Origin of the sequence: Cellvibrio sp. QJXJ (assembly GCF_024452345.1) — a bacterium.
Taxonomy (GTDB): Bacteria; Pseudomonadota; Gammaproteobacteria; order Pseudomonadales; family Cellvibrionaceae; genus Cellvibrio.
This window is the reverse complement of record NZ_CP101662.1, coordinates 4,200,001-4,661,373: the sequence shown is the minus strand read 5'-3', so window position 1 is coordinate 4,661,373 and position 461,373 is coordinate 4,200,001. Positions and strand designations below refer to the sequence as shown.

400 protein-coding genes, 2 tRNA genes, 2 rRNA genes, 2 other RNA genes and 1 riboswitch (2 of these 407 cut by a window edge) are annotated in these 461,373 nt (G+C 49.2%); of the genes, 186 read left to right on the top strand and 220 right to left on the bottom strand.

The features are described from left to right. From NNX04_RS20190 to NNX04_RS20160, 7 genes are all read left to right on the top strand, one after another. Positions 1–1,049 carry the 3' portion of a DUF3426 domain-containing protein gene (locus NNX04_RS20190; RefSeq protein ID WP_261946981.1) on the top strand. The gene continues 550 nt to the left of window position 1, outside the view, so only the last 1,049 of its 1,599 coding nucleotides appear in the window; its start codon lies off the left edge, out of view; the stop codon is at positions 1,047–1,049. A 57-nt stretch (positions 1,050–1,106) separates the two neighbouring features. Beyond that, the gene (locus tag NNX04_RS20185; RefSeq protein WP_261946980.1) at positions 1,107–2,069 is read left to right on the top strand and encodes a transporter substrate-binding domain-containing protein; all 963 of its coding nucleotides are present in this window, start codon (positions 1,107–1,109) and stop codon (positions 2,067–2,069) included. 230 nt (positions 2,070–2,299) lie between these two features. After that, complete coding sequence (gene dusB, locus NNX04_RS20180; RefSeq protein ID WP_007644093.1) at positions 2,300–3,289, top strand: tRNA dihydrouridine synthase DusB; 990 nt, start codon at positions 2,300–2,302, stop codon at positions 3,287–3,289. Continuing rightward, positions 3,286–3,579, top strand: coding sequence for a DNA-binding transcriptional regulator Fis (fis, locus tag NNX04_RS20175; RefSeq protein ID WP_007644099.1), 294 nt, complete (start codon positions 3,286–3,288; stop codon positions 3,577–3,579). The genes dusB and fis overlap by 4 nt, the downstream gene beginning before the upstream one ends. Positions 3,580–3,722: 143 nt before the next feature. Continuing rightward, positions 3,723–5,303, top strand: a complete 1,581-nt coding sequence (gene purH / locus NNX04_RS20170; RefSeq protein ID WP_261946979.1) for a bifunctional phosphoribosylaminoimidazolecarboxamide formyltransferase/IMP cyclohydrolase — start codon at positions 3,723–3,725, stop codon at positions 5,301–5,303. Between the two features lie 117 nt (positions 5,304–5,420). Beyond that, on the top strand, positions 5,421–6,710 hold the full coding sequence (gene purD, locus NNX04_RS20165; RefSeq protein ID WP_261946978.1) for a phosphoribosylamine--glycine ligase: 1,290 nt from the start codon (positions 5,421–5,423) through the stop codon (positions 6,708–6,710). Between the two features lie 165 nt (positions 6,711–6,875). Continuing rightward, on the top strand, positions 6,876–7,826 hold the full coding sequence (locus NNX04_RS20160) for a histone deacetylase family protein (protein WP_261946977.1): 951 nt from the start codon (positions 6,876–6,878) through the stop codon (positions 7,824–7,826). Positions 7,827–7,860: 34 nt separating this feature from the next. Here NNX04_RS20160 and NNX04_RS20155 read toward each other — a convergent pair whose 3' ends face one another. The 3 genes from NNX04_RS20155 to NNX04_RS20145 all read right to left on the bottom strand — a co-directional run bounded on the left by NNX04_RS20155 (position 7,861) and on the right by NNX04_RS20145 (position 12,006). Continuing rightward, positions 7,861–10,335, bottom strand: coding sequence for a bifunctional acetate--CoA ligase family protein/GNAT family N-acetyltransferase (locus NNX04_RS20155; RefSeq protein ID WP_261946976.1), 2,475 nt, complete (start codon positions 10,333–10,335; stop codon positions 7,861–7,863). A 45-nt stretch (positions 10,336–10,380) separates the two neighbouring features. Further along, positions 10,381–11,559, bottom strand: coding sequence for a PilT/PilU family type 4a pilus ATPase (locus NNX04_RS20150; protein ID WP_007644111.1), 1,179 nt, complete (start codon positions 11,557–11,559; stop codon positions 10,381–10,383). 96 nt (positions 11,560–11,655) lie between these two features. After that, on the bottom strand, positions 11,656–12,006 hold the full coding sequence (locus tag NNX04_RS20145; RefSeq protein ID WP_007644113.1) for a RidA family protein: 351 nt from the start codon (positions 12,004–12,006) through the stop codon (positions 11,656–11,658). Positions 12,007–12,108: 102 nt separating this feature from the next. Between NNX04_RS20145 and NNX04_RS20140 the strand changes: the two genes are divergently transcribed. The 3 genes from NNX04_RS20140 to NNX04_RS20130 all read left to right on the top strand — a co-directional run bounded on the left by NNX04_RS20140 (position 12,109) and on the right by NNX04_RS20130 (position 15,285). Next, entirely contained in the window at positions 12,109–13,128 is a 1,020-nt protein-coding gene (locus NNX04_RS20140) for a nucleoid-associated protein (RefSeq protein WP_007644116.1), read from the top strand. Between the two features lie 165 nt (positions 13,129–13,293). Beyond that, positions 13,294–13,878, top strand: coding sequence for a TetR/AcrR family transcriptional regulator (locus NNX04_RS20135; RefSeq protein WP_007644118.1), 585 nt, complete (start codon positions 13,294–13,296; stop codon positions 13,876–13,878). A 225-nt stretch (positions 13,879–14,103) separates the two neighbouring features. Next, a complete protein-coding gene (locus tag NNX04_RS20130) occupies positions 14,104–15,285 on the top strand; it encodes a lipid A deacylase LpxR family protein (protein ID WP_261946975.1) in 1,182 nt (393 codons plus the stop codon). A gap of 20 nt (positions 15,286–15,305) precedes the next feature. Here the strand turns inward: NNX04_RS20130 and NNX04_RS20125 are convergent, their stop codons facing one another. The 17 genes from NNX04_RS20125 to NNX04_RS20045 all read right to left on the bottom strand — a co-directional run bounded on the left by NNX04_RS20125 (position 15,306) and on the right by NNX04_RS20045 (position 29,566). Then, positions 15,306–16,577, bottom strand: coding sequence for a hypothetical protein (locus NNX04_RS20125; protein WP_261946974.1), 1,272 nt, complete (start codon positions 16,575–16,577; stop codon positions 15,306–15,308). A 614-nt stretch (positions 16,578–17,191) separates the two neighbouring features. Next, the gene (locus tag NNX04_RS20120; protein WP_261946973.1) at positions 17,192–17,914 is read right to left on the bottom strand and encodes a YbgF trimerization domain-containing protein; all 723 of its coding nucleotides are present in this window, start codon (positions 17,912–17,914) and stop codon (positions 17,192–17,194) included. Between the two features lie 14 nt (positions 17,915–17,928). Then, positions 17,929–18,393, bottom strand: a complete 465-nt coding sequence (pal, locus tag NNX04_RS20115) for a peptidoglycan-associated lipoprotein Pal (RefSeq protein ID WP_007644123.1) — start codon at positions 18,391–18,393, stop codon at positions 17,929–17,931. A gap of 45 nt (positions 18,394–18,438) precedes the next feature. Continuing rightward, complete coding sequence (gene tolB, locus NNX04_RS20110; RefSeq protein ID WP_151056721.1) at positions 18,439–19,719, bottom strand: Tol-Pal system beta propeller repeat protein TolB; 1,281 nt, start codon at positions 19,717–19,719, stop codon at positions 18,439–18,441. Continuing rightward, entirely contained in the window at positions 19,716–20,558 is an 843-nt protein-coding gene (tolA, locus tag NNX04_RS20105; protein ID WP_007644126.1) for a cell envelope integrity protein TolA, read from the bottom strand. Before tolA ends, tolB begins: the two co-directional genes overlap by 4 nt. Before the next feature lie 7 nt (positions 20,559–20,565). Then, positions 20,566–20,994 (bottom strand): protein TolR, encoded by a 429-nt coding sequence (gene tolR / locus NNX04_RS20100; protein WP_151056719.1) that lies wholly within the window; start codon positions 20,992–20,994, stop codon positions 20,566–20,568. A 36-nt stretch (positions 20,995–21,030) separates the two neighbouring features. Further along, entirely contained in the window at positions 21,031–21,717 is a 687-nt protein-coding gene (gene tolQ / locus NNX04_RS20095; RefSeq protein WP_040392784.1) for a protein TolQ, read from the bottom strand. Positions 21,718–21,810: 93 nt separating this feature from the next. After that, on the bottom strand, positions 21,811–22,836 hold the full coding sequence (gene ruvB, locus NNX04_RS20090) for a Holliday junction branch migration DNA helicase RuvB (RefSeq protein ID WP_261946972.1): 1,026 nt from the start codon (positions 22,834–22,836) through the stop codon (positions 21,811–21,813). Positions 22,837–22,857: 21 nt separating this feature from the next. Further along, positions 22,858–23,472: a Holliday junction branch migration protein RuvA gene (ruvA, locus tag NNX04_RS20085; protein ID WP_151056715.1), complete on the bottom strand. Its 615-nt coding sequence runs from the start codon at positions 23,470–23,472 to the stop codon at positions 22,858–22,860. Between the two features lie 51 nt (positions 23,473–23,523). Then, complete coding sequence (gene ruvC, locus NNX04_RS20080) at positions 23,524–24,045, bottom strand: crossover junction endodeoxyribonuclease RuvC (protein ID WP_007644136.1); 522 nt, start codon at positions 24,043–24,045, stop codon at positions 23,524–23,526. 68 nt (positions 24,046–24,113) lie between these two features. Further along, positions 24,114–24,722 (bottom strand): helix-turn-helix domain-containing protein, encoded by a 609-nt coding sequence (locus NNX04_RS20075; protein WP_261946971.1) that lies wholly within the window; start codon positions 24,720–24,722, stop codon positions 24,114–24,116. Between the two features lie 112 nt (positions 24,723–24,834). Next, entirely contained in the window at positions 24,835–25,578 is a 744-nt protein-coding gene (locus tag NNX04_RS20070; RefSeq protein ID WP_261946970.1) for a YebC/PmpR family DNA-binding transcriptional regulator, read from the bottom strand. Between the two features lie 83 nt (positions 25,579–25,661). After that, a complete protein-coding gene (gene aspS, locus NNX04_RS20065) occupies positions 25,662–27,467 on the bottom strand; it encodes an aspartate--tRNA ligase (RefSeq protein ID WP_261946969.1) in 1,806 nt (601 codons plus the stop codon). 98 nt (positions 27,468–27,565) lie between these two features. Then, the gene (locus NNX04_RS20060) at positions 27,566–27,811 is read right to left on the bottom strand and encodes an FmdB family zinc ribbon protein (RefSeq protein WP_261946968.1); all 246 of its coding nucleotides are present in this window, start codon (positions 27,809–27,811) and stop codon (positions 27,566–27,568) included. A 181-nt stretch (positions 27,812–27,992) separates the two neighbouring features. After that, entirely contained in the window at positions 27,993–28,685 is a 693-nt protein-coding gene (gene mtgA, locus NNX04_RS20055) for a monofunctional biosynthetic peptidoglycan transglycosylase (protein ID WP_261946967.1), read from the bottom strand. A gap of 6 nt (positions 28,686–28,691) precedes the next feature. Next, entirely contained in the window at positions 28,692–29,189 is a 498-nt protein-coding gene (locus NNX04_RS20050; RefSeq protein WP_261946966.1) for a DUF4124 domain-containing protein, read from the bottom strand. Positions 29,190–29,251: 62 nt separating this feature from the next. Then, positions 29,252–29,566: a Rieske (2Fe-2S) protein gene (locus NNX04_RS20045; RefSeq protein ID WP_261946965.1), complete on the bottom strand. Its 315-nt coding sequence runs from the start codon at positions 29,564–29,566 to the stop codon at positions 29,252–29,254. A gap of 191 nt (positions 29,567–29,757) precedes the next feature. Here NNX04_RS20045 and NNX04_RS20040 point away from each other — a divergent pair, with 191 nt between their 5' ends. Further along, on the top strand, positions 29,758–31,092 hold the full coding sequence (locus tag NNX04_RS20040; protein WP_261946964.1) for a flavohemoglobin expression-modulating QEGLA motif protein: 1,335 nt from the start codon (positions 29,758–29,760) through the stop codon (positions 31,090–31,092). 16 nt (positions 31,093–31,108) lie between these two features. Beyond that, positions 31,109–31,495 (top strand): hypothetical protein, encoded by a 387-nt coding sequence (locus NNX04_RS20035; RefSeq protein WP_007644150.1) that lies wholly within the window; start codon positions 31,109–31,111, stop codon positions 31,493–31,495. Positions 31,496–31,517: 22 nt separating this feature from the next. Here NNX04_RS20035 and NNX04_RS20030 read toward each other — a convergent pair whose 3' ends face one another. Then, positions 31,518–31,895: a hypothetical protein gene (locus NNX04_RS20030; protein ID WP_261946963.1), complete on the bottom strand. Its 378-nt coding sequence runs from the start codon at positions 31,893–31,895 to the stop codon at positions 31,518–31,520. Between the two features lie 439 nt (positions 31,896–32,334). Between NNX04_RS20030 and NNX04_RS20025 the strand changes: the two genes are divergently transcribed. Both NNX04_RS20025 and NNX04_RS20020 read left to right on the top strand, forming a co-directional pair. Further along, on the top strand, positions 32,335–34,266 hold the full coding sequence (locus NNX04_RS20025) for a di-heme-cytochrome C peroxidase (RefSeq protein ID WP_261946962.1): 1,932 nt from the start codon (positions 32,335–32,337) through the stop codon (positions 34,264–34,266). A 253-nt stretch (positions 34,267–34,519) separates the two neighbouring features. After that, the gene (locus NNX04_RS20020) at positions 34,520–36,835 is read left to right on the top strand and encodes an FG-GAP repeat protein (protein WP_261946961.1); all 2,316 of its coding nucleotides are present in this window, start codon (positions 34,520–34,522) and stop codon (positions 36,833–36,835) included. Positions 36,836–36,924: 89 nt separating this feature from the next. Here NNX04_RS20020 and tilS read toward each other — a convergent pair whose 3' ends face one another. Further along, a complete protein-coding gene (gene tilS / locus NNX04_RS20015; protein WP_261946960.1) occupies positions 36,925–38,226 on the bottom strand; it encodes a tRNA lysidine(34) synthetase TilS in 1,302 nt (433 codons plus the stop codon). A gap of 171 nt (positions 38,227–38,397) precedes the next feature. Between tilS and NNX04_RS20010 the strand changes: the two genes are divergently transcribed. The 18 genes from NNX04_RS20010 (at position 38,398) to aqpZ (ending at position 62,161) form a co-directional block, all read left to right on the top strand. Then, positions 38,398–40,311, top strand: coding sequence for a S9 family peptidase (locus NNX04_RS20010; protein WP_261946959.1), 1,914 nt, complete (start codon positions 38,398–38,400; stop codon positions 40,309–40,311). Between the two features lie 16 nt (positions 40,312–40,327). Then, a complete protein-coding gene (gene greB / locus NNX04_RS20005) occupies positions 40,328–40,840 on the top strand; it encodes a transcription elongation factor GreB (RefSeq protein WP_007644157.1) in 513 nt (170 codons plus the stop codon). A gap of 96 nt (positions 40,841–40,936) precedes the next feature. Then, positions 40,937–42,973, top strand: a complete 2,037-nt coding sequence (gene metG, locus NNX04_RS20000) for a methionine--tRNA ligase (RefSeq protein ID WP_261946958.1) — start codon at positions 40,937–40,939, stop codon at positions 42,971–42,973. 192 nt (positions 42,974–43,165) lie between these two features. Beyond that, complete coding sequence (rsxA, locus tag NNX04_RS19995) at positions 43,166–43,756, top strand: electron transport complex subunit RsxA (RefSeq protein ID WP_007644160.1); 591 nt, start codon at positions 43,166–43,168, stop codon at positions 43,754–43,756. Positions 43,757–43,774: 18 nt separating this feature from the next. Further along, entirely contained in the window at positions 43,775–44,467 is a 693-nt protein-coding gene (gene rsxB / locus NNX04_RS19990) for an electron transport complex subunit RsxB (protein WP_007644161.1), read from the top strand. A gap of 31 nt (positions 44,468–44,498) precedes the next feature. Continuing rightward, positions 44,499–46,868: an electron transport complex subunit RsxC gene (gene rsxC, locus NNX04_RS19985; protein WP_261946957.1), complete on the top strand. Its 2,370-nt coding sequence runs from the start codon at positions 44,499–44,501 to the stop codon at positions 46,866–46,868. 39 nt (positions 46,869–46,907) lie between these two features. Further along, a complete protein-coding gene (gene rsxD / locus NNX04_RS19980; protein WP_007644163.1) occupies positions 46,908–47,984 on the top strand; it encodes an electron transport complex subunit RsxD in 1,077 nt (358 codons plus the stop codon). Further along, positions 47,984–48,637, top strand: coding sequence for an electron transport complex subunit RsxG (gene rsxG, locus NNX04_RS19975; protein WP_261946956.1), 654 nt, complete (start codon positions 47,984–47,986; stop codon positions 48,635–48,637). Before rsxD ends, rsxG begins: the two co-directional genes overlap by 1 nt. After that, positions 48,630–49,349 (top strand): electron transport complex subunit E, encoded by a 720-nt coding sequence (locus NNX04_RS19970; RefSeq protein WP_040392796.1) that lies wholly within the window; start codon positions 48,630–48,632, stop codon positions 49,347–49,349. Before rsxG ends, NNX04_RS19970 begins: the two co-directional genes overlap by 8 nt. A 42-nt stretch (positions 49,350–49,391) precedes the next feature. Continuing rightward, positions 49,392–50,222: a mechanosensitive ion channel family protein gene (locus NNX04_RS19965; protein WP_261946955.1), complete on the top strand. Its 831-nt coding sequence runs from the start codon at positions 49,392–49,394 to the stop codon at positions 50,220–50,222. 175 nt (positions 50,223–50,397) lie between these two features. Further along, positions 50,398–51,117 (top strand): peptidase, encoded by a 720-nt coding sequence (locus NNX04_RS19960; protein WP_040392799.1) that lies wholly within the window; start codon positions 50,398–50,400, stop codon positions 51,115–51,117. 281 nt (positions 51,118–51,398) lie between these two features. Next, positions 51,399–54,824, top strand: coding sequence for a transglutaminase family protein (locus NNX04_RS19955; RefSeq protein ID WP_261946954.1), 3,426 nt, complete (start codon positions 51,399–51,401; stop codon positions 54,822–54,824). A gap of 55 nt (positions 54,825–54,879) precedes the next feature. Next, the gene (locus tag NNX04_RS19950; RefSeq protein ID WP_261946953.1) at positions 54,880–57,438 is read left to right on the top strand and encodes a circularly permuted type 2 ATP-grasp protein; all 2,559 of its coding nucleotides are present in this window, start codon (positions 54,880–54,882) and stop codon (positions 57,436–57,438) included. 12 nt (positions 57,439–57,450) lie between these two features. Beyond that, positions 57,451–58,374, top strand: a complete 924-nt coding sequence (locus NNX04_RS19945; RefSeq protein WP_261946952.1) for a transglutaminase family protein — start codon at positions 57,451–57,453, stop codon at positions 58,372–58,374. A gap of 266 nt (positions 58,375–58,640) precedes the next feature. Continuing rightward, positions 58,641–59,540 (top strand): DapH/DapD/GlmU-related protein, encoded by a 900-nt coding sequence (locus NNX04_RS19940; protein ID WP_261946951.1) that lies wholly within the window; start codon positions 58,641–58,643, stop codon positions 59,538–59,540. 131 nt (positions 59,541–59,671) lie between these two features. Next, the gene (locus NNX04_RS19935) at positions 59,672–60,508 is read left to right on the top strand and encodes a GH12 family glycosyl hydrolase domain-containing protein (RefSeq protein WP_261946950.1); all 837 of its coding nucleotides are present in this window, start codon (positions 59,672–59,674) and stop codon (positions 60,506–60,508) included. Positions 60,509–60,698: 190 nt separating this feature from the next. Beyond that, positions 60,699–61,256, top strand: coding sequence for a hypothetical protein (locus NNX04_RS19930; RefSeq protein WP_261946949.1), 558 nt, complete (start codon positions 60,699–60,701; stop codon positions 61,254–61,256). Between the two features lie 212 nt (positions 61,257–61,468). Next, the gene (gene aqpZ / locus NNX04_RS19925) at positions 61,469–62,161 is read left to right on the top strand and encodes an aquaporin Z (protein WP_261946948.1); all 693 of its coding nucleotides are present in this window, start codon (positions 61,469–61,471) and stop codon (positions 62,159–62,161) included. 118 nt (positions 62,162–62,279) lie between these two features. Here aqpZ and NNX04_RS19920 read toward each other — a convergent pair whose 3' ends face one another. The 4 genes from NNX04_RS19920 to NNX04_RS19905 all read right to left on the bottom strand — a co-directional run bounded on the left by NNX04_RS19920 (position 62,280) and on the right by NNX04_RS19905 (position 69,449). Continuing rightward, the gene (locus NNX04_RS19920) at positions 62,280–65,672 is read right to left on the bottom strand and encodes a cellulose-binding domain-containing protein (protein WP_261946947.1); all 3,393 of its coding nucleotides are present in this window, start codon (positions 65,670–65,672) and stop codon (positions 62,280–62,282) included. A 521-nt stretch (positions 65,673–66,193) separates the two neighbouring features. Continuing rightward, positions 66,194–67,177: an alpha-E domain-containing protein gene (locus tag NNX04_RS19915; RefSeq protein ID WP_261946946.1), complete on the bottom strand. Its 984-nt coding sequence runs from the start codon at positions 67,175–67,177 to the stop codon at positions 66,194–66,196. A 3-nt stretch (positions 67,178–67,180) separates the two neighbouring features. After that, positions 67,181–68,626, bottom strand: a complete 1,446-nt coding sequence (locus tag NNX04_RS19910) for a circularly permuted type 2 ATP-grasp protein (protein ID WP_040393025.1) — start codon at positions 68,624–68,626, stop codon at positions 67,181–67,183. A gap of 190 nt (positions 68,627–68,816) precedes the next feature. Then, on the bottom strand, positions 68,817–69,449 hold the full coding sequence (locus NNX04_RS19905; RefSeq protein WP_261946945.1) for a 2OG-Fe(II) oxygenase: 633 nt from the start codon (positions 69,447–69,449) through the stop codon (positions 68,817–68,819). Positions 69,450–69,598: 149 nt separating this feature from the next. On the opposite strand from NNX04_RS19905, the gene hemN reads away from it, so the two are divergent. Beyond that, on the top strand, positions 69,599–71,002 hold the full coding sequence (gene hemN / locus NNX04_RS19900) for an oxygen-independent coproporphyrinogen III oxidase (protein WP_261946944.1): 1,404 nt from the start codon (positions 69,599–69,601) through the stop codon (positions 71,000–71,002). Positions 71,003–71,114: 112 nt separating this feature from the next. Here hemN and NNX04_RS19895 read toward each other — a convergent pair whose 3' ends face one another. The 3 genes from NNX04_RS19895 to NNX04_RS19885 form a co-directional block, all read right to left on the bottom strand. Then, the gene (locus NNX04_RS19895; RefSeq protein ID WP_261946943.1) at positions 71,115–72,059 is read right to left on the bottom strand and encodes an ROK family protein; all 945 of its coding nucleotides are present in this window, start codon (positions 72,057–72,059) and stop codon (positions 71,115–71,117) included. A 231-nt stretch (positions 72,060–72,290) separates the two neighbouring features. Beyond that, on the bottom strand, positions 72,291–73,259 hold the full coding sequence (locus tag NNX04_RS19890; RefSeq protein WP_261946942.1) for a family 43 glycosylhydrolase: 969 nt from the start codon (positions 73,257–73,259) through the stop codon (positions 72,291–72,293). Positions 73,260–73,320: 61 nt separating this feature from the next. Further along, positions 73,321–74,538, bottom strand: coding sequence for an ROK family transcriptional regulator (locus NNX04_RS19885; protein WP_261946941.1), 1,218 nt, complete (start codon positions 74,536–74,538; stop codon positions 73,321–73,323). Positions 74,539–74,832: 294 nt separating this feature from the next. On the opposite strand from NNX04_RS19885, the gene NNX04_RS19880 reads away from it, so the two are divergent. Then, positions 74,833–76,065 (top strand): MFS transporter, encoded by a 1,233-nt coding sequence (locus NNX04_RS19880; RefSeq protein ID WP_261946940.1) that lies wholly within the window; start codon positions 74,833–74,835, stop codon positions 76,063–76,065. On the opposite strand, the gene NNX04_RS19875 is transcribed toward NNX04_RS19880, so the two are convergent. From NNX04_RS19875 to NNX04_RS19855, 5 genes are all read right to left on the bottom strand, one after another. Then, positions 76,062–76,889 carry a class I SAM-dependent methyltransferase gene (locus NNX04_RS19875; RefSeq protein ID WP_261946939.1) on the bottom strand — a complete coding sequence of 276 codons (828 nt, stop codon included), beginning with the start codon at positions 76,887–76,889 and terminating at the stop codon, positions 76,062–76,064. The genes NNX04_RS19880 and NNX04_RS19875 overlap by 4 nt on opposite strands. Positions 76,890–76,966: 77 nt before the next feature. Beyond that, positions 76,967–77,614: an energy transducer TonB gene (locus tag NNX04_RS19870; RefSeq protein WP_261946938.1), complete on the bottom strand. Its 648-nt coding sequence runs from the start codon at positions 77,612–77,614 to the stop codon at positions 76,967–76,969. Positions 77,615–77,711: 97 nt separating this feature from the next. Beyond that, positions 77,712–79,292, bottom strand: a complete 1,581-nt coding sequence (locus tag NNX04_RS19865) for a M56 family metallopeptidase (protein ID WP_261946937.1) — start codon at positions 79,290–79,292, stop codon at positions 77,712–77,714. Between the two features lie 57 nt (positions 79,293–79,349). After that, entirely contained in the window at positions 79,350–79,811 is a 462-nt protein-coding gene (locus tag NNX04_RS19860; RefSeq protein WP_261946936.1) for a BlaI/MecI/CopY family transcriptional regulator, read from the bottom strand. A gap of 205 nt (positions 79,812–80,016) precedes the next feature. Then, positions 80,017–80,673, bottom strand: coding sequence for an OmpA family protein (locus tag NNX04_RS19855; RefSeq protein WP_007644208.1), 657 nt, complete (start codon positions 80,671–80,673; stop codon positions 80,017–80,019). Between the two features lie 253 nt (positions 80,674–80,926). Between NNX04_RS19855 and NNX04_RS19850 the strand changes: the two genes are divergently transcribed. After that, positions 80,927–81,469: a leucine-rich repeat domain-containing protein gene (locus tag NNX04_RS19850; protein WP_261946935.1), complete on the top strand. Its 543-nt coding sequence runs from the start codon at positions 80,927–80,929 to the stop codon at positions 81,467–81,469. A 73-nt stretch (positions 81,470–81,542) separates the two neighbouring features. Here NNX04_RS19850 and NNX04_RS19845 read toward each other — a convergent pair whose 3' ends face one another. From NNX04_RS19845 to NNX04_RS19810, 8 genes are all read right to left on the bottom strand, one after another. Continuing rightward, a complete protein-coding gene (locus NNX04_RS19845) occupies positions 81,543–81,818 on the bottom strand; it encodes a PilZ domain-containing protein (protein ID WP_040392816.1) in 276 nt (91 codons plus the stop codon). 143 nt (positions 81,819–81,961) lie between these two features. Further along, positions 81,962–82,672, bottom strand: a complete 711-nt coding sequence (purC, locus tag NNX04_RS19840) for a phosphoribosylaminoimidazolesuccinocarboxamide synthase (protein WP_007644214.1) — start codon at positions 82,670–82,672, stop codon at positions 81,962–81,964. Positions 82,673–82,715: 43 nt separating this feature from the next. Then, a complete protein-coding gene (locus tag NNX04_RS19835) occupies positions 82,716–83,486 on the bottom strand; it encodes an MBL fold metallo-hydrolase (protein WP_261946934.1) in 771 nt (256 codons plus the stop codon). Next, on the bottom strand, positions 83,487–84,698 hold the full coding sequence (gene bamC, locus NNX04_RS19830; protein WP_157152589.1) for an outer membrane protein assembly factor BamC: 1,212 nt from the start codon (positions 84,696–84,698) through the stop codon (positions 83,487–83,489). Between the two features lie 39 nt (positions 84,699–84,737). Further along, positions 84,738–85,610: a 4-hydroxy-tetrahydrodipicolinate synthase gene (dapA, locus tag NNX04_RS19825; RefSeq protein WP_261946933.1), complete on the bottom strand. Its 873-nt coding sequence runs from the start codon at positions 85,608–85,610 to the stop codon at positions 84,738–84,740. 143 nt (positions 85,611–85,753) lie between these two features. Beyond that, the gene (gene nadA, locus NNX04_RS19820) at positions 85,754–86,809 is read right to left on the bottom strand and encodes a quinolinate synthase NadA (RefSeq protein WP_261946932.1); all 1,056 of its coding nucleotides are present in this window, start codon (positions 86,807–86,809) and stop codon (positions 85,754–85,756) included. A 185-nt stretch (positions 86,810–86,994) separates the two neighbouring features. Continuing rightward, positions 86,995–87,070 (bottom strand) — tRNA-Lys (locus tag NNX04_RS19815). A 43-nt stretch (positions 87,071–87,113) separates the two neighbouring features. After that, positions 87,114–87,189, bottom strand: a tRNA-Lys gene (locus NNX04_RS19810). A gap of 262 nt (positions 87,190–87,451) precedes the next feature. On the opposite strand from NNX04_RS19810, the gene NNX04_RS19805 reads away from it, so the two are divergent. Further along, positions 87,452–90,547, top strand: a complete 3,096-nt coding sequence (locus NNX04_RS19805) for a bifunctional diguanylate cyclase/phosphodiesterase (protein ID WP_261946931.1) — start codon at positions 87,452–87,454, stop codon at positions 90,545–90,547. Positions 90,548–90,583: 36 nt separating this feature from the next. Here NNX04_RS19805 and queC read toward each other — a convergent pair whose 3' ends face one another. Beyond that, entirely contained in the window at positions 90,584–91,258 is a 675-nt protein-coding gene (gene queC, locus NNX04_RS19800) for a 7-cyano-7-deazaguanine synthase QueC (RefSeq protein ID WP_151056650.1), read from the bottom strand. Between the two features lie 57 nt (positions 91,259–91,315). After that, a complete protein-coding gene (gene queE, locus NNX04_RS19795) occupies positions 91,316–91,984 on the bottom strand; it encodes a 7-carboxy-7-deazaguanine synthase QueE (RefSeq protein WP_151059379.1) in 669 nt (222 codons plus the stop codon). A 230-nt stretch (positions 91,985–92,214) separates the two neighbouring features. On the opposite strand from queE, the gene NNX04_RS19790 reads away from it, so the two are divergent. Next, the gene (locus tag NNX04_RS19790) at positions 92,215–92,532 is read left to right on the top strand and encodes a hypothetical protein (RefSeq protein ID WP_007644229.1); all 318 of its coding nucleotides are present in this window, start codon (positions 92,215–92,217) and stop codon (positions 92,530–92,532) included. A gap of 90 nt (positions 92,533–92,622) precedes the next feature. On the opposite strand, the gene corA is transcribed toward NNX04_RS19790, so the two are convergent. Further along, a complete protein-coding gene (gene corA / locus NNX04_RS19785) occupies positions 92,623–93,579 on the bottom strand; it encodes a magnesium/cobalt transporter CorA (RefSeq protein WP_040392824.1) in 957 nt (318 codons plus the stop codon). Between the two features lie 250 nt (positions 93,580–93,829). Here corA and NNX04_RS19780 point away from each other — a divergent pair, with 250 nt between their 5' ends. Then, positions 93,830–94,129 (top strand): hypothetical protein, encoded by a 300-nt coding sequence (locus NNX04_RS19780; protein ID WP_261946930.1) that lies wholly within the window; start codon positions 93,830–93,832, stop codon positions 94,127–94,129. A 73-nt stretch (positions 94,130–94,202) separates the two neighbouring features. On the opposite strand, the gene grxD is transcribed toward NNX04_RS19780, so the two are convergent. Then, on the bottom strand, positions 94,203–94,520 hold the full coding sequence (gene grxD / locus NNX04_RS19775; RefSeq protein ID WP_040392827.1) for a Grx4 family monothiol glutaredoxin: 318 nt from the start codon (positions 94,518–94,520) through the stop codon (positions 94,203–94,205). 213 nt (positions 94,521–94,733) lie between these two features. Between grxD and NNX04_RS19770 the strand changes: the two genes are divergently transcribed. The 3 genes from NNX04_RS19770 (at position 94,734) to NNX04_RS19760 (ending at position 98,072) form a co-directional block, all read left to right on the top strand. Then, the gene (locus NNX04_RS19770; RefSeq protein ID WP_261946929.1) at positions 94,734–96,278 is read left to right on the top strand and encodes an ATP-binding protein; all 1,545 of its coding nucleotides are present in this window, start codon (positions 94,734–94,736) and stop codon (positions 96,276–96,278) included. Continuing rightward, positions 96,275–96,937, top strand: coding sequence for a response regulator (locus tag NNX04_RS19765; protein WP_007644237.1), 663 nt, complete (start codon positions 96,275–96,277; stop codon positions 96,935–96,937). The genes NNX04_RS19770 and NNX04_RS19765 overlap by 4 nt, the downstream gene beginning before the upstream one ends. A 286-nt stretch (positions 96,938–97,223) precedes the next feature. Then, positions 97,224–98,072: a protocatechuate dioxygenase gene (locus tag NNX04_RS19760; protein ID WP_261946928.1), complete on the top strand. Its 849-nt coding sequence runs from the start codon at positions 97,224–97,226 to the stop codon at positions 98,070–98,072. Between the two features lie 24 nt (positions 98,073–98,096). Here the strand turns inward: NNX04_RS19760 and hrpB are convergent, their stop codons facing one another. Genes hrpB through NNX04_RS19740 form a run of 4 tightly spaced genes read right to left on the bottom strand, consistent with a single transcriptional unit; the run spans position 98,097 to position 104,078 of the window. Continuing rightward, complete coding sequence (gene hrpB, locus NNX04_RS19755) at positions 98,097–100,544, bottom strand: ATP-dependent helicase HrpB (protein WP_261946927.1); 2,448 nt, start codon at positions 100,542–100,544, stop codon at positions 98,097–98,099. Between the two features lie 3 nt (positions 100,545–100,547). Then, entirely contained in the window at positions 100,548–101,285 is a 738-nt protein-coding gene (locus NNX04_RS19750; protein ID WP_261946926.1) for a DUF6445 family protein, read from the bottom strand. Positions 101,286–101,320: 35 nt separating this feature from the next. Beyond that, entirely contained in the window at positions 101,321–102,040 is a 720-nt protein-coding gene (locus NNX04_RS19745) for a DUF6445 family protein (RefSeq protein ID WP_261946925.1), read from the bottom strand. A gap of 34 nt (positions 102,041–102,074) precedes the next feature. Next, complete coding sequence (locus NNX04_RS19740) at positions 102,075–104,078, bottom strand: TonB-dependent receptor family protein (RefSeq protein WP_261946924.1); 2,004 nt, start codon at positions 104,076–104,078, stop codon at positions 102,075–102,077. Between the two features lie 233 nt (positions 104,079–104,311). Here NNX04_RS19740 and NNX04_RS19735 point away from each other — a divergent pair, with 233 nt between their 5' ends. The 5 genes from NNX04_RS19735 (at position 104,312) to NNX04_RS19715 (ending at position 112,022) form a co-directional block, all read left to right on the top strand. Beyond that, positions 104,312–106,780, top strand: coding sequence for an EAL domain-containing response regulator (locus NNX04_RS19735; RefSeq protein WP_261946923.1), 2,469 nt, complete (start codon positions 104,312–104,314; stop codon positions 106,778–106,780). 261 nt (positions 106,781–107,041) lie between these two features. Next, on the top strand, positions 107,042–108,214 hold the full coding sequence (locus tag NNX04_RS19730) for an aspartate aminotransferase family protein (RefSeq protein ID WP_261946922.1): 1,173 nt from the start codon (positions 107,042–107,044) through the stop codon (positions 108,212–108,214). 61 nt (positions 108,215–108,275) lie between these two features. Then, complete coding sequence (argF, locus tag NNX04_RS19725) at positions 108,276–109,193, top strand: ornithine carbamoyltransferase (protein WP_040393041.1); 918 nt, start codon at positions 108,276–108,278, stop codon at positions 109,191–109,193. A gap of 250 nt (positions 109,194–109,443) precedes the next feature. Further along, positions 109,444–110,181 carry a LuxR family transcriptional regulator gene (locus NNX04_RS19720; protein WP_007644253.1) on the top strand — a complete coding sequence of 246 codons (738 nt, stop codon included), beginning with the start codon at positions 109,444–109,446 and terminating at the stop codon, positions 110,179–110,181. Between the two features lie 122 nt (positions 110,182–110,303). Continuing rightward, positions 110,304–112,022, top strand: a complete 1,719-nt coding sequence (locus tag NNX04_RS19715; protein ID WP_261946921.1) for a hypothetical protein — start codon at positions 110,304–110,306, stop codon at positions 112,020–112,022. 86 nt (positions 112,023–112,108) lie between these two features. On the opposite strand, the gene NNX04_RS19710 is transcribed toward NNX04_RS19715, so the two are convergent. The 6 genes from NNX04_RS19710 to NNX04_RS19685 all read right to left on the bottom strand — a co-directional run bounded on the left by NNX04_RS19710 (position 112,109) and on the right by NNX04_RS19685 (position 119,181). Beyond that, positions 112,109–113,176 carry a hypothetical protein gene (locus tag NNX04_RS19710; RefSeq protein ID WP_261946920.1) on the bottom strand — a complete coding sequence of 356 codons (1,068 nt, stop codon included), beginning with the start codon at positions 113,174–113,176 and terminating at the stop codon, positions 112,109–112,111. A gap of 142 nt (positions 113,177–113,318) precedes the next feature. Continuing rightward, entirely contained in the window at positions 113,319–114,155 is an 837-nt protein-coding gene (locus tag NNX04_RS19705) for a lytic transglycosylase domain-containing protein (protein ID WP_232283097.1), read from the bottom strand. Between the two features lie 169 nt (positions 114,156–114,324). Continuing rightward, complete coding sequence (locus tag NNX04_RS19700) at positions 114,325–114,747, bottom strand: SMI1/KNR4 family protein (protein ID WP_261946919.1); 423 nt, start codon at positions 114,745–114,747, stop codon at positions 114,325–114,327. A gap of 43 nt (positions 114,748–114,790) precedes the next feature. Continuing rightward, positions 114,791–117,190 (bottom strand): DNA polymerase II, encoded by a 2,400-nt coding sequence (locus NNX04_RS19695; RefSeq protein ID WP_261946918.1) that lies wholly within the window; start codon positions 117,188–117,190, stop codon positions 114,791–114,793. A gap of 499 nt (positions 117,191–117,689) precedes the next feature. Then, positions 117,690–118,904: a HEPN-associated N-terminal domain-containing protein gene (locus tag NNX04_RS19690; protein ID WP_261946917.1), complete on the bottom strand. Its 1,215-nt coding sequence runs from the start codon at positions 118,902–118,904 to the stop codon at positions 117,690–117,692. A gap of 79 nt (positions 118,905–118,983) precedes the next feature. Next, positions 118,984–119,181: a type II toxin-antitoxin system Phd/YefM family antitoxin gene (locus NNX04_RS19685; RefSeq protein WP_261946916.1), complete on the bottom strand. Its 198-nt coding sequence runs from the start codon at positions 119,179–119,181 to the stop codon at positions 118,984–118,986. Between the two features lie 263 nt (positions 119,182–119,444). On the opposite strand from NNX04_RS19685, the gene NNX04_RS19680 reads away from it, so the two are divergent. Together NNX04_RS19680 and NNX04_RS19675 are read left to right on the top strand one after the other, a co-directional pair. Next, positions 119,445–120,428: a DUF1852 domain-containing protein gene (locus NNX04_RS19680; protein ID WP_261946915.1), complete on the top strand. Its 984-nt coding sequence runs from the start codon at positions 119,445–119,447 to the stop codon at positions 120,426–120,428. Positions 120,429–120,533: 105 nt separating this feature from the next. Next, a complete protein-coding gene (locus NNX04_RS19675) occupies positions 120,534–121,562 on the top strand; it encodes a methionine synthase (protein ID WP_261946914.1) in 1,029 nt (342 codons plus the stop codon). Positions 121,563–121,708: 146 nt separating this feature from the next. Here NNX04_RS19675 and NNX04_RS19670 read toward each other — a convergent pair whose 3' ends face one another. Genes NNX04_RS19670 through NNX04_RS19660 form a run of 3 tightly spaced genes read right to left on the bottom strand, consistent with a single transcriptional unit; the run spans position 121,709 to position 124,184 of the window. After that, a complete protein-coding gene (locus NNX04_RS19670) occupies positions 121,709–122,416 on the bottom strand; it encodes a DUF1826 domain-containing protein (RefSeq protein ID WP_261946913.1) in 708 nt (235 codons plus the stop codon). Positions 122,417–122,445: 29 nt separating this feature from the next. Continuing rightward, positions 122,446–123,681 (bottom strand): zinc metallochaperone GTPase ZigA, encoded by a 1,236-nt coding sequence (gene zigA, locus NNX04_RS19665; RefSeq protein ID WP_261946912.1) that lies wholly within the window; start codon positions 123,679–123,681, stop codon positions 122,446–122,448. Between the two features lie 56 nt (positions 123,682–123,737). Further along, positions 123,738–124,184: a TraR/DksA family transcriptional regulator gene (locus tag NNX04_RS19660; RefSeq protein WP_261946911.1), complete on the bottom strand. Its 447-nt coding sequence runs from the start codon at positions 124,182–124,184 to the stop codon at positions 123,738–123,740. 100 nt (positions 124,185–124,284) lie between these two features. On the opposite strand from NNX04_RS19660, the gene NNX04_RS19655 reads away from it, so the two are divergent. Continuing rightward, the gene (locus NNX04_RS19655) at positions 124,285–124,770 is read left to right on the top strand and encodes a Fur family transcriptional regulator (RefSeq protein WP_261946910.1); all 486 of its coding nucleotides are present in this window, start codon (positions 124,285–124,287) and stop codon (positions 124,768–124,770) included. A gap of 4 nt (positions 124,771–124,774) precedes the next feature. Here NNX04_RS19655 and NNX04_RS19650 read toward each other — a convergent pair whose 3' ends face one another. After that, a complete protein-coding gene (locus tag NNX04_RS19650) occupies positions 124,775–127,003 on the bottom strand; it encodes an alpha-glucuronidase family glycosyl hydrolase (RefSeq protein WP_261946909.1) in 2,229 nt (742 codons plus the stop codon). A 176-nt stretch (positions 127,004–127,179) separates the two neighbouring features. Here NNX04_RS19650 and NNX04_RS19645 point away from each other — a divergent pair, with 176 nt between their 5' ends. Next, a complete protein-coding gene (locus tag NNX04_RS19645) occupies positions 127,180–128,319 on the top strand; it encodes an endo-1,4-beta-xylanase (protein WP_261946908.1) in 1,140 nt (379 codons plus the stop codon). Between the two features lie 62 nt (positions 128,320–128,381). Here NNX04_RS19645 and NNX04_RS19640 read toward each other — a convergent pair whose 3' ends face one another. Then, the gene (locus tag NNX04_RS19640) at positions 128,382–129,464 is read right to left on the bottom strand and encodes an SGNH/GDSL hydrolase family protein (protein ID WP_261946907.1); all 1,083 of its coding nucleotides are present in this window, start codon (positions 129,462–129,464) and stop codon (positions 128,382–128,384) included. 263 nt (positions 129,465–129,727) lie between these two features. On the opposite strand from NNX04_RS19640, the gene NNX04_RS19635 reads away from it, so the two are divergent. Continuing rightward, positions 129,728–130,324 carry a pentapeptide repeat-containing protein gene (locus tag NNX04_RS19635; RefSeq protein ID WP_261946906.1) on the top strand — a complete coding sequence of 199 codons (597 nt, stop codon included), beginning with the start codon at positions 129,728–129,730 and terminating at the stop codon, positions 130,322–130,324. A 227-nt stretch (positions 130,325–130,551) separates the two neighbouring features. Continuing rightward, positions 130,552–130,947: a nucleoside diphosphate kinase regulator gene (gene rnk, locus NNX04_RS19630; protein WP_007644295.1), complete on the top strand. Its 396-nt coding sequence runs from the start codon at positions 130,552–130,554 to the stop codon at positions 130,945–130,947. 169 nt (positions 130,948–131,116) lie between these two features. Here the strand turns inward: rnk and katG are convergent, their stop codons facing one another. Both katG and NNX04_RS19620 read right to left on the bottom strand, forming a co-directional pair. Beyond that, the gene (katG, locus tag NNX04_RS19625) at positions 131,117–133,306 is read right to left on the bottom strand and encodes a catalase/peroxidase HPI (RefSeq protein WP_151056615.1); all 2,190 of its coding nucleotides are present in this window, start codon (positions 133,304–133,306) and stop codon (positions 131,117–131,119) included. A gap of 192 nt (positions 133,307–133,498) precedes the next feature. Next, positions 133,499–134,218, bottom strand: a complete 720-nt coding sequence (locus tag NNX04_RS19620; RefSeq protein ID WP_151056613.1) for a glycerophosphodiester phosphodiesterase — start codon at positions 134,216–134,218, stop codon at positions 133,499–133,501. A 114-nt stretch (positions 134,219–134,332) separates the two neighbouring features. On the opposite strand from NNX04_RS19620, the gene NNX04_RS19615 reads away from it, so the two are divergent. The 3 genes from NNX04_RS19615 (at position 134,333) to NNX04_RS19605 (ending at position 135,801) form a co-directional block, all read left to right on the top strand. Beyond that, positions 134,333–134,947, top strand: a complete 615-nt coding sequence (locus tag NNX04_RS19615; protein ID WP_050977082.1) for a mechanosensitive ion channel domain-containing protein — start codon at positions 134,333–134,335, stop codon at positions 134,945–134,947. Positions 134,948–135,122: 175 nt separating this feature from the next. After that, positions 135,123–135,503 carry a type II toxin-antitoxin system RelE/ParE family toxin gene (locus NNX04_RS19610; RefSeq protein WP_261946905.1) on the top strand — a complete coding sequence of 127 codons (381 nt, stop codon included), beginning with the start codon at positions 135,123–135,125 and terminating at the stop codon, positions 135,501–135,503. Beyond that, the gene (locus NNX04_RS19605) at positions 135,487–135,801 is read left to right on the top strand and encodes a helix-turn-helix domain-containing protein (protein ID WP_261946904.1); all 315 of its coding nucleotides are present in this window, start codon (positions 135,487–135,489) and stop codon (positions 135,799–135,801) included. Before NNX04_RS19610 ends, NNX04_RS19605 begins: the two co-directional genes overlap by 17 nt. A 41-nt stretch (positions 135,802–135,842) precedes the next feature. Here the strand turns inward: NNX04_RS19605 and NNX04_RS19600 are convergent, their stop codons facing one another. Continuing rightward, entirely contained in the window at positions 135,843–137,033 is a 1,191-nt protein-coding gene (locus NNX04_RS19600) for an amino acid aminotransferase (RefSeq protein WP_261946903.1), read from the bottom strand. Positions 137,034–137,163: 130 nt separating this feature from the next. On the opposite strand from NNX04_RS19600, the gene cobT reads away from it, so the two are divergent. The 5 genes from cobT to NNX04_RS19575 all read left to right on the top strand — a co-directional run bounded on the left by cobT (position 137,164) and on the right by NNX04_RS19575 (position 141,760). Further along, positions 137,164–138,216, top strand: coding sequence for a nicotinate-nucleotide--dimethylbenzimidazole phosphoribosyltransferase (gene cobT / locus NNX04_RS19595; protein WP_232283099.1), 1,053 nt, complete (start codon positions 137,164–137,166; stop codon positions 138,214–138,216). A 153-nt stretch (positions 138,217–138,369) separates the two neighbouring features. After that, on the top strand, positions 138,370–139,152 hold the full coding sequence (locus NNX04_RS19590; protein ID WP_261946902.1) for an adenosylcobinamide-GDP ribazoletransferase: 783 nt from the start codon (positions 138,370–138,372) through the stop codon (positions 139,150–139,152). Beyond that, positions 139,149–139,670, top strand: a complete 522-nt coding sequence (cobU, locus tag NNX04_RS19585) for a bifunctional adenosylcobinamide kinase/adenosylcobinamide-phosphate guanylyltransferase (RefSeq protein ID WP_261946901.1) — start codon at positions 139,149–139,151, stop codon at positions 139,668–139,670. Before NNX04_RS19590 ends, cobU begins: the two co-directional genes overlap by 4 nt. Continuing rightward, a complete protein-coding gene (cobC, locus tag NNX04_RS19580) occupies positions 139,667–140,281 on the top strand; it encodes an alpha-ribazole phosphatase family protein (RefSeq protein ID WP_261946900.1) in 615 nt (204 codons plus the stop codon). Before cobU ends, cobC begins: the two co-directional genes overlap by 4 nt. Before the next feature lie 54 nt (positions 140,282–140,335). Next, complete coding sequence (locus NNX04_RS19575) at positions 140,336–141,760, top strand: MATE family efflux transporter (protein ID WP_261946899.1); 1,425 nt, start codon at positions 140,336–140,338, stop codon at positions 141,758–141,760. A gap of 24 nt (positions 141,761–141,784) precedes the next feature. Here the strand turns inward: NNX04_RS19575 and NNX04_RS19570 are convergent, their stop codons facing one another. Both NNX04_RS19570 and NNX04_RS19565 read right to left on the bottom strand, forming a co-directional pair. Continuing rightward, on the bottom strand, positions 141,785–142,567 hold the full coding sequence (locus NNX04_RS19570) for a TIGR01458 family HAD-type hydrolase (protein ID WP_261946898.1): 783 nt from the start codon (positions 142,565–142,567) through the stop codon (positions 141,785–141,787). 83 nt (positions 142,568–142,650) lie between these two features. Next, positions 142,651–143,217, bottom strand: coding sequence for a TetR/AcrR family transcriptional regulator (locus tag NNX04_RS19565; RefSeq protein ID WP_261946897.1), 567 nt, complete (start codon positions 143,215–143,217; stop codon positions 142,651–142,653). Between the two features lie 116 nt (positions 143,218–143,333). On the opposite strand from NNX04_RS19565, the gene fabF reads away from it, so the two are divergent. Together fabF and hisC are read left to right on the top strand one after the other, a co-directional pair. Continuing rightward, the gene (gene fabF / locus NNX04_RS19560; RefSeq protein ID WP_261946896.1) at positions 143,334–144,620 is read left to right on the top strand and encodes a beta-ketoacyl-ACP synthase II; all 1,287 of its coding nucleotides are present in this window, start codon (positions 143,334–143,336) and stop codon (positions 144,618–144,620) included. Between the two features lie 61 nt (positions 144,621–144,681). Beyond that, entirely contained in the window at positions 144,682–145,737 is a 1,056-nt protein-coding gene (gene hisC, locus NNX04_RS19555; RefSeq protein ID WP_261946895.1) for a histidinol-phosphate transaminase, read from the top strand. A gap of 153 nt (positions 145,738–145,890) precedes the next feature. On the opposite strand, the gene NNX04_RS19550 is transcribed toward hisC, so the two are convergent. After that, the gene (locus NNX04_RS19550; protein WP_261946894.1) at positions 145,891–146,559 is read right to left on the bottom strand and encodes an STAS domain-containing protein; all 669 of its coding nucleotides are present in this window, start codon (positions 146,557–146,559) and stop codon (positions 145,891–145,893) included. A 518-nt stretch (positions 146,560–147,077) separates the two neighbouring features. Here NNX04_RS19550 and NNX04_RS19545 point away from each other — a divergent pair. After that, positions 147,078–149,411, top strand: coding sequence for a putative bifunctional diguanylate cyclase/phosphodiesterase (locus NNX04_RS19545; RefSeq protein ID WP_040392860.1), 2,334 nt, complete (start codon positions 147,078–147,080; stop codon positions 149,409–149,411). Positions 149,412–149,424: 13 nt separating this feature from the next. On the opposite strand, the gene rimK is transcribed toward NNX04_RS19545, so the two are convergent. Further along, entirely contained in the window at positions 149,425–150,330 is a 906-nt protein-coding gene (gene rimK, locus NNX04_RS19540) for a 30S ribosomal protein S6--L-glutamate ligase (RefSeq protein ID WP_261946893.1), read from the bottom strand. Between the two features lie 54 nt (positions 150,331–150,384). Next, complete coding sequence (locus tag NNX04_RS19535) at positions 150,385–150,849, bottom strand: ATP-dependent zinc protease family protein (RefSeq protein WP_007644315.1); 465 nt, start codon at positions 150,847–150,849, stop codon at positions 150,385–150,387. Between the two features lie 216 nt (positions 150,850–151,065). Here NNX04_RS19535 and NNX04_RS19530 point away from each other — a divergent pair, with 216 nt between their 5' ends. After that, positions 151,066–151,272: a PA3496 family putative envelope integrity protein gene (locus NNX04_RS19530; RefSeq protein ID WP_007644316.1), complete on the top strand. Its 207-nt coding sequence runs from the start codon at positions 151,066–151,068 to the stop codon at positions 151,270–151,272. Positions 151,273–151,331: 59 nt separating this feature from the next. Here the strand turns inward: NNX04_RS19530 and NNX04_RS19525 are convergent, their stop codons facing one another. Genes NNX04_RS19525 through NNX04_RS19515 form a run of 3 tightly spaced genes read right to left on the bottom strand, consistent with a single transcriptional unit; the run spans position 151,332 to position 155,065 of the window. Further along, the gene (locus NNX04_RS19525; RefSeq protein WP_261946892.1) at positions 151,332–152,303 is read right to left on the bottom strand and encodes a VanZ family protein; all 972 of its coding nucleotides are present in this window, start codon (positions 152,301–152,303) and stop codon (positions 151,332–151,334) included. 21 nt (positions 152,304–152,324) lie between these two features. Beyond that, complete coding sequence (locus NNX04_RS19520) at positions 152,325–153,692, bottom strand: deoxyguanosinetriphosphate triphosphohydrolase (protein ID WP_261946891.1); 1,368 nt, start codon at positions 153,690–153,692, stop codon at positions 152,325–152,327. A gap of 20 nt (positions 153,693–153,712) precedes the next feature. After that, a complete protein-coding gene (locus NNX04_RS19515; RefSeq protein ID WP_261946890.1) occupies positions 153,713–155,065 on the bottom strand; it encodes a Fic family protein in 1,353 nt (450 codons plus the stop codon). A 353-nt stretch (positions 155,066–155,418) separates the two neighbouring features. Between NNX04_RS19515 and atzF the strand changes: the two genes are divergently transcribed. From atzF to urtE (NNX04_RS19475), 8 genes are all read left to right on the top strand, one after another. Then, positions 155,419–157,224 carry an allophanate hydrolase gene (gene atzF, locus NNX04_RS19510; protein WP_261946889.1) on the top strand — a complete coding sequence of 602 codons (1,806 nt, stop codon included), beginning with the start codon at positions 155,419–155,421 and terminating at the stop codon, positions 157,222–157,224. 28 nt (positions 157,225–157,252) lie between these two features. Beyond that, the gene (gene uca / locus NNX04_RS19505; RefSeq protein WP_261946888.1) at positions 157,253–160,873 is read left to right on the top strand and encodes an urea carboxylase; all 3,621 of its coding nucleotides are present in this window, start codon (positions 157,253–157,255) and stop codon (positions 160,871–160,873) included. Positions 160,874–160,991: 118 nt separating this feature from the next. Continuing rightward, positions 160,992–161,714, top strand: coding sequence for a GntR family transcriptional regulator (locus NNX04_RS19500; RefSeq protein ID WP_040392864.1), 723 nt, complete (start codon positions 160,992–160,994; stop codon positions 161,712–161,714). Positions 161,715–161,930: 216 nt separating this feature from the next. After that, entirely contained in the window at positions 161,931–163,229 is a 1,299-nt protein-coding gene (gene urtA / locus NNX04_RS19495; protein ID WP_261946887.1) for an urea ABC transporter substrate-binding protein, read from the top strand. Positions 163,230–163,372: 143 nt separating this feature from the next. Next, positions 163,373–165,052: an urea ABC transporter permease subunit UrtB gene (gene urtB / locus NNX04_RS19490; RefSeq protein ID WP_261946886.1), complete on the top strand. Its 1,680-nt coding sequence runs from the start codon at positions 163,373–163,375 to the stop codon at positions 165,050–165,052. A 90-nt stretch (positions 165,053–165,142) separates the two neighbouring features. Continuing rightward, positions 165,143–166,309, top strand: coding sequence for an urea ABC transporter permease subunit UrtC (gene urtC / locus NNX04_RS19485; protein WP_261946885.1), 1,167 nt, complete (start codon positions 165,143–165,145; stop codon positions 166,307–166,309). Beyond that, entirely contained in the window at positions 166,309–167,121 is an 813-nt protein-coding gene (gene urtD, locus NNX04_RS19480) for an urea ABC transporter ATP-binding protein UrtD (protein WP_007644328.1), read from the top strand. Before urtC (NNX04_RS19485) ends, urtD (NNX04_RS19480) begins: the two co-directional genes overlap by 1 nt. After that, a complete protein-coding gene (gene urtE / locus NNX04_RS19475) occupies positions 167,111–167,863 on the top strand; it encodes an urea ABC transporter ATP-binding subunit UrtE (protein ID WP_261946884.1) in 753 nt (250 codons plus the stop codon). The genes urtD (NNX04_RS19480) and urtE (NNX04_RS19475) overlap by 11 nt, the downstream gene beginning before the upstream one ends. A gap of 70 nt (positions 167,864–167,933) precedes the next feature. On the opposite strand, the gene NNX04_RS19470 is transcribed toward urtE (NNX04_RS19475), so the two are convergent. Beyond that, complete coding sequence (locus NNX04_RS19470) at positions 167,934–170,903, bottom strand: hypothetical protein (protein ID WP_261946883.1); 2,970 nt, start codon at positions 170,901–170,903, stop codon at positions 167,934–167,936. A 355-nt stretch (positions 170,904–171,258) separates the two neighbouring features. Here NNX04_RS19470 and NNX04_RS19465 point away from each other — a divergent pair, with 355 nt between their 5' ends. The 3 genes from NNX04_RS19465 (at position 171,259) to ssrA (ending at position 174,251) form a co-directional block, all read left to right on the top strand. Then, on the top strand, positions 171,259–172,761 hold the full coding sequence (locus NNX04_RS19465; protein ID WP_007644332.1) for an MFS transporter: 1,503 nt from the start codon (positions 171,259–171,261) through the stop codon (positions 172,759–172,761). Positions 172,762–172,799: 38 nt separating this feature from the next. Then, positions 172,800–173,816, top strand: a complete 1,017-nt coding sequence (locus NNX04_RS19460) for a glycoside hydrolase family 43 protein (protein ID WP_261946882.1) — start codon at positions 172,800–172,802, stop codon at positions 173,814–173,816. An 80-nt stretch (positions 173,817–173,896) separates the two neighbouring features. After that, positions 173,897–174,251: a transfer-messenger RNA gene (gene ssrA, locus NNX04_RS19455) on the top strand. A 269-nt stretch (positions 174,252–174,520) separates the two neighbouring features. Here the strand turns inward: ssrA and NNX04_RS19450 are convergent. Beyond that, a complete protein-coding gene (locus NNX04_RS19450; RefSeq protein WP_410004094.1) occupies positions 174,521–174,814 on the bottom strand; it encodes an OmpA family protein in 294 nt (97 codons plus the stop codon). 80 nt (positions 174,815–174,894) lie between these two features. Further along, on the bottom strand, positions 174,895–175,452 hold the full coding sequence (locus tag NNX04_RS19445; protein ID WP_261946881.1) for a hypothetical protein: 558 nt from the start codon (positions 175,450–175,452) through the stop codon (positions 174,895–174,897). A 373-nt stretch (positions 175,453–175,825) separates the two neighbouring features. Between NNX04_RS19445 and NNX04_RS19440 the strand changes: the two genes are divergently transcribed. Next, entirely contained in the window at positions 175,826–176,419 is a 594-nt protein-coding gene (locus tag NNX04_RS19440; RefSeq protein ID WP_261946880.1) for a hypothetical protein, read from the top strand. A gap of 1 nt (position 176,420) precedes the next feature. On the opposite strand, the gene NNX04_RS19435 is transcribed toward NNX04_RS19440, so the two are convergent. From NNX04_RS19435 to NNX04_RS19425, 3 genes are all read right to left on the bottom strand, one after another. Next, positions 176,421–177,002, bottom strand: a complete 582-nt coding sequence (locus NNX04_RS19435; RefSeq protein WP_261946879.1) for an HNH endonuclease — start codon at positions 177,000–177,002, stop codon at positions 176,421–176,423. After that, complete coding sequence (locus tag NNX04_RS19430) at positions 177,003–178,241, bottom strand: AAA family ATPase (protein ID WP_261946878.1); 1,239 nt, start codon at positions 178,239–178,241, stop codon at positions 177,003–177,005. Between the two features lie 328 nt (positions 178,242–178,569). Beyond that, the gene (locus NNX04_RS19425; protein WP_261946877.1) at positions 178,570–179,199 is read right to left on the bottom strand and encodes a hypothetical protein; all 630 of its coding nucleotides are present in this window, start codon (positions 179,197–179,199) and stop codon (positions 178,570–178,572) included. A 209-nt stretch (positions 179,200–179,408) separates the two neighbouring features. On the opposite strand from NNX04_RS19425, the gene NNX04_RS22925 reads away from it, so the two are divergent. The 4 genes from NNX04_RS22925 to NNX04_RS19410 all read left to right on the top strand — a co-directional run bounded on the left by NNX04_RS22925 (position 179,409) and on the right by NNX04_RS19410 (position 182,453). Beyond that, complete coding sequence (locus NNX04_RS22925) at positions 179,409–179,630, top strand: FitA-like ribbon-helix-helix domain-containing protein (protein ID WP_410004068.1); 222 nt, start codon at positions 179,409–179,411, stop codon at positions 179,628–179,630. Positions 179,631–179,993: 363 nt separating this feature from the next. After that, positions 179,994–180,497, top strand: coding sequence for a porin family protein (locus tag NNX04_RS19420; protein ID WP_261946876.1), 504 nt, complete (start codon positions 179,994–179,996; stop codon positions 180,495–180,497). 13 nt (positions 180,498–180,510) lie between these two features. Next, on the top strand, positions 180,511–181,122 hold the full coding sequence (locus tag NNX04_RS19415) for a YigZ family protein (protein WP_261946875.1): 612 nt from the start codon (positions 180,511–180,513) through the stop codon (positions 181,120–181,122). Between the two features lie 47 nt (positions 181,123–181,169). After that, the gene (locus NNX04_RS19410; RefSeq protein WP_261946874.1) at positions 181,170–182,453 is read left to right on the top strand and encodes a DUF445 domain-containing protein; all 1,284 of its coding nucleotides are present in this window, start codon (positions 181,170–181,172) and stop codon (positions 182,451–182,453) included. A gap of 18 nt (positions 182,454–182,471) precedes the next feature. On the opposite strand, the gene NNX04_RS19405 is transcribed toward NNX04_RS19410, so the two are convergent. After that, positions 182,472–183,308, bottom strand: a complete 837-nt coding sequence (locus NNX04_RS19405) for a sulfurtransferase (protein ID WP_261946873.1) — start codon at positions 183,306–183,308, stop codon at positions 182,472–182,474. 180 nt (positions 183,309–183,488) lie between these two features. On the opposite strand from NNX04_RS19405, the gene NNX04_RS19400 reads away from it, so the two are divergent. Beyond that, on the top strand, positions 183,489–184,349 hold the full coding sequence (locus tag NNX04_RS19400; protein ID WP_261946872.1) for a YciI family protein: 861 nt from the start codon (positions 183,489–183,491) through the stop codon (positions 184,347–184,349). Between the two features lie 120 nt (positions 184,350–184,469). Here NNX04_RS19400 and NNX04_RS19395 read toward each other — a convergent pair whose 3' ends face one another. The 4 genes from NNX04_RS19395 to NNX04_RS19380 all read right to left on the bottom strand — a co-directional run bounded on the left by NNX04_RS19395 (position 184,470) and on the right by NNX04_RS19380 (position 191,010). Beyond that, positions 184,470–185,636, bottom strand: coding sequence for a low temperature requirement protein A (locus NNX04_RS19395; protein WP_040392868.1), 1,167 nt, complete (start codon positions 185,634–185,636; stop codon positions 184,470–184,472). A 68-nt stretch (positions 185,637–185,704) separates the two neighbouring features. Then, complete coding sequence (locus NNX04_RS19390) at positions 185,705–188,827, bottom strand: ATP-binding protein (RefSeq protein WP_261946871.1); 3,123 nt, start codon at positions 188,825–188,827, stop codon at positions 185,705–185,707. Beyond that, positions 188,775–190,058 carry an EAL domain-containing response regulator gene (locus NNX04_RS19385; protein WP_007644349.1) on the bottom strand — a complete coding sequence of 428 codons (1,284 nt, stop codon included), beginning with the start codon at positions 190,056–190,058 and terminating at the stop codon, positions 188,775–188,777. Before NNX04_RS19385 ends, NNX04_RS19390 begins: the two co-directional genes overlap by 53 nt. A gap of 28 nt (positions 190,059–190,086) precedes the next feature. Beyond that, on the bottom strand, positions 190,087–191,010 hold the full coding sequence (locus NNX04_RS19380; RefSeq protein ID WP_261946870.1) for a CheR family methyltransferase: 924 nt from the start codon (positions 191,008–191,010) through the stop codon (positions 190,087–190,089). 328 nt (positions 191,011–191,338) lie between these two features. On the opposite strand from NNX04_RS19380, the gene NNX04_RS19375 reads away from it, so the two are divergent. From NNX04_RS19375 to NNX04_RS19360, 4 genes are all read left to right on the top strand, one after another. Then, complete coding sequence (locus NNX04_RS19375) at positions 191,339–191,959, top strand: type IV toxin-antitoxin system AbiEi family antitoxin domain-containing protein (RefSeq protein WP_261946869.1); 621 nt, start codon at positions 191,339–191,341, stop codon at positions 191,957–191,959. Next, positions 191,959–193,014, top strand: a complete 1,056-nt coding sequence (locus tag NNX04_RS19370; RefSeq protein ID WP_261946868.1) for a nucleotidyl transferase AbiEii/AbiGii toxin family protein — start codon at positions 191,959–191,961, stop codon at positions 193,012–193,014. Before NNX04_RS19375 ends, NNX04_RS19370 begins: the two co-directional genes overlap by 1 nt. A 101-nt stretch (positions 193,015–193,115) precedes the next feature. Then, on the top strand, positions 193,116–193,517 hold the full coding sequence (locus tag NNX04_RS19365; RefSeq protein WP_261946867.1) for a cytidine deaminase: 402 nt from the start codon (positions 193,116–193,118) through the stop codon (positions 193,515–193,517). 44 nt (positions 193,518–193,561) lie between these two features. Continuing rightward, the gene (locus NNX04_RS19360) at positions 193,562–194,122 is read left to right on the top strand and encodes a GNAT family N-acetyltransferase (RefSeq protein ID WP_261946866.1); all 561 of its coding nucleotides are present in this window, start codon (positions 193,562–193,564) and stop codon (positions 194,120–194,122) included. Here NNX04_RS19360 and NNX04_RS19355 read toward each other — a convergent pair. Next, the gene (locus tag NNX04_RS19355) at positions 194,109–194,729 is read right to left on the bottom strand and encodes a response regulator transcription factor (protein WP_261946865.1); all 621 of its coding nucleotides are present in this window, start codon (positions 194,727–194,729) and stop codon (positions 194,109–194,111) included. The genes NNX04_RS19360 and NNX04_RS19355 overlap by 14 nt on opposite strands. A gap of 184 nt (positions 194,730–194,913) precedes the next feature. Here NNX04_RS19355 and NNX04_RS19350 point away from each other — a divergent pair, with 184 nt between their 5' ends. From NNX04_RS19350 to NNX04_RS19325, 6 genes are all read left to right on the top strand, one after another. After that, positions 194,914–195,711: a tRNA threonylcarbamoyladenosine dehydratase gene (locus NNX04_RS19350; protein WP_261946864.1), complete on the top strand. Its 798-nt coding sequence runs from the start codon at positions 194,914–194,916 to the stop codon at positions 195,709–195,711. Between the two features lie 174 nt (positions 195,712–195,885). Further along, positions 195,886–196,098, top strand: coding sequence for a periplasmic nitrate reductase, NapE protein (locus tag NNX04_RS19345; RefSeq protein WP_261946863.1), 213 nt, complete (start codon positions 195,886–195,888; stop codon positions 196,096–196,098). A 36-nt stretch (positions 196,099–196,134) separates the two neighbouring features. Beyond that, the gene (locus tag NNX04_RS19340; RefSeq protein ID WP_261946862.1) at positions 196,135–196,446 is read left to right on the top strand and encodes a chaperone NapD; all 312 of its coding nucleotides are present in this window, start codon (positions 196,135–196,137) and stop codon (positions 196,444–196,446) included. Continuing rightward, on the top strand, positions 196,446–198,950 hold the full coding sequence (gene napA, locus NNX04_RS19335; RefSeq protein WP_261946861.1) for a nitrate reductase catalytic subunit NapA: 2,505 nt from the start codon (positions 196,446–196,448) through the stop codon (positions 198,948–198,950). Before NNX04_RS19340 ends, napA begins: the two co-directional genes overlap by 1 nt. A 7-nt stretch (positions 198,951–198,957) precedes the next feature. Then, the gene (locus NNX04_RS19330) at positions 198,958–199,494 is read left to right on the top strand and encodes a nitrate reductase cytochrome c-type subunit (RefSeq protein ID WP_007644359.1); all 537 of its coding nucleotides are present in this window, start codon (positions 198,958–198,960) and stop codon (positions 199,492–199,494) included. A 3-nt stretch (positions 199,495–199,497) separates the two neighbouring features. Beyond that, positions 199,498–200,187 (top strand): cytochrome c3 family protein, encoded by a 690-nt coding sequence (locus NNX04_RS19325; RefSeq protein ID WP_261946860.1) that lies wholly within the window; start codon positions 199,498–199,500, stop codon positions 200,185–200,187. Here NNX04_RS19325 and NNX04_RS19320 read toward each other — a convergent pair. After that, complete coding sequence (locus NNX04_RS19320; RefSeq protein WP_261946859.1) at positions 200,184–200,612, bottom strand: SufE family protein; 429 nt, start codon at positions 200,610–200,612, stop codon at positions 200,184–200,186. The two genes, NNX04_RS19325 and NNX04_RS19320, sit on opposite strands and share 4 nt — an antisense overlap. A gap of 253 nt (positions 200,613–200,865) precedes the next feature. Here NNX04_RS19320 and NNX04_RS19315 point away from each other — a divergent pair, with 253 nt between their 5' ends. After that, the gene (locus NNX04_RS19315; RefSeq protein WP_261946858.1) at positions 200,866–202,035 is read left to right on the top strand and encodes a glycoside hydrolase family 18 protein; all 1,170 of its coding nucleotides are present in this window, start codon (positions 200,866–200,868) and stop codon (positions 202,033–202,035) included. A gap of 1 nt (position 202,036) precedes the next feature. Here NNX04_RS19315 and NNX04_RS19310 read toward each other — a convergent pair whose 3' ends face one another. Beyond that, positions 202,037–202,888 (bottom strand): TatD family hydrolase, encoded by an 852-nt coding sequence (locus tag NNX04_RS19310; RefSeq protein ID WP_261946857.1) that lies wholly within the window; start codon positions 202,886–202,888, stop codon positions 202,037–202,039. Between the two features lie 78 nt (positions 202,889–202,966). Between NNX04_RS19310 and NNX04_RS19305 the strand changes: the two genes are divergently transcribed. The 6 genes from NNX04_RS19305 to NNX04_RS19280 all read left to right on the top strand — a co-directional run bounded on the left by NNX04_RS19305 (position 202,967) and on the right by NNX04_RS19280 (position 210,326). Continuing rightward, positions 202,967–203,716 carry an esterase/lipase family protein gene (locus tag NNX04_RS19305; protein ID WP_261946856.1) on the top strand — a complete coding sequence of 250 codons (750 nt, stop codon included), beginning with the start codon at positions 202,967–202,969 and terminating at the stop codon, positions 203,714–203,716. A gap of 23 nt (positions 203,717–203,739) precedes the next feature. Further along, positions 203,740–205,206 (top strand): alpha/beta hydrolase, encoded by a 1,467-nt coding sequence (locus NNX04_RS19300; protein WP_261946855.1) that lies wholly within the window; start codon positions 203,740–203,742, stop codon positions 205,204–205,206. Between the two features lie 93 nt (positions 205,207–205,299). Then, positions 205,300–206,277 carry a GGDEF domain-containing protein gene (locus tag NNX04_RS19295; protein ID WP_261946854.1) on the top strand — a complete coding sequence of 326 codons (978 nt, stop codon included), beginning with the start codon at positions 205,300–205,302 and terminating at the stop codon, positions 206,275–206,277. Between the two features lie 140 nt (positions 206,278–206,417). Continuing rightward, the gene (locus tag NNX04_RS19290; protein WP_261946853.1) at positions 206,418–207,332 is read left to right on the top strand and encodes an AAA family ATPase; all 915 of its coding nucleotides are present in this window, start codon (positions 206,418–206,420) and stop codon (positions 207,330–207,332) included. Between the two features lie 14 nt (positions 207,333–207,346). After that, entirely contained in the window at positions 207,347–208,333 is a 987-nt protein-coding gene (locus NNX04_RS19285) for a DUF58 domain-containing protein (protein WP_261946852.1), read from the top strand. Then, a complete protein-coding gene (locus tag NNX04_RS19280; protein WP_261946851.1) occupies positions 208,323–210,326 on the top strand; it encodes a transglutaminase TgpA family protein in 2,004 nt (667 codons plus the stop codon). The genes NNX04_RS19285 and NNX04_RS19280 overlap by 11 nt, the downstream gene beginning before the upstream one ends. A gap of 78 nt (positions 210,327–210,404) precedes the next feature. Here the strand turns inward: NNX04_RS19280 and NNX04_RS19275 are convergent, their stop codons facing one another. Then, positions 210,405–210,938: a PEP-CTERM sorting domain-containing protein gene (locus tag NNX04_RS19275; protein WP_261946850.1), complete on the bottom strand. Its 534-nt coding sequence runs from the start codon at positions 210,936–210,938 to the stop codon at positions 210,405–210,407. A gap of 109 nt (positions 210,939–211,047) precedes the next feature. Next, entirely contained in the window at positions 211,048–211,665 is a 618-nt protein-coding gene (locus NNX04_RS19270; protein WP_261946849.1) for a DUF642 domain-containing protein, read from the bottom strand. A 277-nt stretch (positions 211,666–211,942) separates the two neighbouring features. Here NNX04_RS19270 and NNX04_RS19265 point away from each other — a divergent pair, with 277 nt between their 5' ends. The 3 genes from NNX04_RS19265 to NNX04_RS19255 all read left to right on the top strand — a co-directional run bounded on the left by NNX04_RS19265 (position 211,943) and on the right by NNX04_RS19255 (position 216,114). Then, on the top strand, positions 211,943–213,379 hold the full coding sequence (locus tag NNX04_RS19265; RefSeq protein WP_261946848.1) for an NAD(P)/FAD-dependent oxidoreductase: 1,437 nt from the start codon (positions 211,943–211,945) through the stop codon (positions 213,377–213,379). A 99-nt stretch (positions 213,380–213,478) separates the two neighbouring features. Next, positions 213,479–214,036: an RNA polymerase sigma factor gene (locus tag NNX04_RS19260; protein ID WP_040392874.1), complete on the top strand. Its 558-nt coding sequence runs from the start codon at positions 213,479–213,481 to the stop codon at positions 214,034–214,036. After that, positions 214,033–216,114: a vWA domain-containing protein gene (locus tag NNX04_RS19255; protein ID WP_261946847.1), complete on the top strand. Its 2,082-nt coding sequence runs from the start codon at positions 214,033–214,035 to the stop codon at positions 216,112–216,114. The genes NNX04_RS19260 and NNX04_RS19255 overlap by 4 nt, the downstream gene beginning before the upstream one ends. Before the next feature lie 149 nt (positions 216,115–216,263). Here the strand turns inward: NNX04_RS19255 and NNX04_RS19250 are convergent, their stop codons facing one another. Then, entirely contained in the window at positions 216,264–217,274 is a 1,011-nt protein-coding gene (locus NNX04_RS19250) for a hypothetical protein (RefSeq protein WP_261946846.1), read from the bottom strand. A 98-nt stretch (positions 217,275–217,372) separates the two neighbouring features. Then, positions 217,373–217,885: a DUF1993 domain-containing protein gene (locus NNX04_RS19245; protein WP_007644377.1), complete on the bottom strand. Its 513-nt coding sequence runs from the start codon at positions 217,883–217,885 to the stop codon at positions 217,373–217,375. Between the two features lie 202 nt (positions 217,886–218,087). Here NNX04_RS19245 and ybaL point away from each other — a divergent pair, with 202 nt between their 5' ends. Beyond that, positions 218,088–219,815, top strand: coding sequence for a YbaL family putative K(+) efflux transporter (gene ybaL, locus NNX04_RS19240; RefSeq protein WP_007644378.1), 1,728 nt, complete (start codon positions 218,088–218,090; stop codon positions 219,813–219,815). Positions 219,816–219,866: 51 nt separating this feature from the next. Here the strand turns inward: ybaL and NNX04_RS19235 are convergent, their stop codons facing one another. From NNX04_RS19235 to NNX04_RS19200, 8 genes are all read right to left on the bottom strand, one after another. Continuing rightward, a complete protein-coding gene (locus NNX04_RS19235) occupies positions 219,867–220,814 on the bottom strand; it encodes a hypothetical protein (RefSeq protein WP_007644379.1) in 948 nt (315 codons plus the stop codon). Then, positions 220,801–221,145 (bottom strand): PadR family transcriptional regulator, encoded by a 345-nt coding sequence (locus NNX04_RS19230; RefSeq protein ID WP_007644380.1) that lies wholly within the window; start codon positions 221,143–221,145, stop codon positions 220,801–220,803. Before NNX04_RS19230 ends, NNX04_RS19235 begins: the two co-directional genes overlap by 14 nt. A 191-nt stretch (positions 221,146–221,336) precedes the next feature. After that, positions 221,337–225,506 carry a YhdP family phospholipid transporter gene (locus NNX04_RS19225; protein ID WP_261946845.1) on the bottom strand — a complete coding sequence of 1,390 codons (4,170 nt, stop codon included), beginning with the start codon at positions 225,504–225,506 and terminating at the stop codon, positions 221,337–221,339. A gap of 64 nt (positions 225,507–225,570) precedes the next feature. Beyond that, entirely contained in the window at positions 225,571–227,040 is a 1,470-nt protein-coding gene (gene rng, locus NNX04_RS19220) for a ribonuclease G (RefSeq protein ID WP_151056505.1), read from the bottom strand. Further along, entirely contained in the window at positions 227,037–227,660 is a 624-nt protein-coding gene (locus tag NNX04_RS19215; RefSeq protein WP_261946844.1) for a Maf family protein, read from the bottom strand. The genes rng and NNX04_RS19215 overlap by 4 nt, the downstream gene beginning before the upstream one ends. Before the next feature lie 66 nt (positions 227,661–227,726). Further along, complete coding sequence (mreD, locus tag NNX04_RS19210) at positions 227,727–228,212, bottom strand: rod shape-determining protein MreD (protein WP_007644384.1); 486 nt, start codon at positions 228,210–228,212, stop codon at positions 227,727–227,729. Beyond that, entirely contained in the window at positions 228,212–229,024 is an 813-nt protein-coding gene (gene mreC, locus NNX04_RS19205; RefSeq protein ID WP_040392878.1) for a rod shape-determining protein MreC, read from the bottom strand. The genes mreD and mreC overlap by 1 nt, the downstream gene beginning before the upstream one ends. Before the next feature lie 126 nt (positions 229,025–229,150). Further along, a complete protein-coding gene (locus NNX04_RS19200; protein WP_007644386.1) occupies positions 229,151–230,185 on the bottom strand; it encodes a rod shape-determining protein in 1,035 nt (344 codons plus the stop codon). Between the two features lie 471 nt (positions 230,186–230,656). On the opposite strand from NNX04_RS19200, the gene gatC reads away from it, so the two are divergent. The 6 genes from gatC to cysZ all read left to right on the top strand — a co-directional run bounded on the left by gatC (position 230,657) and on the right by cysZ (position 235,738). Beyond that, entirely contained in the window at positions 230,657–230,944 is a 288-nt protein-coding gene (gene gatC / locus NNX04_RS19195) for an Asp-tRNA(Asn)/Glu-tRNA(Gln) amidotransferase subunit GatC (protein ID WP_007644389.1), read from the top strand. A 56-nt stretch (positions 230,945–231,000) separates the two neighbouring features. Further along, positions 231,001–232,455, top strand: a complete 1,455-nt coding sequence (gene gatA, locus NNX04_RS19190; protein WP_261946843.1) for an Asp-tRNA(Asn)/Glu-tRNA(Gln) amidotransferase subunit GatA — start codon at positions 231,001–231,003, stop codon at positions 232,453–232,455. Positions 232,456–232,472: 17 nt separating this feature from the next. Further along, entirely contained in the window at positions 232,473–233,918 is a 1,446-nt protein-coding gene (gene gatB / locus NNX04_RS19185) for an Asp-tRNA(Asn)/Glu-tRNA(Gln) amidotransferase subunit GatB (RefSeq protein ID WP_261946842.1), read from the top strand. A 48-nt stretch (positions 233,919–233,966) separates the two neighbouring features. Beyond that, a complete protein-coding gene (locus NNX04_RS19180; protein ID WP_007644394.1) occupies positions 233,967–234,263 on the top strand; it encodes a PA4642 family protein in 297 nt (98 codons plus the stop codon). A 203-nt stretch (positions 234,264–234,466) separates the two neighbouring features. Continuing rightward, entirely contained in the window at positions 234,467–235,003 is a 537-nt protein-coding gene (rrtA, locus tag NNX04_RS19175) for a rhombosortase (RefSeq protein ID WP_261946841.1), read from the top strand. Beyond that, a complete protein-coding gene (gene cysZ / locus NNX04_RS19170) occupies positions 235,004–235,738 on the top strand; it encodes a sulfate transporter CysZ (RefSeq protein WP_151056495.1) in 735 nt (244 codons plus the stop codon). It begins immediately after the preceding gene. Positions 235,739–235,817: 79 nt separating this feature from the next. Here cysZ and NNX04_RS19165 read toward each other — a convergent pair whose 3' ends face one another. The 4 genes from NNX04_RS19165 to rhlB form a co-directional block, all read right to left on the bottom strand. Continuing rightward, entirely contained in the window at positions 235,818–237,074 is a 1,257-nt protein-coding gene (locus tag NNX04_RS19165) for a response regulator (protein WP_261946840.1), read from the bottom strand. Between the two features lie 86 nt (positions 237,075–237,160). Then, positions 237,161–237,970: a DODA-type extradiol aromatic ring-opening family dioxygenase gene (locus NNX04_RS19160; protein WP_261946839.1), complete on the bottom strand. Its 810-nt coding sequence runs from the start codon at positions 237,968–237,970 to the stop codon at positions 237,161–237,163. Between the two features lie 28 nt (positions 237,971–237,998). Further along, complete coding sequence (locus NNX04_RS19155; protein ID WP_007644399.1) at positions 237,999–238,883, bottom strand: DMT family transporter; 885 nt, start codon at positions 238,881–238,883, stop codon at positions 237,999–238,001. An 82-nt stretch (positions 238,884–238,965) separates the two neighbouring features. Then, on the bottom strand, positions 238,966–240,585 hold the full coding sequence (rhlB, locus tag NNX04_RS19150; protein ID WP_007644400.1) for an ATP-dependent RNA helicase RhlB: 1,620 nt from the start codon (positions 240,583–240,585) through the stop codon (positions 238,966–238,968). Positions 240,586–240,883: 298 nt separating this feature from the next. On the opposite strand from rhlB, the gene NNX04_RS19145 reads away from it, so the two are divergent. Continuing rightward, on the top strand, positions 240,884–241,591 hold the full coding sequence (locus tag NNX04_RS19145; protein ID WP_151056491.1) for a type 1 glutamine amidotransferase: 708 nt from the start codon (positions 240,884–240,886) through the stop codon (positions 241,589–241,591). Here NNX04_RS19145 and NNX04_RS19140 read toward each other — a convergent pair. From NNX04_RS19140 to NNX04_RS19130, 3 genes are all read right to left on the bottom strand, one after another. Further along, positions 241,571–242,260, bottom strand: a complete 690-nt coding sequence (locus tag NNX04_RS19140) for a VIT1/CCC1 transporter family protein (protein ID WP_151056490.1) — start codon at positions 242,258–242,260, stop codon at positions 241,571–241,573. The genes NNX04_RS19145 and NNX04_RS19140 overlap by 21 nt on opposite strands. Before the next feature lie 31 nt (positions 242,261–242,291). After that, on the bottom strand, positions 242,292–242,843 hold the full coding sequence (locus tag NNX04_RS19135) for a cytochrome b (RefSeq protein ID WP_261946838.1): 552 nt from the start codon (positions 242,841–242,843) through the stop codon (positions 242,292–242,294). Positions 242,844–242,933: 90 nt separating this feature from the next. Then, positions 242,934–243,407 (bottom strand): DUF3465 domain-containing protein, encoded by a 474-nt coding sequence (locus NNX04_RS19130; protein WP_007644405.1) that lies wholly within the window; start codon positions 243,405–243,407, stop codon positions 242,934–242,936. Between the two features lie 181 nt (positions 243,408–243,588). Here NNX04_RS19130 and NNX04_RS19125 point away from each other — a divergent pair, with 181 nt between their 5' ends. Both NNX04_RS19125 and NNX04_RS19120 read left to right on the top strand, forming a co-directional pair. Further along, positions 243,589–243,786, top strand: coding sequence for a hypothetical protein (locus tag NNX04_RS19125; protein ID WP_261946837.1), 198 nt, complete (start codon positions 243,589–243,591; stop codon positions 243,784–243,786). 76 nt (positions 243,787–243,862) lie between these two features. Then, positions 243,863–244,480 (top strand): TetR/AcrR family transcriptional regulator, encoded by a 618-nt coding sequence (locus tag NNX04_RS19120; protein WP_007644407.1) that lies wholly within the window; start codon positions 243,863–243,865, stop codon positions 244,478–244,480. On the opposite strand, the gene NNX04_RS19115 is transcribed toward NNX04_RS19120, so the two are convergent. The 3 genes from NNX04_RS19115 to NNX04_RS19105 all read right to left on the bottom strand — a co-directional run bounded on the left by NNX04_RS19115 (position 244,477) and on the right by NNX04_RS19105 (position 247,476). Continuing rightward, positions 244,477–244,845 (bottom strand): FmdB family zinc ribbon protein, encoded by a 369-nt coding sequence (locus tag NNX04_RS19115; protein ID WP_261946836.1) that lies wholly within the window; start codon positions 244,843–244,845, stop codon positions 244,477–244,479. The genes NNX04_RS19120 and NNX04_RS19115 overlap by 4 nt on opposite strands. A gap of 70 nt (positions 244,846–244,915) precedes the next feature. Next, complete coding sequence (gene fmdA, locus NNX04_RS19110) at positions 244,916–246,145, bottom strand: formamidase (RefSeq protein WP_261946835.1); 1,230 nt, start codon at positions 246,143–246,145, stop codon at positions 244,916–244,918. Between the two features lie 140 nt (positions 246,146–246,285). Further along, positions 246,286–247,476: a helix-turn-helix domain-containing protein gene (locus NNX04_RS19105; protein ID WP_261946834.1), complete on the bottom strand. Its 1,191-nt coding sequence runs from the start codon at positions 247,474–247,476 to the stop codon at positions 246,286–246,288. Between the two features lie 200 nt (positions 247,477–247,676). Here NNX04_RS19105 and NNX04_RS19100 point away from each other — a divergent pair, with 200 nt between their 5' ends. Then, positions 247,677–247,991 carry a hypothetical protein gene (locus tag NNX04_RS19100; RefSeq protein ID WP_007644411.1) on the top strand — a complete coding sequence of 105 codons (315 nt, stop codon included), beginning with the start codon at positions 247,677–247,679 and terminating at the stop codon, positions 247,989–247,991. Positions 247,992–248,077: 86 nt separating this feature from the next. On the opposite strand, the gene urtE (NNX04_RS19095) is transcribed toward NNX04_RS19100, so the two are convergent. The 5 genes from urtE (NNX04_RS19095) to urtA (NNX04_RS19075) form a co-directional block, all read right to left on the bottom strand. Then, complete coding sequence (gene urtE / locus NNX04_RS19095; protein WP_261946833.1) at positions 248,078–248,767, bottom strand: urea ABC transporter ATP-binding subunit UrtE; 690 nt, start codon at positions 248,765–248,767, stop codon at positions 248,078–248,080. A 30-nt stretch (positions 248,768–248,797) separates the two neighbouring features. After that, positions 248,798–249,547, bottom strand: coding sequence for an urea ABC transporter ATP-binding protein UrtD (gene urtD / locus NNX04_RS19090; protein ID WP_261946832.1), 750 nt, complete (start codon positions 249,545–249,547; stop codon positions 248,798–248,800). Then, positions 249,534–250,778 (bottom strand): urea ABC transporter permease subunit UrtC, encoded by a 1,245-nt coding sequence (gene urtC, locus NNX04_RS19085; protein WP_261946831.1) that lies wholly within the window; start codon positions 250,776–250,778, stop codon positions 249,534–249,536. The genes urtD (NNX04_RS19090) and urtC (NNX04_RS19085) overlap by 14 nt, the downstream gene beginning before the upstream one ends. A gap of 15 nt (positions 250,779–250,793) precedes the next feature. Continuing rightward, on the bottom strand, positions 250,794–251,720 hold the full coding sequence (gene urtB, locus NNX04_RS19080; RefSeq protein ID WP_261946830.1) for an urea ABC transporter permease subunit UrtB: 927 nt from the start codon (positions 251,718–251,720) through the stop codon (positions 250,794–250,796). A 208-nt stretch (positions 251,721–251,928) separates the two neighbouring features. After that, entirely contained in the window at positions 251,929–253,176 is a 1,248-nt protein-coding gene (gene urtA / locus NNX04_RS19075; protein WP_261946829.1) for an urea ABC transporter substrate-binding protein, read from the bottom strand. Between the two features lie 441 nt (positions 253,177–253,617). Between urtA (NNX04_RS19075) and NNX04_RS19070 the strand changes: the two genes are divergently transcribed. Further along, a complete protein-coding gene (locus NNX04_RS19070) occupies positions 253,618–257,154 on the top strand; it encodes a hybrid sensor histidine kinase/response regulator (protein WP_261946828.1) in 3,537 nt (1,178 codons plus the stop codon). A 12-nt stretch (positions 257,155–257,166) separates the two neighbouring features. Next, positions 257,167–258,078, top strand: a complete 912-nt coding sequence (locus NNX04_RS19065; RefSeq protein WP_261946827.1) for a response regulator — start codon at positions 257,167–257,169, stop codon at positions 258,076–258,078. Between the two features lie 53 nt (positions 258,079–258,131). On the opposite strand, the gene NNX04_RS19060 is transcribed toward NNX04_RS19065, so the two are convergent. From NNX04_RS19060 to NNX04_RS19040, 5 genes are read right to left on the bottom strand one after another with little or no spacing between them, the layout of a single operon-like run. Continuing rightward, positions 258,132–258,875 (bottom strand): ABC transporter ATP-binding protein, encoded by a 744-nt coding sequence (locus NNX04_RS19060; RefSeq protein WP_007644420.1) that lies wholly within the window; start codon positions 258,873–258,875, stop codon positions 258,132–258,134. Beyond that, complete coding sequence (locus NNX04_RS19055) at positions 258,865–259,623, bottom strand: ABC transporter permease (protein ID WP_151056468.1); 759 nt, start codon at positions 259,621–259,623, stop codon at positions 258,865–258,867. The genes NNX04_RS19060 and NNX04_RS19055 overlap by 11 nt, the downstream gene beginning before the upstream one ends. A 36-nt stretch (positions 259,624–259,659) precedes the next feature. Next, positions 259,660–260,085 carry a cupredoxin domain-containing protein gene (locus NNX04_RS19050; RefSeq protein ID WP_007644422.1) on the bottom strand — a complete coding sequence of 142 codons (426 nt, stop codon included), beginning with the start codon at positions 260,083–260,085 and terminating at the stop codon, positions 259,660–259,662. Then, positions 260,082–260,714, bottom strand: a complete 633-nt coding sequence (locus NNX04_RS19045; RefSeq protein ID WP_261946826.1) for an SCO family protein — start codon at positions 260,712–260,714, stop codon at positions 260,082–260,084. Before NNX04_RS19045 ends, NNX04_RS19050 begins: the two co-directional genes overlap by 4 nt. A 15-nt stretch (positions 260,715–260,729) precedes the next feature. Further along, positions 260,730–261,761, bottom strand: a complete 1,032-nt coding sequence (locus NNX04_RS19040) for an ABC transporter substrate-binding protein (protein ID WP_261946825.1) — start codon at positions 261,759–261,761, stop codon at positions 260,730–260,732. A gap of 278 nt (positions 261,762–262,039) precedes the next feature. On the opposite strand from NNX04_RS19040, the gene NNX04_RS19035 reads away from it, so the two are divergent. Continuing rightward, the gene (locus NNX04_RS19035) at positions 262,040–264,094 is read left to right on the top strand and encodes a TonB-dependent copper receptor (RefSeq protein ID WP_261946824.1); all 2,055 of its coding nucleotides are present in this window, start codon (positions 262,040–262,042) and stop codon (positions 264,092–264,094) included. Between the two features lie 330 nt (positions 264,095–264,424). On the opposite strand, the gene NNX04_RS19030 is transcribed toward NNX04_RS19035, so the two are convergent. From NNX04_RS19030 to NNX04_RS19010, 5 genes are all read right to left on the bottom strand, one after another. Further along, on the bottom strand, positions 264,425–265,351 hold the full coding sequence (locus NNX04_RS19030; RefSeq protein ID WP_261946823.1) for a glycerophosphodiester phosphodiesterase family protein: 927 nt from the start codon (positions 265,349–265,351) through the stop codon (positions 264,425–264,427). Between the two features lie 169 nt (positions 265,352–265,520). Continuing rightward, positions 265,521–266,414, bottom strand: coding sequence for a sugar phosphate isomerase/epimerase family protein (locus tag NNX04_RS19025; protein ID WP_261946822.1), 894 nt, complete (start codon positions 266,412–266,414; stop codon positions 265,521–265,523). A 175-nt stretch (positions 266,415–266,589) separates the two neighbouring features. Then, the gene (locus NNX04_RS19020; protein ID WP_261946821.1) at positions 266,590–267,276 is read right to left on the bottom strand and encodes a DUF1349 domain-containing protein; all 687 of its coding nucleotides are present in this window, start codon (positions 267,274–267,276) and stop codon (positions 266,590–266,592) included. A 47-nt stretch (positions 267,277–267,323) separates the two neighbouring features. Continuing rightward, the gene (locus tag NNX04_RS19015) at positions 267,324–267,818 is read right to left on the bottom strand and encodes a GNAT family N-acetyltransferase (RefSeq protein ID WP_261946820.1); all 495 of its coding nucleotides are present in this window, start codon (positions 267,816–267,818) and stop codon (positions 267,324–267,326) included. 41 nt (positions 267,819–267,859) lie between these two features. Next, positions 267,860–268,321, bottom strand: a complete 462-nt coding sequence (locus NNX04_RS19010; RefSeq protein ID WP_151056455.1) for a GNAT family N-acetyltransferase — start codon at positions 268,319–268,321, stop codon at positions 267,860–267,862. A 274-nt stretch (positions 268,322–268,595) separates the two neighbouring features. On the opposite strand from NNX04_RS19010, the gene NNX04_RS19005 reads away from it, so the two are divergent. From NNX04_RS19005 to NNX04_RS18995, 3 genes are all read left to right on the top strand, one after another. Continuing rightward, positions 268,596–272,003 carry a glycosyl hydrolase gene (locus NNX04_RS19005; protein ID WP_261946819.1) on the top strand — a complete coding sequence of 1,136 codons (3,408 nt, stop codon included), beginning with the start codon at positions 268,596–268,598 and terminating at the stop codon, positions 272,001–272,003. A gap of 90 nt (positions 272,004–272,093) precedes the next feature. Next, on the top strand, positions 272,094–272,642 hold the full coding sequence (locus tag NNX04_RS19000) for a PEP-CTERM sorting domain-containing protein (RefSeq protein ID WP_261946818.1): 549 nt from the start codon (positions 272,094–272,096) through the stop codon (positions 272,640–272,642). A 195-nt stretch (positions 272,643–272,837) separates the two neighbouring features. Further along, positions 272,838–273,347 (top strand): tRNA-uridine aminocarboxypropyltransferase, encoded by a 510-nt coding sequence (locus tag NNX04_RS18995; RefSeq protein ID WP_410004067.1) that lies wholly within the window; start codon positions 272,838–272,840, stop codon positions 273,345–273,347. A 16-nt stretch (positions 273,348–273,363) separates the two neighbouring features. Here NNX04_RS18995 and NNX04_RS18990 read toward each other — a convergent pair whose 3' ends face one another. Genes NNX04_RS18990 through NNX04_RS18980 form a run of 3 tightly spaced genes read right to left on the bottom strand, consistent with a single transcriptional unit; the run spans position 273,364 to position 274,916 of the window. After that, on the bottom strand, positions 273,364–273,822 hold the full coding sequence (locus NNX04_RS18990; protein WP_007645905.1) for a GNAT family N-acetyltransferase: 459 nt from the start codon (positions 273,820–273,822) through the stop codon (positions 273,364–273,366). 37 nt (positions 273,823–273,859) lie between these two features. Then, the gene (locus NNX04_RS18985; RefSeq protein ID WP_040393630.1) at positions 273,860–274,267 is read right to left on the bottom strand and encodes a GNAT family N-acetyltransferase; all 408 of its coding nucleotides are present in this window, start codon (positions 274,265–274,267) and stop codon (positions 273,860–273,862) included. Positions 274,268–274,316: 49 nt separating this feature from the next. Beyond that, positions 274,317–274,916, bottom strand: a complete 600-nt coding sequence (locus NNX04_RS18980; protein WP_261946817.1) for a CPBP family intramembrane glutamic endopeptidase — start codon at positions 274,914–274,916, stop codon at positions 274,317–274,319. A 187-nt stretch (positions 274,917–275,103) separates the two neighbouring features. Here NNX04_RS18980 and NNX04_RS18975 point away from each other — a divergent pair, with 187 nt between their 5' ends. Next, entirely contained in the window at positions 275,104–276,003 is a 900-nt protein-coding gene (locus tag NNX04_RS18975) for an aspartyl/asparaginyl beta-hydroxylase domain-containing protein (protein WP_007645899.1), read from the top strand. Positions 276,004–276,076: 73 nt separating this feature from the next. Here the strand turns inward: NNX04_RS18975 and NNX04_RS18970 are convergent, their stop codons facing one another. From NNX04_RS18970 to NNX04_RS18955, 4 genes are all read right to left on the bottom strand, one after another. Next, positions 276,077–276,625, bottom strand: coding sequence for a pyridoxamine 5'-phosphate oxidase family protein (locus NNX04_RS18970; RefSeq protein WP_261946816.1), 549 nt, complete (start codon positions 276,623–276,625; stop codon positions 276,077–276,079). Positions 276,626–276,640: 15 nt separating this feature from the next. Beyond that, on the bottom strand, positions 276,641–277,765 hold the full coding sequence (locus tag NNX04_RS18965; RefSeq protein WP_261946815.1) for an aspartyl protease family protein: 1,125 nt from the start codon (positions 277,763–277,765) through the stop codon (positions 276,641–276,643). Between the two features lie 26 nt (positions 277,766–277,791). After that, positions 277,792–278,274: a glutathione peroxidase gene (locus NNX04_RS18960; RefSeq protein WP_261946814.1), complete on the bottom strand. Its 483-nt coding sequence runs from the start codon at positions 278,272–278,274 to the stop codon at positions 277,792–277,794. A 63-nt stretch (positions 278,275–278,337) separates the two neighbouring features. Further along, entirely contained in the window at positions 278,338–279,156 is an 819-nt protein-coding gene (locus NNX04_RS18955; protein ID WP_007645891.1) for a 3-keto-disaccharide hydrolase, read from the bottom strand. A gap of 267 nt (positions 279,157–279,423) precedes the next feature. Between NNX04_RS18955 and NNX04_RS18950 the strand changes: the two genes are divergently transcribed. Continuing rightward, positions 279,424–279,912 carry a DUF3833 domain-containing protein gene (locus tag NNX04_RS18950; RefSeq protein WP_151056439.1) on the top strand — a complete coding sequence of 163 codons (489 nt, stop codon included), beginning with the start codon at positions 279,424–279,426 and terminating at the stop codon, positions 279,910–279,912. On the opposite strand, the gene NNX04_RS18945 is transcribed toward NNX04_RS18950, so the two are convergent. Further along, positions 279,899–281,056, bottom strand: coding sequence for a transglutaminase domain-containing protein (locus NNX04_RS18945; protein WP_261946813.1), 1,158 nt, complete (start codon positions 281,054–281,056; stop codon positions 279,899–279,901). The genes NNX04_RS18950 and NNX04_RS18945 overlap by 14 nt on opposite strands. Positions 281,057–281,537: 481 nt before the next feature. On the opposite strand from NNX04_RS18945, the gene NNX04_RS18940 reads away from it, so the two are divergent. From NNX04_RS18940 to NNX04_RS18925, 4 genes are all read left to right on the top strand, one after another. Then, complete coding sequence (locus NNX04_RS18940; protein ID WP_040393626.1) at positions 281,538–282,914, top strand: CmpA/NrtA family ABC transporter substrate-binding protein; 1,377 nt, start codon at positions 281,538–281,540, stop codon at positions 282,912–282,914. Positions 282,915–283,056: 142 nt separating this feature from the next. Next, positions 283,057–284,034 (top strand): ABC transporter permease, encoded by a 978-nt coding sequence (locus tag NNX04_RS18935; RefSeq protein ID WP_007645876.1) that lies wholly within the window; start codon positions 283,057–283,059, stop codon positions 284,032–284,034. A 93-nt stretch (positions 284,035–284,127) separates the two neighbouring features. After that, a complete protein-coding gene (locus tag NNX04_RS18930; RefSeq protein WP_007645874.1) occupies positions 284,128–284,988 on the top strand; it encodes an ABC transporter ATP-binding protein in 861 nt (286 codons plus the stop codon). A gap of 131 nt (positions 284,989–285,119) precedes the next feature. After that, positions 285,120–287,684 (top strand): two-component system response regulator, encoded by a 2,565-nt coding sequence (locus tag NNX04_RS18925; RefSeq protein WP_261946812.1) that lies wholly within the window; start codon positions 285,120–285,122, stop codon positions 287,682–287,684. Here the strand turns inward: NNX04_RS18925 and NNX04_RS18920 are convergent. The 18 genes from NNX04_RS18920 to NNX04_RS18835 form a co-directional block, all read right to left on the bottom strand. Continuing rightward, positions 287,620–289,500, bottom strand: a complete 1,881-nt coding sequence (locus NNX04_RS18920; protein WP_261946811.1) for a YfiR/HmsC family protein — start codon at positions 289,498–289,500, stop codon at positions 287,620–287,622. The two genes, NNX04_RS18925 and NNX04_RS18920, sit on opposite strands and share 65 nt — an antisense overlap. Before the next feature lie 101 nt (positions 289,501–289,601). Further along, entirely contained in the window at positions 289,602–290,126 is a 525-nt protein-coding gene (locus NNX04_RS18915; protein ID WP_261946810.1) for a nucleotidyltransferase domain-containing protein, read from the bottom strand. A gap of 202 nt (positions 290,127–290,328) precedes the next feature. Next, entirely contained in the window at positions 290,329–291,894 is a 1,566-nt protein-coding gene (gene bdpA, locus NNX04_RS18910; RefSeq protein ID WP_261946809.1) for a BAR domain-like protein A BdpA, read from the bottom strand. 30 nt (positions 291,895–291,924) lie between these two features. After that, complete coding sequence (locus NNX04_RS18905; protein ID WP_261946808.1) at positions 291,925–292,851, bottom strand: hypothetical protein; 927 nt, start codon at positions 292,849–292,851, stop codon at positions 291,925–291,927. A gap of 62 nt (positions 292,852–292,913) precedes the next feature. Next, a complete protein-coding gene (locus NNX04_RS18900) occupies positions 292,914–293,561 on the bottom strand; it encodes a DUF3617 domain-containing protein (RefSeq protein WP_151056428.1) in 648 nt (215 codons plus the stop codon). A gap of 130 nt (positions 293,562–293,691) precedes the next feature. Continuing rightward, a complete protein-coding gene (locus NNX04_RS18895) occupies positions 293,692–296,544 on the bottom strand; it encodes a glycoside hydrolase family 2 protein (RefSeq protein WP_261946807.1) in 2,853 nt (950 codons plus the stop codon). A gap of 83 nt (positions 296,545–296,627) precedes the next feature. After that, entirely contained in the window at positions 296,628–299,141 is a 2,514-nt protein-coding gene (locus NNX04_RS18890) for a glycoside hydrolase family 95 protein (protein WP_261946806.1), read from the bottom strand. A 149-nt stretch (positions 299,142–299,290) separates the two neighbouring features. Continuing rightward, the gene (locus tag NNX04_RS18885; protein WP_315973065.1) at positions 299,291–300,589 is read right to left on the bottom strand and encodes a GDSL-type esterase/lipase family protein; all 1,299 of its coding nucleotides are present in this window, start codon (positions 300,587–300,589) and stop codon (positions 299,291–299,293) included. Between the two features lie 106 nt (positions 300,590–300,695). Further along, positions 300,696–301,544 (bottom strand): fumarylacetoacetate hydrolase family protein, encoded by an 849-nt coding sequence (locus NNX04_RS18880; protein WP_261946805.1) that lies wholly within the window; start codon positions 301,542–301,544, stop codon positions 300,696–300,698. Positions 301,545–301,563: 19 nt separating this feature from the next. Next, positions 301,564–302,292: an SDR family oxidoreductase gene (locus NNX04_RS18875; protein WP_007645856.1), complete on the bottom strand. Its 729-nt coding sequence runs from the start codon at positions 302,290–302,292 to the stop codon at positions 301,564–301,566. A 10-nt stretch (positions 302,293–302,302) separates the two neighbouring features. Then, positions 302,303–303,532 (bottom strand): UxaA family hydrolase, encoded by a 1,230-nt coding sequence (locus NNX04_RS18870; RefSeq protein ID WP_007645855.1) that lies wholly within the window; start codon positions 303,530–303,532, stop codon positions 302,303–302,305. Continuing rightward, positions 303,529–303,876, bottom strand: a complete 348-nt coding sequence (locus NNX04_RS18865) for a UxaA family hydrolase (protein ID WP_261946804.1) — start codon at positions 303,874–303,876, stop codon at positions 303,529–303,531. Before NNX04_RS18865 ends, NNX04_RS18870 begins: the two co-directional genes overlap by 4 nt. Before the next feature lie 72 nt (positions 303,877–303,948). Next, positions 303,949–305,016: an aldo/keto reductase gene (locus tag NNX04_RS18860; RefSeq protein ID WP_261946803.1), complete on the bottom strand. Its 1,068-nt coding sequence runs from the start codon at positions 305,014–305,016 to the stop codon at positions 303,949–303,951. Between the two features lie 247 nt (positions 305,017–305,263). Then, entirely contained in the window at positions 305,264–306,070 is an 807-nt protein-coding gene (locus NNX04_RS18855) for an IclR family transcriptional regulator (RefSeq protein ID WP_007645852.1), read from the bottom strand. A 55-nt stretch (positions 306,071–306,125) separates the two neighbouring features. Next, on the bottom strand, positions 306,126–306,989 hold the full coding sequence (locus tag NNX04_RS18850) for an amidohydrolase family protein (RefSeq protein WP_261946802.1): 864 nt from the start codon (positions 306,987–306,989) through the stop codon (positions 306,126–306,128). After that, positions 306,986–308,281, bottom strand: a complete 1,296-nt coding sequence (gene fucP, locus NNX04_RS18845) for an L-fucose:H+ symporter permease (RefSeq protein WP_261946801.1) — start codon at positions 308,279–308,281, stop codon at positions 306,986–306,988. The genes NNX04_RS18850 and fucP overlap by 4 nt, the downstream gene beginning before the upstream one ends. Before the next feature lie 321 nt (positions 308,282–308,602). Beyond that, a complete protein-coding gene (locus tag NNX04_RS18840) occupies positions 308,603–309,529 on the bottom strand; it encodes a substrate-binding periplasmic protein (protein ID WP_261946800.1) in 927 nt (308 codons plus the stop codon). Positions 309,530–309,679: 150 nt separating this feature from the next. Further along, a complete protein-coding gene (locus tag NNX04_RS18835) occupies positions 309,680–310,630 on the bottom strand; it encodes a DUF4114 domain-containing protein (protein WP_261946799.1) in 951 nt (316 codons plus the stop codon). A 236-nt stretch (positions 310,631–310,866) separates the two neighbouring features. Between NNX04_RS18835 and NNX04_RS18830 the strand changes: the two genes are divergently transcribed. Next, positions 310,867–311,244 (top strand): DUF1304 domain-containing protein, encoded by a 378-nt coding sequence (locus NNX04_RS18830; protein ID WP_007645839.1) that lies wholly within the window; start codon positions 310,867–310,869, stop codon positions 311,242–311,244. Here the strand turns inward: NNX04_RS18830 and NNX04_RS18825 are convergent. Then, positions 311,241–312,272, bottom strand: coding sequence for a formylglycine-generating enzyme family protein (locus tag NNX04_RS18825; RefSeq protein ID WP_261946798.1), 1,032 nt, complete (start codon positions 312,270–312,272; stop codon positions 311,241–311,243). The two genes, NNX04_RS18830 and NNX04_RS18825, sit on opposite strands and share 4 nt — an antisense overlap. Before the next feature lie 260 nt (positions 312,273–312,532). Between NNX04_RS18825 and NNX04_RS18820 the strand changes: the two genes are divergently transcribed. From NNX04_RS18820 to NNX04_RS18785, 8 genes are all read left to right on the top strand, one after another. Continuing rightward, the gene (locus NNX04_RS18820) at positions 312,533–314,467 is read left to right on the top strand and encodes a winged helix-turn-helix domain-containing protein (protein ID WP_261946797.1); all 1,935 of its coding nucleotides are present in this window, start codon (positions 312,533–312,535) and stop codon (positions 314,465–314,467) included. A 15-nt stretch (positions 314,468–314,482) separates the two neighbouring features. Further along, positions 314,483–315,130 carry a hypothetical protein gene (locus NNX04_RS18815; RefSeq protein WP_261946796.1) on the top strand — a complete coding sequence of 216 codons (648 nt, stop codon included), beginning with the start codon at positions 314,483–314,485 and terminating at the stop codon, positions 315,128–315,130. A gap of 98 nt (positions 315,131–315,228) precedes the next feature. Continuing rightward, entirely contained in the window at positions 315,229–315,687 is a 459-nt protein-coding gene (locus tag NNX04_RS18810) for an MOSC domain-containing protein (RefSeq protein ID WP_261946795.1), read from the top strand. Positions 315,688–315,775: 88 nt separating this feature from the next. Continuing rightward, on the top strand, positions 315,776–315,994 hold the full coding sequence (locus NNX04_RS18805; protein WP_040393622.1) for a DUF6500 family protein: 219 nt from the start codon (positions 315,776–315,778) through the stop codon (positions 315,992–315,994). Positions 315,995–316,038: 44 nt separating this feature from the next. Beyond that, complete coding sequence (locus NNX04_RS18800) at positions 316,039–316,554, top strand: ribonuclease HI (protein WP_261946794.1); 516 nt, start codon at positions 316,039–316,041, stop codon at positions 316,552–316,554. Continuing rightward, positions 316,541–316,825, top strand: coding sequence for a hypothetical protein (locus NNX04_RS18795; protein ID WP_151056389.1), 285 nt, complete (start codon positions 316,541–316,543; stop codon positions 316,823–316,825). Before NNX04_RS18800 ends, NNX04_RS18795 begins: the two co-directional genes overlap by 14 nt. A 27-nt stretch (positions 316,826–316,852) precedes the next feature. Continuing rightward, the gene (locus NNX04_RS18790) at positions 316,853–318,055 is read left to right on the top strand and encodes a sialidase family protein (RefSeq protein ID WP_261946793.1); all 1,203 of its coding nucleotides are present in this window, start codon (positions 316,853–316,855) and stop codon (positions 318,053–318,055) included. A gap of 65 nt (positions 318,056–318,120) precedes the next feature. Next, positions 318,121–318,612, top strand: a complete 492-nt coding sequence (locus NNX04_RS18785) for an arsinothricin resistance N-acetyltransferase ArsN1 family B (RefSeq protein WP_261946792.1) — start codon at positions 318,121–318,123, stop codon at positions 318,610–318,612. A 13-nt stretch (positions 318,613–318,625) separates the two neighbouring features. Here the strand turns inward: NNX04_RS18785 and NNX04_RS18780 are convergent, their stop codons facing one another. From NNX04_RS18780 to NNX04_RS18740, 9 genes are all read right to left on the bottom strand, one after another. Continuing rightward, positions 318,626–320,812 (bottom strand): putative bifunctional diguanylate cyclase/phosphodiesterase, encoded by a 2,187-nt coding sequence (locus NNX04_RS18780; RefSeq protein WP_261946791.1) that lies wholly within the window; start codon positions 320,810–320,812, stop codon positions 318,626–318,628. Between the two features lie 120 nt (positions 320,813–320,932). After that, the gene (locus NNX04_RS18775; protein ID WP_261946790.1) at positions 320,933–321,373 is read right to left on the bottom strand and encodes a cyclophilin-like fold protein; all 441 of its coding nucleotides are present in this window, start codon (positions 321,371–321,373) and stop codon (positions 320,933–320,935) included. A gap of 16 nt (positions 321,374–321,389) precedes the next feature. After that, on the bottom strand, positions 321,390–322,289 hold the full coding sequence (locus NNX04_RS18770; protein ID WP_261946789.1) for an AraC family transcriptional regulator: 900 nt from the start codon (positions 322,287–322,289) through the stop codon (positions 321,390–321,392). A 50-nt stretch (positions 322,290–322,339) separates the two neighbouring features. Beyond that, the gene (locus tag NNX04_RS18765) at positions 322,340–323,542 is read right to left on the bottom strand and encodes an MFS transporter (RefSeq protein WP_261946788.1); all 1,203 of its coding nucleotides are present in this window, start codon (positions 323,540–323,542) and stop codon (positions 322,340–322,342) included. A gap of 7 nt (positions 323,543–323,549) precedes the next feature. Further along, on the bottom strand, positions 323,550–324,578 hold the full coding sequence (locus NNX04_RS18760; protein ID WP_261946787.1) for an alpha/beta hydrolase: 1,029 nt from the start codon (positions 324,576–324,578) through the stop codon (positions 323,550–323,552). A gap of 201 nt (positions 324,579–324,779) precedes the next feature. Then, complete coding sequence (locus NNX04_RS18755; RefSeq protein ID WP_261946786.1) at positions 324,780–326,450, bottom strand: family 43 glycosylhydrolase; 1,671 nt, start codon at positions 326,448–326,450, stop codon at positions 324,780–324,782. A 125-nt stretch (positions 326,451–326,575) separates the two neighbouring features. After that, positions 326,576–327,028, bottom strand: a complete 453-nt coding sequence (locus NNX04_RS18750; RefSeq protein WP_007645818.1) for a hypothetical protein — start codon at positions 327,026–327,028, stop codon at positions 326,576–326,578. A gap of 145 nt (positions 327,029–327,173) precedes the next feature. Next, positions 327,174–328,328, bottom strand: a complete 1,155-nt coding sequence (locus NNX04_RS18745; protein ID WP_261946785.1) for a helix-turn-helix domain-containing protein — start codon at positions 328,326–328,328, stop codon at positions 327,174–327,176. Positions 328,329–328,422: 94 nt separating this feature from the next. Next, positions 328,423–329,052 (bottom strand): class I SAM-dependent methyltransferase, encoded by a 630-nt coding sequence (locus NNX04_RS18740; protein WP_261946784.1) that lies wholly within the window; start codon positions 329,050–329,052, stop codon positions 328,423–328,425. Between the two features lie 265 nt (positions 329,053–329,317). On the opposite strand from NNX04_RS18740, the gene NNX04_RS18735 reads away from it, so the two are divergent. Beyond that, positions 329,318–330,214, top strand: a complete 897-nt coding sequence (locus tag NNX04_RS18735; protein WP_007645812.1) for a LysR family transcriptional regulator — start codon at positions 329,318–329,320, stop codon at positions 330,212–330,214. A gap of 136 nt (positions 330,215–330,350) precedes the next feature. Then, positions 330,351–331,448 (top strand): NADH:flavin oxidoreductase/NADH oxidase, encoded by a 1,098-nt coding sequence (locus NNX04_RS18730; protein ID WP_261946783.1) that lies wholly within the window; start codon positions 330,351–330,353, stop codon positions 331,446–331,448. A 201-nt stretch (positions 331,449–331,649) separates the two neighbouring features. Here the strand turns inward: NNX04_RS18730 and NNX04_RS18725 are convergent, their stop codons facing one another. Then, positions 331,650–332,474, bottom strand: coding sequence for a TlpA family protein disulfide reductase (locus tag NNX04_RS18725; RefSeq protein WP_261946782.1), 825 nt, complete (start codon positions 332,472–332,474; stop codon positions 331,650–331,652). Between the two features lie 107 nt (positions 332,475–332,581). Between NNX04_RS18725 and NNX04_RS18720 the strand changes: the two genes are divergently transcribed. Next, the gene (locus NNX04_RS18720) at positions 332,582–334,261 is read left to right on the top strand and encodes a sensor domain-containing diguanylate cyclase (protein ID WP_261946781.1); all 1,680 of its coding nucleotides are present in this window, start codon (positions 332,582–332,584) and stop codon (positions 334,259–334,261) included. A 66-nt stretch (positions 334,262–334,327) separates the two neighbouring features. Here the strand turns inward: NNX04_RS18720 and NNX04_RS18715 are convergent, their stop codons facing one another. Beyond that, positions 334,328–335,320, bottom strand: coding sequence for an LLM class flavin-dependent oxidoreductase (locus tag NNX04_RS18715; protein WP_261946780.1), 993 nt, complete (start codon positions 335,318–335,320; stop codon positions 334,328–334,330). A gap of 284 nt (positions 335,321–335,604) precedes the next feature. On the opposite strand from NNX04_RS18715, the gene NNX04_RS18710 reads away from it, so the two are divergent. The 6 genes from NNX04_RS18710 (at position 335,605) to NNX04_RS18685 (ending at position 340,011) form a co-directional block, all read left to right on the top strand. After that, positions 335,605–336,426, top strand: coding sequence for a hypothetical protein (locus NNX04_RS18710; protein ID WP_261946779.1), 822 nt, complete (start codon positions 335,605–335,607; stop codon positions 336,424–336,426). 468 nt (positions 336,427–336,894) lie between these two features. Continuing rightward, positions 336,895–337,458, top strand: coding sequence for a hypothetical protein (locus NNX04_RS18705; protein ID WP_007645806.1), 564 nt, complete (start codon positions 336,895–336,897; stop codon positions 337,456–337,458). 9 nt (positions 337,459–337,467) lie between these two features. Continuing rightward, positions 337,468–337,779 carry a hypothetical protein gene (locus NNX04_RS18700; RefSeq protein ID WP_261946778.1) on the top strand — a complete coding sequence of 104 codons (312 nt, stop codon included), beginning with the start codon at positions 337,468–337,470 and terminating at the stop codon, positions 337,777–337,779. Positions 337,780–337,863: 84 nt separating this feature from the next. Continuing rightward, positions 337,864–338,295, top strand: coding sequence for a hypothetical protein (locus NNX04_RS18695; protein ID WP_007645804.1), 432 nt, complete (start codon positions 337,864–337,866; stop codon positions 338,293–338,295). A gap of 280 nt (positions 338,296–338,575) precedes the next feature. Then, a complete protein-coding gene (locus NNX04_RS18690; RefSeq protein WP_261946777.1) occupies positions 338,576–339,382 on the top strand; it encodes a type 1 glutamine amidotransferase domain-containing protein in 807 nt (268 codons plus the stop codon). 137 nt (positions 339,383–339,519) lie between these two features. Further along, a complete protein-coding gene (locus tag NNX04_RS18685) occupies positions 339,520–340,011 on the top strand; it encodes a hypothetical protein (RefSeq protein ID WP_261946776.1) in 492 nt (163 codons plus the stop codon). 110 nt (positions 340,012–340,121) lie between these two features. Here NNX04_RS18685 and NNX04_RS18680 read toward each other — a convergent pair whose 3' ends face one another. Together NNX04_RS18680 and NNX04_RS18675 are read right to left on the bottom strand one after the other, a co-directional pair. Continuing rightward, positions 340,122–340,823 carry a hypothetical protein gene (locus NNX04_RS18680; protein WP_261946775.1) on the bottom strand — a complete coding sequence of 234 codons (702 nt, stop codon included), beginning with the start codon at positions 340,821–340,823 and terminating at the stop codon, positions 340,122–340,124. Next, positions 340,823–342,409, bottom strand: a complete 1,587-nt coding sequence (locus NNX04_RS18675) for an alkaline phosphatase (protein ID WP_261946774.1) — start codon at positions 342,407–342,409, stop codon at positions 340,823–340,825. Before NNX04_RS18675 ends, NNX04_RS18680 begins: the two co-directional genes overlap by 1 nt. Before the next feature lie 172 nt (positions 342,410–342,581). Here NNX04_RS18675 and NNX04_RS18670 point away from each other — a divergent pair, with 172 nt between their 5' ends. Both NNX04_RS18670 and NNX04_RS18665 read left to right on the top strand, forming a co-directional pair. Beyond that, positions 342,582–343,898 carry a lytic murein transglycosylase gene (locus NNX04_RS18670; RefSeq protein ID WP_261946773.1) on the top strand — a complete coding sequence of 439 codons (1,317 nt, stop codon included), beginning with the start codon at positions 342,582–342,584 and terminating at the stop codon, positions 343,896–343,898. 30 nt (positions 343,899–343,928) lie between these two features. Beyond that, positions 343,929–344,171: a Rho-binding antiterminator gene (locus tag NNX04_RS18665; RefSeq protein WP_261946772.1), complete on the top strand. Its 243-nt coding sequence runs from the start codon at positions 343,929–343,931 to the stop codon at positions 344,169–344,171. Positions 344,172–344,269: 98 nt separating this feature from the next. On the opposite strand, the gene NNX04_RS18660 is transcribed toward NNX04_RS18665, so the two are convergent. The 4 genes from NNX04_RS18660 to NNX04_RS18645 all read right to left on the bottom strand — a co-directional run bounded on the left by NNX04_RS18660 (position 344,270) and on the right by NNX04_RS18645 (position 353,194). Then, a complete protein-coding gene (locus NNX04_RS18660; protein WP_261946771.1) occupies positions 344,270–345,991 on the bottom strand; it encodes a DUF5597 domain-containing protein in 1,722 nt (573 codons plus the stop codon). 152 nt (positions 345,992–346,143) lie between these two features. Beyond that, positions 346,144–349,098, bottom strand: coding sequence for a TonB-dependent receptor (locus tag NNX04_RS18655; RefSeq protein WP_007645793.1), 2,955 nt, complete (start codon positions 349,096–349,098; stop codon positions 346,144–346,146). A gap of 39 nt (positions 349,099–349,137) precedes the next feature. Then, complete coding sequence (locus NNX04_RS18650; protein ID WP_261946770.1) at positions 349,138–351,492, bottom strand: glycoside hydrolase family 95 protein; 2,355 nt, start codon at positions 351,490–351,492, stop codon at positions 349,138–349,140. A gap of 214 nt (positions 351,493–351,706) precedes the next feature. Beyond that, positions 351,707–353,194 (bottom strand): tryptophan halogenase family protein, encoded by a 1,488-nt coding sequence (locus NNX04_RS18645; RefSeq protein ID WP_261946769.1) that lies wholly within the window; start codon positions 353,192–353,194, stop codon positions 351,707–351,709. A 275-nt stretch (positions 353,195–353,469) separates the two neighbouring features. On the opposite strand from NNX04_RS18645, the gene NNX04_RS18640 reads away from it, so the two are divergent. Both NNX04_RS18640 and NNX04_RS18635 read left to right on the top strand, forming a co-directional pair. Continuing rightward, complete coding sequence (locus NNX04_RS18640) at positions 353,470–354,429, top strand: hypothetical protein (protein WP_261946768.1); 960 nt, start codon at positions 353,470–353,472, stop codon at positions 354,427–354,429. Positions 354,430–354,565: 136 nt separating this feature from the next. Next, positions 354,566–355,672: a phospholipase A gene (locus tag NNX04_RS18635; RefSeq protein ID WP_261946767.1), complete on the top strand. Its 1,107-nt coding sequence runs from the start codon at positions 354,566–354,568 to the stop codon at positions 355,670–355,672. 89 nt (positions 355,673–355,761) lie between these two features. On the opposite strand, the gene NNX04_RS18630 is transcribed toward NNX04_RS18635, so the two are convergent. Both NNX04_RS18630 and NNX04_RS18625 read right to left on the bottom strand, forming a co-directional pair. Continuing rightward, entirely contained in the window at positions 355,762–356,124 is a 363-nt protein-coding gene (locus NNX04_RS18630) for a PilZ domain-containing protein (protein WP_261946766.1), read from the bottom strand. Further along, entirely contained in the window at positions 356,121–358,583 is a 2,463-nt protein-coding gene (locus NNX04_RS18625) for a DUF1631 domain-containing protein (RefSeq protein ID WP_261946765.1), read from the bottom strand. The genes NNX04_RS18630 and NNX04_RS18625 overlap by 4 nt, the downstream gene beginning before the upstream one ends. 441 nt (positions 358,584–359,024) lie before the next feature. Continuing rightward, positions 359,025–359,154, top strand: a riboswitch (guanidine-I (ykkC/yxkD leader). 71 nt (positions 359,155–359,225) lie between these two features. Between NNX04_RS18625 and NNX04_RS18620 the strand changes: the two genes are divergently transcribed. The 6 genes from NNX04_RS18620 (at position 359,226) to uca (NNX04_RS18595) (ending at position 367,264) form a co-directional block, all read left to right on the top strand. Then, positions 359,226–360,287, top strand: a complete 1,062-nt coding sequence (locus NNX04_RS18620; RefSeq protein ID WP_007645777.1) for a putative urea ABC transporter substrate-binding protein — start codon at positions 359,226–359,228, stop codon at positions 360,285–360,287. Positions 360,288–360,399: 112 nt separating this feature from the next. Further along, complete coding sequence (locus NNX04_RS18615; protein WP_007645775.1) at positions 360,400–361,221, top strand: ABC transporter permease; 822 nt, start codon at positions 360,400–360,402, stop codon at positions 361,219–361,221. Positions 361,222–361,333: 112 nt separating this feature from the next. After that, the gene (locus NNX04_RS18610; RefSeq protein WP_315973094.1) at positions 361,334–362,104 is read left to right on the top strand and encodes an ABC transporter ATP-binding protein; all 771 of its coding nucleotides are present in this window, start codon (positions 361,334–361,336) and stop codon (positions 362,102–362,104) included. A gap of 9 nt (positions 362,105–362,113) precedes the next feature. Continuing rightward, positions 362,114–362,851, top strand: a complete 738-nt coding sequence (locus NNX04_RS18605; protein WP_261946763.1) for an urea amidolyase associated protein UAAP1 — start codon at positions 362,114–362,116, stop codon at positions 362,849–362,851. A 10-nt stretch (positions 362,852–362,861) separates the two neighbouring features. Then, entirely contained in the window at positions 362,862–363,539 is a 678-nt protein-coding gene (locus NNX04_RS18600) for an urea amidolyase associated protein UAAP2 (RefSeq protein WP_261946762.1), read from the top strand. 116 nt (positions 363,540–363,655) lie between these two features. Then, complete coding sequence (gene uca, locus NNX04_RS18595) at positions 363,656–367,264, top strand: urea carboxylase (RefSeq protein WP_261946761.1); 3,609 nt, start codon at positions 363,656–363,658, stop codon at positions 367,262–367,264. Between the two features lie 129 nt (positions 367,265–367,393). Here uca (NNX04_RS18595) and NNX04_RS18590 read toward each other — a convergent pair whose 3' ends face one another. After that, complete coding sequence (locus tag NNX04_RS18590; RefSeq protein WP_261946760.1) at positions 367,394–369,811, bottom strand: DUF1631 domain-containing protein; 2,418 nt, start codon at positions 369,809–369,811, stop codon at positions 367,394–367,396. A gap of 230 nt (positions 369,812–370,041) precedes the next feature. Here NNX04_RS18590 and nadC point away from each other — a divergent pair, with 230 nt between their 5' ends. From nadC to NNX04_RS18570, 4 genes are read left to right on the top strand one after another with little or no spacing between them, the layout of a single operon-like run. After that, the gene (nadC, locus tag NNX04_RS18585; RefSeq protein WP_261946759.1) at positions 370,042–370,896 is read left to right on the top strand and encodes a carboxylating nicotinate-nucleotide diphosphorylase; all 855 of its coding nucleotides are present in this window, start codon (positions 370,042–370,044) and stop codon (positions 370,894–370,896) included. Continuing rightward, positions 370,896–371,276, top strand: coding sequence for a type VII toxin-antitoxin system MntA family adenylyltransferase antitoxin (gene mntA, locus NNX04_RS18580; protein ID WP_261946758.1), 381 nt, complete (start codon positions 370,896–370,898; stop codon positions 371,274–371,276). Before nadC ends, mntA begins: the two co-directional genes overlap by 1 nt. Next, the gene (hepT, locus tag NNX04_RS18575) at positions 371,264–371,680 is read left to right on the top strand and encodes a type VII toxin-antitoxin system HepT family RNase toxin (protein ID WP_261946757.1); all 417 of its coding nucleotides are present in this window, start codon (positions 371,264–371,266) and stop codon (positions 371,678–371,680) included. The genes mntA and hepT overlap by 13 nt, the downstream gene beginning before the upstream one ends. A 41-nt stretch (positions 371,681–371,721) precedes the next feature. Next, complete coding sequence (locus NNX04_RS18570) at positions 371,722–371,898, top strand: hypothetical protein (protein ID WP_315973064.1); 177 nt, start codon at positions 371,722–371,724, stop codon at positions 371,896–371,898. Positions 371,899–371,988: 90 nt separating this feature from the next. Here the strand turns inward: NNX04_RS18570 and NNX04_RS18565 are convergent, their stop codons facing one another. From NNX04_RS18565 to NNX04_RS18550, 3 genes are all read right to left on the bottom strand, one after another. Then, positions 371,989–372,522 (bottom strand): pilin, encoded by a 534-nt coding sequence (locus NNX04_RS18565; RefSeq protein ID WP_315973063.1) that lies wholly within the window; start codon positions 372,520–372,522, stop codon positions 371,989–371,991. A gap of 161 nt (positions 372,523–372,683) precedes the next feature. Next, entirely contained in the window at positions 372,684–373,430 is a 747-nt protein-coding gene (tfpZ, locus tag NNX04_RS18555) for a TfpX/TfpZ family type IV pilin accessory protein (RefSeq protein WP_261946756.1), read from the bottom strand. 75 nt (positions 373,431–373,505) lie between these two features. Further along, the gene (locus NNX04_RS18550; RefSeq protein ID WP_315973062.1) at positions 373,506–374,048 is read right to left on the bottom strand and encodes a pilin; all 543 of its coding nucleotides are present in this window, start codon (positions 374,046–374,048) and stop codon (positions 373,506–373,508) included. 316 nt (positions 374,049–374,364) lie between these two features. Here NNX04_RS18550 and pilB point away from each other — a divergent pair, with 316 nt between their 5' ends. Genes pilB through yacG form a run of 5 tightly spaced genes read left to right on the top strand, consistent with a single transcriptional unit; the run spans position 374,365 to position 379,128 of the window. After that, positions 374,365–376,089 carry a type IV-A pilus assembly ATPase PilB gene (gene pilB, locus NNX04_RS18540; RefSeq protein ID WP_261946755.1) on the top strand — a complete coding sequence of 575 codons (1,725 nt, stop codon included), beginning with the start codon at positions 374,365–374,367 and terminating at the stop codon, positions 376,087–376,089. Positions 376,090–376,092: 3 nt separating this feature from the next. Next, a complete protein-coding gene (locus NNX04_RS18535; protein ID WP_261946754.1) occupies positions 376,093–377,370 on the top strand; it encodes a type II secretion system F family protein in 1,278 nt (425 codons plus the stop codon). 2 nt (positions 377,371–377,372) lie between these two features. Then, the gene (locus tag NNX04_RS18530; protein ID WP_410004066.1) at positions 377,373–378,269 is read left to right on the top strand and encodes a prepilin peptidase; all 897 of its coding nucleotides are present in this window, start codon (positions 377,373–377,375) and stop codon (positions 378,267–378,269) included. Between the two features lie 26 nt (positions 378,270–378,295). Next, positions 378,296–378,907 carry a dephospho-CoA kinase gene (gene coaE / locus NNX04_RS18525; protein ID WP_261946753.1) on the top strand — a complete coding sequence of 204 codons (612 nt, stop codon included), beginning with the start codon at positions 378,296–378,298 and terminating at the stop codon, positions 378,905–378,907. Positions 378,908–378,915: 8 nt separating this feature from the next. Further along, positions 378,916–379,128, top strand: coding sequence for a DNA gyrase inhibitor YacG (gene yacG, locus NNX04_RS18520; protein ID WP_151056315.1), 213 nt, complete (start codon positions 378,916–378,918; stop codon positions 379,126–379,128). Positions 379,129–379,144: 16 nt separating this feature from the next. Here yacG and NNX04_RS18515 read toward each other — a convergent pair whose 3' ends face one another. The 21 genes from NNX04_RS18515 to rnpB all read right to left on the bottom strand — a co-directional run bounded on the left by NNX04_RS18515 (position 379,145) and on the right by rnpB (position 404,859). Next, positions 379,145–380,101: a Nudix family hydrolase gene (locus tag NNX04_RS18515; protein ID WP_261946752.1), complete on the bottom strand. Its 957-nt coding sequence runs from the start codon at positions 380,099–380,101 to the stop codon at positions 379,145–379,147. Positions 380,102–380,141: 40 nt separating this feature from the next. Continuing rightward, entirely contained in the window at positions 380,142–381,362 is a 1,221-nt protein-coding gene (gene argJ, locus NNX04_RS18510) for a bifunctional glutamate N-acetyltransferase/amino-acid acetyltransferase ArgJ (protein ID WP_261946751.1), read from the bottom strand. 71 nt (positions 381,363–381,433) lie between these two features. Continuing rightward, positions 381,434–384,172 (bottom strand): preprotein translocase subunit SecA, encoded by a 2,739-nt coding sequence (gene secA / locus NNX04_RS18505; RefSeq protein ID WP_261948419.1) that lies wholly within the window; start codon positions 384,170–384,172, stop codon positions 381,434–381,436. 152 nt (positions 384,173–384,324) lie between these two features. Then, complete coding sequence (locus NNX04_RS18500) at positions 384,325–385,254, bottom strand: M23 family metallopeptidase (protein ID WP_007645739.1); 930 nt, start codon at positions 385,252–385,254, stop codon at positions 384,325–384,327. A gap of 319 nt (positions 385,255–385,573) precedes the next feature. Beyond that, positions 385,574–386,485, bottom strand: coding sequence for a UDP-3-O-acyl-N-acetylglucosamine deacetylase (gene lpxC, locus NNX04_RS18495; protein ID WP_261946750.1), 912 nt, complete (start codon positions 386,483–386,485; stop codon positions 385,574–385,576). Positions 386,486–386,635: 150 nt separating this feature from the next. Then, on the bottom strand, positions 386,636–387,811 hold the full coding sequence (ftsZ, locus tag NNX04_RS18490) for a cell division protein FtsZ (RefSeq protein WP_040393602.1): 1,176 nt from the start codon (positions 387,809–387,811) through the stop codon (positions 386,636–386,638). Positions 387,812–387,875: 64 nt separating this feature from the next. Beyond that, complete coding sequence (ftsA, locus tag NNX04_RS18485; protein WP_007645732.1) at positions 387,876–389,114, bottom strand: cell division protein FtsA; 1,239 nt, start codon at positions 389,112–389,114, stop codon at positions 387,876–387,878. 59 nt (positions 389,115–389,173) lie between these two features. Beyond that, positions 389,174–390,280, bottom strand: a complete 1,107-nt coding sequence (locus NNX04_RS18480) for a cell division protein FtsQ/DivIB (protein ID WP_151056305.1) — start codon at positions 390,278–390,280, stop codon at positions 389,174–389,176. Between the two features lie 4 nt (positions 390,281–390,284). Further along, positions 390,285–391,256, bottom strand: a complete 972-nt coding sequence (locus NNX04_RS18475) for a D-alanine--D-alanine ligase (protein ID WP_261946749.1) — start codon at positions 391,254–391,256, stop codon at positions 390,285–390,287. A gap of 13 nt (positions 391,257–391,269) precedes the next feature. Then, positions 391,270–392,658, bottom strand: a complete 1,389-nt coding sequence (gene murC / locus NNX04_RS18470) for a UDP-N-acetylmuramate--L-alanine ligase (protein WP_261948418.1) — start codon at positions 392,656–392,658, stop codon at positions 391,270–391,272. Between the two features lie 40 nt (positions 392,659–392,698). Continuing rightward, on the bottom strand, positions 392,699–393,802 hold the full coding sequence (murG, locus tag NNX04_RS18465) for an undecaprenyldiphospho-muramoylpentapeptide beta-N-acetylglucosaminyltransferase (protein WP_261946748.1): 1,104 nt from the start codon (positions 393,800–393,802) through the stop codon (positions 392,699–392,701). Beyond that, on the bottom strand, positions 393,799–394,995 hold the full coding sequence (gene ftsW / locus NNX04_RS18460) for a putative lipid II flippase FtsW (protein ID WP_151059334.1): 1,197 nt from the start codon (positions 394,993–394,995) through the stop codon (positions 393,799–393,801). Before ftsW ends, murG begins: the two co-directional genes overlap by 4 nt. Further along, positions 394,995–396,335, bottom strand: coding sequence for a UDP-N-acetylmuramoyl-L-alanine--D-glutamate ligase (murD, locus tag NNX04_RS18455; RefSeq protein ID WP_261948417.1), 1,341 nt, complete (start codon positions 396,333–396,335; stop codon positions 394,995–394,997). The genes ftsW and murD overlap by 1 nt, the downstream gene beginning before the upstream one ends. Before the next feature lie 42 nt (positions 396,336–396,377). Next, positions 396,378–397,460 (bottom strand): phospho-N-acetylmuramoyl-pentapeptide-transferase, encoded by a 1,083-nt coding sequence (gene mraY, locus NNX04_RS18450; protein WP_007645712.1) that lies wholly within the window; start codon positions 397,458–397,460, stop codon positions 396,378–396,380. Further along, on the bottom strand, positions 397,460–398,851 hold the full coding sequence (locus tag NNX04_RS18445; RefSeq protein ID WP_261946747.1) for a UDP-N-acetylmuramoyl-tripeptide--D-alanyl-D-alanine ligase: 1,392 nt from the start codon (positions 398,849–398,851) through the stop codon (positions 397,460–397,462). Before NNX04_RS18445 ends, mraY begins: the two co-directional genes overlap by 1 nt. After that, entirely contained in the window at positions 398,848–400,428 is a 1,581-nt protein-coding gene (locus NNX04_RS18440; RefSeq protein ID WP_261946746.1) for a UDP-N-acetylmuramoyl-L-alanyl-D-glutamate--2,6-diaminopimelate ligase, read from the bottom strand. Before NNX04_RS18440 ends, NNX04_RS18445 begins: the two co-directional genes overlap by 4 nt. Next, entirely contained in the window at positions 400,425–402,281 is a 1,857-nt protein-coding gene (locus NNX04_RS18435; RefSeq protein WP_151056295.1) for a peptidoglycan D,D-transpeptidase FtsI family protein, read from the bottom strand. The genes NNX04_RS18440 and NNX04_RS18435 overlap by 4 nt, the downstream gene beginning before the upstream one ends. Then, positions 402,278–402,634, bottom strand: a complete 357-nt coding sequence (gene ftsL, locus NNX04_RS18430) for a cell division protein FtsL (RefSeq protein WP_007645708.1) — start codon at positions 402,632–402,634, stop codon at positions 402,278–402,280. The genes NNX04_RS18435 and ftsL overlap by 4 nt, the downstream gene beginning before the upstream one ends. 88 nt (positions 402,635–402,722) lie before the next feature. Next, entirely contained in the window at positions 402,723–403,652 is a 930-nt protein-coding gene (gene rsmH / locus NNX04_RS18425) for a 16S rRNA (cytosine(1402)-N(4))-methyltransferase RsmH (RefSeq protein ID WP_261946745.1), read from the bottom strand. An 8-nt stretch (positions 403,653–403,660) separates the two neighbouring features. Next, positions 403,661–404,101: a division/cell wall cluster transcriptional repressor MraZ gene (gene mraZ, locus NNX04_RS18420; RefSeq protein ID WP_007645701.1), complete on the bottom strand. Its 441-nt coding sequence runs from the start codon at positions 404,099–404,101 to the stop codon at positions 403,661–403,663. Between the two features lie 375 nt (positions 404,102–404,476). Next, positions 404,477–404,859: RNase P RNA component class A (gene rnpB / locus NNX04_RS18415), an RNA gene on the bottom strand. A gap of 261 nt (positions 404,860–405,120) precedes the next feature. Between rnpB and NNX04_RS18410 the strand changes: the two genes are divergently transcribed. From NNX04_RS18410 to NNX04_RS18375, 8 genes are all read left to right on the top strand, one after another. Further along, positions 405,121–407,499, top strand: a complete 2,379-nt coding sequence (locus tag NNX04_RS18410) for a TonB-dependent receptor (RefSeq protein ID WP_007645697.1) — start codon at positions 405,121–405,123, stop codon at positions 407,497–407,499. Between the two features lie 212 nt (positions 407,500–407,711). Further along, positions 407,712–408,371, top strand: coding sequence for a hemerythrin domain-containing protein (locus NNX04_RS18405; RefSeq protein ID WP_261946744.1), 660 nt, complete (start codon positions 407,712–407,714; stop codon positions 408,369–408,371). 19 nt (positions 408,372–408,390) lie between these two features. Continuing rightward, positions 408,391–409,560, top strand: coding sequence for an NnrS family protein (locus NNX04_RS18400; RefSeq protein ID WP_261946743.1), 1,170 nt, complete (start codon positions 408,391–408,393; stop codon positions 409,558–409,560). Positions 409,561–409,654: 94 nt separating this feature from the next. After that, positions 409,655–410,641 (top strand): DMT family transporter, encoded by a 987-nt coding sequence (locus tag NNX04_RS18395; RefSeq protein WP_261946742.1) that lies wholly within the window; start codon positions 409,655–409,657, stop codon positions 410,639–410,641. Between the two features lie 120 nt (positions 410,642–410,761). After that, positions 410,762–411,466: a heavy metal response regulator transcription factor gene (locus NNX04_RS18390; RefSeq protein ID WP_151056287.1), complete on the top strand. Its 705-nt coding sequence runs from the start codon at positions 410,762–410,764 to the stop codon at positions 411,464–411,466. Further along, positions 411,459–412,835, top strand: coding sequence for a heavy metal sensor histidine kinase (locus NNX04_RS18385; RefSeq protein WP_261946741.1), 1,377 nt, complete (start codon positions 411,459–411,461; stop codon positions 412,833–412,835). The genes NNX04_RS18390 and NNX04_RS18385 overlap by 8 nt, the downstream gene beginning before the upstream one ends. Positions 412,836–413,040: 205 nt before the next feature. Beyond that, positions 413,041–416,259, top strand: coding sequence for an efflux RND transporter permease subunit (locus NNX04_RS18380; protein WP_261946740.1), 3,219 nt, complete (start codon positions 413,041–413,043; stop codon positions 416,257–416,259). Then, complete coding sequence (locus tag NNX04_RS18375; RefSeq protein ID WP_261946739.1) at positions 416,252–417,442, top strand: efflux RND transporter periplasmic adaptor subunit; 1,191 nt, start codon at positions 416,252–416,254, stop codon at positions 417,440–417,442. The genes NNX04_RS18380 and NNX04_RS18375 overlap by 8 nt, the downstream gene beginning before the upstream one ends. On the opposite strand, the gene NNX04_RS18370 is transcribed toward NNX04_RS18375, so the two are convergent. Beyond that, on the bottom strand, positions 417,443–419,443 hold the full coding sequence (locus tag NNX04_RS18370; protein ID WP_261946738.1) for an LTA synthase family protein: 2,001 nt from the start codon (positions 419,441–419,443) through the stop codon (positions 417,443–417,445). Between the two features lie 372 nt (positions 419,444–419,815). Between NNX04_RS18370 and NNX04_RS18365 the strand changes: the two genes are divergently transcribed. After that, on the top strand, positions 419,816–420,115 hold the full coding sequence (locus NNX04_RS18365; RefSeq protein WP_261946737.1) for a hypothetical protein: 300 nt from the start codon (positions 419,816–419,818) through the stop codon (positions 420,113–420,115). 121 nt (positions 420,116–420,236) lie between these two features. Here the strand turns inward: NNX04_RS18365 and NNX04_RS18360 are convergent, their stop codons facing one another. Further along, the gene (locus tag NNX04_RS18360; protein ID WP_261946736.1) at positions 420,237–421,388 is read right to left on the bottom strand and encodes a helix-turn-helix domain-containing protein; all 1,152 of its coding nucleotides are present in this window, start codon (positions 421,386–421,388) and stop codon (positions 420,237–420,239) included. A gap of 13 nt (positions 421,389–421,401) precedes the next feature. On the opposite strand from NNX04_RS18360, the gene NNX04_RS18355 reads away from it, so the two are divergent. From NNX04_RS18355 to NNX04_RS18345, 3 genes are all read left to right on the top strand, one after another. Then, a complete protein-coding gene (locus NNX04_RS18355; protein ID WP_261946735.1) occupies positions 421,402–422,085 on the top strand; it encodes a heme-degrading domain-containing protein in 684 nt (227 codons plus the stop codon). 315 nt (positions 422,086–422,400) lie between these two features. After that, positions 422,401–424,692: an Ig-like domain-containing protein gene (locus tag NNX04_RS18350; protein WP_261946734.1), complete on the top strand. Its 2,292-nt coding sequence runs from the start codon at positions 422,401–422,403 to the stop codon at positions 424,690–424,692. Between the two features lie 76 nt (positions 424,693–424,768). After that, positions 424,769–425,875 (top strand): outer membrane beta-barrel protein, encoded by a 1,107-nt coding sequence (locus tag NNX04_RS18345; RefSeq protein WP_151056275.1) that lies wholly within the window; start codon positions 424,769–424,771, stop codon positions 425,873–425,875. Positions 425,876–425,939: 64 nt separating this feature from the next. On the opposite strand, the gene NNX04_RS18340 is transcribed toward NNX04_RS18345, so the two are convergent. The 9 genes from NNX04_RS18340 to NNX04_RS18300 all read right to left on the bottom strand — a co-directional run bounded on the left by NNX04_RS18340 (position 425,940) and on the right by NNX04_RS18300 (position 432,857). Beyond that, on the bottom strand, positions 425,940–426,668 hold the full coding sequence (locus tag NNX04_RS18340; protein WP_261946733.1) for a carbonic anhydrase: 729 nt from the start codon (positions 426,666–426,668) through the stop codon (positions 425,940–425,942). Positions 426,669–426,754: 86 nt separating this feature from the next. After that, the gene (locus NNX04_RS18335; protein WP_261946732.1) at positions 426,755–428,005 is read right to left on the bottom strand and encodes a sensor histidine kinase; all 1,251 of its coding nucleotides are present in this window, start codon (positions 428,003–428,005) and stop codon (positions 426,755–426,757) included. After that, positions 427,995–428,678: a response regulator transcription factor gene (locus NNX04_RS18330; protein ID WP_261946731.1), complete on the bottom strand. Its 684-nt coding sequence runs from the start codon at positions 428,676–428,678 to the stop codon at positions 427,995–427,997. The genes NNX04_RS18335 and NNX04_RS18330 overlap by 11 nt, the downstream gene beginning before the upstream one ends. Positions 428,679–428,773: 95 nt before the next feature. Continuing rightward, the gene (locus NNX04_RS18325; protein WP_261946730.1) at positions 428,774–429,220 is read right to left on the bottom strand and encodes a hypothetical protein; all 447 of its coding nucleotides are present in this window, start codon (positions 429,218–429,220) and stop codon (positions 428,774–428,776) included. A 24-nt stretch (positions 429,221–429,244) separates the two neighbouring features. Continuing rightward, complete coding sequence (locus NNX04_RS18320; protein WP_040393586.1) at positions 429,245–429,649, bottom strand: hypothetical protein; 405 nt, start codon at positions 429,647–429,649, stop codon at positions 429,245–429,247. Positions 429,650–429,789: 140 nt separating this feature from the next. After that, the gene (locus tag NNX04_RS18315) at positions 429,790–430,239 is read right to left on the bottom strand and encodes a DUF2214 family protein (RefSeq protein WP_261946729.1); all 450 of its coding nucleotides are present in this window, start codon (positions 430,237–430,239) and stop codon (positions 429,790–429,792) included. Between the two features lie 346 nt (positions 430,240–430,585). Next, positions 430,586–431,140: a hypothetical protein gene (locus NNX04_RS18310; protein WP_261946728.1), complete on the bottom strand. Its 555-nt coding sequence runs from the start codon at positions 431,138–431,140 to the stop codon at positions 430,586–430,588. A gap of 229 nt (positions 431,141–431,369) precedes the next feature. Beyond that, a complete protein-coding gene (locus NNX04_RS18305; RefSeq protein ID WP_261946727.1) occupies positions 431,370–431,852 on the bottom strand; it encodes a hypothetical protein in 483 nt (160 codons plus the stop codon). Between the two features lie 507 nt (positions 431,853–432,359). Further along, a complete protein-coding gene (locus tag NNX04_RS18300) occupies positions 432,360–432,857 on the bottom strand; it encodes an FxLYD domain-containing protein (protein WP_261946726.1) in 498 nt (165 codons plus the stop codon). A gap of 293 nt (positions 432,858–433,150) precedes the next feature. On the opposite strand from NNX04_RS18300, the gene NNX04_RS18295 reads away from it, so the two are divergent. Further along, positions 433,151–434,110: an IS110 family transposase gene (locus NNX04_RS18295; protein WP_261946725.1), complete on the top strand. Its 960-nt coding sequence runs from the start codon at positions 433,151–433,153 to the stop codon at positions 434,108–434,110. A gap of 56 nt (positions 434,111–434,166) precedes the next feature. Here the strand turns inward: NNX04_RS18295 and NNX04_RS18290 are convergent, their stop codons facing one another. From NNX04_RS18290 to rsmI, 3 genes are all read right to left on the bottom strand, one after another. Beyond that, a complete protein-coding gene (locus NNX04_RS18290) occupies positions 434,167–434,619 on the bottom strand; it encodes a DUF695 domain-containing protein (protein WP_261946724.1) in 453 nt (150 codons plus the stop codon). Between the two features lie 135 nt (positions 434,620–434,754). Further along, positions 434,755–435,156 carry an Imm27 family immunity protein gene (locus NNX04_RS18285; protein WP_261946723.1) on the bottom strand — a complete coding sequence of 134 codons (402 nt, stop codon included), beginning with the start codon at positions 435,154–435,156 and terminating at the stop codon, positions 434,755–434,757. Between the two features lie 243 nt (positions 435,157–435,399). Beyond that, a complete protein-coding gene (rsmI, locus tag NNX04_RS18280; RefSeq protein ID WP_261946722.1) occupies positions 435,400–436,254 on the bottom strand; it encodes a 16S rRNA (cytidine(1402)-2'-O)-methyltransferase in 855 nt (284 codons plus the stop codon). A gap of 109 nt (positions 436,255–436,363) precedes the next feature. On the opposite strand from rsmI, the gene NNX04_RS18275 reads away from it, so the two are divergent. The 8 genes from NNX04_RS18275 to NNX04_RS18240 all read left to right on the top strand — a co-directional run bounded on the left by NNX04_RS18275 (position 436,364) and on the right by NNX04_RS18240 (position 445,010). Continuing rightward, positions 436,364–438,259: a penicillin-binding protein activator gene (locus NNX04_RS18275; RefSeq protein WP_261946721.1), complete on the top strand. Its 1,896-nt coding sequence runs from the start codon at positions 436,364–436,366 to the stop codon at positions 438,257–438,259. 38 nt (positions 438,260–438,297) lie between these two features. After that, the gene (locus tag NNX04_RS18270) at positions 438,298–438,732 is read left to right on the top strand and encodes a YraN family protein (protein ID WP_261946720.1); all 435 of its coding nucleotides are present in this window, start codon (positions 438,298–438,300) and stop codon (positions 438,730–438,732) included. A gap of 65 nt (positions 438,733–438,797) precedes the next feature. Next, positions 438,798–439,382 (top strand): SIS domain-containing protein, encoded by a 585-nt coding sequence (locus NNX04_RS18265; protein ID WP_007646309.1) that lies wholly within the window; start codon positions 438,798–438,800, stop codon positions 439,380–439,382. Next, positions 439,382–439,975 carry a BON domain-containing protein gene (locus tag NNX04_RS18260; protein ID WP_261946719.1) on the top strand — a complete coding sequence of 198 codons (594 nt, stop codon included), beginning with the start codon at positions 439,382–439,384 and terminating at the stop codon, positions 439,973–439,975. Before NNX04_RS18265 ends, NNX04_RS18260 begins: the two co-directional genes overlap by 1 nt. A 159-nt stretch (positions 439,976–440,134) precedes the next feature. Further along, positions 440,135–440,725, top strand: coding sequence for a LemA family protein (locus NNX04_RS18255; protein ID WP_040393914.1), 591 nt, complete (start codon positions 440,135–440,137; stop codon positions 440,723–440,725). 32 nt (positions 440,726–440,757) lie between these two features. After that, on the top strand, positions 440,758–442,770 hold the full coding sequence (locus tag NNX04_RS18250) for a M48 family metallopeptidase (RefSeq protein ID WP_261946718.1): 2,013 nt from the start codon (positions 440,758–440,760) through the stop codon (positions 442,768–442,770). A 124-nt stretch (positions 442,771–442,894) separates the two neighbouring features. Beyond that, a complete protein-coding gene (locus NNX04_RS18245; RefSeq protein WP_151056232.1) occupies positions 442,895–444,178 on the top strand; it encodes an aminotransferase class I/II-fold pyridoxal phosphate-dependent enzyme in 1,284 nt (427 codons plus the stop codon). A 307-nt stretch (positions 444,179–444,485) separates the two neighbouring features. After that, complete coding sequence (locus tag NNX04_RS18240) at positions 444,486–445,010, top strand: aminoacyl-tRNA deacylase (RefSeq protein WP_151056230.1); 525 nt, start codon at positions 444,486–444,488, stop codon at positions 445,008–445,010. A gap of 104 nt (positions 445,011–445,114) precedes the next feature. Here the strand turns inward: NNX04_RS18240 and NNX04_RS18235 are convergent, their stop codons facing one another. After that, on the bottom strand, positions 445,115–445,537 hold the full coding sequence (locus NNX04_RS18235; protein ID WP_007646299.1) for an ExbD/TolR family protein: 423 nt from the start codon (positions 445,535–445,537) through the stop codon (positions 445,115–445,117). 1,308 nt (positions 445,538–446,845) lie between these two features. Between NNX04_RS18235 and NNX04_RS18230 the strand changes: the two genes are divergently transcribed. Then, positions 446,846–447,688, top strand: coding sequence for a hypothetical protein (locus tag NNX04_RS18230; protein ID WP_261946717.1), 843 nt, complete (start codon positions 446,846–446,848; stop codon positions 447,686–447,688). 80 nt (positions 447,689–447,768) lie between these two features. Here the strand turns inward: NNX04_RS18230 and NNX04_RS18225 are convergent, their stop codons facing one another. Further along, the gene (locus tag NNX04_RS18225; RefSeq protein WP_261946716.1) at positions 447,769–448,443 is read right to left on the bottom strand and encodes a flagellar brake protein; all 675 of its coding nucleotides are present in this window, start codon (positions 448,441–448,443) and stop codon (positions 447,769–447,771) included. A 97-nt stretch (positions 448,444–448,540) separates the two neighbouring features. Continuing rightward, the gene (locus NNX04_RS18220; RefSeq protein WP_261946715.1) at positions 448,541–449,215 is read right to left on the bottom strand and encodes a cyclic nucleotide-binding domain-containing protein; all 675 of its coding nucleotides are present in this window, start codon (positions 449,213–449,215) and stop codon (positions 448,541–448,543) included. 323 nt (positions 449,216–449,538) lie between these two features. Here NNX04_RS18220 and NNX04_RS18215 point away from each other — a divergent pair, with 323 nt between their 5' ends. After that, positions 449,539–450,618: a TonB family protein gene (locus NNX04_RS18215; RefSeq protein ID WP_261946714.1), complete on the top strand. Its 1,080-nt coding sequence runs from the start codon at positions 449,539–449,541 to the stop codon at positions 450,616–450,618. Positions 450,619–450,710: 92 nt separating this feature from the next. Here NNX04_RS18215 and NNX04_RS18210 read toward each other — a convergent pair whose 3' ends face one another. The 4 genes from NNX04_RS18210 to NNX04_RS18195 all read right to left on the bottom strand — a co-directional run bounded on the left by NNX04_RS18210 (position 450,711) and on the right by NNX04_RS18195 (position 454,690). After that, positions 450,711–451,271 carry a hypothetical protein gene (locus NNX04_RS18210; RefSeq protein WP_007646287.1) on the bottom strand — a complete coding sequence of 187 codons (561 nt, stop codon included), beginning with the start codon at positions 451,269–451,271 and terminating at the stop codon, positions 450,711–450,713. A 68-nt stretch (positions 451,272–451,339) separates the two neighbouring features. Then, entirely contained in the window at positions 451,340–451,678 is a 339-nt protein-coding gene (locus NNX04_RS18205; RefSeq protein WP_007646285.1) for a hypothetical protein, read from the bottom strand. A 5-nt stretch (positions 451,679–451,683) separates the two neighbouring features. After that, entirely contained in the window at positions 451,684–453,261 is a 1,578-nt protein-coding gene (locus tag NNX04_RS18200; RefSeq protein ID WP_007646283.1) for a peptide chain release factor 3, read from the bottom strand. Positions 453,262–453,331: 70 nt separating this feature from the next. Beyond that, entirely contained in the window at positions 453,332–454,690 is a 1,359-nt protein-coding gene (locus NNX04_RS18195) for an MATE family efflux transporter (protein WP_261946713.1), read from the bottom strand. Between the two features lie 182 nt (positions 454,691–454,872). Between NNX04_RS18195 and NNX04_RS18190 the strand changes: the two genes are divergently transcribed. Together NNX04_RS18190 and NNX04_RS18185 are read left to right on the top strand one after the other, a co-directional pair. Further along, positions 454,873–456,195 (top strand): ATP-binding protein, encoded by a 1,323-nt coding sequence (locus NNX04_RS18190; RefSeq protein ID WP_261946712.1) that lies wholly within the window; start codon positions 454,873–454,875, stop codon positions 456,193–456,195. Further along, entirely contained in the window at positions 456,188–456,721 is a 534-nt protein-coding gene (locus tag NNX04_RS18185; RefSeq protein ID WP_007646278.1) for a response regulator transcription factor, read from the top strand. Before NNX04_RS18190 ends, NNX04_RS18185 begins: the two co-directional genes overlap by 8 nt. On the opposite strand, the gene rimI is transcribed toward NNX04_RS18185, so the two are convergent. The 5 genes from rimI to NNX04_RS18160 form a co-directional block, all read right to left on the bottom strand. Next, a complete protein-coding gene (rimI, locus tag NNX04_RS18180) occupies positions 456,718–457,194 on the bottom strand; it encodes a ribosomal protein S18-alanine N-acetyltransferase (RefSeq protein WP_007646276.1) in 477 nt (158 codons plus the stop codon). The genes NNX04_RS18185 and rimI overlap by 4 nt on opposite strands. A 9-nt stretch (positions 457,195–457,203) precedes the next feature. After that, positions 457,204–457,989: a hypothetical protein gene (locus NNX04_RS18175; protein ID WP_261946711.1), complete on the bottom strand. Its 786-nt coding sequence runs from the start codon at positions 457,987–457,989 to the stop codon at positions 457,204–457,206. Positions 457,990–457,994: 5 nt separating this feature from the next. Next, positions 457,995–459,545: a 2-isopropylmalate synthase gene (locus NNX04_RS18170; RefSeq protein ID WP_007646261.1), complete on the bottom strand. Its 1,551-nt coding sequence runs from the start codon at positions 459,543–459,545 to the stop codon at positions 457,995–457,997. Positions 459,546–459,708: 163 nt separating this feature from the next. Further along, a 5S ribosomal RNA gene (rrf, locus tag NNX04_RS18165) occupies positions 459,709–459,824 on the bottom strand. A 188-nt stretch (positions 459,825–460,012) separates the two neighbouring features. Further along, positions 460,013–461,373 (bottom strand): 23S ribosomal RNA (locus tag NNX04_RS18160) (it continues 1,527 nt past the right edge of the window).

Here is a 461,373-nt window from a genome sequence, read left to right as displayed (position 1 = left end):
ATATCGACGTAAAACCGACAACCGATGTTTCACTGTTCGAGCGCAAGATCCGCCCCGAAAATGAAGATAAGGCGATCCAGGATGCCGATGAATCCTGGGCGGAAATGTTGATTGAAGACGAGGGAGAAGAGGAGCCGCAATTAGGCATAGCGCGCCCCAAATCCGACGAGGAATTGGCCGATGAAGCACTGCTTGCCAGCCACAGTACCGAGCACTATTTAGCGCAAGACAACCCGGAAACTGGCACCAGTAAACCGGCAGCACCCAAGCTGGTATTTAGCCTTATCGGGGAATCTGAACAACAAACACCGCCCTCCGATGAGCTGGTTTTTAGCGATGAGCTGGCACAAATTCCCAGCCATCAGGGGTTCAAACCCGCCATAGACGCTCGCGATGAAAGCGACGAAATGGCGGCGAATACAGCAGCAATCGAAGAAGAAGCTGCCGCAAGCGAAGACAACAATAAACGCCAAGTGAAAACCCAACCCAAAATTCGCGCCTATGATGGCTCCCGCGCCGCACTCTTGATGAATATTATTCCGGCGCCGATTGAATTCACAGCCAAAAGCATGCGCCGTTGGTACCAGCGCAAGCTTTGGACAACACTGAGCTTACTGGGGTTAATCGCATTGGCAGTGCAGATTGCCTGGTTCAAGTTCGACTCGCTTAGCCGTATTGAACCCTACCGTACCGCCTACCTGTTCGCCTGCCCTTACCTTGGCTGCGAATTACCTACACTGATTGATACCAAGCAAATTACCACCTCCAATCTGGTAGTGCGCGAACATCCCGATGCAGAGAATGCACTGGCTGTTGATGTAATGCTGGTTAACAGCGCCCCTTTCGACCAACCCTTCCCGGATCTGGTGCTAATCTTCAGTGATCTGGACAACAATCTCGTTGCCTCCCGCCGCTTCACCCCAAAAGATTATCTGGGAGGCGAACTGGCCGGCAAAGATTTAATGCCGCAGAACCAAAAGGTCTATATCACACTGGATATAGTCGACCCTGGCACAGAAGCTGTGAATTATCGTATTTACATTCCCTAGCAGCTGTCGATTGAACTCCAGTAGTTAAGCGTTAGTGGAAAAAAAGGGGGAAGTGCAATGCCGTATTCAAATCCCCCCTTTATCTGGAAACACCCCATTCTGCATGTATATCGATTACTACCGGTGCTACAGATCCTCATTGCCACCCTGGTCTACGTCTTCACCTGTACAAACCTTGCGCTTGCTGACAACAACCTCAAAGCCTCTAGCCCACTGCTAGTCACTCATAAGTTACCCGAGCTGGGCAGTAGCGAGCGCTCGCTGCACGAAGTGGAAGTACTTCGCTTAGCGCTGGACAAAACCGTCGCTGAATTTGGCCCATATGAATTGCGCGGTATCCCTCCTATGAATCGCGCCAGAACACTGGTGAGCCTCAGCCACAACCTTTACCCCAATCTCGTACTGCAAATGAGCTACGAGGACGAACTACCCGAGAAACAAAATTTAAGTTACATCCCCTTCCCCCTGGACTTGGGCGCTTTCAGCTACAGAGTCTGTTTTGCGCGCGACGAACTGCAAAACAGAAAAAAACCGATTCGCCAATTCAATGATCTGAAAAACTACACCTTCGGCTCCGGTATAGGTTGGTCAGACAGCAAGATTCTCCGCGCCAACGGCCTGAACGTCGTTGAATCCAATAGCGTGATTAGTTTGTTCCGTATGACCAAAGCAGGGCGAGTCGATTTTTTCTGCCGCGCACCGATGGAAATGGCTTTTGAGCAGCAGTTTCAAGGCAACCTGGGGCTCACTGCTGACCAGGAAATAGCCCTTTATTACCCCTTGCCCAAATTCTTTTTTACCCACAAAGGCAATAAAGCCTTGCTAGCTCGCATCCAAAAGGGCTTGGAAATCGCCTATGCAGACGGCTCTTTTCATCAACTCTGGCGCAGCCGCCATGGAAAAGGCATAGAGCAAGCCAAACTAAACCAGCGCAGAATATTCAAACTGAGCAATCCAATGGTCAAAAACTTACCTCACAACTACGAAATCTACCTCCATGACCCCCTCAGCCCAGAGTAAGCAGTCGCACTGCCCCAAATCGCGTTTATTTGCAACCCAAAATCACTAAAAAAGCCTGTTTTTATCGCTCAAAAAAACGCCGTTTTTTGTATTTTTTGCGTTCCCAACCCCACCCCAAACGGGTATCATGGCGCCCCTTTGAAGCAGGCCAATAGTTCATTTTTTGTGCGGCTTTACCTAGGCTAAATCCGGAGTTTCCGGCATGAGCACAATCGCGACAACCCAATCACGTGTTTAGTATCGGTCCCTACACTATCGACAGCCAAATCATCCTTGCACCTATGGCAGGTGTGACTGATCGGCCTTTTCGTCAATTGTGTCGCTCACTGGGCGCGGGTTTGGTGATATCGGAAATGCTCACCGCCGATGCAAGCTTGTGGGGTAGTCGCAAAAGCACCCTGCGTATGGATCACACTGGCGAGGTTGAGCCTATAGCCGTGCAAATTGCCGGTGGCGACCCGCAGATGATGGCCGAAGCAGCGCGTTTAAACGCTGCCAATGGCGCCCAGATTATCGATATCAACATGGGTTGCCCGGCCAAAAAGGTGTGTAAAAAAGCCGCCGGTTCTGCGCTGCTAAAAGACGAACAACTGGTCGGCGATATTTTGCAAGCGGTGGTAAGCGCAGTAGATATTCCAGTCACGCTGAAGTTTCGCACCGGCTGGAGTACCGAAGAACGCAATGCCATTCGTATCGCCCGCATCGCGGAAGATGCCGGCATACAAGCACTGGCCTTACATGGCCGCACCCGTGCCGATGCTTTTGCCGGCGCGGCCGAATACGACACCATCGCCAGCGTAGTCAATGCCGTGAAAATTCCGGTATTTGCCAATGGCGATATAGATTCACCGCACAAAGCCAAAACCGTACTGGATTACACCGGTGCCGCGGCGGTGATGATTGGACGAGCCGCTCAAGGGCGGCCGTGGATTTTCCGGGAGATTGCGCATTACCTGCAAACCGGTGAGCAATTACCCGAACCATCTTTGACTGAAGTCAGGGATATTTTATCTAGCCATCTGCGCGAGTTATACCGTTTTTATGGTGAGTTTATGGGCCCGCGTATCGCTCGCAAACATGCGAGTTGGTATTTGCATACGGTTCCTGGCAGCGATGAATTTCGCAAAACCTTTAACGCTATAGATAACGCAGAAGAACAACAAACCAGCATTCAAAATTTCTTTGAACAGCTGCTTACGAAAGAGGAAAAAGCCGCATGAATACCGCAACTTTCTTTGCTGATGCAACTCCAGCACAAGCTGCCCCCGCTCAACCAGTACAAGCTCAATCGCTGCGCGGCTGCGTAGAGCAAGCCGTTGAAAATTATTTCAAACACCTCGACGGTCAAGACGTCAGCAATGTTTACGAAATGGTATTGGCAGAAGTAGAAGCACCGATGCTGGAAATCGTCTTGAAATACACCCGTCACAACCAAACTCGCGCGGCACAAGTGTTAGGTTTGAACCGTGGCACACTGCGTAAAAAATTAAAGCAATACGGCCTTCTGTAATTTTTTACTACGCCTTGGGAGGTTAAAAACCCTAGCGCAAATCAAAAAGGGGTGGTGATTCGTTTCCACCCCTTTTGCTTTTTAGCCGATTCCATTTTTACGACTTCATCTTTTTTACGACTTCATCTTCACAGGAAATGCGTATGTCTACTACTTCTGATCTTGTTGCAGTAAAACGCGCGCTTATTAGCGTGTCTGATAAAACCGGCATTGTTGAATTTGCCCAAGCCCTTCACGCCCAAGGCGTGGAAATTTTATCAACCGGTGGCACTTTTAAATTACTGACCGACAACAAGATCCCTGCCATTGAAGTGTCTGACTACACCGGCTTCCCGGAGATGATGGACGGCCGTGTTAAAACCCTGCACCCCAAAGTACACGGCGGCATTTTGGGTCGTCGCGGCACCGATGAAGCCATCATGCGCGAACACGGCATCAACGCTATCGACATGGTAGTAGTGAATCTCTACCCCTTCGAAAAAACCGTTGCCAATAAAGATTGCTCGCTTGAAGACGCAGTAGAAAATATTGATATCGGCGGCCCAACCATGGTTCGCGCGGCAGCAAAAAATCACGCCCATGTAAATATCGTTGTTAACGCTGCTGACTACGCGACTATTCTGGCGGAAATGACTGCCAACAACGGCAGCACCTCTTTAAAAACCCGTTTCAATTTGGCGATTAAAGCCTACGAGCACACCGCTGCCTACGACGGCGCCATCGCCAATTATTTTGGCCGTTTGGTAGAAGGCGGCAGCGCCGATTTCCCACGCACCTTCAACAGCCAATTTATCAAAGCGCAAGAAATGCGTTACGGTGAAAACCCACATCAAAAAGCCGCGTTTTATGTGGAAAAAAATCCCCAGGAAGCAAGCATTGCCACTGCCAAACAATTGCAAGGTAAAGAGCTCTCCTACAACAACGTAGCGGATACCGATGCCGCACTGGAAACTGTTAAGTGTTTCACTGAGCCAGCATGTGTCATTGTTAAACACGCCAACCCCTGCGGTGTGGCAGTTGCCACCAACATTAAAGATGCCTACGACCTGGCTTACGCGACCGATACCGAATCGGCTTTCGGCGGGATTATCGCCTTTAACCGCGAATTGGATGCCGCGACCGCACAGGCGATTGTTGAGCGTCAATTTGTTGAAGTGATTATCGCCCCGAGCGTTTCTGCAGAGGCGGTTGAAGTAGTAAAAGCCAAACAAAACGTGCGTCTGCTTGCCTGTGGCGAATGGGGCACCGAGCGTATCGGCGGATTGGATTACAAACGCGTCAACGGCGGCTTGTTAGTGCAGGATCGCGACAACGGTATGATCACCGCCGCCGATTTAAAAATCGTTACCCAACGTGTTCCCACCGAAGACGAACTGCGCGATTTATTATTCGCTTGGAAAGTTGCCAAATTTGTTAAATCCAACGCAATTGTCTATGCCAAAAATTCACAGACCATTGGTGTAGGCGCAGGTCAAATGAGCCGCGTGAACTCTGCGCGTATCGCCGCGATTAAAGCGGAACACGCCGGTTTGCAAGTGGCGGGTTCAGTGATGGCTTCCGATGCCTTCTTCCCCTTCCGCGACGGTATTGATAACGCTGCAAAAGTAGGTATTGCCGCAGTCATTCAACCTGGCGGTTCAATGCGCGATGAAGAAGTGATCGCCGCTGCCAACGAACACGGCATGGCGATGGTATTTACCGGGATGCGTCACTTCCGTCATTAATTGAATTCGATAATTTCGTAGATTGGGCAGCAATGCTCAACATAGTGGTCACAAAATTAATTGGTGTTGGGCATTGCTGCCCAACCTACGTAAACGACTCAAAAAGATATTAATTCTATGAATGTATTAATTATTGGCAGCGGCGGCCGCGAACATGCTCTCGCATGGAAAGCCGCACAAAGCGCGCAAGTCGAAAAAGTATTTGTTGCACCGGGGAATGCGGGCACAGCGCTGGAACCCAAATTAGAAAATGTTGCTATAGACGTTTTGAATTTTGAAGCCCTCGCCAATTTTGCTGAAAATAATAATGTCGGCTTAACCATTGTTGGCCCCGAAGTGCCACTGGTTGCCGGTGTGGTGGATTATTTTCAAACACGCCAATTATTGTGTTTTGGCCCCAGCAAAGGCGCCGCGCAACTGGAAGGTTCTAAAGCCTTTACTAAAGATTTTCTTGCGCGTCACAAAATTCCGACTGCCGATTACCAAAACTTTATCGAAGTGGAACCTGCGCTCGCCTACCTGCGTGAGAAAGGTGCACCGATTGTAATCAAGGCCGACGGCCTCGCGGCAGGCAAAGGTGTAATCGTTGCCGAAACCCTGCAACAAGCCGAAGACGCGGTGCGCGATATGCTCTCTGGCAATGCATTTGGTGATGCCGGCTGCCGTGTAGTGATTGAAGAATTTCTCGCCGGTGAAGAAGCCAGTTTTATTGTAATGGTGGATGGCAAGAACGTATTACCCATGGCCACCAGTCAGGATCACAAACGTGTTGGCGATGGCGACAGCGGCCCCAATACGGGCGGTATGGGCGCCTACTCTCCCGCTCCCGTAGTCACCCAAGCGGTACACGATCGTGTGATGCAAGAAATTATTTACCCAACGGTCAACGGCATGGCGGCGGAAGGTAATACTTACGTCGGCTTTTTGTACGCCGGTTTAATGATTGACGCGGCCGGTGTAGCAAAAGTCATTGAATACAACTGCCGTTTTGGCGACCCGGAAACCCAACCCATTATGTTGCGTTTACAATCGGATTTGGTTGAGTTGTGTTTAGCCGCGTTAAAAGGTGATTTGGATAAAACCACGGCCGAGTGGGATGCACGTGCATCAGTTGGCATTGTACTGGCGGCGGGCGGTTACCCTGAGGCTTACGACAAAGGCGATGTAATTTCTGGTTTGCCCACCACCGAAGTGGCTGGCGAAAAAGTCTTTCACGCTGGCACCAGCACCAAAGAGGGCAACACCGTCACCAATGGCGGCCGTGTGCTCTGTGCCACCGCATTGGGCAACACGGTATTAGAAGCGCAGCAGCGCGCTTACCAGTTAGCAAAACGTATCAGCTGGAAAGGTATGTTTTATCGCAATGATATCGCCTACCGCGCGATTGCGCGCGAGCAAACGAAATAAGTTTGCCACCCAATAGCAGCACAAAAAAATGGAGCCTTCGGGTTCCATTTTTTTATCCGCCAAATATTGATTGCAGCAACAATAAACCCTTCGCTAAAAATTCACCTTGGATTAGACTAAAAAAATAACCGTCACCCGAACACTGATATCAACAACGGCAGCAATATGATCGCAACTATTATCAGTCACCCACTCTGCCATGCGCATCAAATGCCTGAAACGCATCCGGAATGCCCTGCGCGATTGGATGCCATTAACAATCAGTTAATGGCAAATGGAATAGATGGCCTACTCTATTACCGTGATGCGCTACCTGCCAGCGACGAACAACTATTGCGTGTACATACCCCCGAACACTTACAAAAAATCACCACCGCTATACCCGAGCAAGGCATTCATTTTTTTGCCGATGATGTGTATTTATCGCCCGCCAGCTTAACGGCAGCACGCCATGCTGCCGGCGCGGCGGTAATGGGTGTGGATATGATTATGGCAGGTACAACCGACGCGGTATTTTGCAATGTGCGCCCGCCCGGTCATCACGCTGAACGCGCTCGCGCTATGGGTTTTTGCATTATTAACAATATTGCAGTGGCCGCTGCACACGCGCTGGAACACTATGGATTAAGCCGGGTGGCCATTATTGATTTTGATGTACACCACGGCAACGGTACGCAAGATATTTTTTTTAATGATGCGCGCGTTTTATTTTGCTCCAGCTTTCAATATCCGTTTTACCCACACACTAATATCGACGATGCACCTGCCCATATTATTAATACTCGACTGCCCGCAACCTGCCGCAGCCAAGGCTTTCGCGATGCCATCACTGCGCAGTGGTTACCGGCATTGAAGCAATTTAAACCGCAAATGATTTTTATCTCCGCCGGGTTTGATGCCTATATTGATGACGACATGTCGTCAATTAGTTTGGTGGAGCAAGATTACGGGTGGATCACCCAGGAATTACGCAAGCTGATGGATGAAAGCAAAAGTGTTGCACCGGCAGACCAATGTCACGGCATAGTGTCAGTATTGGAAGGTGGATATGATTTATTAGGACTTGGGCGTTGCGCCGTTGCCCATATTAAAGCACTGGCAAAAATTCAGGGCTAATCGATAAATTTAAAACAATCACATCATCGCGATCTTATAAAACCAATACCATATCAATCAAACCTTCATCGCGATTGTACTTCACACTAAATCCCAGCTTGCGCGCCAGGTTAGCCATGCCAGAGTTTTCCAGCATAGTGCAGCCAATTAATTGTTGCGTGCCCTGCCCGCGTGCGTAATCAATCATTTTTTGCAGCATGCGCGAACCCAAACCTATGCCTTTTAAATCGCTGCGAATCGCCATGGCAAATTCAGCAAAGGTATTATCCGGGTCGCGCTGTGCACGCACCACACCTAAAATTTCTTCATTGCCACTCGCGTTTTGCGTAACTGCCACAAACGCCATCTCTCGCTCGTAATCAATTTGGGTAAGCCGCGCCAGTTGTTCATGGGAGAATTGTGGCAGCTCGGCAAAATAACGTTTGTATCTATCCTCCTTGCTTTGCGAGTTATCAAACACCTGTAAATTTAATTCATCTTCCGGGCGAATCGGGCGCAGCAATACACTGCACTCATTGGGCAGCAAAAATATTTCTTCCAACTCTTTTGGATAAGGGCGAATAGCCAGGGGGTAGGGATTTTTTTCAGCGCTGATGTGAATGCTCGCTTCACTTACCACAATATTTTCGCCGGCAACCAATACCGGGTTAATCAACAAACTGCGCAGTGCGGGGTGATCAATGACAATTTGACTTATCTGTGTCAGCAACAAACAAAGTGATGGCATATCCAAGGGAACATACAATTCACGCTCACGAATTTTCCCCTCCGCCAAAGCCTGAATAACCATATAACGTGCAAGCGCCATATTCAACGGTGGCAAAGCGACAACGGCATTGCGGCGAATACTCCAGTGGCTGGCCGCTTCACCCAATAGAATCACCGGGCCAAATACTGGATCAAGCTGCACTTCAACACGCAATGGAAGGGCATTATGCGTTTGTTTAATTGCTGTTTCTGCTGCAGCAACATGATTAGTTGTATTAATGCCGTAATCACTTAAGAGTTGCTGCGTTTCGCTGCTATCGAGGTGAGTGCGTCCCTGCGCTAATACCTGTGCAATAATCTGTTGCGCCAGTTGTGGTTGATAGGGCACTTTGTCGCTAATAGAATCCGGTGTTTCGGATAATAATTTTTGGTTGCGGCGGTACTGCACCATGTGCATAAACGCGCCCACTGCCCCTTCAGGTGTGCGAAAAGACGCTATACCGGCATCGGCAAAACGCAACCGTGCATTTTGTGCGGCATCCTCGCCCATCCAATTGGAAAAAATATTGGGTTTACGTCCGGTGTAATTTTTGTAAGTAGAAATAATTGCATCGGCATACACCTCACCGGGTGTAAGCGCCGAAGGTGCCTGCATAATTAATAAATTATCAACACTGTTGCTCTGTAAAATAACTTGCAATACTTTTTGATAGGTTTCCGGCGAGGCGTCCCCCAGGAGATTAATCGGATTGTTTGCCCTGCCACCGGAGTGAATCAGCGCTTGAATTTGTCCAACCAATTTTTCATCCAACACCGCTAAACGGCCACCGCGCTGCAACAGCGCATCAGTTGCCATGGCACTGGGGCCATTGCCATTGGCAATAATTACCAACTGTTCGCTGTAAATCGGCTTGCCATTCGCCAGGGTTTCTACTGCCGCTAATAATTCGCGTAGATCGCCCACCCGCAACATACCCGCACGCCGAAACGCCGCGTCATATACCGCATCGTTGCCAATTTTTTCAGCGGGCAACCGCGAGGTTAATGCACTGGTTTCGGCATAGCTGCCCGCCTTGATAACCAGAATCGGTTTGTTAAAGGATGCGGCGCGCGCCGCGGACAAAAAGGCGCGACCGTCATAAATAGCATCGATATACAATAAAATTGCCGCCGTTTTTGCATCGCGCCCGAGATAATCCAGCAGCTCATCAAAATCTATATCGACACCTTCGCCCAGCGAAATAAATTGCGAAAAACCAATTCGGCGACGGCGTGCCCAATCCAATAGGGTCACACATACCGCAGAGGATTGTGACACCACCGCAATTTTTCCCGGCGCGGCATTAATGTGGGCATAACTCGCATTTAAACCCAACTCCGGCACCAGAATACCGAGCGAATCCGGGCCGAGAATACGCACGCCCCACTCCTTGGCAATTGCCAACATTTGTTGCTGCAAATTCGTGCCTTGCGCGGTAAATAAATTATCCAACCCCGCCGCAATCACAATCGCATTGCGCGTACCTTTTCGCCCCAACTGCAAAATGATCGCGGGCACCCGTGTCGCACGCGTACAAATAATTGCGAGATCCGGCACTAGGGGTAATTCATCTATTGAGCGATAAGCCAATACACCATTGACCGATTTGTAATGCGGCGAGACTGGCATAATCGGACCATCGAACTGGCCCTGTAACAAATTGCGCATCACTGCATTACCCGGACGATTGGGCTGATTGGAGGCACCAATCACCGCAATCGAATGAGGTTTCAGTAGTTGTTCGATGGTTTTCAGGCTCATTGTGTTTCCTTATTGTTGTTGTTTTTTCTTATTGTTTTTTCTTTTTTATTCCGCGCCATCTTCATCATCTATTTTTTGTAAACTCAATTCACCAAAACCGCTGGGCACCGCACTGGCTGCCTTGACTACCGGCGCCTCTGCAGCTGCGGGAGCAGCACCATCGGTTGCCAGCTTTATGCGCAAACGCAAATTGTTGGGTGAGTCGGCATTGGCTATAGCATCATCAAAACTGATTTTTCCGGCCATATACAATTTAAAAATCGCCCCATCAAATGTTTGCATACCGAGATTTTCAGATTTCTCCATAATCTCTTTAATTTCGGTAAACCGATTTTTAAAAATTAATTCCTGAATTGTTTTGGTGCCGAGCAATACTTCAACTGCCGCGCAGCGTTTACCATCCACAGTGGGCACTAAACGCTGGGAGACAAAAGCGCGCAAGTTTTGCGACAGGCCCATTAATAATTGCGGGCGGCGTTCCTCGGGAAATAAATTCACAATGCGCTCCAGTGCCTGGTTGGCGTTATTGGCGTGCAAGGTGGAAATAGCCAAATGTCCGGTTTCAGCAAATTCCAGCGCGTGTTCCATGGTTTCACGATCACGAATTTCACCAATCAAAATCACATCGGGTGCTTGACGCAGAGTATTTTTAAGTGCCGCTTTGTAGCTGCGAGTATCCACGCCGACTTCGCGCTGATTGATCACACTGCGTTTGTGTTTATGGACAAACTCAACCGGATCCTCAATGGTAATAATATGACCGCCGCTGGACGAATTGCGATGGTCAATCAGTGCTGCCAGCGATGTCGATTTACCCGAGCCGGTGCCACCGACAAACAGCACCAAACCGCGTTTGGTCATAATCACATCTTTTAATACCTCGGGCAGGCCGAGGTCATCAAATTGGGGAATATCAGTTTTAATATTGCGCGCTACAATCGCCACTTCATTGCGTTGTTTAAAAATATTAATGCGGAAGCGACCGACACCGTGAATCGAAATCGCCAGATTCATTTCCAGCTCTTGCGCAAAAATATTGCGCTGCTCCTCATCCATAATGGCATTGGCGATGCGCTCAATTTCACCGGGTTTAAACGGCTCGGAGGTGAGCGGTTTTAATACCCCCTGAAATTTTGCACAGGGTGGTGCACCGGTGCTGAGATATAAATCCGAGCCATCTTTTTTAGCGAGAATATTCAGGTATTGATCGATAGGCGTTGCCATACAAAAGTCCTGTCACAATGAAATTCCTGCCGTTCAGGCAATAGCAAAAGTATAGGCACTAATCGCTAATCAGCCCGATTGATTTTACTCAGCGCTCTATGGCAAAAGTGCAGCAACAAAAGCGATTTCCACCAACATCGCCGGATCGAGCAGTTCCACCTTAATGCAGGCACGCGAAGGTGCGCAGCCCTCAGGCAGCCAAGCCTCCCAAGCCGCATTGAGCGCGGCGATATTTTCTTTATCAGTCAGATAAATAGTGGCCGACAGCAGACGGGTTTTATCGCTGCCAATCGCCGCCAGTGTCAACTCTGCCTGCACCAAAATTTGCGCTATCTGTTCAACCATTGTGCAGCCGGTATTATTGGGCACCTCTACAAAGTGTGCGATGCCATTAAAAATAGTGGCATCTGACCAGCGCGAGGCAGGGTTTAAACGTTGGATCGTCATATCAGTTCCCAATTTCTTGTGTGTGTAAAAAGATTGTGGCGCCTATAATAGCCGCCTTTGCCAAACCCCTCCCATGAATCTATTGATGAAGCGATTACTCTTATGGCCCTAACCTCGATTGTTGCTCACCGTATTTATCGCCACAGCCCCGGTGGCGCATTTGAGTTACAGCTGCGCAGCGAGGTATTTGAACTCAATGGCAAACTCGAAGAGCTGGCCTATGAATTAAAAACCCAATTTATCCGCAAGGGCGGCAAGAGCTACGGCCGCTTCTCCGATGAGCTGGGTGAGTTTCCCCTGCCCGCTTGGTTGCGCGACTGCCGCGAAGAGCGTTTGGGTTTTCTCAGTTTCAGCCACAAAGCCATGCAACAATTCCAACAGGCGCTGGAAAAAGCCGAATCGCTGTTGGATGCCTATATCGTTTTTGTCGAAGAGAAGCTGGAAGTGGGTGATACCTTGAGTGTGTATCTGGTTGAACACCAAAGCGGTTTGTATCTGGATGGAGAACTGGCGCTTGATGAATCACTCTTTCTGGATACCAGCGGCTTTACCCTCGCCGCTAAAATCCAACTGAATGACTGGACTAGTGGTGACTCCACCACCTATTTGACACTGATGCGCGCGCGTAGCGATAAAGATATCGCCGAAGCCTTCACCCACTTTATCGCTTTCACCGATAAGCAGGATATCAAACAGGAAACCGCTGAATTTTTAAAAGTGGTCGATGACTTCAGCAATACACTGGATGAAAGCACCGCCCGCATCACCCGCACCAAGGTAGTTGATTACTGTTTGGAGCAAAATAAAGCCGGCAAGGCGGTGACTATTGCCGATCTATCCACCACCCTTGCAGAAGAAGTAAAAAGCTACGAACCGGAGCGGTTTGTACGCTATGTGGAGAGCACCAAACCCGACATCAAACCCGAATTTATTCCACACGCGGGTCAGATCCGCAGCTATGTCCGTATCAGTGGCCGCAATGATTCACTCAGCATGAGTTTTGCGTCAGATTGTTTGGGGCGCGAGATAGAATATGATCCAGAGCAGGATACCCTCACCATTCGCAATTTACCGCCAGCTCTTAAAGCTCGGTTAATTAAGCATTTGAAAGAAGCGCAGTAATCCGCTCTAATCTGTTGCGTGACTCGCATCACACAACAGACTTCAATCAATGAAAGAACTAATAATAATGATCGCCCAAGCCATAGCACCAAAAGCTCACATCCTATAACCAAATAAACTAACCCATCGCTTGAAAAAGCAGACGACTGGTCATATATTAACACCATGAGTAAACGCGAACTGAAAAAAGATCATCTCCTTGACGCTGGCCTGAAGGTTATGGCTACCCGTGGCTACAATGGCACCAGCATTCAGGACATAGTCAACGCCGCCGATGTACCCAAAGGCTCCTTCTATACCTACTTCAAAAGCAAAGAAGATTTTGCGATTGAAGCACTAGAGAAAGTGACCGAAGAGCGCATGATTCAAAATCGCCACCTACTCAACGACCGCAGTATTCCGCCGCAGGAACGACTTATCCGCTTTTTTGTAGCAAATATTGGCGGCTGTGAGGAAAACCTCAATGGTGGCTGCTTTATTGGCAACATGTGTCAGGAGATGTCGGAATCAAGCGAAGCCATTCGCTTGAAAGTACGGCAGATGCTGCGCAACAGCACACAAGCTATCGAAGATGTGCTGGAAGAAGCGCGGCTCAAAGATGGCCTTGAAAGCCAATTGCCCTCCGCTATTTTGGCAGAATTTTTATTTAATGCCTGGGAGGGTACGGTAATGCGCATGAAAGCATCAAAATGTCGCGAACCGTTAAACGCCTTTTTAACTGTACTACCCGAAATATTTACCAAAAAATAGCTCAAACAGGCGTAAAACTCGCCTGCACATCAAAGCTATAACAAACAGCGTTGTAAGAGCGCTTTTGTCTTCATAAGAATAAGATGACCAGTCGGCTTTTTAACTAATGAGGCAAAGCTTCAATTTAGGCGATTTTTTTCGCCTATTTTTTGGCACAAAAAGAAGACGACTGGTCATTTAATTGATACTAATTTAAATACAGGTAACAAAAAGAAGGAGTTACCAATGAATACTCGCCCCGGTACACAAGCACACCATAAATCATTGGTGTTGGTTCAAGCTGTTGTAATTCAGCTGATTGCACTCAGTCTTTTAATCAGTATTAGCAGTTTCGCCGATGCTAAAACTGATGACTACTTGCGCTCACAACAGCCCGAATGGTTGAAGCTCGCATCCGTAGTTGAGGATGAAAAGCGCCCGCTGCTTCAGCTAGACAACCCTGACATCAACAGGCATCGAAGCTGGGCTTTTGCATTTGACAATGATTTTTTAGTACCCGGTCACAGAGACCAGGACTATACCTATGGCCTGAACTTTACCCAAACGGGTCAATTAGTTGCAGAGAGTAAGTTGGGATTGAACAACTTATTAACCAATATCGATAACTGGCTGGGCAATAAACATGCGTCAATCAGCCAGCAAGAGATTACCAGTCGTGAGATAGGTGCTTTTGGTTTCACTCCAGAAGACATAGCTGTCTCCATCGCAAACCCCGAGGATCGCCCCTACGCAAGTTTGGTGTATCTATCAAATACACGGGAACAAATTGACTTGGTGGAGAATGTCGCGTGGAAAAGCACACTGACCCTTGGCGTTCTTGGACTCGACGTGGTCGGGGAATTGCAAAACCATGTACATAAAGCAGTAGCCGGCAAACAGGCACAGGGTTGGGACAATCAAATCAGTGACGGTGGTGAATTAACCGGTCGTTATGTGCTGGCGCGCCAACAATATTTTGACCAGCTGTCGGATAAGGTTGAGATCAAAAGCACTATTCAAGGATCTATAGGTTACCTGACAGAAGCAAGCTGGGGGCTCAGTTTGCGCGCGGGTCGCATTCACAGCCCTTGGTCATCATTTAACCCTGAATTGGCAAGTTATGGGGAGAAGTCGTCTTATTCAAGCAGTGCAAAAGCAGTTAATGAACGTTATTTCTGGACCGGATTCACCATCAAGGCCCGCGCTTATAACGCATTTTTACAAGGACAATTTCGCAACAGTGCGGTCACGTACGAACACAGTCAATTGCGCCCTTTACTAGTGGAGGCGTGGGCAGGTTACACTTTTGCATTTCAAAATGGTTATCGAATCAGCTATGTAATACGTGGACACAGCTCGGAAATTAAATACGGTGCAGGTGATCGCAGCTTGGTGTGGGGCGGAATTATTGTTGCGCGCAGTATTTAAGACTGCGCACAACAAATCAATCACTTCAATAATGGCGAGTTCAGTGCATCGATATCAGAACCGACCAGCTTTTCAGTTGCCGCGCGTAAATCATAAAAAGAAACTTTGCGTTTTTCCATTAATTGGCGAGTGACATCATCCAAATCATATTTTTTATTACTGCGTTTTTTTATCTCTTTATCGAGCTCATCGAACAGCACCACTGCTCGTGCAGTTACCGGCCCAGTCGATTTACTTTTACGCAAATGTTTTACTTCAGCACCCCATTTCTCCAGACCTTTTATAATTCTTGTGCGACGCGCTTTAGTCATACCATCGGCACGGTAAAGTAATTCAAATGAATAGAACTCTGCCAGACCTTCTGCAATCCAGTCATCATTAGCCGTATCAGTTTCCATTCCAGTAATTCGCGTGACCATATGTGTTAGCTCATGCAGTAAAGGACTTGTGCCATTTTCACTAACAAGCGGCCTATCCGAATGTAAGAACAACGAATTGGACGCAGACAGTCCGCCTCGCCACATTGGATCTGCGGCGCCTACAACCAAGAGTTTTTCTGGCGTTTCCCCGAAGGCTTTTGCAACCTCAGGCCATACAAAATTAAAAAATACTAACGCATCCATACGTCTAAAATTTTCACCTTTGGGGCCACTCACAGCGATCGCTGTTTTGGAAATACTAGCGCGACGGGAGCCTATATCACCCGCAATTATCCAACCAACAGGACGATCAAATCGTCGCTCCGGATTATCAATTTTAAAAATATTACCCTTTTTCCGCGGCCATCCAGTTTCAACACTTTTCCATGAATCGGGAAGAATGAACTCAAGTATCGCAGCAGCATGCGCACCTGGCGCCTCAAATGTATGAATAGCTGGAATCAAATCATCACCGCGAAACAATGCCCACTCTTTAGTTACTCGAGCATCGAATTTACCGGGACTACGCTCATGTGTCAGTTTCACAAAATAAGTTAATCGTGCATTGCCCGAAGGTAACTCCCAGGTAACACGTTTATCTTTTAATGTTAATTTCCCGGTACCGCGAATATCGGAATAGATCGCATGTTTATTTGAAAATTGTATTTTCTTGAGTAGCTCACCCTTATCGACGCTAATTAAAACTGAAGCCCCCTCTCTCTCAGGTTCCAAAGTCACTTGATAACGAAGTTTATATTCAAGCGCGGAATCGCCATCACTTGCAGCATTGGCAACAGAATTAGCCGTAGCAAGCAAACTCCAAAGGACAACCAATGAAAAATACCTTAACGGTATTAAAAATGGTGAAGTCATGTATTGAACCCCCATAAACCTAAAAAACAGTGCAAAAAAACATTCATGCACTTTACCCGAATCAGATTACTCAGCCTAACAAAAACAACCTTAACAGAGACCTAATTGATTACACGACTGTCAGTTTATGCCGACTTGCTCTGTAGTCATTTTCCTACAAACATTTGCGAGATTTGTGACTATTTCGAACCTCAACCTAAGGGCATAATGATTTCACAGGGAAGAGAGAAGGGAGTCGTAAGTCAAAAAGGAAATCGTTTGCAGGATGCAAACAAATACCAGTTGATGGAATCAGCTCACACGGATGATAAAGGATTAATGTCACTACAAGGAGTAACTTACTGAGCACGGGGTAGGCTATGGATAAAGCTGAAGTCCCACCAACTCATCCACTACAGGAAGGAGTCACAGAAGTAGCAATGGACAGTGGAATTGAGCTTTCAGCAGGAGGCTGAGGCAAACGAGAGGGAACGTTTGCTGCAGTTCAATACTGGATACACAATGGGGATTTCCGAAAGGAAATCCCCTTTCTTTTAGAGGGATAAATTAAACAATTGATTGACAGACAAAGCTATAAATAAGGAGAACGCTGATATTTTATAGCTATTAATATTTTAAAAGTTATCACTAATAAATTTTGAGGCCAATCTGGCAGCATCGGTGTTCCCAGCGGCAAGCTGACTTAATAACGACTTAGCTTTAACCTTATCACCCATCAGGAAATATACCTTTCCTAAATCCAATTGGGCATCAGGTACTTTTGCAGCGGAAGGAAAATTTGCGATCAAATCCGTGAACCAGGATTTTGCTTGAGGATAATCTTTTTTTAGCATTGCGATTTTACCAAGCCAATAATGACTATTACTTGCAAAATCACCGCTAGGAAAACGGGTTAAGTGATCCTTGAACGCACTTTCTGCACCAGTAAAATCTTTTTGATTCAATAAATCATAAGCTGCTTTATAAACATCAGCTTCACTGGCATTGCCATCAACAACAGAAGCAGAGGGCGAAACAAGAGGCTCATCCGAAGGGGCTGGTGCAGCTGATTGCGAACCACCGGATATCCGACGATCCAAATCAATATAATTATCTAGCTGTAATTGCTTGAGCTGCTTAAGCTCATAGGCTTGCTCTTCAACAAGGCCACGCAAGGTAGCTATTTCTTCTTGCAGAGAGCGAATTTGAGAGTAAACGTCAGATTCAGCGGAGGCAGGCATATTGGGTTGAGCCACCCCAGAGCCAAAGCCCTGAGGTGAAGACTCAACAACCCGTACTTGTGCCTGTAGGACTGGAGCCGAAGCTATTAAGGCAACAGCAATCAGATTTTTAAGCATACGGGTTTAGACTCTTAGTACTTAACTTCTACGCGACGGTTTTGAGCCCAAGAGGCTTCATCACTACCGGTAGCAGCTGGTTGTTCTTCGCCGAAGCTTACAACTTCCAGAGAAGAACCGTTAACGCCTTGAGTCACGAGGAAATCGCGAACAGCGTTAGCACGTTTTTCGCCCAGAGCCATGTTGTATTCACGCGAACCGCGCTCATCAGCGTGACCTTCCAAACGCACAGCAACTGAAGCACCTTTCAGTTTGTCAGCATGAGCCAACAAAACAGCACGGCTTTCAGCGGTCAAAGCGTATTGATCGAAGTCAAAGTAAACAACATTTGACAAAGTAGCTTCTGTAGCGCTGGTGTCAGTTACTGCAGTACCAGTAGTTGGAGCTTCGGTAGTTGCGTTGTCGCTGCTTGAACAGCCAACCAGGAAAGACATAACAACAGCCAAAGTAAGACCTTGCTTGATTGCCTTGGTGATCATGTGTGTGTAACTCCAATGAAGTTTTGATCTAGTTTGAACGGGGATTTAGTTAAAGAATGGCGACCATGCGGGTTCCCGCACATCACCCTGTTTTGGGGGCTGGAGGATTTTGACACGCGCATCCAAGGACACGGCCGCCAATACTCCTTTACCACCAGAACGAGTCGCATACATCAGCATAGCGCCATTGGGCGCTATAGTAGGTGATTCATCAAGGTTTGTCTCGGACAAAATACGTAAATTTCCAGATTTTATATCCTGTGCAGCAATATGATGTGTGGTACCTGGACGCTTGTTTAACATAACAAGGCTTTTGCCGTCAGGAGAAACCCGTGCACGTGCATTATAGTCACCATCAAAGGTAACTCGCTCCTGCTGCATACTAGCCAAATGAACCTGATAAATTTGTGGCTTACCACCTCTGTCCGAAGTGAAAAAGAGTGATGCGCCATCCGCCGACCAACTAGGTTCATGATCGATTGCAAAATGATTAGTTACCCGTGTCAATTGTCGGGTTAGCACATTCATTACGTAGATTTCGGGATTACCGTCTTTTGATAAAGCCATTGCCAATTTTTGGCCATCAGGCGACCACGCAGGAGCACCATTGAGACCTCGAAAATTGGTCATTTGTTGACGGCGGCCAGTTGCTATGTCTTGAATATAAATTGCGGGTTTATTGTCTGCCTCAAAGGATACATAGGCGACGCGCTGACCATTAGGTGACCATACAGGGGATAACAAGGGAAAGCGCGACTCAAGTAACAACCTGGAACGAAAACCATCAATATCGGAAATCATCAGTCGATACTTTTGCGGTTGCTTGAATGCCTCTACATAAATTAATTTAGTGGAAAAAATACCGCGGATTCCAGTGATAGTTTCATAAACCTTGTCGCTGATATGATGCGCCATATCACGCAATTGGGCAGAGGAACCATCTACCGTAAGCTTGGCAAATACGCGTTTTTGCTGCACCACATCAAACAACTCATAACTTGCGTAATAACGGCCTGCCTGTTGAGTGACAGAGCCAATTAACAAGTATTCTGCCCCTAATGCCTTCCAATCTCGATAGTGAACTTCTGTTTCAGCGCGAGGGAACGATAACATACGCTCGGGTGAGGTAGCCTCAAACTGTCCTGAAAACTCCAGATCATTACCAACAATTTTGGCGATATCTTCAGGTAATTTTCCACCCGCCCATGCAAAAGGGACCACAGCAATTTTTGTGGGATTATCCACTCCCTTAGTAACACGCAAATTTAATTGTGCTTGGGCTAAGCCAGTCACAAAAATAAGGCACAGCAATAAATAACGTTTCACGACCTTAAGTCCTCTGGGCTGAATGTAAATCTGAATACACGAAAATACTTTTCAAAAATGTCAGGGGGAATCTGCATAGCCTCTGTGAAACGATCAACCCTTTTCACAGCCTGTTCCGCCGAGCGGTCAAAAGCGGGATCACCACTACTCCTGACAACACGCAAACCAGTGACGATACCGTTAGGAAGCATATTTACTTCCAACACCACCTCAAGACCATTTCTTGCAGAGGGTGGGCGACTCCAATTTTGCTGTACACGCTCAATCAGCATTTCTTCATAGCTTTTAGTATTGGCATCGTCATTAGTATCACTAATGTGTTTTGCTTCCTTCTGCAAAGCTGCCTGAACTCGTCGCTGCTCCTCCTGAGCTTCTTGTTCGCGCTTGGTCTTTTTAGCTGCCTCTGCTTTTTGTTTAGCTAATTCATCTGCCTTGCGTTTTTTTTCTGCCGCCTCCTTTTCTGCTTTCGCTTTTGCGATTTTTGCCTGTTCCTCTTTAACTTTTTGCTGTTTTACCTTTTCTGCTTCTGCAGCTTTAGCCTCCTGCTCTTTTTTCTGCTGCACGAGAGCCTCAGCTTCTTTACGGCGCTGCTCATCCTGTTTTTTGTTGTTTTTTAAATCTTCATAAGCCTTTGAGTCCAATACTTGTTCTTTGGTTTGTTGTGGTGCCGCTTTTGCCTTTGGCTTCAGATCAACCAAAGTAGCTGTGACATAATGGGGCTTATAGGGTTCCGGTTCTTTTTTAAAAAAGTTCCAATCACCTAAAAATAAAACCAACAACAATGTGTGCAGCGAGACACTTAGAAATACGGGAAGTGAAAATGATTTTTCCAGTCTCATAAAAAACCTAACGCGGAGGCTCCGTAATCAAACCCACCGAAGGTGCTCCTGCCAACTTCAACTCACCCATCAAGGTAACAACGACACCGTACTCAACTTTTTTATCCCCTTGAACAAAAACCAGAGTGTTGGGTTTTTCCGCCAGAACTTTGCTTACAATAGATTTGATCTCGGCAAGTGGGCGAGCCTGTTCTGGATCACCACCCAAATCGATGTAATAGCTACCATCGGCTTTTACGGATACCGTAATTGGCTCGTCATCTTTTGACTCAACTGGTTCTGATGCGGCCTGTGGCAATTCAACTTTTATCCCCTGGGTCATCATGGGTGCGGCAATCATAAAGACAATCAGCAATACCAACATGACGTCAATAAGCGGAACCACATTGATTTCCGCCTTAAGTTTCTTTTTTACCGGTGGACCAAATCCAGACATGTTTTTAACCTGTTACCCAATCAACGTGACGCAGTATTATTTACTGTGAACCTGGCGATGCAGAATGGCTGAAAATTCTTCAGCAAAGGTTTGATAATTACTCATCAAATTTTCAGCGCGTGCCGAGAATTTGTTGTAAGCCAAGACCGCCGGAATTGCGGCAAACAACCCCATCGCGGTGGCGATCAATGCTTCGGCAATACCAGGGGCAACGGTTGCAAGACTAGGCTGACCAGCATTAGCGATATTTAGGAAGGACACCATAATGCCCCACACAGTACCAAACAAACCAATATAGGGGCTAACTGAAGCCACGCTGGCAAGGAATGGCAGATTCTCCTCCAGTTTTTCATGTTCGCGGGCAAGTGCAACGCGCATGGCACGCATTGAGCCCTCCATAATTGCATCCGAGTCGGCGCCAGCCTGCTGACGCAAACGAGTAAACTCTTTAAACCCGGCGCGAAAAATACTTTCAATACTCTCTACCGCTTCATTGCGGCTATTGCCTTGGCGATAGAGTTGATTCAAATCGATACCAGACCAAAATTGCTTTTCAAAATACACAAACGCGGCAGATGCTTTGCGTTGGTATACCTCGCGCTGAAAAATCATGACCCAGGAAATGACTGATGCCAAAAATAGAATCACCATCACCATTTGCACTAAAAAACTGGCCTCAAGCATGAGGTGCAGGATCGACAGACTTTGATTAGCTTCCGACATAAATATGTTTAACTCTTACTGGTTCAACTGGGAAAAAAACAGGGGCCATCATAGCCTAAAGTGCGCTGAAATACTCATGACTGGATAAGAGCTTTATTCGGCACTGTCTTGCAATCGTTTAGGTACCGGCACACCAAAATAAAGGTAAGCATTGTTGGTCAAAATACGACCGCGCGGTGTGCGCGCCATAAACCCCTGCTGAATAAGATAAGGCTCTATCACATCCTCGATAGTTCCGCGATCCTCGCTAATTGCGGCAGCAAGACTTTCTACACCAACAGGACCGCCATCAAAATTGTGCATCATTGCGGCCAATAAGCGACGATCCATATGGTCGAAACCACGCTCATCCACGTTGAGCATATTGAGTGCACTGTCAGCTATTTTTGCAGTGACAGTCCCATCGCCCTTCATTTCGGCAAAATCGCGCACGCGGCGCAACAATCGGTTCGCAATTCGTGGAGTTCCACGCGAGCGTTTAGCCACCTCGGCTGCACCTTCAATATCCATTTGTACACCCAAAAGTGCAGATGAACGCGCCACGATATGCGTCAAATCGGCGACATTATAAAACTCCAAACGCTGAACAATACCAAAACGATCGCGTAAGGGTGAGGTCAATAAACCTGCCCGTGTAGTGGCTCCCACCAGCGTAAATTGCGGCAAATCCAGTTTAATCGAACGTGCGGCAGGCCCCTCGCCAATCATGATATCCAGCTGGAAATCCTCCATCGCCGGGTAGAGTATCTCTTCCACCACCGGACTCAAACGGTGAATCTCATCGATAAACAGCACATCGCCTGGCTCAAGGTTGGTGAGCAATGCCGCCAAATCGCCCGCCTTTTCCAGCACTGGGCCGGAGGTGCTTTTGAGCGAGACATTCATCTCGTTGGCGATAATATTGGCAAGCGTGGTTTTACCCAGTCCAGGCGGACCAAATACCAGTGTGTGATCCAATGCCTCGCCGCGTTTTTTTGCGGCGCCGATAAAAATTTCCATCTGCTCGCGCACAGCGGGCTGCCCCACATAATCCGCCAAGGACTTGGGGCGCACCGTGCGATCCAAATGATCCTCGCGCTCTTTGGCAACAGGGGCTATCAGGCGATCGGTTTCAATCATCGTTATTTAACCTGCTAAAAATTATCCAGCGATAGCGCGCAGCGACATACGAATTAACTCTTCGCTGGTTGCATCAGGCTTCTGTTTGGCCGCCAGGGAAACCATTTTCGCGGCATCAGCGGGTTTGTAACCTAGAGCAATCAAGGCGCTTTCAGCTTCGGCAAAGATATCGTTATCCGTCGCAATACTTTGAATCTCACTATGCGCAAGCAAATCATTTTGCGGCATATCCCAATTTTTCAGGCGATCGCGCAACTCAATGACCAAACGCTCGGCCGTTTTTTTGCCAATACCAGGGACTTTCGTCAACGCGGTAATATTATCGTCACGCACACAGCGGGCAATATCATCCGCCTCCATACCCGACAAAATAGAAATGGCCAATTTAGGACCAACACCATTCACTTTTATGAGTGTGCGAAATAGCGAGCGATCACGTTGCTCAGCAAACCCAAATAACTGGTGCAGATTTTCAGTGATGGATAAGTGGGTATGCAACACTACATCCTGACCAATCGCAGGCAGGCGATAAAAAGTCGTCATAGGTGCTTGCAACTCATACCCCACTCCCTGCACATCCAAGAGCAAATAAGGAGGCTGTTTTTCCACTAATGTTCCACGCAAGCGTCCAATCATAATGCTTCTCTTCTAATGACTTGTTTGTATTCTCGATTCAATAGACAAATGTTAAACAATGCGTCCACGACGGAAACTGGACGAGCCCGCCATACGAATTAAGTGATCGCGAGTATTGGCATGGCAAAGGGCTACAGCCAATGCATCGGCCGCATCTTCTTGCGGTGCGGCGGGCAAGCGCAACAATGTTTTCACCATATGCTGCACCTGCAGTTTATCGGCCGCACCATTACCCACTACTGATTGTTTCACTTTGCGCGCCTCATACTCTGAAACCGGTACATTTAGCGCGGTAGCGGCAACAATCGCTGCGCCACGTGCCTGTCCCAGCTTCAATGCAGATGACGCATTTTTGGCCATAAACACCTGCTCGATCGCCATTTCCTGTGGGCAATATTGCTCAATGATGTGGGTCAGAGAATCGAAGATGACTTTGAGGCGTGCGGGCAATTCATCCGTATCCTTCATACGAATAACGCCGCTGGTGATGTATTCCTGCTTGCTACCGATGACATTAATAATGCCAAATCCGGTTTTGCGGGAGCCGGGGTCTATACCGAGGATAAGCGCCATAGGTTGTATCTATATACAGTAGTTATGGCACAGTGTTGCATGCAATATCTGTAGGTGCAAGGGTGAAATTAAAAATCAGATTTAAAGCTCAGCTGCAACCGACCGCTGGAATGGGTATCCACATGGATTGCGGCCAATTCGTTATCCGCAATCAGGATGGAGGGGGACGAAATCAATAGGTAATCGCCATCAATGAAATCATATATTTCTGTCGACAACAGCAAGCCCTGATTCTGGCGAACAGCTGTTACAAGCAAGCGAAATTGCTGATTAAACCTTACCTCGCTCTGCGCCCCCAGCTCATTCAGGAATTGCATTTCACCCTCGGTACTGGCACCAGATTCCGCCTTTACCGATAAATTAATCATCACCTGTTCAGCTGCTGCTGTTGACCACCACCCCAGAGAAACGATTAATGAGGTAAGAATTCCCACCAACCCCCACCAGCGGCGATGACTGATGTGCCGAGCAGAGCCTGAATTTGATTGTATTAATAAGTCGGCCAAGTCCATATCCAATGCACTCGCCAACGCCATGGCAGACTCTTTGGCTGCAATACCATTGCGCTCTATACGTTGTACTGTACGCATACTCAAGCTGGCAACTTCCGCGAGCTGATTTTGAGTCCAGGCACGCTGTTCGCGCTGCCGACGGAGTAACTTATGATTGATTTTCATATCCATGACACTTGCCTCGCTTTGATTAAAAGCCGCCAGATTTCGCTATATCTATCGTTTTGTATACGACAGCAATACGACATGGCGACTTTGTGCACCAAGGAGATACGAGTTAACCAATCTGCTCCATAATTTCTTCGGCAATATCCGCATTGGTATAGACGTTTTGCACATCATCCAAATCTTCGAGTGTGTCAATCAAGGCAAGAATTTTTTCGGCGGCGTCCTTATCCAAATTGACTGTGAGCGAGGGAATTTGGGTAATTTCAGCAGAAGCCGGGGTTAACCCGGCGCTGGCGAGCGCATCTTTTACGCGGAAAAAATCCTCGAAGGCGGTCATCACATCGGCCGAGCCGTCATCATTAATCACCACATCATCAGCACCCGCTTCGAGTGCAGCTTCCATCAAAGCGTCTTCGTTGATACCAGGCTCAAAACTGATTTGGCCTTTGCGCGCAAATAGGTAGGCAACAGAACCGCTAGTGCCGAGATTGCCGCCCTTTTTGTCAAACGCATGACGAACATCACCTGCGGTACGGTTGCGATTATCAGTCATGCACTCAACGATAAAGGCGACGCCGTTTACACCGTAGCCTTCATAAGTCAGCTCTTCGTAAGCATCGGATTCGTTGGTGCCAGCACCGCGGGCTATAGCGCGTTCGACCACGTCTTTCTTGAGATTGTTTAAGTAAGCTTTTTCAACCGCAGCGCGCAGGCGCGGGTTGTCGGCGGGATTCGCTCCACCTTTGGCAGCGACGGTTAATTCGCGGATAATTTTGGTGAAAATTTTTGTACGCTTGGCGTCCTGACGCGCCTTGCGGTGTTTCATGTTTGCCCATTTGGAATGTCCGGCCATTGCACAGCTCCAACTTGCAGATTATTAACGTAGGGGAATAAAAAAGGGCGGGCAATGCCCACCCCTTTTTAGATCAACAAAAGTTACATGCCGTATTCGGGCGCATCTTCAGCAACCACTGTTTTTTCTTTCTTACGCAAGCGGATGTGCAGGTCACGCAACTGCAGCTCATCTACAGTGCCCGGAGCATCAGTCATCACGCAGGCCGCACTTTGGGTTTTGGGGAAAGCGATAACGTCGCGGATGGAGCTTGCGCCCACCATCAACATAATCAGACGATCCAAACCGAACGCCAAACCGCCGTGTGGTGGTGCGCCGTAGGCAAGTGCGTCGAGCAGGAAGCCAAACTTCTCGCGTTGCTCTTCCGGTGAAATACCAAGGATTTTAAATACCGCTTGTTGCATGGTCGATGAGTGGATACGCACCGAACCACCACCCAACTCAGTACCGTTCAGTACCAAATCGTAAGCACGGGACAAGGCCGCGCCTGGGTTTGCAACCAACTCTTCTGGAGTACAGCTGGGTGAAGTGAACGGGTGGTGAATGGATGTCCAGCCGCCTTTGTCATCCTCTTCAAACATCGGGAAGTCAACAACCCACAAAGGTGCCCATTGGGTGGTGTACAACTCAAGGTCAGCGCCCAGTTTGCAGCGCAATGCGCCCAACGCTTCGGTTACTACTTTGTGTTTGTCGGCGCCGAAGAAAATCAGGTCGCCATTTTCAGCACCAACGCGTTCCAAAATGGCCGCGCGCACGGGCACGGGCAAGTTTTTCACGATCGGCGATTGCAAGCCTTCTTCCAGATCAGATTTGTCGTTGACCTTGATGTACGCCAAACCTTTCGCACCGTAGATGCCAACAAACTTGGTGTAGTCGTCGATTTGTTTACGGGTCAACTTCTCGTTACCGCCGGGTACTTTCAATGCGGTAACACGGGATTTTGGATCGTTAGCCGGGCCAGCGAAGACTTTGAAATCCACTTCGGTAACCAGATCTTTAATATCAACCAATTCCAACGGGATACGCATATCCGGCTTGTCTGAACCGTATTTGGCAATTGCTTCCGAGAACGGCATGTGGTTGATTTCAGCAAACTCAACCCCGAGCAAATCTTTAAACAATTCGCGGAACATACCTTCGGTAATTTCCATGATTTGTTCTTGCGACATGAAAGAGGTTTCTATGTCGATCTGAGTGAATTCCGGCTGACGGTCAGCGCGCAAGTCTTCGTCGCGAAAGCACTTGGCGATTTGGTAGTAGCGGTCATAACCAGCCACCATCAACAGCTGCTTGAACAACTGGGGCGATTGCGGCAGCGCAAAGAATTTACCGTCGTGAGTACGTGATGGCACCAGGTAATCGCGCGCACCTTCTGGCGTAGCGCGAGTCAGGATTGGGGTTTCAACATCGAGGAAACCGTTGCGATCCAGATAATTGCGGATCACGCTGGTCACTTTGCTGCGGAAGCGCAGGTTTTTCTGCATTTCGGTGCGGCGCAAATCGAGGAAGCGGTATTTCAAACGCGTCTCTTCGCCAACATTGGAGTAGGCATCCAAGGGGAACGGCATGGTTTCCGCTTCGTTCAGAATCGTCAGCGCGGTGCCGTAAACTTCGATCTCACCAGTCGCCATATTCGGGTTAACGGTGGACGGCGCACGGGCACGCACTTTACCGGTCAACTGCAATACGTATTCGCCGCGCACTTTATCGGCCAAGGCAAAATTCTCTTTGGCATCCGGATCGAACACCACTTGCACAATACCTTCGCGGTCGCGCAGGTCGATAAAGATCACACCACCGTGATCACGACGACGATCAACCCATCCGCAGAGGGTCACTTCTTGATCGATAAACGAGGCATTTAAAGCGCCACAGTATTGGCTGCGCATAGCGAGTTCCTGATGTTTATAAGTAAAGTATTTGTATGAAAGTGTTCTATGAACCTTGGGGGCGACATCTGTCGCCCCCAAGGTTCAGCTTGACCGGTTTAGCTGGCAGCAGTTGTCCCAGAGCCAGAACTGCCCGCATCGCCAGCGATATTCTTTTTCTTGCCCGATTTAAAATCGGTCTCGTACCAGCCGCCGCCCGATAAGCGGAAACCAGCGGCTGAAATTTGTTTTTTGAGGCTGGATTTGCCGCAGGCGGGACAATCCACCAAGGGGGCATCACTCAACTTTTGCAGGGCTTCAAGGTTATGGCTGCATAATTCACATTGGTATTCATAAATAGGCACGTCTATCACCTCGGTTACAACAAGATAGTTACAACAATTAGCTAAACAGGATACCAAGACCCCAAAAGGGTCGCGATTGTAACGCAAAACCCGTGCGGCGAGAACCGCGCCATACAAGAACGGCGCAAGAACCGCGCGCCGGCAAATATGGTTGCGGGTGTAGGAATTTAAAGGGGGCCGCTTAGGGAATCTGCGAATTACGCATCCGCGCCTGCACGCGAGAGGCATGCCGGATCACCCACGCGGGCATGGCTTTTTCATATTGACGGGGATTGGGCAACATAACCGCCATGCGCGCCGCTGCCGATGGGCCTATCTGCGATGCCGGGACACGGTAGTAATGGCGCGCGGCTGCTTCGGCACCAAACACTCCATTGCCCCACTCCACCACATTTAAATACACCTCCAAAATGCGGCGTTTATCCCACAGCAGCTCAATCATGAGTGCGATAACCGCCTCCTGCCCTTTGCGCAGGTAAGAGCGAGAGGGTGATAAAAACAAGTTTTTAGCCAACTGTTGGGTAATGGATGACCCCCCGGCGACGGATTTGCCTTTGCGTTGGTTCTTTTTCAGCGCCTGCTCTATCCCGCGCAAATCAAAACCTTGATGCTGCATAAAACGATCATCTTCAGCAGCAACCACAGCACGTTTCAGGTGGGATGAGATATGCGCGTAATCCACCCATTGATGCTTCAATTCCGCCTTGGGATTTTGCTCGCGCAGCTCATCCAGCCGAATCGACATAAAACTCGTCGCACCCGGATTCACCCATTTCCACACCAGAATATGGGCGAAAAACCATAACTGATAGGCCAACACCAATAACATTAGCCATTTGAGAACTCGCCAAGTGGTGCGCCAGAATATTTTCATCGCGGGCTATTGCGCCTGCTCCTGTTGTTGTACGCGCTGTTTCATTGCTTCGGCCGCGGCGCGAGCTTTTTCCAGCGGCGATGAGGTATCGGTAGCCACTTGTTCGGATGTGGGTTCGGGCTTAGACCAACCGGAAGACTCGGGCGCAGAAATGGCATTGCGCGTATCGACTTCAATTTGCTCGGCGTCACTGGCGAGGGGTTTATCACCAAAATGTACCTGACCGTTTGCATCAGTCCATTTATAGACTTTAGTGGGCGCAGGTGTTTCCGGCTTAGATACCTTGTCAGACACGCTTTCCATGGCTTCTTTGGCATCGGCTGCCAACTGATTCGGTGACAACTTATCGGACAACAACTCACGCAGATCAACTAGCCAATCATCGCCCATACGCGCATGCATATCGCGCAGCGGCATCTGCCCGGTTTTGAGATAAACCAAATAATTGCCAATGCCGATCATCAATACCAGCACCACCAGGGATTTCATAATTAAACGCGCCATAGCTTTCCTTGTAGTGAATAACTCATTGTTTTGTGGTTAATAATTTATTGTTGCTTAAAAACTCAGTAAGAACTTGCTTCAACCCCAAGCATGTTCCCTTCATAAATTAGCGGGATAAATTGCAATCGCTGACTGCACGTGGGATTAGCGGAGCGCCCGCTACTCAAATCAAACTCCATGCCATGCAGGGGGCAGCGGATCGCATTGCCAGTACACGTTGCATAGGTGAGCGCAGCACCAGCATGGGGGCAGCTATTTTTGATCAACAGGGTTTTGCCGTTCTCCTGCAGTAACAGTAGCGACTGGCCATCCAGTGTAAAGGCTTTGCGGTAACCATCGTAAAGCTGATGTAATTTTTCCAGCGCCACAAACGGCATAAACCCATTCCTCTGTTAGCTAACCAACGTTAAACCCTGTGCATTTTGGCGATTTATCCACCGCTATGCCAGAGGTGTCGTGGCGAGGTATAAATACTCGCCACAAATCACCTGCAAACGGCTAGAATGCGCGCCGTTCCAAAGCCGTCTGCGCCCGGCACCTGGCTGCCCCCTTTTGTGGCATTCCGACTATGACCGATTCACTTTATCTGGAGCGATTGAAACAACTTTCAACGCGCCTGGTCTCCCTGCAAAAACCCATTCGTATCCTCGATGCCATCAAGTGGCCAGCAGGAATCGAACAGCGTTTTCGTGCCGAACAAGGTAGAGAACTGCCTGGATTGGAGGCGGATTTTTATCAGCGCCAAGCACTGGCATTTGATCCACGCAATGTCAGTCAACTACTGAAAGAATTGAAAAGCGATGTGCGTCGCCAATTGGGGCACCATGATGCGCTGGGCAAAATCCTGCAGGCCACCATTGATCAATACCAAATTGTGATTGAGCTGTTGGGCGCGCGCGGCACCCAACAGTTCGGCCATTTCAGCAAACAACTCTACGGTTCGGCGAGTGACAATATTCGCGGCGATCGCAAAACCCTGCGCCAAATGGGTGAGCGTTTGTGCCATATTTTTTCGCTGCCAGCCGTCGAGCACCTAAACCGCCCTTACACCAATCACATCAATGCTGAAGATGCAGTCACTATGCTCAGCGGGCGCATGCGTGATTATTTCGGCGCCGGTGAAGTGCGAGTGCAGATAAGCGATGACATAGTGTCCGACGCGTCTGCCGGTGGCGACTGCATTAAAATTAATCGCCGCTCGCTGTTTTCCGAGCTGGATATCCAGGTGCTGGAAGTGCATGAAGGTTGGGTTCACATCGGCACCACCCTGAACGGCCGTGAACAGCCTTGGGCAACCTGGCTAAGTGTTGGATCGCCGCGAATTACTGCAATTCAGGAAGGCATGGCTGTACTGCTGGAAACGCTGACATTCAGCTCTTTTCCGCAGCGTGCACGACGCATTAGCGACCGGGTTGTCGCGGTGGATTTAGCCGAGCAAGGCGCCGATTTTTGCGAAGTCTATCGCTACTTTTTAGAGCGCGGCATTAGTGAGCACGACAGCTATCGCGTCACCCAACGCGTGTTTCGCGGCGGCACCTTAACCGGCGGCTCGGTGTTCACCAAAGATATTTCCTACGTAAAAGGATTTGTTGAAAACGTAAACTTTATTCGCAGCGCGATTCAATCCGGTGTACCGGAAATTATCCCAATGCTGTTTGTCGGCAAAGTCACACTGGATGATTTACCGCTGCTCTATGAACGCTATTTGGACGGGGTGATTGTCGCTCCAAAACATTTGCCACCGATGTTTAAAAACCTGAACGGGCTGTATGTTTGGTTTGGATTTTCGAGCAGCATGTCAGAGATGAATATTGCGCGCGTGCAACAGCACTTTAATAAATTGTTTCAACAACTACCCTCGGCAACACCTATTCACCAAAATACCGATGCAGAATTGGATTGAGTTAAATTAGTTGATCATGACCTACTACAAAGTTGTACTTTCCGGCGAAGATATTTTTTTTGAAAATGCTTCACGCATTGATAACGACAATGCTGAACCAGTGATTGGTTTTATCAGTTGCAAACCTATCAGTGCAGAGACTCCGGCGTTAGCGCTAGCCATCGCCAAACGCGATTTATTAGTGCACTGGAACCACAGTTTTAATTTTGATCGCAAGATGGGTATGCCCACATTAACTCTCGAATATATGGGCGAAATGCGTGGCTGGTTTAAACCTAAAAGTAGTCAGGACTATTACTGGTTTACTAACGAGGAGCACAAGCAGACATTGTTGGCGCAACTCACCCAGCTGCCGCGCCAACGCTTGTGGCGCAAAGAGACGCCGATAACCATTGATACTTAAGCGTAGCTTCCAAACAACCTGCTCAAGCGATCGCAGCGGGAGCAGGCTCAATAATGTCCAATAAAGCAGCACGCAGTACCGGTGAGACAATTTCTTCACTGCGCGCTGAAAGCGGTGAATTACCCACCCACTCAAAACGCCAGCGATACAAATGAAGGCCATCCGCTGTTTCACGCACTTCCACTAATTCAAAACGGCGCGCATCCAACTCAAAACGCTCGCGCAATTGAAACGCAAAGGGTTCAGCATTTTTTCCGACAAAACTGGAAGTATGTTGGGTAGGCGCGGCCACCATTACGTAATCGCGGCCTTGAAATTGCAGATGACAAACGCTCAGACTTACCGGTTGCCCAAGGCGGTTATTTAACACTGTATCGACAAAAAAAGAGTTCATCACCATAAAAGATCCCGCTGCGTTCTTATGGTTTTCCGCCACAACGACATTGGCCGAAAACTGGTTGATTATTCGCCACCCGGTTCTAATAAAAGCGTCCCTCTACGCGGCGAGGCGGCAGTCTACGCACAATTTGTTACAGTTCAAGCAAAAGCTTGCTGTCACACCACCCCGTTCACACCCGCAAAGATTTTGTTACTTTATTGCCAGATTCTTGGTAGCAGCAGTGACAAATTCACCTCACCGCTTTCGCCCGTCTGGGTACAATCTGATAAAGTTCTTAGCTAAGGCTGCTGGAATACTGAATAGTTCCTTAACCACAAGGCCTTTTTAGCGATTCTTTTGCGTGTGTTTTTTGCTCTTACCCATTCACTTTTTACTGCACGTTTTTCCACAACGACAGTACACAACTACAGTTCACAACTATCATCAGGATTTGAAAGGAATGATCACGACCTTCACCAGTGCTTCTGCACGACTGTTATGGGGGGCAACCCTCGCTTTATTCACACTGCTTCAAGGTTGTAGTTATTTATCGCAGGGGGTTTTGGTTGATGGCGACCGCTACGCCAAAGCGACTACAACAGATAGCTTTGGTGATAGCGCCGAGCAGGTGGTTTACCCCGAACAAAACTGGAGCGCAGCCCAAAGCCTGTGGTTTTACAATGTCACCCAAGGCTCCAACCTGATTCCCTACGATATTTTCCTGCATCTGGAAGTATCTGACAGCGAACAATTATTCCGCAGCGATGAGCATATGAATCGCCTGCGTTACCTGCCCCAATCGGCCTCACTCGCCAACCCGGATGGACTGCCGGTGGGCTGGGTAAAAGATGAACATCTCGGCAAAAATTATATTGGCCTGACTTGCGCAGCTTGCCATACCAGCCAGATCAATTATCAGGGTGCAGCCATACGCATTGACGGTGGGTCAACGCTGGCAGATATGGAAAAGATGCTAAAGAGTTTGTCTGCCGCGCTGAATACCAGCCTCGACGAGCCAGCCAAATTTGAGCGGCTTGCGAAAAACGTATTAAAAGCACGATATCCCGCCGATCAAGAAGCCTTTCGTGTGGAGCTGAGCGAGGTCGCCGCGCAAATCGCCCATTACAACCAGATCAATGAGCCGCGCCACGGCAATCAAAGCGTCGCTTATGGTTACGGGCGCCTCGATGCCTTTGGGCGCATTTACAACCGTATTCTCGCCCACCTCACCCCCAAAGAACCCAACTTCAATCCCGCCAGTGCACCAGTGAGCTACCCCTATTTATGGGATACCCCACAGCACGACTTTGTGCAGTGGAACGGTGTGGGCGATAACGAATTAGCAGGGCCATTGGGTCGCAATACGGGTGAAGCACTCGGTGTCTTTGCACAGTTTGATCTGGATAAAAAGCCAGGTGATCTGGGCTACCGCTCCTCAGTAGTAGTGCGCAACCTGACACGTATGGAGCGTCACCTTGAAAGTCTGTGGTCGCCCAGCTGGCAACAATTGGCCGAGCAAAATGTATTGCCTGCCATTAACCAGCATTTGGCCGAGCAAGGCAGGGAGATATTTATTGAATACCAGTGCCACACCTGTCATGAAGCCATTGACCGCACCGACCCCAAACGACGTGTGATATCTCAATTTGCCAGCCTGCAAACCATCGGTACTGATCCATACATGGCGATGAATGCACTCAACTACACCGGCAAAAGCGGTTATTTTGAGCGCGATAGAATCAAACCACTCGACCCTCGCTCGCCGCGTTTTAGCGCCAATACACCGGTCTTACCTGCCCTGAGTGCAGCAGTTGAGGGAGTTTTGCTGGAGCCGGATCACGATAAAACGTTTATCCGCCGCTGGGCGGAGAAACTCTATGACTTGGTGACTTCCATCGGCGATAACCCGATTAAAAAAACCGAGCGGCATCTGGACTTTGAAATCGTCAACAAAAACAACCCCGCCACACTCGCTGCTTACAAAGCGCGCCCGCTCAATGGCATTTGGGCTACAGCACCTTATTTACACAACGGCTCAGTGCCCAGCTTGTATGAACTGTTTATGCCCAGCTGCAGTGATGCTGAAATCATCAGTGGCAAAACCTGTCGCCCCAACAAATTTACGATAGGGGTGCGCGAACTGGACCCAGTAAAAGTAGGTATGGTAGGGCGTGACCCGGCGCAATACCCCGACTTGTTTGTGTTTGATACCAGCCTGCCTAGCAACTCCAATAAAGGTCATGAATATGCCGCTGGCGTGACGCCGGTATTTATTCTGGATGCACAGGGGCGCCCATTGAAGGATGCACAAGGCAAACCCAAAATGCGCCAGCTAAACCCTATCAACCATGCACAGCGTTTGGCACTGGTTGAATACCTGAAAACGCTTTAACCTGCCCTCCCGCTACATGGCGCCCGCACACTCACAGGGCGCCATTCACTCGCACAATTGCTAACAACTCACCCCACCCAAGTTCGTTAGATTTAACACCGCATAAAATCACTGAACCAATTGCCTGTTTTCACGGTCTCTATGCGGCTTCTATTTATTAAGCAGCCAAGCCTAAATGCGGGCGATTTGATTGACACCAAGCGCCGCGACACACAGAATCACCGACCAGTTTTAAACCTCAGGAACACGCTGAATGAATATTGATCGTTTATCCCCGCTATTACAGCGCACCACCTTGCTGCTCTCTCTCGCAGCCGGTTCATTTTTGCTCACTGCCTGTGGCGGCGGAAGCGACAACAAATCATCAGCCAGCAGCTCTTCTATTAGCAGCAGCTCATCACTGCGCAGCAGCTTTAGCAGTGCCTCCGTACCCGCCAATGGCTCAGGCATTTGGCCCAGCGTAAAAGTGGAAGCACAAAGCCCCAAAGTACTCACTTTTCAGTGGAGCGCGGTAGAAGGTGCAACCCACTACAAACTTTACAAACAAGACGCTGAAAACGGCGCAGTGCTGTTAGCTGACAACATCACCACCACCAGTGCCAGCGATGAAATTGGCGTACACATTCACGACTGGGTAAATACCCGTTATTGGGTGGATGCCTGTGTTGCGGACGACTGCAGCCAGCGCTCGGACATGACATTTACCGCCACCGAAATGATCAAAGCCATCGGCTATTTCAAAGCCTCCAATACCGGCTCATTTGACTGGTTCGGTTGGAGTATTACCCTCTCAAGCGATGGCATGACCATGGCGATTGGCGCGCCTGCAGAGGACAGTAAAGCGGTTGGTATTAATGGTGATCAAACCAACAACGAAATAGTAAATGCCGGTGCAGTTTATGTGTTTGTGAAAGAGGATGGGCTTTGGGTACAGCAGGCCTACCTCAAAGCGTCCAATACCGAGCAGCCTAATTTAAATGGCCTTCGCGTGCTGCCGAATGATCGTTTTGGTTACCGTGTGGCATTGTCTGACGACGGCAATACCTTGGCAGTATCGGCCTTATTGGAAGACAGCCCATCTTATGGCGTCAACTGTAATCAGGACAATTATGAACAGGTCATCAGCTCTGCCGCTTCCTCAGGCGGTACTGGTAATTTGCTGGCAGCAAGAACTCTTGATGTTGGCGCGGTCTACATCTTTACCCGCAGCGCAGGCACCTGGACACAAGATGCTTATGTAAAACCGATTTTCTCTACACTTCACGCCTTTGCCCAATCAGCGGTTGCGCTACGTTTTGGAGAATCGCTAGCACTTTCCGGTGATGGTAAAACCCTTGCGGTTGGCACGTCTGAGGACTTCATCAGTAGAAGCGGCGTTTTCAACTTTAACGCTTCAAGCAGTATGTCATCACTGGCGTGTTTGGAGTTTTACCCCTCCAGCAGCTCATCTACCAGCAGCACCAGCAGTTCAAGCAGCAGCACTACTTCAAGCAGCTCTTCCGCCGGTAGCAGCTATCGCGGTGGCTCAGCCTCAGGTGCGATCTATACCTTCCGTTTAGGCGAGAATGGCTGGAAGGAAGAGTCCCATGTTAAAGCATCCAATGCGGAACAAAACGACGCCTTTGGTGTGAGCATTGCCCTGTCTACCGATGGCAATACCATGGTGGTTGGCGCAATCAGTGAAGATAGTAATGCAACCGGTGTTAATGGCGATCAATCCAAGAACTCTTGCTATTACTTCAACGAAGGCGCCTATGTGATTGACGCCGAGTGCGAAGAAGCTGGTCGCTACCAAGTGCGCGGCGTAATTGATAACGGTGCAGCTTATGTCTTTAAGCGCACAGCAGACTTGTGGAATCAGGAAGCCTACTTAAAACCTGCCAGCACTTATATGTACACTGCCTTTGGCACCAGCGTGGATGTTTCTGGCGATGGCAATACCCTGGTGATCGGTGCACCTGGTGATGCGAGCAAAGCAACAACTATTAATGGCGATGTCGCACAAGATATTGAATTTGCCAATACCGGCGCAGCCTATGTGTTTGCCAAGTCGGGCGAAAGTTGGTCGCAAGAAGCAATCGTTAAACCTTCAACACTAACCAAACACACTGGTATCAGTTTGGTAGCCGTTACCAGTGTGACTTACAGCATCCAGATAAACGGCGGTGGTCAATTTGGTAATAGTGTAAGCCTGTCTGACGACGGCAATATCCTGGCTGTCGGTTCATTCCGTGAAAGCAGCTATGCCACCGGTATTAATGGCGATGAAGGTGATACCAGCAAAGCGGATGCCGGCGCCGTGTTTGTATTCACCCGCAACAATACCGTTTGGTCACAAAAGAGTTATGTAAAAGCATCCAACCCTGATGCAAGTGATCGCTTTGGGCTGAATGTTGAACTCTCGGGTGATGGTAAAAATATGTTGGTTGGTGCACACCGTGAATCGGGCCGTGGCTATACCTCTGTTGCGGCTTCCAGTGGTGCCAGCAACAGTTCGGCAGCCAGCAGCACAGGCCTTGACCAGAGCGATAACAGCCTGGAAGCGTCTGGCGCGGTGTACCTCTACTAAGCTGAACCTGGCAATCAACAAAAACGGGATGCCAAAAGCATCCCGTTTTTGTTTGTGTCGTCATTAACAGATACCGCACTTGTCGCCGTTTAACCGCCCCACCGCAAGTGCAACCCCTGCTCGCCCGCTTCGGCGGTATATCCGCTACAAACCCATAAATCCCCCACAGCAACCAGCGTATCGCCGCTATACACCAGTGGTAAGTCATCCCGAAGCCAAGGCTCCAGGGCATATTCCTGCAGTAATTTTTTCAAGGTTTGGGAGTGATGGCGCCCCGCAGGCTTACAGCGTTCACCGCCTTGGCGATAGCGAATATGTAAATCCGGCAATCCCACTTTCAAGCGCACCGCGCCGTCGCCGCTCCTCTCAACTGCACCCTGCTCCACTATATCCAACGTCAATACCGGCAAGGCTGCAGGCAACAGATACAAGCGCTGGCGAAATACCCGCAGCGATAGATCACCCCAGGTTACATTCGCTTCAGCATCCTCGCGCCCCAGCAACAATTGCTGCTGGATTTGCCGCCAATGGCTTTGCTCGGGCGTGCTGTAACCGGCGCTGCGCAGCCAATAGCGCAGCAGGTTTTGCTGGCGTACCAGCGACAGGGAACAGAGAAATGCCAGATCAATACTCTGCCCGATGCGCTCGCGTCGCGTCGCCGCTGTGTGTAAGTCCTCGCGGGCGATAGCCTCAAGCAGTTGCTCTTGCTCCGCACAGAGCTCGGCCGTTTGCTGCCATTTGCGCATAAACGCCGGCCAGCGTCGGGCAAGCAAAGGCATTACCTGATTGCGCAAAAAGTTGCGGTCATAGGCATCGTCCTGATTGCTTTCATCCTCCACCCACTGCAGCTGATGTTCACGGGCATAGCTTTCCAATTGCGCGCGCGAAAAATTCAGCAGTGGTCGTACCAGCGTCGCTTGGCCCAAGGGCCGCTGTACAGCCATTGCTGCCAGCCCACGCGGGCCGGTACCGCGCAATAAGCGCAGCAGTAATGTCTCGGATTGATCGTTGGCGTGATGGGCGGTGAGCAGAAAATCGCCCGCACTCACATAGCGCTCAAATACTGCGTAGCGCGCTGCGCGTGCGGCATCTTCTATACCTTTACCGCTGTTGATAACGCTGACTTTTTCTGCCGTAAACTCAATACCCAACTGCGCGCAAATTGCCGCACACCGAGCCTGCCACTGATCGGCATGGGGCGAAATTTGGTGGTTGATATGCAGCGCGCGAATAGTCACCGGCAGTGGCAATTGCACCAGCGCATGCAGCAGCACGGTAGAATCCAACCCGCCGCTAAAACCCACCCAATAGACCGCGTCTGCGCTATTACCGCCATCCGGTAAATAAGTGCGCAGTGCTGCGGGCGAAAAAATGGGGGCAGAGGAAGTCATAGCAATACCTGATTGATGCGCGCATTAAAGCCCAACGGTCACATAAATAAAACCCAACGCCCGGTAAATACCATCCACCTCAAGTAAATAAAAGGTCTGCCTTCCCCTGCCGGCATCCGGCGGGCAAAATGCCCCACTCCCACGCCCGTTATTAAATGGATTGCAGATGTTATGACCCAGCCCAGTTACGGCCATTGGCCATCACCTATCACCGCCGACTTGCTCACCAGTCAAGGTATACGCTTGAGCGACCCGCAAGCGGTGGGCGATACACTTTACTGGCTGGAAAGCCGCCCGCAGGAAAAAGGCCGCAGTGTGTTGGTGTGTGAAAAACAGGGCGAGCGCCGTGATTTACTGCCCGCCCCCCATAGCATTCGCACCCGCATTCAGGAATACGGCGGCGCGCCCTACTTGGCCACCGCCGATGTGATTTTTTATGTGCTGGATAGCGACCAACGCATTTACGCCTACGATTTACACACTCAAACCAGCCGTGCACTGACCCCGGAAGGCGCTTATCGCTACGCCGATTTTTGTATTGACCCAAGACGCAACCGCCTGCTGGCAATACGCGAGAATTGCAGCAGTGATAACCAGCATCCTACCAGTGAGATTATCGCTATCCCGCTGGATAATGTGCAGCTTGAGGTATTGGTTTCCGGCGCCGATTTTTATTCCAACCCGCGCTTGTCACCCAACGGCGAGCAACTCAGTTTTTTGCGCTGGTTTCACCCCCATATGCCCTGGGATAACACGGAGTGTGTTATCGCCCAATTAAATGCGCAGGGTGACATTATTAGGAGCGTGGCAATTGCCGGCGGAAATAATGAATCTATTTTTCAGCCGCAATGGTCACCGGCCAGCGAATTATTTTTTGTGTCGGATCGCAGCAACTGGTGGAATATTTATCGCTGGACGGGTGCAGAGGCCGAAGCCATTTGTGCACTCGATGCCGAATTCGCCACACCGCAATGGGTGTTTGGCATGAGCACTTACGGTTTTTTATCCGCGAGTGAAATTTTTTGCTGTTTTAGCCAGCAAGGCGTGTGGCAATTGGGCGTTATTAATATCGCGCAAAAAACCTTGCAGCAAATTGCACAACCCCTGCGCGATATTTCAGCTGTGTGTTGCCAAGCCATGAATAATGGAGACAGTGAAAACAAAGGCCAGGCTTATTTTCTCGGCGCAACGGCAACCCAGGGGGCGCAGCTGTGGTTTTATGAATCAGGACACTATCACTCAGGTGTTTGCGCGCCGCTAAATAACACTCAATTTGCACTGGACAGTCGCTACCTCTCCCAAGCCGAAGCAATTACTTTTCCCACGCGCGATGGCGAAACTGCGCACGGATTTTTTTACGCTCCGACCAATGCCGACTATAAAATTGCGCCAGCTAATTTACCGCCGCTGTTGGTGATGTGTCATGGCGGCCCTACCGGCGCCACCGAGACCTCGCTTAATTTAAAAATCCAATTTTGGACCAGCCGCGGGTTTGCCGTGCTGGATGTGAATTATCGCGGCAGCACCGGTTACGGCAGAGCATATCGCGACCGGTTAAAAAATAATTGGGGCATCACCGATGTCATCGACGTGTGCAGCGGGGTGGATTATTTGGTGGCGCAGCAGCGCATCGACAAAAATAAAGTTGCCATTCGCGGCTCCAGCGCTGGCGGTTATACCGTGCTCGCCGCCCTGACTTTTGGCGATGTGTTTAAAGCCGGTGCGAGTTTATACGGCATAGGCGATTTGGAAGCCCTCGCGCGCGACACCCATAAATTTGAAGCGCATTATTTGGATTCGCTGGTGGGTGAATACCCCGCGCAACAAAAGATTTATCGCGACCGCTCACCCATTTATCACATAGAACAACTCAATTGCCCGGTGATTTTTTTGCAGGGGCTGCAAGACAAAGTCGTACCACCTGCACAAGCAGAAGCCATGGTCGCTGCACTACAAGAAAAAGGCATAATGACCCGCTACGTAACCTTTGAAGAAGAGGGTCACGGCTTTCGCCAGGCGCAGAATATGCAACGCGCACTCAATGAAGAGTTAGCGTTTTATCACACTGTTTTTAGTAACCATTGATTGTTGGAGAGAAGTCATGGGACGTTGGCGCCCGCCCAGTGCAAAAGGTTCAACCTATATCACCGCCGCCGGTTTTAAACGCATGAAAGATGAGGTTACCCAGCTGTGGAAAATAGAACGCCCCCAAGTCACCCAGGTAGTGCACGAAGCCGCCAAAAACGGCGACCGCAGTGAAAATGGCGATTACATCTACGGTAAACGTCGCCTACGTGAAATTGATTCGCGCGTGCGTTTTTTATCCAAGCGTATGGAAGTACTCACGGTGGTAGATCGTTTACCCGAAGACCACAGCAAAGTTTTTTTTGGCGCTTGGGTGACTCTGGAAGATGAAGACGGCAATGAAAAAACTTACCAAATCGTCGGCCCCGACGAATTTGATGTCGCGCGGCAAAAACTCAGTATGGATTCACCGCTCGCCAAAGCCATGCTCGGCAAGCGCCTGGACGATGAAATTGTGCTGAAAAAACCGGAGGGGGAAGAGCTGTTTTACATCACCGCGATTGAATACAAACCCTACGATCAGGATTAGTCGCGCCACAGCTCCAGCACAAAATGCTATAGTGCGCCCCATTTTTTCGGCTGGCTGCTGCCAGCTCCAGATTTCAGCGTTGACAGGTTTTTATCCATGACTCACTCATCCAACAATCCTGCTCGTAAGATTTTAGTTACCAGCGCCCTGCCCTATGCCAATGGTGCTATTCACCTCGGCCATTTGGTGGAATATATCCAGACCGACATTTGGGTGCGCTTCCAAAAACTGCGCGGTGTGGACTGCACCTACGTATGCGCCGACGATGCCCACGGCACAGCGATCATGCTCAAAGCCGAGCAGTTGGGTCACTCGGCCGAGCAGCAAATCGCCAATGTAAAAGCCGAGCACGAGGCGGATTTCGCTGCGTTTAATATCGCCTTTGATAATTACCATTCAACGCACAGCACTGAAAACCACGAACTTTCGAACATGATTTATGGCCGGTTGAAGGCCAATGGCCATATCGCCAGCAAGAGCATTACCCAAGCTTACGATCCGGAAAAGCAGCTGTTCCTCGCCGACCGTTACATCAAAGGCACCTGCCCGAAATGTAAAACCGAAGATCAATATGGCGATAACTGCGAGAAGTGCGGTGCAACCTATTCGCCGATGGATTTGATTAACCCCAAATCAGCGATTTCCGGCGCAACGCCCGTGGCGAAAGATTCCGAACACTTCTTTTTTACCCTGCCCGAATTCAGCGATTTTCTGAAAGGCTGGACGCGCGCTGGTCATCTACAGGATGAAGTTGCCAACAAGATGGCTGAGTGGTTGGATGCCGGTTTGCAGGCGTGGGATATCTCCCGCGATGCGCCCTACTTCGGTTTTGAAATTCCCGGCGAGCCGGGCAAGTATTTTTACGTCTGGCTGGATGCGCCCATCGGTTATATCGCCAGCTTGAAAAACTTGCTCGATAAGAAAGGCGAAGATTGGTACGAGTACTGGAAGCCAGATTCTACCGCCGAGGTGTATCACTTTATCGGCAAGGACATCGTGAATTTCCACGCGCTGTTCTGGCCAGCGATGTTGCACTCCGCCAATTTGCGCACACCAACCAAAGTCTGTGTACACGGTTTTCTGACCGTTAACGGCACCAAAATGAGTAAATCGCGCGGCACCTTTATCAATGCCCGCACTTATCTCGATCATTTAAATCCGGAATACCTGCGCTACTACTTCGCAGCCAAGCTCACCAGCAATGTGGACGATATCGACCTGAATCTGGAAGATTTCATCCAGCGCGTAAACTCTGATCTGGTCGGCAAGGTAGTGAATATCGCCAGCCGTACCGCCAAATTTATCAACAATGCCGGTGGCGTATTGGCGACTGAAGTGGCTGACGCCGCTTTATGGCAACAGTTTGTGGATGGCGGCGAAACTATCGCCAACCATTACGAAAACCGTGACTACAGCAAAGCCATGCGCGAAATTATGGCGTTGGCCGATGCCGCCAACGAATATATCGCTACCCAAGAACCGTGGAAGCTGGCCAAACAAGCTGGTGCCGAAGCGCAAACCCAAGCGGTTTGTACCCTGGGTATCAATATGTTCCGTGCCTTACTGACTTATTTGAAGCCGGTATTACCCGCGCTGACCGCAGATGCCGAAGCCTTTTTGGGCGAAACCCTGAGCTGGAATGCGCCGATCAGTTTCCGTGCCGGTGAGAAGATCAACGAGTTCAAACCACTGCTCACCCGCATTGAAAAAGACAAGGTAGATGCCATGATCGACGCCAGTAAAGAAGCCTTGGCGACTGCTGCGCCAAAAGCGGAAGAGAAAACCTCAGACGTTGAACCTATCGCCGCTGAAATCGACTTTACTGATTTTGCCAAGGTGGATTTACGTATAGCCCTGATCGCCAACGCTGAACACGTAGAGGGTTCCGACAAACTGTTGCGTTTAACTCTGGATTTGGGCGGCGAAACCCGCAACGTGTTCTCCGGCATCAAAAGCGCTTACGACCCGAAAGACTTGGTTGGCAAGCTAACTGTAGTAGTTGCCAACCTCAAGCCGCGCAAAATGAAGTTCGGTATGAGCGAAGGCATGGTGCTGGCCGCTGGCCCAGGTGATAAGGAAATTTATTTGCTGGAACCGCATGCTGGCGCAAAGCCGGGCCAACGGGTTATGTAAATCACTCCCCTCGCCGGGCGCCAACCTCCCCCTTTTTTAAAGGGGGGAGGAGCTCCCGTCATAAGGATATAAACAAACAAGCTAAACCTTTAGCGCTTTATTTATTGAGAATGCCTCTCTACTTGCCGATAATACGCAGCCCTTTGACTCCGGGCATTCACTTCAGCGGCTTTCCTTCATTGGACAAACATCATGAGTTTCAGCGAATTAGCAATCATTTTGCTCAGTACCGTGCTGGTGAATAACTTTGTATTGGCGCAATTCCTCGGCCTCTGCCCGTTTATGGGCGTATCCAATAAATTGGAGAGCGCCATCGGCATGGCGGGTGCAACTACCTTTGTAATGACCCTCGCTTCTATTTGTACCTATCTGGTGGACACCTGGGTGCTGGCGCCGCTGGAGCTGCAATATTTACGCACTATCGCTTTTATTCTGGTAATCGCGGCAGTGGTGCAATTCGTCAAAATGTTTATGGAAAAGACCAGCCCGCTGCTCTATCGCGTACTTGGCGTGTTTCTGCCGCTAATTACTGTGAACTGCGCCGTGCTCGGTGTTGCCTTGCTGAACACGCAAAAAGCCCACAGCTTTTTTGAATCCACAATGTATGGTTTTGGCGGCGCCCTCGGTTTTGCGATGGTGTTGGTATTGTTTTCCGCGATGCGTGAGCGTTTAGCGGTGGCCGATGTGCCGGTGCCTTTTAAAGGCGCGGCGATTGGCATGATCACTGCCGGTTTGATGGCACTGGCCTTTATGGGCTTTGGCGGGCTGGTAAGCCTGCAATAACTGACGAGTCTGGCATTCATGATCGAATTTATTTTCCAGAACCCTATCCTCAGCGCCCTGATTGCACTCGGCGGCCTGTCGGCGCTATTTGGCGCGGTATTGGGTTTTGCTGCAGTCAAATTCAAAGTGGAAGGCGACCCCATCGTCGAGCAGATCGACGCGCTGTTGCCGCAAACTCAATGCGGTCAATGCGGCCACCCCGGCTGCCGCCCCTACGCCCAGGCAATCGCTAACGGTGAAGCCATCAACAAATGTCCGCCCGGCGGTCAGGCAACTATTAATGCCCTGGCCGATTTGCTGGATGTAGAGGCTCCCTCCCTGGACTCGGAACACGGCGAACATTTGGACGTGAAACGTGTCGCTTTTATCCGCGAAGACGAATGTATAGGTTGCACCAAATGTATTCAGGCCTGCCCAATGGATGCAATCCTCGGCGCCGCCAAACACATGCACACAGTGATTGCCGATGAATGCACCGGTTGCGACTTGTGCGTGGAGCCCTGCCCGGTGGATTGTATCGATATGATCCCGGTTGAAACTGACCTGAAAACCTGGAAGTGGGATCTACCGGCCACCAACCAAAAACCGGTGTTCCATGTGATCGCCCAGGAAGTGCCGGTAATTCCTTTGGAAACGAATGTAATTGCCACTGACCTTGGCCGTGGTAGTGCGCTAAATAGCGACAAGCCCGACGGTGAAAAAGCTGCCTAAGCGCCGCATTGACGACGAGAAATCTGCATAGATGACAAGCCTGATCAAAGTCTGGGAATTACCGGGCGGTATTCACCCTCCCCAACACAAAAGCCAATCCCTGCAATTGCCGCTGGGCGAAATTCCCCTGCCTCCGTTTCTGGTGATTCCGCTAAATCAACATATGGGCACCCCCGCACGCGCCATTGTGCAAGTAGGTGAGCGCGTGCTCGCCGGGCAATTGATTGGTATCGCCGATGGCACCTTTAGTGCCAATACCCACGCGTCTACCTCGGGGACTGTATTAGCCATTGAGTCCCGTGCGATTCCACATCCGTCCGGCATGAGCAGTGAATCCGTCATTATTGAACCGGATGGCAAACACGAGTGGGTTCAACTAATTCCCTGTGAAGACTACCTACAGCTGGATCGCTTGCAACTGCTGGATAAAATCCGCGCAGCCGGTGTGGCAGGTTTGGGGGGCGCAGGTTTCCCCACTGCCGTAAAACTTGCACCCAAATCGACGCAAGTGATCGATACATTGATCCTCAACGGTGCCGAATGTGAGCCTTACATCACCGCCGATGACATGCTGATGCAAACCCAGGCGCAGGAGTTAGTCGCCGGAACCTTGCTGCTGAGTCATATTTTGCATCACCCCAAAAACCTGCTGATTGGCATTGAGGACAACAAACCCACGGCCATTGCTGCGGTAAAAGCTGCGGTTGCTGGCGCCAAAGCCCTGCGCAGCGAAGCCGCCAATATTCAGGTAGTGGTGATTCCCACCAAGTACCCCTCCGGTGGTGCCAAACAGCTGACCCAAATTTTGACCGGGCGGGAGATTCCCAGCGGCCATCACTCGGCCGATGTGGGGGTTATCTGTGTGAATGTCGCCACCGCCGCTGCCGCCTGGCGCGCTGTGCGTTTTGGTGAGCCGCTCATTTCGCGCATTACTACGGTAGTCGGTGAGGCATTAACAACCCAGCGCAATATCAATGTGCTGTTGGGAACACCTATCGACTATGTGCTAGAGCAGCACGGTTTTAACTTGAAACAAGCATCGCGGGTAGTCATGGGTGGGCCGATGATGGGCTTTACCCTGCTGGATTTGGCCGCGCCGGTAATCAAAACCACCAACTGTATTCTGGCGCCCAGCACCCAAGAACTGCCTGAACCACAACCCGCACAAGCCTGTATTCGCTGCGGCATGTGCGCCGAGGTCTGCCCGGCAAGCCTGTTGCCACAACAGTTGTTCTGGTATGCACAGGCGGAGGATTTTGATCGGCTCGAATCGCACAACCTGTTCGACTGCATTGAATGCGGCGCCTGTTCTTACGTTTGCCCCAGCACTATTCCGCTGGTGCAGTACTATCGCGCCGCCAAGGGCACTATTCGCCTGCACGAGATCGAGAAGGAGAAATCGGATCGTTCGCGTCAGCGTTTTGAATTCCGCCAGCAGCGCATCGCCAAAGAAGAAGCCGAAAAAGAAGCCAAACGTCTAGCACGTCAAAAGGCAGCGGAAGAAGCCAAAAAGAAACTGGCCGAAAAAGCGGCTGAGGCGGCGAAGAATCCGGCAACGGCTACTGATGTCATTACCGCAGCCGTGATTAAAGTGGGTGCGACGCAGGCTTCCAGTGAAGAAGAAAAAGCCAAGCTGGAGCGCCTGCTTAACGCGGCCAAAAATGGCTTGGAGTTTGCGCAAAAAACCTTGGTGCCGAACAAAACCAACCCGGTAATTACCGAAGAACAGCTGGTTAAACAGCAGGCGCGCATCAAACAAGCCGAGCAAAAAGTTGCAGAGGCGGAGAAGAAACTGGCCGAGTTTGTTGCCAATAACTCTGTCACTAGCAGCATCGAACCCGGCACCACCGCTGCTCCAGCGGCGGGCGCACCGGCAGTAGACCCGAGCGATCCCGTCGCGGCGGCGATTGCCCGCGCGCAGGCAAAACTGACCATGTCACCGGAAGACAAAGCGCGCGCAAATCTGGAATCCCTGCGCTCACGGTTGGCCAAAGCCGAAGAGAAAGTTGCCGCCGCCAAAGCCGACGGCAGCCCCAATTTGGATGCCTTACAACAAGGCGCCGAAAAGCTGCAGCAAAAAATTACGGAAGCGCTGGCTGAACTCAAGGCATTGGGCATTAAAGACGAGCCGGTCGTTGCCGCTGCGCCAGTAACTGCTGAACCTGCGAGCGCAGAGCAAAACGCAGCGCAAGCCGCGATTGAAAAAGCAAAAGCCAAGGCAGCTGCCATGGCGAGTATGAGTGATGAGGAAAAACGCGCCGAGCAGATTCAATCCCTGCAAAACCGTTTAACTAAAGCGCGCGAGCGTTTAGCCAAGGCAGAAACTGAAAACGACGCCAATATCGACGCCTTCCGCGCCGGCGTCACCAAACTGGAAGAAAAGCTGCAAGAACTGGCCTAGGGCAGTGTTCATCACGGCGATTCTTAACGAGATAAACGAATGGCGTTATTAAATATCACCTCACCCCACACCCACGGGGCCAATCGTACCGGGCGCGTTATGCGCTTGGTGGTCTATGCCACGTTTCCCGGTATTGCCGCACTGACTCACTTTTTTGGTATAGGGGTGTTAATCAATGTGTTGCTGGCGAGCTTGAGCTGCATCGCCTTTGAAGCACTGGTGATGAAACTGCGTGAACGTCCGGTGATGTTCTACCTACGCGATTGCAGCGCGTTGGTGACCGGCGTGCTGATCGGTGTATCCCTTCCGCCCTATTGCCCTTGGTGGCTGGTGATCAGCGCCAGTTTTGTCGCGATTGTCTTGGCTAAACAGCTTTACGGCGGCATGGGCTTTAACCCCTTTAATCCGGCGATGGTGGCCTATGTGCTGCTGCTGATTTCCTTTCCGGTACAGATGACCCAATGGGCCACGCCATTACCCATGCTGGCCGATGGACATACTGCACCCAGCCTGGTCGCGGCGCTGGATAAGATCTTTTTTGGCACCCCCATCGACGGCTACAGCTCGGCGACAGTGCTGGACATTATGAAACAAAACTCCGGCCTGACGCTGGATGCCCTCTATCAACAACAGCCTGTATTTACCGAAGGCCGCTGGGCCGGTGCTGGTTGGGAATGGGTCAACATCGCCTTTTTGATTGGCGGCATCTATCTGCTCTACAAAAAAGTCTTTACCTGGCATGCCCCGGTTTCCATGCTGCTGGCGCTGGCGCTGATGGCCGCGCTGTTTTACGACTCAGGCAGCTCCAATTCCGGCGGCTCACCCATTTTTCACCTGCTGTCCGGTGCCACTATGCTCGGCGCATTTTTTATTGTGACCGATCCGGTCAGCTCGGCGGTGAGCACCCGTGGGCGCATTGTTTATGGCGCGTTGATTGGTGTGGTGATTTATGTGATTCGCGCCTGGGGCACCAGCTACCCCGACGGAGTTGGTTTTGCAGTTTTGCTGCTGAATTTCGCCGCCCCCTTTATTGATTACTACACTACTCCGCGCACCTACGGCCACAAAAAACCGCGCCGTGCGACCGACAGTAGCAAACAGGATGGAGGTCACTAATGCTCGGCCAATCCATAAGTAAAAACAGCTTTATCCTCGCCGTTTTTGCGATTTGCACGGCAGGCGCATTGGCGCTGACCAACCTCGGCACCCAGGATCGTATTGCAGCTTCAGAGCGCGCCGCACAACAGCGCGCACTATTTGAAATAATTCCCCTGCAAGATCACGATAACGATCTGCTCAATGACACCATACCCGTGCCGGATAGCGCATGGGAGCCGCTGGGCGCCAGCGAATCCAGCAAGATTTATCGCGCGCGCCAGCAAGGGCAAATCACCGCCTTGATCGTTCCCGCCACGGCACACGATGGTTACTCCGGCGATATCAGTATGATTGTCGGGGTAAAAACTGATGGCACCATTGCCGGCGTGCGTGTATTACTGCACAAAGAAACTCCCGGACTGGGCGACAAAATTGAGCTAAAAAAGCATCAGTGGATTTTAAGTTTTAATGGCAAAAGTCTGACTGTTCCTGTTATCGAGGAATGGAAAGTTAAAAAAGATGGCGGCACCTTTGATCAATTTGCCGGTGCCACCATCACTCCGCGCGCCGTAGTGGGACAAGTAAAACGCGTGCTGGAATTTGTGAATACCAACCATCAAACCTTGTTTGATGCGAATCAACAGCCAAGCGCAGGTGAACAACATGAGTAATGGCGTGAATTACACAGAAATTACCCAAAAGGGCCTGTGGGGTAACAACGCCGCGTTAGTGCAGCTTCTCGGCCTCTGCCCCCTGCTTGCGGTCAGCTCTACCGTTGTTAACGCGCTCGGCCTGGGGCTGGCTACATTACTGGTTCTGACCACCACCAACTCAGTGGTTTCACTGATCCGCCACTATGTAAGCGACGCAGTAAGGCTGCCCGCCTTTGTGATGATTATCGCCTCAGCGGTTACCTGTATTGAATTGCTGATGAAAGCTTACACCTACGAGTTGTACCAAATACTTGGATTATTTATCCCGTTAATCGTGACCAACTGCGCCGTATTAGGTCGCGCTGATGCCTTTGCCAGCAAAAATACTCTCCTACCTTCCGCCATCGATGGTTTTATGATGGGGATGGGGTTTCTGTTAGTACTTGTTTGTGTGGGCGCTGTACGCGAACTGCTCGGCACCGGACATCTGTTTGCCGATATGCAATTACTCTTTGGTGAATCCGCACGCAGCTGGCAACTGAATGTCTTTGGCAGCAGTTTTCCCAATGTGATTTTTGCCTTGCTGCCACCGGGAGCGTTTATTGTGGTGGGGTTTTTAATTGCGGCCAAAAACACCATAGATGCCCAACTTAAAAAACGTGCGGACGCCCGTAAAACACACGCGGTGAAAGGCAGTAAACGTGTGCGCACTACCGGCAGTGTTACTTGATAGTCACGCCATACCTGTTTAGCAATCCCAAGGAGATTTGCAATGTTCGACAAGCTTGACCACGCCCAACTGATGGCGTTTTACGATAAATTTGTAGCTCCGTGGAGTATTAAAATTCTGATTGCCTTGCTGATATTTGTTATCGGCCAGTTAGTCGCAAAATTTGTGGCAGGAATGCTAGGCAAGATCCTCGGGCGCACCAAGCTCGATAAAATTCTGGTGGAATTTATCCAATCGCTGGTAAATGCCCTGTTGTTGGTATTTGTGATTGTTGCCGCCCTGGACCAGCTGGGGGTAAATACCAATTCCGTGATTGCCGTACTCGGTGCTGCTGGTTTGGCGATTGGTTTGGCGCTGCAGGGATCACTGCAAAACTTTGCGGCGGGTTTTATGTTGCTGATATTTCGCCCCTTTAAATCCGGCGACTTTGTTGAGGCTGCCGGCGTATCGGGAATTATCGATAAGATTGGTATTTTCTCCACCATCATGCACACCGGTGACAACAAGCAGGTCATCATTCCCAACGGCACCATTTACAGCAGCAATATCATCAACTACTCCGCCCGTGGCACCCGTCGTATCGACATGGTTTTTGGTATTGGCTACCGCGACGATATACGTTTGGCGCGCGATGTCATTGCCAAAGTAATTAGCGCCGATGCACGGGTTTTACCCGAGCCGGAACCCTTGATTGCAGTGGGAGAACTGGGTGCACACAGCGTGAACTTCTATGTGCGCCCCTGGGTGAAAGCCGATGAGTTCTGGGATGTGAAATTTGCGTTGACCGAACAAATCAAACTGGCATTTGATGAGAATGGCATCAGCATTCCCTTCCCGCAGATGGATATCCACTGGAACAAACCCACCGAATAAGCACTACTAGGGCTTACCGGGCGGTGAGACAGAGGTTTCACTGCCCATCCTCCAAGAACGCGCTCCACCTTGGTGCATGATTCACCGTTCGATTTAATGCGCCAAATTAGCCTTGACGCTCACCGCCCCTGCTCTTAACCTACACGCCCTTTTTTTCTTGAGCCCGGTTGCTATTATGACCTACTGCGTTGCGATTAAAGTCGATGCGGGTCTGATTTTTTGTTCAGATTCACGGACCAATGCGGGTGTTGATCAGGTCAGCACCTACAGCAAGATGTACCATTTTGGTATCGATGGCGACCGCCAACTGGTGATCAACTCTGCTGGCAACCTCGCCACTACCCAATCGGTTATCGCCAAAATTCGCAAGGACATCAAAGAAGGTGCCGATGTAAGCCTCGCGACCGTCGATAGCATCCACGACGCCGCCGACTATGTAGGCGAGATAAGTGTGGCTATTCAAGAGAAACACGCACACAACAACAGTAACGTCAGTTTTGAAGCCAGCTTTTTGCTGGGCGGCCAAATTGGCACGGAAACTCCGGCGGTTATGCTGATTTATCCTCAGGGTAACCACATCACATCGTCCGACCAAACGCCCTACCTGCAAATTGGTGAGAGTAAATACGGCAAACCAATTCTCGACCGTATCCTCAAACCGGAAACCGGGCTGGATACAGCCGCACTCTGCGCCTTGGTGTCCATGGATTCCACAATGAAATCCAATCTCACTGTAGGCCCGCCAATCGAATTGATGAGCTATGTCACCAACAGCGGTCTGATGCAGCACAGTATTTTTGAGGCTGACAATCAATACTTACGCGAACTCACCAAGTCCTGGGATCGCTTGATAGTGGAAGCTTTTTTACAGCTGCCACCGCCACCACAAAACTAATTCCAAACTGCTCATGCCAAAAGCGCCACTATCCTCCGATACTGGCGCTTTTGTGTTTTTAGCGCAGCATTTCATCGCCCAGAGCACTTATGGTGCAGTTATTGCGTGTGATTGACTAACCAGGGCCGCCAGGAAAACCGCACACTAAACACTGGCTTAGCGTAACCGCAAGAGCGTCATATGCTCAGTGGATGATGATAACTTGCCCTTTTCCCCGCCTGGTGCACACTTGAGTGCACCAGCATGATCCATAAACCGCTCGCTGCAGGAAGGAAGACTTTATGGCTATTCGCGTTGCCATCCACCATAAAACTGAATATCAGTTTGATCGCTTGACCACCTTATTTCCCCACGTCCTGCGTTTGCGCCCGGCGCCCCACAGCCGTACCAAAATTCACAGCTACTCACTCAAGGTGACGCCAGAAGACCATTTCCTCAACTGGCAGCAAGATCCCTTTGGCAATTTTCAGGCGCGCCTGGTTTTTCCCGAGCAGACGAAAAGTTTGGCAATTGAAGTAGAAGTCATTGCCGACATGACTTCCATCAACCCCTTTGATTTTTTTGTAGAAGACTACGCGGAAACAATTCCTTTTAGCTACGCCGAACAGCTCCAACGCGAGTTAATTCCTTATTTGGAAGTCACCGAAGCTGGCCCACTGCTGAGTGCGCGAGTCGCGGCGATTAAAGCGGAAATAGCGCAGCGCGAAAAACAAGATAAACCCTGGCATGTGAACGATTTTCTGGTGCAGATAAACCAACAACTGCAACAGGATATTGGCTACGGTGTGCGCTTGGAGCCGGGCATTCAAAGCTGTGAGGAAACCCTAACCCTCGCCAAAGGCTCCTGCCGCGACAGCGCCTGGCTGCTGGTACAAATTTTTCGCCACTTGGGTTACGCCGCGCGTTTTGCCTCGGGTTATTTGGTGCAGCTGACCTCGGATATCAAAGCCCTCGACGGCCCCAGCGGCCCGGAAAAAGATTTCACCGATTTACACGCCTGGACCGAAGTATTTATTCCCGGCGCAGGCTGGGTTGGCCTTGACCCAACCTCGGGTTTGCTGGCTACCGAAGGCCATATTCCCCTCGCCTGCACACCTGACCCCATTTCTGCCGCCCCCATTACCGGCGCCACCAGCAAATGTGAAGTGGAGTTCGCCTACAGCAACGAAGTCTTCCGCATCCTTGAAGACCCGCGGGTCACCAAACCCTATACCGAAGACCAATGGCAAACCATCAATGCCCTCGGCACCGCCGTTGATAAAGAACTGCTTGAGCAGGACGTGCGTTTAACCACCGGCGGTGAACCCACCTTTGTATCGATCGACGATATGGAATCCGAGCAGTGGAACACCGGCGCACTGGGCGCCGACAAATTGCGCCTTGCAAAAGATTTATTGCTGCGGATGCGCAACACTTTTGCGCCAAACGGTTTACTGCATTACGGCCAAGGCAAATGGTATCCGGGTGAAGAAGTACCGCGTTGGGCGCTGGGTTGTTTTTGGCGCACCGATGGTGAAGCCCTGTGGAGCAATCCGGATTTACTCGCACGCGCCGATAAAAGTTACGGCCTTACGCATTTGGATGCGAAAAAATTCGCGCAGACACTGTGTGAAAAAATTCGTGTGAATAGCGAGCATTTAATTCCCGCCTACGAAGATGTGCTCTATTACCTCTGGGCCGAACAACAATTACCCAGCAATATAGATCCATTAACAGCCGATTTAAAAGATGACCTGGAGCGCCGCCGCATCGCCAAATTATTAACGCGCGGGTTAAATACTGAAAGTGGCTATGTGCTGCCCATCGAATGGAATTATTTGAATCAATGCTGGCTGAGCGGCCGCTGGAAATTGCGCAATGACAATTTATTTTTAATTCCTGGCGACTCACCACTCGGTTTACGTTTGCCATTAAATTCACTGGAATTTCCGCAACACGATTACGAACGCTATCAACCGGAAAGTGACCCGCTGCGCTCGCGCGCACCACTGGCAGCCAGCGGGCAACAATTTGCTAATCTCGCCGCACAAAAAATTACCGCGCAGCCCATTGGCAAAAATGACAGCGAAAACAGCACGGAAAAGAACACTGAAAAAAATACGGCGCAAAAAAACAAAGCCAATTATGTGGAAGCGGGCTATGTCATTCGCACCGCCATGTGTTTTGAAGCGCGCGATGGCCGTTTGCATTTATTTTTGCCACCGCTCACCTACCTCGAACATTACGTGGCGTTAATTGAAGCGATTGAAGATACCGCCGCAACACTCAATATGCCGGTGGTACTGGAAGGTTACGAACCGCCCAAAGATTATCGCCTGAAAAAGTTTTTAATTACGCCGGACCCGGGTGTGATTGAAGTAAATATTCATCCGGTAGAAACCTGGGCGGATTTGGTCAACAACACCGAAGCGCTGTATGAAGATGCACGCCAATGCCGTTTGGGCACCGAGAAATTTATGCTCGATGGCCGTCACTCCGGCACCGGCGGCGGCAACCATGTCACCTTCGGCGGTTCAACGCCAGCCAATAGCCCGTTTTTGCGCCGCCCGGATTTGCTGCGCAGTTTGGTGACGTTTTGGCAACATCACCCGGGGCTTTCCTATTTATTTTCCGGTTTATTTATCGGGCCGACCAGTCAATCGCCGCGGGTAGATGAAGGCCGTGCGGAAATGCTCTACGAGTTGGAAATCGCCTTCCAACAAATGCCCGATGGCATAGTGGAGCAGCCCTGGTTAGTGGACCGATTAATGCGCAATTTATTAATCGACATTACCGGCAATACCCATCGCGCCGAATTTTGTATCGACAAACTTTATTCACCGGGTTCTGCCAGCGGCCGCCAGGGTATTCTGGAATTCCGTGGTTTTGAAATGCCGCCGCACGCACGCATGTCGCTGGTGCAGGTATTGTTGCTGCGCAGTCTGATCAGCCGCTTCTGGAAAGAGCCCTACAAAAAACCACTGGTGCGCTGGGGCACCGCGCTGCACGATAAATTTATGTTGCCGCATTATGTGTGGGAAGACCTGCGCGATGTAGTGAACGATTTAAATGAACACGGCTACCCCTTTCAATTGGAATGGCTCGCACCGTTTGAAGAATTTCGTTTCCCGCATTATGGCCGCGTGCAGCTGGATGATATTCAAATTGAATTGCGCTGGGCGATTGAACCCTGGCATGTGCTGGGCGAAGAAGTCAGCAGCTTTGGCACCTCGCGCTATGTGGATTCATCACTGGAGCGTTTACAAGTCAAAGTCACTGGTTTAACGCCGGGCCGTTATGTGCTCGCGTGTAATGGTCGCCGTGTGTGTTTGAATCCCACCGGTAAACACGGTGAATTTGTGGGCGGCGTGCGCTATCGCGCTTGGCAACCGCCTTCCGCATTGCACCCAACCATTGGCATCCACGCGCCGCTGGTATTTGATTTAATCGACACCTGGAACGGCAAGAGCATCGGCGGCTGCACCTATCACGTCAGCCACCCCGGTGGGCGCAGTTACGAGCGCTTCCCGGTGAACGCCAATGAAGCTGAATCGCGCCGTGGTAATCGCTTTTTTGATATCAACTACACACCCGGTGCATTACCGATCACACCGGCGGGAAAAATCTTGCGCGAATTTTTTGAACACAAACATCCCCCCAGACCCATGGCGCCACCGCCAGAGGAACCGGCGGACGAATATCCACACACACTGGATTTGCGCAAGTAAAGCGAGGTGAATAGGGTTACAATCGGGGCCATATTCATAACAATTACTGATTATCATGAACCTCTCTTCCGCGCTTATGGACAATCAGGGCAATACAATGAGCAGTAAGGCATTCACTTATCCATCCCCACAAGCGGGGGTGGATGAAGCCTACGATACTGAAGGCGGTATTCGCCCGCATTGGCGCTACCTGTTACACAGCTTACAAACGCTGGGGCACGATGCCATTGAAGAGCGGCAGAAAAAAGCACGCCGCATTCTGCGCGACGATGGTGCCACCTACAAAATTTACGACGAGCCGGATGCGAGCCAAAGCTGGCAACTCAATCCTATTCCGCTGTTAATTCACAGCGATGAATGGAACAACATTGAAACCGCACTGGTTGAACGCGCCGAATTATTTAATTTACTGCTGCAAGATATTTACGGCGAACGCAGCCTGGTGCGCCGTGGTGTTATCCCGCCAGAATTATTATTTTCCCATCAGGGATTTTTGCGCCCCTGTCAAAATATAAAATTGCCCGGCGCACAACAATTAATTGTGCATGGTGCCGACCTGGTGCGCGCCCATGACGGTCAAATGCGCGTGATGGCCGACCGCACCCAAGCGCCTTCCGGCGCAGGTTATGCGTTGGAAAATCGCACAGTCATGAATCGCGTATTCCCCAGTTTGTTTCGCGATAGCCATGTGCATCGCCTGTCATTATTTTTTTCGCGCTTGCGTCAACGCCTGCAGGAATTAAATCCCAACGGTGGTATTGCACGCATTGTTGTACTCACCCCCGGCATTTATAACGAAGCCTATTTTGAGCACGCCTATCTCGCCAACTATTTGGGTTTCCAATTAGTACAAGGCGGCGATTTAAGTGTGCGCAATGGTTATGTGTGGATGAAAGCGCTCGACGGTTTAAAACGTGTCGATGTGATTTTGCGCCGCGTGGATGATGTCTATTGCGATCCGGTTGAATTAAAAGGCGATTCACGCCTAGGTGTGCCCGGCTTGCTGGAAGTAGCGCGCCTCGGCCATGTAGCCATCGCCAACCCACTCGGTTCCAGCGTATTGGAAAACCCGGCGCTGTTGCGTTATTTGCCCGCCGTTGCCCAAGCCTTGCTCGGGCGTGATTTGCAAATGCCCTCAGTGAAAACCTGGTGGTGCGGCAATAGCGACGACCTGGAATATGTGTGCAGCAATTTAAAAAATTTACTGATTAAACCTACCTATCGTCGCCCCGGTTTGTATGAAGTCTACGGCGCGGATCTGGACGATAAAAAATTACAAGCCTGGCAAAATCGCATTCGTAAAAATCCGCTGCAATTTGCGGCGCAGGAATATGTGGCCGGCGCACAAACGCCCACCTGGCATCAGGGGCAAATCCAACCGCGTGCCTCGGTATTGCGCACCTTCGCAGTTGCCAGTGAAAGTTCTTACGCGGTAATGCCCGGCGGCCTTACGCGCGTAAACCTGGACCCGGATAAAAAAATTATTTCCAACCAACGCGGCTCTGTTTCCAAAGACACCTGGGTGCTCGCCTCGGAACCGGAAAAACAAATTAGCCTGCGCACCTTGGACATGCAATCATCCACCGAAGGCAGCAGTGCACTGCCCAGCCGGGTGGTCGAAAATTTATTTTGGATGGGCCGCTACGCCGAGCGCGCGGAATCTGCCATGCGCTTATTGCGCACAGTCTTTATTCAATTAAATAAAACTGAAAAATTACCCGACGCGGTATGTCGCACACTGCTGAGTGCCGTTACCCACGTGACTGCCACCTACCCCGGCTTTACCAGCTTGCAACCGGAACTATTCAAGAACCCTGAACCGGAAATGATTGCAATTATTTTGGACAGTCGCCGCCTCGGCAGTGTCGCCAATAATTTAACGGCGATGATTGAAGCCGCCGAACAAGTCAAAGAGCAACTCTCCAGCGACACCCAGCGCGTAATTAATGATATCGGCGATGAACTGGAGCAACTAAAAGTAACCTTAGAACCCAGCTCACTTTCCGCACCGGAAGAAGCATTGGCGCCGCTTATTACCACGCTACTTGCCTTTGCCGGATTAATTCATGAAAGCATGACACGCGGCAATGGCTGGCACTTTATGGAAATGGGCCGCCGTTTGGAGCGTGCGCTGCAAATTATTAATACCCTGCGTTCACTGCTTGCCACCGAATTTGATGAGATAGAACAGGAAACGCTTATCGAATCCAGCTTGCTGTGCAGTGAAGCGCTTATTCCCTATCGTCGCCGCTATCAAAACGGTATTCGATTGGAACAAGCTCTGGAAATGTTAATGCTGAATAGCAAAAATCCGCGCTCATTGATTTATCAACTCAATGAGTTGGAGCATCATTTTTCTGACTTGCCCGATGACCGCGAAATTCTCAGCAGCGAACACAAATTATTATTGGAAGCGACTACCGCGTTGAAATTGAGTGACATTAGCGCGCTGGTAAAAACCCACAATAGTATTCGCACCGAACTGGATCAATTGCTGTCGCGCTTGCAGTATTTAATGACGCAAGTGGCCAAGGCCATTGGGCAGCGCTACTTCGATCACACCGAAGGGCCACAGCTGCTGGTAAAAAATACCGAGTGGCAAGAGCAGCTCTAGGAAGCCGGGATTATGAAATATCGCATTCGCCATACCACTCGCTATGCCTACGCATTACCGGTGAGCCATTGCTACAACCTGGCCTATGTTTTACCGCGCTCCACTGATCGCCAGCGCGTAGACACTATCGATATAAAACTCTCACCACCGGCCACCACCAGCAATAGCCGCAGCGATTATTTTGGCAATCAGTTTTTACAATTTTCGATTGAAAAAGCGCACAGCGAATTGGATGTAAGTATCACCAGCGAAATCACCATTAAGGACAGCAGCACCAGTATCAACCTGGATTTTGGCAACCCCTGCAGCTACGTAAAATATTTGCTGCAGCACAGTAAAGATTGGGAAACACTCTGCGCGCGCGAATTTATGCTCGACTCCCCCATGGTGCAACAGCATCAGGATCTTGCCGATTATGCCGCCGCTTCCTTCAGCGACGACCGCCCGTTTTTATCGGCGGTGATGGATTTAACCCAACGCATATTTACCGATTTCGTTTATGACCCGGAATTTTCCGACGTCGCCACACCACTCGCCGATGTGCTCAAACACAAACGCGGTGTCTGCCAGGATTTCGCCCACCTCGCCATCGGCTGCCTGCGCTCACTCGGCTACCCTGCGCGTTACGTCAGCGGCTATTTAGAAACCCTACCCGCACCCGGCCAGGAAAAATTAATCGGCGCCGACGCCACCCACGCCTGGTTCGCCGTTTATTCCCCCGGCGAAGGCTGGTACGAATTTGACCCCACCAACAACAAAGTCACTGGCGAACAACACATCACCACCGCCTGGGGCCGCGACTATTCCGATGTCACCCCACTCAAAGGCGTTATTTTTGGCGGCGGCGTTTCACCGCAATTATTTGTCTCGGTAGATGTAAGAAGAATCGAAGAAGATTTTTTCCAAACCCAAAGCCAAAGCCAAAGCCAAGGCTAAATACCCGCCCCACCGGTGATACCTACAGTTACCACATTTTGATTTTTTGGTAACTGTAGGTTCCAGTCAGATAAAGCTCTGCGCGCTTAGTTATCTTGTGTAATTGACCTTTTCCAGCAAGCCTATTACTGTTCTGCAAATCCTACCCCCCTTCAGCAATACATAACCAAATAGGTTACGACGAGTTACGCAGGCTAAGGAGCAAACCTGAACATAGTTATGCATGTTCATTCCCTAATTGGCAACAAACATATAAAGGTACTGAAATGGCAATTATACGAACTGGACATCGTTATATTGATATAGAAAGCGGCAAGGTCATTGATTCCTGGTTTCCCCAATCAAACTCAAATCAAAACAGAAGTTGTCTTGCCGAAAAAGTTGGGTTAATCAGAGGCGAATTTTTTGAGATAACAATAAAATCCGTTGAAGAAAAACCACTGTCTACTGAGGAGATTTATCTCCGCCTGCATTTAATTTCCGAGCGAACAGTAAAACCAAATGAAATTAATTTAGACGGTATATTCAACCTATTGCCCAATGTAGCCTGGACATCTGCAGGCCCTGTTTTTCCCCACAAAGTGGACGCGCTACGTAGTTTGGTCGCTCGTGAATATCATCACCTTACCGTACCATCAATTGATAAATTTCCTCGCATGACTGACTACGTAATTCCGAGTGGAGTACGTATTGCGGACGCTGACCGTGTTCGACTAGGAGCGCACCTTGCAGCAGGAACAACCGTGATGCATGAGGGTTTTATTAACTTTAATGCGGGAACTCTTGGAGAGTCTATGGTTGAAGGTAGAATTACCCCCGGCGTAATAGTAGGAAAAAACTCAGATATTGGCGCCGGAGCATCCATCATGGGAACACTTTCTGGCGGAGGCAAACAAAAAAATTCAATAGGGGAGCGGAGTTTACTTGGTGCGAATGCAGGAATAGGCATTTCTTTGGGTGATGAGTGTATTGTAGAGGCCGGCTTGTACGTTACAGCAGGAACAAAAGTAAAAACTCCAGAAGGTGACGTAGTCGCCGCAAGAGAGTTATCGGGGAAATCCGGCCTGTTATTTAGACGAAATAGTCAAACAGGCGCCGTTGAAGTTATTCCGACAGACTCGTCTCGTTGGGGCGGATTAAATACTGCTTTACATAATAACGACTAAGTTAGTGAGTTGGGCAGTCATGCCCAACCTACAACAAGCCAACTTCCGCTAATGGCCGAAAAAAAACCTGTATTAGCTAGGCATTAAAAATTGCGGCTTTGTTCGAAAAATCTATCGCCAAGGAAATAGCTATGCGCTTTTTGTTTACTTTTTTAATTAGTGCGGGAAGCCTATTTTTATTTTCTTGCGATAAAGAAAGCGCTGAAAAAGTAGCTTGGGAAAAATCGGTAACGCAAACCATTAGCTGTGATGATTATTATTCAGAAACCACACCGAATGGTACGCTTTACAACAATGTTTGGAACAAACATGCAGCCCAAAAGTTTTCATGGTCTCAATGTTTAGAGAAAAACCCATCAAACGGTTTGTATGGTTGGTCTTGGGTTTGGCCGACCAACAAAAACAATACAATCTATGCTTACCCTCAAATTAAGCTGGGCACATCGCCTTGGGCGCCCACACCAAATCTTTACCCTGATTTTCCCTTAGAACATTCGTTAATTAATAGTTTGGTCATTGAGCATGAGTTGGATATTCAAAGTAATGGTGAACATAATGTCGCAACGTCGTTATGGCTTACTAATACTAAAGAAATTGGTAACACTCCAAACCCATCAGCGATTCTTGCAGAACTAATGATTTGGAGTTATGCGACACCAAATCATATGAATCCTGCGGGAACTCATACGGATAGTTTTGAGATTGGAAGCCAAACATGGGAAGTATGGGTTGATAAAAACTGGAGTGATGCCTCTGGTGTAAATAATAATAAATGGGGCTACATAACATTTCGCGCAAAAAACCAAAGTCTCAAAGCAAAATTTGACCTCATTGATTTCATTGACTACACAGTAGAACATCAAATTATTCCTAATACCTTTTATATTGCAGACATTGAACTGGGTACTGAAATTATGAGCGGTTCTGGCTTGCTATGGCTAAAGCAATTTAATGTCACAATAGAGTAAAAGCTGTACTGCTATGGCACTTGATGGGCGGAATTTGAATGCCTGATCTTGGCCGCTATGCGATATTAAGGTCATGAAACAAGTAGCCCGCATGGAGTTTCACGAAATGCGGGATTATTTAGAGAGAACGAAGTGGTTCGATTAAATTAAATTGACCAAAGCAATAACACCATAATTTCCAAGGAATACTATGAAACGTTTTTTATCCATATTGTTATTAGGTCTAACTGCCAACCTAAGCCATGCGCAGGATGATTTACCGATGGTTGTGCAATTTAAATTTGCGCCTTGGGGTACGATCATTGCGGATGAAGATGAGTTTGAGTATTCGGATTATGAAAAATACGATATGGATTTTGAGCGGAGTTTGGGCGTAAAAATTATATTGCCGCGTATACCGGTCTATATTGCCGCGAACCAGAATGTGACGCAGCTGGAGCAAGAGATACCGGATGTAAAAGTGGAAACCTATTCCGTTGGTTTTGGTGGAATTAATTATGACCCCTACGCTTATGACTCCGGTTTGTATTTACTGGGCAGTGTGGGCGCGGGCATTGGTAAATTCAAATTCAAAAACCCTGATTTAAACGACTGGGAAGCGATGTTTGAAGCTAACGGCGAAGTGGGTTTGCGGATTCAGGAAAACTTGTTGCTCGGTGTGGGTGTGGACTACCAATTATTTGGTGAGCCCGGCGATACCAAAGCGCATTACTGGAATTTGTATGTAAGCACTGGCCTTACGTTTTGAATACAACAAAAACACAACTATAGTGGTATATGATCCGCAAAGGTGCTGTTCTATTGATGATGGCACTTGATTGACCGTTCGCGAAACTCTGTTTGAAATCAAAAGGATAGTTTGCGCCCTGCCGCCTCAGGGTTAAGAGGTATCAAACTGCGCTGGGATGACAAGCCGCAATAACTATCTATTTTTTAATAGACATCGTTAAGCAGGAGCACATGATGAAACAGTATGGCGCTGAGTTTTTTGGTACTTTTTGGTTGATCTTCGGTGGCTGTGGCAGTGCAGTGATTGCAGCAGCGTTCCCCGAGGTTGGTATAGGTTTACTGGGCGTGTCGCTCGCGTTTGGTTTAACCGTACTCACTATGGCATTTGCCATCGGCCACATTTCCGGTTGTCACTTGAACCCCGCCGTTTCAATTGGCCTTTGGGCAGGCGGCCGTTTTTCCGCAACACAATTACTCCCCTACATTATTGCGCAAGTGCTAGGTGGCATAGCTGCAGGAGGGGTTTTATACCTGATTGCCAGCGGTGCACCCGGTTTTGATGTTGCCGGTGGTTTTGCTTCCAATGGCTATGGCGATCACTCCCCCGGCGGTTACTCACTGCAATCTGCACTTATCGCCGAGGTAGTGCTCACTGCATTTTTCCTCATCATTATTTTAGGGGCGACGGATAAACGCGCACCGGCTGGTTTTGCTCCCATCGCAATTGGTTTGGCACTTACTTTGATTCATTTAATTAGCATTCCGGTCACCAACACTTCAGTAAACCCTGCACGCAGTACGGGTGTAGCAATTTATGTGGGGGATTGGGCAACTGCACAACTGTGGGTATTTTGGGTAGCACCGATTGTCGGCGCAATTCTAGGTGCGGTAATTTATCGTTTTATTGGCAGTGAAAAACAATGATGTAAAAGTGAAGTGCGCTTTATTATTTAGTAAGACGCATAACAAAAAAACCCGGCGTTTTAGTGCCGGGTTTTTTATTGCACCTTCGCTAACAGGTGCTCTATTTTACACTCGCGTTTTACTGCGGATTCAAACCCATAATTTGCAACACTTTAACAAAGTTTGCTTTTCTATCGGCCAATCCATCCACTGCACCGCTAATCGGGCAAGTAGATTCAGGACAGCCGCGGTTAACAATGCCGGAGATTGCATTGATAAACGTATCGCCTTTCAAGCCGCCATCCACATAGGCTTGCAATTGTGCATGGTAATTCCAGTTGTACGCAGGATCGTTATAGCCTTGCACTTCATTCATCCAGAAGAACAAACCGGCAATCCACTTGATCTCACCGTGTTCTGTCGATGAACAAATCAATTGTGGATTTGAACAGAGATCCATATCGGCATACAAAGGTTCAGTCGGTGCCGGGGTTACTTCAATGCCATCCACCACTTGACCGGCATACGCGGGATCAACATGACTGCGGCCGAGGAAGTGATTCAACTTACCAAAGTTCAAGCGACCGGTGGTTTGAATAACACCGCGCCCCCACCAGCCACAACCTTCTACACTTTTACCTGCACTACCGTTCCAGACAAATTTACCGGCTTTTTGACCATCGTAAACTTTACCGTCTTCACGCAGGTAAGCCTGTGCTGATTTATCAACCGTGGTTACTGCGGGGAACCAAGCGCCGTAATCCCAATAGCCAACACTGCCGTTAACCAACAAACCTTTTTTCTCTAACACTCTATCGGGTGCTGCAAACAAAGGTCCTGGTGCACCGTACCACTTGGCGTTGGTATTGGCGGTTACTTCCATTTTAGGATTGCGCGGGCAGGAGTATGGGTTGTCGCGACCGGTAATTGGATCCTGGCCGTAGGATGCATAATCCTGTTGCAACTGACCACAAGACGCCGAGATTGGATAATTAACAGGATCGCCAGTGTTGATCGACCAGTTATTTTCATCACAGGCATCATACTGAATCGTTTCTTTCATACTTTGCGAAAGGAACGCTGCAATCGCCACTTTGGCGTACTTGATGTTGGTTGCGTCGTCTTTGGTTGGATCAAGCAACCAGTACTTGGTTGGACCCACACCAACGTTGTGCATGGCATTGAGCGCCATCAAGAAATCCGCCCATTTATAGATGCTGGATGGCTCCTTACCGTTGGATGGTGTTGTGTAAAGGAATGCCTGATTGTTCATCGCATTTTCAACGCTAAGCAATTCACTATTCAATTGCGGAATTGAGGTGATTGCACTCGCCGTTGTTAATTGGCCTGAACCATACAGAGGCATACCACCAGCGGCTTTGTTGGCTGCAATTTTATTTTTCAACCAGCCGTTATCCGTTGCACTGGTTGCCGTCGGAACAACAGCAGTACCTTGTTTGCTTCCCCAAAGAATTGCAAACACATTGCTAAATGCAGCGCGACGCAAACCAGAAGTTCCCCAATCATAGCCAGGAGTTTGCTGTAACAGTGCATTAACATTGCTCGCACCGGCATACACAGAGGCATTGAGCGGAATATTTAATACTTCGCTGCGCACATTACTAATAGTGCGGCCAATACTTTTATCGCCCATAAAATAAGTACCAGCGGTACCCGAATCATTGGCTAAATTGTAGCTGCCAATTGATTCACTTACGCTCGCCAAGTGGCCACCGGGAATTTGCCATAACATTGCAGGAATCGATAATGAATCGGTTACTTGACGCACATAGTTCAAATAATTTTCCCACTCTTTTGCGCCATAGGCATAAGCCGCACGCGCAGAAGGCGATAAGCCATCATCAGCGGATTTATCAAAGGCTAAAAAGTCAGGGCGATAATTATTCGTCGTATAAGCACCAATTGCATTTGCAAAGGTAGATACTGAAAATGCAGCGGCATCCCACACATCTTGCAAGCCATCAAAATCCGTGTGCACCCAGGTGTTATTGCCTGGGCTGGATACGCTAGCAACCCAACCGAAAGATACATCCGGACTTAAACGTTTGATCAATAAGTTATGCGCTTGTACCCAACCGGTGATGTTGTTTTGCAATGCACTATCCACTTCGGTTTTCAAACTATTCAGATTGTAAATAGCCGACAGTGATTGGCTGCCAAGCGCATAATTTGCTTCGTTAGTTAACGCATCTTTAACCGCTTGTTTAATATCAATCGCAACCCAATTGCCTGCACTACCAAATGCAGTTTTAAAGCTGCCATTTTGATTAGTTTGCCATTGCGCCAACAAGCCAGCGTTCAGCACCAACGCACCAGGATTAGCGTGAGTTGAATCTTTATTGGCTTGCACAGTAGCGGCAATACGAATCAGATTTTGGAAATGTTTGACCAGATTGGCGCTATCCAAAATATCTTCTGCGCCAATACCGGTTGCGTCGGCAGTCGCCACACCAATCACCGGCAATACCGAACGCCCACTGACATTTTCAATGTTACGCGCTTGCAAAATGGTTTGTGTAGTAACGGCGGGCGTAATGACCTGACCGCGATCGCCGGTGCCATTGCCTTCGTTAGCGAAAATAGAATCCACACCTGACGCAGCTAAGGCATCGTTTGCTGCAGCGTTGTTATCAGTAAAAGAACCCATCGCCAAATCACTTGGCCAGCCTTTCACTTTCAGGCTTACCGGATTCACACGCGTCGGATAATAACCACTGATCACGACACTCACACTACTGCTGCTCACCGATACAGAAGAAGAGGAAGCAATAATGACTGAACTGGATGAAGAGCTGGAGGATGAACTTTTTGAAGAACTACTGAGTGAAATTACGCTCGCAGAGCTTGCACTGCTGCTGACAGAAACCACACTGGATGAACTTGTACTGCTCACACCGCCGCTGCAGTTGCTGACAAATGTCCAGGAGCCATCGCTACCAGGAATACTTTGTGTCCACCAATTGGCGCGGTAGGCCTTGCCTTGGTATTGCATTTGATCGCCACCTGCCGCGTGGGATGGATTACCCGCCCAATCTTTTTGCGTCCAATTGGGGTAGATATTAATACCGGGGCAAGTGCCGCCCTGAGAGCTGGAATTTACGGAGGAAGCCACGCTTGAAGGCGCGACACTTGATACAGCAATACTTGATAAAGCAACACTAGATAGCGCAACACTGGAGGCAATACTCGATGGCGCTGCACTGGACGGTGCAATGCTGGAAAGTGCGACACTGGATGCAATACTGCTGGAATTATTGTTTGCATCACACGCACCTAGATCCGCCCAGGCATTACTGGCCGCCCAACCCACACCCGGCTCATAGGGGCCACCAACACTGCACCAACCCGCTACGTCGCAGCGAAATGCTTTATTGATATTTTTAACCAGCGCACCCGCGTTATAAGTGCCCGGTGCATACTGAGGCAAGGGTGCGCAATTATAGGCATGGGCATTGGCCCCCACCCATAAGCCCGCCGATGACAAGAGCATCAGCATTGATTTTGTCTTCATTATTTTCCCCTCGATGGTTGATGATTTTTTTCAGGCAAAAGGGTGCCCGCTCCTGTGCAGGAGATTTTTAAACAAACACACAAACAAAAAAGACACACACACGAACCGCAGTGGCACTAATTCAAAAAAGCAGGCCCTGCATAACAGAAAGGGGGTTACAACAAATACTGCAGCGGGCGTAATGAACTGGTTATTTCAGGCAAAACAAAACACCTTCGAGTTGAGCAACTCAAATTCACAATTCATTCGCAGACTATTCAGCGATTAACCCGTAATTCGTCAGATTTTTATTATTCCGTTGTTATTGCCCAACAGGTGCAATAACTTTTTCCAACAAACCTAGACAACCAACTACAGAACAACACCCGAACGGGATGCCGGTAGCGTTTAACTTACGCCTCATGGACAACGTTGTCAACATCTGTCAAAAAAAAGACCCCGCAGGGTCTTGTCCTAGTCGGACTATACGCAATACTTAAAAACATAAAAAATACTGGATAACTCCCGCCATTAAAATTCCATCACGCGGATTTTTGCTCTTGTGATTGCGACTGCGCAACTACTACCGGCAAGAACCAGGTTTCGGCGATACTGAAATGCAAATTGCCAATGGCTAATTGCAGTTCGTCGATGTATTCGTGCAAACCGGATTGCAGTAGCTCGTCCAAATCAGCTTCATCCAATTTGTGTTGAATACTCACAATAGAGGCCAACACTTTTTCACTGTTAGGCAGCGCCCATAAACACTGCTCCAATCGTTTTAGGCAGTGAGCGACGCCGCGGGGGAAATCTTCATTTTGTAATAAAAATTTTACTACCGCGTTGGCATTTACACGGTCGCGCACTTGTTGGCGATACATTTGATAGGCACTGAGTGAACGCAATACACTCATCCATAAAATATTGTCGTAAGGCTCCAACACTTCGGTGCCGCCAATGGATAAGTGCGGCAGTAAATTCACCAAGCCGGCATCCACAATGCGCGTGGTCATATCGGCGCGCTCAAGGTTGCGCCCAATGCGAATTAAATCGTAGGCGTTGTTGTGACTCATGCAGCCAGAGAGCAAACCCGTAAATTGCTGCACACTGCTGATTACATGCAGCAGAATTGTGCTGCGATCACGACGCGAAGTGACTTTGTCAGCACGCTCGCGAATGTAGTGATACAAATCATTGATTAACTCCCAGGCTTCCATGGGCATTGTTTCGCGCGTAATGCGCGCGTTTTCACGGGCAAAGCTGAGGGAATTAATTAGCGAGGCGGGATTTTTTTTGTCCGCCAAAATAAAATTCACCACCGTTTTTTCATCCGCAAGCTGGGTATCGCCGCGTTCAAAATAACTGCCAGTACCGCTGATATCAATTAATGACCCCCAGCCCACGCGCACACCAGAGGGTAAATCCAATAATAAATTCGAGTTAACATTGACCAGCCGCGCAATATTTTCACTGCGCTCCATGTAACGACCCAACCAATAAATACGTTCCGCAACACGAGACAACATGGTTTAGTCCTCCACCACAATCCAGGTATCTTTACTACCGCCACCTTGCGATGAATTCACCACATAGGAACCTTTGCGCATCGCCACTCGGGTTAAACCGCCCGGCGTTACATGATGCTCGCGCCCCTGCAAGACAAAGGGGCGCAAATCAATATGGCGCGCCTCAGCATTGCCATTGGTAAGAATCGGTGCAGTTGATAATGAAATTAAGGGTTGCGCCATGTAGTTGCGCGGGTTGGCTTTAATACGTTCGGCAAATTCAGCGAGTTCTTTTTTGCTCGCTTGCGGGCCGATAATCATGCCGTAGCCGCCCGATTCGTTCGCGGGTTTCACGACTAATTTATCGAGGTTGGTAAGCACATAATCGCACTGCTTTTTATCCACACACAAATAGCTGGGCACGTTCGGCAGAATCGGCTCCTCGCCTAAATAATATTTGATCATGTCCGGTACAAAGGTGTAGATGACCTTGTCATCCGCAACCCCGGCACCCGGTGCATTGGCCAGTGCAACATTACCTTTTAACCAGGCGCGCATTAAACCGCGCACACCGAGCACTGAATCCGGGTTGAACATTTCCGGATCCAAAAATAAATCGTCGATGCGGCGATAAATAACATCCACGCGTTTTAAACCATCGATGCTGCGCATATAAACGCAGTCATCGCTATCTACCACTAAATCACTGCCTTCCACCAATTCCACACCCATTTGTTGGGCGAGATAAGAATGTTCAAAATAAGCGGAGTTATAAATACCGGGCGTAAGCACCACAATTTCCGGGCGCTCGGATTGACGCGGTGAAAGCGATGCAAGTGTGTCAAATAATTGATTGGGATATTCGGTAACCGGCACAATATTGTGATTTTCAAACAGCTCCGGAAATACTCGTTTGGTCACCTTGCGGTTTTCCAGCATGTAGGACACGCCGGAAGGGACACGCAAGTTATCTTCCAGCACAAAAAATTCACCTTTGTCGTCGCGAATTAAATCGCTGCCGCAAATATGCGACCACACACCATAGGCGGGTTTCATGCCGATACATTCTTTGCGGAAATTGACCGAATCTTCAAAGAGATAAGCGGGCACAACACGATCTTTAATAATTTTTTGATCGTTGTAGATGTCGTTAATAAATAAATTAAGTGCAGTTAAACGCTGGATTAATCCGCGTTCGGTTTTTTGCCATTCACGTTGCGGAATAATGCGCGGAATAATATCAAAGGGCCATTCGCGGTCGATGTTGCCTGCATCGCTGTAAACGGTAAATGAAATGCCCATGGTTTTAATAGCGAGTTCGGCCGACAACTTTCGCTCTTGTAATTCTGCACCACTGAGCGAGGCGAGATACTGGGCGAGGTGACGGGTTTCCGGACGGGCTTGGCCGGGCGCGCGAATCAGTTCATCATAGAAATGGCCAGAGTGATAATTCTGCCAATCTATTTTCATTTCACTCATAGTGACTTCCTTTAACATCGCGGCCTCGCTCTCTAGAGTATGCGCTTTTAGCATTGTTATAGCGCCCGCCGAAGTCTCCTCCCTGATGTCCGTTTCTCCCGTCCCCGGAGAATTTCAGCAGGCTACATCCAACCGTTGCAATAAAGCTGCCAACGCATACGCAATTTGGGTCAAGCGGGCTTCACAGGGGTTTAATCCGAAACCAACCCGCAATACTCTGGCGCCGGGCGGTGGCCGGCAGCACTTCATGCGGAAAATCTTCACTCAAGAACAACACCAGCCTGCCATATTCTGGTGCAAGGCGCAGCAATTCATTCTCACCCGCCTCACCATAGAGCACCAATTCACCGCCCTGGGTTTTATCCCACTCAGGATTCAAATACAGCACGCTGGACAACTTGCGTCCGGGTTTACCGCGAAATGCATCGCGGTGCTTTTGGTAAAACGCGCCTGGCTCATAAACCGCGTAGTGGCTTTCGTAATCAAACAAACCGAGAAACAAACGCTGGTTCAGAGCTTCACGCAGTTTATCCATCCAGCATAAAAATTCAGTGACAGCGGGAACACCTGGCTCCAACCATTGGATTGCGTCGCCACGAATGGTGTTATTGCGCTGGTAATCGCCCTGCCGCCCCACACCAGCGGGGTTTAACGCCGTGTCTTGCCGCTGCAAATTCAACAATAAGCCGTTGCATAAATCGTCCGGCAGCGGGTTTTGCAACACTATATAACCCGGCCCGGCCAAGGCATCGGCGATCTCGTCATAGAGCAAATCGAGGTCGGTAGCGTAAACAGTATCGAGAGAATTGGTCATGGGTAAATCGTCAATAAAAAGAAAAGGCGCGCACGCCAGTAAAAATCGGCGCAATTATTCAGATAGCCCGCATTATAGGCTTGATCCATATCAAGTCACTGCACAGCACAAGTTTTTACCATGGGCAAAACTCATCGGGAAAATTGCCAATGTCACTCTTTATTCAACCGCTGGATTGGGATAAACAATTGCTACAGCGTTACGATCTGGCCGGGCCGCGCTATACCTCCTACCCTACTGCACCGCAATTCCAAGAAGCCTTCAGCGAAACGTCGCTGCGCAATGCCATCGGCCGTAGCAATAAAGCTGGCCGCCCGCTCTCGCTGTATTTTCACATCCCCTTCTGCGATAGCCTCTGTTACTACTGCGGCTGCAACAAAATTGTGACTAACAATAAAAGCCGCGCCCTGCCCTATTTGCAGCGCATGATTCAAGAACTTGCGCTCTATGCGGATTTATTTAACACGGACAAAACCGTTAAACAATTACACTGGGGGGGCGGCACACCGACTTTTATCAGCGATGACGAAATGTCGCTATTGATGCACGCCACGCGCCGCTTATTTACCTTGGCCGATGACGATAGCGGAGAATTTTCGGTGGAAATTCACCCCGGCCGCGTGAGCACAAAAACCATGGGGCATTTGCGTGAGCTGGGTTTTAATCGCGTTAGCATGGGTGTGCAGGATTTTGATGAGCGCGTACAAAATGCCGTTAATCGCTACAACACCGTGGGACAAGTGAGTGAACTCACCCAGGCATTGCGCGCACAGCAATATAAATCCATCAGCATGGATTTAATTTACGGTTTGCCGCTACAAACCATTAACAGTTTGCGCGATACCTTAAATAAGGTGATCGACCTGAACCCGGATCGCTTATCGCTATTTAACTACGCGCACATGCCGCATCTGTTTAAAAGCCAGCAATTAATTAACGAGCAGGATTTACCCTCCGCCAGCGCCAAACTGGAAATGCTGCAGTTCGCGATTCAAACGCTGGAAGCAGCTGGCTATCGCTACATAGGCATGGATCATTTCGCCAAACCGGATGACGAATTGGCGCGCGCGCAAGACGCTGGAAAACTGCAACGCAATTTTCAAGGCTACTCCACCCACGGCGATTGCGATTTATTGGCGGTAGGCGTTTCCTCTATCAGCATGATCGACAATGTCTACGTGCAAAACGCGAAGGAATTAAATGCTTACCAACAAAAAATGGACATGGGTTTATTACCCATCAATAAAGGTTTCACCCTGAACGATGAAGACCTGCTGCGCCGCTTTGTGATTAATCGCCTCATTTGTCACTGCAAATTGGACTTTGCCGAATTACAGCAAGTGTTTGATATAGAGGCTACCCATTATTTTGCAAACGAACTGGCGCAATTAAAACCCATGCAAGAAGATGGGTTGCTCAATATCGATGCGAAAGGCATTAGCGTACACAATAAAGGACGTATATTAATTCGTCGGGTGTGTATGGTGTTTGATGAATATCTGCAAAAAGCCAAACAGGATTCAGCACAGATTCGCTATTCTAAAATTATTTAGAAATATCTCTCTAGCCAAAATAAAAAAGCCCGGTGCGATTACCGCATCGGGCACAAAAGGCAGACGAATCTGCCACGACAAGCTAGACGAGCAAAAAAACAAGAACTAAAAACTAAAGCGAGTGCGACACTTGTGCAGTGCCTAACTCCATTAACGCCAAATCAATCGCCCCCACAATCCCCGCTTTACCATCAAGGCCAGTAGGCAGTATGTATTGATCCATCCGCGTTAAAATCGATTCCGGCGCGTAGCCGTTAATTAATTCCAGAAACTTACTGCGCACCAGCGGAAAAAGTAATTTTTTATCCATCACCCCACCGCCTAAAATAATTTTTTGCGGTGCAAAACACTGGGTTAAATTCACGCACATAGTCGCCAAATAATGGGCTTCATAGTCCCAGGCAGCGTGGTCGTCGGGTAGGTCTTTGCCGTTAATACCCCAGCGCTTGTTAATAGCTGTGCCAGATGCCAAACCTTCCAAACAACCTTTATGAAACGGGCAGCAACCTTGGTAGTCGTCCTGCAGCGAAGCGCGCGGCATCAGCATGTGCCCCACTTCCGGATGGGTGACGCCCTGCAGCAATTTGCCGTTCACCACTATTCCGGCACCTATACCGGTGCCAACGGTGACATAAATAAAATTGCTGCAATCGCGTGCAGCACCAGCGACCAACTCGCCCCAAGCCGCACCATTAACATCGGTCTCAAAAGCAACGGGCACATTAAAGGCTGTGCGGAAATAACCGCAAATATCGGTATTTGACCAACCGGCTTTGGGCGTTTTGGTGATAAAACCATAATTAGGCGCACCGCGATCCAATTCCACCGGGCCAAAACTGGCAATACCCATCGCCGCCAGTGAAGTATCCCGCGCGCGCGCAGCATCACTAAAAAAATTGCGCGCTAGAGCAAGTGTTTCTGCCGGGGTTGTGGTGGGAAATGCCGCTTGCGCCAGCACCTTGCCCTGCATATCCGCCACGGCACAATTAAATTTGGTGCCACCCGCTTCAATGGCACCCAGTAAACGCTTATCGATTTGGGGAGACTCAAGCTGCATACATATCTCTTAAACGGCTAGTGCCACTTACTTTATTGTTGAATACCACTAAGGGCTACCAATGCGATTAATTAAATCACTGTGATTTAGTATTGACAAGAGGTGTGACGTTTATTTTTTTGTGCAGTCTGGATTAGACGAGGTATCTACCCCATCAAATAAAAATGCCCAGCCGCCGGTGCGGATTCCGGCGGCTGGGCATTTGATTGGACAGAAATTTAAAAGCCGGCATTAATCCAGCAGCGACAAACTACCATCATCTGCAACGACAACTTTGATAGGGTCGATAATATTGCCCGTAAATTGCCCCTGCGCATCGTTGCCCATAAAGGCCAGCAAATACCAGGCTTGATCCGGGCCTTTAATCAAACGACCAGAGTAGAGGCCGTCTTGTTTGGGGCCGGTCAAAAAGCCATTACCCATGCATTCGTAAGGCCCCATCATGGAGTCGGCGACAAAATATTTCACGCCAGTTTGCGGTTCACAACCAGGTTCGGCTTTGTGTTTTGCGGAGTGGAAACGTGTGGATACCGAACAGAATAAATAATAGCGGTCGCCAATTTTTTCGATCTGCGGCACTTCCATTTCACCAAACCAACCCGGTGCCAGAAAGGCATCGCCCACTGCCCAGTCGAGCAAGTTGGTGGAAGAAGCATAGCCAATCGCACCGCGACCATCCGGCTCACCGCGATTAACACGGCAAGTAACCAGCATATGGTACAAATCCGTTTGCGGATCTTTCATCACCCAGGGATCACGCCAGGAGGCATCGTGCCAATATTCCAGATTCAAACCGTCGTACCAACGCTCATCCAGCTCCACCACCGGATTGCTATCGTGTTTGGTCCAATGAATTAAATCGGGGGATTTAGCCAAACATACGCGCTGCACCAGCCCTTTTTCTGCGCGCTTGGTGCCGGTGTAATACATGTACCACTCAGCGCCAACTTTAATAACGCAGCCAGTCCAGGTGGTAAAAGAATCGGGCGCACTGTCATCACCTTGGGTGGGAGCAATAGCATCTGGCAGCAGTGTCCAGTCGCGCAAATTTTTAGAAACCGCATGGCCGACCGACACATTCCAGTGGCGCAAATCCGGATTTTGCAGCGCCTTATCGGCCTGCAAATAAAACATGTGGTAATCCTCGCCATCCACGGCGAACCAGAAATCCCATACCCATTTATCAGTCAGCTGCAACACGAATATAACCCTCAAACAAACTTGAAAAAAATCAGGTTGCACTACTGAACAGGGCTAAATATCAGCGCTGATCGTTACTGCCCTGATTGGTCAGCATCACCGTGGTATCCGGTGAAAAGTTGGCATAAAACGGCAATATCGCACCGCCAATCGCGCGCGCATCAACACCGATAATGCCGCAGAAAATATCCGGCAAAAACACACCGGGTGGCGTGAGTTCAGCCAGGGTGATGCGCAAACGCTCCACCAATTGCAACACAATCACGCGAGGTAAATTGCCATCCAGCACTATGGCTTCAAAATCCAGCACCCCCGTTGCAGAAAAAATGGCAAAGGTCAGTGCCTGGGCGCAATCTTCTATCCACTCATCAACCGCCACTTGCGCCTGCGGCAATATGCGCGGTAATTCCGAAATATTGTTGATCGCAAAACCGCGTGCTTTGAGATGACGGCGCAATACATAAATAGAGGCGCGATTAGCCAACACTTCAAACGGCCCTTTCACCGGCGGGCAGGAATCCAGCGTGGAGGGCGACACCGGCATAGAGGCCAAAGCCCCGGAATTACCGTGCACACCGCTTTCCAAATTACCCTGTAATACCACCCCGCCACCAACAAAGGTGCCGATAAAAATGTACAAAAAGTTTTTAACCTGATTGCCCAAACCAAACTGCAGCTCGGCTATAGCGGCGGCGGAGCAATCGTTTTCGATAAAAATCGGCAGGCTGATACGCTTGGCCAGCTCCTGATCAAACTTGAGTGAATTCCAGCGCGCGGCCAGTTCATCGCTCATATTTAATTCCTGCTGCCAACCACCCATAAACCAGGGCATGGCCAAGCCAACCCCCACCAAACGCGGGCGTTCGCTGGGGTCTAACAAGCCCTGTAAATGCGTTATCGCCTGCTCTACTTTTTCCAGCAGAAAGTCTGGGTTAGGCAGGCTAAATTCATGTGCGACTTTATTTATCACATTGCCGCCAAAATCCATCAGCAGTATTTGGATGTCATTGCGCCCCACATTCACCCCAATGGAAAAAGCCCCCTTGGGATCGATACTGTACATGGTGGAAGGTTGGCCGAGACCGCGCTGTAACTTGCCCCGTTGTGCCACCAGCCCCGCCGCTTCCAGGTCGTCGATAATACGTGTGACCGCTTGTGGGGTAAGGTTGGAGAGCCGCGCCAGTTCAAACTTGGAAGCCATGCCCAGGCTACGCAATGAACTGATCAACACCCGTTCGTTATAACGGCGCAAACCACTCGAATTACTACCCTTACTCATAGCGACCCCTATTACCTTTAGAGAATATAAAAACTATTTTTTATCATGTAATCGAGTTGACTTAATTAAACCACTGTGAATAAATAAGTCAACTACTTTTCCAATCATACGCTTTTGGGTGCCAGACTCAAATGCTGTACTAGCATTAATAAACCGAGATTAATAAAACGGGATAAATGCAACTGGAATTGATACACAGGGATCAATCAGACCGGAATCAAGACATACCTGATTTGCTCGCAACCAGAGCCTAATAATTCACAATAAATTATCTATTTTGCACAGGGCTGCCCCATGACATCTGCACACCAAGAACACAATCTGGTTCTTATCCGCTGGCTCACGTTTTTAATGTTCACCATGTTTGCCATGACCACCGATGCGGTGGGTGTGATCATTCCCGAAATTATCAAGGAATTTAACCTCAACCTCACCCAGGCCAGTGCGTTTCACTACGCACCGATGATTGCCATCGCCTTTAGCGGTATCGCCTTTGGATTTTTAGCGGATCGCATCGGGCGCAAGTACACGATTTTGATCGGCCTGGGGCTGTTTGCCATTTCCTGTTTTTTATTCGCACTCGGCAGTTACTTTGAATTTTTTGTCGGGCTGCTACTAATCTCCGGCTGTGCGATTGGCATTTTTAAAACCGGTGCACTGGCGTTGATTGGCGATATCTCCACCTCCAGCCGCGAACACACACGCACCATGAATACGGTGGAAGGCTTTTTTGGTGTCGGTGCCATTATCGGTCCAGCGATTGTCGCCTATTTACTAGCAGCAAAAGTCTCGTGGATTTATTTATATATTTTTGCCGGATTTGTGTGCTTACTGCTGATTGTCATCGCATCACGGGTAAATTATCCCAAGCATAAACCCGCCAGTGCACAGGATAAAATTGATGTTAAACGCACGATAAAAATGATTGGCAACCCCTATGCCGCCGGCTTTTCGGGAGCAATTGCCCTGTATGTTGCCACCGAAGTTGCAATTTATGTGTGGATGCCAACTTTCCTCAAAGACTATTCCGGCAACGCCCTGTGGTTTGCTACCTATGCGCTGACAATATTTTTTGTGCTGCGCGCGGGCGGACGCTTTCTGGGCGCCTGGATTCTGACTAAATTCAACTGGACATCGGTAATGGCACTGTTTAGCAGCTGCATTTTTTTATGCTTTCTAGGCAGCATGTTGGGCGGTGTGAACTATGCGGTTTTTCTATTGCCGCTTTCGGGTTTATTTATGTCGATGATTTACCCAACACTTAATTCAAAAGGCATCAGCTGTTTTAATAAAAGTGAACACGGCACAGTCGCCGGCGTTATTTTATTTTTCACCGCCGTGGCCGCTGCACTTGGCCCACTATTAATGGGTGCCGTGGGGGATTTATTTGGCCACGTGAAATACGGCTTTTATTTGGCAACCGGTTTTGCGGGTTTATTATGTATTGCCATGATTTACAACTGGATCAAAAACCCTGCGGAAAAACATTTATCACAATTGGAAATTAGCCAGTACGGCGGCCACTAAATATCACCCGTATTATTGAGTCGCTCCGGTAATTTTTTTAACGTATAAATATCGTAGCGACTCGATTTTCCTTCCAGCTGATAAGACGGCGCTTGATTATTTAATAAGGGCGCCTTGCGCGGCCGCTTCACCACCACTCGATAATTGGCGTGTGCCAGCGCCAGTGGCAACAGTGCATCGGCGTCTTTATCTTTACCCACCAGCGAATGAAACGCGGCCATGTCTTTTTTAACATCGGCCGTTTTGTGGCGTTCGGGAAACATAGGGTCCAAATAAATTACATCCGGAAAATTGCCTGCGGTTAGCGATTGCAAATAATCGCGGCTATCTTGCTGCGCCAAGTGCATCCGTTGTAACACCGCAAACAATTCCGGATCTTGCAGCGCATAATCGCGCGCACGCTGCAAACCATCGTTTAATAAACAGTGCACGATGGGCGAACGTTCAATCATGGTCACGACACTACCAAGCGTAGCCAATACAAAGCTGTCTTTCCCTAAACCCGCCGTTGCGTCCAACACTCGTGGGTAAACACCGGCTTTAATGCCTACCGCCTTGGCAATCATCTGCCCCTTGCCACCACCAAATTTACGCCGATGATCCACTGCCCCTTCCGTAAATTCCGCACGAATCGGGCCCGGTGCTTTACGCCCGGTTTGCTGCAATTCAATGGCGTGAGGCGCGACCACCAATACAAAATCAATATCGCTAATTGTTTCCACCTCAAGCTCACGCAATAAAGGCAAAGACCACTGCATCGCCAGGGTTTCAGCGTGCGGCATGGATTCCGGGTGATTACACAACAGGGCAATAGGATTGGACATAGCAGCAAAAACAACGTGAAAAAGATGCGGCATTATCGACTCACAGCGAAACCGCCGCAATCATTTGTTCGGTCGCGTTATTTTTCCATGTTGAAACGAACCCTATCTCTCACATCTGGCGTTTTTACCGCAACACCATCCACCACATTAGGTTTGTACTTCCAGCCTTTCACCGCTTTGATCACACTGCGGTTAAACACACTGGAGGGTACGGCGGCGATAATTCGAATATTTTCGGTAGTCCCCAATGCAGTCACATCAAACATAATATCCACATAACCTTCGACGCCTCGCGCAACTGCCGCCTGCGGATACTGGGGCGCAATGCGGATAATGGGTACCATTTGCCCAGCAAAACCAAACACACCATCAATGGGTGGTTTCGCTGCAAGCGGTGGCTCGCCGAAATTCATACCGGGGTCTACTTTAACCTCGATGGTCTCCTGCGTATTAATGACTGGCGGTGGCAATTGCTCAACCGGGCGCACAGGCGGCTCTTGTTTTATCGTCTCAATGGTTTCAGGAACTTCCATGGTAACTGTCGGTATAGGCGGTGTTGGTTTTGCCGGCTGCAATGGGTAATCGTTATGCACCAGCGAATACATCGCAAATAGCAGGCACAAAGTCATCAACAATGCGGCGGGAAAAATACTCAACAGACGAGCTATTAGGGAATGGGTAAATAGATGACCATCAACTAAAACGGGGGTAGGTATAGTGTTCATAATAATTTCCTCGGTTTTTGGGCAAAGAAAATCCCTGCCCGGTTATGGCATACAAAAAATGATTAACGATCTGTGTGGATGGAGGGGAAGTTAAAACTTATCGTCGTCGTGTGGCGACATCAGCGGGCCTTGCGCTCGCAGTTGAATCATCATACAAGAGCGTAAAGCGGAACAATTCTGTTACACCTTGCACAACAATAGGTTGACCATCAATTACTTGCGGACGGTAGTGGGATTTTTTTAATGCAGTTAAAACACTGCGGTCAAACACACGCGAGGGCGAACGGTTAATAATACGCGGATTGATAATATGGCCGGTGGTATCAATCGTAAATTCAACCTCCACCCAGCCCTCGATACCCTTACTCAGCGCGCGCGCGGGATAAACGGGTGTAACCAACGTTACCGGCAAAAAACCTTCGACTTGAATGCGAGGGATGGGCAAGGCTGAAGGGGAACCAAGTTCAATACCGGAGAGTTGGGTCAATTCGGTTTTATCTGGTTTAACCGCCTCAACATGTACCTGTTCTATTATTTCCAGAGGCGATGGGGCATCAGACAATACAGGTTTTAATGATTGTACTAACGCCCAGCTGAATATTTCGCTGCGCACTTCTGTGTTATGGAGCAATGCATCTTGATTATCTTCCCACTGGATTTTCAATACATTATCCACTGAGGCATTCATTTGCGCGCGCAAGGGAATCCACTGCACACTCGCAAAAATGCTTAGCAACAATGCACCAATAAGCACCCAGTACTGCGCTGATTCTGTAGCGATGGAATGATGTGGCCGCTGCTTATCCAACACAGCCAAAATACGCTGATGAATATCTGAATGGCCACGCATATACATTGCGCTATCATCGACCGGATGATTTCCCTCTAGTGTCGCAAACGCCAATAAATTTTTAGCATAGCTAAGATGCTTGTCGCGCAACTTATAGATGTAATCATCACACGCGATTTCAGCTTGTAAGAATAGTTGATGGGCCACCCACCAGATTGGCAACAAAAACCAAAAAATAGCGCAGGTAATTTTTACCAACAAACTAATTAGCCAATCCCAACGCGCGATATGCCCTAACTCATGCATCAACACGCTCACGCGTTTGTCTTCATCCCACAACAACACCGCGCGCGGCAATACAATAACCGGTCGAAAAAGCCCCCAAGTGTACGGTGATTTCACATCGGGCGACGTCAATAATTGAACCGGGCGCTGCACATCCACTAATTCGCACAACACGGCAGCTTGTGCGAGTAATTCGGGATCGATAATTTTTTGTGCCGATTTTTGTTGCTGCCAAAGACCAATTACTCCCAGCAATAAATAGAACAATAAACTGCTAGCAGGAAATAAATACAACGCGAGAAGAATTAACCATTGCACCTGTGTCAACCCTTGCTCCAACAATGAACCCACTGATGCAAAGTATTCATGTGATATCCATTGGATAATCAGCGGTGTTGATTCAAAGTTCAGCGGGATAACCGGTGCAATATTTGCGAGCAGCGGCAATAAGAGCATCCAAAGGAAACCAAGACTCAGCACAAAATGCTGCAAGGCAGCCGATTTATTGCGCACCAATAGCCACAACATCACAATTATCAATAATAACAATGCAGGCTTAATCAAGCCGGTCACCAGAACATCTATGGTTGTTGCGGTATCCATAACTCTGCCTCGTATTAATGGACACTTACACGCAAAAATAATGTTTGTGTGCGATTATTATTGGCTTTTTTTCGGTGACGATGGCTCTTTTACGGTTGAATGCACAGCGGATAAATTTACTTCCACATTAGCGGCCTCATCGATTGCTTGCTGCAGCTGGACAATTTCATCGGCGCTGAGTTTGTCCTTATTCATCCCTAATAACGCATTGACGGCCGCCGCAGTAGACCCCCCAAAAAAAGTTTTTAGCAGTTTTTGCAATGCGGACGTACGCGCCTCTTCCTGAGCGATTCGCGGAAAATAAATGTAACGCGGCCCCTCTTCACGAAAATCCACAATTTGCTTTTCCACCAACTTGGCCAACAATGCCCTGACAGCCGAATAACTTGGCGCATCGGGAATGGCCTCACGAACATCCTGGGCAGACAACTCGCCCGCCTCAAATAAGGCATCCATAATTTGCCGCTCGCGCCGACTGAGCTGTGAGGCAGCTGCTTTTTCTATATCATTTGAAGTCATATCTCTACTCGCGCTCTATTTGCTGAGTTACTTGAAGTGCTGCTTTTTTAGCACCATGCTATTAAATTAGCACCTTTAACTCGCCGGTCAAGTAAAAGATGCTAAAAAAGCAGCACCCGTTAAAAATAATCGTTGCCCATACAAAATATGGGCAATAAAAAAGCCGCTGCGGTTACCCGAGCGGCTTTTGGACGAGCAGTCGAACTTATTGTTCGTTAGGTACCAGTTCCAGTTCTACACGACGGTTCTGTTCGCGACCCATAGCGTTGTCATTGCTGGCAACAGGGTAGCGCGAGCCGTAACCATAAGACTGGATACGCGCACTCGCCACTTTTTGGCTGCGCAAGTACATGGCCACACTGTCAGCACGACGCTGGCTCAGCGGCTGGTTGATGCTATCGCTACCAGTAGAATCGGTATGGCCAGTTACGCGAATAGAGGTTTGATTGAACTCGGCCAATACTTTGGCTACAGAATTGAGTACAGAAAAGAAGTCTGAGCGAATGTCAGCACTGTTGGTTGCAAAGGTAATGTTGCCCGGCATAACCAAAAACAGGTTATTACCTTCTCGTCTTACTTGCACACCGGTGCCCTGTAATTCGGCACGCAGTTTGGCTTCCTGGCGATCCATGTAGTTACCTACACCACCACCCACTACACCGCCCAGGGCAGCACCTTTAAGCGCACGCTCACGGCGATCCTTGGCATTATCGCCAGTAGCTGCGCCCAATACCGCACCCGCTACGGCACCAATACCGGCACCTTTTACAGTTTTACTGGTTTTTTGTTCGCCAGTGTAAGGATCAGTAGTTGTACAACCGATCAAGCCAACGGATAACAAAAGCGCAATTAGGTATTTCATGATGAGTCTCCAATAAAACAAAAGTAACGAATAGATGCTGCGGGTGAATAAAAATCGATATCGCCCAAGCAGGTGCTAAGGTTCAATCCATGCTCATGGTTGATCGAGTATTGATTTTTAACGACAGGAACTGAACCAATACTGAATTCGCGATTCTACCATTGCTGTCACCGGTGTATCTGATTAAAGTGGCTAGTAACACTTATTTACTCAGCACCAAATCCACCAGCACCGCAATCTAGGTAAAGTTGATATGCAAAGCAAGCTTCCACTCATTCAAATTAAATCGCTATGGATATTTTGTGCTCTACTCATCAGTCTATTAATGAGTGGCTGTAAAAATTATTCTGTGAGCGTCAACGACAACATGGTGTATGTACCACCCTCTATTTTTAAAGATTTTAAAATAGCGGACCAACAATTATTCGATTGCGTACAACAAACTATTTACGACGCACACATCACGCGCGCAGAAGACCTAAGCACGCTAAATTGCAGCAATGCAGGCATTAAATCACTACAAGGGCTGGAAAAGTTTTTTGCGCTGAAGGAATTAAATTTAGCGGATAATCAACTTACAGACATTACCACTTTAGGGAGTTTGGGGCGCTTGGAAATAGTGAAGCTAAGTGGCAATAATATTAAAAATGCCGCACCGCTGTTGCACCTACTGCACTTAAAAACATTGGATATACGCGACAATAGCGCGCTGGACTGCAAAGATTTGCCACAACTTATCGCCAATTACAACAAAACCACTACTGAGTTTTTATTACCTACACAATGTATTAAATAATGAAAGAATACTCACTGCGTACAATAATTGCCCGCAGTGAAGGTACGCGCAAACTCTCCAACCCAGAACCCCGTCAACTACTGCTGCGCACAAACATTAAACCAATGGTATTGCGCAGCTGATGCACTACGCGCATGCGGACTGGCTCCGCATTAATTGCACCCACAGCCTTTTTGAATTTCACCATCACTTCAGTTCCAACCGGCGGGCAAACCTGATTTTCAATTTGCACTTGTGCGCCGCCATCTGAAATGTCTTTTGCAAAACCTACGATCATGCCAAAACTGGGGTTGGACATCTCGACCCTGACTGAGGTTGAGGTGCGCTCAAAAACGCGACGTTCGTTCACTGTTCTATCTCCATTTTGTTCTCCATTAGTGCGCAATAACCGATCAAATTACTTTTTACCGTTTGAGTATAGATACTAATTCCCAGAACACACGGCAATAAAAAAGGGGCCGAAAGCCCCTTTTTGGCGATCGAAGAACACAACTAGAAAGTCAGCCCTAAGCGCTGGCCCACCATTTCATAGGATTCCACCACATTACCGAGATTCTGGCGGAAACGATCTTTATCCAACTTCTCGCGGGTGTCTTTGTCCCACAGACGGCAACCGTCTGGGGAGAACTCATCACCGAGGATAACTTCTCCCTTATGCAGACCAAACTCCACTTTGAAATCAACCAACAACATATTGCCTTCAGCAAACAAGGCTTTAAGTATGTCATTGATCTTAAAGGTTAACTCCTTCATCCGCGCCAATTGCTCGGGCGTCGCCCAACCGAAGGATTGAACGTGGGATTCGTTGACCATAGGGTCACCCAAAGCATCATTTTTGAGGAACAATTCGAATGTAGGTGGAGTTAACTCCATGCCTTCCTGCACCCCCAGACGACGCACCAAAGAACCGGCGGCCAAGTTGCGTATCACACACTCGACCGGAATCATTTGCATAGTTTTCACCAGCACTTCGGTATCTGACAGGAGTTTTACAAAATGGGTAGGAATGCCAGCAGCTTGCAGCTTGCCCATAATGAACGCGTTGAACTTGTTGTTCACCATGCCTTTGCGATCCAACTGTTCGATACGCTTACCATCAAAAGCGGAGGTATCGTTGCGGAACAACATGATTACGTGATCCGGATCATCAGTTTTGTAGATGGATTTGGCTTTGCCAGCATAGAGTTGTTCGCGCTTTTCCATTGATAGGCCTGCTATTCAAAAGTAAAAATGTAAGAAACTGAATTTAAGAAACGGATAACCAGTCAAACCCCTGGTTTTGACACGCAAAAGTCACTTGTTTGACCTCTGCTGTGACGGGTGCCAGAGTGGCTTGCGCCAGCTCCAGCGAATTATTTTGTTGGCTTATATGAGCAATCACCAAATGCTGCAAGCGGGCACAATCCAAACGCTGCAAGAACCCAGCGGCCTGCTGATTACTCAAATGCCCCCACAAACCACCTACACGCTGCTTGAGCGATGGCGGGTAATCACCCGACGCGAGCATCACGGGATCATGATTTGCTTCCAATACCATCGCATCCAGATCCTGATAATGTGCTTCAACGTGAGCGGTAATACTGCCCAAATCCGTCAACACACCAAGGCGCAACCCGGCATACTCAAATACAAATTGTGAGGGTTCGCGCGCATCATGTGGCACCGCCACTGGCGTCACCAGCAGCTGATCGATCTCAAACGGCTGGTACGCTTCAATCAAACGTAAATCCGGTAAATCACCCAAATTGCGACTGTGATAAGTACCGGGTGTCATATACACCGGTAAATCATAGCGTCGCGCCATAGCGGCAACGCCCTTGATGTGATCTGTGTGCTCGTGTGTGACCAGTATAGCGGTCAGCTCTTCCGGACGTTTGCCCAACCGCTGCAGGCGCTCATTTGCTTGTTTGACGCTAAACCCGCAATCAATGAGCAAAGTGCCTGCCCCCCACTCCACCAACGTAGAATTGCCGCGACTGCCGCTACCAAGCGATGCAAAACGCAGGGGAGCTGTCACTTAAATCAGGTTTTTACGTAATAAAGTGACTAAATGGCGCGCTTCGCTGGTAGTCAAGCGCTTGCCATAAGGGTCGCGTACCCTCACAACATAATCGTTGTTTTCACCCGTGATTACTATGAGATAACCAGGTGCTTTGGGTAGTATTTTTTCCTTTTTACGCTCCGAGCGTGGAGCTGCTTCAAACTCACTACCCGTCAACATGTTTGTTTTAATTTGCGCCAAGCTGTAGGGGGTGGTTGGCGCTTTGGGTTTCAAACCAATTCTAAAAAGACGCTTGAAAAAGCCTGGCTTGGCCTCTTCTGGATCCAAATAATGAACATAGTAGATGGCCGCATCGGCATCAGCTTCAAAGGTAGTAAAACCATCTTGTTTAGCTGCATAAGCCAAAGTGGCAAAGGCGCGAGTGCGGTCCAACTTGATCAGCATTGCCGGCTCACCGCGCAACATGGTCAAACTGGCTTTTACTGAACCGCCAATAGACTGGGCCAAGAGTGAAGTGCCGCCTTCGGCTGTTTCACTTGCAAGTGTTGCAGCCAGCTCATCCAACAACCATTTTTCACGCTCAGGATTAACCGATTTACGCGGCCATCCCAAATCGGCAGCGGGTTTTTCCGCTTTAGGTACACTCATGTGCGTGATGTGCACTTCCGTCGTTTCCGGTTGTACCCCCTGATCAATCTGCAGGCGATAACGATCATAGGTCGAAAGATCAGTTTTGAATTGCAACCAGCTGGTTTCAATAATGCCGCGACTAATATCCGCACGACTAACCGCCAAATTGTTTACGTTGAGGAAGTTACGAATGCGTGGCCAGACCTCTCCGGGAGCAGCGTTAAGCAAAATCCAGCTCTCGCCACCCACACGTTGGATTTTTACGTTTTCCTGCTCAAGATTGGCAGACAAAGGCATAGGGCGGGGAATTTCGTTATCAACCGAATTAGGGTCGTAACCAAAGTCTGTCGCGGTAATTGGGGGAATGGGATACAACTCACCCATGGCTTCGGAGTGCTTACCGGCTGGCAGAACCAAGGGAGGAATATTATCTGCTTTCAGATAATCGCTTTCGCGATTACGAAAAACGCCCTCATCACCAAAAAACATGCCGCAGCCAGACAGGGAAAACCCCACACTCGCCAACAACAACATGTTGAGCGGACGGGTGAAGCGTGTACCAAATATTTTTATCGTCATTGCGTTACGTAAACTCATGAATCATCTCATCGACAACAACAAGACAAGTGGCGGGAATTAAAGACCCGCTGCCTGCATGGCTGTTTTAAGCTGTTGGTGATACTGCTCTGACAAACGTGTCAGTGGCAGGCGAATACCTGATTGAATCAAACCCAATTGCTCCACGGCCCACTTGACCGGAATGGGGTTGGATTCAACAAACATAGCAGTATGCAAAGGCAGCAAACGTTCATTAATGGCACGCGCTTCTTCGGCATTACCCGCCAAGGCCAACTCACACATACGTGCAATGGCAGCAGGTACGACATTCGCGGTGACAGAAATATCCCCTTTACCCCCTAAAAGAATTAAATCGACTGCAGTGGCATCGTCGCCAGAGATGATACTAAAGCTCTCAGGTGCTTGATCGATAAGGATTTTAGCCCGAGCCAAATCGCCTGTAGCTTCTTTGATGCCGATGATATTTGGCACTTTTGCCAGACGTAGTGCTGTTTCTGATTTCATATCAACGCCGGTACGACCTGGCACGTTGTAAAGAATTTGCGGAATAGCAACAGCATTAGCGATATGCGCATGATGTAAAAACAAACCTTCTTGGGTAGGTTTGTTGTAATAAGGTGTGACCAGCAGACAGGCGTCAGCGCCGGCATCTTTCGCCGCTTGGGTGAGTTCGACCGCTTCCGAGGTAGAGTTGGCACCCGTGCCCGCAATCACCGGTATGCGACCATTGACCTGATCGACCACTTTCTTAATAACCGCCAAATGTTCATCAACCGTCAAAGTGGCTGATTCGCCAGTGGTACCCACCGCAACAATGGCGTGAGTACCCTGCTCCAGATGCCAGTCCACCAATTTATGCAAACTCGCCCAATCGAGGGAATTATCTGCATTCATTGGGGTTACCAGGGCAACCATACTGCCTTGAATCATCGAGAGCTCCGTTAGCTAGCGAAAAAAGTAGCGATATAAAGGTGGAAACAACAGGTCAACAAACGAAAGGCGCCATGGTACTGAGTGGGGCCTGACGAAACAAGCAAAACACCATCAAGAGCAGCGGAATCGCCGCGAAAGAGTTATTTTTTAAAATCGAGCATACGCTGCAACGGAATCATAGCCTGGCGACCCAACTCGGGATCAACATGAATCTCGTTATCACCCTGCTCAAACACATTGGCCAGATTGTCCAACACATTCATCGCCATCCAAGGGCAATTTGCACAAGAACGACAGGTCGCGCCACTACCTGCGGTGGGAGCGATATGGAAAATTTTATCCGGATTAAGCTGCTGCATTTTGTAAAAAATGCCTTGATCTGTCGCCACAATAAATTCGCGATTAGGCAGTGTTTGCGCCGCCTTAATTAACTGCGAGGTGGAACCCGCCACATCGGCCAAATCAACTACCGCTTTGGGCGATTCAGGGTGCACCAATACAGCCGCATCAGGGTAAAGCAACTTTAGATCTTCAATGCCCTTGGCTTTAAATTCTTCGTGCACGATACAAGCGCCGTCCCAGAGCAATACATCGGCACCGGTTTTTTGCTGTACGTAAGCGCCCAGATGTTTATCCGGCGCCCAGAGGATTTTTTTACCCTGACGATCGAGATAATCAACGACATCCAGCGCAATACTGGAGGTCACTACCCAATCAGCACGGGCTTTTACCGCAGCAGAGGTATTGGCATAAACCACCACTGTGCGATCCGGGTGCTGGTCGCAAAACGCAGAAAATTCATCGATAGGACAACCGAGATCGAGCGAACAGGTCGCCTCCAACGTCGGCATCAAAACACGCTTTTCAGGTGTGAGGATTTTGGCGGTCTCGCCCATGAATTTCACACCGGCAACAATCAAGGTATCTGCCGAATGATTTTTACCGAAACGCGCCATTTCCAGCGAATCAGATACACAACCACCGGTTTCTTCGGCAAGCGCCTGAATCAATGGATCGGTGTAATAGTGCGCAACCAATACCGCATTATGCTGCTTCAACAACGCCTTGATGCGCGCCTTGTAGCCAGCCTCTTGTTCGGGGGTATATTGCGGAGCGCTCCAGGCGCGGGCGAGATGCTGTTTTACAACATCTTGCGCATTGGCATCGCGCTTGGCCACATTAAGAAGTTCAGACATAAAATCGCCTCACTGGACGCTCACTCGCGATGGCGAAGAGCAAATTTGCGCGAAATTTTATCACAGAGCCGAATCGTTGACGGGAGAATAAACAGCGCCAGACATGTTTTCGATCTAATAAAAAAAGGGCGCCTGTAAGCGCCCTTTTTTGACTCTGCCACACGAATTAACTGCAGCATTTAATGTGGTGGGTCGTGCTGGATTCGAACCAGCGACCAATTGGTTAAAAGCCAACTGCTCTACCGACTGAGCTAACGACCCACAGGTGTCGCACTTACAAAAACATCACCACAACAGAGTTGAGTGGTGGGTCGTGCTGGATTCGAACCAGCGACCAATTGGTTAAAAGCCAACTGCTCTACCGACTGAGCTAACGACCCTAAATGCGAGGCGCGTATAATAAGGTTTTGATAAAAAAAGACAAGCGTTTTTTTTAACATTTCATAACGAACCACAAATTTCTACGGCGGCCGGTTATATAAAAAACGATTTGTTTTTCTAATGCACAAACACCTGCTATTCACGCTGGAACACAGGTTTGAACGGCAAGCAAGATAAAACTTTCCACTCCTGCGTGTAAAAATTGACCTATTATTCACTGCATAGGCCTCTTCACTGAACGACTGCTATTGAGACACTCGCATGCCGCTTGCGCCCTCCGGAGAAAACACACTAAGGCCTGCAGGGGTCAAGCCAAGCCAGTTTTTAATACTGCTACTGGCTTATTTCTCTACCGGCTGGTTAGGCTTGCTGGTTCCGTTTGAAAATGAAAAGGTCACACTATTTTGGTTGCCAAGTGGTATAGCTGCAGCGGCGTTTTATCGCTGGACACCCAAACTCTGGCCCAGTGTTTTTATTGCTGCACTGCTGATAAACATGACCTCCGGCAACAATCTGCAAATGAACCTGCTACTCGCCGCCGGTAATACCCTCTCGCCTCTGGCAACCGTCTGGCTGTTACGCCGATTTAATTGCGACCTATCCAGCCTTGATCGTAAACACACCCTCGGCTTTTTGCTGCTCAGCGCTCTGGGCATGACACTCTCGGCGCTAGTGGGCGCAAGTTTAATTGGTATTTACCATCAGTTATCTCTGGAGACTGCTGCCTACATCGCTCTTGCATGGTGGATGGGCGACAGTCTGGGCGTGTTTCTGGCCATGCCGTTCTTGGTCAATATGAATCGCGACTATCTGAACCGGGTCAATACGCGCAGGATAGATTTTTTATTGGTGATCAGCACAAGTCTGATCGTTGGATTAATCTGCTTCCCGCTCAACAATTTTGTCAATGGTGCGCACCTGCCCATAGTGTTTATCACTTTTATTTGCATTGCATGGGCAGCCCTCTGGTTCGGCCTGTTTGGCAGCGCGATCACCACCATAGGCTTTTGTTTTTTAGCCATATGGGCAACCGTGAACCAATGGGGGCCATTTGTGTTGCCCAGTATGACGCTGAGTTTTTGGCTGATTTGGCTATATACCGCAAGTATGGTGATCATTGGTTTTATGATCACCGCTGCACACATCAAGATTACCCATAGCTACCAGCAACTCGCACAATCAGACCTTCATCAGGAACAGCAGCAAGCGCAACTGAAACGCGCGCAATTAATGGCACGCCTGGCTCACTGGCAGTGGAACCCACACACCGGGAACTACCAGTTCAGCGAATCCATGAGCAAGCTATTCGGGCTGCCAGCAGAGGCGTTGAGCGGCAAGATGGAGGATTTTATTGGTTCCTTTATCCACCCGGATGATCGCCTGCTGCTACAAATCGCACTCAACTCAGCACTTGACCAACAACAACCGCTGTCCCTGGATCTGCGGCTTGAACCGGGCGGCAATCAACGTTTTTGGTTGCAACTACAGGCCGATAAAACGCCCACCACAGAAGGCATAGTATTGCAGGGCACAATGCAGGATATCAGCGAGCGCAAGCGCCTCGATTTGGCACTGACCGCTGCGGCCGCTGATGCCGCTTCAGCACCGGATTTTTTTGTCACCATCTTGCGCGCCCTGGGCGATGCAATGTGCGTGGAGCATGTGCTCATTAGCCTTATAGACCAAGATGACCCAATGACAGCGCACACCCACACCTATCTCCGGTGCGGCGAGTTGCAGCCCAACTTCAGCTATTCACTTGAACACACACCCTGCGCCGATGTAATGGATGAAAATCTGTGTTTTGTCAGCAGTGCGGCCACCGCGCACTACCCCTTGGATGAAATGTTTCGCCAGCACAAGATTGAGAGTTATTTGGGTGTGGGCATCCGCGATGCGGAAGGGATTCCCATCGGCATCCTGATTGCCATGGCCGAGCACCCCACCCCTGTTTCTGCGCAATTAAGTTCGCTTCTGTTAATTTTTGCAGAGCGTATTGGCGGCGAGCTGCGCCGCGCACAGGATCAGGAAAAAATCTACAACCTTGCGTTTTTTGATCCACTGACCCGCTTACCCAATCGTCGCATGCTGCAAGACCGCCTCAAATTAGTTGTCTCGCAAAGCACCCGCAGCCAACAGTACGGCGCTTTACTTTTTATCGATCTGGATCACTTCAAACTGCTGAATGATACTCGCGGCCACCATATTGGCGATCAACTTTTGGTGCAGGTGGCCGAGCGCATTGAAAGCATTATCCGCAGCTCTGATCTGGCAGCCCGGTTGGGCGGCGATGAGTTTGTGGTGGTGTTTGATAATCTGGGGGATAACCCGCAAGACGCGGCCCAGGAAGCCAAAAAACGCGCCGAGCAGTTACACGAGTTAGTCAGTCTGCCCTATGCATTGCGCCAGTCGGTCTATCACTGCACCATCAGTATCGGGGTAAGCCTGTTTAACGGCCAAAACCGCTCCATCGATGACCTGCTACGCCATGCCGATGCCGCCATGTATCAAGCCAAAGACAGTGGCCGCAATGCCATCCGTTTTTTTGACCCCAACATGCAATCCCATTTGGAGAAACGCGCAGCCATAGAGGAGGATTTACGCAGTGCCCACGATTCGCGTAAACAGTTAATTCCCTACTATCAAGTGCAGGTTGATGAACAAGGCAAAGCCATAGGTGTGGAGTTATTACTGCGCTGGCAACACCCTCAAAAAGGGATGATTTCGCCCGCCGACTTTATTCCCGTTGCGGAACAAACCGGGTTAATTGTCTCCATGGGACGCGAGGTAATTCGCCAGGCATGCCAACAATTACAGCGCTGGCAGCAACGCGCTGAATTTGCACACCTGAGCATTGCAGTGAATGTCAGCCCCATTCAATTCAACCAACCCAACTTTGTGGAAGAGGTACTGACCATTGTCGACAGCTGCGGAGTTAATCCCCGACGGCTCAAGCTGGAGCTGACAGAGAGTTCACTGCTTAAAAATGTCGATCAAAGCATTGTCAAAATGCAACTGCTGCAGGATCGCGGTATAGGCTTTTCAATGGACGACTTTGGCATAGGCTATTCATCACTTTCCTACCTCAAACGTCTGCCGCTGGATCAATTAAAAATTGACCAAACCTTTGTGCGCGATATCGCCATAGACCCAAACGATGCAATTATTGCGCGCACTATTATCGCCATGGCGCAAAACATGAATTTGCAAGTGATAGCGGAGGGAGTTGAAACAGACCAGCAGCAAGTGTTTCTGGAGCAAAACGGTTGTCGTTTGTTTCAGGGGTACTTTTTTGGCCGCCCCATGCCGCTGGAACAACTCGAAAGCGAGTTGCTGGCACGAGGCTATTGCTCCTAAAACAGCTGATGCAGACGCGCTATTGCTAGCGCGGCATTATTGATAGCGAGTGGGATCAGCAATACCGGCCTGCACAAAGCCCTGCTTGCGCAGGCGACAACTATCGCACTTGCCGCAAGCCTCGCCTTCATCATTGGCTTGATAACAGGATACCGTCAGGCCGTAATCCACACCCAGCGCTACACCTTGCTTGATGATGTCCCCCTTACTCAGATGAATAAGTGGTGTGCGAATATGTAGTTTATTGCCCTCAGCGCCCGCGCGAGTGGCAAGGTTAGCCATCACTTCATAAGCGGCGATGTATTCAGGGCGGCAATCCGGGTAGCCGGAAAAATCCACCGCATTCACGCCGATAAAAATATCATCGCAACCCAGCACTTCCGCCCAGCCCAGCGCAATAGATAAAAACACTGTATTGCGCGCCGGTACATAAGTCACCGGAATACCGCCGGTCTCCTCTTCCGGTACGGCGATAGTGTCATCAGTCAGCGCAGAGCCGCCAATGGCACGTAAATCCAGCTTAATCACCTTGTGTTCAACTGCGCCCAGCGCCTTGGCGGTGCGCTCGGCAGCTAACAGCTCGGAGCGATGGCGCTGGCCATAATCAAAACTCATGGAATAACAGGCATAACCCTCACTTCGGGCAATGGCGAGCACGGTAGTGGAATCCAAGCCACCGGAGACAAGAACTACTGCTTTTTTTTGCGACATAACTCGATCAACCAAAACAAATAAAGGATTAGCCAGGCCTGAGAAACTTTGTAGGAATCAGTGACCTGGCACGTCGTTCCACAACAGCTTGTGCAATTGCAGTTGGAAACGCACAGGCAAATTATCGGCCAGAATCCACTCCGCAAGTGAAAGCGGTGTTACTTGACCAAAACTGGGGGAGAACAACACCTCAGCAACACGGCCAACCAGCTGGTGTTCATCAACCTTGAAACGAGCCCATTCGTAGTCTTCCCGGCTGCAAATCACGAATTTAACCTGATCCTGCCCACTCAGAAGTGGGATATTTTCCCAGCGGTTGCGCCCTACCTCACCGGAACCGGGGGTTTTTAAATCCATGACTTTCACCACCCGCGGGTCCACATCATCCACCGGCAAGGCGCCGCTGGTTTCGAGGGATACGCTGTATCCTGCATCACACAATGCACCTAAAAGGGTCAAACATTCACGCTGGGCGAGCGGTTCACCGCCGGTGACACAAATGTAACGGGGATTAAAACTGGCAACCTTGGCAAGAATTTCATCAAGGGATAATCGCTCGCCACCATAAAATGCGTATTCAGAATCGCAATAACCGCAGCGCAGCGGGCAGCCGGTCAGGCGCACAAACACCGTGGGCAAACCCACAGTGTTGGATTCGCCCTGCAGCGAATAGAAAATCTCGGTAATTTTTAAACTGGCTTGGGTCATGGTGCTGGTTTGGGTCATGTGACTGCACGCTGGCGTGCTGGCGGGATGAACTAGAGCGCCCGAACCGGTTGGATAGTGCAGCCAGGCGGCTCAGCGAGTAAATGTGGCGCGCAGTTTACCCCAAAGGTCGCCACTGATGCGAGGATCAGTCCATCGCAAGGTTTGCCCTGATGTCAGGCGCGCTGTTATGCTGGCAGATGCCGTTTTTTCCGCCCATCGCGTTTATTAACTGAAATATTCTGAATTCAATGATCAAACCAACCAAAACTCGTCGCCAATTGCATCAGGAACTGGAAGCGCAAATCCAGGAATTTCTGACCCATGGCGGTCAGGTCAATGAAGTGCCGCGCGGTTTAAGTGGCCGCGCCGATGCCAATGGACCATTGATCAGTATCTTTGATGGCAGCGGCCAAGAGGATCGCACACCACTGCCGGAAGTAGTTGCAGCCATCGAGGCGCGCAAAAAACCGCAACTGGCACAAAAAACAAAAAAAATGCGCCCACGCAAAAAAGTGATTCTCGACGATTTTGGTCAACCCCTGCGCTGGGAGTGGGTCGAGGAGTAAGCATCCGCAACAATTTAAGCGCTAATAGCGCAAAAAAAACGCCACAGCGATCACTCACTGTGGCGTTTTTATTGGTAACCATGGGGCATATCAGAGCCAATCTTTGCGCTTGAAATACCAATAGGGCAAGACCGCCGAAAGCAACATCAATACTACTGCGACTACAAAACCGTATTTCCAGTCAGTATGGGGAATGTACTCAAAGTTCATCCCATAAGCGCTGGCTACCACGGTAGGCGGCAGGAACACCATGGCGGCAATGGAGAAAATTTTAATAATCTGGTTTTGTTCAATATTGATAAAACCCTGGGTGGAGTCCATCAGGAAGTTAATCTTGTCGAACAAAAACGCGGTGTGCGACATCAGGGTATCCACATCGCGTTTAATCTCCCGCGCCGTTTCCTGCAACTCAAACGACTCGCGCAAATGGCGCTGCAAAAAAGAAATGGAGCGCTGGGTATCCATCAAACACAGACGAATCTTACCGTTGCTGTCTTCCAGTTTTGCCAGTTTATCGATGGCATCTTCCAGCTCGGCGTCCTCATCCTCCAGCACCATATGGCTCACATCTTCGAGTTTGCGATGGATATCCTCCAGGGCATCAGCGAGGTTTTCCACTTTCTGCTCAAACATGGTCACCAGCAAATCCTGGGGGGACGCCACTTGCACCTGACCGGCGCGGGCGCGCATACGCAACAGACGGAAATCCGCCAGGTCGCCATCGCGCACACTGATCAAACGTTTCTCTTGCAGAATAAATGCAACCGTAGCAGTGCTGTGACGGCCAGATTCACCGGGAGCAAGGAACAGGGAGTGCACGTGAATACCTACGCTGTCCTGAAAGTAGCGCGCCGAGAACTCAATCTCTTCAACATCATCTGACTCAGGTAGTTCGGCACGTAAGAAGCCGTTCAGTTCATCGCGCTCTTCGTCGGAGGGTTCGTGGGCATCAATCCAGAGCGCATTATTCAATGCCAAGCGCGGGCTTTCATCCGACTCCTTATCCTCTCGCAGGGTATTACCTTGAACTTTAAACATTCTTAACATCGTTGTTCATCTCCTGCAGCTCAAGGTCTAAGGTATCTCCCCTACGTCATAGTCGGGCGAGCGGTTTTAGGGCGGCTTTATAGCACAGCGCCAATACAGTTAAAGTATTTTATTAGGTTTTCGCCCTATGCGATTATTTTTTTGAAGGTTTTTCAGGGACCAGCCGATTTACCGGATGACAGCCTTGCGCTAACAGCAAAGCCGATGCAATTCTGCTAAGGTTGAGCAGCCACTATTTTGAGCTTTGATTATGCAAATTCGCCAGATATCCGCCGCCCTGGATGCCAAACTCGTGCAGCTGGATCACCAATTAAAACAACTGGAAAAACAACATCAACAGACACCAGATCAACAATTGGTGGATGAGATGGCGGCACTGAACCAGATACGCGACAAGCTGCTCAAGTCCAAAGACATTGCCTGGCGCGCCCATCAACTGCGCGACGATAATGATGATCAACGCCGTGCACGGCAACGCATGACAGGGTTGATTATGTGTGGGCTGAGTTTGATAGGCGCAGTAGCACTGGTCTATTTTGCCCTGCAATAACGCACCGCAAATGGGTGCAAAATACAAAGCCCGGCAGTGCGTCGCCGGGCCAAGGGTATCCCCACTTAACTAATTAAGCGGCAACCGCCGCATCGATCAAAGGCTTTAATTCACCCTTCTCGTGCATCTCGGTGATGATGTCGCAACCACCGATCAACTCACCCTTAACCCACAGTTGCGGGAAGGTTGGCCAGTTAGCAAATTTTGGCAATTCAGAGCGAATATCCGGATTGGTCAAAATGTCCACATAAGCGAACCGCTGGCCGCAGGCCATGAGTGCTTGTGACGCACGCATAGAAAAGCCGCACTGCGGCGCGCTGGGTGAACCCTTCATGTAAAGGATCACAGCATTGTCACTAATTTGCTGCTTGATTGTATCTAACACGTCCATCTTAACTACCTCGATGATCTTTAGGGATGTCTTCTGGGAATGAGGGGGCAACTGGGCAAGGTCGGTATATCCGAGTATTTTGCTCAAGTATTGCCATTTTACCCTAGCCGACCGCTGCAGGCCAATCGTGGGCGATTGCCAAATCGCGGTTTTTGCTTATTCTGTGATAAGTCTGTTCGCTGTCTCTCCCGTCTATTGAAGGTATTCTTTGCTGTGAAGTTTAATTTACGTGTCCAATTATTTGCCGCCTTTGCGCTGTTTGCGCTGCTGTTAACCGGCGGGCTTTACCTTTACTCACGCTTGAGTTTTGAACACAGCTTCAATAATTACATGGAGCAAAAAGAGGCGGCGCGCAACGCCAAGTTAATCAATGCACTGGAGCATCACTATGTGCTTTATGGCAACTGGGAGAGCTTCAAAAATAATCGTCACTTTTGGCAGATGTTTGTCTGGCAATATTCCACTAATTGGCGGCAGCGCAATGAGCGCCCTATTCCGCTGCCACTACCGCCGGAGATAAATCCCTCCTTCGCACCGGACGATAATACCGACGCACTGCAATCTTTTCTGTTGCGTCGCAACACCCAGGAAAATCGTCGTGATGATCGCGACCGCCCCGTGCGTCCCGATGATTTTTTGCGTCATCAACCCTTCAAGCGTTTTATTTTGTTGGATGCCGACAAAAATTTACTCAGTGGTAAAAAGTGGCGCAATGAAACTTATTTTTTTAACGACTTGATACTTACCATCGACGGCGAAAAAAAAGTTGTAGGCTATCTCGGTACGCCAATGAATCCGGCATTGCGCGACTTGCGCGATAATGAATTCGCCAAACGCCAGCAACAGCATTTTTTAATAACTGCGCTGGTTGCACTGGCCATTGCACTTTTCTGCGCTATTCCGCTGTCCTATTTGTTAACCCAGCGGGTAAAAAAACTAGCGACCCACGTGCAGCGTTTAAGCAGTGGCGATTACACCCAGCGTTTGCAAAGCAAAGGGCAGGATGAAATTTCTACCCTGGCCGAACACCTCAATCACTTAGCCCACACCTTGGCGCAAAGTGAACAGGCACGCAAACGCTGGGTTGCGGATATTTCTCACGAATTGCGTACTCCGCTCGCGGTGCTCAAAGCAGACTTGGAAGCACTGGAAGACGGCGTGCGCAAGTTTGATGCAAAAGCGATTAGCCGCCTGCAAAAACATGCCGAGCGCCTTGCCAATCTGGTAAATGATTTGTATCAACTCTCGCTCACCGATATAGGCGCCATGAGTTATCGCAAACGCGAGTGCGATTTGGTGGAAATTATCGCAGAAATCAGGGTTTCCCTGCAGGATAAAGCCACACAACAAGGGCTTTCGCTGGAATTAAAAACGACCAAAATTCCCCTACTTGCCTTTGCCGATCCCGAACGTTTACATCAGCTGTTTCTAAATCTGTTTAACAACAGTATCAATTACACGCAAAGCCCCGGCACTATTCGCGTACAACTCGATACTGCGGTAAAAAATAATAAAGCTTATGCAGTATTTATGATTGAAGATTCAGCACCGGGTGTAGACCCGGCGTTGCATGAAAAATTATTTGAGCGGCTCTATCGCGCCGAATCATCACGCAGCCGTGAAACCGGGGGCGCGGGTTTAGGCCTGAGTATTTGTCGCAACATTTGTGAAGCCCACGAAGGCCGCATTGAAATTGCCAACAGCGAGTTGGGCGGCCTGAAAGTAACTGTTTATTTACCACTGCAGGAATCCGCATGAATATATTAATTGTTGAAGATGAAATTGATCTGGGTGAAATACTGCAAGATTATTTAGTCAGCGAAAACTTTACCGCCACCTTGGTCAGTGATGGCGAGGTGGCGCTGCAAAAAATACTCAATGAAAAATGGGATTTGGTATTACTGGATTTAATGCTCCCCAACCGCGATGGTTTAAGTATTTGCCAAGAGGTGCGTAAAACTTCGCAAGTACCCATTATTATGACTACCGCAAAAGTGGAAGAAATAGACCGTTTGCTCGGTTTGGAATTGGGCGCCGATGATTACATTTGCAAACCCTTTAGCCCACGCGAAGTAATTGCGCGCGTAAAAGCCGTATTGCGCCGCAGCAATAAAACCGACGAGCAACAAGACACCGGCTTTCGTTTGGATAAAGAGCGCCAGTACGCCTGTGTGGGCGATCAATGCGTTGAACTAACCAGCATTGAATTTCGCATTCTGGAAACATTACTGCTTAACAAGCAGCGTGTTATTTCGCGTGATGTTTTGCTCAAAAATGCCTACACCGATCACCGCATTGTGAGCGATAGAACCATGGATTCCCACATCACCAAATTGCGTAAAAAACTACTGCCCATTTGCAGTGACGATTTAATTCATTCAGTTTACGGTGTTGGCTATCGCCTGCAACTGCCCTGATACAGTTGACGATACACCAGCGCCAAGGACGGCGCCCCCCCTCATTCGCAAGAACCCAGGTAAGAAACTGCGCAAAAAACTGACTTTTCTTGCTCTTTTTCCCGCGCTCCATCAAGTTCCATAGTTTTTGCACAGTCATAAAGTTTGCACAAATTATGCAAATTGCTTTCACAATCTGCCCATAACAAGCTTTTCGGAATCTGGTCATAGTTGTTGTCAATAATAGTTGCGCCATTAAGCGCTACTACTAACAACAGCCACTACTTATCAGCACAGGAAAATAATTATGCATCAGCAGCCGAACCAGCAGGACAGAAACGGAAATACAAATAGCAATGCAAATACAGCGAAAAGTACAGTCGATAGCGACCGTCGTAAAACGCTTGGTACACTTGGACTATTTAGCCTTATGGGCGCCACCGGTTTAATCAGTTGTGGTGGAGGCTCAAGTAATAGCAGCACCAGCAGTAGCTCTACTGCATCCACCGCCAGTATTAGCTCAACAAGCACCAACGCCGCAACCAGTAGCAGCTCGGGCAGTTGTACATTAATTCCCACCGAGACCATTGGTCCCTTTCCATTATCAACCCTACTAAATAATTCACTGGTACTGCGTGAAAATATCGCAGAGGATAAAACCGGTGTGCCCTTACAGGTGAAATTAAAACTGGTGAACGTCAATAACAATTGCAGCCCGGTTTCGGCGTATGTGTATATCTGGCACTGTGATAAAGACGGATTGTACTCAGGGTATTCCACCAACAACAATGCTGGGCAAGCGGGGCAAACCTATTGCCGCGGTATTCAGTACACCGACACAAGCGGCGTGACCCATTTCACTACCATTTACCCTGGTTGGTACGCCGGGCGAATCACCCATATTCACTTTCAGATTTTCCTAACTACCTACAGCAGCACTGCGCAGTCCACCGCCATTTCACAAATGGCATTTCCCGCTGCGGTAACAACTGCTGTTTATAATTCTTCGCTTTATACCAAGGGGCAAAATACTTCCGTAACCAGTTTTGCCGCAGACAATGTATTTAGCGATGGAGTGGAATATCAATTAGCAACGGTGACAGGAAGTGTAGAAGAGGGCTATGTTGCGGAGCTGGAAGTGGGTATCTCGGTGTAGCGAAACCCATCCAGCCCGGTAAATTTATTGCGGCACTTGCTGCTGCGCTAATTTTCGCTTGGTTAGTGCAGTCGCCTCGTGTTCCAGCGGATTTTCCGGCCAGGGGTGGCGTGGGTAGCGGCCGCGCATTTCTTTGCGTACCTCGGGGTAGGCCTGCTGCCAAAAGGTTTGCAAATTAGTGGTAATGGCGAGCGGGCTGCCATTGGGTGAAAGCAAATGGATTTTTAGCGGGATTTTGCCATTACTCAGTTGCAACTGTTCGCAGCCAAAAAACTCCTGCAACTTGGCCGAGATTTGCGCGCTGCCTTCACTGGTAAACTCAATAGTTACACTGCGCCCACTAGGTAAAGTAATTTTATCGGGCAACAGCTGCGCAATTTTTTGGCACTGTTCATATCCCAAATAAAATTCCAACGCTTCACGCAGCGGCAAGCGTTCCAGTTGTGTGCTTTCATTCAAAAAGGGTGATAGCCACTGCGGCATCTTCTCGATAAGTGACGCATCATCCAGTGCGAGACAATCCAACAACTGATGTGTATTTAATAATCGTGCACGTTCGAGTAAAGCGCGTGCGCTGTCACTCCATGATAGTTGCGCTAAACTTTTTTCGCGCGCAAGCTGTTGAACATGAGCCACCAATTTTGCGCTCAACTCTGTAGAGTCAATGGGTTGAAACTGCTCGTCGATAACCACACCGCCCATGGTCCAACAGCTGTGCTCTTGCCAGCGCTGCTGTTTGAAAACCATGCTTTGGTTCAACTGACTTAACTCGCGCTGTTGCGCCTGCGCAAGTGATAAGGCGAGACCAATACCCGAGTGACTTTTGGGCTTGGTATTGATGAGTAAAAACACCGCCCAATTGGATTCCAATTTTCCCTGTGGCTCCACACTCATGCCCGAATTTAAACGGTAGCGGCCAGACTCCTGTTTAAAACCGATACGATCACTGAACGCCCGCGCAATCAATAACGAATCGATTGCGGCATTTTCTTCCTGCAGCGCCAATACCGAAAGCCAGCGTTTTTGTTGTCGCTGCCAGTGGTGATTGCGTTTTAATTCTTGCGCTGCATCCGCAAGCCACTGCTCCAAATCCTGATCGCCCGCCAATTCAAAATGTAACGCCAAAGCGAGCAATAGAGATGAAGTGGCGATCACATTTTTATGCAGCAACAAAAACGCGGCAATGCGCGGGTGAGTACCCAGTGCGCTGACTTTTTCACCCGTAGGGGTAATTGCGCCCTGTTCATCCAGCAGCTGCATTTTTTGCAATTGTTGCTGCGCAAAAGCTAATGCCAGCGCATTCGGTGCTTCAAGCCAAGGTAAGGATTGGGCGGGGCTGCCCCAGTGGGCGATGCGCAACATCAGCGGAAGGTAATCCGTCGCGCGAATTTCCGGTAAATCCGCAGCGGCGAGCGGCTGGTCTTGCGACCAGAGACGAATACAGTGGCCGGCTTGCACGCGCCCCGCACGACCGCGCCGCTGTTCGGCGCTGGCCATGCTGATGCGTGTGGTGCGTAAGCGAGTAACGCCAGTGCGCTGTTCGTAATCGGCGCGGCGCGCCAAGCCAGAATCAATCACCAGTGTGACATCGGCAATCGTCAATGAAGTTTCAGCAATATTGGTCGCTAAAATAATACGCGGCCCCTGCGCTGGGTCGAGCGCCATTAATTGCTCGGAAGCGTTAACGCGGCTGTGTAAGCGACAGACTTTATGTGCGGGAAAATAGCTGGCGAGCAATTGCGCGCAATCTTCTATTTCACGCCAACCCGGTAAAAACACCAGACAACAGCTGGCTTGCCATGCAGGATAAGACTGCAAGGCACGCAGTAATTGTTCATCCACTTTTTCCGGATAACCACGCGCATTTTGTTTGGCTGGTTGATGCTGCACAGTGACGGGAAAGCAGCGACCCGGCGCAAAAATTCGTTGGGGAATTTGTTGTTGCAACGCGGGATCAGGTGTTGCACTCATTAGCACAAGCTGCAAATCCTCACGCAGAATTTGCACTTCTTGCAAAAACGCCCACGCCATATCCTGATTGACACTGCGCTCATGAATCTCGTCCAACATCACACAGGCAACATTATCGAGCGTGGGGTTTTGCAGCAAATGCTGCAGTAAAATACCGGGGGTCATTAATACTAAACGGGTATCCGCACTCATGCGCGAATCGTAGGGCACTTGATAACCCACTTGTTGCCCCGGGGTTTCACCCAATAGCTGGGCGAGCCGTTGGGCAAGCGCTTGTGCGGCTAATACGCGCGGCTGCACCAACCACACTTGTTGCCCTGCGGGTGCTTGTTGCAAAACCCACAGCGGTGCGAGGGTGGATTTCCCCGCGCCCGGCTCCGCTTCCAATAACAAAGGAGTGTGTGCAAGTGCAGCGACAAATTCACTGCGCAGTGCGCTTAAGGGTAATTCAGGCAGATGAATGGCAGCGTTTTTCGCCTGCGGATTTAACTCAATGCTCACGCATTACTCCTGACAATGCACAAAGGTATTTAGCGTAAGCCTGCCGGTGCGCGGATTGGGATCAAACTTAAATGTCGGTGCGATATTGCCGGAATGTAAGTGATTACTGCGATACATAACCAGGCGATTAAAACCGGCGTCATAACTGGCAAGCTGTTCGAATAGATCGGTTGAACCATTGATATAAGCTTTGGGTAATTCGCGCTGCTGCAATTGCGCCGTCAGTTCCACCAAATAAAGTTGCTTACGCGCGTCACTGATTGTTTGATAACCGGTTGTACGGTGACGATAAAGAGAAGTACCGCCCATGGTTTCATCACACAAATAATGCACGCAGGCGAGATTATTTAAACCAGTCGAATCCACATGGGGTACACATTGTGGCGGGCGCAATTGTGCCGGAGGTGTCACCACCATTGAATAATCGCTGCGCAAACCCTGAATCATGGTGGATTTTATAGCAAAGGTTGAATAAATAATTTCACCTAAATCGCGCAACATAGCGCGCAGATAAGTGCTGGGCGCAGGCATGCGCAGACCGGGGTAAGATAAATCTGCAGTATTAAACTTACTGTGCTGCGCGCAGTAATCAATAAGCTGTTCAGCATTGGCGAGAAAATTATCTACCACTAATACCGGCTGACGTTCATCGCCGATATAGTCAACGCGAAAACTAAACTGCTGGTGTTTATGCAGCTGGGGCAACCTTTCGGTCGCGGTATCGTTTAGTGGATTAATCACAAAGCCCCCATCTACCAAAACCAATTTGACTCAGTTTACGCGCGCGCATAGATAAAAGTATTTAATGTTAACCGGCCAGTGCGCGGACTGGGGTCAAAATTAAAATCCGGCGCGATATTGCCGGAGTGCAAATTATTGCAGCGATAGATAATAAGGCGATTGAAACGTGCTTCGTAACTGGCAATTTGTTCAAAAAAATTATCGCTACCATTCATGTACCTACGCGGCACCAAATGATCCGGCAGTTCTTGTTGCAAACTGCTGCGATAGATTGGCTTGCGCTCAGCATCGATAGTTTCATAATTTGTTGAGCGATGACGATAGAGCGAAGTGCCGCCCTGTTTACTGTCACACAAATAATGTACTGCCGCCAATTCACGGCCATTGGTTGAATCAAAGTGCGGTAAACACTGCGCCGGGCGCAACTCGGCAGGCGGTGTGACGACCATGGAAAAATCTGCTTTTACGCCAGTAACCCACTCGTCACGCATTCCAAAAGTGTCACTCACTAATCGATGCAGGTGCCGTTGAAAGGAATACAAATAAAGTTCCGGAGCAGGCAGACGAACACCGGGGTAATGAGCATCGGCATTATTAAATTGCCCTTGCTGCTGCGCAAATTCAACCAGGGTTTCAGCATGAACCAAAAAATTATCAATGACCAATACCGGTTGACGTTCAAGGCCAACGTAATCAACCCGATACTTAAAATCGCTATGCAATGGAACCAATGGCCGTGAACTCTGCTGTTGCATGCTGCTCTCTATTATTGAAACCTAATGGCTATTATTAAAACACTATGTTCATTCCGGCCGTCATGTTACGCCCCAGCGCTGGCTCAAATGCGCGACCATTGGCTTGATTCACTACCACTGAGCCAACGTAATTTTCATCGCTCACATTTGCGACTTTTAACCACCAACCAACACGCAGTTGATTAATTACCACATCGCCCTGGGCACTCACATCAAAGGTGCGATAACCCGGTGCAGACACAGCATTATCATCGGCGCTAAATACCCGCGTGCGCTGTTGCAGGCTGGCGCCTAATTGCAACGCTTCGCTACCGAAGGGCAGCCATTGTAAACCGAGTTGATATTGCTCGCGCGCTACACCGGGTAATTGGTTGCCATCCAATTCACCAGCGGAATAAATCGCATCAATAAATTGGGCGCTGGCTTGCAGGCGCCATTGATCGTTAACACTGTAGCGACCCAACACTTCCACACCTTCGCGCTCAGTCGCTGCCGCATTGCGATAGCTGGTGCGACCGCCAACCGACTGATCCACCACTAATTCGTTTTTGCTGTCGATCATAAACTGGGTGACGCTTAATTCGGCACCAGCCAGGGGGCGATAATGAATACCCCATTCCTGCTGATTATTCAGCGCGGCTTCCAAGGCGATATTTAACCCGCTGCCCACGCGGCGATAAGCCATCTCGGTGAGTGTAGGTGTTTCGTAACCGCGCCCACGGCTGGCAAATAACCCCCACTGGTCACTGAGCTGATAATTCGCGCCAAACGCATAGGCGTTTTCACGATAGTCACGCGTGCCGCTGTCATCGGGGTTACCGGTAACCACAAAATAATCGTCCACTTCCATATCCAACCGGCTTTGACGCACACCGGTGTAGAACGACAAATCCGCTGTCGGCGTTAATTGCAGCAGCGCATAAATATCGCGGCTATCCACCTTGCCCAATTCATTGCGACGCAAATCGCCCGCAATGCCGCTATTGTTTACAAATCCGCGCCGGCGATCTTCCGTTTGCGCCAGTTCGATACCAACACTCATATCGGCGGGCATATTCAGCAGGTTAAAACTTTGGGTGATATTCGCGCTGGCACCGGCGAAATCGCGCACTAAATCCACGACCCCACCGCTGCCAGAAATCCCCTCACCGCTAAAACCCAGGTATTGGGTGATGGCGCGCTCGCCGTGCCAGAACGAGGTTTGCCAGCGGGTTGCCCCCTCACTGTCGCGCAGGCTGAGCGAGGTCTGCTCATGGTCAACAGATTTGCGGGTATTAAAGTCTTCGGCGAGTTGATTGGTCTGACGCGGGTTAGCGCGCCACTCTTCCGGTCGCAGCGAAAGCGGGTCTTGCAGTAGCGGGTCATGGCTGCGCTCGTGTTTCAGGGTGATATCCAGCTGATTGCTGGTGGTGTAGTAAAACTGGGCCGCACCCTGCTGGCGCTCCGCGCTGGAATGCGGACGCTCGCCATCCACCTCGGTATTCGCCAACTGTACCCGCGCCGCCATCGCCCCTTGCCGCCAATCGCCTTGCACCGTTTGGCGCTGTAAGCCGGGGTCGCCGCCCATCACGCCTAAATTCACCTGATTTTCGACGGGCGCGGTGGTTTGCAAGGCAATCACCCCTCCAGCGCCATTGCCATAAAGCGCAGCGATAGGGCCACGTAGCACCTGCACGCTGTCGATGTTATCGAACATCACGCTGGATAGTTGCCCTTGCCCATCGGGGGTGGACATGGGGATGCCATCTACCTGCAGATCTATACCGCGCACCCCAAACGCCGAGCGGGCGCCAAAACCGCGCAAACTGATGCGTGTGTCCTGTGCGTAATTGCTGCGTGAATCCACCTGTACGCCAGGCAGGGTTTGCAGCAGTTCAGCGGGATCAAGGCGCGCACCGGGCGGGAAATCGCCGGCGGTTTTTAACATCACTTGGGATGACAAAACCGACGCCGGGCGCTCGCCGCTAACCACCAGCGTCTCCAGCACTTGTTGCGCCTGAACTGCAAGCGGTAGCGTCATCAGGATTGTGGATGACATAAAGCAGAGGCCGGTAAAACGGTTGAATCGATTAGACATTGCAGTGGAATCTCTTAACCCGGTAACCGGGTGCGACGGTAAGAAAGAAATGACAGGCGCCATTGTGCGCAAAGGCTGCTGAACTCTCATCTGCTAAAACGGTTTTTTACATCGGCGATGAGTAAGCATTCGTACTTAAATAACACTTTGCATAACAGCCTCTATACTGAAGTAAGCAACAGTGGACCGAGCCTATGACGCAAGAATTTCGTAAACAGCTTGAAGCCCTGCGCCAGCGTTTTATTACCAGCCTGCCAGAACGTGCGCGGCATTTGGAAAACATCTGGGGTTACCTGCGCCACTTAAACTGGAGCGCACAGGGTTTTGCCGCCCTGCAGCAGTTTGTGCAGAAGCAAAACGAGGCCGGTGCCAGCTACGGATTGCCAGAGCTGCGCGCCAGCGCGAGCCAATTGGAAAACTTCTTAAACGAACTGCAGGAGTTGGGACGCAGCTTTGGTGGGCAGGAATATACCCAGCTGGAAGAGCACGTCAAACGCCTGAGCCAAGTGATGATGGCAACGGCCCAAGGCATTACCACAAAAGACAACTTACCCGCTCCCATTGAGAAACAGGCCTACCCGGATGCGGAAGGCAAGGTGTTGTTTTTAATCGACCCGGATCGCACCCTCGCGGCGATGTGTAGTGCTTATTTGCGCCGTGTGGGGTTTAGCGTTGAATACTTTGAAACCGTGCAACAGTGTATGCAGCGGCTGTACGAGGAATCGCCCGATGCAATTTTGATGGATCCCGATTTTGAGCGCGCCGGACTGCAAGCACTGGGCAGCCTCCATCAGATCAAAGCATTGGTTCCACCTACCACCCCGATTGTGCTCTTGTCCGGGCGCACCGATGTCAACGCTAAACTGCGCGCCCTGCGCGCCGGTAGCAGCGACTATTTAATCAAACCATTGGATATGGGCCTGCTGATCGAGCGGCTGCTGCAAATCATTACCCAGCACAATCGCACCTATAAAGTGATGGTAGTGGACGACGACCCCGACATGGCAGCACTGGAAAGTGAGATTCTGCGCTATGCCGGTATGGAGGTCATTAGCGTCAAGCAGCCATTGCATAGCTTGCAACAAGCGGCACAGTTCAACCCGGACCTGGTGATCCTGGATATGCACATGCCCGACATCAACGGCATGGAGCTGGCCGTGCTCTTGCGTCAGGATCCACGTTTTTTGCTCTTGCCCATCGTATTTGTCACTGCCGATACCGATACCAAGCTGCACAACACTATCAAAGCGCTGGGAGTTAACGCTGTACTCACCAAACCCTTTGAAGCGACTGAGCTGATTGGTATTTGTGAACAGGCACTCAACCAAACCTCAGTCCTCAAAAGCCGGGTTGCACGGGTGACGCGCCACACCCAATTGCCACAAAAGGTTAATCGCAGTTACTTTTTTTCAGTGCTGGAAGACGAAATCAATAGCGGTGCACAAGGGCAACACACCAGCGCGCTCTACTATATTAGTGTCGATAATCTCAGTGAATTGAGCCAGCAATTAGGCATGGTGGAGCTGATCAAACTACACGACCAGTTCTGCCGCCATCTGGATGATGCCATTGGCAGCGACGAACAGTGGATCGATTTATCCAACATGGTGACTTGCGTATTAGCCGGTAAACGCAGTGCCGAATTTCACCGCCAACGTTGCGAACAATTGCGGCGCCATTTGGCCGCACGTACATACCTGGCCCATGAGCAGGCAATATCCCTGACGGTAAACACCGGTATCGCCCTATTAACCGCTAACCTGGGCACAGCCAATCAGGCACTCTTGTGTGCGGAACAAGCATTTGAGGCCAGCTTGGCTCCCAAACCCAACCATGCGCCAACAGCAGACACTGTCGATATTGTGACTATTCCGGTACTCACCAAAGTCGAGCCGGACTTTTCCCAAATCGTCTTCAGCCGCGATTTGTCCCTCGCCTTCCAGCCCATCATTAGCCTGGAAGATGCGCGCATAGAGCACTTCTCGGTATTGCTGCGCTTACAGGGTGAAGACGGCGAACCCATCGCCGCTAAACAATTTCTCAGCCGGATCAATAAACCGTCACAGCGTATTGAATTGGATCGCTGGGTATTGCAACAAGCGGTGAGCGCTATCGCCAATAACAGCGCCACCCGTGAGCAGGCCACGCTGTTTATCCATTTGGCCGAAGACACGCTGCAACAAAGCACCTTCTTTTCTTTTGCCGCCAATGTGCTGCGCTCCTCCCGCCTGCGCGGCAGCGAGCGCCTGGTATTTATGCTGGAGGAAAACTGGGTGCTCAATCACCTGCATCAAACCCGCGAAATTGCGCGGGCGCTGCATGATATCCAGTGCGGTATTTGCCTGACCCGGGCGGGAGAAAACCCCGGTATTGTGGAGATAATCGACCAACTGCCGCTGGACTATTTGCGTCTGTGCCCCAAGTTGTCGAATACCGGGACAAATCCGGCACTTCTGGAGAGTCTGGTCAGCACGGCAACCCAACGCGGGGTCAAGGTCATCGCGACACAAATTGAAAACTCACGCAACCTGTCCAGTTTGTGGCTACAAGGGGTGCGGTTATTTGAAGGATTTTTTATCCAGCCACCGGACGAAGGTTTCCACCTGCAAAACGATATTATTTTTGCCAAGGAGTTTGTGCAGGGAAATGGCTTTAGCCAATAAACCGGTGGCGACCTGCGTGTAACTGCCACAAAAATGGGCAAATTTGCCAATAATCGCAATAACTTATATATTTACCGCCTGTTTTTGCTGCGCGCCTTAGGCGCACCCACTGCGCCGTTCCGGCTCGCCGTGTTGAGTTAGCGAAAAATCCCCTTAATGAATCACCCGCCAGCCCGCACGCGATAGGCTGAGTTGGTTTCGTTTTTTCAGCTATCGGGAACTGACCTTTTTAAAGCCTCGGCTTTGTTTTTGGAGAACACCATGTCCAGTCTAATGAACACTTACGGCACCAGAACCCTGACCCTGACCAAGGGCGCGGGCAGCCGCGTGTGGGATGATCAGGGCAACTCCTATATCGATGCGATTGCCGGTATCGCCGTGTGCGGTTTGGGCCATTCGCACCCTGCCCTGACCAAAGCCATCTCTGAACAAGCAGCAACTTTGTTGCACGTATCCAACCTGTACAACATTCCCCAGCAACAACGTTTGGGCGATTTGCTGATTCAGGTCTCAGGCATGGACAAAGTGTTTTTCTCCAATTCCGGCGCCGAAGCCAACGAAGCCGCGATTAAAATCGCGCGGAAATATGGCAACGAAAAAGGCGTGAAAAATCCCGCTGTGATCGTTATGGCCAACAGTTTCCACGGCAGAACCCTGGCGACATTGAGCGCTACTGGCAACGTAAAAGTACAGATCGGCTTTGAACCGCTGGTGGAAGGTTTTATTCGTGTGCCTTACAACGATGTTGCTGCAGTGAAAGCCGCCATCGCTGAGCATAAAAATGTCGTCGCTATTCTGGTTGAACCCGTACAAGGCGAAGGCGGCGTGCGGGTACCGGCGGCCGACTATTTGAACCAGTTGCGCACCCTTTGTGATGAACACGCATTACTGCTGATGACCGATGAAATCCAAACCGGCAATGGCCGTACCGGCACTTTCTTCGCCTACCAGCACAACGGCATATTGCCGGACGTAGTAACCACCGCTAAAGGTCTGGGTAATGGCATGCCTATCGGCGCTTGCCTTGCACGCGGTAAAGCCGCAGAAGTATTACAAGCAGGCAACCATGGCACTACCTTTGGTGGCAACCCACTCGCCTGCAGTGCCGGTATCGCGGTGATTGAAACCCTGCTCGCCGACAAACTGATGGAACGGGTAACCGCACTGGGCAATAGAATGCTCACGGGTTTTAAAGAAGCCCTGGGCGATAACCCCAAGGTAGTTGATATTCGCGGCAAGGGCTTAATGATTGGTATCGAACTCAATGCGCCCTGTGCCGAGCTAGTACAAAAAGGTCGCGACCTGGGGATACTGATCAACGTAACTGCCATGAATACCATTCGTTTGTTGCCAACCTTCATCCTCAGCGATGCAGAAGCCGACGAGCTGGTCAGTAAAGTGGTAACGCTAGTGACAGAGTTCTCCCCCAATTAGTAATGCGTTTTAAGTGGGCGCGCGCAATAAAGCGCGCGCTATAAATGAAAGAGCATCGATTATGGTTCCCTCAAAGGCACCGAGACATTTCCTGACTCTCAACGACATTAACCGCGCCGAACTGCAACAAATAATTGCGCGCGCCATCGAACTCAAAGCCATGTTGCGCCAGGGCACTGCCCCTGAGCCTTTTAACAACAAAGTGCTGGCGATGATTTTTGAGAAAAATTCCACCCGCACCCGCGTCTCTTTTGAATCCGGTATGGCCAAACTGGGCGGTCACGCCATTTTCCTGTCCACCAAGGACTCGCAATTAGGCCGCGGCGAACCCATTGAAGACGCCGCCCGCTGCATCGCCAGCATGGTCGACATGGTGATGATCCGCACCTATGCCCACAGCACCGTGCAACGTTTTGCCGAATATTCGCGCGTGCCAGTCATCAACGGCCTGACCGATGAATATCACCCCTGCCAATTACTGGCAGACATTCAAACCTACGTTGAACAGCGCGGCTCCCTCGCGGGCAAAACCGTGGCGTGGGTGGGCGATGGCAACAATATGTGCAACAGCTACATTCAAGCCGCCGAGCTGTGCGACTTTGAATTGCGCATTGCCACCCCCAAAGGCTTTGAGCCGGAAGACGAATTTGTCACCCCCTACCAGCATCGCGTCAGCCTGAGCAATGACCCACGCACTGCCGTTGCCGGTGCCGATTTGGTGGTGACTGATACCTGGGCTTCTATGGGCCAGGAAGATGAAAAGAAACAGCGCGAAAAAATCTTCAGCGGTTATCAAGTCAACAAAGAGCTGATGAGCCTCGCCCAACGCGATGCATTGTTTATGCACTGCTTGCCCGCCTATCGCGGCAAAGAAGTGAGTGCCGATGTTCTCGACGCACCCGACTCAGTGGTATGGGAAGAGGCAGAGAACCGCATGCATGCGCAAAATGCTTTGATGGAATTTTTGTTTAACCAGTAATTTTTATCGGGATAAAAATATCCGGCGCAGACATCAACGCGCATGAAAAATCGCCCTGCACATCACTGCCCATAAAGCCACCTGTAAAAAATTACAGGTGGCTTTTTTGTTGCTGCCAACTTCTTGCCCCATTCCTCCCGCAATTACATTTCGCTACAGTTTTTTAATTGACGCTATCGCAGCAAAAGCAATAAATACTTAACGATTAGTTTTGGTTTATGGGTAATACACTCAGGGAAAATAGCAGCAGATGAAACTCAGCGACTTTAATGAATTGGTATTCCAGTTTGCGCAAGCCGAAACCACCGAAGACATCACCCGCCTTTGCGTCACTCACTGCGCCAAAATGGGTTTTGATAATTTTATTTACGCGCTGCGCGTACCCACCAGCTTTGCCGAAGCACGCATTATTACCATTAAAGGTTATCCGGATTCGTGGCTGACACATTATTTTGAAAATGCCTATTACCTGGACGATCCGGTAATCATGCACTGCAAAAAACATTTGATCCCCATCCAATGGCAAGACCTTGGGCCAGTGAGCACAGAGATGGGCGAGCGCATTATGAATGAAGCGACTGAATTCGGATTAAAAGGCGGTATTAGCATGCCGGTGCATGGCCCCACCGGGGAATTTGGTATTTTCAGCATGACTTTGAATGAACAAAAAAAGATGCATCTGGAGTTAATCCAGCAGGCATCACCCTATATCCATTTATTTGCCGCTTACCTGCATGAAACTGTACAGCGCGTTTTAAGCCTGGATGTTCCCGATAAAAAACTATTGCTCACCGCGCGCGAGAAAGAATGTTTACGCTGGACTGCCGACGGAAAAACCTCGTGGGAAATTTCACAACTGCTAAATACTTCCGAGCGCACTATTAATTTTCATTTAACCAATTCAATGTCAAAACTCGACGTCAACAATCGCCAACACGCCGTTGCCAAAGCGGTATTGCAGGGAATTATTAACCCCAATCCGTTTTAACAGCCTGTCAGTTTTTACAGCTAACCGCCCACGCCGCAATGATTTCTAATAAGTGAACAACACTCTCTGGTGTTTGCTGTTTAGCACTGTTGAATTCAGCCAATTTATTTGCGGACTTGATCATGAATAAATACGACTATTCTTTTTTATCACAGGATTTTTTTACCAAAAAATTTGTTTCGCTCAAACACCTTGTCTCCCCCGCGGTTACTGTCGCAACCTGCAGATTGCTAGTTGCCTGCGGTGGCGGGGGTGGTAGCGGTAATAATAATTCCAGCCCAGCATCCAGTAGCGCCACCTCCGTAGCTTCCAGTGTCAGCAGTAGCGCGAGCAGTGTCTCCTCCAACCTCTCCTCGTTGAGTGCCTCTTCATTGAGTGTTTCATCGCTGAGTCTGTCCTCCAGCAGCCTTTCTTCATTGAGTGTATCGTCCCTGAGCAGCACTCCGTCGAGCACCTCTTCAGCTAGCAACAGCTCAGTCGCCGTTTCATCTGCCAGCAGTTCATCGAGCAGCATTGGCGATGCAACCGCTATCAGCATCATCTCGCCACCGGGCGCGGCCAGTGCACGGGTGGCAATAGACGATCAAGGTAACGCTTGGGCGATCTGGAAAGGCATTATCGAAGGCGCAAGCGGCGGCGATAATTTAATTGCCAATCGCTATGTAAAAGGATCTGGCTGGGGCACAGCGCAGCTATTGGAAAACGACGGCGCTTCCGTCGATAAAGCTGAGATCTATATCGACCCAAGCTCGGGTCGCGCTGTGGCAACCTGGACACAGCTCACCTCCGCTGGCGCTTACGATTTATGGGTGCGTCGCTATGCGCCAGCAACGGGCTGGGCAGAACCCGAGCGCATCGAAAACTCCGAAGGGGCCATGGGCTTTTTCGCCAAAACCATTATCGACAGCAACGGCAATGCACTGGCGGTGTGGGCGCAATCCCCCGTGAATTTAGGGCGTTTCAGTATTTGGTCCAGCCATTACACAGCGGCAGCGGGCTGGTCAGAACCGGTTCTGTTAGAGGACAACAACGTGATTGGCGGTCAGGACGGTTCACCGAGCCTCGCTTGGTTGGGCGATGGCAAGGCGTTGGTGGTGTGGTTAAACAGTGGCAACAATCGCGTCAACATAGCCACCAATAGCTACACGGCAGCCGGCGGCTGGGCCGGCGATGAAATACTGGTTGCGGACACAGGCGGCAATATGTCGCTCAATCACCCGCTGCTGATCAATGATGGCGCAGGCAAAGCCTTGCTGGTCTGGGGACAATGGGATTCGCTGGGCGATGGTACCTTTACCAGCCGGATACTGGCCAAAACCTACAACAACGGCTGGGCTAACGATATTGCCGTGGTGGGTGAGGACAGCGGCAGCGATGTGGTCAGTGCACCCCGCGCGGCGAGCAATGGCAACGGTGTCGCCGCCGCAACCTGGGGGCGTAAAAATCAGGCGATTATGGCCAATACCCGCGCGGCCAACGGCACCTGGGGAACCCAAAGTATTATCAAACCGGGCAATGCAGACTTTGTGCAGAGTGTTCCTGAGGTTGCCATCGATGGTGCCGCCAATGGTTTGCTGGTTTGGTCGCAGGAGTCCAACGACAACACCACTAAAGACAGCTGGTTCGCCAACCTCAGCGGCAGTACAGGAAGCTGGGCAAGTGGGCAATTATTGGAAAACCTGGTGGGCACAGCTGTTGAACCGATGGTTGCCGCCAACAGCGCAGGGGATCGCGTAGTTGTCTGGTACAACTTCAACAGCTTCGGCTCACCCGGCTCGGAAATTTACGCTCGTTATTTCCCCGCTGGCACTACAGCCGCACCTGTGCCCGCCGAGGACTAATCGTTTTTTCACCCCTTGCGTCGCAGAGGTTTCTACAGCTCTGCGACGCTTTTTTACACACGCAAATATTTACACCGTCAGATTCTTTATACCGTTAAATTAATCTCTTGCACCACACCCACCTTGCCGTCTTCCGTGAGATAAACACCGGAATTGGCCACCTCTCCCAGTGACTGGTTATCGGGCCCCTTCAACTGAAACGGCGATGACACATGACCGAGAAAAATCGCGCCGATGTTTTTATCGCCCAGCGCCGCCAGTTGACTGGTGCCATCTTCATTAGTCATCCAGATGCGCAACTGGTGATAAATACTGTCACCTTCATCAATAAAATTATTGCCGTCCTCATCAAACGCCGCCAGCTCGGCAAAACCACGCCCGCTAGTAGGGCCAAACAATTCACTGCCGTTATTGATTGCCCCATCGCCATTGCGATCCAACGCCAGATAGCCATTGCCGGGGCGTAAACTCGCAATCTGCTCTGCTGTGCCGTCGCTATCCAGATCAAATGCAAAACGGGTTTGGGTGAGGCCCGCCCCCAAGCCATCAAAATTGATTACCAGCGGGTCAATTTTGGCGGCGCCAATACGCACTTCCAGATGGGATTCCTGCACAAACTCGCGGCTCATTGTAAGTGCAACGGCAAAGTCGATGTCGCGCCCGTCCGCCGTGCGCACCACACCCACCGCTTGAAAACTGGATGCCTCCTGTTCGCTATAACGCTCCTGACGCTGGTAAACCAAGCCCGGCCCGGTAGCGCGCGCCAATACTTGCGCCGGTGGGGTGGCATCCACCGCGAGTGTTTGCACAGCGCCGCCGTCTGTTTTGGGCTGTATATCCGCAGGGGTTGTTACCTGCAAGTCCTTACCGGTGATGGCCTTGTACATCGCCTCCAGAATCATCAAATTCAAACGCGAACGGGAATCCAGTTGGGGCGATAAATCCAGCAGCTGTCGCTCGCGATGCATGGCCAACACCGAACCGGCGGAGGATAAATCCACCCGCACCGCAGGCTGTTGCGGCGCTGTTTCTGGTTCAGTGACGGGGGTGGCAGCTCTATCGCCCAACCAAAACTCCAGGCGCTCAGCAACCTGATGCTCTTCACGATAGTCATGTTGGGCTGCCATGTGGATCTGTGCCTTGGCAATAATCATAGAGTCGCCTGCATAGGATTAAGGGATACAAACCCTATAGCGGCAAAAACGCGTACTTTTTGAGCAGAAAAATGCAAAAGAATTAGATTTTGTGGTTATAAGCGACAGAAAGCAGAAGCCGGAAAATCTACAGAACGAGTGCCTAGTTACTCGCCAGCGCCAATTGGGTTTTATAGCGCTGATGCAGAATGTTAACGCGGAAAACGTAGGTTTTGGTTTCATCAAACGGAGGCACGCCGCCGTACTTCTCCACATTGCTGGGGCCAGCATTGTAGGCGGCAGTCGCACGGGTGATGTCGCCATTAAAACGTTTGAGTAACCATGCCAAATATTTCACCCCACCATCGATATTTTGCGCGGCGTTGTAGGCATCACTAACTCCCATATCTTTGGCGGTGCCGGGCATTAATTGCATCAAGCCCATGGCGCCCTTGCGGGAACGGGCAAGAGGGTTGAAGTTGGACTCGGCATGAATCACCGCCCGCACCAGTGATGGATCTACCCCATGGCGCGCCGCTGCTTGCGTGATGGAATAGGTAAATTGGGATAAGTACAGGCGGGTAACACGCCAGTCCACTGTCGATAGCGGGTTACAAGCAAAGCAGGAGTTGTAAACAATAACTTGATAATCGGTTTTGCGAGGCTGGCGATCCGAATAAGTCACGGCGCCGTCTTTGCGATACTTAAAAAAAGTCAGTTGCTGGGGTTTATTTGCCTGGGCTGCCGCTTCTCGCTCCAAACGCTCCTGTTCTTGGCGCGCTTTTTCCTCAGCGGCAGTACGCTCGGCAATACGGCGCACATGGGCTTCAACGTCGGTAATGCTGGATTCCTGATGGGCCAGCAGCTTTGCCGCCGAAGGGGTTGGCGCAAGCGAAACCTCATTCAACGGCGAGAGCTCCACCATGCCTGTTTCAGCCAATAGGCAGCCACTGGAGAACCCCAGAAGCAGCACACCTATGACAAAAGCACCCTTACGCACGGCCAACACTCTCTCAGTAATGGAACAGCAACTACACCACACCGGCGTAAACGGCGCCGGGAGGTTAAGTGTAGCTCAGCCAGCGCACAGCACGTGGCACCAAAAACGATTTCCGTGACCAACTACCACTTGATAGGACTCGCCGTTTTCGGGACACAGGCTTCGGGGCTCAGGACTCAAGCCACACATCGCGTACCCAGTGCCATACCGAGGGCCAGGTTTCGTCGGTTAATTCGCCATCGCGCCAAAACACTACTTCGCCGTCCTGCTCGACGCAATGGTAAGCACCATTCACTTCACACAGCGGCATTAAATAACGCGGCACCCCCTGCTCCCAGGCAACTGCCGTCACCTCGGGCAAATAAGTATGCGAGTAAGGGTCGGCCGCCGTAACCGGCTCAATGGAACCGTAAACCACATCGCTGGCCTCCAACAAAAAGCTGCGCATTTCGCGAGGGATTGGCAGTAATAATTCTTCTTCGATTTCAACCAAGCGGTCTTCATCGGGCAATTCCAGCGGCACAGGGACTGGCTCATTGTGATCGCGCAACAGCTCAAGAACTTCATCGATATCGGAATCGGACTCAGACATATAACTACCTGAAAATGACAAAGGGAGGCGGACTATAGCCCGATCAACCAAACAACGACAACTGGCTTTCCACCAATTGGTTCAGCGACTCATCGCGGAAATGCAAAATGCTGTCAGCGACAGGAGAAAGCTGTTTGTCGATGTAATGCTGATAATCAATCGGGCTTTGTAATAGCGACAGGTTTACTTCATAACTGCCTAGCGGCTCGGGGCCGTTGGTGGTGATCACATAACTGATCCAATCACCGCGCCGCAGGGTTTCACCGGTGAGCTGTGCGTATTTGCGTGCGGCCTGTACATGGGGTGGGACATTTTTTTGATATTCATGTAAATGACGGCGCAGGCGTTTGCGATAAATTAATTCCAAATCACGTTTTCCCGCCAAAACCTCTGCCGTCGTACTGCGCACAAAATCAAAATAATCCTCACCATCAAACACTTTGCGGTAAAGCGTCATTTGAAATTCTTTGGCCAATTGTGTCCAATCGGTGCGCACGTTTTCCAACCCTTTAAATACCATCTCGCGCTCGCCATTTATTTCTATCAAACCGGCGTAACGTTTTTTAGTACCCAATTCAGAGCCGCGAATCGTAGGCATTAAAAAGCGCAAGTAATTAGTTTCGTACTGAATTTCCAATGCGCTGTTTATATTGAATTCCGTGCGCAATGTCTCTGCCCACCAGAGGTTCAGCTCTTTCGCCAGACGCTTGCCAATAAGGTCACATTGCGACGCTACCTTTGGTGGATAACCCGTGCAATTATTTTCCAGCCACACAAACAGCGAATCAGTATCGCCATAAATAACCGCATACCCCTGCTGCTCAATCCAATCGCGGCTGCGCTGGATAATTTCATGACCGCGCAAGGTAATTGAGCTGCATACACGAGGGTCGAAAAAACGGCAGCCGGTGGAGCCCAGCACACCATAAAACGAATTCATAATAATTTTGATGGCGTGGGAGAGCGGCGCATTTTTATGTTGTTTGGCTCGGTCGCGCGCCGCAGAAAGCTGTTCGATCACATTAGGCAGAATATGCCCCTCACGCGCAAAATAAGCCTCGTTAAAACCGGGCACAATTTGTTCATCGCTCAAGTGATTGTGCTGCGCCAACCAAAAGGCACAGGGGTCGATTAAAAACGTTCGTATAATGCTCGGATACAGACTTTTAAAATCCAGTACCAAAACGTTGTCATAAATACCGGGGCGCGAGTTCATCACATAACCGCCGGGACTAATGACATCAGACTCCAACTCACCCAGATTAGGCGCCACATAACCGCGCCGATGCAAACGCGGCAAATACAAATATTCAAATGCCGCCACCGAACCGCCGATGCGATCCAATAACAAACCCGTCAATTGGCTGCGTTCCAACGCAAACGCCAGCAATTCCTGGCGCTGGAATATTTTCCACACCAACTCGCAGTCGTGCAGATTATATTCGGCCAGCGCGATTTTATCGGTGTTAAACAATTGGGTAATATCACTGCCGCGATCATTACCGCTGATTAATTTACTTTCACCCAATAATTCTTCCGAGATATTTTGCAGCGAATAACTTTCATAGCGATAGTTAGCCGCTTTTAACAGCTCGATACCATCCAGCGCAACGCGACCGGGAATCACCACAAAACTGCGACCGCCGTCATTGGCATCTTCATGGCGCCAATGAATGGATTGGCCTGCGCGACCCAACTGCAACGGCATTTTTAATCGCTGGCACAGTTTTTCCAGCACCAACAAATCAAACTGCACCAGATTCCAACCAATTAAAATATCCGGGTCAAACTCCGCAATCGCCGCGAAAAATTGTTGTAAGCATTCTTTATCGTCGCGACAAAAAATAATCGTGTGATTACTTTCTGGGGTCGCGCTATTTTCACCCTCGCCGATCATAAACACGGTTTTTGCCGCATCACACCAAATAGCAATGGAATAAAGCTGCTGCGCATCCATCGAGGTTTCTATATCCAGCGACAACATGCGCAACCTTGGTCGCCACAGCGCGTCCTCAACCGGTACAAGGCGCGGGTTGCGCAACGGTTGTTGGGTAATATCCGGCATATCCAGCTGCGCCGCTGCGGTAATAAAACGCTCCATTAAATAGCGCTCGGGCGGGCGGATATCGCTTTCCCAAAAAGCAATATCCTGCTGCCGTAACAGATCCTGCGCATCGCGCGCAGTGCGGTGCTGTTTGAAATAGAGGGCAACAACCGGCTGATTATGAAAGGTTTTTAATTCCACCTCCGCCATACGCCAGGCGCGCAAGCGGGAAAAAAGCGCAGGCAATTCCGGTGCGTGTTTGCGCTCAACAAAAAACACCACCTCTTGCCCGGCAATTTGTGTCCAACAACTCCCCTGCTCAGTCGCCCACCACAAATCCAACACCACACCCTCACGGGTATCGCGCCATTGGCGGGTCAATAAAAAGGCATTAGTCATAAGCGCACGAATAAACTGGTTAAGTAACCAGTATTATCCCGCAGAAGGGGACAATGATGCAATCAAGATTAATTCCCCCGCTCCGATAGGTAGGCGCTGAGCGCAGCGATGCCTAATATGGATTTTTATGCGGAAAAATTAATTGAAGACAAAGGCAGAAATTAGAGTTGTAGCCGGTATGGAGCCTAGCGGAATACGGGTAATAGATTCATTAAATAAAACCATGTGTCGTTAGATTTCATGCGGTTTATTCATAAGTTTTTATGCGGATGGCGCGATTCGGCAAAAGCGGATGTTGGTGACGGGAAGCTCGGCTAGACCGACGTTTTGATTCATGAATTGGTTTGTTGGACATTGCTGTCCAACCTACGTGCTATTCACAAATTTTTATGCGTATGTCGCGATTCAGCTAAAAGCGGAAGCTAGGCGTTTATGGGTGGCAGCTTGGATTGATAACGCTCGCAGCACACGCACATTTGTAATGAAAGTCGAAAAAACGCTATGCGCCTTTAACTATAATTGAATCTGTGCCAACTAGTTTTAAAAGCGCATTTTCTGAAAAAGGCTCATCTACATCTACGCATTGTTCTGAGCTAGCAAATATAACTATCGCTCTATTTCCGTCATTTTTTGAACTAGGATAGACAACTCCATCAATTCGGTCACCATTACTACATTCAAAAATGTGTCTTATATACTCTGTAACAATTTGCGTCGGAACATAGTCAATATGTGCTCGATCCTTTCTGTCTATCGGTTTCGTAAAATCCGCAATAAAGTCTAAGAGAAAGCTCATATGATCTCGTTTACTACTATTGCGATGATCAAATATGCTAGGTATATATATGTTATCAGCTAGATCAATTACTTTCAGTGGTCTGACAGGATTAAATATACCAACAAAAGCCTTCTTGCTTTCCTCGCAGCTCTCATACGTTTCTTTAATTGCAGTTTCGATTTCGAATGCACCATAAAACATTGGTATACCAGACGGGCTCATTCTGTTTGATATGGTGGCTAAATCGTTCGGCGGAGACCCCAATTCTTTTGCAGAAGACAATATTTCATCAAGTTCTACAATTCTCACCCGATAAATTGATGTGTCCGATCCAATCTCCTTTACAAGACCAATATTATTAAAAATATTTCCTAAATGATCCAATATTTGCACTGGATCTATTTCGTCATGTTGATGATCATCGTAGTTTCTGTTCTTGACTTTGAAGAACAAAAATCTTGAATGATTCAGTACAAAATCAGAAAACTTCTGCCATGCATAAAGTAAGGTCTGATCAAGACTTAATGAATATGGATCTCGTTCACACCATTCTTGGTTGAGAATAGATCTGCAAATATCATCATATACATCACCATGCCTATTCTCGATCCCGATTTTATCTAATAATTCCCAAGTATCATATACTGTAGAAAATTGCCAACCACCTTCTCGTGACTCGTACGGCAGTCCTTCATCTGCCGGGTGCCCCCATTCACGGCGGAGGCTTACTAGAATGTGTCCAATCAACAAATCTAATTCGCAGGCTTTAACTTTTTTACTACCTTTACAGTATGAACACTGAGTTTGAGTTCGATGCTCAGCTATGAACTCTTTTAAGCCGTATTCCTCAAAACAATTTACGCAGACAGTTTTACCGTAGTTTGTACGGTATCCCCGACCTTCTTCCTCTTCCATCATTCTTTTAGCTATACCCATAACTTAGTTACACTATAAAAATTGTTTCTGCGTTTGAAGAATGCGGGCTTTTCGTTTCGCGAAATTACCCGCTCACTATTTATATCCACATGGCAATGACCGTTTCTGTTTTTAATCTATCGCCAGTGCGACTAGGCACAACATCGGCAATGGGTTTTCCGTTGCGTGTAATGATGAACGCTTCACCCGCCTCAACACGGGGAAGGATTTCATGGAATTTTGTGCTAGCTTCGTTTGAGTCAATTTTTCTTAGCATGGATGCAGTCTCGCTCAACATACACACCAGCATAGAGACCTATAGAGCAAGGTCAAGCTATCTGGTTGAGCATGGGACGTAAAGACATAGGGGCGCAGTAAGTAGCCTGCCTGCGCCTACAGCCCGCCCCCTGATCCACCAAGCTCCACAGCCAACATGAATAAAATTCACATTTTCATGAATTATTATCGTTTTTATTCACTTTGGCATTCCAGTATAAAGACAACCTGTACTTAACCAGAGCCAACTTTACCCTTGCCTCTTAATCAGGTTGCAACATCACCATGAACAACGATTTTACTTTTAGCATCAAGAGCATTTGTTTCGATGAGAACTATCATCCGGCAGACAATACGCGTGCCACTACCAACTTTGCCAATTTGGCGAGGGGTAATAGCCGGCAAGAAAACTTACGCAATGCGCTGAAGATGATCGACAATCGTTTTAATGCCTTGGCGCATTGGGATAACCCTAAGGGTGATCGTTATTCGCTTGAGCTGGAGATCATTTCGGTGGAAATGGATCTTGATCACGAGGGTAATGGTGACCCCTTCCCGGCGATTGAAGTTTTGAAAACCACTATTCTGGATCGCTACAACAACAGGCGTATTGAAGGCATTGTGGGGAATAATTTTTCCTCTTATGTGCGCGATTATGACTTTAGCGTGCTGCTGCTAGAGCACAACAAAAACCAACCGACATTCACTATTCCCGATAATTTTGGCGATTTGCACGGCAAGCTCTTTCAGAGTTTTGTGAACTCGACTACCTACAAAGCGCATTTTAATAAACCACCAGTGATCTGCCTGAGTGTTTCTGATAATAAAACTTATCGGCGCACTGAAAACCAGCACCCGGTGCTGGGCGTTGAATATCAGCCAAATGAATCATCGCTGACGGAGCAGTATTTCAAAAAGATGGGCTTGGCGGTTCGCTATTTTATGCCACCCAATAGCGTTGCGCCGCTTGCCTTTTATTTCTTTGGGGATCTGCTGGTTGATTACACCAACCTTGAATTGATCAGCACCATTAGCACTATGGAAACTTTCCAGAAGATTTATCGACCTGAAATTTATAACGCCAATGCGGTAGCGGGAGCCTATTACAAACCCAATTTAAAAAATCAGGATTATTCATTAACCAAAGTGGTTTATGACCGCGAGGAGCGCAGCAGATTGGCGATTGAACAGGGGAAATTTGCTGAAAAACAATTCATCAAACCCTACCAGAGCATTCTTGAGCAATGGTCTGCCAAGTACGCGTTTTAATTAGCCATGCTGTTGATTTTTTTGGATACCCGCGTTCGCGGGTATGACGGGAAGTGAATATTTCAGAACTTCCCAAAACCATTCATATAAACAAGATCATTCACTATGAAAACATTATTGCCCACATCCACCGCTGGCAGCTTACCCAAGCCTTCCTGGCTTGCACAACCTGAGACACTTTGGTCACCCTGGAAATTGCAAGGTGATGAACTATTGGAAGGCACACAGGATGCGTTGCGTTTGTCATTGCAAGAACAACAACAGGCAGGGATTGATATTGTTGGTGATGGCGAGCAATCGCGCCAACACTTTGTGACGACGTTTATTGAGCACCTGAGCGGTGTTGATTTTGCGCAGCGCGAAACCGTTAGAATTCGCAATCGCTATGATGCGAGCGTACCGACGATTGTTGGTGATGTGTCGCGCCAGAAACCGGTTTTTGTTGAAGACGCTAAATTTCTGCGCAAACAAACCACACAACCGATTAAATGGGCCCTGCCCGGCCCCATGACGATGATTGATACGCTTTACGATGGCCACTACAAAAGCCGCGAAAAGCTGGCTTGGGAATTTGCCAAAATTCTCAACCAGGAAGCGAAAGAATTAGAGGCGGCGGGCGTTGATATTATTCAGTTTGATGAACCTGCCTTTAATGTGTTTTTTGATGAGGTGAATGACTGGGGCATTGCTACATTAGAACGAGCGCTAGAAGGGCTCAAGTGCGAAACAGCCGTACATATTTGTTATGGCTACGGCATAAAAGCCAATACTGAATGGAAAAAAACGCTGGGTTCCGAGTGGCGGCAATACGAAGAGATTTTTCCCAAACTGCAAAAATCCACCATCGATATCATCTCGCTGGAATGCCATAACTCGCGCGTACCAATGGAGCTACTTGAACTGATTCGCGGAAAAAAAGTGATGGTCGGTGCGATTGACGTAGCAACCAATACTATTGAAACACCCGAGGAAGTCGCCAATACCCTACGCAAAGCCCTGCAATTTGTAGACGCCGACAAACTCTGCCCCTGCACCAACTGTGGCATGGCGCCTTTATCTCGCCAAGTCGCGCTCGGCAAACTGAATGCCTTAAGCGCAGGTGCGGAAATTGTGCGCAGGGAACTCGCGCGCTGAGAAAAAGAGGAGAGAGAAATAATTGGTAGGTTAGGCAGCAATGCCCAACATCTTGGAATCAAACTATATTGTTGGGCATGGCTGCCCAACCCACGTTATACGCACTATTAATCTGCCCAGCAGTTAAAATGTTTGGGCACCGCTTTTTACAGGTGCTCGATTAAATCACAGGTCACCACCAATCGTTTTGGCTGTTGAGTGGTCGGCGCTGGTGAGCGGTGAATAATTCCTCTTCCTTCATTTCCTTCCCACAACTCGCCTTTGAATAAAGCCACATCACCCGCTGCCATGCGTTGGATGTGGCGTTCACTCGCGGTGATCGCACCAGGTGTATTGATTTGGCTGGCAAACGCAGTGCCCAAGGCTGTGCGATTGGATAATTGATCGGGCAGCCATTCGGTGGCCAAACCGTAATAGGTGGTGATTAAACGAATGGCGACATTGTCGGTATGGAAACGCGGGCACATGGCGTGTTCGAGGGTGTTAATGCGCAGGCCGAGGATTTTTGCATCGAACAAACAGGCAAACATATCCAACACATGATGGATATCCGCATAAAACGCCGCCGCACTAATACAAGAACTTTGTTCGCCAATTAATGCAGATGGAAAGAATGCAGGCGGAAATACCCGTTGGATTTCTTCCATCAGTTGTTCGGGCGAACCCGATAATTTCAGTGCAATAGTTTTTGGTTTGCGCAGCAGCTCATTCAAATAACAGTCGACATCTTGCTGCAATTGGCGCTGCCAAATCGCAATGCTGATGGCATCCTCATAAATGCGCGCGAGCACGGCGGGATCTTGATCGATTGCCCAATCATCACCCGCTGTTTCTGATTGCAACATGACACTCATATCCGGCTCCTTAATTAATAGGAATAAGCTTAGTGCGCGTGACCTTGCGTCCAAGTCGGAAACGGATCGGGTAGTGTTTTCCAAAAATCCTGGCCTTTTAACACTTCTTCTTCCGTGAGTAAGCACTGATCGAGCTGCGTGGTGACAAATTCTTTATCCAGATTTTGGCCGATAAATACCAGCTCCTGACGCATATCGCCAAAGGGCTCCACCCACTTTTCCATAATGTAATTTACCTGCTCTTCGTCTTCCGGCCATTGCTCTTTGGGGATAGCTTTCCAGAACATTCCTGCAGCGCCATGCTGTGCAATACCACCCGCCTGACTCCACTGCCCTGCCCATTGGGGGCGGGATGCCAACCAAAAAAATCCTTTTGAACGAAGCAACTTTCCTTTTACGGCTGGGCTTAAGAAAAACGCATAAATTTTTTCCGGGTGAAACGGGCGGCGTGCATGGTAAGAAAAACTGCTAATGCCATATTCTTCTGTTTCCGGTGTGTGCTGGCCGCGCATTTCTTTTAACCAGCCCGGTGCTTGCTGGGCTTTTTCAAAATTGAATTTTCCGGTGTTGAGCACTTTGTTGAGCGGTACGTTGCCACGCTCTACGGGAATGATTTCGGCATCGGGATTCAGCTTGGTTAAAATCGCGTAGAGTTCAGCAAGTTTTTCTTTTGAAATTAAATCGGTTTTGCTGATTAACAACACATCGCAAAATTCGATTTGATCGACAAGTAAATCCGCCACATTGCGCTCGTCTTCTTCACCGAGGCTTTCGCCGGTTTCTTGCAGCGAGAGCGCATCGTAGTAATCATTTAAAAAATTCACCGCATCGACAACAGTAACCATGGTATCCAGCCGCGCGACTTGCGAGAGGCTCTGGCCGTGTTCATCTTCAAAGGTAAAGGTTTCGGCAATCGGCAAAGGCTCGGAAATACCGGTAGATTCAATTACCAGATAATCAAAACGCCCTTCTTTTGCCATGCGCGTCACTTCGACCAGCAAATCCTCACGCAGTGTGCAGCAGATGCAGCCATTGCTCATCTCTACCAGTTTTTCTTCGGCGCGATTTAATTCCACCTGATTTTGGATCAATGATGAATCGATATTCACTTCGCTCATGTCGTTCACTATCACGGCGACGCGGCGGTTTTCGCGATTATTCAGAATATGGTTGAGCAGCGTAGTTTTACCGGCCCCTAAAAAGCCGGATAAGACGGTAACAGGTAGCAAGGTAACGGGCAGAGCAGTAACGGGAAGTGGATTCATGATCGGTTGCCTATATTTGTATAAATCACGCGCTATTGATTGCGCCTGTTGAATAATTAATTGCGCTGTTTGGAAAAACTTCGCTCCAGTTCTTCTTGCCGGGCTTTTTCTTCGGTGCTGAATTCGGTTGTTGGGCGAGCCAGTAACCGCGCCAAACCAATTTCAACACCCGATGCTTCGCAATAGCCATAATCGCCCTGCTCAATGCGATCCAGCGCTTTATCGATTTTGCGCAGCAGAAAAAACTCTCGCTCTGCAATACGCATTCGCTGGCGGTTTTCTTCTTCCCATAAAGCGCGATCCAGCTCATCCGCTTCAGTTGATGGAGCGGCGATTTCTTGTTTAATCGTCTCTATGTGTTCTGCCGTTTGCTGTTTTAAATCCAGCAGCAACTGACGAAAAAACGTCAACTGGGCGGTATTCATATAGTCAGCAGCAGGCATTTGCAGCAGTTTTGCTGCCGTTAGGGGCGCTTGCGCTATAGATGCAGCTTTTTTAACCATTTGACACCTTCTAGTTGCGCACAATAGATATGTTATAATGTAACACATTTAGCATAAAGGACAATTCCTTAATTGATAAGAACAAGCAGGAGCCCAAAAAATGCATAACGATTACATCGAAAGTGACTGGCAAACTAAAGCCAAAAGGGTTTGCAATGACGCTAATATCGCCATGACACCTAAGCGCCTGGAGGTGTACACCACGTTACTCAAGGCGGGCCATCCACTGTCTGCTTATGAACTTATCGATGCTGTTAAAACCGATTTTGCGCGGCAACTCACCCCTATTTCGATTTACCGAATGCTCGAATTTTTGGAACAAAAACATTTGGTGCGCAAATTAAAATCGGCCAGTAAGTACGTGGCGACGAACTTGGCAGCAGAAGCGAATAGCCATCAGGTGTCGCAGTTTCTAATCTGTGGCGAGTGCGGAGAGGTGAAAGAGCTAGGCGTTGATGAGCGTCTATTAGGGGAGCTTAAGACTTTTATAAGCTCATCAGGCTTTCAACTAAAAAATCTGGAGTTGGAATTGGATTGTGTTTGCACTGATTGCTCAGTCAGCATCAGTGCAAACAATGGCGATTAAAAAATTATTTCAAAACACGACTCGAACTCGCCGGATGCCATGGTTCAGGAACATAACGGGTGCGCGCCAAGGTTTTGTAATATTCCAAATCATGTTTGGGTTTTTCATAACCGGCGGGGATCGCTTTGCCGGAGTAGGTTTGGAAATAGAGTACACAGGAGTCGCGCCAGATGATTGCATCGCGCTCTTGCACTTTTAATAGGGCTTTCACTTGCGCAAAGCGCGCGGGGTCAACGTAGGCTTCTTGTGCATCCCACGCGGTTTGCATCGCGCGCACTTGCTCTACGCCTTCGTAGTATTTGTGCACTAACTCTTCCCACAGTGTGCGACCGGATTTCATTTTGTGATCCCAACTTACATGGTGGAACCAGAGCAACAATTCCTCCGATACTGCGTTTACATCGCCATAAATTTTTGCCAAAGGTGCCGGGTATTGCGCGATAGCATTGGAGCCGGTATTGGTGCGGTTAAAACCCAAACCGTCTTTTGCGGCACGGTGATAATAAATGGCGGTCCAATCCGGGCGCTCAGAATTTTCCGTCCAGGGTGCAGGGCCGTAGTGATCGCCTTGTGAATAGAGATGAGTCAGCCCTAAAGGTGAGCGGTAATTCACACCGGCTTCGCGCGAGGTCATCATCAGCTCTTTCATTGGGTCGATAAATTTCTGCTCGTTGGAGAAAGTCATACGCAGCCATTCTTCGGCGGCTGTTTCTGCACTGATTTCGTGATCCCACGCCATGCGCCCAAAGGCATACCAGCTGGATTGTACAAAAGGGTGACCGGTCCAATTGCGATCGGTACCGGGGTTGATGACCGCTGCCATGCCAGTGCGTTTGGTTTTAAATACTTTCCCTTCTAGAATGTTACCAATGGTTGAGCCCTCACCCTTCGCATAAGTTTCGGTGCGCAGCGATTCCTCAAACAACGGGCCTTGATACGCAAGGTGGGTGGCGAAACCAAAATATTCTTGTGTGACTTGGAACTCCATCATCATGTTGGTTTTTTCCATCGCGGAAAATAATGCGGAATAAGGTTCGCGTGGCTGGAAATCGATGGGGCCATTTTTGACTTGCAGGATGACGTTGTCTGCAAATTTGCCATCAAGTGGTTTGAATTCATCGTAAGAGCCGCGAAAGCGGTCGCCAATGTCCGGGCTGTACACAAACGCGCGCCAGAACACTACGCCACCAAAAGGTTCTAGCGCAGCGGCGAGCATATTCGCACCATCGGCGTGATTGCGCTGGTAATCCTGTGGCCCTGGTTGACCTTCGGAATTCGCTTTTACCAAGTAGCCGCCAAAATCCGGAATATATTTATAGACTCTGGCAGTGCGCTCTTTCCACCATTGTTGTACGCGCGGATCGAGTGGATCGGCGGTATCCAAATCACCAAATGCGCGTGGTGAATCGTAATTAATCGATAGGTACATTTTTATGCCGTAGGGGCGAAATACTTCGGCAAGCGCAGCAATTTTTTCTAAAAATTGATCGCTCAGAATACGCGGATCGGCATTCACGTTGTTCAGCACTGTGCCGTTAATACCGAGCGAGGCATTAATGCGAGCGTAGTCTTCATAACGTTCAGATTTATGATCGGGCAAGGTGCCCCAATCCCACAGCGATAACCCGGCATAACCGCGCTCAACCACGCGATTTAAATTATCCCAGTGATTCACTACGCGGTGCTGTAATTTGGGTGCACTGAGAATGTTCAGGTTATCCAGTGATTGTTGTGTTTGCAGTAAACGTAAAAAATGAAAACTGCCGTAGAGCGCACCCACATCGGTATTGGCTGCAATCACTAATGCAGTACGTTTATTAATTTTTTGCTCGGTAATTAAATAACCTTCATCACCCAATGTAGCGAGTTCAGTATTTAGCCCGAGCGCTGCAATCAGCGCAGAGTTGTTGGGGGTTCCAATCACCAGCGCATTTTTTGCGGGGTTTTTAGTGGCGCTAGCAATAGGTTTAGCTAACAAACCACTCAAGCCGCGCTGCAATTCTGCAGCAGCTTTTTGCATAGTTGCCGAGTCGCCCTGCACCACCACTTGGGTGATTTGTTTGCGATAGGTTTTAAGCTGTTGCTCATTGCTAATTGGCTGATAGCGCAGCCACATTTCATAACCGTCCTCCGCATACGCATTACTAACGGCCAATAGGGGTAATAAGAAAAACAACCAACCGTACTTATTGATATAGAGATTGATATAGATATTGATACAGGTTTTAAACACTTCCACACCCCTCGTAAACGTTTCTTAATTTGCTGTCTCAGCATTTGCTGCGTATCTTATAGTCATCTAAAATATAACACTGATATACAAGAACACCAAACAGCTTTTTACCCATGAAAATGTAAAGTTTTATCCACAACAGGCTATCAACAACAATAAGCACAGAGGATCAACCTATGAATCTTTCACGTCGGCAACTTCTCGCACTAACCAGTGCGGGCATCGCGATGGGCCAAGCCAGCAAACTTGCGGCAGCAACCAAAGCGGCGGAGCAAACCGGGCTTAAAAGTGCCTACAAGGATAACTTTTTAATCGGCGCCGCACTCAATGCGACTATTGCGAGCGGTGCAGATGAGCGCCTTAATACCTTGATTGCCAAAGAGTTTAATTCAATTACGCCAGAAAACTGCATGAAATGGGGTGTATTGCGCGATGCCCAAGGCCAGTGGAATTGGAAAGACGCCGATGCATTTGTTGCATTTGGCACCAAACACAATCTGCACATGGTTGGCCACACCTTGGTATGGCACAGCCAGATCCACGATGAAGTATTTAAAAACGCCGATGGTAGTTACATCAGCAAAGCCGCGTTGCAGAAAAAAATGGAAGAGCACATCACCACCCTCGCGGGCCGCTATAAAGGCAAACTTGCCGCTTGGGATGTAGTGAATGAAGCGGTGGGCGATGATTTGAAAATGCGTGACAGCCATTGGTACAAGATTATGGGCGATGATTTTATCTACAACGCCTTTACCCTTGCCAATGAAGTCGACCCCAAAGCGCACTTGATGTACAACGATTACAACATTGAGCGCACCGGTAAACGCGAAGCCACAGTGGAAATGATCAAGCGCTTGCAAAAACGCGGCATGCCCATTCACGGTTTAGGAATTCAAGGGCATTTGGGAATAGATACACCGCCTATTGCCGAGATCGAAAAAAGTATTATCGCCTTCGCCAAATTGGGCCTGCGCGTACACTTTACCGAGCTGGATGTAGACGTACTGCCTTCGGTATGGGAACTGCCGGTAGCTGAAGTTTCTACCCGCTTTGAATACAAACCCGAGCGCGACCCCTATACCAAAGGTTTGCCGCAGGAAATGCAAGACAAATTGGCAAAACGCTACGAAGATTTATTCAAATTATTTATCAAACACAGCGATAAAATCGACCGCGCCACCTTCTGGGGTGTAAGCGATGACGCAAGCTGGCTCAACGGCTTCCCGATTCCCGGTCGCACCAACTACCCACTGTTGTTTGATCGCCAGTTACAACCGAAAGACGCTTACTTCCGTTTACTGGATTTAAAACGTTAAGCTCAAAATAAAAATCCCGCATCACTGGGTGATGCGGGATTTTTTTTACAACACAGATTGTTTTACCACTTCATTTTCTTTTCGATAAACGCTGTTAATAACTCTGCATTCGCCTTGTGTTGTGCGATACGTGGATGCTGACCGTAACCGTTAAAGGGAAAGAAAATAGTATCGATTTTCTTGTAATTATTTTCTTGCTGCATACGCGCTACCGCATCTTTTACATAACCCGGCCAGGTCGGATTAGCCGTTGCATCCATACTGCCCAATGCACAAATAATCTGCGCTTTAGGATATTTTGCGCGAATAGTGCGCACAAAATCCACGTAGGCTTGCACTCGCTGTGCATCACTGGGAATGGGTTGCAAACGTTTTTCACGGTCAACTAACCAACTATCGTTTTGAAACAAATTGATCACGACTAGATCCGGCGTCCAGCGCGAAAAATCCCATTGACTGCCATTATCCCCCACTGCATTTAGCTGATCGTAAAACTGCGGCATGATGAACGGAAACCAGCTGATCATAATGCCAATGCCGCTTTGCGAAATAGTGTGCAGCTCAGCGTTTACATTGCGCGCCGTGATTGCACCATAGGCCCAATAATTATTTTTTTCGCTGAGCAAATGATCCGCGCCATTATCTGCACCTTCATTGCCCATGCCGCTGGTGATGGAATCACCGTAAATTTCCATGCGGCGCTTGGGGCGCGCTGGCGGTTTAAGCAGGCTCGCATCCTTATCCAGCACTAGACCTTTGAAGTGAGTTGCGCCCTCCTCGCCTTCGGTGCGCTTGTAAATTTCCAGCCTGTGTTTGCCCGGTTTTAAGGCGGTGGAGATCACATAAGTATGCTCACCTTGTTTTGCCTCCAACACATAGGGGTGTTGGGTTTCACCATCGACTATCACATTAAAAAAGTTTTTGCCTAATTGATCGTCGAGCACAATCGCAAGCGAGGTGCCAGTGAAATTGGCTTTAATACTGGAACCCGGCCAGGAAAGTTGCGGGGATTTTTTATCACTAAAATCGATACGCCCGGTGTAAAGGTAATACTGATTGTCGGCACTGATGGTTTGCACCGGCTCGGCCAGCGCGAAGCTGGAAAAGCACAGCGCGCCAATTAAAAGGCTGTGGATAAATTTCATTGTAGTTCTCACGTCAGGTAGGGGTTGATGTTTTGCCGTCCAACATATGGATCTTTTTATAGCCAGTCATATTAATCGGCACCGACTACAAATACCATTGTCTGATCACTAAGAAGCGTAAACCCGCTCCGCCACGTTGCTCACAGAAAACGCGATATAACAAGACTGTTTTTGCAGCGCTTTACATGCGAACATTCAAATTATTCCCCGGCACGCAAGTACTGAGCCTAGGCCAGTGATGGTTAATAGCACAAGGCAGAAGCATGATGATAGAGAATAGCAACGAATACTTTTCCAAAACTTTCAATGCCCTGGATGCTGCAGGAGAATCTTTTACCGAAATTCTCTTTGAAAACTGTATTTTTGAAAACAGCAATTTCTCCGACACACGCTTTTACAAATGCAAGTTTGTCGATTGCATATTTACCAATACCAACCTGAGCAATATAAAAGTTGACTACAGCCGGTTTTTAGATACACGTTTTCACGAATGTAAATTAGTCGGTGTGGATTGGACCAAAGCAGACTGGCCCCGCTTTCACTTTTCATCACCGCTAAAATTTACCCAATGCATTTTGAATGACACTTCTTTTTTTGCGCTGAGTTTGAGCGAATTACAGTTGGAACACTGCAAACTTCACGATGTGGATTTTAGAAACGGTAACTTCTCCAAGGCAAATTTTACCTACAGCGATTTCACCAATAGCTTGTTTATGAAAACAAACCTGAAGGAGGCGGATTTTAGTGAGGCTGAAAATTATGACATCGATATTTTTAATAACCAGATTACCGCTGCGCGCTTTAGCCGACACGAAGCAATCAGGCTGCTAAACAGTCTGGATATCGAACTTGTCGATTAAAAAAGCAGCGCTTGCCAAAGCAAACAAGGCTTGCTATGGTTTGCCCATGAACTATTGCACTGCACTGCACATTTCACCTCTTTCTTCCGCGCCGGAATGCAATTCCGTTCGCGCCTTCGTCGTATTTGGCGATTAAGTTACCGCCCACTTAATCGCCGAAAAACCACCCCACTTTATTTTTTTCGCACAAGCAGCCTGACGGCCGCTTCTTATTTTTTGGAATTATTATGAGCAGCAAAAAAGCAAGCGCTTTGGTCATTGCCAAAACCGATTATTTACGTCTTATGCAATTAATTGAAAAAACTGACAGCGATGCGGCAGATGCTTTGGATTTGGAAATTAGCCGCGCAAAAATTGTGGAAGATGCCAAGTTACCTGCTGACGTAGTCGCAATGAACTCCACCCTCACGTTTAGCGACTTGGATTCTGCCGAAGAAAAAACCATTCAACTGGTTTACCCGCAAGATGCCGATGTAACCCAACTGAAAATCTCTGTGCTTTCACCGGTTGGCAGCGCGTTAATTGGCCTAAAAATTGGTGGTGCCATCGAGTGGCCAGTACCACAGGGAAAAGTTCGCCGTTTAAAAGTAATTGCAGTGGAACAACACAAGCAAGAAGCCTGATCCAACTCCGCGAATTCAAGCTGTTGAGTTCTATATACCTCTATTCGCGGGTATGCCCGAAAATAGTATTCCTAAGGTTTCCCCAAAAGCAAAAGGCCGATGACAATGCCATCGGCCTTTTGCTTTTTACTCACTGGGTAGTTTGTTAACCAATTCGTACGACAGGTAGTTATTTCAAATCGAACCGATCTGCATTCATCACTTTCACCCAGGCTTTTACGAAGTCTTTTACAAACTTTTCACGGTTGTCGTCTTGTGCATAGACTTCCGCGTAGGAGCGCAGGATGGAGTTGGAACCGAATACCAGATCCACACGTGTTGCAGTCCATTTCACATTGCCAGTTTTGCGTTCAACAATGTTGTAGCTGTTTTTACCGGTAGGTTTCCACTGGTAGCTCATGTCAGTCAGGTTTACGAAAAAGTCATTACTTAATACGCCAACTTTATCGGTAAACACGCCGTGCTTGGTGCCACCGTGGTTAGTGCCCAGTACACGCATGCCGCCAATTAATACTGTCATTTCCGGTGCAGTTAAGCCCATGAGCTGCGTGCGATCTAACAACAACTCTTCGGGTTGTACTACATAATCCCGTTGCACCCAGTTGCGGAAACCATCGTGAATAGGTTCCAGCGGCGCAAAAGATTCTGCATCGGTTTGCGCTTCGGTAGCATCACCGCGACCGGCAGCAAAAGGTACGCTGATATTGACACCGGCATCTCTCGCCGCTTTTTCAACGGCTGCAGTACCGCCCAACACAATTAGATCAGCCATGCTGACTTTTTTGCTCAAACCGGATTGGATGCCGGCCAGCACGCCAAGCACTTTTTGCAAACGTGCAGGCTCATTACCTTCCCAATCTTTTTGCGGCGCAAGACGAATACGCGCACCGTTGGCACCACCGCGGAAATCCGAACCGCGGAAAGTGCGGGCACTGTCCCAGGCAGTAGCAACTAATTCCGACACACTCAAACTACTACTGAGGATTTTTGCTTTCAGCTCGGCAATATCATCACTGCTGAGAATGTAATCCACCGAGGGAACCGGGTCTTGCCAGATTAAATCTTCCGTAGGTACGTCAGCACCCAAGTAGCGCGCTTTTGGTCCTAAATCGCGATGCGTTAATTTAAACCAGGCACGTGCAAATACTTCGGAAAAATACGCCTGATCTTTCGCAAAGCGTTCTGAAATTTTGCGATATTCCGGATCGACTTTCATCGCCATGTCCGCGTCAGTCATCAACGGCATGCAGCGGATGGAAGGGTCTTCCACATCGACTGGTTTATCTTCTTCTTTAATATCTATTGGTTTCCACTGCCATGCGCCCGCCGGGCTTTTAGTCAGCTCCCACTCGTGATTCAACAGCATTTCAAAATAGCCGTTGTCCCACTGGGTTGGGTTGGTTGTCCAAGCGCCTTCAATACCACTGGTCACAGTATCGCGGCCAATGCCACGGGTTTTGTGGTTGTTCCAGCCCAAGCCCTGCTCTTCTACATCGGCCGCCTCCGGCTCTGGGCCCAAATTCGCGGCGCTGCCATTGCCGTGTGCTTTACCCACGGTGTGACCACCGGCGGTGAGGGCGACAGTTTCTTCATCGTTCATCGCCATGCGTGCAAAAGTGATGCGAATATCGTTAGCGGTTTTTTGTGGATCGGGATTACCATCCACACCTTCGGGGTTTACATAAATCAGGCCCATCATCACTGCAGCTAATGGGTTTTCCAAATCGCGCTCACCAGAGTAGCGAGAACCTTCACCGCCACTTTTGGCCAGCCATTCTTTTTCCGAACCCCAGTAAATATCTTTCTCGGGGTGCCAAATATCTTCGCGGCCACCACCAAATCCAAAGGTTTTCAGCCCCATGGATTCATAAGCCATATTGCCCGCAAGGATCATCAAATCCGCCCACGAAAGCTTGTTGCCATATTTTCTTTTGATCGGCCACAACAGGCGGCGGGCCTTGTCCAAATTGCCGTTATCCGGCCAGCTATTGAGTGGGGCAAAACGTTGGTTGCCAGTGCCAGCGCCGCCACGGCCATCGGCAATGCGGTAGCTACCCGCGGAGTGCCAAGCCATACGAATAAACAGGCCGCCGTAGTGACCCCAATCGGCGGGCCACCAATCCTGGCTGTCAGTCATCAGGGCTTTGAGATCGTTTTTAACGGCTTGCAGATCAAGCTTTTTGAATTCTTCGGCGTAGTTGAAATCATCGCCGAGCGGGTTGGTCTTGCGGTCATGTTGATGGAGTATGTCGAGGTTCAAGGCATTCGGCCACCAGCTCATCACCGATTTGCTCGACTCGGTATTAGCACCGTGCATTACCGGACATTTTCCGGCTGTGTTGGTATCTTTATTGTCCATAACGCTCTCCTGTGTTGGCATTAATTGAGTAGGCTCATCACCTGGTACAGGCTTACCTTAGGCCAAAACAATCAATATAGTAAATTTATATTAAATAACTCATTAATAGCCAAAGCCTATTCTTAAAGAATTGCAGCAATTAATCCTGCGCGAAGAAAAGTCTAGAAGAACTTAAACGAAACGCCTTTGGCATCAATCAAAAAGTTGTGTAAATGCCAGCAGTGCATCCGGTTTATCCGTGAATACCGCATCTACCCCTAACTGCTGCATTGCTCGCCAATCGTCCTCGTGGTTGACGGTATAAACCCAATTTTTCAGGCCGCGTCGCTGTGCATCAACCATTAATTCGTGGGTGACAAAACTCAAATGGGTATTAAAGGAATAGGCCTTGAGTGGCTCGCAACAAGCGGCGTAATCCAGCGGAATTCCCTCTATTAATACACCGCGTTTTACCTGTGGCATTTGCTGTAAGGATTGAAACAATTGCTGATGGTCAAAGCTGGATACACAATATTGTTCGTAATTACCCCGGTGGGAATAAATGTGATCATCCAATACCTGCGCCAATATCGGCACTGTATTTTCACCTTTTATTTCAATATTCAGCAGCGCTTTTTCACCCACCAATTCCAACACCTGTTGCAAACGGGGCATGGGCTCACCGTTAGCCAGGTGTTGCGCATTTAAGTAATCGAGCGACTGAGCAGTGATTATTCCCTGACCGGATACTACGCGCCCCAAGCGACGGTCATGGGTAACAAACAGTTCACCGTGAATTTGAAAAACATCAATTTCAACCGCATATACGCCCAAGTCGAGCGCGCGCGTTATGGCAGCAAGGCTATTTTCCGGCAGTGGCGCAGGCCCGGCCAAAGGGCCGCCGCGATGGGCGATACACAACAAAGGTTTCATAAAGCACTCGTTCAGCTGTTAGGTGGGTATAATGTGCGAACGAGTATGGCAGTCGTTTATTGAATCAGCAACGCAGGTGCCGCAGTGGATCATTTACCAACATTTCAGGAAACTATGAATTTTTTACAAGAGATAACCAATCACGGTGTCTTCTCCAAATTAATTATTATATTCAGCTGCATTATTGTTTTTTCGCTTGCATCTAAATTACTTGATCGCATTATTCACGACGTCAGCGTGCGCCGTGCACTGGGCGATTTGCGCGTGCTCTACATTACCCGCCTGATGAAAATCGGCATGGTGTTTTTGTGTATTGTAGTGATGTGTTTAGTGCTGGGTTTGGGGTATAGCGAAATATCGGTATTCCTCTCCTCGATTTTTGCAGTAGTAGGTATTGCGCTGTTTGCGCAGTGGTCGATTTTAAGTAACGTCACCGCCAGCATGATTATCTTTTTCAGTTTTCCCTACAAGGTAAACGATCGGATTAAGATTTTGGATAAAGACGATGACATGAGCGGCGTGATTGTAGAAATCACCATGTTCCATGTGATCCTGGAACGGGAGGACGGCAATTTAATCACCTACCCCAACACGCTGATTTTACAAAAAGCAGTCCTAAAAATAGATCATGAATTAAAAGAAAATCACACTGAAGAAAAAATTCGCTTGGTACAGCGCGAGTTGGAGTTTAGCGCCAGCGAACCGGAAAAAATCAAGCAGCAGTATTAAATATCTTAATCCGCACCCAATAAAAAAGGCGATCCACAAAAATGAGGATCGCCTTTTTTATTCACAAATACCCATACCGCACCTTAATGAACCATCCAATTTGTCTAAATATTCCACTTGATAAACTATCGCACCCAATGATACAGTTTCACCAAGGATAGCATCGAGCTTTGACATGGATAGATTATTTAAAACCAAAACATTCAATCGATGGAGCAGCTCAGTGCTAACAGATAAAGCACTGCGCGATGCCATTAAAGAAATGCAGCAAGGCCTGATTGATGCAAACTTGGGCGGTGGGGTCTTCAAGAAACGGGTAGCTTGTGCAGGAAAAGGGAAGCGCGGTGGAGCCAGAACTTTGCTTGCAACACGTTTTAAAAATCGCTGGTTTTTTATGTTTGGATTCAACAAAAATGAACGTGAAAACATAAGCTCAAGCGAACTAAAACAATTGTATTTGCTCGCTGATGACTTGCTATCCCTGAGCGATGATGAACTAACACAAGCATTGAACTCTGGTGAATTGGTGGAGATACAAAATGACAACAAAGAATAGTCGTTTACTCGATGAAATTCGCGAAACCACTCAAGGTTTGTATGAGAGCGGAATTATTAGTGCTCGGCGAATGGGCGAATATGATCAATTGCGCAATTTAGAAGTGCATGAAATTCCTCCACAGCAAATTAAGGAATTGCGCCTGCGTGAACATCTCAGTCAAGCGGTGATGGCAGCAGTGCTAAACGTGAGTACATCTGCATTACAAAAATGGGAATCCGGTGATAACAAACCCAATGGCGCCTCATTAAGGCTACTTAATGTGATCGAAAAAAAGGGCGTAGAGGCAATTCTCTAAGCCCTTTGCAATTTTAGACCATCAGGAATTTAGTTGGAAAATTACAACACCGCCACAATCGCCCTACTCACGTAATCCATTTTCTCCACTGTTAAACCAGCCACACTAATACGACTGGTATCGGTCATGTAAATGCTGTAATCATTTTTGAGTTGATGTACCTGCGCTACCGTCAGCCCCAAAAATGAAAACATGCCGCGCTCCTTGGCGATAAAACTGAAATCCCGCGCTTGCTGCAATCCATGGAGTGCATCAACCAATTGCACACGCAAACCGGCGATGCGCTCGCGCATTTGCGTGAGTTCGCTTTGCCACAGCTGGGTGAGTTCGTCGCTGTGCAGAATGATGTCCACAATGGTTGAACCGTGTGCGGGTGGCATGGAGTAAATTGCACGCGCTACATTTAATACTTGGCTCAAGCCTGCGTCCGCTTGTTGCGGAGTCGCAAATACCAAACTCAACGCCGCTGCACGCTCTCGATACAAGCCAAAATTTTTGGAAAAAGAAGTCGCCACAATCATTTCTGGTACACGACTGGCCAACATGCGCAGGCCGTAGGCGTCTTCCTCGAGACCTTCGCCGAAACCTTGATAGGCCATATCCACAAACGGAATGATGCCGCGTTCTACCAACACATCCGCTACTTGATCCCATTGCGTGGGGGTTAAATCCGCACCGCTGGGGTTGTGGCAACAAGCGTGTAACAACACCAAATCGCCGCGCGGGATTTCCTTGAAGGTGTTAAGCATGGCGGCGAAATCGATGCTGTGGGTCGCGTAATCATAATAAGGATATTCACGTAAGGTGAGGCCGGCGCTGCCCAAGAGTGGAATATGGTTAGCCCAGGTTGGGGTGCTTACCCAAAGGTTAGCGCCGGGTTTGGCGCGCTGGATTAATTCTGCGGCTACGCGCAGTGCGCCGCAACCGCCGGGGGCTTGCACGGTGCGCACCCGCCCTGCTTCTACCGCCGGGTGCCCCACACCAAATACCAATTGGGTCGCGACTTCATTCGCGCCCGGAACACCCGCCGGTGGGGTGTAGGCTTTAGTGGAGTCGCGCGTTATACGCAGTTTTTCCGCTTCGGCCACGGCGCGCATAATCGGCGTTTGGCCCACATCGTTTTTGTAGACCCCCACGCCCAGATCCACTTTGTTGGGATTGGTATCCTTCGCGTAGGCAATGCTCAAGCCCAAAATAGGATCATTCGGCAGTAACGACAGGGTTTCAAACATGGCGGGCTCCAATCAAATAGGGGTAGCGGACTGTGTTGCGGGGCGCGATTATACGCGCAAGCTGTGAAAGAGGTTAAGTTGCTCCTGCGCCTGTGATAACTTGCCCGCCCCGCTAGTAGGAACACTTTCCATGACAATCCATACCGCTATGACGATGAACTGGCAAATCAGCCCGCTTAACCGCGCCAACGAAGCAGACATTCAAGCGCGCATCGACCAAAAAACCAAACCTTTGGGTGCCCTTGGCCAGCTTGAACAGCTAGCCATGCACATTGCGCTGGTGCAGCAGAAAGCGCGCATCAGTATTGAGCGCCCATTGATGTTGGTATTTGCAGGCGACCATGGCATTGCCGAAGAAGGGGTGAGCATTGCACCGAGCAGTGTCACCCAACAAATGGTGCTGAATTTTTTAGCAGGCGGCGCGGCGATAAATTGTTTTTGCCGCACCAACCATTTACCACTCAAGGTGATCGACGCGGGCATTAAATACGAAATCAAACCCGCACCTTCGGCGTTAATTGTGCAACGTATTGCCGCCGGAACGCGCAACCTCGCGTTTGAAGCGGCGATGACTCACGCGCAAGCCGAACAGGCATTATTTCTGGGTAAAACCATCGCGGAGCAAGAAATTGCGGCGGGTTCGAATTTATTGGCCTTTGGCGAAATGGGCATCGCCAATAGCAGTTCAGCGGCGGCAATTTTGGCCGCATTGAGCGGTGCCCCCGTCGCCCAATGTGTGGGTAAGGGCACGGGCATTAACGATGAACAGTTAGCGAAAAAAATCGCACTGGTGAGTCAGGGGGTTGCGCGTATTGCGGATAAATCCCCTTTGAATGTACTCGCGGAAGTAGGTGGTTTTGAAATCGCCCAAATTTGTGGTGCCATGCTCGCCACGGCGCAGGCGCAAAAATTAATTCTGGTGGATGGTTTTATTGTGAGCGCTGCGGCACTACTCGCGGTTCACTTTAATCCGAATGCACGCGACTATATGATTTTCGCCCACAAATCCGAAGAGGCCGGGCATCAATTATTGTTGCAATTATTAAACGCACAACCGTTACTGGATTTGGGTTTGCGCTTGGGTGAAGGCACAGGTGCCGCGCTCGCATTACCACTCATTCAAGCGGCGACCAGTTTTTATAATCAAATGGCAACCTTTGAAAGCGCTGGTGTAACGGTTTAAAAAATTACGATTCACTGCTTCGATCTCTCAAGAGGCGGAGCAGATAGCCCTGCAAGACTGTCGGAGACAGGGACGTCGACGACAAGCCTACATGGATGTATTCACGGCGTGTCTTGCAGGGCTATCTGCTCCTCCGACACGCGACCAGGTTTTATGAAAAAACAACTCAATTTATTTTTCCTCGCACTGGGATTTTTCAGCCGTATTCCCATGCCAGCGTGGGTTGAATATTCACCGGAATTACTCAATCTCTCCAGCCGTTACTACACCGTGGTCGGTTGGTTATTGGGCGCGTTGGTAGCAGGCGTTTACGTCGCGGCGAGTCAGGTTTTTTCCACACCTGTCAGTATTTGGTTGGCGATGGTTTTTAGCTTGCTGCTCACCGGTGTATTTCACGAAGACGGCCTTGCCGATACCGCCGATGGTTTTGGCGGCGCGTTTGTGCGTGAGAAAAAATTATTGATTATGAAAGACAGCCGCATTGGCAGTTATGGCGCCGCTGCATTGGTGATGGCGTTGTTGGGTAAATATCTATTGCTCGCAGAAAGTCACACTGTTGCACTGAGCTTGTTAATGGCTTACGCGCTCTCGCGCACACTCGCGGCCAGTCTAATTTTTACCATGCCCTATGTGGCCGATGAAGACAGCAGCAAAAGTAAACCCCTTGCCAATAATCAATCAAAAACCGATTTTTTAATTCTCGTAATTACCGCGCTACCCATTTTTTTACTGCTGCACTGGCAAGCAGCAAGTGCATTAATCATTGCATTGTTAATACTGCGACAATTAATAAAAATGTACTTTATGCGGCAGATTGGCGGTTACACCGGCGATTGTTTGGGTGCGGCGCAGCAAGTGAGTGAACTGCTGATTTATGCGGTGCTGTTGTTGTGTGGCGTGGCTAGCGCAAAATATCTACCAGGATTTTTATTATGATCACCTTGGTATTGGGTGGCGCGCGCTCGGGTAAATCGCGTTATGCGGAACAGCTCGCCAGTAACAGTCAGCTGCCGGTGCTGTATATTGCTACCGCCACCGCACTGGACGAGGAAATGAGCGCGCGTATCGCGCATCACCAAACACAGCGCCCCAGCGAGTGGGCGCTGTGTGAATGCCCATTGCAGCTGGCAGAAACACTTGCCTATGAAAGCCAAAAACCGCAATGCATTTTGGTGGACTGTTTAACGCTCTGGCTTAACAACCAACTCTTTCACTACCCGCAACAGGATTTCTCCCTGCTGTTTAAACAGCTAATCGATTCACTGCAGAACAGTCAGGCGCAGATTATTTTTGTCGCCAATGAAGTGGGCTTGGGCATTATTCCGCTCGGCGAAATCAGTCGCCAATTTGTGGATGAAGCAGGTCGGCTAAATCAAGCACTGGCACAACGCGCAGACACCGTCTTTTTTATCGCCGCTGGTTTGCCCCTGCAATTAAAAGGCGATGCTGTATGAGCAATCGCCTTATTACCCTAATCCGTCATGGCAAAGTCGATGGCCCCGCTGCACTCTATGGCCGTACCGATATCGCATTGAGTGATGCTGGCCGCACAGATTTACAGCGCGCCCTTAGGGCAATTCATCAACAAACCGCAATCGACCAAATTGTCAGCTCACCCTTACAGCGCTGCGCGAGCGTCGCACAAGAATTTAGTGCGCAATATGAATTACCGCTGTTGATCGAACCGGATTTGCAGGAAATGAATTTTGGCCGCTGGGATGGTATCGCTTTTGATGCCTTGGGCGATGAATGGGACAAGCTCGCACGCTTTTGGGATTCACCCGCCACCGCGCAAGCGCCCGAGGGTGAAGCGCTGCAAGATTTTGCAGCACGCGTAATTAGTGCCTGGCAGCAATTAATTTGTAGCTCTACCGCAGCGCACCAAGTGATTGTCTGCCACGGTGGGGTAATCCGCATTATTATTGCGCACATTTTAAAACTGGATGTGGGCACACCCAGTTTGTTTCAACAATTGCAGATAGATTACGCAAGCCAGACGCGCATAAGCATCGGCAACTATGATCAAGCGCAACCAGTAATCAACCATATCGGTCTTAAAACCTAATGCGCGCTCAAAAGTGAGAGCAGCCTTATCTATCCAGATGTAATGGAATTTTTTGTGAACACAACAGACGATCAAATTAATCAACCCCTCCCCGATCATAACCAAAGTTTGGTTACGCGCACCCTGCATGAGTGGAAACAACTCGCGCTAATGGGTGCACCAATTTTAATTGCGCAGTTGGCACAAATGGCCAATGGGGTAATTGATACCGTAATGGCCGGTCACGCCAGCGCTGAGGATTTAGCCGGTGTAGGTATTGGCACCAGCCTATGGGTGCCAGTGCTGTTATTTTTTGCGGGAGTATTGGGCGCAATGCAGCCTACTATTTCCGGCCATCGCGGGGCGCAGGAATTTGACAAGATCATGCCCGCCACCTGGCAGGGGATTTATATTGCATTAGTGGCAATGCTATTGATGATTGCGGTGTTAATTAATATGCAGCCGCTGCTCACCATTCTGCAATTGGATGCAAAAACCAACAGTATTGCGGTAGGTTATTTGGATGCATTTGCCTGGGGTGTGCCTGCATTATTACTCCTCACCGCACTGCGCGGCCTGACCGATGGACTGGGTCATACTGGCGTGATTATGGCGTTCTCATTATTAAGCACCTTACTTAATTTGCCGCTCAACTATATGTTTATTTACGGCGCGGATTTGGGTGTTATACAAATACCCGCGCTGGGTGGTATCGGCTGCGGCTGGGCAACCAGCATTGCCAACTGGAGTGCAACATTGGCACTGCTAGTATATTTAAATCGCAGTAAAACCTTTGCGGCATTTCATTTACTCAGTGGCTGGGCCGCGCCGCAGCTTGCGGTTATCAAACGTTTATTAAAGCTCGGTTTGCCCATTGGCTTTACCAGTTTTATTGAAGTAAGCATGTTCTGCATGATCGCACTTTTTCTGGCGCCACTGGGTGCCACAACGGTGGCAGCGCATCAGATTGTATTGAATTTAGTTTCATTGTTTTTTATGTTGCCGCTGAGCTTGGGTATTGCCATTACCCTGCGTGTGAGTTTTTTAGTGGGCGCCACTGATTACAGCGAAGCGCGCCTATTAGCGCGTAGCTCGCTACTCTTGGCACTGGGTGTAGGTTGTACCAATGCCAGTATTTTATTTTTGGGACGCGATTGGTTTGCCAGCCTTTATACGTCTGACTTGGCAGTGCAAAAAATTGCAGCAGATTTATTTTTATTGGGCGCGTTATTTCAAATTGCCGATGTAATTCAAGTGACCATGATTAATGTGCAGCGCGGTTACAAGGACACCAAAATACCCATGTTGATTATGCTGCTCGCGTTTTGGGGAATTTGTTTGCCGCTGGGTTTTGCACTGACATTTAAAGACTGGCTAACGGATGAACCCATGGGCGCCGCCGGGTTTTGGACAGCGTTAATTGCAGGTTTAATCTGTGCAGCCATACTTTTAACGCGGCGCGTATTTTATTTTAATCCGCAGCAATTCCGGCACACTTAAAAAATGCCCTAAAAACAGCTGCACTCAAATACAATCCTTGAGTGCAGCGATTGAATCCAACACCCAATCAGGTTGCACGTCGGACTGGGCAAAATAACTTTCGCGAAATTTACCGGTTTTTACCAAACACCCCCGCATCCCCATTTGCTGGGCGCCGCCCACGTCGCTGTCGATATCATCACCCACCATTAACGTCTCACTCGCTGCCACACCGGCGGAGTCGAGAATCAATTGGAAAAAATCACGATTGGGTTTGCCCATAATGAGCGCCTGTTTACTGCACACATACTCAAGACCAGCGACAAAAAAACCGATGTCAGCTTTTAAACCATCGCTGGTTTGCCAAAAGCGGCCTTTGTGTAGCGCGATTAATTCGGCGCCGCCGTGCATGGCATTAAACAAGCGATTGATTAATTCCAAATCCCAGCGCTCACCTATATCGCCGAGTACCACATAATCCGGTTGCTGTTCATCGTGAATAAAATCGCTGAAATCGGTTTGGATGGCACTGGCGACCAGCGGCCAAATGCGCAACGGCCTGCCCGCTTGTTGCTGCAATTTTTCCAGCGCGATGCGCGCAGCAACGGGCGCACTGATCAACTCGTCATCGCCCAACGCAAATCCCATCGCGCGCAATTGATCAATTAATTGTTGTTGGGATTTGGTGGTGGTATTGGTGAGAAAACGCAGCGCAATACCCTGCGCACGCAAGGTAGCAAGGCACTCGATCGCGCCGGAAATGGGGCTGTCGCCCACGTAGAGGGTGCCATCCAGATCGAGTAGAATTAATCGAGGTATAATATGCATAAGCCGCGCTCCCTGATGCTGAATAGTTTAACTATAGCGCCGTTTACTTCAGTAAATACACTAACGCCATTCAGCCTAATACTTCAATGCAATTTTTTATTCACCACCCGCAATATTTCTTCTGACAGTTTTGGGTCGTCCACGGCGCGCGCAATAACTTGTGCACCGACCAAGGTGGCCAGTGTTAATAGTGCCTGTTCGCGTTTGGCGGCTTCAGTTTTCGTGGCGGGCAATAAATTCATCATGGCGCTGAGCAGGCGATTAAAACTTTGGGTAAATGCCTGCTTAATTGCTGGCGATTGACGCGCTGCATCTGCCCCGAGCGCGGCCATCAAGCAACCGCTACCGGGATTATCGCGGTGCCCGATCGATAGATAGCGTGAAATATACGCTTTGTATTTCGACCCTTTTGTTGTTGCACGTGCCGCCTCGCCCTGTGCCAAAAGCTCATCTACTGCATAAGCACAGGTCTGCGTCATTAAATCTTCTTTTGAGGTGAAATGGCCGTAAAAACCACCATGGGTTAGGCCTACTTTTTTCATCAGATCGGCAATGCCGATGCCATCAAAACCTTTTTCACGAAATAATTGCGCAGCGGTATGCAAAATTTTTCCGCGATTTTCTGCTGCTTGTTCTCTGCTGACTCTCATAGCGTTCCTCTTAGGGTTAAACCAGCCATGGATAAAATCTGATTGACAGTATACATGACGGCCATCATATAATTTATAAATGACGATCGTCATGTAAATTAAACTGAGGAATAACCATGAGCCAGCCAACCCGCATTGTGATTACCGGAATGGGCATAGCCTCTCCACTGGGCTGCGGCATTGAACCTGTATGGCAGCGGTTGCTTGCGGGCAGATCCGGCTTGCGTCGCCTGCCAGATGACATGGTTAGCGACTTACCTGCCAAAGTGGGCGGTGTGGTTCCCACGATTGAAGAAGATGCGGACGCGGGTTTGAATCCGGACGCCATCGTCAGCCCCAAAGACCAACGCAAAATGGATCGCTTTATTTTGCTCGCGCTCGCCGCCACTGAAGAAGCCCTGCAGCAAGCGCAGTGGCAACCCACAACAACCGAACAGCAAGAGCGCACGGCGACTATTATCGCTTCTGGAGTTGGTGGTTTTCCGGCGATTGCTGAGGCAGTGCGTACCGCAGACGCGCGCGGCACTCGCAAATTATCGCCCTTCACCATTCCCTCGTTTCTGGTGAATTTGGCCGCAGGACATGTCTCGATTAAGTACGGATTTAAAGGGCCATTAGGTGCGCCGGTGACGGCCTGTGCGGCCGGTGTGCAAGCAATTGGCGATGCCGCGCGCATGATTCGCGCGGGCGAAGTGGATGTGGCGATTTGTGGCGGTGCGGAAGCCTGTATCCACACCGTAAGCCTCGGCGGTTTTGCGGCAGCGCGGGCGTTATCATCGGCTTTTAATGATGAACCGACTCGCGCATCGCGCCCCTTTGATCGCGACCGCGATGGTTTTGTCATGGGCGAAGGTGCAGGCATTTTAGTCATTGAATCACTTGAACATGCCCTGGCGCGCGGAGCAAAACCCATTGCTGAAATTGTCGGCTACGGCACCAGTGCCGATGCTTACCATTTAACGTCCGGGCCGGAAGATGGCGATGGCGCAAAACGCGCGATGGAAATAGCCATCAAACAAGCGGGCATAACACCCGAGCAAATCCAACACCTCAATGCGCACGCGACGTCCACTCCTGTGGGTGATAAAGGGGAGCTTGCTGCAATTAAACGCGTATTTAAACTCGACAGTGGTGGCGAGGGAAAAATCGCCGTGACTTCCACCAAATCCGCCACCGGTCATTTGCTCGGCGCCGCGGGTGGGATTGAAACTATTTTTACAGCGCTGGCCTTACGCGACCAAATGATCCCTCCCACCTTGAATCTCGAACATAAGGACAAGGCGGCAGAGGGCATTGATATAGTTCATGGCAGCGCGCGTGCGGCCGAGCTTGATTACGCCATCTCCAACGGCTTTGGTTTTGGTGGCGTAAACGCCAGTATTTTGTTAAAGCGCTGGGTGTGAGCCGCGCGCCTCAAGGCGTATACTGCGCACTCTTTTTTGCTGCAATTGTTGAGGAACTCGCATGTCGAAGTTTTGGAGTCAGGTGGTGCGCGAACTGGAGCCTTATGTGCCCGGGGAGCAACCGCAAATTGATGGTTTGATCAAGTTGAATACTAACGAGAGCCCCTACCCGCCCTCGCCCAAAGTCATCGACGTGATTAACCATGACACCATCGACCGTTTGCGCCTCTACCCGGACCCCAATTCCAAAAAGTTGAAGAACACCATTGCCACTTATTACGGTGTGACCGCCGAGCAAGTGTTTGTAGGCAATGGCTCGGATGAAGTGCTGGCACTCTTGTTTATGGCATTTTTCCAGCAAGATAAACCACTGCTGTTCCCCGACATCAGCTACAGCTTTTACCCGGTGTACTGCAAATTATTTGGCATTGATTATCAAACCATCGCCCTGCGTGATGATTACACCATTAATTTTGCCGATTACCCCCAAGCCAATGGCGGTATTATTTTCCCCAACCCCAATGCACCTACCGCGATTGGCAAACCGCTGGCGGAGATTGAAGCGCTGCTGCAGCAAAATACTGAATCAGTCGTTGTTGTTGATGAAGCCTATGTGGATTTTGGTGCGGAAACAGCAATCAAATTAGTCGATAAATATCCCAATTTATTGGTGGTGCAGACGCTGTCCAAATCCCGCTCACTGGCAGGTATGCGCGTAGGTTTGGCAGTGGGCCATAAGGATTTAATCGACGCACTGGATCGCGTAAAAAATTCATTTAACTCTTACCCACTCGATCGCATCGCTGAAGCAGCGGCAGTGGTAGCGTTTGAGGATGAAGACTATTTCGCTCGCTGTCGCGACCAGATTATCGCCACCCGCGATTGGACAACAACTGAATTGGAGAAACTTGGATTCAGGGTACTACCATCGCAAGCCAATTTTGTATTTGCCGAGCCGCAAGGCAAAAGCGCTGCTGACCTCGCCCAGTATTTGCGCGATCACAAAATTCTGGTGCGCTACTTTAACAAGCCGCGCATCAGTCAATTTTTGCGCATCACCATCGGCACCGACGAGCAAATGCAGGCGCTGATCGATGCGTTAAAAAAGGTTTGCTAGGTACACGCAAACCAGCAACAAAGGCTTTTTAATCTCCCCCAGCCCCTCTTTTCCAAAGAGGGGAGTCAAGCTCCTCCCTTTGAAAAAGGGAGGTCGGGAGGGATTTAAAACAACTTAAGTGAACAGCATTAGGCTTTTTTGTCAGAAAAATACTCAGGAAGGCTCGGTGATCTGCGTGGTTTTAATCACAAAGTAGCGATCCATTCCCGTCCACTCTAACAACTGCGCGACATCTTTATTGCAATTGCACAGGCTAATAGCTTCGCGCGCCGAACGTTTTCGCTCTTTAAATAATAACAACATACCCAAGCCTGTCAGGCTCAGTGCGGGGGTGTCGCTGAGGTTAAACTCAAATTCTTCGACGCCGGCATCTGCCGTACCTTCCAAAAGACGCGCCCATTCTTTGCGCAGATCGTTGTCGATACAACCGTGAATATTTACACGCAAGCCGCGACCATTATTGATGGGAATCCAATCCAGTGAAGCAGAATCGGAAAAGGTAATGGCGCTTGCACCGGCGCTGGTTTTTTTTACGGCAGGCTTGGCTGTAGCTGGTTTAGGTTTAGCCGTGCTCCCCGTACGCGCAGGTGTTTGCGGCGCTGCTGATGAGCGCGCAACAGAAGCAGATACAGCTGGCTTGCTCACCTTGGGCACGGAGCGATCAACCCAGCCTTCGGGAACCAGATCATCCCAACTACTCGGTGCAACACCCTCGCCTACCACATCATCAATTACCTTTCCGCTCAAACGCTTGGCGCGCGCCTGCTCGTCTTCGGCGCGAACCACTTTACGCTCACCCACGAAAGGAACCTGATGTCGCATGACGACCTTACTCCGGCACAAAGCCATAAAAAACAAGGAACAATAAACTGAGAATAATAAAACTAACGCTCAATTAAATTTTAGATCAGCACTTGATAAAAGCGAACTTAGGCGACGGTAAAACTAAGCCTGCGCACCGCCAGTCATACAGACAGATAAGTTGCGATACTGAGCCTTCTTTTTAGATTACTTATGAAAACATAGTATTGGCATATTTTTCATCTTATTAACAATAATGCGCGCCACCTTTGGGAAGATTGGAAACACTTTGGCGTCAAAATAAACCAATCGTAGGTTAATTTTTGAGTGTCCTTTACAGGGCAGGTTTAATTATCATAAAAAAGGATGTGTTTAGGCACTTTTGTTGTAAAGTGCTGATTCACGTTAGAAATTTGGGAAATGCAGGCCCCGGAAGAGTGGCCAACAGTTAGGTTTTTAGTGACACAGCGCCAGCCTGTAGAAGTGGCCAGAAGTTCAGACACACTAAATCGCGAGACGATCACCCAAATTGAGCAAATATGCCGAATAGCGAATCAACGCAGTCGAAACACACTGCCGTCGAGTTGATTAAGAAGTTCCAACGACTTTTTACCAACCTGAATCACAAACAAATTGCCGAGCGCTTGGTGAAGTTGGTTATTGCCAAACACACCATTCAGCGGGTTGCTTTGCTCGTCGCTCGCGACGGCCATGTGTATGTTGAGGCGATTGCCAATCGCACTGGCGCGCAGACATCTATTGATGCAATCGCCACCTCACTCAGCCGGATTAAAAACCTACCCTCTGCTTTTATTCATGAGACCTTTGAACAGGGCCAACCCCTGTCCTTGAGCCGCAGTGCCATGAGCGGCCTGATTGGCAAAACCATTCCCGTCGATACCCAGTCCTGCCTGTTGCATCCCATCTGCGAAAACCAGAACACCATCGCGGTGTTTTACATGGAGTCCCAAGGGGATTTGCATGGCCTGCAACAAACGGTGCAGCAATTGGATACGGTGTGGACCTTCAGTTCGCTCCTGGTTCGCCAGATGATCGACATGTGGCAACACGAAGAACAGGCAGAGCGCTTTCGTTTAGCGCAACAGGCACTCTGGGCAAGCGAAACCTACCTGAATGCGATTTTGAACCACTCGCCCGCGTTGATTTCGGTAAAAGATCTGGATGGCAATGTAGTGCTCGCCAGTGAGCACTACAAACAAATGGCCAACGTCGATGACAGCGGTTTTGTCGGCAAAAATGTGTTTGACGTCTACCCCAAAGATGTCGCCCAATCCATGTGGGAGATCGACCTCGCTACCAAAAAGACCCAGCAGACCTACGAGGTTGAGCTGGATCTGATGCACAAAGATGGCACCCAGCACACTTACCTGCTGGTGAAATTTCCGCTGCGTGATAAAGAACACAATGCCTTTGGCGTATGCACTATTGGCACCGATATTTCCGAGCGCAAACTGGCCGAAACCGCGCTGCGCGAACAGCAGTCGCGCCTTAACTACATGGCGTTCCACGACTCGCTCACCTCCCTGCCCAACCGCTCGCTATTTTACGACCGCATCTACCACGGTTTAGCCCGTGCCCGGCGCGCCAATTCGCGGGTAGCGCTGATGTTGCTGGACATCGACCGCTTTAAAAATATCAACGATAGTCTCGGCCACGACGCCGGCGACATATTGCTCAAAGCCATCGCCACCCGCCTCAATGAAGGGGTGCGCGATATGGATACAGTTGCGCGCTTGGGCGGCGATGAGTTTGTGGTGGTATTGGAAGGTATTCACGATATCGACGATGTGGTGTTTGTCGCCAACAAACTACTCAGTACCCTGTCGCGTCCAATTGAAATTAGCGGCCACAGTATTTCCACTACCGTTAGCATCGGCGTAAGCCTCTACCCTGATGACGGTGAAGACACCGATGAGCTGCTGAAAAATGCCGACATCGCGATGTACAAAGCGAAAGAAGCAGGCAAGAACAATTGCCAGTTTTACACCAAGGGCATGAACGCCACGGCGGTCAATTATTTGCTATTGGAAAACGATTTACGCCGCGCCGTTGAGCAGCAGCAATTAACCCTCTACTACCAACCACAGGTGGATTTAAAAACCGGCGAGATGACCGGCGTAGAGGCACTGGTGCGCTGGCAACACCCGGAGCGCGGCATAGTATCACCCGCCCACTTTATCCCACTGGCGGAAGAGACCGGCCTGATAGTACCGATTGGTGAGTGGGTATTGCGCGAAGCCTGTCGCCAGCAGCGAATCTGGCTCGACGCAGGCAAATATGTGGGCAAGATTGCGGTAAACCTTTCACCGCGCCAATTCCGCCAGAAAAATTTTCCCGGCAAAGTGGAGGCAATCCTCAGCGAAACGGGGTTGGATGCCCAGCATCTGGAACTGGAAATCACCGAAAGCTGCGCCATGGAGCACGCCGGAGAAACCATTAACCAGCTCAACCAGCTCAATCAAATGGGTATGTTTTTAGCCATCGACGACTTTGGCACCGGCTATTCATCGCTCGCCTATTTGCAGCGCTTCAAGGTACAGAAACTCAAGATTGATCGCAGTTTTATTAACGATATTCACGACGACGCCAACGATGCCGCTATCGCCAAGTCCATTATCGGCCTGGCGCACAACATGCAGATGCGGGTGGTTGCAGAAGGGGTAGAAAACGAGAACCAAGCCGAATGGTTGCGCAATATGGGCTGCGATCAGGCGCAAGGCTTTTTCTACGCCAAGCCCATGACCGCCAAACAACTGGAAAGCCACTTCCGCAACGGCCGTTTTTACTTCGACGGCACCGTGGTGCGCCTGGAAAAACACCTGCGTGAACAGCAGTTAAAGGTGGGCGCCTAAGCGCCCGCACTAATCAGCCCTTACCGCGCGTTTTATTGGCGTTGGGGCGCGCGTTTTCTTCCACAAAAGCCACAATCGCATCAGCGATGTCTTTATGAGTCGCGCCTTCAATACCTTCCAAACCGGGCGATGAATTTACCTCCATCACCAACGGCCCACGCGCAGAGCGCAGCAAATCCACACCCGCTACTTGCAAGCCCATGGTTTGCGCCGCTTTGATGGCTGTACGCCGCTCAGTAGGAGTTAGCTTAGCCAGTTTGGCCGAGCCGCCGCGATGCAGGTTGGAGCGGAACTCACCTTCGGCGGCAGTGCGTTCCATGGCGGCCACAACTTTTTCGCCAATCACAAAACAGCGCAGGTCGCTGCCGTTGGCTTCTTTGATAAATTCCTGCACCAAAAACTCGGCGCGCAATTCGCGAAAGGCTTCGATCACACTCTCCGCCGCCTTCTGCGTCTCCGCGAGCACTATGCCGCGCCCTTGGGTGCCTTCGCAGAGCTTTAACACCAGCGGTGTACCACCAACCAGCTTAATCAGCTCCTTCGCGTCATGCACGTTGTAGGCGAAGCTGGTTTTGGGTAGGCCCAAACCCTTGCGCGAGAGCAATTGCAACGCGCGCAACTTGTCGCGCGAGCGGCCCAGAGCGATGGACTCGGTCAGGCAATACACACCCATCATTTCAAATTGGCGAATCACTGCCAGCCCGTAATGGGTTACCGAAGCGCCAATACGCGGGATTACCGCGTCAAAATCCTCCAGCTGTTCGCCCATATACCAAATAGCGGGGCTGTCAGAAGCGATGTCGATATAGCATTTCAGAATGTCGATTACGCGCACTTCATGGCCACGTTTGGTACATGCCTCCACCAAACGACGCGTGGAGTAAAGGCGACGATTGCGCGACAAAATAGCGATTTTCATAGGGATCCTGAAGGATATTGATCAAGTAAGGGGAGGCACCCGGGGCAAATCGCCCTAGAGCGCGGACATCAGCGGCTGATCTTTGGAGCCGCCGAGTAAAAATGATTTGCTGCTATCCACCCAAAAGCCTTTTTTGAGTGCACTGCGCCCTAGCAGCATACGGAAGCGCATATTTTCACGGTCGGTGAGCGTAACTTCTATTGGCATTTCCAAGCCGTTAATGCGCAGGCAGGTTTCAATCACCACCCGCGCCTCAGTATGACCACCAGAGTCGGTTACCTGACGCACATCTTTCACCGGCGCCTCGCATTCAATACAGGTGAGGCTGTCCTGCTGTAAGGGATGCAACCCGAAGCGCACCCAGGGCTTGCCATCCTTTTCAAAGGGGGTGACATAGTAGGCATGCAAGGCACTGGTGCGCGCACCGGTATCCACTTTGGCTTTGATGGCTGGTATCCCCAAATCCGGCAAGCCTACCCACTCGCGCCAACCGATAACTTCCACTTGTTTTTTTGCCACTGTCGTTTGCCCTCACCCAAAAAAAGTTAGCGTTTTGTGCGCCGGTAACAGGCGCGCTTTGTAACCCAGATTAGCGCCAAGGTAAAAAGAAAAATCTCTTCACCCAAACAAGATTTTTCTTTTGTTTTTTAATGGGCTATGGTAAATAGCGCGGGTCAAATTTTCCCTGTGGGGAACGACGCCAAACCTTCTCTCTGTCAATGTTGGAGTAGTCTTATGTCAGTTGATGTAGAGTCACCGGATACTGATCTTATCAGTGATGTTAGCATCGAAACCGATGATGAAGAGGCAACGCCAAAACTGACTGGCAAAGAAGCCAGCCAGCACACTTTGGAAATGCGCCGCAAAATCGAAGATCGCCTGGAGCGTCGCCGCATTAAGGATCAGCTCGGGTACGATGATATTTCCGATCTGGATTTTTAACGCTCACCCCATCCAGTCACACAGCCGCCGATTTATCGGCGGTTTGTTTGTCCAGCCTGTTATTCCAAGCCAGTCGTGTTTTCCAACCGAATGTTGTCCAGATACACCCGGCGCACACGGGTTAACCCCGATGCAAAAATTCCCAGGTTACACACAGCATCCAGCTGCATAGTCCGCTGTTTTGGGCTTTGGGCTATGTCGGTGATCGCAAACCGCAAATGATTCCACCCCGGCTGCAACATTAGCGACTGATTAAAACGATCATGATAACTGTGGCTACCGCGATCATGAACCACATCGGAAAGCCGCAACACCAGCTTCAGGGTCTCCTCATCCGGGTTGAACAGATCGAAAGCCAGATAGTCGTAACCACTCCAATCGCCATAACACACCCGCAGGCGAATACCGGCATAACCACCGGTAGCCAAATCCATCTGCAAAGAATGCTCACCCTGACTGACAATCCCTGTAGTGAATTGCGCGTCCACCCGCTCGGGGTTAACACCTAATTGCCGCACTTCGGCGCGCGATTCAAAACTGTTTAACAGCGGAAAGGCACGACGCAAAGTCACCTCAGCCCAAGCTGCATCAACCACCAACCAGAGCGCGGGCGTGATCAACAAAAAGCTCAACCAGCGCCCGAACCTCACCCTTACAACGTTAGCGGCGGTGGGATGCTGCCCCCAAAATAACCCTAACCAAACCCCCACAAGATTATTAAATATGTCCGACCAACTGGCATGGCGCCCCACAAAATGCTGCACCACTTCGACCAAACCACCCAGCAACAGTGCGAGCAAAGTTACACCCAGCCAATGGCGCCAATGCGCAAGCGGAATAAACCACTGCAGCACAATTAACAACAGCGCATAAAAAACCACGTGGCCAAAATTCCACAGATTTTTTAATAATTGTGATGATACCCAATCCGGCCCGCCCACAAAAAATAACGGGGCCGCGAGCAGTAGCAACAAACCAAATACAACCACCAGAATACGCGCGGTTGCAGGTGAAAAAAATGCATGCAACATAACGCGATTAACCTAATATTTTCAAAACGGTGAATGCCCCATACCATTAAATTGCTTGGCGAGGTTGGTGGCGTAGTTGTCGGTCATGCCACTAATAAAATCGATGACCGCCATAAGGGCGAGATGTTTATAGTTTTGCGCTTTATTGCTGACATCCGGGTGAAAATTATTTTCGCCAATTAACGCCATCACCCGATTATCTTTATAGGTCATTTGCGCCGGATCGCCGAGTGAGGCATAAACCGCCGAGCACACGGTATTTAACAAAGTTCCAATCACTGCGTAAGCGCCAATTTCCAATTCAACCCGACGCGAGTGATTAAATATTTTACGCTTGGCTAAATCTTTTGCCGCCTGTACCGCCGTGCGCACTTTGGGGTCACACAGTGAAATCAAATCGCCCTGCACTTCACCGCGCAAAAATGCATCCTGATGTTTAATAAACGCGGCGGTACCCGCATTGATAAATGCATCAATTACTTTGCCGCGCACCAATGCAGGTTTGCGACCATCATTGACTTTTTTCAGCAAGCGCTCCAAATCACTCAACTGTGGTGAATCGGCAATGACCGGGTGCAATAATTCATAAATCTCATTCCAGTTGAGAATGCCCATTTCCAAACCGTCTTCCAGATCGATAATGCCGTAACAAAAATCGTCCGCCGCTTCCATTAAATACACCAATGGATGACGGCAATACCAATCGCTACCCAATTCGATCAATCCAGTTTTCTGCGCGATTTCATGAAAGTGCTCCAGCTCGGATTGAAATATTCCGTACTTGTTATCCTTTGGGCGCTGCCCCAATACCGTGGGCGATGATGTCCAAGGGTATTTAATCGACGAAGCAAGCGTGGCATAAGTCAACCGCATGCCGTCATGAAATTGGTGATACTCAGACGTCGTCAACACCCGCAGACCCTGTGCATTACCCTCAAACACGCGAATATCATCGCGCTCGGAGGGCGACAAATCCGCTAAAAATTCCGCGCCCTCTTTTTGGAACCAGTTGCGAATCGCATCTTCACCGGTATGCCCAAACGGCGGGTTACCGATATCGTGCGCAAGGCACGTTGCCTGCACGATATCGCCTATGTCCGTTGGCCAGATATTAGTGGGCAAATCGCCTTTATCTTTTAACGCCTGCCCCACACGAATACCCAGCGTACGCCCGACACAAGCCACTTCCAAACTGTGTGTCATGCGGTTATGCACATGATCGTTCGTCGCCATAGGGTGCACCTGCGTTTTGCGCGCAAGGCGACGAAACGCACCGGAAAAAATAATCTTGTCGTGATCCGAGTGAAACGGCGAACGCCCCTCCTCGTGTTTGGCAATACGCTGCCCCAAGCGATCAGCGCAGAGCAGTTGGTTCCAGTTCATGGTCATACATAAATCCCTAACAATATTTAAGAAATCCAGTTTTTCTGGATGTCTTGTTTATCACGCAATGAATAGATCCACTCTTTGCCGTCTTTGTGTTTATCAAAAAGATTTAGTTCGACCAAACCATTTAAAACAGTGGCGGCGGTGTTGTAAGAGCAGTGTAATTTTTCTTCTACATATCGTGCTGTAAAAATGGTATTCGGGCTGCTTTTTGCAACTTGAAAAACAATTCTCTGTTTCCCACTGAGTTTTCCATAAACACCGCTGTTAAATAACCATGTATCAAATGACTCAATACTTTCAACGGTTTTTTGGCAGTGATTTTTGAACGCAGCAACCGCACGCATAATCACCGAGCATTGATAATCAATAAAATAGGTCATATCCATCTCATCCGTTTCGGTATACAAATAGGATTTCCCGTATTGTGTAGCCGCTTCTTTTAATAGATTACTAATCGATATATAGCGGAAGGCACCATAATCTTTTTTAAACATAAACCAGTAAAACAATGCCCGCGCAACCCTGCCATTACCGTCATTAAATGGATGTTCGTATCCTATTGCAAAATGGATGCAAATCGCTTTTACCAAGGAATGAATATAGCTTTGACTTTCGATATCGTCATGATCTGTATTCACCCAATTACATAATGACTGCAAGCGCTCATCAAGCCCAGCAGCTGTTGGCGGCTGATGAACTATATTTCCATCACTATCCTCGACAACCACATTATCCGTCAGGCGAAAAATTCCCGGTGTGTATTTCCCGTCATCTATACCGCCAACGCCAATTGCATGAAGCTCTTTTATTAAATCAGCCGTGAGCGGAAGCAGTCGTTTATCCCATACAAAATGCATCATTTTAAAATTGCCAATAATCATGCGCTCATCCATGCTGCGCGGCTCACGCTTACGCTTGATCATCTCTTTCGCAACCAAGGTCGTTGTAGCCGCGCCTTCTAGCTGGCTACTACTTATCGCCTCGTCTTCAATCAGATCCTCTAGCATGTAAGCGATATTCAGCCCTTCGCCTACTTTTTTGTTAGCCCACTCTAATGCGGCGCTAGTAGTGGACTGATCGACGATTGTCGCAGTCTTCTGCATTAAATTAGTGGTTATATAGGTGCCCTTGCGCTTAGGGTCGACCTGACCGAATAACGACTGTTTTGCATGGGCGCGCGCTTCTTTGGTAAAAAACCAAGCTATATCAACAGATAGATCTTTTGGTACACGATGACGAAATTCATCGTAAGGTAAATACCGCCCCCGCGCATCAACAGGAGCAGCAAAAGGAATATACGGAGGCAACTGGTCAGAAGAGAGGCTTGCCCATGGGTTCGCTAGCTCGGCTTTGGCTGGAGGACGCTTAATCATCTCAATTCATCTCAAAAACAAACAATATTGAGATGAACTATAGTTTAGTCAGCTTCATATCTCAATATTTATAAAATTTGAGATATAGAAAGAAGGCTAAATCGCACCAATTTAGCCCCCCAACAAAAATCCCACGCACAACTTAAGCGCATAAAACCCTTCGTAAAAACCGCCTCAAAGCGCCCCATTCCATCCCCTTATAAAATTCATAACCAATTGAATAAAAAGACTTTTATTATTTTTAAATAGTAAATTTAGGACGCCGTTTTTAGGCTGGCACAGTTTCTGCAAAACCAACTGAAAAGCAATCTTGTATCCAAGATTGTATTTCAGATTTGAACGCAGGAACCATAATGACGCTGTTGCAAAATAACGAGACCACTGGCTGGACAATTACTGAATGGCTCAACGCCTATCGCAGCGAAGGTTTGCAGGCGCGCGATGCGCTGCTGAACCTTCGTGCACAACTCAAAGCCGATGACGCTGCCTGGATTTACATTGTTTCGGCCGCAGAGATTGAGGCACAGCTTAATGCGCTGGCGAGTCTTGATGATGCAACCAGCCTCCCGCTCTACGGTATCCCCTTCGCGGTTAAAGACAATATTGATGTTGCGGGCATGCCCACCACCGCAGCCTGCCCGGCGTTTACCTATATCGCCGAAGCCGATGCCACCTCTGTTGCACGCTTGAAACAAGCGGGGGCGATTGTGCTGGGCAAAACCAATCTGGATCAATTTGCGACGGGTTTGGTAGGCACGCGCTCACCTTATGGCGCCGTACCTAATTCATTTAATGCAGATTATGTGTCCGGCGGTTCCAGCTCCGGCTCAGCCACTACTGTTGCGCGCGGATTAGTACCTTTTAGTTTGGGCACCGATACCGCAGGCTCCGGCCGTGTGCCAGCGGGCTTTAACAATATCGTGGGCTTAAAACCAACCAAAGGGCGCTTCAGTACCAGCGGTGTTGTGCCCGCCTGTCGCAGTTTAGATTGCGTTTCGATTTTTTCACTCACCGTGGACGATGCAGAAACTGTTGCCAAGGTGATGGAAGGGTTTGACGCAACCGATGGTTATTCGCGCATTAACCACAGCACACCCATTTATTTTTCCGCCAAACCGCGTTTTGGTATTCCTGCATCACCCAATTGGTTTGGCGATACCCACGCCGAGGCGGCGTGGCTGGAAACACTGGAAAATATTTCAGCGCTGGGTGCGGAATTAATCACCATCGATTTCACGCCCATGTTCAACCTCGCGCAATTATTGTATGGCGGCCCCTGGGTTGCTGAGCGTCACGCCGCGATTAAGGATTTTATGCAAGACCACGCCGCCGATATGAATGATGTGGTGCGTGGCATTATTGAAAAAGCGGTGAATTTTTCTGCAACCGACGCTTACCGCGCTGAATATCAACGTGCTGATCTTGCGCGTGAAATCCAAACCTTAATGAGCGGTGTGGATGCGCTGCTAGTGCCAACATCGCCACGCCACCCAACACTCAATGAGGTAGCGGCTGACCCAGTGACGGTTAACAGCCAGCTCGGTACCTACACCAATTTTGTGAATCTCGCGGACTGTTCTGCTCTCGCATTACCTGCAACGCTGCGTGCCGATGGTTTGCCCTTTGGCATCACCTTAATTGCACCGGCATGGCAAGACGCCGCCCTCGCTGCCTTCGGTAAAAAATGGCACAGCAGTGTGAATTTAAAACTCGGCGCGACACAACAACCAACACCTGCACCACAAACAAATACCAATCCACCTGCTGGTTATGTGCGCCTCGCCGTTGTGGGCGCGCACCTCACCGGCATGCCACTTAATGTGCAATTGCAAGAGCGCAATGCCATTTTTGTGGAGAGCACTTATAGCGCCAGTAATTACCGTTTATTCGCGCTGCCCAATACCACGCCGCCTAAACCTGGATTAATTCGCACTGAATCAACCGGTGCAGAAATTATTGTGGAGTTATGGGATGTACCACTGCAGCACTTCGGCAGTTTTGTTGCACTGATTCCCGCACCTCTCGGTATAGGCACATTGAGTTTGCACGATGGCCGTGAAGTAAAAGGTTTCATTTGTGAAGGCGCCGCCGTAAATGGCGCAACGGATATTACGCATTTGGGTGGATGGCGGGCTTATATCAAGTCGCTGCAGAAATAAAAAACAGAATTAATGCCGGAGAAGAATCATGTTGAAGACCGTACTTATCGCTAACCGTGGAGAAATCGCGGTACGCATTGCCAAAACGCTGAAAAAAATGGGCATCGAATCGGTTGCTGTTTATTCCGATGCAGACCGCAACTCCGCGCACGTCACTGCCTGCGATAAAGCGATATGCCTTGGTGGTAATACGGCAGCAGAAAGTTATTTAAAATCCGATTTAATTCTCGCTGCCGCTAAAGCAACGGGTGCCCAGGCAATTATTCCCGGTTATGGTTTTCTCTCTGAGAACGCAAAATTTTGTGAGCAGTGCGAAGCAGAAGGAATCGCATTTTGCGGCCCCACTCCCGCACAAATTCGCGAATTTGGTTTGAAGCACACCTCGCGTGAAATTGCTGAAAAAGCCGGTGTACCTCTCACTCCCGGAACCGGTTTATTGGACTCGATTGACGAAGCAGTCGCATCTGCCGCGCAGCTCGGCTATCCGGTGATGTTAAAAAGCACCGCCGGTGGTGGTGGTATCGGTTTAACGCGCTGCAATAACGAAGCTGAATTAATCGCCGCTTATGAAAGCGTAAAACGCTTGGGGCAAAACTTTTTTAGCGACAGCGGTGTATTTCTTGAGCGCTTCGTCGATAACGCCCGCCATGTAGAAGTACAAATTTTTGGTGACGGTAAGGGCAATGTACTTGCACTGGGCGAGCGCGATTGCTCATTGCAACGCCGCAACCAAAAAGTGGTTGAAGAAACTCCTGCGCCCAATTTACCTGCTGCCACGCGCGATAAATTATTGGCCGCATCCAAAAGTTTGGGCGAAGCTGTTAACTATCGCTCTGCGGGCACCATTGAATATATTTACGATGCCGCGCGCGATGCGTTTTACTTTTTGGAAGTAAATACCCGCCTGCAAGTTGAACACCCTATCACTGAAGCCTGCACCGGTGTCGATCTCGTCGAGTGGATGATTCTCACTGCCGCTGGCACACCACCAAAACTGGATATTGAAATCAATCCACAAGGTGCTGCCATTGAAGTGCGCTTGTACGCAGAAGATCCGGTGCGCGATTTCCAACCCTCACCCGGTGTGTTAACGGATGTGGTGTTTTCTGAGTCGGCACGTATCGATACCTGGGTTTCAACCGGCACCGAAGTATCGCCCTATTACGATCCGATGATCGCCAAAATTATTGTGTACGGTAAAGATCGCGCCGATGCGATCAGCAAAATGAAAACCGCACTTAACGAAACTCGCGCCGCAGGTATTGCCACCAACCTGGATTATTTACGCCAAATTATCGCAACTGATTTTTTTGCCAATGGCGATGTGGCGACCAACAAATTAGCCAGCTTTGAATACCAAGCCCCCGTTGTCGAGGTTTTGCAACCTGGTACTTACACCAGCGTGCAAGACTATCCCGGCCGTGTTGGTTTGTGGAGCATTGGTGTTCCGCCGTCAGGTCCAATGGATGATTACGCATTTCGTTTGGCTAACCGTATTGTCGGCAACCACGAAAGCGCTGCTGCACTCGAATACACCATCATCGGACCGAAATTAAAATTTCATCGCGATGCAATTATTGCGCTCACTGGCGCAACATCGCCTGCAAAAATTGACGGTGAATTAATTCCTTTCTGGCAACCGGTTGCCATTAAAGCCGGACAAATTCTGGAAGTGGGCAAAGCCGAGCAAGGCTGCCGTGGTTACCTCGCCGTACGCAACGGTTTTGATGTGCCGGTGTATTTGGGCAGCCGCTCTACTTTTGCACTCGGCCAATTTGGTGGTCACGCAGGTCGCACTTTGCGCGCGACCGATATGTTGCCAATTAGCAATCCGGCAATTACTGCTTGCACTACGCCCGCACCAACCTATGAAGCTGCAGCAGCACCCGTTGAATTAATTCCAAGCTATCCAAATGAATGGGAAATTGGTGTGCTTTACGGCCCACACGGCGCGCCCGATTTTTTCACGGAAGATGCGATTGATATGTTTTTTTCAACCGCATGGGAAGTTCACTACAACTCCAACCGTTTAGGCATTCGTTTGAATGGCCCCAAACCAACCTGGACGCGCAGCGATGGCGGCGAAGCGGGTCTGCACCCTTCGAATATTCACGATACCGAATACGCCGTTGGCTCCATTAATTTCACTGGCGACATGCCGGTAATCCTCACCAAAGACGGCCCCAGCCTTGGTGGATTTGTTTGCCCGGTAACCATCGTCAAAGCAGAGTTGTGGAAAGTTGGCCAAGTAAAACCCGGCGATAAAATTCGTTTTAAACGTTTGAGCTTCGACGCTGCACTCGCGCTGGAATTATCTACCGACCGCGCCATTGAAAACCTGAGTGCACAACCAGAAGTTTTGCTCGCACCGATTGTGAAACCGGAAAACACTATTTCCGATTGTATAGTCGCCGCATTACCACCCGAAGGCAGCCGCCCACTGGTGAGCTATCGTCAAGCAGGCGACAAATATATTCTGCTTGAATACGGCGACAATGTTCTTGAATTAAGTTTGCGCCTGCGTGTGTATGCGTTGATGGAAGCATTAAAGGCATCACCCATTAATGGCGTGATCGAGTTGTCACCCGGTGTGCGCTCACTGCAAATTAATTACGACAGCCGCGTGATTCACCAACAGCAATTAATCGATAAGCTACTGGTGATTGAAGAAACGCTCGGTAACGCGCGCGATATTAAAGTGCCCAGTCGTATCGTGTATATGCCGATGGCCTTTGAAGATTCGGCAACGCTGGATGCAGTAGCGCGCTATCGCCAATCCGTGCGCGACACAGCCCCTTGGTTGCCAAGCAATACTGAATTTATGCGCCGCATTAATGGCCTGGATTCCATCGAACAAGTTAAACAAACCTTGTTTGATGCTAGCTACATGGTTTTGGGGTTGGGCGATGTTTATCTCGGTGCTCCCTGTGCAGTTCCGGTTGATCCGCGTCACCGCTTGCTCACCTCCAAATACAATCCGGCACGCACTTACACTGCAGAAGGCACTGTCGGCATCGGCGGCGTATACATGTGTATTTACGGCATGGATTCTCCCGGCGGCTACCAACTCGTCGGGCGTACGCTGCCCATCTGGAATAAATTTCTCAAAAATCCAATCTTTAAAGATGGCGAACCATGGCTGCTGAAATTCTTTGACCGTGTGCGCTATTACGAAGTGACTGAAGAAGAATTAACGGCACAACGCGAAGCATTCCGCGAAGGCCGTTTAAGCCTGCGAATTGAAGAAGATTATTTTAGCCTCGCAGAACACGAACAATTCCTGCAAGACAATGCTGCCAGCATTGCTGAATTTAAAACCAAACAACAAGCCGCCTTCACCCAAGAAGTTGCGCTCTGGCAAGCCGATGAAGAAAAACAAGTGGATGCGGCACTGCAAGCAAAAGTATCAACTGGCCCAATTGAAGTGGATGGGCATGCCGTCACCGCCGACATTAGCGGCAACATTTGGAAACTGTTAGTTGAACCCGGCCAAATGGTAGAAGTCGACCAACCGCTGTTAATTGTTGAAGCCATGAAAATGGAGTTTTCGGTGTATGCCGATCGCGCCGCAAAAATCACTGCAATTCATTGTGAGCCGGGAAAACAAGTAAATGCGGGTGATTTGTTGTTGGTGCTTGAGACGGATTAAGTTAAGCAGGGACGTAGGTTGGAAGAGCGCAGCGACTTCCGACAATTTTCATGAACAATATATATGTCGGAAGGCGCTACGCTTACCTGCGCGGCCCGTTCCAACCTACGGTGAAAAAATGAAATTAATCAAAACCGACAAAACCAAAAAGAAAACCGATGAACCGCGCACCAATTTAACGGAGCGGATTTATCAAATTATCAAAGACGATATCTTTTCTTTTCGCTTGGTTCCCGGCGATCGTTTCAGTGAAAACGAAATTGCTGAACGTGTTGCTGCCAGTCGCACCCCCGTGCGCGAAGCGCTCGCACGTTTGCAGCGCGAAGGTTATGTGGATGTTTCGTTTCGCAGTGGCTGGAAAGTAAACCCGTTTGATTTCAAAAAATTTGAACAGCTTTATGACGTGCGCATTATCTTGGAATTAGCCGCCATCAAAAAACTGTGCGAAATGGAAACCGCACCCGATCTGGAAGATGTAAAACGTATTTGGCTGGTAAAACCGGAAGACCGCTTAAAAGACGGCCCAACCGTATGCGGCCTGGATGAACGCTTTCACGAACAATTGATTGAAGCTACCGGCAATATGGAAATGGCACGAATTCACCATGAAATTACCGAGCGGCTGCGCATTATTCGCCGCATTGATTTCACCCAGCGCAATCGTATTGAAGCCACTTACGACGAACACGCCAAAATTCTGCGCACCATTATTGAACGCCGCGCAGAAGACGCTAAAAGCTATTTAAAAACACACATTGAAGCGAGCAAGGCCGAAGTTAGAAAAATTACCCTGCATATGTTGTACGAAGCGCAGCAACAACATCCGGCAGATTCAGAATAAATTTTCGTTAGCAACACCTATTTCACATTAGAGCAGCAACTGGTTGATGCCTGAAGCACATGAACCAGATCATGGAAGAAAATTTTGCCGCCCAATATAAGCGTTATGCATAAGGCGTTACCGGAAAAATTGCATTCACTGGGTAGTTTTCAAGAAACAATGAATGCGCATAGTTAAAAACCACTGAGTCATTAAAACCATCTAGGAGATAGACCCATGAAGCTGAAGAAGATAGCAAAACATGTCGGGGCACTCGGTATCGCCTGCGGCTTAACCATCGCCTCATTCAGTGCAGCAGCTGCCGAAACGATTAAGGTCGGCGTACTGCACTCACTCTCTGGCACCATGGCCATTTCAGAAACCACGCTGAAAGACACCATGCTGATGTTGATAGAAGAACAAAACAAAAAAGGTGGTTTGCTGGGTAAAAAATTGGAAGCTGTTGTAGTAGACCCAGCATCCAACTGGCCACTGTTTGCCGAAAAAACCCGTGAGTTATTAACTAAAGATAAAGTGGCCGCCATTTTCGGTTGCTGGACTTCAGTTTCACGCAAATCAGTATTACCAGTTATTGAAGAATTGAACGGTGTATTGTTTTACCCCGTGCAATATGAAGGTGAAGAATCTTCACGTAACGTTTTCTACACCGGTGCTGCACCAAACCAACAAGCCATTCCAGCGGTTGATTATTTAATGAATGACATGGAAGTAAAACGCTGGGTATTGGCGGGTACTGACTATGTTTATCCACGTACCACCAACAAAATTCTTGAAGCGTATTTGATGTCTAAAGGCGTTGCCAAAGAAGACATCATGATCAACTACACCCCGTTCGGTCATTCCGACTGGCAAAACATTGTGTCTGACATTAAACGTTTTGGTTCAGCGGGCAAAAAGACTGCCGTAGTTTCTACCATCAATGGTGATGCTAACGTGCCTTTCTATCGTGAACTCGGTAACCAAAAAGTAACCGCCGAAGATATCCCCGTAGTCGCCTTCTCTGTGGGTGAAGAAGAACTTTCCGGTATCGACACCAAACCACTGGTGGGTCACTTGGCCGCATGGAACTACTTCATGAGCGAAGACAATCCTGCTAACGCCGCGTTTATCAAACAATGGAAAGCCTTTATCAAAAATGACAAACGCGTAACCAACGATCCAATGGAAGCACACTACATTGGTTTCAACATGTGGGTTAAAGCGGTTGAGAAAGCAGGCACTACCGACACTGACAAAGTGGTTGACGCAATCATCGGTGTAGAAGCACCTAACTTGACTGGCGGCATCAGCAAAATGTTGCCCAACCACCACATCACCAAGCCTGTATTGATTGGCGAAATTCAAGAAGATGGCCAATTCCTTACCGTTTCACAAACCGACGGTTTGGTTCCTGGCGATGCATGGTCTGACTTCCTTGATGGTTCAAAAGATTTGGAATCCGACTGGATTAAATTGAAGTGTGGCAACTACAACACCAAAACCAAAAAATGTTTGGGTGCAGCTGCCGCGCAATAACTGTTTAGCTTGATCTTTTGATCTGCAGGGTATGGTGGAGCGCAAGTTCCATCACACCCTGAGTACCAAACCCTAAGCACCACACCAAAAATTTAAAAAGATTTACCTACTTATTTATATTTTGTTTTAACAGAGACAAGACTATGCGAAACCTACTCAAGCCATTGGGAAGATGGCCGCTGCAATTGTTGATAATTTTATCCTTCTGCATTCCAACAACAGTGTTTTCGCAAGACGCTGAACCCACAGCAATCGATACCACCATCGCTAACACAGCTATTGCTGAAAAATCTGAACAAGCTGCGTTCGACACCTTGGTTAAAGACTTAACCCAAGGCAGCCTGCCCAAACGCGCCCAAACCGCAAAAAAACTCGCCCAACTTGACGACAGCCGTGTTGCCAGCATCATTGCTGCACTGCAACAGGGTTTACTCTACGCCACCAAATCCAGCGACCCGCTAGTGGCAATTGCCGATAAATCTGGCAACTTTACCAATGCATTAAGCGGCGAAAAAATTACCGCCGATACCAGTACACTTAAACGTGTGCCAATTAACAACACCATGCGCAGCCAGCTACGCACTGTATTGGCTGCATTGAATTTAAACGATAAAAATCCCACTATTCGTCTGGATGCGGTGAATCGCATGATTGCTGATGGTGTTGATGCAGACATTATTGAACTACTAGAAACCCGTCAAAAAACCGAACCGGATGACGATGTGCGCACCGCCATTGCCGCCGCGGTTGCCCTAATGAATTTACAAAACAGCGAACAACAAGTTCGTTTGGATGCAATAAAAATTTTACGCGGCAGCTTGCAACAAGAAGTACGCACCGCGTTGTTAGAGATTGCCACCAACGACAGCGATGAGAAAGTAAAACAACAGGCACAATTTGCATTGAATTCTATTGAGGACCGTATTGCTGCTTATCGTTTTGCTGAAAACGTATTTTTCGGTTTGAGTTTAGGTTCGGTATTGCTGCTCTCCGCAATTGGCCTCGCCATTACCTTTGGTGTTATGGGTGTTATTAATATGGCGCACGGCGAGTTGATGATGATCGGTGCTTATGTGACTTGGGTTGTGCAACAACTATTTCCTAATCAAATCGCTTACAGCTTAATGATTGCCATTCCTGCCGCGTTTATTGTGGCTGGTTTGGTGGGCATTGCCATTGAACGCGGTGTCATTCGTTTTTTATATGGTCGCCCACTGGAAACTTTGCTCGCCACCTTTGGTATCAGTTTGATTTTGCAGCAAGCTGCACGCAGTATTTTTTCACCCTTGAATCGCGCCGTGGAATTACCGGAATGGATGAGTGGATCGTTGGTCATTAACCCGGTGCTCTCTATTACCTACAACCGGTTATATATTTTTATCTTCGGTTTGATTGTTTTTTTTGCGCTGCTCGCCATTCTCAAAAAAACATCACTCGGTTTAAAAGTTCGCGCTGTTTCGCAAAACCGCGCCATGGCACGTGCGGTTGGTGTGCGCGCAAGCTGGGTGGACGCCATGACTTTCGGACTAGGTTCCGGCATTGCAGGAATCGCCGGTGTGGCACTCTCGCAACTCACCAACGTCGGCCCTAACCTTGGCCAAGCCTACATTATCGATTCATTTATGGTGGTGGTATTTGGCGGCGTAGGAAATTTGTGGGGCACGCTGGTTGGCGCCATGGGCTTGGGCATTATCAATAAATTTTTAGAACCCTACGCTGGTGCAGTGCTCGCCAAGGTTTTGGTATTGGTGTTGTTGATTTTGTTTATCCAAAAACGACCGAAGGGAATTTTCCCGCAGAAAGGTCGCGCAGCGGCGGATTGATTTAACCCCCACCCGACCTCCCCTTTTTCAACGGGGAGGAGCAAATGCCAACAACCACCGAATTGACGGAATTTTAAAAGAGAGAATCAAATGTTAGCCAAACGTTTATTACTCAGTGATCGCGGCGGCATGATTGTGCTGGGCCTGGTATTACTGGCCATGGTGCTGGTGCCGATTTGCAATATTCTCGTGCCGGAAACTTCATCGCTGCATGTCTCCACCTTTATGGTGACGCTGCTCGGTAAATTTTTATGTTATGCCTTGCTCGCATTGGCGGTGGATTTAATCTGGGGCTACTGCGGCATTCTGTCGCTTGGCCACGGCGCATTTTTTGCGCTTGGCGGTTATGCCATGGGCATGTATTTAATGCGGCAGATTGGTCCGCGCGGCCAATACGGCGACCCCTTGCTACCTGATTTTATGGTGTTTTTAAACTGGCAAGAATTGCCGTGGTACTGGCAGGGTTTTGATATGTTTTGGTTTGCGATGTTAATGGTAATTGCAATCCCGGGCCTACTGGCATTTGTATTTGGTTGGCTGGCATTTCGTTCACGCGTGACCGGTGTGTATTTTTCCATTATCACCCAAGCACTGACCTATGCACTGATGCTGGCGTTCTTCCGCAATGAAATGGGTTTTGGTGGCAACAACGGTCTGACCGACTTTAAAGATATTCTCGGCTTTCCCATCACCGCCAATGGCACGCGTATTTCGCTGTTTTTAGCTTCAGGTTTTATGTTGATTTTTGCCTACATCGCCTGCCGCTATATTGTGACGTCGCGCATGGGGAAAATTATTGTCTCTATTCGCGATGCAGAAAGTCGCACGCGCTTTTGCGGTTATAAAGTGGAATCCTACAAGCTGTGGTTATTTGTATTTTCCGCGATGCTCGCGGGTATTGCTGGCGCACTTTATGTACCACAAGTGGGCATTATCAACCCCGGTGAATTTTCCCCGCTCAATTCGATTGAATTAGTGGTGTGGGTTGCAACCGGCGGGCGCGGCACCTTGTTTGGTGCAATCGTTGGCGCTTTTACCGTCAACTACGGCAAAACTATTTTTACTTCTTATTCACCAGAGACTTGGCTGTTTGCATTAGGCGCATTGTTTGTAATTGTGACGCTGATATTGCCCAAGGGTTTAGTAGGTTTATTTAGCCGTTTCAAAAAAGCACCAGTGAAAACCGACAATGAGAATGTAAAAGTAGATGTCGACAAAAAAGCCGAATCTACCACTGCGACCAAGGAGTCTGTGTAATGAATATTTTTTCACAAGCCCGTCGCACCCTCGGCCAAAGCGACCCCAACTTTGGCGCTCCACTGGACACCACTCACGGTACGATTTTGTATGTAGAAGGCATTACTGTGAGCTTCGATGGTTTTCGTGCACTGAACAATTTAAACCTTTACATCGATGAAGGTGAATTGCGCTGCATTATCGGCCCCAACGGTGCGGGCAAAACGACAATGATGGATGTGATCACCGGCAAAACCAAACCCGATGCTGGCAGTGTGTATTTTGGCCAGCAAATTAATTTGCTGGAGTTGTCCGAACACCAAATTGCACGCGGTGGTATAGGTCGTAAATTTCAAAAGCCGACCATTTTTGAAGCACTGAGTGTGTACGAAAATTTGGAGCTGGCCACCGCCGCCGACAAACGTGTGTGGTGGACACTGAGCCAACAATTAAACTCCGCACAAAAATACCGCATTGATGAAGTGTTGTTACAAATAGGTTTGGCCGAACACCGCTACAAAAACGCAGGTGCACTATCCCACGGGCAAAAACAGTGGCTGGAAATTGGCATGTTGTTAATGCAAAGCCCGCGGGTGTTGTTGGTCGATGAACCCGTCGCTGGTATGACGGGTGAAGAGACCGAAAAAACCGCTGAATTATTATTATCGCTCGCGGGTAAACACTCGGTGATTGTGGTGGAACACGACATGAAATTTGTGCGCTCCATTGCACGCAAAGTCACTGTATTACACCAAGGCTCAGTGCTCACCGAAGGCACTATGGATCAGGTACAAAATGATCCGAAAGTGATTGAAGTCTACCTTGGCGAATAACACAGCGCGAAAAGAAAACGGCGAATTGCATCAGGACAACCAAACCATGTTGGAAATAAAAAACATCAATCAATATTACGGCCAAAGCCATATTTTGTGGGATTTGTCGCTCAATATAAAACAAGGCACCTGCGGCTGCTTGATTGGCCGTAACGGCGTAGGCAAAACTACCCTGCTCAAATGCATCACCGGTTTACTGCCGGTACGCGATGGCATCATCAGCCTCAACGGTTATGACATCAATAAACTCTCCACTGAAAATCGCGCACGTGGCGGTATAGGTTTTGTGCCACAAGGGCGCGAAATTTTTCCACTATTAACCGTGGAAGAGAATTTAAAAATATCGCTCGGGGCACGCAAAGACAAAGCCCGTTTTATTCCCGGGTTGATTTATGAATTATTCCCGGTGCTTAAAGAAATGAAACATCGCCGTGGCGGGGATTTATCGGGTGGTCAGCAGCAACAGCTAGCTATAGGGAGGGCATTGGTGCTCGACCCCAAATTATTAATTCTGGACGAACCGACCGAAGGCATTCAGCCCAACGTTGTGCGTGATATTGGTGAAGTGATTCGCAAGCTCAATCGCGAACGTGGTTTAACTGTATTACTCGTCGAGCAAAAACTCCCCTTCGCCCGCCGTGTTGCCGATGACTTTTTTATTATGGAAAAAGGCAGCGTAGTCGCCACCGGCCCTATCGCCAACTTGAATGATGATTTGGTGCAGCGGTATTTGAGTGTGTAAAAATGCATGAGGATTGCTAAAAATAGTGTTTGAAAAAAAGGCCGCGGATTAACGCGGCCTTTTTTGTTTATCAGGGTATTGCCGGCACACTAAAGATTCGCAATAGCAGCTGGGTTGAATCGCTATAACTGAGCGCACTGACAAGCTGGTTATCCCCCGAGAGCACCAAGCCACGATCCAGCAAATAGCGATAGCCATTTTCAGTCGAAGAGCTGTAGCTGCCCAAATTCTGCCCGGTCACTGTGTTGTACACAAAAATATCCTGCGCATCATAGTAGGCACCTGCACCGCCTACCAAAACTCCATTCCAACCACAAACAACAGAATTGGGGTAGGCAGTAGCTGGCAAGACTTGCTCCAGGGTTTGACTCACAATGCCGACGCCCGAGAACTCATAAGGCGCACCACTTGCGGTGTACACACGTGAACCTGCCGCATCCACACAAGCCTGTCCGGCACGCCCTTGGGCGTAGGAAACCGAGGATTTAACAGTGGCTGTTAACGTGCCGTTGCCGCCTCCCAGAGCTGAATAAAAATATTCCATCAGGGAACCATCGTAACCCGCGACCCAATTGGGGTTTTGGTTGGTAGATATGCTGTAGAAATAGGAGTCGTACCCCCCTTCTACCGCCACTTGCTCGCCTGTGGTCAGATCAAAAATGCGCGTACCGGCCACAAACAAGAGCGGGCGACCATTGGGACGGAAATAACCGGGCATAAGCACTGTATGGAGCGAAGACCATTCGGACGGCACCACCGTAAAGCTGTTTACCGTGTCGCCAGTGTCCGCGTATAACTCCACCACTTTCAAGTTCACCGGATCGTGCACGTAAAGCTTTGTACCATCCTGGCTAATCGCCATGCTGCCAATCGAGCCTACTGCCGGCATATAACTGTGTACCAACGCGCCACTGAACTGGTTGTAAATATTGATTTGACTGCCCAAACCTACATATACCCAAGGCTCAACGGGGTTCGCGACCAACCCAAAACGGCCTATGCCGGCGATAGCATCGGAAACGCTAAAAGTAGATGCCAGATTAATATTGGCATCGGCGGGATCAGCGTCCAATACCGTTAAACCAACGCGAATCACCTCTTCATTTTCCACGTTACTATCACTCGAACTTACCCTCACTTCGGCAATATGAGTACCAACAGCAAGAGCCGTTTCATCTGCAGTGAGCACCAGATCTTCACTCGTCAGCCCCGAGCCAGTCACGGTCAACCAAGGCTGATTAGAAACCGCTACCCAGGGAACATCATCGCGCCCAATGGAGCTGTTGATTTTGAGTGTGCGAGTTAGTACTGAACGGGATGGTGCGGCGGTAAAGGCAACCCCGAGATTGCTCGCCACCAAACGGTTAGCCTCTTTATTGAAGGTGACCGCTACAGTGCGGGTTAACACCTGGTCGCCAACTTCAACCCGCAATGCAAGGTTGGCGGCATGGGTACCAGAAATCAGGGAGGCAAGTGGCGTCAGGTTAAGATTTACACCAGCGCCGGTCACTATGCCGCTATTGTTCACAGTGCCGGGGCCGGAACCTGAACTGATTGTCAGCCAATCCCCATTCGCCTCGGTTTGGGCACTCACCGAGTAATCATAGCCATTGACCCCGGTATTAATCGCAAAGCCCAGGTTAGCCTGGGCGATGCCCAAGCCGTCGCTGCCACCCAGCAACAGGTTCTCGCTGGTAACTGTCAAAGTTGGGGCTGCCACTACCAAGGTCAGATTGAGGGTGACCTGGTTTTGCGGATTCAAATAATCCTCCAAGCGCAGCTCGGCCGGATAGGTCCCGATTGGCAAACCACTGGCGTTTATCTGCAATTGCAAGCTGCCCGAACCGGTTCCCACCACATTGCTGGTCGTCAGCCAATGCGCATTGCTAATGGATGTCCACTGGGCGTGATCTCCAGCGGTGAAAGGTAACTCCAAACTGCGCTGCAAATTATCTGACCCATAAACGATGGGGTTAGCCTGCAGCTCTTGCGCACGCGTCATGGCCAGTTCAGAAAACTGGATAGGCGCCTCCACAATTATTTTCATAGTGTGGTGGTCAATGTTAGAAAAGTCGTTTTTATCGACCAGGGTAACGCGCCCGGTGTAAGTCCCCTCGGACAACCATAGAGGGTTAAGGCGATACTCAATATTGCCACTACCGCTGCCTTCCGCGTTGTAAATAGATACGCCCGGAATATCGGTAGAAGCCATCCAATTGGTTTGCGCATCACCGCTAAACGGGAGCTCTGCCCGGTAATCCGAACCCGAAAGGCCAGCCACAAAAATAAGCTCATCAGGTGCCGCCGAAAATACCAGCGGTGCTACCACGGTCAGGTTGTATTGCAAACTTGCGCTATTGGTTGCATTGCCGTTTTCAGCAAGTTGCACAGTACCGGTGTAGTTACCGGGCGTTAGGTCGCGAGTATCAACCCCTAGCATCAACTGGCCGCCTCCAGTACCCGTAGGATTGGAGATCACCAACCAGGGAGCCGATGAGGTCGCTGTCCACGCAGCTGTGCTTTTTCCAGCAAACCAAATATCGGCAAACTGATCACCCACTGGTTTGCCCGCAACGGCGTAGCGCGTTATGGTTGCTTGTGAAAACGCAAAGTTTTCGGTCACCGACAGCGTTACATTCACCACGCGTTTCTGCAGCGGTTTTTCATTTTTGTCGCCGGTTGCGATAGTAAAATTAGCCGAGTAATTACCGGCCGCCATACCCCATGAACTGGCGGAGATATCAAGCGTGTATTGACTGCCACTTCCCGACAATGACATCGACAACCAAGGCACTTCCGACTGGCCTTCATCGAAACCTGCAACCACATAGGTCACATCACTACCGGTCACATTTATTTGAATAGTTTGATTTAAAAACTCGCCCGACCGCTGGCTGTAGGAAAGACTGGACTTATCGAGCGTAAAGGCACCTTTTGCTGTACCGCCACCGGATCCTCCACCCCCGCCACCGCCTCCACCACCGCACGCGGTTAACACCAATACTGCCACTGACAGTATTACCATCTTGATTGTCGTCATCGTATCTACCTGAATTTATTGTTGCCGTTATTATTAGTTCCCTATCTCCTCTCAAGCGATTAACTACCCTTCGGTAGCAATTGGATCTAACCTGAGTAAAAGATCGCCCAGGCAAATGATTCATGCGCCAAGGCTCGCGCATCATATCGATTGATTGTGCAAAAAAGCTACGGAGACAAAGGCCACTCTGAAATATATTTTCGTCCACCCTGCCAACGCCGTTAACGGCTGGAAAATCTTTACAAATCCAGACTCAACACCTTATACGCTCATTGACTATAAGAGGTATTTAAGGGATGCTATGGCGACAAGTACACAAGTTTTACCAAACCACCAATAACAAGATGAGATCACCATGACTCAAGCAATTGCCCAGGCTGCTCCCACGGCCGCTGCACACAAACTTTCCGTTGTTGAAAAAGTCGGTTACAGCCTCGGCGACCTGGCTGCCAACCTGATTTTCCAAACCCTGGTGACCTTTCTCGCCTTCTTCTATACCGATGTTTATGGTATTTCTGCTGGCAAAGCCGCGATGATCATGGCCGCAGGCGGTTTATTTGGTGCCTTCTTCACCCCGGTGATGGGCATCATTGCTGACCGAACCAATACCCGCTGGGGTAAATTTCGCCCCTGGCTGCTCTGGACCTCCGTGCCCTTTGGCGCCCTTGCACTGCTGGCCTTTAGCACGCCGGACTTTGAAGAAAACGGTAAGGTCATCTACGCCTTTGCCACCTACATTTTGCTGCTGGTGATCTACGCCGCGAACAACCTGCCCTACTCGGCGCTGAGCGGCGTGCTCACCGGCAATATGGCCGAGCGCAACAGTTTGTCGGCTTACCGCTTTGTCGCAGTGATGGTGGCGCAATTTATTATTCAAGTATTGCTCTTGCCGCTGGTATTGATTCTGGGCGACGGCGATAAAGCCGTGGGCTTCCATAACACTATGCTGGTGTTCTCCATCACCGGTACGATTTTCTTTTTGATCGCTTTTATCACCACCAAAGAGCGCATCCTACCGGTAGTAGAAGCGCGCAATAGCATTGCACAGGACTTATCCGATCTGTTTAAAAATATCCCCTGGATCATCATGCTACTGGTGACAATCCTGGTGTTTGTCACGCTCGCCCTCAAAGGCGGCATGTACATTTTCTACTTTGAAAATTATTTAAGCGAAGCGCACCTCGCACAATTTTTGGATGACATTGGCTTCAATAATTTTATCGCCGGATTAAATGCTTTATTAACAGGCATGGGCCTGTCGGAATTCCAATGGCCGAAAGATGCGCCCACCTCCACCTTCAGTTTATTTAACGGCTGCGGCATCATCATGATGATTATCGGTATTGGTTTCTCCAAAAACCTCGCCGACAAATTTGGCAAACGCAATGTCTTTGCCGCTGCGCTGTTTGTATCTACCCTGTTTGTATTTGCATTTAATTTTTATGCTGCCGAGAGCATCGGCATTGTATTTATCTCGCAAATTCTGCACGGTTTTTTCTACGGCATCACCATCCCACTGCTGTGGGCGATGATTGCCGACGTAGCGGACTACTCCGAATGGAAAAATAACCGCCGCGCTACCGCTATTATTTTCTCCGCGATGATTCTCGGCTTAAAACTGGGCTTGACCATTGGCGGTTCACTGGGCGCCACACTGCTCGCCTACTATGGCTACGACGCCGCGCTGGATGTACAAAACGCTGAAACCATAGAAGGCATTAAAACGGCTGTAAGCGTATTTGCATCGCTGCCCTTCTTTATCGCCGTGGGTTGCATGTTCTTCTATGCAATTAATAAAACCCTGGAATCGCAAATTGAAGCCGACCTGAACGCACGACGTCAGGCCGCTGGAAGATAGTTATTTTCAACTTGATATGAAGAGAAAGAGAGAATTGTATGGCTGAAGAATGTTTAGCACCCGAAGTCGTCGCGGACTACAAAGCGCGCGCCATTTCACAACCACTGGTTGAACACATCTACACCGCCGATCCATCGGCTCATGTGTTTAATGGCAAACTCTATATTTATCCATCGCACGATATTGAAGCGGGCATTCCGTTTAACGACAACGGCGATCATTTTGGTATGGAGGATTACCACGTAATCTCTCTGGATTCACCCGAAGGCCCCGCCGTCGATAATGGCGTTGCACTGCATGTAAAAGATGTGCCTTGGGCAACTCGCCAAATGTGGGCGCCGGACGCCGCGCATAAAAATGGCAAATATTATTTGTATTTCCCGGCAAAACGCGCGGACGATATTTTCCAAATCGGCGTAGCAGTAAGCGATTCTCCCACCGGCCCATTCACTGCTGAACCCGAAGCAATGAACGGCAGTTACTCCATCGACCCGGCCGTATTTGAAGACGACGATGGTAGCTACTACATGTACTTCGGTGGCATTTGGGGCGGCCAGTTGCAGAATTATCGCAACAACCAATACGACGCACAGCGCGGTGAGCCCGCCGACCACGAACCAGCCCTCGGCCCCATCATCGCGCGCCTCAGCGACGACATGAAAGAATTCGCCGAAACCCCACGGGAAATTCAAATCCTCGATGAAAACGGCCAACCGCTGCTCGCGGGCGACCACGACCGCCGCTTCTTTGAAGCCTCCTGGGTACACAAGCACAACGGCCTGTATTACTTCTCCTACTCCACCGGCAACACCCACTTTTTGTGCTACGCCACGGGGGATAATCCCTACGGCCCCTTCACCTATCGCGGGCAGATCCTCACCCCGGTAGTGGGTTGGACGACTCATCACTCCGTCTGCAAATATCAGGATCAGTGGTACCTTTTTTATCACGACTCGGTCTTATCAAAAGGCATTACCCACTTGAGATCCATCAAGATGGCCCCACTTACTCATAAGGCGGATGGCAGTATTGAAACAATTGATCCCTACCGTTAAGCGGGGATTAGGAGTAGAATGCCGCCACTCGCTGCTTGACGTGGGACGTTCGCAAGAACAACCCTTCAGGTTAGGCGATTGGGGTCGATTTGGATTCGACGCTGGTAACAAAGCCCAAGGTGCATGTCGTGATGACAGCCAATCACGTTAATCCAAAGCTGTACTTGAATAGTCGCAAACGACGATTCTTACGCTTTAGCAGCTTAATCGCTGCTAACGGTCTGTAACAAGGTGCCAGTACCGCGTTAGAGCCCGTCATACAGAACTGGATCGCAGCAAAGTAAGCCTGGTGCGGCGCTGCTAAAACTCTACAGGATCGCGCTTTTCGTCCTGCCTGTTGGGCTGATAAGCGTTAAATTAATAAACGGACCTAAACATGTAGAGCCGAGGATGGAGTGCTGGCGGACGGGGGTTCAAATCCCCCCGGCTCCACCACATAACAAACCCTAACATATTGAATATGTTAGGGTTTTTTATTTATAGGGCATTAAGCGTCGATGAAGTGTCGAATTTAATGAATGCTCTTTTAGATATAGCAAGCCAACACCAAGCCAGCTATCTAAGTTGATAACCAGCTTTTCTTCTTTACTCAGAGCCCTAAAACTATTAATTCCTACTGATATCATAGGAACATTATCAAATCTTTCAGGTTAGTTTTGACCAAAATAAGCGAACTCTCATTCAAGTAGAACAAATCAGATTTGCTAATAATACCAATCGAGGATTTGATCACTGTCAACCAAGAATATATCCACGCGCCGCGAAGAAGAGGCATCATTGTTAACGCCACCAGCCGCGGAAAGTCCATCTGAAAGTCCAATCACTTGAATATGAACATTCTTATTAACATTCATTAACTCATCTGCAACTGAAGTAGCCCTTTCCAAAGATAACTTTCCATTACTATTTTTTGAGTTTTTAGCATAAGGCGCGCTATCAGCATGGCCGACAATATAAATAGATACAGGATCCAGCTTTCTCAGCAATGCGTCAGAAATATTACGAATTTGGCTTCTTCCAGCGTCCGATAGAGACGCGCTTCCCTTATTAAAAGTGATCGAACTAATAATTAAATAATTTAATTGAAACTTTTTTTTTGAGAAGGGCTAGCAGACTCATTATTAACGGCATCAAGAGACTCAGCTGCTTTTTCTAGTGCTGTATTAATAATTTGATCTTTTTCAGGGTCAGATTTTCCTGCGCTTTGAACAACCGCATCATTGATTTGATTTTGTACATTTGAAATTGTATTTAGAGTCTTACTAAGTTGTGTTAATTGGCTATTAAATAAATCTTTGGCATCGCAAGGAGAGATATTCATAGCTAAAGCAGCGGTTTGCAAACTTAATCTCAGCCGTATACTCTCTTGATCTAACTTATTTTCTAAATGTTGTACTTTTAATTTAATATCTCCTTTTCCAATACCCAGTTCTGCATCAACCTCATTAAGAGTGGTTTTAAGACCTTCGAATCCGCCCTCAAGCTCTCTAACATAAGGAGAGTATGATTTTGTTGGATCTCTATATACAGTAACCGGTTTGTTTCCAGGCTGACAATAGACAATCTCATAATCTCGCTGAAACAAAGAACAAGCGCTGACGAATACTGTTATGAGCATGATTGCTATAATTCTCATTCCCTTTCTCCTTTACTTGCGCCGCAGTATTGATGGAATCCCAATTTATCAATTGCGCACAAAACAATCAACCACATCAAATTATGTACCGAATCTTCAATAGCTTAGATACATACGGAAACTAATCTCCATAGATCCACAATATCCCCCGCTAAAATATAAAATGTTTTTGATGGTGGTCTATTGCCCCCCATAAATAAGTGCGGAGCAAATGTCAAAACTCTTTAACGGATTTAGCTTAACGGCATCCTGCAAGTGATCCGGCGACAGGTGCGCATAAGCCCAATGACTAAAGCAGCGCAGAGAGAATTAGGAACACAACGGAAGGCTTGATACTAGCAAGCAAGGTGGCCAAGCGATGGCGGAGGGGAATATGAAAATTAAAAAAATGGAATTGATTACTCTAGTAATCGCAATCGTGTTACTCAACTCCTTGTTTGTGAATAGTGCCAATGCAAATAACTGCGATGGACTGCAATATCAAGTTAACTACGCAGACTGGAAACTACGCCAAGGTGGCAATTCCAGCTACATGAAATACTGGCGCCAAAGCAGGGATGGTGCTGATAAAAGATTATCGCAATGCAAAAAAAGCCTTGGAATTGGTGGGCCACAAATACATGTGTATACAGGCGAAAACAAAGGCCAAGCGCAAAATAATAATTTCGTGAAGAGTGATATCAACGATCCCACGCTACAGCAATTAATAAAGACCTGCAATTACTGGATCAGCGAATACAACCGAAATTCATCCCCCGAAAATTTAGCGTTTAGAGATAATTCTTGCAGAGACGTAAAACTCGCCACAGATCGTATTACCAATCCCCCCAAAAATTTTTTAATGATTTACAAACGCTCAGCAAAAGAATGCATTAAACCGAATAATGTAATTGATAAAGAAGTTCGAGAATATATAGAGGGGCTTAGGGAGCCTTATTGGAGAGGCTCCCTAAAAACTGCTAAATAAATCATAGTCTGGAAGCGAAAATAAATGATTTTATGCACATAGAGAATTCTCTATCATTACTTGCATATCTGTCTATTTCTGCGGCAGCTTTTTCCCTAACAACCTCATTTTTAATTCTATGACTTGCGCTGATTAATGACTCAATGGCTGAAATACTTTCCATCCTCTTTTCAAGTAGCTCAGGTCTATTTAGGTCAATTTCATTTATTGTATATTCAGCTCTTTCACATCCATTCTTTTTAAATATAAATGATCCTGCGAAGAAAAAATGGAGCTCTGGATTTTCGAAGTAAGGGTCTATAAAAGGACAATCGGTAAGATATTTATCACTTTTGTTGTTGTTACAAATTGCGCAGCAAAAACCATGATTTTCCCAGACAAACTCGAGCTCTGGAAATTTATCCTTTGTCTTCGGCTTTATGTGTTCAATATCTCCAAAGTAAATGTGTGAAACTTTTGATTCGCAGTACATACATTTTCCATGGCTGGCTTTGATTAACGCACTTTTGTTATTTGGGTGCTTATAGTCTTTGTTTTCTAAAGCTTGAGGATAGGGGCAGTCGGGTCTCATTATTTTTATCATTCAAAAACGCTCCACAATTTCTTTAATTGCATGTGGGAGCATTTTTTCTAATCCAATATCCGAAAGATCCTTTCTCAGTGCAGAGAAATCAACTTGCTCAGCAGATAAATCACTATGGCGTGCAATAATCTTCTTAAGATCATCTTCCACCCATATAGGCATAGTAAAAGAGACGCCTAAAACTTCATCCAATATTTGAGTTGCTGTTTTTGCTTCATTAAGAAAGTCTAGTTTTCTTGAAAATATTTTATTGCTTTCGTTGTATGTTAGTGCATAAACATACGATTCTTTTACAGAGCTGACTATTAGGGGGCTATGGGTTGATACGATAAATTTTGCTTCAGGGAAAGCATTTAACAAATCTTGCAAGATTGCTCTCTGCATGGTGGGGTGAAGGTGATTTTCAATCTCATCTATTATGACTGTAAACTCTGAGTTTTCTTTTGATGCAAACATATATATTTGCCATGCTATGTCAATGAGAGCGCTTATTCCTCCTGATGCGGTTTCTAATAAAAACTCATCATTGCCACCATTACATACAAAAACAATTTCCATTTTTCTTATTTCTATGAATTCAAATCCTAGTGTTTTTGGTAATATCTTTCTAAGAGTCCCCTGAAATCCTTCAAAAAATTGAATTTGCTCGTCATCGCTAGCCATAATTGTTTTTTGGGAATTCTTGACGCCATATCCATTTATTACCCATCCTATTAGAGTGTTTTTCATTGCTAGACTGGTCGATCTTTCATTGCCGTTTCCCATATATCTCTGCAAATTTAAAGATGACACTTCATTAAAAGCAGCGGCCTTATCTTTTTTCTGAATGGGAATATTTACAACAGCCTGATATCTAAATATGGATCGATGAGAAGGAATGTAAAAACATTTTACAGCTTGCTGATTTGATAGCTGAAGTTGATAGCTGGCATTTTGTCCTTGAGGGACACGTATTTCAGATACATTATTGGAATAAGTTATTGTACCTATCTTTGCTTCGTTGCTTCGGTCTGCTCCACTATAGTATCTTTGAAAAAACTTAATGAAGCCGGTATTTTTTTCCTCTTTTGGGATAGATAGCGATTGCATGTTCCATCCGTTGTGACGGGCAAAAATATTAAGAATAGTGGTTTTGCCGCTACCATTTGAACCGGTAAGTATTGTTAATCGATCATGCAGGTCTATGTCTATTTTCTCGAATTGCTGCCACTGATTTATTTTCAGGTTTTTAAAGTGCAATTGCAGTCTCCTTGTTTCATTGATTTTACTGTTAGTTTCAGATTTGTTATCGAGCAATCTTTATATGAATTGCTATCTGTGGCAAAGGCCACTAAGTGCTTTTTTAACTTGCGGAAATTTTTATGTAAAGAGTTCTTATATGTGCTTCATTGGGATAAACAACCTTGAGCGTTCATTTTGTTCAACAAGCTCTTGAAAACCATATTTCAGATATCAGACGCAGTTTGTAAGTTGTGGTTTTGTGGATTACTTTTGCGCAGCAAAACCACAAAGCCGGGACTTAAATTCTGTCCATTGGAGCGAAGCGGAACAATGTTTGACCACTTTGTTAGGGCTTGCCTGTTCCAAGCTCAACTCTCATTTGTAAAATAATGCTTTCAAACATTTTTTTACTTGCAGCACCCATTAAACGAAGCGATGAGTATTCTGCAAATTCTACCTCACCAGCCTGATTAAATTTTATTTTTCCCATAAGAGAAATTGACTCATTAAATATTTTCTCTTGAATTCTTACGTATTCATTAACCATTTCAAACAAGCCTGGCGAAGATATAAGCCGCAGACCGTGTAACTCACTGGTAGATTTCTGGAATGAGCCTGTTAGTTTTAAAACAAATTCATTCATTTCTCTATTCATTTCAACCAATGCTAAATTTGACTCAGCCTCACTTTCACAGGTCAGAATTGTTGCCATGCATTTTTGCGCAGGCTCTTTCATAAGCTTCGAAAATTCTTCGCCAGAGAACCTTGATATTTCCTCCAGTGCGTTTAAATAATACTTAAACTCGGAAAATTTAGTTTCGAATTGACGCCTCGCTCTCTCATCTCTTGATTTTAGAAAATGAAATACAGCAGGCCCCACAATTGCTGAAACAATTGCACTAACAACACTGGATGTAAGTATTAACTCAGGGGTCAATTGTTTCTCCGTATGCCCTAACATTTGTATACCGCGCATGCGCGATATCTACCTTAAAGGTTATTTGAGTTTTAATTATTAACTAGTTGTTTTAATTGAGGAATGACAGCACATTACGCAGCTACTTTAAAAATAAAGTGTGCGTGCGCGTTATCTTCCCTTTTCTTATGCGCAATATCATTCTTTGAAATCCTTTAAGTTATTGAATATATATGCTTTTTGAATTTTTCAGAAGGAGTTTTTGAGAGGTGAAACCTGATAATACCTACCGCACTTTAAAGGAAAGAGCGGAGCTTCATGGCCGATGTGTGGAGTCTGAGGTTCCAGTTATATTGGAGGGGGCGATAAGGCCAGAGACCGGAATGGGCATGGGTGATGCTTTGGCATCGCTAGGGCGGAGAATAGGGTTAAAAAATGATGACCCCGCCGTGTTAAAGCAAGTGCCAGCGGAGCCGGTGAAGTTTGAGTGAATGCCCGCAGTGACCCCTCATCCAGCTATAAGCTGTCGAAAAAGTGTCGAAACATTGTGCCGTATAGCGGTTTTTAGTGGTGATGGTAAAAGGCGAAACCCAGTATTCATGCGGCTTTGCGGGGCGTAGTGGAGTAATGAGAGGCTTAATGCAGGGGTTCAAATCCCCCCGGCCCACCAACTTCCAAACAAAAACCCCGATCATTTCTGATCGGTTTTTTGTTTGGGTGTTTGATAAGTGAATTGTGCCTTCAGTGTTGCATAAAAGGCTTTATCGACTGTTGTATTTTGCCAATCACTTATTCGGCCAGTAAAATCCGCAGCCCCCAATGGTGGGGATATAAACAAATCAGGATTGATTGATATGAAGAAAACAGCAATTGCACTTTGTCTTTTGGCTATACCATCACTTTCAATGGCGCAGGACGATATAGGTGCTTATGTGGGCCTAAGCAAAGTGGTAACAGTTAATAACGACTGTAGCGAGTGCGATACTTCCGGTACAGGCTTTGAAGCCGGTTTTTATTTCAACAAAATTGTTGGCGTAGAAGCAAAATTCGCCGATACCGAGTTCGATGAAGATTCGAGCATCGATGCAGAATTTAAATATTTTGGTGCGAATATTGGCCACACATTTAACACTTCCTGGGTTCGCTTTTACGGCAAAGCAGGTGCCGTAAGCGTTAATCAGACTGACGGCTACTGGGATGAAAGCGAAACAGACGAATCTTTAGCGCTTGGCGTAGGTGTGACCTTCACCCCTTTCGCTCACCAAAGTGGCGTTTACTTCAAAATCGAATCACTAGCGGCAGAAGTATTTAGTAACACCATTGGTTACAGTCAACTCACCATTGGCTACCAGTTTTAATTTTTAAACTCTTATGTCCACCTACACCATCCTCGCTGAGGCTATTGAATCCACCACTGAAGAAAAGAACAGTGATTTTCTGACGTTTTTGCATCCCGTTACGTCGCGTGACGAAGCGATGTTGCAGGTGGAGCAATATCGCAAAAAATACCCGGATGCAAACCACGTGTGCTGGGCTTATGTGATTGGCAATACGCGGCAGCCGCAAACCCAGGCGTTTAGTGATGATGGTGAACCTTCCGGTACCGCAGGCAAACCGATGTTGCATGTGCTCACTGAACGCGAGGTGGGGAATTCGCTCGCGGTAGTGGTGCGTTATTTTGGCGGAGTGAAATTAGGTGCGGGTGGATTAGTGCGCGCCTATTCTGCTGCGGTTTCTACGGCGGTTGGGCGCGCGCAATTAATTGCGGTTACGCCGAGCATACAACTGCAGGTCACGGTGGATTTCGCGAAAGAAACTAAAATTCGGCATATAGTGAACCAGTATCAGGGGCACATTTTACAGGTGGATTACGCCACCCACGTAACGCTGGAAATAAGCCTCGCGGCCGCTGATGCCGAGTTATTTTCGCAACAAGTGATTAATGAAACGGCTGGAGATGCTACTGTGCAGTTACTCAGCTGATAAAACCCGTGGTCGCCCGCGCCGCCGTACCGAAGGGAAATTAATCCATGACTAAAGAAATTGAACTCAAAAAATCCAAACGCCTCGCTGTGTATTTTTTGGGATTTGCGGCGTTCACGTTTATCACCACATTATTTTTACCTGTTGATCGTTGGTGGGTTGGGTTAATGCGGGCGATATCGGAAGCGGCGATGGTGGGTGCACTGGCTGACTGGTTTGCAGTGGTCGCATTATTTAAACGAGTGCCTATCCCTATTATTTCCGCGCATACCGAAATTATCCCAAAGAACAAAAATAAAATTGCGGAGAACCTCGCACTGTTTGTGCGGGAGAAATTTCTGGACCCGGATTCCATAGTTGCACTTATCCAAAAACACGACCCGGCACAAAAAACCGCTGATTGGTTATGCGCTGCAGACAACACCAAAAAACTCGGCACTTATTTAATCAAGTTAACGGCGGGCATGATCGATTTTATTGAAGATGCCGCGGTGCAAAAATTTATCACCAAAGCGATACATGCGATGCTGGATAAAATGGATTTATCTACCTCGGCTGGCATGTTACTGGAAGTGATGACCAAAAATAATCGCCACCAGGCGCTGCTCAACGAAGGCATTAACCAATTTGCGCTGATTTTGCGCGAAGAAGATACCCAAGCATTTATCGCCGAGGGCATTATTGAATGGCTGAAAGAAGAGCATCCCATCGCGGAAAAAATAGTGCCCTCCGCCTGGGTTGGCAAAGCCGGGGCGGAAATCGCAATTAAAGCAGCGAGCCGGCTACTGAATGAGGTGAACGACAATCAAGAGCATCCACTCCGCTTAAATTTTGATAGATATACACAAGAATTTATTCAAAAACTCAAAACAGACCCGGAGTTTTTTGCGAAGGCGGAAGAAATAAAACACTATTTGAAAAACGATGAAACCTTCAATACGTATATGGGCGCACTGTGGCGCGACCTGAAAGATTGGCTCAAACGCGACTGCGCCGATGAAAACTCGGTTCTGCACGCTAAAATTTCCGAGACAGGACAATGGCTAGGCAAAACCCTGGCCGAGGATGCAAGCCTGCGCCAATCGCTCAATTTACACATGGAAGATGCCGCAAAAAAAATGGCCCCTGATTTTGCGCAATTTTTAACGGCACACATTCGCGATACAGTGAAAAGCTGGGACAGCAAGGAAATGTCGCACCAGATTGAACTGAATATCGGCAAAGATCTGCAGTACATCCGCATCAACGGCACCATTGTGGGTGGATGCATCGGTTGCCTGCTGTATTTAATTGTTCACGCGCAGGAGATTTTTCAGTTTTTGGTGAATTAAATCCTGCGCCTGAAACCCTTAAGTTCCGCTGGAGGAAACTTCAATCGGCAGCGATTCAATTGCGCCCCACTCGGCCCAGGAACCGTCGTACACGCGAATATGGTGGTAACCGCACAACAGCGCCGCGACGTAACCAATACAGGCTGTCACACCTGAGCCGCAGGAAAAAATTAATTCCTGATCCCCACTGCAGCCAGCATCCTGAAATAATTTTTCCAATTCCGCACGCGGTTTGAAGCGGCCGTCGCGAATAAAATTGGCGTAAGGAATATTGGCCGAACCGGGAATATGGCCACTGCGTACACCCGCGCGCGGCTCGGGCACCTGGCCATTAAACCGCGCGGCGCCTCTGACATCGATAATACGAATATTCACCTTGCCAATCGCCGCTAATACATCTTCTTTTGTTGCCACGCGGTTGCTTTGCTCGTGCGCACTAAAATCCCCTTCAGGGTTTGCAGTAAGGGTTTCATGAGCAATGGGATAACCACTCGCCTTCCATGCGGGAATACCGCCGTTTAGCAGCAACACATTATTGCAGCCCATCATCGTCAGGTTGAACCACACCCGCGGCGCCGAATAAATGCCGATGTTGTCGCACACCACTATGGTGGAATCATTATTGATGCCCAGTGCTCGCGCTTTGGATTCAAAATCGCGGGCGGATAACAAGGTGTGGGGAAATGGCGCGTCGGGTTTTGAAAAATCATCAATATCAAACAGCCGTGACGCGGGAATAAAATCTGACTCGTTCAGGGATTCAGCTGCCACACCCACCGGCCGCAATAGGCAGCAGAGCAATAGACTATTATCCTGTTTGAGGATTTCCTGCAGTTGCACGGCTTCAATTAACATGATGACTCCTTGGAATATTGTGGTTTGAGTAGGTTCGACCCTGCTGCAGGGATTGCGCAAAATAATAACCCATTCGCAAAAAATTTTTATCGGCCTGTCGAATTCCCGTACCCCTGTTCGACTATTTATCAGTAATACCCTAAAACTTCCCAAACAACTGTTCACTAAAGGAGAACAACAATGAAAGTCATGGTAATGGTAAAAGCCTCTGCAGGTTCTGAAGCGGGAAAAATGCCGAGCGAAGCGCTGATGACGGCGATGATGAATTTTAACGAAGAGCTGGTGAAGGCTGGCATTATGGAGTCCGGCGATGGGCTTAAACCCACCAGCCAAGGCGTGCGCGTGCGTTTTGATGGCAGCCAGCGTGTGGTCACCACCGGCCCCTTTACCGAAACCAACGAATTAATTGCGGGCTATTGGATTTGGAATGTGAGCTCCATGGAAGAGGCCATCGAATGGGTGAAAAAGTGCCCCAATCCCATGGAAGAGGAAGCATCAGATATTGAAATTCGCACCTTTTATGACATAGAAGATTTTGCCGACGCTGACCCCGAGGGCAAATCCCGCGCGCAAGACGCGGCACTGCGCCAGGCACTGGCGATGCAAAAAGTGGAAGTGAATAACTATTTATTTTTCTCGGGCCGCTGCGATGAAGCGTTGGCGTTTTATCAGCAACATTTAAATGCCGAGATTAAATTCCTGATTCGTTTTAACGAAAGCCCCGACCCTATGCCCGAAGGCATGTTGCAAGCAGGCTTTGAAAATAAAGTGATGCACGCGGAATTCAGCCTTGGCAATGCCGTAGTCATGGCGTCCGATGGTTGTAATGATGCGGAAAAGTTCAGCGGCTTTCGCCTCACCTTAACGGTACCGAGCGAAGACGAAGCGCGCCGTATTTTTGCAGCGCTGGCCAGCAATGGCGGCACAGTGGATATGCCGCTGATGCAAACCTTTTGGTCGCCGCTGTACGGCCAAGTGACCGATCAATTTGGCGTGGGTTGGATGGTGATGTTGCCGGGTGAAGAGCCAGCGCAGAGCTAATTCTGCGCAGAGTAAATGGGTGATAACACGGGCAGTCTCTTTAGCCGATAAAACCGGCTTAAGAAACTGCCCGTTTTTTTATCTATCGTTTTTTATCTATCGTTTCTTATTAACAGTTTTTTACGCATCGCGTTTAACCACCAGCGTTTCCCACACGGCGACCACAATCAGAATGCCGGTAGTCACCGCACTTAATGCCAATGCAGAGAAATGGTGATGGGTGGCAAGTGGAATGGCACTGCACAACAACAGCAAACCAACCATGTGTGACAACGGTGGCGTGCGACGGTCATTGGTCACCCACTTAAACAACATGCACCCCGCTAAATAAAGCGCAGGGCCACCAATAATGGCCGCAATACCCGCAGGGGTTGCATGATCGGGATGCGCAAGCACCAGTTCATCGGCAACAGCGCAGACAATAATCCCGGCAATAATCGGGGCATGCATGTAGGTGTAAGCAAGGCGCGCCTGGCTGCCGGGGTCTGCGGAATGCAGGATGCGATGATGGGCGCGCTGCAAACCGGAATCAAAATAAATCCACCACAGGGCGAGTGAACCAATCACCGCGATTAAAAAGGCGCTGATTACCTCTGCGCTCCATTGTTGCTCCGCAAAGGTAGCGCCCGTCACCAGGAGCGATTCACCCAGCGCAATAATCACAAACAGCGCGCAGCGCTCTGCCATGTGATTGCCTTCCACATCCCAATCGCTGGTGCTGGAACGCCCTAAACCCGGCACCCAAAAAAGCGCGGCGGGCGAAATAAATTCGATAAAAAAGGCGATGCACCACAAAAGCAAACGCTGCTGGCCTTCGTGTAGCCCACCGGCAATCCAAAAAATGGCAGAGAAACACAACCAGATAAAAATGCGCTGAAAACTGCGCACAAAATTCGGTTTGCTGTGGCGAATGGCGTAAAGAAAAAACGCAGTGCGCCCGACTTGCATAAATACGTAAGCACAGGCGAATAACAAACCGCGCTCGGTAAATGCAGCCGGAATAGACACTGACATCAGCAGGCCAGCCAACATCAGCGCAAATAAACACAAGCGCACCGGCAGGCGATCCGGATCGAGCCAATTAGTAACCCAGGAGGTGTAAATCCATACCCACCATACGGCGAGCAATAACAACAAATGTTTTAACACACCATCGAGCGTTAAATTGGCCAGCAGGGAATGGGAGAGCTGGGTGATCGCAAATACAAAAACCAAATCAAAAAACAATTCGACCATCGCGACCTTGCCACTTTGGTCGCTGCCTCTAACGCGCAGTAACGACAACATCAATCAACCCTCGCCCTCAATAATGTGAGGCGCCACCATAACAGCCCGCGTGCAGAAGTGGGAGCCACTCAGGTTGTTGCCGCCGGTAGCCCCAATTCCACCAACTCCACCATCGCCTGCAATTCCTGACTGACTGCCTGGGTAGCGGATTGAAGCCGGGACTGATTTTGAAGTGAAGTTTGATCCCTAGCGTTATCGCGCAGCAGTTGTTCAAGTTGTTGCGCCAATTGCTCCAATGTATTCATCCCCAAACTGCCCGCGAGGGATTTGAGCGAGTGCACCTGGTTGAGGGCGTCCGCTGGGTCCTGGGCGATTAACGCCATTAAACCGCTAGCTAAACTGGCGCGCTCGGCAGCAAACCGCTCCAGCAAGCGACGGTAGAGGGCGTGGTTGTGCATCAGGTTGTGCTGGGCGCGCTGGGTGTCTATACCGCCGCGCTGCAATATGTCGAAGGGATCGGCGGCGGCAACCAAGGGCACAACTTGATGCTGCGCCTGACCCCAGCGGCGCAATACCGCTTGCAAGCGCGCGGGCTCAATTGGCTTGGATAAATAGTCATCCATGCCCGCCGCCAGATAGGCTTCGCGGTCGCCCGGCAGTGCATTGGCAGTGACTGCCACAATCGGGATAAACGTACCCGCTGCCAGCGCCCGGATGCGTGCGGCGGCTTCTACGCCGTCCATGCCCGGCAGCTGGATATCCATCAAAATCAGCGCAAAATGCTGCTGCTCCACCGCGGCAATTGCCTCTGGCCCCGAGCCGACACAGGTTACTTGCACCCCCATGCCGGTGAGTAGCGACTCAATGATTTCCTGATTGAGCAGGTTGTCCTCCACTACCAGCACCGGGCAAAGCGCCGGTAGCGATTGCTCTGCCGATTGCTCTGTTGATCGCCCCGCGAGCGGTTCAGTTCCGGCGTTGTGAGCGGGTTTATCGAGCGTGACCCGCAAGCGGAAACAGCTGCCCTGCCCCGGAATACTTTTTACATCGATATGCGCGTCCATAAGTTCCGCGAGATTTTTGCAAATGGATAGCCCCAACCCCGTGCCTTCAAAACGGCGCGCACTGGAGCTGTCCACCTGCTCAAACGGTTGGAATAACCTGGGCAACTGGTCGACCGCGATACCTATGCCGGTGTCCTCCACATCAAATAATAATTCCACCTGCTCCGGCCAGTCACGCACCTTGGTGACACGCAGGATCACCCCGCCCTGATCGGTAAATTTCACCGCGTTGGCGCAAAAGTTAATCAGTATCTGCCCCAGGCGCAGCTCATCACCCAGCAGGGTTTTAGGGATGGTCGGGTCTATGTCCGCGCGCAGGGTAAGGCCTTTGCCGGCGGCTTTTTCAAAGACCAGATCCAGGGTTTTATCCACCAATTGCTCAACCGCAAAGGGGTTGTTGTCCAGGCTGAGTTTGCCCGCCTCCATGCGCGAGAAATTCAAAATATCGTTAATAATTTGCAGCAAGTGTTCACCCGAGCCGCGCATTTTTTCCAGATAAATCCGCAGCCGCAGTTCCGGCCCGCTGGCCAAGGCCACATGGGCGAGGCCGATAATGGCGTTGAGCGGCGTGCGGATTTCATGGCTCATATTGGCAAGGAACTCGGCCTTGGAGTGCGACGCGGCCAGCGCTTCGTCCTTGGCGATCATCAACTCGCGGGTGCGCTCGCTCACCAGTTGTTCCAGATTTTGGTTGACCAGCGCCAGCTGCTGGTTGGCCACCACCCGCTCGGTAGAATCCACCCAGATGGTCGCGATGGCCTGGGGCGATTGACCGCGATGGTAGACCACCGGAAAACGCACTATGCGGTAGTAGCGCGGCTTGCCCTCGGCATCCAGCACTTCGCTGATAAAATCCTTGTGGTAGGAATCGCTGTCCAATTCCCGCTCTGCATCCACCAGTGGCCGCAGCCAGGAGGGAATAGGCAGTTGGTCGATATTGCGCCCGAGCAGTTCGGTTTTGCCCAGCCCCACCAATTCGCAAAAGGAAGGGTTGACCACAATGATGTGGTGATTGAGCGAGGTCATGTGAATGGGCGGTGGCAGGTTGTCCAGCAGCGAGCGAAAGCGCCCCTCACGGATCGATAGCCGGCGTCGGTTAATTATCGCCGCGCCGGTGAGCAACACTATCAGCAGGTTGGCGCCAATGCTGAGCGCGACAATAATATTGCGCGAGGCCAAATAGGGCGACATAGCTTCGTGCATGTCCTGCTCGACAATAATGCCCAGCTCCATCTCCTCCAGCCAACGCCCCGCCCCCGCTACCGCCACACCGCGATAATCCTGATAACCCAGGCTGACATAGGCACCCTGGCGATTAATTAAAAAATCCACCATCCGTGTCATTGGGCTTTGGCTGCCCTGCAGCGAGAAGTGATCGGCCATGACCTGTTCGCCCGCTTTGGTGGCCGAAAAACGCGGCGGGGTGACAAATATGCCCTTGCGATCAATCGCGTAAATTTCGCCCGAAGCGCCACTGCGGCCATTGAAAAAGATGGGAAAGAAACTGGACTGGGTGTTAAAGCGCAAACAGAAATAACCGGGGGTGGTGAGGTTTTCATCCAGCGCGATACACATGTTTTGCATGAGTGTACCGGCAGGTTGCGGGCCGCGCGGGCCATCGATAGGGAGCATGGCAGCGACCGGGCGAGAAATGGCCGGGCGATTGGCCAGGGCTTTATCCAATACCTCGTGGGTTTCGGCCAGGCGCACCGGCTGCCGGCGATAACTGGCACTACTCGCTGCGACCAATACCCGCTCGCGGTTGATCACCGAATAGCCATCAAAACCCATCACCATCAGCACCGGGTAAAGCCAATCGCGCAGGGCGTCGTGGGTGGAGGGGTTGTTCCCCTGCTCCATCAGCACCTGTTTGATCAGTGTGCGCCCCTGTACCGAATTGGCGAGCATATGAATCGCCGCCAAATTCTGCTGCTGCCAAACGTTAATCAATTCCGAGAAGGAGTTCAGCGAACCCTGCAAGTGCTCGCGCACTATGCGCTCCTGAGTGGCGTGGACATGACGCAGGGCAAAGAGGGTAGAAAAAATCAGCAGGGCTATGGCTAGCACTGCTGATAAGAGGGTGGGATTGACCAGCGATAAAAAAGGAAAGCGTTGCGCTACACGAGCAGAGTATTCAGTTATCCAGCGATAGAGGTTTGGCATATGGTGTTTGACTTTGCGCAGCACGTTCAATCCAGCCCAGCAACTCGCGTCCAGGTAATGGTCGCGCCAGCAGGAACCCTTGCGCCTGATTACAACCCAGGCTTTGCAGCAAGTGTAGCTCGGCTTCGGTCTCTACACCTTCGGCCACGGTTTTAATCCCCAAACGGGTGCCGGTATCGATAGCGGATTTCAAAATATTGCGCAGGTACTGGCGCTCGGGTGCACCGTGTACAAAGGAGCGATCAATCTTTAACTCGGAAAACGGAAAGCGTGACAACTGCTGCATGGAGGAAAACCCCGTGCCGTAATCGTCGATAGAAATACCAAAACCTTTCAAGCGCAAGCGGCTGATAGTGGCGAGCGCGGAGGGTAAATCCACCACCAGCGCGCTCTCGGTAATTTCAAACGTAATAAAATGCGCGGGGATGCCCTGGCGAATTACCCGCTGGATAATTTCATTGGCGAGGTTGAATTCCGCGAGGGACTTGGCCGAGAGGTTAATGGCCACCGGAATATATTGCCCGTGCTCCCACCAGTTATTCATGTCCTGCAGTATCTGCTCTAGCAGCGACAGGGTTAAATCGCCAATCAGCCCATGCTCCTCCGCCAGCGGAATAAACAAACTGGGTGGAATCCAATCGCCTTGGGCATTTTTCCAGCGCGCAAGCGCCTCCACACCGGCGACCTGCATGGTGTTTAAATCCAGCTTGGGCTGGTAAAACACTTGAATATTGGCGCGCTCCAGCGCTTGTTTCAGCTGGGCCAGATCGGGCGCCAAGGCGTTTTTAGTATCCGTGCCGGGCGCCGCAGTGGCAGCGCTGTAGCTACTCAAGGCATCGGCTAAATCGGCGGGGTTAATCGGTTTGCGGAAGGCACCGAGCAGGGTAATGCCCAGCGCTTCGGCCATAGTGGCAACGGCGCTAATCAGCACTTCATCGGAACTGCTGGCGAGAATCACCGCCGGTTTATGGGCAAAGGTAGCAATTTGTTGCAGCACTTCTATGCCATCCATGACCGGCATTTCCAGATCCAGCATCATCACCGCGGGCGGTTGGGCGATGCTGGCTAAATGTTCCAGCGCCACCTTGCCGTTCGCCGCTTCAATCACTTGGCTAATGCCAAACGCACTCAAGCACAAATGCGCGCTGTAGCGGTGCATGCTGCTGTCGTCCACCACCATTACCCCACGCTGGTGTAAATCTGCGTGCAGATCGGCTACCGGGCTGAGGTTGATGGATGAGTGCAAAGAAATCATAAAAGGCTTCTCGTGATTAAACCGCCAGTTAGCTGGCGATGCGGCCAAACGCAGCGCTGTGCGGAGCAAGCTCTGCGCGCTGCAGGCTAAACGCGGCGCGCTGGGAATTAGTTTCCGCACGCTCGACGTGGTTTTTATTAACAGTAATAGGTTTGCGATAAATAGAGGGGCGCAGTGTATCCACTGGCACCTGTAAACCCTGCAAGCTTTCGCAGTGCCCCAGAATTAACCATCCACCGGGGCGCAGTGCTTGCAACACATTATTCAGTACTTGTTGTTTGGTCGGGTTATCAAAATAAATCAGCACATTGCGCAAAAAAATCACATCGAACTTTTCCTGCTCGGGACGCGGGTGCAGCAAATTGTGCAATTCAAAATTCAGCGGCGCGCGCAGCGAGGGAACAACAGCCAACATACCGTCATATTCGCCAATGCCACGGCGACAAAAACGCTTTAAATAATCTGCCGGCATATGGTTGATGCGCTCGGCACGATACACACCCTGACGCGCGTGTTCCAGCACCTTGCGCGAAATATCGGTAGCCAAAATAGTCCAGTTGCTGGTGCCCAAACAATCCGCCAGCACCATCGCAATACTGTATGGCTCTTCGCCGGTGGAGGCAGCGGCGCACCAAACGCGCATGGTGCCGCTACCTTGGCGGGGAATTATCTCGTTGCGCAAAAAATCAAAATGCGCAGGTTCGCGGAAGAAATAGGTTTCATTGGTGGTGAGCAAATCGAGCATGATGTCGCGCTCATCCGCACCTTCGGGGCGAGCAATAAAATTGACGTAGGCGTCGTAGTTGGTGAACCCATAAATCGCCAAACGACGCCACAAACGACCTGTCACCAACGCGGTTTTATCCGGGCCAATCACAATGCCTGCCGTGCGATAGACAAACTCGCGGATCTTACCCAAGGCAGAGGCGCTGATGTCGTTGTGGAAATTCATCTATTCAAACCATCCAAAGTAAAAGGGTGAGCCAATTGTTATGACTAGCAGTGGTTCACAGTGTGATGGTTAGGCAAAAAAGACGTGAGAGTAAAAATACTCAGGGGGGATGGGGGATAACACCTAGGAGGGGAGCACGGCTGTGGGGGGGCAGCAACGTCCATAAGTTTGGAATTGGCGGTCAGCGCGCTATTACCCAGTCGCAATAATCCAATAAAGTAAAAATTGCTAGTAATCCTTTAAAACCTGACACAAGAATCCTTGTAAGCCTTATAGATACTAAATTACAATAAAATCACTATATCAACTCATTGTCAGGATTATTGCCATGTCAGCAGCCCAAAAGGTACTAACTCGGCTAAACCGACTACAGCGCGGCGTCCCTTTTCCTATCGACAGCTTTTATGAGCTGGGCAGTGAAAAATCCGTACAAAAAGCATTCAGTCGCTTGGTTAAAGAGGGGGTGGTCGCACGAGTATCTAAAGGCTTCTACGCTCGCCCTAAACCCTTACCAAGCCTGCCAAGCATTAAAACTACCGCCAGTGCCAATGAGGTTGCCCGTGCCTGGGCCAAAAAACATGGTTACAAGCTGGTGAGTCAAGGGTTGGAATCAGCTTACCGCTTGGGCTTTCAAACCCAAGCTCCTATGAAAGCCGTTTATTGGAGCAATGGCCCCAGCCGCCGATTTAAAGTCGGTAATGAAATTGTTGAAATAAAGCACCGATCTCCCGTTCAGTTGCGATGGGAGGGTAAGCCAGAAGGCACTTTGCTGCGCGGGCTTTCAGTTACGCCCGCAGAAGCAGTTGAAATGAATAACTTAACAACGGCATTTAAGCGCTTGTCACTTACCGGCTCAGAAGCCAAATCGGTTATTCATAAATTACTTGAATCCCCACTGCCGAAGCCTTGGCAAATAAAGCTGGAATCTTTTGAACGGACTCTACCTTAGTGAATATTTTTGATTTCTATAAAGACCCAACCAAACACGATGAACTGAGCGCGATTTTAACGCTGGGCGCACAACACCATCGGTATGGGCTTGCCAGTAATTTTCTGGAAAAGGATATTTGGGTAACTGAAATTCTGCGGTTATTGTTTGATGAAGGTTTGCTTGGTAATTACAGCACAGCGTTCAAAGGTGGAACCGCGTTAAGCAAATGTTGGAATGCTATTCAGCGCTTCTCTGAAGATATTGACCTGTCCATTCATTGGGCTGATCTAGCAGAGGCCGAAAATGAAGTGGAGGCATGGGACAAATCCAATAGCACGCCAAGCCAGCAGAAAAAGTTTCGCGATAAACAAAGCAAACTATTAACGCAGTGGTCGGAAGCTTTAGTTAACCGTTTAAATAAACGATTTGCTGCGTATGGCATAGACGGATTAGTCGCAGAATTGGATGCAGATTCCAAGGGCGAGAAAATTAACATTCGTTACCCAAGACTTGCAAAGGATATAAACAACTACCAGTTGGATTATATTCTGCTTGAATTCGGCGGCAGGAATCGTGGCCGCCCCACTATTACCAAACAAGTAGATACCTATCTTAGCGACGTTTCTGAACTTGCAGCACTAAAGCTACCAACTGCAAAAGTTCAAGCTTATGATCCGGCCTATATTCTCTGGGAAAAGTTAACAGCGCTACATCAGTTCTGCACCCAAACCAGCGAACCTAATCCAACCAGACTATCGCGCCACTGGTACGATGTTGATTGTTTGCTGCAGCAAAACTTTGCTGACCCTATTCAGAGTAGGCAGGCTATGTTGGATGTTATTGAAATGAAGTCGAACCGATGGGCGACTGCTGGCGTTAATTACCAGCAAATTGCTGCGGGCAAATTGGTTTTGATTCCAGATAAATATCGTCTTTCGAGCGCGGAAAAAGATCACACAGAGGCTATTGAAGGAGGAATGTTTTTCGGAGCACCAGATTCATTAGAAGTAATTCTTAGTAGATTGTTTCAGACTCAAAATGAAATTAATAATAAATTGAAAATAGCTGATTAACGCCAGCAAAACGATAGCCAGAAGCAACCAAACTAGCGGGATCATCCAGGGAAAACCTCATAGACTTACTTTAAATTTAACACCGCAATGGAGAATTACAAATGGAAGAAAAATTATTTAAGGAATCAATAGAACTTCTGAACAAGCGCTATCCTTCAGGCTGGGGCGGCGTAGCCGCTCTTGCAACTGAGAGTGGTAAAATTTTAACCAGTGTTGCGCCTGATACTAAAAATGATGCCTTGTCACTCTGCATGGAAGTCGGAGCATGTTTAGAGGCCCATAAAATAAACGAAAGAGTTACACATTCGCTATGTATATGCAGAGAGTCCGATAATTCTGAAGTTATAATTTTAACCCCTTGCGGAATCTGCCAAGAACGTCTTTCTCATTGGGGCGGAGGCGTGCTCGTTGCTGTAAGCACCCCAGAAAACAAATTAAAGTTCATTCAATTAAGAGAGCTTATGCCATACCATTGGTCTATTGTTAATGGTGTAATTCTCTAATAAACGCAGAAATCTGTAGTACCATAATCGATTAAATAAAAAACATGGAAATAATAGAAGCAAAATTATCAGACCTCCCACCGTTTTTTGAATACTTAGCAATACAGTTATTCGATAACGCAGCTGACAATTCTCCCCTCTTTCAGCCTATTGCCAAGGAGCACTGCCAAGTATCAGATTTGTTGAAAGCGAAATTTCAAAATGGTTTCGAATTCACCACAGGCAATCCAGACTGGAGAAAACTGTGGCTCGCCAAAAATAGAGACGATCAAATTCTTGGCCACATTGATTTACGGCATTACAACGATGAATACAGATTTCATCGTGTTTTGTTGGGCATGGGCGTTCATCACGCAGCGAGAAAGCAAGGCATTGGTCTGAAACTTCTAGAGACGGTCATTCTATTTTGTCGCGAATCCAGCAGCATCGAATGGTTGGATTTGAATGTACTTTCAAACAACCTACCTGCAAAAAAATTGTATTTAAAATGTGGCTTTACCATTATCGGAGAAATGACTGATTGTTATCGAATTGATGGAAAACTAATTGCTGAAACCACAATGACTTTAAATACGAAAATTTTCACTCCCCTTACCGCCCACTAAGCCCCATAAAATCCCGCATCAATTCCATCGCGGAATTCACGCGCAATTTTTCCATAATGCGCGCGCGGTGGTTTTCTACCGTGCGCACACTCAGGTTAAGTTTTGCGGCTATGTCTTTGCTGGATAGACCGGCGAGAACTTCGTGCAGAACTTCTTGCTCTTTGGGTGTAAGAAGGGCGATGCGCGCTTCGCGGGCGGCGAGTTGTAGGCGCTGTTGGTGTAACTCGCGGCTGAGGGCGAGTGCAGCCTGTAGTTTTTCCAGAAATTGATGGCCTTGGATGGGTTTTTCGACAAAATCGAAGGCGCCTTGTTTCATCGCTTCCACTGCGGCGCTGACTTCGGCGTAGCCGGTGACGATAATCAGCGGTGGCGGTACCGGGTAGCGCGCTTGCAAGGTTTTGTGTAGCTGCAGGCCGCTCACGCCGGGCATGCGCATATCGGAAATCACACACTCGCAGGGGCGCGGGCTGTAGGCCTGCAAAAATGCCTCGGCGCTGTTAAAACACAGGGGTTGTACCCCAATCGGCTCAATAATGCCGCTCATCAGCTCCAGCGTGATGCTGTCATCGTCGATAAGGTAGGCGGTAGCAAACGCAGCGGTATTCATGTCACTCCTTAGGGATAAACGGCTGGCCTTATTATGATTGTTCTCATGCCGGGCTAGGTGTAAATGAGTGTAGCAGAGGGCAGCGGATTTCACGGGCAGTGCTTGTATTCGCCGGTCATCTCCGTTAAAAAGCCGCCTCGCAACCTGCGCGCCGCCACTGGATACATTTGCCCCAGAGTTATTTATGAACAGACCTCTCACCCCCGAATACCTGCAGCGTTTTGGCGGCCTGGGCCGACTTTACGGCCAAGCCGCCCTGCCCGCACTGACGAACGCGCATTTTGCAGTGATCGGTTTGGGTGGTGTGGGTACCTGGGTGGCGGAAGCCCTCGCGCGCTCCGGTGTGGGCGAACTGACACTGATCGAGATGGACGAGGTGTGTATCACCAATACCAACCGCCAATCCCACGCGCTGCAATCCACCATCGGGCAATCCAAAAATCAGGTGATTAGCGAGCGCCTGCGCGATATCAACCCCGAATTAATTATTCATTCGGTGGAAGATTTTATCGACGATCACAACATGAAAGCGCTGATTGGCAAACACCACCATGTGGTGATTGATGCGATTGATGCCGCGCATTTAAAAGCGCGGCTGGTGGCTTATTGTTTGGCGATTAAAGTGCGCCTGATTACCATTGGTTCCTCGGGCGGCAAACGCAGCCCGCAAGCGGTCACGGTGGATGATTTGGGCCGCAGTATTAGCGACCCCATGCTCGGCAAAGTACGCACGCAGTTGTATCGCCACCACAATTTTGCGCGCGATAAAAATCGCAAATTTCGCGTGGATGCAGTGTATTCCACCGAACAGATGATTTACCCCAAACCCGACGGCTCGGTGTGTATGGATAAACAAGCGCTGGCCGACGGCGTGAAGCTGGATTGTGCTGGCGGTTTTGGCTCCAGCATGATGGTCACCGCCAGTTTTGGACTGGCGGCTGCGAATCGTGCGATTGAGCGTTATTTAACTAAGGTGCTTTAAAAAAACAAAAAAATTAAAAAAAGAAACTGCTTAAAAACAACGTTTAATTTCATTTAGTTTTTAAAACCCTCCAAAAGTTGATTTACATCAAGTAGTACGCGCCATTTTGTTGCACTCTGCTCAAATACAACTAGGCTGAAGCTCGGAGTTAGTAATAACCCTTGGAGAAAGCCAATGCAGGACCTGCCCATCGCTGAAGAGCGCGCAGAAAGTAGCGCCGAAGACGCCCAACGCAATCAACAACAAAAACAAAAAAAACGCGAATGGCGCTTATTCATTTTTATCATCGTTTTCCTCTTCCCTATATTGACCGTGGCACTTGTCAGTGCGATGGGGTTTTCTATTTGGTTTTATCAACTTATCGCCGGGCCACCGGGTGCGGGTTGATGTTGTATTGCCGCTAAAAATCACACAGGAGTGGTTATGCAGAGTTCGCTAATTGCCACCGAGGTGCTCAACGCACCGCCCACACACTTGCATATCGCCAGTTTTATTGCCCACGTGCGCCCCGAAAAAATGGCGTCGCTTAAAGTCTGGTTAACTGACATGCAACAAATGGAAATTCACGCCGAAAATGAACAAGGCAAATTAGTGCTGGTGACTGAGAGCAATAACGAGCAGCAAATTTTGCACTTACTCGATGAACTGCGTGCGCAAGCCGGTGTGCTCAACGCCGCATTGGTGTATCACGAACAAATTGACCTGGATGAATTAGCCGCCGAGGACCAGCTTTGATGAACATCACCCGCCGCTTATTTGCTAAAGCCAACGCCGCTGCGGTTGCCGCCGCCGCGATTGGTTTACCGCTGCCCGCCAGCGCGAGTAATTTAATTACCAACCGCGAACTCACCAACCTTAAATGGAACAAAGCGCCTTGCCGTTTTTGCGGCACTGGCTGCGGAGTGATGGTGGCCACCAAAGACAACCACGTGGTCGCCACCCACGGTGATGTAAAAGCCGAAGTGAACCGCGGCTTGAATTGTGCGAAGGGTTATTTCCTTTCCAAAATCATGTACGGCAGCGACCGTTTGCAACAGCCCATGCTGCGCATGACGAACGGCGAGTACGATAAAAATGGCGAGTTCACGCCCATCACTTGGGCACAAGCCTTTGCGATTATGGCCGACAAAGCCAAAACCGCCCTGCGCGATCACGGCCCCGAAAGTGTGGCCATGTTTGGCTCCGGCCAATGGACTATTTGGGAAGCCTATGCCGCGAGCAAATTGATGAAAGCTGGCTTGCGCACCAACAACCTTGACCCGAATGCACGCCACTGTATGGCGTCCGCCGTGGCCGGTTTTATGCGCACCTTTGGCATGGACGAACCCATGGGCTGCTACGACGATTTTGAAGCCGCCGATGCTTTTGTGCTTTGGGGTTCCAACATGGCGGAGATGCACCCGATTTTGTGGAGCCGCATCACCGACCGGCGCATGTCCTTCCCCCATGTGCAAGTCGCAGTGTTATCGCCCTATGAAACACGCAGTTTTGAATTGGCCGATGTGCCGCTGATTTTTAAACCGCAAACCGATTTAATTATTCTGAATTACATCGCCAATCACATTATTCAAAGCGGCAAGGTGAATCAGGAATTTGTGAAAAATCACACTCGTTTTGCCAAAGGGCAAGACGATATTGGCTACGGCCTGCGCCCGGAAGACGAACGCCAAAAAAGCGCCAAAGGTGCCGACAAAGCCAATACCTGGAGCGATATTACTTTTGACGATTTTGCCGACTACGTAAAACCCTACACTCTTGAACACACCGCCAAAGAAACCGGTGTGGGCAAAGATCACTTGCTACGTTTGGCAGAGATTTACGCTGACCCGAAAATCAAAGTCATGTCGCTGTGGACCATGGGTTTTAATCAGCATACGCGCGGTGTATGGGCCAATAACATGGTGTACAACCTGCATTTGCTCACCGGCAAAATTGCCGAACCGGGCAACAGCCCTTTCTCGCTTACCGGTCAGCCATCGGCCTGCGGCTCGGCGCGGGAAGTGGGTACTTTTTCCCATCGCTTACCCGCGGATTTGTTAGTCACTGACCCCAAACATCGCGCGATTACCGAAAAAATCTGGAAGCTGCCCGAAGGCACCATCCCCGAAAAAGTAGGCTTCTCGGCAGTGCATCAAAGCCGCAAATTAAAAGATGGCGTGATTCGTTTTTATTGGACCCAAGTCTCCAACAATATGCAGGCGGGGCCGAATATTGCGCAGGAAATTTTACCCGGCTGGCGCAACCCCAATGCGTTTGTGGTGGTGTCCGATGTGTACCCCACAGTATCGGCCCAAGCCGCCGATTTAATTTTGCCCAGCGCCATGTGGGTAGAAAAAGAAGGCGCTTATGGCAACGCCGAGCGCCGCACACAATTCTGGCACCAGTTGGTAACGGCGCCGGGTGAAGCCAAATCCGATTTGTGGCAACTCATCGAATTTTCCAAACACATCAAAACCGACGATGCCTGGCCACAAGAATTATTGGCAAAAGCCCCCGAGTACAAAAACAAAAGCCTATACGATGTGTTATTTGCCAACGGCCAGGTGGATAAATTTCCCAACAGCGAACGCGCCGCCGAGTATTTAAATACCGAAGCCGATGTGCTCGGCTTTTATGTGCAAAAAGGGCTGTTTGAAGAATACGCCCGTTTTGGGCGCGGCCACGGCCACGATCTGGCCGACTTTGACACCTACCATGAAGCGCGCGGTTTACGCTGGCCGGTGGTGGAGGGCAAAGAAACGCGCTGGCGCTATCGCGAAGGCTATGACCCCTATGTGAAAAAAGGTACCGGCGTGCAGTTTTATGGCAAGCCCGATAACCGCGCGATTATTTTCGCCCTGCCCTATGAGCCGCCCGCTGAATCGCCCGATAAGGATTACCCCTTCTGGCTCAGCACCGGGCGCGTATTGGAGCACTGGCACACCGGCACCATGACCAACCGCGTAGAGGAGTTACACGCGGCGGTGCCCGATGCATTGGTGTATATGAACCACGAAGACGCTGAAGCGATTGGTGTGCGTCAAGGCAGCGAAGTGCGGGTGATTAGTCGACGTGGTGCGGTGCGGGTGCGCGTTGAAACACGCGGAAGGGTTAAACCACCGCGCGGGCTAATTTTTATTCCGTTTTTTGATGCAACCAAACTGGTGAATAACGTCACGCTCGATGCCACTGATCCGATTTCGCTGCAAACCGATTACAAAAAATGCGCGGTAAAAATCGAACTGGTAAGCCTGGCCTAAGGAGCAGATGATGAACAAAATAATCGTGTTAGCCACTGCACTGCTCGGCGCCGTTGTTATCGCCAACGTTTCACCAGAGTTACAGGCACAGGATGTAAAAGAGCAGGATGTAAAAACCATTCCCCACGGTGGTGCGAATATTATTTTGGATGCATCCGCACCCGATGGTATTCGCCCCGGCGGCACACTGAGCCAGGATTTACCCGCGCCCAAAATAGCGCGGCAACGGATTAGCGCCGAACCTGCCAACCGCAATTACCCCGAGCAGCCGCCGATGATTCCGCACAACATTCGCGGTTATCAAATCGATAAAAACTTCAACATGTGCCTCACCTGCCATAGCCGCAGTGCCAGCCCTCAAACCGGTGCGCCCATGGTGAGTATCACCCATTATTACGATCGCGATGGCCAAGCGCTCGCGGCGGTATCACCGCGGCGCTATTTTTGTATTCAATGCCATTTGCCACAGCACGATGTAAAACCCGCACGCGGCAATAGTTTTAAAAGCATAGATACCATGCTGCAACAACCGGCGGTGGAGTGATTTATGAGTACAAACACCAATAAAAAAAGCCTGTTTAAACGCACGCTGGCTCTGGTGAAAGAATACTGGGGCCAGTTCCGTCGCCCTGCCGCTTACATCAGTTTGGGCACCTTGAGCATGGGCGGTTTTATTGCGGGTATTATTTTTTGGGGCGGTTTTAATACCGCATTGGAGTACACCAATACCGAACAATTTTGTATTGGCTGCCACGAAATGAAAAATAATCCCTATCAGGAATTGGCCAGCACTATTCACTACACCAATCGCTCCGGTGTACGCGCCATGTGTTCGGACTGCCATGTACCTCATGAATGGACGGATAAAATCGCGCGCAAAATGCAGGCATCCAAAGAAGTATGGGGGAAAATATTTGGCACCATTAATACCCGCGAAAAATTTCTCGCTAAACGGCGCGAACTGGCTGAACGGGAATGGGCACGTTTAAAAGCCAACGACTCATTGGAGTGCCGTAACTGTCACGCATTAGAGTCAATGGATTTCACCCAGCAATCACCGCGCGCGCAAGCCATGCACTCCACGCTGCTCGCCAGCGGTGAAAAAACCTGCATCGATTGCCACAAAGGCATCGCCCACCATTTACCGGATATGGCCGGTGTTCCCATGGTGACCAGCATTGAATTTCAGGAGCCCTGGCAACAATTTATCGCCGAGGAAATTGCAACAACCAATTAATAACCGGAATGTAGGTTGGAATTGTTTAGGTGGTCGTAAATCCGCGCAATAATTGCATTAAAGCCATTATTGCGCGACGGCGTTAAATGTTTTTCCAAACCCAATTCGCGCAACTCGCCCTGCAAATCCAGCCCGATTAATTCCGCGCGAGTTTTACCATTTACCTGCACCAACAGCAGCGATGCCAAACCCTTAATCACGCTGCTGTCAGCATCCAGCGCAAAATAATAACGCTCTTGAGCAAGGCTGCAGCCAAGCCATACCGGCACTTCGCAGCCGCGAATCAGATTATCTGCGATGCGTAACTCCGGCTTGGGCGATAACAGCTTGCCCCACTGAATAATTAATTTGTATTGCTGCTGCCAATTCTGCGTCGCGCGCAATTGCGCTAGTGAAATACTGGAAAGATCATCGTGATACTGCACAGGAATAACTCATCAAAAAAAGGCGATTATAAAGCGCTGTTGCAAATTTCCCCAAACACAGTCTTCACTGGCTTTAAGAATCTTTACCTTATCGCCATAGGCTCACGCAAAAAACTGTGCGTAAAATGCACGCTGCGATCTGCCCTGCCCCGCTTAATACAACAACGACAGACGCCACCACTACCGAAAACGCCACAAGGCGCATTTATTACAGCTCTCGTGATTAACGACTACTGCGTTTCCCGAGGGATTTATGAACAACTTTTTCCAGCACTTCCGCACATCGTTGTGGCTCCAACTGACTGTTTTGCTCATCGCGTTCAGCGTGACAGCATGTAGCAATACCACCGCAACATCCGCTATCACTGCTTCTGCCACAACGTCTACCGCAGCAAAATCGCCGCTAAAAGTCATCGCTTACTACATGGGCGATGGCAGCGATCTGGCACGGTACGATTTTAATCAGCTGACTCACATCATCTACAGTTTTTTGCATTTAAATGGTAACCAACTCGCATTTGATAATGATAAAGACCAACAAGCCTTTGCGCGCTTGGTTGCACTGAAAAAAGATTATCCCCATTTAAAAGTTATGCTGTCACTTGGCGGCTGGGGCGGCTGTGAAACCTGTTCCGATATATTTAACAGCCCCGATAATCGCACCGCATTTGCACAATCCACGCTCGCACTTATTCAGCAACACAACGCCGATGGCATCGACCTGGATTGGGAATACCCCACGGTTCCCGGTTTCCCTGGCCATAAATATGCAGATTATGATCGCGCTAATTTCACTGCGCTGATTCGCGAATTGCGCGCGCAATTGGGCAGCCAGTATGAGTTAAGTTTTGCTGCGGGCGGGTTTGATTCATTTTTGGAAAAAGCAGTGGACTGGGCCGCGATTATGCCGTTGCTGGATAATGTCAACCTGATGAGCTACGACATAGTCAATGGCGGTACACCGCACACTGGCCACCACACCGCGCTCTATTCCACACCCGAGCAAAAAGATTCCACCGACAATGCCGTAGAGTTTTTATTACGCCAGGGTGTAGCACCGCACAAAATAGTTATCGGTGCCGCCTTTTATGCACGCGTGTGGAAGGATGTTGCAGCCACCAACAATGGGCTTTATCAACACGGCACCCATATCGAAGGTTATGGTTATAAGGAATTCGCCGCACAATTTAGTGCTGCAAAAGGCTATGCGTATCACTGGGATGAGGTAGCACAGGCGCCCAGTTACTACAGCAAACAACAGCAAACCTTCGCGACCTTTGATGACCCGCGCTCGCTGAGCGCAAAAGTGGACTATGTAAAAAAATATAATCTCGGTGGCATTATGTTTTGGCAGTTACCACACGACAGCGACAGCAATGGTTTGCTCGATGCAATTCATCACAGCGTGCATAAAGTAAAATAATTTACGGCGGCAAACCAAATAACCGCTGCGCATTGCGGGTGGTGACTTCCGCCACCTGCTCAACACTCACCCCTTGCAACCGTGCCAGGGTTTGCGCGATAACAGGAAGATATTCCGGGCTATTGCGCTCACCCTGTTTGCCGCAAACAGGCATGTCCGGCGCGTCAGTTTCCAACAATAAATATTGCAGCGGGATTTTGCTAAACGTCGCTCGTGTTTTTTGCGCACGCTCGTAAGTAATGGTACCGCCCACCCCCAATAAAAAACCGTGTGCGATAAATTGCTGCGCCGTTTCCAAACTGCCGCTAAAGGCATGAATCACGCCGCCGTAACGCGGTGACTGTTGTTTGAAACACGCGAGCATTTCATTGTGGGTTTTTACGCTATGAATAATCAGCGGCTTGTGAAATTGATTGGCAAGTTCGATATGCAAACCCAGCAGTTGTTGTTGCAGCGCGAGCGGTACCTGAATAAGTTTATCCAACCCACATTCACCCACCGCAATACAGCGCTCACCTGCGCCGCGCTGCCTGCGCGTGAATTCATCGCCCAATAATTGTTTGATCTGCTGCTGTGTTATTTCATCCAACAGACCCACACTATTGGTCGCACACCAATGCTGTTGTTCGATCCAATGCGGGTGAATACCCGCCGCATAATAAAACCCGGGATATTGTTGGCATAACTGTGCCGCCGTTTGCCACTGCTCTGGGCTAACACCGGGAATGATCAGGTGATTAACCCCCAGTCGCTGGCAGTGCGCCCACACGGCCGCACGGTCTGCAGCAAAAACCGGAAAGTCAAAATGGCAGTGGCTATCAACAAAATGGTAGCGGTTATTAAATAGTTGCATGATGTTGACTGTTGTTAGCGATAAAGATGTCACTTGGCAGTGTGGCATAATTTGCGCACTAGCGCCGGAAGCCCACTTATGAATGCACCTGTTTTTATCTTGATTACTGCGGTATTTTTTGCCCTGTCTGGCTGCAGCAGTTCACTCGCGCCCAAACCTGACCCGAGGTTAACGAAGGAGTGCGTTATTTTATTACACGGATTGGCGCGCACCAGCGAGTCCATGGTACCGCTGGCCACACAATTACAGGCGCAGGGTTACAGGGTCGTCAATATCAATTACCCCTCGCGCGAATTTCCTATTGCAACCCTGGCACAAAAAGCTATTCCGCCCGCACTGGCACAATGCCGTGCCGGTGCAGCGCAAAAAATTCACTTTGTGACCCATTCACTGGGCGGAATTTTATTGCGCCAATATTTACACACTCACACGATTCCCGAGCTAACCCGGGTAGTGATGCTCGCGCCGCCGAATAAAGGCAGTGAAATAGTGGATCACTTAAAAGACCTGCCGCCCTTTGCTTGGCTCAATGGCCCGGCAGGCGGGGAATTGGGAACCGACGCGAGCGCTTTGCCCCGCCGTTTGGGCGCGGTGGATTTTGACTTGGGCGTGATCGCTGGAACCACGAGCATCAATTTATTATTGTCGCTTTATCTGCCCAATCCCGATGACGGTAAAGTGTCGGTGGAAAGTACCAAAATCGATGGTATGCGCGATTTTATTGCGCTGCCCGTTTCACATCCTTTTATCATGAAAGATAAAACTACCATCGCACAGGTGATTCATTTTTTAACCCAGGGTAAGTTTTTACACACACCCGATCGCTAACAGATAACAGGGAATTTTTAACCATGGTGAGTTTCGCCGAACACTCTAGCCTGCCCATTTTTGCCGGACTCTTTGTCCTGCTGGTTTTGCTGCTGACCACAACCGGCTGCAGCACCCTGCGCAACGTCAAACCCTGGCACAGAATTGAACTGCAACAGGAATTTAATGCCGCGCTGATTAAGCAAAACGGAGCATCGACGTACACCTGGAGTGATTATTTACAGCAGGAGGAAAAACTTTTTCAGGAGCTGAAAACGCAATTAAGTGAAACCGATACCTATCAAGGTTACAGATACGAGCTGGGTTCTCCACTGAATCCGCTCAATCACACCACTAACTGGAATCGCAGTTTTGTTGTAAAACCGGAAAAAATTCGCGCGGGCATTGTTATGCTCCACGGCTTGACCGATTCACCCTACTCGGTGCGTCGTCTGGCGCAGACATTTGCGGCTGAAGGTTTTTTAGTTATTGGCGTGCGAGTACCTGGGCACGGCACCCTGCCTTCCGGATTATTGACGGCAACCTGGCGCGACTGGGCAGCGGCAACCCGTTTGGCGGCAGAGGAATTACACCGGCAACTGGGCGATAACCCGCATTTTTATCTACTGGGCTACTCGAACGGCGGCACCCTTGCACTCAATTACGCCCTGGATGCAGTGGAAGACAAAAACCTGCCCCAGCCGAAAAAAATTATCTTGCTCTCTCCCATGATCGGCATCAGTGACTTTGCCGGACTGAGCAAGCCGCTGGAATTGGTGGGCCACTTACCGCTGCTCAGTTCGCGCCGCTGGTTAAACAAAAGCCCGGAATACAACCCGTTTAAATACAATTCCTTTCCCGTAAATGCCGCTTGGCAAGCCCATCGTTTTTCACGCCATGTGCAACAAAAAATCCAGCGTTTGGCAAGCAAGCAACAACTATCAAATCTGGCGCCGATACTGACGTTTCAATCCATTGCAGACTCAACCGTCAAAACCGCAGCCATTGAACAGCATGTTTATCGCCACCTGCCCGCCAACAACAGCGAACTGGTGTTGTTTGATATCAATCGTCACCACAATTTTTTGCCCATCACCCGCACGGGTGCCAGCCGCTATATGAGTAGCCACTTTGCACCGGCGCTGCGCGCTTATGATCTGGTGAAAATTGCCAACCGTAACGGCAACACCACTGCTGTGAGTGAGTGGCGGCAAGAGGCAGGCAACCTTGCCGAGCAGGAACAACCGCTCGCGTTGGAATTCCCCAATGGCGTATTTTCACTCTCCCACGTCGCCCTGCCTTTTGCCGTGGATGACCCGGTGTATGGGCTAACACCCAACACGGATGAAGACTACGGTATCCGCTTGGGCAGCCTGCATTTATTGGGCGAGACCAAGACGCTGATTATTAATGCCAGCGCTGGCATGCGGCTCTACTGCAATCCGTTTTACCCCTATATGGAAACGCGTATTTTTAACTGGCTCAACCTACCCCGCATTCCCGACAATTAAGCCGCCGGGTGGCAGTAAATGGGCAAACCCGGTATTTCCGTCTATGCTCAGGGCATAACGAAAACACCACTACGGGAGTACGCATAGGCGACTATGCCCAACGATTCAAAGAATAAGTTCCAACGCGGCATGGTGTATTTATTTGCCATTTTGGCGAGTATTGGTATCGCACCCTTTGTAGTGATTCGCTATTTGAATGGTGAGCTGCTTAATGCCGTGGTGGATTTGGCGATTGTCATTGCCGCCCTGGGCAGCGCATTAGTGACTTACCGGCGCAGACAGGCGACCACGCTGATATCCGTTGTTACTGCCATTCTCTATTCGGCAGGTGCGGTAGTTGTCACCCATTTAAACGAACCGATTTATGTGTTTTGGCTGTTCCCCGCCATTCTCGCCAATTTCTTTTTGCTCAGTGCCAATGCTGCACTGATCACCAACTTGCTGTGCATAGTGGCTATTTTGCCGATTGCCGCCCGCCTTGAGACCAATACTGAACTGTTTGCGATGATCTCCAGTTTGTTAATTTGCGGCAGCATGGCTTACACCTTTGCCTTGCTAACTGACCGCCAACGTGAACTGCTGGAAGGTTACGCCACTCAGGATGCCCTGACCCAACTGGGCAACCGCCGTGCGATGGACGAAGAACTGCGCCTGTGTGTGGAGGATTACGCCCGCGCCAATACCCCCGCCACGTTGATTGTGCTCGATCTGGATTTTTTCAAAATGGTCAATGACAAGTTCGGGCATAAAGTGGGCGACAGAGTATTGGTTGACCTGGCCGAATTACTCGCGCGACGGGCGCGCAAAACAGATCGGGTGTTTCGTTTTGGTGGCGAAGAATTTGTGGTATTGGCGCGCAACACCGGCCTTGAAGCTGCACTGGTAATTGCGGAGCAGTTGCGCGCGCAAATCGAAGAGGAATTGAAAGACCCGGAGGGCGCTATCACCGCTTCTTTTGGCTGTGCCGAATTGCAAAAAGATGAAGACCAGCATGGCTGGTTTGTACGCGCCGACAAAGCCATCTACCAAGCCAAACAACAAGGCCGCAATTGTGTTGTGGCGGCAGACTAGTGGTTGCAAATTAACGCTGGGCGCGGTGTGAGAACTGTCGTCAGCTTTGCGATTCTTTATCCCCATCAAATTCCCCGCTGCGTTATGCTCCCAACTAGATTCAACAACATAATGACATTAATCGTTCATCAGGCTTCTTCATGCAATCACTGATTAGCAACATCATCGACCAAGTGGATCAAGTATTACTGGGTAAGGATCAGCAGGTACGCCTCGCACTCGCCTGCCTGTTTGCCGAAGGGCATTTATTGATTGAAGACCTACCCGGCATGGGCAAAACCACCCTCGCCCACTGTCTGGCAAAAGTGCTGGGGCTGAAGTTTGAACGGGTGCAATTCACCAGCGATTTACTGCCCGCCGATATTCTGGGCGTAGCAATTTTTGAACGCGAACAGGGTGTATTTAAATTTCACCCCGGCCCGGTGTTTACCCAGGTGTTGCTCGCCGATGAAATCAACCGCAGTTCCCCCAAAACCCAAAGTGCATTGCTGGAGGCGATGGAAGAAGGCCAAGTCACCATTGAAGGTAAAAGCCGGCCATTGCCCACCCCGTTTTTTGTGATCGCGACACAAAACCCCTTATCGCAAAGCGGCACCTTTCCGCTGCCCGAGTCACAACTCGACCGGTTTTTAATGCGCATCTCCCTCGGCTACCCCAGCCCGGCATCCGAGCGTTTACTGTTTGAAGGCGTGGACCCGCGTGCACGTATTCGCGAATTAAAACCACTGGTTAATAACGAGCAATTGGCAGCCATCCAAAAGGCGGTAAAACAGGTGACGGCGAGCGAGGTGCTGCTGGATTATGTGCAACGGCTAGTAGCCTTTACCCGCAGCGATGCGCGTTTTAGCTATGGCTTATCGCCGCGCGGCGCACTGGCTTTATTGCGCGCCGCCAAAGCCTGGGCACTGATTCACCAGCGCGCTTACTTGGTGCCGGAGGATATCCAACAGGTATTGCCCGCTGTGGTCGGCCACCGGGTGCGCGGCACCGGCCACAGCAACGACAGCGATGCACTGGTAAAACATTTGCGCGACAGTGTGAATGTACTGGCGTAAGGGCGAGACCGGCCATGAGCATTAGCACCTACTGGCGCGCCATCTGGCAGCGCCGCTTTTTCCGCTGGATCGACAAACGGGCGCCGCGTGCACGCCAGATCAGTCTCAACCGCAAAAACCTCTACATCTTCCCCAATCGCACTGGTTTTTTGTATTTGGCGATGACACTGGTGATTTGGTTGCTGGGCACCAACTACCAAAATAACCTGATCCTCGCTCTCGCCTACTTGATGATTAGCTTGTTCGTAGTGGCGATCCATCACACCTTTGCCAACCTGTCCGGCATTAGCGTGCGCTTTATTAGCGCCACCCCCGCTTTTGCGGGCGAGCCCGCCAGTTTCGTGCTGGAGTTTGAAACGCGCCACAAACGCGGCAGCGAAAATGTGGAGATCTGTTGGCAGGGAGGCGAGCGGCATACTTTCGCGCTCAACCCCGCCGAACCGCAGCGCGTGAACCTGCGTGCGCCCAGCAAAGTGCGCGGTTACCTGCACCCCGGGCGTTTGTTAATCCAGAGCCGCTTTCCGCTGGGCATTATTCGCTGCTGGAGTTGGTTGAACCTGGAGGCGGTGGCGCTGATTTACCCCCAGCCGATTGCTATCGATGAACCCCATCACCAAGCCAGCAGCGGGCGCGAGGAAGGCGGCAGCAGTACACGCGGTGGCGACGACTTCAGCGGCCTGCGTGAATATCAAGCAGGTGACCCCATCAAACACATCGCCTGGAAACAATATGCGCAAAACAAGGGGCTGTTTACCAAGGAGTACGAAGCCTATTTTTCCGCTGACAAGTGGCTGGATTGGCACAGCCTCAACCAATTGCAGGAGCTGCGTTTGTCTGGCCTGTGTTATTGGGCCCTGCACTACGAGCGCCAGCAAATCCCCTATGGCCTGAGTTTGCCCGGTTTGACGCTAGAACCCGCGCTAGGCGAATACCACCTGCAAACCGTGCTCAAGGCGCTGGCCCAATTTAACCTGGCGCGCGAGGCTGGCTATGTGGACTAAACGGCTCGCTCAACCCCGTTCGCAGCGCACCGAATATTTAGCGCGCGACAAACTCGCGTGGCTGCTGGTGATGCAGACGCTATTGATCTTGCCATTGCTGATTAATTTGCCTGCCTGGCTCTGGCTGGTGTGGGCGATAGCGGGGTTTTGGCGCACCCAGGTCTTTCGCGGCCGCTGGGGTGCTCCGGGCGGCACGGTGAAAACCCTGCTTACGCTGGTGTGTGCGGGGGGCCTAATTGCCAGTTACGCCGGTAAAACCGGCACCGACACCATGGTCGGACTGTTGGTATGCGCCTTTGTACTCAAGCTGTTGGAAGTGAATTCCGCGCGCGATGCGCAGCTGCTGATTTTTATCGGTTTTGTGATTACCGCCTGCCAATTATTGTTCAACCAAAGCCCCTTGGCAGCGTTTTACAGCCTGGGCTGCCTGCTGGTGCTGCTCGCCAGTTGGCGCTCGCTCTACCTGACCACCGCGCAAAGCAATGGCCTGCGCCTGCGCGCCGGAGGGCGTTTGTTGCTGCATGCACTGCCGGTAATGCTGGTGTTGTTTGTGGTGATCCCGCGCCTTGGGCCGCTGTGGGCGATACCCAACCAGCAGGCGGCCAAAACCGGTTTTAGCAATAGCCTTTCACCCGGTGATTTGGGTCAGCTCGCGCTTAACCGCGCGCCCGCATTTCGCGTGGAATTCACCAACAAAGACGAACCACCACCCGCCAATCAACTCTATTGGCGCGGCTTGGTATTAGACAATTTTGACGGTCGCACCTGGCGCCAACGCGATAGCTGGGGCCTGCCGCCTGCGGCTGAAAACAACCAGCGGGTACTGGAATCGCTGGATTACAGCATCATTATGGAACCCCACGGCCAGCCCTGGCTGTTCAGCCTGATGACACCCCAGCGCACCAGCGCAGTGAGCAACCGTCGCCCCATCCGCATCACCCGCGACCACTTGTTGTACAACCCGGTGCCTGTCGCCCAGCGCCTGCGTTATGAAGTCAGTTCGGCGCTGCAGCTGGAGCCAGTTGCCAAGGTATCGCTCTCCACAGGCGAACGCGCCGCCCACACGCGTTTGCCCGCCAATGCCAACCCGCAAACCCGCGCACTGGCTGAACAATGGCGAGGTGAAGGGTTAGCTGATCAAGCCATTATTGAACGTGCGCTCAGCCTGTTTAACCGTGAATTTACCTACAGCCTGCAGCCACCTGTGCTCGGCCAACACTCGGTGGACGAGTTTTTATTCAGCACCAAAAAGGGCTTTTGTGAGCACTTTGCCAGCAGTTTTAGCGTATTGCTGCGCGCTGCGGGGGTTCCGGTGCGAGTGGTGGTGGGCTATCAGGGCGGACGCTGGAACCCGCTGGAAAATTACCTGCTGGTGAGCCAGTCCGATGCGCATGCCTGGACCGAAGTATGGATAGAGGGCGAGGGTTGGCGCACTATCGACCCCACCGCGGCCGTCGCCCCCAACCGTATTGAACAGGGGTTGGATGACGCCCTCAGCGCCGACGACCAGAACCTGATGAGTAACAACTGGAGTGGTTCATCCCTGCTCTACAACCTGCAACTGCGCTGGGATGCCGCCAACTTCGTGTGGCAGCGCTGGGTATTAAATTACGACAGCGATGCGCAGGAGGGGCTGCTCACCCGCCTGCTCGGCGGCACCGAAGTCTGGCGCATTACCCTTTGGCTCGTGGGTTTGGGATTAGCAGCGGCAGCACTGGCCGCTTGGGCACTGCTGCGCAGCCACGCCCGCCCCGCCCTGCGCGCGGAAATTCGCGCTATTCAATCCCTTGAACGCAAGCTCGCCCAACTGGGTTATGTGCGCGCAATGGGTGAAACGCCGGGGGATTTTATTGCGCGGGTGATTCGCAGCGAGCCGCGCTGGCAAGCCAGTTTGAGCATTATCGCGCGCCTGTTTGAACAGATCGCCTATCGCCAACAAACCCAGCAACTGGCGCAATTGCAGGAGAAAGTCCGCCGCTTTCCCTCCTTGTAGATACTAATCTTAAATCCCACCCATAAAAAAACCGCTCACCGGATAATCCAGTGAACGGTTTTTTTATGCGTAAGAAAATTAAGCGCGTGCTTTTTTTCTCATCACACCCAAGCCCAACAGGCCCAGACCAAGCAACAGCATTGCGCTAGGCTCGGGCACGCCCACTGGCGCTGCAACTACTTTGGTAACTACATTCAAGGTTGAGCGGTCGATGTAAAAATCACCAACTACGCTGGTCACAGTAACAAACAGTAAGCCGTTTGCATTTAATTCCACCAGCGAGCTGAAAGCGAAATCATGAAACCAGCTCGTCACTGGCTTGAATTCAGAACCGGTAATTTTTACCAAATCAAAAAAGATGTGCGCATTCTCAGGGCCATCTTTTTTGCTCAGGTCATCATCGCGAAATTCAATCAGAATACTTGCGCTCTCTGCAGAACCCAGCACAAAACCATAATCGAGAATATTGTGGGTCCAAGAGAAGGTTCCTTTGCTAGCAACCAACTGACCAGTACCAAAATCTTCTACGTCAGTAATCAAACCTGCTGTGCTGTTCAGTGAAAACAAGCAAGCAACCACAGCCAAAAGGCCTTTTACATTTTTAATCAACATTGATGTGTTCCATTTAATTAACTAAAAGCAGCAAAACCGCTGCCCTACCACATTTCAGTAACCCAAGGAGTTACTACGTAAAAACACACATGAGTGCGTTAAACAATTATTAGTTGGTGCGATTTGCTCTTCTTACCAGAACCAGACCAACCAAACCAATCATCAACATAACCAGTGAGCTGGCTTCATTAACACTCGCGCGTGCCGTTACCACTACGTTGTCAATAAAGTTGCCGTAGGTGCCATTGGTCAGGGTAGAAAAAGTCAGCACACTGGTAGCTGCACCGGCAACAAAACTACCTTCAAATTTTGACCAAGCACTGGTGGTGTGGTTGTCCAGAACCAACGCGAGGTTTGCTACGGAGAAGGAGAATGCCTCAGTGTCGTTTTGACGCGCGCGGTAAAAGAATGAAACGTCGTAGGTTTGACCGGCACTTGTCGCCAGATTTTGGAATATAGAAAAGATGGCACCGTTGTAGGGGTCAGCATTTAATTCGATGTGGTTCTTACCGTCAGGAGCTTTTACACCACTCATGCCATTCCAAATCTCGATGCGGCTGCCTTCCCAACCATTTACGGCGCTCGCATTAAACGCTTTCCAGGAACCAGCGTTCACGGCGTTGTCTTCAAAACTACCGTTAACAATCAAATTAGCTTGTGCAGAAATTGATAAAAACAGACCCGCCAGCAATGCAAATACAGGAACAGAAATAACGCGTTTTAACATGATGGAATCCATTGATAAGTCAGTGAGGTTGGCTGGTTGTTTTAGCCTAGCCATTGTCGTCTAAATTAGCAATTATCAAGCCACGCATGCAATTGCGATATAAATCAATATCATGCTGATAACCAAATCACATTAAAAATAGAATAGTGTAAAAAAAACCGTCAGTTGCCTGGATTTTAGGTCGCTATCGATATGGATTTTGGCGACGCAGGCTGTTTATACTCGCGCCGCGACAATTCCCCTAACGCCAGTGCGCTGAACACCCTAAGGAAGCACCATGAACACCCTCTTGGATAGCGACATTTCTGGCGCTTATAAAGACCCCCTAAATAGCACCCCTAGCAAACGTCAAAACCTTGTCGATAAGCCGCTGACAAATATTCCGACACTGACTAAAAACGTTCAAAAACATACTGTCGTTGTTATTGGTGGCGGCCCCGCTGGCAGTGTGGCGGCCACCCGCCTGGCGCAAACCGGAGTGGATGTGCTGGTGTTGGAGCGCGAGCAATTTCCACGCTTCCACATTGGCGAGTCGCTGCTGCCCAATGGCAATCGCATTCTGCAAGCAATTGGTGTGTGGGACAAAATCGCTGCCGCTGGTTTTATCGAAAAACGCGGTGCGCAATTTACGCTTGCCGATCGCTCACGCACCGTGCGCAACGTGTTTGCCCAGGGCTGGGTGAAAGGGTTGGAGATGACCTATCAAGTCGAGCGCGCGCGTTTTGATGAGATCCTGCTGCGCCACGCCGAAAGTTGCGGCGCGCAGGTGTGGGAGCAATGCCCTGTCACCAAAGTGACGCGCACTGAATCCGGCTGGCAGTTGGAAGCCAGCCGCGCTGGTCAACCGCTGGTCATCAATGCCGAGTGGGTGATCGACGCCAGCGGCCGTCACTGTGTCATGGGCCGCGCCATGAAACTCGCTAAAGCCGCCTTGCCCTACCCAGGGCGCATGGCCGTGTTTAATCACTTTGAACATATGCAGCGCGATAGCGGTGAACCGGCGGGCGATGTGATTGTGCTGCGCCTGGAACAGGCCTGGTTTTGGGCGATTCCCATATCCCCCACCCTCACCTCCGTGGGTGTAGTGCTGCAAAAAAATGGTGGGCGCGAAAAAGACGAGAGCTGGGAGCAATTATTCTGGCGCAAAGTAAAAGAGTCGCCTTTTTTAACCGATGCTCTCGCCCAAGCCAAACCCTTGGGTGAATACCGGATTGAATCCGACTACAGCTTTTCCCACGAGACCTTTGGTGCCGAGCGCTGCTTATTAGTGGGCGATGCCGCCAGTTTTATCGACCCGGTATTTTCCTCCGGCGTATACCTCGCACTGGAGTCAGGTTTACTCGCCGCCGACCAAATAGCCGCGCAACTGAAAATCAAGCTACCACTGTTAGCCGCGCACCGCGAAGCCAGGTTATATACGCGTTATACCAAAACCCTGAAGTCACAAATTGGCACCATGCGCCAATTGATCGATGCCTATTACGACAACAGCGCCTGCGAAGTCTTTATGTCGCCGCGCCCCACCTTGAGCTTGCCCCAGGCGATCAACTCCGTGTTGGCTGGCAGCCTGAAACCCGGTTTTGCGGTGCGCTGGCGCCTGTGGCTATTCCAACAAATCTGCAAGCTGCAAAAAAAGCGGCCGCTGGTGCCGCCAATTGAGTGGCGTTCACCGGGTGACAGCGCAGCCACTCGCAGTGCAGAATCACCGCACTAATTTTTTGGCCAGCGCCAAGGTTTTCCCTATCCGGCTCGTCCAAGCAATATGACCAGCCTTGCACTCCTCAATACTTTTTCTGACCGCCATGGAAACGCTATGACTGATGCGGATCACCCGGCGCTTATCCGCCAAGCCCAAGCGGGCGACGGTGCAGCTTTTGCGCAATTATTGGCGCAGCATTACGACACGATGTTCCGTTTTGCCTTCCGCTGGTGTGGGCACCGCAGCGATGCAGAGGACATTACCCAGCTCGCCTGTATCAAACTCGCACAATCGATTAACCAATTTCGTTTTGAAGCGGCGTTTAGCAGCTGGCTGTATCGACTGGTGATTAACTGCGCCAAGGATTGGTACAAGAGCCAACGGCGCCACCAGCATGACAATATCCACAGCTGGAGTGAGCCGGAGCAAGCGCCCGAGCACTACGCTGAAAACACTATTTATTTGCAGCAATTACTGCGTTTGCTTGATCAAATGGCCGAGGGGTTCAAAGAGACTGCACTGCTGGTGCACGGCGAGGGTTTAAGTCACGCCGAAGCGGCTGAAGTGCTGCACCTGAAAGAATCCACCGTCTCCTGGCGGCTGCATGAAATTCGTAAACAACTCAAAGCGCTGCAACAAACCGGCGATGGTAGTTGGGAGCCTTCCCCATGAACAAAAAGCCTATGAACGAAGACGATTTGCAAAAACTGCTACAACAGCAACCGCCAGCACCGGATGCCGATGCCAAGGCACGTCATATGGCGGCAGCGATGGCGGCGTTTAATGCGCAGCACACTAATGAACAAAACATCGCACAGGACACTATCCACAACATCAATCACAACAGCGAAAAAAAAACGAATATCCTCCAAGGATTTTTACAGCGCTTGCGTCTTACCCGTGACACCAACCATCACGGGAAAAACACTATGCGTGCTCCAACATTTGAACAACGCGCCTTCTGGCAAAAACCAGCATTAATCTCCGGCATTGCCGCCTCCAGCCTCGCGGTATTGGCAGGGCTGACATTTATGCAGCACTTGATGATTAATTCTGATGAGCAGGAATTAGCGGCGCGGATCGCACAAGAATCCCACACCAAGAATGTTCCACTGAATGTGCAACAACCCAGCGCTGATCTCACCCTTGAGGAATCCGTCGTTAGCGCTAATAGCGATTTAGCTAAAAAACAGGCAGTAGCAGAACACGAGCAATTGGCGCGTAGCAAAATGGTCGCCGTTCAGTCCCAAGCGATGATGGAACAGCAGCCCATGGCGCTCTCGGCACCTGCTCCCGCCTATGCAGCAGCAGATATGATGAGCCAACCCGCGCCGGAGTTTCGCGACCGGTTTAGCGATGTGAATGAAAACGGGGTACTCGCGGTAAAGAATAATCCGGTATCCACCTTTTCCATCGATGTGGATACAGCGTCCTATAGTTTTGTAAGGCGCATGCTCAATAACGGCCAGCTGCCGGAGAAAGATGCGGTGCGCAGTGAAGAGCTGATCAACTATTTTGATTACGCCTACCCCCTGCCCACCTCTAAAAAAACGCCCTTCACCACCACCGTGAGCCTGGTGGATTCTCCCTGGACCAAAGGCAACAAATTAATTCACATTGGCATTCAGGGTTATCAATTAACAGCGAGTGAAATTCCGCAATCCAATTTGGTGTTTTTGTTGGATGTGTCTGGCTCGATGGATGAACCGAGCAAATTGCCGCTGGTAAAACAATCCATGGGCTTGCTGCTGGATACCCTCAAACCCGACGACACTATTGCCATAGTGGTTTACGCCGGTGCCGCCGGCACTGTATTGGAACCGACCAAAGTTAAAGAGAAACAAAAAATTCTTGCGGCATTAACAAATTTGCAAGCAGGTGGCAGCACCGCTGGTGCCGAGGGTATCGCCCTCGCCTACCAATTGGCGGAGGCGAATTTTAATAAAAACGGTGTCAACCGCATTATCCTCGCTACCGATGGCGATTTTAATGTCGGCCAAACTGGCGATGAAGCACTGCAGGACTTTGTGGAGCGCAAACGCGAGCAGGGAATTTATTTATCGGTGCTGGGTTTTGGTCAGGGCAATTATCAGGATGCCCTAATGCAGACCCTGGCACAAAACGGCAACGGTACCGCCGCCTATATTGATACGCTCAGTGAAGCGCAAAAAGTATTGGTTACTGAAGCTACCTCCAATTTATTTCCGATCGCGCAGGATGTAAAAATCCAGGTGGAATTTAACCCCAATACCGTGAAGGAATATCGCCTGATCGGCTACGAAACCCGTGCCCTTAAACAGGAAGATTTCAACAATGACAAAGTGGATGCCGGTGAAGTAGGTGCAGGCCAACGGGTAACAGCGATTTATGAAATCACCCCCGCAGGAGCGCAGAGTGGGTTGCTGGAAGAAAGCCGTTATCAACAAGAAACCAAGGTTGATACCAAAACAAGCAGCGAATATGCCTTTTTACGTTTGCGCTACAAATTACCGGGCGAAACCCAATCGCAATTGCTTGAAACCGCTATAGAAAAAAATGTACTGCCGGATGTAAATACTACCTATCAACAAGAAGTAAATTTCTCCATCGCTGTGGCCGGTTTTGCGCAGCTGTTACGCGGTAGCAACTACGCCGGTGATTTTACCTACGACAAAGTAATTGAACTGGCGCAAGCCAATAAAGGCAAAGATGAATACGGCTACCGCACTGAATTTGTACAGTTGGTCAGAAAGGCAAAAATTGCACAGTAGTGATTTTTTCACCTACAAATAAATTATCGAAAAAGAAAGTATCGACAAAGAAAATATCGGTAACTAAAAAGCACGACAAAAAAGCCGCCGCTCAGTGAATGAACGGCGGCTTTTTATTGGCTGCACCTTGTGATTGAGGGCAGTAAAATTTAATGCACCGTAAAACTCTCACTCACTTGTTTCAGCAGCACATGTTGCACGGCAAACTGCGAAGCCAGTGTCCAGGCATAAATCACATAAAAGTGCTCCGCCGTCTCAAGTGTAGTAATGACGTAAATAATCTTAATACCATCCACCTTGGCAGCGAGTGCAGCCTGCTGTGCAGCCATGCCGCCGATATTGAGTTTACGCGGCGCTTCTTGCACATAAAATTCCTGGGTGGATTTTTCCAACCCCTGCGCAATTAATTCGCTGTAGCGTTGCAAATCAAAAGTCCCACCAAAATCAGTTTTATTTTCACGCAGCACCACGGCGTAAACATTTTCACGCAGATTCGCTACCCCAATCGCCGCTTCGGGATTCAACCGGCGCTCGCCTTTCCAGCTAGACGGGGTGGTCAGTGAAATAGTTTTATCGTCGCTGTAAGTGCGCAAATTAGTGAGTAAACCGGTAGCAGGCTCCTGCTGTTTATCGCCGCTTGAAGCCTTGGTGTGCTGCGTATTTTCCGCCGATGTTACAGGCGGTTGGTTTTTAGCGCGCGCGGCATAATTCTGGTAGGCAGGCAATGCCACGGCTGCAATTAACCCCACTAGCCCAAGCAGTGCAACGCCCACCACAATTCTCGTCAGCCAGGCACCCGAGCCGTCAGCGGCAAGCACTTTGGTAGCAGCGGGTTCCGGCACGGAGGGCAATTCTGTGGCAACCTGAGGCTCAACACTTATCACCTGAGGCGCAGCAACGGGAGGTGCAAGGGGTGCAGGAGTTGCGCCGTGATCGATAATTTCGCAGTAGCCGCCAGCATTTTGAATGGCGGTTTGGTATTTGGCGGCGGTTGTTGCATCCACACCGGCTTTTACTAGCGTGCGCGTTTTGCGCAGCATTTTTTCGATGGTGGGAGCATCTTTTTTGAAGAGTGCGGCAAGGTTGCGCACCAATGTTGCTTTATCAAAACCGGCGCGAGGTTCGGCCAGCAGGTATACATCCAGGCGTTTTTCAGTCATGCGCGCACCCTTTTGATAACCGGCGCGACATTTATGCTGACACCGGAGGCCCCTGTGTCAGCGTGGTTGTCGCGCCAATTTATTATTGAGGCGCCATCTTAACTTTTGTAAGGCATAGCTCCAAGGTAATCCTTTTTACCCACATCCACGCCGTTGTGACGCAAAATCGCATAAGCGGTGGTGATGTGGAAATAAATATTCGGGATTGCATGTTGAATCGCAAACTCGGTACCGGTCAGATATTTACCTTCCCAGCGCGGTTGGCTGATATGGCGCTCGGCAGCACCCTCAAATTCTTCCGGTTTAACACTGGCAAGGTAATCCAGTACCGCTTGGATACGCGCTTTTAATTCCGGCAAGGTGGTTTCTGTATCGGCATGTACCGGTGCGGAATCCACTTTACCAATCAACCGCGCCACACCTAACTTTGCAGTGTCACACGCGATTTGCACCTGGCGGATCAAGTTGAATTGGTCGGGTGCAAGGCGCGAATTAAGCAACACAGATACATCAAATTTTTTCGCTTCAGCTTGTGCAGCGCCTTTATCGAGTATCGCACTGAGGTTATTGAGTGCTTTGGTAAATTGCACCACGGTAAGTTCATAAAACATGGCATTCTCCTTTGAATGACGGGGGCTAGCTTGAGGGATATTACGCATTGCGGTTTGCACTTAGTGGGGTTCTAGCAGGGACTATTCAATCCACGGGGGTGTAAATAGCGCGGTAAAAAAACGCAAATATTGGCTCATTGCTTGCATTGCTTTTATTTCAGCCAATATAGTTAGGTCTCATTCATCAAGGACTTAGCTGCTTATGCCACATGACATTAGCCTAATTACCACCATTGCTGCCGGCCTTGGCCTAGCGATGATCCTGGGGTTCGTCGCCGCGCGCCTGCGCTTGCCGCCACTCATTGGCTACCTTGTGGCCGGTATTATTATCGGCCCCTCAACCCCCGGTTTTGTTGCCGATATGGCACTCACCGCCCAGCTCGCGGAAATTGGCGTGATGCTGCTGATGTTTGGTGTTGGCCTGCATTTTTCGATGGGCGACCTGATGGCCGTCAAACGTATCGCCGTACCCGGTGCGATGCTACAGATCACCATTGCCACTCTACTCGGTGCCGGTGCTGGCTACTGGTGGGGCTGGGACCTGGCGCAATGCCTGGTGTTTGGTTTATCGCTCTCCTGTGCCAGTACGGTAGTTCTGCTCAAAGCGCTCGAAGCGCGCGGGCAAATTGAAACGCTTAATGGCCGTATCGCTGTGGGTTGGCTGATAGTGGAAGATCTGGTGATGGTATTGGTGTTGGTACTTCTGCCAGTGATCGCGGGCATCTTGGGGACTATCCCCGCCGCCGATGGCCACGCCCCAGCCGCCAACGACCAGCATATCGCCGTCACACTATTGATCACACTGGGCAAGGTTGCCGCGTTTGTGGTGTTTATGCTGGTAGTAGGCAAGCGTTTACTGCCCAAATTGCTTTGGTGGGTGGCCGGCACCGGTTCGCGCGAGTTGTTCAGCCTGTGTGTTATCGCCACTGCCGTAGGGGTCGCCTATGGTTCGGCGCTGCTGTTTGATGTCTCTTTCGCGCTGGGTGCTTTCTTTGCCGGCATGATGTTGCGCGAGTCGGAATTCAGCCACCGCGCCGCCGATGACTCCCTGCCGCTGCGCGATGCCTTTGCCGTATTGTTTTTTGTGTCGGTCGGCATGCTGTTTGATCCGCACATTCTGCTCGACGAGCCGCTGAAAGTGCTCGCCGTTGTGGCCATTATTATGTTTGGGAAAACCATCGCCGCCGTAGCACTGGTACTGGTCTTTCGCTACCCGCTCAACACCGCATTGATTGTCGGCGCGAGCCTGGCGCAGATTGGCGAGTTTTCTTTTATTCTGGCGGGCTTGAGTATCAGTTTGGGCTTGATGGATATCCAGGCACAAAACCTGATCTTGGCCGGTGCCCTGGTTTCCATCGCCCTTAACTCGTTAATGTTTACGCTGCTGGAACCGCTGCGCAATTGGGCGCTCAAGCATTCGGCCTTTGCGCGTAAATTGGAAGTGCGCGATGACCCATTGGCGGTACTGCCGATGAGCACCGACGAGGTTTATCTCTCCGGCCAAGTGGTGCTGGTGGGCTATGGCCGGGTGGGTCGCCGCATTGCCAAAATACTCGACGAGAAGCAAATTCCTTATGTTGTGACCGAAGCCAATCGCGCCATCGTTGAAGAGTTGCGCGCGAAAAATATTCCCGCGGTGTGCGGCGATGCCGCTGACGCGAATGTACTGATTCAAGCGCATATCGCCAAGGCAGGCATGTTGGTAGCAGCAACATCCAATACCTTTCATGTACGCCAAATGGTGGATATTGCGCGCAAATTGAACCCCAAAATTGAAACCGTCATTCGCACCCACAACGAAGAAGAAGCCGAACTCTGGGTGAAAGAAAATATCGGCCGGATATTTTTAAGCGAACAGCAATTGGCAGGTGGTATGGCAGAACATGTACTGCAACGGATGGGCAAAACCATTACCTCGCCCAGCCACTAACCCCAACCGGTGCTGGTTCGACTGCCCGAACCAGCACTCTTGACGCTGCAGCTAACGCGATAATTGCCAAGCGCGATACCCACTCCAACCCGCCATAAACAATAGCCACATACCTACCCAGAATAATCCCCCGCTAATAATGTGATTGGCGAGGCCGAGAAACTCCAGCCGCTCTGTTAATGGGTTATGGGTATCCACCACAATCGTCTCCAACCGGCTCAGCCCGAATAACAAAGCCGCGATGACAAGGTTAATGAGCGCATCAATTATCAACTTCGGCACAGTCCAATAAGGGTAGAGCAAATTCCACAGGCCAAAACCGAGCGAGGCGATAATCGCCAGTGACAGCAGTGGAATCGCGGTTTGTACTTCCGGGGTAAAACCGATGGTGAGCCCAGCAAGCTGCGCGGAGGGAAGCCACAGGGTGTAATTCAGCAGTAACAAAAAGAACAGGTCGCTGGTGAAATCCACACTTTGCTCACAGCTGCTAATACGCTGCCAAGGGCGGCTCACCGGTGGCAATTTCTCGGGCGACCAACACTGGTAGGGCTTAAACAAGGGTTTGCCACCAGGTGGATTGCTGAATACATAAAATACCCCGGTAATCACCGCAAACGTGATCAATCCTTTCATCACTAATCCATGCAAAAAACCAACAATATTGATTTGTCCCGAGCTGAGAAAACCAATACCGAATTGAATCAAACCGAGCATAAACACCAAAATCAGTCCGTAATGCAGCGCTTGTTTGTACAGGGGAAACAGGGCGGTGGTAACCAGCTGTTGCGGTGGTAGAAAACTGGCCGCCACTTGCTGTGGATGCCCCAGCGCAACCAAAACACCAGAGACTTCTGCCGCTGTCGGTTCGCGCCCCAACTGCTCGCGCAGCGATTCCAAACTATCGAGCACATTCGCGCGCAACTCACGGGTAATCTCCTCGCGGCGACTCTGTGGCAGGGCTTGCGCTACCGCGCCCATATAGCGATCAATCAGTTCCATGTTGCACCTCCAAAATCTTAGCCAGATGTTGATTCAATTCCTGCCACTCGGCGCCCAAACTTGCCAGCAACTCAGCACCCTCGGGCGAAAGCTGGTAATAGCGGCGCTCGCGTCCTTCCCCCTGTTGCCACTCGCTGGTCAGCAGGCCCTGCTCGGCCAAGCGGCGCACCAGTGGGTAAAGCGTGCCCTCGTCTATATCAATGCCCGCCTCCTGCAATTGTTTGCGCAGCGAGTAGCCATAGTGGGATTGGCGCAGGGAACCCAACACAGCTAGCACCAAAATTCCCCGCCGCAACTCCTGTCGCAACTTCTCCAAATGTTCTTCTGCCATAACGACTCACCATTACTGTGTGGTACACAGTAATTACTATGCGCCGCACAGTATAAAAATACAAGCCGAAGAAAGCATATTTTTTAAGCAACCATGGCGTTTACACAAACGCCAGATAATAAAAAAGCAGCCGAAGCTGCTTGTTTGATTTGGATGTTTTTTAACCTGCGAAAATAAACACCGAGCTGTTACTACTGTTCCGTTTGCCGTCGCCGCTGTTTTTTCTCGGCTGCATTTTTCTTTACGCTGTCGCGCAGGCTCTGTTCACTTTCAAACAGGCGATCAAAGCGCATTTTGGGATTATCCCAACTGCCTTTGATGGTGTAACTGACACTGGTGGCTTGATCTACCTGTTTCTTAAAGAGTTTACTGACCAGATAAATCCCCGCCGCCGCCGGCAAACCGGTCGCCAGTGCCGCATAAAAAGTCACATTGCCCGCTACCGGTAAGGCGGCAATCAAGCGGGTGTTGAGCCGCTCGCGGCGCAGGTCGATGGTGCCCGCCATTTGCATACCACTGGAGGGCGTTGTCACTACCAGCGGCTCTTCAAATACCAGGGTGCCCTGATTAAAACGCACTTTGCCGGTGATTTCGTCGTAGGCCAAGCCACTTTTATACAGATCCGAAAAATCCAGGCGCAAGCGGCGTGCAAGGGAGTCAAAATTGAGCACCGACATCAGGCGTAAAATACCTTCGCCCGCACTGGCATCGCGTTTAAAGCGGCCATTCTCCATGGCGATGCTCATTTCACCACCGAGATTCAACAAGCTGAAATCCTGTGGTGATCCAGGCCAAAACAGGTCTGCCTCATAGCTGGCTTTGGTGCTGTCCAGCATGTCGGGTTTTTGCCAATCGCGCAGTACCGCCCCTATATCACCCGCACTCAAACGGCCGATGAAACGGGTCTGCACGCCAACGTCAGTGTTTTGCCAAATCAACCGCGCACCGGTAGATTCCTGCTCCGCCGGGTTGTCGTCGATACCGCTGACGGTAACGCCGCGAATGGTGCCGCGAATATTGTCGATCACCACCCCACGCTGGTCCGGGCGCAACTGCAGCGACCAGGTGCCGTAATCTTTATCGTCCAGCAACAGGGACTGCACGCTGATATTCGCCAGCGGCAACTTGCGTGGATCTATGACTTTTACAACCTCCGCCGGTACTTCCGCTGCTTGAGCCGGTGCCTCAGCATCGTTGGCAACCACGGGTTTGCTCAATCCCAGCTCCACCGAATTAAGCGAAAGCCGGCGCAGATTTACGTCGATGGGTACAAACGTACTGGTCGGTACAAATACATCACCCTCTACGACCGGATTCTTAACTGCTAATTGCCAACCGGCTTGCACCGGCATGGCGGTAACCGCCAGATTTTCCAGCGTCATGGGCCCAAGCTCGTACTCCCCCAGCACCAACTCCAGCAAAAAAGGTAAACCGGCGATTTTGCCTACCGCATCGGCAGCACTGGCAAGTGACTCGCTGTCACCGTAGGAGGGAGTTGATAGCGGGCGAACCACAACCGGCGTGAGGCGCTCGGCATAGGCGAGGTAGCGAGCCTGTACTGCTTTCCAGGCATCCAGATCTATGCCCGGTAAGAAGCCGGAAACCAGAAACTGCGCCTTGTCACCCAAGCGGGCATCGGCGGCCAACGCGATATTGGCATTGAGCAGTTGATTGTTATTCCCTCTGTCCATGCGCAACAGGGCTTGCACATCCTGATTGTAATCGACGCGAATTTGCGACTGTTTTTCCTGTAACCAGAGGGAGAATTTAAAGGGGCGCTCATCGCGCGCGCGCTTGCCATAAGGTGCGGGTAAATCAATGCCAACACCGGCCAGGTTGGAGCTAAGGGTCACGCGCGCAAAGGACTGGGCCGCAAATTCACGCGGGCTCAGGGTATTCAGCGGGTTATCGTCGGCCACGCCGGGGCGAACCAAGTGGTTCAACTCTACCCGCGCCTCGTAGGGCATTAGCCCTTCAAAAAACAACGCTTCAGGGCGTTTACTCCACAGTGCCAGCTGCTCGCTATCCACCTTGCCTTGCAGGTCGATGAGGGTTTTATTGGCGCCTTTGGTTTTGTCGCTCGCCAGACTTAGTTGCAGCGGCTCACCAAAAAACACGCCTTGCAAGTCTTTACTGGCAATACCACTGGTGCTGCTGTAGCTGATGTGGCCACGTAAATCATTGACACTCAAATTGAGATTCTGCAGCTCAAACAGCGGCGCCTGCAGATCTACATCCACCTGTTGGCGGGCATCGGCGGGTTTATCCTCGCCGCTGCCGAGTGGGATATCCAAATCCAGACGGGCGAGCATGTCGCCCTGCATCGCCCAGGAATCCATGCTGCTGCCCAGGTATTGGCGCAACTGCCCCTCGCGCAGCACACGAATGCCATCGCTGGCCAAACCGCTGATTTGTCCATCCACTTGCAACAGGGAGCCGCGCCCCTGCACACGCGGGTTCACTTTAATTACCCCATGCTCAACCCGGCTATCCAGCACCTTGGCGCTGTCCACCCTCGCATCCACATGAACATCACTCACCGACAGCTGCCCATTCACCTCGCTCAGGGCTGGCCAACCGGGATGATAATCGAGCGCGACGCCGTTCAGATTCAACGCCAGTTGGGCAGTGCGCGCCTGGGCATTGCGAGTATTGAGCGTGCCGCGATACATAAAGCCAACCCGGCTGGCGATGCCAGGATTGCTCTCGCCCAAACTCTCTGCCAACCATTTGCGCAGCGACTCCGGCAGGGTTTGCGGGAGATAGGTTTTATAGCGGCTGGCACTGACGTTCTGGCCGCCCACTTGCAGATACAGGTCGATATCGCCGGTATTACGTTTCCAGGGCAACCCCAACCACATGTAACCATGGGCCAGTTCGTCGCCCTTTTGAAACTCCAACAGCCCGCTGTTGACGTAAATCTGATTCTTGTCGCGCTGTAAATGCCAGGCGATGTGGCCGCGTGCGCGGTCATAATCCATGGGCTCGGCAAAGGTAGGTGAATAATGCATGGAAAAACCGGAGCGACTATCGAGCGCTACAAAACCGGTTTTTTGCCCTGCTTGCAGGTAACCATCGACCCCGACCAGCGCTGGCATTCCACGCCAGGCCCCCATGGCGACCTGATGCAAATTGGCGCGCAGTTGCCATTCGGCGGGAGTGTGAATAGGCAGACTCAGCTGGATATTGCGCAACTCGCCACGCGGAGCAAGGCTAGTCAAGGCATCGGCCAACACACCTTGGGGCAGCACCCCGGAGCGAGCAAATAATTGGTTGAGCCGCGCCAAATCCAGACGATCCATATTCATCGTCAGGGGTTGCTTGAACCCGCTGGACGAGAAAGCGATATTGGCACCGTCGATTTGCTGATCCTGCACCACGGCTTTGAGCGCCTGCAGGCCCAAACGCCAGGTACCGCCCGGCAGCCAGTGGCCCGTCAGCTCGGTGCTGAAATCATCCAGTGCCAAACGGCGCTCAGCGAGCGGCACTGACAGCCGCTGCAAGGCAAGACGCCCGCTCAGGTCATAACCCGCCCCCTTGGCGCGGCTTTCAAACCAGATATTGGCATCCAAACTGCCCTCGCTTTGCAGTACCGATTTGCCGGCACCGCCGAGTAGAAAAGCAGTCGCTGCAGCAACGGGCTCGCCGGTAGGAAAGCGGTTGAGCTGTAAATAACCCTTGCTGCGAAAACGTTTGGACTGGCGTGGATCGCCCTGCCCTTCTACCACCAGATACACACTGCGCGGCTGCTCATCCACATCAATCTGCAGCGCCAGACGATGAAAATCGCCCGCACTTTCAAGCAGTACATAAGGTGAGTCCAGCAGCATTTGTTGCCCGCTGGCAAAGGCAAAACGAAGGCGACTGCTCTGCAATTCAATGCGCGTGGAGAGCAGCAGCATATCGACCAGACCATTGAGATCCGTGCCCTTGGCCTCGTCATCCTTAACCTCTGGTAAACCGGCAATGCGCCAGAATCCCGAATCGGTCTGGACAAAGTCCATATCAACCTGATTGAGGCTGAGATTGCTCCAAACCAACCGGGCATTGCGCAGGGATTTGAGGATATCAAAGCGCATCCGCGCTTCAGCGACCGTCACTATGGGCAGGCCGCCATGGCTTTGCATGCGGAAGTTGTCTACTACCAGACTGGGTTTCAGCCCGTTCCATTCGGCCTGGATACTACCAATCTCTACTTGGGCATTGAGCTTATCGGACAGATAACCGGCAATCCCCAGATTGTAGTCACCCAACAAATGGGAAAAGCTGCGCCCGGACTGCACCACTACCGCTAATAGAATCAGCGCCAGGGCAATCAGCAGGTAACACCATTTCACCAATTTATGTAAGGTGCGTTTCATTACAGCGATGTTTCTCAGGGTAAAAACCAGGGTAAGGGACAGGTAAAAGCGCTAGTGGAACAGGTCACACCAACACAATATCGTACTGCTCCTGATGGAAGAGCGCCTCAACCCTGAATTCGATAGTACGGTTAATAAAGGCTTCCAAATCCGCCACGTAAGTGGCTTGTTCGTCGAGCAGGCGATCCACCACCAACTGCGACGCCAACACCAAAAACTTCTGATTGTCATAAGTGCGCGCCATGCGCAAAATTTCGCGGAAAATCTCATAACACACAGTTTCCGCCGACTTCACCTGACCGCGCCCCTGACATACCGGGCAAGGCTCACATAACAGCTGCCCGAGTGACTCGCGGGTGCGCTTGCGCGCCATCTCCACCAAGCCCAACTCCGACACCCCGGTAATACGGGTTTTGGCGTGATCTTTTTCCAGCGCCTTTTCCAAGGTACGCAATACCTGCCGCTGGTGTTCGGCATCCTTCATATCGATAAAATCGAGAATGATAATGCCGCCCAGGTTGCGCAAGCGCAGCTGGCGTGCAATCGCGGTCGCCGCTTCCAGATTGGTTTTAAAAATCGTCTCTTCCAGGTTGCGATGCCCGACAAACGCACCGGTGTTGACATCCACCGTGGTCATGGCCTCAGTCTGTTCGATAATCAAATAGCCGTTGGATTTGAGCGCAACCCGCGGCTCCAGTGCACGCCGAATCTCCTCTTCCACACCGTAAAGTTCCAGCAGCGGGCGATCGCCACTGTAAAGCTCGATCAACTCCACTAACTGGGGTGCGTATTTGGCGGCAAACTCCTGCATTTGCTGCCAGGTCAGACGCGAATCCACCCGCACCCGGTCGATAGGCGCGCGCGCCATATCGCGCAGGGCGCGCAGATAGAGCGGCATATCGCGATGGAGTTCCGCTGGCACCCCCAAACCGGGCAACTTTGCGCTTAAATCCTGCCAAAGCTGACATAAAAACGGAATATCGGCATTGATGGCATCGGCATCCGCGCCCTCAGCAACGGTGCGCACAATAAAGCCGCCACTAATGCCCTGCCCGCTCACCGCCGTTTCGACTGCCTGGCGCAAACGCTCGCGTTCGGGTTCATCCTCTATACGGGTAGACACACCAATATGAGAGGAGTTGGGCATGTACACCAAGTAGCGCGACGAGAGGGTCAAATGGGTGGTTAAACGCGCGCCTTTGGTACTGATCGGATCTTTGGCCACCTGTACCAGAAGTGTCTGCCCCTCGCGCACCAGAGTGCGAATATCAGGCACTTCACCGCGCCGCACTTCACCTTCGGGCGGCTCAGGCATCATGTCCGCGGCATGGATAAAACCGGTGCGTTCAAGGCCAATATCCACAAACGCCGCCTGCATACCCGGCAGTACCCGCACGACTTTGCCTTTATAGATGTTGCCAACGTAAGTTTCGCCGTGGCTGCGTTCGATGTAGAACTCCTGCACTACGCCGTTTTCCACCAGCGCGACCCGGGTCTCGACCGGGGAGACGTTAATCAGAATTTCTTCGCTCATGATGCGCACTCCGCCGCTGCGGGTGTCCACCAGGGCACCGCAAATTCACGCAACAGCTCGCAGGTAGCCTCAATTGGTAAGCCCACCACACAGGAATAACTACCGCGGATTTCCTGCACAAATACCGCACCCAACCCCTGGATGGCATAACTACCGGCCTTGTCCTGCGGCTCACCGGTTTCCCAATAGGCGGCAATCTCACTATCGCTAAGTTCGCGAAAAGTTACATCGGTGGTGGACACACGGAGCGCTTGTCGGGTGGACGAATGGAGGGCTACAGCGGTAATCACTTGATGGGTGCGGCCAGAAAGCTGACGCAACATTGTGTGGGCATGATCTTGATTGAGGGGCTTTTCCAGAATTTTGCCATCAAGCAAGCCGAGGGTATCGGCGCCCAGCACAGGGGCCAGTGGAAGTTGCTGCTTAAGCAACTGGGCAAAACCGGCAGCGGCTTTTTCCCGCGCCAAGCGCTGCACATAATCCAGCGCCGTTTCACCCGGAGCGGGCTGCTCAGGAATAGAGGCATTAATCACCGCATGAACAACACCAATCTGCTGCAATAGCTCACGCCGACGGGGCGATTGGGATGCCAGATACAAGGAAGGAACAACTGCATTCACCCTGAATTCTCCTGCTATCACCGTCGTGGGTGATATAAATTATTCGTTAACCGGCAGCCTTGGCAGCTAGTGATGATAGCGATGCGTCCAGCGGCTCAGGGCGCCATAACACAGCGGCCACATCAGCGCGCTGGTGATGGCAGGATATAAAAACTGAATACCGGAAAGTGGGCGACCAGCCATGCCCTGCACCCAATTATCGGTGAGCTGGGCGATACCAACCAATACGAAAATCCAGGTGGATTGGCGCCAGATAGAAAAGTTGCGCACCCGCTGGTAAGACAAAATACAAATGTAGGCGACAATCACCAACCCCAAACTGTGCTGGCCAAAAGGTACACCTTCAAGTAAATCCTGGAATAGGCCAAGTAAACACAGCAGCGAAAAGCTCACGGTGAGCGGCATGAAAAAAATCCAGTAAATCGCTACCAGCAGCACAAACTCCGGGCGCAGCCAACGCAGGTTCATCGGCAAGGGGTAAACCGACAACACCAGGGCAACCAGAAAACTGATGCCTATAGCCAAATACAAATTAACGCGTGAAGCAGGCATCAGCGCGCTCCACCCTCATCTTCCGGGAGAGATAAAGCACCAGGGACAGTGGCACGATCGCGGTCTGCAAATACCAGTAATAAGTGACGGCTGCGATCCAACCGCGCCATGGGTTTGGCGACAACCGTTAAGAAGGCTTTGCCTGGGTCGCGCACTACATCTAATACTTCAGCCACCGGGTAGCCAACAGGGAAGCGATCCCCCAAACCGGAGCTAACCAGCAAATCGCCAGCGCGAATATCGGTATTGGCCGACACATGGCGCAAGCTCAGGCTGTTGAGATCGCCGGTGCCTTCGGCAATGGCACGCACACCGTTGCGATTCACCTGCACCGGAATCGCGTGGGTAGAGTCAGAAATCAGCAACACGGTGCTGGAATGCTCGGCCACTTCTGTTACCTGCCCCATCAAACCAAAGGCATCCAGTACCGGCTGGCCTTTAAAGGCGCCGTCTTTGCTGCCGCGGTTGATAATCACTTTATGGCTGAGCGGGTTGGGCGACACCCCGATCAGTTCGGTAATCAGCACTGTATCTTGCAGGGTTTCGCTGGCATTGAGCAATTGACGCAAGCGCACGTTTTCGGCAGCGAGCGAAGCCAGCTGCTGAAGCTTGCGCTGATGAATAAGCAGCTCGGTTTTAAGCGCCTCGTTTTCCAGTTTGAGGTCAATCTGGGAGACAAAGGTGTCTTTGCGCCAATCATTGACACGGCTGGGCACATCGGTGAGTTGATAGAAAGGAGTAACCAATTGCGCGAGTTTTTCGCGCAAGGGTTCAAGGCGATCGGTATAAAGCCCTACCACCACCAGCACCATCATGATCACAATGAACAGAAAGGCGCGACCAGCGGCAGAAGAGTCTCGATTAAAGAGCGGTTTAATGGCGATATCTCCTGTGCAAGTGGAGCGCTAGCGCCAACTGCGCCAGTCGCCCCGCTGTTATCAGGACGAGAGCAAGTCGATATTGCGCTTGTCATTCATTTCCAGCGCAATACCACCGCCGCGCGCCACACAGGTCAGCGGCTCTTCGGCGACAATAAAGGGCAAACCGGTTTCGTTGGACAGCAAGCGGTCGATGTCACGCAGCAAAGCGCCACCGCCAGTTAATACCACACCGCTTTCGGCGATGTCTGATGCCAGCTCCGGTGGTGATTGCTCCAGCGCACTTTTTACTGCCTGGACGATACCCGCCAGTGGGTCTTGCAGGGCTTCCAGAATTTCATCGCTGCTCAGGGTAAAGCTGCGCGGTACACCTTCAGCCAGGTTGCGGCCGCGCACATCAATCTCACGGATTTCGCTGCCGGCAAAAGCGCAGCCAATTTCTTGTTTGATACGTTCAGCGGTGGCATCACCAATCACGCTGCCGTAGTTGCGACGTACGTAGTTAACAATCGCTTCATCAAAACGGTCACCGCCAATACGTACGGAATCGGAGTAAACCACACCATTCAGGGAGATAACGGCAATCTCAGTGGTACCGCCACCGATATCCACCACCATCGAACCGTTGGCTTCAGAGACTTTCAGGCCAGCGCCAATCGCTGCCGCCATAGGCTCTTCAATCAAACGCACTTCGCGCGCGCCAGCACCCAAGGCCGATTCGCGAATCGCACGTTTTTCTACTTCGGTAGACAGACAAGGAACACTGATCAGTACACGGGGAGAGGGGTTAAACCAGGAATTTTCATGAACCTTGCGGATAAAGTGTTGCAGCATTTTTTCGGTGACCTGGAAGTCGGCAATTACACCGTCTTTCAGAGGGCGGATAGCGGTGATGTTGCCCGGAGTACGGCCCAGCATACGTTTCGCTTCAACACCCACTGCTTCGACAATCTTGGTGCCGTTATGGTGACGAATCGCCACTACCGAAGGCTCGTTCAAAACAATACCGCGACCGCGGACATAAATAAGGGTATTAGCGGTTCCCAGGTCGATAGACAGGTCGTTGGAAAATGCTCCACGCAAAAGTTTCATCATGACAAGACGAGGCCTTAAATAAAATGTGTTGGAATGGATGTTCGGTAAAGTCAGCCGTTGTAGACAGCAATACTGAAATAATCTGTGCCAGCGCTGGCGACGGCGCGCTCCTGGCTTTTTTATCCTATGGCAAAACGCCAGATTCCTTGATCGATCAGCCCGCTCGGGGCGGTTCCCTGCAAAAAAATGTAAGCGCGCAGTATATGTGAATTTTTGTTTTTTATCCGAGCCGTTTTGGCCTTAAAAATAAAAAGTCTTCATAAAGATATACATGGCGCACGAAAGTTCACTTTGTTTCACAATATTGGACACTTTCTGCCTGTTTTTTGCGCAAGCCCAACAAGGCAGGCACAGGGATTTAGAGGTGCGCGCAAATGTGGTACCTTGAGCGCCCATTTTTGGCGACTTACCGCAGGATAACTGCCGTTTGGCCGCACTTTCGCTTTTTTATCTGCTGGAGCTAATACCACCATGGCTGTAGACCGTTCCGATATCGCCAAGCTGGCCAAGCTGGCGCGTATCCAGATTACCGATGAGGCCGCCGATGAAGCGGCAAAAAGTATTTCCGACGTGCTGGCTCTGGTCGATCAATTGCAAGCCGTCAATACCGATGGCGTTCTGCCCATGGCCCACCCACTGGACGCCGTTCAGCGCCTGCGCGCCGACATAGTGACCGAACCCAATCAGCGCGAAACCTTTCAGGCGATTGCACCAGCCACGCAAGATGGCTTGTATCTGGTGCCACAGGTTATCGAGTAGCGACCAAGTAAAGAAATAGCTCGCTCCCTCTTACAAAAAAATCTCAGGAATTTGCAATGCATCAATTCACCATTGCCGAACTGGTAAAAGGCCTGCGCAACAAGGACTTCTCCAGTACCGAAGTGACCCAACATTATCTCGACCGCATTGTGCGTCTGGACCAAACCTACAACAGCTATATCACCGTGACGCCTGAGCTGGCGCTGCAACAAGCTGCTGCTGCTGATGCACGTTTAGCCGCGGGCAACGCACCTGCACTCTGCGGTGTGCCCATCGCACACAAAGATATTTTTTGTACCACCGGAGTGCGCACCTCCTGCGCCTCCAAAATGCTCGATAAATTTATCGCGCCTTACAATGCCACCATCGTTGAAAATTATTTGAATTCCGGTGTGGTGATGTTGGGTAAAACCAATATGGATGAATTTGCAATGGGCTCATCGAACGAGACCAGCTGGTACGGCCCGGTAAAAAACCCTTGGGCGATTGATTGTGTTCCCGGCGGATCATCCGGTGGTTCTGCTGCTGCAGTAGCCGCACATTTAGCACCGGCGGCAACCGCATCCGATACTGGCGGCTCCATTCGCCAACCCGCCGCCCTGTGCGGATTAACCGGTATTAAACCGACTTATGGTCGCGTATCGCGCTGGGGCATGATTGCGTTTGCCTCTAGTTTGGATCAAGCGGGCATTTTGTCGCGCACCGCTGAAGACGCTGCGATTTTGTTAAACGACATGGCCAGCTACGACGCCAAAGATTCAACCTGTGTTGAGCGCGACGTACCGGATTACACCGCCGATTTAAACAAGCCATTAACCGGCATGCGGATTGGCGTACCCAAAGAGTATTTTGGTGAAGGTTTGAATCCAGAAACGGCGGCGCTGGTTGAAGCGGCGATTAAAGTCTACGAAAGTTTGGGCGCAACACTGCACAGCGTCAGTTTGCCGCACACTCATCTCGCCGTACCTGCCTACTACGTGATTGCACCGGCAGAATGCTCCGCTAACCTCTCGCGTTTTGACGGCGTGCGTTACGGCCATCGCTGTGAAAACCCAACCGATTTAAACGACCTGTATATGCGTTCGCGCAGTGAAGGTTTTGGCAATGAAGTGAAACGCCGTATTTTGGTAGGCACCTATGCGTTGTCGGCTGGCTATTACGATGCCTATTACAGCAAAGCGCAAAAAATTCGCCGCTTGATCAAGCAGGATTTTATGGATGCTTTCCAACAAGTCGATTTGATTATTGGCCCCACCTCGCCTTCACCGGCATTCCAATTTGGCTCCAAAACCAAAGACCCAGTCGCCATGTATCTGGAAGACATCTACACCATCGCCACTAACCTCGCTGGCTTGCCCGCGCTGTCAATTCCCTGCGGCTTGGTGGATAACAAACCGGTTGGCCTGCAATTGATTGGCAACTTCTTCGCTGAAGGGCCGCTGCTTAATGCCGCACATCAATTCCAGCAAGCAACCAACTTCCACCAACAAACCGCCCCTGGCATTGAATAAGAAAGAGGAGAACAAAAATGCAATGGGAAACCGTAATCGGGTTGGAAGTTCACGTACAGCTCGCGACCAAAACCAAAATCTTCTCCGGCGCCAGCACTGCATTCGGCGCTGAGCCAAATACCCAAGCCTGTGCTATCGACTTGGCGCTGCCCGGCACCCTGCCCGTCGCTAACGAACAAGCCTTTCGCTTCGCCACTATGTTTGGCTTGGCGGTGAACGCGGAAATCGGCAAGCGCTCGGTATTTGAGCGCAAAAATTATTTTTATCCCGATTTACCGAAAGGCTATCAAACCACACAGCTCGCCGAGCCAATTGTCGGCGCGGGATTTGTGGATTTAGAATTGGAAGGTGGCCGCACCAAACGCGTTCGCATTCACCACGCGCATCTGGAGGAAGATGCAGGTAAATCCCTGCACGAAGATTTCGCCGGCATGAGCGGTATCGACTTAAACCGTGCAGGCACGCCACTGATTGAAGTGGTTACCGAACCCGATATGCGCAGTGCCGAAGAAGCCGTTGCCTTTGCCAAAAAATTGCATTCCATCGTTACCTCGCTGGAAATTTGCGATGGTGAAATGAGCCAGGGCTCCATGCGTTTTGACGTCAATATTTCCGTGCGCCCGAAAGGTTCTGAAATACTCGGCACCCGCACAGAAACCAAAAATTTAAACTCATTTAAATTTATGGAAGAGGCAATTGCGCTCGAAGTTGAGCGTCAAATTGATGTCCTCGAAGACGGCGGAAAAATCATTCAGGAAACTCGTCTCTACAACGGCGACACCAAAAAAGCCCGCTCCATGCGCAGCAAAGAAGACAGCAACGACTACCGCTACTTCCCCTGCCCTGATCTGTTGCCGGTAATTCTGGATGATGCCTACATCGAATCTGTACGCCAGCAAATGCCAGAGCTGCCAGAAGCCAAACGCGCGCGCTTTGTCGAGCAATATGGTTTGAGCAGCTATGATGCAGGTCAAATCACCATGGATAAATTTACGGCGGCATTTTTTGAAGCTTCAGCGGCAATTTCCGGTGAAGCCAAACTCACCGCTAACTGGATCATGGCTGACCTGGGCGCTTATTTAAATCGCACCGAACAGCGCATTGACCAATCGCCAGTAACACCAGAACTGCTTGCTGGTTTGGTGGTGCGCGTGAAAGACGGCACTCTCTCCAGCAAAATCGCCAAACAGGTTTTTGAAGCGATTTGCAACGGCGAAGGCGATGCCGACACTATTATCGAAACCAAAGGTTTGAAACAGGTTTCCGATACCGGCGCGCTGGAAAAAATTATCGATGACATCATCGCCGCCAACACGGCACAGGTTGAAGGCTACCGCGCCGCCGCCGAAGACAAACGCGCAAAAATGCTCGGTTTCTTTGTCGGTCAAGCTATGAAAGCATCCAAGGGTCAAGCCAACCCACAAGTGTTGAATGAATTGTTAGTTAAAAAATTAAACGGTTAAGAGCCCAAGCCCTCTCCCCCGAGAGGGCGTCAAAAATAGAGAGTCCACATGAGCCAACGTAAAGACAAAGAAAAAGTTCTCGGCGAAATATTCGACGAAGCGCGCATCGCCACCTTCTTGGAATATCCGGCACCTGCTGGCATCAACGCCGATTACCATTTATTGGAAAAAGCCTATCGCGGCATGCGCGGCGAAAACTTTGGCACCTTCGTCAAATTATTTATCGAAGCCGGCAAAGACCTCAACGCAATCGGCCCGGAAGGCAAAACCTTCCTGCAAGTGGTAAAAGCCCATCGCAACGGCGAAGAATACGCCGTTGCCTTGGAAGCTGCTGGCGCGAAGTAAATAAAACACCGCATGCAAAATAAAAAGGCAGCCCTCACCGGCTGCCTTTTTGCTTTTAGTAAATATAGACTACAGCAAGTCACTACCTGTCCGGGCGGACTTATACACTTTGACTGGATCAGTTCAAAAACTTAAAAGTACCGCATATGACAAATTTCACTGTTAATCCAAACATTATCTTGTGTGTCTTATTGAGCGCAGTGATGTTTACACTAACGGGGTTTCAAGGCAGTATTTTCGACGAACTCAGCCTTTACCCCGACAAGGTTAGTGCTGGTGAAGCCTGGCGCTTACTCACCGCCAATCTTGTACATTTCGGTTGGGCACATAGCTTGATGAATGTCGCCGCGCTGGTGTTGTGTACACTGGCTTTTTTTACCGATGTATCACTAAAAAAATTCTCGCTCTTGTTGTTGTGGTGCGGAGCAAGCGTAGGTGTAGGGATTTATTTTTTTAACCCTGAATACTCCCCTTATGCGGGATTGTCCGGGACGATTCATGGATTAATTGTGGCAGGGCTGTTACAAACGCGCGCATACCCGGTGTGGATTCGTGTTGTGGCCCTAGTATTAGTAACCGCCAAGCTGGTGCAGGAAAATAGTGCTGGTTATGAAGCGACAGATTTACAACAACTGATTCCTGCAGCGGTTGCGGTGGAGTCACACTTATACGGAGCAATTGCCGGAATCGTTTTTGTAGGCGGTAATTGGCTGATAATTCGCTTAAAAAGGAAGCTATAGATGCAAGGTTCTCCCGGGAAAGCAATTGATTACTTTATGGCAGGTGGCAAGCTGATTGTGCAACCCGGTTTTCGCCGGTTTATTTTAATTCCGCTGCTGATTAATCTGGTTATTTTTGTGCTAGTGACCGCCACACTGTTTAATATGTTCAGTGATTTTTTTTACCAAATCCTGGAGTGGTCACCGGGCTGGTTAGACTGGCTGGCCTGGTTGTTATGGCCCTTGGTCGCGTTTATTTTTTTAGTGATCTACGGTTATAGCTTTAACATTATTACCAATTTTATTGCGGCGCCTTTTTTTGGTTTACTCGCCGAAAAAATTGAAGCCCATTTAACCGGAACGCCACCACCCGACGAACCTTGGGGGCAACTGATTCCGCGCACTTTGCAGCGCGAACTGATTAAGCTTTGGTATTTTGTCAGCCGGGGTTTACTGGTATTACTTATTTTGGTGGTTTGTTTTTTTATTCCCGGCCTGAATTTAGTCGCAGTGATTATTGGCGCACTCTGGGGCTGTTGGAGCATGGCAGTACAGTACTCTGACTATCCGGCAGACAACCACCAATTGGAGTTCCGCGAGTTGCGCCGCCGTTTAAATAGCCAACAATTAACCAGTTATTCTTACGGTGGGATTATTTTGCTAGGCAGCATGGTGCCGGTATTGAATATTTTTGTTACACCGATTGCGGTAGCGGGTGCGACAATTTATTGGGTTAAGGAAGTGCGCCACCTGTGAAGCTCGCCGTCTCTAAAAAGCCACTCAACATAAAAAGGGCGCGATAAATCGCGCCCTTACCATTAAAAACCGCGTGTATTTATTCGTCGCCATCATCCACAATCATATTGCCACCCGCGTCTTTGGCGCGGCGCAAATATTCGTTTGCCTTGGCGATCTGTTGATCCAAACTATTATGCAGCTGGCTAGTCACACCAGCACTAAAATAGACACCTATATTTTGTCCATTGATAACAAATTGCTCCGCGGCCAATAACTGTTTCACTTTGCTCAAAAACGCTGCGGCTTTTTCATGATCCAGCCCCGGCAGCATCACATAAAAATCATCGCTGTCGGCGCGCGCCAATAAAAACCGCCCCAACATGGTTTGCAAGCTGCTGGCGATTTGTTTCAATGCTTCATCGCCCCAGGCATTACCGTGTTGCTGATTGATTTCGCTAAAGTTATCGATATTGATTATTGCCATAGACAAGGGCGATGATTTCTCTTGCGCGGTTTTGTATAGCTCACGCGCGGCGTTAAAGAAATAAGAACGATGGTAGAGGCCGGTGAGATGATCGCGCTGGGCACTGTTGGTAATTTGCTCAACCAACTCCAGATATTCAATGTTGTGGATAATGCGGCAGTAAAACTCTTCCGGGTGAAACGGCTTGCGCAAAAAATCATTGGCACCGTGTTTAATGAACTTGGCTGAAAGCGCCTCGCTGCTCTCGCCCGACACACCAATCATAATCAAATCGGTTTTGTCGTATTTGTAGCGCAGGTTACGCACCAGCTCAAAGCCGTCCATTTTGGGCATGTTGTAGTCGGTGATTAATAATTTTATATCCGGATTTTCCAACAGCACTTGGATCGCATCCACACCATCAACTGCTTCAACCACTTGAAATAAATGGCGGCGAAATAAATTCGCCATATGTTTGCGCGACATATCCGAATCGTCCACCACCAATACTTTGATGTGCTGATTTTTTTCCAGCCGATGAATCATCGCGATAGCTTTGCTGTAGGCATAGCGACCTTCTTTGGTCACGTAATCCACAATGCCTTTGTTGAACAACTGCTCGCGCCGTTTTTCGTCGTAGGAGCCGGTGAGCACTATGGTGGGAATTTTTTTACTGAGAGTGAAATCCACCACCTCACCATCGGGGGCATCGGGCAGATTGAGATCCACCAGCGCAGCAAAAAAATCAGCGGGCGACTCATCGTAGAGCGCAACCGCCTGCGCAAGGCTGATCGCGTAAACCGGTTCGTAGGGGAGCGATGATGCCTGCACCAAATGGCGCAGGATTTTCATCACCATATCGCTGTCTTCCACAATTAGAATTTTTTTCATAGCAGATCACTCAATGACGCTTAAATATCCATTGAGTGTAGACAAATTTTAGAAAAATGCGCCAAGCCTATGAAATAGCTGGATCTTTAGCGCCAGATAAAACCGGAAATAGCGGTGTTGAACAGCAGCCCACTAAAATTTTGCCGGGCGGGTGTCGCGGCTTGCAGTGCTGCACCAAAACACACATGCAGTGGCAGCAAGTGTTCCTCACGCGGGTGGCAAAAACGCCCTTGTGGTGCAACGGCCCACTGACTCAAGTTCTGTTCGCGCTGTGTATTGGTGAGAGTGTCAGCGGTGAGCGTTTCCGTTAGCCAGTAATCAAAGGTTTCACTTTTGCCACGCACCGCTGGATCGTTGGAGAAAAACGCGCGCATATTGTGGAATGACATACCCGAGCCAACAATCAACACGCCCTGCTCACGCAGCGGGGCGAGCGCTTTGCCTATGGCGATATGGGCTGCGGGGTCGAGCGAGGCGAGTAGCGACAATTGCACCACCGGGATATCGGCGGCGGGGTAGATCAACATCAGCGGCACAAAAGTCCCGTGATCATAGGCACGCTGATTATCCAGGCGCGCATCAATATTTTGCTGCTGTAATAGCTGTTGGATGTGTTTGGCGAGTGCGGGATTACCCGGCGCCGGATAACTGAATTCATAGCTCTCGGGCGGGAAACCGTAGTAGTCGTACATCATGCCCGGCGCGGGGGAGTTGCTGATACTGACTTGCTCTTCTTCCCAGTGGGCGGTAATCACCACAATCGCCGTTGGGCGCGGCAAATCCGCCGCCAGTGATTGCATAAAATGCGTCAGTTCGCGGTGGTTTATATCGCCCAACAGCGGCATAGGGCCACCGCCATGGGGTACAAACACAACAGGCATTAATGCGCTCATCATAAAACTCCCAACTGCGTGTGATGCAGAACTAGAGGTTAACGGCTGCCGTAGCCGCCGCTTTATTATGTTCGCGCACCGACTCGTAAATCGCCGCGGCCATAATAATGCTGCCGCCAAACAGCGTACTCCAATCGGGATAGGTGTGCAGCACCGCAATCTCATAACCCACGGCATAGACGGGCTGCAAACACGCCACCAAACCAACGGTTTTAGCCTTTAAGTAGCGCAGCGAATAACCCAGTAGTGTGTGGGTGAATGCGGTAAAAAAAACGCCTAAACACAAAAGCAGCCACCAGTCGTGGGTAGATGGTTGATGCGGAGAGAGAATAAGCACTGGCGTCATTAACAGGGCGACAATCAACACTTGATAACTCATCGAGCGCGCCGCAGTTTGGTTGCTGAACCAGTAACTCAGCAACAAGTTACGCACTGCAAAAGTCACCGCTGAAATCACACCCCAAATCACCCCTTGGGTCATGTTGTTGTCGATATTAAATTCCGGCACCAGCCAATAAATACCAAACAGCACCAAACAACCGCTGACCACATCGCGCCAATCGAGCTTGGTGCGTTTGAGCCATGGCTCCAGAAAAACCGTGACCACCGGATAGGCGTAAAGGGAAATCATACCGACGGCAATATTGGCGACCTGCATGGAATAAAAAAACGTTACCCAATGCAGCGCCAGCAACACGCCGAGGATCAACATGCGGCCATAATCACGGGCTGAGCGCAGGGCGACATTGCGCTCGCGCCACCATACCCAGGCAAATAAAATGAAGGCAGCGATCCAGGTGCGATAACCGGTGATATCCCACGCAGGCAATTCGATGATTTTGGAGAAGAGCCCTGTAGCACCCATCAAAAAGGCGCCCAGATGCAGGCTTAACAGGGCTGACTTGGCTGAAGACATAACCATTCCGGGCGATGGCACTGCCCGGCACAAAGCCGGGCGACGTCAATTAAGGATACGGATAAAAAGGTGCTAGCGCTAATCAGTGACGCGGGCGGCGACTGCGATTACCTCCGGGGCGATTGCCCACGGAGCGATTACTGTGCCTGTCGTTGTTACGCGCACGGGCCGGTGCGGGCAAGCTTTCCGGCGGCGCCAACATTAAATACTCCGGCGGTTGTTCGCACTTGATGGGTTTACCCAATAGCGTGCCAATCGGCTCCAACAACTGCGCATCGTCTTCACAGGCAAAACTGATCGAAGTGCCGTTCTTACCGGCGCGGCCGGTGCGGCCAATGCGATGCACATAATCTTCCGGCTCTTCTGGCAGGGTGAAATTCACCACGTGGCTGATACCGCTGATATGAATACCGCGCCCGGCAACATCGGTTGCCACCAACACTTTAATTTCGCCGGACTTAAACGCATCGAGCGTAGATACACGTTTATTCTGTGCAATTTCCCCGGAGAGCAAGCCGGCTTTGATACCGTGACGCTCCAATTTTTCCTGCAAATCGCGGCATTCATCGCGGCGATTGGCGAACACAATCATGCTCTCGGCGTGTTCTTGTTGAATCAGGTTATACAGCAGTGTGTATTTTTCTTCGGTCGAAACCAGATACACATGCTGATCCACCCGCTCATTGGCTACCGACTCGGGTTCGATATCGATGGTGACGGGCTTGTAAGTCCACTGCTCTACCAAGGTGCGCACTTCATCGGTAAACGTCGCGGAGAAAAACAGGGTTTGGCGATCTTCACGTTTGGGCGTTTGACGCACAATTTGACGCACTTGCGGGATAAAACCCATGTCCAACATGCGGTCGGCTTCATCGATAACCAGGATTTCCAGTTGATCCAGGTACACGTCTTTATTGCCGCAGAAATCGAGCAAACGACCAGGTGTCGCCACCAGGATATCCACTAGATCATCGTGTAAATGGCGCTGTTGTTTGACGTAATCCATACCGCCTACCAGCGTGTGGATTTTCAGATCGGTGTATTTGCACAGGCCTTTGGCATCTTCGGCAATCTGGATAACCAGTTCGCGCGTGGGGGCGATAATGAGCGCGCGCGCTTCACCGGCATAGCGTTTTTCGGTGATGGGATTTTTTAACAGGTCATCAATAATCGCAGTCAAAAACGCGGCGGTTTTACCGGTACCGGTTTGCGCCTTGCCCACCACATCCTTACCTTGCAATGCATAAGGCAGGGATTGCGCTTGAATGGGCGAGCAGTATTTGAAGCCTAAATCGGCAATCGCCCGCATGATTGGCAATTCCAGATCAAAATCGTGAAAGCGGCTCTTGCCCTCTACTTCTTCAACGTCAAACTGGGCAATATCCCACGGGCCGTGATCCACTTTTAGCGCTTTTTTGGGACGTGGTGCAGCTGAATGGCGCGGAGGTTTAGCGGAGTGATCGCGCTGAACGGCGGGGGTTTGCTGTTCGGTTTTTTGGCCGGGGCGTTGGTCGCGGCTATTGCGATTACCGCGACTATTTTGCTGTTGGCCGCTGCGCTCGCGGGGGTGTTTTTTTGCGCCAGATCTGTCACTGGCAGTTGTTTTGTCACTGGCAGGCTTTAGGTTAGCCTCATTCTTTTCAGGTTTATCCGCACCTGAACCAATCAATTTTTTAAAAAGTTTTCCGATCAATCTATTCACCAAAAGTTATTACAGCCAACGGCTTGAGTGGCAGTCACGCAGACGTGCCTATGTAAATGCTGTTTCGCTTTTATCACAGGGCATTAAACCCGGCGCGAAACAGCAAAAGAAGTGCGCAAAATGACTGTTAATTGCACGCACAAACTGTGCCCGAGTATACACCAATCGTCAGACAATCAGCGGGTTTGACGCCAATTGTATGGAATTAATACACCCGAATTGGCAGGATCTCTGCATAATCAGCGGCAGAGTTTCACTCATTCCTGTGGCAATTAAAATACAACAGAAGGAACACACCATGAGAATTCACAGCCTGCAGCACGTCCCCTTTGAAGATATTGGCAGTATGGCCAATGACTTTCGCGCGCGCGGTTATGCACTTTCCACCACCCATTGGTACAACGGCGATACAGCACCAGCCCTGAATGATTTTGATGCGCTGATTGTCATGGGCGGCCCCATGGGTATTTATGACGAGGCGATTTACCCCTGGCTGGCGGATGAAAAAGCGCTGATTAAAGCGGCGATAACCGCCGGAAAAATTGTGCTGGGCATTTGTTTGGGAGCGCAGTTAATTGCCGATGTATTGGGCGGCAAAGTCACACGCAACCCGCACAAAGAAATTGGCTGGCTGCCAATTAGCATTAATCCCGCAGCGGCAACTCACCCTATCGCTCAAGTATTCACACGCTACGCAGATGTATTTCACTGGCATGGCGATACCTTTGCACTACCGCCGGGTGCAGTACATCTTGCACGCAGTGAAGGCTGCAGTAATCAGGCATTTTGTTACGGGGATAAGGTATACGGTTTCCAGTTCCATTTGGAAACCACACCCACTTCGGCACGGGCGTTAATTGAACATTGTGCAGAAGATATTGATGGGTCGCGCTACACCCAAACCGCGCAGGCGATACTCGCAAGCAATGAAAAATTTGAGCAGATCAATCGCGCCATGAGCGAGGTAATTGCACTGGTTTTTGGCTCAGAGCAGCGCGCCAAATAGATGACCCGCCGCAAAAGTCAGAGCCATCGCGGCGGCGCCCCAAAAACCCACCCGCAGGCTGCCGAGCAGCATATTGGCGCCACCCACTTTGGCGGCAAGCCCACCCAGTAATACCAGGGCGACTAGTGAAACCAACGCAATGGCAGGGGTTAACTGAGTTGCCGGTGCCAGCAGGACAACTAACAGAGGAATAAAAGCCCCCACCGCAAAAGTGGCGGCCGAAGTGAGCGCTGCCTGCAGTGGGCGCGCGCTCATCGCCTCGGTGATACCCAGCTCGTCGCGCGCGTGAGCACCCAGCGCGTCGTGCTGCATTAATTGTTTGGCAACTTCGCGCGCGAGTTCACGTTCCAACCCCCGCGCGACATATATCTCTTGCAATTCGCGGTGTTCACCGACGCTATCGGTGGCCAGCTCATGAGTCTCACGCGCCAAATCAGCGGCTTCGGTATCGGCCTGGGAGCGCACCGATACATATTCACCCGCCGCCATGCTCATTGCACCCGCCACTAAACCTGCGACACCCGCGAGCAGAATTGCGGCACTATCGCTGGCGGCAGCCGCGATGCCCATCATCAAGCTGGCGGTGGAAATAATCCCGTCATTGGCCCCCAGAACCGCTGCACGCAGCCAGCCCGAATGATGTGAACGATGAACTTCGCGATGACGCATAGTGCTCTCCAGCCAAAAGAAAACAGGGATTTTATTCCGCCTTGAAAGGCGAAATACGGCGCAGGGTATTGTCACGTTTTACGTAGTGATGAAATAAGGCAGCGACAATATGCAGCGAGATCAGGTAATAACCAAAGGTGCCGACTTGTTTGTGCAGCTCTTCCATTTGCTCAGCCAATGCCGCGTTTTCATCTAACAGTGGCGGTAATTCCAAACCAAAGAAAGGCACACCATGCCCTTCAGCGCTCAAAATAATCCAGCCGGCAATAGGCATAAAAATCATAAACGCATAAAGGGTGATATGAACCACCTTGGACAAGAGGTTCTCCCATAATTTGGGCTCAGGCACAATTGCCGGGGTTTTACTGGAAAGGCGCAGCGCCAACCGAACCACCACTAATAGCAATACGCCCATGCCCAACATAAAGTGCAGCGCCTTTACCAATTCACGTGGCTCGCTGCCGCGCGGAAATTGACCGCGTATTTCAATAGTGACGAACACCGCCACCAGCAGCACAAACATAAACCAATGCAAGGCAATCAAAATCGGGCTGTAACGGTTGGGGCTGGACAAACTGGTCATAAAAGATCCTCGTTTTTGTTGTGTTAAAACCTTGTGTTAAAACTCTGCCTGCTGACGCTTGCGGAGAAAATTTTGCTAAAAAACGGGCGGCTAGCGATAAAGTTTTCCTTGATATCTCAACCATCCACCAGCGTGTTTGCCCTTAGGGTCGTGATGAGTCCAGTGGATAACACCGCCTTTATCGTTCCACTCGTACTCGCCGTAAAACTCAATCATCTCGCCCTCGCGCAAGGTTTCAATACGCGGCGCCAAGTCTATATTGTGAGAAATCAGCAGCGAATGCCCTGACTCCAGCTGCAGCAAAAATTTTTGATGGCGACTACCTTTGTTATCGTCGGGCAACACACGCACTACTCGCCCCTCGCCCGCCAACATCAGATCTGACTGGCGATTGGCAAACGCCTCGGCAATCAATAAATCGCGGCCACTGATATCCAGCGGCAGATCCAGTTGCTCACTGCCGTGACTAAGCAACTGCGCTTTATTGGCACTGTTTACCAACACCAATAGCAGCGCAAAAATCACCAAACCAACTAAATGACCGGTTTTTCGGGGCCAATGCATCGCTCATTTATCTCCACTAAAGCCTGGTCGCGCAGCATACCTTGTGCACCCAAAAGACGCACACTTTTACGCGACAAGTCGTTTGACAGACCACATGGTCTGTTATTAAATACCAACAGACCAACTGGTCGGTCAGCAACGCTCGTCATCAGATACCACTGCATGCAAGGAGAACCAAGGGATGAACCAATTGCCCCCCTCAACCAGTCAATCCGTTTCGTCACTCGACCAACTGCCCCTGCTCGGATACGCCGAGTTTTCGTTCGGGCTGCAGAGCCATATCCGTGTGCTACGCCTGTTGGGATACGGATTTGTACTGCTCGGATTATTGTTAATCAGCGGTGCAATGAGTTATCAATATCTGTGTCAAGTCCAATAACCCGGGGCGCACTGCCGCGCAATCACACACAATCGCATAACCATAAGAATTTCACTTAATAACCCTAGAGACCCTCATGGCCACTGAACGCAACGCCGAACAAACCCGCACCCGGATTCTGGAAGCCGCCCACGAGGAGATTTATCAAAACGGCTATCAGGGAATGCGTATTGAAGCCATTTTGCAAAAAACCAATCTCGCCAAAGGTGCGCTCTATCACCACTTCCCCAATAAACTGGCGCTGGGTTATGCGGTTGTTGATGAAATTTTAATGGAGCACTTTCATAACAACTGGAATGAGTTTCGCCAGCAATATCCCGACCCACTCACCGCCATGCAGCAATTGTTTTTGTGGAAGGCAGAAAAGTACCGCGATGAGCAGTGTTTTAAAGGCTGCCCTTTAAATAATTTAAATCAGGAAATGGCAGCGATTGATGCAGGCTTTCACGCGCGTCTGGAAATGGTGATGGAGGCTATTTATCAAGCGATAGTGCAAGCGCTGGAATTGGGACAACAGCAAGGGGATGTGCGCGCCGACATTAATCCAACGCGCATTGCGATGTTTATTATGGCCAGTTACCAAGGCATTATGGGCGCCGCGAAATGTATGCAAGCGCCAGAATTATTGAGCGATTTATTTAGTACGTTGAACGATTACATCGACACCTTGCGCACCCCCGATCAGCCCCATTAATGGCTGATCATCCAGGGCCGCATAGAAGGAAACATTTTATTACCCTCCGCCGTGTACAGCAGATTGGATTTGCGAATCGGCTTGTCGCCACACCCACAACCTTTACCGTGTTTATGTTCGCGCCGCGCCAATTGCTCCGCGCGATAATCCGGCGTTGACAATACCGGGCTGTGCATCGCATTTTCATTGCGTGTATGCGCCGCACGATTCTCCTGTTTCATATCCAAAAATTCCGGCGCAACCATCAATACCCGCGCACTCAAAGTCGCACAGGTCGGGCAATTTTTTGGCTGGCTGGATTCATCCATCGCCGCCAATTCATAAAACAAACCATGCTCGGGGCATTTATAGTCGTAAACAGGCATTTTAATCTCCACGTTTTTTAACCTCACCCTAACGCTCCCCCTGAATAAGGGGGAGGTTGGGAGGGGTCTGTTATTTGTCTTTCGACAAAGGCACATCCATTCCCGGTGATACTTTTTTGCTCGGGCCTTCAGCCGATGGATTCACATCAAAATCAAAAATATCCGTCGGCAGCCAGAGTGTTGCGCAAGCATTGGGAATATCCACCACTCCCGAGATATGCCCCTGCACCGGTGCACAGCCTAATATCGAATAGGCCTGCGCTTTGGAGTAGCCGAATTTGGTGAGGTAATTAATCGCATTCAAACAAGCCTGGCGATACGCGACATGCACATCCAAATAATGCTGCTCGCCATATTCATCCACCGAAATGCCTTCAAAAATTAAATAGTCGTCATACTTGGGCGCAATCGGGCTGGGTTTGAAAATGGGATTTTTAATCGCGTATTTGGCCATGCCGTCTTTAATTAAATTCACGCGTAAATGAATCCAGCCCGCCATCTCAATCGCACCACAAAAAGTGATCTCGCCATCGCCTTGACTGAAGTGCAAATCGCCAACCGATAGCCCACCGCCTTTTACATAGACTGGAAAATAAATTTTGGAACCGCGTGACAAATCTTTGATGTCACAATTTCCACCATGTTCACGCGGTGGCACTGTGCGCGCGCCTTCTGCCGCCGCCGCTTTGGCCGCATCGGGAGCCATGCGGCCCATGTGCGCAGTATCGTCATAAGGCAGGGTTGCCAGCGCAGGCACGCGCTCAGGTTCGGTATCGTAAAGTTCTTTTTCGCGTTTATTCCACTCCAGCAACATTTCTTTGGAGGGCAAACAGCCAATCAAACCGGGGTGCATTAAGCCTGCAAATTCTACATTCGGCACATGGCGCGATTTGGTAAACATGCCATTGAAATCCCAAATGGATTTCTGCGCTTCCGGAAAATGCTCTGTTAAAAACCCGCCGCCATTTTGTTTGGAAAAGAAACCGTTGAAACCCCACAGGCTCTCCTGAAAAGCGCCTATATCAAGAATATCCACCACCAATAAATCACCTGGCTCCGCACCTTCTACACCAACGGGGCCAGACAAAAAATGCACCTGGGTTAAATCCACATCGCGCACATCGTCAGCGTTGTCGTTATTGGCAATCTGGCCGCCGGTCCAGTCATAACATTCGATAATAAAATCGTCGCCCGGTTTTACCGTTTTCACCATCGGAATATCCGGGTGCCAGCGGTTGTGAATCATTTCATTTTCGTAGGGGGATTTTTTCAGATCTATTTTGATAATAGTTTCGGCCATGGTTCTGACTCCAGTAGGGTTGGACAAACGAGTGTCGCGTGACTGGTTCAGTATCCAATTGCGGGGGGCGAGCAACAATACGACAAATAGCGCGCATGACTACGCTATTTGACGTATAGACTTTAGTGTGGGAGCGATGACTAAGGCGCGGGTTTGGCTGCACGTGCCGCCTGATCCTGATATTCCGTCGGCGTCATATTGGTCATTTTTTTAAAGGCGCGATAAAAGGTGGATTTGCTGTTGAAACCGGCATCCGCCATGACATCCAACATAGAAAGCTTGGCGCTGCCCTTGCCCGCATTCTGCGCAATGCTGTTGGTAAGAATATCCACCGCTTTTTTCACCCGGAAATTATTGATGTAATCAAAAAAGTTCTGTTTGCCAGTGCGATTAATCGCCGATGAAATTTTGCGCGCAGAAATGCCGGTAATTTCCGCCAGTTGTTCCAGAGTGAGATCCGGATCCAGAAACAATTCCCGCTCCAGCATGATGTGGTTCAATTTATCCATAATGCCGGGGTCGATACTCTCTGGTTCTTTTACCTCGGTTTTATCCTCAACCGGCTGCAACACATACCCAATAGTGACATGTGCCATGCTGTACACCACCAGAGCATTAACAAAAATCGCATTGAAAATATTGCCCGAAATACCAATCACATTGCCCAGCCACATGGACGAACTAAACAGGGTAATCAAGTAGGAAATAAACACCCACACCCAAATCATTAAAAAACCGCCGACCAACATCATCAGCCAGAACATATCGATTTTTTCTATATTCGAATAACGCTGTTTTAGCTCTTCTTTATAACGAAGCAACAATATTAAACAGGCCACGCCGTAGCCCACATACAAAATATTGCGCACCCACAAATGCACTTGATACACCGGGTTGCCATAGAGCAAGCCAAATTGGGTAATGCCCAACTCGCGCCCCTCTTCCCCTAAACTGGCATAGAGCGCGGCAATCATTACCGGAAACAAAAAGAGCGGAATAAAGTGCACTACATCCTTGCGACTAAAAACGTAATCGGCATAAAGCAGGGACTTGACGTAAAAATACAGGGTGGGCGCGGCGAGATAAACACTGAACTTCAGGCAATAAAAAATATGTATATGATCAGAGAGGTAAACATGTTTGATGCTGGGGCTCCAATAAATCATCGCATCCAGCGCGTCCAGGCCAATGGCGAGCAAGAAAAATGCGAGGAAAATATTAGCCTGACGTTTGCCCACTTTGACGATCAATAACAAGATGGCAAACAATAGCGACTGAAAAATAATCAAAATGACAGGAACGTCATTAAAGCTAAAGACAAGTTTATCCACGGTTGATCTCTCTATTTTTATTGGAATTTATTCGCTGTTAACAGCATTGCCGTCTGCTAAACAATATACGGGGTTTATTCGCGGTCTGCAAAAATCCGGATTGTGCAAATACTGTGATTGTTAATTGCGTCAGAGAACAAATTAAGAGTTGTTGCGTCTCACTATCACTTAGTTAAGCGCAACAACCTGAGGAAATTAATATGATTATTAAACTATTAAAAATGGCCGGCATTATTGGAATTTTATTGCACACTATCGCCCAACCCGTATACGCGGCAGATAAACAACGCCCGCTGCGCGATGAACGCCACTTCGGACCACCGGAGGAAGCACTGCTGGCCTGCAAAGGTTTAACTGAAAATGACGCCTGCGCATTTGCGGGGCGCAATGATGAAATGATTAATGGAATTTGTTCCCTACCCCCAACACAGGCGGATAACACAGTGCTCGCCTGCAAGCCCGACCATATGCCCGAACACGCTAATATGGAGCCGCCACCAAACCGTGAGGATTAGTAACACAAAATAGACAAATGAAAAAAGCCAGCAGTTGCCCGAGACGTGACAAAAGCTGGCTGAAACTTTTTTAGTTGTTAAAAAAATTATACGGATAAATAAGCCGCCACTTTGGCTTCATTAATGGTTGAACGCAGTTCTTCGTGCACTATCTCACCTTTTTCAATCACCAAAATACGGTCGGCAATATCCAGCGCAAAACTTAATACTTGTTCCGATACCACAATCGATAAACCACGCTGATCGCGAATCATTTTTAACGTGCGCCCCATCTCGCGGATAATCGATGGCTGAATACCCTCAGTAGGTTCATCCAGAAATAACATTTTGGGGTCACTGGCCAGTGCACGTGCAATGGCCAATTGTTGCTGTTGCCCGCCCGATAAATTACCCCCGCGGCGATTGCGCATTTCCAGTAATACCGGAAACATATCATAAAGTTCTTTGGGAACAGTGCGACGCTTGGTAGTAGTCAAGCCGGTTTCAATATTTTCTTTTACGGTCATACTGGAAAAAATCATGCGCCCCTGGGGAGCAAAACCAAAACCGCTAGCAACACGCTGATAACTTTTTAACTGGCTCACTTCTTTGCCATCGAGTGTTACGCTGCCGCTATTGCTTGGAATAACACCCATCAGTGATTTCATCAAGGTGGTTTTACCCATGCCATTGCGTCCCATCACGGCGACGATTTCGCGCGGTTTAACTTCAAAGTTCAGCCCGTGCAGCACTTCACTCTGGCCATAACTCACCCGGTAATCTGATACAGATAACATAATTAATTCCTCGTGTTATGCAGCCGTTTATTAATGCCCCAGATAAACTTCAATGACTTTGGGATCATTTTTAACCTTGTCCACGGAACCTTCCGCCAGAATTTTTCCCTGATGCAACACCGTCACCTTGTCCGCAATCTGCGCCACAAATTGCATATCGTGTTCAATCACAATCACCGAGCGATCTTTAATAATGCTGCGTAACAATTCGGCGGTTTGCTGGCGTTCACCGACTGACATGCCTGCTACAGGTTCATCCAGCATTAACAAGTCAGGGTCTTGCATTAATAACATGCCAATTTCCAGCCATTGTTTTTGTCCGTGACTCAGTAGCTCTGCCTGGCGATCTAACTGATCGCCTAAAAATATCATCTCCGCCACTTCATAAACTTTATTAACTACCTCTTCATCGCGTTTGAATACCAGCGCACCAAATACCGAGCGACCGCGCGGAAACGAAATCTCCAAATTTTCAAACACCGTCAAATCGCCATAAATCGACGGCGTTTGAAATTTGCGCCCGACACCGGCTTTCACTATGTCGTGCTCTTTCATTTTGGTGAGCTCTTTATTGCGGAATTTAATGGAACCTTCAGTGGCTTTGGTGCGGCCACAAATTAAATCCAACACCGTGGTTTTACCCGCACCATTAGGGCCAATGATTACGCGGATTTCATTTTCATCCACATAAAAACTCAAATCATTCACTGCTTTAAAACCATCAAAGGATACGGTGAGACCTTCCACCGCTAATACAAAGTCAGTATTACTGGGGCTCATGGATTGCTCCTTGTGGAATAGATCGGGGTTCAGCAGCTACTGTTGAGGTTTTTTTAATGTCACTGGGCTTTGCACTTTCGCTGGATGCCGTATCTGCGGCGACTACAGCTACCGTTTTCTTGTTGAAAAACTTCTCCAACAGAGCGTCTACTTTGGGGGCCGCATAGGTGTTATAGATACCTGCCAACCCATTCGGAAAGGCCATTACCACCGCGATAAATAAACCGCCCATGGCAAACAACCACAGCTCAGGAAAGCTTTCTGAAAAAGACGTTTTGGCAAAGTTCACCACCAGCGCGCCGTACACTGCACCAACGATGGATAAGCGCCCACCTACCGCACAGAAAATTACCATTTCAATGGAAGGCACTATGCCCACCAAGGTTGGCGACATAAAGCCTACCTGCAAAGTAAATAATGCCCCGCCAATCGCCGCGAAAATGGCGCCTACGCAGAATACGAATATTTTAAAGTTGGACACGTCGTAACCAGAAAAACGTACACGATCTTCTTTATCGCGCATGGCTACCAGCAAACGGCCCAATTTACTTTTACGAATATACTGAGCGATAAACAAACACACGAATAACATAAATACACACACAAAATAAAAGATGTATTTCGCATTGTCGGTGCGAATATCCCAGCCATGTAGGGTGCGCAAATCGGTCATGCCATTGACACCGCCGGTATAACCCTGCTGGCCGATAATTAAAATCGTGAGAATGGCCGCAAAAGCTTGAGTGATAATTGCAAAATAAACACCGCCCACCCGGCGCTTAAACATGGCGACACCGATGATGTAGCCGAGAATGGTCGGCACCACAATAATCGCGAGCAGGGTAAAACCAAAACTGTGGAACGGCTGCCAAAAAAAAGGCAACTCGGTAATTTGGTTCCAATCCATAAAATCCGGAATACCCGGTGTGGATTGAATTTTTGTGCTTTCCGGGTCAGAGGCTTCCAGCTTTAAAAACATCGCCATGGCATAACCGCCCAAGCCAAAAAATACCCCCTGCCCCAAACTCAAAATACCGCCGTACCCCCAACACAACACCAAACCCACCGCCACAAACGCATAGGTTAAATATTTGCCAACTAAATTGAGACGAAAAATATCCAGCGACAGCGGCAATACAATCACCAGAATTACCGCGAGCACCAAAAAACTGAGCAAATCTTTTTTGGGCAAAAACGACGCCGTAGCATGACTCGATAATAAACTCGACATAATGATCGACTCCCCTTAACGACGCACTTTGAGTGTGAACAAACCTTGCGGGCGCAGCATCAGAATTACCACCACAAATAACAGTGTTAATACTTTGGACATAGAGCCACTCATAAAAAATTCCATGGTGGATTGCGCCTGCGAAATACTGAATGCGGAGGCAATAGTGCCGAGCAAACTGGATGCGCCGCCAAATACAACAACTAAAAAGGTATCCACAATATACAGTTGGCCTGACGTTGGGCCCGTAGAGCCAATCATGGTAAATGCACTGCCTGCCACACCGGCAATACCACAACCCAGTGCAAAGGTAATACGATCCACCTTCGCCGTATTAATACCCACCGCACCCGCCATGGGGCGATTTTGTACTACGGCACGCACTTGTGTGCCCCAGCGCGAGCGATACATTAATAATGCAACGGCAAGTGAAATGCCGAGCGCTAAACACATTACAAATAAACCGTTAATGGGTAATTCAATGGTGTCTGTTAATTGATAAGAGCCCATTAGCCAATCGGGCAAAGTCACACCCACTTCGCGCGCGCCAAATACGGTGCGATAAAGTTGTTGCAGAATTAAACTCAGGCCCCAGGTGGCAAGCAACGTATCCAGTGGCCGATTGTAGAGATGGCGAATCATCGACCATTCCACCAGCGCACCGAGTGCGGCAGCGGCGACAAAGGCGAGAATCATCGCGAGAATAAAATAGATGCTGAAAAAATCTGGCATGTAGGTAGAAAACACATTGGACGTTAAATAAGTGACATAGGCGCCGAGAATCATAAACTCACCGTGCGCCATGTTAATTACACCCATCTGCCCAAAAATAATGGCAAGCCCCAAGGCCATGAGCACAAACACCGAAAATAAAATCAATCCTGCTACACCTTGCATTGCAAAGATCGACATTAATTCCGAGCTACTGTATTCAGCAAACATAGCTGCACCTCATCATCTCGCATAAGAAATTACTGATGAACCCGGAAGTGAGGAATAGTGTTTGATTTAAAACCGTATGAGGCATGGATGCCGATTCGAGCCTACATGGATGTATTTACGGCGCGTTTTAAATTGAACACTATTCCTCGCTCACACTGGCCAATTTTTAATACTTGCAGCCAGCACAATGGCTGGCTGCAATTAACAGTTATTGATAACCTTTAGGGAATGGATCCGGCTCGATCAGGTCGGAGGTTTCAAATACCACATCGTATTGACCATCAGGACGTGCGTGACCGATACGGGTTTTTGACCAAAGGTGGTGATTGGGGTGAACTTTTACATAACCTTCCGGTGCAGTGGTCAACTCAATACCCGGCGATGCCGCGCGCACTTTATCGATATCAAACGAACCGGCTTTTTCCACCGCCGCTTTCCACAACCAGGGGCCAAGGTAAGCCGCTTGGGTTACGTCACCAATTACTGTGTCTTTGCCCCACATGGCTTTGAAATCCGCTACGAATTTTTTGTTGTTGTCGTTCGGCAAACTTTGGAAATATTTCATCGCCGCATAAGCACCTTGCATGTTGTCACCACCAATACCGAGAATTTCGTCCTCAGTCACTGAAATGGTTAATACCAGCGGTTTCTCTTTGGTCATATCAATACCCGCCGCTTTTAATTGTTTGTAGAAGGCCACGTTAGAACCACCCACAACAATTGCGTAAATCACGTCAGGTTTTTTCAGTTTGATTTTGTTAATCACCGAGTTGAATTGGGTGTGACCCAATGGGTAATACTCCTCACCCACTACACTCAAGCCTAATTTTTCAATATGTTTGCGGGCAATTTTGTTGGAGGTGCGCGGCCAAATATAATCTGAACCAAGCAAGTAGAATGATTTAGCGCCTTTGGTTTTGGTTACCCAATCGATACCGGCAATAATTTGTTGGGTTGCTTCTTGCCCGGTATAAATAACGTTGGGCGATTGCTCCAAACCTTCATAAAAGGTGGGGTAATACAACATGCCGTTGTATTGTTCAAAAATCGGCAATACCGCTTTGCGCGATGCGGAAGTCCAACAACCAAATACCGCGGCTACTTTATCGTTCACCAATAATTTTTTTGATTTCTCTGCAAAGGTGGGCCAGTCGCTGGCACCGTCCTCTTGAATGTATTCAATTTTGCGACCGAGCACACCGCCCATGGCATTGATTTGTTCAATCGCCAATTTTTCCGCTTGCACCGAACCCGTTTCACTAATCGCCATGGTGCCGGTTACTGAGTGCAAAATACCGACTTTTACTGTGGTATCGGTCACTGCAAGGCCCGTGGTATTTACCTCGGCCTGAACACTGCCAAATGCCAGCGAGGCCGCGAGTGTTAATAAACACTTCTTCCAAGTTTTTGAACCTGCGCCCTTAACCGGCGCAGAGGGTTGTATGGTCTTGTTCATGGTCGTTCCTCAGGTAATTAAACATTGTCTGGTCACACAAATGCATAAAAAACGTTTTGTTGATGTTTGTAGCGTGAGTCCACTGAGCGCGTATTTACCACCGAGACATTGCCCTGAAGCGGGAGCAATCTCTACGTGGATCAATGTAAGTCTGGGGAGGGGGTATCACCATTCGATAAATGACACAGGCCGCTACGTCATTTGACGCATAGCCAATCGTTAAAGTTGGTACAGCAATTGAAGGACAACAGCAAAGCGGGGATAAAAAGTTCAACGAGTCACAGAAGACAATAAAAACGACAGTAAACGCACCACAAGCGATCACCATTGCAGTGGTGCGCATGAAAATAATGCAGCGATAAATGACAGCAGCCAATAACCCGAGTATTTCATTCACCAGCGCTTTGTTCCCGGACGAACAAATTGTTTAACGGGTAAACCATGACCGCCAAACAACATATATTTCGCGTGCGCCGCAATTACAACCAGTGGGTGGCCAACCAAACACTGGAAGACTACGCGCTGCGGTTTACCGCCAAAAGTGCGCGGCGCTGGTCGGCGGCGCGTGTAGCCACGACTGCATTAGGGGCGATTTCGTTTCTCGCGCTGGAAGCAATAGGTGGTGCGATTACTTTGCACTACGGTTTCAATAACGCCGTTGCAGCCATTCTTGCGGTAAGCGCAATTATTTTTCTCACCGCAATTCCTATTAGCTACTACGCCGCAAAATACGGCGTAGATATAGATTTGCTCACCCGTGGTGCTGGCTTTGGTTATATTGGCTCCACCATTACCTCGCTAATTTACGCCTCGTTTACTTTTATTTTTTTCGCGTTGGAAGCGGCCATTATGGCCATGGCGTTAGACTTGTTATTTGGCATTCCCCTGGCCTGGGGTTATTTGATTAGCTCGGTGGTGATTATTCCGCTAGTCACCCACGGCATTACTTTTATAAGTCGCTTCCAATTATGGACCCAGCCGCTGTGGTTAATTCTGCAACTCCTGCCCTTTGTTTTTATTATTTATGCCGATGCTAGCGCGGTGGAAAGTTGGACTGAATTTTCCGGCGGTTTACCCAATGAAAATAATGGGGCAACGGCAGGAGTAAACGTTTTACTGTTTGGTGCAGCCTCTGCCGTTATTTTTTCGCTGATTGCACAAATTGGTGAACAGGTGGATTTTTTGCGTTTTTTACCCGAGCCAAAACCCGCAACACGTTGGCGCTGGTGGGTAGCATTAATTGCCGGTGGGCCGGGTTGGATTGTGATTGGCGCAATAAAAATTTTGGCGGGTTCATTCCTGGCGGTGCTGGCATTAAATCACGGCATCGGTATGGAAGAAGCCGCTGACCCAACCCGCATGTATATGGTGGCGTTTACCTATATCACCAGTTCCCCGGAGGTTGCGCTGTCGGTAGCAGGAATTTTTGTCATTTTAAGTCAGTTAAAAATTAATGTGACTAACGCTTACGCCGGTTCAATTGCCTGGTCAAACTTTTTCTCCCGCTTAACCCATAGCCACCCCGGCCGCGTAGTGTGGTTAGTATTTAATGTGGCGATTGCGCTGTTATTAATGGAGCTGGGGGTTTACCGCGCACTGGAACAAACGCTCGGTTTTTACGGCATAGTCGCTGTGGCCTGGTTAGGTTCGCTGGTGGCCGATTTAGTCATTAATAAACCGCTCGGCCTCAGCCCGAAACATATCGAATTTAAACGCGCTCACCTGTACGACATCAATCCAGTCGGTGTTGGCTCCATGCTCATCGCCTCGGTGATGGGCATTGTCTGTCACGCCGGTGTACTGGGTGATATTGCACAAGCGCTATCGCATTTTATCGCCTTGGGCTTGGCCTTAATCTGTGCGCCGCTAATTGCCCTTGCCACGCGCGGGCGCTACTACCTTGCGCGACCAGTAACCGGTATTAATTCTCCTGAGTACCGTTATTATGAGCCGCAAAAAAATGCGACCGTCTCCTGCTGTATTTGCGAACACAAATTTGAATATGAAGATATGACCTACTGCCCTGCCTACGCGGGTGATATCTGCTCACTCTGTTGTTCGCTGGATGCACGCTGCAATGACTATTGCAAACCCGAGGCGAACTATACCCATCAGCTGAGCAATTTTTTTACCCGTTTTTTACCGGCATCCATTAGCGCCAATATCAATTCACGGGTTGGACATTTTATTATTTTGGTGGCGGTGATTAATGGCCTGTCAGCAATTTTATTATCGCTTATTTATTTTCAAACCCCGATAGACGCGCCGGAAACCGCTGCACTGTTGGAAGCCACACTGTGGAAAGTATTTTTTCTACTGGTGATAATTACCGGTGTGGTGAGCTGGTTATTTGTATTAGCTCACGAGAGCCGCGTGGTGGCGCAAGAGGAATCACAACGGCAAACACGGTTATTGATGGAAGAAATTGAAGCGCACGAACGCACCGACCGCGCATTGCAAACCGCCAAAGAACAAGCCGAAGCTGCCAACCTGGCCAAGAGCCGTTACTTGACTGGTATCAGTCATGAATTGCGCTCACCACTGAATGCGGTGCTGGGTTATGCGCAGCTGTTGGAAAAAGCCAGCGATATTCCCGCCGGCCGCAAAGATGCACTGGGCGTTATTCGTCGCAGCGGCGAACATCTAGCGGATTTAATTGAAGGGCTGCTGGATATATCCAAAATTGAAGCGGGCCGTTTGGATTTGCATCAGGATCAAGTTCGTTTGTCATTACTCATTGAACAACTGGTACATATGTTCCGCTTGCAAGCGGAGGCCAAAGGGTTGGAATTTATTTACGAATGCAAAGACCGCCTGCCGGAGTTAGTGCGCACCGATGAAAAACGTTTGCGGCAGATTTTAATTAATTTGTTATCCAACGCAGTGAAGTACACCAATAAAGGCAAGATCATTTTTAAATTGCGCTATCGCAGTCAGGTTGCGGAATTTACCGTTATAGATACCGGTGAAGGAATCGCCACCGAAAATATTGAACGCATTTTCCGCCCCTTTGAACGTGTGCATCGCCCCGGCTCTACCGCTACGGGAACAGGGCTGGGTTTAACCATTACGCGCTTATTGTGTGAAATTATGGGTGGCGATATTGCAGTGAGCAGCAAACTCGGCGAGGGTAGCCAATTTAAAGCGAGTTTAATGCTCGCGAGTATTACCAACCCGCAGCGCGAATCCATTACCGCGCCGGTGCAAACTATTTATGGCTATCGCGGCCCGGTGCGTCGCTTGTTATTGGTGGATGACGACGCGAGCCATCGTCAATTAATGCGCGCCATGCTCAGCCCGTTGGGTTTTGAAATTATCGATATGGATAACCCTTTGGAAGTTGTGCCGCGTTTGCAGTACGAAATAGCGCAAGGTACTCCACCGGAGTTAATTATGCTGGATGTCTCTATGCCGGAGATGAGCGGCTGGCAACTGGCGGAACAATTGCGCGCGCAGCTATTTCACGGGCCGATCATCATGGTCTCAGCAGATGCCAGCGAAGGCAAAAACCATAGCGATGCACCAGAGCACGCGCTGCACAATGCCTATGTCATTAAACCCGTACGTTTGCCGCTGCTGCTGGATCATATTGGCAATCTGTTAAAACTAACCTGGTGTTATGAAAATACAGCTTCCGCATCTACACCACAAACAAACAGGTCGCACACAAACACACTACACACAACCAGAGAGAAAAATAAAAGCCCAAACAATATTATTGTCAGTGACAAAACAGAATCGCCTGATGGCCAGATAAAAAATTTAGCTAACAACAACACACTGCAGCAACTAAAAAATCTGGCAGCCATAGGTCATAAAAAGGGCCTGCTCGAAGCCATTGCGCAACTACAACAGCTGGCAAGTAATGGCGATGACACCCAATGGTTACAAGAATTACAACAACTCAGCGCTAACTTCCAGTTCGAAAAAGTGATTGAACTGATTGATGATTACTGCGCACACGAACCCACTCACTAAACGGAGACCAAAATGATCAGCAATAGCAATGTGGTACTCGTGGTTGATGACTCCATCGATAGCATTCACATGCTGAACGATGTATTGGAGGATGCAAAATTTACCGTGCTCGTAGCGTTGGAAGGCACCCAAGCACTGACCATCACCCAAAATATTCGCCCGGATATTATTTTGCTCGATGCAATAATGCCCAACATGGATGGTTTTGAAACCTGCAAACGCCTGAAACAAAACCCGCAGCTGGCCGATGTGCCTATTATTTTTATGACAGGGCTAAGTGATACCGAACATATTGTGATGGGTTTGGGCGCAGGCGGTGTGGACTACATTACCAAACCAATTAAAGCCGACGAATTAATTGCACGCATGCAAGTGCATTTAGCCAATGCACGCATCACCCAAAGTGCACGCGCCGCACTGGATACCGCCGGTCAATATTTATTAACAATTAATGCCCAGGGAAATTTGGTGTGGGCCACACCGCAGGTCTATCAATTACTCGACAATTCCGGCGCAACCCAGGACTCCATTGCGCTGACACCATCCATAACCCAACAACTGCGCGATTGGATTAGCCACAAACCCGAAACGGGGCGGCAATTATTATTGCAGCAACTAAGCACCGAGTTATCGGTAGAAATGCTAAACCTGATTGACGGTAAAGAATATTTACTGCGTTTAACGCCCGCCCACAAACCCGCCGACGACACCCAATCCCTCAAACAACAATTCGCCGTAACCGGCCGCGAAGCCGATGTATTATTGTGGATCGCCAACGGAAAAACCAATCGCGAAATTGGCCAGATTTTAGAAATGAGCCCACGCACAGTGAACAAACATTTGGAGCAGATATTTAAAAAATTAGGTGTGGAAAACAGGACGTCGGCCGCAGCAATTGCTATCAGGTCTTTGGCGCGGGGGTGAAATCCAGTTATCTTGTGAAGTAGATTAAAGCCGGTGAAACACCGGCTTTTTTACTAACACTCAATGCCCAGTTCACGCAAAATATCGTCGCGCAATTGTTGTAAAGCGGGGTCAGATAATTTGCGCGGATGTGCAAAAGGTACATCAAAAATTGTCTGGATGGTTGCTGGACGGTTTGATAACACCACTACACGATTAGCCAAATGAACGGCTTCTTCCACGTCGTGGGTAATCAATATAACGGTGTGTCGCTCCTCCTCCAAAATCCGCAATAACTCGGTGCGGATACGCAAGCTCATTAATGCATCCAGTGCAGAAAAAGGCTCATCCATATACAGGATTTCCGGTTTAACTGCGAGCGCGCGCGCAATTTCTGCACGCTTTAACATACCGCCCGACAACTCACGCGGATAGTGTTGCTCAAAGCCTTTCAAACCTACCAAATCCGCATAGTGGTCAGCAACTGCCGCTTTGTCGACATGTTCATCATTTAAACCAAACATCAAATTTTGCTGTACGGTTAACCAAGGGAATACCGAGCCGTGTTGGGAAATTAAAATACCGTTGGCATTGGGGCCTTTACGCTCTACGCCATCAACCGCGATACTGCCTTCATCCGGCTGTAAAAAACCGGCGATCATTTTCATCAGTGTGGATTTACCGCAGCCAGATGGGCCGACAATCGCAATAAACTCCCCATCAGCAATTGTGAGATTGATACCGTCAATTACTGATTTGGATTCGCTGCCGGAGGAAAAACTTTTTTTAATATTTTGAATAACAATCTTATCGGTCATAACGCCACCTTACTGATTTATGTCCTTCCATTAGTCTCATCAAGCCGTCCAACAAAAGTCCGATGACGCCAATAATAATCATACCTGCAATCACCAAATCATAGCGATTACCCGCATTACGTGAATCCATAATCATGTAGCCAAGGCCGGAGCGTAGGGCAATCATTTCTGCCGCCACCACTACCAACCAGGCAACACCCAAAGAAATGCGCATGCCCACAATTAAATCGGGCAGTACCGCCGGAATGACTACTTGCCGATACAGCTTGTAACGCGACACACCAAAGTTTTCGGCCGCATTTAAGTAACGCGGTTCAATGGTATGAACGCCTGCCGCGGTTTGCACAATCAACGGAAATACCGCAGCAATAAAAATTAAGAAAATCGGCGATGCATTACCTACACCAAACCAGAGAATAGCCAGTGGAATCCAGGCGATGGGTGAAATGGGCCGCATAATTTGAAAGACCGGATTTAACGTGGCGTAAGCACTATCGACACGCCCCATCCATAGGCCCAGCGGGATCGCAATAAGTACCGCCAGTAAAAAACCCGTACCTACGCGCATTAATGACGAGCTGATGTGCTCCCATAACGTGCCATCTTCAATCAACTCCATTGCACCAGTCACTACTTGCAACGGAGTGGGGAAAATCACGCTTTTAGTTTGCACCACCACAATCCACCAAACCGCAATTAGCACCGTGATTAGCGCTAGCGGCGGTAATATTTTTTTGAGTTTTATCACAGAAACTACCTTTTGTTATTTGAAATTTTACAACGACTAACGAAACACATTTTTAACTCGCCACAGCAAACGATTCCACCCCGCCGTGGGCTCAGGGTCAACTACTACGATCATTTGCCCGCTCGCATGGGCAGTGCAGGCAAATTCATACTCAGAAGCCAGTTCAAACGGTAATTTAAAACTTTGCCCCGGCATAATCAGTGTCGGCCCAAACATTTGCGGCACATCATCCAGATTGCGCAACACTAATAGATCGCGCACACCCAGCGCCAAGTAAATCTGGTCAGGTAGAATGCTGACCGGATTACCCGCCATACGCTGCGCCCAAGTACCCTTGGGAATTTCAAATACTTCTTCACGGGAATCAAAACGAAGGGGATAAAAGGCAAGCAGTAAGGCCGCGGTACTCACCACGAAAATTACAGCCGACAGCAACCGGGCATAACCAACACTTACTTTCATAACGCAGCCTGTTGCGTTTTTTCTTGCAATAATATTTTGATGTCGTGGGTTATGTCGTCTGCACTTTTTCCAAACGGCACCAGCGCGCGCAACAAACCGTCGCGATCAATCAAATAAATATACGAAGAGTGGTGCACTTCATAATTTCCGCCATTTTTGTGCACTTCTTTTTTCGCGATGATGCCATAAGCCTGGCGCACAGCCGCCAACTCATCGGCAGAACCGGTGACGCCAACAAAATGCGAATTGAAATTGGTTAAATATTCACGCAAGCGCGCCGGAGTATCGCGCTCAGGATCGACAGTCATATAAACCACTTGTACTTGCCCGGCTAACGCACCAAGATTTTTATAGACCTGCGCAAGATTAGCGAGTGTCATGGGGCAGACATTAGGGCAATTGGTAAAACCAAAACCCAATACCAGAAGTTTGCCGCGTTGTTCGCTCAGCGTGAATTGGTTATCGCGGGAGCTGGGGAGGGAAAAGTCCGGAGCCATGCGCGGTGGATCAAACACACCGGATTTTAATGCAGTACTTTTTGTTTCCGTACTTTTTGTTACTGTACTTTCTGCCGCGACATTACTGACAACACTTATGCAAAACGCAAACACCATTATCAATCGAATCATCATCAGATCCTGCTATTAAACTGTAATGGCAACAGGTTTAGCATTGCGAACAAAGGTTTCATCAACATAGCTTTCATACGCAACGGGACTAGTCAGGGTTCCTGCAGCAATAGACAACTCCATCAGATCATTGAATTCGTCCTTGATCATACGCATATCACCATAGGTCACACGATCTTCAGGATTTTCCATCACGAAGCGAATAATATTCGGGTCCTGATTAAAAAACTGGCGCCCGGCGGCGATCTGCACGGCCTTCTCGCGATTCACCATATTCTGATCCAACCATGCACCCGCCCCCATCACGTGGTTAACCAAATCCTGTACTACTTCCGGTTGCTCCTGAATTAATTCTTCACGCACCGTCAGCACACAGCAGATGTAATTGCGCCATTCATCGCGGGTCATGCGTAAAGGGCGCGCATAACCCGCCTTTTGTGCGGCGGCACCAAATGGCTCGCCGGTACAGTAAGCATCTACCGCGTTCGCGTAGAGTGCGGCGGGCATATCCGGCGGTGGCATTTCTACAATTTCAATGTCGGTATGCGTCATGTTTTCCTGCGCGAGCATTTTGCGCAGGAATAAAAAGTCCACCGCAAAACGGCTTGGGATTGCGATGCGTTTACCTTTCAATTGGCTGAAGGTTTTGTAGTCAGAATCCGTGCGCACCATTATCACGGCGCCGGATCTATGCCCGAGGGAAATAATCTTAAGTGGTATTTTTTTGGTGGTGAGATCCATCACCAGGGGCGCCAACATATAGGCCGCCTGAATGCGCCCGGTCATAAGCGACTCTTTGATCTCTGGCCAGCCACTGTATTTACTGTACTGGAAACCCACGCCCCCTGTACCCGCCGCCGCCTTACCAACACAGGCAATGGGTAACGTCAGATTGCAGGTAACAGGCAATCCACCCACCACCAGTAGATTGCTATCTTCGGTGCGCGAGCAGGACGCAACACCTAAAGGGAGGGTCGCGGCAGTCATGCCTAATAATAGCTTTCGGCGCTGCTGGGAAAACGTAGATAGAGGGTCGTGGGTGTTCATTTGATGCCTTTTTACGGTAGTGTCATGCCAATCAACAAAATGTGCCGCGCGAGTATTGATGATCGGCTCCGTACAATCTACAGAATTACCATAGATAAAGCCTATCGTATTTTGGGGATGCAAATTGTCGCCCCCAAAATCGATCCTCCCCCACCTCACTCCCAATAGTTCATAGCCAAAATCTATAGGGCGCGCATTGTGGCAAGCCTGGGACATCCTCTATAACGCCGCTCACTTTCCATTCTCTCAATCAACTAATAAATAAGACCGAGAACACTATGACTAGTAAATCCCGCCTGATTAGTCTGGCTATTTGCACATTGCTTGCCCCGACTGTTTACGGCGATACCGACACGAAGGATGAATCCAAGCCTGAAGAAATGGTCATCACTGGCGTAAAAACTGAAACTCCACTCACCATCGAGACCGACCCCAAAGCGCCGAGACAACCACTGCCCGCGCAAGATGGGGCGGATTACCTTAAAACAATTCCAGGCTTTTCCGTAATCCGCAAAGGCGGAACCAGCGGCGATCCGGTATTTCGCGGAATGGCCGGATCGCGACTGTCGCTATTGTTAGATGGTGATCTGGTATTGGGCGGCTGCGGTAGCCGCATGGATCCGCCCACTGCATATGTATTCCCTGAAACTTATGACCGTATTCGCTTGGTCAAAGGGCCGCAAACCGTTATTCATGGCCCCGGTAACTCTGCCGGTGTCGTTCTTTTTGAACGCGACCGGGAGCGTATGGCCCAACCCAGCTGGAAATTTTATAGCAGCCTTTTGGGTGGTAGTTTTGGTCGCAATGATGAAGTTATTGATCTCCAGGGTGGCACCCCGGATTTTTATCTTCGCGCAATGGCCAGTCATTCACAACAAGATAATTACCAGGATGGCGACGGTAACGAAGTCCACTCCCAATACGACCGCTGGAATACCAACCTTGCCTTGGGCTGGACACCCAGCGACGACGTGACTATCGAAATCAACGGCAGCCAAAGCGATGCAGAAGCCGCCTATGCGGATCGCAGTATGGACGGATCAAAATTTGCGCGTGACAACCTAAGCGCCAAAGTGATTGTGAAAAACCTGACATCGTCCTGGAAAAAACTCGAGGCTCAAGCCTATTACAACTATGTCGATCACGTGATGGATAATTACTCTCTGCGTGAACGCACTGGAACGACGATGCAAATGGCCTCCAACCCCGATCGTCAAACCGAGGGCGCGCGCCTACTAGCTACTTTCACCCCAACCTCATCCGCCGAGCTGATAGTCGGTGCAGATACCCAGAAGAACGATCACACCAACCGCTCCACCTCAAACCAAATGATGATGCCCTATCAGGATATGCCGCGCGTTGGTGATGCGCATTTCCAACAACTCGGTGTCTTTGGTGAATGGACGCAAACCATAACAGCGCAGCAGCGAGTAATTGGTGGGATACGCGTTGACGACTGGAGCGCAGAAGATCAACGCGCAGCAACTCGCATGATCGGCAATACCCAACACGTCAATCCCACTGCAGGCGAAGAACGCAATGAAAATTTATCCAGCGGCTTTCTGCGCTACGAAAAAGATTGGCGTAGGGTTACGGTCTATACCGGCATTGGCCACAGCGAACGTTTTCCCGACTACTGGGAATTAATTAGCAAAGAATCGCTGGATTCTATTAGTGCCTTCAACGCTAAAGCGGAAGAAACAACCCAGTTAGATATAGGTGCGATTTACAGCAAACATCGCCTGAAAAGCAGTGTCTCTATGTTCTACAACGAAATTGATAATTACCTGCTGATCCAATCGCGCGTGAACAAACCAACGGGGCCAACGAGCACTAGAAGTACCACTGTCACCCGCAATGTAGATGCAACAACTTGGGGAATGGAAGCCGACCTTAGCTACGCATTGACCGACACATGGCGCACAGAAGCATCGGTAGCAAGTGTGCGCGGCACTAACGAAACAGATAATACCCACCTGTCACAAATCCCGCCGATCGAACTTCGCATCGGCCTCTACTACAACAACCCAACTTGGTCTGCCGGTGTATTCTGGCGCATTGCGGATGAACAAACACGAGTCGATATCAACAAAGGCAATATCGCAGGACAAGACATAGGCCCAAGCGAGGATTTCAATGTGCTCTCGCTTAACGCTGGCTGGCGCGCGCACAAAAATCTGTTGCTCACTACCGGTATTGATAACCTGCTTAATGAAACTTATGCAGAGCACATCAGCAAAGCAGGCGCCATGATCGCAGGTTACGACCAAACCACCCGCATCAATGAACCAGGAAGAACTTACTGGTTAAAAGCACAATTAACCTTCGATTAAAAACTCGTTATTAATAACAAATAATTAAAAAATTTATAGATTGCAAAGGACTGCATCCATAAATCCCATCTCCAACCCCATACCGTCGCGCTTCGCGAAGCAAGCCGCCACGTTTCGGCTATCGAAAAGAAGGGGAAGTTGTCATTTATGTAGGTTGGGCAGTAATGCCCAACATTTTGGTGATTAAATAGCATTGTTGGCATCGCTACCCAACCTACGAGCTGGTGTTTCACATCACTGGTCACGCTTTACTATTATGTCGTTTTACTTAGCTTACTTAATCAAGTATTTCTATTAGAAATTTAATATGAAACACAACAGCCTAATCTGTTAACGAAAAACAGCTTTAGCTCCATGAATATCACCTGTCACCACACCTATACCATTTTCAATTTCCAGCTTATGGTTTCGCAACGGTGTATGTTCTGCCCAAAGATAGACACGACTTCCATTCTCTTGAGCTAGTGCTGCGAAGCGTCTCGGGTATCCCCAAAGATATTTCGCTTTGTCTGGTGGAATGAGTATGGGGCGATTCGAGCACACTTCTGGAAATACCCCACTCCACCCATACAACATATATTTTTTAACGCATTCTTTGGTCGATTCCACACTGATTGCCTTTAGTGCCGGGGCTTCGCGTCGAAACCAACTCACTCCATTTTCGCTAGAAAAAATAACAAACTTCGATAATCGATTCCCATAACTGGAACTAATTAGCTCATTCAGAGCGACAAAGGATTCCTCATCATTATTTTTGAGGTTCAACCAGAATGTTTTGTCTGGATACGCATCTAAAACCGCTGTTAAATTGTCAATGCGATATCCTTTTTCCCTAAAAGGAAAATGCAAGCCATTATCAAAAGTATAGCCGTAACCCGCATCCAGTTCTGATAACAGACTGACCGTACTATCCCTTACTTCACCCTTGCCATTCGTAGCACAATCTAAAGTCCAATCATGGAATAGAACAAACTTATTATCTTTTGAACGATGAATATTGATATGGATTACGTTGAACCCAGCACTATCAGCATCCTTGATGGACTCAGCTGTATTTTCGATGTGAACATTTTCTGATTGAACGATTGATCTAGCGGAACAACCGTCCGCTCCAAGTTTTTGGTAATCGATAAGTTGTCCGCCGCCTCGGTATGCGACTAATTGTCCTGATTCTCGCAGTTCCGGTGCACTCACAAGACCAAGAATAATAAATCCGCTTAAAATAGTTACTAGAATTATTGCGGAAATTTTTAACATGAAGCGTCCTTTTATCGATTTATTAGAATGCCAAAAACTGGGAGCCGTACTAAAATTTTAAAACAGACTTTCAACTTTTGTTTACCAAATAATTTTTCATTTTCTGAATCGATGCACAACTACGCAGACAAACGTCTCCCTCTCATAATTGTCGAATCTTTAGGGTGCCTTAAAAAATATTTTGCAAATGCTTTACAAAATAACTAGCGCTGTCCGCTGCACTTCTCATCGGGTTGTGGGCGTAGTTTCCGCCCTGCTCCAGAAAACAGAACTCCAGTCCCGATTCGGTGTGATGGGGAAGAATCTCGGCATAATCAATAGAACCCTTACCCAGTTCGGTATAGTCCCTCGTGATCTTATCCATGTCCTTTATGTGCCACATCACATATCTCCCTGGCTGCTCTTTGATCAAAGTTCTCGGGGACCGCTTGGAAGAATGTATTACCCAGTAGATATCCATTTGAAGCTTTACCAGTGCGGGATCTGTTTCTTTCAAAATGATATCGAAACCGTTTTCACCACCGTGATCCTCAAATTCAAAACCGTGATTATGATAGGCAAACCCAAGCCCTGCCGCATTTACCCGTTCACCTATTAGGTTGAGCTTTCCCGACATTAATTTATAGTTATCGATCGTCCTCTGCTCTGGGGCTAGCCATGGCCAAGTGATATATTTCATATCTAAAACTCGGGCACCCTCTATGCACTGATCTACGAAACGCATGAGTTCATCCTCGGGCTTTGCCAGATAAGAAGAAAACCCAAAATGCCCGCTCGAAGCAGAGCCCTGAAAATCCTCCAATATATTCTTGAATTCAGAAGACTTATATCCGTAGAAAGTTCCTTTTTTTCCATCAAATCCAAACGTTTCAAAATCCTCGTAGCCCATAGCAGTTACAGCTTTCAATGTGCCGATGGGGTCTTTAGTCATATCTTCATTAACAGAGAAAAGCTGAAGACCCATTTTGTATTTTGGTTTTTTAGCCGCCGAATAGCCAGACACCGGCAATACAGCTCCCGCGCCTAATATCCCCATCGTTTCTATAAATTTCCTTCGATTCATTTTTACTTCCTCAGTGAAACGCTGCAATTTTTATTATCTATATTTACCGAGCTCGGCCAAAAACAGCCAAACTCGATTGAAGGTTGCGGTTAATTTTCCTCAGCACAACTTCAAATTTTAGAACACCTGGAAACTTGCGATTCGAGAACCATAGAAAGATAACAGAAAAGTTTAACTATTCGCCCTGCCAGAAATTGGTAAATTTCCCTGCACGATATTTCACATCGGAAAAGGTCGCAATAAAATTTTCAGCCAAAGGCGCCTGGGCAGTAAAACCGATATGTACTGGCACTGTGGATTTCAACTCGAAGTGACGTACAAAATTCCAATCCTTGCCATCTTGTGATGTATAAAAAATATAAGAGGAGTCATGCCTAACGATCTTCAGGTATTGGTGATTAGAATCTGTGGTGCCATGATAGGCGTCATCCCCGCTGCCCTTTGTAACGGTTGTAGCTATGCCAATTTTTCCTGACTTAAAACGCTCAAAGAGTAGTTTTCCCCAATTTTTTGAATCAGCATAAACAATTAATGCTCCGCCATCATAGGGCGTTTCGCCGAATTCAGCTGAAACCTTGGCAGAAAAAATAAAATCACCTTCAGGTACAAACAGTAGCCTTGGTGTATTATCTGCGTTTTTTGCACCTGTTGTATCGGTAAATAAATCAGTACCTTTTAAAGCTGTTATTTCAATATCCCCAGCATTCACTTTCACTTCGCCAAGCTGGTTATCTATACGCATTTCGTAAGGTACAGATTTTATTGTAATTAACTTTTTAGTTTTCGAATCCTCCGCAGCGAAAGAGGATATCGACAGTAAAAATGTGCCTAAAAATAAACCACAGCATTTGAAGTTGATCATAAAAATCCTTGAATCGTTAGCATTTTAAGAAAATAGTATTAGCAAGCTTATACATCCCGCACCCTACTGTAATGCAACTCATTAAAAACCGAGCCATTTTTGTAAATCGCTTTTTGCAAGACAGCTTCTAGTTTGTATCCGCTTTTTTGTAAAACTGTTGCAGAGGCTACATTTCCTTCAATAACGGCAGCATAGAGCCGAATTAGGTCTGTGCTTTCAAAGAGTAAATGAGTGAACTTTTGCAAGGCTTCTGAGGCAATGCCTTGCCCCCAATATGGCCTTGCCACCCAATAACCTATTTCTGCTGTTTTTTGTTTTTCAAATTCACCGGGAATGGCACCTATTGAGCCTACAAAAATACCATTGCTGATTATGGCGCGGGTAATTCCAAGCTTGCTGCCTGTTTCTACCCACCAGCGTGCTGCTTCAGGTGTATAGGGCTGCGGGATTCTTGCGGAGAGAAAATGTGTTTGGGCGGTGTCATTCAAATATGAAACCAGCAAATCCTCGTCTATTTTTTCAAATTGCCTTAGCGCTAACATTTTTATCGCCACCTTGCATTTAAGTATTTTCCTGTAGGTTTTTAAGCCAACTCAATTTTCATCAAGGTCGCCTCGCCACCGCGATACGATTCTTGTGCAATAAATTGCCAACCCAGACTTTCATAAAAATGCGCCTGATCGGGGGTGAATAAATAGATGGGGCTATAGCCGAGCGTTTTTGCGACGGCGACTACCTTGTTCACCAACAGCGCGCCTATGCCCTGCTTACGATAATCCGCATGCACATACACGCTTGCCAGCCAGGGTGATAACTCCGGGTGGCTGTCCATATCGCTTTCTACCAAGGCTGCCGTGCCCAATACCTTATCGCCATCTACACAGATATACATACTTGGTATTGCCGTCGCCGAAAGGTAACGCTGCATTTTTTCAATGCGCGTTGCGACTGTGCCGCCGGGATTTAAATAGCCCCACTGCGCGTGATGCCACTGCGCAATGGTGGGAATATGCTCAGGTGCTGAGCGTAAATTAATTATTTTCAATGGTTAGCCTCCGTCGTTCTTGCTCTTACCATAATCCGCCGTTACGAATAAGCAGAATTTTTCTCAGATCGAATGCGTTGCAACAACGCGCATCATCGCGCCTGTCCCAGAATTCCGCCACATTTTCCGCAAAGTGGAACCGTCCCACCTTCATTCCTCCGCCAATTTGGGACGATTTCATCGGCTCAGCTACCTACATTGGGACACCGCTCGCGTCAGGATAAAAGCGGCACCATTTTCTAACAATAATGACGGTCATCTAATAGGAAATAACATGAAACAGTTACGACAAACCCTACGTGCGTGGGGGGCTGGTGTGATCGCGCCCCTTGCCTTTACCTCTATCGCGCTTTCTCCCATCGCCCTTGCCCCGAGTGCATTTGCCAATGTAACGCCCTACGGTGCGGGCAATATTGCCAATGGACCAAACCCCGCCGGGTATAAATGCGCAACCGATTATGGCTACTGGATTTATAACGCCGGACTGGTAAAACCCGGCGTAAGTAGCTGTAACCCCATTGGTTCACCCACACCGATTTACCCGCAACTGGTTTCACCGGCTGCCGATAAACACACCATGACCCATCGCTGGTGGGGCTCTATTTCATTTATGGGCGAAATGAAAGTGGGCGACCCCAACGGTGCTGGCTATATCACGCCAGACCCAATGACCGCGCGTATTACGGATCGCGGTGTGCGTATTTTGGGAATACCCGGCGGGTTGCGCACCAATCCAACCGCGACGCAATATTCCATTCCCGATCCGTTTAATGAAGTGTTTGATGGCATCGCCGTTGGTAACAGCGATTACAGCAACCTTGAAGCTTATTTAAAAGACTATAGCGATGGTTCAGTGACCGTGCAGTGGCAAAGTGCGGGCACGGCGGTGATGGAAGCCACTTTTGTACACGGCTCGCCTTACGCTTATTTCACGGCGTTAAAAGGTAATTTACAACTGCGCACCAAAGCGGGCGACGGCGGCGAAAAGGGAGTGTTTTATCAAGCGGGAAATAGCTTGGGGGTATGGACGAACGTTGCGGGTAATCACAATAACTTTTTAATTACCGGTCACGACGCCACCAGTTTCAGCAACCCGAATACCGCAACGATTGGTGTGAACAATGCCAGTAAACGCATGACGGTTACTCTGCTTCCGCAAATATCCGGCATGCCTTCCACCGCGATGATTCAGGATTTCGCCCAACACGCGACCCAGCGGGTGGACAAGGTCAACATCACCTACGCGGTTAATCGCAACAGCAATAAAGTGACCGTCACTCACAGCTATCAATTTAATGGTATGCCAGTAACGACTATGGCGGGCCTGCTGCCTATGGCGTGGAAAAATGCAACGCAACAAGCCTTTACGCCTTACAAAGTGCGCAGCGCACGCGGCGTTACCAAATTTGCGGCGACTAAAAATTTCAGTTACACCATTCCGTTTGTGGGTGTGCTGCCCTACTTACCGGAAAATATTGGCGACTACGATGAAACCCGTTTACGCCAATTGGTAAATGAATTTATTAATCAGGATCCCGCCAGCTGGAACACCTTTACCGATACTTATTGGGCCGGGAAAAATTACGGCAAAATTGCTGAACTCGCTGCAATTGCGCGTTCAATTGGGATGACGGTGGAAGCCGATCAATTAATTGCGTGGCTCAAAGCCGAATTGGAAGATTGGTTCCGCGCAAATACCAACGGCAGTTTGGACACCACCAAATATTTTGCCTATGACAGCAACTGGAACACGCTGCTTGGTTTTGACGAGTCCTTCGGTTCACAACAGCAATTAAACGATCACCACTTTCACTACGGCTATTTTGTGCGCGCTGCTGCAGAAATTTGTCGCGTAGAAGCCAGCTGGTGTAGTGCAACCCAATACGGGCCAATGGTGGAATTATTAATTCGCGATTACGCCGCCGCCCGCGACGACAATTTGTTTCCCTACTTGCGCAATTTTGACCCCGCCAACGGTTTTTCCTGGGCATCGGGCCATGCAAATTTTGTCTTGGGCAACAATAACGAATCCACCTCGGAAGCAGCGAATGCTTATGGCGCGATGGTGCTTTACGGACAAATCACACGCAATAAAGCCATCACAGATCGCGGTATGTATTTACATGCATCGTCCACCGCCGCTTATTGGGAATATTGGAATAATATTGATCGCTTCCGTGGTTTAGGTGGCGACTACGATAACTTCGATTCCGCCTACCCCAAAATGACCACCTCCATTATTTGGGGTAATGGCCACGTATTTTCCACCTGGTTTAGCGGTGCTTACGCGCACATTTTAGGTATTCAAGGTTTGCCGTTAAGCCCATTGGTATTTCACATTGGCCAACATGCAGATTATTTGGATAACTACGTTGAATTAGGTTTGAGCCAATCCAGCAATGGCAAACCCTCGGGTTTAATTGATGATCAGTGGCGCGATGTCTGGTGGAATATTTGGGCGATGAGCAATGGCGAAGCCGCCGTGGAAGATATGCTCGCCTACAATTTTAATTACACACCCGAAGCGGGCGAAACTAAAGCACACACTTATCACTGGGTGCACACACTCAAACAACTCGGTCATTTAGCCACGGGAACTGGTGCCTTAACCGCGTCCAGCCCCAGCGCCGTTGCGTTTAATAAAAATGGTTTGCTGACTTACATCGCCTACAACTTTGGTTGCAGCCCACAGTACGTGCGTTTTTCCGATGGGATGACACTGAATGTTCCGGCAAATAGTTTTCGCATAAAACGCACCGGTGAAACGCCTGATGCATTGCCCACCTCAACCAGTTGTACACCGGCAACCGGGAGCAGCAACAGCAGTGTGGCAAGCTCGGTGACTAACAGTGTGACCTCATCAAAAGCCAGCAGCTCGGTGGCAACCTCGGTTGCAACTTCTGCAGCAACATCAGCGACAACATCGAGTGCCATTGCAAGCTCAAGTGCAATGTCATCCAGCAGCGCGCAGGGTTCGAGTGCAGCCAATAACAATCAATATGGTCACACAGTTTTAAGCAGTGACAGCCTGCGCTTTTTTGCCAACAACGCTGCCTGGGCGGATATTCATTTCACGGTGAATGGTGGGCCGCAACAAAATTTCCGCATGACACACAGCAGCGATAATTCAAATTTTTATGAATTAACGGGCATTCCCGCGGGTGCAACGGTTCGCTACTTTATGACTATCGCGCAGGACATTGGCGCCATAGATACTGCATGGGTTGAACTGGTGATGAGTGGCGGCGGTGCATCCAGTGCACCGGCAAGCAGCTCATCCAGCAGCAGTTCGGTTGCCAGCTTTAGTCAGTTTATTGAGGCAGAAAGTTTTGCGTTTATGTCTGGCCTGGAATTATTTCCCACCACTGATGTTGGTGGCGGGCAAGTAGTGGGCGCAATTGATAGCGGCGATTGGATGGCCTTTACCAATATCAACTTTCCTTCATCTGGAAGTTATTTAGTGGAGTACCGCGTTGCCAGCCCGAGTGGTGGAATGCTGTCGCTGGATTTGAATGGCGGCTCGATTGTATTGGGCAGCGCTGCGATTCCAGCAACCGGTGATTGGGGCAACTTCACCACCATCAGCCACACAGTGAATATCAACGCGGGAACATTCAATGTTGGTATTTATGCACAGCAAGGTGGCTGGAGTATTAACTGGTTGCGCATTACCAAACTCTGACAATTAACTGCTTAATCCGCCATGCCACTGCACAGCTATTAGTTAGTAGCGTGGCAGTGGCATGGTTAACCTGAAAACAAATGGATATTTATGATGAAAAAAATAATTTCTACTTTTGCAATCACCGCCAGCCTGTTGCTCAGCACTCAGGCAAAGGCTGTAATCATCGACGCCTCCACCGCGATTCCGGATGCCAATATTTTATTGAACTTTAACGGTCTGGATTGGGTTTACGCTGGCCCTATTGGAACTGGTGAGTGGGGCGAGGGCAATATTGAAGCGCCCGAATATCGCGCCAGTGAAGGTTGGCGTTATGCAACAGCAATGGAATGGGCCATGCGCCCTGACTGGACTGACTTTATTATTGGCGATGCAAGCATCAATCCTGATTCCGGTTTTGGTGATCATTCGCTGTATCGCTTTGCTTCGGAATATTGGAGCAACTTTAATCACATTGATTTAAGCGATGCATCCATGGGGTTAATTACTAACGGTCTTGATATCGGTTCACTGGAAGAGGCTTGGGATACCTGGTACGTGCGCGATAGCCGCACCAGCAGCGTGCCTGAATCCTCATCCATTGCACTCTTAGGTCTGGGTTTATTCGGTTTGCTTATCGCACGCAGAAAGAAAAACTGACAATCCATATTTAAACGGCCAGTTCTTAAACAGTCAGGCCTTAAACAAAAAAGGGTTAAAACAACAACGTCGCGCTGTTGTGCGGCGTTATTGCTTTTAGCTTAACAATAATTAACTACTGTAATTAACTGCTGTAATTGCCGGTGAACTTCATTTACATTAACCGACCACTGCCCAACAAGTGACCTGACGTTAATGCCCACACCACTCCACATTATTTTATTAACCCATGAACGCGAAGTTCAGCGCAAAACCAATACGGGAATCATTGCGTTAAATCTCGCGAGTGAATATGTCGAGCGTGTCATATGGGAGCGCACCAAGCCCAATCAAAACTTGTTAAATTGGCTGGCTACCGAAAAAGCGCTGCTGCTTTACCCTGCGGATAACGCTGCACCCACTGCTGAAAATTCACCCATTACCGAAGCCACACACAGCACTATCGATAAGACTGAAACCATTATTATCATCGACAGCACCTGGCAGGAAGCGCAAAAAATATTTAACAAAAGCCCTTACCTGCAACGCGCGCCCAAGGCAGTATTGACTGCGCAAAATCCATCAACCTTTACCCTGCGCCGCAATCAACCCGAAGGTGGCCTATGCACGATTGAGTGCATTATTGAACTCTGCAAAATGAGAAACCTGAATAGCCTCGCGGAACAATTAACGGCGGCGTTTGCGCAACACAATCAAAGGCCATAACAAAAAAAACCTGCAATTAGCTGGTTATAATATTTTTGTTATAGGCAATAAACACAGTGTCATTTTTCCAGCCCAGTGATTCGTAAAGCGCCTGCGCCGATGTATTGGTTCTTGCGGTTGTTAAATCCATACGCGCAACGCCAGCAAACTCTGCCTGCTGTTCCGCCGCCAGCAACAATGCCCTACCAGCGCCAGTGCGACGTTTAGCCGGGTGAACAAACAAATCGTAAAGAACATAAATGGGGGCGGCGATTACTGAGCAAAAGCTGGGGTAGAGCTGACAAAAGCCAACAGGCTCCCCGTATTCTTCCGCCAATAAAATAACTGATTCCTGATTATATATACGCTGCTTGATAAAACTCATGGCCAATTCAAGGCTGGGAGCTTGTTGATAAAACTGACGATATAAATCAAACAAAACGGCCACCGAATTAATATCATCAATACCTGCGGTTTTTATTGCGAGTAGGCTCATAAAAGATTCCTTTTAGTAAAAAATAAATCCAACAATATCAGCGCATTGTCAGGCGCATTAACTGCATGCCACCCACATCGGTGACAAAACCAAATTGCTGGTAGTAACTTTGTAATTCAGGCAGGCAATACAGTTCAATGTGTTTTACTCGCTTGACCTTGGCGTGAGCTTTTACATACTCCACCAACTGCGAACCAATTTTATGGCCGCGATAACCTTCGCCCACAATCACATCAAACATCAAAGCTTTAAAAATACCGTCGGTTAACACCCGGGTAAAACCAATTAAATTATTCTGTTCGTCAATTACGCCAAGAGTAATGGAAGATCCGGCGAGTACGGCGTTAACTTCTTCCAGAGTACGGGTATTTGACCACCACTGTTGCAAATATAGCTGATGCAATTGCGGCAGATGATGGGGCGCCAGGGTTTCAATAATTTTCATATCGGGTTTCAAGAGTGTTAATAAAAGACGGTGATAATTCCAATAAGAATCAGGACAAAAAATAATTATTGGTAACGCGCGGCGGCAACCCCAGGAGTTGAGGATATTTAATCATCACCCCCAAGGCGATCAAGTCGTAAACGGCATGCCATACAATCACGAGCATTGCACTTTGGGTGAGATGATAAACAATACCAAACAGCAAACCCATGACGGTTGCCGCAATAAAATAAGACCAGGACAAAAAATGCAACAACCCAAATACTAATGCCGGTGCAAAAATAGCCAGATAAATAGCAACATGATTCGCCAACCAGGACTGCAATGCAATGCGAAACAGCAACTCCTCACCCACGCCAGCAAGCAGTGCAACACAGGCAATTTTAGCCCAGGAGTAGTCGGCAAAATGCACGGTTATTTTCTGCACATCTGCCAATAAGGTTGCCGCAAATCGCCCGCCATGGCGATACATGAAGTAGATAATGCCATAGGTCAGCAGCGCCGCCAGAACACCCAAGAGCAAATCCATACCCGCTGAAAAGCCCCACCACTGCCAATCGATAGCGGCAAACTGGAGTGCTCCCAGCCCCAGAAGCAGGATCGTGACCTGACTGGTCAAGACTGCCGAAAAACCCAATTTCTTTTCCATTTAATCCTCTGCGATTCATCTTTGCCCGGGCGGGAAGGGGGCGCTGCCACAGGGCTGGCAGCGAAATGACGTTTTATACCAGCTAAGGCTGCAAGCCGCACAAACTTCTTACATTTGTCCGTTGAAATAGCCATACCCCATCAGTATTCTGGCGGCCTGTTTAGCAGCCCCCCCGGAGATCCAACAAATGGGACTTTTGGTACTGGCCATTTTTATTATTTCGGCCATTTATATCCAGAATCGCGGTACTGTCCAGCATGAACGCTGGCAGCGCAAATTGAGTGACCACGCCAACTTTTTAGCACCTATTAATTGCCTGTTTTATATTTTTGCCAAGGATAAAAAGACCGCCTACCTTAACCCTGCCGATTTCCCCGAACTGAAAATTTTACAGGACAACTGGGAAACCATTCGCGACGAGGCATTAAGCTTGAATGCCGAGGCGAAAATTAGAGCCTCAGATAAGTTGGATGACTTGGGTTTTAACTCCTTTTTCAAAACTGGCTGGAAGCGTTTTTACCTGAAATGGTATGGCGCCAACCTTAAATCTGCCGAACAGCTTTGCCCGCAAACGGTAGCGCTGATCAACCAGGTTCCCAATATCAAGGGCGCTATGTTTACTATGTTGCCGCCGGGTGCGCGCTTGGTAAAACATCGCGACCCCTACGCTGGTTCGCTGCGCTACCACCTGGGTTTATCCACCCCCAATTCCGAAGACTGTTTTATTAGTGTGGATGGCCAACCCTATTTTTGGCGCGATGGCGAAGCAGTAATGTTTGATGAAACCTATATTCATTACGCACACAATAAAACCGATCAAAATCGAATCATTTTATTTGTGGATGTTAAACGCCCGGTCAATTTCTTTCTGGTCGATTGGTTTAATGAACTCTTTTCGCGCATTGTGGTGGCTGGCTCGGCAACCAAGAATATGGATGGCGACAAGGTAGGTTTTTTAAACCGCGCCTTTGGCACGCTATATAAAATTCGCTTGCTCGGCAAAAAGCTCAAGGCATTCAACACTACACTTTATTATTTAGTGCAATATAGTTTGTATCTCGCACTTATTTACTGGATTTTTTTCTAACAAAAAATCTCATTAAAAAAGGCAGCCCTCATGGCTGCCTTTTTATTTATCTGTTTTTTACGTTTTTACTTTTTTACAGCACTTTATCAATGCCCGTCGGCACACCGTCCAGGCTGAGTTTATTTTTTTCTTGCCAATAGTCACGTATACCTTGCTCGCCCTTGTTAACAGCCCATTGATTCAATTGCTCGCGCTCATCTACATAATCAAAAAATGGTATCGACATCCCACAAGAGGTTTGTACTAACTCCACCTGCATATCAAAAATCTGACGCGCGCCGGTATTTGCGGGGAAATGCGCATAGAGCGCTGCCCACTCAGCGTCACCATTGTGAATGGCACGCGCGGTTCCGTATAAACGCAATATCATCGGCGCACCTTCAAAAGCCGCAAACATAATCGTCATGCGCGGGTGGGTTTGCAAATGCGCTGCCGTTTCATTGCCACTGCCGGTGACATTGAGCCAAATCACCCGGTTAGCATCCAGCACTCTCAATGAATCCAAACCCTTGGGGGAAATATTTACCCGGCTGGTATCCGTTGCTGTACCCACAAAAAATATTTTCTGTTGTGCAATAAATTCCTGCAAGGCTTCTGAAATAGCCTCAAAACGTTTACCCATAAAATCAACTCCTTATCAACGCTTACGTAAATACAGTTCGGCTTTTTCCTGATCGATGACAAACTCAAAGCGCCCGAGAATATCGACGCCGAGGAGGCCATCAAATTGATTGGCATTGTCCATCGGCAAGCGGGCGAGCAGGTGCTGGGTAAATTCCAGCGAGGCGATATTGAGGCTATTCACCACAAATAAATAACTGTCCACCGTGCCGCTGGCAGTATTGAGTTTGATGGGTTTGGTATTGCGCACCAAACTATAGTGGCGCTCTACAAAAGTCGCGGTAAGCCCACTGATGGAAGCGCCGGTATCCAATAACAAACGCGCAGAAATACCATCGATGGTGACCGGGACTAAAAATTGTTTACCAAAACGCTGCAGCGCAATGGTGACTTCTTCTCCGCGCGCCGCGTTATTCAAACCATCGCCACTAATAAGAATTAACAACGCATCGGCGCGCGCGCGGGTATCTACCTGATTCGCCGCCATCAGTGCATGGTACTGCGCCAACTCTTTTTCTTTATCATCCAGATGCATACTCGCCAAACGCAAATGCAACTCACCATTGTCCGGGGTTAAGCGAATCAAGTCATTTAGCTGTTGCATTAACCAGGCTTGACGCTCGCCAAATAGCACCGGGTTAGATGCCAAGCGCACCAAATAATTAGCGAGGTACTGCAAACCCGCCTCGATTTTTTGCGCGTCAATTTCTGCACTGAAGTAACGAAACCAGATCGCGACAGCTTGTTCATGTTGCCCCTGCTCTTCATAAACCCGCGCCAGTAAACGCATGGCTTCCGCCAATTGCGGATCAGTTTGCAGTAGCTGCTCGAGTAAGGGCACCGCTTGCCCATAGTTGCCGGTGGCGATCCATCGCGTTGCCTGCTCGAGGGGGGTTAATGCGGCAAGACTGGAAAACGGTTGTTGGGTGATGGCAGAACTGGCGGCCAGCGATTTATCAAGCGACTCATTCAATGATGGTGATGAATGCGCGGCATTGGTAGTGGAGCTACTGGTCGCCGGGTTCTCGGTTAAGGCTGGGGCAAGATCGGAGGGCGCAACTTTTGTGTGGCGATATTCACTCGCATAAAAGCCCGCTGCGAAAGCGATGACCGTCAGTGCCAGCGAGGGAGCAAAACGCATAAGTTAACACCGGGCCTTCATTAAAATCAGGGATTCAATTGCGCGCGAATGGAGTCCGCAAGCGCTTCCGGTTTGGTGATAGGGGCAAAACGTTTAATCGCCTTACCATCGCGGCCAATTAAAAATTTGGTGAAGTTCCATTTGATCGCATTGCCCAACATACCTGGCGCTGCATCGGTGAGCCATTGAAACAGTGGATGGGCTTCGCTGCCATTTACATCCACCTTGGCAAACATTGGAAAGGTAACACCGTAATTGAGTTGACAGGTCTGGGCTATCTCAGCGGCATCGCCCGGCTCCTGCCCGCCAAACTGATTGCAGGGGAAACCGAGAATCACCAGACCCTGATCTTTATAGGTTTGGTACAGCTTTTCCAAACCGGCGTACTGGGGGGTAAAGCCGCACTGGCTGGCGGTATTCACCACCAGCACGACTTTACCTTGGTAGTCAGCCATGGGCACAGGCTGACCAGTGAGGGATTCGGCGGAGAAAGAATAGAAGGGGCTCATAAGTAATCCTCGTGAGGTAATGAGCCCAGACTGCACGCGCGCCGCTATTTAATCAAGCGCGACTTAATACTCCGCCGCCGGTTTATCCAGTGCTTTTATCTGGATATTGCGATAAAAAGTCTCGGCCCCTTCGGATTGGATTTGCAACTTGCCGCGCGCCAGCGGGACGTATTTACCATCCACCTTGTGACGGGAATTAAAGCCGCGAAATACTTCATGACCATTCACTTTATGGATTAGTGTTTCACCATCGGCAATCACTTCCATGGTGTCCCACTCACCGCTGGGTTTTTCGTGGAGACCAAGCTTCAATACACGCGCGGCGATATCTTTGCGCAGCGGTGCTTTGGGGTCATAGGCGTAGAATTTCCAATCGCCAATGTTGGTGTCGGTGGCGTGCACGTCAATAATCACCCCGTCCAGGCTGTGATAATCGCCGCTATCGCCCTCTTGCACCTGAAACTCGTGGCTGCGCAACCAGTGGCTGCTCTGGGCGCCTTCCGGCCCTACGGCAAAATACAGCAGGCCGCTATCGCGCGGGGCATCCAAGCGTGGCGACCATTTCTTCTCGCCCCACTTCACATCAAACTTCAAATGAAAAGCGCCAAACTCTTCCAGCGAGGTCAAACCACCCCACTCTTCACCCGATACCCGCAACAGGCCATCCACCACGCTAAACACTTTTTTGGGGTCGTTGTTAATACCGCGCGGGGTGTGTTTGGAAACCAGGTTATAGGCATTGGTTTCAGGCTGAAAACTCACATAAGGCTGCCAGCCGGTGAGATCCTTACCGTTAAACAGTGAGCGCCATTCGGCCGCTTGCACACTGCTCGTCACCAGCGCAGTCGCCAGACCTGCCCATGCCAAAAGGGATAATTTCATTGTGATTCCTCGTTGTCGCCGTTTGTTGTTATAGCCCTGCAGGGAATAGCAGAGCAGCGGCAGACTAGTACCTGAGTTGCCCCGAGTCCATATAGGCAAATGGACAATTACAGTCTTTTACCCTGTTACTCGCACCGGTGATCCCCCCTGCACACGGCGGCGTATGTAATGGCAAGACCGCTTGTACGGCGGACACAACTCATTCACGAAAGGCTCAACTCCATGCGCGCCCCTTGGAAATTGCTGTTTTTATCAGGCCTGATACTTATGCTCTCCTCATGTTCTACCTCCAGTGTCGACGACTACACCCAAAACACTCCGCAGCTTGATCCGCGCGTTTTTTTTAATGGCTCGCTGAGCGCTCACGGTGTACTCAAGGATCGCAGCGGCAAGGTCACGCGCTATTTCAATGCAACAATCAATGCCTACTGGAAAAACGGCGTGGGTACACTGGAGGAGCGGTTTGTATTTGATGACGGCGAAGTGCAGTTTCGCAACTGGACACTCACGCCCAATGGCGACGGTTACAACGCCACCGCAGGCGATGTGATTGGCACCGGCAAAGCCAAGGTGAGCGGCAATGCGATGCAACTGGATTATGTACTGGAAATTGCCTACAAGGGTTCGCCACTACAACTGCGGGTAGAGGATTGGATGTGGCAAGTGGACAACAAGGTACTGCTCAACGAATCCACCCTGCGCAAATGGGGTTTCAAAGTGGGCAGCATCCAGCTAGTGATTGTCAGAAACGAATAGTATTGAGCTGATACACCTTATCGCGCATGTGCTCCGCATTTTCACTATCGCCCAAGGCATCATAAATAGTGACCGCCAAACGATAAAAACGAATTTCGTCTTTCTCTTTTTTTATGGCGTTTTTAATTAACTGTAATGCCTTGGCATAGTCTTGTTGCTCGCTCGCCTCCAGCGCACGGCGATAAATATAATAGGGGTTGGCATTGCGATGTTTACGCACCCGCTCTTGATAATACTGGTGCTGTGCCAGATTGCCCGTGTCCTTATACAAGCCGGCAAGGTTGTGCATGATGGTGTAATCGCGCGGGTTTACCTTTAACCCGTGCAAATAAATCGCCTCAGCTTCCGCCATAAAACCCTGGCGGCGATAAAAACTGCCAAAGTTACTCCAGATATAACTCGGCTCCTCGCTCATCAATAAGGCTTTGCGCAAATACAGAAATCCCGCGCGGATATCGCCCTCTGCCGCCAACTCCATGCCGCGGTTGGAATAAAACTGCGCTGCCACCAGATCCTTGCCAATCACTTTTTGTTTGTAGTGCGCACGAAAGCGACGCATCTCCAAATCCACCACAATGTCGCTCACATCCGCCGTGTTCACTGCCCTGATCCAGGTGCGCGGCGTACTGGGCATAAACACCTTGGCATTCACATGCCGCATAAATAGATAGGTATCCCCCTCGCGCATATCCCAGGTGGGCGGCAATATCACTTCATTAACCTCTGCTTTCAGCCCTAGATGGCGCGCCATGGCCACATAAAGCAACGTATAACTTAAACAGTTGGCCTGGCGCTTTTCAAAAGCATCGATGCCGGTATTGGTGGTGTAAGCCGAATAAGTAATGCCGCGCCCGCCCAATTGCACCGATGTCATTAGTGCACGATGCAATGCCTCGGCTTTTTTATCGGCCGCACTAATACCCGCGACGGTGCTGGTAGCAAAGTTTTCCATCTCCGGCGTCAATTCAAATAGCTCGTGGTCAGGTAAATCTGCAGCCGTATAAGGGCGCCCGAGAATCAACTCTCCCGAGAGCGCCTTGGCAATTGGGCCCTGCTCGGCCAAAAACGGAACTTTTTGCACCACCGAGGAACAGCCCCAGAGGCCAACGCAGAGATAAACCAGCAAAAACCGCCACAACTTCATCGTTATTTATCCTTATCATGGGTTCTATCTGTACTCCAGTATAGACGCTGCCCAGCGCGAGCGCTGACACCTAACCATCGCTAGCCCATTGACTTAAAACACTTTTTAAAATGACTTCGCCCTCCCCGCTCACCCGATTCGGGTTTGCTATTTCCCCTGCTGCGCCGCACTAGTGCGATTTTGCGCCAATAAAGTGCGGCACACCAACAACCAAGCACCAGCCAACAACCATCAAATCGTGCATTCACGGCACCAAAAAAAAGCAGTGCATTTTTTTGTGTTCCGCGCGCGTGCAAAAGCGAAAAAAACACGAATCAAAATCCAATTTAATGCGCCATAAAAATGCATTACTGGAATTGGCACAGTGTTTGAATAGAGCTAATTACCAAACGTTTTTTTGATTAGCAGTACTTGCACAGCAACAACCAGATTTTCCCAATAATTTTTTTAGTTTTTTAGACCAATAGTCAGGAGCAAAAAAATGCATGCAGTCTCACGTTTTCTAAAACCGTTGAAAAAAACGGCTGCTGTTCTTGCAGCAACTATTTCGCTTATCAGCGCGGCACAAGCAGCAACTGGCCCAGCGGAAAAAACCGATTTGAAATTTGGATTTATTAAACTCACCGACATGGCTGACCTCGCGGTTGCCTATGAAAATGGTTATTTTGACGATGAAGGTTTAACCGTTGAGTTGGAAGCGCAAGCGAATTGGAAAGTAGTACTCGACCGGGTAATTTCCGGTGAGCTGGATGGCTCTCATATGCTGCTGGCACAACCTGTTGCCGCCAATATCGGTTACGGCACGCAAGCGGATTTGGTGTTTCCATTCACCATGACGCAGAACACCTACGCCATTACAGTTTCCAATGAAATTTGGAAAAAAATGAAAAAAAATGTACCCGTGGGTGCCGATGGAAAACCAGTTCATCCTATTAGCGCCAGCACCCTAAAACCTGTTGTGGATGAAATGAAAGACGCAGGTAAATCCATCCAAATGGGCGTGGTATTTCCAGTGTCCACTCACAACATGGGCTTGCGCTACTGGCTTGCCGCCGGCGGAATTAACCCCGGTTTATATGCACCGCACAAAGGCGACACCACCGGACAAATTGATGCCGATATTTTGTTGTCAGTAACCCCGCCGCCGCAAATGCCGGCCACGATGGAAGCGGGCACAATTCAAGGTTATTCCGTGGGTGAACCCTGGAATCAACAAGCCGTATTTCGCGGTATTGGTGTGCCGGTAATGGCCGTGCACAACAAAATTGGCGATAAAGTATTTGGTATGAAAAAAGAATTCCTGGAAAAAAATCCTAACACCAGTATTCGCGTAGTGAAGGCAATGATTCGCGCCGCCAAATGGCTCGATGAAAACAACAACGCCAATCGCTCTGCTGGTGCAAAAATGATTTCCGCTGCTCACTATGTAGGTGCCGATTATAAAGTTATCGCCAACTCCATGACCGGGGTGTTTGAGTACGAGCGCAAAGACGTGCGCCCAACACCGGACTTCAACGTATTTTTCCGCTACAACGCCTCTTATCCACATGTATCAGATGCAGTGTGGTACCTGACTCAAATGCGTCGCTGGGGTCAAATTCCTGAAGCCAAACCCGACAGCTGGTATATGGAAATGGCAAAAAAATCTGTTGCTCCGGAAATTTATCAACAAGCCGCAGCTGACTTGATTGAAGAAGGAAAAATGGCGGCTAGCGATTTCCCTGATTTCAAAACCTTTACCGGTATTCGCACCCCCGATGAAACTGTATGGATTGACGGCGTGCAATTTGATGCAACAAAACCCAACGACTACCTGACCAAGTTTCCTATTGGTTTGAAAGGTGATGAAAAAATTTAATTGCCTGTGCGGGTCACTGACCCGCCGCATTTAATACCGACAGGATTCAATAATTCACTGCAACACCAACGATTTAATTTTTTGGCAACCGCTGTAGTGCACCCGCTGATACTGATTCAGCGGGCTGCCCGAGGAAACGATCATGAGCAATAAATTAGCCACCCTGAAACTTGAACAATTTAAAGCGATTAAATGGCGCGAGGTATTGATTGGCATTTTAATGCCCTTGGTCGGAGTACTTTTTTTTATGATGTTGTGGCACGGTGTAGCGCCCAATATAAAAACCTCGCTGGGTGATTTCCCCCAACCCAAACAAGTCTACGAGCAATGGGGCAACCTGGTGGATGAATATCAGGCAGAACAGGAACGCGCAGCTGTATTTTACGAGCGTCAGGAAAAGCGCAATGCCGAACTTTTGGCCAAAGACCCTAACGCCACTCTTGATGTGCGCGAATTTAATGGCCGCCCAACTTTTTTTGACAAAATCTACACCAGTTTATTTACCGTACTCTCCGGGTTTCTGGTGGCCTCACTCATCGCCATCCCGGTGGGAATCCTGATTGGCTTGAGCCAACCGCTATACAGCGCAATCAATCCATTGATCCAATTATTCAAACCCGTATCACCCCTCGCCTGGCTGCCACTGGTCACCATTGTGGTCAGCGCGGTGTACGTTTCCGATTCACCAATGTTTTCCAAGTCCTACATTATTTCGCTGTTAACGGTGAGCCTCTGTTCACTCTGGCCCACCATGATTAATACCGCTGTTGGCGTTGCCGGTGTCAGTAAAGATTTGGTGAACGTCAGCCGCGTACTGCGTTTGGGTTGGTTTACTCACGTAGCAAAAATTGTATTGCCTTCCGCCATTCCGATGATGTTCACCGGCCTGCGCATCTCTCTCGGAATCGCCTGGATGGTATTAATCGCTGCCGAAATGCTGTCGCAAAATCCGGGGCTGGGCAAATTTGTGTGGGATGAATTCCAAAACGGTTCATCTGATTCACTCAGCCGTATCTGCCTCGCCATTTTGGTGATCGGGATTATCGGTTTCTTGCTCGACCGCACCATTTTGATGATTCAAACCTATGTGAATTGGGACAAAAGTGCCGTAGTCCGCTAATTCGCCTTGTGTTGATTAGTACGGCATACGAATTGCTTTATTCACATTGATAAACACTTTTATTGTTAGCAAAAGATTACTGAGGAAGTCACCATGAGCCAGGTTCACTTGGAATTAACCAAAGTCGGCATAGAATTTCCAACGCCCAAGGGTCCATTTTGTGCACTGCAAAATGTGGATTTAAAAATCAAAAAAGGCGAATTTGTCTCGTTGATTGGTCACTCAGGCTGCGGTAAATCGACGGTATTAAATATTGTTGCCGGGCTTTACCAGGCCACTACTGGCGGCGTGGTATTAAATGGTCGCGAAGTGAACGAGCCAGGCCCGGAGCGCGCGGTTGTATTCCAAAACCATTCACTACTGCCCTGGTTAACAGCCTATGAAAATGTGGAGCTGGGCGTTAAGCGTGTATTTAAAGGTAAAAAAACCAAAGCAGAAATGCGCGCATGGATTGAACACAACCTCGAATTAGTGCACATGAGCCACGCACTGCACAAACGCCCCGACGAACTTTCCGGTGGTATGAAACAGCGTGTGGGGATTGCGCGCGCGTTGGCGATGGAGCCACAAGTATTATTGATGGATGAACCCTTTGGTGCGCTGGATGCACTTACCCGCGCCCACCTGCAGGACTCGTTAATGGAAATTCAAAACGAGCTAGGCAATACCGTAATTATGATTACCCACGATGTGGACGAAGCGGTGCTGCTCTCTGATCGGATTGTGATGATGACCAACGGCCCTGCCGCCACTGTGGGCGAAATTCTGGATGTGCATTTACCGCGCCCGCGCAATCGCTTGGAATTGGCGGACAACGTGGAATACAACGGTTATCGCTCGGCGGTATTGCGCTTCCTTTACGAGAAGCAACGCAAAGTGGAACCGATCAGTGCAAAGCGTGCGGAGAAGCTCGCCGATAAAGAAGCTGCCGTCCCCACCAAAAGCGTTGCCTGAGCCTCAATTAACACGTCAACCAAATCTTCAGCTAAACCCGGCATTTAACGCGCTGCCAACAGCGCGTTAAAAAGTAAAAACCAGGGACGGTTTATGCTAGGCTGCGCGCACGGTAACGCGGAGACCTTAGCGTGTTTAATGATAATAAGTTAAGACAAGATACCCACGCCTTCATCAGTATTCTGGTAGTTAATAGCGACAATAGCGCACTGGATGCGATTCTTACCTGTCTGGAAGATGCAAATTATCAGACAATCCATGCGGTAGACTCCGCACAAAAAGCCTTGCGTCTGTTGCGTCACCAACACATTGATCTATTAATCGTCGATGTCGAAACACCGGATTTGGATGGCTGGCGCTTATCGCGTTTAGTGCGCAGCGGCATTTTACACTGCCGCGCCGACCTGCCCATTATCATCACCGCCAACACCTGGTGCGAACGTATTGCCGAAGTCACCGCGCGCGAATACGGCATCAATGAACTTATTCCTCTGGATCACCTGCACCGTTTAGCGCCTGCGATTGCACAGCTCAGCGACGCTATGCCGCAGAACACACGCAAACCACGCCTGTTGGTCATTGAAGATGAGCCCGATACCGCCGACCTGATTAAACGGGTGCTGGCCACCAATTTTGAAATTGAAATAGCCGATCAAGGGGATACCGGCCTCAACGCCTGGCGCGAGCGCCACCACGATCTGGTGCTGTTGGATGTGATGCTGCCCAAATTGTCCGGGCGCGATATTTTGATCGATATTCAAGCTACTGATCCCAATCAGCCAGTAGTGATTATGACTGCGCACACCACTATCGATCAGGCAGAAGAATTAATGCTGCTCGGCGCGGTAGATTTTTTACCCAAACCTTTTCGCGCCGATCATTTGCGCCGCGTGTGCGACATCGCAATTCACCGCGAGGATTTTCTCGTCAGCAACGCACAATTTGCGGCGCGGGTAAAATCACTGGAAGCGCGCGAGCTGGCGTTTCGTCAGCTCTATGAAAGCCATCACCAATTACTCAATGATTTGCAATCGGTGGTGATGGAACTGGATTTGGATTTTCGCATTCACTATTTAAATCACGCGTGGGAAACCCTGCTGGGTTTTGCGGTGGGCGATTGTATTGGGAAAAAACTGGATCACTTTATCGCCCCGGAAGACATCAGCCAATTTGCACTGTTCAAAAGCAAAATTCGCAAAGCCTTGCAACAGAAAAAAACCTTCCCGGAAATTGAACTTTGTTTTAGCACCAGTCGCCACCAGCGACTGTGGGCGCAATTGAAAATCAGCCGCTCGACAAAAGTTGCAGACCAAACCACGCTCACAGTCTGTCTGGACAATGTGACCGAGCGACGCGAATCGCAAGCGCAATTAAAATATCTGGCAATGCACGACTCGCTCACTGGTTTATACAATCGCCACTTTTTTGAAACGACCCTCGCACAACTCACCGCCGATTCCGTGCGCACCAATACCCAACACGCGCTGGTGTACATGGACCTGGATCATTTCAAAGTTATTAACGATACCTTTGGTCATCAAAAAGGCGATGAAATACTGCGCGATATGTCGCGCCTGCTCAGCCAACAAGTGCGCAGCACCGATATTTTATGCCGCTTGGGTGGCGATGAATTTGCAATTTTAATGCGCGATACCAGCAGCAGTGAAGCGCGGGAATTTGCACTGAGCGTGCAGGCCATTGTGGCCGCATTTGGTTTCCCGTTGCAGGAACAACAAATTAATCTCGGCAGCAGTATTGGTATGAGCCTGATTGACGGCAGCACCAATAACCCGGAAGAACATTTAATGCGCGCCGATATTGCACTCTATGTCGCCAAGGGGCGCGGGCGCAATTTGATTCACTTGTACAACCCACAAGACAGCGAAAGCGATGAGTTGCGTCACTCCATCAACATGTCGCAAAAAGTGCGCAAGGCGATTGTGGAAGACCGCATGATGCTCTACTTCCAACCCATTTTTGATGTGAAAGCGAAAAAAGTTTCTTACTACGAAGCACTGGTGCGCCTGCACGATCTGGATGGAAAAGTTATTGGCCCCTGCAGTTTTATTCCCGCACTGGAAGCGTCGGGCGAAATGCATTTGCTGGATCGCTGGATTATTAAATTAGCCATTCGTCACCTGCGCGATTACCCCGCACTGAATCATATTGCGATCAACCTCTCCGCACAGGCATTTAAAGACGAACAGCTGATGGCCACCATTCTCGCCAGCCTGGACGAAACCGGTGTAGACCCGAGCCGCATCACCTTTGAATTAACCGAGAGTGCAAGCTTGTTTAACCTGCATATTACCCAGCGCGTGATTGCCGAATTGCACAAATTGGGTTGCAGTTTTTCGGTGGATGATTTTGGTTCCGGCTTTAGCAGCTTTGCTTACCTGAAAGATTTGCCGGCAGATTACATTAAGTTGGATGGCTCATTTATCCAAAATCTGGATTGCGATGAAATTGATCAAACGCTGGTAAAATCAATGATTCAGGTAATTCAAACTTTGGGCAAAAAAGCGGTTGCAGAATACGTTGAAAGCCAGGCCATTTTAAATATTCTACAAGAAATGGGCGTGGACTTTGTGCAAGGCTACCACTTGGGTGCTCCCAAACCCGCACAGGAAATTATGCTGGAACCGCAACCTTACCCACTGCGGTTGTTTGAATCGGCAGGGGCAGCTCCACAATAAAACGCGCGCCCTTGCCCAATTCACTTTCCACCCGAATAGTGCCGCCCATTAATTCACACAACTGGCGACTAATAGACAAGCCCAAACCACTGCCCTGATATTTGCGTGTCGCGCTGGAGTCGGCTTGTTTAAAGGGATCAAAAATACTGTTTTGCTGTTCAAGTGGAATACCAATACCAGTGTCCGCCACACTGATAAATATTTCCTCCGGGCGATGAAATGCCTGCACTTCCACCTCGCCATGGGGCGCAAATTTAACGGCGTTACTCAGTAAATTAATCAGTATATGCAGCAGCTTTTCAGGGTCGGCAATGGGCAGCGTCTCGCCGTCCTCCACATCCACGCGCAGGCGAATGGCATTTTTTTCCAACAATGGCACCACCGCACTTAACGCCTCATCCACTAAGCGCGAAAGTTTTACGTGGGTTAAATCCAACTCCATACCACCGGCTTCAATTTTGGCCATGTCCAACACACCATTAATTAATTTCAGCAAGCGCTCGCCGTTATTAATCACGCGCTGTAAATCCTGCACATGGGCTTCATCTTCAACCAGTTTTAATTCTTCAATTACTAGCTCGGTATAACCGATGATCGACTGCAATGGCGTGCGCAATTCGTGGCTCATCAGCGAAAGAAACTCGCCTTTGGCTTGACTCGCGTCCTCTGCTTTTCGCTTGGCAATTGCCAACCGCTCCTGCGCCAATTGCAAATCCTCACTGCGCGCCGCGAGGCGCCGGTTATCGCGCTGTTTAATAATGTAGGCAATAAAGACGGTGATAATTAACAGCGCGCCCAATACCACCGAGCCCCACAAGTAACGCAGTGCTACTTGCTGCGAATCCACCATCTCATCCAGGCCCACTATGGCATTTTTTTGTTCAAGAATAGTGCTTTCCAGTGAGCGGGTATTTTTATTCAAATCCGCAAGGCGTTTTTCACGCGCATCAATTTCACGGAGGATTTTTTGTAAATAGGCTTGCTGCTCATCCAACTCTGCCGTGCGCGACTGCACTTCCTGCATTAATTTTTCGCGCTCGCGCAGGCTGGCGTCTATTTGCGTTTGCTGCAATTGCAATTGGTGCTTTTGCTGGGCAATCAATGCATCGCTGGCATCAATATTCTCGGCCAAATCCGCCATTTGTTGCTGCAGGTTGTGGTTAATCGCCTGTTGGTTATCAATAGAGGCGGTCAATTCTTTTAGTGTCTTTTCACGATTGCGCAATTGCTTTTGCAAGGCAACCAGCGACGCCTGCCCTTCGCGATACAGACGCGCCACATCAATCTCTGTGCCGCCACTTAAAATCAATTCAGATTGTACTCCCAACCCTTGGTTGAGAATATTGGATTTGTTTACTTCAAACTTTAGGCTACGCCCTGTGCTGATTAAATTGATCATCACCAATTGCTGGTTGCTGTAATCGCGCGTCACCAACAACACCGGCTTACCATCCAATGCATCGTACACATCGGTCATGGTTTTTTTATCGGTGCTTTCCATATAAACCATTTGAAATGCTGCCAACTCCGCGGGTGTTTTCACCTGCCGGTAATTCACCGCCAACCCATGAACCTTCACTCGCTCACGCAAGCCCTGCAGCGCACTCAAGAGCGCAGGGTCAGCATCGCCATAAAGCGCAATTTCAAAAGAGCGCAGAGTTTTAACCTGCGGCCATTCAATATTTTTGGCAAAGTTATAAAGGTAAGAAGCGACAATTTTCTGCTCTTCCAACGGCTGCGCCCACAGGCGCGGTGCGAGCAACACAAGGCAGCTAACACAGATAACAAGCCGGAAAAGCCCAAGGAATAAACGCATAAGTTACTTCTATTTATTATGAATAGGTTTTTAAACGGCTGAATGCTGCAATGCAGAACAGATTTAGCTGCATTGATTTTCCATACAAAGTAAACACTTCACTACTTTGAGTCAAAAGTCGCTCTTAAACGCTGAACATGCTCAACACCCAATACCGAACACACTAACGCATAGGAGTGAATATGTTTTGCTGGCCACTGCGCCTGAGGAAGCTCGTCAGCGAAATAAAAATAATCCCACAAAATTGCTTCCCAGCTGTTGCACCTAATTAGCATTCCCTCGATCTGCCCCTCAAACGCCATAGGGCAGGAGCCTTGTGGCGTATCTTCAACTTCGTAGGTGTTGCCCACCCAATGAGCTGGCTCACAGTCCAGAAGAATACCGCGAAGCTGCGCAAGAAAGCCATAATCAGTCTCCTCGGTGACTCTTCCTCCCATGCTCTCAAGCAACCCTACAAATTCATCCTTCCGCTCTGCCGGAAACGTAATGTCAATATCATCATGCGGGCGAGTCACCCGCCCCAGACGGGCATCAATAGCCCAACCACCGCCAATCCATATCGGCATATCCAACTGTTCTGTCGCTGCGACTAATTCACTAATTAATTTAAGATGGAATTTATTCATAAAAATTTCTGTCGCCAATAAAGTTACAGAAGAAAAATATGCCTGTGACTGTATATCAGGGTAGAGCTTCGCAATCTGCCGCTTTATACGACATTTCCTCCACAAGATAAACCACTGTTTCTACCAGCTTCAACCCTGTGAATTTTAGAAACAAAAACGCCCCGGCTTGCGGGGCGTTTTGGTGGAACATGGCTGCATGTAATTACATATAAGCTTTGGCGAACGCGGCTTTGGATTCCTGTATGTAGGCACGGACTTTTACCGCGTGGGATTCCCACACAGCGCGGTCTTTGTCGTTGGTGAAGGGGTTTTGATCCTTGGCGACGGAGCGGTCGAATTTGTCGTAGAAGGTGATTACCGAGGAGGCGATTTGGTTAAAGCGCTCTTTGAATACTTGTGTGCCCTCCATGGTGCTGGTGGCTTTCATCATAAATTGCACAAACTCGGTGTTGGAGCTGGAATAATTTTGGTAGCTTTCCGCTTGCACCATAAAATAGTTGTCGATCTCTTGCAGCGCGGCAGCGCGCACTGGTTCGTCTTTGCTCATTACGCGTTTGTAATTGTCCTGCCCGCGCCCCATGCCACCGGCAATAAGCGATTCTTTTAAATGTTTGTCCAGGTCTTTGCGGAATTTATCCACCTCGCGCTGGATGTCCAGCAGGTCTTTGTCCAGCGCGGTGACGGTATTAAGTTCTTTTTCAATTTCGCCCAAAAACACTTCGGTTTTATTGAAGGTTTCCAAACCATTTTTTTCCGCAAACTTACGGGATTTACGATCAATGCCCGCATTCTCATAGGATGAGCGATCAAACGCGGTGGCGACAATCGTTTTAAAAGGCTCAGCAAAGGCGGCGTAGGTACCGTTGGTCATAATATTCAGCGTGGCAGTGGCGATATCGCCCAGTGGGCGCAGCATAGAATCCATGCGCGCTTTTTGAATGGGTGATGCAACAGTGCGCACATCGTTCACTACACCTTTAAAGGTTTGATAGCCGAGTGGATTGGCCATTTTGCCGCGCTCGGAAGTAGCAAGCACCAAGGTGACGCTGGAGTATATGCCATTGGCATATTCCAAATATTGACGCTGTACATCCACTTGCGCGGCATAATTTTTGCCGAGCGTGCGCAGTGCATCTGCTTGCACTTGATAGTTTTTGTCGTCGCGCAATTTACCTAAGACTTCGGCGATAACTTTTTCCTGATTTTTTTGCAGCGCGGTATCCAGCAGAATTTTTTCCACGCTTAAATCGTCGATCCACAACTGGCCGTTGGTGACTTCAATATCCAACCGCAGGAATTTTTTGCCCGGATCATCAATAGAAACACGCTTGGCATAATATTCGTTGGTGTCATGATTACCGCGAATGCTGCCAACGTTTACCCAACCGCTATCGCTATTTTGAGTAGTAGCTACCAGTACATTAATTTTGTATTGCGTCGCAGGCGATGAGGTTTTAAGCCACAACTCCAGCGTGCCCTGCTCGCTCAAGCTGACACGGCTGCGTACAGAGGCTTCCCCCTGATCAATCAACAGCGCCGCTGTGCCGGTGCGCGCATCGGTTTCCACTAAATTTGCACCGTACATGAGCGCCCATTTTTTACTGTCATTGCCCGCTTCAAAACCGTTTTTAAAAATAACCGTTTTTTGCTGTGCAGAAACACTGGTCGCGAGCAGCGCGGCGACCATCACGGCGGTGCATTGGGTAAAAGCCAACGCAGTCCACTTTGTAAAACCCAGTGCGCATTTTTTTGCAGCTGTAGTTTGCATGGTAGTTATAAAACTCCCTCAGAAAAACAATTAGTGTTCAAGTAAACCGGGAACCCGGCTCTGTAAAAAATTATCCACATAGGTTTTGCGCTCACCCAGGGTGCGAGGGTAAGCAACACGAATATCGGGCAGGCCAGTCACTGCGGGCCAAAAACTATTGGCACCCCAACCACTGCTAAATAAAGGGTTGGCGATGGGTGCATCCACCAAGCGCTGCGCGTTACTCAACTGCCAACCACGCGCAATTAATTCATCGAACAATGCCACTACAAAATACGCCGCCAGATCATTTTCCTGTAATACGAGGGTTTGCGGTGGCGAATAACCCAGCAGGTTAAATGCCAGTGCATCCTGCTCGACCAACGTCTGTGCTAACAACTCCACATAGGCACTTTCCAGCGCCGCCATGTTGACCGGGCGATTGAGCTTAATGCGCGCTTGATACAGCTGGTTCAAATAAGCATCCACACCGCGCCATGGGTTATAGGTAGTAAACGCCGGGCGATAACCGCGCATTTTGACAAACCCAATTAAACTGCGCTGGATTGCGCTATCACCTTGCTCGTGTAAATACGAAAAATGCAAATGCTGCCGGTAACCGGAATAAGGCGACAGCAGGCGATTGGCTTTGAGGATACCGACTTCATAGGCATACAGGTCACTCTTGCTGACCAAACTATGGTTGTAACCGGCATTAACCAATAAATGGCCGCGATCACTGTAAAGCTGCAGACGCGCTTTATCCTTGTTGTCGAGCGCGCGCGGTTTTATTAAAAACATCGCCTGCGGCACCTCCGCCATCGCCAGGTTGCGCATTAACATTTGTGAACGCGCCATAGCATCCAGCGATGTAGAAGGTTGCAAACTATTTTCAAACACCACCACCAGCTCGCGAGCGTGGGCCGCAAGGCTGGTCATTAGCAATAACAAACTGACAAGGATGCAGCGTTTAATCACAATTACTACTCGCGCGGCTTTTGGTTAAGGATGGGGACATGTACAACTGTTGCAGTTAAAGATTATTGCGGTTGGATATCGCCACAATCGCTCCCCAGCCAAGTGCCGTCTATCGCAACGGTTACCTTATGCGGCTGGCCATTCACGGTTTGGGTCATCATGCCGGTACCGCTGTAACGTTTGGGTGAACTAAATACTATGTCGCCCTCACTGCGCGACGGATTTTCGCCGGTGCAAACCTGAACGGATTTGAAACGGTTACTGCTAACCTGAGTCAGTGTAGAGGTGCAATCCTCACTGTCATCCATGCCCATATCACCGCTGTCGATTTGCGCCTGGGTAACGCAATTTTTTACGGTGGCGCCATCGGCAGAAACACTAACCTGATTATTCTCAAAGGACATACCTTCTTCGCTCATTTTCATGCCCGATTGCTCCATCAACGCTTCCATTTGTTTGCGCTGTTCGGGCGGCATAGCGGCAAATTGTTTTTTCATTTCGGCCATGGCGGTTTCCATTTGCGCCGACTGCATTTGCTGCATTTGGGCCGCACCATCGCCGGTATATTGCATTTTGTTTTCCCACAGGCCGGGTGCCATATCCACCTTGACCGACTCGGCGACCGCTGGCAGTGCCAATGTCATCACTGCGCCCAGCAAAAAGGCGCGTTTCATTGAAGGTTTCATTGTTTTATTCATCACAGGTTTCATGGTTCAGTCTCCTTGGAGTGGTGAGTTCAACCTCAATAAGCCTTATAGGTCGCCGGTGCTGAATATAACATTAACTTTGCTGAATAGATGAGCGGCCAGCCAACCCTTTGCAGGTCGCTGGCCGTCGCGCTTAGGGTTGACCGATATAAAAATACACCTCTGTTTGATACCACTGGCCCAGGCGCGGCACCTGGTTTAACTCGCCCTCCGCGCCGTGGTTTGCAGGCTGGTGGAACTTGGTGCCGATAGGCGCAAAACCATGCAACAGCGAGATATTACCCTCGGGGAACGTCACTTTGGTTGTCATGGGATTCTCGCCTTCGCCGCTCGCCTGGCGCGGGGTTAACAGGCGCAGGTTGATGTTGGGGTCATTGATCACCATCACCAAAGGCAACTCCGTGGTCGCCAGCTCCGCCCAATAGACATGATCATGGAAGCCTTTGAATTCCGGATAATTCCACTCCAGCCCGGTAACCGTATCGTTATAGGCTTTCTCCCACACACCATATTCAACACCCTTGGTACGATTTTTCCACACGCGATACGGCCCCTTACCCAACCAGCGCATGGATTTCACCTGGGTTTCCGGGTAGTCAAAAGTTACCCCCAGATAATCCGCCTTGGTGCCGCCTTTCATTTGATAGGCATAGGTTAGTTTGAGCCAGCCATTGGCTTGCAAACGCCACTCTATTTTGCGCAACTCACCGTTAAAATCTGCGCTGACGACGGCATCGCCCTGATCGACATAACCGCGAATGCCGGTGAGTGTGCCCGTGCCATTGAGCAAGCGCGGGCCATTGTTAAACGACAATTTGTTAGTGCCGCGCACAAGGCGATGAAGCAAACCGCTGGCGCTATCGATCTGCACTTGTAAATCGCCATTCACCAGATTGAACTTACCTTGCTCTTGTGCAATTTCATTCGATTTATTTGCGACAACATCGGCAGCAACCCTTGCAGGGATTATTGAATCAATCACCGTTTGCGGCGATGCAATCATCCACGACCAGCGATAAATTTCTGCGCCGGTTTTATCGTAGGCCGTCAAATAAAATGCATCCGCCGCTTGCCAGTTTTCCGGCAAATCCGCAGTGATAAAACCGCGTTCGCCCGGCGCAATGGCAGAGGCTTTTATTTCGCCTTCAGCCACGCTAGTCAGCGCGTTTTTATTTTGCGCTTGGTTTTGCAGGGTGCCAATTGTGCGTGGCAGCGGAAATTCCACTAACTGCCAGCGAAAGGTCAGCGCATCCAGCCCGGTAAATTCATAGCGATTTTCCACCATTAACTTACCGTTAAAGCTGGCGGGTAAAATTTCCTGTTCCGCGAGCGGGAAATAAACTGGCGACCAAATTTCTTTGATGGCAAAAAAACTGCCTTCTTTTTGGCGATAAGGGCCGACAATACCATCGGGTGCACTATTGCCTGCCACGTCGATTTTTCCGGCGCGATCGGCGCGTACTATGCCTTCATCGGCAAAGGCCCAAATAAATCCGCCAGCACTGAGTGGATTGGCAAGCATTTTATTCCACCAGTCATTTAACCCCGCGCCTGCACCGCCATCGTAAAGGCCATGCAAAAATTCCGTGGGCATAAAAACATCCTCACCGTCAAACAATCGGCCCGCACAACAATTCAGCGGTTCGTAATGGGCGGTATTAATGCCACCAAATAAACCCCACGGGTGAATCAACGGTCGCGCCTGGGTATCCCACTGGGCAAAGTCATCATCCAACTCGGTATTCCAACCGCCCTCGTTACCATTGGCCCAGATAATTACTGAGGGATGATTGTGATCGCGCAGAATTAATTCTTTTACCAAGGGCGTGCCCGCTTCAGTGCTATAAGCCTCTTGCCAACCGGTGAGTTCGTTAATCACATAGAGGCCCAACTCATCAGCCACGTCTAAAAAATGCTGATCCGGTGGATAGTGCGCCACACGCACCGCGTTCATATTCATTTCTTTCAGTAAACGAGCATCGGCATAACTCAGCGTTTTGCTGGTAGTTCGCCCGGAGTCGGGCCAGAACGAATGGCGATTAGCGCCTTTCAACCGCACTTTTACTTCGTTCACATACAGACCATCGCCTTTGCGCAATTCAACACTGCGAAAACCAATCACTTGTTCAACTTGATGAATGACTTTTTTGCCAGCGCGCAATTGCACCTGCAACTGGTAGCGCTGCGGATTTTCCGCAGACCAGGGGATGATCTTTTTGATTCTATTCTCTACGCTAAGCTGTTTCGCACCCGGCGCTATTTTTGCGGAGAACTGGCCCACTTTTTTTCTTTTTTCACCGTCAATTGCACTAACCTGCGCAACAATATTATTGGCAGTGTCGGCGTTGTTTAGCCAAAGCTGTAATTGGATGTCGCCAGTGTGGCGCGCATCTACTGCCAGGCGTTGAATATGCTCGCGGGGTTTTGCCTCCAGCCATACGGGACGATAAATACCGCTAAACAACCAAAAATCGGCTTTGCGTTCAGCGCGATTCACCGACTCATCCGCTGAGAAACGGTTAACTTTTACCTCCAACAAATTTTCCTCGCCCGGCTTTAGCAAAGGGCTTACGTCATAGCTGAATTGATAAAACCCACCGCGATGCACCGGCCCGGCAAGCTGGCCGTTAATTTTTACTTCCGCATCGGTCATCACACCGCCAAACACAATATTAATGTGCTGATCGCGCCAGTTTTCAGGCACTGAAAATCGCGTGCGATAAAGCCCTTCGGTATCGGGCGCTGGATTATCACCCCAATCAATAAAATAACGATAACTACCAAAACCTTGCATTTCCCAGTTGGAGGGAACGGGAATACGGCTCCAACTGCCACTGTTGCGGCCGCCATTGACTTTAAAGTCCCATGGCAAGGTGTTGTCTTTATCGGTACCACTTAAATACTGGATTTGGGTTTGCTGGGCAAAGGGCGGAACAGCCCACAATAATCCCAGTAAAATCAAACAGCGAATTAATACATTATTCATAACCAAAACCACTCCACGCCTACCTATAATTTTTTATATAGTCCACCAAAAAAACAGGCGCTATTGCTAGCGCCTGTAAAGAGTTATTTAACCGCCCAGTAATAATCCCGCCCAGCCTGAGTGGGAACGTCTATCACATAGGTGTTTGCCAGCGACAATAATGGCATTACTTTGCCGGTATTTTTAAGCGGTGTTTTAATCTTCGCCCGGGCATAAAAGGGGTTGGGATTAGCTTTGGTGCCGCGTACTTTTTTAGTTTTAAAATCACTGACGGCAGGTAGCTCGCTATGAGTGCGCAAACGCAGGTTTCCGCCCAACCGCGAATGAATTTTTAGTTCGCGAATCTGGCCGTTAGCCCAGCGCATATCCACCACAAAACCGCCGCGCATTAGTAGCCCTTTTACCTCACCTTCGGGCCAGGCTTGCGGCAGAGCCGGCAATAAATGCACCGCGCCGTCGTGACTTTGCGCCAGCATTTCTGCCATGCCGGAGGTAAAACCGAAATTGCCATCAATTTGAAATGGCGGGTGCGCATCAAACATATTCGGGTAAGTACCACCACTTTCATTCACACTGCCATCGAGTGTCATGGCTGGGCTGATTTGTTCGCGTATTAATTTCAGTGCACGATCACCGTCCAATAACCGCGCCCACAAATTAATTTTCCAATTCATCGACCAACCGGTAGATGGGTCCCCGCGTTGCTCCATAGTCACACGCGCCGCGCTAAACAATTCAGGCGCTGTCAGCGGTGAAATTTGATTGCTCGGATAAAGCCCATAGAGATGGGAAACATGGCGATGTTTATCCTGCGGTTCATCCCAGTCTTCCAACCATTCTTGCAACTGGTGATGTTTACCAATTTGCATAGGCGGCAGGCGCGACAGGATTTTTTTCCACACTGGAATTTGCGTTTTGTCCTGCCCCAAAATTTCAGCAGCGGCAATGGTATTGGAGAGCAAATCAAATAGCAGTTGATTGTCCATAGTCACGCCAGCAGCGATTTTAACACCGGTTGCGGTAGGTGCATTTTCCGGTGACATGGAGGGCGAGACTATGAGCCACTTTTTGTCTGGTGATTCAATTAAAAAATCCTCAAAAAACGTGACGGCAGATTTCATTACCGGGTAGACATCCGCCAAATAGGTTTTATCGCCACTGTACAAATATTTTTCCCAAAGGTGTTGGCTTAACCAGGCATTACTCGTAGGCCAGGAGCCCCAAGTTTTATCTATGCCGCCGGTAATGCGCCAAATATCGGTATTGTGGTGCGCCATCCAGCCCCGTGCGCCATACATTTCTTTTGCAGTTTGCTGACCGGTCTGCGCCAACTCTTTTACCATTTGAATAAACGGTTCGTTTAGTTCATTTAATTGCGTAACTTCGGATGGCCAGTAATTCATTTCCGCATTAATGTTCAGCGTGTATTTGCTATCCCATGGCGGATCCATGCGATGATTCCAAATACCTTGCAAGTTCGTTGGTTGGCCGCCGGGTTGTGAGCCGGAGATCAGCAAGTAGCGACCAAATTGAAAATACAAACTTGCCAACTCCGGATCGTGGCGGCTGGCAAATAAACGAATGCGTTGATCGGTTGGCTCCTGCGCAAATTCACTCTTACCCAACTGCAACGCCACACGATCAAAATACTGTTTATAAAAATTGCTGTGTACATGCTTACGCGCGGTGTACTGATTATGGGTGAATTGGTTTTTGGCATTGGCGAGATAATTGCGCGCACGCGCCAACGCATCGCCACTGATGTCTTTATAATTGACAAAATTAGTCGCCATGGAGATTAAAATTAACGCTGAATCGGCATTATTTACCGCAATGCGATTATTGTTTTGGCTCAGGCTACCACCGCTTGTATTCACATCCACCAAGGTTGCGAGTTTGACCTGCCCTTTAATACCTTCGTGATCTTTGGACATACCCTGCATTAACAAGGTGTGATTATTTTCCTGCGCGAATTGCATAGTCGCCGGGTGAGATAAATGCGCGGTAAAACTGAGTTGACCAGGCTTGCTGGCCGACAACTTCACCACTATTACCTGATTCACAAACGAACTAAAAACTTCGCGGGTATAAACCACATCGCCCACTTGATAGCGCGTGGTCGCAATAGCTTTGCCTATATGCAGATCGCGATAGTAGTGACTAAATTGTTTATGCGCCGGAAATTCCAAATGCAAATTGCCCGCGGTTTGGTAAGGCATGCCGTTGGAGCCTTGGCTGGTAATTGTTTTTTCTGCCAACGCCTCTGCCGCAAGGTATTCACCCGCTGCAATTAAGCGACGAATCTCCGGTAACGACTCCAGCGCTTTGGGGTTTAGGTTATTGTGCGGGCCACCGGCCCAAAACGTATTTTCATTGAGTTGAATATTTTCGCGGGTCACACCACCATAAACCATCGCGCCCAAACGGCCATTACCCAGCGGCAAGGCCTCCTCCCAATGTTGGGCGGATTGTTCATACCAGAGTGTATGAGGCGACACCAAGGGTGAAGATGAAGCCAATGGCGATGACGCAAATACAGGCCCACTAAAACAGAAGATAATCAGGGTGATAAAAAAACATTCCGTGCGGAACTTCATAAAATACTCCCATACAGTTGATTGTCGTATTATTTCTGGTGCCGATAATTATTTTTATTTATCAAATTTATTTATTATTTTTATTTGTTAATTTTTATTTACCATTTTGTGTCACAAAAAAACGGCGCCCTGAGGCGCCGCTGTGGCAATTATTTCAATAATTTTTGCAGGTGGGGTTCAAGCGCTTCAGCCCACAGGTTGTAGCCTTTTTCATTGGGGTGCAGCAAGTCCGGCATTATGTCTTTGGGCAATACACCGTCTTTGGTTAAAAACACCGAGTTAATATCCGCAAAAAATACACGCTTGTTATCGGCGTAGTCTTTAATGATTGCATTCACGCCATTATTGATTTGACGCAAGCTGCCATCCGGATTTTCATCGCGCGGGAAAATGGCCAGCAACAATACTTTTGACTCCGGCAAACGCTGGTGCAATTCACCTAATATTTTTTTAATGCCCGCTGCGGTATAAGCAGGGTTTTCATGGCGGTGACCGGTATTATTGGTACCAATCATCATTACCACCAATTTTGGTGCCATATTTTCTACCGCACCATGCTGTAAACGCCAGAGTACGTTTTCGGTGCGGTCACCACCAAAACCAATCGCAAAGGCGTTGCGTTCGGCATAATGTTTTTGCCAAACCGGTGCGCCTTCTTTTTCCCAACCTTGGGTAATGGAATCACCGATAAACAACAAATCAATTTTTCCGCCGCTAACGGCAATGGCTTTGGCGTCTGCCAGTTTTTGTTCATGACGCGGCAACCACCAATCAATCGACCACCATTCATTTAACATACCCGGTGTAACCGATGCGGTTTTGTAATTGGGGCATTCATACAACGCAACTTTTTTAGGGGCCTTCGCCAGCAGTTGTACATTGGCAACAGCCACTTCACCTTTACCACCGACCTCTAACGCAAAGGGCATAGTGGTTGTACTGAAGTCATCTTGTTCTTGTGCAAAACAACTCAGCGGCACATACACCGTGCTCCACCCTTTGCCGCGCAATTCGCGCGCGGCCATGGTGAAGGGCACCACGCGATCACAATTTTCCGGCTTGCATTCCATTTTGAAAGAAACGCCGCCTTTTTCTAATTCATTAATTTTTATATCCAGTGCCAGCACACCGGTTTTCATCATCGCCGCCAGATTTAACGGCTTACCCGACTCCAACGTCATACCCGCACGCCAGGAATCTTTCCAGTTAAAAATTAGTGCGTCCGCTGCTTTGTCTTTTGCACCGACTTGCAATTGCACATCCCCCTTGGGGGTAACCGCAGTGGTGCCAGTGAATTTTTGTTGCTGCTCGGGGTTTTCAATAAATAATTGCCAACCGTTTAAGGGTTTATTTTTGTAGAGCGAAATATCGCTGGCTGCGCTAGCAGAAGTGGAAAAAATAGCGCCCGCTAATAAAAACATGCCGCTGAGTTGATGAAATTTTTTCATTATTAGCTCTCATGGTTTTTAATAAAGAGTTTATTTAGATTTTTATTTATTGAAGAAGAGAAGATCCCCCCTTGGCCCCATAGAAAAAAGAGCATGGGGGGATTTATCACTTCGCATTAACAACAACCTGCTTCTGCACACCCATACCTTCAATACCCAATTCAATCACATCGCCTGCGTTTAAATACACGGGCGGTTTTTGTCCGAGACCGACGCCGGGTGGTGTACCGGTGCTGATAACGTCGCCCGGTTGCAGGCTCATAAATTGTGAAAGGTAGTGCACTAAAAATTGGGGGCCAAATACCATTTGGTCGGTGGAACCGTTTTGAAAGGTTTTACCATTTACGGTGAGCCACAAATTTAAATTTAGCGGATCAGCAACTTCATCGCGTGTCACCAAATACGGGCCGATGGGGCCAAAGCTATCGCAGCCTTTGCCTTTATCCCACTGACCACCGGGACGCTCCAATTGAAAGTTGCGTTCCGAGACGTCGTTAATCACGCAGTAACCGGCGATATAATCCATCGCCTCATCCAACTCGATATAACTCGCGTGTTTACCTATGACGATGCCCAACTCCACCTCCCAATCGAGTTTGGTGGAGTTGCGCGGTTTGATCACATTGTCATTCGGGCCGGTAATCGCACTGGTTGCTTTCATAAACACCACCGGTTCCGATGGCACAGCTACACCTGACTCTGCCGCGTGGTCGGCATAGTTCAAACCGATGCAAATAAATTTACCGACGTTATTTACGCAAGGGCCAAAACGTGTGCCCTCTGGCACCAGAGGTAGGGACGAAAAATCCAGCGCGGCAATTTTTTGCAGCGCGGCATCGCTAATTGTTGCGCCGTTGATATCGGCAACTACGCCGGATAAATCGCGCAGTTGGCCATTGTTATCAACTACACCGGGTTGTTCCTGGCCGGGATTACCGTGACGAAATAGTTTCATTGTGTTAATTCCAAAAAAATTAATTACTCCAACCACCATCAATAATATTGATGGTGCCAGTGGTGAATGCCGATGCGTCGCTCGCCAAATAAAGCGCCAGCTCTGCCATTTCACGGGCAGTGCCTAAACGCCCCATGGGCTGGCGGGCGACAAAGTTTTTATAAGCTGCTTCGTAATCGCCCGTCGCGTGCAAACGCTGTTCGAGCGATGGTGTTTGTACTGTGCCGGGGCAAATTGCATTACAGCGCACACCCTGGGTGACAAAATCGGCGGCAACCGCTTTGGTTAAACCAATTACCGCCGCTTTGGTCATGCCGTAAGCGAAACGATTGGGTGCGCCTTTAATGGAACTGGCCACTGACGACATGTTGATAATAGAACCGCCGCCCCGCGCAAGCATGCCCGGTAAAAACGTGCGGATCATGCGATACATGGAAGTCACGTTTAAATCGATAGAAAAATTCCAATCTTTTTCATCGCAATCCAAAATAGTGCCGCTGTGCACATAACCGGCGCAGTTGAACAAAATATCGATGCCACCGACATGTTCACTGAGCTGTTGGATGTCGTCTTTTTTTAACACATCCAAACCATAAATTTCACAGCCAACCAATTCTTTTAGCGCCGCAACATTCACATCGGTGGCGATAACGCGCGCGCCTTCGGCGGCAAATAATTCAGCGCTGGCACGACCAATGCCCTGTGCAGCAGCGGTGATTAATGCAGTTTTACCTTCCAGTCTTTTCATCGTATTTGTCTCACACCATTTGTCGTACAGGCAAACAACTCGGCCCTATGGGTTCAAAGGCTTTGTAAGTCAGAATAAATTCCTGATGCCCTAAATCTTCCGACACACTGCGTTTACCCGACGCCACCGCAATAACGTTTTGCAAAATTTCTTCACCCACCTCGTCCAGTGTTGCTGCACCTTCCAAAATACGGCCGGCGTTGACATCCATATCACCTGCTAAACGACGATAGGTTTCCGGGTTGGCGCACACTTTTATCACCGGTGAAATCGCAGAGCCCACGACAGAGCCGCGCCCGGTAGTGAATAAAATAACGTGGGAACCGCAGGCAATTAATTCGATAATTTCCGCGTTATCGGAAATATTCGGAAAACCAAAACGCGGCTCGCCATCGGGTACCACATCCAATAAATACAAACCGCCTGCAGGAGGAATATCGCCCGGTTTAATTAAACCGCTAATGGGTGATGAACCGGATTTTGAATAGGCGCCCATGGATTTTTCTTCCATTGTGGTTAACCCGCCATCGGCATTGCCCGGCGCAAAACTGCCAAACCCCATCACGCGATAATAGTGTTCCGCTTTAGCGACACAGGCTTCAATTTCCGCACCCAGTTCCGGTGTAATGGCGCGCTCCGCCATGATGGTTTCGCAACCGATTAATTCACCGGTCTCTTCAAAAATACAGGTGGCATTGGCCGCGACTAATGCATCGAAGCAACGGCCAACGGCAGGGTTGGCACTAATGCCGCTGGTGCCATCGGAACCGCCACAAATAGTTCCCACAATTAATTCGTGTAAGTGCATGGGCACACGTGCAACGTTTGCGGCTTCAGTTTGTAAACGTTTTACCGCTGCAATCCCCGCATCAATCGTCGCTTTGGTGCCACCCACTTCCTGAATCACCAATAATTCTGCCGGGCGGCCGCTAGCAAGAATTTCACTTAATAATTTTTCGCGATTCATACTTTCGCAACCGAGCGACACCAATAACGCGCCGCCCACATTCGGATGGGTACACACCGCACGCATCATTTCATAGGCGTATTGATTGGGATAACAACCGGGGAAGCCGATGAGATGCACATCCATATCGTTAGCGAAATTTACAATTTTGCGGGTCACGTGATGGGCGCACTCAACCAGATAAGCCACTACAATCACATTGCGAATACCCTTGCGGCCATCGCTGCGCTGCCAGGCTAAAAATTCCGGGGGCGTGGTATGGGTGATACTCATGATTCACTCCTGTCTTTGTTCTGGCGCGAGCGGGTGTGACTGGGAATGTAATCACTTTTCATATTGTGCATATGTATATGTTCACCTTTAACGGCCGCAGTAACCATTGAGCCGATGGGTGCGCCGTAGCGATACACTTTTTCAGCCTCGACCAAATTATTGCGTGCAATTTTATGGCCCACCGCTATGTCGCTTGCGGCGCGAATTTTTTCACCGTCGATAATCAGTTCATCGCCGGTGTGAATTTGTTTTACACACACCAGAATGTTGTCGTTGGGGTGTAACAAAATAACGGGGGAAAGCGAACCTACACTCTCGCCAGTTACTGATCGGTTTTGTGTCATAACACCTGGTACTCACTGCGCGTAGTTAAATCAGCATGGTTAAATCGGCATGGTTAAATCGTTTATCGCTTGTTAAATGGGTATGGGGGCTGCGGGGTGAATCAGCTCCTGCCGACGCAACTGCTGCCAATATTCAACGGGAATTGGAGTGTTCATCCAGGCATTCGCCTGTTGTACTTCGGCAGGGTTGGCAAGCCCGGCCAGCACGGAACAAATTTGCGGATGCGCCGCCGGAAATTGCAGCGCGGCGGCAGCGAGCGGCACATTGAACTCTGCACCTACCCGTTCAAGTTGTGCCACACGATCAATAATGCTTTGGGGCGCGGTTTCGTAGTTGTAATAAACCGGCTGTTTGCCCGAGGCAACTGCAGGGGCGGTAACACCTGTGGCGAGAATACCGGAGTTAAAGGGGCCGCCCAGAATAACGGAGGCACCGCGCCGCGCGCACAGCGGCAGAAAAGTCTCGCAGGCCCCCTGCTCTAATAAGGTGTAGCGCCCGGCGAGTAAAAAGCCGTCGAAGTCGCCGTGGGTTAATGCCGCTTCACAAATTTGCCACTCGTTCGTGCCAAGCCCGATCGCCGTCACCTGCCCTGCCGCTTTTAACTCGCACATGGCGCGGTAGCCGCCCTCCATAAACTCGCGGAAGCGTACCGGGTGATCGGCGCCGTGGGTCAGCGGGCCTAAATCGTGGGCGAGCAGAATATCTACCTGTTCGCGCTGCAAGCGTTTCAGGCTGGCAGCGAAGGAGCGCATCACACCGTCGTAGCTGTAATCGAATACGGGCTCCAGTGCAGGTGCATCGGCAAAACCATGTCTTACAGTTTCTTTAGAGTTAGTTGGCACTAACAAACGGCCCACTTTGGTGGAGAGGATGATGCTTTCCGCAGCCCCTTCTCGACGCGCCAGTGCAGCCCCCAAACGGGATTCACTCAAACCAAAACCATAGTGGGGAGCGGTATCTATGTAGCTTATGCCTGAATCGAGTACAGCATCCACCGTAGCGTAGGCCTGTTCGTCGCTCTGGGGTTGATAGAGATTGCCAATAGGTGCAGCGCCAAAACCGAGGGACGAGAGACGCAAGTTGGTGTTGCCGAAACTACGCTTATCGCGGTTTTGGCTCATGTTATCTGGCAATGCCATGGTGAGATGTGCCCGTCTGTTTTTTATAATTGAAATGAAAACTGCTAATAAAAAAGATCTTATCCGATACGCTAAAAAAATCACATATGGTTAAACTGACTTTTTGATAAAAAGAGTAAACAAAAAGAGAGCGATAGCGGCTATCGCTCCCCAAAATTCATTAGTGAAAACAACCTGAAGCCACCAAATTCACAGGTAAAAACGCCCGCAACCTCCTGACTGGCAAGCGGATTAACGGGCGTGGCGACTAATCCATGAGCGCTTGGGCGATTTTGTCGGCTGCTTGCATGAGGCGCTCCAGTACACGTTCGGTACTGACCGCTTGGGCTTTAATATTGATAAACGGAATAATCAATACCGCTACCGCGCCATGCACACCAATCACCGGAACGCAGAAATCGGTCACGCCATCCACAAAATCACTGCTGAGTTGGATATACCCCTGGGACACGCCCCGACGCGCCTTGGCCAAAAACCGCTCGATACGCTCCAGATCCACCGTCGCCGACAACTGTGGCAACCAGCTGGCCTGGGCATCGGGGGAGGCAAAACCGTAGAGCAAAGCACCGGAATTGGTATCGATCAAACGGCGGCGATAGCCCACACGCACCGAAAAACCCAGATCCATGGGGCTTTCCTGACGGGCGATAACCACAATCTGGTCGCCCGAGGGAACCACCAAATGACAGGACTGCCCCAGCTCGCGGCAGAGTTCTTTCATCGCGGGCAAGGCTACTTCCAGCAGGGTTTTTGCCGTGCCTTGGGAAATACCCAAGGTGAATAGTTTGTTGGTGAGCATGTAGCCATCGCGCCCATCCGTCATTTGCGCGATATAGCCGCGATACTCCAGCGCCAACACCATGCGAAACAGCTCGCTCACCGAGCGGCCCAAGTGGGTTGCCATCTGTGAAGTGGTGAGTGGGGACGGGCTGCGCGCCAGCAGCTCCAAAATATCCAGTCCCTTTTCCAGTGCTGGTGCGCGATATTTACGCTCGGCATCCTCTGCCAATTCGTGCTCCAGTTGGTCTGCCGCGTTGCTCATTGTTGTTGTCATAGCGATTTACCCATTTTTAGTTTTAGTGATTTATGGTTTTTTGTGATTTATGTTTTTAGTTGAGGCGATAAAAACGCGAGCTGGTACTGCTAAAAATGCCTTCCAACTCTTCCGGTGCGCAACCGGATAAAGCTCTGCGCACCAACGCCAACCAGCCGCTATAGCTGGCCCATTGGGGATTGGCCGCCACACCCAGTACCGGCCAATCGCTGCCCCACATCAACCGCTGCGCTCCAAACTGCGCATATAGCCAGGTGATGTAGCGGGCAAGCAGTGCAGGCTCCTGGCTAGCCCCCGCCTCGGTGGGCAAGCCAGAAACTTTGCAATACACATTTGGTAACGCCGCCAGCTTCGCCATGGCGTCACACCAATCAGGTGCCAGCTGATTACTGGCCGCAACAGGCGGTTTGGCTGCGTGGTCTATCACCAGCGGCAGTTCCGGATGGCGCCGTGCAAACTCGTACACAAAGGGCAAGTGGCGCGTATAGACCAGCGCATCCAGGGCCAGTTGGTGCTGCTTCATGGCCGCCAGCGCTGGTTCCAATTCCGGGCGCAGAATCCAGTTGTCCTCGGCGAGCGCTTGCAACATAGGCCGCAGGCTACGCAATTTGGAAGCCTGTCCCGTCGCCGATGGTTGCATTAATTGCGCAATGCGGGCCGGTGCCGTGGGCGAGGCTAAATCCACCCAGCCCACAACGGCCTTGATAAAGCCAGACCCGGTTGCCAGTTGCAGCAGGTAATCGGTATCCGCATCACAGGTTTGGGACTGCACCAGCACCGACCCCGAAACCCCTGCCGTGCGGGCAATACCCTCGAACTCGGGCAGGTGGTGGTCGCGATAAATCGCGGGCAAATCCGGCGTTGGCCAAACACAGCCATGGGAGCCCAATTGCCACAGGTGATGATGGGCATCAATCACTGGCCCAACTCCGGTTTTGCCAGGGGTTGATCGGCCACTTCCAGCCGGTCGCGCTGGCGCGCAAAAGCGGCGATCACCACAAAACAAAACAGCGGGATTATCACCGCCAGATGAATGGAGCTGAGGTCTGAGATCAACCCCATCACGGCGGTCAGTACCGCGCCGCCAATAATGGCCATCACTACCAGCGATGAACCTGCTTTTGCCAATCCTCCCAGATTTTTAACGCTCAACGCAAAAATAGTGGGGAACATAAGCGACATAAAAAAGCTGGTCGCCACCAGTGCGAGCAAGCCGCTGTAACCGGGGGCCAAAATGGCGTAGGCGCAGAGCAACACATTGGTGAGGGCGTACAGCCACATTAACCAGGCGGCGCGGCAGCGCGACATCAGCGCCGTTGCCACAAACCGGCCAATCATAAACAACACCAGCGATGCCATGAGGTAATTCGCGAGGGTTTTCTCACCGGTGCCGGGCATGGTCTCCTGCCCGTAGCGAATCAAAAAACTCCAGATGCACACCTGCGCTCCCACGTAAAAAAACTGGGCGGTCACGCCAAACATAAACTGGCCATTGCGCAACAGGGTTTTGTAGTCCGCCCAGCCACCAATGTCATCCTGGGTCCGCTGGGTGGCGATGCGCGGGAACTTAACCCACAGCACTAATAGCGCCCACACCACGACCACCACTCCCAATACCAGATAAGGTCCCTGCACTGCCTGGGCTTCGCTGCTGTAAAACTGCTCCAGTTGCAACGCACTCATGGCGGCCAGCTCATCGGCAGTGGGTTCATGGCCGGAAAAAATAAACTCGCGGCCAATATAAATCCCCGCAATACAACCAAAGGGGTTAAATGACTGGGCAAAATTCAGGCGCCGCTCCGCCGTGGCCGGGTCGCCCATCGCCACAATTAAGGGGTTGGCGGAGGTCTCCAAAAACGCGAGGCCGCTGGCAATCACAAACAGCGCCAGCAAAAACAGGCTGTATTCGCGCAGTTCTGCCGCCGGGTAAAACATAAACGCGCCCATGCCGTACAGCAGCAAGCCAAAAACGACAGCGGCTTTGTAGCCGAAGCGCTTCATCCACAGCGCGGCGGGAATGGAAAACACAAAATAGCCGGTATAAAACGCGGATTGCACTAAACCGGCCTTAAAGTCCGAGAGGGTAAACAGCTTTTTGAAATGGGTGATGAGTATGTCGTTAAGGTTGTTCGCCATGCCCCATAAAAAAAAGAGGCTGATAATTAATACCAAAGGCAGCAGCACCTGGGCCGCTTTGGGCGTTGTATTCATCTTTGCTCCACTGGCGGCACTTGAGTGCAACCACTTATTCATTATTAGGATGGAGATGGCTCGCCGAGCCGCGTTATGACTATCACTGTGACTATGGCATTTGTTTGCTGCAAACCGGACAAGCCTGTTTACGAGCAAAACACAGTTCATATTTAAAACATACTAGCATAGAGTCAAATAAACCATAACGCTTTTTACGCGATGATATGCCTGCAGCAAAATCAATACAACCGGAACCGTGGGGAAAGGAAAATTAGCGGCAAACAGAAAGGAAAGCTGGCCCAACTCCACGCCGTGAATCAGGCCAGTTAACGAGCGGAATTATTCTGTCAGGTCAGGCTCAGCAACCACCTCATCCGCAGGCGTGGGCGCTGGTTTTTTTAAGGTATTGATATCAAACCACAACTCGGCCCGATCCAGGGGTGTCTCTTTGGGCAGGGTCGGGTTGTCGATCATAAAAGCGATGCGGTCGTGCAAATTTGCCTGCTCGATCGCCGAGCGCACAATCGGATGACGGAAAAACACTTCGTTAAAACTGCCATCGGCAATCGCACGATTCAAACCCAGCTCCAAATCTGCTGCCAGCTTGGTATTGCCGTGTTTGGTAAAAAAATACAGCGGCATGCGGTAGACCAGCATGATGCGCTTCTCTACCGTCAGCGGCAGGTTTTTATTGGTCTCCAGCTCGGCCCAAGGCTCTTGCACACCACGTGGGAAGGCATCAAACCGGTCGCCATCCAGCATATAAAACAAACTGGGGTACTTGTTGGTGCGAATGACCTTGAGGCCATTGCTCTCCAAAATGCCCGAATCCGCCCAGGTAGTGCCCTGCCCAAAAGTAAACTTTTTCAGGTCATCAAAGGTTTTCACCTGATCAAAACGGGCCTGTGACTCGGGTTTGATAATAAAAATGCGGTGCCCAAGTAAACCGCGATAAAGCGGAATCCGAATCGGCAGCAGCATTTCTTCCATCTCGATATTGGTTGCCGCCCAGAGTAGATCCATCCGGCCAGAGGCCACATCATCCATATTGCGTGCCTGGGTTACCGGGGTGTTATCCACCTTCAGTTCATAGCGGGTGTCCGTTTTGCTCAGCGCCAGGTTGAGTATTTCCATGACATAACTGGCATTGCCATCGGCCGCGCCATTAACACGAATAATGTTAGGTTGGGCGCTGAGTGGCGACGCAAGAAACGCGGAGGTTATTAGAGAAGCTGCAATTAGCTGGCGAACAAAAGATCTAGTCATAAAAAAACCATGCCGGGGTTGTGTGGTCTGAGCCAAGGCTCAATTTATCATATTTATATTTTAATATAGAGCATAAAAAGGCTGGCGTAAAAAAACCAGCCGTTACGCTGGTTTTTAGTTTAGACCTTCTTGCTGGGTTTCGCGCCCCAATCAGGACAACCGGCGCGCAGAACGGCGGCGCCAAAACCATGCCCCCAGCAGCACCCCAAACAATGGCAAGGTGGCCGGTTCACTCACCACCAGTGGCGGCAGGGGGATATCCACACTCACCCCCTCAAACAAAAAGACGTTGTCGTTGAAGTCGCGGTCGCCGCCGCCCCAAATATCTTCAAAACCCACCAGAAAACGATTGCTGCCCAGGTTCAGCACCTTGGTGTGCACCTGTCCGTCATTCCAGCCATTGTTGTCCTGGTTATTAGCAGCGGCGCCGCTGAAAAAATAGTTGGTATTGGGGTAGTGAATATTGTCCGCGTTGTAATGCAGCACCAGCGCCTGCAGGCCAAAAATCAAACTGTCACCCACCGCCAAACCGGAGATCACCCGCGATTGCCCAAGGTTATCGGGCACACAGCTATTACCCGCTTTCGCTTCGGCATATTCACAGCCGCCACGGGTTTCAAACAGTTGATTACTGGCATTCACCGGGTTAAAAGTCCCCAGGTTATTGGTGCCACCAGTGGCGTAGATAGGGTCCCAAAACGCCGTGCGATCCAGCAGGTCGGTGCCCTGTTGCGCCAGAAACAATACCGAATTGCGCGCCGCACCAGTACCTAAAAAAGTCACCCGCACCGATTCAGACGCCGCCGCCAAACCGGCACCGACATTGTCTTGCAAGGGCGCGTTTTTGAATTGCCCGAGAATGCTTTCATCGATATTAAAGCGACTGTCGCCATTGCCGAGGGTATAGCGGGAAAACCATTCATTGGTACCGGGAGTCGCACCGGGAGTGGCGATGATCTGATAATCCGCCGTCGCCCCCGACCAACCACTGCCGTTGGTACTGGCATCCTGCAGGCCGCTAATACTATAAGCCTGAGTCGCCACGCTGATGAGCGATAGACCCGCCGCGATAAAAGCTGAATAAAGGGATGTGTTACGCATATAACTGTTCGTTAGCCTCTTGCCGTAATTTATGGTTATTGGTTTGTTTAAAAAACAACCCGCAAACTATCACGCCAAAAAATGTGAAGCCATCGAGGTTTCCATGAATACGAATGCAATCTCAGCCCCAAAACGAAGCGGCCAGATTAGTCAGATTTATTCACCGCATTTCATCAGCAATCGGCTAGGGTTATAGTCACCACCACACCCGAATCCCACAGTTCCGGAGCGTTTCCATGACCTCATTGCTCGCCCTCAGCGCCAACATTCTGATCGCCGCCATCGCCCTGCTGCATATTTATATTCTGGTGCTGGAAATGTTTCTGTGGGAAAAACCCGCCGGCCTGCGCGCCTTTCGCAACAGCCCCGAAAAAGCAGCCGCCACCCGCGTGCTCGCAGCGAACCAAGGTTTATACAACGGCTTTTTAGCGGCGGGATTAGCTTGGGGGTTGTGGCTGGGCGATGCTGGGCTACACCTTAAAATTTTCTTTTTACTCTGTATTGCCATCGCCGGTATTTACGGCGCACTGACCGCCGCGCGCAAAATTATTTTTATCCAAACTGTGCCAGCGGTAATTGCGCTGGCACTTCTGGCACTAGCGGTAGTTGTTTAACTCCGAGTTACTTGGCGCAGGGCTTTTTGAGCCTTACTCAGCTCGCGCTTGAACTGTTTGTTACGTTTGCGCTGTTCGGGGCTGGGCTTTGCGCAGCTATCTTTATTCGGCATATCTTCGGCGATACGAAACCCCTCCAGCGCGCCGATAAAATCGATACTCCAGGGCGAGCGCTGGGTCATTGCAAAGGGCGCCCAATGCCAGGAGCCACCGCGAATCATGCGCTTGGTGCAATCGCCCGTCATACGTGCTGAGGCATCCTTCGCATCACCGGGGTACGTTTCGTTGGCGCAATCGCGGGTAAATTCGTTGATATTGCCAATCATGTCATGCAGGCCAAAGGCATTGGGCTGGTAAATACCCACCACACTGGCATAACCGCTTTTATCATCGCAGGCCAAGACCCCCACATGGTCTTTGGATTCCAAGCCATCGTAATCGCGCTTGATCGCTGCCTCGGCCGCTTGATCAGCGGTATTGGCAAACGCACAGGCTTGTGTTGCCTCTTCACCCCAGAAGTAAGTGCTGGTTGTACCGGCACGCGCCGCATATTCCCATTCCACTTCACTCGGCAAGCGATAACTTCTACCAGTCTCTTTGCTCAACCATTCCACATAAGCTTGGGCGGCATCCCAACCGATACAAGTAACTGGTTCAAACTCACTCGCTGAATGTTTGTTTTTGGCCCAGCTGCCGGGGCGTTTGGCAAACCACTTTTGGCTGTCCATTTGCTGGCAGCTGGTGGGCGCGGGGTAATTAGTAGCGGCAATAAACTGGCCAAACTCTTTCACCGTGACTTCGTACTTACCCATGCGAAAGGGTTTGATGGGCAAGGTCGCTATTTGTGTGCCGGTACTCACCACCGTGCCATCTTTTTGGGTGGTAGTCTTGGGGTGCAGGGTGAGTTGCCCGGCGGGCACATCCACCATGATGGGCTCAATCAAACCATCGGCCGCCCACAATAAATGGCTCTGGCTGGCGATAAGTAAAACGGGCAGACGTTTAAGACAAAATCCTACAAGTGACATAAATCGAATCCTTAACCGGGAAATTAATTGCGAAAGCGCCCAGCCTTCAAGCAAGCGCGTGACCATGCCGACACAGCGGCACTGCTGGCGATTTGAGCAAGGCACTCGCGCAAAATCCTATTAATTTCCTGATTTTGTCCTTTTATAGAAAAACTATAGATTTTTTAGCTGCGCCTAACACCAGCGCCTACCGCGCCCAGCGCAAAAACCGGTGTAAACTCCCGCGCACTAACTCCTACTAATAAGATGTTGTATTGCCCGTGGACTATTACTTTACTAACGCCCAATTCAATCAGTTTCAATTTAATGACCAGAGCTTATTGCTACTAAAAGATGGCCAAGCACTGGCCGTTCGCAATAACGAAGCAAAACTGCTCGCGTTTTTTTTGGCCAGTCCGCAGCAGGTATTTAGCAAAGATGCGATTCTTGAAAGTGTGTGGGCGGGCAAGGTGGTCTCGGAACAAGCCGTGTTTCAAGCGATTAGCAACTTGCGTTCAATCTTTGGCGATGGGGCGATCAAAACCTTTCCCAAAAAAGGTTATCAATGGCAAATCGATTTACAGCAGGCGCCGTCAGCTACAAGCCCAACATCTAATCCAACATCACCCCTAACAACAGCGGAACCAACGACGACAACCAGCAGTAAACATCCTCGCCACCAATTGTGGCTCTGGTTGTGCGCCGCACTGCTACTGCCGGGTTTACTCTTTACTCTGCTACTAAATCTCTCGGTGGGAGACGACACGGTTCCCATCCCGATCATTGTGCAGCCCTTTGTGCTCGACACTCAGCACACCGGCGCACCCAACCTTGCCCAGCAAATGCACGACGCCGTGTTTGAACAAATTAATAGCCAAGCGGCGCTGGTGGCGCATTTACCCCCCGCGCATTATTCACCCGCACAAATTGCCGCTGAACCTGCACATTATTTACACCTCTACCAACAAACCATCGCCGCTAATCTATTAGTGAGTGGGCGCACTCGACAGCTAGGCGACCAGTTAATTCTGTCGCTGGTGATACAGGGTCAACAAAACCAGTGGAGGGGTTATTTAATGGCGAGCAATGCCACTGCTTTAGCGACTGAGTTGCACAGCCTGTTGCACAAAATTGCACCTATGAAAGTGCTCTGGGAGAGCCGCGATTTACGGTTGATCAACGCCCAACTGCAATTACTCTACAGCGAAAACCCCGGCAACCTGACCATGCTCTACCAGCTGATGAACAACTCACTCTATTTAGGCGATGTCGATCAAGCCCGCCTGCACGCCCAGGAACTGGAACAGCAAGCACTGACTACCCAGAATCTGCCCTATCAAGCACTCGCTATACGCGCCCAGGCTCTGGCGAATTTGGATCTGATCGATGCGCCCCGCTACATCGCCCTGCTGGATAAATCCCACGCTCTGGCGACAGAATTTAACGACCCGATTTTGGAGAGCCAGATACTGGAGTTCTACACCTATATTTATCACCGGATGAAAAATTTTGATTTGATGGAGAAAAATTTACTGACGGCCCTGGCCTTGGCCGAGGCCGCACAAGCACCGGAACAGCAAGCACAGGTACTGCGACTGCTATCCATTTTTAGTTATAAATTAGACCGCGCCGACAAACGCGATGAGTATCTTGCACGCGCACACGCTATTTTGGATCAACACCAATTCCCCAGTGAAAGCTACGCACTGCTGGAAGATATTGCAGGCATGTTCACGAGTGACCAAAGCCAAAAAGAATATTTTTTCTGGCAGGCACTCAACCGCTTCAGCCCCGAGCAAGAAGCCTGGGTAAAAGAGCGCGCGCAGGAGCATTTAGTCGACCTCTATATCGAGCAACAGCGCTGGCAGGACGCCTTTGCAGTATTTGCCAAAGAAACTCACTTTTCCGGCGCCGAACTTTTTTATCAAGCCCTAATTCACTTTAACCAAAACAACTTTGCTCTGGCCCAAACCCAAGCCGAAGCTGCCTTTAAACAAGCCAATATCAGCGGCGAATACTCCGCCGCACTGGAAGCAGCAGTATTACTGGCGCAACTGCACAAACAATTTACCCAGCCGGATCTGCAAAAAACCTATATGGAATATATAAATAAAAATGCCCTACCCTCCTGGAAAAAAAGCAAAGCGAAGGTATTAGCGGAGCTGGATGTTAAACCCGAACCTAAGGGCGAATTTGGAAAACCAGAAAACAACTAATGTGTAACCAATGATATGAAGCAGGAAGATAAACGACTGAATCGTCTGATAAATTTTGATTTTATAAACATGGAGCAATTTATGAGAATAATACTAGCGTTAGCAAGCATGCTTATCTGCGCATTAGCAAGCGCAGAACCACTACCCAAGCCATGGTATCAAACAAACCTGGAGCTGTACGAAAGTGGAGTTTTGATAACGGATGACGCACAAAAAAATAAATTCGGTTATCTAAAATCAAAAAATGAAATTTCACAACACGCAAGCAAGGGAAACATTTTACAGAATGTATCCCCACCACAAGAATGGCTCGGGCGAAGAATTAGACTTACGGCTCTAATTAACACTAAAACACTCTATGGTTCAGCCAATATTTTCATGAGTATCGATCACGGTGATGGCTATAAAACATCTGACATACAACCTTTAAACAAAACCACTGAAAACTCTGACTGGGAAAAATTTTCTATTGTGCTAGACATGCCCCAGAGCCGTAGTGCAGAAATACTTTTCGGGATCAGTTTACATGGTAAAGGAGAGATTTACTTTGATGACTTTAAGTTTGAGGAAGTTGGTTACGATATTGAAACAACAGGTGAAACTAAAGAAAGAAGCAAAAAGGGGTATCCAGCTAATTTAAATTTTGAAGGTAACCAAAAATAGTAAGCGAATGTAGTAAAAAATTAATACCCGCGCTACACAGCTTATCGCAACATACCACTTACAAACTACAGTTGAACACAACATCATAGAGGGAAACCATGATTGAGGAAATCTATATAGCGCCATCTCGGGGAGCTGATCAGTTCCAGTTGAGTATCGCTGAACTAGTGCAAGGAAAGGGAATTATAGGTGATCGAAATTTCGATAAATCTAACTGGCCCGGACAAAATATTACGTTTATAGAAATTGAGGAAATAGAAAGCTTTAATCGAGCATTTAATAGAAGCATAAAATCTTCGTCCACGCGTAGAAATATCATTACCCGAGGCATTCGTTTAAATGAACTCGTTGGAAAGACATTTATAATAGGTGAATGTCGTTTCAGGGGTATTGAGTTATGCGAGCCATGTTCCATTTTGGGTGAGATTCTTGAAACCCCGTCCATGAAAAAACATGAAGCTATTAGAGCTTTTGTCAAAAAGGGTGGATTGAGAGCAGACGTATTATCTAGCGGCACCATCTGCGTCAATATGGAAATAACTCAAGAAGCACTATAAATGCATTAATTTAAAGCCCCCCTTAGCAAGTAGCCCGCATACCTTTAGACTCCAACACCCCCTTACCACTTCGAGAAAACTTATCGTCATGCGACCAGAACTGAGATCCAAAATTATAGAGGTGTGCGACAAAAAGATCGCCAGCAAAGGTGATGGGGTGGGTGTTTCATTTTATGCGTTCTTCGCCAATAAAAATGACAACTCTGAGTTGCTAATGGAAGCGGCTACCTGGTGGATTAAAACCCACAAATTAGATCACTTCGTTAAAGCGCATAAAATTAAAGAAATGGTGCAGCGCAATTTGTGAGCAAGGCTTGATAAACAACTACTGATGCCAGTGAGCCAACACAAATGCCCAACTTAATGTTATTTACCGATGGCAGCGTGGATACCAAAACCCGGGTTGGTTTTGGGGCATACCTTGCGGTTGAGAATATCGATTCACCACTTTCTGATTTACTCGCCACGGTGAAGGTAAAACCGTTTGAAAATACCTCGTCCACCAGACTGGAGTTGCAAACCCTGTTGTGGGCAATGGATGAAATACTGTTAGCCAATACCGAACAAACACAGCAGGTAATGATTTATAGCGATTCACAAAACATAGTGGGTTTGCCGGCGCGACGTACTGGTTTGGAGCAGCGGGATTATTGTGCGAACTCGGGTAAACGGCTGAATAATGCCGACCTTTACCAGCAGTTTTATGGGATGATGGATCGCTGCGCCTGCACGCTTATTAAGCTGGATGGACATAAACCGGCGCGAGAAAAAGATACGTTAGATAAAGCATTTGCATTAGTCGATAAAACATCCCGCGCTGCCTTGCGCCACTTTAATCACCCGAGAATGGATTATGAATTTAGATAAATCAAAAAAACGTATCGCCAAAAGAGCCAAAATGGGATTTCAAGGTTACCCAAAAATATCATTAACTTACTACGGTAAAACCACCAGCCATGCCGATGAAGTGGCGATAGAGTTTGTATTAGAGGAAGGCGCCGATACTCAAGTGGAACGCTTCTCCAGCAAAATAGATGCACGTGAGGATGAAGTTATTCAATCGGCGATTGTAAAAATGATCGAGCGCTCAGAAGCGAAAACGGTGGTGCAAGTGGATGGGGTTTTGATTGTTGCCTGATTAATGCTAAACAATGGAAATATCGAAATGAATTATGTTGTTGCCGGTTTTTTACTTTTTCTGCTTACTGCTTGCTCACTGCAATCCAGCACTGCGACGAATGACACAAAAACAAACAGTACCGAAACAAATATTGCAGTACTGCAAGTGGCAAATAACGTATTTGATCAATCCCAGCCAAATACCTTGGGTTTGCAAAAACCGGCGCAAATAGCACATCACTTGGTATTTAAAGCCAAAGCCGGCAGCGCGCAATATAATCACGGCGCGGTGTTGTTTGCATTTAACGGCGAATTATTTATTCAGTGGCAAAGTTCGCAGCAGGATGAAGATGCACCTGAAACCAAAATTCTGTACAGCCGTAGTAGCAACGGCAATAACTGGAGTGAGCCGCAACAATTAGTTGCGGCGCGCACTGATGCGTTGTTGACTAACGGTGGCTGGTGGCGTTATGGCGATACATTAGTGGCATTTATTAATGTGTGGCCACAGGGCTTGCAACCTAAAGCGGGTTATGTGGAATACATTACCAGCCGCGATGGCAACCATTGGTCTAAACCAAAACCGTTGCTGGACTACGCCGGTAAACCGGTGGCAGGTGTTATTGAGCAGGATTTAAAACAATTACCCAACGGCAGAATTCTCACCGCAATTCATCATCAACCCGGTTTAATTGCCAAACCGTTTTATACGGATGATGCAACAGGGCTTAGTGGCTGGACGCAAGGCGAGATGGAAAACTTGCCACATCAACCGGGTATAAGCCGCGAGTTGGAACCCAGTTGGTTTTTAACCAAACAACTAAAACAACAGCAGCAACCGGTGATGGTATTTCGCGATCAAGGCAGCAGCTTCACCTTGTTGGCAGCGCGCAGTAACGACAACGGAAAAACCTGGACCAAACCCACCGCCACCAACATGCCCGACTCCCGCGCCAAACAAAGCGCAGGCAACCTACCCGATGGCCGCGCTTTTTTAATTAATAACCCCAGCGGAACCAAAAACCGCGCACCTCTCACCATTACTTTAAGCAGCGACGGTCAACTGTTTGATAAAGCCTACCTGCTGCGCAGCGAATCCGAATTACCACCCATGTTGTATGCAGGAAAATACAAACGCACCGGCTACAGTTACCCCAAAAGTATTGTATGGAATAACCGTGTATGGGTGAGTTATGCGGTCAATAAAGAAGATATTGAAGTGACTTCAATGGCGGCGGAAAATTTATAAAATAACAATAGAAAAAAGATGTCCTCGCATAGATTTCAACAACAGTCGCCCTATGGAATAGAAAAATGCATATTCGCCCCTATGAACCGAAAGACGCCGAAAAAATCTGTGGGATTTACAACTATTACATCAGCAATACCGTGATTACGTTTGAAGAAACACCGCTGACAACATCGACAATGGCGAGCCGGATAGCCGCGTACACCCAGGAGTACCCTTGGTTGGTGTGCGAGGTCGATGGCGAGGTGATGGGTTATGCTTACGCGACCAAATGGAAAGAGCGCGCGGCCTACAAGAACACCGTAGAGGTGACGATTTATTTGGCAAACGGTTTGGCGCGCAAAGGTTATGGGAAAGCGCTTTATGCCGCGCTGCTCGATGAGTTAAAACAATTAAATTGTCATGTTGTTCTTGGCTGTATCGCCTTACCCAATGAAAGCAGCGAACAACTACATGAATTTTTTGGCTTTAAAAAAGTCGCCCACTTTTCCGAAGTGGGCCGCAAGTTTGGCCAGTGGCTTGATGTGGGTTACTGGCAGAAAATAATTAACCAATAAAAATTACAAACCGCTAGGCAATTGCTTTGAGTGAACTGCCGATCCCCAATAACAATTCGAATTGTGACACAGGCATGGGCGCGCCAAAAAGATAACCCTGACCTTCATCGCATTGTTCACGGCGCAGGTAATTGTATTCGGCCTGGGTTTCAATACCTTCGGCGATGACTTCCAGATCAAAATTGCGCGCCATATCTATAATTGCGCGCACCACTGAGGCATCGCGTTTGGAGGTTAAAATTCCTCGCACAAATGATTGGTCAATTTTAATGCGCGATAGCGGGTAAGTTTTTAACAAGCTGAGGGATGCGTAACCCGTTCCAAAATCATCGAACGCAATGCCCACCCCCTGTTGATGCAAACGCTGCAAAATTTCCAGCACAATATCGTCGTTATCGAGCACGATATTTTCGGTCACTTCCAGTTCAAGCGCTTCCGCCGGCAGCCCATGGCGCGCCAAGGTTTCCATCACCTCTGCGGCTAAATCCCCCACGCGAAATTGTGCGCTGCACAGGTTGACGCCAATGCGAAATTCCGGCGCGCCACTGCGGCGCCAATATGCAGCTTGGGCACAGGCTTCATCCAGAATCCATGAACCGACCGTGGCCGCCAGTGGGCCACCTTCGAGTGCAGGTAAAAATGCTGCGGGAGTTAACAAACCGCGCTCGGGGTGAAGCCAGCGAATTAAGGCTTCGGCGCCGGTGATGGTGCCATCCGCCATATTGATTTGTGGTTGATAGAACAACAGGAATTCGCCTTTATCCACCGCGCGATGCAATTCAAGCCCGTACAGCCGCCGCGCCATGGCCTCCATGCGCAGGGCGGGCACAAACAGGAATACCCGCCCGCGCCCGTTACTCTTTGCTTTAAATAATGCCAGGTCAGCATTGCCGACCAACTCCAACGCTTCTTGCGCCTGCGTAGGTGCGAGCGCTACACCGCAACTCGCCGCTACCCGAACCTCATTGCCATCGACATTAATTGGTTGCGCAATGGCGGCAAGCACGGCATCGGCCACATGCATAGCAGTGGCGGCATCGGTCACATTCGCCAGGAGTATCGCAAATTCATCGCCGCCAATTCGAGCCACCAGATCTTCACTGCTCACCAGTTGCGATAAACGGTTAGCCACTTCGCACAAAATGGCATCGCCCAGAGTGTGGCCGAGCGTATCGTTAACATCTTTAAATCCATCGAGGTCAATCATCAGCACGGTAGCCGGTGCGGGGCTAATTAATATTTCCTCCACGCTGCGATAAAATTTTCCGCGATTCGCAAGCCCCGTAAGCCCATCGATATTAGCCTGCTGGCGCAAGGCTTCCTCTTCGCGCTGCTGCGCACTCAGGTCTTTGAGTACAGCTTCAAATTTCATATGGCCGCCATCGCGCCAACCAAAAAGCGCAAAGCTAAAACGAAATTCGCTGCCGTCTTTGCGCAGCCCGGTTACTTCAGTGGGAATATTAATTTGGTCGAGAGAGTAGGCATCAATCGCTTGAGTGATGAGTGCACGAAAATGGGCGCGATCGCGCTCGGGTAACAACAGGTCAAATTGCAGCGCATTTTTATCTTCCAACTTATAACCACTCACCTCTGCCGCCGCATTATTCCACTCGATAATTTGCAACTGCTCATCGAACCAAATAACCGCCGAGGACGAGCTTCCCGCATATTCATGGAATGGTGGCCGGCTTCGCTCTGTGGAGACTTCAATGCGCCGCAATTCCAAGCGATCCGCAGCCATTTTTGCCAGTTCCCATAACCGCTGCCGATCCTCCTGGGAAAAATCGCTATGGGGGCGATCATCGATCACGCAGAGCGCCCCCAATGCCAAGCCGTCGGGCGAGAGCAAGGGCACACCGGCATAAAAGCGCAGATTGGCCTCCCCGACTACCAGCGGATTATCGTGAAAGCGCTCATCGAGAGTGGCATCGGGCACCACCATCACATCGGACTGGGTAATAGCATGGGCGCAAAAAGATACGTCGCGGCGCATATCCACCTCACCCACGCCCACACTGGCGGCGAAAAAAACGTGATCGCTGCCAATCATGTTGACGGCAGCCACCGGCATATCAAACATGCGCGATGCAATACGCACCACCGGGTCCAGGCTTTGCAGCATCTGCTCTTGATCCAACCCGTAATCAGCTAAAGCGTTTAAACGTGCAGATTCATTGGGGAATTTGGCAGGGCACTTCATCGGTACATCCTCCTACGTGGATTTTCCCTGAGCAAAGTTAAGCCCTGTCAGTATAGGAAAGGAAAAAAGTAGGAGTTCAAAATGCAAATATTGATGCCAGAAAAATGCAACCGCGGTGATTTATTGTTGTCGCTCGATAATAACTTGAAGGTCACCCGCGACTTTTAGCGCCGCTATACCATCGCCGTCGATAGCACCCAGTTTGATCAAACCCGGCGAGTCACCGAAGTCGCGGTAATAAATTGCGAGATTGCCCCACGGGGCGTAATAGGCAATATCGCCCACTTTGGGTGTCATGGTTGATGGGGTGCCTTTGCGGCTGAGTTTTTTCGGGAGGTCGCTGATTTTTTCGGTGTTGTTGTAATCGGTGAGCGTTAAAGTCAGTGGCAGTAGCGCTACAAAATCCCGCGTTGTGTCATTGTCGAGCAGGGTTGCATTAATTATGGTTCCATCATTAATGGTGATACTAATTTTCATGGTTTCACTCCGCGCGTTCACACTGAACAACAGCACTGTTAATAGCAGCAGGTTTGTTGTTTTCCAACTTATAAACAGTTTCATACTGCCTCCAAAAAACTTATCTGGTTTTTACATCTTGTGCGGGCGGCTTGCCAAAATAACGTGAATATTCGCGACTGAATTGTGATGGGCTGGCGTAGCCTACGCGCAAGCTGGCGGTGGTTGCATCCATCATTTCAGACAACATCAGACTTTTGGCTTCTTGTAAGCGCAGGGCTTTTTGGAATTGCACCGGGCTCATGGAAGTGATGGATTTAAAATGGCGATGGAAGGAGGATTCGCTCATGTTGACAAAGCCTGCCAGCTCTTCAATGTTCAGCAGCTCGGCATAATTTTCCCTGATCCAAGAAATTGCTTTTACAATTTTCCAGGTTTTGGATTCCGCTGCGCCTATTTGCGCAACTGATGCACCCAGCGGGCTGCAAAGTAAACGAATAAAAATTTCATCCAACACTAATTCAGACAGCAATTGCAGTTCTTTGGGCGTGCGCAGTAATTCAATCAAGCGAATCGCGGCAGCAACAATATGTTGATCCGAGTGGCCGACGTGAATGCCGTTGGCATCACTTGTTTTGGGCAGGCCACGCGGAAATACTTTTTGCATCAGGCTGGCAATTTTTTGTGGCGACATATCCATCACCAAACACAAATAAGGTTCGCGCCTGCTCGCTTCCACTACGCGCGCCTCCACCGGTAGTGCCATGGAATAAACCACCATGCGCGATGGATCATATTCGTAGATTTTATCGCCCAAAATAACGCGCTTGGCTCCTTGTGCAACCAAACAAATTCCCGCCTGACTCATCACATTAATGGGTTCCGCATCCACCGCTGAACTGCGAAATACTCTGACGCCGGGAATCGGTAAATCAAAGCAGCCGTCGTGCGGTGCATAAGTCGCAATCAATTGTGCGAGCCGGGCAATTGCCTTCAGATCGGGAGTCTTGTCGGTATTCATAGGTGGCCGTCTCTTGTATTTATTCAACTACAAAAAATAAAAAGTGGATTTCATGCGTGCGCCGGTTGTGCGTGAGCGTCTTTTTGTGTGACACGCTTCCAGGTAATAAAAGCCATCAGGCTCGCGCTGAAAAGAATCACTGCACTCAGGCTAAAACTGCTGGCAATGCCGTAGGCATCAAATACCCAACCGCCCGTTGCAGCACCCAAGGTGATCGCTAATTGAATCACTGCCACCATTAATCCACCGCCTGCTTCGGCAGAATCGGGCAAGGTTTTACTGAGCCAGGTCCACCAGGCGACTGGAGCGGCGGTGGCGAAAAATCCCCAGAGCGCAATCAGCATAAATGTAGCCACCGAGGATGCGCCCAATAAAATTAATGCAAGCGCGGTGAGCATCATAAAAAAAGGCGTGGCAATTAAAATGCTGTATAGCCGATTTTTTAACAACCGCCCTACCACCAAGGTTCCTATAAGCCCACAAAACCCCATGACTAATAACAGCAGCGATAATTGCCCAACATTAACGCCCGTCACTATTTCCAAAAACGGGCGCAAATACGTAAACAGTGCAAATTGCCCGATAAAAAATAACAGCACTGACAACATGCCCAGCACCACCGGCCACCGGGTTAACAACATAAACACATTGTTTGCGGATTTCTGTTGCAAACGCACAGGTTGTGATGGCAGCGAAGGCACGCTGTAACACTGCCAAATAAATGCACTCAGGGCGATGGGAACAATACAAAAAAAGGCACCGCGCCAACCAATGATCCCACCGAGAAAACTGCCCAGTGGTGCGGCAATGGTCATCGCCAGCGCATTGCCCCCATTAAGAATAGCCAAGGCTTTGGGAATGGCATTTTCAGGAACAAGGCGCATAACAACCGCCGCCGACATCGACCAGAATCCGCCAATACAAATTCCCAACAGGGCGCGCCCACACAGAATTAAAAACACATTCGATGAGAGTGCAACCAGCGCCGCCGAAAGTGCGAGTAAGGCGGTAAAAAATAACAGCAGGTAACGCCGATCTGTATTGCCGATAACTGACGTTAATAACAAGCTGGTTAGCAAAGCAAAAAAGCCCGAGATGGCGATAGTCTGCCCCGCTTGCCCTTCGGTGATCGCAAGATCAGCCGCCATGGGTGTTAGCAGGCTGACCGGTAAAAATTCTGCCGCGATCAATACCATCGCGCAGAGTGACATAGCCCACACTGCGCTCCATGAAGGTTTGGTTGAGTTAGTCATCACCGACCTATTGCAAATTTTCGCGGAAGAAACGGGTTAATTTTTCGAATGGAATTAACTCGACACGATCGTAAAGATCTACATGGCCAGCGCCGGGAATTTTGACCAGCTCTTTGGGTTGGCCGGCAAGTCCATAGGCCGCTTCACTGAACTCACGGGAGTGCGCTTCAGCACCGGTGATGAACAACATAGGGCGCGGTGAAATCGTATCTATGTCATTGAACGGGTAGAAGTTCATGAACTTGATATTACTGGTGAGTGTTGGGCGAGTGGTGGTTTGCGCGGACGCGCCTGCAGGTGTGAACTCACCGCGCGGTGTGCGATAAAAATCATAAAACTCGCGCTGAATGGGGTGGGTGTCTGCTGTTAATTCAAGCACGGTGCCACTGGTGTACTGCATTGCGCCGCCGGTAAATTCCACGTAACGCTGCTCGGCTGCGGCTGCAATAATCTGTTTGCGCTGCGCCAGAGTTTGTGAGTGATTTAATGCATTGCGGTTGGCCGAACCCATGTCGTACATGCTGACGGTGGCAATGGCTTTCATGCGCGGGTCTATTTTAGCGGCACTGATAACAAAACTGCCGCTGCCGCAAATACCAATTACCCCAATGCGATTGCGATCAACAAACGCGCGGGTGCCCAAAAAATCCACCGCTGCACTGAAATCTTCGGAGTAAATATCGGGCGATACTGCATTGCGCGGCTGCCCTTCACTTTCACCCCAAAATGACAAATCGAGGGACAAGGTCACAAAGCCCTGTTCCGCGAGTTTTTGCGCATACAAATTAGAACTTTGTTCTTTAACCGCGCCCATCGGGTGGCCGACAATAATCGCGGGGCTTTTGGTGTTTTGATTAGTATTTTTGGGAAGATAAAGATTCCCGGCGACGGTCATCTGGTATTGATTTTTGAAGGTCACCTTCTGCTCGGTTACCTTGTCACTTTTATAAAAATTGTTTGCACCATGGGACATATCAGCTCCTATTGCAGTAAATGAGCTGACCATTAATGCCAGCGACAGAATTAGCTTTTTCATCGGTATCTCCAAAGTCAGGAACCCAAAGAGGCTTATACCTCTTTGATTTCGTTGGCGCGGATCAACCCACAATCAGCAAACTGTATCGCTGGTTTTTGATTGAGCGCTTAACGATATTGCACGGTTAATCTATCCCTACCGAGCGCGGCAACCTTGCCTAATACCGTCAAGTTATTGCTTCATACTTGCTATCGTAAAAAATCAGGCTGTTTTGGTTTCACTGAGTGCGCGATATTGAAAGTCACGCAGCTGCACTTTTCCGCTGCCCGCGCAGTAAATGCCCACCCTCAAACTCAAAAATCCGCCAAACACATTGTGGTTCAAACCGGACACTTCCATGCGCGTGGGGTGACGCACCCAGGTGCGGCCAGCATCTTGTGAATATTCGTAGGTGATGACCTGATGATCGTTGGTGATGCGCATGCGCAGGCTGCGGGTTTTGAGCGGGATACGCGCCCAGCTTTGCTCCTCGGCGTATTGGAAACTTTTAATTGCCTCGGCAGCAAACCCCATGCCCACAAACGCTTTGTGGTTGTAAAACAGCAGCAAACCCGCTTCAGCATCGCCTTCCAGTTGCAGGCTCACTTCCACTTGATAGGCGCGATCTACCACACCGCAGGTGAGTGGTGAGGAATCCACCGGTGAATTACCGGCCGCGGCTAATTCAAGCACTTTTTTACCGTAGCCTACCCGCGCTAATTCATTGGCGCCGGGGTTGTGAAATGCCCATTGGGTGCCGAATTTGTTGCGGGAGAAATCGTCCGAGAGCGCGGCGCCACTCGCGCTTGTTTTGCCATGGCGCGGTTTGGCGATGGGCTGCGACAAGTCACCGCCTTTGGCGTGGAACCAGCCGTCGTCCGTCCACTCGATGGGTTCAAGCAAGGCTTGGCGACCGAGGGTTCTAAAACCATTTTCGTAGCCGTGGTATACCATCCACCAATCGCCACTCTTGCCGTCCACAGAAGGCCCTTCAATCACAGTGGCGTGGCCGCGCGACCACCAGGGCTCTGCCTCCGACAAACTGCGCACCAAGGGGTTGTGCGGGCAGTGTTCCCACGGCCCATGGATTGAACGCGAGCGCGCGGCAATTACCATGTGCCCAGTCACTGGGCCAGCGGTGCCGCCCACCGCGGTGACCAAATAGAACCAGTCGCCGCGCTTGAACAACTTGGGGCCTTCGGGAGCGAAGTTTTCTACAATCCAATGATCGGGGTAACGCCAGGGGCTATAGGCCGCTTGCAACTCGCCGTCGGTCGCCAACCCGTCATCGCTCAGGCGGATTTTGCGGATGCCATTCACAAACAAATAACGTTTGCCGTCTTCTCCCACCATATGGCCGGGGTCTATACAACCTTCAATCTTCAGATCGATGGGGTCGCTCCAGGGGCCGTTGATGTTGTCCGCCCAAATCACATAGGTAGACCAGGGCTTGCCGTCAGTGAGCGCGGGAATATAGATGTAATAGCGGTCGCCATGTTTGCAGATATCCAAAGCCCACACGGTGCCGATATTGCGTGTTAAGGCCGCACCGATGGGCGCCCAGTTCACCAGATCGGTGGAATGCCAAAGCACAATGCCGGGGTAAGTATTGAACGACGAAAAGGTCATGTAGTAGTCATTGCCATCTTTGAGGATGGTAGGGTCGGGGCGATCACCCGCAATAATCGGGTTGAGATAAGTCCCGTTACCCAAATCCGCTTTGCGCTGGCCTTCAATCCCCCGGCCCCATTGCGGTTTGTAGGGAACGCAGGGCGCGGGTGATGAGGTAGTTTGCGGCGAAGCAGCTTGGGCACTGGTCAACAATGCCAAAGGCGATGCCACGGCACCGGCCAAACAGGCTTTGAAAATATCTCTGCGGGTTGCATCAAACATGGTGTAACTCCCGTGCGTAGCGGATTGGTAGAAGTAGCGAATGGGTGTGAGCCGCGCATTGCTGTAAATGACGGAATAAACAATGGCGGAATGAACAATCGCGCGGCAGGAATGCGCGCGGAAACTTAACTGACGTGAGCCCCATGCAAGACGCGGTGATCCGCAATCAAGGCGATGTTATTTTTCATGCGAGTGAGTGTGCCGCTGGCATTGGCCACCAAGCGATTGTGTTGTTTATCCACGGCATAGATACGACCGCTGTAGGAGGCATATCGGTTATCCACAGACTCCACCGTCGCCGTCGCCACAAATTGCTGCGCCAGCGAACCATCGTGAAAACTGACTTCAAATTCGGAGGCCGCGCAGTAGCCCAGCACCTCGTGACCGGCCATACGGGCGATGCAATCCAATGCACAACCCAGCGCACTGGTGGTGTAACTGGCCTTGGCAAATTCCGTGCGCAGCTCCAGGTTCAGGCTAACGCTGCCCGCCTCGTAATCAATGACACGAATGGCAAAAAAGAGATTGGCCGAATGGTTAAGCAGAAGGGGTTTAATGCAATCTGGCAGCTCACGCATAACTACAATTCTTATCAGGTTGCCCAGTAGGTAAACCCAGTGTAATCAGCGCTTACAGCGCGTGGTGACGCTTTACCTAACATTGCTATCGGATAGCAAAAGTAGAAATATTTTTTATTTTATTGTTAATTTTGCCGCTGCTCACTTACGTTTTTTTACAAACGCTCTTAAAGGTTTTGGGGGTACATCCGTACTCTTCCTTAAACAGCTTGTTGAAGTAAGACACATTTTTATAACCCACGGAATTGGCGATCTCGCCCACATTGGCCTCGGGCTTTTCAGCAAGCAGGCGCGCCGCTTCGGTTAACCGCAGCTTGTTCAAATAGCTGGTAAAGGTATAACCCAATTCGGCTTTGAGAATATCGTTGATCTTGGCGCGGCTAATTGTGATTGCCTCCACCATCGCATCCAAATCCAATTCGGCATCCGCATAGCGGGTAGCCATAAAATTCAAAATGGCCGTTTTTTCTTTATCCCTCAGCGGCTCTACTGACAATTGTTGATAGGCGATTAAGGGTCTGTCGCGCTGCTGTTTATCGGCCAGGCTCGCCACCAAACTGCGGGTGTATTGCTTGAGCAACCAGAAACCATAACCACCCCATGCCAAGAGCAAAAAAACCGCCAGGAAATACAGGTAGCGCCAATCGCGGCCACAGAGGGTGATGTTGTTTAACAGCACGCTCACCTGGGTATCGGTAGGAGTTTGAAAAGTGCTGCCAAAGGCGATACGCGGCACCCGGTTGAGCCGGTAGGCCTGCTGCGCCAGGTCGAGCTTGTGCAAGTCAAACCACCATTGCGGTGTTTCAAGGTGCGTGAGATCCACCGCAATGCGCGACCAAGCTTGATTGCAAGAGAAAAACGCCGAGGGCGCACGATAAGTCACCAGATCGTCGGCAACCGTCACCCCCTCCTCAAAGGTCAACACACTCATCAGCATGGTATTGGCGGGTGAACATTTCACGTTGAACGAGAGGGAATCATAAGCGGTTAAATCAACCCATGTCGGCGCGCCGGCGGCATCGGTAAATTCCAGGGCAACTTCGGCGTAGGGGTATTGGGCTTTTTTGACGACGGTGAAATCAAAACTCAGGCTGAATTGTTCATCGTTGATAGTGACAGATGACTCACCGCCATCCTCCACATCGGTGCGTGGCACCGCCCGCCAGATCAACTCGCTTTGACCAGCGGGCACTAAAGGCAAATAAAGGTAGGTGCGGCTGACACAAGCGTAGCCAAGCAGCAGGCTGAGCAATAGCAAACACATGCCGCTGATAAATACTTTGGTATAAAACTCTTGCATTGCGCTGCAATGACCTCTGGCGAGAAACTGACGTAACGGACAGTTTTCTCACCAGCATGGGGAGCAGCACTGCCACCCCATCAGTGTAACCTCATCAGTCGTTCAAGGTCACAATCATCAAACTGCCTTCAAATTTTTTCGGCTGCAGCGCCAGCCAAATCAAATGTTCGGTGGGCCATTTTTTATCGCACTTATCGATTAAATCCAAAAATGGCTGACGACCAGGGTCGGCGAGCACCAGTTTTTTTACCCCGGTCGACGCAGCGCGCTTGAGCATGGCAAACCACTCATCGGCCAGTTCATCCCAAAAACAAATATCGCCGCCCACGATCACATCGTAATTTTCCAAATCCTTTTTTTTCATCTGCTTCATGGAGCAGATTAACTTTTGAATCTTCACCTCGTTCAAATCGGCTTGGGCCTCTAAAAACGGAAACACATCGTTATCCACATCCATGCCCGTCACCTTGCAGCCTTTACGCGCAAAGAAAATCGACGTTGGCCCCCAGCCGCAGCCCACATCCAATACCCGGGTATTTTTGCGTGGGCGATGCTCGGTAAAATAATCCATCAACAGATAACTGGAATCCCAATGGCGATCACCGTGCACACTGGGCGTCACTTGTTTTTTAATCTTTTTCAGGGTCGGGTGCTTGTCGGTAAACAACCAAACACCGTAAGCACCAAGCGTATGTTTCGCGGGAGGAGCGATAAGTTCAGGCACGTTTTTTCCTTCTTATTTGCAATAGCGTTTAACCAACCCAATTTATGCAGCAATATCCAAGCCGATTGTTACAGCAATAAATTGATACAGCAATAAACAGGTTGATGGGTTGCACAGAAGTATATGAAGGATTTGTTACGGTTTTTTTAACAGGTGTTAAGCTATTTTTGTGCGCGGCCTAACGCCAGCGTGTTCATTGCATAAAACCACCCACAGGGATATAAGCAAACCACTCTCACAACACACACCCACGAGCACCAACCCCATGCGCGATATAAAAACCGTTGATTTGAATTTATTAAAAGCATTGGATGCACTGTTGGATGAACGCAATGTAACGCGGGCGGCGGCGAGGCTGTCGCTAACACAACCGGCGATGAGCGGCATGCTGACTCGCTTGCGTGAGAGCTTTAATGACCCCTTATTTGTCCGCTCCCAGCGCGGTGTTGTTCCCACCGAACGTGCGCTGGAATTAGCCGCGCCAGTCAAAAAAGTGCTAGCAGAAATTGCGGTATTGCTCACAGCCACCGAATTTGATCCGCTCACAGCACGGCTGACCTTATCGATAGCCGCGACCGACTATGCCTTGCAAGCGGTTGCTGTGCCCTTTGTGTTGGAGCTGAAAAAGCGCGCACCCAATATTCGCGTGGCACTACTCCCCATTGAAAACGAAAGTTTGCAGGCGCAGTTGGAGCGCGGTGATCTGCAACTGGTTCTGTTGAGCCCGGCAAATAGCCCACCGGATTTGCATGCACGTCGCTTGTTCGACGAAGAATATGTGTGCGTAATGCGCAATGAACATCCCGCCGCAAAAAAAACCTTATCACTCGATGAATTCTGCCGCCTCGAACACGCACTTTTCTCCTACAACGGCGGCTGCTTTAGTGGCGCGACTGACGAAGCCTTGGCAAAAATCGGGCGCGAGCGGCAAGTAATGCTCTCGGTAAAATCCTTTTTGGTGATGACCAATATCGTCCGCGCCAGCGACTTGATTTCCGTGGTTCCGAAACGCTTGGTCGAACACCTCGATGGACTAGCAACACAAGAAACTCCGCTGCCGGTTGAAGGTTTTACACTGGTCGCCGCATGGCATGAACGCACCCACAAAGACCCGGCGCACCGCTGGATTCGCGATTTATTGTTTGAACTGTTTGCGGTGTAAATCGGTAGCGGCCCCCACTCATAAGCTCAGCTTATGACGTAGATAATAAAAGCTGATTATTTTTATATCTCGCCAGCCATTACTCTAGGCGCCAAGCCTCGTGATTCGGGGAAAGTGTTTTAGCCTGGAGAAACTCATGTCCGCCCTTTTTAGCCGTTTTAAACTGAAAGATATTGAATTGCGCAACCGCATCGCCGTACCGCCCATGTGCCAATACATGGCCACCGACGGCTTCAGCAACGATTGGCACCTCGCCCACTACAGCAGCATTGCGCGCGGCGGTGCAGGTTTGGTGATCGTGGAGGCAACTGGTGTATCGCCTGAAGGGCGTATCTCTCCCAACTGCCTCGGATTGTGGAGCGATGAACATATCGCGGGCCTTGCACAAATTGCCGCTGCCATTAAAAAAGCCGGTGCAGTGCCCGGAATCCAGATTGCTCACGCTGGCCGCAAAGCCAGTGCCAATCGCCCTTGGGAAGGTGATGATCATATTGCCGAAGGCGATGCGCGCGGCTGGCAAACCATTTCACCCTCGGCAATTGCCTTTGGTGGCGATTTAGACAAAGTGCCGCAGGAAATGTCGCTGGCCGATATCCAGCGCGTGACTGCCGATTTTGCCGCTGCCGCGCAACGTGCACGCGCCGCTGGTTTTGAATGGTTGGAATTGCATTTTGCCCACGGTTATTTGGCGCAAAGTTTTTTCTCCACCCACGCTAATCAACGTACCGATGAATATGGCGGCAGCCTTGAAAACCGCAGCCGTTTTTTATTGGAAACTCTCGCTGCTGTACGCAACGTCTGGCCACAAAATTTACCGCTCACCGCACGTTTTGGTGTCATCGAATACGATGGTCGCGATGAAGAAACTCTCGCCGAATCCATCGAACTCACCAAACAATTGCGCAAAAATGGTTTGGATATGTTGAGTGTGAGCGTCGGCTTCTCCACACCCGATGCAAACATCCCTTGGGCCCCGGCATTTCTTGCACCCATCGCCGAACAAGTGCGTAACCAAGCTGATCTTCCCGTGGCATCAGCCTGGGGTTTCAGCACACCGCAATTAGCGGAACAGGCCATCGCCAATAAACAATTGGATCTGGTGATGATTGGTCGCCCGCATTTGGCCAACCCACACTGGCCCTATTTTGCGGCGAAAGAATTGGGCGTAGAAAAATCCGCGTGGGTTTTACCTGCACCCTATGCCCATTGGCTGGAGCGGTATCGCACAGAATAGTTTTTTGTAGTAATTGAAGATGAATCCCTCCCAGCCTCCCTTTTACAAAGGGAGGAGTTGGACTCCCATCTTTAATAAAACTCCCCTCTTTGGTAAAGAGGGGTTGGGTGAGATTAGCTCCCCCCTCGTTGTAAAAGAAGAACCCGGGGAGATTAGCTCCCCTCTTTGAAAAAGAGGGGCCGGGGGAGATTAAACACCAGCTTATTTTTCGGATTTAAAAACCGCTAATTTTTGCATCAAGGTCGCGCGCGACAGCTGGCCAACATGGCCATCGATTAGTTTGCCCTGCTTGTCGTAAATCAAAGTCAGTGGCAAACCGCGATTACCGGAAAATTGACTGAACTGGCTTTGTGCATCCAACCACACCTGTTCAAAGTGCAAATTGTTTTCCAATAAATACTCACTCACCACCTCAGCCGATTCACCTTGATTCAGCAAAATAAATCGCCCCTGCGGAAATTCATGTTGCGCCGCTGCTAATACCGGCATTTCGCGGTGACACGGCGGGCACCAAGTCGCCCACAAATTCACTAGCGTAAACTCGCGCTGCACATCGGTTTGCAAACTGACGGTTTGTGATAAACGGGTTTCATCTGCCAATGTTACAAAGGTTAAATCCGGCCAGAGTGATGGCGGGCGCAAATAACTTTTTAACAATACATAACTGCCACCGGTTAATAGTGCGACCGGCAATATTATTTGCAATAACAACCGCCGCTGCGCAGGGCGCCGATAAACCAACCACGCGAGGTACACAACCGCCGTAATCAGCGCCGCGTAAATATCCACACCGCGATCACGAATATCCAGCACTGCCCAACCATTATCGCGATAGGCATCAAAGTGCAGCAGCACAAAAACCACACGCCCCAGGACTAAACTCACTAACATCAGCTTTAAAAAAACATCGCTCGCATCAAACGGCGCGCGAAGTAATTTACCGAGCAGTGCAATAAGCAACCCTGCCGCCAATAACAACAGCGGCACCACCGGCACACTTGATCCAAACAATTGAACAGCTTCCATTATCTATTCCTGTGATGTGTTGCGATTTATTTCCCACGCAGGATACTGCCAGACCCGCGCTAAAAATGTATATTATGACGTCAACTTAATCAGACAAGGCATGCTAATTGTTCAAACACAGTAGCTTTAGAGTGCGGCTGGCCTTGTGGTTTGGCGGGCTGTCACTGTTTACGCTTCTCAGCGTAGGTATTTATGCGGGCTGGATAACGGCCAACCAAATGAAAATTAATGCCGGTGAAGCTGTGCACGCCCAAGCCGTGGCCGCTGCCGAACTGCTGGGCGCCAACCTGCATGAACGTGAAATAGAAATTATATTGCTCAGCCAAGCGCCCCATTTTGTACGCGGCGATTTAACCAGCCCGGACATTCTCGCCTCACTTGAACGGCGCCGCACACTGCGCAGCGAATTTGCGTGGCTGGGTGTGGCCGACGCCACTGGTACAGTAGTTCAAGCCAGCAACAATATGCTCGTAGGGCAATCTGTAGCGCAGCGCCCCTGGTTTATCGCCGGATTAAAAGACGTCTACAGTGGCGATGTACATGAAGCGCTGTTACTCGCCAAACTTTTACCCAACACTCACACCGATGAACCTTTGCGCTTTATCGACTTTGCAGCCCCCATTCGCACCGGTGATGGCAAGGTAATTGGCGTTGTTGCCGCACACGCGCATTGGAATTGGGTTACCTCCACCGTGCAGTCCATTATTAATCGCCGCAATAACGATAGTGAAACACAGATATTGATTGTGAGTAACAGCGGCAATGTGCTCTATCCACAAACGTTGGCAGGCGTAAGCGAACTTCCCACAAAATTGCCGCTTACTAAAAATTATTCCATCGCCATGTGGGATGACGGACACCGTTATTTAACCAGTCAGGTTTTAGTGGATGCAGATTCAACAACCAATTTTGGCTGGCGAATTGTGGTGCGCCAACCGCTGGAAAATGCACTCGCGCCCGTTTATGCCATGTATGCCCGCTTTCTGGTATTGGCATTGATTGCAGTTATTTTATTTTCACTCTTGGCTTGGCGGCTCGCACAAAGCGTCAGTAAACCGATTGAACAACTCGCCGCTGCCGCACACTGCATTAAACATAATACGAGCGCACCTAGGTATCCTACCGACACCAGCCTGAGTGAAGTTGCGCAGTTGAGTAACGCTATGCAGTCCATGACAGAATCCCTGCTCACACGCGAGCGCGAACTGGAATTACTCAATCAAACCCTGGAACAACAAGTATTACAGCGCACCGATGCATTAGCCGTCGCCAATAAACAATTGGAACATTTAGCCACTACCGATCCCCTAACAGGAATAAATAACCGGCGTCGCTTTGACGAGAAATTGGTGGATTATGTACAAATGGGCAAACGCACCGGGCGCGGCTTTTCTATTTTATTGCTCGATGCCGATCACTTTAAAAAAGTAAACGACAACTACGGCCACCCGGTGGGTGATGCCGTGTTGCAACAAATCGCCAGGTTAATTATGCAAAACACCCGCGCAACTGATTTTGTTGCACGCTATGGCGGCGAAGAGTTTGTAGTGATTTTGCCCAACGCACCCAGCGCCAGCGAAGTTCACACAGTTGCCGAAAAAATTCGTAGCGCGATTGAATCCGCCACGTTCCCCGAAGTCAGCCAGATGACCATGAGCATCGGCAGCAGCCACTGGCAAGCCGATGAGCCCAACGCAATCGCTGTAATCCAGCGCGCCGATGTGGCGCTCTACAACGCAAAAGCATCAGGCCGCAATTGTATCGTCACCTACGAAAAACCAGCGTAGCCCGCAAGGAGTGCAACGGATTGCGGGCCAATGTGGAATTGTTGTTTCACCCCGCCTTAAAAAAGTTTAACGCAAGTGTTCTTTAATACGTGCCAGCGTTTCCAATGTTTGAATACGCAAGTCGCGGTCGTATACATCAATCGTAAACATAAATTCATCAATCGCGAGCTCATCGCGTAATTGTTGCAAGCCATCCAGAATTTGTAATTCATCGCCAACTTGGGCAAGCGCTAAAAATTCTTCCACATTGTGTTTTTCACCCGCCGACCAATTTAATTCCTCTGGCTGCACCGGAGGGCACAACCACAAAGGTTCGCCGCGAAATAACGCAGTAATACGCTGAAAGCTGGTAGTTGCATTAAACATCGCTTGCGCTTCCGTCTCACTCCACACCACTGGCAAACCCAAAATAAAATAGGGTTTTTCCAAGTGCGCCGAGGGGCGAAATTCCGCGCGATAACGTTTGAGTGCAGCGCGCATATACGCGGGCGCAAAGTGCCCCGCAAATGAATAAGGTAAACCCAATTGCGCCGCGAGTCCGGCACTGTAAAGGCTCGAACCCAAAATCCAGATAGGCACCTGCGTACCTTCACCGGGTACTGCACGCAAACGCTGTTGTGGCTGGCTCGGTTGCAATAATTGTTGAATCACCTGAACTTCTTGCGCAAAATTTTCTGCTGCCGAATCATCGCGTTTTAATGCACGACTGGTAACCGGATCAGTTCCCGGTGCGCGCCCCAAACCTAAATCGATACGGTCACCATACAGTGAGGCAAGCGTGCCAAATTGTTCCGCCACAATCAGCGGCGAATGGTTGGGCAACATAATTCCCCCGGAACCGACGCGCAGCCGCTGCGTATTCCCCGCAATATGCCCAATCAACACCGCCGTCGCCGAACTGGCGATGCCCTGCATATTGTGATGCTCCGCCAACCAAAACCGTTTAAACCCCAACGCATCCGCCGCCTTGGCATAAGCCACCGCGTGATTAAACGTATCGCAAGGAGTTTCATTGACGCGCACCGAGGCGAGTTCAAGCAGAGAGAATTCAACAGACATAAGCACCTCATCTAACGAATATGCTGCTATTTTACGGCTAAAACATCAGCGCATGGCTTTATCTGCAGCAGCTTATTAATTCTTTACCTGTGTAATAGGCGGTAATTACCGTTGCGCGCGAAATTTGTTATTTAGGTTATATGTGCTTCAATCATTGGATGGATTTTACGGGAGGCGCGTTGCGAGGCAAGCCGCCAAAATCCCTATGGACTAACGGGAAGCACCGTTTTAGTTTTACTCAAAACTTGATTACCCCAGCATTAGAACAGGAGAGATTATAAACAATGAAATTAGATAACCCGGCAGCTCGACTTTTAACAATATTAGAGCAAGGCATTGAGCTTCAGAATGAAATGGGGTGTAGAAAAGCTTGGTGCCAGCTCCTAAATGTCCCTAAAGGAGAAAATGCGATGCTTATGGGGCGTATTGGAAAGGTAATGTCGCTCTCAACTGACATCATCGAAAATCTTAAGAATATTGGCGACGTAAAAATAGATAGGTATCTTCACTGGGTAGAACCACTTGAAACAGCATTTATAAACAGTAATCTCAATAGTCCTTGGTCAACTTTTAAATCTCATATTAACGTCCATGTTATTAATTATTTATCAATGACATCAGATCTACTTTCCCATAAAAATGCAGAATCAATAATTAGCGAACCCTCTTTAGACTCCATATTACTCAATACACGTGCCTTAATTGATGAGGTCAGAGATTCAAACCTTCCTGATCACATTAAGAAATTTATGATTAAGCAGTTACATGAAATTTGTCTTGCTGTAGAAGAACATTCGATTTGCGGCTCAGAATCAGTATCCAGAGCTGTTAATGCTGCTTTCGGTTATGGAGTTTTACACGCTGACTCTGTTGAACTTGCAAAATCAGATCCGATAGCCAAGAAATTTTGGCAACAAATGGCGAACGTGGCATTGATCGTATCCATATCCACGGGAATTCAACAGCTAGCCCCACCAATCATGAAGCTTCTACCAGAAATTAACTTTGAAGAAAGCTGTATTGAAAACAATAGCCAAGTACAACCTGAACATACTCAGCGCAGAGCAAGCACTGAGAATGCTAGCAACGCAGAAACTTCTGCTTAGCCGTAGGTTGGGCATTACTGCCCAACCTACACAAACGCGAACTTCAGCTCTTGGCTGACTCCAGCACCAATCGAATAAAAACAAAATGAAAAAAATTGAATTATGGCTTTATGTAATCGGGACGGTAGTTATTATTAAAGCCGCATTTCGACTTGGACTTGCGGACGGGTTTTGGATGATTTTAGCGGGAATAGGTTGCATATTTTTAGCTTATTATATTGGCAAGCATATTCGACGGTATTGATTGCAAACAACAAACTGGGTGCTATACCTGACCCACAAAAGAGTGCTGCTTTGCAGCTGGCAACGCACTTAACTCCTCCCGTTAAAACATCAAAAATTAAGCCGGGATATCCACCTAAAACAAAGTATGTGAATTGGTTTTAGCAAAATAAAGCAAAGGAGTTTAAGTTACGCTGCTGCAAAAGCAACATACCGCTGGAAAAATAGCACTGAAAAGGAAATGTTATGACTGTATATATAGGAGCAAGAGACCTTAATGGTCTGCCAGTTGGAACCCATCAGTTTATTGTAATCACTTTTAATTCCCCTCAAACAATCATTCTTGGTGGAAAAGCTGTTTCAGCGAGAACACTAGGCCCCAAAACTTACGGCATAGTAATTGGCGCACAGAATCGAGAATCACTCAACGTTGAAGCATTTGAAGTGGCTGATACATTAGCTGCTAGAGAATTTTTTGGCGGACTTGAAAAAAAGTGGTATGAGTCTGACTATGACGCGGAGCTACATATAGTTAGATTTAATGGAACGGCCATCTCCCCATACGGAGAGAAAAAGCTAATATCGCTAATCAATGCTTATATAACAAATCAAATCCTTGATCCCATTCAATACCCAACAGCGGGCGCAGGCTTTAATAGCAACAGCTGGGCACAATCAGCAATTAAATATGCTCGCGGAGCAGCACCTTCAAATATGCGTGGTTTGGACATTTTCCACCACCGCAGAATACCTGAAACATATTTTCTTCCCTATTGCCCATCAAAACCGCGCGTCAAGCTCAACCAGTAGGAGCTCATTATGAACTATAAAAAAACCCACCTCACTCCAATCATCTGGTTTTCCGTAGGATTAATACTTATCGTGGTTATTGATTTTTCATTAAGAAGTTACACCGGACACACCAACAACCTTGGGCTGCCAGAAGCCTTATGGTTTTCGCTTCATGGAGTTGTGGGCATTTTCGCTGCGCTGGTGTTTTGGAAAAATACGACACAAAAATCGATTTTAGTTAGGCTGATTTATTTTATTCCTTTGTTACTGGCTTTTATTATTATGTATATCTTAATTATTTACGGGTATGTTTTTGGTACGCATATTGATGGATTTTAAAGGAGGGGGTATCTTTAAAATTGCAGAGCCCATCAACACCAAACCAAGATAGTTCTGATTTCTTTAACTCGCTTGGAGGGTAAAATGAGTTTTGGAGTATTTTATAAAGTTGAAGATAAAATGCGATCAAATTTTGAGGGATGTGTTACAAAAAGTGATTGGTATGAGGCTTTGGATGGAATCAATATTCAAAATTATGAATCTTGTGATGCTGAAGAATCAATACCTGCTTGGGCCTTGGCGTTGAAAAATGAAGGGTCACCTGTGTGCATGTTATTTCAAGGTGAAATGAGAGCGCAGGAAAATGAATTCGACGATCCTGATGTTGTTTTTGTTAATAAAGAAATGGTCAATTCAGTCGTGAACGAAATTGAAAGAAAATCCAAGTCACATTACAAAGCACTACTTGATGATATTGATTGCTCGGCAGACTTTTGGCTTTTCGATTCAATGTTCGAGTTTTTAAAAGATGCTGCTCTGAATAATAAAGCTATTGTAGTTGTGTGGGGAAAATAGATACCCGCGTTCGCGGGTATGAGAACAAGAATAGCCCGTAGATTGGACATTACTGCCCAACCTACATAAACGCGAACTTCCGCTTTTTGGCCGAACACTGTAGTTTTTTGCGGGTCAACATCAAACACCAAAATAGATATGGGTTGAACGCGGATCAACAGCCATTTAAAAAAGTGATGCTCGGTGAATCCAAAGTGAACCTTGGGTGTGTCTAAGGCTAGTCGCAACTTGATAAGTTATTTTTTAAATCGGAATTTAAAGTAGCCAAAATGGGAAATATATGTTGCTAAAATTATTTATTACAGCTATCACTCTTTTATTCTCCTCGTTAGCTTTTTCTCAAACTGTTGTATCCAACATGCCAGCGCATGCAGGCAATGCAAAAAAAGTTCTCATCATTGCTTCAAACTTGACAGATATGGGAGACCCGGAGAAGCACGAGGCCAGAAACGATCTGTGGGAGTACGCACCGCCATACCATGTATTTGTTTCGCATGGTTACGACGTGGACTTTGCTTCTCCGCTGGGTGGCACCGTGCCGTTCATGAGAGACCCGTTGGGGATTAGCAGCTATACCATCAAATATGAGGGCTTCTTGAGTAAAGCCAACAACTCTTTAACGCCTAAGCAGGTGAATCCGAGTGAGTATTCCGCAGTGTTCATCGGCGGGGGTTACGGGAATGTTTTTGATGTGGCGTCTAATAAAGATTTGCTCGGCATCATAGCGAAGATCTACGAGAGTGGCGGAGTCATTGGAAGCGTTGGCCATGGGGCTGGCGCCTTTGCGAACGCAATGCTTTCCAGTGGTCAGCCTCTTGTAAAGGGTAAACGCATTGCAGGTTTCCCCAACTCAACAGAAAAAGAAAAGGACTGGGCAAAACAAGGGAGCCTACTGCCCTTTCTAGTTGAAGAGAGACTTAAAGAAAAAGGCGCGATCACCGTAAACAAAGACAATATTCCCGACAAGCATGATGTAATTATTGATGATCGCATTGTCTCGACGATGTTCCTGCCATCTGCTGCATTAGTGGCGAAAGAAATGCTTATCTTGCTTGAGAAAAACGAAAAACCTAGCAAATCAAACTAAGGGAAAAATCTTAACAAGCGGTGTGAAAAAAAACCGGCCAAATTACCTAACTCGTTAAATGTCTAGGCAGTCGCTAACTTCCACTTTTGGCCCATTACCAACTTAAAAAAGTATTCTTTTTTTGAAAAGTATGAAAAATGAAAAATTTTCTATTACTTTTTATTTCTTTAACTTTATCAGCCCATACGCTTGCAAATTGGAGCCGATATGCGCATGTAACGCCAAAATGTGAAAACGCGTATGATTTGAATGTTTACGTTTCACCAACAAATGAAGAAAACACAACATACTTGATTCGGCTACCTGCCATTTCGTTTCCTTCAAAGCAAGCTTGGCTAATTGTGACTCCCAAACCAATATCGCCGAAAGAACAAAACCAAAGAACACGTTTTTGGGGTGACAACCTAAACACAAAGAATATTGAATCTATTATTCCGCTTAGACCAAATGGAATACCTATATTTTCGCAGGCAGATGAGCCGGATATAGAAAAATATTATGAGGTGATTATCCCAGCGCACGAAGCGGATCGTACTTACATCTATATTGACTTTCCCACCCCCGTATCTGACGGCGGATATTTTTATTCAATAGATATTGGTTCTTACGTGAAAGAGATCAAAAATTAAGTTGGGTTTGACTGTCCAACCTATCAATTTACTTCGAATAGTTTTATGGATACCCGCATTCGCGGGTATGACGGCAGACTAGCTTTCAGAGTTTTACTCCTCAGCCAAAATCAATGCAAATGCCCATGATGATCCAGCAGCTCATGCTGGATTTTCATTACAAACGGGTCGCGTTCCATATCGCCTAAGTCTGTGTATTCAATGGTGCGATAGTGAGTGATATCTGAAAAGGTAAATGGTGCTTGTTGGTTGACATAAAGCGTGCGGATTTCGGTTACGGTTTTTTGTTTACCCTGCTTAGCGATTACCCGCGCCGCGATGGAAAGTTGCGGTAGCCATAGCACTTCATAAGTTATTCCTTCCACTTCGCTGGTATAAATCACACTTTTCCAACCGCGAAAATCTGCAGCGGGTTTGGTGCTGGTTGCGGCGTGCAAAATATCCGGGTTGATGGCGAGCTGTTGCCACTGCTGATGAATGCCAAGCAAATTAATATCCACCGGTGAGTATTCAATGACTTGGCGATCCGCGTGAAAAACTTTGCTGTAAAACCATAAATCGTTACTGGTTTTAGTCCATAACTCGCTGGTATTAGTGGTGAGATAAGTCCATTCCACGGCACTGGCAGTGCGCACCAGGCGAGCAGAATTTACGGTGGAATCATCGCCAGAAATAGTGGTTACAAATTCTGCCGCGAGTGGCGGCAGGTTTTGGGTATTTATTATCGGCACTGGCTCGCTTAGTTCATCGCAATGAAAGGTGCAGCCAATGCCAAGCAGGCAATATAAAATTATCGCGCAATAATTTTTCATTATTTAGCCTGTTTATTCAGACCGAGTGCGTCGGCCATGATGTGATAAATAATGTGTTGCTCTTGTACACCGCGAAATAAATGTGCGTTTGGCCCCAGTGCGTAAATGCCGACATCTTCACCGCCATGAGTTTCCGAGGCGAGCGGCACGGTAGCTTCTTGCATATAGGCGGGGCTGGTGGTGTCCACGTCGGTTAAGTCAGGGCGTTTAGCCGTGCCTTTATAGGTGGCAGCAATTGCGCTTTCACTTTTGCCGTTAAATTCGCGACGCGTTTTTCCGCCGGTAAAACCGGGGCCATTGGCGTAACCGAGAGTGGTGTACGGCAATCCCATGGTGTCGGTTAACAATTCACCGCCTGCGCGCGTTTTACCTAAAATAGGATTGCCGCGTTCAGGGTAGCCCGCGATGGTGAAAGTGTGACTGTGATCGGCGGTGACGATAATTAACGTGTCGCGCGGATCTGTTGCGGCCTGTGCTGCTTTTACTGCATCCGATAATGCAATCGCATCGGTCAGTGCGCGGTAGGCATTACCGGCGTGGTGTGCGTGATCTATGCGCCCTGCTTCCACCATTAAATAAAATCCGTTTTTATTTTGTTGCAATATCTGCAGTGTTTTGGTGGTCATCTCCGCGAGCGAGGGTTCACCGGCAATATCTTGCGCGCGATCTGCTTCGTAGCGCATATGCGAAGGTTCAAATAAGGCGAGTAAATGTTTGGTTTTTTTCGGGTCGATTTCATCCAATAATTTTTTATTCCACACATAGGTCGAGCGCGGATGTTTTGCCACCCACTCTTTATGTAAATTGCGCCCATCGCGGCGAATACCAGTGCGACCAGCGTATTCAGGGTCGGCTTCGGTGTGTGCATAAAATTGTTTGCGCCCTCCGCCCATCACGACTTCTATTCCATCGCCATGAGAAAACTCCAACAATTGTTGCGCAATATCTTTTACGGTTGCACCGTTTGGTAAATTTACATCTGCCTCCCATTCGCGGTCGGGCACATGGGCATAATTGGTGGCGGGCGTTGCGTGAGTCACGCGCGCGGTGGTGACAATGCCCGTCGCCAAGCCCTGCTCTTCCGCTTGCTGCAAAATACTTTTTACACTCGCGGCCGCAACCAGGGCGGCATTGCTTTCGGTGCGCGCCAAAGTTTGGTTTACCGCTATAGCGCCATCATTGGCTTTTATTCCCGTCATTAACGCGGTGGCGGTGGGTGCGGAATCCGATGTTTGTTGATTCGCGCTTGCCGTAACACTCAATGCAAAATAGGGAAACTTTTCAAACGCGAGGCGATTACTTTCGCCATCGCGTTGTTGCATTTGTCCTTCAAGAATTCGCGCGGCGGTTACGGTGGAAATGCCCATGCCATCGCCTACAAATAAAATGACATTTTTGGCTTTTGTGCCGACATAAGTATTTTGTTTTGCCGCGTGCAATGCAGCCTGACCGGATTCATACCAATAGGCTGGGGTATTAAATTCCGCCGCCGTTTTATTGCCAGCCGGTTGGGCGCACAACACGGGGGTTTTCACAGCCAGAGCAAGGGTTAATGCTGCGAGGGAAATACGGGTAAGGCTATTCATGAATTGCACCTGAGTGAGGGAGGATGCGCAGGAGCAGCGCCTGTGCCGCAACGATTGGGAAACTTATCGCGGATGCTATTGCCACAAGGTAGATGAGTCAATGACGTTTACCGACCAAAGCGCTTACAATAACGGCATTAAACCCCCGAATCCCCAAGGGAAGCCCCGGATTATGATGAATACCTTGCGTCACTTTTTAACCATTGCGTGCTGTAGCAGTTTACTTTCCTGTGCGCAGGCGCCCGCTCCTGCTGAGCAATCCGCTGTAACGCCCGCAGCGGCAATTAACAACAACCCCGCCACCGGCAGACAAGCGCTACAACCAGCAGCCCCCAAACCCGTAGCCGCGACAATGAGCGCCGCGGATTTTTCTGCCTGTATTAATCACTTTTCCAGCCTTGCCAAAACCCAGGGCATTTCTGCCAATACCATCAACAACAGTTTGGCCAAAGCAAACTTAAACCAACGCGTATTGGAATTGGATAAACAACAACCGGAATTTACGACCACTTTTGCTGATTATTTTAATCGCCGTGTTACTGAGCAACGGGTAGCGCAAGGGCGCAGCTTGTGGGTTGAGCACCGCGCATTGCTTGAACGTGTTGAGCAAGAATACGGTGTGCCCGCGCCCTACTTGTTGGCATTTTGGGGGCTGGAAACTAATTACGGCAGTTTTTTTGGCAACATCAATGTGGTGGATTCACTCGCGACCCTGGCATGTGATACGCGCCGCAGTGAATTTTTTACCATCGAATTAATGAATGCGCTGCGCATATTGGATGAAGGTGCAATTGCGCCCGCGCAGATGGTCGGTTCATGGGCGGGTGCTATGGGCCACGTGCAATTTATGCCCTCGGCATTTTTAAAACACGCCGTGGATTACGATGGTGATAACAAGCGCGATTTGTGGAAAAGCAAAGCGGATGCTATGGCATCCAGTGCAAACTTTTTGCGCAATCTCGGTTGGCAACCCAAGGCACGCTGGGGGCGCGAAGTTAAATTGCCAAAAGATTTTCCGTTTCTGGAAGCTGGTTTAAAAAATACCAAATCACTCCGTGAATGGCGCCAGCTGGGCGTAACTCGCGCTGACAATTCACCGCTACCCGAGGATGAGATGCAAGCCGCACTACTCGTTCCCGCTGGTCACCAAGGCCCGGCATTTTTGGTGTATGACAATTTTAACGTGATTATGCGCTGGAACCGCTCGGAGTTTTACGCCATTGCCGTTGGGCAATTGGCCGATCAAATTGCGGGGGGCGGAAAGTTGCTGCAATCGCCACCGGAAAATGCACCGCGTTTACATCGCGACCAGGTAATCGCACTGCAAACACAACTCAACACCAAAGGCATTGATGCAGGCACACCCGACGGTATTTTTGGCCCCGGCACTCGCCGCGCGCTGAGCGAATTCCAGCAGCAACAAGGCATGATCGCCGACGGTTTTCCAAACCGCGAAGTACTGAAATTGCTGGGAATAATGGTGAAATAAACACAAAGATCTGTTGTAGGGGATATCAAAATGATCAGCTGCAACCAACACGATTACATAGAAATTGTTTGTATGTATCACTACCCGGTGCGGTTAACCATGAAATCGGGCGCAGTTATTCAGGGTATAGCGCAAGACACGCAGCGCAATGACAATCGCGATGAGTGTATAAAAATTACCGCCGACGGCCACGAACACCTGATAGTGCTAAGCGAATTAATGCAGCTGGATGTGTGCGTAGAAAACCCGCATGTGAATAGCGTTGTTTTTTAAGCAATCCACTAAAGATCATTTAAATAAAAAAATACAAATAAAAACCCCATCCGTTTTGCAACGCTGGGGTTTTTATTTGAACGGTTTATTTATAGATTTTAATTAGTGGTATAAGCCGCCATTTTTACTTTTAACACTACCGGGCGGTCACTAAAATTTAAGCCCCAGTCAGTTTGATCGCCATTCCATACACGCGACAGTATCCATTTGCCGTTTTCGTAACGCCCCTCTTCTACGCGATCGATCATAAATTTTTTACTGGCAAGCTCTGCGGAAGGTTTAAATTCCACGCGCGCTTTATGTGCGGTTACCAAATATTCGTTATCGCTTAATTGCACTACCAAAGCACCGCCAGCAGCGGGAGTATTACCTTCGGGTGGTGCGATCCAGAACATGGGGCGGCCGTAGGTCACTTCTATATCCCACAAGCCTCCATCTACTAATTGTGTGAGCGCAGCGGCTTTATCTTTTGCATGCTGTTCTTTTTCTGCCGGAGTTGCTTCGGCATTCCAGATTTTTTGTGTATCGCCTGTGGTATCCAATGGCTCAGCAAAACCCCAGCTATTATTTTCAAATAAGAGTTTTGCCCAGTCGCGCATCATGGGTTCAATCGCGCGATAGTGTTGCGCAAAATGTTCGATGGTTTCAGCGTTATATTCTTTGGCGCCCAAGGGGTAGTTAGTGTAGCCCGTATCATCCATACCAAAAGGTGAGAAGCCAATGCCGCCCAACCCGAGCGTAGAATAAAAATAGCGCGCGTAGGGTTGATCGTTGCCAATTTCTGCCACAAACAATGCATTGTCTGGGCGGGCGTATAGTTCCAATACTTTACTCACGGTTTTGTGATCGCGAAAATAAATATCCGGGCCAATTAAATCAATCGCGGGCGCGGCGGCTTTCCAAATATGCAGCACGTTATCGGTTGCACCACCACTGGAATATTGTCCGGGCAAGCCGGGGTTAAACGGGTTGCGCAATGCCACGTTCACATACATAGGCAGATTTTTTATCGCCTTACCCGCTTGGGCAATTTCATTGCAGTATTTGGCGATGTAATAGGCGTGAAAAAATTCATCGGCATCTTTACCAAACACCTGCGCCCAAGTACCGCTTTTTAGTTTCAATTGTTGAATTAAGTCTGCCGGCACTTGCGCAGTGAAGTGTTGTTGCGCCAGCGCAGAAAAATCGCGCACTGATTGATAGGTGCCAACTTCGTTCTGCACTTGCACCATAATCACCGTGTGATCTTTATCGATTTTTTTCAGGTGCTTCATCAACTCCACAAAGGCTTTTTTATCGGCTGCCAAGGTATTTTGGCCAAGTGGAGAGAGGGAATTTAAGGTATCACCATCTTGTTTCACTACACGGGGGAAGCGCTGGTTATCCAACTTCACCCAAGCTGGCGCGTAGTGCGGTGCATTATTTTTCCAGGTGGCAAACCACAGCAGCACCACTTTTACATCGCGCTCGCGCGCTTGTTTAATTAATACATCCACATACGAAAAATCAAACGCACCTTCTGTTGGTTCAATCTGCTCCCAGGCCACCGGAATACTCAAGGTATTCGCGTGCATTTTTTCTACCGAAGGCCATACGTCTTTTAATGCATCCGGGTAATTGCTGGAGTTATTGGCTTGCGCCCCCAACATTAAATATGGGGCACCATCCACCAATAATGCATGACGGCCATTTTTACTCACCAGCTCGGGCAAGGGCGCGGCACAAAGCGGCAGCGCCACCAAGCATAAAATACTTGCACTCAGGTAGCGCAATAAACGCGAACAAAACAAATATGAACTAAAGAAAGTGGCGATTTGCATAAATCCTCTTGCGGTAATGCAGATGTGTTTATGGGAGGATGCGTTTTTCACGCTAAAGATCGGTGTAAGACTTGCGGAAAAAACAGAAAACTAAAAAGGCAAAAACAAAAAAACCTTGCCCCGGTTGGGGCAAGGTTTTTAACACGCGCTAATTAAAACTTGGCGCGGATACCAACTGCAAAACGAGCATCTTGTGCGTAGGAGTAGGCAATATGATCGCCAGCACCATTCTGCTCCATAATGCCAACAGTTTTCTCTTTCAGCAGATTAGTTGCTTCTGCGGTAACTGTATAGTTATCAAGGAAGGTGTAACTGATTGAAGCATCTAATTGACCGTAATCATCATTGTAGACTGGAATACGAGCCTTACCTTCCGCTCCAAAGTTGAAATCAGGATCAAATCCATTACCACCCCATGTAATCAGATACTTGCTTCTCCAAGAATAAGCCAAACGCGCAGAGAAACCATCTTTTTCATACATACCAATAAGGTTGTAAGAATTCTTCGATAGCTGATCAATTGGCATTTGCCCGAAGGGAGAACGGTCTGTATCAATTGGGCTAACTCCCTCAGCATTTGCAGGAATTTCCGCTTTACTATCAATGTAGGTATAACTCGCCTGAATACCTAAACCATCAAAGGGGGCCGGCAAGGCATCAAAGAACTTACTGACACCAATTTCAGCACCTTTAATATCACCAGAGCCAATATTTTTCAGCACTGTTGTATTGACAGGCACAACAACGCCATTTGGATTTGGCAACTGATAAACAACATTTTCTCTACGGAAAAAATCATCAACTTGCTTACTAAAAAATGCTGCGTGAGCCATCCCGCCGTTATCATCGAAATACCACTCAGCAGTAATGTCAAACTGATTTGCAGTCATCGGCGCCAAATCAGGATTGGTAAATTGATCTTGAGCAAACTCAACATCATCCAAACTTGTTACAGTTTGTACCCCTTCCTTATTACTGTTACCAATAACGCGTTTAGCTTGCAAATCAGAAAAGCTTGGTGCCCAAATTGCTTTGGAAGCAGCAAAACGAATAAACAAGTCATCGGTTGTTTGTATACGAAGATTTAAGCTTGGCAATACATAACTGCGACTATGTTTAGTCGTGTAAGGGTTAGTTTTTGAAGCGAAACCTACCCCAGGCGGAGCATCTAAGTTATTCCAACCTTCATAACCTTCAGCTTCGTTATCAATTTGAACTACACGAACACCAACATTACCATCTACCGGCATCGCCAAATCATCAAAGCCAAAATTAGCCATCATGTAAGCGGCAAAGTTGGTTTCACTTTGTTGATTACGATATTGAGGATCAGTTAGGCGATTCCACTCAGGATAAATAGAATCACAAATCCATGATTGATAAGGAGCACAGGTAGTTGCACGATCACCATTAATGGCATCTGTTGTAGCCCTGAAGTCTTTTACTGCAGCGCTGGAATACAAATATCCTGCTGCAGGAACAGCAACATCACCACGCTGGAAATCATCGAAGCTATACAGATTCAAATATTGTGACGCTTGCGCTTCAGTTACCTTAGGCAAAGTATTTTTATCATAGCCATTCCAGTCGAGCTGAGTAAACCAAGTGGCATAACGTGTATTCCAATCATACTCAGTGTTGATGTTATCCGCTTTTTTCTCGGAATATCTCACACCAGCTTTTACTGATTTAATTACTGCACCATCAAAATTATATTCAGCATCGAAACGACCTGTCTTAGCATCGGCATCGTTACGTTCGAAGTGCGTCATCTCTTGACCTAAACTGTAGTTGGCATAATTAGCCATGTATTCAGGATCAAGTAAAATAGATGGAGTTTTTGTACCTATACCATTCATATAGGCTTCTTCTGGAATAACTTTTAAACCTAGAGTGTAATCATTAATGGTCAACTCTGATTTTACATATTGCACATCGGCTGAGAATTTCCAGTAATCATCTGGACTCCACTTAATACCTGTTGAGTAATCAGTAGTAGTTGAAACATTATTTGCCCAACGAGTACTAGTACCGAAATCAAGTCCCCATTGTGCCGGATTATTAACAGTCACAGTACCCGATTCAAGGGCATTATTTTCGCTATACATCCAATCATTATCTGCCGTTGGAACCAACGCTTGATCGCCATTAGCACCTTCCAAGAAGAAAGCATTCTCATCATAAGTAGTATCGTGCTTACTTTGGAAAACAGTAAAGTAAAGTTCTGTTCTATCATTTGGCGCCCATTGCAAAGCGAGGTAACCACCTTGTCGAGTGCTTTCATAATCGTTACGACGCCAGTCCACCCCCTTGGAAACCCATACGTCTTGGCCGTTAATTTCACGCGGCAAATAAGCACGTGTGTAAACTTGATCCGAACGACTGGAAAGATCAGAAGTTGACGCATTCACTAAAATGCCGAACTCCCCTAAATCAGTTTCCCAGCGATTGCTATATAAACCAGAATATTCGCCGTTAGTTTCTTTTAATTGATCGCCATAGTTGGCTTTTGCAGAAACACTAACCATTTGACCATCGGAATCAAATGGCATACGGGTACGCAGGTTTACGGTGCCGCCCAAACCACCTTCGATCATATCGGCTGAAGGGCTTTTGTAAGTATCAACGGCATACATTAATTCCGCAGGGACATCCTCAAAGCTCAAGCCACGACCACTAGCCGCCGAAAACACATCACGTCCATTTAGCTCTGAACGAACTTGCGATAAACCACGGACAGCGACACCGCTCCCCTCTGCAGCAGGGTGCTCCGCGTCGTTATTGGTATAGCGGCCGACGGTTACACCGGGAACGCGCTGCAACGCTTCGGTAACACTGCGGTCTGGCAACTTACCAATATCTTCTGCAACAATTGAATCCACAATAGTGGATGAATTTCGCTTGATGTCTTGCGCAGACTGAATACTTGCGCGCTGACCGGTTACTACAACCTCTTCCAAAGCATCTGCGCTATCTTGCGCAAACGAATAAGGTGCCACACCCATCGCGCCCACAACCAGAGATACGCTGGATGCAAGTTTGATATAAGCCGGCAATTGTTTTTTTAGGAATGTTTTTCCGAGGTTGTGCTTATTGTTAGTTGTCATGATTTTCTCCAGTTAATATTATTTAAACTACCCCTTGAGCTATCTCCCGCTGCTGGATAAGAGATATGTCCCCGTTCCTTGCGCTGCAAAACTCCCTGAATTGCCCTCAGCTTTTATGCCAAGGGATTTCCCGTGCTTTACATCCTGCAGCGTAAATTCCGCTACAGGACGTGAAGTTCTGATATTGATTTTTTGTGCATGTTGCGTGTGAATACGTGCTTGGGTTAATTCGCCCTTGTGCCATTGCAGATCTACAGTAATGCCGCCGCGTGCGCGCAAACCAGTCACCGAACCGCTTGGCCAACTTGCAGGTAATGCGGGCAAAAAATGTAATTCGTCGCCGTGACTTTGCAATAACATTTCGGCAATCCCGGCGCTCGCGCCAAAATTGCCATCAATTTGAAATGGTGGATGGTTGTCCCACAAATTACTGAGTGTGCTGCGCTGTAATTGTTCGCCCAATACTTTGTGCGCACGATTACCGTCTAACAAACGCGCCCACATATTGACCTTCCAGGCTTGCGACCAACCGGTGCCGCCATCGCCACGCGCATTAAGTGTGGTGCGTGCTGCCGCAAGTAATTCCGGTGTATTGCGCGCGTTAATATCACGCCCCGGATGCAGTGCATATAAATGGGAAATATGGCGATGTTCATTTTTTGGATCGTCAATATCTTCCTTCCACTCTTGTAGCTGACCCCAACTGCCAATGCGCATTCCGCGATCCAGGTTCGCCAATTTTTCTTGCACAGCTTGGGCAAATTTTTTGTCGCCAGTGAGCAGTGCGGCTTCGTGGGTATTGCGCAGTAAATCAAACACAATTTGTTGTGACATAGCAGCCGCGCGAGTGAAAGGGCCGTGCTCGGGTGAGAAGCTGGGTGATACGATCCACTGGCCATCGCGCGGATCTTTTACTAAAAACTCCAACCAGAATTCACTCGCGCTTTTCATTAATGGATAAGCGCGGTTACGCAGAAATTTTTTATCACCGGAAAATAAATAGTGCTCGTAATAATGCTGTGCGAGCCAGGCTGCCGCTTCAGGCTGCCAAAAAGCGGTGGGCCAATCGATAACACCGGTAAAGCCCCAAATATTGGTGTTGAGAAAAAGCGTCCAACCTTTATCTACACCCGCTACTTTTTGCGCGGCAATAGTGCCCGGTACCACAAGGCTGTCGACAAAATCAAACAGTGGTGCGGTTAACTCTGGCAAATTGGTGGTCTCGGCCAGCCAGTAATTCATTTGCAAATTAATATTGACGTGGTAGTCGGCATTCCACGGCGGGGTGATGGAGTTATTCCACACACCTTGCAAATTCGCGGGCAGTGAACCGGGACGCGACGAGGAGATCAACAAGTAGCGACCAAATTGGAAATAGGTTGCCTCCAAAGTGCGATCCAATACGGCATCACCTTTTTTATAACCGGCAAGCAACTTTGGTGTGGTGAGCGATTGTGGTTTTTGACCTATATCCAGCGCAGCACGGTCGAACAGGGTTTGATAATCCGCGCGGTGTGTGGCCTGTAATTGCTCAAAAGATTTTTTGCTCGCCTTGTTAAGTTGTTTATGCAAACGCTTGTGGGGATGCGCACCGCGATATTTTGGATAGGACTGGGCGTAATCAGTACCTGCCGCGAGCAGAATCACCACCGAGTCAGCAGCGGTGACTTGAAGTTTATTGCCGTCGATTACCGCTAATTCACCACCCTGGTTGAGCAGTTGGATTTGGGTTTCAAACTGCAAACCGTTGCTGTGCAATTTGCCACTGGCAGTGATGCGACCTTGGTCGATGGCCACAGCCAAACTGCGATTGTCTGGCACTTGCACACTGGCGGTGAAGGAAATGCTCGCCGGCTGATCGGCGGAATATTTAATTGCAATCACGCCATCCGGATAACTGGCGAGATACTCGCGGCGATAGCGCACACCGCCCTGTTCGTAACTCACATTAATTTGCGCATCGCTGAGCGATAACTCGCGGCGGTAATTAGTGAAAACACTTTTGACATCGCTGTCATTTTTATTCGAATCAATTATAAGATCGCCAAAAGTCTGGTAATCGCCGTAGGCGGTGATCTTGTGACCCAACAGTTTGGCGGCGTCCTCCGGGGTAATTGAACCCTGTTCATTGATGGTCGTTCTGACCTGCGCGACCACATCGCCCTGTGCTTGTTGTGGCCAACCAAAATCGTAACCTTGCGCACCTGGGCCGCCAGTCCATAAGGTTTTTTCGTTGAACTGGATACGGTCACGCGTCACATCGCCGGCAATAACGGCACCCAAAGCACCGTTGCCAATAGGTAGACCTTCACGCTCCCAATCAGCAGCCGGCGCATCAAACCAAATAGACTCACCACCAGCGGCCTGCACTGAAGAGGCAACGCCAACCAGCATCAGTGCCGCCGCACAAATGCCACGCAGGGGGTAAAAGGAAGATGTAAGCGAAGAATAACAGCGCAAGCGGCTTACCTCAGAATGGGTCAGATGTATATGGTATATATGACTATATGGAGCAATGTTAAGGCAATGTTTTTATTGGCGCAAGCTTTATCACCTATAACAAAAATGGCACCGTTTTCATGATACCAAAGGAAACAACGTGGCTACTTTATGAACCCAGAGTCCGCAGAAAATCGGCATGAGAAGGGGCGTACTCGCGCCCTTTAACGATCGCCGCACGCATTTTGTCCATGACGGTGTGCATTTTGGCGGAGTCGCGGGATGGTGTTAGCGCAGCTGGACTGAGGCCAAATCCCGCAAACATGCTGATCCAGCTCTCCTCAACAAAGGATTCCTGCTCCAGCAACTGGATATCGCCTGCCGCCTTAAAGCGGGCAATTTTTTCCGTAAGGCTGGCAGGGATATCCATCGCCTGTACATGCTGCCACAAGGGCTCCGGGCGACCATTTAACTTGTAGTGCAGGATAATAAAATCGCGGATGCGCTCGTACTCCAGGCGATTGAGGCGGTTGGCCTCAGCCACATGTTGGTCATTAATCTCAAAGTTCACTAAAAACGCGGCCAATTTATTAATGCCCGTCTGGATAAGGGAAATACTGGTGGATTCCAAAGGCTCCAGAAAACCACTGGAGAGACCAATCGCCACACAGTTTTTATGCCAGAAATGGTCGCGCATGCCGGTAGTAAAACGGATCAACCTCGGCTCGGTGAGCCTTTCGCCCTCGATGTTGGCTAGCAGCTCCGCACGCGCCTGATCCTCACTGATAAATTGGCTGGAATAGACATAACCATTGCCCACCCGATGCTGCAGCGGAATATGCCACTGCCAGCCTGCGCTACGTGCGGTTGAGCGAGTGAATGGATCTGGCTCGGCCACGGTTCGGGTCTGCACTGCCAGCGCCGAATCGCTCAGCAGCCACTGGCTCCATTCCTCATAGCCCACACCCAAGGCTTTTTCGATAAGCAATGCACTCATACCCGAGCAGTCCACAAACAAATCGCCGCCAATAACCTGCCCCGATTCAAGTTGCAATGACTGGATAAAACCGCTGTCGGGATCGAGTGTAACCTGCTGGATTTTTCCCTCTATCCGCGTGACCCGGCGCTGTTCGGCGTAGCCGCGCAGGTATTTGGCAAACAGTGAGGCGTCAAAGTGATAGGCGTAGTTGTACCAGGCTAAACGGCTGTCGGGATCAAAGCTCGGCTGCGCAAATTTGCCTGCACCGGCCAGCTGGGTGCATAGGCAAAACTCTGCCAAACTGGCGCTGTAACCCTGCTGTTTGGCTGACCACCAGGTCTTGTGAAAGGGACGATCCTCAATCGGTACGCCGTACCCGGCAAACGGGTGGAAAAACGTCTGTTCCGGCGCAACCCAGCCTTCGAATTCGATGCCGAGCTTAAAGGTGGCATGGGTGGCGGCGATAAACTCACTCTCTTTTACGCCCAAGTGTTTAATGAATTGATGGATGCCCGGCACCGTGGCCTCCCCCACCCCCACTGTGCCAATTAACTCAGACTCGACTAGCGTGACCTGGATATTGGTGGGTTCCAGCCAGCGCGCTAAATAGGCTGCCGTCATCCAGCCGGCGGTACCGCCGCCAGCAATGACTATGTGGTTAACAGGTTTGTTTGACATCAACACAACTCCCAAGCTGCTAGCACAATCGCAAGTGGCCCCAACTTATTATTGTCATTAAGACCAGATGATTGATATTAAGCCCCTATTTTTATTGGCACAATATTTATCATCCATGCAAAACCATTATTTTGTAACTGGCACGTCTGTTGCCAAGATTTAGGCAATAGACAGGTAATAGCGATTTGTAGGTTTTCTGATGCGCCAAAATGCACCGGAATACAGGCAATTTCACGAATAGAGCGGTAGAGAAAATGGGAACAGGCACTATCAACATGCACAGCCCTTCATTTGGTGCACCATCAGGCAGCAAAGGGTCGCCCCAATTTGCCCTGTTTTGCGAAGAGTACCAGCAGCGACTGGATGCCCTGACACTGGTGAAGCAACTGATCCAGATGATTAAAGCAGTGCAGCGACACCGCGGTATGTCGATGGGAGCCCTGGGGGGTAATGCATTATTCCGCGCGGAATTGACCCAACTGCAAGTGCAACTGGAGCGCCGTTTGGAGTTGGTGCAGGCGTTTGCCGCCCGCAGCCTTAACCTGCTCAGCGCCCGGGATCGGGAAAACCTGAGCAACGCCTGGCTGACCATCAGCCGCGATTGGCAACAGGACGCCGTGGTCGATAACTATGAGCTGCACTGTCACCTGATCGAACAGTTACTGAGCATGGTTGCCGCGCTGGGCAAACAGCTGGAGCAGCCCACATCGCAAGCGCTTAGCCAAACCGAGCGCAACAGCGCCGAACCCAGCGCGCCGCCCACCGAAGGTAGTAGCTACCCCAATCGTTTTAAATACCTGGAGGTGCTGCACTTTTCCACGCGCTTAATGCCCGCCGTGGCGGAGCAAATTGGCCGTATTCGCGCCCTGTCTACCTACGCCTCGGCACTGGGCTACTGCGATAAAGATGTGACCAGCAAACTGCGCTACGCCATTCAATGCACCCGCGTGAACAACGAAAAATTGCGCCATCAAACCAAACGTCTGGAAGGTTTGCTGGATAAAGACCTGATTATGCTCTCACAACTGAAAAGCTATGAAATCAAACTCGATTTCCTGCTTACCATGGTGGAGAGCGATGTGGTTAACCCGCACCAGATCAATGCCGACAGCCATCGTTTGTTTGTGCTGGCCTCCGACATAATCGACATGTATTTGAAAGTGGTTGATGAGGGTGTACACCTGCTCACCGATTGGCACGAACAGGATATAGAACTCTGGCTGGAGACGTGTTGAGCGAGCAAATGTGCTGGCAATCTGTGAATCACTTTACCGATGCCGCACAGTGCAGGGTAGACTGCTTGCCTCCTGAGCGACAACGCCTAGAATAACGGCCAACTGTCGCTCAACCTCACCCCGAGAGAAGCTGCCCATGCGTTCCGTCTGGCCTTTGGTGTTACCGGTTTGCTCCGCCCTGCTCAGCGCTAACCTTAGCGCGCAGCCCACAGAGACCACCCCCGCCACATCTGCGCCCGAGATGCCAACCGAGGCGATGAATAGCTGCCTGCAAGCCTCCATCCCCAGTGCGGCTGCGACCATGACCGTCGCTGAGTTGCGTCAGGGGTGCCAGTTACTCTATGAACAACAATTGCAGAGCGCGGGCGAAAGCGAATTACAAGAGCAACAGGTCAGCAGCGAAGACAGCACTGACGATAAGGGTGAGCGCCTGCTCAAACGGCGCATGACGCTGGAGGCACTTAATCGCGCCAACCGGTTTATGCTCACCCCACACAAAATTAATTACTTTTTCCCCGCCAGCTACACCCGCACTCCCAACGAGTCACCCTATCGCGACAATGACAATGAATCCCTGAGCGACCTGAGCAAAGCCGAAGCGGACTTCCAGCTGAGCATCAAAATACTGCTGCGCGAGGATATTTTTGGCGATAATGGCCACCTCTACCTGGGTTATACCAACCACTCGCTGTGGCAGCTTTACAGCGATGCCGACTCAGCCCCCTTTCGCGAAACCAATCACCAACCAGAGTTAATTCTCAGTTTTACCAATGACTGGGAGTTTTTGGGTTTTCGCAATGTGCTCAACGACGTAATTCTCAACCATCAATCCAACGGCCAGGGCGGTCTGTTATCGCGCAGCTGGAACCGGGTGATGCTCAATAGCGTGTTCGAGCGAGGCAACTTTGCCTTTGCACTCAACCCCTGGTATCGCCTGCCGGAATCCGCACAGGAATACCCCGGCGATCCCGATGGCGACGATAATCCGGATATCACTGATTACATGGGGAAATTTGAATTTAACGCGGCCTATCAGCGTAAGGACGACATTTACAGCGTTATGCTGCGCAACGCGCTGGATGGCGACAATCGCGGCGCCCTTGAACTGGGCTGGAGTTTCCCAATCAGCAGCAACCTGCGCGGCCAATTGAAATACTTTAAGGGCTATGGCCACAGCCTGATTGACTACAACGTCGACCTGGAAGTATTTGCGCTGGGCATAGTATTTACTGACTTGTTTTAAATGCCGCCTACTGGCTTGCCTGAAATGCAAAAAGGCGCCGCGTTACCAACGCGGCGCCTTTTTAACGGGATAAGGGTGGCAATCACAAACTAATAAGACTCGCCCAATCGCTCCACCAACGCTTGAATAGACTGCAACGCCTGTGAAGAGGCATCGATGATGGAAAAACCAATCCAGTATTTACCTGCCAGATCAGCCTCCCGCGTCCACAAACAATCCACCCCCAAATGAATCACCATTTGATCATTAACTGGCTCGGGCAAATGCAAGTCCAGGGTGTAAAGGCGATCCTCTTCCAGTGACAAATCCCCCATCACCATCAATCCTTGGGCATGGATATTTACCAAGCGGCCAACATACATATCGCGCAAACTGTCATAAACATCCACATCGCCGTTGATGATATGCCGCTCCAGTTCGCGATCATGCTCCTTGGAACAATTATGCGTCATGATGCAGCCCCCGTTTTGAGGTGATCGGCACGCTCGTTGAGTGTGTGATAAATATTTTCCAGCGCTCGCTCAAAGAAGGGTTTGGTACTGCCCGCAATAATTTTGGCTCGCCCGGCGATCATATCCCGCGCCAGCTGTAAACCTGCAGCCAGCGATACTTTGCGCCCCTGCTGATCCACCAGCATGTAGTGCTGGGTCTTTTTGTTGTACCAGGCCACTTTCAGACGCTTGCCGCCATCAAACTCAAACCAGGTACCAAACTCCACCATTTTCAGGCTGTCGACAATCTTGGCTTCTTCGGTAGAAACAGGCTGCTGCTGAACGTTGGCATGCCCGGCTTTTTCCGCGGCGAGTAATTCCAGTTTGCTGCGCATTGGTGCCGGAGCTGGTTCGGCTTTACGGCTGAGCAACGCCATGCGCTGCAGGGACGCTACCGCATCCAACAATTTGCGGCCCTTGGCCTGCTCGTAGCCAATGGTTTCAAAACCGCGCTCGAGCGCCGCATGCAGATTATCCTGCAGCTCCATTTGTTTGACCTTGTCCTGCTGGCTGGTTTTGGGTTCCAGCGACCAGAGCAAATCGTCAATTACTTTGAGCGCACGCGTCCAGCTCTCGGATTTTTCGCCGTAGCGCAGTAGCACAAAGGACAAGTAATCCGACCAGGGCTGAAGCAATAACAGGAGGATTGCAGAAGGCATTTCACGGTTATCGGTGCGACTACGCACCTCGTGATTCACCTGCAATTTAGCTTCGCGCAGTTTTTCTTCACCCTGGGCTTTCTCCAGCGCGCGCCGCTCCATCAATTCCTGACGGCGCGCCACATTGTTGGTGTAGCCATTAAATTCAATCAGCAGCTCGGCAAAAATGCGCACATCGTTCTTGAACTCATGCAACAGCCGGAACACCGTGGTTTTGATTTTGGTGAAAATATCGTATTGATCGCTACCGTCATTACTCACCCAACGCACACCCGCTTCGGCAAGGCTGTTGAGCAACACCCGCGCCGGGTGTTCCGGTTGCTCAAAAAAGCCTTTATCGATAAAAGCTATTTTGAGAAACGGCGTGTGTAAATAACTGAGCAGCGCTTTGACTGAATCGGGCAAGTGATCGTCGGAGAGCATGTACTCAAACAACATGCCGACCAGGTCGATGGTTTGCATATCACCCGCTTCTACCGCGCCGTTTTCATTCTCGCTGGCAATCTGCTGCATCATTTGCTGGCTGACAGCGGCAACGGTTTGCACCGGAATAACAACCGGGCCAGCGTCGCGATCAGCCAAGGCTTGCTGGCTCAGGTGATAAGCCTTGCCCTGCATCTGCTCCAGAACATTCACCAATTGATTGCTGCTGTATATCTGCAGTTGCGCTGGCGGCGTATTGGCCACAGCGGCAACCGCCGTGGCGCCCGGCATTGTAGTGGCAGGCGCTGGTATGTTATTCGCCCCGCGATTGCCCTGCTCCGCCGTCCCCGTAAAGCCGCTAGCCTGAACAGCGGGCATTAATTGGGTGACATGGGTTTGCAACAAGCGAATCGCATTCAGCAAACTGTTTTGATATTGAATATCGTTGGGATTGAGCGCACCGGTTAGCAGTTTATCGCTAGCGCGGCGCTGATGCTGTTGGGCATCCAGGGTTTGTTGCTGCAGCTCAGCATCCGTTCTGTTTCGCTCGGAAGGATCATCCTGGATGGCGTCCTCACGAGCTGCGTCAGCTTTATCCTGTGCTACCACAAAACGCAGATTGGGCAGTAAATTCTGGCGGATCAAATAGTCGTTAAGCTCGTCATACAGCTCGCCGAGCATGCCGATCACGTCCTGATCAAACAGTTTGTAGCCGATGATTTTGGTTTTTACATCCACATCCAGATTCGTTAATACCTTGCGCAGCGCCTCGCAAAACTGTACCGGGCTGGCAGGGTTGGTGCGCTCATCAATTTTTTCGCCGTCATTGAGCAGGGCTAAACGCTGTTGCAATGCCCAGAGGTTTTCGGCAAAAAAATTATCCGCGCGATGGGTAATTGAGGTGATGGCAATCGTCTCTTCCAGATCCGAATGCTCGACTAGCGAGAGAATGTCGCCACTAAAGCGCTCCTCGCCGGTCAGGGTATTAAGCGATTTGTTTTTGAACTTTACAAAGCCATTGGCCAAGTGCTGGCAAAACTCCTGCTCCGCCGCCTGTTGCACAGCGCTCAGCAAGTTCTGGATTTCATAGAGCGCAACCTGATCTTTATTCGATTTCGCCTGCTCGGCAATTTCAAGGATCTGTTTACACCACTCGCGCCAAAAATTGGGGAAAACACGATACGCAAAGCCGCGCGTTAAATCGCGACAATGTTTTAAATGTTCAATAATTAATTGCTCTGACATAGCGACAGTCGTGTATTGAGACGATTTGGGAGTATCGGCACCGGGTAAACCTGAAGCTTGTACACCAGAGTTTTGCATACCTGAGTTTTGCATAATAAGTCCGTGAGATTCATATTCCTTAGACCCTGCCTGTGAAGACCCAGATCAGGGGCCTGTGCGAACCTAAAAACCAAACAAGAAACCACCGCTGTTATGGGCAAAAAGGTTGTCCTGAACGACAATCTTAGCAGCTTGCAGTGGATGTTTCACAGAATAGCTCGGCTTTAGCCCCTCAGCGAGCAAAAAATAATCACCCACTGCCAGCAGACAAATAGCACCAAAAAAGCGCACAACCAGACTTGTCTATAACCCCGTACGCACCAAATGAGAACACCACTACAATCCTCAACCCAACTTCTACCGCGCGTGAAACGCGGCAAGTCGCGCCATTACCGCTTGCACGCGCCAATTGCCACAATTGGCACTCATATTGCGATATGAACTTCGAAATAACTGATTCGCACTCTGGGCGATCTGGCTATTCACACAATTTGTTAAATAGAGAGCTAGGGTTCCGGTCATTCGATTAATCATCCAATGATGTCTGGTCCGAGAGCTTTCGACCTCTGCCGCCAGACCTTCTGGCAGGTCATGGGTTACACGGCGGGACAAAAGCCCGGGAGATGATTGGCCTAATCGCCAGAGTGGTCTCTTAATGCTTGCGCCGATGTATACCCATACCCTTGGAGGTTGTTCATGTTGCGTCATTCCCGTCTGAAAAAACTATTACTCGCCCTTACACTTGGCCTTTCCGCCAACCTCGCCAGTGCCGCTGAACCCTTCAAAGTCTGCTGGTCCATCTATGTAGGCTGGATGCCCTGGGGCTATGGTGCCGAGCAAAAAATTGTCGATAAATGGGCCGAGAAATACGGCATTGAAATCGAAGTGGTACAAATCAACGATTACGTCGAGTCAATTAACCAATATACCGCCGGCCAATTTGATGGTTGCGTGATGACCAATATGGATGCGCTCACCATTCCAGCGGCAGGCGGCGTGGATTCAACGGCGCTGATCGTGGGTGACTTCTCCAACGGCAACGACGGTGTTGTGCTGAAAGGCACCAACAAAACCCTCAAGGACATCAAAGGCCAACAAGTGAATTTGGTTGAGTTGAGTGTGTCGCACTACTTACTCGCCCGCGCCTTGGAATCGGTCGGTATGAAAGAAGCCGATGTGAAAGTGGTGAACACCTCCGATGCCGATATGGTTGCGGTTTACGGCACCAAAGACGTTACTGCAGTGACCACCTGGAACCCGCTGCTCAGCGAAATCCTCGCACAACCCAACAGCACCAAGGTATTTGACTCCTCACAAATCCCCGGCGAAATTATGGATTTGATGATAGTGAACACCGCCACCCTGCAAAAAAATCCGGCCTTGGGCAAAGCGCTTGTTGGCGCCTGGTATGAAATCATGACCACCATGAGTGGTAGCGACAAAGCCGCAACGGAAGCCAAAACAGCAATGGCCGTGGCATCAGGTACTGACCTCGCCGGTTTTGAAGCACAACTCGCCAGCACCAAAATGTTTTACACCCCGCAAGCCGCGCTGGAACTCGTCAACAGCGACGCACTCTTGAGCACCATGCAAAAAGTCGCTGAATTTTCTTTTGACCACGGCCTGTTAGGCGAAGGTGCACCCGATGCCGAATTCATCGGCGTCGCAGGCCCCAAAGGAATTTATGGCAACAAACAAAACGTGAAACTGCGTTTTGATACCACCTACATGCAAATGGCTGCCGACAAAAAACTTTAACTCCTTGGGTTAATTACCACGAGAGCCGTCATCCTCGCGCCAGCGGGGATCCAGAGACAATACTGGACTCCCGCGTACGCGGGAGTGACGTCAAACAAAAAAGAAGAGCGCCATGAAACGATTAATTAATTTAACACCATCAAAACCGCTGAAATTATTATTGGGCATTCTGCCCTTTGCGTTATTGCTGGTGATTTATCTGGTCGCCTCCGATGCGCGCTTGGCCGAAAATGCCAATGACAAACTCTTGCCAAGTTTTGCGCAAATGGGTTCGGCCATGCAAAGCCTCGCGTTTGAACCCAGCAAACGTAGCGGTGAGTATTTATTTTGGCAGGACACACTCAGCAGCCTGCATCGTTTAGCGCTGGGAATTTTTATCGCTGCCATTTTGGGTTTTACCATCGGTTTATTAACCGGTGCGATTCCCACGATTTATTCACCGATTGCTCCGCTGTTGACAGTGATTTCACTCGTGCCGCCCATGGCGTTACTGCCAGTGTTATTTATTGTGTTTGGTTTGGGCGAGTTATCCAAAGTTGCATTGATTGTGATCGGCGTTGCCCCGTTTATCGCGCGCGACATGCAGCGCTGCACACAGGAAATTCCACTCGAACAACTCGTCAAAGCACAAACACTGGGTGCATCTACCTGGCAAATTATTGTGCGCGTACTAACACCGCAATTAATGCCGCGTTTAATTAATGCCGTACGTTTATCGCTTGGTGCTGGCTGGTTGTTTTTAATTGCCGCCGAAGCCATCGCCTCTACCGACGGTTTGGGTTATCGCATATTTCTGGTGCGTCGTTATATGTCGATGGATGTGATTTTGCCTTACGTTGCCTGGATCACCCTGCTCGCCTTTTTGGTGGATTGGCTTTTGGCAAAAATAAATCTCTGGTGTTTTCCCTGGCACAGTCCAAACAGTAAACATTAAGCCAAGCAGCAAACACTAGGCGAACAGCACTATGACAATTCTTCCTTTTGATAAAACTGTTCGTGACAAAAAAAGTCTCGAAGAAAAAAGAGCCCAGCAGATGCCAGCACCCATGATTCAGGCAAAAAACTTGTGGAAAACCTACGGCGACAATGTAGTCCTGGAGCGTTTAAATATCAGTGTTAAGGCTGGCGAGTTTATTACCATGGTCGGCACCTCCGGCTGCGGTAAAAGTACTTTTTTAAAAATGTTGTTGGGCATGGAAGTACCAAGCTCGGGTGAGTTGTTACTGGATGGTAAAACCATTCGCAGCGAACCGGATCAATCGCGCGGTATAGTCTTTCAACAGTATTCAGTTTTCCCCCATTTAAGCGTATTGGAGAATGTCATCATCGCGCGTGAATTTGAACGTTCACCGCTGCTGGGGAAATTATTCGGCAAACAAAAACGTGTTGTTATCGACGAAGCAAAAGCATTACTGGATTCCGTCGGTCTCAGTCACGCACTGAACCACTACCCGCACGAATTATCCGGTGGCATGAAACAGCGCCTTGCCATCGCCCAAGCCTTAATTCGCAAGCCACGTATTTTGTTATTGGATGAACCATTCGGGGCACTCGACCCCGGCATTCGCGCCGATATGCATCAATTAATTTTAAAACTCTGGCAGGAACATCAGCTCACTGTATTTATGGTGACTCACGATTTAAGTGAAGGTTTTTATTTAGGCACGCGGCTGTGGGTATTTGACAAGCTGCGCCGCGACAATCAAGCGCCCACCGCCTACGGTGCAAATATCACTTACGATTTACCGATCACCAAACGCAGTACAGAAATTCCGGCAGAACTGAAATCAATCGCCCAAGAGCCCAACGAAGGTTAAGGTTTACGCATGAGCAACATTCTTTACACCACTACACTGCCCGGCAATGGCCACTGGTCACTGGAATTGCGCCGCGGCAGCTTGATGAAAATTACCGATCTAACCGGCGGCGCGAACGTCGGTATGTTGTTTTACAACCCACGCAATTTGCTGGAGCGCTACAACGCACCCGATACCCTCAAATGCCAACACACTTTTAAATTACAGCGCGGCAATTGTTTGTACTCAGATATGGGCCGCATTTTCGCCTCGATTGTTGAAGATTATTCGGTGAATGGCGCAGGCAACTGGCACGACACAGTTTGCGGCAATAGCACCGCAGAGATTATTGCGCAGCAATTTGGAAAACGTGATTATCAAACCGATCGCAATCAATGGCTGCAAAACGGTTACGACGCCTTTTTAGTGGAGTTGGCTAAATATGGTTTAGGCCGCGCGGATATGGCATCCAACATTAATTGGTTTAGCAAAGTCATTGCCGATGATAATGGCAATATCCACCTCGACACCAACAACCAAGCCGCAGGCAATAGCGTTACGTTGCGTTTTGAAATGGATACGCTGGTGGTAATGCACGCCTGCCCGCATCCGCTGAACAACACAAGCAGTTATCCCTTTACCTCAGTGCAAATTGAATTGGGCGAAGCCGATCCCGTGGGCGATGACGACTACTGCAAAAATTTCCGCCCGGAAAACCAACGCGGATTCCAAAACAACGCACTGTATTATTTGGCAGCGAAGATTTAAGAGGCCCAGCATGTCACACACACACAGCACTTCACTCAAACACAGCGCTTCTCTCAAACAAAGCCATTTACATCCGGAAACGGCCACCGCGCGCCATCACATCAAAGCCGGTGATTATTTTTTAGGTGAAATAAAACAAGGCCAAACCTTTCGCATTGTGGATTTGGAAGGAAACCAGGCGGCAGACGTTTTATTTTATAACGCCAAAGACCCAAGCGAACGCTACAGCGCGATGGATACCATTCGCACTCAAGGCAATTTGTATTTATCGGCAGGCACCAAACTCATATCCAACGCTAACAATGAATTACTGGAAATTGTTGCCGATACCTGCGGCCGCCACGACACCTTGGGCGGTGCCTGCGCGACTGAAAGCAACACCGTGCGCTACAGCTTGGAAAAACGCTGCATGCACGCCTGTCGCGACAGCTGGATGCTCGCCGTTGCCGAACATCCGGAGTTTGGTATCGGTAAACGCGACATCACCCACAATATTAATTTTTTTATGAATGTACCTGTCACCGCTGATGGCGGCCTCACTTTTGCCGATGGGATTTCCGCACCGGGAAAATACGTGGAGCTGCAAGCGAAAATGGACATTGTGATGTTAATTTCCAATTGCCCGCAATTAAACAATCCGTGTAATGGCTACAACCCAACACCGATTGAAGTGATTGTGTGGAATTAAATTAATGTCGGAAGTCGCTTCGCTCTTCCAACCTACATAAATAATTGCATTCGAAAATCTTCAGTGGACGACCACTGTCGTATTAAAACCAGCAGGACGGCCTGCCGGAGCAAATCATGTTTACCAAAGTGCTTATTGCCAACCGCGGCGCCATTGCTACTCGCATCATTCGCACCCTCAAGAAACTCAATATTATTTCCGTCGCGGTATATGCCGAATCAGACGCGGACTCGCTGCATGTACGCCTGGCGGATGAAGCTTATTGTTTGGGTGAAGGCGCTGCTGCCCAGACTTATTTGGATCGCCAAAAAATTATCGCCATTGCGCAGCAAACTGGTGCACAAGCAATTCACCCCGGTTATGGCTTTTTAAGCGAAAACGCCAACTTTGTGGCGGAATGTGAAGCGGCAGGCGTGGTTTTTATCGGCCCGACTGCGGAACAAATGATTACCTTTGGTTTAAAACACAAAGCGCGCGAATTGGCACAGGCAGCCAATGTGCCACTCTGCCCCGGCACCGATTTATTAATTAATGTAGATGATGCCAAACAAGCGGCAGCCGCTATCGGCTACCCGGTCATGTTAAAAAGCACTGCCGGTGGCGGTGGCATTGGCATGCAGCTGTGCAATTGCGAAGCGGATTTAATGGGTGCCTTTGATTCGGTAAAACGTTTAGGCAAAAACAACTTCGCCGATGACGGCGTATTTTTAGAAAAATTTATCGCTGCTGCACGTCATATTGAAGTACAAGTGTTTGGCGATGGCAAAGGCACCGCAGTAGCAATTGGTGAGCGCGACTGCTCCAGTCAGCGCCGCAATCAAAAAGTGGTAGAAGAGTGCCCTGCACCCAACTTATCGGACACGCAACGCGAAGCCATGCAGCGCACGGCCGAACAATTACTCGCCTCGGTTAATTATCGCAACGCAGGCACCGTAGAATTTATTTACGACTCACTGGACGACAAGTTTTATTTCCTCGAAGTAAATACCCGTTTGCAAGTTGAACACGGTGTTACCGAAGAAGTATACGGTGTGGATTTAGTGGAGTGGATGCTGCGCCAAGCAGCCGGTGAATTAGCTGAATTAAAAAACCTGCGTCAACAATTATCATCCGTGGGCCACGCTATTCAAGTGCGTGTCTACGCGGAAGATCCTGCCCTGAATTTCCAACCCTGCGCCGGTTTGCTGAGCAAGGTGTCGTTCCCTGAATCACAAAAACATCTGCGCATCGATCATTGGATTGAAAGCGGCATAGAAGTCCCCGCGTATTTTGATCCCATGCTCGCCAAAATTATTGTTAAAGGTGACAACCGCGAGCACGCCCTGGAAAACTTAACCAAGGCGCTGGATAACACTTACCTCTACGGCATAGAAACTAACCTTGGTTATTTACGCAGCCTGCTAAAAGACGAAACACTACTACAAGGTCGCATGACCACGCGTTACTTAAATAATTTTGTATTTAAACCGGCGCGCATCGATGTAATTCAGGGCGGCACGCAAACCACCATTCAGGATTTCCCCGGTCGCACCGGTTATTGGCATGTGGGTGTTCCCACCTCCGGCCCTTTTGATAGTTACTCGTTTCGTTTGGCGAATCGCCTGTTAAACAATTGCGAAACGGCTGCTGGTTTGGAAATCACCCTGCAAGGGCCCGGATTAAAATTTGGTTGCGACACTAAAATTGTATTAACGGGTGCGGAAATTGATGCAAAACTCGATGGTCAAATAATTCCGCTGTACGAAGTGATTGAAATAAAGGCTGGGCAACAATTACAGCTTGGGCGAATCAGCGACAAAGGCGCACGCAGTTATTTAGCCGTGGCGGGCGGCATTCAATGCCCTGATTACCTCGGCGCAAAATCCACCTTTACGCTCGGCCAATTTGGCGGCCACAATGGGCGGGCGTTGCGTGCAGGCGATGTATTATCACTCGATGAAAAAAATTGTAACCCCAGCATTACAACGCCCGAACTCAACGGACAGTTGAAGGCAGAAATTAACAACACCTGGCAACTACGCGTTATTTACGGCCCCCACGGCGCACCAGACTTTTTCACTGAAAAAGACATCAATACATTTTTCGCTACCGACTGGGAAGTACACTACAACTCCAGCCGTACCGGTGTGCGCTTAATTGGCCCAAAACCGGAATGGGCACGCAGCTCCGGCGGTGAGGCGGGCATGCACCCCTCCAATATTCATGACAATGCTTATGCCTTTGGCACTGTGGATTTCACCGGCGACATGCCCGTTATTCTCGGGCCGGACGGCCCCTCACTCGGCGGTTTTGTCTGCCCCGCCACGGTGATTAGCGCCGACTTATGGAAACTCGGACAAGTGCGTGCAGGCGATAAAATTCGTTTTGTCGCCGTTAGTATTGCAGATGCAGTTGTTATTGAAAAAACGCAAAACGAATCGCTGCAAAAATTAGCATCTATCAATTGTAGTTGGCGCATCACCATTCCCTCCTCACCAATTGTAAAAACTCTCGCCGCCACTGAATTTGGTGAAGATATTGTTTACCGCGCGGCGGGTGATCATTTTTTATTGGTTGAATACGGCGCGCTTGAGTTGGATATAAAACTGCGCTTTCGCGCTCACGCGTTAATGCAATGGTTGGAGCAAAATACGCTCGCTGGTTTACGTGAATTAACACCGGGCATTCGCTCACTACAAATTCACTACGACAGCCAGCAATTATCTCTCGCACAATTATTAGCGCACCTTGAAGTGGGCGAACGCGCATTAAAAACACAGCTCGCCCAATTAAGTGTGCCCTCACGCATTGTGCACTTGCCGCTCAGCTGGGATGACGAAGCGTGCCAATTGGCCATTCAAAAATATATTCAGTCAGTACGTGCCAATGCGCCCTGGTGCCCAAGCAACCTGGAATTTATCCGCCGCATCAATGGCCTGGACTCCATCGCCGACGTTAAGAACATTTTATTTAGCGCTTCCTATTTAGTCATGGGATTGGGCGATGTGTATTTGGGCGCGCCAGTCGCAACGCCTGTAGACCCGCGCCACCGTTTAGTCACCACAAAATACAACCCCGCCCGCACCTGGACGGCAGAAAACTCCGTCGGTATCGGCGGCTCTTATTTATGTGTATACGGAATGGAAGGCCCAGGTGGGTATCAGTTTGTCGGGCGCACATTGCAAATGTGGAACCGCTATCGCCAAACGAAAGAATTTAAACAACCTTGGTTGCTAAACTTTTTTGACCAAATTCGTTTTTATGAAGTCAGCGCTGAAGAATTACAAACGATTCGCAAAAACTTTCCGCAAGGGCGCTACCCACTAAAAATTGAAGAAAGCCATTTTAGCCTAAGCGAATACCAGCAATTTATCGAGCAGAATGAGCCATCGATCAATCAGTTTACCCAACAGCGGGAACAAGCATTTGATGAAGAACTAGCGCGCTGGCATGCCAACGGCCAATTCAATTATGAACAGGAAGAAATAATTGAAGAGCATAGCGAAACCGAATTTCCCGAAGACGCCATTCGCATCGACAGTTCAGTGTCGGGCAGCGTATGGCAAACACAAGTAACCGTCGGGCAAGAGGTGAACGCGGGAGATGTGTTATTAATATTGGAATCGATGAAAATGGAAATTAACATTACCGCCAGTTGCTCCGGCAAAGTCACTCATCTGTTAAAAACCGATGGCGCGCGCGTGCAAGCAGGGCAAACATTGGTGGTGCTGGCTCCCTCCCTTTGACAAAGGGAGATTGGCAGGGATTTAAAGACACCTCCTAACACCCTAGCTCCCCTTTTTTAAAAGGGGAAATAAAAACGCCTCCCTTTGTTAAAGGGAGGCGTTTTTATTTTACGCACAACAATTCGTCGATTAACTCAAGGTACGCTGATCACGCAAACTACCAATCACCGCTTCCAGCGCACGATCAAACAGCATGCCATCATCCAAAATAGTTAAACGTTTGGTTTGTAATGCAATCGCCAAACTTTCACGGCTTTCTTCGGCGACTTTCATTCCGGAGCGGTTAACAAAAATGTATTTTCCTACCGAGCGAATAATTGCCGCTAAACGACAACGGTATTTTTCGCCGGCTTCACCCTGCATTTCAAACCAAGTGCCTTGGGTAATATTGTTTACCAACGCCAAATGTTGCGGGTCAGCAATTACTTCTTGTATGACAGGCTCTGCCACATGCTCCTGAACCAACTCGGAAGTAGCTTCTGATTCAGAAGCCGGAGCGACTGCCACTACAGATTCCACAATTTCTGCCACTACCGGAGCAACAGGAGCAACCGCCACAGACTCCTCTACCTCAAATGGGGGTACCGCAGCAGGTACTGTTTGTGATCTTGCTTGGGCATCAGCCATTGCCGCTTTCATGCTTGCTGCTTTGGCGACCATCTCTTGCGTTTTAGCGGCAAGATCCATGGTAGGAGCCACCGGTGCCGCAGGTGCGATAGGTTTGGTGTCGCCACGCAAACGCGCCAAGTGAACAATTTCCAATTGTTTAAATAAATTGCCCGTCTCAAATGGACTGAACGAAATACTCTCTAAGCCCGCACGCAACTTCTGTAACAACTCGGGAACCAATTTCAATAATTTTTGACGGTTGTCTTTATCCATCGGCGCCACAACGCTCCAGACCAATTGCTGGGCAGTGAGTGTACAACGACGCCACTCTTCACTTTCAACACCTTGTTTGAGCGAGGTAATAAACATCACATTGGCCCAAGCCTCACGCAATAACTTAGTCACTGCAAAGGGCAAGTCGCGGCCAACGGTAATACGATTTAATTCTGCATCCACTTGCGCGCGCGCGCGCTCGGATTTGGCTTTACCGTCTTCAGCATCAATGGTGCGCTGTTCAAGAATTTGTGCACGACGCTTTTCTTTATCCAGATACGAGCGGAAATCCACCAGCAAACGTTCGAAAATACCAATATCGGTATCAAACTCGGCAAGGATGGTTTGCACCATTTCTTCCATTTTTGCAAACAGGGTATCCTTACGCTGATTCTCATCGGTCGGCTCTTGCCAACCTAAACAGGCCATCGCCATTTCATTTAATAAGCGGCGTGCTGGGTGCCCACCTTTACTAAAGAAAGTCTTGTCCGCAATGGCGACTTTTACCATTGGAATTTGCAAGCGACCAATCAACACTTTCATGGGCGCCGCCAAATTGCGGTCATCCAGAATAAACTCAAACATCATGCTAACCAGATTAATAACATCATCATCAATCTGATTGATTGCCGCGGCCGTTTGCGTTTCACTGTGTAATAAATCAGTTAGAAAACTGCGCAAATTGGACGGGCCAGCGCTGTTTGCGGCCAAGGTATTTTGCTGCTGCGCGAGCGATAACATTTTAATCAAGTCCTGGGTATTAATCTCATCACCAGGAACTTGATTGCGCTGAGCGCTTCTATTGGGGCCCAATAGATTACGCAACTGGTTCAATACTTGTCGGGTTTGATCATCGTAATGATTCATCCCACCACTCAACTCCGCCGTCAACCCCTGTCCAAAATTGTCAGCAGCATGACTAGACGAGGTGTCAGGACGCTTCACGGGGCGCAGCTCAGATTTGAGCGATGGCAAAATATTGGCATCAATTAAAGTCTGGTTGAGCACTTCAAATAACTTGCCCAACTTACTCATCATCACATTGTCAAAAATTTTGTACATGACCAGCTTGGCTTTGAGATCTATGCTCAAAGATTCCGCCGCATCAGTAAATGCGCTGCAAATAACATCCACACCCAAAGGATTATTTTTTTGATAAACCTTGGTTGGAACCAAGTGGTCAATGCGCAAAGTCAGGTGCTGGATAAGTTCGGCAAACTGCTCATTCGCTTTATTTACCATCCCCTCTACAGCAACCATTTCCTCCAATTCATCATTTTTTACAATCGACAACTCATCCAGCGAAACAGCTTTTTCCGCTGAACGCTTTTCATCTTTGTAAGCACTGGGGTCTAACAACCGCGCAAAACTGATATCAATAGTACGGAAAAAAGAATTCTCTATAGCGCGGCGGCGGATACGCACTTCGCGCATGGAATCAAAGAAAATGTTCTGATCCTGATTGTTGTTCGCCTTATCCGCCAGTTCAAACATGGCATCGTCAATGCGATCAAACAGCTCGCGCAGATAAAGCTGCAATTGCTGACGAGCCTTATCACGCAAGGAGTGCATGGGGGCAGGTAAGCGCGCCAGCACAACGGGCTGAGTGACGGGGGCGGGACGCTCAGTGACTAGCTGAACCACCCTATTAGTGTCTGATTTCATCTGTTCACTCATGGTGAATTACCATTGAAAGAAAACTTGCATAAAGGGAGTATAACGAAGGCAAAGACACATCAAGCAGGCAAATGATAAGATCGAGAGACATATCACAAATGGCTATAACCATACCGTTGGCTTACCCCTTTTAAAGTTCCTTTTGGAATTAGACGAAGAGAAAGACGCCAAACTGGTCGCTTATTGCCTCATTTATGCACATTAATTCGACAACCACTATGATAATCAATCACAAGATAAATCTGCACACTCTGACCTCCGACATTACTCAAGCGGTCACTTTTGCCTTAGCAGAGGACATTGGCAGCGGCGACATTACTGCCCAACTAATACCCACTGAACAACAAGCTAATGCCCGGGTAATAACCAGAGAAGACTGTATTTTTTGCGGCAGGGCTTGGGTGACCGAGGTTTTCAAACAGATCGACCCACAGGTCACTATTGAGTGGCATATAGACGACGGACAAGCTGCGCCAGCCAACAGCACACTTTTTACCCTACACGGGAGCGCCCGCAGCCTGTTAACCGGTGAACGCGCTGCACTGAATTTTGTACAAACACTCTCAGGCACAGCGACCATTAGCCACCATTACGCCCAACAAGTTGCACACACCCAAGTCAAATTGCTCGATACCCGCAAAACCTTTCCCGGTTTGCGCACCGCCCAGAAGTACGCTGTCGCCTGCGGTGGTTGCCACAATCACCGCATCGGTCTTTACGATGCCTTCCTTATCAAAGAAAACCATATTGCTGCCTGTGGCGGCATAGCAAAGGCGATTGCCAACGCACATCAAATTGCACCAGGTAAACCGGTTGAGGTAGAAGTAGAAACCTTTGCAGAATTGGATCAAGCACTGGCAGCAGGTGCAGATATCATCATGCTCGACAACTTCAGCATCGAAGACATGAAAAAAGCCGTGGCCATTAATGCAGGAAGAGCGAAATTGGAAGCATCGGGCAACATCAACGAACAAACCTTGGTGCCCACTGCCGAAACCGGAGTGGATTTTATTTCGATTGGTGGACTAACAAAACATTGCAGGGCGGTAGATTTGTCGATGAGGGTTTTGTGATGGAACAGAAAAAAATTATTGCAGCGCTAGAAAAGCATCCCGAAATAAACATAGCTTATATCTTCGGCTCAGTAGCCAAAGGTACGGCCAGACCAGATAGCGACCTGGATATTGCAGTTCAAGACAGTAAACCTCTTACCACCGAGCAATACATCGCATTGGTTGAGGACCTTGCGATTGCAAGTGGACGCGCTATTGACCTTATCGATCTAAAAACAACTGGCGTACCTTTATTAGGAGAAATTCTGCAAGGCCAAAGGCTTTTAGGCAGCGATGCAGACCACGCCGAACTTATTAAACGCCACCTGTTCGAAAGCGCAGACTTTTTACCTTATGTAGAACGAATGCTTACAGAGAGAAGAGCACAATGGACAAAATAATTATCAATAAAAAGCTGGACTCACTTTATCGCTGCATTAAACGGATTGAAGATAAATGTCCGGCGAATGCGAGCGAACTTAAAACTAATATTGATCTGCAAGACGTTATTGTGCTTAACCTCAGCCGCGCCGTGCAATTGTGTGTAGATATAGCCGCACACTCACTAACAAACTCCAGCCAGCCAGTACCAAACACCATGAGTGAAACATTTCAGCGTCTTGCAGAACAGAACCTGATTAGCGACCACCTCGCCGACCGTTTAAAAAAATCCGTCGGCTTCCGCAATTTAGCGGTACATAATTATCATGATTTGAACTGGGATATTGTATTTGCTGTTGCATCAAAACATTTGGAGGACTTTAAAGAGTTTGCCAAAAATATAAGCTCCAAAACAGACTCATAGAAAAATCATTGATGACAACCAAATGAACAATACCAAATAATGTGACAAAAGCCGTCGCCATTAATGCAGAAAGAGCGAAACTGGAAGCAGCAGGCAATATTAACGAACAAACATTGGTGCCTACTACCGAAACCGGAGTGGATTTTATTTCGATTGGTGACCTAACGAAACATTGCAGGGCGGTGGATTTTCCGATGAGGATTGCGGAAAGACAGTAGCAACAAAACATTTATCGAGAGACCAAGATTGCAAGAGCAAGCTTGGGGGACATGGCAAATACCGCCCCCACGCTCAATAGTTGATACAAATTATCGACACTCACTCGGAGCGAATTGCGGTAATAAGGTTCCCAAAGTAGTAGCAGATAAACTACGTGATGCAGAGACCTCATTAGTTGCTGAAGCGCAACCCCAATCTATAGGACCGGATACACCAGCAGCAATCGCGGCAACCAAGCTAATTGGGCCAGAATCCGTTTGTATGTAAGGGCTATAAACTAAGGTGCTAAGATCTGCAATAGAACCCAAATTAGTTTCGTCGAACTCCACAATAACTTCGCCCGTTGCTGCATTTATTAATACTCGCTCAACATACTTACTAGAAGCACCAACACCATTAACCTGTGCATTCCAAGTACCTGCTGTTGCAACCAACTCTGCGCCAGTATTAACACTAGTGGCAATAATTTGTTTTGCGCCAGAAGCAAGATTGACCCCCTCTACAACGCGAGCTCGGATAGTGTAATCCTGATATGCAGGTAGAGCTACCGCAGCCAAAATACCAATGATTGCAACCACAATCATCAATTCAATAAGAGTAAAGCCGTAATTACGTTTCATCATCGCCCACCATTGCAAGTTACAAAAAGAGAACAAACTCCCCCGTTGCAAATTGCAAACCAAAAATAAAAATGAGCAAAAACATAGCTTTTTAAATACTTATCCACATTAATGCTGATTGCTGAGGCACAAAAAATACATTTATGACCAAAATCGTCAGCTTATTAAAAAGGATCAAATTGAATGTAGCGAATAGGCGCTGAGGATAACCGATCAAAAATTGCCACCCAAACACCCATTTTGCCCATTATAGGTAGCCAGATTTTATTATCATCAAGCTTCATGAGCTCAGAGCTAACCGCATCCATGTCTCTCATCGCAGCAATAGATTTAAGCTTTGATATTGCAAAGGCACGCTGCGAAAGCTCGTTTTTATCACATTCGCGATAGAAACGAGGCAAATGCTGAACATCCTTTCCTGACGGTATTTCATCGAATAACAGCCGCTCTTTTTCTGCCGTATCACGCGGCTCACGAACACAAATAAATCTTAGACCAGACCATGGTATTTCAGAAAATTGCTGTGAAGATGCCTCCAGCAAATCAGACTTATCCAGCTCAGCAGCAGAAACAATTTCCAAGCGGTCTTTAACAAAAACAACATAAACAGGGCGTGAATCAACAACACTCAAAACGCCATAGACCAAAGCACCAAGCTGAATGGAACCGACAACTAAATAATCAACAACTAACTCACGCCTGGACTTGGCCGGATTAAAAATTACCAAGGATATGCAAGGCCCCAGCACCACCTCTACACACAACACCAGCAAAAATAATTTTGTCCCCGGCATAAGCCGCGCAAACACATCGGGATACCAAACATAAAAGACCAGAATATAGGTCACGATAGCACACACCAGTGTTACCAAACTGTGTTTAGCCGCAGCAACACATTTAGCTACCCACATACCAGAACCCCCACCAAAAAGAAAAAACAAAAAAGGCGCCTAAGCGCCTTTTTTGTGAACATGCAACTATTAAAATTAACGACATTCGCTTGGCGCAAAACGAGCAGGCAGAGTACCTGGCGACACGTTGGCGAATCCACGCGCCGTAGCAACAGCATTTGAATCTGACGCACAAGCCCAATCTATCGGACCAGATTCGGTTGCTGCCAAAGCAGCAGCCAAAAGAACAACAGCACCCGCATTGTTAGTTACATAAGGAGTGTATACCAACGTATCACTACCGGCTTGGAAACCACCAACGTTCGCAGGATTAAACAAAACTGTAACCACACCTGAAGCCGGCGTGATCTGCACACTAGTTACATATTTACTTGACGCACCGTTACCATTAACTTGCGCATTGTAAGTATTAGCCAGAGCAGTCAACTCAGCAGTAGTATTTGCATCAGTACCGATCAATTGTTTGGCACTACCCGCCAAACCAACACCTTCAGTCACACGCGCACGAACGGTGTAATCCTGATACGCAGGCAGAGCTACTGCAGCCAAAATACCGATAATAGCTACAACGATCATCAGTTCGATCAAGGTGAAACCTTTCTGGATTGCTTTTTTCATAATTAAACTCCGGAGGATTATTGATTTTTAAACAACACACAGAATGAGTTTAGCAACAGCTGTGCCAACCGACTACAAGACACGAAAAACGCAATATTGCGAGACATTAATCACAGAAAGCAACTTTTTCCTGATGGTTTGAAGACCAGCCCACTCCACAAACAGGCATTAATTGACATTTTTTGTCACCCATAGAAAAACATTAGCTAATTTGGCGAGTTAGGTTAGGCCTGCGGGTTGTTAGCTGCTAGAGTTGAGGTAGTATTGGCACAAATAATCGTTTTATTTATAACACTCGTAACCTATGGCATAACAGATGAATAATCCAACACCTGTGTCATTAAATGGACTGGCTCGCAGACTTGTCGCCGACAGCATTTTAGAGATTGAGCTGGCAACAAAAGCCGTCGCGCAAGCAAAGAAAGATAAAATTCCCTTCGCACAACACTTGGTTGCCAATGGCATAGTGGATGCGCGCACACTGGCGTTGATTGCATCTGAAGAGTTCGGATCACCTGTTTTCGATTTAAACGCGCTTAACAAGGAGATGATTCCGCAAAAACTAGTTGACGATAAACTGATCCGCAAACACCACACTTTACCTATTGCGCGCCGCGGAAACCGCCTTTTTCTTGCTGTCACCGACCCTACCGATTTGCATGCACTGGATGAAATTAAATTCAATACAGGGATTAATACTGAAGCTGTCCTAGTGGAGGCAGACAAACTTCAGATTGCTATTGATAAATACCTAAACTCGCAAGAGGAATCACTTGGTGATGCATTAGGTGGCCTTGATGACGATATGGACGAATTGGATGTTCAGGCCGTTAGCGACACGGCAACACATGATGACACCAGTGAGACCGATGAAGCTCCTATTGTTAAATACATCAATAAAGTTTTATTGGATGCAATTAAAGGCGGTGCCTCTGATATTCACTTTGAACCCTATGAAAAAAGCTACCGCATCCGCTTTCGTACCGATGGTGTTTTACACGAGGTGTCTCGCCCGCCGGTAAACCTTGCATTTCGTATGGCAGCGCGGCTGAAAGTAATGTCGCAAATGGATATTTCTGAACGTCGCTTGCCACAAGACGGCCGCATAAAATTAAAAGTTTCCAAAACTCGCGCTATCGACTTCCGGGTAAATACCCTGCCCACCTTGTTCGGCGAGAAAATTGTATTGCGTATTCTCGATCCCAGCTCCGCCAAATTGGGGATTGATGCATTAGGTTATGAAGACGAGCAGAAAAAACTCTATATGGATGCACTATCTCAATCGCAGGGCATGATTCTGGTAACAGGCCCAACGGGTAGTGGTAAAACCGTGTCGCTCTATACCGGTTTAAATATTTTGAATACCAGCGAAGTGAATATTTCTACTGCAGAAGATCCAGTGGAGATTAACCTTGAAGGTATTAACCAGGTTCAGATGAACTCGCGCGTAGGCCTTACATTTGCTGAAGCACTACGCTCCTTCTTGCGTCAGGATCCTGACGTGATTATGGTAGGGGAAATTCGCGACCTTGAAACCGCTGAAATTGCAATTAAAGCCTCACAAACAGGTCACTTGGTTTTATCTACCCTGCACACCAACTCTGCGCCGGAAACCTTGACGCGCTTGTTGAATATGGGTGTACCTGCATTTAACGTAGCAACCAGTGTGAGTTTGATTATTGCTCAGCGGCTGGCGCGCAGACTGTGTAGTGCCTGCAAAAAGCCAGCAATCGATATTCCTGCCGACATCCTTACCCAAGAAGGTTTTGATGAAATTGGGATTCCTCGGGCGGAATTTCAATTGTTTCACCCCGGCGGCTGCGAGAAGTGCAATAACGGTTATAAAGGGCGCGTGGGGGTATATGAAGTGGTTCGCATCACCCCAACAATTGCCAACCTTATAATGGAAGGCGGCAATTCACTGCAAATTGCACGCGCCGCCAAAGAAGCGGGTTTTAATAATTTACGGGTATCTGCATTGCGCAAAGTTGCAATGGGACTAACCAGCCTCGAAGAGGCCAACCGAGTCACCAAGGATTAATCCATGGCATTAACTACGACAACAAAATCGGCCAGCACAAGTAAAAGCAAAGTAGCAGCCAAACCCAAACAAATAGCCACTACCAACACCTACGTCTATAAAGGTGTTGATAAAAAAGGCAATAAAATCCAGGGCGAAATGAATGGCGGCAGCCCTACTATTGTGAGAACACTACTCGCCAAGCAGGGAATTACTGCCAAATCAGTTTCCAAAAAAGCTAAACCATTGTTTGGTTCCAGCGGTAAAGCAATCAAACCTGCAGATATTGCTGTTTTTTCTCGCCAAATGGCGACCATGATGAAAGCTGGCGTACCGCTAGTCCAAGCTTTTGATATTGTCGCAGACGGACTGGAAAATCCGAATTTAAAAAAGCTGGTGCTGCAAATCAGAGACAGTGTTGCAGCCGGTGGTGGTTTCGCTAACTCTTTGAGAGAACATCCAAAATATTTTGATGACCTTTTCTGTAATTTGGTTGACGCAGGCGAGCAATCAGGCGCACTGGAAACCATGCTTGATAGGATTGCAACCTATAAAGAAAAAACGGAAGCACTCAAAGCAAAAATCAAAAAAGCCATGACCTATCCTATTGCCGTTGTTGTTGTTGCCGTAGTGGTAACTGGCATATTACTTGTAAAAGTCGTACCTCAATTTGCAGAAACATTTAGTAGCTTCGGAGCCGAACTACCTGCATTCACTCTATTTGTACTACATCTTTCAGAATTAGCTCAAGCCTATTGGTTCATTATTTTAGTCGCAATGATTGCTAGTGTTTTTGGTTTTAAACTTGCCGTACAACGGTCTCCTGCACTGGCCTACGCTGTAGATAAATATATTCTGAAACTTCCGATTATTGGACAAATTATTTACTTATCAGTAATGGCACGGTTTGCACGTACACTGGCGACAACTTTTGCTGCCGGTGTTCCGCTTATTGACGCACTAACTTCCGTCGCAGGTGCAGCAGGAAATAGGATTTACAGTGAAGGAATTATTAGGGTCAGAGAGGATGTATCAACGGGGATACAATTAAACACAGCGTTAAAAGCACGCGGCATATTTCCAACCCTTTTAATTCAAATGTCTGCAATTGGTGAAGAATCGGGCGCTCTTGATGCGATGCTGGATAAAGTCGCCGTTTATTACGAAGAAGCCGTAGATAATATGGTGGATAGTTTAACCTCATTATTAGAGCCAATAATTATGTCGGTTCTAGGTGTACTAGTTGGCGGTTTGATGATCGCCATGTACCTTCCAATCTTCCAACTCGGTGCGGTTGTATAAACGTGACTCTTTTTTCTGCTCTGCAAGCCTACCCAATTTTGGGTATGGCTTGCGCTTTAGTCCTAGGTTTACTAGTTGGTAGTTTTCTAAATGTTGTTATTTATCGCCTACCAAAAATGATGGAGCGCGACTGGCAAAACCAATGCAAAGATTTTCTTGCCAGTGATGGCAATATAGCCGCACTTCCTTCACAAGACGAAAAGCAGGAACCATTCAATTTAATGGTTCCTGCATCGCGTTGCCCTGGCTGCGGGCATAAAATTCGCGCATGGGAAAATATTCCTGTTATTAGTTATTTATGCCTTGGTGGTAAGTGTTCCAGATGCAAAACAGCGATTTCTATTCGCTACCCAATTATTGAAATTATTACCGGTGTTCTCTCGGTAATTGCTATTGGCTATTTTGGTATTAACTGGAATGGGCTAGCCGCGCTAATACTCACTTGGTCACTCATCGCGTTGACCATGATTGATATAGACACCTATTTGTTGCCCGACGATATAACCTTGCCATTGCTGTGGCTGGGCTTGATTGTTAATAGCTTTGGTGTATTTACCGATTTACCCAACGCATTGTGGGGGGCAATTGCAGGTTATATGTCTCTGTGGCTGGTATACCAGACCTTCAAGCTGGTGACCGGAAAAGAAGGAATGGGTTTCGGGGATTTCAAATTGCTGGCTGCACTGGGCGCGTGGATGGGCTGGCAACTGCTGCCGCAAATTATTTTACTGTCATCGTTGGTAGGTGCAGTAATTGGCATCGCGATGATAATAATGCGTGGACGCGATAAAAATATTCCAATTCCCTTTGGCCCCTACCTTGCTATTGCAGGCTGGATTGCATTCATATGGGGAGACACCATCAATCAAACTTATTTGAAGTTATTTGTCACTAACTAAGAAACTGTATCAAGGGGCTCAGTAAAATGATTGTTGGGCTTACTGGCGGTATTGGCAGCGGCAAATCGCAAGCAAGTAAACGCTTTGCAATGCACCGGATCACTGTTGTTAATGCAGATATCGTCGCTCGCGAAGTAGTGGTGCCTGGGAGCCCTGCGCTGCAATCAATTGCACAACGTTTTGGCAGTCAGGTTATAGAAACCGACGGCAACTTAAATCGACGCAAACTACGCGATATTATTTTTAAAACTCCCACCGAAAAGCAATGGCTCGAAACCTTGTTACATCCACTAATAAATGCCGAAATCCGTCGCCAGTTAAATGCATCAACCAGCCTTTACACCATACTTGAATCACCGCTCTTACTTGAAACCAAACAATATGAAATGGTGGATCGCATATTGGTTGTTGATGTCAGTGAGATGGTACAAATAGAGCGAGCCAGCTTGCGCGATAACAGCGATGCGCAAAAAATAGAAGCGATTATGGAGACGCAATTAAGCCGTCAGGAACGCTGCGCGCGCGCGCATGATATTATTCAGAATCATGGGAGCATTGATGAACTTAATCAGCAAGTGGATAAACTACACGAGCTGTATTCAGAGCTCGCTCAACTCGAAACCACTTCAGCGCAGTAATTGTATTTATGTCGACTATCGATCAAAAAACTGACTTGAGCAGTTTGAAACTGACCTGCCCTACCTGTAAAAAAACAGTGCTTTGGAATGATGAATTCCCCCACCGCCCTTTCTGCAGCGATCGCTGCCGCCTGATTGATTTGGGGGAATGGGCCAGTGAAAGCCATCGGATTGCAGGAGACAATCTGGATATTAATTCAGAAGATGAATCACAACACTAAGGTGAATTTTAACTACTCACCACCAGGCACTAATACTCGCTATTCCCTGTGCGCCATTAGCGCGAGCTTCACGAATATCTTTATCAGAAACACCACCCAGTGCATAAACCGGCACATTTGCCAACTCTACCAATCGTGAAAACTGCGCCCAACCTAGTGGCGTTACATCTGGGTGGGATGCAGTGTTTTTTACAGGCGATACCAGTAAATAATCTGCACCTATAGTTTGAGCCTGTTCAATTTCCTGCGCGTTATGACAAGACACACCCATTAATAGGTTATCCGCTATCGGGCGCTTGGTTAGCTGAGCAGCCTCATGACGATTTAAATGCAGGCCTGCTTTTATATGCGGAAACAAATCCTGCATTTGCTTAAAAATATCAACAGGTACATTTATTTGCAGCGGTACTTTGTATAAGGCGGCCAAGTCGGCAACAACACTCAATACATCTTGGTGGTGAGTGAGAGAAAAACCGGGAATGCGTAGCTGTAAAACACCAACCCCAGTCTCCAGAACTTCCGTCACTCTCTCAATAAAACCATGCTCATCGATAAGAGGGCCAGTAATCGCGTAGGTCGAGGGCAGATTGATTGCAGAAATAATGGGGCGATTTGCAGCGGGAAACTCAAACTGATTCAGTTGCTTAACATCCACCCATTCAATTGGCTGCCCCTCGTTACCACGAGCAACGCCAGAAAAACGAGTAATGCGATGCACATCCAAAAGTACAGACTTGTCAGGGTAATGATGGCGAATTTGGATCAGTGGTTCGCTGGCAAGCACACCAATATTTAATTCTTCGAGCAACTCTCGCACCAGCGCTTGCTCTATAGTTTCGCCAGCATCAACCTTACCGCCGGGAAACTCCCAGAGCCCGCCTTGATGCGCACTATCAGGGCGCTTGGCGATAAGAATCTTACCCTTACCATCGCAGATAACACCGACGGCAACATGTACCAATTTACTCACCATCAATATTTACAATTCGTTGAGCCAAGAATTAGAACTGCCATTACGAGCGATAATCAGCATTAATGCGCACATACTCGTAAGACAAGTCAGTAGTCCAGACAGTTTCTGCAACTTCACCACGCCCCAGATTAATGTTAATAGAAATCTCAGCTTGGCTCATCACTGCCTGCCCTTGCGCCTCTGTATAACTTTTAGCACGACCACCGTGCTCAACAATCAGCGTATCATTCAAATGGACACGAACTTTTGTTGCATCCAAATCCGGCACACCGGCATAACCAATAGCCGCCACAATACGCCCCCAGTTGGGATCCGAGGCAAACAATGCAGTTTTAATCAGTGGTGAGTGAGCAACCGCGTAAGCAACGTCCAGGCACTCATCGCGATTTGCACCACCACTCACGGCAACAGTGACAAACTTGGTAGCGCCCTCACCATCACTCACAATACTTTTAGCGAGATGAATGTGCGCGGCCAGAATAACGTCGTGCAGCTTTTCATAGAGCTCACCCGTTGCTTCGGTCACTTCCGGGACATCCACCTGGCCGGTTGCGATTAAAATGCAAGAATCGTTAGTGGAAGTATCGCCATCGATAGTAATGCGATTGAATGATTTATCGGCAGCTTCACGTGCAAGTGTCTGCAATAGTGGTTGTGCAATTTTTGCATCAGTTGCGATGTAACCCAGCATGGTTGCCATGTTGGGTTTGATCATGCCAGCACCTTTGGAAATACCATTCACGGTAATTGTTTTACCTTGATATTCAAACTGCTGACTAAATCCTTTCGGCCGGGTATCGGTAGTCATAATGCCTGCACCGGCATCATCCCAACCGTTGATATTTACTTTTTGTAGCGCTTCAGGAATTACCGCTGTAATTTTTTGGACAGGTAAAGGTTCGCCGATTACACCGGTAGAAAATGGCAGTACTTGCTCTGGAGTAACACCCGTTAATTCTGCAATGGCAGCGCAAGTTGCTTTCGCGTCCATTAAGCCTTGTTCACCAGTACAAGCATTTGCATTGCCAGAGTTGATAACCAAAAACCGAATAGGTGCTTTGGCTAAGTGCTCCTTACAGACAGTGACAGGGGCCGCGCAAAAAGCATTTTTAGTGAAGACCCCCGCAACACTACTGCCCTCTGCCAACTCCAGTAGCACAACATCGCGACGCCCAACTTTTTTAATGCCGGCACTCACTGCAGTTAGTTTTACACCTTGAACAGGGTGCATTTGAGGAAACGGATAATCACCAACAGCCATAACTTTCACTCGACAAAAAATTGTTTTTACTCAAAAAAAATTCATATAACAGAGCATCACACCCAAGGATTTTACTCAAGGGCACCATGACAGCTTTTGAATTTCTTGCCTGACCCACATGGACAAGGATCATTGCGACCTACTTTACGGCCTTCCCGCACTACAGGAGAGGGCGTGCGCGGTACAGCTGTTGGCTGAGGCTCAGGTTCAGCCAATGCCGAAAGTTCATCGTGACGAAGCTGCATTTTTTGACGAGCTAACTCTTCGCGACGCTGATTTTCCATCTCTTCCATTTGTTCGCGAGAGATCGGTTCAACACGTGCCATTAAGTAAATAGTTTCACGCTTTACTGTCATCAGCAAACTTTGGAATAACTCAAATGATTCGCGCTTATATTCTTGCTTCGGATTTTTTTGTGCATAGGAGCGCAAATTAATTCCCTGACGAAGGTGATCCATAGTTGCCAAGTGATCCTTCCAAGCATTGTCCAACACCTGCAACATTACCTGTTTTTCAATTTCCAGCATAATGTCGCCAACGCGCTCGCACTTGGCATCATAGGCTCCCTGAATTTCGGCGAGAATTTTCTTGCGCAAAGTTTCTTCATGTAAGCGCGTATCCTCTTCTAACCATTTGGCAATCGTGAGATGCAAACCAAAATCCATTTCAATTTGTTTTTCCAAACCAGCAACATCCCACTGGTCCTCAATGGATTGAGGCGGAATAAAACCGTTAATCACATCTTCAACAACTTCTTCACGAATCGCCGTAATGGTTTCGCGAATAGATTCTGCATCTAATAACTCGTTGCGCTGATGATAAATTATCTGCCGCTGGTCATTCGCTACATCATCGAACTCCAGCAGCTGTTTACGAATATCAAAGTTGCGGCCTTCAACTTTACGCTGGGCTTTTTCAATCGCATTGTTAACCATGCGATGCTCAATAGCTTCGCCTTTTTCCATGCCCAGCGCCTGCATAAAGTTACGCACACGCTCGGAGGCAAAAATACGCATCAGATTATCTTCAAGCGATAAATAAAAGCGCGTCAAACCCGGGTCACCCTGACGACCGGCACGTCCACGCAACTGATTATCGATACGGCGCGATTCGTGGCGCTCAGTTCCAATAATATGCAAACCACCGGCAGCCAACACTGTTTCATGGCGCTGCTTCCAATCGGCTTTTATAGCATCGATTTGTTCTTGACTAGGGCTCTCCAGCTTGGCGATGTCAGATTCCCAGCGACCGCCCAACACTATATCTGTACCACGGCCAGCCATGTTAGTTGCAATAGTGACAGCACCCGGACGCCCAGCTTGCGCAATAATTTCAGCTTCCTGTGCGTGAAACTTGGCATTGAGTACTTGATGCTTAATACCTGCTTTGGTCAAACGGCGCGACATTTCTTCGGAGGTTTCAATAGATGCAGTTCCCACTAAAATGGGCGCATTTTTCGATTGAAACGCTTTAATATCATCCACGATTGCCAGATATTTTTCTTCCAGCGATAAGAAAACTTTGTCATTCATGTCCAAGCGCTGTACTGCACGATTGGTAGGAATAACGACTACATCCAAACTATAAATTTCACGAAATTCATAAGCCTCGGTATCGGCAGTTCCGGTCATACCAGAAAGGGTTGGATATAAACGGAAATAATTTTGGAAGGTAGTGGATGCCAATGTTTGGCTCTCGCTTTGAATCGCAACACCTTCTTTGGCTTCAATTGCCTGATGCAAGCCTTCAGATAACCGACGACCAGGCATAGTGCGGCCAGTGTGTTCATCGATTAAGACAACCTGACCTTCCTGTACGATGTATTCAACATCCAAATGAAATAATGCATGGGCGCGCAACGCCGAATTCACATGATGTAACAATGCTAAATTATTGGCTGCATAAAGATTTTGATCTGGCTGCAACAAACCAGCTTGGATCAACAAATCCTCCACGCGCTGGTGACCGTCTTCCGTCAGTTCAACCTGACGCGATTTCTCATCAACCGTAAAATCTCCTGGCTCAGAGATAACACGACGCTCACCATCTTCACCGTTATCAATTTGGCGCTTGAGTTTCATTACCAATTGATTCATGCGCTTGTACAGTTCTGAACTATTTTCTGCAGCGCCAGAAATAATGAGAGGTGTACGCGCTTCATCGATAAGAATCGAGTCAACTTCGTCGATTACTGCAAAATTTAACGGGCGCTGAACTTTATCGCGTTTACTAAGCGCCATATTGTCGCGTAAATAATCAAAACCATATTCATTATTAGTACCGTAAGTAACGTCTGCAGCATAAGCAGCACGTTTAACTGCCGCAGGCTGCATGGATTGGATAACACCAACGGTCATGCCGAGAAACTCATATAAAGGCATCATCCAGTTTGCGTCACGACTTGCCAGATAATCATTCACTGTAACAATGTGAACACCTTTACCCGCCAATGCATGCAAGTAACTTGGAAGTGTTGACACCAGGGTTTTACCTTCGCCGGTACGCATCTCCGCAATGCGTCCTTCGTGCAGAGTCATGCCACCAATCATTTGCACATCGAAATGGCGCATGCCCAATGCACGTTTACTGGCTTCGCGCACAGTGGCAAACGCTTCTGGCAACAAATCGTCCAGAGTTTCGCCCTTGCTGTAACGCTCACGAAACTCAATGGTTTTGGCTTTTAATTGCTCATCGCTGAGCTTTTGCATTTCAGGTTCAAAGGCATTAATACGCGCCACAGTTTTATTCATGCGCTTCAATTCGCGCTCATTTTTTGAACCAAAAACTGCCTTTATTAACTTACCGATCATGATAAATACCGTAATAAAACGAAAAACTGAATAAAAAATGCGCAGCACATTGGCGCTATTAATAGCTCGGGACACACCCGAAAATGCTGGCAAGTAAATAGGAAGGCGTCGACTAAAGCAAGAGCGAATCAGCTATCGACTAGAGGGAATAACTAACGAGTGGTATGACGAATATAAGAAGCAGGATCAACAACACGTCCGTTTTTGTACACCTCAAAATGGACATGAGGCGCGGTTGATCGACCTGTGGAGCCTGAGAGAGCAATAATCTGCCCTTTTTTTACTACATCACCGGCTTTCACCAGATTGGATTTGTTATGAGCATAACGAGTAACTAAACCATCACCATGCTTAACCTCTACCATATTGCCATATTCGGGATGGCGACCAGCCCAATTGACAATACCTGCGGCAACACTGCTAACTTTACTGCCTGTGGGCGCGGCAAAATCGAGACCTGAATGAAATTCAGTTTTCCCGGTAAATGGATCTTTGCGATAACCAAAGCGAGAGGTCATCCATGCGTTGGCGACAGGAGCTCCCGATAACAGGGTCTCTTCCAGTAAGCTACGATTCGCCAGCAAGGATTCAATGGTATTGAGCTGCTGCTCACGACTATCAACCTGGCTAGATAATTGATCTATCGCAGCAAAGAAATCAGGGGTTTGATAAAGCTGATTAGGAGTTACTTTAGAGGGGCCGCCTACAGCGGGAATTTGACTAAAATCGAATTCACCCTGCTCAAGATTAGCGGCAGAAGTAAGCTTTTCACCCAGAGCATCCAAACGCATCAGGCGGGCTTGCAGCTCAGCCATCTTGCTTGTTAAGGCGGCGATTTGCGCCTCAGATGCAGCACGTTCTTGTTCGATTTCACTTTCATGCGCCGATAAGATATCCGTCCAGGCTTTAGAGTCCGCGGTAAAAAAGCCCTCGTTATCGCCCGACACCAACCAACTATAGCCCCAGGCGCCTACAAAAGTAGGAATCCCCAATAAACACACAGACAAAAACGCGCGAGTCCACCCACCGAGGGTGAAGCTGCGAGCTTGTGCGTGATTTTTATTGACGATAATAATCTTCATCTGTAAATCAATTTTTATTAATAATAAATACTAGGCAGCGTTCAGAGCCACCAGACTCTTAAAAGTTTTGTATGATCTGAAGTGGTGACTATTTAAATATTAGCCACCCAATGCATCCTGCTTAACATAGTTTTGTTTGAATAAAAATATCCTTACAAAACAAAGGACTGCACTTAAATCACGGAGGAGATTAAAAGGTGCGGAGACTCCCTGCAGTGCGCGTAAAACAACGCGTAACAGGAATATCGCACAGAAAGGAAGGATTTAACAAGCATAAAATTAGGCCATGTTCACATTTTGAACATGACGTAAAAAATACCTAGGCAGCAACAATCGGCTCTATATAAGTGATTGGGACCACCTGATTCTCATCGAAGGTCACAATTTCCCACGCATCTGGATTATCCAAGAGCAGCCGCAATGCGCGATTATTGAGTGAATGACCAGACTTATGCGCCTTGTATTCACAAATCAAACTGTTACCCAGCATGTACAGATCGCCAATCGCATCCAGAACTTTATGTTTTACGAACTCATCTTCAAATCGCAATCCCTCTTCATTAAGGATACGGTACTGATCAACAACAATCGCGTTATCCATACTACCGCCACGTGCCAGACCTTTAGATCGCAAATATTCGATTTCATGCATAAAACCGAAAGTACGCGCCCGGCTTATGTCCTGCACAAAACTGGAGCTGGAAAAGTCCAATTCCGTTTGCGGCCTGCGATCTTTGAAGACTGGATGATCAAACTCGATGGAAAAGGACACTTTGAAGCCATCGAAAGGCATAAATGTGGCAAACTTGTCGCCATCCCTCAGCGTCAGCTCTTTCTTTATACGCACGAATTTTTTCGGGGCATTCTGTTCCTGGACACCGGCAGATTGAATCAGGAACACAAAGGGACCGGCGCTGCCGTCCATGATAGGAATTTCGGGCCCCGTTAATTCGACAATCGCGTTATCAATTCCCATGCCAGCCATCGCTGACATCAAGTGTTCCACAGTAGAAACCCTGACATCATCTTTAATTAGGCAGGTAGAAAGTGTTGTCTCTCCAACGTTTTTGGCTGTCGCTTTAATCTCGACAGGCGGATTCAGATCCACCCGACGAAATACAATACCGTTATCAACAGGCGCGGGTAGCAACGTCAGGTGAATCTTGTCGCCTGTATGCAGCCCAACACCGGTTGTGCGGATCGAATTTTTAAGCGTTCGCTGTTTGATCATCGGTCGTGCCTCTACCAGGTCAGTTTCCAATTTGCGTTAAGGTGACACCAAAGGCAGTAATGCACCTTTTGTTAACGCTACATATGCTACCAACCCAAGGAATTATCAACCAGTTAAAGCTGGCAATACCCCTTATAGTAAAAGCGTTAATTAATCTGCCTGCCGACGTAAGAATGCAGGAATATCCAAATATTCCAATTCTTTATCACCCAATGGTGCAGCCAAGGCCGCCGCATTTGATGAATGAGCGTTGGCACGCAGATGTGCAGGGCGATCCAAAGCAGCATAATCGGCAGGTGGAGCAGCGCGACGGGTGTTATCTACCACCTTGGTTGGTGCTGGTTTAACCTCTTTGGTCTGCGCTGTCACAGCGACGCCCAAACCGGTTGCAACCACAGTAACGCGCAGTTCGTTGGTGAGTTCAGGATCGATTACTGTACCCACAACCACAGTCGCATCACCCGACGCAAATTCTTCGATAATGCTGCCAACTTCGGAGTACTCCCCCAAAGACAGGTCAATACCAGCGGTGATATTTACCAAAATACCACGAGCACCCTGCAGGTTTACATCCTCCAACAGAGGACTACGAATAGCGGCCTCAGCAGCTTCACGCGCACGATTTTCGCCAGTTGCACGACCCGTACCCATCATTGCCATGCCCATTTCGGACATCACAGTACGTACGTCTGCAAAGTCAACGTTGATCATACCAGGGCGAATAATCAGGTCAGCGATACCCTGAACAGCGCCAAGCAATACGTTATTGGCAGCCTTAAACGCATCGAGCAAGCTGGTAGATTTACCTAACACCGACAACAATTTCTCATTGGGGATGGTGATTAAGGAGTCAACACGTTCACTCAACTCTTTAATACCAGCATCAGCGATCACCATACGCTTGCGACCTTCGAATGGAAAAGGCTTAGTCACTACAGCGACAGTCAGAATACCCAAGTCACGTGCAACTTCGGCCACCACTGGAGCAGCACCAGTGCCAGTGCCACCACCCATACCGGCAGCAATAAATACCATGTCAGCACCGCGCAGCACTTCAGCGATACGTTCACGATCTTCCATCGCTGCCTGACGACCAATTTCCGGATTTGCACCAGCACCCAGACCCTTAGTCATGGAATTGCCGAGTTGCAGTACCGTACGCGCATCAATGTCTTTCAATGCTTGCGAATCGGTATTGGCACAAATAAATTCAACGCCTTCTATTTTGCTGGCAATCATGTGTTTGACTGCGTTGCCGCCGCCACCACCAACACCGATCACTTTGATTACCGCGTTTTGATGCAAGTTATCAACTAATTCAAACATGGCCACACCCCTTTGTTTCCCTTGACTCAATCTGTGAAAAATAATTTGGTTTATGCACAACTCATTAAAAATTGCTTTGGAAAATTTTCTTGATCTTGCTGAGCAGTGAACCTTGCGACTCTTTGGCAGCAGGCGAAGAACGCCCTAGGTTGTGCTGCTGCTTCATGGCGTAAATCAACAGACCTACACCGGTGGAATAAATTGGATTGTTGACTATGTCGGATAATCCACGAATGTTCTGCGGTGCACCCAAGCGCACCGGCATGTGGAAAATCTCCTCTGCCAACTCAATAACACCTTCCATTTTTGAGGTGCCGCCAGTCAGTACAATGCCTGCGGCTAATAAGTCCTCATAGCCGCTGCGACGTAACTCAGCTTGCACCAAGGTAAATAATTCGTCGTAGCGAGGCTCAACAACTTCTGCCAGTGCCTGACGCGACAAATCACGCGGTTGACGATCGCCCACACTTGGCACTTTGATGGTTTCATCCGGACTGGTCAGTTTTGCCAATGCGCAGGCATATTTAATTTTGATCTCTTCAGCATTCGGTGTTGGCGTGCGCAATGCCATTGCAATGTCATTAGTCACTTGATCACCCGCAATCGGGATAACACCCGTGTGGCGAATAGCGCCTTCTTTAAAAATCGCTATGTCAGTGGTGCCGCCACCAATATCAACAACACAGACACCTAGTTCTTTTTCATCGTCAGTTAATACGGAATAACTAGAAGCCAATTGCTCCAGAATGATGTCTTCCACTTCAAGACCGCAGCGACGAATGCATTTTTCAATATTTTGTGCGGCATTCACGGCGCAAGTAACCAAATGCACTTTAGCTTCCAAGCGCACGCCAGACATGCCCAGCGGCTCTTTCACACCATCTTGATCATCGATCAAAAATTCTTGCGGCAAAATGTGCAGAATTTTTTGATCTGCAGGTATTGCAACCGCTTGAGCTGCATCAATGACTCGCTCCAGATCCTGGGAAAATACTTCGCGATCGCGAATCGCCACAATACCGTGCGAGTTCAAGCTGCGAATATGGCTCCCGGCAATACCGGCATACACCGAATGGATCTGACAGCCGGCCATCAACTCCGCCTCTTCAATAGCGCGCTGAATAGACAAAACTGTCGATTCAATATTTACCACCACGCCTTTTTTCAAACCGGTTGAGCGATGAGAACCTATTCCAACAATTTCCAATTGACCTTCGGGGGTAATAGCACCAACGATAGCTACAACCTTGGACGTGCCTATGTCCAGGCCTACAATCATTTTGTTGTCGCTAACATGTGCCATTCAGTGAACCTCGTTTGCCAGTAGTAAGCCAATTTCAATACAACTGGCGATATTCATAATCAATTAATCTGCGGTAAAACCTTTGTTGCCGGAACAGCAACGCCAACTTGAGACTGACTTTTAATATATTTTTTTGCCATCTCTGAATCAGCAACCCAACGCACTGCAACACCGTTGCTATACCTTAGATCAATCGCTTTTACGTCCGTCCATACACTATTTAGTTTTGTGTCGTATACAGTAACAAATCTACGTATTTTTTCCATCACTTGATCGCGTCCAAGTGCGATTTCTACATGATTTTTTATCGTTAATCGCCAGGATTTTTTGTTATCACACTTTAATGCCAAAACTTCCAATCCACGCGAGCGCAAAATCTGGGATAAATCCTGATACTGCTGCAAAATTTCAATCGCATCCGCCTCGTTTCCTTGCAGCCAAGGCAGACCAGAAAGCTTGGTCGCATCTTCAACACGGACAATTTCGCCGCGCTGATTCAAGAACCCATCGCCCCAACGCGCAATCGGTTTTTGCTCGGTAATTTTTACCACTAAAGTGTCGGGCCAACGTCGGTTAAGCGTAACCTTTTCTACCCAGGGATCGGTTAACAATGCCTCCTTGAGACGCATCAGGTTTAATTGCAAAAAATCTCCATCAATCTCACCGCCAATTAACTCGGTTGCACGTGCTTTGGTGATTAAATTGAATTCCCCTTCAACCACAACACTTTTAATTGGCCGCTCAAAAACTTTAACCAAGGGTTCGCTCACTAAATACAAGCCAATCGCCAAGGCCAATACAAATACAACCACCGCAAATTTCCGATTCAACCAGGAGAAATTCCATTTCCACTTAGGCTGTTGCGCAGCCGGGCGACGCGTTTTATTTCCCCCCTGGGGCGATGCTTTTGCATAGCCCTGCTCACGTTGGACCACTCGTGCGCTTGATCTACGCGCAAAATCACTCTGCGTACTTGTTGGTTCAGGCGAGTCCAACAACACATCGCGGATGATTCGCGCGGCTGGCGTCGTTGGTTCTGCCGCGCTAGGTGCCTCATGTCGCTCAACTGCTGGACGCCGGGAGCGTACTGGAGGCGCATCGCCCTCCAGTTGACCACGGCCAATCCGCGGCTCAATGCGTTCACCAACACCCTTAAAATCGCGCATAGATTTACGCTTTGCCCTTCACGCTTGCACGCAAAATTGTCAGCACTAATTCCGCAAATGACAAACCAATTGCTTTCGCTGCCATAGGAACCAAACTGTGGCTGGTCATGCCCGGCGCGGTATTCACTTCCAACAAATAAAAATTTTGCTGGTGATCTGCCATTACATCCACACGGCCCCAGCCACGGCATCCAACAGTTTTAAATGCATTGAGCGCAAGCGCTTTTAATTCCTGTTCTTTTTCTGCCGATAAACCGCAAGGGCAAAGATAGCGAGTATCCTCAGCAATATACTTGGCATTAAAGTCGTAAAAGCTATGATCTGTTTCCAGCTTGATCGGTGGTAGCGCATCACCATCGAGAATGGCAACGGTATATTCGCCACCGACAATCAATCGCTCTACCAACACACTGCCCTGATATTGCGCCGCTTTATTAAACGCGGACTCCAAATCTGCGGGGGTATTGACGCGCGACATTCCAATACTTGAACCTTCATTGGCCGGCTTCACCATTACATCGCCACCCAAACTGGCCAGCACCTGCGCAAAATTAGAGTTTTCGTTCAGCACCGCAAATTCTGGCGTTGGCAAACCTTGCTTGCCATTAATGTCCACGCCACGCCATAGTTGTTTGGTGCGCAACTTATCCATCGCCAAGGCGGAGGACTGCACATCGCTACCGGTATAAGGAATATTTAAAAACTCCAGCAGCGCTTGAATACGCCCGTCTTCGCCACCCGGCCCATGTAATATTAAAAATGCGCGATCAATTTTTGCAGCCTGGATATCCGCAATAACGTTGTGACCAACATCGATAGCCACGTGCTCAATTCCTGCCTCAACCAATGCAGCCAAAACGGCGGCGCCACTTTGTAGCGAAATTTCGCGCTCAGCGGAAAGACCGCCGTATAACACACCAACACGGCCAATTTGTTTTTTTAGCGCCTCACTAATGGGCAACTTGACTGCTTGCATGACTCTATAACCTCTAACGCAATTGTCGTTTTGCTAATTCAGGAGAAAGCACACCCACATTACCCGCACCTTGAGTAATTACTATATCGCCAGCGCGCACTATGTCTTTTACGATTGCAGGAACACCATCCACTGTTTCAACAAAAATGGGTTCAATTACACCGCGTGCACGTACACTACGACACAGGTGGCGACTATCAGCGCCAGGAATTGCGTCCTCACCTGCGCTATACACTTCCAACATAATTAATGCATCAACTGTGGACAGCACTTCCACAAAATCTTCATAGAGATCGCGCGTGCGCGTGTAGCGGTGCGGCTGATAAATCATTACTAAACGGCGATCCGGCCAGCCATCACGTACCGCCTTAATCACGGCAGCCACTTCCCGTGGGTGATGACCATAGTCATCCACCAACATGGCATCACCTTCACCTACAGGGAAATTGCCATAAACCTGGAAGCGTCGACCAACACCTTGGAAGTTTTCCAAACCAAATTGAATAGCTTCATCGCTAATGCCTTCATCGGTAGCGACAGCAATTACTGCAGTTGCATTCAAGACATTGTGGATACCAGGAATATTGATGCGAATATGCAATGCTTTTTCATGACCGGGACGAACAACATCAAACTCGGAATGCATTTTGTCCTGACGAATATTGATTGCACGGAAGTCACTATTTTCATCAAAGCCGTAAGTGAGAATCGGGCGCGCCACTTCAGGAATAATGTCGCGCACAACCGGATCATCACCGCACAGCACTGCAAGTCCATAAAAAGGCAAGTTGTGCAAAAACTCGATAAAGGTTTTTTTCAACTTGGAAAAGTCACCGCCATAGGTTTCCATATGATCGGCATCGATATTGGTAACAATCGCCACCATTGGTTGCAGGTGTAAAAATGATGCGTCGCTCTCGTCCGCTTCGGCAACCAAATACCGACTGGCTCCCAGCTGCGCATTGGTACCGGTGCTATTCACCAAACCGCCAATAATAAACGTCGGATCCAATTTTGCTGCCGCCAGCACCGACGCCAACAAACTGGTGGTGGTAGTTTTTCCGTGGGTACCCGCGACGGCAATACCGTGGCGATAACGCATTAATTCAGCCAACATTTCCGCACGGCGTACAATCGGAATACGCAGTTCACGCGCGCCTTGAACCTCCGGGTTTTGGGCATTTACCGCACTGGAATTCACCACTACATCAGCGCCCTGAACATTTTGCGCAGCATGACCGATATAAATAGTGGCGCCCTTGGACGCTAACCGTTCAGTAACATTTGATGCTTTGATATCCGAACCGGAAATTTCATATCCTTGATTGAGCAACACCTCGGCAATGCCACTCATACCGGCACCACCAATTCCGACAAAATGAATACGACGAATACGGCGCATTTCCGGTACACAAAATTGACCTATGGACTTCTGCGCAGAATTATCCACGGGCGACCTCCTCACAAACATTAGCAACATCGCATGCGGAATTGGGCTTAGCCAATTGCTGCGCTTTTTCCGCCATCGACTTTAAGTGATTGCGGTCAGCTAATTCGGTTAACAGTAATGCAGCGAGTTTTGCTGCGGTTAAATCTTTCTGCACCAGTGCAATACCTGCACCCACGTCAGTTAAATTTTTGGCATTAAATGTCTGGTGATCATCAATTGCTGAAGGCAATGGAATCAGAATCGAGGCCACACCTGCCATCATTAATTCTGAAACAGTAAGCGCGCCGGCGCGACAGATCACCAAATCCGCCCACGCATAGGCTGCTGCCATATCATCAATAAAGGCATCCACCTTGGCATTAACCTGATGTTTCATATACAGGGCAGTAGTTGCCTCAGCGTGAAGTTTTCCCGTTTGATGCCAAATTTGTGGGCGCACATTGAGTGGTAGATGCGAGACCGCTTCCGGTACCAATTCATTAATCGCTTTAGCGCCCAAACTGCCACCGACCACTAAAAGTCGCAGCGGTAATTGCTGATCAATACGCGCCTGGTAACGAACTGATGGCGATGCCAGTTGTTGAATTTGTTGACGAACGGGATTACCCACTACCTGAACATCCGGTTCGCTACGTCCGATAAATGCATCAGGAAATGCGGCCAATATGCGCCGCGCAATTTTTGCCAATAATCGGTTAGTGGTACCCGCGACCGCATTTTGTTCATGGATTACTAAAGGAATACCGCTGAGCACTGCCGCCAAACCACCGGGGCCAGATGCAAAGCCACCAAAACCAATAACTACATCCGGCTTGATGCGTCGCATAATTTGCAACGACTGCAACACAGCATAAATAATTAAAAAAGGCGCTTTCAGTAAACCTGCCACTCCACGGCCACGCACACCTTCAACACTAATAAAGTGCAGAGGAATATTGGCCGCAGGAACCAAACGCGTTTCTATACCGCGCGCTGTACCCAGCCAATTAATCAGCGCACCGCGTGCACGCAACTCATCTGCAACTGCCAGCGCCGGAAATACATGCCCGCCAGTGCCACCTGCCATTACCAAAACCTGCAGCGTTTTCTGTGTCATACACTGGCCTCCATCAGGCGAGTGCGCGGCACTTTTGCCGGCTCCGGCACTTCAGGAACATAACCGGCCAACTCCCACTGCACGCGCATCACAAATGCCATAAGCACGCAGCAAATTAACAGGCTACTGCCGCCATAGCTGATAAAAGGCAGAGTTAAACCTTTTGTGGGTAATAATCCGGAGGAGACCCCCATGTTGATGAATACCTGGAATGAAAACAAAATCGCGATGCCAAATGTCGCCAAGGCGGCAAACATTTTTCCGGCAGCAAGGTTTTGTTTGGCAACATTAAAAATTCGCAGGATCAAGGCAGCAAATAAACCGAGTAATAACACTGCACCAATCAAACCAAACTCTTCTGCAATAATGGCGAAAATAAAATCAGTGTGGGCTTCCGGCAAAAAGAATAATTTTTGCAAACTATTACCCAGGCCCAAGCCGAACCATTCTCCGCGTCCAAAACCGATTAGCGATTGCGTTAACTGATAACCAGTATTAAATTGATCCGCCCATGGATCGAGAAAGGTAATCAACCGCTGCATACGGTAGGGCGACAAGACGGCAACCGCCGCCAGCCCGCCGACACCAATCACAATTAGCAATAAAAAGTGCAGCATGCGCACACCCGCAATAAACATCATCGCAAACACAGTTGCACTTAATACCACCGAGCTACCAAAGTCAGGCTCAAGCAAGAGCAAACCAACAAATACGCCGACAACCATTAAAGGTTTAAGGAACCCCTGCCAACCGAAATGTAATTCTTGATAGCGACGCGCAAAAAAACTGGCGAAAAAAACTACCGCACAAAATTTGGCGATTTCTGATACCTGAATAGATATAACACCCAGACTGAACCAGCGCTGACTTCCGTTTACTTTTTTGCCAATGCCGGGAATAAGTACTATTACCAACAGAAAAATAGTGAGCAGCAAAAAATGACCCGAATATTTTTGCCACACGCTCATCGGAACACAGACAACAAAGGCGGCTAAGCAAACCCCCATCACCATGTAGATCGCGTGTCGCTTCGCAAAAAACCAGGCATCGTTATAAGTTAATGCCGCAAATGAAACAGAAGCAGAGGCCACCATAATTAAACCAATAGACATAAGTGCAAACCAAAGGCACAGTAATGGCCAATCGATACGCTGACTTAAAGGCATTGATTTCGTTAAAGTGGCAGAGGTCATCATGATGAGCACAACTCCTGCACAGCCTGACAAAACTTCTCGCCGCGATCTTCGTAATTTTTGAACATGTCAAAGCTGGCGCAGGCAGGCGACAGCAACACCGCATCGCCCGGCTGCGCTAATGCAAAAGCTTTGTTAACTGCATCCTGCATTGAATCTGCATGAATTATTGGTGCCGCATCGGCTACAGCCTGTTCAATAGCAGTGGCGTCGCGGCCGATGAGCACCAGGCGGCTATTAATGGCACGCAAGGCAGGGGTTAATTCTGTAAAGTCTTGCCCCTTCCCTTCACCACCTAAAATCACAATTAATTGCTGGGGGTCGCGCGCCAAACCCGAAATCGCCGCGAGGGTTGCGCCGATGTTGGTACCTTTGGAGTCGTTATAAAATTCCACCGCATTTTTTTCAGCGACAAATTCGCAGCGATGACGCAAACCGGAAAAGATTTTTAAGGTGCCAAGCATGGCATCGAGCGGAATACCGGCGGCGTCACCCAACGCGAGCGCAGCAAGGGCATTATCTATGTTGTGGCGACCACGAATTTTTAATTCCCTCGCGGCCATTAATGGCGTGAGATTTTTAGCCAAATATTCAATGCCGTCGCGAGTCAATAACCCAAAGCTGCCAAAATCGGCACGGCCACCAAAGTAGATAGGTTTGACACCTGCAGCCAATGGGGGATGAGTCAGCACGTCATTACGGTTAACAACAATATGTTCCGCACCAAAATAAACCCGCAACTTGGCGAGAATATAAGCGCGCATATTCTCGTAACGATCGAGATGATCAGCACTGATATTCAAAATAGTTGCGACTTTGGCGTTAAGCTTGGTCACAGTTTCCAATTGGAAACTGGAAAGTTCCATCACATACAACTCGACACTATCGTTTAACAATTCCAACGCCGGAGTACCGAGATTGCCACCCACAGCAACATTAATTCCAGCCGCCTTGGCCATTTCGCCAACCAGAGTGGTAACCGTGCTTTTTGCATTTGAGCCGGTAATTGCCACAATCGACGCCTTGGCGTAACGCACAAAAATTTCGATGTCGCCAACAACCGGAATACCAGCTGCTCTCGCTTGCTCAATTGCCGGCGTTGCAATCGCGACTCCGGGACTGATAATTATTTCGTCGCAAGCCAATAAGGTGTGTGGATTCAATTCACCACACTCAATACTGACATGGGGAAATTCCGTTTTGATTTGCTGCAAATTGGGTGGCGATAAACGTGTATCGAGCAGAACGAACGCCTGTTGTTGTGCCGCCAAAAAGCGCGCAACCGATAGCCCGGTAATACCGGTACCGATAATCGCTTTTACTTTACTGGTGGCAATCATTTGAGACACAGGCACACACTCCAACTTTATATAAAACAATCATTAACGAATTTTTAACGTCGCCAAACCAATCAATACCAATACCAGGGTGATAATCCAAAAACGCACAATCACGCGCGGCTCAGGCCAACCTTTTAATTCAAAATGATGATGAATTGGCGCCATGCGGAAAATGCGCCGACCGGTTAATTTAAATGAAGCCACTTGCAAAATAACCGAGACAGTTTCGAGTACAAAAATACCGCCCATAATAAACAGTACAATTTCGTGACGAACTATAACGGCGATTAAACCAAGCGCCGCACCTAATGCCAAAGCGCCCACATCACCCATAAATACTTGTGCGGGATAAGTGTTGAACCAGAGGAAACCAAGGCCAGCCCCCACCAGCGCACAACAAAACACAACCAATTCACCAGCACCGGGGATATAAGCAATGTTTAAATATTGGGAAAATTGTGAATGCCCTGCCAAATAAGCAATGACCGCTAATGCTCCCGCCACCATTACACTCGGCATAATTGCCAAGCCATCCAACCCGTCGGTCAGGTTTACTGCATTACTGGTTCCTACAATCACAAAATAGGTAAACACTATGTAAAAAATACCCAGATCGAGCGCGACATTTTTAAAGAAGGGAATAAACAATTGAGTCTCTGCAGGAGTTTGTGCGGTGTAGTACAAAAATACCGCTGCGCCAAAGCCAGCCACTGACTGCCAAAAATATTTCCACCGCGCAGGTAATCCACGGGAATCGCGCTTGGCTACTTTGCGGTAATCATCCACCCAGCCTACTGCACCAAAAATTGCGGTGACAATCAGCACGACCCACACATAGCGATTAGACAAATTGGCCCAGAGTAAGGTGCTGATAAAAATTGCCGACAAAATCAATGCGCCACCCATGGTGGGTGTGCCGGATTTACTCAAGTGCGATTGAGGGCCGTCGTTGCGAATAGATTGACCAATACGCAATTCTGTTAAGCGACGAATGAACCAAGGCCCAAGTAACAACGAAATACCTAATGCGGTGAGCACCCCTAAAATGGCGCGCACCGTTAAATATTGAAACACTGCAAAACTGCGCAGGTATTCTTGTAAGTATTCTGCTAGCCAGTAAAGCATTAGTGATTTTCTCCTGCCGAAACACAGAGTTCACGCACAACGGTATCCATTGCTGCGCTGCGGGAACCTTTAATAAGAATGGTGGTTTTTTTATTGGCGATAGCTTTTAAGCGCGCAACCAAAGCGGTTTTGTCCGCAAAGTGTTCCGCCCCAGCTCCAAATGCCTGGCTCGCATTTTCACTGAGTTTGCCAACCGTAAATAAATGGCTCAGTTTTTTGGCGCGCGCATATTCACCCAGCTCTGTGTGTAACTGCGGCGCTTCTGGCCCCAGCTCACCCAAATCGCCTAATACCAAAATGCTATTCTTTTTTTGTGCAAGCACATCGATAGCCGCGCGCACTGAACCAGGGTTAGCGTTGTAGCTATCATCAATAATTGCCACATCATTAATACCGATATGACGACTCATGCGGCCAGCAACTGGCGCAAAGTTAGCAAGCCCTTGTTTAATTTTTTGCAAATCTGCACCCACGGCAGAGGCACAAGCAGCGGCCATTAAGGCATTGCGAACATTGTGTTCGCCCTGCGCATTCAGGCTCACTTGCATGGCTTGGCCATTCAGGTTGATGGCAAATTCCAAACTGTTGGCGCTGGTTTGAATATCCTGCGCAAAACAATCGGCACCGGTATCTTTAAATGACACACGAAGCACGCGACGATTAGTTAAGGCGGACAACCAGTCAGGAGCGAAGCGATCATCCATATTCACTACGGCGACACCGGTCGTGGGAAGTGCGGCGTAAATTTCACCTTTGGCGCGCGCAACACCTTGCAGTGAACCAAACCCTTGAATGTGCGCGGCCATCACATTGTTGACCATGGTGATTTGTGGCGCGGCAAGTGAGCAGAGGTATTCAATTTCGCCAGGGCCGCTCGCGCCCATCTCAATTACAGCAAACTCATGATGCGCTTCGAGCTGCAGCAATGTTAATGGCACACCAATATGGTTATTAAAATTTCCCTTGGTGGCATGGGTTGGCCCACACTCAGCAAGAATGCCGGCGAGCAAGGTTTTTACTGTGGTTTTTCCGCTGCTGCCGGTAATGGCAATAACTGGACGAGCAAATAAGCTGCGGTTGAGTGCAGCAATTTGCCCGAGCGCCAACAGTGAATCACTCACTACGAGTTGCGGCAATTTAATCTCGGGGAAAAAACGTTCTACCACAAGTGCACAAGGTTTTTTGGCAACAGCGTCGGCAATAAAATCGTGTGCATCAAAACGCTCACCGCGCAATGCGATAAACAATTCACCTGCATTCAAGGTGCGCGAATCAATACTGACCGCAGTAAATTCTGCATCGCCCTGATGGCATTTTGCAGTGACAGCACGCAAAGGTTTACGCGCTGCAATAAATTCCTCAACCCATTTTAAAGTTAGAGGCTTGATCATGGTGTAGCCCCTTGTGACGTTTCGTCATTTTCAAATTTGGCAATGCGTTTTTGCAATGCAATACGCGCCTGTTTGGTATCGCTAAAAGGCAGGGTTTGCTTGGCGAAGATTTGATAATCCTCATGCCCCTTGCCTGCGATTAACACTATGTCGCCCGCCTTGGCTTGCTGCACGGCAAAATCAATTGCCTGTGCACGATCGGCAATAACCAAGCAACCGCTAGGCCGATTCATACCGCGCAGAATTTCACCGGCAATAGCAGAAGGATCTTCCGAGCGAGGGTTATCATTAGTGACAATCACATAATCACTTAACCGCTCGGCAATGGTGCCCATTTGCGGGCGCTTGGTTTTATCGCGATCACCACCACAGCCAAACACTGTCCAGATGTTGCCCGCCTTGTGCTGCTGAATTGCATTCAAGGTATTTTCCAGTGCATCGGGGGTGTGGGCGTAATCTACAATTACTTGAACTTGCTGAGCCTGTTGATCAACCACCACTTGCTGCATGCGGCCCGGGGCTGGCAATAATTCCGGTATGTGCGCAACAATTGCATCGAGAGGAAACCCTTGCAGGGCAACCGCGCCAATGACTGCCAGTAAATTACTGAGATTAAATTCGCCTAAAAGCGGCGAGTTGATTTTTGCAGTGCCCCACGGTGTAACTATATTTGCGCTGACACCAAAGGCGTGCAGCTCAATATTTTGAGCGTAAATATCAGCAACGGTTTTGGTTGAATAGGTAAGTGCAGTGACGCCGGCCGGCACGTTGTTAACCAAACTTTTGGCCCATGCGTCATCAAGATTAACAACTGCAGTTTGCAAACCTTGGGCATTCAATAATTGCGCTTTGGCATTGCCGTAGCTGGTTAAATCGCCGTGATAATCCAAATGATCTTGCGTGAGATTGGTAAAAATAGCCGTGTGAATACTCACGCTGGCAACACGCTTTTGTTGCAAGCTGTGCGATGACACTTCTATCGCAATAGCGGTAGCGCCGTCATGTACCAATTCGGCCAAAATACGCTGCAAGGCGATTGGATCCGGCGTAGTTAATCCGGTTGAATGTAATGCGCTGACTTGCTGCGCCATGGGCGCCAAGGCCGTTGCATCAAGCACTCCATACCCCAGCGTGCCAACTACTGCCGACTTGCGCTGCAATCTCGCCAACAATTGCGCCGCTAATAAACTGCAGGTGGTTTTGCCGTTAGTGCCGGTGATACCCAACAACTGAACTTTTTTACTGGGCTCATCAAAAAAGCGCGCCGCAATAGCACTGACTTGCGACGCGAGTTGTTCTACGGCGATAACCGGAACGCTGCCCAACCAATCAATGCCCTGCCAATTTTTATCAGCCTCTACCAAAATTACACTGGCGCCCAACTCAATCGCTTTGGCAATAAAATCGCGGCCATCCACTTTATTACCAACCAATGCAATAAACGCATCGCCAGTTTTTAATTGGCGGGTATCCAGGCACAAATTACCCACAGTAATCGTTGCGGCTTTTTCCAGCGCAAGATTCGGTAGTAAATCGCACAGCGCTACTGGGCGGCGGGAATAATGAGAGGTCATCATGTGGCTGACCTCTCATTCATAGGCGCAGCTTTTACCGCGGGTTTTTCACTTTCCACCGTTTTCGCCGGTGCAGTTTTGCTAGCTGCTTTGTCAACTATCTCTTTGTTGTCATGCTGATAAATATTATCGGGCGGCACTTGCAACATACGCAGTGCATCTTCCGCCACTTTTGAAAACGCAGGTGCAGCAACCCAGCCACCGTTGGTGTAAATACCTGAGCCTTGCGGTTCATCGACGATCACCATGGCAACAATGCGCGGATTATCAGCCGGTGCCATACCAATAAACGAAGCAATTTGTTTGTCCGAGTAGCGACCATTAATTGCCTTGTATGCAGTTCCGGTTTTTCCGGCGACCGAATAGGAAATTGCTTTTGCGCGTGAGCCTGTGCCCTCAGCCGTCACCACGCGCTTGAGCATTTGTGTAACCTGATCGGTATATTTTTTATCGATCACTCGTTCGCCTTGCGGCGCATTATCCACACGCAGTAACGATACCGGTCGCTTCACACCGCCGGAAGCAATTACTCCATAAGCCTGTACTACTTGCAGCGGCGTCATGGTCATGGCGTAGCCGTAAGAAATGTTGGCGCGCTCAATTCGCTGCAGCGGTTTAAGCACGGGCACATTGCCTGTACCTTCACCGGGGAAACCGGTACCCACAGGTTGCGATGCCCCCAAACGCGCAAACATATCGCGCACGGTATTGGTATCCAATGCAAAGGAAATTTTGGTCATGGCGATGTTGCTGGATTTGGCAATCGCCATAGCCAAATCCATCGCGCCGTAATTGCGGTGATCTTTAATGGGCTTGCTGCCCACCATAAAGTAACCGGGATTGGTATCGATAATATCTTCCGGTTTGAATTTGCCACTATCGAGCGCCGCGAGTACCACCCAGGGTTTTACGGTTGAACCTGGCTCGTACAAATCGGTAATGGCGCGATTGCGCAAGCCGTCGCCACGGGCGCGGCTGCGATCATTGGGGTTAAAGCTGGGCAAATTAGAAATCGCGAGCACTTCACCGGTGAGCACATCGAGAATGACAATTGAGCCGGCAACTGCACTGCTGGCCTCAACCGCTTTTTTTAATTCGCGATGCGCAAGATATTGCAGGCGTAAATCAATACTGAGCGTCAGGTTTTGACCGGGGCGCGCCGCTTTCACCAAGCGCAATTCTTTTACCGTGCGCCCACGCAAATCCTTCAATACTTCTTTGGCGCCATTTTCACCCGTGAGCCAAGCGTCGTAAGCGAGCTCCATGCCTTCCTGACCGCGATCATCCACATCGGTCATGCCCACCAAATGAGCAGCCACATCAGCAGCGGGGTAATAACGGTGATATTCAATTTGCTCGTAAACCCCGGGCACATCCAACGACAAAACCGCTTGCGCGGCTTCGGGTGACATTTGACGCTGCAGATACATAAATTCTTTATTGGCGTAACGCGCCAGACGCGACTCCAATTCCGTCTTGTTAGCTTTGAGTGCTTGAGCCAAGTCGGCAATGCGATGAGGTGCCTGGGATAAAACTTTGGGGTTGGCCCACAGCGTGGAGACGGGAGTACTCACCGCCAATGGCGAGCCGTTGCGATCAGTGATTACACCACGGTAGGCCGGAATAATTTCCGTGCGCAGGGTGCGCGACTCGCCTTGATCCTGCAGGAATTCATAACCTTTATCGGCGTTGGGCAGCACTTGCAAGCTGGCAACATGCACTATCAATACCGCCACCAGAATCGCCAATACCAATCCGACGCTGTAGAAACGCCAGCGTGCCACCTTGAGCGGCTTGTGATCAGGTTTGGCGAGCGGACGCGCGCGGCGCGGCTCAAATGCCGAAGAGCGGCTCATTGTCCACCTGCCGCAGGTGCCTGCACCTGACCGCGACCATCGATAATGCGATCACCAGAGATCATTACAATCTCTTCCGGTGTGGGAGCCATCATATTCAGCTCGGAGATTGCGGCATTCTCAACGCGACCATAGGCCGCCCAGGTGCTCTGCTCCAGCAAATACTGACCCCACTGTACCTGCAACTGTGCAGCCTCACGCCGCAGGGTTTCCAAGCTGTTTACATCGCGGCGCACCAGTTGTGTCGTCGCAACCACCCCGAGCGCAGAAACCACCGTTGCCAGCCACAATACCGCCACCACCAGCAAAACGCCGGTCGCAGGTGGTTTTTGTGATTGGAGGTTTCTGTTCATGGAATCCCTGGCAATTATTGTGGTGAAGGTTCTGTGTAACTGACTGATAGCTGCTTTTGTTTTGATTCAATCGACGAACAATCGGGATTTACAATTTCTCGGCTACACGCATCACCGCACTGCGCGACCGAACATTGGCGTTTACCTCTGCATCGCTCGCCTTGATTGCCTTGCCGAGCGAGCGCATGCGTTTATTTAACTGGTCATCGCGAATCGGCAACCCTTTGGGAACCGGGTCACCCAACTCTTGGCGGCGAATAAAGCGCTTCACCACACGATCTTCCAACGAGTGAAAACTGATCACCACCAAACGCCCGCCGGGAGCCAGTACTGTCAGGGCCTGATCCAATACCGATTCCAGATCGCCCAGCTCGTTGTTGACCTGAATGCGAATCGCCTGAAACGCGCGCGTGGCAGGGTGCTTACCCTTTTCCCACGCCGGATTGGCTTCTTTAATCACTTCCGCCAAATGTTTGGTGCGCGTAAACGGCTGCTTTTGGCGCTCGGCGATAATCGCGCGTGCCATACGCTTGGCGAACCGCTCCTCACCAAACTCTTTCAGCACCCAGGTAATTTCATCTTCACCGGCGCTGTTGACCCACTCCGCCGCACTCTGGCCGCGGGTTTGATCCATGCGCATATCAAGCGGGCCGTCCTGCATGAAGCTAAAGCCGCGCTCGGCCTCATCCAGCTGGGGCGATGACACCCCCAAATCCAACAACACCCCGGTCACCTTGCCCGTCATACCGCGCTCATCGATTAGCGCCGCCAACTCGGCAAACGAACCATGGGCGATGGCAAAACGCGCGTCGCTGCCAAAACGGGTATTGGCGGTGGCAATCGCCGCAAGGTCTTTATCAATGCCCAACAGGCGACCATCAAGCGCCAGCTGCTGCAGGATCAAACCACTGTGACCACCGCGCCCGAAGGTGCCATCCACGTAAAAACCGGAGGTATCGGTAACCAGTGCCTCTACCGCCTCGTTCAGGAGCACGGTGATGTGTTGAGCGTCAGACACGTAGATACCTAGAAAGAAAGATTTTGTAATTCGGCTGGCATTTCGCCATCGATGGATTGATCCATGAGCGCGTTCCAGCTGTCTTCGTTCCACAGCTCAAACTTGTTGCCCAGGCAGACCAACATCAGTTTTTTATCCAGATGCGCAAAGTCGCGCAGGGTGGGGGGAACCAAAATCCGGCCATTTGCATCCATTTCCAAGTTCACCGCCTGCCCCATAAAGCGACGTTGAATCTTGCGGACTTGCTCATTACCCGAAGGCAGGGCCTGAATTTTGGCGAGTACGGGTTCCCATTCGGATTCGGAGTAAACCAGCAGGCAGCGCTCATACATATGCGCAGTCACCCATAAACTCCCGGCGCCAGTGGACAGCAGCGAGTCGCGAATGCGCGCTGGTATCGCCATGCGACCCTTGGGGTCCATGCTGATGGAATAACTGCCTGTAGCCACTTTTCACCACTTGACGGGATTGCTTTTCACAAAAAGCCACAAAAAACCACAAATACCCACTTTTCCCCACGGTGCTCACTATAAATCGGAGCAGGTCAAAGTCAAGCGAGCTGGCGCGAAAACATGGGTAATTTCACGGGAAAAATCAGGAAAAATCGGCGAACAAGAAGGGAAAAGACATAAAAGCAACGCTGCAAAAACCAACATAAACAGATAAAACAAAGCGATAGCGCGCAAACCTAATGTAAAACATTAAGTTTGCGATTATTTCGCGGTAATAAGCAGGGATCTTTAGAAGGATTCGGTCTATATCGACCTTGAAGAGAACTACAAACCACAAACTAGAGGTCACGCACTAGCTAAAAAGCAGAATTAAGTCGGAGTCAGCCGATAAGCCGGGTTCTGTCGTGGACAGTCATTCATCTGGGACTAAGGTCACCCTTAGCCTCAAGCAACCTACCCGCCCTCGATACGAGCCGCATCATTGAGGGCCTATTTGGTCTTGCTCCGAGCGGGGTTTACCATGCCGCAGCCTGTTGCCAGTTGCGCGGTGCGCTCTTACCGCACCCTTTCACCCTTACCGTTGCTCTTGCGAGCACTTAGGCGGTCTGCTCTCTGTTGCACTTTCCGTAGGCTCACGCCTCCCAGGCGTTACCTGGCGCTCTGCTCTATGGAGCCCGGACTTTCCTCCCCGATGCACCACACAGCACTCAAGAGAGCTATGCAGTTAACACCGGAGCGACTGTCGGGCCGACTCCGAGGCGGCACATTAACTGCCCGCGGCAACAAGTGCAAGTTCGACGATTGTGCAACACCCAGTTTTTCTGTCGCCTTTTCACTCACTTTTGCCAACAAGTTCACCTATATCATCCTGCTTATGACCAAATATCGCCAAATGAGGCTTTTAACTGGTATTTTGGCCGCCTTAGGCTATTAATTAACGTAATTCAATTACCGGTTATTACGGCTTATCTCCCCCCTGAATCGGATCTCACAATAAAAGCGCAGGAGAACTTCTAGTGAAAGCTTATCAATACAACCTTCTTGCCATGGCCATTGCAACCCAACTCGCATTGCCGGTCATCGCTCAAGAAAATGACCTCGCTCTGGAAGAGGTGATGGTGACCGCCCAAAAACGTCCGCAGAGCCTGCGCGATGTGCCAATTTCGGTAAATGCACTTTCCAGCAAAAAGCTGGAAGATGCCGGGATCACCAGTATTGAACGGGTGGCCGACTACATCCCCAGCTTCAACATGACACAAACCGGTATCGGCACCAACATCGCCATCCGCGGTATTAGCTCCGGGGTTAACCCCGGTTTTGAGCAGTCCGCCGCGCAATTTGTAGACGGTATTCACTTTGGCCGCTCGCAACTGTCGCGGGCGCCATTTCTTGACCTGGAACGAGTAGAAATTCTACGCGGCCCGCAAAGTATTCTATTTGGCAAAAACTCGACAGCGGGTGCCATCAGTATCACCACCGCCAAACCGGGCGATGTACACGAAGCCAAACTCACCGCGCTTTACGAACCAGAACATGGCGAGCAGGATATTCGCCTGGTGCTCTCCGGCCCGATTAGCGACACAGTCGGCGGCCGCTTGGCGATATTGGATAGCCGCATCGATGGCTTTATGGAAAACACCACCCTCGGGCGCGACGAATCCGGCGATGAAAACCGTGTTATTCGCGCCACACTGCAATGGCAACCCAGCGATCAGTGGGACATTGTGCTCAAGCTGGAGGACGGCTCCTTTGACAGCAATGGCCGCAATATCGAAGTAGTCAAACCGGTTGAAATTCCTTCGCCACTGACCGGGGTTGCTACGCCCTACGCCAATGCTCTGCAATTCTTTACCCAAGGCCAGTATTTGCTGGATACCACCCACGATTGGAAACGCCAATCCAACGGTGATTTCAGTTACAACGATACCGAAAACGTCACCCTTTCGATTGAACGCGAATTGGGTGAACACACCCTGACGGCGATTACTGGCTACAACGCTTACACCTACGATGAACTCTGCGACTGCGACTTTACCGGCGCCTCGGGCTTCAATATTTTATCCAACGAGGACTACAGCCAGATCAGCCAGGAAATTCGCATCACCTCACCGGAAGATGAGACCATCAGCTACATCGGCGGCTTGTTTTTCCAAAGCAGCTCGATGGAATTTAACGACGCCGTACGGGTTCCTACCGACAGTTTTATCGCCACTGCGTTTACCCCCATTTTGGGCGCAGGAGCGGCCAATTTATTACGCGGTGCTTCATCCAACCGCTCGTTTGAACAAGACACAGATTTAGCCGCCATTTTTGCGCAAGCTACCTGGAACTTCACCGATCTGTCGCGAGTGATAGTGGGCGCGCGCTACACTGAAGAAACCAAAGAGGCGAGCCGCACCCAGTATCACGTCAGCAACAGTGGCGCCGTGTTACCCCAAGGCAGCCCGAGCGATACTTACAACATTATCTGGAGCCAGTTCAAAATCGACCCTCACTCCGTTAGTGGCGAGCGCGACGAGTCCGGTTTCACCCCGCTTATTACCTTGCAGCATGATTTTTGGGGCTCCGATATGGTGTACGCGAGCTACACCACGGGCTTTAAATCGGGTGGTTTCGATGTGCGCGCTAACGCCGCTCCTAATGAGCTGGATGGCATTTATCCGGCCATTGAAGGTACTTGGGAATTTGATGAGGAAAAGGTCGAAAACTTTGAAGTTGGCGCCAAGTTTGTATTGGCTGATGGCGCAGCAGAGCTAAACCTTGCCGCGTTCCGCTCCGAATTTGAAGACATGCAAACCAGCCAGTTTGATGGCAGCCTGAGTTTCAACGTGACCAACGCCGGCCAGGCGGTGGTGCAAGGCCTTGAAGCTGACGGACGCTGGGCGATAATCGATAACCTGATGCTGCGCGGCGGTATGGCTTATATCGACTTTGAATACACTGACTTCCCCAATTCCCAGTGCTACTTTGGTCAGGCAGATAACATTGCACCAATCGGTGACGGAGCCTGTGATGCGACAGGACAGCGCCGTGAATTCACGCCAGAATACCAAGGCAATATCGGTGCGGATTACACCATCAACTTCAGCAATGGCTTGAAATTGGTCAATACGCTCGACCTGATTTACAGCGATGAATACCTGACCACACCATCACTTGACCCGCGCTTCCAGCAGGACGCCTACACCAAGATCAATGCCCGCATTGCACTTAGTGGCGACTCGGACAATTGGGAACTGGCATTGATAGGCAAGAACCTGACGGATGAGTCTATTGTGCCCTATGCCAATGGTTTGCCCGTCGCCTCTACAGTGACCCGCGGTACTGGTTCAGGTTATTACGCCTTCTATGAACGTCCGAAGAGTGTGGCCATTCAAGGCACGATTCGCTTCTAAACTTCACATCAGGATCTACCAACAGGGGGCGCACTTGCGCCCCTTTTGCTTTCTCGCGATTGCGCTGCATCAGCTTGATGCAAATCAATATCACCCCGGCGCATTTACCTAGACTGGGTATTCAACGCCTTGGCTTGCTCAGCAAACTGCTTATAAATCGATAGTCTGCAGCAGATTGCCCACCCGACCCCAACCTTGCGCAGAGGTGGCCTATGAATATGTACTCCTGGAGTTTTACCGACTGGGCCAAAAAGGTAGAGGCTACGGCGGCACTGCTACGTCCGGCCGGCTTGCTGCAACCGGAGACGGCAGGCTACCACTTGTGCGATCTTGCACTGCACGGCGCCGTTCACAACCCATCGCGCAGCTACCGGTTGCGCCTGCAAGATACGCTGCAGAGTTTGGCCAACCAGCGCTACCTTGACGACTGGCAACTGCGCCCCAAATCGCAGTTGATTCACTATATTTGCCGCGAGTTCCACCAGGCACATTTTGCGCAATTGCCCTTGCTGCTGGCGAGCGCGCAACAGTTGCAAGGCACCGCCCAGTCCCGCCAACTGGAACAACTGCAATTACTCATACAACAACTACAAGAGGATTTATTCCCGCATATGCAACACGAGGAGCAGCGTATTTTCCCCGCACTGCTCAAACCGGTAGATTTCGACAGTTTTTGCTCGCTGGCAATACTGCATCACAATCACGACAGTCAGGCATCCCTGCTACAGGCGATGGACAGCCTCTGCCAAGAGTTGCTGGAGGAACATCCCGATCAGGCAGTGACTCACTTCATCACGGAACTGCAAAACTTCACCATGCAACTGCGCCTGCATATAGCGCTGGAAAACAACCTGCTTTTCATCATTGATTAAATAACTGCGGATAACCACTTTGACTAATAGTTCTGTTTCGGCCACGTTTTCCTATCCTTTCCGGGTGTTTTTCCTCGCTACCGCACTCTATGGCATTGCCGTTGTTATCGCCTGGATGAGCTACTTGTTTGGCGGCATTCCCCTGCCGCTGGGCTGGACATCGCTACACTGGCACAGCCACGAAATGCTCTACGGATTCACCAGCGCCGCGATTGCCGGGTTCATCCTCACCGCCGTATGCAACTGGACGGGGGCACCACCACTCAAGGGTGGCAAATTGCTGGCACTGGTGGGGCTCTGGCTCGCCGGGCGCCTTAGCCTATGGACGGCAAGCTGGTTACCGGCAGGCACCGCGATGCTGATTGATGGCTTGTTCTTCCCCATTCTGGCGCTTTATTTACTGCAACTTTTGCTGCGCCACGGCAACCAACGCAACCTCGTATTGGTGGCGATATTGCTCCTGCTCGGCATGGGCAACCTGGCCATGCACTGGGGCTTTTTGACCGGCAAAACCGCATGGCTGGTGCAGGGGGAGCAACTGGCGTTTGGGCTTATCACCCTGATAATGATTGTGATTGGCGGGCGCATTATCCCCGCCTTCAGCCGCAATTGGCTGCGCCAGCGCGGCGGCAATGAGGGCGCAGTGAAATCCTCCAACCGCACCGACGCCATCACCCTGATACTCAGCGCGGCGGTTATTCCGGTTGATGTCTGGCTGGGTTCAGGGACAGTAGCCGCATTGGTGATTCTCGCGGCTGCGGCCGCCAACGCCTGGCGCCTCTGGAGTTGGTCTGGCTGGTTAACGCGCGCCGAGCCACTGCTGTGGATTCTGCACCTGGGTTACGCCTGGATTATTGCGGGCCTACTGCTCAAAGGCATGGCTGCACTCAACCTGATAGCGCCCTCCGTCTGGCAGCACGCACTGGGAGTTGGCGCCATGGGCACCCTGATTCTCGGGGTGATGACCCGCGTCGCTCTCGGCCATACCGGCAGGGCATTAACCCTGCCCACCTTTGGGGTGATTATTTATCTCGCCATCAGTATTGCCGCCTTGAGTCGCGTTCTGGCCGCGCTGGGGTGGATCAATTACTCCTTTGGCCTGATGCTCGCCGCGAGTGGCTGGACGCTCGCATTTGCCCTGTTTCTGCTGTTGTATTGGCCTATTCTCACCCGCCCCCGCATCGGCTGAAGCGGGATTTTTACCCGGCAGCCCCTGCCGGGTCATCGCCATTGCTGCTATTATTAATCCGACTTATTTTTGTGCGGCGATTGGATAACGAGCAATGAGCGATTCCCCTAACGGACAGTCTCCGACGTCTCCGTCCACACTGGAGGCAACCCGGACGACCGCTACGCAGCCACAACATTCACACTTGCCGCACAACATCCTCAAGGGCTTCCTGCTCGCCGCCGCCGCACTCTTTCTCTTCACCTGCATGGACAGCATCACCAAATACCTGACCAGCCATTACAACGTGCCCTTTGTGGTGGCCATGCGCTACCTGGTGCATTGCTCGGTGATGCTGATTATTCTCGCACCGCGCCACTCCACCCAACTGGTTAAAACCCAGCGCACCGGGTTGGTGATTTTGCGCGGCCTGGCGCTCACACTTTCATCGCTGTGCATGGGCATGGCGCTGCAGCGTATGCCCTTGGCTGAAACCACGGCAATCAACTTCCTCGCACCCACACTGGTTGCGTTACTGGCAGGCTCACTGCTGACTGAACGGATTGGCGGCTGGGGCTGGGCGGCGATAGTGACCGGGTTTGTCGGGGTATTACTGATTGCCCGCCCGGGCGGCGGATTGGATGCACTGGGGGTATTTTTTGCGCTGATGGCCGCCTGCTCCAACGCGACCTATCAGTTGCTGTCACGCCTACTCGCCAGCACCGAAAAAGCCATCGCCCTGCTGTTTTACACTGCATTGATTGGCTCCATCATTTTCGGCCTCGCCCTGCCCTGGTACTGGGAGGACAAAACGCCCAGCACTATGGAACTGGTTCTCTTGCTCAGCATGGGGCTAACCGGCGGCTTGGGCCACTATCTCTTCACCCTCGCCTATCGCCATGCACCCGCCTCGGTGCTGGCACCTATGACCTATTTGCAGCTGCTCTGGGCAGGGCTAATGGGCTGGCTGATTTTCGGCACCATTCCCGACGGCACCAGCCTGATCGGTATGTTCATAGTGGCGATTTCCGGTTTGATCATCGCGTTTAAATCCCACTTCACCAAGGCCGCCCCCGCCAAACCCGAATCTGATCAGCTCTAGCCCCTCTGTATACAGGCGCTTCCTGACAAAAATGTCAGCCAGTTGTTGGCTTCATGTTGGATACACAGGGCTACACTTGTGGCATGACGTTACTGGCTACACAAAGCGGAGATCTCCGGAATGCGCTTACTTCTGGTCGAGGATGAAGAAAAAACCTCGTCTTATATCAACCGTGCCATGAGCGAACTGGGCTTTAGGGTCGATGTGGCCGATAACGGCATCGATGGCCTGTATCTGGCGCAAGAACACGACTATGACGCGATCATTCTGGATGTGATGCTCCCCGGAAAAGACGGCTATGCCGTGCTCGAAAAGTTGCGTGCAACTAAACAGACACCGGTGCTGATGCTCTCGGCGCGCGGCTCGGTGGATGAACGGGTCAAGGGGCTGCGCAGCGGCGCGGACGATTATTTAGCGAAACCTTTTTCGCTGATTGAATTGGTGGCGCGCATCCAGGCGCTATTGCGTCGCCGTCATAGCGATGGCGCCGATGTCACTCAATTGCAGATAGACGACCTACACCTGGACTTACTGGCACGCCGGGTCACCCGGGCTGGGCAACGGCTGGAGCTGACCGCCAAAGAATTTGCGCTGCTTAGCTTACTCGCGCGGCGACAGGGGGAAATCCTCTCCAAAATGATGATCGCGGAACAGGTATGGGACATGAACTTCGATAGCGATGCCAACGTTGTGGAAGTGGCGATCAAACGTCTGCGCGCCAAAATCGACACGCCCTACCCCGTCAAATTACTTCACACAGTGCGCGGCATGGGCTATGTACTGGAAGCCCGGTCAGAATTCTCGCGCCCAGGTCACTATGAATAAAATTTTTATCACCCAGTCTATCGCTGTTCGTCTGGCGCTGATGTTCGCGTTAACGGCTGTTGCGATTGTTGCAGTCTCAGCACTGATGTTGCACCAATCCTTGCTCAACTCCCTGCGCCAGCAAATGCATCAGGAATTACAATTTCGCCATAGCTTGATGGTGCCATACATTACGGCGCGCGAATCCCTTGCCGACTGGTCAACGGTAGAAACCAAACTCACAAACTGGACTACTGTGGAAGGTGGCCATACCCACTATTGGGTGCTCAGCGACGACCCGCGCTATCGTGTGGGCGGCGAACCACTTGAGGGGGTTGATTGGGCGAAACAGCCCAGCGGATTTTCCCGCATACCGAAAGAACCCTGCTCGCTTTATTTACTGATTACTGAAATTCCCGCCAAGGGCGATCGACCTGCCGTGCGCTATGTCGCCGCACTAGACTCCACCCCTTACATGGGAACACTGCAGGCATTCACCCGCACCATGATTTTAATTTCTGTCGTGGGTATTGCGCTGGTTGCACTGCTAGGATTTTTTGTGGCACGTATTGGTTTGCTACCGGTCAACCATCTCAGCCAACAAGCGCATCACCTCGCACCTGGTAATCGCGGTCAACGGCTCGATACCAAAGCCCTGCCGGTAGAGTTGCAGGTGTTGGCTGAATCATTTAACGGCGTACTGGAGCGACAGGAAATTGGCTGGAACCAATTGGAAAGTTTTAATGCCGATGTAGCCCACGAATTGCGCACACCGCTCACCAATTTAATCGGCCAGACCCAGCTGGGTTTATCGCGACCGCGCGAGCAACACGAGCTGGAGGATTTGTTGCAATCCAATCTGGAAGAATTGGAGCGCATGACCTCTATTGTTAATGACATGTTGTTTTTATCCCACGCCCAAGCCGGTGAACAGGCTACTCAATTAAGCGAGGTATCGCTGCGGGAGGAAGCGCTAAAAACAGCGGAGTATCTGGAGCCATCCTTCCTGGAAAAATCCCTGCATCTGGTCATCGAAGGCGATGTGCAAGCGCGAGTTGATCGCCGGTTATTTCATCGCGCGCTGGCAAACCTGCTCAGCAACAGCGCGCGCCACGCCGAAGATAACACCAATGTCACCGTCAGTTTGCAAGAAGAAAATGGTTTTGCACTAATCAGTGTTGCCAATAAAGGTGAACCCATTGCAGCGCAACACCTTACCCGTTTATTTGAACGCTTCTATCGTATAGATGCCTCGCGGGCGCGCAGTGATATGCACCATGGCCTGGGTTTATCGATTGTGCGTGCAGTGGCACTCATGCACCACGGCGATGTATTTGCCCGCAGCAATAATGGTATTAATTGTTTTGGATTTTCGATGGCACTTTATTAAAAAATGTAAATCATCCTCCCTCCGCAAGATTCTGACAAACCTGTCAGCAAAACGTCAGCCTATCGACCCACTCCCCTACCTACTATGTATCCAGATTATGTGATGCACAGTGCGGCACCTTTTTGCGTATCACGACGCGATATATGCACATCCTTCATACACGCAACTCATTATTGAACTCACTCTACCAACCGGGGAGGCATCATTGAAAAGCCTGATTCGTATCACCTTGCAAAAGCCACTGACGTTTATTGTGCTGGCGATATTGATTGCAGGTTTCGGCACTCTCGCCGCGCTGCGTATGCCGGTGGATATTTTTCCTGCGATCCGCATTCCAGTGATTGCGGTTGCCTGGACTTATAACGGGTTGGCACCCGAGGATATTTCCAACCGCATAATTTCCCCCTATCAACGTGCGCTAAATACCACGGTTGCCGATATTGAACATATCGAAAGCCAATCGATGACTGGCATGGGAATCGTGCGTATTTTCTTTCATCCCAATGTGGATATTCGCACTGCCACCGCGCAAGTCACGGCGGTATCGCAAACCATGTTGCGCACTATGCCGCCGGGTATTACGCCACCGTTTATCGTGAATTACGATGCGTCCACCGTGCCGGTGCTGCAAGTTGCACTCTCGGGCGAAGGGCTCACCGAGCAACAATTAAATGATTTGGGTATGACGCAAATTCGCCCGCAATTACTCACCCTGCCCGGTGTAGCCATGCCCTTGCCCTCAGGCGGAAAACAGCGGCAAATCCAGATTGATATCAACCCGATTGCGCTACAATCTTTTGGTTTATCCGCCGCCGATGTGAGCGCCGCCATTGCTGCACAAAACCAAATCAGCCCCGCTGGTTTTATCAAAATGGGCAGTCAACAATACAACGTCAAACTCAATAACGCGCCGGATTCCATTCAGGCGTTAAGTGATATCCCGGTAAAAGTTGTCAATGGCGCGACAATTTATCTACGCGACCTTGCCACTGTGCGCGACGGCAGCAGCCCGCAACAAAATATTGTGCATGTGGATGGCACTCGCTCAGTGTTATTAACCATTTTAAAAAATGGTACTGTCTCCACGCTCTCGGTAGTCGAGAGCGTGAAAGAAGCTTTACCGCGCATTACCGACGGCCTCGCCAACTCGCTCAAAGCAATTCCCATTGCCGACCAATCTATTTTTGTGCGTGCAGCCATGATGACCGTGGTACATGAAGCGCTACTGGTTGCCGCCTTGATTTCGCTGTTGATTTTATTGTTCCTTGGCTCCTGGCGCGCGACCCTAATTGTGGCAGCTTCTATTCCACTTTCTATTCTTGCCGCGATCGCGGTACTCAATGCATTTGGGCAAACCCTGAATGCCATGACCCTTGGCGGCCTCGCCATTGCAATTGGTATTTTGGTGGATGAAGCCACAGTCACCATTGAAAATATCGAGCGGCATTTGGGTGAAGGCAAAAGCGTTACCCAAGCGATTATGGATGGCGCTGCTGAAATTTTAATTCCGGTATTTGTGGCACTGCTGTGTATTTGTATTGCATTTGTGCCGATGTTTTTCCTGCCCGGAATTTCCGGTTACCTGTTTGTGCCTATGGCGCTGTCGGTGGTGTTTGCGATGGTGGCGTCCTTCCTATTATCGCGCACCGTCGTACTCACTATGGCGATGTATTTATTAAAACCACATTCGGTTGCAACACCGGATGAAACACCCATTCGCAAAAATCAGGCGAGTTTTAGCCAACAATTCTTCGCACCGTTTATTCGCTTCCAGAAAAAATTTGAGCAGGGCTTTGAAAAAATGCGCACCAGCTACACTCGCGCCCTCGCCGGTGTACTCGCCACGCGCAAACTTTTTGTTACCGGTTTTATGGGGCTGGTACTTATCTCTTTTGTATTGGTGCCATTTTTAGGCCGCAATTTTTTCCCGGCAGTAGACTCCAGCAGTATCTTGCTGCATGTCCGCCTGCCCGCCGGTATTAAAGTAGAGGAAAGTGCTGCACGTTTTGAACTTATTGGTCGCGCACTGCGCGAATTAATTCCGGCCAACGAATTGGATTCCATTATCAACAACATTGGTATGCCGGTGAGTATGCTGAATATGATTTACAACACCTCCGGTACTATCAGCGCTCAAGATGGCGACATCATGATCAGCCTTAAACCCGGATTCCGCGCCGCTAAACATATAGAACGCCTACGCCAGGAGCTACCCGCGCGCTTCCCGGCAACCACTTTTTCATTTTTACCCGCCGACATCACCAGTCAGATTTTAAATTTTGGTTCACCATCGCCATTGGATATACAAATCAACGGGCGCAATGCGGCGGCTAATCGCGAATTTGCCGAGAGGTTATTGCACCGCATCAACCGGATTCCCGGCATTGCCGATGCGCGCATCCAACAGCCGGAAAGCACGCCGCAATTAAATATCGATATCGACCGCTCGCGCATCGGTCAATACGGCATTACCGCGCGCGATGTCACCAACAGCCTTGGTGCATCACTGGCAGGCACCCAACAAACCGCGCCGGTGTTTTATATCAATCCAGCGAACGGTGTTTCTTACCCGGTAGTTGCGCAGGTGCCAGAATATTTAATGGCTGACATGAGCGATTTGGAAAACGTGCCAATTTCCAGTACCACCAACAGCGATAGCAGCTCACAAAGTCTGGGTGGCCTCGCACGCATTACCCGCTCGACCACCTTGCCCGTGGTATCGCAATACAACATGCAATCCATGATTAATATTTTTGCCACCACACAAGGGCGCGATTTAGGCTCCGTTGCCGACGACATCAATGCGGTTATCGCCGAATTGGATAAAGAGCGCCCAGCAGGCACGCAGGTAACACTGCGCGGGCAATACCAAACCATGAATGTTGCGTTTAGTGGTTTGGGTTATGGTTTGCTCGGCGCTATTGCATTGATTTATTTTTTAATCGTGGTGAATTTTCAAAGCTGGAAAGATCCGTTCATTATTATTTCCGCATTGCCTGCCGCACTCGCCGGTATTGTGTGGATGTTATTTATATCTTTCACGCCACTCTCGGTACCCGCATTAACCGGCGCAATTATGTGTATGGGTGTTGCCACCGCCAATTCGATTTTATTAGTGAGTTTTGCCCGCGAACGGCTCGCTGAAACCGGTGATGCTTTACAGGCGGCACTGGAAGCCGGTTACGTGCGCTTACGCCCGGTGGTTATGACCGCGCTGGCAATGATTATTGGCATGATTCCTATGGCACTCGGTATAGGTGAAGGCGCGGAACAAAATGCTCCGCTGGGTCGCGCTGTTATCGGCGGTTTAATTACCGCCACTATCGCTACATTATTTTTTGTTCCTGCACTATTTAGTTGGGCGCATCGCCATCACGCTAAAAATATCGCAACTCATTCGGAGCTAATGCCAAACAATGTCTAACCATTCATCCCAACAACATCACCCTCAAATCCCGCCGGTGAATCCGGCTGAATTTCGCCGCAAACTCATTAAACTCAGCATAGTTATTGGTGCCGTTGCGATTGTGCTGGCAAGCCTGGGTATTTGGCAGCGCAGCAATGCCACGGTAGAACTTTCGCAAGTGGCTGCGCAGTCGGCAGTGCCGAGTGTATCGGTAATTGCGGCCGCCACCAGTAATGAAACTACCAGCCTGGTACTGCCCGGCAATGTGGAGCCACTCAATAGCGCATCCATTTATGCGCAAACCAATGGCTACATCAAAGAATGGTTAGTGGATATTGGTGATACGGTAAAAAAGGGGCAAGTGCTTGCGATATTGGACGCACCGGAATTGTTACATCAATTAGCGCAGGCCAAAGCTAATTACTCCACAGCAATTGCCGAACAAAACAACGCACAGAGCATGGCAGATCGCGCCAATCAATTAATGAAACTTGATAGCGGCGCAATTTCGCGTGAAATGTTAGAGCAACGCGTACGCGATGCAGAAGCAAAAAAAGCCGCGACAGCAGCTGCGCGCGCCAATGTAGATCGTTTGGAATCGTTACAAGCCTTCACCAAACTCACCGCGCCATTTGATGGACAAGTCACCAGCCGCTCTGCACAAATCGGCGAGTTGGTGGTGGCTGGAAATTCAAATGCACAACCGCTATTTACCATTTCCGATACCAGCGTCATGCGCATTTTTGTGCGAGTACCACAAAGCTACGCCACCCAAATGCAAGCCGGTCAAGGCGCAGAATTATCACTGCCTGAACACAGCGACAGAACCTTCTCCGCCGCGGTCACCCGCAGCGCTCGCGCGGTGGATATTACCTCTGGTTCCGTGCTCGTCGAACTGCAAGCGAACAATGACCGGGGCGAATTAATGCCCGGTGCCTACACTCAAGTCAGCTTCAAGCTCGCCGCTAACAAACAACAAATTCGTGTACCCGGCAGTGCCATTTTATATCGCGACCAACAACCCTCTGTTGCCACTATCGACGATAACAATAGAGTGACCCTCAAGCCGATAAAAATTGGCCGCGATGAAGGCACTGTTGTTGAAATACTGACGGGCATTAGCGCAACAGATCGTATTATTACTACACCGCCAGATGCCATTCGCAGTGGCGATGAGGTGCGCGTAGTCAATGTGAAATAATTAATCCGCCTTAGCCGCCATGGGGGCACAGCGCTGACCCTGTCCATATTTTTGTTCGCGGTATAAATAGGAAGGCAATTGCACCTGCGCCAGCGCTTTGTATTGTTCTTCCACTTGCGCGGGGCGCAGCAGCGTTAGTGTCTCGTTTGTTTCGTTGTACTGGGCGATGACGGCACTGGAATCCGGTTTTAACAAGGTGATTTTTTCTGGCTCCATTAACGCAAAATAATCGTCAAACTGCAGGAGTGCGCGACCGGGGCTGTTGGGGTCGGCAATAAAATCCCGCCCCGTCATGGTGTGACAACTGGATACGCCCATAAGCGATAACAGCGTGGGCGCCAAATCGATTTGACTCGCCAGTTCGCTAATACGTTTTGGCTTAACACTGCCCCCCAAAATTAACCCGGGAATATGGAATTTTTCCACCGGAATTAAATTATTGCCGTACACCCGGTTATCGTGATCCGCAACAATAAGGAATACTGTGTCTTGCCAGTATTCACTTTGTTTGGCCTTGGAAAAAAATTGTCCCATGGCCCAGTCGGCATACTTCACCGCATTATTCACCACAGCCTTGGGCTCTTCGTGCAAGGCGATTCGACCGTCGGGAAATTCAAACGGTTCGTGATTGCTGGAGGTAAAAATCAGCGAGAAAAATGGTTGCCCGGCTTGATGTAGACGGGTTAATTGTTGATGGGCGGTAGTGAATAAATCTTCATCGCTGGCACCCCAGCTACCCACAAACACCGGATCATTAATTTGGTGTAGATCCACAATCTGACTAAAACCATTGCCAGTAAAAAAGCTGCGCATATTATCGAAGTGCGCTTCACCGCCATAAATAAATTGCGTGGTATAACCGGCGGCTTTCAGCACCGATGCAAGCGTGGTGAAATTGCGTTGGCTTTTGGAAAGTTTCACCACACTCTGCGCAGGTGTGGGCGGATAACCTGCCACTACTGCTTCTATGCCGCGCACCGAACGGGTGCCGGTGGCATAAAGCCGCTCAAACCAAATACCTTCATCGGCCAATTTATCCAACTCGGGAGTCACCCCCACACCGCCGAGCGCCCCCACAAAGGTTGCGCCCATGCTCTCCTGCAACACAATGACCACATTGAGTGGTTTGGCAGGTGAATTTAACGCGCGCTGGTAATGAAAGGTCGGATATTGTTTGTCGGTAAATTCATAATTTTTTAACCAGGGCCAATCCAAACTGCGCGACAACATGTCGGCAGTTGATAACTTGCCATACATTTCACTGGAGCGCGCTTCGTGCTTCATATTGTAAATGGCATAGAGCACCGAATAGCCGGAATTAATCACCAGCGAATTCACCATGGCATCGCCCGTAATCGCAAAAAAAGCCGGGTTTGCCGGGCGATGATCGGTGGTGGAACGCACCCCCATCAATAACGCCAGCACCACCAATGGCCACACAACTATATTTTTACGCAGCGACCAAAGCGCTACGTGGGATTCACGCACACGCAATACTTTATACAGCAGCGCACCGAGCAAAACCGTTAGCGAGGTGCCCGCAATAAATGCCGTAGTAAAACCAAATAATAAGGTTAAAAAAACTTCTTTGGGATAGCGGAGATATTCAATAAATAAACGATTGGGGCGCGCATCAAACTGCAATAAAAACGCAGGTGTGGCCAACTCGATAAACACTATCAGCCCCAGCCCGAGCCAGGCCCAATAAAAAGTGAACGGGAACCACAGCCGGCGCCAATAGGATAAGAACGGCAGCAACAGCACGGCGGGAACACACCAGAGGGAAAGCAAAATAATATCGGCGCGTATACCTTGAAGCAGAATGTCAGCTAGCAGGCCAGTCGCCATTACCCGCTCGCTTTGCCACAAAGCTAACAGTATGCGGCTCACGCTGAGCAGAACCAATCCAAGGAAAGCCATGCGGAACAGGTACACATAGGGGCCAGTAACAGACCCAAACGACAGCCAATGCTTTTTATTCATTTTATTCATTTTATTCATTTTATTCATTTTATTCATTTTATTCATTTTATTCATTTTATTCATTTTATTCATTTTATTCATTTTATTCATTTTATTCATTTTATTCATTTTATTCATTTTATTCATTTTATTCATTTTATTCATTTTATTCATTTTATTCATTTTATTCATTTTATTCATTTTATTCATCTACTTATGCAAACTCGTTTTGACACAACTGATCCGAGCGAATTTAGCCAAGTAAACTTAAGACAAACTTAAAATTGCCCCCTGAACAGGGCGCGAAGAATAGGGAGAACAAAACGGAGGGGAGATAAATAAAAAAGCCAGTGTCCACGCACGAAATGGACACTGGCAAAGAGGGCTAAAAAGTTACCGCACTTACGCGGTATGAGCGCCGGTGGTGGCTACTGCGCAACCACTAATGAACAGGCAAGGCTGGAACTCAGCGCAACCGATCTGGGTTGGGCAAAAGACAAGGCGACTGAGAAGGCAAGGGTATTGGTACTGGAGGTTGGGGGCGCTGAGGATGAGCCGCTGCCACAGGCAGACGACGGTGACATCCTTGCCAACATGGCGAACACGTTTATTACTCTCATGACCTATATCTCGATGCTTATTTTTAGTAGGGGTTCACAGCCGATGGTCACTGCCGACCAAGGTGTCTGCGCGTGTAAACAAGCCTATTAAAAACAAGGAGATATCAGTAACGCTTTTCCGAAAAAGCCTTCAAATTGTCAAAAGTTGAAGTTTTTTTCGTTTTTGTTGAAGTTTTCGGGGAAGAATTACATGCAGAACAAGAAACCACTGGCTACTTATTGCACAGGCTCTTGAAGATTTTTGGCGTACAGCCATATTCCTCTTTGAATAATTTATTGAAGTAAGAGACGTTGTTATAACCCACCGAATAGGCAATTTCGGCAATATTGGCCTCCTCCATTTCCGCGAGCAGGCGCGCGGCTTCGGTCAGGCGCAATTTGTTTAAATAACCGGTAAAGGTATAACCCAACTCCGCCTTGAGGATGTCGTTAATTTTGGTGCGGCTCACCCCGATCCGGCTCACCATTCCCTCCAGATTCAGCTCGGCATTGGCGTATTCAGTCGCCATAAAACGCAGTATTGCATCCGTATCTTTATCGCGCTGCGGCTCCACCGAGAGCTGCTGGTAGGCGACCAAAGGCCGGTCTTTTTGCTGGCGATGGCGCAACTCGGCAATCAGGGCACGGGTGTGCTGGCGAAAAAACCACGCGCCACAGCCACCCCATGCCAGCAGCATAAACACCCCGAACAGGTACAGATAATACCAATCGCGACCATGCAAACTGATTTCATTCAGTTGGATGCGCGCATTCACCTCTGCCGGGCTTTGCGGGCTGCTACCAAATATCAAGCGGGCCACCTGATTGAGCTGGTACTCCTTCATCGACAATTTGAGATGAAACCGCTCCAGCCACCACTGCGCCGTTTCCAGCCGGGTCAAATCCAGCTCGACCTGACTCCAATTTTCATCGCAGGAAAAAAACGCCGAGGGCGAGCGATAACTTAGCGGGTCATTTGGATCGGTTACCTTTTCATCCACCGCACTCAAACTAAAGGACAAGACATTGGCCGGTGCGCATTTGGCACTAAAGGAAATGGTTTGAAACGAGGATAAATCAACTAACCGCGGCTTGCCCTGCGCATCGCTAAAGCGCAGTGATACCGACGCAAAGGGGTGGTCAACCTTGTTGGACACTTTCATATCCACATCGAGGCTGTAGTTGGCATCGTTAATCTTTACCGATGAAAGCCCGCCCCAATAAGCGTCGCCTCCGGTTTCAGTCGCCCAGGGCAACTCACTCTGCTGTGCAGGCAAAAGTGACAGATGCAAAAACGTGCGCTGCACACACAGGTATCCAACAAGCACGCTGAGTACCAGCAAACAGGCTAAACCCAACAGCGCTTTTTTATAAAATTCCAGCATGGTAGGGGGATCATTGGCTAGTCAAAGGGGCGACAATTTATTATTCAAAAACACCCAGCGCAAGGCGTCTAACACCACGCACACTCAAGAGTACTGCGCGGCGCACAATAGCACCAGTGAAATTAAGGCGCACATAGCAGTCAAGCAATCGCCGCTTGAAAGCCCGGCCCTGCCCCGCCAAAATACCGGGCACCCAACAGCCAACGAAGCATTGACAATGAACAACGACATTTTAAAAACATTATTAGCCCAGGAAGACGAACTGCAACTGCGTTATTTCAATAACCAAACGGCGTGGGAATTGGGCACTTTAATTAAAAGCGCTGCCGACCAACATGCCGCGCCCATCGCGATAGAAATTTATGCCTTTGAGCAGGTGTTATTTAGCTATTTCATGCCCGGCACCAATAAAGATAATCAAGACTGGATCAACCGCAAACGCCAATCGGTGATGCGTTTTAGTCACAGCTCTTATTACACCGGCCAATACAATGCCGCCAAAAATCGCGACTTTGAAACCATCCCCCATTTGGACCCAAAACAATATTGCGCACACGGTGGTTCTTTTCCACTGCGCATTAAAAATAGCGGCTTGATTGGCGCTGTAACTGTGTCGGGCTTGGCGCAAGAAGTGGATCATCAAATGGTAATCGATGCCCTGCGCAAAATTATCGCGGTGCAGGCGCAAGAAAAATAAACCAGTGATTATTTACCCGGGCGTTTGCCCCCAGCGCACAACAAGGCATTTGCCCCCAGCACACACAAGGCAAAAGTGCCGATAAGCCTGCCAATAAACTATCCCGCGCCAGCCCCACGCTAAGTGCGCAGGCGAACAGAGATAAACCCCCTCCTTCTGTAGCATTCCCTTCAATTGCTGCGCGGCTAATTTTTTAGCGCGCAGGCTTTTTGTTTTCTTACGCGCCATTGATCCATCAACAATTTCTGCGCGAGTGTTTTGTATAAGCGCGCGCGATTCGGTTCAGCATCAAAATCATAACCAGGACGGCCAACCATGAATAAATTACACAACTACTCTTCGCGACTTAAATGGATCATCCCGGTATGCGCTATTACCCTGATGACCGCTTGCGGCGGCAAAGATGACGTACTGGGCTCCAGCGCCGATGCGGCACTGGCTCCCTCGGTCACCAACATAACGCCCGCCAGAGATGCCAGCAACGTACTCGTTTACGACCCGATGATTAGCGCTACGTTTAACGAAGCGGTAACGGTTGTCGGCAATGGCGCGAGTGTCGCGGTGACTTGTCTGTCGCCCTGTACCAATCCGGAAGGCACAGTGAGTGTGGATAGCACTAACCGTATCGCCACCTTCACGCCCGCCAGCGATTTAATGGCCATGACCCAATACACTGTGACCATCACCGGCGCTAAAAGCCTGGCGACAGGTCTTACACTGCCCAGCCCTTACACCTGGAATTTCACTACTGGTGCGGCGTCGACTGCCGTTACCGTTACGGCGGTGGCACCCGGTGTGAACAGCACAGGGGTATCGCTTAACAACACTATTGTCAGTGCCGACTTTAACGAAACAATCGCACCTATCACGGACCCGGCGAGTTTTACCCTCACCTGCGCCGCGCCTTGCACCAGCCCAACCGGTTCGGTGACCCGCGATCCAACCAATCGCGTTGCAACCTTTACGCTTACCCCGGGAACCCAGCTTGAGCCGATGACGGCCTATACCGCCACCGTGAGCGATGTTCGCAGCCTGGTGACAGGTGCGGCCTTGGTCGCCCCGTTTGTATGGACCTTTACTACCGGCAACACGGCTGACACGACCCGTCCGCGTGTAACCTTTACTGTGCCAGCCACTACCTCACCGGGCCCAACCACCGGTGTGCCGACCAATATGGCGGTGAGTGCGGTGTTCTCCGAAAACATGGCGCCCGCCAGCATTTCGTCCACCAGCTTTAGCCTTACCTGTGCAGCGCCGTGTGTGAACCCTGCGGGCAATGTGAGTTACGCGGTGGGCACCCAAACCCTGTTGTTCACGCCAACCGCCGCACTCATGGCAGACACCACTTACACCGCGCGAATCACCAGCGCAGCAACTGACATCGCCGAAAATGCGCTGGCAGGCAATCAAGCCGCCTTACCGGCCGCGAGCGATTATGTGTGGATGTTCACCACCAGAGCCGAGGCAACTGCCGGTGGCAATATCTCCGTCACCACGACTATTCCTGCCGATAATGCAGGAAATGTTTGCCCGGACGCATCGATTAATGCCACCTTTATGGTGCCATCCGGCGTGCGTATGAACCCCATTAGCGTTAACTCATCGACCTTTACTATTGTTGAAGCAACGACTGCCGCGACACCAGTAATAGCCGCTGCCGTAGTGCTTGATGCGGCGACCGGTCGCATTGCCAGTTTTGATCCACTCAATGACCTCGTTCCCGGCGTTACTTACACCGCCACCCTGAAAGGTGGTGCAAACGGCGTGAAGGATTCAGCCATTCCCGCCAATGCCATGACGACCGACTACAGCTGGGACTTCACTGCCGTGGATTGCTCGACCACGCCACCGGTATTGATCCCGCTCGGCTCAGTAGCCACTTTTGGTACTTTCGGCGGCTCAGCGGGTACGACCAATCAGGGCATTCTGACCATCATTAATGGCGATATCGGCACCACTGCCGTGTCCACCGCCGTAACCGGTTTTCACGATAACGGCGTGGGTTGTATCTACACCGAAACACCGCTGAACGTCGGTACGGTTAACGGCAAAATCTACACCTCACCACCATCACCTACAGTTGCCTGCCCAACGGAAGGCACTGCCGACACCGCAGCAATCGCCGCCGAAGCGCGCGCCGATGCACTCATCGCCTATAACGCCCTTGTTGCCCAACCGGGTGGCCCGGACCAAGGGGCGGGTAACCTCGCCAACCTCGTGTTAGTGCCAGGTGTTTATACCGCTGCTGCGGGTTCATTTATGGTGGAAGGCGGTGACTTAACGCTCGACGCCCAAGGTGATACCAACGCGACCTGGGTATTCCAGATGGCAAGCACCCTCAGAGTCGGTGGCCCTGGCGCCGCCGCACCGCAGAGCATCCTGCTGGTTAACGGCGCGCAAGCGAAGAACGTGTTCTGGCAAGTGGGCACCGCAGCGACCATTAACGCCGCAGGCGGTGGAACCATGGTAGGTACCGTTATTTCACAGGCTGGCGCGGAGATTTCTACCGACGGCAATGTGGCGGTAGTCACCATCAACGGCCGGGTAATTTCCCTCAACGCCGCCGTGACCATGGTTAACACCGTCATTAACGTACCCACCCCATAATCACCAGTCATCGACGTCGGCCCGTGCCCTGCACTGCCGACGCGACTGGAGTCATAAAATTGCTGAGGAATAACCTATGAAATTTATTAAAGCGTCAGGGATGTTTGGTCTGATGGCACTTGCAGCTGCCACCAGCTCTGTTGTTAATGCAGACGATGCGGGTTGGTACTTGGGCGGCAATATCGGCCAGTCCAACGCTGACATCGACAATGATCGCATCACCGAAAATTTGTTAGACGGCGGCTTCTCCGAAATCATGATTGATAGCGACGACCGCGATACCGGCTACAAGCTGTTTAGTGGTTATCAATTCAATCGGAACTTCGCGTTGGAAGCCGGTTATTTCGATTTGGGTGAATTCAGTTATCGCGCCACGACCATGCCTGCGGGCACCCTGGACGGCGAGATGAAACTCCGAGGTTTTAATCTGGATCTGTTGGGTTTTATTCCCTTCAGTGAAAAATTTTCAGCCTTTGGTCGCGTCGGTGTTAACTACGCCGAAGCCAAAGATCGCTTTAGTGGAACAGGCGCGGTCAACGTGCTTAGCCCACGCGCGGAAGAACGCGATACCAATTTAAAACTCGGTGCCGGGGTGCAATACGCCTTTACCGATGCATTGGCGATGCGCGTAGAAACGGAACGCTATCGTATTAACGACGCCGTCGGCAACAAAGGCGATATTGATATGGTATCGGTTGGATTGCTGTATCGCTTCGGCGCAACATCAGCGCCGGTCGCCGTGGTACAACCACCACAACCTGCGCCCGCACCGGTTGCACCACCGCCGCCTCCACCGCGTACCGAAAAATATACCTTGTCGGCCAACGAATTATTTACCTTCGACAGCTCTGCCGTACGTCAACCGCAAACCAAACTCGATGAAATCGCCAGCGCATTAAAAGGTGATGGCTCGCCCGATGAAATTGTTATCGTCGGCTACACCGACCGTTTGGGCTCCGATGATTACAATCAGAAATTATCCGAACGCCGCGCCATCGCCGTGAAAAATTACCTGATGAGCAAGGGCATAGAATCAAGCCGCCTGCGCGCAGAAGGCCGCGGTGAAGCAGATCCGGTGGTGATGTGTGACGATCAAGGCAAAGCAGATTTAATTCGCTGCTTAAGCCCCAACCGTCGCGTAGAAATTGAAAAAATGACAATTGTGCGCGAAGTAAATCAGTAACCGCGCCACTCCGTAACCGCGTTGCTTGTTAACAAGCAACGCGGATTACTATATTAGGGAACGACTACTCCAACACCGGCCGCGCGTTTACAGGTTGCACGGGACGATTGTTGTGATGATGGATTACCTGCAAAAACTGCCCTATTTGTGCTTTGGAGGCAGAAACCGGATGTTTCATAACTAGCCAACGCACACCTTCTGAGCATGGTGGTGTCGTCAATGAACCATTGAACCGATAGTAATCCCGTGTTGAGGGCAAAATTTCCAGTGGCAAGATGTCCGACGACAGGGCTATTTTTTCACCCACTTTCGGCATTTCTGCCCAGGCTTTTGCAAGCACCTTGCTTTCTTTTCCCTCAGTAACCATCACCGCTACTACGGCAAGATTGCCATTTTTATCCGCATGGACAAGATGCGCTTCCATTGGATACGACTTACCGTGTATCTGGTTTTCGCTCGGCACATGAAAATGAAACTGCTTCAGCTCGAACTCAATACCATCCACAGAAATTGTGCTGCCCGGAAGGGTATTTATCTGAATGGTGTGACCGTTATTAACAATTTCCGAACTGCCGGCCTCATAGTGAAATGCAATCGGGGGCAGTTCGGCATCAATAAAACCGGTCAGGTTTATTGGCGATTGATTACTCCCCGCACACGCACCGTATTCCGGGCTTAGCGTTGCCCAATTGTCAGGCCCTGTAGCTCCGGTGTAGTCCCAAGCGGGGCCGTCATTGGAAAATGCAAAACTTGAAAGCGATAACAGACCAACTGCAATTAATGCTTTTTTCATGGATCAACCCGTGAATGTCTTATCAATGGAGTTAGCAAGATAGACAGCAGCGCGTTAAGAACCCGTTAAGACCCATTTAGTAGAGATTAAGAGTGAGAGGCGGGCGGAAAGGACAACACGAAGCGCGTCCCTCCGGCTTCTGGAGTTTCCAGCTGCAGGCTCCAACTGCAATAGTCGACCACGCGTTTGACAATTGACAGCCCCAACCCTGCCCCCTCGTGTGCCGGTCGGTCGTCACCATGGATAAAACGCTCAAACAATCGCTCGCGCACCTTTTGGGGAAGACCGGTACCGGTATCTTCGACCACTAGCTGGCCAGCGACTAGCTGAACCGAAATATGCCCCTGCTCGGTATGCTGACAGGCGTTACGCAGTAAATTACCAATCACTATGCCAGCCAATTCGGGATACACATTGGCAGAAACCGACGCGCGTAAATCCAGGGTGAATTCAACCGGTTTGCCGTACAACAGGGGTTGGCAGCGCTCCATTTCTGACTCTACGATAGTGTTGAGAATGGTGCGCGGTGCGCCCTGCAATTCCGGGGCGCGCGCCAGCAGAAGCAGTGCGCTAACCCGCTGTGCTGTTTCTGCCGCCACGCGGCGAATGCGCTCCGCCGTAGCCAGTTGTGCCGGGTGATCCGACAATTGCGCAGCTAATACTTCCGCGGCGCCCAGCATAATCGTTAAAGGTGTGCGTAACTCATGGCTGACGTCACCGGTGAACAGTTGCTCGCGCTGCAGGAACTGCTGAAGCTCATAAGTACGCTTGGCAAAAGCGCGCGACAATACGCCAATTTCATCTTGCGCAGACAGGGAAGGCAGTTCAGTAGGCCCCGCATTGCGACCGACCGCATCGGCAAGCGCCGCGACCGGTGCAATCATCCTCCGTGCGCACAATACGCCAAGCACTGCGGCGAGCAAAATGCTGAACACAAAGCCAACCGCCAAAGAGAGGCGGATTACCCGTTCCGTATGTTCAAGCTCATCAACCTCCTGCACCACGGCATAGCGGTGGGTGTCATGGTCACGCAATAACAGACGAACCTGCCGGCTCCCGAGCATTAGCTCATGGACACCCACCGGTAATTGCTGCAGCTCCATGGGTATAGCGTCGTCGATCAGGAATTGTATGTCCGGCGGCGCGTCAGGCATGCGCTCCCCCGGCGGGAAATCAATCAATCTGTCCGCCATCATTGCCAATCGTGCATCGATTACCTTCTCTTCAATAATCTCCACCGAAATATAAGAAACCAAACTGAAGGCACCAGCCACTATGATCGCCAACAGGATGTAGGTAAGTGAAATGCTTTGTTTGAGCGAAAGTCTAGGCTTCATCGGGCATCACCAGCCGGTAACCCGTACCCGGTAGCGTTCGCAACATAGGCTGGGGAAAGGGTTTATCGAGTACCTGACGTAATGTATGGATATGGGTGCGTAAGGCATCGCTATCCGGTGGGCTATCACCCCACACCTCACGTTCAAGCGTTTGCCGCGTTATTAAGCCCGGCGCAACACGCAGCAGCGCGACAAGTATTTTGTAACCGGTGGGAGTGAGATCGAGTGGTTGCCCGGCGCGTGTTGCCTGGCCGGTACTTGCATCCAGACGCAGGTCGCCGAAGGTCAACACTGACTGAACTTGCTCGTTGCGCGCGCGGCGAATCAATGCCTTCAGGCGCGCATCCAGCTCGGGAAGGGAATAAGGTTTGACAAGATAATCATCAGCGCCAACTTCAAACCCTGTGACTTTGTCATGCACCGTGTCACGCGCCGTCAACATCAGGATCGGTGTCGCCAAGCGATATTCTTGCCGCAGCGTCCGGCATACCTCCACCCCATCCATGCCCGGCAATGACAGATCCAAAACGATCGCATCATGAAATGCACCTGTCGCACAGGAGACACCGGCAATACCATTGCGAGCCACATCCAGCGTATAGCCAAGCGGTTCTAAATACCCATACAGGTTCGCGATGATATCCGGGTTGTCCTCAATGATCAGTACGTGCATAAGGTTCCCGTATCAACTCACTAATGGTAGCCACAATAAACCGCTCTCAGTGATTAATTTTATTGACCTATTGGCGCACATTAGCGACAACAAACTCAAGCGCGCTTAACTCTCAACTCTGCCCACTGCTGATAGGTTCCTACCGCATACAAAATACCGATCATTAAACAAATCCCTGAACTCACCAGCCAAAACGTCAGGCTATTTTCGGGAAACATGGGCATTAACATCACAAAAGAAATACCACGAATTAAAAAGATACTGGCGATAAGGCACAAAGCCAAACGCAACAAGGGCAAACGCCGAATAACACCCGCAGCGGACAGTGCGCAAAGAGACCAGATTGCTAAAAAAATTACGATCACAGAAGTCACCACCGCCGGATACCAATGCCCCGCCTCTGCCATCTGCGCCATTTGTTCACCGGCCCCAAAAAACCGATACCAATCCGCACCGAAAATAATGCAGCCGATATGAGCCAGTGCAGCCAAGGCAGTGAAAATTGCTGCCGCGATTAAAAATTTATTGTTGGCTTTGTACATACATCCTCCTTAATGACCTGAAAATTATCGCCACGCACTACCCTTTGCCACAAAATAATGTTTTATAACATAGCGCCAAGGTATGACTAATGGTGTAAGAACAACGCCCATAACGCATGCAAACGCTACATCACGGGCGTATTGATCGAGTTCATGGTTTAAATACATCGGCAGCGCAAATACCAGTAGCCAAAATAATTTCCAGATGAACTCCAGAAAAAGAATTGGCAACATTTTGAGTGGATATCGAATACCCAATAGCGCCATGATGAAAAAGCCTATGAGTATTGAATTGATTACCGTGTGAGGATCGACAGGGCTCCCGGATGCAGTGACAACATGAGGAATGACCGAGAGACCAAGCCCCAAAGCGATAAGAAAATACATACCTCTTAATAGGTAAATTCGAACTATTCCAACTTCTTCCATAAATTTCTCCTTGTGTTGATACTTTGTAATACCGTAATAACCGGCAGAATTTAACTCGTGGTTTTGCGGGGCACCTTTGCGCAGCGATATTAAATAAGCGCTACTTATAGCCTACCGGGTGCAACACATTTTATGTAACGTCAATAACCGATACCTTTAGCCATAAAGGAAGCAGATAAAATTATGATTAGCAACCCTGCAACCTCCGCTCTTAAGATCCATTTTATTATTTTAAATTCCTCTTCCTTGAATGTTGGCGCCACTCCTAATTTGGTTACTTTTCCCCACTTGAAAAATTTAACAGTTGGGTAAATTGATAAAATACCGACCACGAGAAAAGTATATAATTTAATTTTGTAGAATGGATTCTGAAAATAGAATTCGCTGCCTTTTTCAAAATACAGTATACGAAGAAAACCAAACACTAAAACGACAGCAGCAGACACTCCATAAACAATATCTATGGTTTGCAGCCTTTTTGCCTCTATTAAAGTGAGGTGTCTACTATAGGTGAACCACTCAAAAATAATCGAAAAGACCAAGGTAAAGGCAGCCAAAAAATGAACATATGCCACTAACGCATTTATCACAGTAAATTCTCCTTTCTTGTTGCGATCTGATACCGCTGGTTTTACCTACAAATGGAACAAAGGGAATAGCAAAAATACAACTTAAAAACCATCCGTTTGATTGCTTGCTAGCACTGCGCTGCAAAGGATTCATGGTAGGAAACGGAGCCGGAAGGTAACGAACCGCCGAAGAGAGCGGCCTGAAAATACTCCGGAGGCACCTGTGGCAGGACAAGCGACGGCTCCGCCCTGAAACCAAAACGGGAGTAGTAACCGGCCCCTCCCAACACGACACAACCAGAAACGCCCAACGCGCGTAGCTCAGTGATAGTTCAGTATTAGTTTTTACCACAGTCGCTTGTTATGCTTACTGCGTTTTTGAAAGACTTTTTAACATCATTTTCACCTGACGATCTGATGCAAAAAGCACTTCTGATGGATGATTTCGAATAGCTGCGTTTGCTTGAAGATATATTGTGCCAAATTCTATCGCCATCGACGGTTCACCGTAGATAGAAGTAAAATTTGAAATTAACTTTCCTCTTTCCTCTACTGGGAACAAAATCCATACGATATCAAGTTGATCGTCTTGAAAAACCAATTCTATTTTTCTAGGTATACCTGCATATTTGAACCCAAAGCAGTCTATTTGCTTTTGGCTCTCTTTAGCTAAGGGCGCAGTAATTGGGATAATATCTTTCTCTACCATACGCGTGCACTTGGTAGTTAGCTTTTCCTTTATCGAACTAACACTTTCGCCAAACGCAAGTTCCTCCGGTTTTGAAATAGAATACTTCGAAGATATAGTATTAAACAATGGATCATTCACGACTAAGGCAGATTGATGACGCGTGGAAACTTGCGAGCAAGCACTTAGTGCTATTAAATTAAAAAAGTTGACCCAAAAAAACATGTGCTTCATATGTACTCCATTTACTTAAGTGTATACGCGGCGCGCGGAAAATCATAACTAGAACGCTACAACATAGTCTTAGACACGTTTTGGCTTACTTTGGATTCATGAGACATTTATTTGCATAACACCGAGCTAAGCGGTAGTTTTTAAGTTGCGGTTTTGTGGAATAATTTTCGTAGCAAAACCACAAAGCTGCGACTTAAATCCTGCCCAGCGGAACGAAACGGAACGATGTTTAACCGCGTTGGTAGCTGACACAAGCCCTGATAACTTCAGGGATTTGTAGATATATACGTTCTAGTTTTTGCGCAGCTAATATGTGAGCCAATTCTACGTAGTAGGAAGGAGCACTCATATTTACGACTACCGCTGTCACTCCAAAGGTTAATTTAGCTGGGACACCATGTAAAATGGTAGTGCCTGGATTTAAAATTCCTAGTTGAAATCCATTAGATAAAGCAATGATTTCAAAGTTGGCTTCACCTGCATTCTCTATCTCATGGAGATCAGTAGATAAAATAATGGGGTCATAACCCAAAAGAGGTAAGAGCTCCAAAAGCTGCTCGGAATTAAAAACCTCACAACGCAATTCCAATGACATTATGTCCCAATGCAATTCCCGATGAGGCTCTTCTAATTTGAAAAGCTTTAGTTTTGAATATTCAATAGCTATTTCAGAATTTTTATCCGGCCAGCCACCACATGTTGAGTACTTCATCTTCATCCTTAGTGGTCTTACCCACAAAAAAACGACTTAAAAGCGGTCCAGCACGCGAAGCGTGCGAGCTACAACCCCCTGTATGAATGCCCTGTGTGGCTCAGGATTTGAAAGGAAAACTGAAGCCAAGCCGTGGCACCCTGTTAAAAACTCTATTGCTGATATTCTCAGCAAACCTTCTTACTGGCAAGCCTCTCTACGAAGCCGGTCTATTCCGAAACTCGCTTGTTGCAGCAAGCTACAAAGTTCGATAATACAAAACAAATATTGCACAAAGAACGGAACCACCAATTTCAAAACTTGCTTAATTTTCAATGCCAGAGAATTTGCACTGACTTTCCGAACCTAACGTTTAACAAGCCACGCGCTCATAACGTTGAGTGCAGGGGCGCGCTGTAAGTTGCGCAGCGCGATAAACTTCGCGCAGCAATTCGCTAAATGCGCTACTTACAACCTGTCGAGTGGAGGGGAGAAGCGCCGGAACGGTGTTGGACATGTTGTTATACATTACTTCATATTGAAGTGTGCTCCTGCAATTGTTAATTTGTATGAATGATATTCTTCAAGCTGAAGCTTTGAGCAGTTGCCACATGACAATTTAAAATTAATTGAGCTTCCAGGGCTTGACTTGTCAGATATATATTCACTGCATGTTTCAATAAATTCTCCGTCTTTATTGAAAAGTTCAGCTTTTAGATTTATAGAAGACCAATTTGCATTCCCATTATTTTTAAGAGTACCTAGAAGAGTAAACTCATTTTCACTGATTCGTTCTTTTGTGATTTCAGTAACTAAGTTTGCGCTTTCATCATATTCTCTGAACATGAACTCTCTTTCAGTTTTTAGATCTTTTTTTAGCTCCTTTCCTTCGCTCATATTGCTCATACTTCGTTCTGAAAACTTTGAAAAAGAAATTGAAACTATTACAACAATGGCAACAGCAAACCCCGCACCATATAGAAATCCAATTCCAATTTTAAAAATTATACTTTTAATGAAATTCATTTTTTCTCCATATTTTTTTGGTCTTACCCACAAAACCGCGACTTACAAACTGTCCAGCGCACGTAGTGCGCGGGTTGCAGCACTTTGTATGATTGATTTCACCCGTTTTCTTATCATTCTTAAAGCGATAAGGTGGAGCCCATACCTGCAGCAACAGGTATTCAGCAAGGTAGCCCGGTGCAGCACTGGCGCAGAGTAATCCAGCCCGTTAACAAGCGTGGGCACCTTGCTGATTCTACTTTTAACTCGAACAGTCGAATGGGCTCCGAGCCCGAATGTAGCAAGGGTGAGTTATGAATACAACTACCGCCGCACACATTGATCGCAGTGAAAGAAATGTAGGAATCGACATTGGAAAAAGCACACTGGATATTTGCATTTTCGAGCTCGATGTTTATTTGCAGTATCCCAATACCACAGAAGGGATTCGTGAATTAATCAAAAAGCTATCGCGTTACAACCTCACGCGCATTCTGGTTGAGGCAACCGGTGGTTACGAAAGAGGTTTGGTGGAAGCCTGCGCCGAAAAGGAATTGCCGGTGATTATTGTCCAGCCGACCCAGGTTCGTCAGTTTGGTAAAGCACAAGGTGTTTTTGTCAAAACCGATAAAATTGACTCACGGCTTATTGCACAATTTGGTGCGATTTTGAAACCCGAGCCAAGGCCTCTTAATAGCAAAAAAGTTCGCCATATCAGGGATTTACTCTCACGCAAGCGTCAGCTGAATGAAATGCGGACACAGGAATTAAATCGTCAGCACAAAGCACCGGCGATTCTTGCGGCAACTCACAAACGTTTACTGAAAGTGCTCGATAAAGAAATCGAGAGCGTCAACAAACTTCTCGCCAAAGCGGTTAGCGAAGTAACCGAATGGCAACGCACTTATGAAATTCTGAGCTCAGTGCCGGGTGTAGGCGATGGTGTGACGTTTACGCTATTAGGAGAGTTACCTGAATTAGGCCAGCTATCGCCACGCAAAATAGCAGCGCTTTGCGGATTAGCGCCATTTAATCGCGATAGCGGCATGATGAAAGGCCGACGCAGAATCAAAGGCGGTAGAGCACCGATTCGCACGGTGTTGTACATGGCGATGCTGAGCGCGATTCAGTGCAATCCGGTGATGAAGAAATTTTATAAAAAGCTTGTCGAGCAGGGTAAGCACAAGAAGGTTGCGCTTACAGCCTGCATGAGAAAAATGATGACAATTTTAAATGCTATGGTGCGAAATAATTGCGAGTGGCAAGCTAACTAGATTTGCGTTACAGATATTGATTTTCTACCACAGTCGCTTGTTATACGATTTTTATACTAATAACCTTGAAGATAGAATTCTGTTTTCTGCCACTCAAAGTCTTCTTCCATACGAAAATCAAATTCCCTTGGGTAGCTTTTTGAAGATATTATACTTTGCAAATAGTCATTTGCTATTTCTGGGTCAAAAACTCGAAAGATAAGTTCACGCGTTGCATTCCATGTGACTCTTGCAAGAAATAGTGCATTCGGCTTTTCCAAATCACCACGTATATTCTTCTCAAGCTCGTCACCAAATGGGTCAACAATTTCTCTTTCTTCAATAGATGGCATTCCATTTTCAATTAAGTTTTCTAGATTGATAATAATTGATAAATGCCATACAAAAACTTTTTTTGGTTCAAACCCAGACAAAGCGGCATTTACATACACAATTCCTGGCAGGTTATCCTGATTGAACTTAAAAAGTTCAGGTTTATCTTCTGGAATTTCAACCTTGAATTCTTTCATTCTTTCCTCGTATAACGTTGAGCGCAGGGGCGCGCTGTAAGTTGCGCATGTGCGATAAACTTCGCGCAGCGATTCGCTAAATGCGCGACTTACAATGCGTCCAGCAAACGAAGTTTGCGAGCCTGGCGCGATTTGTTAGGTTTTGTTTTTTGCTGTTTCTGTGAAAATTGCCCATGCAGATTCCACGTTTTTACCCCAATATTCTGGTAAGTACGACCAGCCAAATGCGCGAGCTGCGGTACTTATAGATTCTTTTTTTGATTCAGAGGTCGTAAAGCTTTCTGCAACATTACCGATTGCCTTCAAATGCTGCTTGGTTATTTCATGATTTTCATGTAGATGATTTGAGTTCTGCTCAAGTACAACAAGTAATTTTTCAAAATCACTTAGTATAATTTGATTGCCAAAAAGCATTCTCTTGCGCGGCGGCCCACCTCCGTGCATTTCTGAGTTCGGATAATCCACTAGCCATAGGTTCCCAGAGTCATCTTTCAGATATTCCAGCCAATTTATTGAGTCGATGAAAATCTTGTTCATGATTAACCTAACATTTGTATATCGCGCATGCGCGTTATCTCACTGTAGCTTGCGCGTTATCATTCCGACAGTTACTGCAACTTACTGACAGCAAATGCATTTTTAATTGCAGGGAGCTGATATTGCGCATTTGCACGGCTGCAAATGCGCATGTTTATCCAAGCACCAAAAATACACTGTATAAACCGGCAGCATAAGTAATTTACAACTGCAGGCGAATTACGCTCTATTTCACCACTTCAGTTATTCCCCCTGCTGCAACGCCCAGTCGTATAAAAAATTCTTTTTCAGCCCGGTGAGTTTTGAGCCGATGCTGGCGGCTTGTTTTACGGGGAGTTCTTCCAGCAATACTTTCATGATGTGCATTTGTGCGGGGGTCATGGCTTCGTTTTCGGGTTTGGGGGCGCCGTGGACGAGGAGGACGATTTCGCCACGTTGTTGGTTGGTGTCTGCGGCTACCCAGGCGGCCAGGTCGGCGACCTTATCGCCTTTGATGGTTTCAAAGGTTTTGGTGAGTTCGCGGGCTATCACGACTTCGCGTTCGGAGCCGAAGACTTGTGCCATGTCTTGCAGGGTTTCCAGAATGCGATGCGGGGCTTCGTAGAAAATAAGGGTGCGCGAGTCGGCAGCGAGGCTTTGGAGCTGGGTACAGCGGGCGACTTGTTTAGCGGGCAGGAAGCCTTCAAAGGCGAAGCGATCCGAGGGTAAACCGGCGGCGCTGAGGGCGGCGATCATGGCGCAGGCGCCGGGGATGGGTACCACCTGAATTCCAGCTTGGCGGGCGCTGCGCACCAAACGGTAGCCGGGGTCTGAAACCAATGGGGTGCCCGCGTCGGAAATCAGTGCGATGGAATCACCGGCGTGCATGCGGGCGATGAGTTGTTCGGTGCGTTGTTCGTCGCTGTGATCGTGGTAGGCGACGCAGGGAGTTTTAATGTCGAAATGGGACAGTAAACGTGAACTGTGGCGCGTATCCTCGGCGGCAATCAACGCTACTGTTTGTAGTGTTTCCACCGCTCGCGGTACCATATCGCCCAAATTGCCAATCGGGGTCGCCACAATATAAAGGGTGCCTGGGTTGGGAGCGGGAGTTGTCATAGCGAATTCCGAAAAAAGTTGAGATCCAAGCCGGATATTTCGCCGGCTCTGTGATGCTGAATATTCACTGCAGGTTTTTCACCGCATTTTTTCACTGAGGTTAATAGGCATGCCGAAACGGCTATTTATGCGCAGTTTTTCCCATCAGGTTGCCATTTCCAAACTGCTGGTGCCCGTATTAACTGCCACACTGCTGGGATTAAGCGGTTGTAGCAGCACCCCCACGCAAACCACGAGCAAGCCCACCACCCAAACACAACCGGCACAACTCAGCGCAAGCAAGTTGTTGCAAATGGCCAATCAGGCGCAATCGCCCGAGCGTGAAAGCTTGGTGCTGCAGGCGGCGCAAGTGTATATCGCGAGCGGCAAATACAATCGTGCACGCAATTTGTTAGTCGATATGAACACCGACAATTTGCCCGACCAAGCCTATATCAAACATACGGATTTACTCAGCGCCGTAGCCTTGCAGGAAGGCTCGAATTTTCTGGCGCACGGCATTCTAACCAAGCCGCGCTTGGAACAACAATGGCAAGCCATGGAGCCTGCCATGGAAATATCCCTGCGCGATAAGCGCGCGCAAGTGTTTGCGCTCTTGGGTGAGCCACAAAATAGCGTGAGTGAACGCATTCAAATTGCGGCTTTGAGCAGCGATAAAAAATTGTTGCAGGCAAATCAGGATGCTCTCTGGCAGAGCTTGATGAGCATTCCATTTACCGAACTGCAGCAACTGTCATTGAGTGGCATGAGCGATACCGCACGCGGCTGGTACAGCTTGGCGGCAATCAACAAAAATAACCAAATCGATCTCGAACAGCAGCGCGAGCAACTGCAAGTGTGGCTGCGCGATTGGCGTCAACATCCCGCCCATAACAATTTGCCTAGCGATTTAAAATTGCTGCAAAGTTTAATTGAACAGCAACCCAAACAAATTGCATTGTTATTACCAATGCAAGGCAAACTAGCCGAGGCAGGCGAAGCAGTGCGCGATGGTTTTTTTGCCGCCTACTTTCAAGCGGTAAGCAATCGTCGCCACACACCGGAAGTGCGCCAATATGACAGCAGTGGCGATGTCATCGCGGCCTATCAACAAGCCATTGCCGAGGGCGCGGATTTGGTAATTGGCCCCATCGACAAAGAAAAAGTAACCGAACTGAGTTTGATGCCCTCGCTGGACGTGCCGGTGCTCTCGCTCAACTACCCGGACACGCCACCCGCACAACCGCTAAAGGGTTTTTACCAATTTGGTTTGGCCGTAGAGGATGAAGCGCGTCAAGTCGCCCGTCAGGCATTTTTGGAAGGGCATCGCCAGGCGATGGTAATTATTCCCTCACAAGAATGGAGCGAACGCAGCGCGCGCGCTTTTGCCAATGAGTGGGAAAAACTCGGCGGTGTAGTGGTGAATCGCAGCCAATTCCAAAGCGGCGCCAATTATTCCAAGCTAGTGAAAGATGCGATGCAGATTGAAAGCAGTTTGGTGCGCAATCGCGAAATGCAGGAATTGCTCGGTATACCGCTGCAAACCTCACCGCGCAGCCGCAGCGATGTGGATATGATTTTTTTGATTGCCGACCCGGCGCAAGGTCGCCAGATCAAACCGACATTTGCATTTCACTACGCAGGCAATATTCCGGTTTATGCCACCAGCCAAATTTATTCCGGCCAACCAAACCCCAGAGCCGACCGCGATTTAAACGGCGTGCGCTTTAACACCATGCCCTGGTTATTTGATACCAGCAGCCCGGAAAAACAATCCGTTGCCCAACACACTAAATCCGCTGCAGTCTATGGCCGCTTGCATGCATTGGGAGCAGACGCCTTCCGTTTGTACGCACGCCTGCCGCAACTGGAACAAGTTCCGGACATGCGTATTTTTGGCGCGACCGGCGCGTTGCATATGTTGGAAGATGGTCGCATCGAACGCGAGCAAATCTGGGTGAGATTCCGTAATGGCGAAGCGCAACCGCTACCGATGGTGATTAACCAAAACGAGCTGCAATATTAATAGGCGATACTTTTCTTAATAACAGGAGCAATAAGGATATGTACGGCAACAAGGACGCGGCCCCCCCAAATCAGAATACAACACCGCCAACAAACACTATTGCCATAGGCGCGGCCGCTGAAGCACAAGCAGAGGCGTTTTTAATTCAACAAGGACTGGTGACGCGCACGCGCAATTACCGCTGCAAGCTGGGTGAAATCGATTTAATTATGCTGCATAAAAAAGCGGGCGACAGCGCAGCGGATGCCACGCTGGTATTTGTGGAAGTGCGCCTGCGGACAAACAAACGTTTTGCCCCGGCACTGGAGACGGTTGATTATCGCAAACAGCAAAAAATCATCAAAACTGCCATGCGTTTTCTGCAGGAGCAAAAACTCTACGATAAAGTTCGCTGTCGTTTTGATGTGATAGCATTAGACCAAACCGGCACTGCACCACCCATTCAATGGATTCAAAACGCGTTTGGCACCTGATCAAATGCGCGTGGAGTTTGCAGCCGCCAAACAATTTTTATCTACGAACACAGCAGCTGAAACCTATGGATCAACGTGTCATCACCCTGTTTCACGAAAGTATCGAAGCCAAAATGCATGCGGGTGAACAACTCGCCCCACTAATTGCCCATGCCAGCCAAGTGATAGTGCACGCCTTGCTCAATGAGAAAAAAGTACTAACCTGCGGCAATGGTATTTCCGCGGCGCAAGCGCAAATCTTTACCGCCAGCCTGATTAATCGCTTTGAACAAGAGCGGCCAAGTTTGCCAGCATTTAATATCGGGGCAGATTTCACTACCCAAACTGCGATTGGCAGCGACAGCAACTTCAATGACATCTACGCCAAACAAATCCGCGCTCTCGGCCACCCCGGCGATGTGCTGGTGCTGCTCACCAGCACCGGCAAAGCCAGCAATTTATTGCAAGCCATCAGCGCCGCGCACGATAAAGAGATGCAAGTGATTGCGCTCACCGCAGGCGATGGCGGGGATGTGGCGGCGTTATTGGATCAGCATGATATTGAACTTCGCGTGCCCTCTGTGGCCAAACCCCGTATTCACGAGGTGCACCTGCTCAGTTTATTCTGCTTGTGTGACCTGATTGACCAGCAATTGTTTGGAGGATTCTAATGTTATTTAATCGCGCAACCCGCTCCGGTTTTTTATCGCTGCTGCTGGTGTTGATCACACTGTTTTACCTCAGTGGTTGCGCCAAGATTATTCAGGTCACCACCAGTGAACCCATTCAAATCAGTACCAATAAACGCACACTCGGTACACGTATTAATGACAGCCAATTGGAAACCTTTGCGCGCGTCAACCTCAACAAAGCCAGCAAAGAGCTGGAAGATTCACGTATTCATATCGATAGTTTCAACGGTGTCATTCTGCTTACCGGACAAGTACCCAGCGAAACGCTGCGACAATTGGCAGGCGCCACTGTTGGCCAAATTAATACCGTGCGCCAGTTGCATAACGAACTGATGGTAAGCGAACGCACCCGATTGCCCGCACACACAAAAGATGCCTGGATTACCACTAAATTAAAAACCAAACTCATTGCCAGCAATATTCAAAGCAATCGCATTCGGATTATTACCGAATCCCAAAGCGTGTATTTAATGGGGTTGGTATCGCGCCACGAAGCAGATCGTGTTACCGAAATGGCGCGCACCACCAACGGTGTTAAACAAGTTGTGAAAGTATTTGAATATATCGATTAACCCTCGCTCCACCCTTTGACGTTTCCCCCAACCCCAACAGCTCATCGCCAACCACTGGTATTCTGCAACCATCCTGCTAGTATCTGGGCAGTGCGTATGGGCGCGGCATTGCTGTCGCCTTCAGACAATAATATTTTCAGGCAAAGGAACCTCATTATGATGACCACCGTAATTATTCTTGTTGTGATCGCCGTGTTGGTGTTCTACGCGATTGGTATTTACAACAAACTGGTGACGCTGAAAAACCGCTTTGAAAATGGCTTTTCACAAATCGCCGTGCAACTGAAACGTCGCTACGACCTGATTCCCAATTTGGTAGAAACCGCCAAAGCCTACATCACCCATGAACGCGAAACGCTGGAAGCTGTAGTGAAAGCGCGCAATCAGGCCATGCAAGGTTTACAAGCCGCGAGTGCAAACCCCGGCAGCCACACTGCAATTGCTGAATTGGCAAGTGCCGAAGGTATGCTCGGTGCAGCAATGTCGCGCTTGAATGTCGTGATGGAAGCTTACCCGGATTTAAAAGCCTCACAAAATATGTTGCAAGTTTCCGAGGAACTCACCAGCACCGAAAATAAAATCGCCTTTGCGCGTCAGGCATTTAATGATGCCGTTACCGAATACAACACCTACAAACAAACCTTCCCTCCCGTTATTTTTGCCAAGAGTTTTGGCCACAGTGAAGACGCGACGCTGCTCGAGTTTGAAGACCACGCTGAAATTCAAGCGGCTCCCAAGGTGCAATTCTAAGCAGACCTCTATAAGCACACGGGTGTGCATCGATGAATTTTTTTGAACATCAGGATCGCGCGCGGCGCAAAACCAAACAGCTAGTGCTATTGCTGGGACTGGCAGTTGTTGCACTCATTGCTATTACTACTTTCGCCGCGACCGCGCTGGTTTATCTCTCGGGCAATGCTGAACCTCAAGCCTATGAGCACGCACACACTTTTTGGAGCGGTACACTCCATGCATTGAGTGTGCAATCATTTTTATGGATCGCCCTTGCAGTAACCAGCGTTGTGTTTCTCGGTAGCCTATTTCGCTTTATGCAGCTGGGTTCTGGCGGCAGAGCTATTGCCGAAGCCATGGGCGGGCGCTTATTGCTCGGCCAAACCACTGATCCGGATGAGCGCAAAATCCTGAATGTGGTGGAAGAAATGGCCATCGCCTCCGGCACTCCGGTACCGCCGGTCTATTTAATGGAAGATGATGCGATTAACGCATTTGCCGCGGGTTATCGCCCACAAGATGCGGTGATCGGTATTACCCGCGGCTGCATTCATCAACTGTCACGCGATGAACTACAAGGTGTAATCGCCCACGAATTCAGCCATATTTTTCACGGTGATATGCGTTTGAATATGCGTTTGGTTGCATTGCTCTACGGTATTCTGGTGATTGGTTTAATTGGTGAATTTTTATTGCGCAGCAGTCGCGCCTCCAGCCTGGTTCGCTCAAGTCGCGATAAATCTCCGGGCGGCATCATGCTGGTTGGGCTCGGCTTATTAATTATCGGTTATACCGGCACTTTTTTTGGCAACCTGATCAAAGCCGCGGTCAGTCGTCAGCGCGAATTTTTAGCCGATGCATCCGCCGTACAATTTACTCGCAACCCCGACGGCATTGCCGGTGCATTGAAAAAAATTGGTACCAATAGCGAGGGTTCCACCCTGCACAATGAGCATGCAGCTGAATTTAGCCATATGTATTTCAGCCAAGGTGTGCGACTTTTTTTTAATATGATGGCGACACATCCACCACTGGATGAACGCATCAAACGCATTCAACCGCGCTGGAATGGACAACTCGAAACCGCGCTTCACGGCGCAAATACGAACACTAATAAAGGAAGCAAGACTTTTGGTGATGAGACCGCCGGTTTTGCCCACGCAGCCACACCCAACACCGCATCAATGACTATTAATAGTGGCGCTACTGCCACTCTTGTCGATGTTGTTGATATAACTGGCGGTATTGACATTAATACTACCCTGCAACAAATCGCCCAACCGACCACCGCGCAATTAAGTTATGCACAAACCTGTTTGAATCAAATCGCCCCGGAATTAAAAACGGCTAGCCAGGATGCATTTAGTGCGCGTGGAATAATATTTGGTTTACTACTTGATGCTCACGCCGAACAGCGTAATCGCCAATTGGCGTTACTGAGCGAACATCTCACCACCAGCGAGTTGCAAACCATCAATCCAATTATTCATGCCAGCGCCCAGGCTGCAATACACTTGCGTTTACCGCTTATCGAACTGAGCATAACGGCACTGAAACAATTGTCGGAAGCACAGCAACAAGACTTCCTGAGCTGTTTGAATGTGCTAATTCAAGCCGACCAAAAAGTGAGCCTGATGGAATGGGCGATGTATCGCATAGTGCTGCACAACATTCGTCGCGAACAACAGCCCTTGCGTACACGTTCACTGCTAGAAATGCATGAAGACTGCCAACTGTTAATGTCGCTACTTGCCTATACCGGTGCACGTCATCAGACGGAAGCAGAAAATGCGTTTGCCCAAGCCAGCAGCGCGTTGCCGTTTAAACAATTTACCTTGTTGGCCCGCACCAGTATAAAACTTGATGTAATGGATGCGGCACTGGAACGATTGAATCAACTAAAACCACTACAAAAGCCACAACTGCTTAAAGCCATGAGCCTCTGTGTAATGCATGACGGTAAATTACACACCGCTGAAGCCGAATTATTTCGCGCACTGGCGGATGGACTGGACTGCCCGATTCCCCCCCAACTACAAGCCCTGCCCATTACTACTCGCTAACATACTGATGCGAATCAAAAGGCGATTAAAAGCACTGCGAGTTACATAATCGCGCTACAACATTTACGGCCTGAACGGTTATAATGCCGCGCACTTTATCCCGCCAACCAAAGAGGTACTCACCTTGCAACTGGACAACGCATCTGTCGCGCAATTGCGCGAATGGGAAAGCCAACTGACCGAACAATATCAGGCTATTCTCGCTAAAAAACTGAATCTGGATTTAACCCGCGGCAAGCCTTCTGCCGAACAATTAAATCTGTCTGATGCAATGGATGGTTTGTTAAACGGTAACTACATTGCCGCCGATGGCACAGACACTCGCAACTATGGCGGTCTCGACGGTTTGCCCGAAGCCAAACAACTGGGCGCACATATTATGGATGTAGACGCCGCCAACGTACTGGTCGGTGGCAATTCCAGTCTGACCCTGATGTTTCAGGTGATGCTCACGGCTTATCAATTTGGCTTGAAGGATGCCGCCAGCGCTTGGAAAAACGAAGGTGAAGTGAAGTTCCTGTGCCCGGTTCCCGGTTATGACCGCCACTATACTGTATGCGACCAACTCGGCATCAAAATGATCAACGTTCCCATGACTTCCACCGGCCCCGACATGGACGTGGTTGAGTCATTAATCAAAGCCGACAAATCCATCAAAGGTATGTGGTGTGTACCCAAGTACTCCAACCCTACCGGCGTGGTGTATAGCGATGAAACCGTTGAGCGCATCGCCAAACTTGGCCAAATCGCCAGCGCAAACTTCCGTGTATTCTGGGATAACGCCTATTCAGTTCACGACCTGACGCCGAATGCGCCCAAACTGGCTAGCATTCTGGAAGCAACTCGTCGCAATGGCACTGAAGACTCCGTGGTGCAATTCGCCTCCACCTCAAAAATTACCCATGCTGGTTCAGGTGTTGCTTTTGTCGCTGCCAGCGCTGCCAACCTTGCAGGTTTCAAGAAGTTCCTGAACAGCTGCACTATAGGCCCGGACAAAGTAAACCAAATCCGCCACACCCGCTTCCTGCCCACTAAAGACGCGCTGATGGCCCATATGGGCAAACACGCTGAACTGCTCAACCCTCGTTTTGACGCGGTATTGACTGCATTGGGCAAGGCGTTTGACGGTACAGATTTAGGTGCGTGGGAAAAACCCGTCGGCGGCTACTTTGTATCCTTTGATACACGCAAAGGCTGCGCGAAAGAAACCGTGCGTCTGGCCGCTGAAGCCGGTGTGAAGTTAACACCTGCTGGCGCAACCTACCCCTACGGCAAAGATCCGGAAGATCGCAATATTCGTATCGCTCCGTCTGTTCCTACCGTACCGGAAGTGGTTGGCGCGATGGAGGTATTTGTGACCTGTGTGAAATTAGCATCCGTTAAACAACAATTAGCAAACCTTGGTTAACGCCTGATTACGATTGCAAGCCCCCTAAAAAAAGCCGCTCACTGAGCGGCTTTTTTATTGCGTAATACAACGTGATAACGCAAATACTCCCAGAGGATTAAAAACTGACTGATCTAACAACCACCGCTTAATTCCAAAAGACTTGGCGCATTATTCAAAAAGCTTCCTATACTGAAGCTAACCGGAACTGATCCATCACTGATTTGGTGAAGTATCAATTTCTACTTATCAACTAATTTGCATTCTAAAGTTACAACAAAACACTACTTAATCCCTTCTCTATGAGTGTCGTTTCAGGAGATTTTTTATGGGTGTTGCCGCTACCGTTGAAAACTACTTAAAAACAAAACAAATCGAATTTACGTTGCTTGAACATGAGTACTGTGAGGGTTCCTATAACACTGCGCGCGTAGCAAAGATTGATGATCACTGCCTGGCCAAAGGTGTTTTACTGCGCGACGAAGACTTTCATTACACACTTTGTGTGCTGCCAACCCGCAACAAAATTTTGCGCCATACCTTGAATCAAATTTTTGATCGCCATATGGAACTGGTGGAAGAGGAAGAACTCAACGAAATATTCCGCGACTGCGCAGAAGGCGCTATTCCAGCACTGGGTGAAGCTTATGGGCTGGATGTTATCTGGGATGAAGAATTGATGGGTGTGGAAGAAGTTTACATAGAAGCTGGCGATCATCGCCATTTAATCCGCCTGAAACAGCCCGACTTTGTGCAACTTATGGAAAACAAACTGCACGATCATTTCAGCGCGGAACGAAGCCATCACAGCAAACTACCCAAGAAATATATCCGTCAGGAGTATGAGCTTTAAACCTCCGGAATCTTAATTAGTCAATTACACCGAAAGAACAAACTCTAGACATAAAAAAAACCGCCTTGTTACCAAGGCGGTTTTTTTATACAGAAGGTCGCTTACTACTTGGAGGGAACCAACACTACATTGGGTGCCTTAGCTTCGCGTGCCGCATCAGCGACCGCAACATAAGTACCAGTGTGCGCGGCTACATCAGCCATAATAATTACTGACGCCTTGGGTAACTCAGCACGCAAACGCTCGATGTTAGAGCGAACAGCACGGGTATCCACACGACGCTCACCTTCCTTCTCCATCAACCAGATTTGGTTGTCAGCAGAAATGCGCACCAGGATATTCGGCTCAGCATCATCCGGCGGTGGATTATTGTTTGGCTCTGGAACGTTAGGATTGATACCGATTTCCTTCACAAAGGAGGCGGTAACAATGAAGAAAATCAACATAATGAACACTACGTCGAGCATTGGCGTCAGGTCAATCTCGTTAGTATCATCGCCGGCACGGCCTTTCTTTCTGCGGCTCACTGTGGGTACTCCTCGTGGTGTTATTTGGAACGTTATATTTAGGTATAGAGTAAAAGGCTAATTCTAGCAGTTTTGCCGTCGCAAAAACCAACCCTTTGTGCTGCCTGAAACCAGGAATTTACGCCAAATATTCGGGCTATAGCCTTCATTGGAAGTTCATTTTTTGGCCAACGCTGCTTTCCCGCTGATATCCACTGTGAAGTGTCAATAAACAGGCATATAAGGCAGATCCCACCCAAGCGACCAAAAGTCTCTCACCTGGATGAAAAATCACTGCTGCTACGCTTCAACAAGCGCTACTCAACAGAATGACCGCTTAAAAATAATCAGCCAGGCCTGAAAATCTCCAGCCATAAACTAGACAAGATTTTTTGCAAAACTATCCCTTTTTTCGAAACCAAAAGATGGACCGATGTGACGTGTAACACATGCATCAACATCGCCGGCATTCACGTTAAAAAAACCATCCCAAAAAGTACTTTGCTTTAGTGTGCGAAGAGTTAGTCAGGGAAACATCCAGCGTTAGGCTTAATCATTTTTCCAAAACCCATCTCTTCAAATATTACTTCCGCCATTGTTGCAGCCCCTATCAACTTAATCTTCTCGCTTTAGGGAAATCGAACACTCGATCAATGTGAGTTTTTAGGTCAACAGCACTTGGGGCATAGTGAAAAAATTAACAACCAGTTTAAAACCTCGCGCTCACCCCAATGCTACAACCACGGCGTGGCTACAATGAAATGATTTTCCAAAAGCGCCAACCTTGGAATGAAGAGCTAGCAGCCGTTTTATAGTTTGTTCAGCAGAAAGTAGCGTCTAATCAACCAGCCGGATAGGAGCACCGCCATCAGTCACAGAATAATTCCTGAATTCGGGTAGATGACTTCATGCCAGAAACATATTCAACGACCAAATTGAGCATCAAGCGGGTGTTTTTTTGGATCAGCGGAAGCACAAAAAACTGCATTGAGCTGCTAACACTTAAACGCCAGCAGCCCTCCACCAGCAATAAAAAAACGACTGCAACGCTGCAACTAAAAAACTAATTTTGAAATTATCCGCCATAAACCTTTCCCGGCAACAAAGATAACCAGTTTCTATTTCTTGATGACGCAAAGTCATACAACTAAAAAACTTTCGGAAATATTCCGAAAAAGACATTTTTTTACTAAAAATCATCAAAAAAATGCGTTTTTATTGACTATTTAACGCAAAAAACTTGAATTTTTTTCATAAAGTTTTAACTTATACATGTTGGACTTTTTAATCCATTTATCGACCTTTCGAAAACCATAAAGGAAGCACACCATGGCTGCACGTAAACAAACCGCTGTTAATACTGTTGCAAGTTTGGAACAGCAATTAGCTCAACTGAAAACCCAACTCTCTAAAGCTCGCGCTGCACAAGCAGCAGATGCTGTTAAAGCTGTTGCTGGTTTAGCTAAAGATGCCGCTAAAGCGACTGCTGCATTGAAAGCTGCTCAAACCAAGTTGACTGCTGCTGCTAAAAAGAAAACTCCAGGTTCAGCAAAACAAGTTGCTGCCGCTAAAGCTGCTGTTGCTGCCGCGAAGAAAGATGCTGCTGCCGCTAAAGCTGCTGTTGTTAGCGCCAAGAAAGAAGCTGCTGCTGCTAAAGCTGCTGCTAAACTTGCCGCTGCTCACGACAAAGCAGTTGCAAAAGCAGAAGCTGCTGTTGCCAAGCGCTTGAAAGCTGCTGCCAAGAAGTCTGCAGCTAAAAGCAAAGTTGCTGAGAAGAAAGCTGCTGCTAAAGCTAAATTAGCTGCTAAGAAAGCCGCCGCCAAAGCAAAACTGGCAGCAAAAAAACAAGCTGCTAAAGCTAAAGCTGCCGCTAAAAAGGCTGCGTTAAAGAAAAAAGCGGCTGATAAAAAAGCGGCAATTAAAGCTAAATTAGCCGCTAAGAAAGCTGCCGCTAAAGCTAAAGTTGCAGCAAAAAAACCAGCGGCTAAGAAAGCTGCCGTTGCCAAACCAGCTGCTGCCAAAAAGCCTGCCGCACCAAAAGCTGCTGCCGCTAAAAAGCCAGCAGTGAAAAAAGCTCCTGCTGTTAAAAAAGCGCCCGCCGCTAAAAAACCAGCTGGTGCAGCGCCTGCAAAACGTGGCCGCAAGCCAAAAGCAGCTGTACCTGCTGCTTAATTTGTGAAGCACCAATAAAAAAGGCACCGAAAGGTGCCTTTTTTATTGCTGGAACTTTATCTATTAAACCAAAGCTACTCTTAGCCAGCTATCTGATCTTGGTGTGCCATATGACTAAAAACATAGGCATACATTATTAACCGCTCGTCATCACTGAGATCAGAAAACTCAATTCCGTAACTCACTAACGCGCCCTCTTCAATATTCTCTGTGGGATCCACTCGAGATCGAACAATTCCCTTAAGTACTAACGAATGTTTTAACCCGAGAATATCAACAACTGCTTGCAGCTCAAGCATATCCCCCAGTTCAGCAACATCTGAAAACAATTCTATTCTGCAACCATTGACACTAATATCGGCGATAAAACCTGTCACCGGTGAAGCCGTAAGGTCGCTAACAGAGGTGATTTCGATTTTCTCATGCACCGTTACACGAGTCGCACTACGAATTCCCTTAAAGGTGACAGACTCCGGAAAGCTCAGATGCAAAATCGGATAAGGTTCTGTGGTTTGTGCCTCCACCATTCCGGCAAAAACACCGATACCATTATCAATCATTAAACGTACAACGATTTTCTGACCCGCCCTGAATCGTACCAATTTACCGGATAGCTTTGGAACGGATAGCAGCAACGCACGCCCAGGTAAACAGCCTATTAGTCGACATGAAAAACGCTCCGGCTGCCCGGAAAGAGAAGAGGTTTGCAATTGCAACGGATAGCCGTAAGCCAATTTTAGATCTTCGAATTTCATTGCAGCAGTCACTGATTGTAAGTTGTTATTTTTTTAGTGTAGCAGTGTACAAAAGCTTTGCCCGAGGGCTTTGGTAACGGGATGAGCAGTATCTCGTTTACACCGGCCCCGGTTGTTGCAGCGCCTCGGCAGAGAGCACACCGAACTCTTTATTCCACTCAATGAGCAGTATTGCCAAGGCTTTCGATTGTTCAAAGAGAGACAATAACTCTTCGTATGTATCTTTAGGGCCATGATAAAGTTTTATCTGGCGATGCCTGTTGGCTAGCAAATGCTGCAAATGCTGCGAGCGGTAGACTTCCAATTTCCACCGCAGATTGTGCGCCATATTACGGTAATAGACTAATTTAGTTGCACGTGAAATGGGACTGGTTGCATTGAGGGGACCAAACACATTGATGTCCAATGCGAGCACGGTAGATTCTTTTGCGCTTTGATCCGCAATAATAGTAGCGGTGCGTGGTTGGCCAACTAACTGCGCCAGATCACCAAATACTTCACCCGGTGTTACATAATTCACCAGATCACTTTGCAGAGGCTGATCGACGTAAACAGCCAACTTGCCCTTTAACAAAAAATACAACCAATTACTTTGTTCACCTTTTTGCACCACTATTTCACCGGGCAGGTAAGAAACGATGCGGGATGCTTGAACTAGCAAATCAAATTGCTTAGGGTCTTGCTGACGAACGGCTTTGAAAAATGAGATTCCTGAGAGTAAATGCTCCAGGGTAGCTTTAGGATATTTATGTATAGGCTTCGTTTCCATCATTGACCCGTGTCACTGTGTATTTATCTTTACTTGCCGATAGGGCTACCAGCTTATATCACCTTTATAGAAAGGGCATCATACTACTGAAAAGAGGCAGAACAACGGTAGACATCTCATTTACACAGTTCGCTCCTTGTTCATTTTTCTATATCATACAAACGTACTTATAATAACGGCAGCAACAGCTACTAAAGAATAAATTAACCACAGACAATAAAGTCTCATTAATAGAGAGTTGTACCACTATGCGATTGAGCCACCTATTACGCGTATTGCCCGGCCTCCTTCTGGCAACCCTGAGTCAATTTCTACATGCAGAGCCAATGTTAAATGGTGTGGGGGTTCACCAGGAACTTGGCCGTGAAGTTTTTATTGGCGCGCTCTTTTCGGAGTCGCTGAGCAATGATGCAGGCACCCTGTTGAGAAACTCGCAGCCCATGCGCATGGAATTAAAAATAGTTGCCCCTGAAGGCATCACGGCACGTCGGTTCAGCCGCTTGTGGATTGAAGGGCTTGCCGTGAACAGTAAAGCCGATGAATTAATGGCGCAGGCAGACAATACTGTGCTTTTTGACAATATGTTCAAGGGACGCTTACAAAAAGACGATCACGTTGTAATCGCAAGTGCACCCGGCGCTGGAATATCGGTCAACCTGAATAATATTGAACTGGGCAAGATCGAAGATGAGTCCTTCTTTTATATGTTACTGGCCACCTGGATCGGCAACGTACCGCTGTCATCTGATTATCGCGATAGCCTGTTAAAAGTTGGTGATGTCGACGCTGGCTTACGTGGCCGATTTGCCGCTATTGCACCTGCAGCAAATCGCGCAGCAGAAATTAATGCCTGGAATAATAAACTCCCCGCCGTGGAGCCGATTGCTGCAGCGCAAGCGCCAGCAGAAGTACCCAAGCTGGATGCACCTGCTATCGATAAACCTAAACTGGATATACCTTTGCCAGTTGCACAAAAGAGTAGTGTAAGCAAATCATCGGCAGCCCCGATAATTGCACAAGTGGCATCAAGTGCACCTGCAGCTGCTGCACCGGTTTCAACACCTGTTGCCGAAGAGGAAGAGGATGAAGGCCCTGCACTCACCGCACAAACACTCTTGGCACGCCAGTTCTACGTATCGGATTCAATCAAGAAAATCCGCACCAAAACCAAATATCCTCAACGTGCATTAGATCGCAATCAAGCGGGTAACGTGCGGGTCGCTGTTGTGGTTGATCGCGATGGAAACTTGATTAGCAGTAGTATTATTGAGAGCAGCCAATACGACTTGTTAAACAGAGAAGCACTGGAAGCAATCAAACGTTCAGCGCCCTTTCCTGCATTGCCAGAAGCCATCTCAGGGACTCGTTTTGAATTCAGCGTCCCCATGCGTTGGGCCCTCCCCTGATTCAGGAGTGTAGCGCGATAAAATCGCCATAAGCACACAACAAAAAGCCACCGCAAGGTGGCTTTTTTAGTTATATCTCAGGCTAAAAATAATTAGCTCAGCTGACGCAAACGCTGCTCAATCACCTTATGAATTCCCGATCGTTCCAACCCGGAATGCTCTGTTAAACGATCCAAATGAATCGCGTGCAAATGCAAACAAGGGGTTGATGCGTCCAACTCGCGCAGGTCTCCCTTCATTAATACCGGCAATAAGGGCTTATTAGGAGGTAACTTCTGCCGAACAATATTCAACCCCATTTGTAAGGGTACTGCTCGATATTTAACAGTACCGCTGCGAAATGGAATACGTAAAAACAAACACGGGCGGGATTGATAAATGCCGGGAATAATTTCCATACCCGTTGGTGTCACTGCCGATTCAGGGATTCCATTAAACGTGTCGTGCGGTGCGTAAGGGTTGGGCAAAATCACCAACTTACGCTCCTCTTCCTTTGGGAAGAAAATATTGTAGTTGGTATAGAGTTGCTCTACGGAGCTTGAGTAAACACACAGTCTGTTTTCAAACCCCATAACGAAATCAACCGCGCGTTGCCGCTGGTTAAAAGCATCGAGATCCCAGATAAGATCCTTGTTGTCAGAGGCTATTGTCACAGTAGAACCTGCCGTTGGTTAAAAATAGTCGCACAATTTAGCGCAGTATGGGCGAGCAAGCGCCCATGCTACCTGACATCAATATCTAATGCTTCAACCTGTTGAAGAATAGCACGCAGCTGCGCCAAGCCGGGTTCACTGAATAAAAATCCGGCCCGGGTATGACCGAGATATTCCGTTTCATCAATAGCCGCGCAGGCCGTGCGAATAGTTTCAAGAGGAGGACAGTGGCGAAACGAGCTGGATAAAAAAATCGCCCATTCATTTTCACTCGCCTGACCAACCAATACCTTTTGTAACAGGGCGATTACATCGGCTTTTGTCATTAAATAATGTGGCGTTTTTACCCAGAGCAAAACCGCCATTACCATTAAAAACACAGCAAGAGTAATGACAAACGCCAGCATACTAATTAGTGCTCACGGGTTGCCCGGAACACTACCTCGGGGTGACGCTCCTGGGTTAAGGATAGATTTACCCGCGACGGTGCGAGATAGGTCAGGTGACCGCCGCCATCCAACGCGAGATTCTCGGCGCATTTACGTTTAAATTCTTCCAGCTTTTTGGTGTCATCGCAGTCACACCAGCGCGCGGTGGTCACATTCACTGGCTCATACATAGCTTCCACTTTGTATTCATCCTTCAAACGATAGGCCACCACTTCAAATTGCAGTACACCCACAGCGCCAACCACAATATCGTTATTGTTAACCGGGAAAAATACCTGGGTCGAACCCTCTTCCGATAATTGCTGCAGGCCTTTTTGCAGCTGTTTCATTTTCAGCGGATCTTTCAAGCGAATGCGACGAAACAATTCAGGCGCAAAGTGAGGGATACCGGTGAACTTGAGGCTCTCCCCCTCGGTAAAGGTATCGCCAATTTGGATAGTACCGTGGTTGTGCAAACCGATAATATCGCCAGCAATTGCCTCTTCCACTGCACTGCGGTCGCCCGCCATAAAGGTTACTGCATCGGCAATTTTTACATCCTTCCCTAAACGCACATGCTTCATTTTCATGCCCTGCGAATAAGTGCCGGAACAGATGCGCATAAAGGCGATGCGGTCGCGATGTTTTGGATCCATATTCGCCTGAATTTTAAAAATAAAACCGCTGAACTTTTCTTCCGCCGGCTCAACCAAACGCTCATGGGTTGCACGCGCACGCGGGGTTGGTGCCCACTCGACAAAGCCATCCAGCATTTCACGCACACCAAAATTACCCAGTGCGGTACCAAAAAATACCGGCGTCATACGCCCCGCCAAATATTCATCCAAATCAAACTGATGGGTTGCACCGCGCACAAATTCAATTTGATCGCGAATATCCTGCGCGTAACTGCCCAGCAGTTTGGTAGCCTCATCGCTATCCAACCCGTTGATTTGAATATCATCGGGAATTGTGTGCCCCATGCCCTGCTGATAAACGTGAATCACATCAGTATAAAAATTATAGACGCCGACAAATTCCTTGCCGCTCCCCAACGGCCAGTTGATGGGCGCAGCAGTAATTTTTAGTACGTTTTCAATTTCATCCAGCAATTCAACTGCATCGCGACTTTCACGATCCATTTTGTTGATAAAAGTGAGAATGGGTGTGTCACGCAGGCGGCAGACTTCCATCAATTTAATAGTGCGATCTTCTACACCTTTTGCGCCATCGATCATCATCAGCACCGAATCCACCGCAGTGAGTGTGCGATAGGTATCTTCCGAGAAGTCTTCGTGGCCGGGAGTATCAAGCAGGTTGACTATGCGATCTTTATAGGGAAATTGCATTACCGATGAGGTTACGGAAATTCCGCGCTCCTGCTCCATAGTCATCCAGTCAGATTTGGCGTGCGGGCCGCGCTTACCTTTAACCGAACCGGCTAACTGAATGGCGTTACCCCAGAGCAATAATTTTTCGGTGACAGTAGTTTTACCGGCGTCGGGGTGAGAAATAATGGCAAAGGTACGGCGCTTTGCCAGTTCAGCAGTTAAATTAATCATAGAAATATCGCGTGTTAAAAATGAAGAAAAAGATGAGGAAATTATAACCTGTTGCGCAAGCTTGCGCGCGTTAGGCCTCAGCGAGCAGGGTCTGCTGTTGGATATGTGTTTTGAGCCAGCACCAAGCCCAAATACCGAGGCCGAGATTGGCAAATGCAGTGGCAATAAAAATACCGATCATGCCCCACCAATGCTGCCCCAACCAGGCAAGTGGCAAATAAATATAAAAGACGCGTCCCGAGGAAATAATCATTGCCGGCCAGGGGCGCCCCAAACCATTAAAGGCCGCATTGACCGACATCACCAACCCATAGGCGCCATAACTGATAGGCACAATCATAAAATAAGCGGCAGTGATGCTGACAACTTCAGGGTGATCGCCAAATAAGCGGGCAATCTCCGCCCCAAAAATACCCAGCAATAATGCCAGCCCCAAACCAAATGCGAGGCAGAAAACCGTCAGTACCCGCAAGGCTTCCTGTAATCGCTCTACGCGACCTGCACCGTAATTCTGCCCAAAAAATGGCCCAACTACTCCCGAAAGGGCATAAAACACTATCAATGCCAAAGGTTCTATGCGCATCGCAATACCCAGTGCGGCAACCGCATCGGTGCCGTACGCAGCTACCATCGCAACCACTATTGCACTGGCAAACGGAATGATGACATTGGCAAACATCGCTGGCACACCCACCTCAATAATGGCCATCCACGACGCTTTTAATTTCTGCCAGGGCAAGAATGGGGTCACCAGCATATGTACGCGCGCGTGCAATATATAGAGCGCCACCACCAACATCAGCGCGCGGGTAATTAATGTCGCCAATGCTGCGCCCTGTAATCCCAGCGCTGGAAACCCGAGTAAACCAAAGATCAACAGCGGGTCGAGCAGTACATTCAATAGCGCTGCCCCCCCCATCAAATAGCCCTGCACCTGACTCATGCCCATCGCCCGCAGGGCGGATAAACACACCATCGGCACCATTAAACAAGGGGCACTGAAATACCAGATCGACATGTAGGAGCGGATGAGCGGGATTAAATCAGGCGTAGCGCCCAAGGCGAGAAACAGCGGTTCCAGCGTAACCCAGCCGAGTAAACACACACTGGCGGAGATAATAAAGGTGAGACTCATGGCATCGGTTGCCAAGCGCTTGGCTTTGTGTGGATCCCCCTCGCCAATCGCACGTGCTACCGCGGAGGAAGTACCCGCACCAAGACCAATGCCGAGACTGGTGAGCACCATAATGACCGGAAAAGTAAAACTGAGTGCCGCAAGGGGCTCGCGCCCTAATTGGGCAATAAAAAAAGTCTCTATAGCATTGAGCGACATAGTTGCCATCAGCCCCCAAACCAAGGGCAATGCCAAACTTTTTAATTGTTCGGAAACGCGCCCTTCGGTAAGGGTTGCCTGTAGGGGTGTCGCCATAAAAACTGCCAAATGCGCGGAACAAAAATGGGCGTGCAGTATACACCAGTCCCCTTGCTGCCCCGCGCTTGCGGTTGTTAAAGCTGCGACAAAGTGTCGCACGCGGCAAGGGATAATCGGTTATTGCGCCCCTTAGCGCTATAATCGCCAAACACATTTTGGCAACAGCCAGCGATCAAGCAATGAATTCCAACAATCCTAAAGCGGATACCACCAACCGAGCACCATTTACCCTGGCTGACCACGGCCAACATCTTGGCTACTGGGTAATTATCCGTACGCTCGTTTTAATTTGTTTAGGTATTGCCGCCCTGTTTTGTCTTTGGCGAGATTCAATCAATCTTCCTTTTACGGAAATACTTATTGCGCTGGTAATATTAACCAGTGTGAATTTGTTAACTTTTTCGCGCTTGCGACAAAAACTACCGGTTACTGATATTGAGTTTTTTATCCAGCTATTGATTGACCTCGCCTGCTTAAGTGCCGTTTTTTATTTTAGCGGCGGTGCCAATAACCCCTTTGTTTCTTATTTTTTAGTACCCATTTGCATCTCCGCTGCCACGTTAAACAGTCGCTACACATTGAGCATTACCACAATCAGTATTATCAGTTATTCCATCTTGTTATTTTTTAATATTCCTCTGCCCGCACTTGCGCCACACCAGCATCATGGCGGAGATTCTTTGAACTTACATGCGTTGGGAATGTGGCTGAATTTTTTTATCAGTGCCGGACTCATTACTTATTTCGTCGTGAAAATGGCGCGTGATTTACGTCTGCAAGAAGCACAATTAAATCGCTGGCGTGAAGACCAACTGCGCGACGAACAGGTTATGGCTGTCGCAACCCTTGCGGCCGGAACGGCGCATGAACTGGGAACACCATTATCCAGCATGAAATTACTGCTTAATGAGCTACGCGATGAATACCAAAGCAATACACATCTACAAGAAGACTTAGTGCTACTACAAGACCAAGTGGCTCACTGCTCAACAATTTTGCGTAATTTAATCGCCACTGCCGAACAAACCAAAGATGGCCAAGTCACCAAAGAACCCGTCGATAACTACTGTAAAAACCTATTGGAAAACTGGCAACTGATGCGCCCCGATGTCACCGCACAAATTCATCTGGCCAATAACCAAGTATCTGTAGAATGCCAATTTCACCCGACCATTGCACAAGCAATTTTAAATCTGTTGAATAATGCCGCCGATGCAAGCCCGACAAATATTCAGATTGATATTCACTGGGATAAACAACAACTTTATTGGACGATAACCGATGAAGGACCGGGCATTAATAAGGAGGTACAAGCGCACCTTGGGAAAAGTGTGGTATCGACAAAAAATAAAGGGATGGGCATTGGTTTGCTGCTGACACAAACCACTATTAATCGTTACGGTGGTGAAGTACGTTTGTACAATCGAGCTGTACGCGGCGCAATTACCGAACTGGTACTTCCGCTTAAACCGCCATCCGTTGCGAGCAACCACGATGAATAACCGGGACTTTCTCATTCTGGATGACGACATCACCTTCGCCAGCCTATTAACACGGGCCTTGGAGCGCCGTAACCTATTGTGCGAAGCGGCCAATAGCCCTAGCGATGCATTACAGTTATTAGAAAAGTTTCATTTCAAGCGCGCGATTGTCGATTTGAAATTAGGAGCGGATTCTGGTTTGCAATTTATTCGCGAACTCAAATTGCGCCAACCGGATGTGGTAATCGTAATGCTCACAGGATATTCAAGTATTTCTACTGCAGTAGAGGCAGTCAAACTCGGTGCAACTAATTATCTGTGCAAGCCCGCCGATGCAAATGAAATACTGGCGGCATTTGATACGGAAGAGTCATCGTTTACGGTAGATATAGATTACTCACCAATTTCAGTTGATCGACTGGAATGGGAACATATACAACGTGTGCTACAAGAAAATGCGGGGAATATTTCCGCTACGGCACGGGCATTGGGAATGCATCGTCGAACCTTACAACGCAAATTGCAGAAGCGCCCGGTAAAACACTAAAGCTGGCGCGCCATAAGCAAAGCATCTTCATGTCCATTGGCGGTGGGATAATAATTTTTGCGATTACCCAGTTCAAAAAAACCTGCTTTGGAATAGAGTTCAATCGCTTTTTGATTGGACACCCTCACCTCAAGAAAAAGCATATCTGCCTTGCCTGCCACACATTGCGTGGCGTATTCCAGCAAAGACTGGCCAATACCTTTGCGTTGAAACGCGGGCGAAACAGCCAAATTCAATAGCTCTGCATCACCGCCACCATGAGTGACAACAACATAACCTACCAGGGTGTTTTTGGTCTCTGCCAGCCAACATTTTTGCCGCCCTTTCAAGCAGTCCTCAAAGCTGGATTGCCGCCAGGGATGTGAATGCGCACTGCGCTCCAGCTGCATAACGGCAGGAATATCCGCCGCAGTAATTTCACGCAAACAAAGTTCGAGACCAGTGTAAGTAACAAAATGTGGAATATCATTCATGAAATAAATCTATTTAACGCTCGCCCAAAAATGAGCCTTAAGACGGGGCTGCTGCAACAATTCCACCAAGCTCGGCAAAATAATGGCGCGCAGCGAATTCACACCAGTTCCCGTAGAGTTCAACACATGTTCCTGCCAATAGACATCTGCAGGTTTTATTTCGGCGTCCAACAAATAACGAGCGGCGTTGTCCCCCATCAACCACAATCTGTTAATTGGGCGCAACTCGTTCTCTACAGCGAGCCAGGTTTGCAATTCATTGCGCGCGTCATCGGCTGTACGCGAAACAAATCGGTTTTCAATCATCGGCCAACGCATGACCTCTTCGCGCAAATCAGGTTTTATCGTTGGTAAAAATGTGCGCAACAAATTATTCAACAATAATTCTGTTGGTAGGGCCAAACTGGAATTGCGCGAATCGACAATCAAAAAACCGGGTGCAGGGCGCCATAAGCTCAATGCAAATGGCTCAATAACAGGTGCTTTTTTGGTTTCAAACTGATCAAGAATGCTAGCTGCATTAATAGGTACAGTTAATTTTTTAACGGGTGCCACATCGGCAAGAATTTCAGATGCGACACTATTGCCGACGGGCGCGGCTAACGGCGTTAATGTTATGGGGGACAAAGAAGTTGGCGCGAACTTATCTTGCAATAACGAGGGCTCTTGCGCCGCTACCGAAATGGGCAGTTCACAAACAACCGATGGCGGAGCAAAAGGTAATATCATGCGCGGCATGTAATTTTCTATGCCTAGCGCAGAAAGATAAGCTTGCCGTTGCAGCTCATTCGCCATTGTCTTTAAATTCCACCATGCTGTGGGTGCGCTTTTGCACCGCGCGATACGAGCAAGTTCAATGCATGCACATAAGCCTTAACCGAAGCAGCCACTATATCGGTATCCGCTCCCACACCGTTAACAATCTGGCCTCGATGCTCAAGCCTAACCGTGACTTCACCTTGAGAATCCGTACCCTGGGTAATCGCATTGACAGAGTAGAGCTGCAATACGGCACCGCTATTCGCCAAAGTCTCAATCGCTTTAAATGCAGCATCAACAGGGCCTGAACCAGTAGACGCTACTGATAGGCTTTCTCCACTTACCTTTAATTGCAACGATGCTTTAGGGTTCTGCCCCGTTTTGCAGTGAATCTCTAGAGCCTGAAATTCATAAACATCAACAAGTTCGTGAGTTTGCGAAGCGCTAACCAATGCCTGTAAATCTTCATCAAAAATTTCATGTTTCTTATCAGCCAACTCTTTGAACTTGGCAAACGCATTATTGAGCGCATCGCTATCCGCAAAACTTATACCCAAGGCTTCAAATCGAGCTTTCACCGCAGCGCGCCCTGAGTGTTTGCCCAAAACCAATTTATTGGTATTCCAACCTACATCTTCCGCGCGCATAATTTCGTAGGTTTCGCGATGCTTTAAAATACCATCCTGATGAATTCCCGACTCATGTGCAAAAGCATTTGCACCCACTATTGCCTTGTTAGGCTGCACCGGAAAACCGGTGATCGTTGAAACCAGACGCGAGGTTGGCACTATGTGGCTTATATCAATACTTGTTTCAACGGGCATTAAATCTTTGCGCGTTTTCACTGCCATTACAATTTCTTCAAGTGCAGCATTACCCGCTCTTTCTCCCAAGCCATTGATTGTACACTCGACTTGCCGTGCACCATACATAACTGCAGAGAGTGAATTGGCAACGGCAAGGCCCAAATCGTTGTGACAGTGGGTAGAGAAAATCGCTTTATCAGAATTAGGAACTGCTTCTATCAAGCGGCGAAACAGTAAGCCATATTCTCCAGGCTCACCGTAACCAACGGTATCGGGTAAATTAATCGTGCGCGCGCCCGCATTAATCACCGACTCAATAATGCGGCACATGAATTCGAACTCTGAACGGCTGGCATCTTCAAGTGAAAACTCAACATCATCGGTAAACTGACGCGCTAGTTTAATCGCTGCAACAGCCTGCTCTAATACTTTGGGCGGCTCCATTTGCAGCTTGTATTTCATATGAATGGAAGATGTGGCGATAAAGGTATGTATACGCCCTGAATTGGCCGGTTTGATAGCTTCTGCTGCACGTTCAATATCTCCCTTCACCGCACGCGCCAAACTACAGACAGTTGAATCTTTTATTACTTCGGCAACCGCACGTACTGACTCAAAATCACCAGGACTGGCAATCGCAAAACCAGCCTCAATGACATCTACACGCATTTTTTCAAGCATTTTTGCAATGCGAACTTTTTCATCCCGGGTCATAGAAGCACCGGGACTTTGCTCCCCATCGCGCAAAGTAGTATCAAAAATCACCAGTTTGTCTTTGCTGCTCATAAAAAAATCCCATGAAATTTATTGGCTAATTATACGTCAGCCATCGGAAAATTAGTGTGCGAACCCCGGATCGAATTTTTAGATAATAAAATGAAAAAAGACTATGAAAAAATCAGCAAAAAAAACGCCCTGCAGATATCTGCAGGGCGTTCTGTATTTAAGAGCTTGACGATGACCTACTCTCACATGGGGAGACCCCACACTACCATCGGCGCTAAGTCGTTTCACTTCTGAGTTCGGAATGGGATCAGGTGGTTCCAACTTGCTATGGTCGTCAAGCAATTCGGTATGAGTTCGGAGGTCTTAGGATGTGTAGTACATCAGCCTCGATTGACTCAAATAGGGCGATGGAATGCAAAGTTTTGCTGTATGTATTTTTTGGATGCTTGCGTATCGTACAAGTCCGGTTGCAGATAAGTTTTACTTTCTGCCTGAATCGTAAACCGTCTAACAGTCGTTTCTGTTATATGGTCAAGCCGCACGAGCAATTAGTATCAGTTAGCTCAACGCTTCGCAGCGCTTCCACACCTGACCTATCAACGTCGTAGTCTTCAACGGCTCTTTAGGGGGCTTAAAGCCCCAGGGAGATCTAGTCTTGAAGGAGGCTTCCCGCTTAGATGCTTTCAGCGGTTATCCCGTCCGAACATAGCTACCGGGCAGTGCCATTGGCATGACAACCCGAACACCAGAGGTTCGTTCATTCCGGTCCTCTCGTACTAGGAACAACTCTTCTCAAATCTCCAACGCCCACGGCAGATAGGGACCGAACTGTCTCACGACGTTCTAAACCCAGCTCGCGTACCACTTTAAATGGCGAACAGCCATACCCTTGGGACCGGCTTCAGCCCCAGGATGTGATGAGCCGACATCGAGGTGCCAAACACCGCCGTCGATGTGAACTCTTGGGCGGTATCAGCCTGTTATCCCCGGAGTACCTTTTATCCGTTGAGCGATGGCCCTTCCATACAGAACCACCGGATCACTAAGACCTACTTTCGTACCTGCTCGACATGTCTGTCTCGCAGTCAAGCGTGCTTTTGCCTTTACACTAACCTCATGATTTCCGACCATGATTAGCACACCTTCGTGCTCCTCCGTTACTCTTTGGGAGGAGACCGCCCCAGTCAAACTACCCACCATACACTGTCCGTAACCCCGATAAGGGGCCGACGTTAGAACCTCAAACATACCAGGGTGGTATTTCAAGGACGGCTCCATCGAAACTAGCGTCTCGACTTCAAAGCCTCCCACCTATCCTACACAGATAGGTTCAAAGTTCAGTGCAAAGCTATAGTAAAGGTTCACGGGGTCTTTCCGTCTAGCCGCGGGAACACGGCATCTTAACCGCGATTTCAATTTCACTGAGTCTCGGGTGGAGACAGCGCCCCCATCATTACGCCATTCGTGCAGGTCGGAACTTACCCGACAAGGAATTTCGCTACCTTAGGACCGTTATAGTTACGGCCGCCGTTTACCGGGGCTTCGATCAAGAGCTTCGCTTGCGCTAACCCCATCAATTAACCTTCCGGCACCGGGCAGGCGTCACACCCTATACGTCCACTTACGTGTTTGCAGAGTGCTGTGTTTTTAATAAACAGTTGCAGGGGCCTGGTATCTTCGACTGCCAATAGCTTACGGGGCAAGCCCTTCACCATCAGCAGTGCACCTTCTCCCGAAGTTACGGTGCCATTTTGCCTAGTTCCTTCACCCGAGTTCTCTCAAGCGCCTTGGTATTCTCTACCTGATCACCTGTGTCGGTTTGGAGTACGGTCTCTTTTTACCTGAAGCTTAGAGGCTTTTCTTGGAAGCATGGCATCAAGCACTTCAT

Excerpts from the sequence above, each read along its gene's own strand:
- aqpZ (WP_261946948.1), top strand. The coding sequence starts at position 61,469 with ATGATGAAACAGTATGGCGCTGAGTTTTTTGGTACTTTTTGGTTGATC.
- NNX04_RS18340 (WP_261946733.1), bottom strand. The coding sequence starts at position 426,668 with ATGAAAAAAGCATTAATTGCAGTTGGTCTGTTATCGCTTTCAAGTTTT.
- NNX04_RS18960 (WP_261946814.1), bottom strand. The coding sequence starts at position 278,274 with ATGAGCCCCTTCTATTCTTTCTCCGCCGAATCCCTCACTGGTCAGCCT.
- NNX04_RS19385 (WP_007644349.1), bottom strand. The coding sequence starts at position 190,058 with ATGATTTCTTTGCACTCATCCATCAACCTCAGCCCGGTAGCCGATCTG.
- tilS (WP_261946960.1), bottom strand. The coding sequence starts at position 38,226 with ATGACTTCCTCTGCCCCCATTTTTTCGCCCGCAGCACTGCGCACTTAT.
- NNX04_RS18175 (WP_261946711.1), bottom strand. The coding sequence starts at position 457,989 with ATGGCGAATGAGCTGCAACGGCAAGCTTATCTTTCTGCGCTAGGCATA.
- metG (WP_261946958.1), top strand. The coding sequence starts at position 40,937 with ATGACTCACTCATCCAACAATCCTGCTCGTAAGATTTTAGTTACCAGC.
- napA (WP_261946861.1), top strand. The coding sequence starts at position 196,446 with ATGAACATCACCCGCCGCTTATTTGCTAAAGCCAACGCCGCTGCGGTT.
- NNX04_RS19325 (WP_261946860.1), top strand. The coding sequence starts at position 199,498 with ATGAGTACAAACACCAATAAAAAAAGCCTGTTTAAACGCACGCTGGCT.
- dapA (WP_261946933.1), bottom strand. The coding sequence starts at position 85,610 with ATGATTCAAGGCAGTATGGTTGCCCTGGTAACCCCAATGAATGCAGAT.
- NNX04_RS18370 (WP_261946738.1), bottom strand. The coding sequence starts at position 419,443 with ATGAATAAAATGAATAAAATGAATAAAAAGCATTGGCTGTCGTTTGGG.
- NNX04_RS20145 (WP_007644113.1), bottom strand. The coding sequence starts at position 12,006 with ATGACGATCCAACGTTTAAACCCTGCCTCGCGCTGGTCAGATGCCACT.
- lpxC (WP_261946750.1), bottom strand. The coding sequence starts at position 386,485 with ATGATCAAACAGCGAACGCTTAAAAATTCGATCCGCACAACCGGTGTT.
- NNX04_RS20185 (WP_261946980.1), top strand. The coding sequence starts at position 1,107 with ATGCCGTATTCAAATCCCCCCTTTATCTGGAAACACCCCATTCTGCAT.
- NNX04_RS19285 (WP_261946852.1), top strand. The coding sequence starts at position 207,347 with ATGAGCATTAGCACCTACTGGCGCGCCATCTGGCAGCGCCGCTTTTTC.
- NNX04_RS19790 (WP_007644229.1), top strand. The coding sequence starts at position 92,215 with ATGATCAAACCAACCAAAACTCGTCGCCAATTGCATCAGGAACTGGAA.
- yacG (WP_151056315.1), top strand. The coding sequence starts at position 378,916 with ATGTCGACTATCGATCAAAAAACTGACTTGAGCAGTTTGAAACTGACC.
- NNX04_RS19590 (WP_261946902.1), top strand. The coding sequence starts at position 138,370 with ATGAAAAAACAACTCAATTTATTTTTCCTCGCACTGGGATTTTTCAGC.
- tfpZ (WP_261946756.1), bottom strand. The coding sequence starts at position 373,430 with ATGTGGGTAGCTAAATGTGTTGCTGCGGCTAAACACAGTTTGGTAACA.
- NNX04_RS18990 (WP_007645905.1), bottom strand. The coding sequence starts at position 273,822 with ATGAGCCTACTCGCAATAAAAACCGCAGGTATTGATGATATTAATTCG.
- purD (WP_261946978.1), top strand. The coding sequence starts at position 5,421 with ATGAATGTATTAATTATTGGCAGCGGCGGCCGCGAACATGCTCTCGCA.
- NNX04_RS18195 (WP_261946713.1), bottom strand. The coding sequence starts at position 454,690 with ATGGCGACACCCCTACAGGCAACCCTTACCGAAGGGCGCGTTTCCGAA.
- pal (WP_007644123.1), bottom strand. The coding sequence starts at position 18,393 with ATGATCACCAAGGCAATCAAGCAAGGTCTTACTTTGGCTGTTGTTATG.
- NNX04_RS19350 (WP_261946864.1), top strand. The coding sequence starts at position 194,914 with ATGAACAGACCTCTCACCCCCGAATACCTGCAGCGTTTTGGCGGCCTG.
- katG (WP_151056615.1), bottom strand. The coding sequence starts at position 133,306 with ATGGACAATAAAGATACCAACACAGCCGGAAAATGTCCGGTAATGCAC.
- NNX04_RS19445 (WP_261946881.1), bottom strand. The coding sequence starts at position 175,452 with ATGAGAATTATAGCAATCATGCTCATAACAGTATTCGTCAGCGCTTGT.
- ruvB (WP_261946972.1), bottom strand. The coding sequence starts at position 22,836 with ATGATTGAAACCGATCGCCTGATAGCCCCTGTTGCCAAAGAGCGCGAG.
- NNX04_RS18345 (WP_151056275.1), top strand. The coding sequence starts at position 424,769 with ATGAAATTTATTAAAGCGTCAGGGATGTTTGGTCTGATGGCACTTGCA.
- NNX04_RS18550 (WP_315973062.1), bottom strand. The coding sequence starts at position 374,048 with ATGAAAAAAGCAATCCAGAAAGGTTTCACCTTGATCGAACTGATGATC.
- ruvA (WP_151056715.1), bottom strand. The coding sequence starts at position 23,472 with ATGATTGGACGCTTGCGTGGAACATTAGTGGAAAAACAGCCTCCTTAT.
- NNX04_RS19030 (WP_261946823.1), bottom strand. The coding sequence starts at position 265,351 with ATGTTAAAAATTTCCGCAATAATTCTAGTAACTATTTTAAGCGGATTT.
- NNX04_RS19745 (WP_261946925.1), bottom strand. The coding sequence starts at position 102,040 with ATGCAACAGCAGAGTTCACGGCCATTGGTTCCATTGCATAGCGATTTT.
- argF (WP_040393041.1), top strand. The coding sequence starts at position 108,276 with ATGGTTCCCTCAAAGGCACCGAGACATTTCCTGACTCTCAACGACATT.
- NNX04_RS18685 (WP_261946776.1), top strand. The coding sequence starts at position 339,520 with ATGAAAAATTTTCTATTACTTTTTATTTCTTTAACTTTATCAGCCCAT.
- NNX04_RS18775 (WP_261946790.1), bottom strand. The coding sequence starts at position 321,373 with ATGAAACTGTTTATAAGTTGGAAAACAACAAACCTGCTGCTATTAACA.
- NNX04_RS19960 (WP_040392799.1), top strand. The coding sequence starts at position 50,398 with ATGACCTACTGCGTTGCGATTAAAGTCGATGCGGGTCTGATTTTTTGT.
- NNX04_RS18395 (WP_261946742.1), top strand. The coding sequence starts at position 409,655 with ATGAGCGATTCCCCTAACGGACAGTCTCCGACGTCTCCGTCCACACTG.
- NNX04_RS18655 (WP_007645793.1), bottom strand. The coding sequence starts at position 349,098 with ATGACAACTAACAATAAGCACAACCTCGGAAAAACATTCCTAAAAAAA.
- NNX04_RS19035 (WP_261946824.1), top strand. The coding sequence starts at position 262,040 with ATGACTAGTAAATCCCGCCTGATTAGTCTGGCTATTTGCACATTGCTT.
- NNX04_RS19690 (WP_261946917.1), bottom strand. The coding sequence starts at position 118,904 with ATGGGTATAGCTAAAAGAATGATGGAAGAGGAAGAAGGTCGGGGATAC.
- NNX04_RS19700 (WP_261946919.1), bottom strand. The coding sequence starts at position 114,747 with ATGTCTGAGTCCGATTCCGATATCGATGAAGTTCTTGAGCTGTTGCGC.
- NNX04_RS18855 (WP_007645852.1), bottom strand. The coding sequence starts at position 306,070 with ATGACAACAACAATGAGCAACGCGGCAGACCAACTGGAGCACGAATTG.
- NNX04_RS18940 (WP_040393626.1), top strand. The coding sequence starts at position 281,538 with ATGCATGCAGTCTCACGTTTTCTAAAACCGTTGAAAAAAACGGCTGCT.
- NNX04_RS19515 (WP_261946890.1), bottom strand. The coding sequence starts at position 155,065 with ATGATTAAGCGTCCTCCAGCCAAAGCCGAGCTAGCGAACCCATGGGCA.
- NNX04_RS18335 (WP_261946732.1), bottom strand. The coding sequence starts at position 428,005 with ATGAAGCCTAGACTTTCGCTCAAACAAAGCATTTCACTTACCTACATC.
- NNX04_RS18955 (WP_007645891.1), bottom strand. The coding sequence starts at position 279,156 with ATGAAATTATCCCTTTTGGCATGGGCAGGTCTGGCGACTGCGCTGGTG.
- NNX04_RS18275 (WP_261946721.1), top strand. The coding sequence starts at position 436,364 with ATGCCGAAACGGCTATTTATGCGCAGTTTTTCCCATCAGGTTGCCATT.
- NNX04_RS18880 (WP_261946805.1), bottom strand. The coding sequence starts at position 301,544 with ATGAAACTATTTCGTCACGGTAATCCCGGCCAGGAACAACCCGGTGTA.
- NNX04_RS19675 (WP_261946914.1), top strand. The coding sequence starts at position 120,534 with ATGAAAACATTATTGCCCACATCCACCGCTGGCAGCTTACCCAAGCCT.
- NNX04_RS18970 (WP_261946816.1), bottom strand. The coding sequence starts at position 276,625 with ATGGGTAAACGTTTTGAGGCTATTTCAGAAGCCTTGCAGGAATTTATT.
- NNX04_RS18670 (WP_261946773.1), top strand. The coding sequence starts at position 342,582 with ATGATGAATACCTTGCGTCACTTTTTAACCATTGCGTGCTGTAGCAGT.
- NNX04_RS18935 (WP_007645876.1), top strand. The coding sequence starts at position 283,057 with ATGAGCAATAAATTAGCCACCCTGAAACTTGAACAATTTAAAGCGATT.
- NNX04_RS19410 (WP_261946874.1), top strand. The coding sequence starts at position 181,170 with ATGACTAAAGAAATTGAACTCAAAAAATCCAAACGCCTCGCTGTGTAT.
- NNX04_RS18705 (WP_007645806.1), top strand. The coding sequence starts at position 336,895 with ATGACTGTATATATAGGAGCAAGAGACCTTAATGGTCTGCCAGTTGGA.
- murC (WP_261948418.1), bottom strand. The coding sequence starts at position 392,658 with ATGCGCCGTATTCGTCGTATTCATTTTGTCGGAATTGGTGGTGCCGGT.
- NNX04_RS18320 (WP_040393586.1), bottom strand. The coding sequence starts at position 429,649 with ATGGAAGAAGTTGGAATAGTTCGAATTTACCTATTAAGAGGTATGTAT.
- NNX04_RS18480 (WP_151056305.1), bottom strand. The coding sequence starts at position 390,280 with ATGCGCGATTTTAAGGGTGTTGGTGAACGCATTGAGCCGCGGATTGGC.
- NNX04_RS19655 (WP_261946910.1), top strand. The coding sequence starts at position 124,285 with ATGCATAACGATTACATCGAAAGTGACTGGCAAACTAAAGCCAAAAGG.
- urtB (WP_261946830.1), bottom strand. The coding sequence starts at position 251,720 with ATGTTTGCTGAATACAGTAGCTCGGAATTAATGTCGATCTTTGCAATG.
- zigA (WP_261946912.1), bottom strand. The coding sequence starts at position 123,681 with ATGAATCCACTTCCCGTTACTGCTCTGCCCGTTACCTTGCTACCTGTT.
- NNX04_RS18800 (WP_261946794.1), top strand. The coding sequence starts at position 316,039 with ATGCCCAACTTAATGTTATTTACCGATGGCAGCGTGGATACCAAAACC.
- NNX04_RS19260 (WP_040392874.1), top strand. The coding sequence starts at position 213,479 with ATGACTGATGCGGATCACCCGGCGCTTATCCGCCAAGCCCAAGCGGGC.
- NNX04_RS19400 (WP_261946872.1), top strand. The coding sequence starts at position 183,489 with ATGAAAGTCATGGTAATGGTAAAAGCCTCTGCAGGTTCTGAAGCGGGA.
- NNX04_RS19460 (WP_261946882.1), top strand. The coding sequence starts at position 172,800 with ATGGCTGAAGAATGTTTAGCACCCGAAGTCGTCGCGGACTACAAAGCG.
- rsxA (WP_007644160.1), top strand. The coding sequence starts at position 43,166 with ATGAGTTTCAGCGAATTAGCAATCATTTTGCTCAGTACCGTGCTGGTG.
- NNX04_RS20135 (WP_007644118.1), top strand. The coding sequence starts at position 13,294 with ATGAGTAAACGCGAACTGAAAAAAGATCATCTCCTTGACGCTGGCCTG.
- NNX04_RS18170 (WP_007646261.1), bottom strand. The coding sequence starts at position 459,545 with ATGAGCAGCAAAGACAAACTGGTGATTTTTGATACTACTTTGCGCGAT.
- mreC (WP_040392878.1), bottom strand. The coding sequence starts at position 229,024 with ATGGTGCTGGTGGTGGTAGGGCTTTATACCGATCGCCTTGAACCCTTG.
- hepT (WP_261946757.1), top strand. The coding sequence starts at position 371,264 with ATGGACAAAATAATTATCAATAAAAAGCTGGACTCACTTTATCGCTGC.
- NNX04_RS19050 (WP_007644422.1), bottom strand. The coding sequence starts at position 260,085 with ATGAAAGTAAGTGTTGGTTATGCCCGGTTGCTGTCGGCTGTAATTTTC.
- tolR (WP_151056719.1), bottom strand. The coding sequence starts at position 20,994 with ATGTCTGGATTTGGTCCACCGGTAAAAAAGAAACTTAAGGCGGAAATC.
- NNX04_RS19315 (WP_261946858.1), top strand. The coding sequence starts at position 200,866 with ATGAACAACTTTTTCCAGCACTTCCGCACATCGTTGTGGCTCCAACTG.
- NNX04_RS18770 (WP_261946789.1), bottom strand. The coding sequence starts at position 322,289 with ATGAATACCGACAAGACTCCCGATCTGAAGGCAATTGCCCGGCTCGCA.
- NNX04_RS18830 (WP_007645839.1), top strand. The coding sequence starts at position 310,867 with ATGACCTCATTGCTCGCCCTCAGCGCCAACATTCTGATCGCCGCCATC.
- NNX04_RS19710 (WP_261946920.1), bottom strand. The coding sequence starts at position 113,176 with ATGATTATTGCCAAGGCACAGATCCACATGGCAGCCCAACATGACTAT.
- ftsZ (WP_040393602.1), bottom strand. The coding sequence starts at position 387,811 with ATGTTTGAATTAGTTGATAACTTGCATCAAAACGCGGTAATCAAAGTG.
- NNX04_RS19115 (WP_261946836.1), bottom strand. The coding sequence starts at position 244,845 with ATGCCTGTTTACGACTATAAATGCCCCGAGCATGGTTTGTTTTATGAA.
- NNX04_RS18620 (WP_007645777.1), top strand. The coding sequence starts at position 359,226 with ATGTTGCGTCATTCCCGTCTGAAAAAACTATTACTCGCCCTTACACTT.
- NNX04_RS19855 (WP_007644208.1), bottom strand. The coding sequence starts at position 80,673 with ATGAAATACCTAATTGCGCTTTTGTTATCCGTTGGCTTGATCGGTTGT.
- NNX04_RS18305 (WP_261946727.1), bottom strand. The coding sequence starts at position 431,852 with ATGAAGTACTCAACATGTGGTGGCTGGCCGGATAAAAATTCTGAAATA.
- NNX04_RS19265 (WP_261946848.1), top strand. The coding sequence starts at position 211,943 with ATGAACACCCTCTTGGATAGCGACATTTCTGGCGCTTATAAAGACCCC.
- NNX04_RS19635 (WP_261946906.1), top strand. The coding sequence starts at position 129,728 with ATGATGATAGAGAATAGCAACGAATACTTTTCCAAAACTTTCAATGCC.
- NNX04_RS18895 (WP_261946807.1), bottom strand. The coding sequence starts at position 296,544 with ATGAATAATGTATTAATTCGCTGTTTGATTTTACTGGGATTATTGTGG.
- NNX04_RS18815 (WP_261946796.1), top strand. The coding sequence starts at position 314,483 with ATGAAGCAGGAAGATAAACGACTGAATCGTCTGATAAATTTTGATTTT.
- NNX04_RS18500 (WP_007645739.1), bottom strand. The coding sequence starts at position 385,254 with ATGAAGATTATTATCGTCAATAAAAATCACGCACAAGCTCGCAGCTTC.
- NNX04_RS18300 (WP_261946726.1), bottom strand. The coding sequence starts at position 432,857 with ATGAATTTCATTAAAAGTATAATTTTTAAAATTGGAATTGGATTTCTA.
- NNX04_RS20120 (WP_261946973.1), bottom strand. The coding sequence starts at position 17,914 with ATGCTTAAAAATCTGATTGCTGTTGCCTTAATAGCTTCGGCTCCAGTC.
- NNX04_RS20125 (WP_261946974.1), bottom strand. The coding sequence starts at position 16,577 with ATGACTTCACCATTTTTAATACCGTTAAGGTATTTTTCATTGGTTGTC.
- NNX04_RS19920 (WP_261946947.1), bottom strand. The coding sequence starts at position 65,672 with ATGAAGACAAAATCAATGCTGATGCTCTTGTCATCGGCGGGCTTATGG.
- NNX04_RS18805 (WP_040393622.1), top strand. The coding sequence starts at position 315,776 with ATGCGACCAGAACTGAGATCCAAAATTATAGAGGTGTGCGACAAAAAG.
- NNX04_RS19915 (WP_261946946.1), bottom strand. The coding sequence starts at position 67,177 with ATGTTGTCTCGTGTTGCGGAACGTATTTATTGGTTGGGTCGTTACATG.
- NNX04_RS19765 (WP_007644237.1), top strand. The coding sequence starts at position 96,275 with ATGAATATATTAATTGTTGAAGATGAAATTGATCTGGGTGAAATACTG.
- NNX04_RS18250 (WP_261946718.1), top strand. The coding sequence starts at position 440,758 with ATGAATTTTTTTGAACATCAGGATCGCGCGCGGCGCAAAACCAAACAG.
- NNX04_RS18390 (WP_151056287.1), top strand. The coding sequence starts at position 410,762 with ATGCGCTTACTTCTGGTCGAGGATGAAGAAAAAACCTCGTCTTATATC.
- NNX04_RS19005 (WP_261946819.1), top strand. The coding sequence starts at position 268,596 with ATGAAACAGTTACGACAAACCCTACGTGCGTGGGGGGCTGGTGTGATC.
- NNX04_RS18920 (WP_261946811.1), bottom strand. The coding sequence starts at position 289,500 with ATGCGTTTATTCCTTGGGCTTTTCCGGCTTGTTATCTGTGTTAGCTGC.
- NNX04_RS19255 (WP_261946847.1), top strand. The coding sequence starts at position 214,033 with ATGAACAAAAAGCCTATGAACGAAGACGATTTGCAAAAACTGCTACAA.
- NNX04_RS18995 (WP_410004067.1), top strand. The coding sequence starts at position 272,838 with ATGCCCACACCACTCCACATTATTTTATTAACCCATGAACGCGAAGTT.
- NNX04_RS19245 (WP_007644377.1), bottom strand. The coding sequence starts at position 217,885 with ATGTTTTATGAACTTACCGTGGTGCAATTTACCAAAGCACTCAATAAC.
- NNX04_RS18350 (WP_261946734.1), top strand. The coding sequence starts at position 422,401 with ATGAATAAATTACACAACTACTCTTCGCGACTTAAATGGATCATCCCG.
- NNX04_RS18375 (WP_261946739.1), top strand. The coding sequence starts at position 416,252 with ATGTCTAACCATTCATCCCAACAACATCACCCTCAAATCCCGCCGGTG.
- NNX04_RS19435 (WP_261946879.1), bottom strand. The coding sequence starts at position 177,002 with ATGATAAAAATAATGAGACCCGACTGCCCCTATCCTCAAGCTTTAGAA.
- NNX04_RS20010 (WP_261946959.1), top strand. The coding sequence starts at position 38,398 with ATGACCCAGCCCAGTTACGGCCATTGGCCATCACCTATCACCGCCGAC.
- NNX04_RS18835 (WP_261946799.1), bottom strand. The coding sequence starts at position 310,630 with ATGCGTAACACATCCCTTTATTCAGCTTTTATCGCGGCGGGTCTATCG.
- NNX04_RS19405 (WP_261946873.1), bottom strand. The coding sequence starts at position 183,308 with ATGTTAATTGAAGCCGTGCAACTGCAGGAAATCCTCAAACAGGATAAT.
- NNX04_RS19640 (WP_261946907.1), bottom strand. The coding sequence starts at position 129,464 with ATGAAATTTATCCACAGCCTTTTAATTGGCGCGCTGTGCTTTTCCAGC.
- fmdA (WP_261946835.1), bottom strand. The coding sequence starts at position 246,145 with ATGGCCGAAACTATTATCAAAATAGATCTGAAAAAATCCCCCTACGAA.
- purC (WP_007644214.1), bottom strand. The coding sequence starts at position 82,672 with ATGGAAAAGCGCGAACAACTCTATGCTGGCAAAGCCAAATCCATCTAC.
- NNX04_RS20030 (WP_261946963.1), bottom strand. The coding sequence starts at position 31,895 with ATGGTGATGAACTCTTTTTTTGTCGATACAGTGTTAAATAACCGCCTT.
- corA (WP_040392824.1), bottom strand. The coding sequence starts at position 93,579 with ATGTTAAGAATGTTTAAAGTTCAAGGTAATACCCTGCGAGAGGATAAG.
- NNX04_RS18980 (WP_261946817.1), bottom strand. The coding sequence starts at position 274,916 with ATGGAAAAGAAATTGGGTTTTTCGGCAGTCTTGACCAGTCAGGTCACG.
- pilB (WP_261946755.1), top strand. The coding sequence starts at position 374,365 with ATGAATAATCCAACACCTGTGTCATTAAATGGACTGGCTCGCAGACTT.
- rrtA (WP_261946841.1), top strand. The coding sequence starts at position 234,467 with ATGTTTACACTAACGGGGTTTCAAGGCAGTATTTTCGACGAACTCAGC.
- NNX04_RS18625 (WP_261946765.1), bottom strand. The coding sequence starts at position 358,583 with ATGCAAAACTCAGGTATGCAAAACTCTGGTGTACAAGCTTCAGGTTTA.
- NNX04_RS19045 (WP_261946826.1), bottom strand. The coding sequence starts at position 260,714 with ATGATTCGATTGATAATGGTGTTTGCGTTTTGCATAAGTGTTGTCAGT.
- NNX04_RS19905 (WP_261946945.1), bottom strand. The coding sequence starts at position 69,449 with ATGACCAATTCTCTCGATACTGTTTACGCTACCGACCTCGATTTGCTC.
- NNX04_RS18840 (WP_261946800.1), bottom strand. The coding sequence starts at position 309,529 with ATGACTAGATCTTTTGTTCGCCAGCTAATTGCAGCTTCTCTAATAACC.
- NNX04_RS18255 (WP_040393914.1), top strand. The coding sequence starts at position 440,135 with ATGACCACCGTAATTATTCTTGTTGTGATCGCCGTGTTGGTGTTCTAC.
- NNX04_RS18605 (WP_261946763.1), top strand. The coding sequence starts at position 362,114 with ATGAGCAACATTCTTTACACCACTACACTGCCCGGCAATGGCCACTGG.
- NNX04_RS19300 (WP_261946855.1), top strand. The coding sequence starts at position 203,740 with ATGGTGAGTTTCGCCGAACACTCTAGCCTGCCCATTTTTGCCGGACTC.
- NNX04_RS19165 (WP_261946840.1), bottom strand. The coding sequence starts at position 237,074 with ATGAAAAAAATTCTAATTGTGGAAGACAGCGATATGGTGATGAAAATC.
- NNX04_RS19440 (WP_261946880.1), top strand. The coding sequence starts at position 175,826 with ATGAAAATTAAAAAAATGGAATTGATTACTCTAGTAATCGCAATCGTG.
- NNX04_RS19280 (WP_261946851.1), top strand. The coding sequence starts at position 208,323 with ATGTGGACTAAACGGCTCGCTCAACCCCGTTCGCAGCGCACCGAATAT.
- NNX04_RS18885 (WP_315973065.1), bottom strand. The coding sequence starts at position 300,589 with ATGAAAAAATTTCATCAACTCAGCGGCATGTTTTTATTAGCGGGCGCT.
- rimK (WP_261946893.1), bottom strand. The coding sequence starts at position 150,330 with ATGAAAATCGCTATTTTGTCGCGCAATCGTCGCCTTTACTCCACGCGT.
- NNX04_RS19355 (WP_261946865.1), bottom strand. The coding sequence starts at position 194,729 with ATGAATACCGCTGCGTTTGCTACCGCCTACCTTATCGACGATGACAGC.
- NNX04_RS18780 (WP_261946791.1), bottom strand. The coding sequence starts at position 320,812 with ATGAAGTGCCCTGCCAAATTCCCCAATGAATCTGCACGTTTAAACGCT.
- coaE (WP_261946753.1), top strand. The coding sequence starts at position 378,296 with ATGATTGTTGGGCTTACTGGCGGTATTGGCAGCGGCAAATCGCAAGCA.
- NNX04_RS18965 (WP_261946815.1), bottom strand. The coding sequence starts at position 277,765 with ATGCGTTTTGCTCCCTCGCTGGCACTGACGGTCATCGCTTTCGCAGCG.
- NNX04_RS19565 (WP_261946897.1), bottom strand. The coding sequence starts at position 143,217 with ATGAGAGTCAGCAGAGAACAAGCAGCAGAAAATCGCGGAAAAATTTTG.
- NNX04_RS18765 (WP_261946788.1), bottom strand. The coding sequence starts at position 323,542 with ATGACTAACTCAACCAAACCTTCATGGAGCGCAGTGTGGGCTATGTCA.
- bdpA (WP_261946809.1), bottom strand. The coding sequence starts at position 291,894 with ATGCAAACTACAGCTGCAAAAAAATGCGCACTGGGTTTTACAAAGTGG.
- NNX04_RS19670 (WP_261946913.1), bottom strand. The coding sequence starts at position 122,416 with ATGAGTGTCATGTTGCAATCAGAAACAGCGGGTGATGATTGGGCAATC.
- argJ (WP_261946751.1), bottom strand. The coding sequence starts at position 381,362 with ATGGCTGTTGGTGATTATCCGTTTCCTCAAATGCACCCTGTTCAAGGT.
- NNX04_RS19305 (WP_261946856.1), top strand. The coding sequence starts at position 202,967 with ATGAATGCACCTGTTTTTATCTTGATTACTGCGGTATTTTTTGCCCTG.
- NNX04_RS18385 (WP_261946741.1), top strand. The coding sequence starts at position 411,459 with ATGAATAAAATTTTTATCACCCAGTCTATCGCTGTTCGTCTGGCGCTG.
- NNX04_RS18630 (WP_261946766.1), bottom strand. The coding sequence starts at position 356,124 with ATGACGCATAATTGTTCCAAGGAGCATGATCGCGAACTGGAGCGGCAT.
- NNX04_RS20025 (WP_261946962.1), top strand. The coding sequence starts at position 32,335 with ATGATCACGACCTTCACCAGTGCTTCTGCACGACTGTTATGGGGGGCA.
- NNX04_RS19645 (WP_261946908.1), top strand. The coding sequence starts at position 127,180 with ATGAATCTTTCACGTCGGCAACTTCTCGCACTAACCAGTGCGGGCATC.
- NNX04_RS19610 (WP_261946905.1), top strand. The coding sequence starts at position 135,123 with ATGGATAGATTATTTAAAACCAAAACATTCAATCGATGGAGCAGCTCA.
- NNX04_RS18915 (WP_261946810.1), bottom strand. The coding sequence starts at position 290,126 with ATGAATAAATTCCATCTTAAATTAATTAGTGAATTAGTCGCAGCGACA.
- NNX04_RS19735 (WP_261946923.1), top strand. The coding sequence starts at position 104,312 with ATGACGCAAGAATTTCGTAAACAGCTTGAAGCCCTGCGCCAGCGTTTT.
- NNX04_RS18640 (WP_261946768.1), top strand. The coding sequence starts at position 353,470 with ATGCACAGCCCTTCATTTGGTGCACCATCAGGCAGCAAAGGGTCGCCC.
- NNX04_RS19955 (WP_261946954.1), top strand. The coding sequence starts at position 51,399 with ATGGCTATTCGCGTTGCCATCCACCATAAAACTGAATATCAGTTTGAT.
- NNX04_RS19275 (WP_261946850.1), bottom strand. The coding sequence starts at position 210,938 with ATGTTGATTAAAAATGTAAAAGGCCTTTTGGCTGTGGTTGCTTGCTTG.
- NNX04_RS19715 (WP_261946921.1), top strand. The coding sequence starts at position 110,304 with ATGAATAAATACGACTATTCTTTTTTATCACAGGATTTTTTTACCAAA.
- NNX04_RS19425 (WP_261946877.1), bottom strand. The coding sequence starts at position 179,199 with ATGCGCGGTATACAAATGTTAGGGCATACGGAGAAACAATTGACCCCT.
- NNX04_RS19160 (WP_261946839.1), bottom strand. The coding sequence starts at position 237,970 with ATGATGAGCGCATTAATGCCTGTTGTGTTTGTACCCCATGGCGGTGGC.
- ftsA (WP_007645732.1), bottom strand. The coding sequence starts at position 389,114 with ATGGCACATGTTAGCGACAACAAAATGATTGTAGGCCTGGACATAGGC.
- rsxC (WP_261946957.1), top strand. The coding sequence starts at position 44,499 with ATGACAAGCCTGATCAAAGTCTGGGAATTACCGGGCGGTATTCACCCT.
- NNX04_RS19730 (WP_261946922.1), top strand. The coding sequence starts at position 107,042 with ATGTCCAGTCTAATGAACACTTACGGCACCAGAACCCTGACCCTGACC.
- rsxB (WP_007644161.1), top strand. The coding sequence starts at position 43,775 with ATGATCGAATTTATTTTCCAGAACCCTATCCTCAGCGCCCTGATTGCA.
- bamC (WP_157152589.1), bottom strand. The coding sequence starts at position 84,698 with ATGAGTTTACGTAACGCAATGACGATAAAAATATTTGGTACACGCTTC.
- NNX04_RS18735 (WP_007645812.1), top strand. The coding sequence starts at position 329,318 with ATGCGCGATATAAAAACCGTTGATTTGAATTTATTAAAAGCATTGGAT.
- NNX04_RS18600 (WP_261946762.1), top strand. The coding sequence starts at position 362,862 with ATGTCACACACACACAGCACTTCACTCAAACACAGCGCTTCTCTCAAA.
- rsmI (WP_261946722.1), bottom strand. The coding sequence starts at position 436,254 with ATGACAACTCCCGCTCCCAACCCAGGCACCCTTTATATTGTGGCGACC.
- NNX04_RS19330 (WP_007644359.1), top strand. The coding sequence starts at position 198,958 with ATGATGAACAAAATAATCGTGTTAGCCACTGCACTGCTCGGCGCCGTT.
- gatB (WP_261946842.1), top strand. The coding sequence starts at position 232,473 with ATGCAATGGGAAACCGTAATCGGGTTGGAAGTTCACGTACAGCTCGCG.
- NNX04_RS19040 (WP_261946825.1), bottom strand. The coding sequence starts at position 261,761 with ATGAACACCCACGACCCTCTATCTACGTTTTCCCAGCAGCGCCGAAAG.
- NNX04_RS18865 (WP_261946804.1), bottom strand. The coding sequence starts at position 303,876 with ATGACACAAAACCGATCAGTAACTGGCGAGAGTGTAGGTTCGCTTTCC.
- NNX04_RS18950 (WP_151056439.1), top strand. The coding sequence starts at position 279,424 with ATGCTCTCCTCATGTTCTACCTCCAGTGTCGACGACTACACCCAAAAC.
- NNX04_RS18715 (WP_261946780.1), bottom strand. The coding sequence starts at position 335,320 with ATGTCTGTTGAATTCTCTCTGCTTGAACTCGCCTCGGTGCGCGTCAAT.
- NNX04_RS19545 (WP_040392860.1), top strand. The coding sequence starts at position 147,078 with ATGCCGAATAGCGAATCAACGCAGTCGAAACACACTGCCGTCGAGTTG.
- NNX04_RS19940 (WP_261946951.1), top strand. The coding sequence starts at position 58,641 with ATGGCAATTATACGAACTGGACATCGTTATATTGATATAGAAAGCGGC.
- NNX04_RS18790 (WP_261946793.1), top strand. The coding sequence starts at position 316,853 with ATGAATTATGTTGTTGCCGGTTTTTTACTTTTTCTGCTTACTGCTTGC.
- NNX04_RS18860 (WP_261946803.1), bottom strand. The coding sequence starts at position 305,016 with ATGGCATTGCCAGATAACATGAGCCAAAACCGCGATAAGCGTAGTTTC.
- NNX04_RS18750 (WP_007645818.1), bottom strand. The coding sequence starts at position 327,028 with ATGCGTGAGCTGCCAGATTGCATTAAACCCCTTCTGCTTAACCATTCG.
- NNX04_RS18795 (WP_151056389.1), top strand. The coding sequence starts at position 316,541 with ATGAATTTAGATAAATCAAAAAAACGTATCGCCAAAAGAGCCAAAATG.
- NNX04_RS18225 (WP_261946716.1), bottom strand. The coding sequence starts at position 448,443 with ATGAAATTCGAAGATCTAAAATTGGCTTACGGCTATCCGTTGCAATTG.
- NNX04_RS19200 (WP_007644386.1), bottom strand. The coding sequence starts at position 230,185 with ATGATGAAACTTTTGCGTGGAGCATTTTCCAACGACCTGTCTATCGAC.
- NNX04_RS20045 (WP_261946965.1), bottom strand. The coding sequence starts at position 29,566 with ATGCCGTTTGTGGCGCTGGAAAAATTACATCAGCTTTACGATGGTTAC.
- greB (WP_007644157.1), top strand. The coding sequence starts at position 40,328 with ATGGGACGTTGGCGCCCGCCCAGTGCAAAAGGTTCAACCTATATCACC.
- NNX04_RS18810 (WP_261946795.1), top strand. The coding sequence starts at position 315,229 with ATGATTGAGGAAATCTATATAGCGCCATCTCGGGGAGCTGATCAGTTC.
- NNX04_RS18365 (WP_261946737.1), top strand. The coding sequence starts at position 419,816 with ATGAGCGCCGGTGGTGGCTACTGCGCAACCACTAATGAACAGGCAAGG.
- NNX04_RS18535 (WP_261946754.1), top strand. The coding sequence starts at position 376,093 with ATGGCATTAACTACGACAACAAAATCGGCCAGCACAAGTAAAAGCAAA.
- NNX04_RS18900 (WP_151056428.1), bottom strand. The coding sequence starts at position 293,561 with ATGAAACCTGTGATGAATAAAACAATGAAACCTTCAATGAAACGCGCC.
- NNX04_RS19060 (WP_007644420.1), bottom strand. The coding sequence starts at position 258,875 with ATGACCGATAAGATTGTTATTCAAAATATTAAAAAAAGTTTTTCCTCC.
- NNX04_RS19230 (WP_007644380.1), bottom strand. The coding sequence starts at position 221,145 with ATGGCAGAAGAACATTTGGAGAAGTTGCGACAGGAGTTGCGGCGGGGA.
- NNX04_RS18200 (WP_007646283.1), bottom strand. The coding sequence starts at position 453,261 with ATGATTAATTTAACTGCTGAACTGGCAAAGCGCCGTACCTTTGCCATT.
- NNX04_RS19550 (WP_261946894.1), bottom strand. The coding sequence starts at position 146,559 with ATGCGACATCAGGTTCCTTTCGTGGGTGAGCGTAAAGTGGTTCGCGCC.
- NNX04_RS18230 (WP_261946717.1), top strand. The coding sequence starts at position 446,846 with ATGGCTGCACGTAAACAAACCGCTGTTAATACTGTTGCAAGTTTGGAA.
- urtE (WP_261946833.1), bottom strand. The coding sequence starts at position 248,767 with ATGTTATCTGTATCAGATTACCGGGTGAGTTATGGCCAGAGTGAAGTG.
- NNX04_RS20040 (WP_261946964.1), top strand. The coding sequence starts at position 29,758 with ATGACCGATTCACTTTATCTGGAGCGATTGAAACAACTTTCAACGCGC.
- ybaL (WP_007644378.1), top strand. The coding sequence starts at position 218,088 with ATGCCACATGACATTAGCCTAATTACCACCATTGCTGCCGGCCTTGGC.
- NNX04_RS18325 (WP_261946730.1), bottom strand. The coding sequence starts at position 429,220 with ATGTACAAAGCCAACAATAAATTTTTAATCGCGGCAGCAATTTTCACT.
- NNX04_RS19520 (WP_261946891.1), bottom strand. The coding sequence starts at position 153,692 with ATGACCATGAACTGGAACCAACTGCTCTGCGCTGATCGCTTGGGGCAG.
- nadC (WP_261946759.1), top strand. The coding sequence starts at position 370,042 with ATGATAATCAATCACAAGATAAATCTGCACACTCTGACCTCCGACATT.
- NNX04_RS19950 (WP_261946953.1), top strand. The coding sequence starts at position 54,880 with ATGAACCTCTCTTCCGCGCTTATGGACAATCAGGGCAATACAATGAGC.
- NNX04_RS18310 (WP_261946728.1), bottom strand. The coding sequence starts at position 431,140 with ATGAAGCACATGTTTTTTTGGGTCAACTTTTTTAATTTAATAGCACTA.
- urtA (WP_261946887.1), top strand. The coding sequence starts at position 161,931 with ATGAAGCTGAAGAAGATAGCAAAACATGTCGGGGCACTCGGTATCGCC.
- NNX04_RS19850 (WP_261946935.1), top strand. The coding sequence starts at position 80,927 with ATGCAAAGCAAGCTTCCACTCATTCAAATTAAATCGCTATGGATATTT.
- murD (WP_261948417.1), bottom strand. The coding sequence starts at position 396,335 with ATGATTGCCACCAGTAAAGTAAAAGCGATTATCGGTACCGGTATTACC.
- NNX04_RS18755 (WP_261946786.1), bottom strand. The coding sequence starts at position 326,450 with ATGTTTGATGCAACCCGCAGAGATATTTTCAAAGCCTGTTTGGCCGGT.
- NNX04_RS18405 (WP_261946744.1), top strand. The coding sequence starts at position 407,712 with ATGAATATGTACTCCTGGAGTTTTACCGACTGGGCCAAAAAGGTAGAG.
- NNX04_RS19270 (WP_261946849.1), bottom strand. The coding sequence starts at position 211,665 with ATGTTAAAACGCGTTATTTCTGTTCCTGTATTTGCATTGCTGGCGGGT.
- NNX04_RS19130 (WP_007644405.1), bottom strand. The coding sequence starts at position 243,407 with ATGCATTGGCCCCGAAAAACCGGTCATTTAGTTGGTTTGGTGATTTTT.
- NNX04_RS18215 (WP_261946714.1), top strand. The coding sequence starts at position 449,539 with ATGTTAAATGGTGTGGGGGTTCACCAGGAACTTGGCCGTGAAGTTTTT.
- NNX04_RS20160 (WP_261946977.1), top strand. The coding sequence starts at position 6,876 with ATGATCGCAACTATTATCAGTCACCCACTCTGCCATGCGCATCAAATG.
- NNX04_RS18825 (WP_261946798.1), bottom strand. The coding sequence starts at position 312,272 with ATGTCACTTGTAGGATTTTGTCTTAAACGTCTGCCCGTTTTACTTATC.
- NNX04_RS19225 (WP_261946845.1), bottom strand. The coding sequence starts at position 225,506 with ATGAAACGCACCTTACATAAATTGGTGAAATGGTGTTACCTGCTGATT.
- NNX04_RS19395 (WP_040392868.1), bottom strand. The coding sequence starts at position 185,636 with ATGTTGTCGTTACTGCGCGTTAGAGGCAGCGACCAAAGTGGCAAGGTC.
- NNX04_RS19295 (WP_261946854.1), top strand. The coding sequence starts at position 205,300 with ATGCCCAACGATTCAAAGAATAAGTTCCAACGCGGCATGGTGTATTTA.
- NNX04_RS19470 (WP_261946883.1), bottom strand. The coding sequence starts at position 170,903 with ATGACGACAATCAAGATGGTAATACTGTCAGTGGCAGTATTGGTGTTA.
- ruvC (WP_007644136.1), bottom strand. The coding sequence starts at position 24,045 with ATGGCGCTTATCCTCGGTATAGACCCCGGCTCCCGCAAAACCGGATTT.
- NNX04_RS18890 (WP_261946806.1), bottom strand. The coding sequence starts at position 299,141 with ATGAAGTTCCGCACGGAATGTTTTTTTATCACCCTGATTATCTTCTGT.
- NNX04_RS18760 (WP_261946787.1), bottom strand. The coding sequence starts at position 324,578 with ATGAAAAAGCTAATTCTGTCGCTGGCATTAATGGTCAGCTCATTTACT.
- tolA (WP_007644126.1), bottom strand. The coding sequence starts at position 20,558 with ATGAGACTGGAAAAATCATTTTCACTTCCCGTATTTCTAAGTGTCTCG.
- NNX04_RS19930 (WP_261946949.1), top strand. The coding sequence starts at position 60,699 with ATGAAACGTTTTTTATCCATATTGTTATTAGGTCTAACTGCCAACCTA.
- NNX04_RS18220 (WP_261946715.1), bottom strand. The coding sequence starts at position 449,215 with ATGATGGAAACGAAGCCTATACATAAATATCCTAAAGCTACCCTGGAG.
- NNX04_RS19235 (WP_007644379.1), bottom strand. The coding sequence starts at position 220,814 with ATGGAACTGATTGATCGCTATATGGGCGCGGTAGCGCAAGCCCTGCCA.
- ftsL (WP_007645708.1), bottom strand. The coding sequence starts at position 402,634 with ATGAACAGAAACCTCCAATCACAAAAACCACCTGCGACCGGCGTTTTG.
- mtgA (WP_261946967.1), bottom strand. The coding sequence starts at position 28,685 with ATGAAAATATTCTGGCGCACCACTTGGCGAGTTCTCAAATGGCTAATG.
- rsxG (WP_261946956.1), top strand. The coding sequence starts at position 47,984 with ATGCTCGGCCAATCCATAAGTAAAAACAGCTTTATCCTCGCCGTTTTT.
- NNX04_RS18695 (WP_007645804.1), top strand. The coding sequence starts at position 337,864 with ATGAGTTTTGGAGTATTTTATAAAGTTGAAGATAAAATGCGATCAAAT.
- NNX04_RS19025 (WP_261946822.1), bottom strand. The coding sequence starts at position 266,414 with ATGAATCGAAGGAAATTTATAGAAACGATGGGGATATTAGGCGCGGGA.
- NNX04_RS19465 (WP_007644332.1), top strand. The coding sequence starts at position 171,259 with ATGACTCAAGCAATTGCCCAGGCTGCTCCCACGGCCGCTGCACACAAA.
- NNX04_RS19065 (WP_261946827.1), top strand. The coding sequence starts at position 257,167 with ATGATCAGCAATAGCAATGTGGTACTCGTGGTTGATGACTCCATCGAT.
- NNX04_RS19145 (WP_151056491.1), top strand. The coding sequence starts at position 240,884 with ATGAGAATTCACAGCCTGCAGCACGTCCCCTTTGAAGATATTGGCAGT.
- tolQ (WP_040392784.1), bottom strand. The coding sequence starts at position 21,717 with ATGTCGGAAGCTAATCAAAGTCTGTCGATCCTGCACCTCATGCTTGAG.
- NNX04_RS19345 (WP_261946863.1), top strand. The coding sequence starts at position 195,886 with ATGCAGGACCTGCCCATCGCTGAAGAGCGCGCAGAAAGTAGCGCCGAA.
- NNX04_RS19885 (WP_261946941.1), bottom strand. The coding sequence starts at position 74,538 with ATGAGTAAGGGTAGTAATTCGAGTGGTTTGCGCCGTTATAACGAACGG.
- NNX04_RS19100 (WP_007644411.1), top strand. The coding sequence starts at position 247,677 with ATGATTATTAAACTATTAAAAATGGCCGGCATTATTGGAATTTTATTG.
- NNX04_RS18785 (WP_261946792.1), top strand. The coding sequence starts at position 318,121 with ATGCATATTCGCCCCTATGAACCGAAAGACGCCGAAAAAATCTGTGGG.
- NNX04_RS19865 (WP_261946937.1), bottom strand. The coding sequence starts at position 79,292 with ATGGATACCGCAACAACCATAGATGTTCTGGTGACCGGCTTGATTAAG.
- NNX04_RS18285 (WP_261946723.1), bottom strand. The coding sequence starts at position 435,156 with ATGAACAAGATTTTCATCGACTCAATAAATTGGCTGGAATATCTGAAA.
- NNX04_RS18265 (WP_007646309.1), top strand. The coding sequence starts at position 438,798 with ATGGATCAACGTGTCATCACCCTGTTTCACGAAAGTATCGAAGCCAAA.
- NNX04_RS19365 (WP_261946867.1), top strand. The coding sequence starts at position 193,116 with ATGGAAGAAAAATTATTTAAGGAATCAATAGAACTTCTGAACAAGCGC.
- NNX04_RS18515 (WP_261946752.1), bottom strand. The coding sequence starts at position 380,101 with ATGGTGAGTAAATTGGTACATGTTGCCGTCGGTGTTATCTGCGATGGT.
- NNX04_RS19740 (WP_261946924.1), bottom strand. The coding sequence starts at position 104,078 with ATGTCATCCACAATCCTGATGACGCTACCGCTTGCAGTTCAGGCGCAA.
- secA (WP_261948419.1), bottom strand. The coding sequence starts at position 384,172 with ATGATCGGTAAGTTAATAAAGGCAGTTTTTGGTTCAAAAAATGAGCGC.
- NNX04_RS19660 (WP_261946911.1), bottom strand. The coding sequence starts at position 124,184 with ATGGTTAAAAAAGCTGCATCTATAGCGCAAGCGCCCCTAACGGCAGCA.
- NNX04_RS18870 (WP_007645855.1), bottom strand. The coding sequence starts at position 303,532 with ATGAGTATCACCCATACCACGCCCCCGGAATTTTTAGCCTGGCAGCGC.
- NNX04_RS19965 (WP_261946955.1), top strand. The coding sequence starts at position 49,392 with ATGTTCGACAAGCTTGACCACGCCCAACTGATGGCGTTTTACGATAAA.
- queE (WP_151059379.1), bottom strand. The coding sequence starts at position 91,984 with ATGACCCAAACCAGCACCATGACCCAAGCCAGTTTAAAAATTACCGAG.
- NNX04_RS19620 (WP_151056613.1), bottom strand. The coding sequence starts at position 134,218 with ATGAAACCTTTGTTGTGTATCGCCCATCGCGGCGGCCCTTTGGCCGGG.
- NNX04_RS20155 (WP_261946976.1), bottom strand. The coding sequence starts at position 10,335 with ATGAGCCTGAAAACCATCGAACAACTACTGAAACCTCATTCGATTGCG.
- NNX04_RS19155 (WP_007644399.1), bottom strand. The coding sequence starts at position 238,883 with ATGTCTTCAGCCAAGTCAGCCCTGTTAAGCCTGCATCTGGGCGCCTTT.
- NNX04_RS19910 (WP_040393025.1), bottom strand. The coding sequence starts at position 68,626 with ATGAAAATAGATTGGCAGAATTATCACTCTGGCCATTTCTATGATGAA.
- NNX04_RS18875 (WP_007645856.1), bottom strand. The coding sequence starts at position 302,292 with ATGAAAAGACTGGAAGGTAAAACTGCATTAATCACCGCTGCTGCACAG.
- NNX04_RS18330 (WP_261946731.1), bottom strand. The coding sequence starts at position 428,678 with ATGCACGTACTGATCATTGAGGACAACCCGGATATCATCGCGAACCTG.
- NNX04_RS19685 (WP_261946916.1), bottom strand. The coding sequence starts at position 119,181 with ATGTTGAGCGAGACTGCATCCATGCTAAGAAAAATTGACTCAAACGAA.
- uca (WP_261946888.1), top strand. The coding sequence starts at position 157,253 with ATGTTGAAGACCGTACTTATCGCTAACCGTGGAGAAATCGCGGTACGC.
- NNX04_RS19375 (WP_261946869.1), top strand. The coding sequence starts at position 191,339 with ATGTCAGCAGCCCAAAAGGTACTAACTCGGCTAAACCGACTACAGCGC.
- NNX04_RS19415 (WP_261946875.1), top strand. The coding sequence starts at position 180,511 with ATGTCCACCTACACCATCCTCGCTGAGGCTATTGAATCCACCACTGAA.
- cobU (WP_261946901.1), top strand. The coding sequence starts at position 139,149 with ATGATCACCTTGGTATTGGGTGGCGCGCGCTCGGGTAAATCGCGTTAT.
- urtC (WP_261946831.1), bottom strand. The coding sequence starts at position 250,778 with ATGTCGAGTTTATTATCGAGTCATGCTACGGCGTCGTTTTTGCCCAAA.
- NNX04_RS18985 (WP_040393630.1), bottom strand. The coding sequence starts at position 274,267 with ATGAAAATTATTGAAACCCTGGCGCCCCATCATCTGCCGCAATTGCAT.
- NNX04_RS19290 (WP_261946853.1), top strand. The coding sequence starts at position 206,418 with ATGCAATCACTGATTAGCAACATCATCGACCAAGTGGATCAAGTATTA.
- urtB (WP_261946886.1), top strand. The coding sequence starts at position 163,373 with ATGCGAAACCTACTCAAGCCATTGGGAAGATGGCCGCTGCAATTGTTG.
- NNX04_RS18675 (WP_261946774.1), bottom strand. The coding sequence starts at position 342,409 with ATGAATAGCCTTACCCGTATTTCCCTCGCAGCATTAACCCTTGCTCTG.
- NNX04_RS19310 (WP_261946857.1), bottom strand. The coding sequence starts at position 202,888 with ATGCAACTATTTAATAACCGCTACCATTTTGTTGATAGCCACTGCCAT.
- NNX04_RS19945 (WP_261946952.1), top strand. The coding sequence starts at position 57,451 with ATGAAATATCGCATTCGCCATACCACTCGCTATGCCTACGCATTACCG.
- NNX04_RS18710 (WP_261946779.1), top strand. The coding sequence starts at position 335,605 with ATGAAATTAGATAACCCGGCAGCTCGACTTTTAACAATATTAGAGCAA.
- rng (WP_151056505.1), bottom strand. The coding sequence starts at position 227,040 with ATGAGCGAAGAAATTCTGATTAACGTCTCCCCGGTCGAGACCCGGGTC.
- NNX04_RS18650 (WP_261946770.1), bottom strand. The coding sequence starts at position 351,492 with ATGCTGGTTGGCGTTGCCTCTTCAGTGCAGGCCGCTGGTGGTGAGTCT.
- NNX04_RS20130 (WP_261946975.1), top strand. The coding sequence starts at position 14,104 with ATGAATACTCGCCCCGGTACACAAGCACACCATAAATCATTGGTGTTG.
- NNX04_RS18665 (WP_261946772.1), top strand. The coding sequence starts at position 343,929 with ATGATCAGCTGCAACCAACACGATTACATAGAAATTGTTTGTATGTAT.
- atzF (WP_261946889.1), top strand. The coding sequence starts at position 155,419 with ATGACGCTGTTGCAAAATAACGAGACCACTGGCTGGACAATTACTGAA.
- mntA (WP_261946758.1), top strand. The coding sequence starts at position 370,896 with ATGGAACAGAAAAAAATTATTGCAGCGCTAGAAAAGCATCCCGAAATA.
- NNX04_RS19525 (WP_261946892.1), bottom strand. The coding sequence starts at position 152,303 with ATGTTGCATGCATTTTTTTCACCTGCAACCGCGCGTATTCTGGTGGTT.
- NNX04_RS19880 (WP_261946940.1), top strand. The coding sequence starts at position 74,833 with ATGACATCTGCACACCAAGAACACAATCTGGTTCTTATCCGCTGGCTC.
- urtD (WP_261946832.1), bottom strand. The coding sequence starts at position 249,547 with ATGAGCCCCAGTAATACTGACTTTGTATTAGCGGTGGAAGGTCTCACC.
- rimI (WP_007646276.1), bottom strand. The coding sequence starts at position 457,194 with ATGAATGATATTCCACATTTTGTTACTTACACTGGTCTCGAACTTTGT.
- NNX04_RS19605 (WP_261946904.1), top strand. The coding sequence starts at position 135,487 with ATGACAACAAAGAATAGTCGTTTACTCGATGAAATTCGCGAAACCACT.
- fis (WP_007644099.1), top strand. The coding sequence starts at position 3,286 with ATGAATACCGCAACTTTCTTTGCTGATGCAACTCCAGCACAAGCTGCC.
- NNX04_RS18700 (WP_261946778.1), top strand. The coding sequence starts at position 337,468 with ATGAACTATAAAAAAACCCACCTCACTCCAATCATCTGGTTTTCCGTA.
- NNX04_RS18205 (WP_007646285.1), bottom strand. The coding sequence starts at position 451,678 with ATGCTGGCGTTTGTCATTACTCTTGCTGTGTTTTTAATGGTAATGGCG.
- NNX04_RS19360 (WP_261946866.1), top strand. The coding sequence starts at position 193,562 with ATGGAAATAATAGAAGCAAAATTATCAGACCTCCCACCGTTTTTTGAA.
- NNX04_RS19070 (WP_261946828.1), top strand. The coding sequence starts at position 253,618 with ATGACCGCCAAACAACATATATTTCGCGTGCGCCGCAATTACAACCAG.
- NNX04_RS19570 (WP_261946898.1), bottom strand. The coding sequence starts at position 142,567 with ATGCATATTATACCTCGATTAATTCTACTCGATCTGGATGGCACCCTC.
- NNX04_RS18975 (WP_007645899.1), top strand. The coding sequence starts at position 275,104 with ATGGGACTTTTGGTACTGGCCATTTTTATTATTTCGGCCATTTATATC.
- NNX04_RS19935 (WP_261946950.1), top strand. The coding sequence starts at position 59,672 with ATGCGCTTTTTGTTTACTTTTTTAATTAGTGCGGGAAGCCTATTTTTA.
- NNX04_RS18435 (WP_151056295.1), bottom strand. The coding sequence starts at position 402,281 with ATGAGCCGCTCTTCGGCATTTGAGCCGCGCCGCGCGCGTCCGCTCGCC.
- NNX04_RS18360 (WP_261946736.1), bottom strand. The coding sequence starts at position 421,388 with ATGCTGGAATTTTATAAAAAAGCGCTGTTGGGTTTAGCCTGTTTGCTG.
- NNX04_RS18185 (WP_007646278.1), top strand. The coding sequence starts at position 456,188 with ATGAATAACCGGGACTTTCTCATTCTGGATGACGACATCACCTTCGCC.
- NNX04_RS19720 (WP_007644253.1), top strand. The coding sequence starts at position 109,444 with ATGAAACTCAGCGACTTTAATGAATTGGTATTCCAGTTTGCGCAAGCC.
- fabF (WP_261946896.1), top strand. The coding sequence starts at position 143,334 with ATGAGCCAGCCAACCCGCATTGTGATTACCGGAATGGGCATAGCCTCT.
- NNX04_RS18690 (WP_261946777.1), top strand. The coding sequence starts at position 338,576 with ATGTTGCTAAAATTATTTATTACAGCTATCACTCTTTTATTCTCCTCG.
- NNX04_RS19895 (WP_261946943.1), bottom strand. The coding sequence starts at position 72,059 with ATGCAGCTTGAGTCTCCCCAAATCGATAAGCGTTTACTGGGTGCCATT.
- NNX04_RS20150 (WP_007644111.1), bottom strand. The coding sequence starts at position 11,559 with ATGGCAACGCCTATCGATCAATACCTGAATATTCTCGCTAAAAAAGAT.
- NNX04_RS19780 (WP_261946930.1), top strand. The coding sequence starts at position 93,830 with ATGCAAATTCGCCAGATATCCGCCGCCCTGGATGCCAAACTCGTGCAG.
- NNX04_RS19875 (WP_261946939.1), bottom strand. The coding sequence starts at position 76,889 with ATGTCCAATCCTATTGCCCTGTTGTGTAATCACCCGGAATCCATGCCG.
- NNX04_RS19870 (WP_261946938.1), bottom strand. The coding sequence starts at position 77,614 with ATGAACACTATACCTACCCCCGTTTTAGTTGATGGTCATCTATTTACC.
- NNX04_RS19420 (WP_261946876.1), top strand. The coding sequence starts at position 179,994 with ATGAAGAAAACAGCAATTGCACTTTGTCTTTTGGCTATACCATCACTT.
- NNX04_RS18290 (WP_261946724.1), bottom strand. The coding sequence starts at position 434,619 with ATGAAAGAATTCAAGGTTGAAATTCCAGAAGATAAACCTGAACTTTTT.
- hemN (WP_261946944.1), top strand. The coding sequence starts at position 69,599 with ATGTCACTCTTTATTCAACCGCTGGATTGGGATAAACAATTGCTACAG.
- fucP (WP_261946801.1), bottom strand. The coding sequence starts at position 308,281 with ATGAATACAACGCCCAAAGCGGCCCAGGTGCTGCTGCCTTTGGTATTA.
- NNX04_RS18660 (WP_261946771.1), bottom strand. The coding sequence starts at position 345,991 with ATGCAAATCGCCACTTTCTTTAGTTCATATTTGTTTTGTTCGCGTTTA.
- NNX04_RS19380 (WP_261946870.1), bottom strand. The coding sequence starts at position 191,010 with ATGAATTTCCACAACGACATCAGCGCCTCTGCCTTGGGTAAGATCCGC.
- NNX04_RS19760 (WP_261946928.1), top strand. The coding sequence starts at position 97,224 with ATGCATCAGCAGCCGAACCAGCAGGACAGAAACGGAAATACAAATAGC.
- NNX04_RS19180 (WP_007644394.1), top strand. The coding sequence starts at position 233,967 with ATGAGCCAACGTAAAGACAAAGAAAAAGTTCTCGGCGAAATATTCGAC.
- NNX04_RS20035 (WP_007644150.1), top strand. The coding sequence starts at position 31,109 with ATGACCTACTACAAAGTTGTACTTTCCGGCGAAGATATTTTTTTTGAA.
- NNX04_RS20020 (WP_261946961.1), top strand. The coding sequence starts at position 34,520 with ATGAATATTGATCGTTTATCCCCGCTATTACAGCGCACCACCTTGCTG.
- cobT (WP_232283099.1), top strand. The coding sequence starts at position 137,164 with ATGACAATCCATACCGCTATGACGATGAACTGGCAAATCAGCCCGCTT.
- NNX04_RS19860 (WP_261946936.1), bottom strand. The coding sequence starts at position 79,811 with ATGACTTCAAATGATATAGAAAAAGCAGCTGCCTCACAGCTCAGTCGG.
- NNX04_RS18440 (WP_261946746.1), bottom strand. The coding sequence starts at position 400,428 with ATGATGACCTCTCATTATTCCCGCCGCCCAGTAGCGCTGTGCGATTTA.
- NNX04_RS19340 (WP_261946862.1), top strand. The coding sequence starts at position 196,135 with ATGCAGAGTTCGCTAATTGCCACCGAGGTGCTCAACGCACCGCCCACA.
- urtC (WP_261946885.1), top strand. The coding sequence starts at position 165,143 with ATGTTAGCCAAACGTTTATTACTCAGTGATCGCGGCGGCATGATTGTG.
- NNX04_RS18590 (WP_261946760.1), bottom strand. The coding sequence starts at position 369,811 with ATGAAATCAGACACTAATAGGGTGGTTCAGCTAGTCACTGAGCGTCCC.
- NNX04_RS18475 (WP_261946749.1), bottom strand. The coding sequence starts at position 391,256 with ATGCAAGCAGTCAAGTTGCCCATTAGTGAGGCGCTAAAAAAACAAATT.
- gatA (WP_261946843.1), top strand. The coding sequence starts at position 231,001 with ATGCATCAATTCACCATTGCCGAACTGGTAAAAGGCCTGCGCAACAAG.
- NNX04_RS18730 (WP_261946783.1), top strand. The coding sequence starts at position 330,351 with ATGTCCGCCCTTTTTAGCCGTTTTAAACTGAAAGATATTGAATTGCGC.
- nadA (WP_261946932.1), bottom strand. The coding sequence starts at position 86,809 with ATGTCTGAACTTCTTAATGTGGCCAAGCGCGATGCCAATGCGCAAGAT.
- cysZ (WP_151056495.1), top strand. The coding sequence starts at position 235,004 with ATGCAAGGTTCTCCCGGGAAAGCAATTGATTACTTTATGGCAGGTGGC.
- murG (WP_261946748.1), bottom strand. The coding sequence starts at position 393,802 with ATGACACAGAAAACGCTGCAGGTTTTGGTAATGGCAGGTGGCACTGGC.
- NNX04_RS19970 (WP_040392796.1), top strand. The coding sequence starts at position 48,630 with ATGAGTAATGGCGTGAATTACACAGAAATTACCCAAAAGGGCCTGTGG.
- urtD (WP_007644328.1), top strand. The coding sequence starts at position 166,309 with ATGAATATTTTTTCACAAGCCCGTCGCACCCTCGGCCAAAGCGACCCC.
- NNX04_RS19125 (WP_261946837.1), top strand. The coding sequence starts at position 243,589 with ATGAACCAATTGCCCCCCTCAACCAGTCAATCCGTTTCGTCACTCGAC.
- rsxD (WP_007644163.1), top strand. The coding sequence starts at position 46,908 with ATGGCGTTATTAAATATCACCTCACCCCACACCCACGGGGCCAATCGT.
- ftsW (WP_151059334.1), bottom strand. The coding sequence starts at position 394,995 with ATGACCTCTGCCACTTTAACGAAATCAATGCCTTTAAGTCAGCGTATC.
- NNX04_RS20070 (WP_261946970.1), bottom strand. The coding sequence starts at position 25,578 with ATGGCCGGACATTCCAAATGGGCAAACATGAAACACCGCAAGGCGCGT.
- uca (WP_261946761.1), top strand. The coding sequence starts at position 363,656 with ATGTTTACCAAAGTGCTTATTGCCAACCGCGGCGCCATTGCTACTCGC.
- NNX04_RS19000 (WP_261946818.1), top strand. The coding sequence starts at position 272,094 with ATGATGAAAAAAATAATTTCTACTTTTGCAATCACCGCCAGCCTGTTG.
- NNX04_RS20050 (WP_261946966.1), bottom strand. The coding sequence starts at position 29,189 with ATGGCGCGTTTAATTATGAAATCCCTGGTGGTGCTGGTATTGATGATC.
- purH (WP_261946979.1), top strand. The coding sequence starts at position 3,723 with ATGTCTACTACTTCTGATCTTGTTGCAGTAAAACGCGCGCTTATTAGC.
- queC (WP_151056650.1), bottom strand. The coding sequence starts at position 91,258 with ATGTCGCAAAAAAAAGCAGTAGTTCTTGTCTCCGGTGGCTTGGATTCC.
- NNX04_RS18945 (WP_261946813.1), bottom strand. The coding sequence starts at position 281,056 with ATGAAGTTGTGGCGGTTTTTGCTGGTTTATCTCTGCGTTGGCCTCTGG.
- NNX04_RS18635 (WP_261946767.1), top strand. The coding sequence starts at position 354,566 with ATGCGTTCCGTCTGGCCTTTGGTGTTACCGGTTTGCTCCGCCCTGCTC.
- NNX04_RS19500 (WP_040392864.1), top strand. The coding sequence starts at position 160,992 with ATGAAATTAATCAAAACCGACAAAACCAAAAAGAAAACCGATGAACCG.
- NNX04_RS18610 (WP_315973094.1), top strand. The coding sequence starts at position 361,334 with ATGATTCAGGCAAAAAACTTGTGGAAAACCTACGGCGACAATGTAGTC.
- hisC (WP_261946895.1), top strand. The coding sequence starts at position 144,682 with ATGTCGAAGTTTTGGAGTCAGGTGGTGCGCGAACTGGAGCCTTATGTG.
- NNX04_RS18745 (WP_261946785.1), bottom strand. The coding sequence starts at position 328,328 with ATGCAAGAGTTTTATACCAAAGTATTTATCAGCGGCATGTGTTTGCTA.
- cobC (WP_261946900.1), top strand. The coding sequence starts at position 139,667 with ATGAGCAATCGCCTTATTACCCTAATCCGTCATGGCAAAGTCGATGGC.
- NNX04_RS19530 (WP_007644316.1), top strand. The coding sequence starts at position 151,066 with ATGTCAGTTGATGTAGAGTCACCGGATACTGATCTTATCAGTGATGTT.
- NNX04_RS19600 (WP_261946903.1), bottom strand. The coding sequence starts at position 137,033 with ATGTTTGAAACCCTGTCGTTACTGCCGAATGATCCTATTTTGGGCTTG.
- NNX04_RS19805 (WP_261946931.1), top strand. The coding sequence starts at position 87,452 with ATGCCGCTTGCGCCCTCCGGAGAAAACACACTAAGGCCTGCAGGGGTC.
- rnk (WP_007644295.1), top strand. The coding sequence starts at position 130,552 with ATGAGCAGCAAAAAAGCAAGCGCTTTGGTCATTGCCAAAACCGATTAT.
- NNX04_RS18295 (WP_261946725.1), top strand. The coding sequence starts at position 433,151 with ATGAATACAACTACCGCCGCACACATTGATCGCAGTGAAAGAAATGTA.
- NNX04_RS20140 (WP_007644116.1), top strand. The coding sequence starts at position 12,109 with ATGGCCCTAACCTCGATTGTTGCTCACCGTATTTATCGCCACAGCCCC.
- NNX04_RS18240 (WP_151056230.1), top strand. The coding sequence starts at position 444,486 with ATGGGTGTTGCCGCTACCGTTGAAAACTACTTAAAAACAAAACAAATC.
- NNX04_RS20075 (WP_261946971.1), bottom strand. The coding sequence starts at position 24,722 with ATGAAAATCAATCATAAGTTACTCCGTCGGCAGCGCGAACAGCGTGCC.
- NNX04_RS19615 (WP_050977082.1), top strand. The coding sequence starts at position 134,333 with ATGAATTTTTTACAAGAGATAACCAATCACGGTGTCTTCTCCAAATTA.
- NNX04_RS18565 (WP_315973063.1), bottom strand. The coding sequence starts at position 372,522 with ATGATGAAACGTAATTACGGCTTTACTCTTATTGAATTGATGATTGTG.
- NNX04_RS18615 (WP_007645775.1), top strand. The coding sequence starts at position 360,400 with ATGAAACGATTAATTAATTTAACACCATCAAAACCGCTGAAATTATTA.
- grxD (WP_040392827.1), bottom strand. The coding sequence starts at position 94,520 with ATGGACGTGTTAGATACAATCAAGCAGCAAATTAGTGACAATGCTGTG.
- NNX04_RS18930 (WP_007645874.1), top strand. The coding sequence starts at position 284,128 with ATGAGCCAGGTTCACTTGGAATTAACCAAAGTCGGCATAGAATTTCCA.
- NNX04_RS19020 (WP_261946821.1), bottom strand. The coding sequence starts at position 267,276 with ATGATCAACTTCAAATGCTGTGGTTTATTTTTAGGCACATTTTTACTG.
- NNX04_RS19135 (WP_261946838.1), bottom strand. The coding sequence starts at position 242,843 with ATGACCAGTTTGTCCAGCCCCAACCGTTACAGCCCGATTTTGATTGCC.
- NNX04_RS19695 (WP_261946918.1), bottom strand. The coding sequence starts at position 117,190 with ATGACTAATGCCTTTTTATTGACCCGCCAATGGCGCGATACCCGTGAG.
- mreD (WP_007644384.1), bottom strand. The coding sequence starts at position 228,212 with ATGCCTGCTTCACGCGTTAATTTGTATTTGGCTATAGGCATCAGTTTT.
- NNX04_RS18725 (WP_261946782.1), bottom strand. The coding sequence starts at position 332,474 with ATGGAAGCTGTTCAATTGTTTGGATCAAGTGTGCCGGTGGTGCCGCTG.
- NNX04_RS19140 (WP_151056490.1), bottom strand. The coding sequence starts at position 242,260 with ATGCGTCATCGCGAAGTTCATCGTTCACATCATTCGGGCTGGCTGCGT.
- mraY (WP_007645712.1), bottom strand. The coding sequence starts at position 397,460 with ATGCTTTACTGGCTAGCAGAATACTTACAAGAATACCTGCGCAGTTTT.
- NNX04_RS18260 (WP_261946719.1), top strand. The coding sequence starts at position 439,382 with ATGTTATTTAATCGCGCAACCCGCTCCGGTTTTTTATCGCTGCTGCTG.
- NNX04_RS18645 (WP_261946769.1), bottom strand. The coding sequence starts at position 353,194 with ATGTCAAACAAACCTGTTAACCACATAGTCATTGCTGGCGGCGGTACC.
- urtA (WP_261946829.1), bottom strand. The coding sequence starts at position 253,176 with ATGAACAAGACCATACAACCCTCTGCGCCGGTTAAGGGCGCAGGTTCA.
- NNX04_RS18270 (WP_261946720.1), top strand. The coding sequence starts at position 438,298 with ATGTACGGCAACAAGGACGCGGCCCCCCCAAATCAGAATACAACACCG.
- NNX04_RS19250 (WP_261946846.1), bottom strand. The coding sequence starts at position 217,274 with ATGACTGAAAAACGCCTGGATGTATACCTGCTGGCCGAACCTCGCGCC.
- NNX04_RS18680 (WP_261946775.1), bottom strand. The coding sequence starts at position 340,823 with ATGAAAAATTATTGCGCGATAATTTTATATTGCCTGCTTGGCATTGGC.
- NNX04_RS18190 (WP_261946712.1), top strand. The coding sequence starts at position 454,873 with ATGAATTCCAACAATCCTAAAGCGGATACCACCAACCGAGCACCATTT.
- NNX04_RS18445 (WP_261946747.1), bottom strand. The coding sequence starts at position 398,851 with ATGATCAAGCCTCTAACTTTAAAATGGGTTGAGGAATTTATTGCAGCG.
- gatC (WP_007644389.1), top strand. The coding sequence starts at position 230,657 with ATGGCTGTAGACCGTTCCGATATCGCCAAGCTGGCCAAGCTGGCGCGT.
- NNX04_RS19120 (WP_007644407.1), top strand. The coding sequence starts at position 243,863 with ATGGCCACTGAACGCAACGCCGAACAAACCCGCACCCGGATTCTGGAA.
- aspS (WP_261946969.1), bottom strand. The coding sequence starts at position 27,467 with ATGCGCAGCCAATACTGTGGCGCTTTAAATGCCTCGTTTATCGATCAA.
- NNX04_RS19015 (WP_261946820.1), bottom strand. The coding sequence starts at position 267,818 with ATGTTAGCGCTAAGGCAATTTGAAAAAATAGACGAGGATTTGCTGGTT.
- NNX04_RS19680 (WP_261946915.1), top strand. The coding sequence starts at position 119,445 with ATGAACAACGATTTTACTTTTAGCATCAAGAGCATTTGTTTCGATGAG.